Raw genomic sequence first — 461,373 nt, 5'->3', positions numbered from 1 at the left:
GAGCATTTGTTTGATCCGTGGGCTGTTTTAGAGAAAGTAAAACCGTATGTAAAACAAGGCGGTGTTATTTTAACAAGTATACCGAACGTTGCGCATATTTCAGTATTGATTCCCCTTCTGAATGGAGATTGGACGTACGAAAAAGCTGGATTGATGGATCAAACACATATTCGTTTCTTTACGTTTAAAGAAATGTTACGTCTGTTTGTAAATGCAGGTTTTTCGATTCATCAAGTGGAACGTGTATACGTTAATTACGATACGTATACACCGATCATACAAGATTTATATGAAGTTTGTAAGAAATATAATATTGGAAGTAACTTTATGGCGGAGACAATTGTATATCAATATGTAATTGAAGCAATGAAAGTGTGAATGAAGAAGAGAAATGAATTTTATCCCGCTCAAATGGGCAGTATCTTTAGGTGTTTCGCGAAGAAAAACTGCCCATAAGAGCCCGATTGGTTCAACTAACCTTTCATGAAAAAAGCATTCATGAAAGGAAGTTTCACTTTATCCCGCTCAAATGGGCAGTATCTTTAGGTGTTTCGCGAGGAAAAACTGCCCATAAAAGCCCGATTGGTTCAAATAACCTTTCATGAAAAAAGCATTCATGAAAGGAAGTTTCACTGTATTTGTTGCATCTATAAAGGATTACATTCACAAACAGAAAAGAAAGGATTACCATGATGAAAGAAAAGACGATTTTGGTAGTCGTTTGTGTCAATAACGAAGAGCTCTTTACACAATGTGAGAGGCAAATTAAAAATGTGTTTGTTCCACATGAATATCAAGTTCAAATACTTCCAATCTATAATGCAACGAGTATGACAAGTGCATATAATCAAGCAATTTCATATCCAGCAAAGTATAAAGTGTATTTGCATCAAGATACATTTCTTATCGATCGGAATATTTTCATCAATCTTATTTCCATATTTTCATCTAATGAAAACCTAGGACTAATTGGAGTAGCGGGCTGTCAGTATATGCCGGAAAATGGTATATGGTGGGAAGGGAAAAAATTAGCTGGGCAAGTTATTGAGTACAGAAGACAGAATTATCAATTATTAAGTTTTGAAACAGGTTTTTATGAACCGAATCTTTTTACTCCTGTTCAAGCAATAGACGGTTTATTTATGGCTACGCAATATGATTTGCCATGGAGGGAAGATTTATTTGATGGGTTTCATTTTTATGATGTTTCACAGTCACTTGAATTTCGTAAAGCAGGTTATGTAGTAGGTGTTTCTAACCAAATGCGGCCATGGTGTCTTCATTATAATGGGGATGAATTTGATGCATTGGCCTATGAAAAATATCGGCAAATCTTCTTACAGAACTATGTGAATACTTCATTTCCAACATAAGGGAGCGATTGAGATGAAGGGGATTATTTTAGCCGGAGGAACGGGATCAAGGCTATATCCGATTACGAAAGTAACAAATAAGCATCTCCTTCCAGTTGGACGATATCCGATGATTTATCATTCAGTATATAAATTAAAACAATGTGCAATTACAGATATTATGGTAGTTACCGGGAGAGAGCATATGGGGGCTGTCGTCGATTTTTTAGGGAGCGGGGAAGAATTTGGTGTATCGTTTACTTATCGGGTGCAAGACCGTGCGGGAGGGATTGCAGAGGCTTTAGGATTATGTGAACACTTTGTCAATAAGGACCGAATGCTAGTTATACTAGGAGACAATATTTTTTTCGATGATCTTCGTCCGTATGTAGAAGAATATATGAAACAAGAGCAAGGTGCAAAAGTATTATTAAAAGAAGTAGAAACTCCTACAAGATTTGGCGTACCTTCTATTAAAGATGGAAAAATTATTGAAATTGAAGAAAAACCGAAAGAACCAAAAAGTTCATATGCGGTTACAGGTATTTATATGTATGATGCACAAGTCTTTTCATATGTTAAGCAGCTAAAGCCATCAGCAAGAGGTGAGCTAGAGGTTACAGATTTGAACAATTGGTATTTACAAAGAGGAATTCTTACTTACAATACGTTAAATGGCTGGTGGACGGATGCTGGAACTCATACTTCTCTTCAGAGAGCGAATACGTTGGCGCGAAATATAGACTTTGGAAAGCAGTTCAACGGGGAGTAGGTGAGTATATGAAAGTGATTGATACGTCTTTTCAAGATGTAAAACTATTAGAGCCACATTTGTTTGAAGACGAACGAGGTTTTTTTATGGAGAATTACAATAAGGAAACGTTGGAGAAAATCGGTATTACATATTCATTTGTACAAGATAATATATCTTCTTCTGCGAAAGCAGGTACGATTCGTGGTTTGCATTTTCAAAAGGAACCGAAGGCGCAAACAAAATTAGTTCAAGTTCTACAAGGCGCTATTTATGATGTCATTGTTGATTTACGTAAAGAATCCTCCACGTATAAACAATGGCAGGCATATATGTTAAGTGAAGAAAATCGCCGGCAATTGCTTGTTCCAAAAGGTTTTGCTCATGGATTTTGTACGCTTGTTCCACATACAGTTGTTATGTATAAAGTGGATGAGTATTATAGCGCTGAGCACGATAGCGGTGTGCATTGGAGAGATAAAGATTTGAACATTCCATGGCCGGTAAGAGAGCCTACCTTGTCACAAAAAGATAGGCTACTATCATCGCTTATTGAGTGCAAAGATTGTTTTTAAGTAGGAGAGTTGTCTATGAATATATTAGTAACAGGCGGAGCTGGATTTATTGGTAGTAATTTTGTTCATTATATATTGAAAGTATACGAAAATTACCATGTTATTAATTATGATGCGTTAACATATAGTGGTAATCTTGGGAATTTACATTCTGTTGAGCAAGATCCCCGCTATGTTTTTCTGAGAGGCACGATTCAAAATCGTGAACTTTTAGAATATGTTGTTCAGAAGTATAAGGTAGATGTCATTGTTAACTTTGCAGCGGAATCACATGTGGATCGCAGCATTGCAAATCCTATTCCTTTCTATGATACGAATATAGTTGGAACAGTAACGGTATTAGAGTTAATCAAAAAATATCCTCATATAAAAATGGTGCAAGTCTCAACAGATGAGGTGTATGGCTCATTAGGAGAAGCAGGAAAATTTACAGAACAAACACCATTAGATCCGAGCAGTCCGTATTCTTCTAGTAAGGCGAGTGCAGATATGATTGCTTTATCCTATTACAAAACGTATCAATTGCCTATTATTGTTACACGTTGTTCTAATAATTATGGACCATATCAATATCCAGAGAAATTAATTCCACTTATGATTACAAATGCACTTGAAGGGAAGAAATTGCCGTTATACGGAGATGGATTGAATATAAGAGATTGGCTTCATGTGAATGACCATTGCAGTGCAATTGATGTCGTACTGCATAAAGGGAAGGTTGGGGAAGTGTATAACATTGGCGGAGATAATGAAAAAACGAATGTAGAAGTTGTTGAGCAGATTTTGACGTTATTGAAAAAAGGGAAAGATGATATTTATCATGTTACAGACCGCTTAGGACACGACCGCCGCTATGCAATTGATGCGAAAAAGATAAAACAAGAATTAGGATGGAAGCCAGCGTATACGTTTAAGCAGGGGATCGAAGAAACAGTTCATTGGTATAAAGAAAACGAGCAGTGGTGGCGACCATTAAAAGAAAAGCAAGGGGCGCACAGATGAAAGAGCGGGTTATGATAACTGGAGCAAATGGTCAATTAGGGAAACAAATAGTAGAAGATTTGGATTCAAAATTGTATGAAACATATCCATTTGATAAAAAATCGTTAAATATTACCGATATGTTACAAGTAGAGCGTGTAATAAAAACGATACAGCCACATATCATTATACATTGTGCCGCTTATACAAAAGTAGATAAGGCAGAAGAAGAACAGGATTTAGCTTATTTAACAAACGCAATTGGAACAAGAAATATTGCGGTTATGGCACAAAATGTAGGGGCAAAGCTTATATATATTAGTACAGATTATGTATTTTCTGGTGCTAGAATAGAAGGCTATCATGAATTTTATGTACCAAAACCAGTAAATGTATATGGTCTTTCAAAATATGCAGGGGAACAATTTGTGGAAAAACTCCATAACCAATACTTTATTATTCGTACATCTTGGCTTTACGGGAAATATGGAAACAACTTTGTTAAAACAATGTTAAAGGTTAGTGAAGAGAAAGAGAGTGTATCTATTGTTTCTGATCAAGTAGGATCTCCTACTTATGTAAAAGACTTAGTTTCCACTATAAAAAAACTCATGCGTACATCATTATATGGTACGTATCATGTATCAAATAACGGAGCGTGTTCTTGGTACGAGTTTGCTGAGAAAATTTTTTCGTGCGCAAATAAGAAAGTAAACATCTTACCTATCTCAACAGAAGAATTTGGCGCAAAAGCACCAAGGCCCAAATACTCAATTTTGCAGCATAAAATGTTAAAATTAAATGGTTTTTCACAAATGCCATCTTGGGAAGAAGGATTAGAACGCTTTTTTAGCGAAACAAACAATCACTAGTGATTTTAGGCTAGTGATTTTTGTTTGCCTTTAGGGTATTTTATGTTAATATAAAAATAGTACCAGGTTCTAATAACAACTATAATTTATGAATATAGGGGGATAAATATATGGATCTTCTCAATGTAAAAGGAAAAAATATTGTCGTGATGGGTGTTGCGAACCAACGAAGCATCGCTTGGGGGATTGCTCGTTCATTACATAGCGCAGGTGCAAACTTAATTTTCACATATGCTGGTGAACGCTTAGAAAAGAATGTACGTGATTTAGCAGAATCATTAGAAGGACAAAAATCACTTGTATTGCCATGTGATGTAACAAGTGATGAAGATATCGCAAACTGCTTCCAAACAATTAAGGAAGAGGTTGGCGCTATTCATGGATTAGCTCACTGTATTGCATTCGCAGAACGTGATGATTTAAAAGGTGAGTTTGTTGACACATCTCGTAATGGTTTCTTGTTAGCACAAAATATTAGTTCATTCTCTTTAACAGCTGTAGCAAGAGCAGCGAAAGAAGTAATGACAGAAGGCGGAAGCATTGTTACATTAACGTACCTTGGCGGAGAACGCGTTGTATCAAACTACAACGTAATGGGTGTTGCAAAAGCATCTCTTGAAGCGAGCGTAAAATACCTAGCAAATGACTTAGGAAAACATAACATTCGCGTAAACGCAGTATCTGCAGGACCAATTCGTACACTATCTGCAAAAGGTGTTGGCGACTTCAACAGCATCTTAAAACAAATTGAAGAGCGCGCACCACTTCGTCGTAACGTAACGCAAGAAGAAGTAGGAAATACAGCGTTATTCTTATTCAGTGACTTAGCAAGCGGAGTGACTGGCGAGAATATTCATGTGGATTCTGGATATCATATTTTAGGATAATATAGATAAATAAAAGCCGTTTCTTTCCGAGTATTTCATCGGATGGAAACGGCTTTTTGTTACAATCAAAAAAACATATAGTTAAATTTACTATATGTTTTTTCGATTTCTAGTGTAGGTTACGTGATGCGATGGACGGACCAAACAATACCATTACTATTAATGCCACCTAAATTAAGAGCAATTGATAATCCATTTGCCACATAGAATAAAGCAATTTGATCTCCAGCAGTTAATTCTAAATCACCAGTTAATGCTACAGATGCTTCACCAAGAACGGCCCTTAGCGTTAATACTAGTGCAACGTTCACATCTAATATTGGGAATAAGCCACTGATTAAATCATTTGTAGTTGGAGAGACTCTTCGGAGAACAAATACCGGATTAACAGTTGGGCCGAGTGAAACAGTAAGCGCAGTAAGTGTTGAGTAGTTAATAGTTGCCTCAAATACATATCTGCCTGTTGCAGGGACTGTAAATACTCCAGTGGTAGCATTGAATGCAGCGTTACCGTAAAAAGGAGATGTTGTACTCCAGTTTGTGAGTGTAGCTCCTGTAGCCCCTGCAGGTATTGAGAAAGTTGGAAGATTAGCAGAGAATCCGTCAGCTAGAACATTAGGTCCAGTAGCACCCGTAGCGCCAGTGTCGCCAGTAGGTCCGGTAGCGCCAGTAACACCTTGAATACCTTGAGGCCCCGTTGCGCCAGTGTCGCCAGTAGGTCCGGTAGCGCCAGTAACACCTTGAATACCTTGAGGCCCCGTTGCGCCAGTGTCGCCAGTAGGTCCGGTAGCGCCAGTAACGCCTTGAATACCTTGAGGTCCCGTAGCGCCAGTGTCGCCAGTAGGCCCAGTAGCACCAGTAACGCCTTGAATACCTTGAGGTCCAGTAGCCCCCGTAGCGCCAGTGTCGCCAGTAGCCCCAGTAGCGCCTGTAACACCAGGAATACCTTGAGGTCCAGTAGCGCCAGTGTCGCCAGTAGGTCCGGTAGCGCCAGTAACACCTTGAATACCTTGAGGCCCCGTTGCGCCAGTGTCGCCAGTAGGTCCGGTAGCGCCAGTAACACCTTGAATACCTTGAGGCCCCGTTGCGCCAGTGTCGCCAGTAGGTCCGGTAGCGCCAGTAACGCCTTGAATACCTTGAGGTCCCGTAGCGCCAGTGTCGCCAGTAGGCCCAGTAGCACCAGTAACGCCTTGAATACCTTGAGGTCCAGTAGCCCCCGTAGCGCCAGTGTCGCCAGTAGCCCCAGTAGCGCCTGTAACACCAGGAATACCTTGAGGTCCAGTAGCGCCAGTGTCGCCAGTAGGTCCGGTAACGCCTTGAATACCTTGAGGTCCAGTAGCGCCAGTGTCGCCAGTAGGTCCGGTTGCCCCAGTTACACCAGGAATACCTTGAGGTCCAGTAGCCCCCGTAGCGCCAGTGTCGCCAGTAGGTCCGGTAGCGCCAGTAACGCCTTGAATACCTTGAGGTCCGGTAGCGCCAGTGTCGCCAGTAGGTCCGGTAACGCCTTGAATACCTTGAGGTCCGGTAGCGCCAGTGTCGCCAGTAGGTCCGGTAGCGCCAGTAACGCCTTGAATACCTTGAGGTCCAGTAGCCCCCGTAGCGCCAGTGTCGCCAGTAGGTCCGGTTGCCCCAGTTACACCTTGAATACCTTGAGGTCCAGTAGCCCCCGTAGCGCCAGTGTCGCCAGTAGGTCCGGTAGCGCCAGTAACACCTTGAATACCTTGAGGTCCGGTAGCGCCAGTAACACCTTGAATACCTTGAGGTCCGGTAGCGCCAGTGTCGCCAGTAGGTCCGGTAGCGCCAGTAACGCCTTGAATACCTTGAGGTCCAGTAGCCCCTGTTGCCCCAGTGTCGCCGGTAGGTCCGGTAGCACCAGTAACCCCCGGAAGTCCTTGAGGTCCGGTAGCACCAGTAACCCCCGGAAGTCCTTGAGGTCCGGTAGCACCAGTAACCCCCGGAAGTCCTTGAGGTCCGGTAGCACCAGTAACCCCCGGAAGTCCTTGAGGTCCGGTAGCACCAGTAACCCCCGGAAGTCCTTGAGGTCCGGTAGCACCAGTAACCCCCGGAAGTCCTTGAGGTCCGGTAGCACCAGTAACCCCCGGAAGTCCTTGAGGTCCGGTAGCACCAGTAACCCCCGGAAGTCCTTGAGGTCCGGTAGCACCAGTAACCCCCGGAAGTCCTTGAGGTCCGGTAGCACCAGTAACCCCCGGAAGTCCTTGAGGTCCGGTAGCACCAGTAACCCCCGGAAGTCCTTGAGGTCCGGTAGCACCAGTAACCCCCGGAAGTCCTTGAGGTCCGGTAGCACCAGTAACCCCCGGAAGTCCTTGAGGTCCGGTAGCACCAGTAACCCCCGGAAGTCCTTGAGGTCCGGTAGCACCAGTAACCCCCGGAAGTCCTTGAGGTCCGGTAGCACCAGTAACCCCCGGAAGTCCTTGAGGTCCGGTAGCACCAGTAACCCCCGGAAGTCCTTGAGGTCCGGTAGCACCAGTAACCCCCGGAAGTCCTTGAGGTCCGGTAGCACCAGTAACCCCCGGAAGTCCTTGAGGTCCGGTAGCGCCAGTAACCCCCGGAAGTCCTTGAGGTCCGGTAGCGCCAGTAACCCCCGGAAGTCCTTGAGGTCCGGTGTTGCCAGTAGGCCCCTGAGGCCCAGTAGCGCCAGTTGCACCAGTAGGTCCACTATGTCCACCAGGTGGGACTGGTGGCAGGGTAGGACCTAATACAGCAGAAACAATATACTCTATTGAATGAAATTGATTAGCGGGTTTTTCATTTTTCATTGATTCACCTCCAAAGGTTTTTCACTATATAGTAAATGCAGAAGGGAATCAAAATGATATAGTTGTTTTATTTATTTTTAAAACTTTATATTTAGATTATATGTATTTTAGTTGGCAAATTTTCCTTTCTTTTTTCATATACTACAAGGGGAAAGGAGGAAGGACTTTGGTAAAAGAGAGCATTACAATTAGCTTATGTATGATTGTGAAAGATGAAGAACAGACAATTTCTAGATGTTTAGAATCAGTACGAGGGGTTGTTGATGAGATTATTATTGTAGATACCGGTTCAACGGATCAAACAAAGGAGATTGTTAGAGAGTATACTCCTTATATTTATGATTTCGAATGGATAGATGATTTTGCAGCTGCTCGAAATTTTGCGTTTTCGAAAGCGACACAGGACTATATTTTATGGCTAGACGCTGATGATATTTTAGTAGAAACAGAAAAAGATAAGTTGTTACAATTGAAGGAAAACTTGGATTCTAATGTAGATGCAGTTTCAATGTCGTATTATCTTGCGGTTGATGAAAATGGGAAACCGACTTACAGTTCTGTTCGAAATCGTTTAGTAAAGCGAATGAGAAATTTCCAGTGGATTGGATTTGTCCATGAATATTTAGCTGTTTATGGAAATATATTAAAAAGCGATATAGCGATTATGCATAAAAAAGAAAAAGAACATACGGATCGTAATCTTCGAATTTTCGAGAAGGCACTAAGGGAAGGGAAAACTTTTACACCGAGGGATATCGTTTATTATGCTAATGAATGTGTCGATCATCAAAAATATGAAAAAGCAATTGAACTATATAACCAGTTTTTAGATGGGAAAGAAGGTTGGGTAGAAGATTGTATACATGCATGTGGGAAATTAGCAGATTGCTATAAACAACTGCAAAAGTTGGAAGAAGCACTGCAAGCATGTTTTCGTTCTTTTCAATATGACATTCCAAGAGGAGAGATTTGTTGTCGCGCCGGTCACATATTTATGGAAAAAGGAGATTACAAGCAAGCAACCTTTTGGTATGAAAGGGCGATTACTGTCCCGTTTCAAGATTCAACTAGATTTATAGATTATGCATCTTATACATGGGTTCCCCATTTACAGCTATGTGTTTGCTATAGCCGGTTAGGGGATAATGAGAAAGCAAATTATCATAATGAACAGGCGGCAGTACATGTACCGGACCATCCTTCGGTGAAATATAATCGTGAATATTTTCGAAATCTATTCAAAGACAATATACAAGAATAAGTTACTTTGTAAGAAAGTTTATAATGAGAAATAGATATAAATGTTAAATATGTGGTAAATTGCTCAAAAATAAGGCCATCTCACAATATATGAGGTGGCCTTGTTTTTAAGCGATTTGTGTGACTGTTAAAGTAGCAGAGCGAACATCTACAGTGTCCGCTGAGTCTACTAAATTTGTAGGGACAATTTGTATTAAGTCATTTTTGTATAAGTTAATCAAAATTACGCTGCTTGTTACTACAACTAGACCTGTGTCATCGAAAGTTGTACGTACAGCCGTTCCGGAGCTAGGGATAGAATTAGAGACTGCTGTACCATTTAATGTTAAGAAAAATGTAGCAGATTCGCGGCCGTCAGGTGAAGCAGGAAAATTATCTAAAGAGACTGTTAATGTATAGCTAAGCTGATATATACCAGTTCTTTTGACGATAAGCCCATGCCCAGTACTTTCTACATCAAGAAGAACAGGGGTGGATACGATTGGATTTGTAGCATTACTTGGTAAAGGAATTGGTTGACCTACAGAAACAGGTGTATCACTTGCCGAAAAAGCAATCCCGAAGGCAGGGAATTCTTTTACTGGCAAAGCAAAGAAATTTTCGCAAGAATCCATATTTTCACTCCTTCGTACATTCTCATTTTATTTAATGAAAAAAATAAGTGAAACGTTATAGACAAGATACTAATTTCACTAAAAATAAGAAGAGGACCTAATTGTAGCAAAATGTGTATAATTTACATAAATTGTAACAACATCAACTATATTCTGCTATTTGCGGGCAGTAAGACTCTCACCTTAAGATTAAGAGAGAAACGAGGAAGATTGGCTTGACTAACCATCAGTAGGGGATAAAAAACACTGATGGAAGTTTCACTTTATAGAAATCAAGAATTTCATGAATTTAATAAGCAGACATTCTTATTTTTCTTATAGGAAATATAAATTTGAGGGAGGGAGAAATTATTGAAAGTTTTAGTCACAGGTGGAGCGGGTTTTATAGGTTCACATATTGTTGAAACCTTATTGGAAAACAATATAAAGACAGTGGTTGTTGATAATTTAGCTACTGGTCATAAGTATAACATTCCATCAAGGGCTGCTTTTTATCATTTTGATATACGTGATCCCGATATTGATAAAATTTTTATGACAGAGAAACCAGATTTTGTAATACATCAAGCGGCACAGGTATCTGTGCAGGAATCTGTAAAACAGCCACTTTATGATTGTAGTGAAAATATTATGGCCACTATAAATATTCTACAATCTTGTATAAAGTATAACGTAAAAAAATTTATCTATGCATCAACCGCTGCTGCATATGGGAATCCTAAATATTTACCTATTGATGAGAATCATGATCTTAATCCTGTATCATTTTATGGTTTATCAAAATTGACCAGTGAAACCTATACTCAATTATTTGCAAAGCTTTCGGGTTTAAAGTATACAATTCTTAGATATTCTAATGTGTATGGCGCAAGACAGGATGCAAATGGAGAAGCGGGTGTTATTTCTATTTTTATTGACCGATTATTAAAGAATGATAGTCCAATTATATATGGCGATGGAAAGCAAACAAGAGATTTTATTTTTGTTAAAGATGTAGCATATGCTAACTTCTTAGCTCTTAGGAATGCTGACAATCAAATATGTAATATTAGTTCGAATCAACAAACTTCAGTCAATGAATTGCTGAATATAATTTGTAGTGTAATGAAAATAGAAGATAAGAGAATATATAAAGAGAAAAGACCGGGAGATATTATTTATAGCTCTCTATTAAACAATAAAGCTAGAAAATATTTGAACTGGGAGCCGCAATTTTCATTGCTTCAAGGATTGGAAGAAACCGTTTCGTTCTTTCGAAAAAAATAAATGAAGTGGATGTCTTATAGAAAAAGTGTCACATTCTCTATAAAACTACTACAAATGCTTTTAAAAATAGATTTATTGAAGCCGCCCAGGAGTGACGATTACTAATTGTAGAAATGGCTGCGTTTTTTTAGGTTTATTATTAATTACCGCAGCAAATGAGGGGAAACTAGTAGCCTCACTAGAAGCATATTCTTGTGGAACGCCTGTACTTTCAACAAGTATCAGATAAGTAAAGGAGGTAGCTAACTTAAATTATGAGTTCCTGATATTATGCTGTAACAATTCAAATCTATCTTATTTTTGAATTAGATCATAAAGTATAATTTTACTTCATTTAGTAGAAATGGGCGGATTGAAAAAATATTAATATTCAAAATGTAAATAAACAGGAACCGAAAAATAAATAATGAGGAGGCCACGATGCCTCCTCATTATTTACATATTTTTCGTTTTGTTGAATAGGTGTAGCGATGTTATGAAAACCTTACTACAGAAAATATTTCAACTAAACGATTTCAACTCCGGCACTTGCTGAACCTGTAAGAATAGCAACAGAAGTTAGACCGCCAGTATCGATTATGGAAAAGACCATTAATAAACGATCCCCAGCAGTTACTGGTTGACTCACTGTAGTATTGGAACCAGCGAGATTTACAGGAAATACAGTTGTGGAAGTGATATTTGGACTTAAGTTTACAACAGTGCTTGTAAGTTGAGTGAAAACGTTCGTGTTATTGTTGGCTACAGTGTTTATATATAAAGATGCTTCAACGATGACGCTACCACCAAGAGGAAGAGTTACATTAAGACCTGTAGCGGTAAAGTTTGCCCATACTGATTCAATGGTGCCGTTGCGAGGCATTGTAAATGCTTCAGTTGCTAGGGAAAGGACAAGAGTATTAGGAGACGTTCCTAATAAAGTGATACTAGGAATAGAAGACCCAAATCCAATAGCACTTCCAACAGCAAGAGTTCCGCCTAAAGCAGTAGCTGGTGTAATAGGTGTCGTGCCAGATGCAAATGGAATGATAGTACTAGAGCCAGCAGGTCCAGTGCCACCAGTCGGTCCAGCAGGTCCAGTGCCACCAGTCGGTCCAACAGGTCCAGTGCCACCAGTCGGTCCAGCAGGTCCAGTGCCGCCAGTCGGTCCAGCAGGTCCAGTGCCGCCAGTCGGTCCAGCAGGTCCAGTGCCACCAGTCGGTCCAGCAGGTCCAGTGCCACCAGTCGGTCCAGCAGGTCCAGTGCCACCAGTCGGTCCAGCAGGTCCAGTGCCACCAGTCGGTCCAGCAGGTCCAGTGCCGCCAGTCGGTCCAGCAGGTCCAGTTGGCCCAATCGGTCCTCCAGCAGGTCCGGTCGGCCCAGTCGGTCCGGTTGGGCCTATTTCTGGTATAGGAAATGCACAAGGAAACGGCATAAATTTATCTTGATTATTACCCAAATTTTTAACCTCCTTAATCTTTTTATAAAAATAGTGTCTTCGATATATTTTATGAATAATGAAGAAAATGGTACTGGGTTGTCTCACAAAATGGGACAATTTCTTTTTGAAATCACACTGTAATTCAAATTATCTTTAAATTGTTTTTTTTCTTGTGAAGGTAACCTAATTTCATTGTTTTATAAGAATTACATATAAACGTTATTTGAATTAACCGAGTTGACGCCTTCTTATCTTTTTTATAAAAAATAAAGGAAATAGAAAGTGTTATAGAGCAATTTCTAATTTTAAGGCAATGGGTAATATACCTTATGTAGATAAATAAAGAATCAATTTTTAACGAAACTTCTTCACTTTGTATGAATATAACTGTAATAACGTACGTTTCAGTAAAAAGGAGGATTGAGGATGGTGGATAAACAAATAAAGAAAGAGAAAAATCAACCGTTATTATATACAAAATATTTGGATTTATATAAACTCCAGCGCCATATGCAGCGGAGTGTGATTGTGAAACAGACAGAACAAACGGCTGGAACAGAGGAAAACGAAATAGATAATGTTGAAAATAGTGAACAGACTCACTATATTGTTGAGGAGATAAACATAGCTGATCAAGAAACCATGCAAACGGATGTAGAAGAGATAGATGTCATTGATCAAGAAACCATGCAAACGGGTGTAGAAGAGATAGATGTCATTAATCAAGAAACCATGCAAACGGGTGTAGAAGAGATAGATGTCATTGATCAAGAAACCATGCAAACGGATGTAGCGGAGATAGATGTCATTGATCAAGAAACCATGCAAACGGATGTAGCGGAGGATGTCGTTGATCAACATAACACGCACGCGAATGCAGCGGAAGAGAATCAACCAAAACAAAACGATAAACAATTTGTAAAATCTTCAAGTATCACATGGCAGAATAAATCGTTTAAAGCTATGAATAACGAAGAGAAGGTTTATTTCTTGTTACATCGACCTCATTATATACCAAATGTGAAATGTATAGTGAAAACAGAAAGGGCTTCTTATATAGGGGTGATTACTTCTTATGAAAATAGAGTGCTGCAAATGGTGGTACCAGGCAACATTGGGAATTTTTCCTTAAATATAGAAGATGTAGTGTCGATTCGCATGACGGGATTATAATGCGGAAAAGGTGGTAGGATTCCTACCACCTCAATAGTTTTTTGGTTTACAAATTATACGCCTGCAACGTGTACGTCACGTAGGCATTGAATTCCACAGAAACAATTTAAATCAACAGTTATAACAGCAGGTGTTGCTTGTAGTGTAGCAGTAGGGGTATTTAAAAAGTAAGAAATTGCATTTTGACCAGCTGGTACATCTGGTACTTCTAATACACGTAATACTGCATAGCAGTCATCTACGCTTTCTACGCGAAGAATGGAAGATAAAACTTCTGGACCATTAGAAGGAATATATACACTGAATACAGCCCCTTGACCATTATATAACACAAATGGGCGAGTGTTTGCGATTCTAGAGCCTTGATGTGCACCAAGGAATGGAACGTCACATCCTGTTGGGCATGTGCCTGTCGCACAATCTTGTAATTCATTGATGAAGTTTACAACATCACATACGCAATTGATGCGTAAATTCTTTTTGTCATCATTGTTACCCATTCTTTTCACTCCTTATCATAAGTTTTGATTACACTATTAGAATATTGAATGCAGGGTAAATCTGTTACTGCTCTCAAGTTGTTTTTTTCAACGGATAAGCCTGTATTTAGAGGACAAGAAAAGGGGATGAGGACCTTGGTTTTTGAGAGTTGGCTTATGTTTTTTATTTTTTCATTCGCAGTATTTCGGTTAACACATCTTCTTGTATATGATAAGATTACGTCTTTTATTCGTGCGCCTTTTATTGAAGAAATACAGATTACAGAAGAGGATGGTACGGTTTCAACGTACATGAAAATAAGAGAAACAGGCATACGTAAATTTTTTGGTGAATTGTTAAGTTGCTATTGGTGTACAGGAATATGGATGAGCGCTCTATTGCTTTTGTGTTATGAATGGATTCCTAAAGTAGCAGAGCCAATTATTTTGTTATTAGCAGTTGCTGGGGTTGCAGCGATTATTGAGACGATTGTGAGTCGGATGGTGGGGAATTGAGAAATGAAGGAACGAAACAAAAAGGTTGTTCATATAGTAAAGAGAGCGTTAAAAAATAGAGGAGATGTTTGCCATGGCGAATTATCAGCAACCTAATCCATACAATAATCTTCAATATTGGCACAAAATGCAGCAACAGCAACAAGGACAGCAGCAACAAGCACAGCAAGAACAACAGCAACTGGAACAGCAACTGGAACAGCAAGGATATGTGAAGAAAAAAGGTTGTAACTGCGGTGGAAATAAAAATAAATATTTTAGATAATGAAACATGTAAATAATGAGTCCGCTTTTGAACAAAAAGTACCCTGTTTATTCTGTGGATAAGAAAAAACAGGGTACTTTTTGTTTTGAAGGAGGACTGTAATTGAAAAAGTTTCATGAAATGGCGTTTCAAGCAGAAGCCATTTAATTTGTTATTTTGTTTTTTTGTAAGTCATCCCTCGTCAAAAATAAAAATCTAGAAACATCAAGTTTCTTCCCTCTAAAAAATTGCGGAGAAGAAATATATAATTCTTCTTTTGCGCGCGTAATAGCAACGTATGCTAAGCGGCGTTCTTCCTCTAATGCTTCCGAAGTATCAGTGACGCGATCGTTCGCGTCTTTTAAAGATGAAGAATGCGGTAATATCCCATCGCTTGCACCGAGTAAGAAAACACATGGAAATTCAAGGCCTTTGGCGTTATGAATAGACATAAGCGATACAGCATCTTGTTGAGTCCGTGTTTTTAATGTTTCCATTTCTTTTTGATTTTGAATAGCTGTGTTTATAAATTCTAAGTACGCTGGAATGTCTGAAAAACGATTTGCAGATTCAATAAGTTCTTCAAGCATTTCTTCTTGTATTTCTTTTTGCATCGTAAAGGAAGAACGGTCATTGCTTTGCAGATATTCTAAGTATTGCCCTTTTCCTTTAATGATTTCTTTTAATGCTTTTTTCGGTTCGAGCTCTTTAATAAATTTCAAGAAATCAATACGATCATTAATTTTCTTTACTTGGAACGGCTTTAGATTGGGATTAAGTAAAAGAAAATGTAAAAGGGAAGGGAAGCGACCTTCACCGTATTTCCATTGTTCTCTTTCGATAAACGATATACATTCATCGCGCCCGATATACATCGTTGGCAAAATACTTGCGAGTGATTCTAAGCGAAATGGCTCAAAGGCCAAACGTAGTTGATCTAATACAGGTTTAATAAGCGAGTGTTCATAAAACGATTGGCTTGCCCCATATTTGACAAACGGAATTTTATGAATCGTAAGCTGATCGAGTAAGGAACGGCTTACAGAATGTGTCCGGTATAACAAACAAAAATCGGTATAGTTTCGTTCACCACTTGCTACTTTATCTTGAATGAGTTGCAGCACTTGATTGGCTTCATCTAATGTTGTCGCTGGTCTTGAATAAAATGGTTGTATGCCTTCTTCGTGAACGGTGTACAATTCTTTGTTAAATCGTTCTTGATTCAGCTTAATGACTTCATTACCAAGTCCGACAATGTATGGGTTTGAACGATAGTTTGTATTTAAAGTAATAATGGTTGTATCATCAAATTCCTTTGGGAAAGAAAGGATAATTTGGTGACTAGCTCCGCGCCAGCCGTAGATCGCTTGGTCGTCATCGCCTGCAATAAATAAGTTGTTTTGCGGTGCTGCTAATAGTTTTACAATTTCATACTGGGCGTATGATGTATCTTGAAATTCATCCACTTCAATATATTGAAAGCGCCCCTGCAGCTGTGTTAATAATGCCGCATTATTTTCTAGTAAATAAAACGTTTCAAGTAAAATATCATCAAAATCTAGATAACGATGACTTTGCTTTACGTCTTCATAGCGTTGATATACTTCTTGAAATTCACGTTCAACGGGTGTTTTGGCCTGTACATCTTTTGGTCTATTTAATTTGTTTTTTTCAAGTGAAATCATTGCTAGCATACTTTCTGCATCATAGTCATCTTTTAAACGAAGTTCTTTTAAAATTTTCTTTATAATAATTTGCTTATGCTTTTCGTTTGCTAAAATTTGTTGGTTGTATCCTTGGCTGCGAAGTAATTTTAAGAAAACAGAGTGGAATGTTCCAGCAACAAGATATTGGCTCGCTGCATGTGTCATACCAGGTAATGTTGCTACGCGGCTTCGAATTTCTTCCGCTGCTTTTTGTGTAAATGTGAGCAGCAATATGTTGCGCGGGTGAACACCTTTTACGTTAACTAAATAGCCAACGCGCGTTGTTAAGACAGACGTTTTTCCACTGCCAGCGCCAGCTAATGTGAGAACGGGTCCTTCTGTCTGACGAACAGCTTCTAATTGTTTTTCATTTAAATGTATTCCTTGTTTTTCAAGAGCGCGAAAATAGGTAACATCCGCATCATTTTGATCAATTAATTCGGTAGATGTTTTAGGAATATGATAAGTTGCGCGAGGTATATTCGAATGTGTTAATGATTTTTGCGAAAAATTTTCCTTAGTCATAATTTCACCTTCAATAAGTAGCATCAACTTATAACTTTATCGGAAGATAGGGGAAATGGCAATGTAAAAACGACCTAAAAACCTCTTTCTTTTTAGGTGAGGCGAGAGGAACTGGCCATGCATAGAAGCGTTCAGGTCCTTTTCCTGCCCCATGCAATATTAAAACAAAGCGAGAAAACGAGTGCATGTCACCGTTTGTTTGACATAGCCGCGACTTACATGTTGAAAAAAGAAAATGGATTTATATAGTAAAAGTAAGGTTATTTTTCCATTAAAGAATTAGAGGGAAAATGAAAAGAAGCGCCAAACATGGCGCTTCTTTTATAGTTTTTTTATCATCACAACATGCGGAATATCAGCTTCCATAAACATTTCAGAAATTGTTTCATATCCAATCTTATTATAAAACGGCTCAGCATGTGTTTGAGCATGAAGTTTTAGTTTTGGAAGAGCTTCCTCTTTCGCAAGAGTTTCTAACGCATTCATAATGATTTTCCCGGCCCCTTTTTGACGATGAGAGGATAGGACACAAATACGTTCCATTTTTCCTATGCCGTCAACGATGCGAAAACGCCCAGCACCAACTGGAACACCTTCATCGTATAAAACAACATGTTTTGCGACATCTTCATATTCATCGTATTCTTCTTCGGCCGAAACATTTTGCTCGTCCACAAAAACTTGTTTTCGAACGGAAAATGCATCTTCTAGCTGCTTTTCATTTTGTACGACAATAATTTGCAAATTACTGTTGCTCCTTTCCTAAATGGAATGTCTCATATACTGTCCATGTCCCATTTTCTAATTGATATACTAAATGGAAACGGTCAATTGGTTGTTCATAATAGAAATCTTTCATTTTTAGGCGACCTAAAACATCAGCATGTTCAGCATCTGATAATTGTTGTCCAATTGTAAGGTGTGGCACAAAAGCATATTCGCGATCTTGTGTGAATATACCGCTATGCATTTCTTCATTTAGAAATGTTAATTCTGGTGTTTTTTCCACTTTAAAGTAAATAACATTATTTACAGGTGCAAACGAGCTCACTTTTCCAACATGTAGTGTAAACGGATTTGTTTTGCTTCCGATTGTACGCAGCTCTTTTACAATTGTTTCTAACTGTTCATCAGCCGCTTCAAAAGGTGTTTTCAATGTAATGTGTGGTGGAACTAATGCATAATGTGGATCGTAACGCTTACGCAGACCGTTTGCTTTATCTTGAATCATTTTTGATGGAAAAATTACAATACCTAGTTTCATCTCTAAATTCCTCCCTTTGTCTGAACGTAAAATGTTTTTGTGAAAAAAGAACACTTCTTTATTATATCAGATGATTCTGAAAAATACTGCGTATTATTTCATCCCGCTATTTGCGAGCAGTAAGACCCCCACCTCAAGATTGAGAGAAGCGAAGAAGATAGGTGGGGGATAACTGCTGGCATGCGCCCGATTGGTTCAACTAACCTTCAGTGGAAAAAGCGCCTACTAAAGGAAGCTTCACTTTATTGATAACATATGAGAAAACGCATGTGGCAAGTTTTTTTGCCAATATTTCCATGTGTGATTACCATTAAACTCTTCGTAATAGGTTGTAAATCCTTTTTCAATAAGAAGATTATGCAATTCTCGGTTTGGTGCTACAAAATCAGAAATGTTGCCATCTGTTGTTTTTACATTTGTTTCTTCTGTACCAATAATATGGTATAAATCTAATGTTTGCGGCTCCGTAAACGTTTTGGCACGTTCTAATACAGATTCATTAACGAATGGTGATTGCATAATCACTTTACCGAATGTATGCGGATACATAAGAGCTGTCATAAATGAAACTGTACCACCTAAAGAATCTCCAATTAAAACGCGGCCTTTTCCCATTTGATACGTTGGGTACTTCTCATCTAAATATGGAGCAAGCTCGTGAGCTAAAAAGCGAATATACATGTCATTTTGCGATCCGTTTGGATGATATTTTTCTTTTCGGTCGTGTACATCTTTATATGGAATACCAACAATAATAGTTCGATCAATTTCTTCTGTTTCACGAAGTGATTCTATCACGCGATGTGCTTTGCCGAGTTGAAAATAATCTCTTCCATCTTGTGCAATTACAATGGTGTGCTTATGAAGCGGCGTGAAGTTTGCTGGTAAATAAACGAGAAGCGAAATTTCTTCTTGCAATGATTTACTGTAAAATGTAAGTTCTTCAATTTTCCCTATTGTTTGTGTCATTGTGTAATCTCCCCTAATTTAAAAGTTACTACAATTTTATTTTAGCATAAGAATGAGAAGAATCTAAAAAATTAGTATTCAGTAATCGAAGAAAGGAGCTATAATGAAATAGGAATTTTTCATAGATAAGGAGATGACATATGAAGCAGCCAAAATCGATTGCTCTGCCGTTAGCGATTTCGATTATTACGATTTCATTTGCGGCTATTTTTGTAAAAATGTCTACAGCACCATCTTCTATTTTAAGTATGTATCGTTTATGGATTGTTGTACTTATTATGCTTCCTATTGTTTGGAAGAGAAGAGAGGAATTTACGAGCATTCAGAAGAAGGACTGGGGATTTTTAATTGGATCTGGTTTCTTTTTAGCATTGCATTTTCTTCTGTGGTTTGCATCGTTAAAATTTACAACAGTTGCAAGTTCAACAATTATTTTAGCACTGCAGCCGCTCGTATCTCTTGTGGGAGGATTTTTCCTATTTAAAGAAAGAACAACACTTGTTGCACTTGCAACAATGGGAATTGCAATTATTGGTGTAGGGTGTATTGGATGGGGAGACTTAGGACTGAGTAGGGAAGCTATCTTAGGCGATATACTATCATTTTTAAGTGTAATTGCAGTGGTTGGATATTTGTTCATTGGGCAAACAACAGTGAAAAAAGTCTCCCATTGGATATATAGTTTTACTGTCTTTACATTTGCAGCTTTATTTTTAAGTGCTTATAACATGATGCTGCAAATTCCATTTACAGGTTATTCATCAGGGGACTGGACTGTATTTTTCTTACTTGCAACTGTACCAACTGTATCTCAAATGATTCATAACTGGCTATTAAATTATGTGAATGCGACGACAATATCTATGAGTATTTTAGGAGAGCCTGTTGGTGCAACAATTCTTGCTTTCTTTTTACTAGGTGAAAAACTAAATGTAATGCAAGTGGCAGGAAGTCTTCTTGTATTATGCGGTGTATCAATATTTTTACTGCAACAGCAAAAGAGCGCATATAAAGAGCGAGTAGAAGGTGCAGTATATACGCAAAAGACGTAGTTATTACCATGCATTGAACAGAAGTGAAACTCCCGCTATTGGGAGTTTCATTTTATTTTGGCTGTGTCATATACGGCTGAACGTGGACGGTACATAGGTCACGGAATTTTCCTTCTGCAGTTGTGACAATAATAACAGCTCGTCCAGCTTGTTTTCCTGTTACGATTGTTTTATGCTTTGAAGTGCTAATTTCTACAATATGAGGACTAGTGCTCGTCCAAATTAGCTCTTGGTTACTTGCTAGAGAAGGAAGAACAGTTGCTGTGAGTTCTGCACTTTGTCCAGTTTTTAGCTTTAATTTAGCTTTGTTTAGTTGTACGCCGATGACCGGCACAACAGAAGGAACAAGTTTAATATGAGGTGTATCTGTTTGTGTTTTAGCATATGAAGATGTTGTAAAGTGTTTTTGTAGGCGAAATGATGATAACATGTGAGTGGTCTCCCTTCTGTATAATGTTCTTAGTTATACTATACATAAAAAATGTTAGGATTAATTTAAGATAACATAAAGATTTTGTTAATTTCCAGAAAATTCAGTATGTAAGCGAGAAAAAAATAATCCCTGCTGCTATACCATAGAGGCAGGGATTATTTTTTTCTGAGATTAAGAAGCTATTTTTTCGAATTCTTCAAAGTCTTTTTGAACGGTTTCTGCTGGTTTTGTTAATAGGCTTACAATGATAATAGCAAGTAAACTAGCAGCGAAACCAGGAATCATTTCATATAACATATCTTTTAAAAATTGAAATTGTGTCCACGTAATAACGGTTGTTGCCCCGGCAATCATACCAGCAAGAGCGCCCCATTTCGTCATTCGCTTCCAGTATAGGCTTAATAAAATGACTGGTCCAAATGAAGAACCAAAACCTGCCCAAGCATAACCAACAAGTGCTAAAATTGTGCCATTTTGTTTAAAGGCAAGTCCACTTGCAACTAACGCAATGACAAGAACGGCCATACGTCCTACAAAAACAAGTTCGCGATCCGTTGCAGAACGGCGGAAAAATGTTCGGTATAAATCTTCTGTGACAGCACTTGATGTAACAAGAAGCTGGGAGGAAATAGTACTCATAATTGCTGCTAAAATGGCAGCTAATAAAAAGCCGGTAATGAGTGGGTGGAATAAAATATTTCCAAGCTCAAGGAAAATCGTTTCTGGATCTGCTAATTTTTTGCCCATGTCAGCATAATATGCAATCCCGATTAGTCCAGTAAACATAGCGCCGACGATAGAGAAAATCATCCAGCTCATTCCGATGCGGCGAGCGCTTTTTAATTCCTTTACAGATGAAATCGCCATAAAGCGAACGATAATATGAGGTTGTCCAACATAACCAAGACCCCAAGCGAATAAGGAAATAATGCCAAGTACAGAAGTACCTTTAAAAATATTTAATAATGTTGGGTCGATAGAACGAATGGTATGAAATGCTGGCCCAAGACCATTTACATGCATAATTGTTACAATTGGAACTAAAACGAGTGCGACAACCATAATAATCCCTTGCACGAAGTCTGTCCAACTTACAGCTAAGAAACCGCCAAATAACGTATAAGCTACAACAACAGCGGCAACGATGAAAAGTCCCATATGATAGTCCATTCCAAATGTATTACGAAATAGAACAGCACCTGAAACTAATCCCGAAGCTACATAAAATGTAAAGAAAATCATAATAACAAGTCCGGAAACAAGGCGTAGCATATGAGATTTGTCATGGAAACGATGTTCTAAAAATTCTGGAATTGTAATCGAGTTGTTTGCCAGTTCAGAATAGGTACGTAAGCGAGGAGCGACGTATAGCCAGTTTGCGTAAGCGCCGAGTGTTAAGCCAATCGCAATCCAACTGCTGCTTAGACCTGTTGCAAACATAGCACCGGGTAATCCCATTAACAGCCATCCGCTCATATCAGCAGCGCCTGCACTTAGTGCTGTTACTGCGGGACCTAATGTACGCCCGCCAAGCATATAATCTGTTAAGTTTGATGTTCGTTTGTAGGCAATGTAGCCAATTACTAACATCCCAATCATATAGATCGAAATTGAAATTAAAATCTGTGTATTCATGTAAGTCCCCTTTCGTAAGTAGTATCTTTTGATGTACCCCATAACTATAATCTAGCATAATTATGTATAAAATTCCATACACAAATAAGAATTTTCAGAAATATAAGTGTTTTTTTGTGGTATTTTATTTTTGTGATATAAAACCTTCTGACAATAAACAGCTATTTTTATAGAGTATTTATTATTTTTACATAAAGATGAGATGTTTTATCAATATAATATTTAACGTATGGATAAAAAATTTTTTCGGAAAGTGTTGACTTCTAAAAAAAGAAAGGCATATAATGAATTCAAATTTAAAAACGTGAGCGTTGATGAAGAAGAGTACATATTACGGACATGACAGAGAGCTGATGGTTGGTGCGAATCAGTATGAAAGTAATATGGAATGGGCTTCGGAGCTTCCAAACCGAAACGAAAGAAGTAGGCTTTGGCGAAAAGATCTCATCGTTACAAGAGACACGTATTGTATTTCGATACGGAAAAGTGCGTTACTTTTGTAACGAATTAAGGTGGCACCACGGGAGTACCCGTCCTTTTTATAGGATGAGTACTCCCTTTTTGTATAGAAAAAAATGAATATGATAAATCGATGAGTAAGAAGAGTACGTACATTGGAGACGTTCCAGAGAGCCGGGGGTAGGTGAGAGCCCGGTGCGGTGCCAAGTACGGAATGGGCTTACGAGAGGTATGCTGAACGATAAGTAGGCAACCCGGGTTCCGCCGTTACAAGGATTGGGTATAATATTGTACCTGAAAAAGCGGGATGCTTTGCATCCAACAAGAGGTGGTACCGCGGTAATTTTATCGTCCTCTGCATATATCCATATGCAGGGGACTTTTTTATTTTAGGCAGAGAGGTGACAGTTATGATAACGAAAGAACAATTTATGATGCGAAAACAACAAGGGAAACCTTTTCTTGTTATTCAAGAGGAAGAAGGCGATAGTTTGACACCAATTGCTTTATATCGCCGTATGAAAGGTGAGAAAAAGTTCTTACTCGAAAGCTCGCAGCTTCATCAAGATAAAGGGCGTTATTCTTATTTAGGGTGTGATCCTTACGGAGAAATCAAAAGTATTGGCAAAGAAATAGAGATTACGATAAATGATGTGACAGAAAAGCTAAACGGAAACGTATTAAAGGAACTGGAAAGTACACTTGCACCAAATCAAGTTGAGAGTCCATTTCCGTTTTGTGGAGGAGCAGTTGGCTATATTGGCTATGATGTCATTCGGCAATACGAAGATATTGGAGAAATGTTGTCTGACCCATTAAATATTCCAGAAGTGCATGTGCTGCTTTATCGTATGTTTGTTGTATATGATCATCTGCGACAAAAGCTATCGTTTGTATATGTGTACCAAGGCGATGATACGGACTCGTATGAAGAAGTTTACGAGCAACTGCAAGTATATAAACAGGCATTGTTACATGAATCAGAAGAATATGTGAAAGAACCGTCTGTTTCTTTATTCTTTACATCTTCTGTAACAGAAGCACGGTTTTACGAAATGGTTGAACAGGCAAAGGAACATATTCGGGCAGGAGATATCTTTCAAGTTGTGCTATCACAGCGTTTGCAAAGTGATTTTACAGGAAATCCATTTGCGTTATATCGCAGGCTTCGCACCGCGAATCCATCTCCTTATATGTTTTATATTGATTTTCAAGATTACGTCGTACTGGGCTCTTCACCGGAAAGCTTGCTTTCTGTACGAGATGAAAAGGTCATGACGAATCCAATCGCAGGAACAAGGCCGCGCGGAAAAACGAAAGAAGAGGATGAAAAGATAGCGAAGGAACTGCTTGCAAACGAGAAGGAGCAAGCGGAACATATGATGCTTGTAGATTTAGGACGTAATGATATTGGACGGGTGAGTGAGATCGGTTCAGTTCAATTAGATAAATATATGAAAATTGAAAAGTATTCGCATGTAATGCATATTGTATCTGAAGTTTCCGGAACATTGCGAAAAAATATGAACTGCTTTGATGCGTTAGCGTATTGCTTACCGGCAGGAACTGTGTCAGGAGCTCCAAAAATTAGGGCAATGGAAATTATAAATGAATTAGAAACAGAAAAACGAAATGTATATGCCGGAGCAGTTGGCTATATTTCCTTCTCGGGGAATATGGACATGGCACTTGCGATACGAACAATGGTTGTAAAAGATGAAAAAGCATATGTACAGGCTGGGGCTGGTATTGTATATGATTCAAATCCTGCATCTGAATATGAAGAAACATTAAATAAAGCAAAAGCGCTCTTGGAGGTCATGAAATGATTGTTCTCATTGATAATTATGATTCATTCACATATAACTTGTATCAATTGTTAGGTGCTTACGCAGAGAACATCGTTGTAATTCGTAATGATAAAGTGACGATCAAGGAATTAGAGGGAATGAAACCGCAAGCAATAATTCTTTCTCCAGGACCAGGAAGACCAGAAGATGCGGGGATTTGTATTGAAGTGATTCAACACTTTTATAAAAGTATTCCGATTCTTGGTATTTGTCTAGGGCATCAAGCGATTGTTACTGCTTTTGGCGGAGAAATTGTTCAAGCAGAGCGGATTAAACATGGGAAAACGTCACTTGTGAAACATAATGGCACATCGATATTCTCATATGTAAAACAACCGCTAACAGCGATGCGTTACCATTCACTCGTAGCAGAGCGACATACTCTTCCTAATTGTTTTGATGTATTAGCTACGGCGATGGATGACGGAGAAATCATGGCAGTTCGTCATAATTATTATCCGCTTTTCGGATTACAGTTTCATCCGGAATCAATTGCAACGGAAGAAGGCGGGAAATTAATACAGGCATTTTTATCTCATGTGAAAGAGGTGGAGAGAGTATGAATTGCTATCTTCGAAAATTAGTAGAGAGGCAAAATTTAACAGAACATGAAATGTATGAAGCGGGTATTGCATTATTAAGCGAGGATATTTTAGAGAGTGAAATTGCTGCTTTTTTAGCAGTGTTAAAAGCAAAGGGAGAAACGGCAGATGAAATATACGGCCTTGTTCGCGCTCTTCGTGAAAAAGCATTGCCATTTTCTAATCATATTGTAGGTGCGATGGACAATTGCGGAACCGGCGGTGATGGAGCGCAAACATTTAATGTTAGTACAACATCAGCCTTCGTACTTGCTGGTGCCGGCGTAAAGGTTGCGAAACATGGTAATCGTGCCGTTTCTAGTAAAACGGGAAGTGCAGATTTATTAGAGGAGCTCGGTGTAAACATTGCATGTTCGCCGAAGCAAATTGATTATTTGTTAGAGAAAGTTGGGATTGCTTTTCTATTTGCACCGGCGATGCATCCGGCACTGCGCCGCATTATGAAAGTAAGAAAAGAATTAAATGTTCCAACAATCTTTAACTTGATTGGGCCACTTACAAATCCAATTGACTTAGAAACACAGTTCGTTGGTATTTATAAACGAGAGATGTTACTTCCAGTGGCAAAGGTATTGCAAAAGCTTGGGAGAAAACAAGCAATTGTTGTAAATGGGAGCGGGTTTTTAGATGAAGCATCTTTGCAAGGAGAAAATCACGCAGCAATTTTAAAAGATAACAAGATTATCGAAGTAAGTATTTCCCCAGAAGAGTATGGATTTTCACGTGTGAAAAACGAAGCGATTCGAGGTGGAGACGCGAAAGAAAATGCCAATATTACATTAAATGTGCTGCAGGGAGAAGACAGTGTATACCGTGATACGGTGTTATTAAATGCAGGTCTTGCTCTTTTTGCAAACGGAAAAGCAGAAACAATTAAAGATGGTATTCGCTTAGCGGTTCATAGTATTGATTCGGGAAAGGCGTTAGAAAAATTAAATTTATTAATCGCTGCAAGTAATCAAAAGCTAGAGAGGGTGAACTAAATGGAAACGATTTTAACGAAAATTATCGAACAAAAACAGAAAGAAGTAGCAGTGTTATATGAAACGTATACACCAGTGAAGAAAATGCGTAAATCATATTCTCTTGTAGAAGCGCTGCAGCAATTTACTGTGATTGCAGAAATAAAACGTGCTTCACCGTCTAAAGGAGATATCAATTTACATGTTGATGTTGCTAAACAAGCTCAGCTCTATGAAACAAATGGTGCAGGAGCAATCTCTGTTTTAACAGATGGTCAATTTTTTAAGGGCTCTTTTCATGATTTAGAAACAGCAAGAGCACATACGAATGTACCACTTTTATGTAAAGATTTTATTATTGATAGAATCCAAATTGACCGGGCATATGATGCGGGAGCAAATCTCATTTTACTTATTGTTGCTGCATTAACAAAGGAAAAATTATTTGAGTTATATGCGTATGTAAAAGAGCTCGGCTTAGAAGCGATTGTAGAGGTTCATAATGAAGAGGAATTAGAAACAGCATTAGAGCTAAATCCTGATGTCATTGGAGTAAACAATCGAAACTTGAAAACATTTGAAGTCGATTTACGTATAACGGAGCAGCTCGGGAAACGGTTAAATGAACAAAACGTACTGTGGATTAGCGAGAGCGGTATTCATACGAAAGAAGATATTGTACGTGTTAAGAAAGCGGGTGCAAAAGGAATTCTTGTCGGAGAAGCGTTTATGACAGCACCGACTGTCGGAGACTTTTTTCAATCGTTGCAGGTGACGATATGAAAGTAAAGATTTGCGGTATTACCGACATCGAAACAGCGAAAAACGCCTGTGAATACGGCGCTGATGCTATCGGATTTGTGTTTGCGAAAAGTAAACGGGAAATTACGCCAGAGAAAGCAAAACAAATTATTGAAGAGCTTCCGGTGAATGTGATGAAAGTTGGCGTTTTCGTAAATGAATCAATCGACGTGATCCAGAAAATTGCAACATATTGTGGTTTAACACATGTACAACTGCATGGGGATGAAGAAAATCATCATATTAGAAGATTGAATATTCCGTCTATAAAAGCGATTGGTGTAAGTTCGAGCGAAGATATAAAACGAGCACAAGAATATGAAACTGATTTTATATTATTTGATAGTCCAAAAGAAAAGTTTCATGGTGGAAATGGCAAAACATTTTCATGGGAGTTATTCCGGTCAAATACGATTGAAAAAAAATGTATATTAGCTGGGGGATTACACCTTGAAAATATTACAGAAGCGATTGAAATCGTTCAGCCATATATGGTTGACGTGAGCAGCGGTGTAGAAACAGATGGGAAAAAAGATATCGAGAAAATAAAAAAATTTATAACAAAAGCGAAGGAGTGTTACAGATGAAATACGCATATCCAGATGAAAAAGGTCATTACGGGATTTATGGAGGACGTTACGTTCCAGAAACGTTAATGCAGTCTGTTTTAGAGTTAGAAGAAGCATATAAAGAAGCAATGCAAGATGAAGCATTTAGGCAAGAGTTAGATCATTATTTACAAACATATGTCGGGAGAGAAACACCTCTGTATTTTGCGGAAAATCTTACGAAGTATTGCGGCGGAGCAAAAATTTATTTAAAGCGAGAAGATTTAAATCATACAGGAGCTCATAAAATTAACAACACAATTGGGCAAGCGCTTCTTGCGGTGCGAATGGGTAAGAAAAAAGTTGTGGCGGAAACTGGTGCTGGGCAGCACGGGGTGGCAACAGCAACTGTATGTGCCCTGCTCGGTTTAGAGTGCGTTATTTTCATGGGAGAAGAGGATGTAAAACGCCAAAAGTTAAATGTTTTTCGGATGGAACTATTAGGTGCGAAAGTTGAAAGCGTCGCAGCAGGAAGCGGGACGTTAAAAGATGCAGTAAATGAGGCACTTCGCTACTGGGTTGCACATGTACATGATACGCACTATGTAATGGGATCTGTCCTTGGACCGCATCCGTTTCCGCAAATCGTACGTGATTTCCAAAGTGTTATCGGTAAGGAAACGAAGAAGCAATATGCAGCGCTGGAGGGAAAATTACCAGAAGCAGTTGTAGCTTGCATTGGCGGCGGCAGTAATGCGATGGGAATGTTTTATCCATTTGTACAAGATGAAGAAGTTGCTCTTTACGGCGTAGAAGCAGCAGGTAAAGGGGTTCATACAGGGAAGCATGCGGCAACATTAACGAAAGGAAGCGTTGGCGTTTTGCACGGATCTATGATGTATCTTCTGCAAAATGAGGAGGGACAAATTCAAGAGGCGCATTCGATTTCGGCAGGATTGGATTACCCGGGTGTTGGTCCAGAGCATAGCTTATTAAAAGATATCGGCCGTGTATCTTATCATTCAATAACAGATGAAGAAGCGCTGCATGCCTTTCAGTTGTTAACGAAAAAAGAAGGAATTATACCAGCATTAGAAAGCTCACATGCAGTGGCGTATGCACTTAAATTAGCGCAGACCATGAAAAGTGATGAGGGACTTGTCATTTGTTTATCAGGACGCGGAGATAAAGATGTTGAAAGTATAAAACGTTATATGGAAGAGGTGTAAATGATGGGAGTAGAAAGAATTACTGCAGCATTTCAAAATGGGAAAAAAGCATTCATCCCGTACGTAATGGGTGGAGATGGTGATTTACAAGAACAAATTCGTTTTTTAGATGAAGCCGGGGCAAGCATTATTGAAATTGGAATTCCTTTTTCTGATCCAGTTGCAGATGGACCAACGATTCAAAGAGCTGGAAAACGAGCGTTAGAAAATGGAACAACGCTTAGTGGAATTTTCCAGGCATTAGCGGAAGTAAGACAAGAAGTAAATATTCCATTTGTACTTATGACCTATTTAAATCCAATTTTAGCATTTGGAAAAGAACGGTTTATAGGAAGTTGTCTTGAAGCTGGTGTAGATGGAATTATCGTTCCAGACTTGCCATATGAAGAACAAGATATGATTGCACCGCTGCTTCGTGATGCAAATATTGCTTTAATTCCACTTGTTACTGTAACAAGTCCGATTGAACGCATTCAAAAGATTACAAGCGAATCACAAGGGTTTGTATATGCGGTAACGGTAGCGGGGGTTACTGGGGTTAGGCGTGACTTTAAGCAGGAAATTCATAGTTACTTAGAAAAAGTAAAAGCGCATGTACATCTTCCAGTAGTTGCGGGGTTTGGCATATCAAAGGCTGAGCACATAGAAGAAATGATTAGAGTATGCGACGGAGTTGTCGTTGGAAGTAAAGTGATTGAGCTGTTAGAAAATGAAAAGCAAGATGAAATTCGTGAGCTCATTGCTGCGGTAAAATAAAGTGAGGGGATCTTACTGCTCGCGAATAGCGGGATAAAAGAGAGAGGCTGCTATTAAGGTAGCTTCTTTTTTGTATTATTGCTGATAAAAAGGGTTTTAAATTAATTGAAAATTCTTTCTTCTATTATATAATGGATACAATTGTATCCTCTAAGAAATGAGATGATTGTATGACAGTATTGTTAGCTCTTATTCCGATTGTAATGATTTTTATTTGTTTATTTGTCTTCAAGCAAACATCGCTTAAAGCCTCATTAATTTCTTATGTTGTATGTATTGGAATCGTTTTATTAACACCCGCGTTTCAATTGCAAATTGGTGAGGTTGTCCACGCAACAATTAAAGGCGGTTTAATTTGTTTTATCGTCGGATATGTTTTATTCTTCGGCATTTTTTTATTTCACCTTATGAATAAAATGGGGTATATCAATCAAGTTGCTCGTTTTATGGAACATGTTACACATGACCGTTTATTGCAAATGCTCCTCATGTGTTTTGGGATTTGTCCGCTTATTGAATCAGTAAGCGGCTTTGGAATTGGCTTTATGGTGGCAGCTCCTATTTTTATTTCGCTTGGTTATAAGCCATTCCAAGCAGTTTTACTTTCGTTTATCGGTTTATTAGCAAGCTCATGGGGAGCGATGGCAACGGGAACAATTATTGGATCAGGGCTTATTGGTATACCTTTAGTACAACTTGGATCTGGTACAGCGTTATTAAGTATTCCGATATTTGCGTATTTTATCATGCTTTCTTTATATATAGTTGGTGGCTGGTCTGCAGTGGCACAAAAATGGAAAGAAGCAATGGGATTTTTTCTATTATTCTCGTTATCTATTTATTTGTCTAATGCATATGTGAGCGTTGAATTAGCTGGGATTTTAAGTGCAATTGTAACGATAACATTTGGGTTTATCATCATTAAAGTGACCGCAAGGCAACAGAAGGAAGTGTACTCGGAACATGCCGCCGCTCAGCAGAAGGAAGTTTCCATTGCAAAAATAATTAGTCCGTATTTATTTTTAACAGTATGTATATTACTCTCTCGCTTAGTTCCATCGTTACATAGTGCACTGCAATCATATGCTGTTATTAACTTGCCATCATACTCTTATAAACTTGAATTATTGTATTCACCAGGGTTTTGGCTTGGGATTACGTGTTTATTTACCGTTATTTTCTTCCGAGTTCCTTCTATTATAATAAAGCAGTCATTGCAGCAAACAGTCAAACAATGGATCCCATTTGCGATTACAACGACAATGTTTATTGCTATTTCTGAACTAATGGGTGCATCAGGTATGCATATGTTATTGGCGGAAGCAGCTGGCCATACATTTGGAATGATGTTTGTTTTTGTCGCACCATTTATCGGTGGTATTGGCGGTTTTTTAACGGGAAGTAATGCCGGGTCAAACGCCATGTTTATTAAATTACAAATGCAGACAGCGCAAAATGTGGGACTTCCGTGGCAATTTGTCACAACGGTGCAAAATACAAGTTCTTCTTTTGCTACAATTGCTTGTCCATCACGAATTACGCTTGGCGCTTATTTATGTAACATTCCATTTCGGGAAAATGAGTTATTGAAGAAGACGACGCTTATGATTTTTGGAGCTGTTTTGATTGTGGTAGGTGAGGTTTTGGTGTGGCATCTTATTATGTAAAGAAACGCTTCTCTTATAGGAGAAGTGTTTTGTTTGTAGAAATATATAATTTCGTAGACTAAAGAAGAGAGAGTGAGCATGGGATGAGTATAAGCTTGCAAGATATTACAAATGAGAATTGGCTAGAGTGTATATTCTTAACCACAAATAAAGAAGACAAACATTTCATTTGTGAAGAGTTTGTTGCTTCAAATGCTTTATCCCGCATTAACGGGCAGTAAGATCCTAAACTCAAGAGGCAGAGGAAAGCGAAGAAGGTAGATTGGGGACAACTGCCCGTAAAAGCCCGATTGGTTCAACTAATCCTCAACGAGAAAACCGTTCGTTGAGGAAAGTTTCACTTTATCATTGGCACAATCGAAAGTTTAAAAAGGCTGGATTACAAAGGCAATATACAACGATGAAACAATGGTCGGATTTATAATGTATGGATATTGTGAACAACATAACTTTTTTGAAATATGTAGACTCATGATCGATCATAAATATCAAGGAAAAGGTTACGGGAGGACAGCGCTATTACATGTAATAGAAGAGCTGAGAAAAGATGCTAATTGTAATGAAATTTTTTTATCTTTTGCACCGAAAAATCTAGTTGCAAAACAACTGTATGAAAGTATTGGGTTTGAAGATGCCGGAAGAATGATTGAAGGTGAATGTTTGTATAAACTGCTGTTAAAAAAGGGCTCACAATGTTAATGAAGAATAAAAAAAAATGACTGATAAATGAAAAATATGGGAAATGTAAACGATAGATGATGATAAGGAGTGGTATGGTGAAATACGTTATTATAGGCGGAGATGCAGCCGGAATGAGTGCAGCAATGCAAATTGTTCGGAATGACCAAGAAGCAAGTGTAATAACTTTAGAAAAATGCGACATATATTCGTATGCGCAGTGCGGTCTTCCTTATGCGATTAGCGGAGTGATTGAGTCTACTGAAAAACTAATTGCCAGGGACGTTGATGTATTTCGGAACAAGTATCACATTGATGCCAAAGTGTATCATGAAGTTACGCGTATAGATCCAGCAAGTAAAAAAGTGTGCGGCATACATACGCAAACATCACAACCGTTTGAATATGAATATGACCGTTTATTAATTGCAACGGGAGTGCGTCCGATTATGCTGGACTGGAGAGGGAGTAAATTACAAGGGGTTCATGTATTAAAAACAATTCCGGATGCAAAGCGAATTATGGAGACACTTCACACTAAGGAAGTTGAACATGTTACGATAATTGGCGGCGGGCCAATCGGTCTCGAAATGGCAGAGACATTTGTTGAACTCGGTAAAAAAGTGCGTATGATTGAACGGAATCAACATGTGGGTACCGTGTTCGATGAGGATATGGCAGCATACATTCATGAAGAAGCGAAAAAGCATAACATTGAGATACTTACAGATGAAAATGTAAAATCGTTTCAAGGAAAAGAGCATGTTGAATCTGTGGAAACAGATAAAGGAATGTACAAAACAGATCTTGTTTTAGTATCAGTTGGAGTCAAACCAAATACTGATTTTCTAGAAGGGACAGGAATAATTAAAAATCAAAAAGGTGCTATCCAAGTTAACGCTTATATGCAAACAAATATAGAGGACATTTATGCAGCAGGAGACTGTGCTACGCAGTACCACATTATAAAAGAAAAACATGACCATATCCCGCTTGGAACAACAGCAAACAAACAAGGACGAATTGCAGGACTGAACATGGTTGATAAACGAAGAGCGTTTAAAGGGATTGTGGGGACAGCGATTATGAAATTTATGGATATAACATTAGGCCGAACAGGTTTGAATGAAAAAGAAGCGAAACAATTACAAATACCATATGAAATTGTAAAAATTGATGCGACAAACATAGCGGGGTATTATCCGAGTAAGAAACCACTGCACGTGAAATTATTGTATCGAACAGACACACAGCAATTGTTAGGCGGACAGTTTATAGGAGAGCAGGGCGTGGATAAAAGAGTAGATGTACTGGCGATGGCACTGTTCCATAAAATGTCGATTCACGATTTAGAAGACGTAGATTTAAGTTACTCTCCTCCTTACAACAGTGTGTGGGATCCGTTGCAGCAAGCAGCAAGAAGGGTAGAATAAAGCATCTCTTTTATCAAGAGATGCTTTATTTCTGAAATTGCTTCCCATCTTAGTGCTCAATCTTCCTGCTGTGATGCATGTAATCAATTCGTATTACCTCTTTAATCTTGATAAGGTTGTATTCTTACAATGATAAAATAATAGAATACTAACTTCTACTACTCTTCTTTAGCCTTAGGTTATATTTCCTTCGTATGCTTATGGGTAAAATTATTTAAATTAAGAAGTTCAATAACATCCTTAAACAAAGATTTTTATTTTATGTGAATTCACCCTTTGGGAAGGTGGTTGGAATTATGCGGAATGAAGCGATATTAGTGGTTGATGACGAGGAAGGCATTTTAACTATGCTTGAGAATCTTCTTAGAAAAGAAGGGTATATCCATGTTACTAAAGCCAGTTCCGCTGCTGATGCACTCATGGCTGTTCGAACAAAACGCTTTGATATAATTGTGCTTGATGTCATGCTTCCTGATATGGACGGATTTTCTTTATGTATGGAGTTACGCAAAACCATAAGAACCCCTATTCTATTTCTTAGCGCCCGTTCTAGTGATTTGGATAAGTTGCAGGGGCTGTATTTAGGCGGGGATGATTATGTAACCAAACCGTTCAATCCGATGGAAGTTATTGCACGAATTCAGGCACATTTGAGACGGAGCACTCTCTATGCGTCTGATGTTGTAAGCGCTGAGGATTTGTATCAGTATAATACTTTTTCGGTTAGCCGTACTACCGGTCAACTTATCGTTAACAATGTAGATACTCCTTGTCCGGCTAAAGAACTTGAACTACTTCTCTATTTTTGTAAACATCCAAATCAGGTATTTACCGCCCAGCAGTTATATGAGCAAGTGTGGGGGACAATGGTGCGAGGAGATGAGAAAACAGTCGTTATCCACATTTCCAGACTCAGAAAGAAACTTGAGGCTGATTCGTCCAACCCTAAGTTGATTGTTACCTTGAGAGGAATCGGATATAAATTTGTTCCACCCGCGGGAGGTTAGAACAATGAACGTTATGCTTCGTATAGCATTGCAACTGCTAATGGCTTTCTTTTTTCTGTTTGTTTGTATTCAAATAATTGTCATCGGGACATCTTGGCTTTTTTGGCCACAAACAATCACGGATGGAAACAGTTCAGACATCTTTACGCTTTATGTATTGGTGGTGTGCGCCCTACTTTTTCTTCTGACCCTGCTTCTGATTGGGTGGTATCTTGGGAAGCCGATTTATTTCATTATTGTTTGGATTAGACGTTTGGCAAACGGTCAATATGATTTTCCTATGCGCTGGGATAAGATCCACTCTCGTAAAAGCGGAACGTTGAAATTTCCATATGCAGTCTATAAGGAAGTATTCGAGCATTTACGGATGCTTGGGAGCACACTCCAAAAAAACGAAAAAGAGTTGCGGGAGTCGGAACAAGCGAAACAAGAATGGATCCGAGGGATATCGCATGATTTAAAAACACCATTAACTTACATATCCTGTTATTCCACCATGCTGATAAATACGGAGTATCAATGGAGTAAAGCGGAACAGAGGGAATTCTTATCTATCATTCAACAGAAATCGGCTCACCTAAAAGAAATGGTGCAAGATCTTAATGAAACGATTCAAGGCCAGATTCCTCTAAAGATCGAGGAAGTGGATATAGTTGAACTTGTACGCAGAGCAATGGCGGATGTCAGTAGTGCACCTTGGGCGACCGGCCATCTGTTCATGATGGATTCGGAGCCAGAACAAATTTTTATAACCTGCGATCCAAAGCTGTTGACACGCGCTATCCGTAATTTACTTGTCAATGCCGTCGTTCATAATCCAGAAGGCACCGAGATTGCGATTTGTATTTCGCAGCTTTATGACCGGATGGTGGAAATCCAGATTAAAGATAACGGGATTGGATTTAGTGAGTCGTTTGTTAAAAGAGAAGCAGTAATAATACCCTCCGAGCGCTCGGGCTTGGGATTGTCCATTGCGAGGCAACTAATTGAAGCCCATGGTGGAAAATTAATCGTCATCAGTAAGCCCAACGAAGGGACTTCTCTGTTGATTAGGTTGTTATTGGCGCAAATTTAGGATGAAATTAATCGGCCGTTTACCTCCTGTTTACTAGCGCACCATATACTAAAAGAAATAGCATATAAGGAGTTGTGATCTTCATGAATCCTGTAAATTTGAATACTGCATCTCATCCCAAGATGACTGGAGCGAAACATGCATTGCTTCGCTGGTGGAGGCGTTGGCCAGAATGGATTCGATATGCAGCAATCATTTGGACGCTCATTTATGGTATGTTGGGGATGTATTGGTCGCTTGGAGGTTCAGGCTTTCCATTAGGCTTGATGAACGATCCGAATGCGTTACATTCAGTTTTTAGACACGTTACAGCTAATGATGCAGGGCCAGTTATTGCTATTCTTTGTTTTTTTGGCGTGGTAGTACTTTTTATGTTCAAGTTCAAAGTACGTGGTTTTATCCGAATGATTCTAATTTTTTATGCTTGGAGCGTCGCGATGATTCTTTGCTTTACAATACCAGATACCCGCCCAATTATGTTAGTAGCTTATGCTCCTATTTGCTTAATTGGGACTCTTTTCGGGCTATCGTTACATTATTTTGATCACATCACATGGCCGGTGGTAAATCAATTTATTTGCCTTGTAGGAGGAGTGCTATGGGCAGCGACGGCCTTGTCCTTTCAACGCCAATCCAGAGATGCTTGCATATATTGTGGGCATAAAAATGGCACGAGGCGTTGGACCGCTTCCGATTCTGCGGCGCGCTGGGGAAGATTAGCAACTTATGTTGCGATCCTTGCTCCTGCTTATTACGATATTACCCGCATTGCATGGCTGTTGGGAATACCTCTAGGAATTACAAAGGAATTATTTCAAAGCCTTCAAAATTCAGGGGCTGTATGGGCTGGGGCGGGTCTAGCTTTGGTATCGATTAGTGGAGCCATTCTTACCCGCGGACTTATAAATCCGTGGGGAGAAATCTTTCCTCGTTGGATTCCGTTTTTGGCTGGGAAGCGCGTACCTCCTGCTCTGGCCATCATTCCTGCTGGATTTGTCTCCATAATGTTAACCGTTGCCGGTATTCAGATTGCCCTTGATTTCTCTTTTAGCAGCAATTTTCAGAATTGGGGAGCATCAACGCCTCTCTTGTTATTTCCAATTTGGGGAATCGCGTTGGGAGTGGCTACAATTTTCTATTATTACAAAAGGAAGGGGCACTGCAATTATTGCGGTCAATAGGAGGGGACAGGGACAGGTATATCTCACTGTTGTTTGTCAAAACATGAAAAAAATGCCCTACATCTAATCTAAAAGGGGCAGATGTAGGGCAATTCCTCTTATTTTTTAGTGTGTGAATATCTAGCTAGATGCATTTACATTTTATCCCGCTATTCGTGGGCAGTAAGACCCCTACCTCAAGATTCAAAGAAAAACGAGAAAGATAGGTGGGGGATAACTGCCCGTAAAAGCACGATTGGGCAGTCTTTCCATCAGTGAGGATGAAGAAAACCTCCACTGATGGAAGTTTCACTTTATTCGGTAAAGAATATAGCTGATGGCAAGAGTGACGCAAGAAAATAAAATAGCGATGCTAGAAAAAGAAAGAAAGTAAGCATTATACTTCGCTATATTTGCGATAATTGTATGACTATCAAAGTGAAGAAGGCCTCCTATAACGTTAAAGAGAAATAGGAACAAGAAGATTGTAATCAGTCCATCTAATGCACCTTGTATGTCAGGTTTACTTAAGGCAATATGTGTAGAGATGCAAATTGCTAGGATAAGAAAGATCCAAAAGTAAGGATTTAATAAATTACTAATAGTAAAAATACTTTTTAATAATAGGATAGAAGATAATACAGTGTGTTTGATCATATCACTCAGAGCGCCGTTTGGTTGAATATTTGTTTCAACACCATTCATAAATACAGAGTATGAGTGGGGGACAAGACAATTCATTAAGCCAACTAGCGCTGCAATTCCTGAAAAAATAGGGGCAACACCGATAAAGAAATTACCTATTTTTTGATAGATACTTTTCGGGTTATATTCGTGCTGTACATATCCTAAATACCCATTACTTGTATTCGTTGGAAACCATTGAATACCCACGATTTTATGCCGAAATAAGATGCACATAAAGGCATGTCCAAATTCGTGAATGGGTGTTCCAATCCATGAGGTTAAGAGGAATCCGTTTCTTCCAAAAGCTCTTGTCCAATATGTTCGTGAACGATTTTCTAAATATCCTAATACAAATCCAACTAAAATAATACATCCTACTAATGAAGCTAACTGTATAAAGGTTGTCATAAGCGTATTAAAAAAGAAGTTTCCTAATTCCATTTTGTCACCTTGTCTATATGTTAGTTTATAGATAGTAGATTACGATAACTTCATAGTGTTAGTCTACTGTTATTTTTGTATGTCTCGTTTTGTTTTCTAACTTTACAGGCTTATTGTACATTAAAAATAAAAAGATACCCGTTAATATAATACTAGCCCCTACCAATTGCTGAACAGTAACTACCTCATGCAGAATAAAATAAGCTAATACACATGTCCCAACTGGTTCACCTAATATACTCATTGAGATTGTTGAAGTATTGAGCCATTTAATGAGCCAATTAAAAATTGTTTGCCCAAGTAATGTTGAAATACATGCTAAACAGAAGAACCATAGCCAGTCATATGATGAGTGACCTGTTAGAGGATATCCTAGAGTAAATGAATACGCAAATAGGAATAAAGAACTAGTTGCATAACCGATAAAGGTATAAGGGAATAGGGATAAACTTTTTCTTAAGTGTTGTCCGATTAAGAAATAAGCTGTTATCGTAGTAGCTCCGAGCAAGGCAAGAATGTCGCCAAATAAGGCTGTACCGCCGACTTTGAAATCTCCCCAGCCAATTACAAAACTACCAGCAACAGCGAATATTCCACCTCCAATTGCAAGGCCTCGTAATCTTTCTCCAAAAAGGAAGTACCCTCCAACGAAGGCGAATAAGGGTTGAAGTGTAACAAGTACAGTTGAGCTTGCTACAGAGGTAAAACGTAAAGATTCAAACCAAAGTATATAATGAATAGCAAGAAAAACTCCAGACAGGCTACCTAGCATCCATTGTTTTCTCGTTAAATGTCTAATTTCCTGCATAGCATTTTTATTAAAATAGAACATAGGTAATATAAGGATAGTAGAGAACAGCATCCGATAAAAGGCTATAACAGGTGCAGGAGCGCTAGACAGTTTTACAAATATAGCTGATGTTGAAAGAGCAAAAACTCCGAAAAATAATAAAAAATAAAGTAAAAGAGCGCGGGGTTGATTCAAAGTAAAGGCCTCCTATTGATTCAAAGTTTGGAAATATGGTGTTTATTATTTTGTACAATGTTTATTATAATTAACTAATGATAGTATATATAACAGAGAGTGTAGCGTTCAATATATTAAGACGATGTTTAGTATGTTAAACGGTAATCGTATATTTGTACTAAAATAATAAAATCGATCAGGAGTTGAATGATGTCAAACTATAGTTTAGGGAATACAATTTTAGAATATAGAAAAAGTAAGGGATATAGTATACGAGAATTTTCGGAAATAACAGGCATAAGTACATCTTTAATTAGTCAATTAGAAAGAGGACTTGCAAATCCGTCATTAAATGTATTAAAAATCATTGCAAAAGCTTTAAATGTACCGCTGTTCACATTATTTGTAAATGATATTGACCATGAATCATTGATTGTTAGAAAAGAAGAACGAAAAAAGGTGTATCGTTCTAATAACGAACATATTGTCTACGATATATTAACGCCAGATTTTATGAAAGCAAATGTAGAAATATTAATGATGGATTTACATCCGAAGTCACAAACAACGGAAAGTTACTACAAGCATAATAAAGAAGAAATTGCTGTTATTATGAAGGGAACAGCTTGCGTGGTACTTGAAGGAGAAGAATATATGTTACAAGAGGGAGATGTCATTCGAATTCCTCCTTTTATGAAGCACAAGTTTAAAAATGAAACTGAAGATATGGTGAATGTTTTGTTTGTTTTAACAGCGCCTTCTTATGGGAGTAGAAATTAAGAGAACCCCCTTGCATTTGCAAGGGGGTTCTACAATCTATAAAATGATCAACCTTCTAATAATAGTGATTTTGGATCTTCAAGCATATCTTTAACCGCAACAAGGAAGCTAACAGCCTCTTTTCCATCTACGATGCGGTGATCGTAAGAAAGGGCGATGTACATCATCGGACGGTTTTCCATGCGCTCTGCATCGATAGCAACAGGGCGTACTTGGATTTTATGCATACCAAGGATACCTACTTGTGGTCCATTCAGGATTGGTGTTGACATTAGTGAACCGAACACGCCTCCGTTTGTAATTGTGAATGTTCCGCCTTGTAGTTCTTTTAAAGTAAGTTTGTTGTCACGAGCTTTTTTACCAAGTTCGCTAATTTCTCTTTCGATTTCAGCAAAATTCATTTTATTCGCATCGCGTACAACAGGAACAACTAAGCCTTCTGGAGCTGAAACAGCGATTCCGATATCATAGAATTTCTTAATGATAAGCTCATCACCTTGAATTTCAGCATTTAATAATGGGAATTGTTTTAATGCTGCTACAACTGCTTTTGTGAAGAATGACATGAAGCCAAGACGAACATCATGTTTCTTTTCAAATGCATCTTTACGTTCTTTACGTAATTCCATGATAGCTGTCATATCAACTTCGTTAAATGTTGTTAACATTGCAGCCGTTTGTTGAACTTCTACAAGACGATTTGCAATTGTTTGACGGCGGCGGGACATTTTTACGCGCTCAACTGGTTTATCAAACTCAGTAGTTGCAGCTGGTTTTGGACTTTGTTTTTCTTGTTTTGGTTGTTCTTTTGGTGCAGCAGCATGTGCTTGTACATCATGCGGTCTTACACGGCCAAGTGGATCAGTGCTGCGTACTTCATTTAAGTCGATTCCTAATTCACGTGCCATTTTTCTAGCAGCAGGTGATGCGATAGGGCGGTCCGTATTTGGAAGACCTTGCATCGGTGCTTTATTTGGCGCCGCACTTGGAGCCTCATCTTTTGGTGCTTCAGTAACTTCTTGTTTTGGCTGTTCTGGAGCAGGTGTACTTACTGCAGTTCCGTTTGCATCTAAAATTGCAATAACATCACCAATTTCAACTGTATCCCCAGGTTCACCTAGTAGTTGTGATACAATACCTGAATCTTCTGCAATGATTTCTACATTGACTTTATCTGTTTCAAGCTCAACAACGCTTGCGCCTTTCTCAACTTTTTCACCTACGTTGATAAGCCATTGTGAAATAGTTCCTTCTGTAATAGATTCTGCAAGCTCAGGTACTTTAATTTCGATCATTTTAAATGTCCTCCCCTATTTGCCTAACAATTGATTTGATATGTTTTGTGATAGTCTTCTTTAAACATGAATGGGGGAATGCCCCCCATTCATGGGAATATTTGATTACTTATTGTGAACGAAGTCTTTTTCTTCTTGTAACTTGAAATTGATATTAAGTGTTTGATTAATAATTAACTCTTGTTCTTTTCTATGAACATGTGGATCGCCACCTGATGGACTTGAACGGTCCGGACGTCCAATATAGTTTACTTTCACATTGCCAGAAGCAAGTTCGAATAAAATTGGTGCGATATAATGCCAAGCGCCCATATTTCTTGGCTCTTCTTGTACCCATACGATTTCTTCCAAGTTTTCATAACGCTGAGCGATTGCTTGGATTTTCTCTTTAGGGAATGGGTACAGTTGTTCAACGCGAACAATATGCACTTCATCTAGCGTATGCTCTTGTTTGTTAGATTCAACATCTACTGCTAAGTCGATTGCCATTTTACCTGTAGATAATACTAGACGCTTCACTTTACTTGTTTCTGTTCCAAGGTTTGGTTGCTCTACAACCGTTTGGAAGCTGCCTTCACTTAGCTCCGAAGCAGGTGAAGATGTAAGTGGATGACGTAACAAGCTCTTAGGCGTCATAATAACTAATGGTCTTACAAAGTCTGTTCCAAGACTTGCTGCTTGGCGGCGCAGAATATGGAAATACTGCGCTGCACTTGTTAAGTTTGCAACTGTCCAGTTATTTTCTGCAGCAAGCTGTAAGAAACGTTCTGGACGAGCGCTGGAATGCTCAGGACCTTGCCCCTCATAACCGTGAGGAAGGAGTAGAACAAGTCCAGATTTTTGTCCCCATTTTGCTCTTCCTGCTGAAACGAATTGATCGAACAATGCTTGAGCTGTATTGGAGAAGTCTCCGTATTGTGCTTCCCACATTGTAAGTGTTTCAGGAGAAAATACGTTATAGCCATATTCAAATCCTACAACAGCAGCTTCTGAAAGCGGACTATTATGAACCGCGAAGGAAGCGCGAGCTTGTGGTAGACGATGCATTGGTGAATATGTTTCGTTCGTTTCTGTATCATGTAGTACAACATGACGCTGTGCGAACGTACCGCGCTCTGAATCCTGTCCTGTTAGACGAATTGGCGTGCCGTCCTGTAAAATCGAAGCAAACGCTAACGCTTCGGCATTTGCCCATTCTAGCTTGCCGCCATCTTTAAATGCACTTTCACGGCGTTCAAGAATTTTTTTCAACTTTGGATATACGTTAAAACCTTCCGGCCATTGCAGAAGACTTGTATTTAATTCTTGAAGTGTTTCTAATGGAACACCTGTCACCATTTGTGGAATTCCATTTGCAACTACTTCTGGAACTGGAATATTAGCACTTACTTCTTTTTTATCTGAAGAAACTTGAGCATATTCAGCTTTCAAATGTTCTTGTACAAATTGCGTAATTGTTTCTACTTCGTCAGCATTTAGAATGCCTTTCGCTTGTAAGTCTTCAGCATAAAGAGCTCTTACAGTAGGGTGCTTGCTAACCTTTTTATATACTTTCGGTTGTGTAACTGCTGGATCATCCATTTCGTTATGACCAAAGCGGCGATATCCGATTAAGTCAATTAGGAAATCTTTTTTGAACAGCGTACGGTATTGGAAAGCAAGAGTAGCTGCAATAAGACAAGCTTCAGGGTCATCAGCATTTACGTGCACAATTGGAATGTCGAAGCCTTTCGCAAGGTCACTAGAATATCTTGTAGAACGAGAATCAGAACTATCAGTTGTGAATCCTACTGCGTTATTGGCGATAATATGAATTGTGCCGCCTGTTTGATAACCTTTCAGTCTGCTTAAGTTCAGCGTCTCAGGTACGATACCTTGACCAGGGAACGCAGCATCACCGTGTACTAAAATTGCGAAAGATTTAGAAACATCTTGTTCTGGATAACCTGCTTGCTCACGATTCTCTTGAGCAGCACGAGCAAAACCTTCAACAACTGGGTCTACAAATTCTAAGTGACTTGGGTTATTAGCTAATGTAACGCGAGTAAGAGAACCCTCAGAGTCAACTAATTGTTCCTTACCTAAGTGATACTTCACATCTCCCGTCCAGCCGACATTGTTCTTGTCCTTGTCTTGCATTGGTGCTGAATGCTTAAATTCAGTAAACATATGACTGTAAGGTTTTTCTAATGTATGAGCAAGCACACTGAGACGTCCGCGGTGAGCCATACCAATCATAATATCCTTCACGCCGCCCTTAGCGCCTTCAGAAATAATTTCATCAAGCATAGGGACAAGCATGTCAACTCCTTCTATAGAAAAGCGTTTTTGACCGACAAATGTCTTATGCAAAAATTGCTCGAAACCTTCGACTGCTGTTAATCGTTTTAAGACTGCAATTCGTTTTTCATTTGATAATGGATGATACAGAGAAGTTGATTCCACCATTTCTTGCAGCCACGCACGTTCTTCGCTATCGTGTACATGAGCGAACTCATAAGCTAAAGATTTTGAATAAACATCTTTTAATCTATTAACGGCATCAAATGCTGTTTGAACATCTGCAGGTGCGTTTGCCCAAACCATTTTTGCTGAAATCGCTTTCAAATCATTTTCGCCCAGGCCCTCTAAAGAAAACTGCCCATCCACTTTTTCCTCCAGCGGATTAATGTGCGCAGATAAGTGACCGTATGAACGAATATTTTCTAAAACCTTTGCAGCTTTTAGAACTTTTTCTATGTCTGTATTGTTTTGAGAAGAAAAATTAGAGACATTACTGTTTACATTTGTAAAGTCTGCATGAAAAGGAGGAGCGCCCCATCTTGCAAAAAGCTCTTCTAACTCCGGATCAACAGAACCTGCCTGAGCTACATAACGATCGTACTGTTCAATGACATAGCCAAGGTTAGGACCATGGAACTTAGCCCACGGGTTGTTTGTATTTGTATTCTTACTCGTCATTTGACAAAACCTCCTACTCGTTAGGCTGTTTCTTTCAATATGAATGAAATAGTAACGAGTGCAATTCATTTTATATTTCTTATGTTATTACGATAATTTACATAATACAAAACGTTATTACTTATCTGTTTTGTAAAAAAACATTCACAATTACTTATCACCCAGAGAATTATTCCTATTATCTAGTAAATGGGTGTGGAAAAATCGCTACATAACATAGATGTGAATGATTTTTAGGGATAATATGGAAATGTATCACCTGTCGGTAAATAATCTGAAATATATGAATGTTCAAATAAAAACGTTTTAAATTATGTATATTAAAATAATAAACGCTTTCAAAAATATTATACAACAATATAACAAAGTATAATAGGAAAAAAGATAAGATTTCGAATTGATTGTTAATTTTATGTATTGAGCGAGGAAATGCCAGAATAGAAAAGGGGAATTTTCTTAAGGGGTAAAATATAGTAGAGAATTTCTTCCTATATTTTATATATTCTTGTTGTAAATGGATTGATACTATTTTAATAGAAGCATTAGATTTGCGGGATTTAGTTTGTAATTAAGGAATTAATACGTATGTAAGAAAATATAGAAAGGATCATATTTTTTAGATGTAATATTCTATGATAGTTTGAACAAATAGTTGTGTGAATTATCATAGAAGATAAAAAAATAAGAAATAGTATAGAAGACGATGATTAGAAAATAATTTTAAAGAAAAGTATCAATACAATTTTTGTAGAAAGATTTGTGATTTTTATTCAGTAGCGAACATAGTTTTTTAGTAATGTTTTGGCTAATGGAAAAATTCCAGTTAGGTTTCGTGGGATATATACAGAGGAGGGGATGTAACATGGAACGAAAACAAATTGTACGTGGAATTATTCTTTCTTTACTCATTAATGCAGCATTGCCCATTTTAGTTTACGAGCTGTTATTAGGCCATGTGTCGAACATCACAGCGCTCATAATTGCCACAATGATTCCTTTAGTAGAAACTATAATCTATTTTCTGAAGTATAGAAAATGGGACGTATTTGCAGTGTTTATGTTAGTTGGATTTATTCTTGGAATTATCGCTGCTCTCATTGGCGGAGACGAAAGACTCATTTTAATTCGGGAATCCTTTGTCACAGGAGTTATGGGATTTATTTTCCTTGGTTCTCTTATCACTCGAAGACCGCTAATTTATTATTTCGCCTTACGATTTACTGTCGGAAAAACGCAAAAAGAACAGGCGGCTTTTGCTGATAAGTGGAATAATGCTTATTTCCGTAAGGTATTGCGAATCATGACAGCGGGGTGGGGGATTGTTTTATTAGGGGAAGCATTGCTGAAGGTGGTGCTTGTCTATAGTCTTTCCGTTTCTACGTTTTTAGCAATCTCTAGTTTGATCACGTATGGATTCATTGGACTTGCAATTATTTGGACCGTTCTTTATCGCAGAAAATCACGTCAAAAAATAGATCCAACAAAAAGAGTGTAACATAATAGATATAGTCTATCTTTCTACGAATATGATAAGCATCTTATGGAGCCGATTTGTGAACAACAAGAGACAAAATGGTAATGGCTGCAATCGAAGAAAAGAAATCATGGTGGAATTGGTTGTTCAGCCGTTTATAACGAAAAGAGCGCCCGGATCAAAGAGGCGCGCTCTTTTTCACTCACATAATTAGTGTGAGCAGAATGAATGATACAGTTGAACACTTTCAACATGGATGTATTTTTATCTATCATGGCAAAATATCTATTCTATATTTTTCTTATAACTTAGCCTTAATAAACTTTTCAAATCTAGTTCAGCAATTAATACACTTAATAATATGAGTGTTGCACCTAAGTAACCTTTCAATGTGAGAGTCTCACCTGTGAAAAAGAAAGCAAAACCTGCAGAAAAAACAGGTTCTAATGAGAAAATAAGACCTGTATGTGTAGGGCTGGTGTGTTGCTGTGCAATAACCTGAACAATGAAAGCTATTGCTGTACAAAATATGCTTAAGGCTAAGATTGAAGACCATGATTCAACAGTGTCAGGAAGTTTTGGGGTTTCCATAAACATTGAGAAAATAAGACTAAATAGACCAACAAAACCTAGTTGTACTACCCCAAGGGTAATTGAATTAACATGCTTAGTCATTGTTCCAGTAACGATGACATGAACTGCATAAAATAAAGCGCATAAGATACATAATATATCACCAGAAGCTATCTTGAATTCGCTATTTAACGTTAATAATCCTATTCCTACTATGGTTAAAACGATTCCCAATACAACTTTTCTTTCAGGTCTTTGCTTTAAAAATATAGATGATAATATTGGAATAAAGATGACTGTGAGACTCATTAAGAAACCGGCATTAGAAACACTTGTATACTTTGTACCAAAAGTCGCAAAAACATAAACAATAAACAAAATAGAAGCTAATATAAACGCATATTTTACAGTTTTAAAATCAATTTTGGTTAAGTGCTTGTAAAATACTATAGCCGATAAAAGAAAAGCAATTATAAAACGTAACGCGATTAAATTATATTCTTCTATGTAATTGAGGCCAACCTTTGTAAGTAAGATGGATGCACCCCAAAAAAATGTAACCATTAGTAGCATTAAATCAGCTTTTAATTGTACTTTCATCTCTCTCTCCTCGTTATGTATAATTTGTAATTTCTATAATCCCTCTCCTGCTATTTATTTTAATGTTAATTCTAAATATTTGAAATAAAAAAATTCCCCTTGCAAAGTTAACATAACCTATTATTATAAAAAATAGTTCCTTCATAGATGCGTTGATAGCGTACAGGCGCAGCTCTCTTTGCATAAAAACGTTGTATTATTTCCTTTAGCAAAACATACCTAAATAAATATTGCTTAAAACCATTGACAGAATATTAATGCAACCCCTATAATACAAAACATACTTACTAAAGAACGTAATTACGTCATATAAATTGAAATATAATTGGGCAATGAAGGGAATATAAGTAGTGCTTATCTCACTGTTTTAGAGAGCTGATGGAAGGTGGAAATCAGTACAAAGATAAGGATGAATTTCGATCCTGGAGCATTTTTTTCGAAGTAAAGGGCGACCTTTATGAAGGGAAAAACGGTCAAAAATGATCGTTAACAAAGTCGAGAGGCAGACTTAGTCTGCAACTAGGGTGGTACCGCGATATATTCGTCCCTACTGATACAATCAGTAGGGATTTTTTTATTATATAGAAAACATAATATAGGAAGTGCAATGAAAGGAATACAGTAATGCTTATTTCCCTGTTTCAGAGAGCTGATGGAAGGTGCGAATCAGTACATAAATAAGTGTGAATTTCAATCCCGGAGCATCTTTTTCGAAATAAAGGGCGACCTTTATAGAGGGAAGGACGGTCAAAAGATCGTTAACAAAGTCAAGAGGCAGACTTAAGTTTGCAATTAGGGTGGTACCGCGGTGTAAATCGTCCCTGTCATTTAGGACAGGGGCGATTTTTTTATTGGAAGAAAAACTACACTTGATTCTATTGAATCTTTTGTTAAATAAAAAATCTTTATATTAAAATGAGGAGGAAAAATTATGGAATTACAGAAAAAGTTATTGCCACGGCATATCCGTTTGATGGCACTCGGAGGAGCAATTGGCACAGGTATATTTAAAGGGACTTCTGAAACAGTATCGATAGCGGGGCCGGCAGTTATTTTTTCTTATCTGTTTGCTGGATTATTGCTTCTTGTTGTAATGAGTGCAATTGCAGAGATGGCCATCGCTTATCCTGGGGTGAATATGAAAGGATTTATTCATAAAGCATTTGGAACGAACGTGTCGTTTGTGATTGGATGGCTGTACTGTTTTATGTGGTTAGTTGTATGTGTTATTGAAGTGATAGCTGCGGGAAGCTTTCTGCAATATTGGTTTCCTTCTATGTCTTTATGGTCTTTAAGCCTGATTAGCGCTATTTTCATTGTGGTTATTAATTTTATGAATGTGAAGAATTACGGAGAGTTTGAATTTTGGTTTGCCGGAATTAAAATTACGATGATTGTTCTATTCCTTGTTTTAGGCGCAGGTATTTTATTCGGCATTATCCCGAGCAATGAAACTCACTATATGCAAAACTATGTACAGCACCAGGGATTCTTCCCGCACGGCTGGTCAGGAGTATTTTCCGCATTGTTAGTCGTAATTTTTTCTTACGGTGGTTCTGAACTTATCGGATTGACTTTAACAGAAACGAAGGATGCAGAGAAGGTATTGCCTAAAGTGATTAAAGGAGTAATTTGGAGAATCGTATTATTCTATACGCTCCCAATCCTTGTCATTTGCGGATTAATTCCATGGAATGAAATCGGCAACCAAGCAAGTCCGTTTGTGCAAGTGTTATCTGCGGTCGGATTTAAAGGAGCGGCTCATATTATGAACTTCGTCCTTATTACAGCTGTTTTGTCTGCTGCAAACTCTGGTGTTTATGGCTGTACACGTATGCTGCATTCCTTAGCTACAGAAGGGGAGGCACCGAAGCTGTTTTCACATGTTTCCAAGAATGGTGTTCCACTATATAGCGTTATCTTAAGCTCTATCGTTCTTATTGGGGGGACATTTGTTGCGTACTTTTCCCCTGACCGTGTTTTTGGGTATTTGATGGCAATTCCGGGATTTACGGTATCAGTGGTGTGGATTAGCATATGTTTAGCACAACTGAAGCTTCGCAAAACATATACAAAATTGCCGCATTTTAAAGTATGGGGATTTCCATATGTGACCTCATTCACTGCAATAGCGTTAGCTATTAGCTGTGTGGCATTTGCATTCAGCGATCAAAACCGAGCGAGTATTTTTCTTTGTTTAGGCATTTTAATGATCTTAATTCTATGTTCTATTTTTGTAGGCAAAAAGCAAAAAGGGGACTAATACTACATTTTTAAGATAAACGAAAAGGCAGACTGTTATACTGTAAACCTAAGTATTGAGTATATCTAATGAACCTTACAGTATTAACGAAAGACATATAATAGTATAGTTTATATAAGTATTGGTACATCACGGACATAAAGTGGTGTACCATTTTTTTATGAATTAGACCTCTTCATGACCCTATATGCAACAACGACAATTCTATAAAATACTGCTGCTCAACCACATATGCTTTTGTTATAATACGGAACATTTTTCTATATAGAGATGTCTTTTTGTTACTGTAAAAAAACAACTAGCCCCCCACAAGAGGTGCTAGTTAACGTGAAATTCGTTATTGGAAGTGAAATGAGCTTACACATCCAAGCTGTTGATGATAGCTAATATTTGATGATCTGTCCATTTGCCATTAACCTTTAGATTTTCTTTAGCTATACCTTATTTTTTAAACCCTACTTTTTCTAATACACGAATAGATGCTATATTGTCAGGCATAGCTCCTGCTTCAATTCTATGTAGTTTTAATTCTCTAAAAGCAAAATCTACAACAAGTTGAAGAGCTTCTGTTGTATAGCCCTTTGCATTATACTCCTTATCTAAAGTAAATCCCGTATAACAGTTTTGTAGGTCTCCCCTAGCAATTTGAGTTAATGAAATGTCTCCGATAAGTTTATCAGTTGCTTTTAAAAATATTCCAAAAGGATATAATTGTCCTTCATCTGTCTTTTTTAATGCTTGTTCAAGGCGTATTTTTTGATGTTCTTCTGTAAAAAAGGCTTCTGGGAATAATGGGCAAACTCGTTGAAAAAATTCGCGATTTCTAGTAAGTAATTTAGCTAACTCGCTGGCGTCAGAAATCTTGTAAAGTCGAACGTATATTTGTTGTCCTACTAGTTTCATAAAACCCCTCCGATATCCTTTTAATACAATTTTATCATGGTTAATGAAAGAAAATATTGATAAATATCATATTCATGTGAAGTTAACATAACCTATCATTATCAGTAGTAATCAAATCCCAGAAACCCATTTCTAACGTTGATGGGCATGTGACGAGAGCTCAAAATGTATTCATTCATATTCACAGATGATATCCTTTTAGTTGGATTCTTACGCTGAAGCAGAAAGAAATTGTTGTTCTTTGAGAATTAATTTGATTTTTTATGGAAAGATATACTAGTAAGTATACGATTTGAACGTTCTATTTTTTAGAGTATAAAAGGAGGAGAATGAATATGTCGGAAATTGAAGTAGGCGAAATTTTTACCCTTAGCGATGAGAGTAATGAGGAGCAGGAAGTTGAAGTGCTCGGAACGATGAATGTCGAAGGAGCAGAATACATTGCTGTTGGCTTTGTAGAAGACATTCAAACGGAAACAGAGGAAGACATTGATATCTTCTTTTTAAAAGTAGAAGAAGATAGTGAATTCTCATACATTGAGAGTGACGAGGAATTTGAAAAAGTATCTGCTGCATTTGAGAAAATTATGGACGAGCAAGAATAATATTGGTTGGACACAAGAGGCAGATGCATATCTGCCCTCTGTTTTTGTATATAGGAGTACCGCTCATCGCTATCAAGCTAACAAGACAAAATACCCACTAAAATGAAAAAGACGTTATTCTTTCTGAGGAATCATTAGAAAGGATAATGTCTTTTTATTTTAAGCAGTTATTTACGAACGTCTATACACCAGTGAACATCTTTACAGACATTTTTATCTGAATAAGGTAAACTTTATTAGAAAAATAAATGAAACTTAAATTGTAATAAAACAAAAACGAAGGAGCCAGTTATGACAATTATTGATAAATTAAAACTAAATAAATTCACAAATATGGCTGTAATCAATCAACCAAGCGACTATAAAGTCTTTAATGAACAAACGACTATCCTTTCTAAAGATCATGATGCTATTTTCATTTTTGTCGAAACAATTGATGAGATGGTTACACATACACAATTTATTATTAACAATGAACAACTTTTACTTGAGAAAGGTTATGTATTTTTCGCATATCCGAAAAAAGGGAATACGCGTTATAAAACCTTTATTCATAGAGATGAAATGTTTCCAGCAATGAACGTTGAAGAGGATGGATATGTAGGGAATAGTGATATTAAGTTTGCACGTATGGTAAGCATGGATGACATTTTCACTGTTGTTGGTTTAAAACGTGAAAAAAAGAAGGCAAAGAAAACACCAGCTGCCAGCCAATGCGTTGCGGATTATGAGGAAAATGTAAAGGATGTTGAGGCATTATTAGCAAATCATCCAAATGAACTTACGTTTTATCAAAGCTTAACATCTGGATACCAAAAAGACTGGGCACGTCACATATTCTCAGCGAAGCAACAACAAACACGTGATAAACGTTATCAACAAATGGTTGATATCCTTTCACAAGGGTACAAAACAATCGATTTGTTCCGTCGGAAGAAGAAATAAAGTGAAACTTTCATCAGTGGAGGGCTTCATTCTCCACTGATGGAAATCTCACTTCTAAAGCTAAAAACTAACCTATTTCTGTTTTGGTAATGGATTCATCAATACCTTATTATTCAAGATATTTAAGCTTGTACATTTGTATTACTTATAGAAGAAAAGCAATATTTGATGTTGCTTTAGTTATTCAAAAATATTTATTTTACTCCAGCTTTCTTAAGGGCTCTAGCAACCTCTTTTGCAAATTCTACAGGATCTTGAACTGATTCAAGATGCACATAGATGAGTCGTGGTCTTTCAAACAACCAGTGGTTGTGTATAGCTGAGACTTTAATTTCATCATTCTTTTTGATAGCATGTAAAAAAGGATTTACTTCGTCTTGTAAAAAAACAAGCTCAGCTAGATTCAAAGTTTCATTTCTGTTAGAAACAGGTTCGAAACTAAATTCAAAAGAAATTACCATTTCCGAATGTGTAGGATGTCCAAGAATTGTTACGTCTAAATCCTTTCTCTCTCTTGTTACCATGCATACATCGTTTTTTTGTTGAGCTTCACCTTTAAGAATTTTTGCTAGTTCCTTACATAATGTTTTAGCCATAAAATTCACCTCCTGAAAAGTTAGATATACTTCAGATTATGAGAGAACGTGTGTTGGTGAACTAATCAAAAGTCTATTATTACAAAATAGGTTTAAAATTGGTGCTTATGTTTTGCTATAAAGGCATAAGCAATTCTATTAGTAGTTGAATAAGTAAGTTTGCTAGTTTTTGATATGTATTTATGGATTAAAATAGCGTTCTATCAATAGATAGAACGCTATTTTAATGCTGGCTGCTGTACAAATAAATTTTTACTAGCTAAGCTTCTCAATAGTTAATGATGCAGCATTAACTTTGTGTCCGTTTAGAATTGGTAGTAACACATCTGTAGTTGATCCTATATTTCTAAGTTGTAGTTTTGAATGTTTAGGAATATGGATAATAGCTTGTCCAGTAAGCATCAGACTCGCCCCATCCACTTGTCTTTGTATACCATAATTAGTAAGGTGTCCGCTGACTAAAGCATTATTTAAAATTAAACCATATACTGAAGTAGAAGCAGGACCATCAATTAATAATATAAATTCGATTTTATAGTCTCCTGATTCAGGAATTATTAGGGTGTCACTAGGCGGATTAAACTTGATATGATTTAATGGACCGTTTCTATTAAATTTTACGTTTGCGCCTGATTTGACTTCTATAGGTTTGGAACCCACAAGTGTAACATAACCATATACTGGCTTCGACATTATTACGCACCTCCTCATTTACTATTCTTATTATTGTATGTGATCAAGTTAAAAATGAGTGTATGCTCGTCCAACAAAAAGTAATTATGTATATTCTAAGATAAAACAATACGTCTCCTATTTCGTTAGTAAAAAGAAGACAAGAAACATATAACTACTAGCTTAAGCCGGCACCATCTGCACAGTAGGCGGGTATGGAGTGCTCTTATTGCTTGCGAATAGCGGGCTAAAGAAGCATCAATGTGAAGGAACCGGACGAAATACGGCATCATGAAAGGGAGACACGAACAGTATATTTTCCAGTACAAAAACTTCAGAGCGATTGCAAGTAATCTCTAAATCTTTAACATACCGATATTGTTACTCTGAAAATTTGTATATAGGTTACTTAGAATTACATAAAATACAGCACATAAGATACATAATATATCACCATAATCTATCAGTAACGGTAATTAGTCTGCCTAATTTAAAAGGAGAATAAGCTCCTTTATTTTTTTTAAGCATAGCATGTAAGAGACTATGAAATATTTATAAAAAGTAGGTGAAAACATGCTATTAAATTCTCAACGTATAGGTTTTCCAGGCATGGGCGGCCTCCTAGGTAGCCTCCTAGGCATGGGTAAGGGTAAGGGCGGTTTTCCAGGCATGGGCATGGGTGGTTTTCCAGGCATGGGCATGGGTGGTTTTCCAGGCATGGGCATGGGCGGTTTCCCAGGCATGGGCATGGGCGGTTTCCCAGGCATGGGCATGGGCGGTTTTCCAAACATGGGTATGGGCGGTTTTCCAAACATGGGTATGGGCGGTTTTCCAAACATGGGTATGGGCGGTTTTCCAAACATGGGTATGGGCGGTTTTCCAAACATGGGTATGGGCGGTTTTCCAAACATGGGTATGGGCGGTTTTCCAAACATGGGTATGGGCGGTTTTCCAAACATGGGTATGGGCGGTTTTCCAGGCATGGGCATGGGCGGTTTTCCAGGCATGGGCATGGGTGGTTTTCCAGGTAAGGGTAAGGGCGGTTTCCTAGGTAAGGGTAAGGGCGGTTTCCCAGGCATGGGCATGGGCAGCTTCCCAGGTATGGGCATGAACGGTTTCCCAGGTATGGGTATGGGTGGTTTTCCAAACATGGGTATGGGCGGTTTCCCAGGAACGGGTATGGGTGGTTTCCCAGGTATGGGTGTGAATGGTTTCCCAGGAACGGGTATGGGTGGTTTCCCAGGCATGGGTATGAATGGTTTCCCAGGTATGCAATAATCTTGATTTTTAATACTTGATATTTGGATAGGCTACACTTAGTTGGATAGAAAAGTTAAGGTCAAGTAGACTAAATTTAATATGAATTAGGAGAATCAAGTTTAAATTGAAATTAGAATGAGCAAAGCCCCAATCCCTTCAAGATAAAAGGATTGAGGCTTTTTATTTTGTATAATCCCGACTGGGTTCGAAACAATTAACTTCTTTTTTGATGCGTTAATATGTTATCCGAATAAAAAGGAGAGGCACAGTATTAAAGTATTAAATCTGTATATGTATGATTTACGCTGGTTTTATAAAGCAAGTTGTTTGTAAAAAAGGCTGGGGGTCAAAACGTCGTTGACTGTTTTTCTAGATACATCGAAAAACTTTAATGAATGTATGAAGACTTTGAGTATGCCCAAAAGGCTTCGGGTGAGGAAGCCTTTTGGTTTAGGGTTGTGTGTGAAATAATAACATCTCACATCCTTAGGATACCTGAAAATATTGTAAATTATACAGAATCCCTTCTACATCTAAATCTGTTTTCATTTAAATATACAAGATGTTTCACGCTTTGATACCCGTGTGTTTTAATGAGCCAAGCTAAACAACGCGTGAATATGTGACAGGTAACGAGTGTTGCTTGCATGCTTCATTAGGGATGCTGGCATTCCTTTGAGCTGAGTGGAGCTTGCTCCAATTGTGGCAACAGCATCTTTACGGCCTAGGCTTGCAAGTGTTCCTGAGTTGACTGGGTTAAACTCTTCGAATGATTTATTTTCTAGATATGCGAATAAATTGTAGCCGATTAGTTCTCCCATTTGCCAAGCAATTTGTGCAGTAGGCGGGTATGGACGATCATCCGGACCAAACACAACAGCACAGTCACCAGCAACAAACACATCTGGATGAGATGTAGATTGAAGGTAATTATTAACGGTTGCACGTCCGCGGTTCACCTCAAGGCCGCATTCGCCTACTAGAGGGTTGCCTTGTACGCCGCCTGTCCAAACGAAAGTATTCGCTACAATTTTCTGACCATCTTTTAAATCAATAACATTGCCTGCAACATTTGTTACGGGAAGACCTAATAGGAACTGAACCCCGCGCGCCTCTAGGCTAGCCTGTGCACGTTCAATGAGCGAGTCCGGTAGAACGGGAAGAATTTTTGGACCCGCTTCGACAAGTAAAAGGTTCACTTCTTTAGGATTTACTCCATATCCTTTAGCAAGGTTAGGAAGCTTATCAGCAATTTCACCGACCAGCTCAACACCAGTTAATCCACCGCCGCCGATTAAAATGGTAGCATCTGCTTCTTTTTTTGTCTTTGCATATTCATGAATACGCTGTTCAATATGTTGATGGATGTTATTAGCATCCTCCACCGATTTTAACACTAAGCTATTCTCTTCAAGTCCTGGAATACCAAAATAAGCAGTTTTACTTCCTAAACCGACGACGAGAGCATCATATGTTAAAGTGGAGCCATCTGAAAGTTTTACTTCTTTTTTGTCTACTGAAAAAGACTCGACCTTCTCAATTTTAAGATCGATGTCTTTTCCTTTGAAAAGCTTCTTCAGTGGTATAGATACGGCTGGCTCAGCAACGCTTCCTGCTGCAAGACGGTGCAACTCCGTGATGATTTGATGTGTCGGATACTGGTTTACTACAGTAACCTGAGCATCATCCTTGCTTAAGTACTTGCGAACGTTTAAAGCCGCTAGAAGTCCGCCATAACCAGCGCCTAAGATGACAATATGTTTTACCATCATTTATCCTCCATCCTTAATGATTTTTAATATAAAAGATCTATTCATGTCTATTGTGTTCCCTGCTAATTTGGAGATAGGCATTTATAAAACGGAAAAGCTTCTGTGCTTGCGGGTCTTTCATCATCCTTAAAAGAGTAAAAAGACCGATTACCTCATTGCTTTCCTCAGCGCGATCTTTCGCTTCTATAGCAGTGGCTGCAATATTTCTCACGCAGTCTGTTACAGGGTCCATTATTTCTTGAATCGCTCCAACGGTATCACTCTTTAATACCTCATCGGTAGCGACTGCCTGTACAAAGTCATAAGACTTAGTCAATATACTTACAAGCTCAGTCAATTTTGGCAGCTGCTCTATTAAGGCAGTTAAGGATTGCTGAACTTCGGGTTTTAATAGTTCATTCAGTACAGCATGTTGTTCCAAATTAGTAGATGAATTTGATAACTCTTGTCCTGCCATTGTTTCTGACATATCTGATTCTCCTTTACGAAAACAAAATTGCTTACATTTAGTGGTTAAAGAAAAAGACCTATCTTCCGTAAGATTCCCCAAACTCTTAAGAGCTTGAGATGATTTTTGTATTTTGAAAAATTTACAAGCATATAAATAAATCTTTTGTATAAATTTATCATTGCCATTGAATGCTTAATTATGTCCTATCTTTAGAACCGGTAATAATTTTTAGGGAGATATAAAAATGATCTAAAAGGAAATAGGTAGTGTTTTTGCGTAATTAAAGCCCGGTTTTTTCTTTTAATTATGAAATCATAATTCATGGAGACATATATAGGTTTAAAATTTGACAATTAAGATATTTTGAAAAACAAAGAAAATAATATTGTTATATATGAAAATAATCATTATAATACTATTTATTGGTAAGATAGTCGTCTTCATGGAATAGAATGCAATGAAAATGGCCCTTCATAAAAATAATTATCTGAATATTTTTGTTTTAAAAATCTTTAGATAGATTCTGAAAAATTGTAGAGTTGTGAGAAATAAATGGCTCTATACTAGCGATGTTGCAATTTATCTTAAACTAATGGGGGAATATTCATGAACAGTATACTGAAAAAGTGGGGGCAAGTGAGTCTGGTAAAACAAATCATTGTAGGTTTGATTATTGGTATTATTCTATCTGTGACAATCCCACAAGTAGCAAAACCTGTTGTAATTTTAGGCACTTTATTTGTAGGTGCTTTGAAAGCAATTGCGCCTGTATTGGTACTCTTCTTGGTTATGTCAGCTATCGCTCAACACAAGAGTGGTCAACAAACGAATATGAAGTCTATTATCTTCCTATACCTTTTAGGAACATTTTTAGCTGGATTAATCGCAGTTGTTGTAAGTTTTATTTTTCCTGTAAGCTTAACACTTGCAAAGAGTGCTGAAGGTGTGACTGCTCCTGGCGGTATTGTAGAGGTACTCAAATCATTACTGCTGAACATTGTTGATAACCCAGTTAAAGCAATTTTTAATGCGAACTATATCGGTATTTTAGCTTGGGCGACACTCCTTGGTTTGGCTTTACGAAATGCTTCTGATACGACAAAAACAATGATTTCGAATTTTTCAGACGCCGTATCTAAAATGGTTACGTGGGTGATTAAGTTTGCGCCATTAGGAATCATGGGTCTAGTAGTGGATTCTATTACTACAAATGGAATCGAATCGTTACTAAGCTATGGAAAATTACTTGCCGTTTTGCTTGGTTGTATGGTCTTTGTGGCACTGGTTGTCAATCCAATCATTGTGTTCGTGTTTATACGTCAAAATCCTTTCCCTCTTGTTTTTAAGTGCTTAAAGGAAAGTGGTATTACAGCATTCTTTACACGTAGCTCAGCTGCGAATATTCCTGTAAATATGAAATTATGTGAAAACTTAGGTTTAAATAAGGATAGTTATTCAGTATCCATTCCATTAGGTGCAACCATTAATATGGGTGGTGCCGCTGTTACGATTTCTGTTTTGACACTTGCAGCGGTTCATACACTTGGTATTGAAGTAGACTTCCCTACAGCAATCATTCTCAGTGTACTGTCAGCTGTATGCGCTTGTGGTGCTTCAGGGGTTGCCGGTGGATCTTTATTACTGATTCCTCTAGCATGCAGCTTATTTGGAATCTCACCTGATGTTGCTATGCAGGTAGTTGGAGTAGGCTTTATCATAGGTGTTTTACAAGACTCTTGTGAAACAGCACTTAACTCATCCACAGATGTACTTTTCACAGCAACAGCTGAATTTAAAGAGTGGCGTAAAGAAGGGAAAAAAATAGATATTCGCAAAGTATCATAAGGAAGAAATATAGTTCTGGTGCAAATATGATCTTTTAGAAGCATAGAACATCAATAATTTGTTATATAGTTCATAAATAAAAGACAGTGAGCAACAAGCTCCTGTCTTTTTATATTGAAAATTCGATTGATAGTTAAAGAAACCGTTATTCACATGCTATGGGTGTAGAAGTAATCAGCTTATTGATTAAGTTTGTGTATTTCCCGAGCCATAGATTCTAAAATATAAACAACAGGTACTTGCGTAGTAATATTAGATTCCTCGGAAAATTCCTCTGTTACATAATAGGGAATGTTTATATCAGAGATTTTTGCAATGGTTGAGAGTGTATTATTTGTAATACTAATGATTTTACTTCCTTCTTGTTTAAGTTGGTTAAGATGAGTGACGGTAAAATGATTTTCTCCTGAGACAGATAAAGCAATCGTTACGCTATTATTGCGGAGTTTGGAGTGAATCGGAAAGTGAGGATCTTTAATATATAGCGAAAATTTACCTAAGCTTGAGAAGTATCTTGCACCATACTCAGCAAGAATACCCGAGCTACCGATCCCAATAAAAATAACGTTATCTGCTTTGATAACGAGACTTGCAGCTTCTTTAATTTTTTCTTCTAAGTCACCTTTTAATGTTCGCTCAAAAAATTCTATTATCGATTGTTGGGAACTTTTTATCACCGTCTTTTTATTTTCTTTTAAGTGCATTTTAAGCTTTACTTTAAATTCGGAAAACCCCTCACAATGTAGTTTCCTGCAAAAACGTAAAATGGTAGCTGTTGATACATGCGTTTCATCTGCTAGTTCGCGAATTCGCATATACGCCACTTTATCACCGTTTTGACAAATATAGTTGTATAAAGAAGTTTCTAATTCATTAAAAGAAGCGATTATGTCGTGTGAAAACATGGATCCAGTTTCTCCTTCAGTAAAAAAGTATTGTAGCCTGCAAAAATAATAACTACATTCTAACACAACTTTTCCGTATGAAACATAGTGTTACATTTATGTAACGCGTCACTTTTTCCGTTATAAAAAACTAGATACTCTTCATTCATTTACTATCCTGTTAAACGCAGTTATGATTTTTTTGTAGTTGCTTATAAGGAAGAGAATTTTAAACAAAAATAATGACGGCATAAATTTCTGGAGGTAATCCAAATGAAAACATATCAATTCCCTGAAGAGTTTTTGTGGGGAGGGGCTACAGCAGCCAATCAAATAGAAGGCGGGTTTAGTGAAGGGAATAAAGGACTAAATATTGCTGATGTCCTTCCAGGTGGAAACGAGCGGTATAAAATATTAACGAATCCAGGTTTTGATTTTGAAATCCATGGTGATCGATATTACTATCCAAATCATGAAGCGATTGACTTTTATCATCGGTATAAAGAAGATATTGCATTGTTTGCAGAAATGGGTTTCAAGGCATTCCGTATGTCGATTGCCTGGACACGAATTTTTCCAAACGGCGATGAGGTAGAGGCAAATGAAGAAGGATTGGCTTTTTACGATCGTGTTTTTGATGAATTGCATAAATACGGTATTGAACCGGTTGTAACCATTTCTCACTATGAAATGCCTCTGCATTTAGTAAAAGAATATGGTGGTTGGAGAAACCGCCAAGTGATAACATTCTTTGAAAGATATGTAAAAGCTATTTTCAATCGCTATAAAAATAAAGTGAAGTTTTGGATGACTTTTAATGAAATCAATAGCAGCTTGGTGATGCCGATTCAAGGACTTGGTTTTTCAATTCAAAAAGAAGAGGATAAATACCAGCCTACCTTCCAGGCATACCATCATCAATTTGTCGCAAGCTCCATTGCGGTCAAAGCATGCCATGAAATCATTCCTAACTCTAAAATTGGTTGTATGATTCTCTTTGCGCCTGTATATGCCTTTGATTCCAATCCGGAAAATGTAATGTACGCCCTTCAAGAAGAACAGCTTTTCAATTACTATTGTGCAGATGTGCAAGTACGGGGTGAGTATCCAGCTTTCATGAAGAGATACTTTAAAGAACATAATATCGAATTGGAGATTCAAGATGGTGACTTAGAATTAATAAAGGAAGGAACCGTTGATTATATCGGATTTAGTTATTACATGTCCCGCACTGAGAAAAAAATGAAGACAGATGCGGAAGAGGCGCAAGGGAATATTATTGGCGGCATAAGAAATCCGTTCTTAAAAGCAAGCGATTGGGGTTGGGAAATTGACCCCGTAGGATTACGTATTAGCCTAAACAAATTATATGATCGCTATCAGAAGCCGCTATTTGTTGTAGAAAATGGATTAGGAGCCTATGACAAAATAGAAGAAGATGGCACGATCAATGATGACTATCGAATTGACTACCTTCGTGAACACATAAAAGCAATGGGTGAAGCCATTGAAGATGGTGTTGAATTAATAGGCTATACAAGCTGGGGCTGTATCGATATGGTAAGTATGTCAACGGGTGAGTTCTCCAAACGTTACGGCTTCATCTATGTTGACAAACATGACGATGGCAGCGGAACATTAGAACGGAAAAAGAAGAAGTCCTTTTTCTGGCATCAAGATGTAATTGCAACAAATGGGGAAAGGTTATAAAAATCTATTAATTTTCTTTTTACAAAGGAAATACTTTTGTTGAGAGCTACTCCCTCTATTCAAATGACAACAGGTGTTAATGCTGTGCGTAAGATTTTATGGGGTTTTGTTACAAAATACGAATTTAAAACAGAGGCTTTGGAGGATTATTATCAGGGGTAACTTCTCAAGCAGGATTTATCGAAGCCAAAAATTTAATTTTAGAATATAAAAAAGAGAATTAATTTTTAGAAGGAGAGAATAAGTAATCTTATTCTCTCTGAATTTTATTTTATCTAACTTGTAAGGCGCCTATGGTCTTACATCAAACGAAAAGAGAATGAGGTTCCTTTAATTGGTGCAAAGATTATGGTCAAATAGCTTTTAACGCTCTTTTGACTTTTCGTGCAAAAATCAATGGTTCTTCAACAGATTCGATATTGACATAAATCAAACGTGGATTATCGAACAACCATTCATTGTGGATAGACGAAACTATTATTTCCTGAGCGCGAATTACAGTAATAAATGGCTCCACTTCATTTTGTAAAAGGGCTACTCTTCCTAAACATAAAGCTTCGCCGCTTGAATTATCTATTGATTCGAATGAGAAAGAAGAAGTCACCCCAAATCTCTTTCCTAAAATCGTTGCGTTTATTTCATCTCGAGATATTGTAGCTACACACTTTCCGCCCGCAAATCCTGATTGACCGCCTATAATTTTTGCAAACTTACGACAAAGTGTTTCTTCATTGTTCATCATTTTATTTTTCACCTTCCTTACACTGCATTTTGTTTTTTTACAACTTTCCTCTTTCTTTTTGCGAACTACGTTAACTCCTATAAAAATATAAATCTTTCATAATATCCTATTAAAATTCAAATAAAGTTGTACAGGCAGTTGCAATAGAGAAAGCGTGAATTTATTAAGCAAGCAGTTGTAATGGTGTGAGTTGACCTTAAAGCAACGGGCCAGGTTTATTGAAATAGGAATATAACATAAGTGCTTTATTTTCGGAACATTCACTAATAACTCCTAATTTTATTTCATATTATTCATTGTGAAAAAAATCTTAATCCTTTAAGGAAACGGAATTTTGAAATGAGGAGGAATGTTATGACCAATAATAAAAAAACTGAACTGATAGGACGTATCGTGGTGCCTGGTAATCCGGAATACAATTTTCTTACATAAAGAAAACCCCTTGATTATCAAGGGGCTTCTCATATGATCCCGACTGGGTTCGAACCAGCGACCTCCACCCTGTCAAGGTGGCGCTCTCCCTGCTGAGCTACGGGATCAGGAAATTTATATGTAATAAACTAGTATGCAATTAATTGTATGATAGTCTTATAGTAAAATCAAGTAATATATGTAATTATTTAAAATTTTTAGACTTTTTAGGGCGTAATGCGTGTTAATTTTTTGCTATTCTATTAATATATTATATAAACGAATGAATAATATTTCGTATAAAAATATATAAATGAAGGGGTATGTATGGTAAGAAAAAATTTTAAAATGTATGTGCCAAGATATAGAACGATTGCTATTAATGGAGCAGTTCTTGATGTAGATATAACCCATGAGGAATTTTCAGATGAGTTTATGAAATGGGTAGAATCAAAGAACTGGTCATTTATAGGGATAACAGATGAGACAACAGAAGAGGAAGCTGCTAAAAATTTTATGGATTTATTAGAAGATGAGAGAGATGAGGAGGAATAGTTCCTCCTTCTTTTTATGCCGTTTTTTCATGTGTTTTTTTGCAAAATTATGATATAGTGAAAGATAGTGAGTAAAAAATATATATTATTTTATTCAAATATTATTATCAAATAATTCACGTGTGCATATAAAGGGAGATGAAAAGGAGAGTTGTATGGATAATTTAAAGAAAATTTTGGCTTTAATTATTGCAAGCAGTTTATTTTTTATTGCCCCCGCTAAATTTTATGCAGAAACTCCACCAGTGCCGAATGTGTTTGGACAATATGCGGTTTCTGTTGATGCGAAGACAGGGGATGTTTTGTATGATAAAAACGCGCATCAGCATGCTTATCCAGCTAGTATAACGAAGGTATTGACAAGTATTTTATTGATGGAGCATACGAAGCCAGGAGAGCAAATTGCATTTTCTCCAAAAGCTCTTGAAGAAGAAAAAAGTAATTATCAAATTGAATTTCAAGCAGGAGAGACAGTAGATCGAGATACTGCACTTATGATTTTAATGGTGTTAAGTGCAAATGATATGGCATATGCGATTGCAGAGCATATTGCAGGAAATCCGGAAAATTTTGCGAAAATGATGAATGAGAAGGCACTGCAGCTGGGAGCAAAGGATAGTCATTTTGTTACGCCAAATGGTCTTCATGATCCAAATCATTATACAACACCTTATGATATGGCAATGATTACAAGAGGTGTGATGAAGTATCCGGAAATTATAAAGGCAATGAATACGAAACGAACAACTGTTACAACGTCAAGACAAACAGCTTCTATTTTTAATAAAGGAAAATATTTTGAAAATCCATATTGTATTGGCGGGAAAACAGGTTTTACAAATGAAGCTCGTAATACGCTTGTAGAAATAAATGAAAAAGATGGAAATCGTATTATTAATGTCGTAATGGCTTCACAAAAGCCTGAAATTTACGAAGATATGAAACAAATTGCTGATTATGCTTTTCCGCAATTTGCAAAACAACAAGTACTTGATAAAAACAATTGGGTAAAGGAAATGCCTTACTTGAATAAGTCAGTAAACGGTGAATTAGAACGAAGCGTAGAACTTGTATTAAAGCAAGGTGAAGCCAAAAATGTACAAGCTGTTTTTAAGGAAAATCCTATTGATAAAGAAAAATTATATAAAACAGGTCTTCACCGCGGTGATGTTGTTGGAATGGTAGATATTAAAAAAAATAATGAAACATTAGAGAGTATAAAGGTTCTTTCAAAAGAAGATGTTGCATTTGAGAAGCAAAATGAGATTGAAAAAATAACTTCAACTCCTTCATATGTACGAATGGCTGGAATTGGTGCAGGTATTCTTACTATCATTGGTATTGGAGTATTTCTGTGGAAGCGTAAAAAAAAGCGAGTATTGTCGCAGTAGAAATAGGCAAATAAATTTTGCCTATTTTTTTATTGCGGTGCTTTGTTGTTCGTTATAATATGAAAGTGAGTTCTTTTTTGAAGAACGATTAATTTAAATATCGTACCTTTTGCTTACATAGAGAATAAGGAAAGGGATGAGACACATGAAATTAATTTGGAAAATTCTGATTAATGTCATTTCGTTTGTTTTGTTTGCCATCATGGTTTGCTTAGCGTTTGTTGTGATTTCAGCAAAAGCAAGCGGTGGCGAACCAACAGTGATGGGATATCAATTTAAGACAGTACTATCAGGGTCAATGGAACCTACGTTTTTAACAGGATCTATTATTGCAATTGAACCAACAAAGGATGGTTCAAAATATAAAAAAGGCGATATTATCACGTTTAAAGAAAAAGGTAATAAGCTTATTACGCACCGCATTATTGGTGTGGAAAATGCAAATGGGCAAGTATCCTACGAAACAAAAGGGGACAACAACAACGGTCCTGACTTACAACCTGTTCTTGCAGAAAATGTAGTTGGAAAATATGTAGATATAACAGTTCCATATGTTGGATATCTATTAAACTATGCAAATTCTATAGCGGGAGCAGCATTGTTATTAATTATTCCAGGTGTCTTATTGTTAGGTTATTCTATGGTTACTATTTTTGGAGCGATACGCAGTGTAGACTCTGAAAAGAAAAAGAAGTCTTCTAATGTAGGAGGATCTGTATAAAATGGTTATATTCCTTAATTAAGGAGATAAATTAAACTAGACATTTGAAGCACAGCAAACTGATGGAATAGATTAAGAAATAAATGAAGGGCTGTCTTTATGAGATAGTCTTGTTCATTATAAAGAATGAAAGACTTTTAAGTAAATTTAAATTGTTATTTATACTGGGACTTTTTTTCTCTTCGATAGTTTTATAGCATAAATGTATAACATTTTTTGTGATTATATGGAAGCATCTTTTTCAAATCAACAAACAGTAGAATTGGCGTTATCAACCACAAATGTTTTCCCGAAAGCAATTGAAAAATTAATAAATGAAGAAACAATGATAACGATGAAATTAGGTATGTATGAATGAAAAAAGAGAAGTTGTAAGAAATATGGTGAAAAAGAGAGAAGAATAGATTGAAAATAAATAAAAATACTAAATTTTGAATTTTACGTCACCTTATTTTTAAAGCAGAAGTTCTTTATGACGAACAGAAAGGCGCTTATTAAGAACAGATATGGAGATAAAGGGAAAAAGGCTTATAAAAATAACTTCCACTAGAAGTAGTTATTCTATTAATTATACCTCTTATCTATATAAGAGCTAACAATAAAAAGAAACGCGAGGAATTTAGAATGGACATTTAATGCAAGGCAAATAGATGGCGAAGAGAGAGAAGAGTAATGTATAACAAAAGCGGGGGCTTCCCCGCTTTTGTTATACAAATAAAAAGAGTGCTTTCATAGAAAACACTCTTTTCACAACATACTATTTTTGGTTTTGTTTCCACTTATTAAACTCTAAAAATTCGCGGAATTGTTCTTTTGAAACACCAGAATGCATAGCTTCTTTAACAAGTTTTATCCACTCTGAGTCCATTGCATCTTCTTCTGTTGGTTCGTCATGAAGAAGTAAATCAACTGGAATATGCAGAACATTTGAAATTTTTTCGAGAAATTGAATCGAAGGATTTTGTTGTAAGTTCCGTTCGATAGAGCTAATGTATGACTTTGCAACGCCTGCTTTTTCAGCAAGTTCTGTTAACGAAATACCTCTTTGTAGTCGCAGTCGTTTTATACGTTCTCCAATCATGTTAACGCACCTTTCTTACTGTGTGTAATCGGCTTAAGATGTAATTTATTATAACACATTTTTCTTTAAAAAGAACAATGAGGATTAGTTCTGCGACGGTTGATTTGCACGTTTTAAAAAATTTGTAATTTCTTGAGTGCTAATATTCATATCTAAAGCTTCTAGCAGTAAATCAATCCATTCTTGATCGAGTACTTCCTTATTATCTATTTGCAAACACAATTCCCCCTTAATAGGTTCTCTATATATGATATAAAAATAAATATTCGCATTGATACTATTATAATATTTAAAAATGAAATTTCATTAAGAAAATGTAAAATTTATGTATAACTTGGATTTATATGAAAATATATCTAATATTTTGTAATTCCATATAGTGATTTTAATGTTTTTTTGATTAGTTTTCAATATTTTCAGAAAAATGTTGAAAAATATATGTGTAGATACCTCGAAACAAAGATTTATTTCAAAAATATTACAAAACAAGACAATATAATACATTGTAAATTTACAGAATTTTTAATATTATCTAAATATTGATATAAAAATTGGTTTTAGGGAGGAAATAGGGATGAAGAAAAAGCCTTTTAAGGTGCTGTCTACGCTTGCGGCGACTGCTGTGCTTAGTTGCACATTTGGATTTGGAAGCCAATCTGCTTATGCGGCAACACCGTCTAATGTAATAACTTCTAGTCCAATCGACAATCATTTAATTCCAGAGGACAGATTGGCTGATGCATTAACGAAGCGTGGCGTAATTAGTGAATCGGCGTCGAAAGCAGACACGTTAAAAGCTGTTGAAAATTATGTAGAGAAAAAGAAGGGTGAAAAACCTGGAAAAGAACCAGTAGCGGGGGATAGTGTTACGAAAGAAGCCTCTGACTTTTTGAAAAAAGTTAAAGATGCAAAGGGCGCCTCAAAAGAAAAGGCAAATGGACATGTCGGCGGTCCGGTAGCTGGACAAGCTGTTGGTAAAGCGGGACCAAACGGTAAAGTACCAACTACTTCAGCAAAGCAAAAAGAATATAACGGGCCTGTTCGCAAAGATAAAGTTCTTGTATTACTTGTAGAATATGCTGACTTTAAGCATAACAACATCGATCAAGAACCTGGTTATATGTATGCAAATGATTTTAATCAGGAACATTATCAGAAAATGTTATTTGGTGATGAACCATTTACATTATTCGATGGTTCAAAAATTGAAACATTTAAGAAGTACTATGAAGAGCAATCAGGTGGTAGTTATACAGTAGATGGAACAGTAACGAAATGGTTAACAGTTCCAGGTAAAGCAGCAGATTATGGGGCAGATGCTGCAACTGGCGGTCATGATAATAAAGGACCAAAAGGACCTCGTGATCTTGTAAAAGATGCATTAAAAGCAGCTGTAGATAGCGGTATTGACTTATCTCAATTTGATCAATTTGATCAATATGATTTAAATGGAGACGGAAATAAAAATGAGCCAGATGGTCTGATTGATCACTTAATGATTATTCATGCTGGAGTTGGTCAAGAAGCAGGTGGTGGCAAGTTAGGTGACGACGCAATTTGGTCACATCGCTGGAACCTCGGAAAAGTATATCCAATTGATGGTACAAAAGCAAAAGTTAATAACTGGGGCGGTAAAATGGCAGCATTCGATTACACAATTGAGCCGGAAGACGGAGCGGTTGGTGTATTTGCTCATGAATATGGTCATGATTTAGGTCTTCCTGATGAGTATGATACACAATATACTGGAGCAGGTGAGCCGATTCAAGCTTGGTCTATTATGAGCGGCGGCAGTTGGGCAGGTAAAATAGCAGGTACAGCACCAACAAGCTTCTCTCCGCAAAATAAAGAATTCTTTCAAAAGAATATTGGTGGTAATTGGGCAAATATTGTTGAAGTAGATTATGATAAGATAAATAAAGGGATTGGTTTTGCGACATACTTAGATCAAAGTGTAACGAAATCAGCTCGTCCTGGTCTGATTCGTGTTAACTTACCGGATAAAGATGTAAAAGGTATTCAGCCTGCATTTGGTAAGAAATATTACTATAGTACAAAAGGCGATGATCTTCATACAACATTAGAAACACCAGTATTTGATTTAACAACTGCAACAAATGCGAAATTTGATTACAAATCATTGTATGAAATTGAGGCTGGTTATGATTTCCTTGAAGTACATGCCGTTACAGAAGATGGTACAAAGACTTTAGTAGATAGAATTGGTGAAAAGAATGTTAAAAATGGTCTAGATACAACTGAGGGTAACTGGGTAGATAAGTCATATGACTTAAGCCAATTTAAAGGTCAAAAAGTAAAGTTAGTCTTCGAATATATTACAGATGGTGGTTTTGCTCCAAACGGCTTTACGTTAGATAATGCTACATTCACTGTAGATGGCAAGGTTGTATTCTCCGATGATGCAGAAGGTACACCACAATTTAAATTAAATGGTTTCGTTGTATCAAATGGGATTGAGAAGAAGAAGAATAACTACTATTTAGAGTGGAGAAACTATGCTGGTGCAGATGAAGCGTTACAATATGGCCGCGGTCCAGTGTACAATACAGGACTTCTTGTATGGTATGCAGACTCTAGCTTTACAGATAACTGGGTTGGTGTTCACCCAGGTGAAGGCTTCCTTGGTGTTGTTGATTCTCATCCAGAAGCAATTGTTGGAACATTAAACGGTAAACCAACTGTTGCAAATAGCACACGATACCAAATTGCAGATGCTGCGTTCTCATTTAATAAAACACCGTCTTGGAAAGTTGTATCTCCAACACGCGGAACATTTGATTACAAAGAGTTACCAGGCGTAACGAAGTTTGATGATTCTAAAGCATATATGAACACTTTACTTCCAGATGCAGGACGTAAAGTACCGCAGCTTGGATTAAAGATCGAAGTAGTCGGGCAAGCAGACGATAACTCTGCAGGGGCAATTCGCGTATACCGCAAATAATGGAGAAGCTGTTGAAGGGGATTCCTTTTAACAGCTTTTTTCATGGGTAAATATATTTTAAGTTATTCGTAAAGTAATATATAATAAAATTTTACATATTGTTTTATCTCGTTATTCGCGGACAATAAGACCCCCACCTCAAGATTGAGAGCGGCGAAGAAGATAAGTGGGAATAAATGCCCGTAAAAGCCCGATTGGTGAGAGCTTTCCATCAGTGGAGGATGAAGAAAACCCCGACCGATGGAAGTTTCTCTTGATCATTCCTTGTCTTAGAAATCTTGGTGGGGATAACTACTAGCATGTGCTTGATTGGTGCGAACTTTTCGTTAGTCGAAGATGAAAAAATTACTCATAGAAGTTATATTTTTAATAGGAAGAAACAAGAAGATATTATAGAGTATGATGAAATAGAGAGGTGAATATTTATGGAGATTACATCGATTATAGAACGACAAAAAACGTACTTTTATAGCGGGAAAACAAGGGCAATAGATGAGAGAAAGAAACAGTTACAAGCGCTATATGCAGGTATTCAGCGCTATGAGTCTGAAATTTTTCAAGCGTTAAAGCTTGATTTAAATAAATCAGAGCATGAATCGTATACAACAGAGATTGGGTACACATTAAAAGAAATTTCTTTTATGATAAAGAATCTTTCTAAATGGAGTAAACCAAGGCGAGTTAAAACAGCAATGACTCATATTGGATCAAAGGGAAAAATTATTCCTGAGCCATATGGTGTAACATTAGTGATTGCCCCATGGAATTATCCATTTCAACTTGCGCTTGCCCCTTTAGTCGGAGCACTTGCAGCTGGAAACACAGTTGTATTAAAACCTTCAGAGCTAACGCCGAATGTCTCTAAGCTTATTGCGAAAATGTTAACGGAATTATTCCCATTAGAGCTTGTCGCTGTGGTAGAGGGTGGTGTTGAAACGAGTACAATTTTATTAAAGGAGCCGTTTGATTATATTTTCTTTACGGGGAGTGTCGGGGTTGGGAAAATTGTTATGGAGGCAGCTGCAAAGCAATTAACACCTCTTACACTTGAACTCGGTGGTAAAAGCCCTTGTATCGTACATAAAGATGCAAAGCTTGAAGTTACAGCGCGGCGGCTTGTATGGGGGAAATTTTTAAATGCAGGACAAACATGTGTTGCACCTGATTATGTATATGTTCATTCCTCTGTGAAAGAACAGTTTATAGAAGAAATGAGAAAGGCTGTGCGTGAACAATATGGAGAGCGGCCTTTACTAAATGAAAAATATGTTCGTATTGTGAGTCAGCGTCATTTTGAAAGATTGTGTTCATTTTTGGAAGATGGGAAAGCTGTAATAGGCGGTAATTATGATAAAGATAAACTACTTATTGAACCTACAGTGCTTACAGGTGTGACATGGAATCACACGGTAATGGAAGATGAGATTTTTGGGCCAATCTTACCACTGTTAGAATATGAACATATAGACGATGTTATTGCAACTGTTCAACGTCATCCGAAGCCGTTAGCATTATATGTTTTTGCAGAGAACCGAGATGTACAAAAGCAAGTGACGCAATCCATTTCTTATGGAGGCGGCTGTATTAATGATGTTGTGTATCATTTAGCGACTCCATATTTACCATTTGGTGGTGTTGGTTCAAGCGGATTGGGTAGTTACCACGGAGAGTATAGCTTTCAAACCTTTTCGCACTATAAAAGTGTTTTATCTCAATCGACAGTATTTGACATGAAAATCCGCTATTCTTCTACAAAAAGTGCTTTAAAATTCATTCGAAAATTGTTAAAATAGTGATGGTATTTATCTATTAGCGTAGCTGTATGATAAACCCCCTTCGTAATTGAAGGGGTTTTTCTATTCAAAGTGTGTATTATATAAAGTGAAATTTTTATCGATAGGGAGTTCTCCCCATCTATTTTTTTGATTCCTTGAAATTTTGGGATGAGTGAATAGCGCGGTAAAAATGAATCAAACATACTACATAAGGTGAAACATTCGTAATTATTCTGGCCCTTACTGCCTGTTAGTGTGATATAAAACGTGATTTTTGTTTGGCTGTATATAAAAGTAATAATTCGTTATGAATACAAAAAAATATAAGATAGATAGGATGAGGAAATGAAAAATATTATTAAGGTCGAAGCAGTAGAAAAACATTTTGGAGATCAAGTTATTATCCCGCCGCTTTCTTTAGATATTAAAGAAGGGGAGTTTGTAACAATTCTTGGTCCGAGTGGTTGTGGGAAAACAACGTTACTTCGTATGATTGCTGGTTTTGAGACACCAACAAAAGGTACGATTGCACTTGATGAAGAAAAGATTAACGATTTGCCTCCTTATAAACGTCATATGAATTTAGTATTCCAGCATTATGCCTTATTCCCGCATATGACCGTTGAGAAAAATATTCGTTTTGGACTGAAGATGCAAAAGATTGCTGAAGCAGAACAACAAGAGCGTGCTGAGGAAGCGATGCGTTTAACACAATTAACAGAATTCCGTAATCGTAAGCCAGCTAAACTTTCTGGTGGACAACAGCAGCGTGTGGCGATAGCGCGTGCAATTGTAAATAATCCTCGTGTGTTGTTATTAGATGAGCCATTAGGAGCGCTAGACTTTAAGCTTAGAAAAGATTTACAACGTGAATTGAAAAACTTACAACGTAATCTTGGTATTACGTTCATTTATGTGACGCATGATCAAGAAGAAGCGATGAGTATGAGCGATCGCATCGTGGTTATGAACAAAGGTCACATTGAACAAATCGGAACACCAAAAGAAATTTATCTCAAGCCAAAAACGTTGTTCGTTGCGACGTTTATTGGAGAAAATAATATTATTCGCACGGGGGAAACCTATGCAGCAGTGCGTCCGGAAAATGTGAAAGTACGTTCAGTGGAAGAACAAGCTCTTCCTGGATACCACCTTGGTCATATTGAAGATATTGAATTTGTTGGAAATATGGAGAAATTATATATTCGCGATGAGAAGACGGCAGAACTATGGATGGCATATCAAAATGCAGAAAAAGAAATGCAGTGGAACATTGGCGATAATGTATCTGTAGGCTGGGAGCAAGCGGATGAGGTGACTTTAAATTGAAAAAAGGGAAATTACTTGCATTACCTACAGTTACTTGGTTGTGTATCTTTTTCTTAGTTCCTCTCTTGTTTGTATTAGCTTTTGCATTTTTACAGCGCGGGACGTATGGGACAGTTGAGATGAGTTTTACGCTAGAAAATATTAAACGTGTGTTTGATCCGCTCTATATGGGGACGTTATGGGAAACAGTGAAAATTGCGGTTATTACAACAGTACTTTGCTTATTAATTGGGTATCCATTTGCCTATACGATAACAATTGTTGATCAGAAATGGCGTTCTATTTTACTGCTTCTTGCAACGATTCCGTTTTGGATTAACTTTTTAATACGTTCGTATGCTTGGATTATTATTTTACGTTCACAAGGACTTGTCAATACTGTATTGATGAAATTAGGTTTTATTAGTGAACCTTTAAATTTACTATATAATACGCCAGCTGTTATTTTAGGAATGGTATATTCGCTATTACCGTTTATGATTTTACCTGTATATGCAGCAATTGCACAGCTTGATAAGAGAAAATTAGAAGCTGCATATGATTTAGGAGCTACACCGCTTAAAGCGTTTTGGCATGTAACGATTCCAATGACGATGTCAGGGATAGCGACGGGTTCGATTTTAGTATTTGTGTCATCTATTGGTATGTTTGTTGTATCCGATATTATGGGTGGTTCGAAAGTTGCATTAATCGGAAACGTTATTCAAAATCAGTTTTTAGGTGCACGTGATTGGCCGTTTGGATCAGCATTATCTATCATTGTTGTGTTATTCTCCGTTCTCTTAATTTATTTATATTATCGTGCTACGAAAGTATATAACTATGGAAACGGAGGGGAATAAACGAATATGAAAAAGTTTTTAGTCACCTATTCATGGCTGATTTTATTGTTTCTTTATTTACCAATGATGGTACTCATGGTGTATTCGTTTAATGACTCGCGTATTAATGCGGAGTGGCAAGGTTTTACACTTCATTGGTATACAGACTTATTCCAAAAACAGGATGTACTGGATGCGTTTGTAAACAGTTTAACAATTGCTGTTGTTACGACAATTGTTTCCACGCTGCTTGGTGTGTTGTTTGCACTTGCTCTGCATCGTTATAAATATCGTTTTGAAGGTGCAATTAACGGACTTGTATATTTACCAATTTTAATTCCAGATATTTTAATGGGATTATCACTTCTCATTTTATTTAGTCAGCTTGGTATTGAACTTGGGCAAATGACAATTATTATTGCTCATATTACATTTAGTATTTCATTTGTTGTTATTATTTTATCAGCACGACTTTCTGGTATGGGTCGTGACTTAGAAGAAGCGGCAAATGATTTAGGGGCGACCCCGTGGCAAACGTTTCGTTATGTGACGTTACCAGGGCTCACACCAGCTATTATTTCAGCGGCATTATTGACATTTACATTATCTATTGATGATTTCGTTATTAGCTTCTTCGTATCAGGACCAGGATCAACAACATTACCGCTGTATATTTACAGTATGGTAAAACATGGTGTAACGCCAGAAATCAATGCGCTTTCTACAATTTTGATTGTTGTGATTGTCGGATTAATGATTGCTTCTGAAGTGTTCCGTAATAAGGGTGCGGATGGAGAAGAAAATTCAGGAGGCCATCTGCCGTTATAATAGATGGGGGCATTTATTAAGCTCAAATTAGGGAGGGAATGCAAATGAAATGGATGAAAGTAGCTGCAAGTACAGTACTTACTTTTGGAATTACTGCTGGAGTGTTAGCAGGATGCGGCGAAAAGAAAGAGGAATTAAATATTTACAGCTGGGCTGATAACTTTGATGAGCAAGTTATTAAAGACTTTGAAAAAAAATATAACGTTAAAGTGAACTATGATAAGTATGCAAGTAATGAAGAAATGCTTGCGAAATTACAAGCAGGCGGTGCACAGTATGATTTAATTCAACCGTCTGATTATATGGTGAAAACAATGGTAAATATGAATTTGTTAGAGCCGTTAGATAAAAAGAGCATTCCGAATGTAGAGAATCTTGTTTCGAACTTTAAAACGCCTCCGTTTGATCCGGAAAATAAATATTCTATCGTTTATACATGGGGCGTAACAGGAATTGCTTATAATAAAAAATATGTGAAAGAACCGCCAACAAGTTGGAGTGATCTTTGGAATGAAAAATATAAAGGTCACGTAGCGTTATTAAATGATTCTCGTGAAGTTCTTGGTATGGGACTTAAGAAAAATGGATTTTCAAATAGTACGCAAAATGATGCTGAATTAAAAACAGCTTTCACGGATATTCAAAAATTATTACCAAATGTATTAGCGTTTGATACAGATAATATTAAGCAAAACTTCATTACGGAAGAAGCATGGATTGGTACAGTATGGTCTGGAGATGCAGCATTCATTGCAAAAGAGAATAAAGATGTTGATTACGTAGTTCCAAAAGAAGGCGGAACAATTTGGGCAGATACATTAGCGATTCCAAAGGGTGCAAAACATAAAGAGCTTGCAGAGAAGTTTATTAACTACTTAATGGATCCAAAAGTTAGTGTGAAAAACTATGAATCCATTGGATATAGTAATCCAAATGAAAAAGCTCGTTCTCTTCATAGTAAAGAATATCAAGAGAATCATATGATTTTCTTAACACCAGAAGAGTTAAATCGTACAGAATGGCTTGTCGATGTGGATGGGAAATTAAAAGATTATGATCGTTACTGGACAGAACTAAAGACAGGTAAAGAAAAGTAATAAAAAACGCGATTCCTTAACGGAAATCGCGTTTTTTTATAGATGGAAGTTTTACTTTATGAGCTAGAGAATGGATATGATACACTAAGACATAGAATATGAGATAGAATGGAGAAGAGGGATAGGTGATATTTGGTGAAGACAACTGTACATAAAGTAGATGCATGGGGAAAGGTTGGAGCGTTCTTATATCGATTTCGCTATACAACAATTGCTCTATTAGTGTTGCTAGCTGTGACACTTGGCATATTTGCCCCGAAGCTTCCAGGTGTATTAGGCGGGGATGGATTTCAAACGAAAGGCGATTATGAAACGACAAAAGGGATATTAGAGAAAGATTTTAAACAGTCACAAGATACGCTCCTGCTCGTCTTTCAAAAAGAACAAGGTGTTTCTCAGCAAAGATTTACAGAAAGAATTGATGAGATTGTAAAAAAAATTCAAAAAGAAGAAACATACGATTCTTTTCATCATCCTATAGAAAATAAAGCAATGTTACAGGATGATATTGCTTATGCAACCATTTTATTTTCCGGGAAAACAAGTAAAGAGCGGAAAGAAAAAACATTAGCCTTTGCAAAGGAAATCCAAAAAGAAAGTAACGGGGAAGTAAAGGTGTCTCCAACTGGATATCCAATTATTAATGATGAAATAAATACAAGAACACAAAATGATTTGAAAGTAGCAGAGATGATCGGTTTGCCGATTGCTTTTCTTGTATTATTGCTTTCTTTTGGTAGCTTGTTTGCATCTATTTTGCCTATTTTAAACGGAGCGTTAAGTGTCATTAGTACGATGGGGATTTTATATTTTGTCGGAGAACAAAAGGAACTTTCTATTTTTGTACTAAACGTGGCGCCGATGATTGGGCTTGCTTTATCCATTGATTTTGCTCTTTTATTTGTGAATCGTTTCCGGGAAGAGCTTGCGCATCGTTCTGTCAAAGAGGCAATTATGATTACATATCAAACGGCAGGGCGCGCCATTATTTTTTCAGGTTTATGTGTATTTGTCGGTTTATCTGGTTTGTTCTTTTTCAAAATTGATTATATTCAATCTGTCGCAATTAGCGGGATGATTGTTGTAGTAATGAGTATTTTATTTTCGTTAACGATGCTCCCAGCATTGTTAACGTTAATGGGAAAACGTTTAATAGGAAAGAACCAAAATGTTCATCGCACAGCACCAATGTGGCGTAAATTTGCACAGTTTGTAATGAAGTATCCGATTGTGATGACAGTTGCTGTATTTACATTTATTGTTATTTGTTTATTGCCGCTTCGCGGTGCAGATTTACAGTTCCCTGGTGTAGAAGCATTACCTAAGAAAAGTGAAGCGCGTATTGCCTATGAACGTTATGAAGACGCGTTTAATAAAATGGTGAAAACTCATGCAGATGTAACACTTGTTGTTCAGACAAAAGGAAAAATAACAGAAAAAGAAAATTTACAAACGCTGCAAAAGGTTGTGCAGAAGTTAAAGAATGACAAAAATGTATATGAAGTGAAGAGTCTATATGAGCAGCTTGGCAATATGTCTGCAGAACAACTGTCAGCAATACTGCAATCGCCAAATCGTGCGCAAGTAGAACCGGTATTAGATGCGTATGTAAAAGATAATAAGACGACCATTGGAATTGTTTTAGATACAAAGCCAAGAACAGAAAAAGCAAAGCAATGGGTGCGAGATTTTAAAGAAAATTATAAAACGGAAGGGATAACGTATTATTTAGGCGGAATGACAACATTTCAACAAGAACTAGAAGATGAGATAAAAAATAAAGTTGTTGTTGGGATGTCTGTTATTTTCACTTCAACATTTCTAATTTTATTGCTAGCATTTCGCTCTTTACTTATTCCGATTAAAGCAATTGTGATGAATGTGCTTAGTTTAAGTGCGACCATTGGAATTATCATTTGGCTCTTTGAAGGAGGCCATTTTGGATTAGAACAAAGCTCAGTATTATTTGTATTACCTATCTTTATTTTCGGGTTAGTATTTGGATTAAGTATGGACTATGAAGTATTTCTTATTTCACGTATTCATGAATTATACGAGGAAACAAGAGATAATGATTATGCAACATTAGAAGGATTAGTGTCAACGAGCCGAATTATTACATCAGCTGCGTTAATTATGATTGTTGTTACAGGTGCATTTGCTTTTACTGATATTTTGCCAGTGAAACAAATGGGGATTGGCGTTGCGCTAGCTATATTCCTTGATGCAACAATTATTCGATTAATTCTTGTACCAAGTTTAATGAAAATGTTTGGTGAGTGGAACTGGTGGCTCCCATTTACGAAGAAGAAACAGAAAGAAATGCATTGAGAAATAGCTCTCATCCTATATGGTGAGAGCTATTTATATGAATAGCCTCCCACCCTTTTAGTGAATAGTATGAGGTAAGGAGATTACATATAAGAGTGGGTGAAGACAATGTTTCGTTATTTTAAATTTAAATTGAATGATACTGTACAATTTGCAGAAAACGATGGACATATGTATCGCATTGTCGGCTATCGGTTAGAAAAAGGTTTTTATCCAAAGGATGAATGGACACATATTATTTATGAACTTTTGCGAGAGTTTGATGGGTACACACTCGATGCAGAAGAAGATGAGCTTGTGAAGGTTATTCAAGTAGAGGAGGAGTATTATAAAATTCATGATGTAGGAGAATATCGCTACCCTGTTAAATTGAAAACATCGCCGAAAAAATGTAATCATAAAACGATAGATCAATTATTAGATGCTTATAATGATTACAAGAGGCTAGCGGAATTTTTTAAGGACTTATCATATGAAAGAAAAGCTGAAGAAATGTTGCTGGAGATAAAAAAACTTCATGCATAAAGTGAAACTTTAATCAGCGGGGACTTCTTCATACCCCACTGATTATTAGCTCTCACCAATCGGGCTTTAACGGACAGTTCATTCATTGTTGAACTGTCTTTTTAACTATGCATGAGAAGCGATTTTCCGTTACAATAAGAGGATTAATAGGAATAAGGTGATTGAATGAAAGTAAAGAAAATGGGAGAATGGTGTGAAATTACAGTTCCTTCTGTATGGGAGGGACGAACGGTTGATTCTATTTTGAAAGAAGAATGGCAAGTTCCGAAAAAGTTATTACATCACTATCGTATGGAAAAAAGCATTCTTGTTAATGGGGAAGGAAAACGATGGAGTGAACAGCTGCAAGAAGGAGATAAACTGCAAGTTCATATGTTCATGCAAGAAGAGTATGATGTGGAACCAGAGTTTTACGATATAGAAGTTATATATGAAGATGACCATGTATTAATTGTTAATAAACCAATTCAAGTAGATACACATCCTGCAAATAAAGGCGGGACAGGAACATTAGCAAACTATGTAGCATTTCATTTGCAAATGCAAGGAATTGAAACAAAAGTACGTCATATTCACCGGCTAGATAAGGATACAACAGGCGGAGTCGTTTTTGCAAAGCATGCATTAGCTGGTGTGATTATGGATCGATTATTGATGGAACGAAAAATTAAGAGAACATATATGGCACTTGTTGAAGGGAAAATACAAAAGAAGCGAGGCACAATCGATGCTCCAATTGGACGAGATCGTCATCATGCATCGAGACGCCGTGTTTCCCCAAAAGGTGACCGTGCCGTAACTCATTATGAGGTCGTGCAATATTCGAAGGAAAGTAACATAACGCTTGTTAAAGTTCAATTAGAAACGGGAAGAACACATCAAATACGTGTTCATATGAGTTACCTCGGTCATCCACTGGTTGGCGATGTATTGTATGGCGGTAAGACAAAGCTATTTTCTCGTCAAGCCTTGCATGCTGCTCATATTACAATGTTACACCCGATTACAAAGCGTCAAATTGACGTAGATATACCTCTTCCTCATGATTTTTCTCATATATTACATTCTTATATGTATACAAAATAAATAGAGCCTTTTGAAAAGGCTCTATTTATTTTGCTATTTGCCGGCAGTAATCCCTCAACTTCAAATTCAGCAGAAAGCAAAGAAGTTAGATAGGGGATAAACTGCTGGCATGCACCCGATTGGTGTAACTAATAATCAGTGGGGAGAACCCCCACTGATTAAAGTTTCATTTTATGCTTACTTTGAAATAAATTCTTGTGTCCAGTAGTTTCCGTTTTCTACATAGCCAACACCGATATGTGTGTATCCGCTATTTAAAATATTTGCGCGGTGACCTGCACTATTCATCCAAGCTTGTACAACTTCTTCTGGAGTTTGTTGTCCCTGTGCAATATTTTCACCAGCAGATCTGTATGAAATACCAAACTGTTTCATCATATCAAACGGAGAACCGTATGTTGGGCTAGTGTGGTCGAAGTAATGATTTTTTTGCATATCTTCTGATTTAATACGAGCCATTTTGCTTAACTCAGTATCTACTTTTAATGCTGGTAAACCTTGTTTTGCACGTTCAGCATTTGTTAAATCAACAACTTTTTGCTCAAATGCGCTTAATGTACCTTTTGAGTCCTCAGCTGGTTTATCAGCAGGTTTGTTAGCAGGCTTATCAGCTGGTTTATCAGCAGGTTTAGTTGCTTGGTTGTTATCAGCTGGTTTATCAGCAGGTTTGTTAGCAGGCTTATCAGCTGGTTTATCAGCAGGCTTAGTAGTTTGGTTGTTATCAGCTGGTTTATCAGCAGGTTTAGTTGCTTGGTTGTTATCAGCTGGTTTATCAGCAGGCTTATTAGCTTGGTTGTTATCAGCAGGTGTATTTGCTTCATTGTTATTAACTGGATTTGTAATTACAACATCTCCCCAAGGAGTTGTAACAGTTATGTTAGTTGGTTGTCCAGGAATTACACAGTTACTTGGTTGGAAAGCACCTGGATTCCATTTTGCATATGAGTTTAAAAGAGATGTTATGAAAGATTGGAAGTCTTGTTGATTCATATGCTGCATGAAAAATGGAGATTGCGAAATATTTTGAACTTTAATTGCTGATGGTTGCACTGTTTCTGCTTTCGCACCATTTGTTCCTAATCCAAATGTAAGAGCAGTCGCTGCAGCTACAGATAGTAAAACACGTTTTTTCATTGTTAAATTGTCCCCCTAATTATGTATAAAGTTTATGAAACTGTTATCACACAGATTTTATTTTTGTCGGCCTGTTTGACTGACACATTCATCGTAGCATAGATTTTGTCGAAAAAAAGTTGGAAAAAAATTCATAGGTTATGAGATTTCCTTTTTTATCCTAGATTTTAGAGAAAGAACAAATGCCGAAATACTAGATGTTATAAGGAATAGACAGTAATTTTTATGAGAAGAAATAAAAGAGAAATTGGATATAACTTCCGGTGGAGAGGAAGAGAAAAGGGATAACATCAGCATTTATAGAGGATTAACGAGGAATATTATGGATGCTTTTTTACATAATTGTAATCTTTTTGTCGTTCTTTTTTACGATACAGTAACATACTTTTAATGTTGTAGACTATAAAAAAGACGGGCGTATCTTTAATAGAGAAAGGTACGCCCGTTTTTCGTTTAAAATTATTGTTCTTTTTGTGTTACTGCTTCAAGTAACAAGTCTACAATATGAACTCCTTGCATTTTATGGGAGAGGCCTTCACGTTCAATACCAAGTTTCATTTGCAGTAAACAGCCAGGATTTGCTGTTACAATTGTTGTTGCTTCGGTTTCATGAACTCGCTCCATTTTGTAGTCTAAAAACTCCATTGATAGTTCAGAATGTACAATATTATAAATACCAGCTGAACCACAGCAACGATCAGCATCTTTCATTTCTTTATAAGTTACGCCTTGAATCGCTTGTAATAGCTTGCGAGGTTCAGAAGATGTACGCATCACGTTTCGTAAATGACAAGAATCTTGATACGTAATGACTTGCGGTGGCAGACGTAAGTCGGTGCGTTTATGAAAATCTAATTCTACTAATATAGCAGAAATATCTTTAATTTTCCCAACAAATTGTTTTGCACGGTCTGCCCATTCTGGATCATCTTTTAATAAATAGTCGTAATCAACTAAATAGGCTCCGCAGCCGCCAGCGTTTGTAATAATATAATCAATTTTTAAGTCTTCAAATGCTTGAATGTTTTTCTTCGCAAGTTCTTTTGCACCGCTCTTTTCACCAGCATGGCCGTGCAGGGCACCGCAGCAATTTTGCTCTTTTGGAATGACAACATCACAACCTGCAATTTGCAATAGTTTCATTGTGGCATTATTTGTTTCTAAGAACATTGTATCCATTAAACATCCTGTAAAGAAGGCAACACGTCTTTTTTTTGCCGTTTCTGCTGGCAAAAACTCAGGACGGTTTTTCATTTCTTTCATTTTTGGTACTTTTGGAAGAACGAGATCCATTGCTGCTAATGTTTCAGGAAATAACTTCATAATCCCTGTTTTATGTGTGAATGTTTGTAAGCCGGAACGCTGATAAAACCCAATTAGTCCTGTTAATGTCCGCATACGATTTTGATGAGGGAATAACCCTTCAAAGACAATTTTACGAACAGCTTTGACTGGTATAGAGAATGTTTTGTTTTGATTTATAATATCACGTGCTTCTTCTAATAAATGTCCATAATTAACGCCCGATGGACAAACAGGTTCACAAGCGCGGCAGCCAAGACAAACATTTAGCGTGTTTTCTATGTCTTCATCTGGTTTGATTAAGCCATCAACGACCGCTTTCATTAGCGCAATGCGCCCGCGCGGAGAGTGGGATTCTTGAAACCCAGATTGAATATAGGTTGGACATGTTGGTAAACAAAAGCCGCAGCGCATACAGTTCAGTAGTTCATCTTCATTTAAACGTTCTTTAAATTCTTTTTGAATTTGTTTTGTATTTAATGTAGTCATTGCTGAGCCACCACTCTTTTACGAGAGTCTTTTGCAAACATTTTACCAGGATTCATAATATTGTTTGGATCAAATGCTTGCTTAATAGCTTTCATTGCCGCTATGCCTTCTTTACCAAGTTTTAATTCTAAATAAGGAGCTTTCATCGCACCAACTCCATGTTCGCCTGTAATGGTACCGCCAAGTTCAATCGCTTTTGCAAAGATTTCCGCAAAGGCTTGTTCGGCACGGTGCATTTCTTCTTCATTACGAGCATCTGTCATACAAGTAGGGTGGAGATTACCGTCACCAGCATGACCAAATGTACAAATTGGAATGTTATACTTTTTAGCAATTTCATTAATTGCTTCTACCATCGGTGCAATTTGCGAACGAGGCACTGTTGCATCTTCTAAAATTGTTGTTGGTTTTAATCGTGCTAATGCAGATAGCGCACTGCGGCGTGCTGTGCGAAGTGCATCTGCTTCTGTTTCATCTTTTGCAACGCGAACATCAACAGCATGAAGAGAACGGCAAATATTTGCCATCTTTTCAATATCACGGTTTACTACTTCCAGAGAACCATCTTGTTCAATGAGCAGAACTGCTTTTACATCTGTTGGTAAGCCGATTTGAGCAAATTCTTCTACGACTTCAATTGTCGGTTGATCTAAAAATTCTAATGTGGCTGGAATAATTTTATTTGCAATAATTGCAGAAACAGCACGTGCAGCTTCATTAATATCTTGATATAAAGCTAGCATTGTTTTTTTCGTTTCCGGCATTGGGACAAGTTTTAAAATGGCTTCTGTTACAACGCCAAGTGTTCCTTCAGATCCAATGAATAAACGTGTTAAATCATAGCCAGCTACATCTTTTGCTAGTTTACCACCTGTGCGAATCATATCACCATTTGGTAAAACTGTTTCAAGTCCCATGACATAATCACGCGTTACTCCGTATTTTAAACCGCGTAAACCACCAGAATTTTCATTAATGTTTCCACCAATTGTTGAAATTTTCATCGAGCTTGGATCTGGTGGATAGAATAATCCCTTTTCCTCAGCAGCTTTAATAATATCTAATGTAATCACACCAGCTTGCACCGTAATTGTTAAGTTTTCTTCATCAATTTCTAAAATGCGATTCATATGGCGGAAAATAAGAACAATTCCACCTTCTAACGGGCAAGTTCCTGCGCAAAGGTTCGTTCCAGAGCCGCGTACATATACGGGAATCTTATGTTCGTTGCATACTTTTAAAACTTCTGCTACTTCTTGCGTATTACGAGGTGCGACAACCGCATCTGGCATTGCCTGAAAGTTTGGAGTCGCATCGTAACTATACGTTAAACGTCCCATGTTAGACGTATCTACATTTTCTTTGCCAACAATGGATATAAATGCATCAACAATTTGTTGTTTTAACATACTGAAAATCCCCCTTAAACTGTTATGCAAAGTTTTTCTAAACACAAACTTTGTCACAGTGTTTTTCTATTTTTATGATAAAAAAAAGCGGGGGCTCCCGCTATGTGTGAATAAACAAATATTATCCTATTTTTTCTTCTTTTTTTGGATGATTATCCAATAGAAGTAGGGCGAAATATAAAATGACTAAATCCTTTATTTGCTTTGGATCTAATTTGGTGTATTCTTCAATCTTCTTTAGTCGATAATGCAGTGTATTAATATGGATATGAAGCATTTCCGCTGTTTGTTTATACGATTGATTGTTTTCAATAAATAAACACAATGTTTGAATCAATTCTGTTTCTGCATGAAGTTTGTGAATTGTGCGCTGTAAAAATTCTTCACGCGTATAGGGATTAATATCTTGAATGCACATTTCTAGACGCAAATCTTCATTAAAAATAATATCTGTCGTTTTTTGAGAAACAACAAGTGCCCGTAGTGCTTGTTCATAAGAGTGATGCATCTCACTTGGTGCAACTATTTGTCCAATACCGATGCTTAATATAATAGGAAATAATGCTTCACATTCATATTTTAATCGCTTTAAAAATTGAAACGTTTCTTTTTTTGTTTCAAACGACTGAAATAAAATAAACCGGTCGTTGCCCCAGCGTACAAACAAGTCTTGTTTTGGTAAAAGATTGCGTATATGTTGCCAAATTTTTCGTTGGAGCATCGTGTCATCTTGGTTATATGAAAGTAAAATGAGTTGTTTCTTTTTTTGTAAGTCAATTCCAAGGGTTTTTGCACGGTCTAAGAAGCTAGGAGACCAATCGTTACCTTGAAGCCAATCAAATACGAATGCCTCGTATGAGCGTTGTTCAAGTTCTAGCTGTTCTATAAAATAGTTTTCGTGAATTAATAGTTCAGTCATTTTCCGTAATATTTCTCCGTATTGTGAAATGTTTTCTGGTTCACCTGTAATACCAATTACACCAATCACTTCATCGTGAAAGAGAAGAGGAAGGTTGATGCCCGCTTTTACGCCGCATAGACGCTGTTCATCTTCGCTTGTAATAATAACCGTTCTTTTTTGCTCAGCACAGCGAAGAGCTCCTTCATGAAAGCCTCCGATTCTTACTTGGTCTGTACTTGCGATAATTGTTCCATTTACGTCAATAATGATAATATTTTCAGTAATGAGTCTACGTACTTCACGGACAATTTTATTTGCTAAGTCGGGAAAAAGCATACTTCTAACACCCACTATTTTTATATTTGTTTTACTATTATAAAGTGATCATTATAAAGAAAAAAGATTTCACACTTTCCTCACAATTATTTGCTATTTTACAAGTATAACGAAACTGTCCATAATGGAGGTAATCTTTTGAAAAGGTGGCTTATTTCACTTTGTATCGTACTATTACTTACAGGGTGTAAGGGAGGGGCTTATCAGTCTATTGATCCGAAAAAGCCTCTTCTTATAACGACAAATATAAAAGAAGGAAGTATTAGCTTTATTGATACTGATACGAAAAAAACAATTACAACGTGGCATTTAAATGAAGCTATTTTGGGAACAGTGTTGTTACCAGACGGGAATCGTTTGCTTGTGTATGGAAAACAACTAGATTATATATATGTGTATTCTTTAAAAGATGGAAAACAGCTTGAAAAATGGAATACAGGAAAGGGTATAGCAAACGTTCTATTATCTGAAAACGGAAAAGAATTGTTCGCAGCGGATCAAAATCAACAAAAAATTCGTATTTTCACAACCGATGGAAAAGAAAAAGAGAGTATTTCAGTGGGGAAAGGCCCGCTTACCATGGTGCAACATAATGAGATGTTATATGTTCTAAATTTTTATGATACGAAATTGTCTAGCATTGATGTGAAACAAAAAAAAGTCGTGAATTCTTTTGTAATTCCGCCGGCTTCAACAGGTGCAGTTCTTAGCGAGGATGGAAAGGACATCTTTATTGGTGGACATGGTGACGGTAAACAAGTAAATGAAAAGGTACTTGAGTATTCTCTCGAAGATGGCGAAATGCTTCAATCGTTAGATGCGCCATTTATGCCGGTCAGTTTGTCTACAGATAAACAATTTATTTATGTACTTAGTCACGGGTCCAATATGCTGAGAAAATTTGATGGGAAAACATATAAAGAAGTAGATTCTCTTGAAGTAGGATCGAATCCATTTGCGTTTTGGCAAATTGGCAATGAAGGGTATGTTGCGAGCTATGATAGTGATGAAGTGTACGTTGTAGATTTAAACGAAATGAAAATAAAACAGACGATTTCAGTTGGGAAAGGGCCATTTCAATTTGTGCAAAGGGTAGGAGAGAAAAAATGAGTAAGTATAAAGTATTACTTGTTGATGATGAAAGTGATATGAGGCAGCTTGTTGGCATGTATTTAGACAACTTTGGTTATGAATGGAAAGAAGCCGAGAATGGAAAACAGGCATTGCACATGCTTGACATAGAAAACTTTGATTTTGTTATTTTAGATATTATGATGCCAGAAATGGATGGGATTACAGTATGTAAAGAAATCCGAAAAACATCGGATATTCCGATTATCTTTTTGACAGCAAAAGGGGAAGAGTGGAATCGTGTAAATGGACTGCGCACTGGAGCGGATGATTATATTGTCAAACCATTTAGCCCTGGAGAATTAATTGCACGTATGGAAGCGGTATTAAGGAGATATACGAAATATGAAGAACAAGAAGAGATGGAATTTGGACCGATTATAATTAATGAGAAAAGCCGCCGCGTTGAAATAGAGGGCGAAGGTATTTCATTAACTGTTAAAGAATTTGATTTACTTTATTTTCTTTGTCAGCATAATGGCCAAGTATTTAGCCGCGAGCAATTGCTTGAAAAAGTTTGGGGCTATGATTACGCCGGTAGCACTCGAACAGTTGATACACATGTGAAAACAATGCGCTTAAAGCTTAAAGAACAGGGGAATTGTATTCAAACTGTTTGGGGCGTAGGCTATAAATTTGAGGTGTAAGATGTTTACGATGGTACAAAAGTTATGGCTTACAGTTGCATGCGCTGTGTGTGTAACAGTTTCGTTTTTATATTTTGTCTCGCTGTATTCGTATGAGAAATTATATGTTCAAAATATTGAAGAGACATTAAAAACAGAGGGAAATCGTCTTGTGGCGCAATATAGAGCAGATGAGCCCGTAGATGTATTTGAAGAAAAGGTAAAATCATTCGATAAAATTGCGAGCGCAGATGTATTGTTTGTTAGCAACCCGCGTGATTTAAGTGCATGTCTTCCATTTGACGTTCATTACAATTCAATTATTAGTGAGAATGATCGGCAGACATTACTAGAAGGAAATACGGTTACGAAGATTGGATATGAAGAGCATTTTCATCGTAACATTATGGGTGTCGTTATTCCTGTGTTAGACAATAAAAAGCTAGTCGGTATTGTATATTCTTATATTCCCTTAAAGAGCATTAAAGATTTAATTTATGAAATGGGACTCATTTTAGCTCCTCTTGCTCTTGTAATGATTGTATTAACGATATGGATTGGACGAAAGATTGTCATTGCAATTACAAAGCCGCTTTCACAAATGGAACGAGTCGCACATCATATGGCGAAAGGAGATTTTTCGCAACGGATTACGATTTCATCAGAAGATGAGATTGGAAGGCTGGGAAAAGCATTCAATAAAATGGCAAGTTCATTAGAAGAAGAGGATGTACAGCGAAAAGAATTTTTAGCAAATGTGTCACATGAGCTTCGAACACCGCTTAGTTACATTAAAGGATATAGTGAAGCGATTATTGATGGAGTAGCAAAAGGAGAGCAGCAATTAAAATTTACCCAGCTTGTTCATAAAGAAGCAGGGCGTATGCAGCGTCTTGTTCATGACTTGTTGGATTTAGCACAACTTGAGGGAGAGCGTTTTCCTCTTAAAAAGCAACCAATTGTATTTGCGCAATTCATTGAAGATGTGCTAGAGACATATGAATTACAAGTGATAGAAAAACAAATTGCATTGCATACAATTCTCGATCCAGATATTATTGTCAATATTGATGAAGATAGGATGCAACAAGTGCTTCATAATGTATTAGATAATGCCATTCGCTACACAGGTGAGAACGGTGCTATTCATGTGCAATTAGAACAACAAGCAGAGCAATGTAAACTGGAAATTATAGATACTGGGATTGGCATTGGAGCCGAGCATCTTGAAAAATTAGGTGAACGTTTTTATCGAGTCGATAAAGCAAGGAGTCGTCATAATGGTGGAACCGGGCTAGGACTTGCGATTGTAAAACAAATTGTGCACATTCACGGTGGAACGTGGCATATTGAAAGTGAGGAAGGCAGAGGAACGAAAATTTCGATTTATTTACCAATTATCTCTTCGGAATAAAATTTTGTCCATTTTATGAACAAAATGTTTGTACTTCTGCGTATTTAGTTCTAAAATAGATATGGATGCTATTTTCTATATAAAGTGAAACTTACAGCAGTGGGGAGGCAGTTTATCTTCCCACCGATGGTCAGTGGAACGAATCTGATGCGTGCCAGGCCTATCTTCTTTGACTTCTTAGAATTTTGAAGTGGGAGTTTTACTGCCTGTTAGCATGGGATAAATTGTTGTCATTGTTGTTTGGATGATACTGGGGTGATACAACTGGAGTACAAATCTATTAAGCCGAAAAAAATTTACGAGGAAGTATCGGAAGCCATTTTAGCAATGATTAAAAATGGTACTTTAAAGCCTGGTGACAAACTTCTTCCTGTTCATCAATTGGCAGAGCAGTTTCAAGTTGGCAGATCTGCTGTGCGTGAAGCGTTAAGTGCCTTGCGAGCAATGGGCTTAATTGAGATGAAACAAGGGGAAGGCACGTATGTGAGGAATTTCGATGCATCTTCTTTAACATCGTCATTAAATACAACCCTATTAATGAAACAAGAGGATATTGTGAATTTATTGGAAGTGCGGAAAGTGCTTGAAGTAGGAGCAGCTCGTGCGGCAGCAGTAAAACGCACAGAAGAAAATTTGCACAATATGCAGCATTGGTTAGATGAGATGCAAAAAAGTGTAGGAGATGAAAATGCTGGTGAAAAAGCAGATTTCCATTTCCATATGGCAATTGCAGAAGCTTCACACAATAATATTTTGTTAGAATTGATGAACCATGTTTCCGAAATGATTGCTGAAGCAATTGGTGAAACAAGACGAATTATTTTATATGGTGAACAAACAACAGCAGAAAGACTTCTAGAAGAGCATCGGAAAATTTATGAAGCAGTGTTAGCGAATGATATTGAAGCAGCGCAGCAAGCGATGCAAGATCACCTAACGAATGTGGAATGTATGGTCACAGGCATCGAGAAAACAAATTCGTAATATTGCACTTTCAAAATTTTATTTTTTTGATAAAATAGAGAAAGAATAAGTAAGCGTTTACTGAATAGAAGAAAGAATAAAACATGAATAATTTATGTTTCGCTTCTTTCTTTTTACTAAGTCATCTGATGACCATATGAATGTTGACTGAGTTGAAATGAGGGGGAACTATAATATGAAAGTTACATTATTTGTTACGTGCTTAGTCGATATGTTTGAAACAAATGTCGGCAAAGCAACGGTTGAAATTTTAGAGCGATTAGGTTGCGAAATTGAATTTCCAGAAGCGCAAGTTTGCTGCGGACAACCAGCTTATAATAGCGGTCACGTAGAAGCGGCAAAAGAAGCAATGAAGCATATGATTCGCACATTTGAAAACGCTGAGTATATCGTTACACCTTCTGGTTCTTGTGCGACAATGTTTCACGAGTATCCACACGTATTTAAAGATGATCCAGAATGGGGACCACGTGCGAAAAAAGTAGCTGAAAAAACATACGAACTGACACAATTTATTGTTGATGTGTTAAAAGTTACTGACGTTGGTGCTCGCTTGGATGGCGTAGCAACGGTTCATAAATCTTGTCACATGACACGTTTACTAGGAGTAAAAGAAGCTCCGGGCATTTTACTATCAAATGTGAAAGGTCTAGAAGTAAGGGAACTACCAAATGTACAAAATTGTTGCGGTTTTGGGGGAACGTTCTCAGTAAAAATGACACCAATTTCTGAACAAATGGTAGATGAAAAAGTCGACAGTGTCATGGAAACAAGAGCAGATTATTTAATTGGAGCAGACTGTGGGTGTTTGTTAAACATTGGCGGGCGTATCGAGCGTTTAGGGAAAAATGTGAAAGTAATGCATATTGCTGAAGTATTGAATAGCCGCTGATGGAGGGGGAAGTAAGCTATGTCTATGAAAACTAGTGATAAAAAATTTAATGAGCGTGTTGGCGAAAATCTTCAAGATTCATTTATGCGCGGAGCAGTATCATCTGCACAAACGCGCTTATATACAAAACGGTTAGAGGCAGCTGATGAGCTAGGAAACTGGGAAGAGTGGCGTGACCTTGGTGAACAAATTCGTCAGCATACGCTAGAAAATCTAGATTATTATTTAATGCAACTGAGTGAAAATGTATCAAAACGAGGCGGCCATGTTTTCTTTGCGAAAACGAAGGAAGAAGCAGCTGAGTATATTAAACAAGTAGCTGAAAAGAAACAAGCGAAAAAAGTTGTTAAATCAAAATCAATGGTAACAGAAGAGATTGGTATGAACCATGTACTTCAAGAAATCGGCTGTGAAGTCGTTGAGAGTGACTTAGGGGAATACATTTTACAAGTAGACAATGATCCACCATCTCACATTGTTGCACCAGCACTTCATAAAAACAGAACGCAAATTCAAGGTGTGTTTAAAGAAAAATTAGGATATGAAAACTCTGATGATCCGTATGAAATGACGAAATTCGTTCGTAAAATTCTTCGTGAAAAATTTATGGATGCAGAAATTGGCATAACAGGATGTAATTTTGCAGTTGCTAACACAGGCTCTCTTTGCTTAGTAACAAATGAAGGTAACGCAGACCTTGTAATGTCTATTCCGAAAACACAAATTGCGGTAATGGGTATGGAACGTATGGTTCCAACAATGGAAGAGCTAGATGTTCTTGTTGGTTTACTTTGCCGTAGTGCTGTTGGTCAGAAGCTAACAAGTTATGTAACAGTAGCAGGACCAATTCAAGAAGACGAAGTAGATGGACCAGAAGAGTTCCATTTAGTTGTTGTAGATAATGGCCGTTCTGAAATTTTAGGTTCTGAATTCCGTCAAGTGCTGCAATGCATTCGCTGTGCGGCATGTATCAATGTATGTCCTGTATATCGTCATGTTGGCGGTCACTCTTACGGATCCATTTATCCTGGACCAATTGGTGCGGTATTAACACCACTTTTAGGTGGATATGATGATTATAAAGAACTTCCATATGCATCTAGTTTATGCGGAGCATGTACAGAAGCTTGTCCGGTAAAAATTCCATTACATGACTTGTTATTAAAACATCGTCAAGTCATTGTGGAAAAAGAAGGACGTGCACCGCTTGCAGAAAAACTTGCGATGAAGATGTTTAGTATGGGTGCCTCTTCTGCTGCTTTATACAAAATGGGATCTAAAATGGCGCCAGCTGCAATGAGCCCATTCACATCTGGAAACCGCGTTTCTAAAGGTGTGGGACCGCTTAAAAATTGGACGGAGATTCGTGAATTCCCAGCTCCAAGCAAAGAAAGGTTCCGTGATTGGTATAAAGAGCATAAGAAAGGCGGGAATAACTAATGGCAGGAACGATTCAAAATCGTGATTCATTTTTAGAGAATATCGCAAAACAGCTTGGACGTGAACGCAAAACAGAAGGGGTACAGCGCCCTGAATGGAAAAGTAATGTGAATGTAGAAACGCTAAATGATTACTCGCAAGAAGAACTGTTAGAAGTATTTAAGAAACAATGTAACAACATTCATACAACTGTCATTGAAACGAATAGAGATGAATTAAGTGCAGCAATCAAGAAAGTTATCTCAGAAAATGGCGGCGGGCCAATTATGTTATCTCAAGATGAGCGTTTTGAAGAGTATGGATTACAAGAGCTATTTGGAGCGGAACTTCCAGGCGAAAACGTAGAAGTAAATACTTGGGATCCAGAGAAGAAAGATGAAAACATGAAGCTAGCGGAACAAGCAAATATCGGAATTTCGTTTAGTGATTATACGTTAGCGGAATCTGGTACAATTGTAGTGCAAAGTCATAAAGGAAGAGGGCGTTCACTACACTTCTTACCGACTATTTACGTAGCTATTATTCCACGTGAAACATTAGTGCCGCGTATTACACAAGCAGTGCGAGATTTAAATACACGTGTAGAAAATGGAGAAGCACCAGCTTCTTGTATCAACTTTATTACAGGACCAAGTAACTCTGCTGACATTGAAATGAACCTTGTTGTTGGTGTACATGGACCGTTAAAAGCATTTTATTTTGTTGTATAAATAGAAAAACAGGCCTAGTAAAGGCCTGTTTTTTTGATTAGGAAAAGTGAATTTTAGGGAATACAGCATATTAAATTTTCTTGTTATACTAGGCCGAAAGGAGATGGTGAAATGCTATTTTATGTGTATGCTTTTTTCACTGGTTTGATATTAGGCTCTTTCTATCAAGTTGTTGCCTGCCGTATTCCACTCGGTTCTTCTATTATAAAACCGCGCTCACACTGTTTGCATTGTCATCATGTATTACAAGTAAAAGAGCTGATTCCCATTTTATCATTTTGTATACAAAAAGGAAGGTGCACAAACTGTAATATAAAAATTTCACCTTTTCATCCACTTTTTGAAGGTATTGCAGGTATAGGGTTTCTCCTTACAGCACTTTTTATCGGTCCTAATGAGCAGCTTATTATCGTTTGGACTCTATTATCACTTCTTTTCATTGTTACAATTACAGACCTTCTCTATATGGTAATTCCAAATCGGATCTTATTCTTTTTTGCAGGGCTATTTGTAATAGAGCGTTTTTTTATCTCACCTTCACTATGGTGGGATGGACTATTAGGAGCAGCAGTTATGTTTGGACTCTTATATATCATTCAGGTAATTTGTCCAGCAGGTATTGGCGGCGGTGATGTAAAACTACTCATTTTACTTGGATTTGTAGTTGGGACAAAAACTATATTACTATCACTTTGTTTTTCTTCATTGTTTGGTATTTGCTTTTTTACTATTTCTATTGCTTTTCGATGCATGACTTATAAACAACCGCTTCCTTTTGCGCCGTTCATTGCACTTGGAACAATATGTGCATACAGTATATATGTGTAGAGGAGGAGATGAAATGAATGTATATATGGATGATCAAAGACCTTGCCCAGCAGGTTTTATATTAGCAACATCGGTCGAACAGACGCTGGAGCTCATTCGGAATAATAATGTACATACGTTATCGCTTGATTATAATATGGGATTGCGGCAGAGAAATGGGTTGTATTTTATAGATGCCTTTTGTAAGGAAGGATTACATGTCGAGGAAATTCATCTTCATACGAATGATACGATAGGACAATATTATATGTTAAATCGGATACAAAAAGGAAAGGTGTCCGGAGAAATTTCTTCATCTATTATAATCAAATGTGTTGGAAGTTATTAAAAAATCTGCATTCCAAATTTCTTGGAATGCAGATTTTTGATGCTATCCCGCCCAAACAGTCGGTAAGAAGTAAGGCAAGGAAGAGAGCCAAACCGTCTGTAAGGGCCCGATTGGTTCAACTAACCTTCTGGAAAAAACCCGCTCCCAGAAGGAAGTTTCACTTTACCCCGCCCAAACAGCCGGTAAGAAGTAAGGCAAGGAAGAGAGCCAAACCGTCTGTGAGGGCCCGATTGGTTCAACTAACCTTCTGGGAAAAAAACGCTCCCAGAAGGAAGTTTCACTTTATTTTGCATGCGCTTGTAATGGAATGATTTCTTCAGTTTGTGAGGAAACGATTTTATCTTCTGTAGATTCTGGTTTGTTTTTTGTTATAGTTAAATAATGATATACCATACCAACAAATACAGATCCACCAATAATATTTCCAATTGTAACTGGAATTAAGTTATGAATTGCACCTGCAACAGAAATTGTATCAGGGTGTGGTGATACTAAAGAAAGTGCAAATAGTGATAGATTTGCGATGCTATGTTCATATCCAGATAAGAAAAATGTAAAGACAATAAGCATTATCGTAAGGATTTTTGCTGTATCTCCCTTTACTTGAGAAGGAAGGAAACATGCAAGACAAACGAGCCAGTTACATAAAATACCTTTAAACAATAAGTGCATTGTTGAGGCGCCCATCTTTGTTCCGACAACTTCATTTAATAAGTGATTGTGACTAATCGTTTCAAAAATACCAGTCGCATAGAAGAGTGCTGCAAAAAATATTGCCCCTACTAAGTTACCTGCATAACAAGCACCCCAGTTACGTAATGTATCACCAATTGTTGTCTCTTTTCGCAAAGTCGCGACTGTGAAATACATTGTATTTCCTGTAAATAATTCAGCACCGCCATAAAGAATTAAAATGAGTGCGATTCCAAAAAACATAGAAGATGCTAAATATGTGGCAGGTGAATGTGCATCATGAAAGAAATTCCCTAATTTAAAACATAGTACAATAACAAAACCAATATAGATACCAGCAAGTGCAGCACGAAGAAAATATTGCATTGGATTGTTATCTAGCATATGCTTCTTCTTCTTTGCAAGCTGCACAAGGTAAGCTACTCCTTGTTCTAGCATGAGTCATTACGCTCCTTTAATATATCGTTTATAAATACTCTTGATATGAATAAAGTACACGTATTTGTTTCTACTTTCAATAAGTTTGTGCAACATTTCACAAAAAGGACATGATTTACGTTAGGAGCGCTACCATTTGCAATATATAATATATTAAATTTTAGATAAATAAGAAAGATTGTCTATGTTTGAGGAAAAAGAAAAAGCGCTGAAATTACAGCGCTTTTTCGTTATATTTTTTCGGATTTTGTTGTACATTTGGCGTTGTTTCTTTTGATAAGAACCAACCACCTGCACCAATTGCAAGCAATACAATCCAAAATGTAATTTTCCAAGTAGCTGATTCTGGGAATCCATGTGGAATCACGCCTAATGCGGGATGAGCTAACGTATGAACTGCTAATTTCACACCAACCCAGCCTACAATCATAAATGCAGCAGTTTCCAACCCAGGTTTACGTTTCAGTAAGTTTACGAAAGCAGATGCAGCAAAGCGCATAATGATTAATCCAATCATACCACCTGCGAAAATAACGAAAAATTGTGCTGTATCGAGGCTACCGATCGTACCAAGATTTGTTTCCGGTAATGTCACAGCTAATGCAACAGCTGCTAAAATAGAGTCAACAGCAAACGCAATATCAGCAACCTCTACTTTAAATACAGTCCACCAAAAGTTTTCCTGTTTTTTCTCTGTCTCTTTTTTCTCTGTTTCTTCGTTCGTTCCATTCTTTTTTACATAAGTTTTTACAAGATGGTTAACAGCAATAAACATTAAATAGACAGCACCAATCGCTTGTACTTGCCATACATCGACAAGAAATGAAATCATAAACAGCGATCCGAAGCGAAATACAAAGGCTCCTGCAAGCCCATAAAATAAAGCTTTTTTACGTTTTTCTTCCGGTAAATGCTTTACCATAATTGCAAGGACAAGCGCGTTATCTGCTGCTAAAATTCCCTCCAAAACAACTAAAATAAGTAATACCCAACCATACTCCAATAATAAAGATAAATCCATTTCCATTCTCCTCTCGTTTGTATAGGTGCTAAACAAAAGAAGAAAATTCCCCCTTGTTTAGCTTCCCCAAAATAAGCTCTATCAACGGAGAAGGAATTTAGAAAAGAATGCAAAAAAGACCTTTGCCGTTGATAGGCAAAGGTCTTGCTAGACATATGTAATAAAATATGCCAACAAAGCCGGAGGAACATAGTTCCACGTAATGACGACTTTGTTTCAGAGAATATTTTCTCCGACGCTACTCCCCTTTGGAAATATGCTATTACTTATAATATACGAGAGCTGTTAATGTTTGTCAACCCGTAAAAAGGTCTTCGTTTGGATATTTAATATTTGTACGCTTTCTATGGGCAAAGGAAAAGGTGGATGTAAGAGTCCTCATTTTTCCAATTATGGTTAGTTTTGTTGTGAGTCCCATCGTAAATCCGACAGTTCCGAAGGCAGAAAATACTTCAAGAACGCTCGTTATTAATGGTGCTTGTTCTATTATGCTTAAAATTAACACAGCAAAGAAAAGGAAAAAAGATTATATTGTTGTGAAGATTAGAAAAGAAAAGAGGCAGAGAATATCTGCCTCAAATCCATTATTTATTTAATTATCCACGTAATTGTTGTTGTGCAAGTGAAACGAGACGTTTTGTTACTTCACCGCCAACAGATCCGTTAGAGCGGGAAGCTGTGTTAGAGCCTAAATTCACGCCAAATTCTTGAGCTATTTCATACTTAAATTGCTCTAGTGCTTGTTCAGCGCCAGGGACAAGTAGTTTATTTGTTTTTGCCATATGAGTTATACCCCTTTTCTTATTTTCAGCTTATGGTAGCTGATAATCTTATTGTTTGTGTTCTGTTTTCACTCATACGCGGAAGTAATCGGTCATACTAACAATTCTTGGATGAAATGAAAAAAGAGTAGCAGCGCTACTCTTTTTTCATGACAGTTGCTGTACCTTCAACAACAACTTTATCGTATTGATTATATACATTTGTTTGTAACGTGATGATTCTTTTGTCATCGCGTTTTTCAATTACTTCAGCGACAACACGTAATGTATCTCCAATTTTTACAGGAGCCCGAAATGCCATATTTTGAGATAGATAAATGGTATTTTTTCCCGGAAGCTTTGTTCCAAGTATTGTTGAAATAAAGCTAGATACGAGCATACCATGAGCGATGCGTTCTTTAAACATCGTTGTTTTTGCAAAAGAATCAAGTATATGAATTGGATTTACATCGCCCGTAAGTTTTGCGAAAGCAAGAATATCTTCGTCTAAAATCGTTTTTGTTAAAGAAGCTTGATCACCAATGTGAATCTCATCATAATACAGCTCAGGGACAGATTCCGCTTCTTGAAAAAGATTCATTTCTTCCTCCTTCTTTTCCATGTTGAAAAATGGGAGTGCTCCTGATGTAATGGGAGAAAGAAAGAGACGAGTATTTTTTGCAGTAAGTTTCCACATTTTTCTTATTTCATGGAAGTAAATAGATTGTTTGAGTTTTCCTCGAACTTTTTTACGAGGTCTAGTTGCATGGATTTGAATTCTTCTAAAAAACTTTCTAATTGTTTTTGAACCTCTTGACGTTGTTGTTGCTGCTGGCTAATTAATTGTTTGACTGCTTCTTCGAATTGCTCGCTTGTTTGTGAAAGTAAAGATAAAGATGCTTTTGTTGGAGACACAGTAAGTTGGTGCATATGGTTAGAAAGTTCATTCCATTTTTCTTGCCAGTCATCAATTTGTTCATTAAAGGAATGCCCAGCAAATTGTTTTACATATTCACTATATTGCGCGCTTGCTTGTGATGAAAATTGTTGAAGTTCTTTTTCGATTTCTTGTGTACTTTCTGTTAATTTATGCAAAGCTTCCTGCTGATGTTTCAACGTTTCTAATGTAAGTTGTTCCATTTGTTTTCCCGCTGAAGAAAAAAGGGAAAGAGAGTGTGACCAATTTTTCCAGAATGCATCAACAAGTTCGTGTGGTTTCGTTTCCATGACTTGACCCCCAAATAAATTTTTTACATATTGTGAACGCAGATTAATCTGCTGTGTCACCAAAAGAGGATGAAGATTTCTCATCCTTTGTTGGAACAGTTGAAAATGGGAAGAATGCATTTGTGTACAGGTTAAAAAACGTACGAAGCATTTTTTGGTATTGTTCAAATGAACTAGCGCAAGATGTTAAATATTCCTCTCCATATTCCGTTAAAGAATAAATCCGTTTTGCTGGACCCCCTTCACTTGTATCCCAAGTAGAAGATATGAGGTTTTCTTTTTCTAGTTTGCGTAAAGTCCTATATACATTGCCTTGATCAATAGAAGAAAAGCCAATATCCATTAGCATTTGAATGAGTTTGTAACCGTGAAGACTCCAGTCTTTAAGACAGAGAAGTAAGAATGGAACTAAGAAGTTTTTTGGCATGGAGTTTGGTTGTTTCGTTTGGGTTGTGTCCAAACTTTCTTTTTTTTCTGGTTCATTTTGTAGCATGATTGTGCATCACCTCATGAATCAGTTAGATGGAATTTTTTTCTTATATGTGCAATTTACACCTATCTGTATTTTTTGTCAATGTGTTTTTAGAAAATAAAAAATTAAATACATACTTGAACTTTTAGTCGGAATATTAGAAAATAATGAATAGATTGAATTGTTTCAATAACTAAATAAAGGAGTGTAGGAGAAGTGATTGAACAAAAACTCGATCCATTACAAGCTTGGAAAGAAGTTTACGAACAGACAGAAAAGTTTTGGGGAAAGACGCTCAATGAAACAGTCAAGACAGAAGAATATTCTGCATGGATGGGAAGCGTTCTAGATTTGAATTTGTTTTATCAAAAGATGATGAATGATGCAACGAAGGGGTATTTAGAGAAAGTGAATATCCCAACGCAAGAAGATATCGCCAGAGTTGCTTCTCTTGTGATCAATTTAGAAAACAAAGTTGATAATATCGAAGAGTTTTTGGATGAAAAGATAGAGTCTCTTGGACAATCTCCTACAATAAAGCGTGATGTAACAAAAGTAAAACAAGATATTCATACACTAGAAAATAAATTAGATAAAATTTTGGAATTGTTAGAAAAACAAAATAAAGTATTAGAAAAATTACAAGTACCAGCAGTACAAGCAGTACAAGCGAAAAATGATAATAAAAAATAATTTCGTTAAATATATACTCGTTCAGAAAGAGGAAGGGAGAACCTCTTTCTAGCGCGGTATATCATTTATAAATGTGTCTATTCATTGCGGTGGGCGTCTAGGAAAAGTTCATCCATCATGTGGCCGCGAATTATAACAAAGGGGGAGCAAAAATGGCTCAATTACATGGAAAAGTAGCAATCGTAACAGGTGGAGCAAAGGGAATTGGAAAAGCAATTACAGTAGCACTAGCACAAGAAGGTGCAAAAGTAGTGATTAACTACAATAGCAGTAAAGACGCTGCTGAGAACCTTGTGAATGAGCTAGCAAAAGAAGGCCATGATGTATATGCTTGTCAAGCGGATGTTTCTAAATTAGAAGATGCAAAACGTCTTGTAGAAGAAACAGTACAACATTTTGGTAAAGTGGACATTTTAGTTAACAATGCTGGTATTACGAGAGATCGTACATTTAAAAAGTTAAACCGTGAAGATTGGGATCGCGTTATCGATGTAAATTTAAGCAGCGTATTTAATACAACAAGTGCTGTACTTCCATACATAACAGAAGCAGAAGAAGGACGAATTATTAGTATTTCTTCTATTATTGGGCAAGCTGGTGGCTTTGGGCAGACGAACTATTCAGCTGCAAAAGCTGGTATGATTGGGTTCACAAAATCTTTAGCATTAGAACTTGCAAGAACAAATGTAACAGTAAATGCGATTTGTCCAGGCTTTATTGATACGGAGATGGTAGCAGAAGTTCCGGAAAATGTTCGTGAGCAAATCGTAGCGAAAATTCCGAAGAAACGTTTCGGTCAAGCAGATGAAATTGCAAAAGGTGTTGTATATTTATGCCGCGATGGTGCATACATTACAGGACAGCAATTAAATATTAACGGCGGTTTATATATGTAATCTAACAACAAAGAAGTGCATGTCTATGATAGGTATGCACTTCTTTCTTTCTAAAAGAAATGAAAATAAAGGAGTTGTAAAAATGACAACATTAAGAGCGGAATGGGAAAAACAATTAGAGTTATATCCAGAGGAATATCGAAAAGCATATCGACGCTTTAAACGAGCAAGTGAAGTGTTACTTCGTGAACCGGAGCCGCAAGTGGGCTTAACACCGAAAGAAGTTATTTGGACGAAAAATAAGACGAAGTTATATCGTTACATTCCAAAACAAGAAAAAACACATTCTGTTCCTATTTTGTTAATTTATGCTCTTATTAATAAACCGTATATTATGGATTTAACACCAGGGAATAGTTTAGTGGAATATTTAGTAGACCGTGGCTTTGATGTGTATATGCTAGATTGGGGAACATTTGGTTTAGAAGATAGTCATTTGAAATTTGATGATTTTGTTCTTGATTACATTGCAAAAGCTGTAAAAAAAGTATTGCGCACAGCAAATGCGGAAGAGATTTCTCTTCTTGGTTATTGCATGGGCGGAACTTTAACTTCTATTTATGCTGCCCTTCATCCGCATATGCCAATTCGTAATTTAATTTTCATGACGAGCCCGTTTGACTTCTCGGATACAGGTTTATATGGACCATTATTAGATGAAAAATATTTTAATTTAGATAAAGCAGTTGATACATTTGGGAATATTCCTCCAGAAATGATTGATTTCGGAAATAAAATGTTAAAACCAATTTCCAATTTTGTAGGCCCATATGTAGCGCTTCTTGATCGCTCAGAAAATGAACAGTTTGTAGAAAGTTGGAGATTAGTTCAAAAATGGGTTGCGGATGGAATTCCGTTTCCAGGAGAAGCATATCGTCAATGGATTCGTGAGTTCTACCAAAAAAATAAGTTAGTAAAAGGGGAACTTGTCATTCGCGGCCAACAAGTGAAATTAGAAAATATTAAGGCAAATGTATTGAACATTTCTGCTAAACGTGATCATATTGCACTCCCATGTCAAGTGGAAGCATTGTTAGATCATATTTCTAGTATTGATAAGCAATATGTGTGTATCCCGACAGGGCACATGTCAATTGTATACGGAGGAACAGCAGTAAAACAAACGTATCCGACAATTGGTAACTGGCTTGAGGAACGTTCAAAATAAAGCGAAACTTCTATCAGTGGGTGTTTTTCCCACTGATAGTTAGTTGAGCCAATCGGGCTCATACGGGCAGTTAGCCACCGAGGGAAGCTGAAGATACTGCCCGTTAGAGCGGGGTAAAGCGAAACTTCTATCAGTGGGTGTTTTTCCCACTGATAGAAAGCCCGCCCAATCGGGCTCATACGGGCGGCATTGAAAGAAGTGAGAACCGCTGTTAGAGCGTGATAATTTAAAATCCAGCTAGTGAAAACTAGCTGGATTTTTTTATGGGAAATAAAGAAAAATAATAAGGCAAAGAAAGACACCTTTATTTTAGGAGAGATTTGATGAAACTGCAATTTGGAAAATTGTTTTGGAATGAAGGAATTTCTGCACCCTGTTATAAAATGTTGGAAAATGATATGATATGTGATGTGCTTATTATTGGAAGTGGTCAAATGGGTGCTCAACTTGCATATATGTTATCGGCAATTGGACTACAAGTGACAGTTGTAGATAAAGGGAAAGTTGCAAGCGGAAGTACACTTGCGAATACAGGGTTGCTACAATATACTCAAGATAAATCATTAACTTCATTTGTGCATACATTTGGTGTAGAAAAAGGAGTTCGAGCATATCGATTATGTTACGATGCGCTGGATACTTTGGAACAAGTGGTAACAAAACTCGATATAGATACTGAATTTATTCGTAGAGGAAGCTTATATTATGCAAGTAATAAAGAGGATGTTTCATTTCTACGTAAGGAATGTGATACATTACGATGTTATGATTTTCCTGTTGAGTTTTTTACAGAAGAGGATATAACGAAACGTTACTCATTTACAAAACCAGCTGCTTTATATACAAGAGGAGATGCAGAAGTGAATCCGTATGTGTTGACACATGCTCTTATTCATAAAGCAAAAAAGAATGGAACGACTATTTTTGAAGATACAGAGATTGTTCATATTAAATCTGTTCATAAAGATATAATCTGTTATACAAAAAACGGCAAGAAAATTATATGTAAAGCGGTTATTATAGCTACAGGATACGAAACGCAACAAATAAAAAAAGAAGCAAATGCAACTTTGGCAACTTCTTATGCAATTGTCACAAATGAACAACCAAACTTCGATGGATGGTACAAGCAGTCGTTAATTTGGGAAACTGCGCGTCCGTATTTATATTGCCGCACGTATAAGAATCGAATTATAATCGGTGGCTTAGATGAACCGATGATGTTACAAAAATATGGTGACACACACCTACTACATAAAAGAAATCTTCTTATTCAAATAACATCAAAATTATTTCCACAGTTGAAACATGTACAAGCAGAATATTATTGGGCAGCAATATTTGGCGGAACTCATGACGGAATGCCCATTTTGAAAGAGGATGAATCGATTGCAAATCTCTATTATGCATTAACTTATGGCGGGAATGGTACCGTCTATGGTATGGTATTTGCAAAAATATTTCAAGAATTATTTGCACATGGGAGTAGTTCGGATTTCGAAATATTTCGTCGTAAAAAAAGTTAAAGAAGTGATGGAATGAAAGCTATTAGGAAATTGCTACAACATTTAAGGCCGGTACAGCTCATCGTTTTATTTTATGGTATTGCTGTTATTGTGTCTGTTATATTATTAAGCATGCCATTTGTTATAAAGCCAGGAGTTAAGTGGACATTTATTGATGCTTTATTTACATCTGTTAGTGCAGTAAGTGTAACAGGTTTATCCGTTGTGTCGATTCCAGATACATTTACTACAGCAGGTATTGTTATATTGGCACTTATTTTACAATTAGGTGGCCTTGGTATTATGGCGCTTGGTACGTTTGTTTGGATGATCACAGGAAAGAAAATAGGCCTGCAGCAGCGGCGCCTAATTATGGCAGATCAAAATCAATGGAGTTTAGCTGGACTTGTTCATTTAATGCGCTCTATTTTAATATTAATTGTTTCAATTGAAGTAATTGGTGCACTGTTATTAGGAACAAGATTTTTAAACTACTTCCCTACTTGGAAGGAAGCTTATTTTCATGGTTTTTTTGCAGCTGTTAGTGCTACAACGAATGGCGGATTTGATTTGACGGGACAATCGCTTGTACCGTATCAAGAAGATTATATCGTACAAATTATTCATATGCTTCTTATTATTTTAGGGGCAATTGGTTTTCCGGTATTGATTGAAGTCAAGCAATATATAGGTAAAAAGAAACATGAATTATTTCGGTTTTCATTATTTACAAAACTCACAACGACAACGTTCTTTACTTTAGTGATTGTTGGAACAATCGTTATTTTTCTGTTAGAGTGGAATCATTTTTTACACGGGAAATCATGGGATGAAATGTTGTTTTATACATTGTTTCAATCAGTTACAACAAGAAGTGGCGGCTTAGCAACGATGGATATTCAAGAATTTTCGCCTCCGACACTTTTCTTTATGAGTATATTAATGTTTATTGGAGCTTCCCCAAGCTCTGTTGGCGGTGGCATTCGTACTACGACATTTGCTGTTAGTATCCTCGTATTGTATTCCTTTGCAAAAGGCGGTAAAAGTGTGCGAGTATTTGGAAGGCAATTACACGAAGAAGATATTGTAAAAGCATTTGCTGTTACATTGATGGGTGCTTTGCTATGTGCCGTAGCACTATTTGTTTTATGTATAACGGAACCATTTCCATTAATGAACCTTGTTGTAGAAGTATGTTCAGCATTTGGCACAGTTGGTTTATCGACTGGAATAACACCGGAACTTACAACAACTGGGAAAATTGTATTGATGGCACTCATGTTTATCGGGCGGATTGGTATTTTAACGTTCATATTTGTAATTGGCGGAAAAGAGAGACCACCCCGATATAGGTATCCGAAAGAACGGATTATTGTTGGATAAGAAGAAGCTGTTCCAAAAGTATCATTTTTGGACAGTTTTATTATTTTTACACAAATATTTTTTCTCAGAAAAGAATACTTGTGTAAATGTTTTTATCTCACTATTCACGGGAAGTAAGATCTATACCGATGGAAGTTTCACTTTATGTCCAAGTACAAAAATCAATTTAATTTATATAAAAAGAAGGAGCTGTTTCCAAAAAGATTGGTATTTACTAATCTTTTGGAAACAGCCATTTTTGTATTAATCGTTAATACCAAACTGCGGATGCATAAAAGTTTCTTCTGAATCATTATGGTTCTTTTGCAGTAATTCTTGATTTTCTTCAGAAATCCAGCCGATATCATTTGTTGGATGTACCCATTGGTCTCCAGCCATAATAGCAGGATCAATATCATCACTCCACTGATTCAGGGGGCTATTTTCTGAATTATATTGGCTGTCGCCAATAATCACGCCATACTCATTGGTGAATGGTGGTTGCATCGTGATCCCAGTTCCTTTAAAAGAAGGAAAATTCATTTGATGCGGAATTGTTTCATCAAGAATCGGAGAGTCGATTGGTTGGTTTCTCTTCACATTTACCGCTCCTTGTTTATGAAAGTGAAAGGCATATATACCTTCCTAATTTATAGCATTTCCTCACATTGCATATTCGCAACTTGTTAACAGTTACCATCTATAGAGTGGAGTTTCAATGTCCATATTAGTACTGTAAGCGTTGGTTTTATATAAAGGATTAAGGAGTGTTTCGTATGGTAAAACGAAAGGTAAGTCGTAACGCAGCTGCAAGAAACAATCAAACTCCAAAAGAAAGCTTGCCGGATGCGGAATTTGCAGTCGAGTACGAAAATGAAGATGTTGCAAAATATGCAAATCGCAATTCGAAAAAAGGCAAGAAAAACTGAGGCGTTTTTTATAAACGTCTCTTTTTTGTGGGATTTTTTAATTGTTGTAAATTCATTGTTATGTTGTAGGCGAAAAAGAGGGAGAAAACATAGAAGTAGCAACGTATTACACAAAAACAAACAAAAGATTAATCTTTGTTTAATATAGTTTTTACACTTTACGTTTATATTGAAATTATACATATGAAAACAAAGGAGAGGACAAAACATGAAGAAAAATTTTAACAACAGGGATGGTCTTTTTCTTATTTATCCCGCTATTCGCAGACAGTAAGCCCTCTATCTCAAGATTGAGAGAGAAGCGAAGAATTTATATACATGAGTAAGTAGTATTGGTATAAGAGAAATAAGACTTTTATAAGTGGAGGTGAAGTCATGTCTGTTGTCGGAGAAGAGCGTAAGCGGATCATTATTGAGCAAGTAGAGTTAAGAGGAAAAGTAAACGTATCAGAGCTTGCAAAAGAACTTTCGGTATCAACAGAAACAATTCGTAGATATTTAGGAGACCTAGATCGCGAGAAGAAGTTGAAGAAAGTATATGGGGGAGCAGTCGGATTACCAGGGACTAAAGTGGATCCTCCAATGCTAGAAAGAGAAATGCTATGTTTAGAAGAAAAAAAACGTATTGGCTATAAAGCAGCAACTTTTGTAGAGGATGGTGATGTCATTGTTATTGATGATGGTAGCACACCACTCCAAATGGTACCATATCTTATTTACCGAAAAAATTTGACTGTTATTACAAACTCGTTTCCCGTTGCAACGCAATTAATTTCTTTTATTAATAAGAAAATGATTGATGGTCAATTGTTGTTTATTGGTGGAAAAGTGACTCCCAAGCATTGCAGGGTATCAGGGTCTATTTCTCAACAAGCCATTCAGCAATTTCACTTTGATAAAGCATTCATTTCAATTGATGGACTTCTGCCTACTTTCGGAGTTTCAAGCTTTGAATTAGAGAAAGCGAAGTTATCAGAAGCTATGATTCGACAATCAGAAGAAACATTTATTTTATGCGATCATACAAAGCTGGGAATAAGAGGGAATTATCGTATTTCTGGATTTTTAGATATACATCATGTCATTTGTGATAAAAGCATGCCACATAGCTTTGAAGAAGAGGTAAAGAGAGCGGGTATTCGCTGGACTATTAGTTAGAAAAACAGGGGCTTCCGGTATGAATGAAAGCCCCTGTTTTTCTTGTGAAATTATGTAAGTTCTGTTAATCAGCTCACATTTGTTGCATATAATTCACATTGTGTCGTTTTCGGATTGTAGTAGGCAACAAGGATGGAAGGTCTTGAAATCATTTCACCATGCTTCATGTAAGAGTGGTAGTCAAATGGTATATGCTCTATAATGGTATGTTTATACAAATCTTTTTCTGCCAATTGAAGCGTAGCAAATTCGTCTCCTAGTATGTTCGGGCGTTCCATAATCATTTTGTAGTAGGAATTTACTTCCTCCTTTTTCTTTTGTTCCGTTATCCATGATTTACGAGGACGATATTTATGATTTTGTAAATAATCAACTGTCAATAAAGCCTTAATCGTATGAAGTTGTGTCGTTTCTCTTGATTGTAAAAATTGATACAGACGTTGGAATAAATCTTCTAGTTGGTGTCCAATTCGGCTCCATCCTTGTGTATCCCAATAAGTTCCAAATTCTTGAAAGAAATCAAAAGGTGTATCAAATGTATGAGATATAACATATGACACAGCGTTATCCATACGATGGGCATTCCAATATTTTTCTAATACATCTTCAACTTGTTTAATTTGAATAATTTCATCAAATGATAGGACATTATTTCCAAGCATTTCGTATGGTGCCTGATTCATGTATACATATTGATAATCATTTGCTTGAATTCGAAGTCCTGTACCACGCAGCATTTTTAAAAAGCCAAGTTGTAATTCTTCTGGTCTTAAAGCAAAGACATCATTAAATGTTTTTCTGAATGATTGATAGTCTTCTTCGGGCAGTCCGGCAATTAAGTCTAAATGTTGTGCGATTTTTTGTCCATCACGAACCATTGTAACTGTTCTCGTCAGTTTTTCGAAGTTTTGACGTCGTTTTACAAGGTCGTTTGTTTGATCGTTTGTAGATTGTACACCAATTTCAAATCGGAACAAGCCAGCAGGGGCATGTGTATTTAAAAATTCAATGACCTCAGGCCTCATAATATCGGCTGTAATTTCAAATTGAAATACGGTTCCAGGTACATGTTCATCAATTAAAAATTGAAACATCTCCATGGCATAGCTACGGCTAATGTTAAAAGTACGATCGACGAATTTTATAACACGTGCACCATTCTTCATTAAGTAGCGAATATCCTCTTTAATACGTTCGCGATCAAAGTAACGAACGCCAACCTCAATAGAAGACAAACAAAATTGACAGCTAAACGGACAACCACGACTTGTCTCAATATAGGTAATGCGTTTACTTAAATGTGGAATATCTTCCGGAAAACGATATGGTGATGGTAATTCTTTTAAGTTTAGTTTCTCACGTTGCGGTTTTATTACATGGGTACCATCAGCTTTTATAAATCCGATACCGTCAAGCTTTTCAAATTGCTGTGCACCTTGTATTTCAAATAGAAGATTTTTTACAGCAATTTCTCCTTCACCAATAATAATAAAATCGATTTCTGGAACACGTTTTAGCCAATCTGTCACATCATATGTAACTTCTGGACCACCGACAAAAATGATAAGATTTGGATTAATCTTCTTGAGCATTTGAATGACTTCAATTGTTTCTTCGATGTTCCAAATATAACAGCTAAATCCTATTACATCAGGTTTACGCTTATGCAAATCAGTAACAATATTCATGGCAGGATCGTTAATCGTATATTCAGCCATTTCTAAATCAAATTCAGGCTGGGCATATGCTTTGATATAACGAATTGCTAGATTTGTATGAATGTACTTTGCGTTTAACGTACTAATAACAACGTTCATATTTTTTCCCTCAACTTTAATTTAGAATTACATTGTTTAGTATAGGCATATATATGGAAAAAAAACAACATTCGCAAAATGTTGGCTATGTGCAAAAAAAAAGGACACATTTTTTCTTGATCGTCATATAATTTACCAACAGAAAAAAAGTTGGTTATGGGAAAGAAGGGAGAAGAGGTGAGTAACAGAATGCGTGAGAAGATAATAATATATGCACATATACTACAAAAACTACGCATTATTAATGAACAAGAGAAGAATGCCATGCTGCAAATTATGATGAACAAAAGAGCCTTATAACAGGGCTCTTTTTATTTGGATAAAGTTTATGGAACATGGCAAAAGCGTATTGACAAAAAAGGTTTCTCATGTGATAATTCAATTAAATTTTGCGAATTATCAAAAAAATATCGCCTTTTACATAGAAACAGAAGATAACAATACGGGGGTGACAATGTGTTATTATTTTTAAAGAAATGGAAAGAATTACGGGATATTAAGATGGAGTTGGCTCTTCGTGATTGGTTTTATGGGACAAAAATTAGCTTATCAATGCGTACGTCTAAAGATCCGCTTACATTTTTAGTTAATATAGAAGGGAAAGATAAAGGATTATTTGCGGAAGATGATTTTATTGTAGTCAATAGTACGTGTGAACCAGTATTTGCGATTGATGAGAAACCAGCTTCAGAGTCATTTATGCATGCAGATATTTATAAGAAAAGTCAGGCAGAATGCATTTTACAAGTACAAACAGTTGATAGTCATTTAATGTCTGAGTTATATGGAAAAGAAGGAGAAGTAACGTTTGAACAAAGAAATGTAGAACGTGTTTTTGGTAAGGAGGGCATTACAGGTATTACAATTCCAATTGTAGAAAATGAAAGTAAATTTGCGAATTTGCTAGAAGAGAGTGTGCCTTGCTTTACCGAGGGCGGAGGAGCTGTGCTTGTTCATAATTACGGATTAATTGTATGGGGAACAACGCCAGAAGAAACAAAAAAATGGTTAGAAGGATTAGAGTACTTAATGAATTATCATGTGAAACTGTTAATGATTAAAGGAACGAAAAGCTCAGTTATTTAATTGAAAGTCTTCTTTAGGTAGAAATACCTAAAGAGAGATGGGATAAGGTACAAAGAAACTTTGAAAATGAAAGCGTTTTTATAAATGAATTTTTACTCATAAAATATGGCTCTCCTTATTATATATAGATTACATGTCGTCATGTGGGGAGGAACGTATTTTGCGAGTTAAATATCATTTTCTTCCAAAGCAACAGGTTGTGACTTGCTCAGAGAATGAAGATGTAGAACGGGCGTTAGAGATAATGGATCATTGTGGATATAGAGCGATTCCTGTCTTAACAGAGGATAGTAAGACTTTCAAGGGTATTATTTATAAAGCGGATATGTTAGAGAATAAATGTAGGGAGAAAGAAGGAAGCAAAGAAAAAGTTTCGGAGCTAATGGAAAATGAGCAAGCATTTATTTTTGAGCGTGATTCTTTCTTCCGAGCTTTTTATACAATTCGTCGACTGCCATTTCTAGCTGTACTAAATGATTACCATGAGTTTGTGGGCATTTTAACACATTCTAATATTTTTGATGTAATTGAAGACTCATTTGGAATGAATACAGGTGGGTATATATTAACGTTAGCGACGCATGAATCTAAAGGAATTATTAAAGAGCTTGGCACATTATTAAAGTCTTATAATATCGGTGGTTTATTTACGTTAGATAATGGTGATCAATATATAAGGCGTGTTATTGTTAATCTTACAGAGGATTTAAACCAAAAAGAGCTAGAAGCATTAGTGGCAAGATTAGAAAAAAAAGGTTTTCGAGTCAGTCATGTAGACCGTATTTAGAAATAGAGAGAGGCAGAAGCCTCTCTCTATTTTTGTGAAGAAACAGGTGGCGCTGGTGATACAAGATCAGATAAGAAGATGAAATCAGCCTTTTCTTGAATTTTCGGAATGTAAGACCGAATGACGGAAGAGGTAATTTCACCTGGTGGCCCAACATGACCAATAGCTACCATAACAGGTTCTTTTTCTATTTTCTTCAAAAGAGAATTTGCTTGTTTTGTTACGTGAGAAGAAGTATATACATCATCAAAAAATAGCTTGTTTTCTACAGTAGGTACACCAATTTCTTCAGCAATTTTTTTTACAACGCTGTTTGGGCTTGTTTTACTATCTAAATAAAAGAGACCATGTTCTTTACAAACGGATAGTATAATACGCATCACTCTTTCATCAGCAGTTGCTTTTGAACCCATATGATTATTCATTCCAATTGCAAATGGAACTTCTTTAATTGCTTGTTTGACGCGACTTCTAATTTCATCATCACTTAAGTCTGTTGTAATAGCTTTTGGACCAAGCCATTCTTTTTTTCCTTTTACAGGCTCCATCGGCATATGTATAATAACTTCGTGTCCTTTTTGATGAGCTGATGTTGCATCTTGTTTTGTGGATGGAAGAAATGGCATAACTGCAACGGTTAACGGAATAGGAAGAGATAACATTTTTTCCGTTCCCTTCATATTGTTTCCAAAGTCATCAATGACAATTGCTACTTTATTTGTATGAGCGTAGGTCGGTACAGAAAAAGTTATGACTGGCAGTAGCGCCGTAAGTAAAAAGATAACAATATATTTTCGCATGTAAGATTCTCCCTTCTTAATAATACAAAACACCCATCAATAGACGAGAGATTGTTCATTTTCGGTTTAAATGAGTAGAATGAAACTACCATCAGTAGATAGGAGATCTCATCTGCTGATGGTTTCCTCATTTATATTCTTTAATTTCTCATAGTCTTGGGATGGGGGTCTTCCTGCCCGCGAATAGCCGGATAAATGATAGTCTACTGTTATCGTTTACGTTTTGAAGTAATTTAACCGCATAAAATGTCGAAAATGTAATTGTAAAAAAGAGGGAAAATTATAATTAAGAGGGGTTTCAACTAAAATAAAACAAAAAAAATGTCTATTATTGCGAATGTATTTACAAAGATAGAATAATTTGTAATAATTCTCAAGGTGAGGATAAAGATTTGTAAATTACAGGGAGAAAATGTTTAATTTTCTGAACGTTCACACTTAACGGATTAAAAACAGAAAATTCCATTTTTAATAAGAAAGGAATACAGATTACCGAAGAATATCGAGGGGGATATGTATGTTTGTAGCAAAAAGGAAATCTACATTGGACAAGCTTTTACGCGATATTAATGTGAAGCGCGAAGAAATGATTCATTTAGGGCTTATAAATGGACTTAATAGTCTAGAGACAATTCAAGTAAGTCAAGAATTGGACATGCTTATTATGAAATATCAACGTTACAAAGAGAATAAAGTATCGAAATGGTTTTTAATGATAAAAACGCCAGTTTTTAAAACGTCAAACAATGTGAGATCGAATGTGTTTTGGAGAATGTTTATTACAGCATTTATGAAATAATCATCCCTGTATGGAAAAAGGGATGATTATTGTGAATGGAGCGGGAGTGTAATGCATACAGTTGTTCCTACATATTCTTTGCTTTTAATCGTAATTTGACCATTGTACATTTCAATGATTCTTTTGCATACGACAAGGCCTAGTCCTGTTCCTGTATCTTTGTTTGTAAAAAATGGATGGAAAATATGTTTTTGGATGTGTTCTGGAATTCCTTTCCCTGTGTCTATAATACGTAATTGAGCTGTATTTCCGCTTGCTTCGGCTATAATTGTCAATGTATCACCTAATGACATTGCATCAAAAGCATTTTTTGTAATATTTAAAATAACTTGTTTGATATGATCATTTGAGCAACGAATAAGAATTGGATTTTCTGGCATATGTATGGAAATTTGAACGTTATGTAAATTTGCCTCAGATTGAATAATTAACGAAACTTCTTTTACAATGTTTCTTAAATCGTATGTTTTTTCAATAATAGCAGTTGGTTTTCCAAGGATAAGGAATTCACTGGCAATTTCATTAATCCTCTCAATTTCTTGTTCAATAATTGAGAAATAAAATTGGTCTTGTTCATTTGTATGTTTTTCTTTTAAAAGAGCGACGAGTCCTTTAATGCCTGTAAGAGGATTACGAATTTCGTGGGCTGTACTTGCAGCAAGAGAGCCAACTAATTCCATTTTTTGTACTTCATTTTGTTTTCTTTCCAATTTTGTTTGCCTTTTCAGAAGCATATACTTTCCAACTAAAAATAAAATACTCATAAGAAAGAATGTTATTAAACATTCTGTAAAGACGTTCTGGTATAGAATATTTTGTTGAATAGGTAACGGATAAATAGAAACGCTCCACGGTAATCTTGTTAATGGAACAGTAATTGGTTGTATGTTTTTTTGAGAAAATTTGTGATTATCATCTTGTAAAAATGTAATTCCCTGCTTATCAAGCACTTCAAAATGGTATTTTGGTTTGATTGCATTTAAAGATGCTGCAATATAGTCAAATCGTAAACTTGCTATGAGTAGTCCGGAAACCTCTTTATTCTTTTTGAGAACAGGAGTAGCAATCGCAATGACTCGATGTCCAGAAATACGATCAGTAATTGCAGATGAAACCGTGGTCCGTTTATTTTTCAAAGCCTCTTGTGCATAAGAACGATCGGCGATATCAAAGCTTTTTTTTAAACTGGATGATGCTACTGTAATTTTATAATCTGTATTCGCATAATACAGACCAGAATAGCGAGGGTCTCTTTCATCTGTACTTTGTAGGACTTGTTGGATTTGATTACTATCCTTCGTTTTTGTGCTAATAACCATAGCAAGCATTTCTAATGCAGATGTTGCATCCCCTAAATAACGATCTAAATAGTCTCTATATAAAAATCCGACTGTATGAGCTGCCTGTTTATTTTCACGCTGCATTGTATATTTGTGGTATGAAAAAAAGAGAGCGCTAATACAAAGAGTTGGCAATATAACAAGCAAAATATATAAAAGCGTGTTGCGTAGTTTTACGTTCAAAATTGCTAACTCCTTCTGTTTTTATTTTCATTATATATAAACATTCTTAAATATGCAGTGCTTTTATATTTTTTTATTATTTTTTATTGTAATACGTTGAAACAAGACGGTGTTTTTGAAATTTGATATAATATTGCTATTTGAAAAGAAATTTAGTAAAGGATTGAAGAGTTATGACATCTCAGTATGAGAGAGAAAATATTTCCAAATCGTTAAAAGTATTTATCGCTTTATCGCGCGTACACCGTTCGGTTATGGATACTACCAATAAATCTATTCAAAGTAACGGGTTAAATCCAACAGAGTTTGCAGTGCTAGAACTGTTATATCATAAGGGAGATCAACCATTGCAACAAATTGGTGAAAGAATTTTAATTGCAAGCGGCAGTATTACGTATGTTGTTGATAAATTAGAAAAAAAAGGACTTGTAGAGCGAAAGCCTTGTCCAAATGATCGGCGTGTCATTTATGCTCATTTAACTGAATCAGGGCTGCAATTGATTTCCAATATTTTTCCGAATCATGAAAAAGTCATACATGAATCATTCCATATGTTAAACAAGGATGAGAAAGATCAACTATTAACGTTGTTAAAGAAGATAGGGAAATATGAGAAATAGTAAAAAGTCTTATAAGCTTTGAATGCATAGTTCAAAGTTTTTTTATTTATCCCGCTATTTGCGAGCGGTAAGCCCTTCACTGATGATTAGTTGTATCATATTTCTTACTTAATGAACAATAGTATAGAATTTTCAATGTATCTCAAGTTTGAAATTAAAATGTATGAATTTTAAAATATATGTAGGTGAATTCTGTTGTTCAATAAAGGGGATTTGCAAAAGATATGGAATAATAGTACGAGAATGCTTTTTAGAAGAGAAAGGGGCTATTTACATGGCATTTGAAAGTTATGAGTACAAACGTCCAAATATGGATGAAGTGAAAGAAAGATTTACAGAAGCTTTGCAGCAGTTCAAGAGTGTAAAAACAGTGGAAGAACAAAAGAAAGTAATTGCACATATTAATGCAATTCGCAATGATTTCAGCACTATGTATAACGTATGTTATATTCGTCACAGTATAGATACGACAGATGAATTCTATAAAGAAGAACAAGATTTCTTTGATGAATATTCTCCAATTGTGAAAGGGTATGTAACAAAGTATTATGAGGCATTAACACAGTCCCCATTTCGAAAACAATTAGAAGAATATTATGGTACACAGCTCTTTGCACTTGCAGAGGCTGAAATGAAAACATATTCTGATGAAGTGGTAGCGGATCTACAGCTAGAAAATAAATTATCTTCTCAATATACGCAGTTATTAGCGGCAGCTAAAATTTTATTTGAAGAAGAAGAGCGAACATTATCACAACTTGCCCCGTTTATGCAGCATACAAATCGTAATATGCGTAAACAAGCAAGTGAGGCATATTACGGTTTTTTAGCAGAGCATGAAGAAGAGTTAGATCATATTTATGATGAACTTGTAAAAGTAAGAACGACAATTGCGAAGAAACTTGGCTTTAACAATTTTGTAGAACTTGGATATGCAAGAATGTATCGCACTGACTATAATGCAGAGATGGTTGCAAATTTCCGTAAGCAAGTGCTTGATTATATTGTTCCTGTTGCAACAGAGCTTAGACAAAGGCAAAAGGCACGCATTGGGGTAGAGAAGCTTGCGTATTATGATGAGAACTTTGAATACGCATCTGGTAACGCTGTACCAAAAGGTGATGCTGATTGGATTGTGAATCACGGCAAAACAATGTATAAAGAACTATCAGAAGAAACAAATGAATTTTTTAACTTTATGTTAGAAAATAATTTACTTGATCTTGTTGCAAAAAAAGGAAAAGCTGGCGGAGGCTATTGTACATATATTGAAAACTATAAAGCACCTTTTATTTTCTCAAATTTTAATGGAACGTCTGGTGATATTGATGTGTTAACGCACGAAGCAGGACATGCTTTCCAAGTATATGAAAGCCGCCAGTATGAAATTCCAGAATATAATTGGCCGACGTATGAGGCATGTGAAATTCATTCTATGAGCATGGAGTTTTTCACATGGCCGTGGATGAAATTATTCTTTGAAGAAGATACAGAGAAATATTACTTCTCACACTTAAGTTCGGCTTTACTATTTTTACCATATGGTGTATCTGTTGATGAATTCCAGCATTTTGTATATGAACATCCAGACGCATCACCAGCTGAGCGTAAAGCAGCTTGGCGTGAGATTGAAAGAAAGTACTTACCACACCGTGATTATGAAGAAAATGATTATTTAGAGCGCGGAGGCTTTTGGCAACGTCAGGCGCATATTTATAATTCACCATTTTATTATATTGATTATACGTTAGCGCAAATTTGTGCACTTCAATTTTGGAAACGCTCTAGAGAGAATCGTCAAGAAGCATGGGAAGATTATGTTCACCTTTGTCGTCAAGGCGGAAGTAAATCATTTTTACGATTAGTTGAAACGGCAAATTTAATCTCTCCGTTTGCTGATGGATGTGTGAAGGGTGTCATCGATGAAATTCATGCATGGTTAGATGAAGTAGATGACACAAAATTGTAAAAAATATACACTGTTTTTTATGAATTTACAATCGACACATGTTTGGAAAAATGAGATAATAAAAGAAAATTTAGAATAATTAAAAAAGAGGTGTTTCTTTGAAGAAGCGCCTCTTTTTAACCAAATAGGGGGGAGAAATATGGCGCAATCTTATGCAAATATGAATATGGAGACGTTGTTACGAGGAATGTCGTCTACAAGACAGATGCTTTTATCAGAAATTGAAATGTTAACGGATACAGAAATTAACACGAAGCCACGCCGCGATAAATGGAGCATAATGCAAGTTTTACATCACCTTCATCTAGTTGAACAATCTGTTACATCCGCAATTGTATATGCACTTCATAAAAACGAAAGAAAAGTTGTTCCACTACAAGACCTTCAACTTACACTCGATCGAACAAGAAAGAGAGAAGCCCCTCAGCAAATGCAACCAACAGAAACGATAATGAAAAAAGCACAAATGATTCAATTGCTGCAAAGTTCAAGAGAAAAGCTCTTGCATGTTCTTCATAGCATTGTTAATGAAAAAGAACTATTTGAAAAATCGCTTAAACACCCTGTATTTGATGAGCTTAATTTATATCAATGGGTACAATTCTTAGATTTACATGAACAACGTCATCTTACACAGTTGAAAGAAGCGAAACATTCAATTTTGCAAAGATAAAGTGAAACTTCCATCAGTGGTGCTCTGCTGGAAAGCTTTCACCAATCGGGCATTTACGGGCAGTTAGTCATCGAGAGAAGCTGAAGATACTGCCTGTTCATGCGGGATAAAGTGAAACTTCCATCAAGTGGGATGAGCTTCATTCTCCACTGATGGAAGTTTTTTAGGATGGCAGGTGACATGCACCACTGTTATTTCAATTTCCATGAGTTGTGTATCGTTTCATGTATGTATATTCCTACTTTATATGTCGGAACATATATAAGGACATCTTAAAAGGAGTTGAAATAATGGGAAATAAAAAACGGGAGCAAGAACGACAATGGAAAGCGCGAAAAGAACATCAGCAGCCACATGGGAAAGTGAAAACTTTTGCGGAACTTGTGGATGAAACGAAAAAAACGTGATGCAGTTGCATCACGTTTTTTCTATTAAAGGAAATGTAAGAAGGAAAGATGTTCCAACATTTTTCTTACTAGATATTTTAATTTTTCCGTTCATTGCTTTTACGACACTAAACACAACCATCATTCCAAGACCTGTTCCCTTTTCTTTTGTAGAGTAAAAAGGGGAACCGAGGCGTTTTATTTGTTCATTGTTCATACCAATTCCGGTATCTTGAATATGTAATTGGATGTGTTTATGAGCGGGTGTTAAGGTAAATGTAAGGTCTCCGCCGTTTGGCATCGCTTCAATGCAATTTTTTACAATGTTTAAAAGACATTGATTAAGCTTGTGTTTTTCTCCCGTTATGTAAAATATTTTACTTTGTTTCGTATAATGAATACGAACGTTAGAAAGGTTCGCTAATGGTGTCATGAGCGTAAGAACATGAAGTAATTCTTCTTCTAACTGTAACGTTTGTATTTTTTCAATACTTGGTTTTGCAAATGTTAAATAGTCTGTTAATACATGGTTAGCTTGATCAATACCGTGTATAGCGATATCTAAGTACAACAGTTTGTCTTGTTCTGTGTAGTTTTTCGATTGTAGCAATTGAAGAAATCCTCTCGTTGATGTAAGAGGGTTTCGAATTTCATGTGAAATTGAAGCCGCCATCTCACCAATCAATTGAAATTTCTCGGCGTTCACAAGTTCTTTTGCAAGACGAACTTGCGATTGTAATACGTCCATTAAGTATAAAATTAAAATCGTTCCTATGATGGTGCATAATTCGTATGTAATGATATAAGGTAGATAGTTCTTCGGATTTGGAACTATAGATAGAAAATAAGGAATCCAAACTATGCCATAAATCAGGCTGTAAAAAAAAGCTAAATACATTTTTGGTCGTATTTTTCCTCTTATATATGTTTTGTATGTTGTAATAAGAAAAATGTACAAAACGATAGATGCAATAAAAGAAGGGATGACACCGCTGCCGCCAATAAAAAAACGATATAGATTCATAACGCCAAAAATTGCACCACCTGCTACTGGGCCACCGGATAAAGTTCCGACAATTAGCACAATATGTCGGAAGTCGAATTGAAAGCCGAAATCAACTTTTGCAGCAAACGACATACAAACAATAGCGGTAATGCTGCAAGACAGGACAAATACAAGCGAATTGAGCTTCGGAGAGCGATTTCCTTTTTCACTCCAAAATAAATGATAAATTAGCATTGTAACTAGAATAAACAATATATTTAAGAAGAGGTACATAATAAAAAGCTTCAGCTTTAAAACCTCCTTGTAGTGAGAAGTGAAAGATGTGATATATAGAATTATCATACTATTAATATGAAGGAAAATAAAATAATATTTTTAGAAAAGATAGAAAAAACAGACGTTTTCCACTCTTACATCCGCTATGTTACAATGAAAGATGAAAATTGAAGAAGACAGTCCATGCGTAGCGTGGGAGAGGTTCGCGAACTCCCTCTATAAAAAACTAAGGAGAGAACAATATTCTTTAGATATTGTTTTGTTTTTTTAGTATGACAGTTCAAGAACGCTCTTTCTTCTTGTAATCGAAAAAAGAGGAGAATGAGTGAAATGAAAAAGGAAAAAGCAGTTGTTGTTTTTAGTGGCGGTCAAGATAGTACAACATGTTTATTTTGGGCGCTTGAACAGTTTGAAGAAGTAGAAACAGTGACGTTTAATTATAATCAACGTCATAAGCTCGAAATTGACTGTGCAGCAGAAATCGCAAAAGAGTTAGGTGTGAAACATACTGTACTTGATATGAGCCTGTTAAATCAGCTTGCTCCTAATGCGTTAACGCGTACAGATATGGAAATAACACATGAAGATGGCGAGTTGCCGTCGACATTTGTGGATGGACGTAATTTATTGTTTTTATCGTTTGCGGCTGTATTAGCTAAACAAGTAGGGGCACGCCATATCGTAACAGGTGTGTGTGAAACAGACTTTAGCGGGTATCCAGATTGCCGTGATGTGTTTGTGAAATCGTTAAACGTTACATTAAATTTATCGATGGATTATCCATTCGTTATTCATACACCACTTATGTGGATTGATAAAGCGGAAACGTGGAAATTAGCAGACGAACTTGGGGCATTTGAATTTGTCCGTGAAAAAACGTTAACTTGTTATAACGGGATTATTGGTGATGGTTGCGGTGAATGTCCAGCGTGTCAGCTTCGTAAAGCAGGACTTGATAAATATGTACAAGAGCGTGAAGGAGCGAAAGCATAATGACACAAAACTTCTTTGGATTTCGCATTGTTGAAAATTTACAAAAAATAGGTCAAGACATTGAGTGTAAGCAACTGAAGTATCATAATAAGCGTGTTATGGTTAGTAAAGAATTTACGTTTGATGCTGCACATCATCTACACTGTTATGAAGGGAAATGTAAAAACCTTCATGGACATACGTATAAAGTAATTTTCGGAATTAGTGGTTATGTCAATGAAATTGGCCTAGCGATTGATTTTGGTGATATAAAAGAAATTTGGAAAAATGAAATTGAAATATATTTAGATCATCGTTACTTAAATGAAACACTTCCAGCAATGAATACAACTGCTGAAAATATGGTTGTATGGATTTTCGAGAAAATGGAAGAGGCACTAACAAAAGGTGATCGACAAAATGAATATAAAGGAGCGCGTGTTGAGTTTGTGCGCTTATTTGAAACACCAACAAGTTATGCAGAAGTAAGACGGGAGTGGATGATGGGTGAGTAACATTCCTGTATTAGAGATTTTTGGGCCGACAATTCAAGGAGAAGGAATGGTTGTTGGACAAAAAACAATGTTTGTTCGCACAGCAGGTTGCGATTATAGCTGTGCATGGTGTGATTCTGCATTTACATGGGACGGTTCTGCGAAAGAGCAAATTCGTCAAATGTCGTCAGAAGAAATTTTTTCTGAACTTGTGCAAATTGGTGGTGAAAATTTCTCACATGTAACGATTTCAGGTGGGAATCCAGCGTTGTTGAAACATTTAGGAGAATTGATTTCTTTATTAAAAAAGAAAGGGATTCGTACAGCAATTGAAACGCAAGGAAGTAAATGGCAAGATTGGTTACTTCATATAGATGAGGTGACAATCTCACCAAAGCCACCGAGTTCAAAGATGACAACGGATTTTGTTATATTGGATTCAATCATTGATAAGCTAGAAGGAAAGGAATTTAGTTTAAAAGTGGTTGTATTTGACGATCGAGATTTTGCATACGCAAAAGAGGTACATGAACGTTATCCGCACGTTCCGTTCTTCTTACAAGTTGGAAATGATGATACACAGACAACAGACGATACATCGTTAATTCAACGTCTACTTACAAAATATGAATGGCTCATTGACAAAGCAATGCAATGTAAGGAAATGAATGATGCGAAAGTATTACCGCAACTTCACGCTTTAGTATGGGGCAATAAACGCGGTGTATAAGTACTGTATGAATGAAGGGAGATTTTAAGATGACTGGAAGAAAAGATGAAGATTTGAAAGATGTAACATTACTAGGAAATCAAAATACAAAATATTTATTTGAATATAGCCCGGAAATTTTAGAGACGTTTGATAATAATCATCCAAATCGTGATTATTTTGTAAAATTTAATTGTCCGGAGTTTACAAGCTTATGCCCGAAAACAGGACAACCAGATTTTGCGACAATCTACATTAGCTACATTCCAGAGCAAAAAATGGTAGAGAGTAAATCGTTAAAGTTATATTTATTCAGTTTCCGTAATCATGGAGATTTTCACGAAGATTGCATGAATGTAATTATGAATGACTTAATCAAACTAATGGATCCACGCTACATCGAAGTATGGGGTAAATTTACACCACGTGGTGGTATTTCTATTGATCCATATTGTAACTATGGACGCCCTGGCACGAAATATGAAAAAATGGCTGAATATCGTTTAATGAATCATGATTTATATCCAGAAACAGTAGATAATCGCTAAAGGAAAAAGAGGCAGCTTTGTAGGCTGTCTCTTCTTTTCTAGTATTTTATACATGTTGTGTAATAATTGTATAGTTTTTATGATTGACAACAGTAAGCGGTTCCATATCTAACTCTCTAAAATTATCCATAATTGTTATATCTACAATAACAGAGTTTTTATTTACTTTTTGAACGCGCCCTTGTAAACCGTCTTTGAATTCAATGATATCTCCAGCTTCCGCGATTTTCATAAGCAACTCTCCTTGTTACATTTTTACGAAAAAGAGAACAAGATTCGTTCTTTTTGTATTTTTCTTTATTTTGAACGATATTTCATCTTTTGTAAATGTTTCCATGCTATTTTTTTGAAAAAAATACTAATTTTTCACAAGAATTTCATAGTAAGAAACTTATATTCATATTTGTAACATGAATGTAAGGAACTCATATTTATAATTGTAAGATGAATATATGGGAGTATAATGAAACGGGGGCGATAAAATGGAACTTGAGATTGTGGGGAGCTTGATAGCTATTATTTTATTTCTGTTTGCATATACGAAATTAAAAATGATTCGAGAACATGAAACATACATATACTATGAGGGAGTTGATGGTGTATCTTCTTTTTCTAGCCATGAAGATGGGAGTACTGAATGAGACATACATGGATTTGTAATAATATAATGTGAAACATGTTGAACGGAGAGTGAGAAAGATGCAAATTTCTTTCATAAATCATGGACGCTCTAGTGTTCACAAAAAAGCGATGACAGTACGAGAATTTCAAGAATGGCTGCAAAGATATAAGAATGAAGATATTATGAAAGACATAGACATTCCAAGTAAAACGCTCGAAGTCATTGAAGCTTCCAAGTTTATAGTGGCAAGTGATCAAAAAAGAGCTGTTCAATCAGCAACAATGTTGACTAATAATATTATTTTTATACAGAATCCACTTTTTCGTGAAGCTGCTGTTCCTTCTATTTTACCTGTGCCAAAATGGATAAAGTGTAAACCGAAAGTATGGATGTCTTTAGGGCGCGCATTTTGGATGATCGGTTATTCGAAGGATGTTGAATCATACTCAGAAGTACAAGAAAGAGCGAAGCAAGCAGCGGATGTATTAGTTGGATATGCAAACGTATATCAGCGAGTTTCCCTGATTGGACATAGTTATTTTAATACGATGATTGGTAAGGAGCTGCGTACTCGAGGATGGCATGGACCGCTGCTGTTTCAGACGGAACCGTGGGGGTGTACAATTTATACTTTTCGCGAAGTAATGGAAGGAAATATATTTGTAACGTATACATAAAATAAAATAGATGTAATGCTTCGTGTATAATAGAAAGGCACAATCATTATTTCATGATTGTGCCTTTCTATTATACACACTTAACTAAATGAGCATATGGTTCGCCTACAAGCATAATTGTATTATTTTGTTTATAACCAAGCTTTTTATAGAGAGAAAATGCAGGCTTATTTTCTAGATTTACTAACAATGAAACTTTTTCATGCCCTTTTTCTTTGGCGTGTGTTTCAGCAGCAAGAATTAAATTTGAACCGATACCTTGTCCGCCATATGCAGATGAAACAGACAAGGTATCGATATAATATTCATCTTCTTCGGCTTCTTTTTCTAATATAATAGAAGAATCTTGTTTCATTTTTCGTAATCGTTTTACAATTGGAGCATCTAGCTTTGTTGCTTCACTTCCATGGTAGGTTATAATAACACCAACTGCATCTCCATCACGCTCTGCAACGAAACAATTTTCATAGCTGAGTCGGTTTTGTTTTTGTGTAAACCAATACTCTAAACCTTCTAGAACTTCGGTTTCATTTGTACCACCTGTTAATTTTTCAGCAACTTCATGCAGTGCGTTGTACAATAAAGGAGATATTGCTTTAGTATCTGTTTGTTTTGCTTTCCGAATCATGTTATCCCTCCTGGTTGTCCATTTTATTGTATCATAAAATGGAACTTCTATCAGTGGTGGGGTCTTGCTGCACACGAATAGCGGGATAATTTGTTAACTGTATTAGAAAAGTGTATTGTCGATATTTGGGAAAAATCGTAAAATAAAAGTAATACAGAGAGGTGAACGGTATGGATAAACAACAAGTAAATGTGATTTTAGATCAACTTAAAAATAAAGAAATAGAAGAATATGTTGTAGCAAAAGAAGTGTTTTATGCATTTCGCCAAGTTTTAGTAGAACGGGAAGATTTTAAACATTTTCGAGGTAACGCACAGCACGGTGGAAAAATCATTTATACATATTTGGAAACACCGCGCTCGTAATTAAGAATTATCTATTAAAAAAGACGGATTAAAATTGCTCGTTAAGAGTCGGATAAAGAGAAAGGAGAGGAGTTTGCATGGGAGAGTTTAAGCAAGGAATACTTCCGCATTGGGATTATTTTTGGAAAGATGAGGAAGGAAGGAAATTTGTTGGGATGGTTATGTTTCCTGAAAAACGAAAGCGAACGAAGGAGATCATTCAACAACTAAAAACAGCGTATGAACAAGAACAAAATGTGCTTGTAGTAGCTAAATTTCAAAATTCTATTCAAAAAGTTAAAGGTACAATTGCGTATTTCGATGAAGAATCACCTATTTTTACGATGCAATGTAAAGATGAAAATTTCTATCATATATTTGTGAAGGACATTGTGCGCGTGGAAAATAGTTAATAGGAGTTGTCTTTTGCGCGTGCTTATGTCTAGGATACGCTGTGCATTTTTCTCCTTTTCGTTGTAAATGAAACAGCAATATTTTTAATAGTGTACCGAAAAAAGGATAGATTGTGAGTTTTTTAGTAACGAATATTGAAAAGAAAATCTCTTATTTGAATGTAGCTGTTTTTTAAGTAAGAGGGGTATAATATAGAAAATGTGTAACCGGTTTCGAACAGTTTCTAGTAAGGAAACTGTTCGTTTTTTTTTGACAAACGAAAAATAGATTTCGTAGGTATATTTCTTTTTTTGACAATTTTATAATGTTAACTTTTTTGAAAACATGGGTAAATCCGTTGACAACTTTTTTGAAATACACTTTATTGACATGCGTTTTAGAATGTTGTTTCATATTCTTTGTATTGTAAAAAGATCGGCTTTTTCTGTCGAAAAAATAAATTTTTAAAAAGAAAGAAATTATACATATATCTTGTGTCCTTTTTTAAAAAGTAATACAATATATAGAGAAATCATCGAGAACGAACATGATGTGAAAAGATGTAAGAGGAGGGTCGGAGATGTTAGTTGCATATGATTCTATGACAGGAAATGTGAAGCGTTTCATCCATAAATTAAATATGCCGGCCGTTCAAATTAATGAAAATCTCGTATTAGACGAAGAATTTATCCTTATTACGTACACAACAGGTTTTGGAAATGTGCCAGAACGTGTTTTAAAATTTTTAGAACGTAATCACGAACGCTTAAAGGGAGTATCTGCAAGCGGAAATCGCAATTGGGGAGATATGTTTGGGGCAAGTGCAGACAAGATTGCAACGAGATATGAAGTGCCGATTGTATCGAAATTTGAGTTATCTGGAACAAATAAAGATGTAGAATTTTTTAAAGAGAGGGTGCTGGAGATTGCGACACATTGAATTAAATAATGAGATCACGCAAATGCAGGACGGATTCTATCAGCTGCACAAAGATAAAGAGGCACTAGCAGTCTTTATGGAAGAGGCGCAAGAGAATACCGTTCATTTTGATAGCGTGGCAGAACGCATCAAGTATATGTTGGAGAACGATTACTACTATGATGTGTTAAGTGAGTATAAGATGGGCGAGATAGAAGCTGTATACGAAATCACATACGGCGAAAAGTTTGAGTTTCAATCTTATATGGCAGCATCTAAGTTTTATAAAGATTACGCGTTAAAAACGAATGATCAAAAACAATACTTAGAAAGTTATCCTGATCGCGTGGCAATTGTATCGTTATACTTAGGACGAGGAAATGTTGAGAAGGCGAAACAATTCGCAAGTATGATTGTAAAACAAAACTATCAACCAGCGACACCAACCTTTTTAAATGCGGGAAGAAGCAGAAGAGGAGAAATGGTGTCTTGTTTCTTGTTAGAGATGGATGATAGTTTAAACTCGATTGGATTTAACATTAATACGGCGATGCAGTTATCAAAAATCGGCGGCGGTGTAGCGCTTAACTTGAGCAAGCTGCGCGCGCGCGGTGAACAAATTAAAGGTATCGAGAACGCGGCAAGCGGTGTAGTGCCGGTTATGAAATTACTTGAAGATTCGTTTTCGTATGCGAATCAGTTGGGCCAACGAAAAGGTGCTGGAGCAGTATACTTAAATATTTTCCATTGGGATATTATTGAGTTCCTCGATACAAAAAAAATAAATGCCGACGAGAAGAGCCGTATTCAATCTCTTTCAATCGGAATTATCGTTCCAAGCAAGTTCTTTGAGCTTGCGGAGAAAAACGAACCATTTCATGTTTTCGCACCTTATACAGTGTATAAAGAGTACGGAAAACATTTAGATGATATCGATATTGATGAAATGTATGATGAACTGATGAGTAATCCGAATATCAAAAAGAAACCACTTGATATTAGCGCACGTGATATGCTTATTAAAATCGCAATGATTCAGCTTGAGTCTGGATATCCATACTTAATGTTTAAATCAAATGCGAATCAGCAGCATCCGTTAAAGGATATTGGAACTGTGAAGATGTCTAACTTGTGTTAACTATGTAGCACCTTCTAGTAGAAATACTAGTCGAAAACTCCGTTAAACGGGGAAAGCCTCAAAAATGAGGTAACCTACCGTGCTAAATTTTATCTTAGAATAAGTTAATTTATTCAGAGGGTATCTTATCATTTTGTATAAGTACAATTTAAAAAATACAGCATGAAATGATAAGAGACTTTCTGAAAGACTAAGGTAAATAAAAGCCTAACGACTATCCTATATGGGAGTAGAGCGCAAGTGATTGGCGTTCGAAAAGCGGAGCACCTAATCAGGTTATGCTGTAGGTGATGATATAGTCTGTCCTGTATGGTGACATACAGCAGTTGTGTAAGCAACGGGCTGAGAGTAGCGACCTCAGTTGAACATTAGAGACTGAGATCTTCCAGTTACAAGAAACATCAGAAATCAATGATTATGGTACAGATGACATTATCCGCCGTGATATTAACTGTAACTTAGGATCGTTAAACATCGTAAACGTGATGGAGAATAAAGAAATTCGTGAAGCGATCCATGCAGGTATGGAAGCTTTAACAGCTGTTTCTGATATGACAATTATTCCGAACGCACCGACTGTGAAAAAAGCAAATGATGAGCTTCATTCTGTTGGTCTTGGAGCAATGAACTTACACGGTTATTTAGCGAAAAATAAAATTGGTTATGAAAGCGCAGAAGCAAAAGAATTTGCTCGTACATTCTTTATGATGCTTAACTATTACTCCATCGAAAAGAGTATGGAGATTGCGAAAGAGAAGGGCGAAACATTTAAAGACTTCGATAAGTCGGATTATGCAAAAGGAACATACTTTGAGAAGTATGAAACAACAGATTACAGTCCAGTAACTGAGAAAGTACAACAGTTATTTGAAGGAATCCACATTCCAACAAAACAAGACTGGACAAACTTAAAAGAACAAGTGCAGAAGCATGGTTTATATAATTCATATCGCTTAGCTATTGCTCCGACACAATCGATTAGCTATGTTCAAAATGCAACTTCAAGTGTAATGCCAATCGTAAGTCAAATCGAGTCAAGAACGTATGCAAATGCAACGACATATTATCCAATGCCGTATTTATCAAAAGATACGTTCTGGTATTATAAATCTTCTTACGATATGAATCAGTTTAAATTGATTGATTTAATCGCAGAAATTCAAGAGCATATTGACCAAGGGATTAGTACAATTCTTTATGTAAATAGCGATATTTCTACACGTGAATTAGCACGTTACTATATTTATGCTCATAAAAAAGGACTGAAGAGCCTGTATTACACAAGAACACGTAAGTTAAGCGTTGAAGAGTGTGTAGCTTGTACGGTATGATGAGTTGCTTTTGAAAGAGAAGAAACAAATTGTACAAGTAGTATTAACTATAAAGTATCATCATGAGCAGGGGCAGAAACACCCTGCTCATGCTTAGTTATTAAATTTGCGTTCTAACGCACGGTTAGATTTTCATTATGAAATAGAAATTTTACCGTACGTTAGGACAATGTAACAATATAAAGAAGGGGCGATTCAATGCGCGCGGTAAACTGGAACAAGAAAGAAGACGATTTTAGTTTAATGTTTTGGAAGCAAAACATCGCTCAGTTTTGGACAGAAGAGGAGATCGCTGTTTCTTCTGACAAAAATACATGGGTGCAGTTATCAAAGGAAGAACAACAAGCGTATAAGCGCGTACTAGGTGGTTTAACGCTCCTTGATACGAAGCAAGGCGGCGAGGGAATGCCTCTTATTCTTGTACACCTTGAGAACTTACAAGCAAAAAGTGTATTAGCTTTCATGGGAGCAATGGAAGAAGTACATGCGAAGAGCTACAGTCACATTTTTACGACATTGGCAAGTGAAGAAGAAATTGATGAGATTTTTGAATGGGTAGATACTCATCCGATACTTGTGAAAAAAGCAGGGATTATTACAAATTACTACCGCCGTCTATTAAAACCTCAAGTAACGAAAAAAGAACTATACATGGCAATGGTAGCAAGTGTGTTCTTAGAAAGTTACTTGTTCTATAGTGGATTCTTCTATCCGCTGTATTTAGCAGGACAAGGAAAATTAACGGCGAGTGGTGAAATTATCAACTTGATAATCAGGGATGAGTCCATTCACGGCGTATTCGTCGGTATTCTAGCACAGCAAATCTTCGCGGAACTTTCTGCAGAAGAACAACAAGAAGTACAAAAAGAAACGATGGATTTATTAGTGGAACTGTATGAAATTGAAATAGCATACACAGAAGAAATTTATACATCTATTGGTCTTGTTGAAGATGTGAATCGTTTCGTTCGTTACAATGCAAATAAAGGGCTAATGAACTTAGGATTAGAACCACACTTTGAAGAAGAAGAAATTAACCCGATTGTATTAAACGGTTTACGTACAGATACGAAAAACCATGATTTCTTCTCTGTAAAAGGGAATGGTTATGTAAAAGCAACAAATGTTGAAAAATTATCAGATGATGATTTCGTATTTGATTTTTAATAGATAGGATTGAAAAAGCTGTCTTTCATATAAAGGCAGCTTTTTTTATGTGTAAATAGTTTACATAATGTTATTATTTCGTGATAAAGTGAAACTTCCATCAGTTATTCCCTACCTACCTTCTTCGCTTCTCTCTGAATGTTGGGGTGGGTCTTACTGCTCGTTAATGCAGGATAAATTTGTTATGTTTCGACTGATTAAAGTTTCACTTCACGTGTATGTAAGTGGTATGAGAGACTGAATAAGTTATGTCAAAATGAATAAAAAACCAACAAAAAATGCAAAGAAAATAATCTCACCTGCTCTATCTTTGAAGCGTGAAAATTGGCTTATCCTCTCTATTTTTTAAGCAAGAAATTTTTGGCTCGAAAATTGCATGAATATTTAAAAAATAGAAAAAGGAGGGTTTGGAATGCGATATAGCATATACACGGTTTATTGAAAGCGTTTTCTGTTTAATTATCAAACTTTACATGGAAATTAGATAGAGAAAGTAGGAGGAATGATAGGTGGGAAAAGAAGTTAGTTTAAAACGTTCATTAGGACTTTGGTCAATTGTCATGCTAGGTGTCGGGTATATGACACCGATGGTGGGGTTTGATACATTTGGAATCGTTTCTGACAAAACGGGCGGGCATGTTCCAGCAGCTTATCTTATTGCATTAGCAGGAATGTTATTTACAGCTGCAAGCTACGGCAAAATGGTAAAGGTTTTTCCGACTGCGGGATCTGCTTATACTTATACCCAGAAGACAATTAGTGCAAGGCTTGGATTTCTTGTTGGATGGTCAGCGTTATTGGATTATTTGTTTTTACCAATGGTAAATGCGCTATTAACGAGGATTTATATGTCCGCACTTTTTCCAAGTGTTCCTTCTTGGTTATGGGTTGTTGGATTTGTCCTACTGATTTCGCTGGTAAATATTATTAGTGTTAATGTTACTGCTAATTTCAATACATTCTTAGTAGTGTTTCAAATATTAGTAATGGTTGTGTTTGTATTTCTTGTTATAAAAGGATTGATAGCAGGAGAAGGAACTGGAGAAGTTTTTTCCATTCAGCCGTTTTTTCAATCAGATATACACATATCATCGTTAGTTGTGGGGGCCACAATTCTTTGCTTTTCATTTTTAGGTTTCGATGCGGTAACTACATTTTCGGAAGAAACACCAAACGCGAAGAAGACAATTCCTCGGGCTATTTTTCTTACCGCTTTAATTGGCGGAATTTTATTTATTGTTACTACGTACTTCACACAATCTTTTTTCCCAGATGCATCCCTATTTAAAGATCAAGAATCAGCAGCGCCAGAAATCGCGCTATACGTTGGCGGAAAATTATTTCAAACTTTCTTTTTAGTAGGAACATTTATGGGAACATTGGCATCAGGTTTAGCTTCTCATACAAGTGTGTCGCGATTATTATACGTAATGGGGCGAGATAATGTAATCCCGCAGAAGATATTCGGATACATTCATCCTCGCTGGCGAACTCCCGTATATAACATTATTATTGTAGGAATTATTTCACTTTCCGCTATATTTATCGATTTAGAAACAGCAGCATCTCTTATTAACTTCGGAGCGCTTATTGCATTTACATTTGTTAATCTATCTGTAATTGCCTACTATGTGATAAAGCAAAAAAGATATAAAACAGTAAAAGACTTTTTTAATTTCTTAGTTCTGCCTATTTTAGGAGCAGGTACAGTAGCTGTGTTATGGTTTAATCTCAATATTAATTCGCTTATTCTTGGACTTAGCTGGGCTGCTATTGGAATTGGTTACCTTTTATATGTTACGAACATGTTTCGATCGGCTCCGCCGCAAATGCATTTTGAAGAAGTACAGGAAATGTAAAATAACAAAAGACATCGGAATTTTTCCGATGTTTTTTATTTTGGAGATTTTAAAATCATGCAATATTGCATAAGCCATTCAACAATTCATAAAGAACGAGAGAAAATTTGTAAATCAGCGCCAGAGAGAGGGCTGAAAAGGGAATATAAACATTATATTTTTATTTGGCATGATTATTGCTTTATAAAACTAGTAAAAATATATAAATGAGGTGTTATCGTGGCAATTCAATCAGAAAAAAATACAACTCAATCTATACAGGGAAAAGTTGAGATTGAAAATCCTTTAGAGGAATTTCAGTCTATATTACAAGAGGCGCTCCAGATTTTACGTTATCCAGAGGAAGTATTTGAATTTCTGAAAAAGCCGATGCGCTTTTTAGAAGTAAGTATTCCTGTTCGAATGGATGATGGAAGAACAAAAGTATTTCAAGGGTATCGTGCCCAGCATAACGATGCAGCAGGGCCAACAAAAGGTGGTATTCGATTTCATCCAGATGTTACAGCTGAGGAAGTAAAAGCACTTGCTGGTTGGATGAGCTTGAAATGTGGAGTAACAGGTCTTCCATATGGAGGGGCAAAGGGCGGGATTATTTGTAATCCGCAGGAGATGAGTTCTAGGGAACTAGAGTTACTTAGTCGCGGTTATGTAAGAGCAGTGAGCCAAATTGTTGGGCCTACTAAAGATATTCCAGCTCCTGATATGTATACAAATGCTCAAATTATGGCTTGGATGCTAGATGAATATGATCATATTAGAGAATTTGATTCCCCAGGCTTTATAACTGGAAAACCATTGATGCTAGGAGGATCGCAAGGGCGGGAAACAGCTACTTCTAAAGGAGTATTCTATACACTTCAGTTGGTGAGTGAGATGAAACATATTCCACTCCAAAATATGCGAGTAATCATTCAAGGGTTTGGAAACGTTGGAAGTTATTTAGCAAAATATTTATATGATATTGGTGTGAAAGTGGTAGGAGTATCTGATGCTTTAGGTGGCATTTACAACCCAGATGGTTTGGATGTTCCTTATTTACTAGAAAATCGAGATTCGTTTGGAGTAGTATCAAACCTCTTTAGTAAAACGATCTCTAACCAAGAGTTGTTAGAAAAAGAATGTGATGTACTCATTCCAGCAGCAATTGGAGGAGTGATTACAAAACATAATGCAGAAAGGCTTGGATGTAAGATTGTAATTGAGGCCGCAAATGGTCCGACAACAAAAGAGGCAATCGCAATGTTAGAAGAGAAAGACATTTTGGTTGTTCCAGATATTCTGGCAAATGCTGGAGGTGTTATTGTTTCTTATTTTGAATGGTGTCAAAATAACCAAGGGTATTATTGGACAGAGCAATATGTCGATCAATGCTTAAAGGAGAAAATCACATCTAGTTTTTCTGATGTATTTAATACTTCAAAACATTTTGGAGTAAATATGAAAATTGCTGCTTATATAGAGGGAGTTCGTAAGATTGTAGAGGCATCGCGCCTAAGAGGTTGGTTGCATTTTTAACCTTTTAACAAAGGGAGGAATAAAATGAAGCTTGATATTTTATTAGAAGAAATTGAGAGACAACCGATTGGTTATTATTGTATCGTGTCGAATTGTCATCGATATGATATAGCCGTTACGTATTCACAGCAATTTTTGGGAAAAGCAATGGTTACTTCTATTCAGAATGGAAGAATGATTCTATTAAGTCAAGAAGATATTGAACAGGAACAATATTGGGCACCTAAGTTAGAGATTGAAGCAGAAGATGTAGAAGATTTTCAAAGTTTTTTCCGTATGATTCTTCAGCCACAAATGTTGGCAGAACAATATTAATAGAATAAAAGAAGGGAATGATTCATTTTGTTTTATGAGATCGTTACGAGCCCGTGCTATGGAACGGTTGAAAAAGTGGCTATTGATAAGGACTCCCGAATTTACGAATGGGAACCCCTGTTTGCTATTAAAAATATGAATGGTGAGCTGGAAGTAATTAAAATGGGATGTAGTGGGGAAGTACAATCTTTAGAAGTAGAAGCAGGAGATAAGGTAATTCCAGGGATGGTATTAGCTTATATTCAAGAAGATATTTTAATTGGTGGTAGTGATTAATTAGAGAACAAAAAGGAAGATGGAAGCATTCATCTTCCTTTTTTTAATAAATAAAGATTATTATCAGATTAATTAAAAAAATCTGTTTTTAGTGATACAATACAAGTTAAGTAGTTCAAAGGAGGGGTAGCGGAATGTTTTCCATTGCTCATAAAAAAATTAGACAGATTGTTTCTCTACCTATTGATCAACCTGAAAAGGAATGGAATATAGATGTTACAAATATAAAAGAACCTTTTCTGTTTTTAAAAAGGGATGATCAATTATTTGCATACGTCCATGTAAAGGATCTGCTATCAAGAAATGAGGAATTAACTGCCGGGGCATTACTTTCAAATGCTGTTTCACTAGATACAATCTGTCACCTTAGTAAAATTATTTCCTTAACAGCTCTCTTTCAAATTATTGGGGCGCCCATTGCGATTGTGAAAAATGAAATAGGAGAGTTAAAAGGATACATAAGAAGAGAGGATGTTTTTGCAGAATTATTTAAGCAAGAAAATAAAAGTGTAGATATACTAAAAATCATTTTAATGTCTATTCCTATGGGGATTTTTGTGGTAGACAGGGAAAAGAAAATTGTAAATTGTAATGAATCTGGTTTAAAGATGATTAAGTCTACTTCTGAAAAAGTACTGAATGTACCAGCAGAACAGATTTTTAATGGGGAACATATTAACAATGTATATGCAACGGGGAAAACGATTTTAAATCAGTTACAAATAACAAATGAGATGGGAGTATTAGTTGATTACAGCCCGATTCCTAGCCTCGATCAAAGTATTGAAGGAATGGTTATTATTGTACAGGATTTACCAATGGTTGAGGATATGGCCATGGAAATTGAACATATAAAGGATTTAAATAAAGATTTAAACGCAATCTTATCTAGTATTTATGATGAAATATTAGTAGTTAATCATAAAGGGGAATTAATTCGTTATAGTGAAACCATTATCAATGATTTTTGGGGAGGAGATTTAAAGGATCTTTTAGGGAAAAATCTTTTAGATTTAGAGCGAAAAGGTTTATTTAGTCCATCTGTTACTCGTTTAGTACTAGAACAAAAGAAAAAGGTATCGGTTGTACAAGAAACAAAAAGTGGTAGAAAAATATTAGCGGTTGGAAACCCTGTGTTTAATGAAACTGGAGAACTACATCGTATTATTATTGCATCAAGGGATATTACAGAGGCAACGAGATTAAAGACGGAATTGCATGAGATGAAAAAGATATCTGAACAATATAAGAAGGAATTGGACAACTTTAAAAATAAAGATCGTTTTCTTAAGAAACTTATTTATTGTAGTCCGAAAATGGAACAAATTATTAATCAAGCTAAAAAAATAGCTGATTTTTCTTCTAATGTTCTTATTTCTGGAGAATCGGGTGTTGGAAAAGAAGTAATTGCACAAGCCATTCATCAACTGGGAAATCGATCTTCAAAGCCGTTTTTAAAATTAAATTGCGGTGCAATTCCAGAATCATTATTGGAAAGTGAACTGTTTGGATATACGAAAGGTGCTTTTACCGGTGCTGATAAAAATGGAAAAGAAGGATATTTTAAGCGAGCGGATCAAGGAATTTTATTTTTGGATGAGATTGGAGAAATGCCTTTACATTTGCAAGTGAAATTACTTAGGGTGTTACAAGAGCAAGAAGTAATTCCAATCGGAAGCACGGTACCTACGAAAATAAACGTTCAAATTATTGCGGCCACAAATAAAAGTCTCGAAAAAATGGTCGAAGCTGGTACGTTCCGTGAAGATTTATTTTATCGCTTAAATGTAATTCCATTGCAAGTTCCCCCGTTAAGGGAACGAATGGAAGATGTTCCAGTACTCGCATTTCATTTCTTACAACAATTAAATGAAAAATATAATAAAAACTACCATTTAACTTCTGATGCACTGAATTTACTAGAATTTTATTCATGGCCGGGAAATGTACGAGAATTACAAAATATGATTGAACGTTTAGTAGTATCAGCAGATGAGCCAGTTATTGAAGCTGAATTTGTTAGCAAATTTTTAACCCCTGGTTATGACTTTAAAAAATCAAAGCCAGTTATTACAAGGGTCTTACCATTACAAGAAGCTTTACATTCTGTAGAAGAGCAATTAATCTTACTTGCGATGAAGCAGTATAAAACAACGACGAAGGCCGCAAAAGCTCTTGGAATTAGTCAATCTTCGGTTAGTCGTAAATATCAAAAAATCATGAACGAAAAGGAAATAGCAGTTGATACAATTTCATATTTCTAAAAGAGAAAGGAGAAGTTTGCATGGACTACTCCTTTTTCTTTGTTATCCCGCTATTCGCGGGCAGTAAGCTCCCTACCTCAAGATTGAGAGAAAGCATTGTCCAGTTCCAGTGGCTAGAATGTTCGGTGGCTTCACTTCTTCCTACGAGGTAAAAAACACCTCTACGTCAGAAGCTCCATCCCCCTCACATTCTGGACGAGCCACTTCCACATTTCTTTGTTGTCCAGCTCTAGCGGCTAGAATCTCCGGTCGTTTCGCCCCCTCGGACGAGGCAAAAAGCACCTCTCTGTCGGGTGCGCGGGCGTCCTGCGATTCTGGGCGAGCCGCTTCCGCTTTTCTACAGAAGATAGGTGGGGGATAACTGCTGGCATGCGCCCGATTGGTTCAACTAACCTTTTGGAGAAGAGCACTCCAAAAGGAAGTTTCACTTTATTTTTGTTGTAATTATGCAAAATGTAATAACCTATGCAAAAACGCATAGGTTCGTATGTTTTATTTGAAGAAATAGTCAGTTTTTGTATGATTACTTGGTATTTTAAATGTTGGCACAATTATTGCTTATATAATATATGAACGATCGACAAAGGGGGATTATATATAATGCTAGATTTAAAAATGTATCTAAATGGTGAATGGAGAGAGTCTAGTAATCAAGAGAAACGATCTATTATTAACCCTGCGAATGGCAAGGTTATCGCATATGCGCCTGAAGGAACGATCGAGGATGCAAAAGAAGCAATAGAAGTGGCAAGAGCGACTTTTGATAGCGGAATTTGGTCAGAAACATCCGCTGCTGAAAGAGCATTTTATTTATTTAAAATAGCAGATGAAATTGATAAAAATAAGGAAGAACTTACACGTCTTGAAACAATGGATAATGGAAAAACACATCGCGAGGCAGAGGGCGATATTGGAGATGCGGCAGCTTGCTTCCGTTATTATGCTGGGCTTATTACAAAACCAGATGGACAAACATATCATGTAGCTGATCCAATGCAAGCTATGGTAGTCAGAGAACCAGTTGGTGTTTGTGGATTAATTGTTCCTTGGAATTATCCGTTATTAATGAGTGTATGGAAAATTGCACCTGCTTTAGCGGCTGGAAATACGATTGTATTTAAACCGTCTGAGGTTACACCAATCACTGCAACCAAGTTATTTGAAATCTTTGAGAAAGTAGGATTGCCAAAAGGTGTCGCGAATATGGTGATGGGTGCTGGCCCAATAGTAGGAAATGAGATTGCAGCAAGCGGTAAAGTAGATATGGTTTCTTTCACAGGTGGAACGAAAACTGGAAAACACATTATGAGAACAGCGGCAGATAATATGAAAAAGATTTCGCTAGAACTTGGCGGGAAATCTCCAAATATTATTTTTGCAGATGCAGATTTTGAAACTGCTGTTGATTATGCTTTGTTTGGTATTTATGCAGGTACTGGACAAGTATGTTCAGCGGGATCAAGAATCCTTGTAGAAGAAAGCGTTTACGATAGATTTGTTAGTAGTTTCGTAGAACGTGCAAAGCAAATTAATGTTGGACCTGGTGATAACCCAGAATCAGAGATGGGCCCACTTGTTAGTCAAGAACATATGGAAAAAGTATTACGCTATATTGAGATTGGAAAAGACGAAGGAGCGGAAATTGCTTGCGGAGGAAAGCGTATTACAACGGGTGGAAAAGGTGATGGTTTCTTTATTGAACCAACAGTCTTTGTCAATGTAAAACCTGATATGCGTATTGTGCAGGAAGAAATTTTTGGTCCTGTTGTAGTTATCCAAAAGTTTAAGGATGAACAGGAAGCAATTGAGCTGGCAAACGGTACAGATTACGGTTTAGCTGGAGGCGTATTTACAGTTGATGGCGCAAAAGCGATGCGCGTAATCCGCAAGCTTCGCGCAGGGATTACGTGGATTAATAGTTATCATCCAACATACAACGAGGCGCCTTGGGGCGGATATAAGCAAAGTGGTATCGGTCGTAGTTTAGGAACGTTTGGTTTAGAAGAATTCCAAGAAATTAAGCAGATTAATATAAATCTAGAAGTAGAACCAATTGGTTGGTTTGCAAATAAAAAGACTATAGGAGTGAAATAAATGGTAACGAATGTAGAAAATAAATTCAATGAGCAGGATGTAAACAATTCAAATGTAAATGATTATATTACGAAAGTACTGCAATTAATTGAAAAAGAAAAGGTCTCCGAAGAAGAGGCTAACTGGATTCAAAAAGAAACAGTAGATGGGTTTAGAGAGCATGTCAATCCTGGTTTTCTTGCATATAGAAAAACAGTAACAAAAGATGGGCAATTTGCAGCAGTAGAATGGTCTGATGAAGGATCTTGCTTCATGGATATCAATGGTAAAAAATATATTGATTGTTTAGGTGGATTCGGGATTTATAATGTTGGACACCGTAATCCGAAAGTGGTAAAAGCTGTAACGGATCAATTAAAGCGTCAAGCATTGCATAGTCAGGATTTACTAGATCCACTCCGTGCGATCCTTGCGAAGATTCTAGCAGATATTACACCTGGTGATTTGAAATATGCTTTCTTTACAAATAGTGGGACAGAAAGTGTAGAGGCAGCATTAAAACTAGCAAAAATGTACAGCGAACGAACAACTTTCATTTCAACAACACGTGCCTTCCACGGTAAGAGTCTTGGATCTTTATCTGGAACAGCAAAAGGAATGTTCCGTAAGCCGTTCTTACCATTAATTCCAGGATTCCGTCACGTTCCATTTGGTGATATCGAGATGATGAGAAAAACATTTGAAACGTGTGCATTAGTAGGAGAAGATGTTGCAGCTGTTATTTTAGAACCAATTCAAGGAGAAGGCGGTATTATTTTACCTCCAGAAAATTATTTGAAACAAGTAAGAGAGCTTTGCGATGAATTTGGATCCTTGCTTATTTTTGATGAAGTGCAAACTGGAATGGGACGTACAGGAAAAATGTTTGCTGCAGAATTATATGACGTAGTACCAGATATTATTTGTCTTGCGAAGGCATTTGGCGGGGGCGTAATGCCAGCAGGTGCAATTGTTGCCAAAGAAAAAGTATTTAAAAGTTGGTTTGAGAACCCATTCATGCATACGACAACATTTGGTGGAAATCCACTTGCATGTGCTGCTGCAATTGCAACAATCCATGTATTATTGGAAGACAAATTACCTGAACGAGCTGCGGAAGTTGGAGAGTATTTCTTAAACGGGTTGAAAAAGGCTGCGGAAGGACACGAAGACAAAGTATTTGAAATTCGTGGTCAAGGTTTAATGATTGGTATCGAATTCCATAAAGATGAAATTGGTTATGAAGTATCGAAGGCAATGTTTGATCGAGGCATCCTTGTTGCAGGAACGTTAATTAATTCAAAAACAATTCGTATTGAACCGTCTCTTACAATTAGTTATGAAGAAGTAGATATGGTAATTAATACTTTCGAATCAGTGTTAGCACAAGTAAAAGTACAATAATCATTCTATACAATAACGTGTAAAAACAAACCAGTAAAACCACCATGCTTATGTTCACTCTAATTGGTTTTACTGGTTTTTACTATAGGAGGAGAAGGGGTTGGAGGGAGCATTACACGGAATCAAAATTATTGATTTATCTCGGGTTCTTGCCGGTCCTTTTTGTACGATGATTCTCGGTGATTTAGGAGCAGAGGTAATAAAAATTGAGAATACTGGAAATGGCGATGATACAAGAGGATGGGGGCCACCTTTCGCAGGAGGAGAAAGCGCTTACTTTCTTTGCGCGAATCGTAATAAAGAGTCGCTTACATTAAATTTAAAATCACAAATGGGAAAGGATGTTTTGAAAAAACTTGTTTCTCATGCTGATATCGTTGTACAAAATTTCAAACCTGGAACACTTGAGAGAATGGGACTTGGTTATGAAGTGTTACAAGAGGTAAAGGAAGATATTATTCTAGCTTCTATTAGCGGTTTTGGCCAAAATGGTCCTGCTTCACATCTTCCTGGATATGATTATATGATTCAAGCGATGAGTGGACTTATGAGCATAACAGGAGGAAAGGATGAAGAGCCTGCAAAAGTAGGAGTTGCGATTGCAGATGTGCTCACAGGTCTTTTTACGTGTATTGGGATTTTAGCCGCTTTGCAGCATCGAAATAGAACAGGAGAAGGGCAAGAAATTGATATTTCTTTATTTGATTCACAATTAGCGGCATTAGTAAATGTAGCAAGCAATTATTTGTGTACAGGAGAATTGCCAGAGAGACTTGGAAACCAGCATCCGAATATTGTTCCGTATCAAGTATTTCAGGCGGAGGATGGAGATCTAGTTGTTGCAGTTGGAAATGATGAACAGTTTCATAAGTTTTGTTTGTTACTTGGTAGACAAGATTTATCTCGTTTAGATCGCTATAGAACAAATGCAAATCGTCTTTTGCATAGGGAAGAACTTGTAGACATGATTGCAAAAGAAATGAAAAAGAAAAAGAAAGAGGACTGGAAACAACTTTTGGATGAAGCAGGGATTCCAAATGGACCAATTCTCAATGTGAAGGAAGCGTTAGAAACAGAGCAGGCGGTTTCGAGAGATATGACAATTCATATGGAACATCCAACCATTGAAAATCTTACACTTGTAGGTTCACCATTAAAACTTGCAAAGACACCAGTACGGATGCAGAAACATCCGCCACTCCACGGAGAACATACAGAACAGATTTTGAAAGAACTGGGGTATTCGCAGGAAAGCATTACGGAAATGAAAAAAAAACAATGGATCTAGGAGGCAGTACAAATGAATTTTTCTTTAACAGAAGAACAACAAAGTGTCAGAAAAGTAGTGAGATCATTTGTAGATAATGAAATTATTCCATACATTAAAGAATGGGATGAAAAAGGACATTTTGAAGAAAAGATCTTGAAGCGTTTAGCTGAGTTACAGTTTATGGGCGTTTGTATTCCAGAGCAATATGGCGGTGTTGGTATGGATTATAATACACTTGCTATTGTCTGTGAAGAATTAGAACGTGGTGACACAGCTTTCCGTACAGCTGTATCTGTACATACGGGATTAAATAGCATGACACTTCTTCAATGGGGAACAGAAGAACAAAAACAAAAGTACCTTGTTCCACAAGCGAAAGGTGAAAAAATTGGGGCGTTCGGTTTAACTGAACCAAATGCAGGATCAGATGTTGTTGCTATGCAAACAACAGCGGTAAAACAAGGTGATTACTACGTATTAAATGGATCTAAAACATGGATTTCTTTATGTGATGTTGCAGACCACTTCTTAATATTTGCAAAAACAAACCCAGAATTAAAGCATCGCGGTATTTCTTGTTTTATCGTAGAACGAACATTTCCTGGGGTATCAACAAAAGCCATAAAAGGAAAGCTTGGTATTAGAGCGGGCAATACAGGAGAAGTATTTCTAGATGATGTGAAAGTGCCGGTGGAAAATCTTCTTGGAGAAGAGGGAGAAGGATTTAAAATTGCAATGGCATCATTAGACAACGGCCGTTTCACAGTAGCGGCAGGGGCGTGCGGGCTTATTCAAGCAAGTTTAGAAGCGAGTGTAAAGTATTGTGAAGAGCGGAAAACATTTGGAAAAGAAATTGGAAAACATCAGCTTGTACAGCAAATGATTGCGAAAATGTCTGCGAATCTTGAAATATCACGTTTATTGGTCTATAAAGCAGGATGGTTAAAAAATGAAGGGAAACGTAATACACAGGAAACATCTTTAGCAAAATGGATTGCTTGTGATGCTGCATTTGAAGCGGCAAATGATGCAGTGCAGGTGCACGGTGCTTATGGATATTCGAATGAATTCCCAGTAGAACGATATTTACGAAATGCAAAAGCTCCAGTTATTTATGAAGGAACACGTGAAATTCATACGATTATGCAAGCGGAATACGCACTTGGATATCGTTCTGATAAGGAACTTCGTAACATGTTACCGAAGTGGCCTTTTGAAGAAACTGAGGCAGAAGTGGTAACGAAATGAAGTGAAACTTCCATCAGTGGGATTCTTTATCCTCAACTGATGGAAAGCCCACTTAATCGGGCGCATGCCAGCAGTTATCCACCATCTATCTTCTTCACTTTTCTTTGAATCTCAAGATAGGGGTCTTACTGCTGGCGAATAGCGGGACAAAGTTAAAAAGAAATTAATCCAATTGTGTTAAATGGTTTACGTACTCATACGAAAAAACATGATTTTTTCTCTGTAAGAGGGAACGGTTATGTAAAAGCAACGAATGTTTAGAAGTTATTGGATAAGGAGTTTATTTTTGATTTTTAATATAGCAAGATGAAGAAAAAGGCTATCTCCTTCTTGGAGACAGCCTTTTTCTTCATTTGGTAAGTAAGATTTATAGTTTACATAATATTTTGATCGAATTTCATTATTTGGGTTTCTTTTTTATCAATTTTTATATTTGTTATAATAACGCCGAATATAGTTATTATCCCTCCTAGTATTGAGAAAACAGTAGGAATTTCTCCAATCCATATCCAAGAAATAATAATTGCTAGAGCGGGTGTTAAGTATAAAGAAGTTGTTGCTTCGGATGTTCCTATACGTGATATGATATAAGCTAGAGCAAAATAAGGAATCATAGTAGGAAAGAGACCTAAATAGACAACGCTAAGTGTTGTTTCTATAGATGAATGCATAATTCTTTCTCCTAATCCTGGGAGAAAGAGAAGCATGAAAAATGTACCAGACCAAATTGTATAGGAAGTAAATGCAAGAAACCCGTATTTATTTAAATATCGATTTTGAAATACAAAGTATATGCTTTCTGAAAAGGATGCTAGAAGAATTAATAAAGCTTCAATGTTCAACGTAAAATGACCATCTTTTCCTAATGAAAGAATAGCGACACCACAAAAGCTAATAATAGATCCAATCCAGCCCCGAAGCCCAAATCGTTCATGCAGAAATAAAGAAGCTAATATGGATGAAAAAATGGGAGAGGTAGAAACGAGCAGGCTTGCAGCACCTGCATTAATAGTTGCTTCTCCGGCACTTAGGGCTACATGATAAACAGTAAACCCTAGCAAACCTAATACGAGAATAATAGGGATATCTCTCCATTCTGGTAGCTGCATGCGAGTCAATATAGCGAAGATGATAAGTGCTAGCGAAGCGATTAATAGGCGAAGCAAAACTAAATGCCCAGGATTATAGGATTCTAATCCGACTCGTATGGCTGGAAAAGCGGAAGCCCAAAGAAAAATTGTAGCCCCATAAGCAGTTATGATTCGAAAATCCAATTGTTTCTTCATATTTTCACATCCTTATCATGTTAATTGATTTTCATGTTAATAAGGATTTAGTAAAATGTCTTCAACCAATTGTGTTGTTTTAAAAACCAACCAAATGTAGGTGATTTTGATGGAGAAGGAAAATAGGAAGTTAAGTAAATCTTCACATCTCCCTTTGTATCAACAAGTTGTTGTATATATAAAAAATAAAATTATAAGCGGGGAATGGCCAATAGGAAGTAAACTTCCGACACAACGTGAGTTTGCTAAATTGTTTGGTGTAAATCGAAGTACAGTTGTTACAGCTTTAGAAGAATTAAAAGCGGAAGGGTTAATCGAAGGGAAAATGGGGGCTAGTACAAAAGTAGTCAATAATACATGGACATTACTAGCAAATATCGCCCCTCCTAATTGGAATAAGTTTGTTAAAACAGGGTTTTATAAGCCAAATCAATCGATCGTACAAGAAATTAATAAAGCAGAGTCAGATTTAAACATAATTCAATTAGGAAAAGGCGAGCTTTCTTCTGAGTTGTTTTCTGTAGAAAATTTACATACTGTTATGCACCGCTGTATAAACCGTATTGATTCTTTAGGATATGAAGTACCGAAAGGACTTTTACCATTACGCCAAGAATTAAGCAAATATTTAAGTACAATAGGGATCACTTGTTCACCCGACTCCATTTTAATTGTTTCAGGCGCTCTACAAGCGCTGCAACTCATTTCAGTTGGACTGTTACGCCAAGGATCAACTATTCTTCTTGAAGAACCATCTTATTTGTATTCTTTACATATTTTTCAATCAGCAGGAATGAAATTTTCCGGTCTTTCAGTAGATAATCAAGGGTTAATACCGAGTGATATTGCTACAAAAAAACAACGAAATCAGTCGATTATATATACAATTCCTTCTTTTCATAATCCGACAGGTATTGTTATGTCAGAGAAAAGACGACAAGACCTTTTGCAAGTATGTGAAAAAGAGAATCTTCCCATTATAGAAGATGATGTTTATCGAGAATTGTGGATTGATACTGCACCGCCTTTACCACTAAAAGCAAAAGATAGACATGGACAAGTTTTATATATTGGTAGTTTTTCTAAAACATTGAGCCCTGGATTAAGAGTAGGATGGCTTGTTGGTCCTGAACCTGTTATCGATCGTTTAGCCGATATTAAAATGCAAATTGATTATGGGTCCAGTTCATTATCACAATGGGCAGCTACTGAATGGTTATCAAGCGGTTTATATGCTAAGCATCTTAGAGCGGTTAGAGGAAATCTTACTATTCGTCTCCATACAATGTTAGAAGCATTAGAGAAGCATTTACAAGGAATTGCAACTTGGAATATTCCTAAAGGTGGCTTTTTTATTTGGGTGAAGATTCTTCCAGCTATATCAATGCAAAAACTTTTTGAAACAGCACTTGACGAGGGAGTATTGTTTTATCCAGGGAGTATATATAGCTCAGCATGCACTCAGTATTTGCGACTTTCCTACTCCTATGCATCTTTGTCTGATATAAAACAGGGAATTTACCGTATTTCTCAAATTGTTAAGAAGTTAATGTAATGTTGTACATTTGGAAGTTTCACTGTATTATTTTTTGTGGAGATTTTTACGCCGAATCTATATTAGTAAGTTATAGTCGGGCACAATTCTTTAGAAAATACATGTAAGATTACGTATTTTCCAGGGAATTGTGTACGACTTTCTTTGTTATGTTGAGCTTTCATTCCTTTTCCTCTAGCGCTGCATAAACTCTTATTGTAAAGCAGGATATAATAAAGTGAAACTTCCATCAGTGGTTTTTTTTCATCCCCCACTGATGGAAGCTCTCACCAATCGGGGTTTAACGGGCAGTTATCCCTCACCTATCTTCTGTAGAAAAGCGGAAGCGGCTCGCCCAGAATCTCCGGACGTTGGAGCACCCGACAGAGAGGTGCTCCAACGTCCGGAGATTCTAGCCGCTAGAGCTGGACAACGCTTCTCTCCTAATCTTGAGGTCGAGGTTTTACTGCCCGCGAATAGCGGGATAAATAATTCCACTTATAACGTTTATAAATTTAAATTTTTTAATTTACATTATTTACATAATAGTGTATTATTTGACTAGTACACTATAACATTAGGAGGAAGAAATGAAAATTGAATTTTCTCCCAACATCCCTATTTACATTCAGGTGATGGAATACATAAAAAAGGAAATTGTAACAGGTCATTTATCGCCTGGTAGTAAAATTCCCTCTGTACGTGAATTAGCTAGTGAGTTACAAGTGAATCCGAATACAATTCAACGTACATTTCAAGAGTTAGAACGCGAGGGTATCGTTGTGACACGTAGAGGAATGGGAAGATATGTAGTGACTGAAGGAGAGAAGATTATGGAGCTGCGAAAGGGTATGGCGAAAGAGTTGCTTCATGCCTTTATAAATGGAATGAACAACTTAGGGTTTTCAGAGGAGGAAATGTTGTCCATTCTTCATTCTTCATTAGAAGAGAAAAAGGGGAAGAACAGATGCGAGAATTAGTAAAAATAGAAAATCTATGGAAACGTTATGATTTAAAAGCTGTGATTAGAGATGTAAACGTAACGATAACAGAAGGGAAAATTATTGGTCTTGTTGGGGATAATGGGAGCGGGAAAACGACGTTGCTGAAAATGATTGTAGGTTTGCAGCATCCTTCTCAAGGAAATATTTTCATTGCTGGTAAGAAAGTAGGTCTAGAAACGAAAAAAATTGTTTCATTCATGTCTGACCGTCCTATATTTGAAGAGTGGATGACTGTAAAAGATGCTTTGTTTTTCTATCGCGATTTTCACGAAGATTTTGATATTCAAAAAGCGGTGGATACAATCGCGAAATTGAAAATTCCGTTAGAAGAAAAAATTAATGCTTTATCAAAGGGAATGGTAGAAAAACTACAGCTTATTTTAACATTTTCACGACATGCAAAATTATATGTATTAGATGAGCCGCTTGGCGGAATCGATCTTGTTTCACGGGAGCATGTACTAGAGTTAATTCTTCAATTCTATCGCGAAGACTGTACAATTTTAATTTCTACTCATTTAATTGGCGAAATTGAAAACTTATTTGATGAAATAATTTTTTTAAAGGATGGAGAAATTGTGCTATATGAAAATGTAGAAGATATTCGTTTTCAAAGAGGAAAAGCAATACATGAGTTGTTCAAGGAGGTTTTTGGACAATGAATCAACTTCTCCATTATTTATATAACTGTAATAAAAAGAAAATATGGATAATTTATACGGGATTTATTACGATTTCGCTTATTCTTTTATTTAATTTTATGGGTTCTTTTAAGCACATGACTCCAATAAAACAAAATATAATATTGGTTTTGTTTATATTATTATTTACTATAACGGTATTTTCAATTGGATTAATAGCAGTCTCATCTTTTCGGAGAATGTTAAAAAATTCTATGATTCGTTATACAGCTGTTCCATCTAAAAAGTACTTATATGCAAATCTATTATTTTTTACGCTAATGTTTATTCTACTGTCTTTGATAGGTTTGGGATTTGTTCATTTTTTTTCTTTGAATATTTACGAGAAAAACACAAATGGAGAGATTCAACGAGCAATGCACCACTTATATAATTATGGGATATTTCATCATTTCTTTTCTATCTTTTTATGGATTATAGATTTAACAAGTTTGTTAGTTTCTATATATTTCATAATTGCAGTTATAAAACTCTTTAATGTGAACTCTTTATTAAGTAAGGTTTTATTTATATTTTTCTTTTTGCTTTTTGGCGGAATTCAACTCTTTACAACTACTCTCCTAGAAAAAATAGATAGATATGTATTTTATACAAAAAATGTTGGATTTATAGATAAAAATGGTTTTTTCGAAACGTCATTTTATGTTAATGAAGGGGCAAGTATTTCGTATGTATGCTTTATATTGTTATCGACTTTCCTTTTCATATTCATAACATCCTACATCATTGACAAAAAATTAGAAATTTAAAGGAGGAACAGGCATTGGGAAATGTAGTAGTGAAATTAGAAAATGTTCATAAAAAAATAGGCAGTGCTGAAATTATTCACGGTCTTTCGTTTGAAGTGCAGGAAGGGGAAGTATACGGCTTTCTTGGACCAAATGGGAGCGGGAAGACGACGACGATTCGGATGATGACAGGTCTGATTTCAGTAACAGAAGGCGATATTACAATTTGTGGTCACAGTATACGTACTGAGCGTGAGAAAGCGTTAGAGTGCATTGGAGCAATTGTAGAGAATCCTGAACTATATGAATATATGACAGGGATGCAAAATTTAAAGCATTTTGCTAATATGGCTGTTACGCCAATTCGTAAAGAACGAATTGCAGAAATTGTAAAGCTTGTTGAACTAGAGCATGCGATTCATAAAGAGGTAAAAACATATTCTCTTGGTATGAAACAACGTTTAGGGATTGCACAAGCGCTTTTGCATAATCCGAAAATTTTAATTTTAGATGAGCCAACAAATGGTTTAGATCCGGCAGGAATTCGTGAAATTCGTGATTACTTACAGCGTTTAGCAAAAGAAGAAAACATTGCAGTCATTGTATCAAGTCACTTGCTAAGTGAAATTGAGCTGATGTGTGATCGTGTCGTTATTATTAAGAATGGACAATTTGTGCAAGAGTATAGTTTACGCGAACAAGTAAAAGATGACGATCAAATTGTAGTAGCATTTGAAGTGGATCAAGTAGAGGAAGCAAATGAACTGCTAAAAGGAACCGTACAAGAAAAGAAAATTATTGTGTCTGTCATGAAAGAGGAAATTCCACAACTTGTGAAAAATTTAGTGCATGCTGATGTTCTTGTGTACGGTGTAACAGTTCAAAATAAATCATTAGAGGATGAATTCTTAGCAGTTACAGGGGGAGGGAAAGCATAATGATAAAATTAATTCAAAACGAGTTTTTAAAGTTACATGCGAAAAAGAGTATGTATATTTTGTTAGTCGTACTAGCAGTATTAGAAATAGCAGGAGCAGTTATTTTCAAAAAGTGGGCTCCACCTGAATTGAAAATCGAAGGATTTATCATGTTCGCAGAGCAAAATATTGGAATGATTGCTACATTTGCAACAATCTTTGGTATTACACTAGCATCCCGCACAATTACAGAAGAATTTCAAAAAGGAACAATTAAACAATTGTTAATTCGTCCGAGAAAGCGAATTACGATATTATTTTCAAAGTATATTACAGTCCTCTTAGCTATATTATTTGTATGTATTGCTTCTTTACTTACAGCCATGTTAATTGGTCTCATTGCATTTGGCGGGAACACTGGAGCGGTAACTTTTGCAATTTTGTTAAAACGTTTTGTATATAATATTTTACCGATATTCTTTTATCCAACAGTTGCATTCTTACTAGCGAATATTTTTAGAAAATCAGTTTTACCATTAGTTATTACACTATTTTTCTTCTTCATAGAGGGAATGTTAAAAATGCTAGTATTCCAATTTGCCCAAGGTATAGCAAAATATATTGTAATGTTTCACTTAAATTTAAATATGTATGATAGTAATGTGTTGCTCAGTCAAGGGGCCAAACCAATATTTACAGAGTTTAGCTTTACAACTTCTTTGTTATTTGTATTAGCTCATTTTGCTATTTTACTTGTTGCTTCCAGTGCATTGTTCCAAAAGCGCGATGTTCTATAAGGAAATAAATCCCCGCTAAGCGGGGATTTATTTCCTTTAGTTATATCATAATAAAAGAAAAGATTGCAGTATATTGATAATATAATGTGAATATATCATGTTGGAGGTGTTTTCTATTAATCTTGCATTTTCACGTATTCGACTTCGAAGTTTTTTTGGATGGATGATTTTAGGTGCATTCATTGCATATCTTCTATTAGGGAGTATTAAAAGCAGTTCATTTGAGTTTGTTTCAGAAACATTGGTGTTCTTTGTTTTTCCGTTACTTTGGTTATTTTATAAGATGAAAAAACATAACGCAGTATTTACAAGTTTTTTTGATAAACCAGCATTAATTCCATGGGCGCTAATTTTGATTGCTACTGCTATGGGAATGATTTTTTCATTTGGTATATCTTTTATTCAATATTACATATTAGCTCAGCTAATTCCTGATTTTCTAGTTAATTTATTAAGTAATGGAAATGTTATTGATATGAGTACTACTTTTACAAAGATTTTTAGTGTGATTTCAGCTTGTATCTTTGCCCCAATTATGGAAGAAGTGATTTTTCGCGGCTTTTTCTTAAATCGAATGACGTATAAATGGGGTGTGAAACGTGCTATTATCGTTTCTTCACTTATTTTTGGATTCGGGCATATTGATGTGATTGGTGCGTTTTTATTTGGCGTCGTTATGTGTCTTTTATACATTAAGACAAAAAGCTTATGGACAAATATTATTGTGCATGCCTTAAACAATAGTGTTGTTAGCATCATTCAATTCAGTGATAGCAGCCGCGCACAAGAAGCAGTGAAAATCGCTGATCTGCAAGCACAGAGTAATTTATGGGTTGGTTTGGTTATTATTATTATTAGCTTATTATGGCTTGTTCCCTTTATTCGTAACAATTGGCGTACCGTAAAAGAAGTTGGACTGCCATCATTACGGATCATTCAAGAGGAAAAACAAGCTGACTTGATTGCACAGCAAGCCACATATAGTCAAGTTGTATTAACCGAACGCTATATGGCTGTCGAATTGCCTGATGAAGCTGTCAATCATTTGCGTTTAGAAGAACGTGATTATGTAAAAGTGGAACTAGTTGATGATACAATTGTGATTAAAAAAGCAGATGAAAGAGAAAGGCTCTCCTAAAGAAAAATGGAGAGCTTTTCTCTTTAGTAAATAAGTATTTCTACGTGGAAATTGTTTCCGTTTTTTATATATTTAATATCTGTTACAGTACGTACCTTCTTTAAAATTTCTACTTTTTCACCGATTCTCGGAATAGTTGGAACATTGTCCCAAATACCAAGCAAATCATCCATTGTCTTTGTCTTTTCGTAAAACCAAATTTTCACCGTGATGCCCCTCTCTTATTTTTTTGTATTTTAATACATAATAATACATTTTTATTCTTTTTGTAAGGGGTTTTAACGTATTTTTTGAATGAATTTAACAAAAAAATTTTCACTCATGAAAGACATGTTCAACATTAGGTATTAATGACATTTCTGAATCTTTGCGATGAATTTACAACACTTGTGACCGTAGAAGAAATTTTGAATTGCTTAGATAAAGATTGTAGTAAAAAAAGTTTCTTACTTTAATATTATAGTGAGAAAATAAAGAATAATTTTATAGAAAAAAATAAGAATATTTTGTATAATTACATTACAATAATTTTGAAAACAGAGGTGGCAGCGTATGGCACATATTCCAGTAAAAAAACTAGAAACATTATTAGCATTAGCTGATGATGATAAACAAAAACAAAAAGAATTTTACGAAACATTGTTAACAACATATGTTTATGTTGCAGGAACAGTTGATGTAAAAGAAGGAGATTCACAAGGAACAGTGCATTTACGTTATTTCCAAGGTGATGGAAGATGGATTTTACCATTTTTTACACAGCTTGAATTTTTACAAGCCGTACTGCCTGAAGATGTACCTGTGATTACGATTCGTGGAAAAGAATTATTTGAGAACATTGATGCGGAAGCAACAGCGGTCTTAAATATTGGTACAGATCTTGATAAAACATTTACACCTCCAGAAATTGCTGATATTGCTTCGGAAAGAATTTTTAATTATTATCTATAAAGTACCGTTACCATTTCTCCTATGCGTCATATAGTATTAGTAGCTTGACCAAGGGGGGATGGAGATAGATGGCTAACAATAACAATAATAACAACAACAAATACAGCAACTGCTGTTGGAATAACTGGAACTATTGGAATAATCGTAATAACAATAATAACAACAATAATAACAATAATAACAACAACAATAACAATAACAACAACAAGAATAACAATAACAACAACTGCTGTTGGAATAACTGGAACTATATGAATAATTTGAATTACTTGAATTATCGAAACAAGAATGATAACAATAAGAATAACTGAATACAAAAAAGGAGAAGTAAGACAAGCTTCTCCTTTTTTGTTTCCATATAAGTTGACAGTAACAGAGACCCTCACTTCAAGGTTTTGAGGAACTAAAGAAGATAGATGGGTGATGAAGAAACTCTTACTGATGGAAGCTTTAGTTTATACCAGAAGAGATAGAAAGCGTTTTTTGTTTTCCATTTATTGTAGCAGGAACGCCAAGAGGCACTCCTATGTTTGGCTGTATATGCCCAATTGGTAAACCGCTTAAAAGAGGGATATTATAAGAGATAATGTAATCATATAGAATTTCAGAAATAGATAAAGATGGTTTTGGAGATGTGCAGTTGTGACAACTTGCAAAGATTACACCGGCACACTGTTCAAATTTCTTTCCTAAGCGTAATTGATTTAACATACGATCAATGCGATACGGTTCTTCTGCAATTTCTTCTAATAAAAGTAGTTTCTTTCTTGTATCAATTTCGTAAGGTGTACCGAGTGTGCTTGTAATTACAGCTAAATTTCCCCCTATAAGAGGGGCGGTGATAGAACAAGCAAAAGAATGAATAAATTCTGCTCCTTCTAAAATAGTAGAGTACGGATGGAAGAGTTGTTTGAAGGAGGAAAAAGAAAGAGAATCAAGGCCTTTTCCCAATTCCTCCATCATAGGACCATGGAAAGTGACGAGTTGTGAAAATTGTCCAAAAGCAATATGTAGAGCTGTAATATCGCTATATCCCCAAAAGATTTTTGGGTTATCTCGAATTAGTGCGTAATTAATATAAGGCAGAAGGCGACCGGTACCATATCCGCCTCTTGCACAAAAAATAGCTTTTACATATGGATCTGCGAAGGCTTTGTGTAAGTCATGAACACGAATGGCATCATCGCCGGCTAAATAGCCTCGTTTTTCTTGTACGCTTTGTCCAATTATAACGAACAATCCTAGTTCTTCTAATTTTTGTTTTGCTTGAAGAATATGCTCTATAGATGGTGGACCTGCTGGAGCAATGATCATAACGGTATCTCCGTATTTTAACGGTTTAGGATACTGCATCAAAATTCCCTCCTTTTCTTTCACTATATTCACTTATATGATATTCGATCCTTGTGAAAAGAAGGAAATCATTTGGTATGACAAGAAAGTATAAGAGAAAGGGGAGAAGAAAAGATGTTCCATAGTCGAGTATGTGAGAAACTGCAAATTACATATCCTATTATTCAGGCGGGGATGGCGGGAACAATTGTAACCCCAGAGCTAGTAGCCGCTGTATCTAACAGTGGAGGATTGGGTACATTGGGTGCAGGATATATGAGCCCTGAACAAATCCGTTTAGCCATACGTACGATTCGTCAGTTAACAGATAAGCCGTTTGCGGTAAACTTATTTATTACAAAAGAAGTGAAAATTGACGAAAAACAAATAGAAGAGACACAAAGCCTGCTAAAGCCCATTCGAGAAAAATTACAATTGGGAATAGCGAAGCAAACGTTACATCTGCCGAAAAATTACAAAGAACAGCTGCAAGTTCTTATTGAGGAGAATGTTCCTGTTTTTAGTTTTACTTTTGATACACCAAAACAGGAGGAGATAGAATTATTAAAAAGAAAGGGTATAAAAGTAATTGGTACGGCAACGAATGTAGCAGAGGGGAAAATATTGGCTCATTTAGGAGTAGATATTATTGTTGGACAAGGGAGTGAAGCAGGGGGACATCGTGGAACATTTCTAGGAAAAGAACAAGATTCTATGATTGGAACGACTGCGCTTATTCCGCAGCTTGTTGATGCTGTTCCGCATATTCCAATTGTTGCTGCAGGTGGGATCATGGATGGACGGGGAGTAGTGGCAGCCTATGCACTTGGTGCAGAAGGGGTACAAATGGGTACAGCCTTTTTAACCTGTTATGAAAGTGTAGCTCATGAGGCACATAAAGAGGCAATTATAATGAGTACAGACCAAAGTACGACAATGACTCGTGCATTTTCGGGGAAATATGCGAGAGGGATTCGAAATACTTTTATTGAACAATTGGAAAGTAAAGAAGGGAAATTTCCTGTATATCCAATACAAAATGTATTAACAACAGAAATTCGCCAAGCAGCAGCGATACAAAATAATAGTCAATATATGTCACTTTGGGCAGGGCAAGCTTCTTCTTTAGCCAGAACAGAAGAGGCACAGAAAATTATAATGAGAGTGATTAAAGAGGCGAAAGAGACATTAGAAAGATTACAAAGCACAATCTATATATAAAAAAGAACGCTTGAAAATTCAAGCGCTCTTTTTAGTTACTCTTATAAAATTGCTGAAGTGCCTCGTCGACATATACCCAGCCTTTCCAACCTAAATGCATCGTATCTTTTAAGAAATACTTATCATATTCATGGCTTGAAAAATCTGCAACTGGGAATCCAGCTTTTTTAATTTGGTCATTTATTTTTTTATAGTACACATCACGTCGTTCTTTCGGGAATCCAGCATAATCATACCATGGACCATTAACTGGCACAGAAATGAATAATGGTTTTGCATGCTGTTGCTTTAAAATGTCTAAAACCAATTGGAAATCGTCATATTCTGGCGATTCATTGAATGATTCATTTGCTCGATATCCTTTTAGACGCTCTAATTTGTTTTTAATCCCTTTGTTATAGTAGGGATCTTCAATGCCGAATGGATTTGTTTGTGATTCCGCTTTACCAGTTTTTTCTGCACGGTTACGAATATCGTTCCATGCAAGGGATTTTAATTCAGGATCCGTATGTGTTTTTCGCGGTTTAATATCAAACATTGATGTAACTAAATCTTTACGATCCAAAATGTTACGATATACGTACGCAAATGGTTTTGCTGCTGCCGCTTTCACTTTATGTTTTGTATCGTCATATACGATTCCTTCTAAAGAAGTTTTTAGGAGTGTATCTTTACGAACAATTTCAAAACTTAATAAGCGGTTTGCAATTTGTTTTTTCATTTCAGGCTTTAATTCATTGTTAAAGATTAAATGATAAGCTTGCTGAGATGAAAAGTTTGGCGCAAAATGAACTTCGTCTAACCCTTGTTTTACAAACCATTGCGGTGAAAGGACAAAGACAATTTTGCGATCTTTTAACTGATCCATTGATGATGCTAGATTTAACACATGAGTAAGACTTTGTGTCCCACCGCGACCGATAAGAAACGGAGTAAATTCTTCATTTTTCACTTTAAAGTAGTTAGATGGATGATATACATCTAACCGAGAAAATTCCGATGAACCGTACATCGGAAGGTATTTTGGATCTTCTAGCGCCTTTTGTTGCAGTGCAATGCCTTGGAACATTTCTTTCTTTAAAGATGTTGAGGCATCGTTGACCTTTTGCTCCCCGATAAGTGGTAAAAGGAAGCGTGATGGGATAAATAACACCACGCAAAAAAGAGCAAATGCTAGAAGCATCGGGCCAAACGTTGGTTTTTTCATCGCATATCTTCCAGTTTCTTAATAATCATGTTTGGTGTTGCCCATTCGTCGCGATCAAAGTCAGAAATAGACACTTCAATACCTAAACGTTCTTGAAATTCTACTAATAAAGATACTGTACCGAAAGAATCAAGAATACCTTCTTCAAATAATTGTACATCTGTATTTTCTTTTACGATATCATTTTCACATACTTCTTCTAAAATATCTAATACTTGATCTTTAAATTCAGCCATTGTGTATTCTCCTTTATATCCATAATGTATTATGTGTAACTTCCTAAGAAGTTTTTAACTAAAAGTGTCTGCCTAGGTTACCAGAGAAGAGTAGGAGACCGAGACAAACGAAATGGAATGTAATGATAATTCCAAGGACATGTGTGAATTTATTATTTGGCCAAAACTTATGCTTTTTATTTTTACGTTCGAATATATCAAACGCAATAAACAAAATTGCATGATATAAGCCATACGTAATATAATACCACGTTAGTCCATGCCAAAGTCCCATAATTCCAAAGTTTAAAAATGCACCGATATAAGAAATTGTATAACGGTTTTTAATTAGTTTTTTCTTTGTCGCAAAAAAGACAAAGCGCATATAAATAAAGTCGCGGAACCAGAAAGATAATGTCATATGCCAGCGGTTCCAGAAGTCTTTAATATTACGACTTAAAAATGGCTTGTTAAAGTTTTCAGGCGTTTTAATACCCATCATATAACTTACACCAATTACGAATGCGCTATATCCTGCAAAGTCAAAGAATAGATAGAGACTGTACGAGTACATATCAGTCATAAATGAAACAAATGTAGCTTGTTTAGAAATTGCTGCATCCCAAATATGGTTTTTAATTAAGTACGCAATAATAAATTTGTAAAGAAAACCCTGGAAAATACGATTGATTCCTGTATAAAGCATTGCCTTATACTCATCAGCTGATGGTGGTTTCTCTACATCTTTTTGAAAGCGACGATACCGATCAATCGGGCCTGTTGAAATCGCTGGGAAGAACAGAAGAAACTCCCAAAACTTAAATAGGGTTATTTCTTTAATAAGCCCATCGCGAATTTCAAATATCATTTGTACCGCTCTAAAGGTTACGTATGATATACCAAGAAATACGACAAATTTTATAGCTGGTATATCAAAAAATACGGTTGATTTTAAAGCTGGTACAACAGGTGTGATTTTTACTAAGATAAGCGGTAAAATCGACAAAATCACAGCAGCGCAAAAGATGCTCGTTTTGTTATTACGCTGTCGCAGTGTTAAATATCCTTTAATCAAAATAAATTGCCAAATTGCAAATATTGCTAATGCAACAGCTTGTTTTGGTTTATCCGAAAAGATAATCGCCAGCATAATAAGTGTTACAACCGCATTATATTTGCGCAGCATTTTCCCTTGTAACCCAGCAATGATGGTAGGGATAAGCAAAATGCCCACAATCACGAAAAAATAAAATGATGCATATGGGGTCATGCTGTAACCTCACTCAATAATTTTTTACGATCTACTTTTCCATTTGGTGTCATTGGAATAGAAGATTGATACATGAATTTTCGTGGAATCATGTAATTCGGTAATCGTTCATTGAGTTCTTTTTTAATCGCGGATGTTAATTTGAATTCTTTTTCAAAAGAATGTTCACCCGGAACAACAACTGCTAATAAGTAGTCGTATTTTTCACCCTTTTTAATTGGAAGTACCACAGCAGCTTCCACATACGAACATGAACGAAGGTGATGTTCAATTTCTTCTAATTCCATACGATAACCGTGTAGTTTAATTTGGAAATCAAGACGACCATTATAGAAAAGAAGTCCATTTTCTAAATAACCAGCGTCACCTGTTTTGTAAGCACGTTCGCCGTCAATAACAGTGAATGCTTTTTCTGTTAATTCAGGGCTTCCTAAGTATCCAACACTTACACTCGGACCAACGATTACGATTTCACCTTTTTCACCATCAGGTGCAACAGTACCATCTTCTTTCATAATGATGATGCGGCAATCTGATTTACAGTAACCGACTGGAAGAGATTGATACTTGTCTACTACTTCATTTGTTACATGAATACCAGTTACAGCAACAGTTGCTTCTGTTGGTCCATATGTATTCATAATAGTAGCTTTTGGGAAGCGCTCTAATAGTTTTCTTGCAACATCATTAGATAATACTTCACCGCAGAATAAGAATGTTTTCATGTTTGGAAGCATACCTTCTGAGAAAGATGGTTCCATTAAACACATTTCTGCAAAGGATGGTGTAGACGTCCAAACTTGTACATCTGATTGTTCCAAAGAAGCAAATAAATCTTTTGGACGTGCAATCATATCTTTATCAATTGCCCATAGTGTACCGCCTGTTACTAATGACGGGTAAATGTCCATAACAGATAAGTCAAATGAGAATGGTGCTTGGTTTAAAAAGACTTGTCCGGTTTGTAAGTTGAAATCTTCAATTGCCCATTTTGTGAAGCTTACAAGACAATTATACGTAATTTGTACACCTTTTGGATTTCCAGTACTTCCTGATGTATAAATAATGTAGAAGTTGTCTTCACCCTGTACTGCATGTTCAGGATTTGCTCTTTTTCCTTTATGAGTAAGAAGAATATCTTCTAATTTAGTTCCATCAACAATCTGAACTGGTAAATCAGCTATTGTAACATCTGTTGGAGATACAAGTAGCTTTGCACCAGAACTTTCTGCAATACGTAGCACACGATCAACTGGAATGGATACATCTACTGGAATGTACGCATGCCCAGCTTTGACACACCCTAAGAAACAGACAATCATTTCTGGCTGCATATGTCCGTATACCATAATTGGCGAACGGTCATCTTCATATTGAGAAGAAATCCAAGATGCTAATGCATCAGAGTCTTCTTTTAATTGTCTGTACGTAATTTTCGCATCTCGCCAAACGAAAGCGGTTTGGTCAGGCGTTTCAACCGCCCACTTTTCGATTTGTTCTAATAACATCATAACGCTCCCACCCTAAAATTCATTGTAAATAAATGTACTTGTGTTTGTATCTTGGAATCCATACAACCATAGTAAAGCAAGTAAAATCGCAAGGTAATAACAAGTTTTTGCAACCCATTGCGTGAGTGGTTGAGACCATATTTCTTTTATTGTTTTCATGTCTGTCCCCCTCTATAAAATAGTATCCGTATGTAAGTATCATATCCTACATTACTTTGAAAAACACAGAGATTCCACATTTTAGGAAAGTGTAATATCAAAAGGCTCTTTTCTGATAGTAGCACTAAATATAAAAAAAGAAAATCCCTAACTTAACAATTATATTACATTCCAGATAGAATTGTAATTCCTTTGCAAATGAAAGAGGCATGATTATATTTCTTCTAACTAAAATAGTACATAAAATCTTGTTGTACAAAGGAATAAGGTCATGATGATAGAGTAAGATTCTTGAAAATAGAATAGGGGGTTAAACTGAATGAAATCATCTCAAGTAGATTGGTTATTATATCTTTCTGAAGAAAACATTCGAATGTGGCGACGTTATTTACATCAGCACCCTGAATTGTCATTTCAGGAGAAGCATACGGCACAGTTTATATATGATACATTGCACTCATTTTCTTATTTTGACCTAACAAGGCCAACAACATGTAGTGTAATGGCAAGAAGAAAAGGAAAAGGTTCAGGGAATGTTATTGCGATTCGAGCAGATATAGATGCACTTCCAATTCAGGAACAAACGGCGAAACCATATGCATCTATTGTACCAGGGGTTATGCATGCTTGCGGTCATGATGCACATACAGCAATTTTGCTGGGTGTGGCTGAGGCGTTAGCAAAATATAATGAAGACTGGGGTGGAGAAATTCGTCTTTTGTTTCAACATGCTGAGGAACAATACCCTGGCGGAGGAAAAGAGATGGTGGAAGCAGGAGTTATGGATGGCGTAGATTATGTCATTGGTCTTCATGTAATGTCAGGACTGGGGAGTGGACAAATAGGAATTTCCTATGGACCAATGATGGCAGCACCGGATGTATTTACAATTGAAGTTAAAGGAAGAGGAGGACATGCTGCTCATCCGAAACAAACAGTGGATCCTATTGCAATTGGTGCACAAATTATTACGAATTTGCAACATCTTGTGTCAAGACGGACGGATGCGTTTGAACAACGGGTGGTATCAGTCACGCAATTTCATGCAGGAACAGCTGATAATATCATTCCTGAGACAGCAACGATTCTAGGAACGGTGCGTTGTTTTGAGAACACATTACGACAAGAATCTAAAGAAATTATTGAACAAATTGTGAAGGGAATTACAGCAGCACATGATGCAACCTACTCATACACGTATCGTTACGGATACAATCCGGTAATAAATGACTCCTATGTAACAAAGATAGTAGAAGATAGTGCCATTGAATTGTTTGGAAAAGAAAGTATTATCTCACTTTCTCCTTCTATGGGAGGTGAGGACTTTTCTGCATACTTACAAAAGGCTCCAGGCTGTTTTATAAAGTTAGGAACGGGAAATAAACACAAAGATACTTGTTATCCACATCATCATCCGAAATTTGATGTGGATGAAACAGCATTAATTCGTGGTGCACAATTATTTTTGCAAGCGGCAATGAAGTTATTGAAAGAGTAAAGTAAATTAACAAACATTGGATAGTTAAATAGATGTTCTGTAACAAGCAATTTTTTTAGAAGAATCTCTTTGTTGATGGAAATTTCACTTTATCCAGCTACTTTCGGGCAGTAAGACCCCCACCTCAAGATTCAGAGAAAGCAAAGAAGGTAGATGGAAGATAAACTGGATTGGCGAGGGCTTTCCATTAGTGAGGGATGAAGAAACCCCCTACTGATGGAGCTTCACTTTATATTACGGGATAAAAAAAGGCAACTGCGAGTATCGCAGTTGCTTCTATTTCTTTCCGTTTGAGAGGGTTAAGAAAGAACTATGCTCATTTATAATATATGTATGTCTTCCGGACAAGCTTGTACCTTTTCATCAATTTTTTAAAAAAAGTTATGTTGTACTTAAAAGGATTAAAAGTAGAATCAACGCCAGAAGATGAAGATGCTGAAGAGTGCCTTCGTTTTGGTATAGAGTTTGCAAACTATCTTTCTTAAAGATGAGAGCGAGGCGGAGTAAGTACAGAGGAAACCTCGATTAAAATAATGGCGAATTATCATAAAAAAAGATGCGAAAAAGCATCTTTTTTTATTGTTGACATGAAAAGCGTTTCATGAATTAAGTTCATAGTGTAAGGGGATGAAAAATAAAGAGGAGGAATGTTGAATGGGGAATGAATTAGAAGTATTTCAATGGTTAGAAAAACAAAAGGCTCCTTTTTCGATACGACTACAAATTTTTCAAGCATTTCAACTGTATAAATTAGTAATAGAAATGGATAAGAAAATAATGGGATTTGAGGAAAAGAAATTAAGGGAAAGCGTTTAGCGCATTCCCTTTAAAACGTGTAACAATTTTTGTTGATATGCTTCAATTATCTTTGTATCATTTGTTTCAAAACCATATACAAGGTCATGCAGTATAGGACTATATTGATAAAAGGAAATGATTCGTTCAAAAAATGTTGCATCCTTGTTATTCGTTAAAGTTGCATATTCTTCGTATACTTCTAATGTAAAGGTATGGCCATAATCAGCGTATAATCCAGCAAAATCAAATGCAGGATCACCAATTTGTGCATCTCCTATATCAATGATACCAGCAATGTGCTTAAGAAGAGGATGAAATAGAATATGTTTGTGTGTTAAGTCAGCATGAATAACTGTTTGTAAGGATGAACTTGTATATAATTGCTCTAAAAATGTTTGGAATAGTTTATTCAATCGTTTCGTTTCTTCTATTGTAAATGTAGTAAACAGATAATGTTGTAGTTTCATATGTAGCTTTTTCCAATATTCAGCTGTTTGTTCAACTTGAAATCCCCACTCTTTTGCAAGTGTAATAGGAACTGTATGGAAAGCAGCAAGAAATGATGCAAGTTGGGTAACAATTTTTGTTTTTTCATTAATTGAGAGATTATGTAAGTAAGATGTTTTGAATGGTTTACCATGAATCATTTTATAGTAACTGCAAACAGGAGTTGTATCTATTTTATTTTCGTATAGAATATGATAGTTTGGTACTTCTATTTGTTGTGTTTGCAACATAGGAGACAGTACCTCATATAATTGTTTTTCACGAGGGATTTTTTTTGCGTATTCAACTTTTCTAGGAAATCGAAATAACCATTCATCGTTTATCAGAATAGCAACATTATCCCAACCGCTTTCATCTTGATGAAAGGAATGGATAGGCAAATTCGGGAGTGTTTTTCGAATGTATTGCATATAATATGTCATTTTTTCCCCTCTTTCTTTTATTATTCCACATGAACGGGCAGTAAGATCCTCACCCAAAGATTAAGAGAGAAGCGTTGTCCAGCTCTAGCGGCTAGAATCTGCCCCCTCGGACGAGGCAAAAAGCGCCTCTCTGCCTTGGGCGAGGGCGTCCTGCGATTTTGGGCGAGCCGCTTTTCTACAGAAGATAGGTGGAAGATAACTGCTGGCATGCGCCCAATTGGTGAGAGCTTTCCGCCAGTGGGGATGAAGATCCCTTCACTGGTGGAAGTTTAACTTTATAAATTCTCGTTTTGCTGCTGTATCTCCTTTTTACTCAAATCAAGATTCGCACTTTCGATAGCTCTATGTTTGTCTAAAGAATCTCCAGCGTATCCTTTTTGTGTTTTTATAACCCTTTTACTTGAATTTGCTGAGTTATTATTCATATGAATTCGTCCTTTCTTTTATCCAGCTATTTGCGGGCAGTAAGACCCCCACCTCAAGACTCGATGAAAGCATTGTCCAGCCTCAGTGGCTAGAATGTTCGGTGGCTTCGCTTCTTCCTACGAGGTAAAAAACACCTCTACGTCAGAAGCTCCATTCCCCTAGCATTCTGAACGAGCCACTTCCGCTTTTCTACAGAAGATAGGTGGGGGATAACTGCCTGTTAAAGCCCGATTGGTGAGAGCTTTCCATCAGTGGGGGATGAAGAAAATCCCTACTGATGGAAGTGTCACTTTACTTAAAATATACGAAAGTAATAAGTAATAGCAGTACAGCTCCAAAAATAACGATGCCGACTAAAAACGTCATGTTAGAATAACGAGGTGATTTATGTACATCTTGACGATAACCAGGTGAAATTTCTGGTGCAAACTCTTCTTGATAAGATTGTTGTTCTTCCTTTTGATCCACTGCTGCAACTCCTTTATGTTTTTTATATGTTACACGTTATAAGGAAGAAATATACTCTTAATATGTTAAGCACTGAGCGAGAACCCAGCCCATAGATATTGATAATAGCAGAATCATAAGTCCGACAGCACGATTATCTTCTTCAATTGCTTTCTTAATACTGAAACGAATTATAGCAAGTTCTATAATGTGAAAAGCAATAATTTGTATTACAATACCGATAGCACTCCAAAGAATCATATCGATGAGTGAAGCAGATTGGGCGATAGCTGCCCCAACTATAAATGTAAGGCCAAGTAACTTTCCTCCCATTGCCATAGCTGCAGATACATTTCCTTTTGCTATTAATTGAAGTTCCTTTCTTTTTGTTGTCAAATCAAATAGAAGAAAACCAACATATAGTAAAGTAAGTCCCGTTCCGGCGCATATGAAAAAATGTAGAAATAAATTCATATTTCCCTCCTTTCTTTTGTGGGAATCCAATCTTTTCCTTTTATTATACATGAAATAAAAAAAGTGCTTTTATAAAAATAATGGGAAAATTATTTTTTGGGGATATTATAAAAATAGTAGATATTATAAAAATAGTAGATATTAAATATATAGATATCTTATTATGTGGTATTTTTTATATATTTTGTAGGAAAAAAGGGTGTTCTTACTTAAAGAACCTTTTCTCCCAAAAAACATTATGTGAGTTTAAATCCATATGTAGCAGCAATTGCTTTATATGTTGTTTTTTGATTTGTGGTGATTACAGTTGTTTCGATAGGAACACGATCAAATAGCCAATGTACGTCACTATTATACATGCGAACGCAACCGAGTGTTGTCCATTTTCCGATGGCGCTTACATTATTAGTTCCGTGAATGGCATATGTTGTTCCTTTTGTTCCTTTGAAATTCAAACCGAGCCATCGATCCCCTAATGGGTTGCGTGAATCACCGCCAGGAATATGTTTGGCATAGTAGGGCCGATTTTTAATTTTGTTGACAATCTTATATTTTCCTAGGGGTGTTGGTGTGCTGCTTTTTCCAGTAGCAACTGTAAACTCTTTTACAAATTTACCTTTTTCATAATATGCCATCTTATTCGTTGCTACATTGACAATTAACAAATGTTCTTGCTGGTATGTCTCTGCGTTAGCTGTCTTAATAGGAAGCATAGAAGAAAAGAATAATAATAGTACAATCGCAATCTTCCTCATATGAAATTAGTCTCCTTTATGTAAATATCAAAATTTATTATAGCTTTCTTTTATAAGGAATCCTATTACTTTTTTATTTATATAAAAAATATTAAGGATATGTAAAAAAAAGCCGCTATTTAGCGGCTTTTTAATGTAATATATTTTTGCTGTACTTGAAATAGACGAGCGAGTAAAAAGATTGCACCGAAAGCTAATCCTAAAATTAGACCAATCCAATAACCTTTTGCAGCCAAAGTTGTATATGTTGCAAGTGTATAACCGAGCGGGAGACCTATTATCCAATATGCAACTAATGTCATAACAAGTGCTACATTTACATCTTTATAACCGCGAAGTGCACCTTGTACTGGTGTTGCAACGGCATCAGAAAATTGGAATAAAATCGCAAACACGAGAAATTGTTTCGTTAATTCGTGTACTGCAGAATCATTTGTATAAATAGAGGCAATATTGTTATCAAATAAAAATAGTAAGATAGAATATAACAGTGCGAAAGCTAGTGCTAATCCAATACCAATAAAGCTATAATGTTTAGCATCTTTATATCGGGAAGCACCGACTTCAAATCCGACAGAAATTGTCATTGCCATGGATAAACTGAGTGGTGTCATATATAAAAGAGATGCGAAATTCATCGCAGCTTGGTGAGCGGCAATGGTTGTTGTGTTAAAATTACTCATAAATAATGTAACAGCAGCAAAAATACTTGTTTCAAAAAAGATTGCAAATCCAATTGGTACACCAAGTTTTAATAATTCCTTCCAGCTTGATATAGAGAGACGATACAAACGTTGAAAGACACCATAAGAAGAGAAAGGCTCTTTCGTACGGATAATGACAGTAGTGATAAGTAAAATACACCAATATGTCGATGTTGAAGCAATGGCAGCTCCGACTCCGCCGAGTTTTGGAAAACCGAAATGACCAAAAATGAATATATAGTTCAAAATGATATTAATCGGTAAAGATAGTAAAGTAATAATCATTGTTGTGCGTGTTTTTCCTAAGGCATCAATAAAGCAGCGGAGTACTGTATACACAAATAGTGGAATGATACCAAATGCGATAATGCTTAAAAATTGAGCAGCAATTTGGGCTACTTGTTTCTCTAAATGCATGGCATGTAGAATTGGTGAAACCGCAAGGGATCCAATTATTATAACAATAATACTGACTAAGATTGCTAAGTATACGGCTTGTGTCACAACGTGAGATACATTTTCTTTTTGTTTGGAACCGATAAGGTGAGCGACAATAGGAGTTGTTGCCATTAAAATACCTGTTAATCCTGTACTAATTGGAAGCCATATACTTGTTCCAATTGCAACTCCAGCTAAATCAGTGGCACTTGCATGACCGGACATCGTCGTATCGAAAAAACTCATTGAAAATAATGACATTTGTGTGACAAATATGGGGAAAAATAACAAGACAAATTGTTTGATTTTTTGTGAAATAGATGTAGTTTCTTTCATATATACTCCTTTCTAAAATACGAACAAGCCGCTTCAATCATACTATTGAATAAGAATTTAGAAAAGTAATATGTATTTATAACAATATTGATGTATTTTGAATGAAGTTGAAAAAAACGATGCGTGTTTGGTAAAGATGAGGTATTATGATAAAGTATGGAAAAAGTATTATAAGGTATTAAGGAGGCGCAGTTGTGGCTGATTGGTTAATTGGATTAATCATGGGTGCTGTTGAAGGGTTGACGGAGTTTTTACCTGTATCATCAACAGGACATATGATTTTAACAGGGCATTTAATTGGATTCGAAGGAGATAAAGCAAAAACGTTTGAAGTTGTTGTTCAATTAGGATCCATTTTAGCGGTTGTTGTTGTATTTTGGAAGCGATTATGGTCGTTAGTTGGAATTGGTCGGGTAAAGCAAGGGCCATCATTAAACTTATTACATATTATTATCGGAATGATTCCAGCTGGCTTACTTGGGTTTTTATTCCATGATAAAATTAAAGAGATTTTATTTGGACCAGGTCCAGTTGTTATTAGTTTAATTGCTGGTGGTATCTTAATGATTATTGCTGAGAAATTCTCAAAGCCAAGCACAGCGAAAACACTTGATGACATTACGTATAAACAAGCGTTTACGATTGGTATGTTTCAATGTTTAGCATTATGGCCTGGTTTTTCTCGTTCAGGATCTACAATTAGTGGCGGTTTGTTAGCGCGTGTATCTCATACAGCAGCTGCTGAATATACATTTATTCTTGCGGTACCAATGATGGTAGCTGCAACAGGTCTTGATTTAATTAAGAGTTGGCATGAATTAAGTGCAGCAGATCTCCCGTTATTTGCAACTGGGTTTATTACTGCATTTGTGGTTGCAATGTTAGCGATTGTTTCATTCTTAAAATTATTAGCTCGTGTGAAATTAACACCATTTGCATATTATCGTTTTATTATTGCTGCGGTGTTTTACTTCTTTGTTTTATAATAAAAAACTGCCATTTGGCAGTTTTTTATTTTGCTATTTTTTCAATCATATTTTCCATTACGTGCTCCCAAATGGAAGTGTCGGAAGTTAATGTTTTACGAAACTCAGCATACATTTCTTTTTGCTTTTCTTCAAACAGTGGATCATCTTTTTCTGGTAATGTAGCACGCATAGAAGTAACGAATTCTTGAACTTTTGGAGCGCGTGGCCCCCAAACATATTTTTCATTTCCTGCTGCGTCAATAAAAATGAAAATTGGAATTGCACGTGCTGTACCATTTGTTAAGTATTGATCCATCAATTCTAAGTTATCATCACGAATAAGCAAACTCATCTCGATATTGGCAACTTCGCAAATGCGTTTCATAATTGGTACGCAAAGAAGGGCATCACCACACCAATCTGCTGTTAAAACAATAACGTTTAAACGATCGTTTTGATGTTGCTCTAAAACAGGAAGAAGTTCATTTGGAATTAAAAAATTATTATAAATATGTAGTAATTCGTGTTGATTCACTGTCATTTTATTTACATATGTATCAAAGGACATGCCTTTTTCAAACCATTGACGTAACGTCATGTACTACACCTCTTTCTCTATTTGTTCATATTGTATCAAATATTTTACGGGAAAGCTGGTAAAGTTACTTTTATCGGTAATCCTTATTTTGTCGAGTGTAAAAAGCTTGAACAATAAAGTGAAGCTTCCATTAGTGGAGGTTTTTTCATCTATCCTACTGATGTAAAGCTATCACCAATCGAGTTACTGCCCGTTAATGCGGGATAAAAAGAAAACAGGGTGCTTCTGCGCACCCCGTTTTCTTGCTGATAAAATTCACAGCATTTTATAAAAGCAACCTTTATCATCTATTGCCAAGTAACTAAAAAAAGATACATGAATTTCCAAATAAAATGGATGACAAATGCCAAAAAGTACGTTACTATAATTCATAATGTTTTTATTTAATCATATTAAATAAATAGAGGGGCTGTACAAAATGTCTAATAATCGCGAGTTGCTAATGGAAGATCTGTCTACAAATTTTTTTGCTATGTTTCGTACATTACGTAATGATATGAGCAAAATTTTCGGTGATTATATTCCATGGAATGAATTTATCGTGTTGCGTATTTTAAATCGTGTCCAAAAAGAAATGGTTTCCCATGTTGCGAATGAACTGAATGTATCGAATAGCCATATTACGGCTGTTGCAGAAAAATTAATTAAAAAAGAACTTGTAACGCGTTCGCGCTGTACATCAGACCGTCGGGTTGTGTACTTGGAGATCAGTGATAAAGGAAAAGAACTAGTAGCCGAAATGGAAAAACAAAAGAAGATATATCTGGAAGATAGATTTTCTACTCTGTCTGAAGAGGAAATGAAAGTCATGATTTCCATTACACAAAAGCTAATTTAGATAAGAAACGATATTGATATCTTATATTATTAGGTAAAGGTTAAAAAGATAGAAAATTATATGATATATTGAGAATAATGAATACCGCAGGAGCGGTCTTGCTATGCAAAAGCCTTCGTAATCAATGCGAAGGCTTTTCATGTGTATTTAGAATGGATTGGAGCATACTAACAATATCATTATAAAGAAGGGAAGAAAGAAGTATGTCAAGTCGTAATGGTAGTAAAGGAAGCGGGAATCAAGGGGCACCCAAAGTAGGACAATATCAACAGGAGTTCGGCACAGAATTTGTTACTGGTGATGATAATAAAGGAAAAGAGTATCGTTCGAAAAAAGGGAGTAAATCAAGGAAGGAGTGAAGCATATTCACTTCTTCTTTGCTATTAAATAAAATGAAGTTTTCATCATTGGGGTTTTTCTTTATCAAGGCCTTCATTAATTTGGTGTATGCAGCAGGTATTCCTCGTTTCTCTCTGAGTCTTGAGGTGGAGCGAATAGCCGGATAAAAAAAGGCCATCTTGTCATTGCAAGATGGCTTAGGAAGGGGACAATTTATGTCATTTAAGTTAGGGATAGAAAGCTGTTCGAGACATTAGGGATGATGTCTCATTATTAGGGAGGAACAGCTTTGATAGTTATACTATAAAAGACTAATGTGAATTCAATGTGAACTTGACGTGAAAGAATAAGGAATTTTCGCTTTTTTATACAAAAATAAAAGTTGAAATTCAAAAGAAAAAAGATTATGCTCAACTATGTATGGAGGATGGATTAAGGGAGTTAGTACTATGGAATTAATAGAAAAACGTGACTTGAATGATCGTTTTATACGATTAAGCCCACCGCAAATTTTAGCGATTGGCTTTTTTGCTTTAATTATTGTTGGCGGCATATTATTAAAATTACCGGTTGCGACGAAAACGTCTATTAGTTGGGTTGATGCTTTTTTCACAGCGACCTCAGCTGCGACTGTAACAGGCTTAGGTGTAGTGGATGTAAATAGTACATTTACAACATTTGGACAAGTTGTCATCATGCTTCTAATACAAACAGGCGGTTTAGGGTTAATGACAATTGCTATTTTAATAGTTTGGGTGCTAGGAAAAAAAATAGGATTACGTCAGCGACTTCTTATTGGGGAAGCATTAAATCAAACGAACATTGGCGGACTTGTAAAATTAGTAAAACGAGTGTTTTTCTTCTCGATTTGTATTGAATTAGTAGGAGTTGTATTTTTAGCTATCCGTTTTGTTCCTGAATACGGATTGGGAAAAGGGCTATATTACAGCCTGTTTCACGTCGTGGCTGCTTATAATAATGCAGGATTTGCTTTATGGCCAGATAATTTAACGAGATATGTTGGAGATCCTATCATTAATATTGGGATTTGTTCTTTGATTGTAATAGGTGGTTTAGGTTTTACAGTACTAATTGATATATGGTACAGTAGAAGTTTTCAAAAATTAACACTACATTCGAAAATTATGATTGTTGGTACAATTGCATTGAGTATTTTTGCGATGATTTTTATCTTTATATTAGAGTATAGTAATATTAAAACGTTGGGTTCTTTATCGTTAAATGAAAAATTGTGGGCATCATTTTTCCAAGGAATTACACCTCGTACAGCTGGGTTTAATACAATGGATTACGGAAGTATGAATGAATCAACGTTGTTCTTTACGATGATACTTATGTTTATTGGGGCCGGAAGTGTTTCAACTGGAGGCGGTATTAAGCTTACGACTTTTGTTATTTTAATTACATCTGTTATTTCATTTTTTAAGAAAAAGGAAGATGTTGTTTTATTTCATCGCACAATTAAAATGTCAACAGTGATGAGAGCGTTGTCGATTGTAATTGCAAGTCAATTTTTAATTTTTGTAGCAGTATTTGTACTTATGCTTACTGAAAACTTTGGCTTTATTGAATTGTTGTTTGAAACGGTTTCAGCCTTTGGAACAGTTGGATTATCAATGGGAATTACAGCTGATTTATCAGCTTTTGGGAAATGTGTGATTATGTTTGTTATGTTTTGTGGATTAATTGGACCATTAACGCTTGTGTTTTCACTTGCAAGGCCAGCAAAACAAAAAATTCGTTACCCATCTGAAGATGTGTTTACAGGATAAGGTATCTCGTGAGAAGCGAGATACCTTTTATTATGTTCCGTGATGAAAAATTGTCTGGAAGATCCTGATTGATGGGAGTTTCACTTTATCCCGCATTAACGGGCAGTAAGATCCCACCTCAATACCTAAAGAAAAGCAGAGAGGTGGGAACAACTGCTCATAAAAGCCCGATTAGGAGAATTTTCCATCAGTAGAAGATAAACCTTCTCCTAACTGATGGAAGTTTCACTTTATTACGTAAAAAGAGAGTACAGTAAGCTAATAATAGCTGCTCGAAATATTAGCGCAACAATCGCTACTACTCCGCCCATTACAGCTGCAATTCCACCTGTAACATTGGCGCCGCGATTATAGGCATATATGCCAAGTAGGACAGCAAGAAGTCCAAAGAGCGTTGGAAAAGTGAATAAAGATAGGACTGCAAGAGCAAGAGCGATAAATCCTGCTGTTGCACCTCCTGCTTTTGCTGTTACTTCGTCTCTTCCTTCTCTTCCATCGTAAGGCACACCATTGGGTGCAATTTCAGCTGCGTATTCTTCGTCAAAATGATCTTCACTTTCTCTATGACGTTCTTCATGTTTATCAGTCAATGTAATGTCTCCTTTCATAAAGAGCTTCATGTATAGTATGAGCTGCTTTTGCTTTTTTATCCGCCTCATCACGGTTGCGTTAAGATTTTGAGAAAATAAATAAGATAAATGTCCGTAAGCGTCCGAGATAAGAGCTTTCACGTAAGTGAGGGCGGAAAAAATCCCCTAATATAGGATTCACTTCATGAAAAAGTAAAATCACAAAAGTTGGTATGTCTTCCACGTTTTTGGAAACGATAAAAAGGAATTGATAGGAAAAAGAGGTGATTTATATGACGCAACATCCAATTGAAAACTTAATGAAAACAGCAATGGCAAACTTGAAAGAAATGGTGGATGTGAATACGATTGTTGGAAAACCAGTATCAACAGCTGATGGAAATGTTATTTTAACCGTTTCGAAAGTTGCTTTTGGTTTTGGTGCAGGTGGAAGTGATTTCGCAGGAAATGGACAATCACAAGAAGGGCAGAACTTACATCCATTTGGTGGTGGAAGTGGTGCGGGGGTTTCCATTAATCCTGTTGCGTTTTTAGTAGTTGGGGCAAAAGGAATTCAGGTTATGCACTTACATAGCGGTACACATCTTGTAGAAAAAGCATTGGAAACAGTACCTAATGCAGTGCAGCGATTGGTAAATAAGCACTAAAAGAACTTGCATTTTAAGGAAATTATGATATAGTAGATGAAGTGTGTTTAAAAATTATGCGAATATAAAGTAAATGACTATAGAGAGAATCAAGATTTAAGAAAGAACAAGGGAGAGGTATAAATGATTAACATCAGGAATTTTGTCGTCGGTTTATGTATGTTAGTGAGCGGATTTGTTGTGTACGTATTAAAAGAAAAAGTACAGTTTTAACAAACAGGCTTACTTGTTAGTCTGTTTTTATTTTCGATAAAAATGTTGACATTTTTATCGAAAAGAAGTATAATTTATTTCCGTGTCTCGGTTACAGCTAGTATATATTGGTAATTCCTTACTTGTACAAGTCACTGGTTTGCTAAAGATCGGGCAATGATGCCAACAACTTTAGTGATCGTGTATATGATGAATTGTATTTGTAAGATGTACACCTCTACTAGTGTATAAGGAGCGGTCGTTGGAACCGTAATGATGAAAGAGAGGCAGGGCTTTCGTCCAGTATATGTTACTTTCCCGTTAGTTAAATATAAAAAAAGAAGGTGCCTTTTTTGTAAAAGGCACCTTCTTTTTTTATGAAACGAAACGGACAGTATGTGTGGGAAATCTTGTAATATGAAACGGTCCGTAAGAGCCCGATTAACGCGGCTCTTGATCAGCAGGGATGAGGAGAATCCCTGCTGATTAAAATTTCACTTTATTGAATTCTACTTTCAACTTGTTGACAAATTTCTTCAGTTGTTAACCCGCTTGCATCGATAACAGATCCCTTTATCACAGCGTTGCTAATACCCGCTACGTTAGAATCCTGCCCGGTTACAACGCAGCAGTTACATCCTTGAACGTCACTTTCAGATTGCAATGAGACTACTTCATGCCCTTGTTGTTCTAGAGCTCGTTTTACGTTCGTTAAAGAATCTTCTACTCCAATTTTCGCCATGTCATTCACCTCCTGCTATCTAGTAATATGTTCCTTTTTTTGGAAGACTATTCACTAAATAACAAAGAGGTTTCATATGTTTGAAATGAGTAGAAAAGAGCTAGTCGTTATAAACTCCAGTTAACATGTCACTTACAAAACGCTCGTTTTGTACATCTTGCATCGTATAATCATTTGATTGTACATCAACTGAGGCAATGTACATAGGATTTTGCGTTGTTCTATTTTGCTCTGCATATGGAAGTAATTCTACATAATCTTCTAATTTACACATTCCTTTTGTATTCATTACATCAAATAATTGAAGCATTTCCATTACTTCTTGTCTTGTTCCTTTAATTTGTAAACATGCCATATTATTAGCCCCCTTAAATTCGTCAAAATGATTTTTGAAAATAGGATTATGAGTAATAAGAAAAAAATATGAGTGTTATCCTCAAATTTTATTTTTTATTTTTTCACCTCGCTTTATTACTACTCTTTTTCTAAAAACATGTAATAGATCGTCCGTTTATTGAATACAATAGATTCGCATCTTTTGACAAAAATCCTTCTCCTAAACAAATATTTTTTTGTGAGAAAAATGTCGAAAAAAATTTTTTGACATTTTGTAAACGTTAACAATGTTGATATATCAATATAAAGAGGGTTGTTCATAAATTTTAAAATTTAAAATTTTCAAAAAATTTCTTTGATTTATTTGAAAAGGGGGCGTAAACTAGGAACCAATAAAAAAATTCAAGGATATAGGGGGCGCTTTCAAGTGAACGAGCAATGGATTTTCTTAAATGGAGAATTTGTTCCAAAAAATGAAGCAAAGGTTTCTGTCTATGATCATGGATATTTATATGGTGATGGGGTATTCGAAGGCATTCGTGTCTATAGTGGAAATGTTTTCCGCTTAAAAGAGCATCTCATTCGTCTGTACGAATCTGCAAAATCCATTTTATTAGAAATTCCATATACGTTGGAAGAAGTGACCAATATTGTTGTTGAAACAATTCGACGTAATCAATTATCTAATGGATATATTCGTTTAGTTGTATCACGCGGAGTTGGAAATCTTGGTTTAGATCCTGATTCGTGTTTAAAGCCAAATGTTGTTGTAATCGCTGAACAATTAGCGTTATTCCCGGCAGAATATTACGAGAAAGGAATTCCGGTTGTAACGGTTGCAACAAGGCGGAATCGTCCAGATGTGTTAACACCACAAGTAAAGTCACTAAACTACCTAAATAATATTTTAGTGAGAATTGAAGCGAAACTTGCCGGTGTGCAGGAAGCGTTAATGCTAAATGAACAAGGGTATGTTGCAGAAGGTTCTGGTGATAACGTATTTATTGTAAAAGGTAATAAGTTAATTACACCGCCAAGTTCTGCTGGAGCACTAGAAGGAATTACGCGAAATGCGATTATGGAAATTGGTGAGAAGCTTGGCTATGAAGTAAGGGAAGAATTATTTACCCGTCATGATGTATATGTAGCAGATGAGGTGTTTTTAACAGGTACAGCAGCTGAAGTTATTGCGGTAACAATGGTTGATGGCAGAGAAATTGGAGCTGGGAAACCAGGAGCGCATACAAATCGTTTGTTAGAAGAATTTCGTAAGCTTGTTGTAGAAGATGGCGAAAAAATTTATGAAGAAAATAAAGTAAGTTGATGGGAGAGTAACCGATGCGAAGCAATATGATTAAACAAGGTATTGACCGAGCGCCGCATCGAAGTTTGCTTCATGCAGCAGGCGTTAAAGAAGAAGATTTTCATAAACCATTCATTGCAATTTGTAATTCATATATCGATATTGTTCCAGGGCATATTCATTTAAGAGATCTTGCTGATGTAGCGAAAGCTGCGATTCGTGAAGCAGGGGGCGTTCCTTTTGAATTTAATACAATCGGTGTTGATGATGGGATTGCAATGGGACATATCGGAATGCGATATTCACTCCCAAGCCGAGAAATCATTGCAGATGCAGCAGAAACAGTAATTCAAGCTCATTGGTTTGACGGAGTTATGTTTATGCCAAATTGTGACAAAATTACGCCGGGAATGCTAATGGCATCTGTTCGGACGAATGTTCCTTCTGTTTTTGTATCTGGAGGACCAATGGAAGCAGGGAAATCAAAAGATGGCACTCCGCTTTCATTAGCATCTGTATTTGAAGGAGTTGGCGCTCATAAGTCAGGGAAATTAACTTTAGAGCAGCTGATTGATATGGAAAAATCAGCATGCCCAACGTGCGGTTCCTGCTCAGGGATGTTTACAGCAAATTCTATGAATACCATAATGGAAATGCTAGGTGTTGCACTTCCTGGAAATGGAACGATTGTTGCAACAAGTGAAGAACGACATAACCTAATTCGTCAAGCTGCATTTCATTTAATGGATTTAATTGAGCGTGATATAAAGCCGCGCGACATTATTACAAAAGAAGCAATTGATGATGCTTTTGCGCTAGATATGGCGATGGGGGGATCGACAAATACAGTTTTACATATGTTAGCCATCGCGAATGAAGCCGGTATTGAATATGACTTGCAGCGTATTAATGATATTGCAAAGCGTGTTCCATATTTAGCGAAAATTAGCCCAGCTTCTCATTACTCCATGCATGATGTGCATGAAGCAGGTGGAGTAGCAGCTATTATTAAAGAGCTTTCACAAATCCCAGGTGCAATTCATCCAGAGCGTATTACAATTTCAGGGAAAAGCATCTATGAAACAGTAGAAGAAGGAAAAATCTTAGATGAAAAAGTAATTCGTCCAAAAGAACGACCGTATCGTAAAACAGGTGGTCTTTCCATTCTCTTTGGAAATTTAGCACCAGATGGCTCTGTACTAAAAGTTGGAGCTATCGATGAATCTGTTACATCATTTGTTGGTGAAGCGATTTGTTTTGATTCTCATGATGAAGCGGTCGCTGCGATTCATAGTGGTGTTGTGAAAGAAGGGCATGTTGTTGTCATCCGATATGAAGGTCCAAAAGGAGGACCTGGCATGCCGGAAATGTTAGCTCCAACATCAGCGATTGTTGGAAGAGGACTGGGGACAAAGGTTGCATTGATTACCGATGGACGCTTCTCAGGAGCAACAAGGGGGATTGCAATTGGTCATGTATCACCAGAAGCAGCTGAAGGAGGACCAATTGCATATGTGGCAGACGGTGATCCAATCATTATTAATTTAAAAGATGGTATTATTCATTGGGAAATTTCTAAAGAAGCATTAGAACAACGGAAAAAACAATTTATTTCTCCAGAGCCGAAAGTAAAAACTGGATATTTAGCACGATATGCAAAGTTAGTTACTTCGGCAAATACAGGAGGAATTATGAAAGTATAAAGTAAAACTTCCGTTCACGGGGGGATAAAGCGTTGATAGGGAGGAGTAGTTGATTGTGAAGCCTCACAGAGAGTCGGTGGTTGGTGGAAACCGATGGTTCACGTTGACGAACATCGCCCTTGAGTGCCAAACTGAAGCACTTGCTTAGGTTTGGACGGTAGCTCCGTTATTAGCTTGACTCTATTAGAGTCACTGAGGCAAGAATTTTTCTTGCAAAGAAGGGTGGTACCACGAAGTCTTTCGTCCCTTCAGCACATAGCTGGAGTGTGGGCGTAAGACTTTTTTATTTATTTGCGTATTTCATAAAGGAGGTTTGTAGAAACGATGTCTTCAAAAACGGAAGAGAAAATGGCAACCGGTGCACAGTTATTGTTAAATGCGCTTAGAAAGGAAAAGGTAGAAGTCATTTTTGGCTATCCAGGAGGAGCTGTTTTGCCGCTATATGATGCGCTTTACGATTGCGAGATTCCCCATATCTTAACAAGGCATGAACAAGGAGCAATTCATGCAGCAGAAGGATATGCAAGAATTACTGGAAAGCCAGGTGTTGTTATTGCTACAAGTGGGCCGGGGGCGACCAATGTGATAACTGGTTTAGCAGATGCAATGATGGATTCCTTACCGCTTGTCGTATTTACTGGCCAAGTTTCAACAACGCTGATAGGAAGCGATGCCTTTCAAGAAGCGGATGTCATCGGACTTACAATGCCTGTTACAAAGCATAATTATCAAGTACGAAATGTTTCGGATTTACCAAGGATTATAAAAGAAGCATTCCATATTGCGGCAACAGGTAGACCAGGTCCAGTCGTCATTGATCTTCCGAAAAATATGGTTGTAGAAACGGGAGAGCGATGTAGCAATGTAGAAATGGATTTACCTGGATACCAGCCGAATTATCATCCAAATCAATTGCAAATTACCAAGTTACTGCAAGCAATTGAAGCAGCAAAGAAACCTCTTATTTTAGCGGGTGCTGGTGTATTGCATGCAAAAGCGGCAAGTGAATTAACTGCATTTGCTCGTATGTATCAGCTTCCGGTCGTTCATACATTACTTGGTCTTGGAGGGTTTCCATCCGATGATACATTATTTTTGGGAATGGGTGGCATGCATGGTTCTTACGCAGCAAATATGGCTTTGTATGAATGTGATTTGTTAATAAATATAGGGGCCCGTTTTGATGATCGTCTGACTGGAAATTTAGCGTATTTTGCAAAGGGTGCAACAGTAGCGCATATTGATATTGATCCTGCGGAAATTGGAAAAAACGTTGTAACGGAAATTCCAATTGTAGCAAGCGCTAAACATGCTCTAGAAGCATTGTTAGTATGCAAAGGAGAGAAAAAAAATCATAAAGAATGGCTAGAGCTCCTGCAAAAAAGAAAGAATCGTTACCCACTTTGCTATAAAGACGATTCACAAATGTTAAAACCGCAAGCTGTAATTCAAATGCTTCATGAAGTTACAAATGGCAATGCCATTATAACGACAGATGTTGGACAGCATCAAATGTGGGCCGCGCAATATTATACATTGAAACAGCCAGATAAATGGGTTACATCAGGAGGGCTTGGAACGATGGGATTTGGTCTGCCAGCTGCGATTGGGGCACAAATTGCCGAGCCTGATGAACTCGTTGTAGCGATCGTAGGTGATGCCGGTTTTCAAATGACATTGCAAGAATTAAGTGTTTTAAAGGAGCATCATCTTCCTGTTAAAGTGCTGATTTTAAATAATGAAGCACTCGGCATGGTAAGACAATGGCAAGATGAGTTTTATAATCAGCGTTATTCTCATTCTATAGTCTCTTGTCAACCAGATTTCCCCATGTTAGCTCATGCTTATGGAATTAAAGGGATTCGTATTGAAAATCCGCTAACAGCAAAAGAGCAATTGCGAGAAGCGATGAATTTACAAGAGCCTGTGCTTATTGATTGCCGCGTTTTACAATCTGAGAAAGTTATGCCTATGGTTGCTCCGGGAAAAGGTGTTCACCAAATGGAGGGGGTGGAAGAGTGAAACGGATTGTTACAGCAACGGTTCGGAATCAAAGTGGGGTTTTAAACCGTATTACAGGTGTGATGACAAGAAGACATTTTAATATTGAAAGTATTTCAGTGGGTCATACAGAATCATCACATATTTCAAGAATGACATTTGTTGTTCACGTTGAAGATGTCCAGCAAGTAGAGCAGCTTATTAAACAGCTTCATAAACAAATTGATGTATTAAAAGTATCTGATATTACAGAAGAAGCAATGATTGCAAGAGAACTTGCGCTTATTAAAGTGTCTACGACAATTGCTTCTAGATCTGAATTATATAGTTTAATTGAACCATTTCGTGCAGCAGTTATAGATGTTGGGAAGGATTCCATCGTTGTTCAAGTAACAGGGACACAAGAAAAAGTAGAAGCGCTTATTGAATTATTGCGTCCATATGGTTTAAAAGAAATTGCAAGAACAGGAGTAACAGCCTTTACAAGAAGTATGAAAAAGCAAGACAAACAACAAGTAATGTTAATTAATTAATTTTTAAAATATAGGAGGAGAAAGAAAATGGCAAAAGTTTATTATGAAAAGGATGTAACAGTAAATGTATTAAAAGGAAAGAAAGTAGCGATTGTTGGATATGGATCTCAAGGTCATGCTCATGCGCAAAATTTACGTGATAACGGTTTTGATGTTGTTGTAGGTCTTCGTCAAGGGAAATCTTGGGAAAAGGCAAAAGAAGATGGATTTTCTGTATATAAGGTTGCTGAAGCTACAAAACTAGCAGATGTTGTAATGGTATTGCTTCCAGATGAACAACAGCCGGAAGTATATGAAACAGAAATTGCACCGAATTTGCAAGAAGGAAATGCACTTGTGTTTGCTCATGGGTTTAACGTTCATTTTGGTCAAATTACACCGCCGGAAGATGTAGATGTATTCCTTGTAGCGCCAAAAGGACCGGGGCATCTTGTACGCCGAACATTTGTAGAAGGAGGAGCGGTACCAGCACTATTTGCGATTTATCAAGATGCAACAGGAACAGCTTATGAAAAAGCACTATCGTATGCAGATGGAATCGGAGCAACTCGCGCTGGTGTACTCCAAACGACATTTAAAGAAGAAACAGAAACAGATTTATTTGGAGAACAAGCAGTACTTTGCGGAGGAGCGACTGCTCTTGTAAAAGCAGGTTTTGAAACATTAGTAGAAGCTGGATATCAACCGGAACTGGCATATTTTGAATGTTTACATGAACTAAAGCTTATTGTTGATCTTATGTATGAAGGCGGATTAGAAAATATGCGCTACTCAGTTTCGGATACAGCGCAGTGGGGGGATTTCGTATCAGGGCCGCGCGTCGTAACAGAGCATACGAAACAAGCAATGCAAGAAGTGTTAAAAGATATTCAAGATGGGACGTTTGCAAGAGGATGGATTGCTGAACATAAAGCAGGAAGACAAAAATTCCATGCAATTAATGCAGAGGAGAATGAGCATCAAATTGAAGTAGTAGGACGTAAATTACGTGAGATGATGCCATTTGTGAAGCCGAGAGTGAAAATGGAGGTTAAGTAATATGAAGCAAATTTTGTTCATGGACACGACGCTTCGCGATGGGGAGCAATCACCTGGAGTAAATTTAAATGAACAAGAAAAATTACAAATTGCACGGCAGTTAGAGAGGCTTGGAATCAATGTGATGGAGGCGGGCTTTGCGTCCGCTTCTGAAGGTGATTTTCGGTCGGTGAAACGTATTGCTGAAACAATTCAAAATGCTTCTGTTATGAGCTTGGCCCGTGCAAAGGAAAGTGATATTCGTACAGCATATGAAGCGTTAAAAGGAGGCGTATCTCCTCGGTTACATGTATTTCTAGCAACGAGCGATATTCATATGAAATATAAGCTCCGTATGTCAAAGGATGAAGTATTAGATACAATTCATCGTTCTGTAAAGCTTGGAAAGTCATTATTTCCAACGGTGCAGTTTTCTGCAGAAGATGCAACGCGAACAACACCTTCTTTTTTAGCGGAAGCTGCAGAGGTTGCAATTCGCGCTGGAGCTGATGTGATTAACATTCCTGATACAGTAGGATATACCAATCCAGAAGAATATTATTCTCTTTTTCGATATTTAAAAGAGCATGTTCTATCTTATGAGAAAGCTATTTTCTCCTGTCATTGTCACGATGATCTTGGCATGGCGGTAGCCAACTCATTAGCAGCAATTGAAGGCGGTGCACTTCAAGTAGAAGGAACGATTAATGGAATTGGAGAACGCGCTGGTAATGCTGCTCTCGAAGAAGTTGCAGTTGCCCTCCATATTCGAAATGATCACTACGGGGCGTCATCTTCCATGCAATTAAAAGAAATTAAAGCAACAAGTACACTTGTAAGCCGTTTAACAGGAATGATTGTTCCGAAAAATAAAGCAATTGTTGGTGCAAATGCGTTTGCACATGAATCTGGTATTCATCAAGATGGGGTGTTAAAGGAAGCATCTACTTATGAAATTATTTCACCTTCTCTTGTAGGGGAAGAACAAAATAAATTTGTACTTGGAAAACATTCTGGCCGCCATGCCTTTACAGAAAAAATGAAAGAGTTAGGCTATGAATTTACAGAAGAAGAGCGGGACTTAGCGTTCCATGCGTTTAAACGGTTAGCTGATCGAAAGAAAGAAATTACAGAAGAAGATTTACAGGCACTTGTATTGGGGGAAACTGCGTTTGCTAAACAGCAGTACGATATTAAACAATTGCAAGTTCATTTTGTATCAAGCAGCATTCAAAGTGCAACTATCTGTTTAGAAGATGCTGATGGGAATGTGCTGGAGGATGCTGCAACTGGCTCCGGTAGCATTGAGGCAATTTATAATGCGATTCAAAGAATTCTTCATTTACAGTGTGAACTTGCTGACTATCGTATTCAATCGATTACGCAAGGACAAGATGCGTTAGCTCATGTTCATGTTGAATTGAAAGAAGATGGACACCAAGTTTCAGGTTTTGGTGTAGCGCAAGATGTACTGGAGGCTTCAGCTCGTGCTTACGTATATGCAGCAGGGAAATTAAAAGCATTACGATCACTTACAAAATCGTAAAGGAGTGTCTGAAGATGGAAAAACGAATCGTTTGTTTAGCTGGTGATGGAGTTGGACCAGAAATTATGGCTAGCGCGAAGCAAGCATTAGAAATGGTAGAAAGGTTATACGGTCATCATTTTTATTTGCAGGATGAGTTGTTTGGGGGAGCAGCAATTGATGGATTTGGTCAGCCCCTTCCTCCTCGTACATTAACAGCTTGTTTAGCAAGTGATGCAGTATTACTGGGTGCGGTTGGAGGACCATATTGGGATCATGCAAAAGAGCGTCCTGAACAAGGACTTCTTACACTTCGAAAAGGCTTAGGGGTATTTGCAAATGTTCGACCAGTTTCCGTTGAAGAAGCAACGGCGCACTTATCACCATTAAAGGCAGCAGAAGAAGTTGATTTTGTTGTTGTTCGCGAGTTAACAGGCGGTATCTATTTCTCATTTCCGAAAGAGCGGACAGAAGAAGCAGCAACAGATACACTAACTTATCATCGCCGTGAAGTAGAACGAATTGTTTCATATGCATTTCAATTAGCGAAGAAACGTCGTAAAAAAGTAACTTCAATTGATAAAGCAAATGTTTTAGAATCTAGTAAACTATGGCGACAAGTAACAGAGGAAGTAGCAGCTCGCTATCCAGAGGTAGAGTTAGAGCATTTATTAGTAGATGCTGCTGCAATGGAATTGATTCGTAATCCAAGAAGATTCGATGTTATCGTTACAGAAAATTTATTTGGCGATATTTTAAGTGATGAAGCATCTGTACTAGCGGGTTCGTTAGGGATGTTGCCGTCTGCAAGTCATGCGGAGAATGGTCCATCTCTTTATGAACCAATTCATGGATCAGCTCCGGATATTGCGGGGAAAAACAAGGTGAATCCAATTGCAATGCTGCGCTCCGTTGCAATGATGCTTGGGCAATCATTTGGATTAAGAAAAGAAGGAGAAGCAATTGAAGAAGCTATTTCCACTGTTCTTCGTTCTGGAAAATGTACAGCGGATTTAGGCGGGAATGAAACGACAACTTCGTTTACAAAGTATGTATTACAAACAATGGAAGAACAGGCATTAGTAGGGAGAGGGCGCTAATGGGAAAAACACTATTAGATAAACTATGGGAACGACATGTTGTAGCAAAGAATGAAAATGGTCTCGATTTACTATATATTGATTTGCATCTTGTTCACGAGGTGACATCGCCGCAAGCGTTTGAAGGCTTGCGGCTTGCGAATCGAGCAGTTAGACGGCCTGATTTGACATTTGCGACGATGGACCATAACGTTCCAACAAAAGATGTTTGGAATATTACAGATAAAATTGCGAAACAGCAAATGGATACACTTCGCAAAAATTGTCAGGAATTTGGAGTACCGTTAGCTGATATGGGTAATGAAGAACAAGGAATTGTACATGTTATTGGCCCAGAGCTTGGACTTACACAACCAGGAAAAACAATTGTATGCGGTGATAGCCATACATCAACACATGGAGCATTTGGGGCATTAGCATTTGGAATTGGTACGAGTGAAGTAGAACACGTTTTAGCAACGCAAACATTATGGCAACGAAAACCAAAAGCGATGGGAATTGAATTGAAAGGATTATTGCCAAAAGGAGTATATGCAAAGGATATTATTTTACATGTGCTTGCTACATATGGAGTAGCCGTTGGTACAGGGCATGTCATAGAGTTTTACGGTGAAACCGTAAAAGAAATGACAATGGAAGAACGAATGACGCTTTGTAATATGGCGATTGAGGGCGGTGCAAAGGCTGGGATTATTGCACCAGATGAAGTGACATTTGATTATGTAAAAGGACGACAATATGCACCAAAAGAGTTTGAAGAGGCGATTGCAAAATGGCGTGAATTATACACGGATGCGGATGCGATGTACGACATGGTTATTACAGTTGATGTTGCAAGTTTGGCGCCGTATATCACGTGGGGAACAAATCCAGGAATGGGACTGCGCGTTGATGAAGTTCTTCCAGAGGCAAATGATATCAACGATGAAAGAGCGTATGCTTATATGGGGCTTCAACCAGGGCTAAGTACAGCGGATATTCCGATTCGCCACGTATTTATCGGTTCTTGTACAAACTCCCGCTTATCTGATTTAGAAATTGCCGCTGCGGTTGTGAAAGGAAAGAAGGTAAAAGAGGAAGTAAGGGCTCTTGTTGTACCTGGGTCAAAGCAAGTGAGAGATGCAGCAATGAAAAAAGGATTACATCTTATTTTTGAAGAGGCGGGATTTGAATGGAGGGAACCGGGATGTTCGATGTGCCTTGGTATGAATCCAGATCAAGTACCAGAAGGTGAGCATTGTGCTTCTACCTCAAACCGTAATTTTGAAGGAAGACAAGGCAAAGGAGCAAGAACACATCTCGTTAGTCCAGCTATGGCTGCAGCAGCTGCAATTTACGGTCATTTTGTTGATGTGAGAAAGGAGAACTACGATGGAGCCATTTCGTATTCATAAAGGTACGGCTGCAATATTGATGCATGATAATATTGATACAGATCAAATTATTCCGAAACAGTATTTAAAGCGAATTGAAAGAACGGGATTTGGAGAATTTTTGTTTGATGAATGGCGTTATTTAGATAATCGTCAGGAAAATCTTGAGTTCCCATTAAACGCTCCTGAGCGAAAAGGAGCTACAATTCTAATTACAGGAGAAAACTTTGGTTGCGGCTCTTCTAGAGAACATGCACCGTGGGCTCTTGCAGATTATGGATTTCGCGCTATTATTGCAGGAAGTTTTGCAGATATTTTTTATATGAATTGTACAAAAAATGGGATCCTTCCAATTGTGATGGGAAAGGAAATTCGTAAGCAGCTCGCATCTGTAGCACCACAGACGATGATAGAAATAGATTTAGAGAATGAAGTAATAAGAACTTCTGAGGATCGTTTTTCTTTCTCCATTGAACCCATGTGGAAAGAAAAGTTGCTAAGTGGTTTAGATGATATTGGAGTTACACTTCAGTATGAGAGTGCGATTACAGAATACGAGATGAAAATAAAGTGAAACTTCCATCGGTGGAGGGCTTCATTCCTCACTGATGGAAAGCCCGCTCAATTGGACTCTATCTTCTTCTCATTCTCTGGATCTTGAGGTGGGAGGGTACTGCCCGTTAGTGCGGGATAGGTCGTTAATGTATAAAAATTCACTTTGATTTTTCGGTATATAAGTTACTTCTATGCAGAAGAAAAAGTATCTTGCACTTGTTTTCTCACTTTATTTTAGTATTTAATAGGAAATATAAAGGGTTTGTCCGCTTATTTGCATGATTGGATGCTCTCTTCTATATAAAAAGAAAGATTTTACGTCAGTTTTTTAATTGTATTTATATGAGTATAAAGTGTATATTATTTCAAAAAAATAATAGAAAATTATTTACTTTTGATTTAATTGGTAGTATACTGACTTCAAACCAAGAGGAGAAAGGGAGTAATGACAATGTTCACTTTACAATCAGTCATTTCATTTACACAACATCATCATACGTAAACCCTTGAACCTAGCGTGAAAAAACGTGTAGGTACAAGGGTTATTTCCGTTGTACCTACATTCTCCAAAGAGCTATGTAGGTATTTTTATCTACATAGCTCTTTTTTCGTTTTCTTAGCGCTATGTTATGAATGTATGAGTATTTTCGAAGATAAACTCGTAGCAAATAATGTATCAAAATCCTGTCAGAAGATTCCCGCTTCTAGTGTATTGCAAGGGATAACTGAATGGTGAGTAGGAGCAGTTCAAGAAATTAATAATGGACATATAAGAGAAGCATATTAAATATGTTATCATTGTAGATTTTTTGTATATATGTGCCGAGAAAGTAGAGGTGTAATGATGAAAAAATGGAAACGAGCCAATCCGAATGGAACAAGAGATTTTTTGTTTCAAGAATGTACATTGATGGAAGAGGTTGAACAAAAATTAAGACGAACATTTATCGATAGGGGATATGAAGAAATACGGACACCTATGATTGAGTTTTATGATGTGTTTGCATTTCAAAATCGTCCTATGGATGAGGAGAAAATGTATAAGTTTTTTGATTCTGAAGGACGTATCCTCGTTCTCAGACCTGATATGACAATTCCGTTAGCACGTGTGATTGGAACAAAAAAGATGAAAACTCCTTTGAAATTAACATATAGTGGGAATGTTTTTAGAGCAAATGAATCTTTAACAGGTAAATATAATGAAATTACACAAACCGGCATTGAAATTATCGGTATTGATAATATACGTGCTGAAATCGAGTGTATAGTAAGCACGATTGCGGCCTTACAATCAGCTGGTATTCAATCATTTAAAATTGAAATTGGCCAAGTGGAACTCTATAAATCCATTGTGAAGAAATTGTCTTTGCGAGAAGAAGATGAATATGCATTGCGAGAATATATTGAGAGTAAAAATTTTGCCGCTTTGTCTCGTTTTTTACAAGAAAAGCAGTTGGATATGCAAGATGAAACAGTGCGATTATTACAAAAATTACCTCGTTTATTTGGTGGATTAGAAGTAGTTGAAGAAGCTGAAAAACTTGCAGTGAATACAGAAATGAAGAGAGCAATTGCGAGGATAAAAAATATATATGAAAACATTGATCGCCTTGGTTATGGTCAATATATATCTATTGATTTGGGGATGATCCAACATCTCAATTATTATACCGGTGTAATCTTTCGCGGATATATATGCGATGTTGGAGAGGAAATTGTTAGTGGTGGAAGATACGATGAATTGATTGGGAATTTTGGTGAATCTTTACCTGCAGTAGGTTTAGCAATACAAGTAAATCAAATTGTACGTACCTTACAAGAACGGATAGAAAATTCATACCAAAAACAAATAGATGCTCTCATATATTATTCGTTAGATATGATTTCCGAAGCAGAAAAATTACGTATTTTACTTGGAAAAGATGGTATAAAAGTAGAATTGTCAATGTTAGAAAATTTACAAGATACATTTCAATTTGCAAGAACACATGATGTGAAAACTGTAATTGATGTATCAGGAGATACTTTAGTCGAATATGTTTGGAAAGATAAATGGATCATGCAGAAAAAAGGAGAATCCTCATGCGTAACATTCAAATTGCGTTAACGAAGGGAAGATTAGAAAAACATGTGATTCCGTTATTTGAACGAATCGGCATTGATTGCTCAGAGCTAAAGGATAAAGGAAGGAAGCTTGTATTTCAAAGTAAAAACTCGCAAATTTCATTCATCCTTGTAAAAGCGGTTGATGTTGTAACGTATGTACAGCATGGTATAGCTGATATTGGTGTTGTTGGAAAAGATATCTTGCTTGAATCTGAAAACGATGTATATGAAATGATTGATTTAGGGGTAGGGCGTTGTAAATTTTGCGTTGCTTCCGTTTCATCGTATCGTCCAAACGGTTATAACAAAAAAAGGATTGCAACAAAGTATCCGAATATTACTTCTGCACATTTTCGCAAAAAGGGAGAAGATGTAGAGATTATTAAAATAGAAGGTTCTGTTGAGATTGCTCCTTTGTTAGGGTTAGCAGATGCAATTGTTGATATTGTAGAAACAGGACAAACATTGAAAGAAAATGGATTACTAGTATTTGAAGAAATTTGTGACATTTCAGCACGTTTAATTGTAAACAAAGCATCTTTAAAAATGAAAAAAGACGAAATATTCAATATTATAAATAAAATGGAAAGCGTCTTAATAGAAAAGGAATAAAGGAGGGTAAATATGGAAATTTTATACGAGGATTATTCTAGTATTTTATGTAAGGTGAAGAAGTTAAGGGAACAGGCAAATACAATAGAAGAAACGATTCAACAAGATGTAAGGAAAATTGTTGTAAGTGTCAAAGAAAAGAAAGATGAAGCGCTATTTTCATATACGAAGGCTTTTGACAAAGTAGAGTTAACCAAATTTCAAGTTTCGGAAGAAGAGATGGAGTTAGCTTATCAAAGTGTTGAACCAGCATTTTTAGCAGCATTGGAAGAAGCAAAGAAGAATATTATTTCCTATCATGAAAAGCAAAAGAGACAAGCTTTTATTGATATAGAAAAAGAGGGAATTATTCGTGGGCAGCTTGTTCGGCCGTTACAAACTGTTGGTGTATATGTACCCGGAGGAACGGCAGCGTATCCATCATCAGTTCTTATGAATGTCTTACCAGCAAAAATCGCGGGCGTCAATAAGATCGTCATGGTAACACCGCCGAATTGTGAAGGAGTCAATCCACATATTTTAGCTGCCGCAAAAGTTGCTGGAGTTGATGAGGTGTATACAGTAGGGGGAGCACAAGCAATTGCTGCGTTAGCATATGGAACAGAATCGATTCCGCGTGTTGATAAGATTGTAGGACCGGGAAATATATATGTGGCATTAGCGAAGCGAGAAGTATTTGGTGCAGTTCATATCGATATGATTGCTGGCCCGTCTGAGATTGTTGTTATTTCTGATGAAACGGGAAATGCAGCGTATATTGCTGCTGATTTATTATCACAAGCAGAGCACGATATACGTGCAACCGCTATTTGTATCACAACTTGTTTAGAATTAGCGCAGGAAGTGAATAGAGAAATAGAAAAACAATTGATGAGCCTTCCGAGAAGTGGAATAGCTCGTGAATCCATTAACAGAAACGGAGCGATTCTTGTCGTAGAATCGTTGGAGCAAGCGTTCCAGCTCTCAAATGAAATTGCACCGGAACACTTAGAACTGCACATAAAAGAACCGATGACAGCTCTTCCGTATATTCAACATGCAGGTTCTATCTTTTTAGGCCCGTATGCGCCGGAACCATTAGGTGATTATATGGCAGGTCCGAATCACGTGTTACCAACGAGTGGAACAGCAAGGTTTTTTTCTCCTTTATCTGTTGATGATTTTATGAAAAAATCGAGCTTTTTATTTTATACAAAAGAGGCTCTTGGACAAGTGCAACAGCATATTGTCAATCTAGCAGAAAAAGAAGGATTACAAGCTCATGCGAGAGCAATTGAGATTCGTTTTGAAGGAGGGGAAAAGTAATGCGCACTGCAAAACAAACGAGAATTACAACTGAAACAAAGATTTCCGTAGCACTGCAACTAGATGGGAATCAAGAAGTTTCAATTCAAACGGGAGTTGGTTTTTTTGATCATATGCTGACATTATTTGCAAGGCACGGCCGCTTTGGGTTGCAAATTGAAGCTGATGGTGATGTACATATCGATGCTCATCATACGGTAGAAGATGTTGGAATTGTTCTTGGGAATTGTTTGAAAGAAGCACTTGGTGATAAAGCAGGAATTAATCGTTATGGCACAGCTTATGTACCGATGGATGAAGCGTTAGGGTTTGTTACTGTTGATATAAGTGGAAGGTCTTATCTCGTATTTGATGGTGAATTTACAAATCCAAAACTTGGTGATTTTGACACAGAGCTAGCTGAAGAATTTTTTCGTGCGGTGGCTCATACAGCAAATATAACATTACATGCACGTGTTTTATATGGAAGCAACACGCACCACAAAATTGAAGCACTTTTTAAAGCGTTTGGACGTGCACTGCGTGATGCCGCCGAAAAAAATGAAAAAATTATAGGGGTAAATTCCACGAAAGGACTGTTGTAATATGATTGCGATTGTAGATTATGGAATGGGCAACATTCGAAGCGTAGAGCAAGCGTTAAGACATATTGGAGCAGAGTATATAGTAACAGATGAAGCAGAAGCATTTCTGAATAGCGACGGCGTTATTTTGCCGGGAGTTGGTGCGTTTCCAAGAGCGATGCGTTGTTTAGAAGAGAAAGGACTTATTTCTGTTTTGAAGCAAGTTGCGATTGCAGGGAAACCGTTGTTTGGAATTTGTTTAGGCATGCAGCTTTTATTTGAAGAAAGTGTAGAAATTGAAAGAACGAAAGGGTTAGGATTGCTTCCAGGAACGATAAAGAAACTAGACGTACCATATAAAATACCTCATATGGGATGGAATCAGTTACAAAAGAAAAAGGAGCATCCTTTATGGAATGAAATAGAGGATGGCGCATTCGTCTATTATGTTCATTCTTATTATGCGCAATGTCCAAATGACGTTGTAGTGGGCGATAGTGAATATGGCGTTCTCGTACCAGGAATTGTTTCAAGAGGAAATGTATTTGGGGCTCAGTTCCATCCTGAAAAAAGTGGTGAAATAGGAATTCAAATATTACGAAATTTTAAGGAGGTTATAGAAACATGGAAATCTTCCCAGCTATCGATTTAAAAAATGGTCGTTGCGTTCGTTTATATCAAGGGCAATTTCAGCAAGAAACGGTAATGAATGAAAACCCAGTTGCCCAGGCATTACTATTTGAACAACTTGGTGCACGTGTACTGCACATTGTCGATTTGGACGGAGCAGTTGCTGGTCGTTCAGAGAATCTTTCTGTCATTGAAGACATTTGTAAGGCAGTGCGAATTCCAGTGCAAGTCGGGGGTGGGATTCGCTCAGTTGCTGCAATTGAAACGCTTTTATCAGCTGGAGTAATGAAAGTAATTCTTGGGACAGCAGCATTATATGATCGTTCATTTGTAGAAGAGGCAGTTCGTTTATATGGAGATAAAATTATTGTTGGAATCGATGCGAAAAATGGTTATGTAGCAACGAGAGGATGGCTAGATGTGTCTGAAACGTCTTATGTACAACTAGCAAAGGAAATGGAGAAAGTGGGTGTGCAGACGCTTATTTTTACTGACATTTCTAGAGATGGAACACTTGCAGGTCCAAATTTTGAACAATTACAAAAATTGCAAGATGAGGTTTCGCTTCAAATTGTTGCTTCAGGCGGTGTGAGTTCGCTTGCTGATGTTGAGAAATTACAGGATATGAACTTATATGGCGTTATCATTGGAAAAGCATTATATGATAAAAAAGTTCTTTTAGAAGAAGCATTACAGGTGACAGGCATATGTTAACAAAGCGAATTATTCCATGTTTAGATGTGAAAAATGGCCGTGTTGTAAAAGGCATAAATTTTGTCGGGTTACAAGATGTTGGCGATCCTGTTGCAATTGCCGCTGCATACAATGAGGCAGGTGCGGATGAACTTGTGTTTTTGGACATTACGGCAACGTACGAAGAACGAAAAACAATGATTGATGTCGTAGAACGTACAGCATCTCAAGTATTTATTCCCCTAACAGTTGGAGGTGGAATCTCGTCTGTCCAAGATATGTATGCATTACTTCGAGCTGGTGCAGATAAAGTTTCATTAAATTCAGCTGCAGTGCAAAGACCGGAGTTAATACAAGAAGGAGCGGAGCAATTTGGCTCTCAATGTATAGTCGTTGCAATCGATGCAAGAAAGGTCGAAGAAAATAAATGGAATGTATATGTAAATGGAGGCCGCATTGATACAGGAATAGATGTAATCGAATGGGCAAAACGTGTGGAAAGTTTAGGTGCTGGGGAATTACTTTTAACGAGCATGGATGCCGATGGGACAAAAGATGGCTATGATTTACTTTTAACAGAAACAGTTTCAAAAGCCGTTGGTATTCCGGTAATTGCCTCGGGTGGATGTGGATCAATTGAACATATTGCCGAAGTTTTTCAGCGAACATCAGCAAATGCGGCGTTAGCGGCTTCTATTTTTCATTACGGCACCGCAACCGTTCAAGAAACGAAACAAAAGTTACAAGAAGCGCAAATTGAGGTGAGATTGTGAAACCGGATTTTTCAAAAGGATTATTGCCAGCTGTTGTAATAGAAGAGGGGACAAAAGAAGTTTTGATGCTAGCTTATATGAATGAAGAAGCGTATGAAAAAACATTAGATACAAAAACGACCTGGTTTTATTCTCGTTCACGAAGAGGTTTGTGGAATAAGGGAGAAACATCGGGACATGTCCAACATGTAAAATCATTGTATTTAGATTGCGATCAAGATTCTGTTATGGTAGTTGTTCAGCAAGTTGGTGTAGCGTGCCATACAGGAGAAAAGTCATGTTTTCATAATAAGATGTTATAGGGGGATAAGGAAATGAGCGATGTGTTGCAACAGTTATATGAAACAATTCAACAGCGAAAAGAGAATCCTATCTCTGAATCGTATACGAATTACTTATTTACAAAAGGAGAAGACAAAATATTAAAAAAACTAGGGGAAGAATGTACTGAAGTTGTGATTGCAGCGAAAAATAATGAGAAAGACGAGCTTATAAAAGAAGTTGTTGACTTTACGTATCATTGCTTAGTGTTACTAGTAGAAAAAAATGTATCATTACAAGAGGTAGTAGAAGAATTAAATAAACGCCAAGGACAATTATCGAGAGTGGGCGAACGAAAAGAAATTGATACACTGTAGGAGGGGAGAAAGATGAGAGTAGATTATCACCTTCACTTAGAAGAAGGGCCGTATTCAATGCGGTGGTTATCTCGCACCAATGAAGCGCTTGAGTATTTTGCACCGATTGAGGAAGAGAAACATTCAATGGGATGGATCTTGAAAGCTGGGGAACGTTTGCAAAAGCGTGTAAAAGAAGGCGCATTTTCACAGGAGTGGATTGATTTATATTTAGAGGAAGCAGTGCGCAAAGGAATACGGGAAGTTGGAATCGTTGACCACTTATATCGTTTTTACGAAGCTAAGGAATACTATGAGCGCTATGTCGATATTAGTGATACAGAACTTGGACATCTGCAAAAAGAATGGCTGGATCAGGTGAGAGTAGAGTCGATTGCAAACTTTACAAAAGCAATTGAAGATGCGAAAGAAAGATGGAGCAAACGAGGTGTGATATTACGGCTTGGAATAGAAGCTGATTACTTTATTGGCGGGGAAGAGGAACTAGCGAAACTATTAACGTTAGGAAATTGGGATTATGTCATTGGCTCTGTTCATTTTATTAATGGGTGGGGATTTGATAATCCAGATACAGATGCTTATTTTAGACAGCATGATTTACATGTATTATATCCCGAATTTTTTTGCACTTTAGAAAAAGCGATACGTTCTGAATTATTTGATATTGTTGCGCATTTAGACAATATTAAAGTGTTTAACTATCGCATAGATGAAAATCAGCAATTACCGTATTATGAGAAAATTGCCAAAGCTTTAATCGAAACAAATACAGCTACGGAAGTGAATGCTGGTTTATATTATCGATATCCTGTCAGAGAAATGTGCCCAAGCCCTTTGTTTTTACAACGCTTAGTGCATTATGGTGTTCCGATTACGATTTCTTCAGATGCGCATTTCCCGAATGATTTAGGTAGCTACGTAAAAGAAAATATAGAGACGCTTCGTAATCATGGTGTGACGCACATTGCAACATTTGAAAAACGAATCCGGAACATGAAACCGATCGAATATGTAGAAGAAAATGTTTTGCGATAAAGTGAAACTTCCATCAGTGGGGAGAGGCTTTATTCCCTACTGATTGTTAGTTGAACCAATCGGGCAGCCCCAAATTATTTTCTTCGCTTCTCTTTTCATCTTGAATGTATGGGGGCACTGCCCGTTAATACAGGATGAAAACCTCCTTTTTTGTTTACACTAATGTTGAACAAAAAAGGAGGATTCTATTATGGCAAAACAACAATATAAAGATACTGGGAAGTTAACGAATCAGAGCAATGTTGTAAAAAAAGACCAATCAGAGCAATCAATTACACACGAACAAGTTAGTGATACATTAGCTGAAGGAACGATTGATGTAAAGTTAGAACAAGGAAGCAATGAATAAAGTGAAACTTCCATAAATGAGGGATAACCCTCACTTATGTTTAGTCACACCAATCGAGTTTTTACTGCCTATTAGTGCGGAATTAAACTATAGTGAAAAAGAGGCTGAATGTGTTCAGCTTCTTTTTTCATGATTTTGTAAAGAAAGATTACAAGAACAATTAAATTCCTTGTCTTTTTTCAATAGAATTTCTTACAATAATATTGAAAGTGTTTATTTTACTATTAGTGGGTAATAAGACCTCTTACTTCAAGATTCAGAGAAGCCGAAGATGTAAAAGCTTTAACTAATAGAAGTTTCATTCTATGTTAAAAGGAAAGGATGCTTAATTATGGCGAAAATTTTAGTAGCAGGACAAATTCCAGAAATCGGACTACAGTTGTTACGAGGTCATGAAGTGGAAATGTATGATAAGGAAGAGTTAATTAGCACAGAAGAACTAGTGAAACGTGTACAAGATAAGGATGGATTATTAAGCTTACTTTCAACAAAAGTTTCGAAAGAAGTTATCGATGCAGCACCACATTTGAAAATTATTGCAAACTACGGTGCTGGATATGACAATATTGATTATAAATATGCAGTAGAAAAAGACATAGCGGTAACAAACACGCCAAAAGTTTCAACAGAGGCAACAGCAGAGCTAACGTTTGCAATTCTTTTAGCAGCAGCACGCCGTATTCCTGAAGGCGATACGCTATGTCGTACAGTTGGTTTTAATGGCTGGGCACCGCTCTTTTTCTTAGGACGTGAAGTATACGGTAAAACAATTGGTATTATCGGTCTTGGAGAAATTGGAAAAGCAGTGGCAAAACGAGCAAAAGCATTTGGTATGAATATTGTGTATACAGGGCCAAGTCGTAAGTATGAGGCAGAGCAAGAATTAGAGGCAACATATGTAACGCTAGAAGAACTATTACAAACAGCAGATTTTATTACGATTAACTGTGCGTATAATCCAAAGTTGCATCATATGATTGATGAAGAACAGTTTAGAATGATGAAAAAAACTGCTTATATTATTAATGCGGCACGTGGTCCAATTATGAATGAATCCGCGCTTTCTTATGCTTTAGAAACAAAGGAAATTGAAGGAGCGGCACTTGATGTGTTCGAGTTTGAACCGAAAATTACAGAAAAATTAAAGGGATTAACAAACGTTGTGTTAACACCTCATATTGGAAATGCAACGATTGAGACACGTGATGCAATGGCGGAAATGGCAGTGCGTAATATTTTAGCAGTGCTAGAAGGAAATGAGCCATTAACTCCAGTGTATAAAAAAGAACTTATAATGAAATAAAGTGAAACTTCCATCAGTGGAGGATTTTCTTCATACCCACTGATGGAAAGCTCGTGTGTAAAGAGAATACAGTTGTCAAATTTTATTCTTAGAAGTCAACAATCGGGCCAGATTGTTGAGGAACGTTTTCAATAAAATTGGATATTTATGTTGAAATATAGAGTAGAGATTGTGAAGATTTCACTCAAACTAACGGGCAGTTTAGTTGAAGAGAGAGGAGAAAATTCTCCCACTTTAAGTCATTTTTGACACAAAAAGCGAAGTAATTATTTATTATTCAAGTTTACTGTCTATTTCTTTTAACTTAATATCGCTTTTTAAAGAAATATATTTGGCAGAGACTATTTCAGTCTCTGTCATTTTTGTGGTCTGAAACCAGCTAAGTCTGAAGTCTGATATAAAAATCAAGCTCTAGCACAATTATGAAAGATTTAGAAAAAAAGTAATATGGAACCAAGATAAAACATATACCTTACAGGGGTATCACGAAATCTAGCGTGATACTCCGCAAAGTGTGCGGTTTTTACCAATTCAAATTCAGTACAATGTGAGGGTAGATAACAAGTAGCGCATTTTGGAGGTAGAATAAATGGTTTTTGTTCAGAATGTATCAAAAGTTTATTCATTGGAATCGGGGGATTAAGTTGCGTTAAAGAATAACAACATTCACATCCGGAAAGGCTAATTCGTTGCGATTATGGGTCCGAGCGGGAGCGGGATAGAGCACCTTGCTGCAACTACTAGGAGGGCTTGATTTGCCGAAGTCTGGCAAGATTTTGATTGATGGCGAATGGTATTGTATATAAAATTACGAGGAGGAAAAAAATGAAGAAGTTATTCTTACGTTTAGCTGTTTATGTATTCATTTTTATTGTGTTTATGGGGGGGATCTGGTTCTATGGCTTTAATCGCCATCAAAAAGATTTTTACTCAAATGTCCGCCATGAGCCAGTTCCTTCGTTACAAGGAGTGAAGGTCCCTGAGTATGACCCCCTTAAACCTACTGTGGCAGTTGTAATGGCCGATTCATCAATACCAACTGAAGATTTTGATTTTCTCATTCCATACACACTGTTTTCTATGACGGATGCCTACAATGTATACGCCGTTGCACCGGACAAAAGCGTGAAATCTTTATCAGGCGGACTGGATGTAATACCACATTACTCTTATAAAGAACTGGATAACCTATTAAATAAAAGTCTAGATATTATTGTGGTCCCTTATATGCCCGGTGTAGATGAACAGAAATATCAACCAACTCGCGAATGGATTCAACAACATTCCAGCAGTAAAACCACCACTTTTCTCAGCATTTGTGGTGGGTCAAAGAATCTTGCCGATGCAGGTTTATTAAAAGGGAAATCAGCCACCTCATTCTGGCAATTCCTACCCATATTAATGAAGCAATATCCTGATACACATTGGAAAGAGGATGTGAGGTATGTTCACGAAGGAAATACCTTAACTTCAGCCGGTCAAAGCGCAGGTATCGATGCAGTACTTCACCTAATATCTCAGAAACTAGGAGAACCCGTGGCTGCAAAAATATCTAAGGAAATTAGTTATCCTTCTTACCAATTCGTTCAAAATCCAAAGGTGGACCACCCTTTTTACGTGGATATAAAACTTGCAACATATTTGCTAAATCTTGGATTCCATTGGAATAAGAAACAAATGGGGGTACTTCTGTATAAAGATATGGATGAAATAGCTTTATCTTCTATATTTGATTCTTATGGAGACACCGGAACGACACAAGTCTTGACCGTTTCTAGTTCGGATGCACCAATTACTACGAAACATCATCTTAATATACTGACTAGGCATCAAATATCTAATGCTCCAAAATTAGACAAAATGATCATACCAGGTGGCGATGCAAAATCACTAGCGGCAGCAGATGTAAGACTTTGGGGTGAAAAGGGTAATGCTAAAGAGACCCTCTTTATTCATAGTGATTCACCAAACAGATATGTATTCGAAGCGCCATTGGAAGACTTAGCTAAACAAGAAGACCTTTTAACTGCCAAGCACGCTGTAAAACGATTTGAATATCGTGCAAATGGTATCCATCTTGAAGGCAAACCCCTTCCACTTGGAACATACAGCAATATGATGTTAACTGGTTTACTGGCTCTTTTGGTAGCTTTCTATATAGACAGACGATTCATTATGAAGAAGAGAACTTCTAAAGTAATTAATACCTCAATGGAATTTCATAAGCGCTAGATATTTATCCAGCTGCTGTTGATCATTCCCATTTGTACCGAACGTATGGTGAAAACTAATCGGCACATGCAAATCATGGCAAACCATATTTCATTTAGATCGAAATCCTGCAGTACACACTCCTAAAATGAATTTGAGAACGGATCACCTAGGGAAAAGTTTTAATTTCATTCTTCAACTATCGGGCGTGATTATGAAACAAAAAGTAAAAGGGATGATACATATTAGTCATGTATAATATGTATGCCCCTTATTTTTTTATGACTTTTTACGATTTAGGTCTTGATAATTTTTATAACAACTTTATTATTTGTGTACAGCCCGCCCATTCAAATCGAGCTCTTACAGCTGTTAATGCGGGATAAAAAAATCCTTCCCTATGATAGGAAGGATTTTTTTTACTATTTGTTTGCTCGTTTTTTTTGTGTTGGTCGTTGTCTCAGAAATTGTGACAGCATATACAAAATATAGAGTGGAATAGCAATGAATAAAAACACTGAAATATTACCGAAGCTCGTTTTATACATCGTATAAATGATTCCAACTAAAAAGAGTGTCACGATAATACTATATTTTGGAATCGGTACATCTTTCATACTTGGAATGCGAATGCGACTAACCATAAGAAAAGCGAATGTCACGAATACTGTAATAAGTACGATTTTTGGAATCGTATGTGAAAATAAAGTAAGGAAGGCAACAAGACCACCTGCAGCTGTAATTGGTACACCAGTAAAGTATTTCATGGATGTTGATGATGGTGTGACATTGAAGCGAGCTAGTCTGTATGCTCCAAATAGAGGGAAAAGTCCTGCTATGTATAATCCGATAATACCGTAATTAGAGAAGGATGTGTAATACATCAATACAGCGGGTGCAGCACCAAATGTAACTACGTCTGCTAATGAATCAAGTTCTTTTCCGAGTTGCGAATCGACGCGAAGTAGGCGTGCAATTCTTCCATCAAGGCTGTCTAGCATCATTCCGATTAAAACTAAAATTGCCGCTGATTTGTAGTATCCTAATGAAGCGTAGCCGATGGATAGAAATCCACTATATAAATTTCCGAGCGTAAATAAGTTTGGAATGGCTGCTCTGTACAAAATCTGATCCCTTGCTTTCTTTTATAGATTCTTGATTAGTTTATGAAAGTTTATCCTTTTTATCATAACATAAATTTCCTGTGCTCGTACGAAAAAATTCTTCGGTTTGAGAAAGATTTCATTGGATTTTCATTTGTTGTAAAACCGGAAGTATGAATTAAGGAAATCCATTATGTTATTGGAATGAATAATACAACCTGTTTTTTGAGAAATCTTTCATTAACGGACATATTACGTTAAAAATAAACCCCGAATCGTCACAATTCGAGGTTAGTTCGTTGTTCTGTATCAATAGGAAGTCATCAATATTTAGAGAAAATAAAGAAACTAGGTGAAGGATGGAAACCCTCTATCTGATTAAAATTTCACCTTATTCAAATTTCGTTATCATCGTACCAGTCTTATATTTATTATGCGGATCAAATCGTAACAAATCACCGTAAATGAGTTTATCAGAGTAATTCAATTCTGTTTTTGCCTTTTCGATATATGGTTGACAAATGTTAATATCGGTTGGCTCACCAGTTTTTTTGTTATAGCATACATTTTTTGTATACATATAATCATTTGTTACGAAACTACCGTCACGCATAACCACAAGCGGTTCATCGTTTGTTTCAAATAAATCTGTGCCAAATTCAATAGAATTGTTTGTTTTTATACCAAGTAAATGAAGAAGCGTCGGTTTCACATCAATTTGTCCAGAAACTTTTGAAATGATTTTTCCCTTTTGACCAGGAATGTGAATGATGAGCGGTACTCTTTGCAGCTGCATTGTATCAAAAGGAGTGAGCGTTTCTTTTCCTAAAAATTGTGCCATAGCAGCATTATGATTTTCAGAAATGCCATAATGATCTCCGTAGATAATAATAATAGAATTGTCGTATAATCCTTCTTCTTTTAATCTTGTAACAAAATGTTTCAGTGCTTCATCTGTATAACGTACAGTTGGAAAATAACGATTTACAACGCCGCTTTCCGAATTGTATTCATTAATGAATCGATCTTCCGGTTCTAGTAAAAAAGGAAAGTGATTTGTTAATGTAATGAATTTTGTATAGAAAGGCTGTGGTAAAGATTTTAATTTTGAGATAGATTGCTCAAAAAATTCTTTATCTTTCAATCCCCAACCAACAGACATCTGTTCTGCATTTGTATAGTCTTGTAAGTTAAAATAACGATCATATCCGAGTGCAGGATACATCAAATCACGATTCCAAAATGTTTTATCATTTGAATGAAATACAGCAGAGTAATATCCATATTTTTTGAGTTGCTCTGGTGTAGCTGTATATTCATTATTAGCATGTGTAAAGAAAACAGAGCCACGATCAAGTGGGTATAAAGAGTTTTCAATAATAAACTCAGCGTCCGATGTTTTCCCTTGTCCAGTTTGATGATAAAAGTTATCGAAATAATAGCTATCTTTAATGAAGTCATTTAAAAATGGTGTAATTTCTTTTCCGTTTATTTTTTGGTTGATGACAAAACTTTGTGTGGATTCCATTGAAATTAAAATAACATTCTTATCTTTTGCCACACCGAATAATTCTTTGTTTTTTTGTCTATCTTTTGTTTTTACGTAGTTATCAATTTCAGAAAATCTATCTCCGCTTGCAAAGACACGTTGAGCAGAAGATTTCGATTGCAGTGCAATATCATAAACATGATAAGTATACAAACCAAGATTTTTCACAACTGTTTGGCGATCAAATGAATGTGAAAAAAGTTGCGGCTTATAAATAACTGAAATAGCCATTTGTAAAGCTAATGCTGCTGTTACACCGCTAAAAAACGTTCGTTTCTCTTGCTGAGATAGAGGAGTAGTATCACAAAAATTAGGGAATTTACGAGATAAAATGGTTAAAATAATTACATCAGCAAATAAAAGAAGCGTTTTATACGTAAAGAGTTCTTTAATACTTGTCCCTAAATCAGCCATATTATTTGTTTGAAATAATACAGGAAATGTTACAAAATCATCATAAAATCCATAAAACATAGCATTGCCAAATAAAATAAAGGATAGCACGATACTAATACTGATAATGATGCGGTTTCGATGTTTTGTTGCTAATAAAGCGAAACCGAAAAATAATAGTAATGAAGCTAATGGATTAAAGAACAACATAATTTGTTCGAAAGCGTTATCAATTTTCATATCAAAAGCTAACTTGTATACAATATATGTTTTGATCCATAACAAGACGACAGCTATGAGAGCAAATCGTACTTTTGGAAACAAACGTTGTACCATAACGGGCTCCTCCTACTACCTACAAGTAACCGCCTTTTTTACGTATATGACCGGCTACAAATCTATATGTTTTTTTACTATGTGTACTATTATATAAAAACATAGCAAAATTGTGGATGATTTTCTAACAATTGGATAGAAAAAGAAGAGAAGGATAAAATAAAGGCATTGATTGAAAGATGGAGGAGTACTATGAAGAAAATATGTTGTTTTATATTAAGTTGTTTCATTTTACTTGGAAATCCAGCTTCTTTCTCTGCTGAGCATGAGCCGTTATTACTAGAAGATGCCATCTATTCCGTGCTGTTTCCGAGAATAAATGAAGCAATTCAAAAACATTATGGAAAACAAAAGCCGTATGACTGCCCTAAAATTGTTAGTATGAAAAAAATGTACAGCGGTACATATTTGTTTCGGACATCTATCGAAATAATTAAATATGAGCCAGGAACAGGGGGGAGAAAGCTTCCGCCCTTTGAAAAAGTAACGATTACATTTGATAATGATAGTGGCGAGTGGACTGTGAAAAATATAGATGTAAAGCGCTTACCAGATGATACGAAAATTAATTGTCGTAAACCGATTTGAAAAAAAGTGTTTGACAAATAAATTAGTCATTTGTTATTGTTAATAGCAACAAAAAGATGCTTGAAAATTAAATAGACTTACCTCATCTACACTCGAAGGTAGAGGCTGCGATAATCAAAAGTAAACTATGGGAAATAAAGTGGTATTCATGATCATAGGTTGAAAGGGGTTATCGCCGAAATATATGAATGACCACTTCATTCATATATTGGGACTGCATTGAATAAATGTAGTACTGTCATAAGTATTTTGCTTATGGAGAGCTATTAGGAGATGTTTGATGCGGTTTCTTATTTGAGAAAATAACAATACATTTATTTTTTCGTCATAGATTCTTCCGATAAGAAACGCGTGTGAACATTGTTCCGCGCGTTTTTTGTTTATATAAATTAGGAATAATAGTAAAAAATAAGAAATATAATAGAGGGTTTTGCGAAAATAAGGGAGGAATTCACATGTATTTACACGGCACAAGCCGCATTAATGAGCAAGGACACTTAGAAATTGGGGGCTGCGATGCTACTGAACTTACAAGAACATATGGGACACCACTTTATGTTTACGACGAGGCAGCAATTCGTGAGAAATGTCGTGCATTTCATCGTGCTTTTAGGGAAAGTGGGTTCTCTTATCAAGTAGCGTATGCAAGTAAAGCGTTCTTGTGCATGGAAATGTGCCGGTTAGCTGCCGAAGAAAATATGTCGCTAGATGTTGTGTCTAGCGGAGAACTATATACGGCGTTGCAAGCGGGATTTCCAGCAGAGCGCATCCATTTCCATGGTAATAATAAAACAGAAGAAGAAATAAGAATGGCATTAGAAGCTAATATCGGCTGCTTTGTTGTAGATAATTTTTTTGAACTAGAAGTATTGCATGATTTAGCGAAAGAATACGGGCAAGTTGTGAATATCTTGCTTCGTGTGACGCCAGGAGTAGAAGCGCATACACATGAATATATTACAACAGGTCAAGATGATTCTAAATTTGGTTTTGGTATTTCAACAGGGCATGCATCACAAGCGGTAAAAAGTGCATTAGAAAAATCAAACTATCGTGTATTAGGAATTCATTCTCATATCGGATCGCAAATATTTGAGACGGCAGGATTTGTTCGTGCAATTGAGGTGCTTCGTAATTTCTTGGAAACAGTAAGAAAAGAAATGAATTATGTAGCGCCAGTATTAAATGTAGGAGGCGGTTTTGGAATTCGCTATACGGAAGGGGATACGCCACTTGCTCTTGGTGAATATGTGAAAGCTGTGACGGATGCTGTACGCGAGCAGTTTACAGTATGCGAATACCCCCTTCCGGAAATTTGGGTAGAACCAGGCCGTAGTATTGTTGGAGATGCAGGAACAACACTGTATACAGTAGGAGCGATTAAAGATATTCCAGGCATCCGTAAATATGTATCAGTTGATGGAGGTATGACAGATAATCTTCGCCCAGCACTTTATGGGGCTCGTTATGAAGCATTGCTAGCAAATCGTGCGAATGACTCTGCCGAAGAAGTTGTTTCAATTGCGGGAAAATGTTGTGAAAGTGGGGATATGCTCATTTGGGATGTAAAGCTTCCAAAAGTTGTTTCTTGTGATCTCTTAGCTATCTCTTGTACAGGGGCATATGGTTATTCAATGGCAAATAATTATAATCGTATTCGTCGCCCGGCAGTGGTGTTTGCGAAAAATGGAAAATCGCAAGTTGTTGTAGAAAGGGAGTCGTATGAAAATATTATTGGAAACGATCGCATACGTGTGAAGGAACTTGTATGAATACACCCTCGTTTAGTTGAAGTGGGATTTGTTTAGGTGAACAGCTCTTTTTTATCCCGCTATTCGCGGACAGTAAGATCCCACCTCAAAATTCAGAGAAGAGCGTTGTCTAGCTCTAGCGGTTAGAATCTCCAGTCGTTTCGCCCCCTCGGACGAGGCAAAAAGCGCCTCTCTGTCGGGTGCGCGGGCGTCTTGCGATTCTGGGCGAGCCGCTTCCGCTTTTCTACAGAAGATAGATGGAGAATAACTGCTGGCATATGCCTGATTGGGCAGGCTTTCTATCAGTGGGGGATAAAGAAAACCTCCACTGATAGAAAGTTTCATTTTATAATAAATAAAATTTATCGGAAAACTAGGATTGAAAAAAATCAGAATTGTGATAAAATACAAATATAATTCTTATCAAGAGTGGCGGAGGGAACTGGCCCGAAGAAGCCCGGCAACCTACTTTATAGGAGTAAGGTGCTACTTCCAGCAAAATGGAGTCCATTTTGAAAGATAAGGTAGATACGTTACCGGAACAGTCTTTTCGAAATGGGAAAGATTTTTTTTATGAAAAAAGGGGGGGTTGTTCGTGGGAGTACGCGGACAATTTGAAGAAGTAGCCAGTAAGATTCAAACAATGCTTGCTGATATGAAATATGGTTCTATTACAATTGTTGTGCAAGATGGTAAAGTGATTCAACTTGAAAAAAGTGAAAAGGTACGTTTAAAATAAGCGCGCTGACTAGAAAAACTAGAGGCGGCCTTAATCTATTTCTATAGGTTAAGGCCGCCTTTTTGTATGGGCGTCGTGAAGGGAGAAAACGATGTTAACGTATGAAACTTGGCAAGATAATTTTGTTTCATTTCAGGAAGATGACGAAACGAAAGGTGCCTTGGCAGCAGTACGCTGGGCATATGAACATTATGAGCAAGATATTGTTTATGCATGCAGCTTTGGGGTAGAAGGAATGGTTTTATTGCATGTAATTAACCAAGTAAATCCATCTGCAAAGGTTGTATTTTTAGATACAAATGTTCATTTTCAAGAAACATATGACTTGATCAAAAAAGTCAGGGAGCGATTTCCTAATTTGAATATTATTGAAAAGCAACCGGCACTTACACTTGAGGAACAAGCAAAAGAGTATGGTGATAAATTATGGGAACATAATCCAAACCTTTGTTGTCAATTAAGGAAAATTAAGCCGTTAGAAGAAGTGCTGGCAGGTAGGAAAGCATGGATATCAGGTTTAAGAAGAGAACAGTCTGAAACGCGAAAACATACACAGTTTGTCAATCAAGATCATCGCTTTCAATCTGTTAAAATCTGTCCGCTTATTCATTGGACTTGGAAAGAAGTATGGCGCTACGTATATAAGTATAATTTGCCATATAATCCACTCCATGATATTGGGTATCCGAGCATCGGATGTGAGAAATGTACCGTGCAGGTGCAAGAGGGTGGAGATTCGAGAGATGGGCGCTGGGCAGGAAAGATGAAAACAGAATGTGGTCTTCATTATTAATAAAATGAAATTTCTGGTAGTGGGGGTTTTTCTATACCGCCCGCTGATGGAAAGCCCTCACTAAGCAAGGTCTTAAGGTGGGAAAGCTACTGTCTGCTAAAACTTTATAAAGAAGGAGAAAAGAAAATGAATGACATAAAAACATTAATAAATCGAATTGATACAACATATGAAACAGCACATATCGTAAAAGAAATTGAGTTAGATGGAATTGCATTAAGTGATTTAGAGCTTATTGCGATCGGTGGATATAGCCCGCTTACTGGCTTTTTAGGAAAGAATGATTACGTATCAGTAGTAGAAACGATGCGATTAGCAGATGGAGATGTATGGAGCATTCCAATTACATTGCCTATAACAGAAGAAAAAGCGGAGGAGTTAGAAGTAGGGGAAGAAGTTCGGCTTGTAAAAGAAGGTGTAACGTACGGCGTCATTCAAGTTCAAGAGATTTATACGCCTGATAAAGAGAAGGAGGCGTTACTTGTTTATAAAACGGTGGAGGAAGCGCATCCAGGTGTTAAGAAAATATATGATCGTCCTAATGTATACGTGGGAGGACCAATTACGCTTGTGAACCGGATTAAAAAAGAAAAATTTGCTGCTTATCATTTAGATCCAAGTGAAACACGAGCAGAGTTTGCAAGGCGTGGTTGGAAAACGATTGTTGGCTTTCAAACAAGAAATCCAGTTCATCGCGCGCATGAATATATTCAAAAAACAGCTCTTGAAATTGTTGATGGCTTGTTTTTAAATCCGCTTGTTGGAGAAACGAAGTCAGATGATATTCCAGCTGATGTTCGAATGGAAAGTTACGAAGTACTTCTAGAAAACTATTATCCAAAAGATCGTGTCTTTTTAGCAGTATTCCCAGCAGCGATGCGATATGCTGGGCCGCGTGAAGCGATTTTTCATGCACTTGTAAGAAAAAACTTTGGTTGTACGCATTTCATTGTAGGTCGTGATCACGCTGGTGTAGGGGATTATTACGGCACATATGAAGCGCAGGAAATTTTCGCTAACTTTACAATAGAAGAATTAGGAATTACACCTCTCTTTTTTGAACATAGTTTTTATTGTATGAAATGTGAGGGGATGGCATCAACGAAAACATGTCCGCATGGAAAAGAAGACCATGTCATTTTATCGGGTACAAAGGTAAGAGAGCTCTTACGAAATGGGGAACTACCGCCAAATACATTTAGCCGTAAGGAAGTTGTAGAAGTTTTAATTCGCGGTTTGCAAAAAGAAGTTGTGACAAAGTAAGGAGAGGAAAAGATGGGAACAAATATTACTTGGCATACGGCATCTGTTTCAAAGGAAGAACGCCGAAAGCAAAATAAAAATCATAGCTTTGTTCTTTGGTTTACAGGATTGTCGGCTTCTGGTAAATCAACCGTGGCAAACGCTGTAGCCCGCAAGTTATTTGATAAGAATATTGGTAATTATGTGTTAGATGGAGATAATATCCGTCACGGTTTAAATAAAGATTTAGGATTTTCGGAAGGGGATCGTACAGAAAATATTCGTCGCATCGGTGAGGTGGCAAAATTATTTGTTGATAATGGAACAATTGTATTAACAGCATTTATTTCACCGTTTCGCGAAGATCGTCAGCAAGTACGTGACATATTAGAACAAGGTGAATTTGTTGAAGTGTTCGTAAAGTGCCCGATTGAAGAATGTGAAAAACGTGATCCGAAAGGGCTTTATAAAAAAGCAAGAAGCGGGGAGATTAAGCAGTTTACAGGAATCGATTCTCCTTATGAAGAGCCAATTCAAGCTGAAGTTATTGTAGAAACGCATCGCCATTCTATTGAACAATGTGCAGATCAAATTATTGCTTATTTACAAGAAAGAGGCTTTATCTTGCATTAACGGGCAGTAAGACCCCACTGTTGGAAATTTCACTGTATATAGGAGGAGATACATGATGAGTTATGAAAAAATATGGGCAAACAATGAAAAGCTAAATACAACAGAAAAAAAGAAATTAGAAAAAGACGGTTTAGAAATTTTTAAAGATATTCCATATTATGCTGAACATGGATTTGCGTCTATTCCGAAAGAAGAATGGGATTCTTTTAAGTGGGCAGGTTTATATTTGCAGCGCCCAAAAGAGGCGGGGTATTTCATGATGCGTGTAAATATACCATCTGGAATTATAACAAATGAACAAGTGGAGGCTCTCGCTTCTATCGCCGAAGATTACGGTCGTGATGTACTTGATATTACAACACGCCAAGCGATTCAGTTTCATTGGCTGCAAATTGAGCAAATTCCAGATATTCTGCAGCGGCTAGAGAAAGTAGGGTTATCGACAGCAGGTGCATGCGGTGATATTACACGTAACATTACAGGGAATCCACTTGCTGGAATTGATGAAAATGAATTGTTTGATACGCAAGTAATTGTGCAGGAAGTATATGAATATTTTCAGCATAATGAAGAGTTTTCAAATTTACCTCGCAAATTTAAAATGTCGATTAGTTCGAATGTGTTCAATTCAGCAAATGCTGAGATTAACTGCGTGGCATTTACACCTGCAACGAAAGAAATTAACGGAGAAACAGTCATTGGTTTTCATCTAAAAGTAGGTGGCGGTTTATCAGCGCGTCCATATTTAGCAGAAGAACTAGATGTATTTATTTTACCAGAGCAAGTGAAAGATGTAGCAATTGCCGTCGCAACCATTTTCCGTGATTTTGGATATCGTGAAAAGCGTCATCTTGCTCGTCTAAAATTTCTTGTTGCAGATTGGGGACCAGAAAAATTTAAAGAACAGTTATTACAATACACAGGTTCTTTACATGATAGAGGTGAAAGTGCCCTAAAGGGTTGGAATGCTGGTTACTTTTACGGTGTTCATAAGCAAAAGCAAGATGATTTATACTATGTTGGTTTTAATGTACCGGTTGGTCGCCTGCATGCAGAAGAAATGTATGAGATTGCTAGAATTGCAAAACAGTATGGAAATGGTGAAATTCGTACATGTAATTCACAAAACTTTATTATTCCGAATGTGCCAAAAGAAAATATTGATGTATTATTGCAAGAACCGTTATTCGAAGCAATCTGTGCAAAACCAAAGTCATTTATCGGCTATGCAGTTTCTTGCACAGGTATTGAATATTGTAACTTGGCATTAGTGGAGACAAAAGAAAGATTACGCAATATTGCGGATTATTTAGATACACAGCTTATATTAGATGTACCAGTTCGTATTCATATGATCGGTTGTCCAAATTCTTGCGGACAAAGACAAATTGCTGATATCGGTTTGCAAGGTGTCAAAATGAAAACGAAAGAAAAAGGGATTGTTGAAGCTTTTGAAATTTATGTAGGTGGGACGTTACTGGACGGCGGTGCTTATAATGAAAAGCTAAAAGGGAAAATTGATGGTGAAGACTTGCCGCATGTTCTCGTTGCATTTTTAACTTACTTTAAAGAAAGTAAACTTCCTAGTGAAACATTTTATGAGTTTGTTGGCCGTGTTGGAATAACGGATTTACAAGCAGCATTAGATACGATTTTAGACGAAGTGATTGCATCGTAGGAGGGGAACAATATGGACTTATATCGTTTTGAAGCTGTTTTAGCAAATGGTGTAGTTCCTGTGGTCGTTGTTGCACAAAGTGAAGAGCAGGCATTTCGTCTTGTTGAAATAGAACTTGAAAAATATTTTTTGCCTTTACCAGAAGTGAAAGAGATTTCTTTATATGAGAAAAAGAAAATTCGTAAGGGTGCAGCTTTTGTTTTGCATGAACAGGAAACGATTTAATACGATGCTACCGGGCGGTAAGATGAAGATTTGTAAACTTCCATCAGTAGAAAAAATCTACTAATGGAAGTTTCACTTTATAGAAGAAATGGGGAGGAAATATGGGAAAAGTGTACATTGTTGGTGCAGGACCTGGTGATCCAGATTTAATTTCTGTTAAAGGAGTAAAATGTATTCAACAAGCAGATGTCATTTTATATGATCGTCTTGTGAATAAAGAGTTACTTTCTTATGCAAAGCCAGAAGCGGATTTAATTTACTGCGGAAAACTTCCGAACTACCACACAATGAAGCAAGAAACCATTCATGCTTTCTTAGTGAAATATGCAAAGAAAGGAAAGGTGGTAACACGTCTAAAAGGCGGGGATCCCTTTGTGTTTGGAAGAGGTGGAGAAGAAGCGGAAGCATTGGTGAAACATGGTATTCCATTTGAGGTTGTTCCAGGTATTACAGCTGGTATTGCAGCTTCTGCGTATGCAGGAATTCCTGTTACACACCGAGATGCTAGTACAAGTTTTGCGGTTGTAACAGGGCACCGAAAAGAAGGTGCAGAGGAAGAAGTGAAGTGGGAAAACTTAGCGAAAGGGGTGGATACGCTTGCTGTTTATATGGGCGTAAGCAACCTTTCTTATATATGTGAACAGCTTTTAAAACATGGGAAAAGTGAACATACACCGGTAGCCATGATCGAGTGGGGGACAACAGCATCTCAGCGTACAATTACAGGAACATTAGGAACAATTGTATCTGTAGCAGAAAATGAGCAAGTTCAAAATCCAAGTATGATTGTAATTGGTGAAGTCGTACGCTTCCGTGAGAAAATTCATTGGTTTGAACAAACGTTTGAACAGTCGTATCCACTGAGCGGAGCACTTTAATATGAAAGCAGTCTTATATATTTGTCATGGCAGTCGTTTACAGGAAGCATGTAAAGAAGCGACTGCTTTTGTTACATCTTGTATGGAACGTATCTCAGCTCCTATTCAAGAAGTATCCTTTTTAGAGTTAGCATCTCCTTCGATTGCCGAGGGATTTACGACTTGTGTGCAAAGGGGAGCAACTGAAATTGTGATTGTCCCTGTCTTTTTATTAGTGGCAGTTCATGTGAAAAAGGATATTCCCGAGGAGTTAGAACGGCTACAAAATCAGTATCCACACATTTCACTTTCATACGGAAATCCATTCGGCGTTTCTCATGAGCTCGTTAATGCGGTGCTAGAGGGGAGTAGAATTAAAACGATTGGCAAACGAGTTACCCTTTTACTTGTAGCAAGAGGGAGTAGTGATGAGGAAACGTTAAGAGATGTAAGGAACATTGCATCATTGTTTGAAACGGCAGATGAAGTAGCTAAGGTAGAAGTATGTTATTTAGCAGCAGCTAAGCCGCAATTCGAAGAGAAGCTGGAAGAACTTATTCAAACAACTAATGCTCCAATTGCTATTTTACCATATCTATTGTTCACAGGATTGTTAATGAAAAGAATTGAAAAAGCAGTTCGGAAAAACAACCATCCTCATGTTGTATTATGTCCGTATCTAGGCAAAAATCAAGCTTTTCAAGATATGTTAATTGAACGTACAGAGGAAATGATAAGGGAGGATATATATGTACCCATTAACAGTGCGAATAAAGAATAAACGTGTTGTTTTCATTGGCGGCGGACGAGTGGCGGCATTTAAGATTGCCCCTTTATTGCAAGAAGAAGCCAATATTACTGTGGTTAGTAGAAAACTTGATACAAGTTTAATTCAACTTGTAGAAGAAGAAAAAATTCGCTGGTTTCAAAAAGAATATGAATCAAGTGATCTTGCAGGTGCATTTTTAGTCGTTGCTGCAACGAGTGATTTACTGTTAAATGAGAGAATTGCAAATGAAGCAGCGCCGAATCAACTTGTAAATGTAATTACAAATCCTGAGAGCGGTAATGTTCATTTTCCGGCAGCTATTCATCGTGGGAAATTAAATATTGCTGTATCTACTAGCGGGGCAAGTCCAAAGCTTGCGAAAAAAATTCGTGATGAAATTGCAGGGAAATATGATGATAGTTATGAGGAATATGTGAATTTCTTATATGATGTACGTATGAAAGTGAAGCGGCTACAAGTAGATAAGAAGACGCAGAATGCTGTGTTACAGGAAGTACTTAAGTCTGTTTATGTACAAAATGCACAGCAACGAGAAAAATTTTTCTATTCGTTAGATGAAAAGCTAGTATTTTGATAGTTTGTAATATTTCCCTCTTTTGAATAAAATAAAGAATGCATTCCTGAAAAGGGGGAGAAGGGATATGAAAATCAGAAATTCAGTAAAAGCATTAATTGTACGGGATGATCATTTTTTGGCAATTAAAAAGCGTGATCAATATGGGGAATACTATACACTAGTTGGCGGTGGTCAAGAACCGGGCGAAACATTTACGGAAACGGTAAAACGAGAGTGTTTAGAAGAAATTGGTGCGGAAGTTAAACCGAATGAATTATTGTTTATTAGAGAATATATTGGTAAAAATCATGAATATGCCGCGTTTGATTTTGATATTCATCAAATTGAATATATGTTCTCATGTACACTTCTTAGTGAACCGAGCGTAGAACGAGCAACAGAGTTAGATACGGGTCAAATTGGAATAGAGTGGTTGCCGTTACGTAACATTACACAGTATCGCCTCTATCCCCAAATACTACGTGTACGATTGCAACAACATTTTATTCATCATGAAAAGACGGAAGTATATTTAGGAGATGTAAATTAATTTGTCCTTTACAAATACAGAAATCTCCTCTATAATCACAGTTATCTTCAATACATGAAATCAATGAGCAAGAAGAGTACGTATATTTGAAGCGTTCAGAGAGCTGGGAAAAGGTGTGAGCCCAGTACGATAAAATATACAGAATGGGCTTGCGAGAGGTATGTTGAACTAATAGTAGGCAACCCGGGTTCCGCCGTTACAAGGATAAGGTATCGGAAGCATTCCTGTACCTGAAAAGTGGGATAATTATATCCAACTGAGGTGGTACCACGGTATTATATTACATATATCGTCCTCTACATGCGTAATAGCGTGTAGGGGACTTTTTTTATTGTCTAAAGGAGGTGGGCGAGTATGAACTGAAAGTATATGAATGAAAAAACGGAAATATTCAGATCAGGAGAAGTGAAAATGAAAGAAACACAGCAATGGACGTCGAAAATTGGTTTTGTACTCGCAGCAGCCGGGGCAGCAGTTGGACTTGGGGCAATTTGGAAGTTTCCGTATGTTGCCGGAAATAGCGGAGGAGGAGCCTTTTTCCTTGTCTTTTTATTCATGACAGTATTTATCGGTCTGCCGCTTTTAGTGGCGGAATTTGTGATTGGACGCAGTACGCAAAAAGAAGCAGTGACAGCATATAAAGTATTAGTACCAAATAATAAATTATATCCATGGATTGGCCGCATGGGAGTTGTAACATGTTTTTGTGTTTTAGCATTTTATAGTGTTGTTGGAGGCTGGATTTTACTTTATTTATTTTATAGTGTAACAGGTGGATTATGGGGGAATGCTGTTGATTATGCAAAGTTGTTTGGAGAAACAATCTCAAATCCAGTAAGTGCGATTGGAGCACAATTTATTTTCATGCTTTGCACAATTTTTATAGTAAGTAAAGGTGTAGAAAAAGGAATTGAAAAAGCAAGTAAGTATATGATGCCGCTTTTATTTATTCTGTTTCTTGCAATTATTGTTCGTTCTCTTACATTAGATGGAGCGTGGGAAGGTGTCAAATTTTTCTTAAAGCCGGATTTCTCGAAATTAACAGCAAAAACAATTTTATATGCAATGGGGCAATCATTCTTTTCATTAACAGTTGGAGCGTCTGTTATGGTCACATACAGCTCCTATTTGAAAAAAGAAGAACATTTAGCAAAATCAGCAATATCGATTACAATCTTAACAGTTTTTATTACTGTACTTGCAGGGTTAGCGATTTTTCCAGCGATTTTTGCGTTAGGTGTTAGTCCAACAGAAGGACCGGGGTTACTATTTATCGTTCTTCCAGCTGTGTTTGGAAAAATTCCTTTTGGACACTTTTTCTTTATTTTATTCTTAATTCTGTTTTTCTTTGCAACGATTACATCAGCAATTTCTATGCTCGAAATTGTTGTTGCTTCCGTAGCCAAAGGGGACGGAAAGAAGCGTCCAGCAGCATCGCTCTTAATTGGATTACTTATTTTCGTAGTTGGAATCCCAGCAGCATTATCATTTGGAATCATGAGCGATGTAAAAGTATTTGGAAAGACAGTTTTTGATTTACTGGATTTTTCGGTGAGTAACGTATTACTTCCACTTGGTGTGTTAGCAATTTCGCTCTTTGTACCAAATAAGATAAAGAAAGAGCTGTTAGTGCAAGAATTAGAAGTCAAAGAAACAAGCGGAAAAATAGTATTTAACGTATGGTTTTTCTTGCTTCGTTACGTTATTCCGATTACGGTTCTTCTTGTCTTTTTAAATGTTATTGGTGTAGTTTAGTTCATAATAAAAAGCGGAGAATATTTCTCCGCTTTTTATTATGATGTAGAAGTTTGTAATAGACGAGTATATGTTTTATAAGCTACAGTGGCTGCGATAAAGGAGCCGATAAAAAACAAAACGGATCCGCCTAGTGTAAATAATCTGCCTATATATGTCTCTTCGGCCTCTTGTAATACAAGAGCTGCTTGCGATTCTTGATTCATGTGTAGACCTCCTCAAAAAAGCTTTTATGTTATTGTATGTGTAATGCCTAGAAGGTGTTAAAAATCGTAAAATAATATGCAAGAAGTACATATAAAAGATGGGCTTTGTTTCTTTTACATAAACGAAAAACTCGGCAATTGCCGAGTTTTTTATTTAATGTAAGGAGCTGGATCTACAGCATTTGATTTTTCAAGATTCCACTCGCCGATGTGCAGTTCGAAGTGCAAGTGTTGACCGTGTGAGTCACCTGTGTTACCCATAAAACCAAGTTGCTGGCCTTGTGTTACTTTTTGTCCAACTGAAACAGAGCGGCTGCTCATATGCGCATAAACAGTTGTATATGTTTGACCATTTATACGGTGCGATAAGTATACAACATTTCCGTAGCTGCTAGAGAAATCGGAGCGAATAACAACTCCATCGGCTGCAGCGAAAATTGGTACAGTTCCAGGAGCTGCAATATCAAGGCCCTTATGACGATCACGTGTTGGATCATTAAATCCAGAAGTAAAGGTACCAGCTGCTGGTTTAATAAAACCGCTAGTATTTTTCGCTTGAGATGTAGTTGAGTTTTGCGTTGAAGGAGCAGATTGCTGAGATTGTTTTTGTTCTTGAGCTTTTTTTGCTTCTGCTGCACGTTTTTCCTCTTCAACTGCATTTTGAACAGCTTGACGTTGATTTTCTAAAGTAGTCTTTGCTTCTTCTAAACTTTCCATCTCAGAATCTATTTTTGATGCTTTTTCGTGTAAATCAGTAATTAATGCTTGCTGTTGTTGCTGATTTGTTTGTAGTTCTTGCTGTTGTTTCTGTAATGTTTGTTCAGATTCCTTAAGTTGTGTTTCCTTTTTCTCAATCGCTTCTTTTTCTTTTTCAACAGCTTCTTGATCGCGTGTTTGCTGTTTCACGATATCTGTATCATTATTTAAAATTACACTTACAGAATACATATTTTCTATTAGTTCAGCGATATTGTTCGTGTTAATTAATACTTCTGTAATTAAATTTGTACGCGGTTTTTCTTGCATAGATTGTAATCTTTGCTTAATTAATTCTTGGCGTGTATCGATTTTTTTTTGCAGTTCTTCAATATTCTTTTTTTTCTCTGCGATTATGTTTTGTGTTTTTTCGATTTCAGCTTTTGTTGCTTTTAAATCTGCTTCATTTTTATTAATAGAAGTAGTTAATTCATCGATTTTTTTTTGTAAATCTTGTATCTCTTTTTCGATTTGTTGTTTTTCAGCTGATTTCGTATGTAATTCTTGTTGATTCCCCTCTAATTGTGATTGGATATTAGATAATTTATCTTGACTCGTCTCCGCATACACTGGTGAAAGCAATGGAGAAACGAAAATAGTACCGGCTGTCAGTAAACTAAACGCTGTTATTTTTTTGTTCATCTGTCTATCTCCTTTCCCTATTCTATATAATCACAAAAAGGAGAAAAATGTCTATTATTGTAATGATAATGTAAAAAAATATTTAAGTAATTGTTATTAAATGTCGAAAATTACAAAGAAATCACGTGTGAATTGTTCGTTTATACTATAACAATTCGTGTATATAGGCTCTAACATATATTGAGAATAAGAGAAGGAGGAATCGTTTTCATGTTAGGTTTTCTGACATGCGATTTGTTTTTGTCAAGAAAAATATTTGCGCAGAGGAAAATTTATTTAGTTGTCAGATTTCTATTTTTGTCTTATCATTTTAATAGGGGCGAAAGTATTGAATAGTCTTATAATATTTAATACTGTGATTTTTATATTTTATAGAAAAATAGAATATAAAAGATTTAAGAACATCATAAGAAGGGGGTTGCAGCAAGTATGAAAAGAATTGGACTTGCGTGGCAAATTTTAATTGGTCTTGTAGTTGGTATTGCTGTAGGGGCAATTTTTTATCACAATCCGATGGTTAGCACTATTTTAAAACCGATTGGTGATATTTTTATTCGTTTAATTAAAATGATTGTTGTGCCGATTGTAGTAGCAAGTATTGTTGTTGGTGTTGCCGGCGTTGGCGATGTGAAAAAGCTTGGACGTTTAGGCGGAAAAACAATTATTTATTTTGAAATTATTACAACAATTGCGATTGTTGTTGGTTTATTAGTAGCAAACGTATTCCAGCCAGGAAAAGGCGTGAATATGTCAGATTTACAAAAAACAGATATTTCTAAGTATACAGCTACAACAGAACAAGTACAGCACCATTCATTTGCTGATACGTTTGTAAATATTGTTCCAACGAATATTATGGATTCATTGGCAAAAGGTGATATGCTTGCAATTATTTTCTTCTCTGTATTATTTGGTTTAGGGGTAGCTGCCATTGGAGAAAGAGGGAAACCAGTTCTGAATTTCTTCCAAGGTGTAGCAGATGCAATGTTTTGGGTAACAAATCAAGTAATGAAATTTGCGCCGTTTGGTGTATTTGCGTTAATTGGCGTAACGGTTTCTACGTTTGGTGTAGCGTCATTAATTCCGTTAGGTAAGTTAGTTATAGTTGTTTATGGAGCGATGATTTTCTTCGTTGTTGTTGTATTAGGTCTTACGGCAAAGTTATTTGGAATTAATATTTTCCAATTCTTTAAGATTTTAAAAGACGAGCTTATTTTAGCTTATTCTACAGCAAGCTCAGAGACGGTTCTACCAAAGATTATGGAAAAGATGGAGCGTTTCGGCTGCCCGAAAGCAATTACGTCTTTCGTTATTCCAACAGGTTATTCATTTAACTTAGATGGTTCAACATTATATCAAGCAATTGCCGCTCTTTTCTTAGCGCAAATGTATGGTATTCACTTATCAATTACACAGCAAATTACATTGCTTCTTGTATTAATGGTTACTTCAAAAGGTATTGCAGGTGTACCGGGCGTATCGTTCGTTGTATTATTAGCAACGCTTCATACAGTAGGTATTCCATCTGAAGGTTTAGCGTTTATCGCTGGTATTGACCGTATCCTAGATATGGCACGTACAGCTGTAAACGTAGTTGGTAACTCATTAGCTGCAGTTGTTATGTCTAAATGGGAAGGGCAATATGACCAAGAAAAAGGACAAGCTTATTTGAAAGAGATTTCAGAGAAGCAAGCAGCTTAAATTCTAACAAAACCCTCACGTTATACGTGAGGGTTTTTTCTATATGAAAAGAGTGACTGTAAATGAAACGGAAATATGGAGATGGATCACCTTGGAAACGGGTGATTTATTTTTAATTTCGTATAAATATCAAAAAATACCAACTATTTGGATAGAAATAATATTTGACATTTTCTTTTGCAGCGAGTAAAGTAGTAAAGGATTGACTTACACAAAATATAATATGAAACCTTCTTATCAAGAGAGGCGGAGGGACTGGCCCTACGATGCCTCGGCAGCGGACTCATGTAGAGTGCTGTGCCAAATCCAGCAAGCGATATGCTTGATAGATGAGAAGAGTGTTTCTTATATGATATATAAGACCTCTTCTCTTCAGAAGAGGTCTTTTTCGCTCTTGTGAAGGAAGGGTTTAGAAATAGGAGAGGATATTACTTTGGAACAAACAAAAGGAAATGGATGGGCATTATTGCCGCTTGGTATATTTTTAGCACTATTTATTGGTTCTGGTGTGATTACAGGAGATTTTTATAAGTTACCAATCGTAGTAGCTATATTAATTGCAGTTTCTGTTGCGTTAGTAATGAACAGAAAAGAGAACTTTACGACAAAGGTTGAACGTTTTGCTAAAGGGGCTGGCAATCCAGATATCATGATTATGGTATTAATCTTTGTATTAGCAGGTGCATTTTCTGAAACGGCAAAAGGTATGGGCGCTGTTGAAGCGACAGTAAACTTAGCACTTACTATTTTTCCGCAAAGCTTGTTAGTTGCTGGACTGTTTATTATTGGTGCGTTTATTTCATTAGCGATGGGAACGTCAATGGGGACAATTGCAGCATTGGGGCCAATTGCAGTAGGAATTAGTGGGCAGACGGATATTTCTATGGCACTAGCTATGGCGACAGTTGTTGGCGGAGCGATGTTTGGTGACAATTTATCCTTTATTTCAGATACGACAATTGCTGCGGTGCGTACACAAGGAACGGAAATGAAAGATAAATTTAAAACAAACTTCTTGATTGTATTACCAGCTGCCATTATTACGAGTATACTTTTAATCGTTCTTACGTTAGGAACTCATACAAATATGACAGCACATGCGTTTAATTGGGTGAAAATTTTACCGTATGCAGGGGTGTTAATTACAGCGCTGCTCGGATGTAACGTACTAGTTGTATTAACTGGAGGAACAGTGTTAGCTGGTATCATTGGCATGTTAGATGGAAGTTACACATTAGCGAGTTTCTTTAAAAGTATTACAGTAGGAATTAATGGTATGATGGAGATGGTATTATTAGCGATTTTAATCGGTGGAATGGTTGAAATTATCCAATATAACGGCGGCATTCATTATTTAATGAATATACTAACGCGTAATATTCGTTCGAAAAAGGGTGCAGAATTTGGAATTGCTGGTCTTGTAAGTATGACAAATATGTGCACAGCAAATAATACGATTTCTATTATTTTCACAGGCCCACTGGCAAAAAATGTTGCAGATCAATACAATATTGATCCGAAAAAATCTGCGAGCTTGTTAGATTTATTTTCTTGTAGCGTGCAAGGGTTAATCCCGTACGGTGCGCAAATGTTAACAGCGGCAGGATTTGCTTCACTTTCACCAGTTGAGTTATTACCGTACTCATTTTATCCAATGTTAGTTGCGGTTTGCGGTATTATTTCAATTGTAATTAATTTCCCGCGTCTTTCACCTGTAGTTGAAAAAAAGGAATATCATAAAACAGCATAATGAAAAAGAGGATGTCTTGCAGAAGACATCTTTTTTTATTTATTCCCCTATTCGCCGGCAGTAAGCCCCCGCTGATGGAAGCTTCACTACATTTCATTACAGTAAGAGTCTGAAAGGAAATAGGACTTAAGTCTGAGAAGAAAACAGTTCTTAAGCTCGTTATAGAAAAATGAAGAAATAGTTAAGATAAGAGTATCAAAACGAAGGGAGGCAAGCACAAGATGAAACAATTTTTAGCGTTTATCGCAGCCGGTATTTTGGCTTTGATTGCTCTTGGTAGTCTTGCTGGTATTGTAGGGTTAGCAATTGGAGCAGGGATTGTGTACTGGAGCTATAAATCATTTGTGCGAGCACAATCATTTTTTGGAAAGTTAGCTTGGGGTATTGTCGGTTTAATCGGCTTGTCAATCGCCCTTTCTCATTCCCCAGCATTAATCGGTATCGTAGCACTAGTAGTTCTATACTACGGATACCGTGAGTGGAAAAAAGAAAAAGATGTAGTAGTAAATTCTGCTTCAGAAGGTTCTAAACCATATAGCAACTTTGAAGATGAGTGGAACAAATTAATGAAAAATAACTAATATTAAACAACTAAAATAATAAAGTAGAAGAGAGGAAGATTTAAAATGAAACAATCATTATTCGGACGTGTACGTGAGGCAATACTTGCAGATTTTCATAATGCTTTAGACGAAAAGGAAAGAAAAAATCCAATTGCGATGTTAAACCAATATTTACGTGATAGCGAGCGTGAAGTAACAAAAATTGAAAAGCTAATTCAGCGACATAAAACATTAAAAGCTAACTTTGCTCGTGAACTTGAGCAGGCTCGTTATTTCGTAAATAAGAGATCAAAGCAGGCAATAATTGCAAAAGAAGCAGGGGAATTACAGTTGCATGAACGTGCATTAGAAGAAGTAGCATACTATGAAGGGCAAGTAGCTCGCTTAGAAGAAATGTATGCAGGTGTAGTGGAACAAATTGATGAGTTAGAACGTCGTCTTTCTGAAATGAAAAACAAGCTAAGAGAAATGAATGCAAAACGTATGGAATTAATGGCACGCGAAAATATGGCACATGCTAATCGTCGTATGAATACGGCTCTTCATAAAATGGATGAGAATAATCCATTCTTACGATTTGAAGAAATTGAAGAGCATATTCGTGATTTAGAGCTTCGCATGAATGAAGATCATGAACGTGATACATTTGATATGAAAATTGCAAAGCTTGAGCGTGAATTAAAAGAAAAAAATGAAGTATCTTTAGCAAAAGAATCAGTAAAATAATTGTAGTACATTATAAAACAAGCTTATGATATAGTGATAGAAGAAAAGGTGTTGGAATGCAATACCTTTTTCTTCTGTTTATCCCGCTATTCGCGGGCGGTAAAAGCCCTACCTCAAGATTCAAAGAGAGACGAAGAAGATATATGGGAGATAACTGCTGGCATGCGCCCGAGTGGGCGGGCTTTCTATCAGTAGGGGATGAAAAAACACTGATGGAAATTTTATTTTATATATGAAAAAGAAAGGGGAGCTGAGATGAAGAAACAATTTTCAAAAACACAATTTGTAGGGATGCTCCTCATTATATTTGGATTTGGTCTTGTTCTTGATATGATTCTCGGACATTTTGAGCCGGGTGCCCTTGTTTTTGCGTTTATTATGATTATGTTTGGAAGGCATTATCGAAAAAAGAATCGGTATGTGAGAGGGAATGTGTTTTTATTTGTCGGAGGACTCATTTTCGTATTCTTCCTGTTTTCATCAGCAGCCTTCGTGCTTGTCCTATTTGCTTGTTTAGCTTTCGTTGGTTATCAACTTATGCAAGGTCAGCAGAAGTCAAAAATAGTACAGGTAGAAATTAAGGAAAAAGGATATATAAATGAAGAAAAACAAATCTATCGAACAGAACCGTATCTTAAGAATATAATGGTTGGTAACGTGCGAATAATGGATCATATTTATGAGTTAGAAGATATTAATGTCCAGTATGGAATTGGTGATGTTGAAATTGATTTAACAACAGCTATGATTCCAGAAGGAGAAACCGTCATTGTTATTCGTGGTGTTATTGGTAATATTCGTTTGTATGTTCCATATGATATTGAACTATCTTTAAATCATTCTGTTATTATTGGAAGAATTTTGCTTCCGAATCATGAAGAAACAGGTTTTAATCGCAATGTAACATTTAAAACAGAACACTATAAAGAAGCTCCTAGGCGTATTAAAATTATTTCTTCGCTTATCGTAGGCGATACGGAAGTGAGGAAAGTATAATGAAGAGACAAAAGAATATTTCATGGATGTATATTCGCTACTCTATGTTATCTGCTAGTAGTATTGCATTTATTTGCACCATTGTATATGTATGGAAAAGTGGGCAATCTGTATACGATTTATTATGGAAAGAATCTATTGCTTCTGTCCCAATTGGATTGTTTCTCATCTGTACGAGTCTTCTCATTGGTGGAGTTGTTGGGTATGCAATTGGTTATTATATGCAGCAGCGTATCCAAGGTTTAACAACTTTTTTATTTGAAGTAGAACGAGGAAATTTCCCAAAGGATGCTTCGTTTACTGCAGAAGATGAATTCCATGAAGTGGAGCGAAAGGTAATTGTACTTGCTAGGAGATTAGAGGAGCAAGCGGGATTATTTCAAAAAGTAACGAATGAACGTGCACATTGGAATGAAGAAATGAGACAAAAGGTTATTTCAGAAGAGAGGCATCGTTTAGCCAGGGAGCTTCATGATTCTGTAAGTCAACAACTCTTTGCTATGTCGATGATGATGGCGGCAATTAACGAGCAAACCTCTAATATATCAGAAGCTACTCAAAAACAATTACAACTTGTTGAAAATATGGTTGTAAATGCCCAATCGGAAATGAGAGCATTGCTTCTTCATTTACGTCCTGTTCAATTAGAAGGAAAAAAATTAACAGAAGGTATTGAAGAACTATTAACGGAGCTTTCAAGAAAACAACATATGAAGATTGAATGGTTGATTGAGCCAATCCAATTGAAAAAAGGTGTAGAAGATCACTTATTCCGTATTGTACAGGAAGCGTTGTCTAATACATTACGACATGCACAAGCAAAGAAAACAGAAGTAAGGCTACGTCAAATTGATGAATATGCAATTTTAAAGATTATTGATGACGGCGTAGGTTTTGAAGTAGGCGTCAATAAAGCTGGATCATACGGTCTTCGTTCCATGCAAGAACGTGTCCATGAAATTGGCGGAACTTTAAAGGTATTAAGCTTCCCGAATAAAGGAACGCAAATTGAGGTGAAAGTGCCGATTCTTATAGATAGAGAGGAGGAACAGCATGATTAAAGTATTGCTCGTTGATGATCATGAAATGGTTCGTATGGGTGTATCTGCTTATTTATCAACTCAGCCTGATATTGAAGTTGTAGGAGAAGCAGAAAACGGAAGAAAGGGTTCAGAATTAGCATTATCATTAAAACCAGATATTATTTTAATGGATCTTGTTATGGATGAAATGGATGGTGTCGAGGCAACGCGTGCGATTATTCAAGAATGGCCGGAAGCGAAAATTGTTGTTGTAACAAGTTTTTTAGACGATGAAAAACTATATCCAGTTATTGAAGCTGGTGCAACTAGTTACCTATTAAAAACATCAAGAGCAAGTGATATAGCAGATGCAGTGCGAGCAACGTACGATGGAGAAACAGTGCTTGAACCGAAAGTTACCGGGAAAATGATGTCACGTATGCGTCAAAAGAAAGAACAGTCACTACATGAAGATTTAACAGAGCGAGAGTTTGAAATTTTATTATTAATTGCACAAGGAAAGAGTAATCAAGAAATTGCAGATGAGCTATTCATTGCTTTAAAAACAGTAAAGACTCATGTAAGTAATATTTTAAATAAATTACATGTAAGTGATCGTACGCAAGCGGTTATTTATGCGTTTCGTCATCAGCTTACAAAATAAAAAAGGCCGGAGAAGAGCCTTTTTATTTTGCATTGCTTTATGTGATGTGATCGTAGTTCTGTAAACAAATATCCAACGACTGCATCAATAATAGCTTGTAAGAGCCATCCAATTCCTTTGTTATATAAAGGTAGGTAGTTTTAACACGTTTTTTATGATGTCAATCCATTTTTTGAATATGATTAGCTTGAATGTTTTCTAAAGATGGAGTAGAACGGATGAAATTTACAAATGCTTCTTGATCTGTCGGGCCTTCAACGCGATTCCGTCCCTTTTGAAAAATTGTAAATTTATCTCCTCCGTTTGCCAGAAAAGAATTTACTACGACAGAGTATGTTGCATCATCTTCGAGTAGTTCACCATTTTCTAGTGTAATTAATGTTAACTTATTTTCTTTCCATGTGTAATGAATTCCAGATACTTGTAACATACGTATTTCGTCATTCCATTGTTCATTCAGGGCATTTCGAATTTCTTTACCGGTTAAATCCATTTTAATGAGTTTATTTTCAAAAGGTTGAATGAGAAAGGTATTTTCCCATGTAATGAAACCAGCGGGTAAGTCATGGCGAATGCTGCCGGGATTGACAAATGCAATGTCAGCTTGCATAGCTTGACGCTGAGAGGCAGCAAGAAGAGCACCGAGATCTGCTTCTCCGTTTCTATTTTGATCTCGTGTCAGCTTGTGTACGCTTTTTCCAAGTATTTGCTCGGTTAATGGGGACATTTTTGTTTGATAGCTCTGTAGCCATGTTCGAATAATTGGATTAGGTTGTATTTGATTATGATAAGTAGGAAGGATCTTTGCGGTTTTTTTTGTAATATCTTTTGTTTTGCGATTGATTGTGAGCTGCACATCCGTGAGAGCCCTTCCGTAAGAATACGCTTCAACGAGTAGTTTTCCATTCACATATCCATTCATATAAGAATGATTATGTCCACCAAATAATATATCTACATCATCATCAAGTTTGCTTGCTAAATCAGCAAGTGGTCCGTAAGTAATTCCGCCTGTTGTCTTACCATCTAGATGAGCAAGAACGATAATTGCATGGATACCTTTTTGCTGTAATTCTTGTACACATGTTTGAATGGCAGTAGCTTCATCTAAAAAAGTGACCGCTGAAATATCATTGTGCATAGTAAGAAATGGTGTATCTTTTGTTACGATGCCAATAAAAGCAATGGGGATACCATCAATCCACTTAATCGCATATGGTGGAAATAGGGGTTCATTTGTGTCAGTAGCTACTACATTCGCACAAACATAAGGAAAAGAGCTACCCGGAAACATACCTGTTTTCGGATGAAAACCGCCATCAATGAGTCGCTTTAGTTCGTCTATACCTTTGTCAAATTCATGATTACCAACTGTTCCGACATCAAATTCCAGCATATTTAAAAATTCTATTGTTGGCTCATCTTGAAAGAGAGCGGAAATGGGAGGACTTCCACCGATCATATCACCGGCATGAACAAGTAAGGTATGGGGAAATTGTTCTTTATATGATTTAATATAGGAGGCTATATAATCGGCGCGGCCAGCAGGTTGTCCGTGTAGCATTGTAGTTGTATTGATTTGTCCGTGCAAATCATTTAATCCGATTATTTGCACTTGTATTTCGGAAGGTTCTGAAATAGGAAAAAATGAAGAAAGAGTTATAGAAATGAGAAAAGGAATACATAAAAGAAAGTTAATCATGTTGTCACTCCTTTACATATAATGGTATTTTCATTGTAATAGAAGGACAACATTTTATTTTATTAAAAAATCGTAAATTTTTTGTGGGAATTATAAGATTTTTTATCCTGCTATTCGCGGGCAGTAAGACTCCCACCTCAAGAAAGAGAAGCATTGTCCAGCTTCAGTGGCTAGAATGTTCGGTCGTTTCACCCCCCTCGGACGAGGCGAAAAGCGCCTCTCCGCCTTAAGCCCTAGCGTCCTGCGATTCTTAGCGAGCCGCTTCCGCTTTTCTAAAGAAGATAGGTGGGGGATAACTGCGGGGAGTTTTCATGAGAAAAAGAAGGAATTATCGTTCAATGTAGAGAATAATGTAATCATCCACTCGCTGGAAAGAACAGACAAAGCAGAGGTGACGAAGATGCTTGTAATGGGTGTATTGTTATGTATTACTGCAATTTGTGGTTTTATATGGTTATATTATTCTCGTTCGCTTAAACAAGCAGGAGTGTTACTTTTTGATAAAGGTAGTTTGTTTGCAAATCAATCCAGATTTTTAGTATGTTCGAAGTGTGGTAGAGCACAGGCAAGAAGCGGTGGATATCAAGAGTGTTGCCGAACAAGGTTATGAAAGAGTAGCAAGCCTCACAATATGTGAGGCTTGCTACTCTTTCACGGCTGTCCAAATAGTCCACCGATTCCGTTCTATAATAGGGGATTTATTATGAAATTTAGATTGAATGTACTCTAATAATTGAGAGAGCTCGTCGTCCGATAATTCATGTAAAATAGAGCGACCTGTCCGAGGGGATAAATCTTGAAGTAAATTTTCAATTGAAGGATGGACTTTACGAACTTCCCAAAGGGTTTCAATAGGATTTGTATGGAAACCGCTGTCGTGTAACCAATGCAGTATTTGATTTGTTTTAGGTCTTCGCTTTGCTTCTGTATGGATTAATTTTGGGTAGCAGGAAAAGAAATAGCCGCGAATATGTTCTGGACTTCCTGGAATTGTGCAATCTTCAATTGTTCGATCCTGGAGAATAAGTATACCGTTTCTCTTTAAAATTCGATATGCTTCTTGTAAAAATTGTGGAATATGCTCTAGATGATGAATAACAGCTCGTGATATAACAATGTCAAAAGTTGCATCTGCAAAAGGAAGGTTATGAGCGTCGCCTTGTACAAATGAAACATTTTGTATGTGAGCGCAATTTTCCTTGGCAGCTTCAAGCATCTCATTTGAAAAATCAAAACCAACTGCTTCAGCTGCCCCCATCATAGCGAGTTGTTTTGTATAAATACCACCACCGCATCCAATATCAATCACTCTCTTTTCTTTGACGTTCACAATATTTTGAATCATAAATGTCCATGAATCTGTTGCTTGACGATTTGTATACGTATATTTATTGTTTGGACTGTGAAAATTTATTGGCATGCTGTAAGCCCCCTTTCATGTATATTATATCCGATTTTGTTTGTTAGGTTGATTTTGTTTTCTTTTGAGAACAATAAGCTTTTCTTATTTTGAGAAATGAGGATGGGAGCAATGCGAAAAAAATGGTTATTCATGTTCGTTCTTTTCTTATTAGTTGCATGTAACCAAATGGGCAAGAAAATAGAACAAGGTGAGAAATCAGCAAAAGAAGCGGGGAATGTCATGGAAGAGAACATACAAATAATTGTATCCAGAACAGGACAAGAAGAAAAAGTATTGAAGGATGAGGAAGCGAAACTTATTGCAAATATTATAAATAAAGCGGAAAAACAAAACATAATAGGTGAATTAGGTGAACCAGAATATGTGATTACCATTAAGAAAAATGGACAAGAAGAAAGGTATAAAGCTTGGCTTCGTACAGAAGCGAGAACAGGTTGGTTACAAAAAGAAACAGATACAAAAAATTTCTATATTATATCAAAGGTGGATACAGAGAAGCTGCTTTCTTTATTTCCAACAGCACCTTCAACACAAAATGAGGCAGAACAACCATCAACTATAACTGAAATTACTAAAAAAGACTTACAAATTACGCGTTTTCACATTAAAACAAAGGAAAATACAGTTCATTATACAGTATATTACACAATTTCAGATGCATTATATAAAAAACTAGAAAAAGAAAAAAACTATTATTTCCAAATATATTTTCCACCGAAAGTACAAAAGATAATAAATAAAGAAAAAAGTGAACAAATTCAAGGTGAAATAGTAAAAGAAGGATATAAACAGTATGAAGTAAATTTTTTAATTCCTGTTAGCGACATATCATCGTCTCAGCTAAAAATGTTAGAAACGTACTATGACCAATATGATTTAAAAATGTTTAATTATAAAAAAGAGGAGATTGGTGCGTTTCAAAATATTATTCAAATAGTGAAAGAATATGGAGAGAAGATGGATTTACAAAGGTAAAGTTTTTTCTAGGAAATGAGAAAAAGAGTGATGAATAAAATCTCATCACTCTTTTATTTTGTTTTTGTTGACGGTTCATTCATAGATTTTCGCGTAATGAAATAAGCGATAATAAGTGCAGAAAGGATAATGGAGCTAATAAAAATATTGTTTGGCAGCCAATCCAATAGCAATACATGTCCAACAGTATAAAAAATAAGCATAGAAGCTAGAAAAGATAAGGCACCGATCATAACAGCTTGTAATGTCACTGTTTTCACCTCCTTGCATGTATAGTATTGGCTAAAAATGGATGAATTAAACAGTCGTTCCCAATAAAATTAAAATATATGGCATAATTAAGAAGAAAAAGACTATTGGTAAGGAGAGGAATATGAAACAAAATACAAAAGGATTATGGGGAATCGTTGCAGCAGTTGGTGTTTTTCTGTTATCTAAATTAAAATGGGTATTTGCTATTGTGAAACTAGCAAAGTTTTCGACTATATTTAGTATGTTGTTATCTCTTGGTGCTTATGCAGCGATATATGGATGGAAATTTGGGGTTGCGCTTGTATACTTATTACTTATTCATGAAATGGGTCATTTGTGGGCGGCGAGAAGAAAAGGGATTGCAACATCACCTGCTATTTTTATCCCATTCATGGGAGCGGTTATAGGAATGAAAGAATTGCCTAAAAACGCAAAAGACGAGGCATACATTGCATATATGGGACCGTTATTTGGTTTGTTTTCTTTTTTGCCAGCAATTCCGCTATATATGATAACAAAAGAACCGTTCTGGGCACTTGTTATTGTGCTTGGTAGTATGATTAATTTCTTTAACTTAATTCCCGTATCACCACTCGATGGTGGACGAATTGTTTCTGTTGTAAGTACGAAAATTTGGGCGCTGGGCCTTGTTATATTACTTGGTTACGCAATTGTACAAAAAAGTATTTTTCTTGGATTTATTTTTGTATTTGGTTGTTTAGAATGGCACAGAGTATCAAAGCGAAATCAACCAATCCAAGAGCTTGGTTGGAAAATAGATACCATAAAAGAATATATTATACGTTTGAAAGACGAATTGAGAGAAACGGGTGCACTTCATCGCACCATCTATATGATGCATCATGAAGTGATGATGCTTAGTCAAAAAGAACGAGATAAAACATTAACAAAAGAAGAACGTCAAAGAAAAATAGCATTAGATTACTTGCATCCTAAATTTGAACCACTTGATTACGTACCGTATGAAGAGGAAAGAGAACAGCATCTTTTATTGATGCAAGATGCAGTAGCAGTGTCAGAGCGAAAATTACATAAGTGGGAAGAAGAAAAAGAACAGTATGAAAAGTACTATTCTGCAAATATGAAAACTCGTATTGGTATGTTCATTTTATATATACTTTTACTCGTATTACTCGGATATGCTACATACCAAGGAAATATTGTCTTACAAGATCAACTTCCGACACGTAATTTGTAGAAAAACGTTGTCGAAATGATAAGAACAGTTTATACAGGAATCCCTACTTCTTTATAGAAAATTACAAATATTATATTTTATAGAAATAAATGTAATATTTATATAAGGAAAAGGAGTATGGTGTATGAAAAAAATGTGGAATATACTTGGAATTCTTATTGTCATGGGAATCACTAGTTACGGTTTAACCAAATTTTTTGTACACTATGCGAGTAAGCCAGCTGGTGTAGCGGCAATGCCGAAAGTAGAAGAGGTTGATGAGACAAAAGAGGTATTACAATTTATTCGTACGACACACGAAAGTTATAACAACTTTTTAAATTATGGAAAAGCAGAAAAATATACAGATGGAGACTGGAGCCATTTCATTAAATGGTTTCAAGAACAGGAGCATTCTTTAAAAGATTTTGAGAAAAAAGTGAAAAATAAGCAAATAAAACGAGATGTGAAACGAAGTTATGAGATTTTGAAAAAAGGGGTAGCAGATCGTAATATTGAATATATCACTTATGCACATCGTGTATATCATGACTTAGATATTATTGTAAATAAATATACAGGTGAAACGAATATTTGGGGCTATACAGAGTTTGGAAATGGGAAAGATGTAAAAGTAATAGAACAGGCATTACAAGCGCAGTAAAAAAGGCATACTTAGTATGTCTTTTTATTATTGATATTACTTTCATATACAGTAACATTCTTCTCGATCTCACGAGGAATTTCTTAAAGAAGATAGATGGTGTCATTTATCCCGCTATTCGTGGGCAGTAAGACCTTATCTCAAGATGGAGAGACAAGTACAGTAGATAGGGGGACGCTGATTAAAGTTTCACTTTATGATGTTTTTCACAAAAACATCATGTTTATAGTGATTAAAATCACAACTTAGATTTTGGATATCGTATACAATGGCAGTAGATAAGGAAATAGAGGAGTGGATAGTATGTTAAGTCCAAAAACAATTGAAATTGTAAAATCAACTGTACCGTTATTACAAGAAAAAGGTGTAGAGATTACAACACGTTTTTATCAAATTATGTTTTCTGAGCATCCGGAACTATTAAATATTTTTAACCATGCAAATCAAAAACAAGGGAGACAGCAGCAAGCATTAGCAAATGCAGTATACGCAGCTGCTAATTATATTGATAACTTAGCGGTGATCATTCCAGTTGTGAAACAAATTGGACATAAACATCGTAGCTTAGGTATTAAAGCAGAACACTATCCAATTGTTGGTAAATGTTTACTACAAGCGATTAAAGAAGTAGCTGATGCTCCGCAAGAAGTATTAGATGCTTGGGGAGAAGCATATGGTGTGATCGCTGATGCATTTATTGGTATAGAAGCAGAGATGTATGAAGAAGCTGCAGGAAAAACAGGCGGTTGGAAAGATTTCCGTAATTTTATTGTTGTGAAAAAAGAAAAAGAGAGCGATGTGATTACATCCTTTTATTTAAAACCAGAAGATGGGGGAGCGCTATCTTCATTCTTACCAGGACAATATGTAAGTGTACAGTTAAATATTGAAGGAGAAACATATACACATAACCGTCAGTATAGTTTATCAGATGCACCTGGAAAGGATTACTATCGCATTAGTGTGAAACGTGAGAAAGGTGCAGAAGGTTTAGATGGAATGGTATCGAATTATTTGCATGATCATGTAAATGAAGGAGATATTTTACCACTAAGCGCACCAGCAGGGGATTTTGTGCTGAATATGGATTCACAGTTACCAGTTGTATTGATTAGTGGTGGCGTAGGAATTACACCAATGATGAGTATGTTAAATACATTAATTGAGCAATCGCCAAACCGTAATGTATACTTTATTCACGGCGCGTTAAACAGTGATGTACACGCAATGAAAGACTATGTTGCAAATGTAGCCAAAGAGCATGAACAAGTAAAAGTATATACTTGCTACTCTAATCCAACTGAGCAAGACAAGAAAGTAAAAAATTATGATAAAGAAGGCTACATTGATTTAGCGTGGTTACAAACTATTATTCCTTCCAGCGAAGCGGAGTTCTACTTCTGCGGACCGGTTCCATTTATGAAGCATATTCATACAGCTTTGATAGAATGGGGCGTGACACCAGAGAATATTCATTTTGAATTCTTTGGGCCAGCAGCTAGCTTACAATAATGAAAAAGAACGAGGTGTTAACTCACCTCGTTTTTTGTTTGTTCTCGAAGTAGACGATTTACAGTTTCACGGCGGATGCCAATGAGTTGACCAATTTCTGTTTGGGTTAAAATTTCATAGATTGGAATGTCTCCTAAATATGTTGTAAACCATTTTTGTAAACGAAGTAGCCGCTCTTTTGGAGAAACGGTTGTAAGCTGATCAATACGCTCTTGCATCATTCGTAATTTTGTTTGCAGCTGAAGGGCGATATCGGCATAAGATTCGGAATTTGCATGTAATTGCTCATACCATGCGTTGCATAAAATTGGCTCTACTTCAGTCTTAATTAAAGCGATTGCGGTTCCATGATATTCTTTTGGAGATATTAAAGAGTGGTGAGGGATTGTTTCACCTGGAACAATAATATTAAATAAAAAAGACGTGCCGTCCTCTTGGAAGCGAACTACTTTTAATAGACCGCTTTTTACAAAATATAGAGGGCCTTCCTCTCCTTGACGAAATAGTATTTCTCCTTTATGTAAAATCAATGTAAGCACCTCTTTATATATTGCTTTTCATTTTATTATAGAGGAATTGTTTGCATAAGACTATTTTTATGAAATGCAGAAGAAATGTTATAGCTTTATTTTGCAATTTAGTAAACTCCTGCTAATGGAAATGTCAATTTATCTAAAAGGGCATACACTTCACATAAAGCCCATCAATTTTATTGACGAAATATATCATATTACAGTAGTATACTGTTTAGTGTGTATGTGTAAGGACGGTACTAGAAAGGAATATTTTTTAGGGGGCATACCATGTTAGATGAAAAAATGACTGATGTGAAGATTTCAACAGATGCAGTGATACATGTGGAAGAAATGAAGGGTGGAGTTGTTCTATCGGTCGAAATAGATGGACAAATCATTTATACGATGGCTTATGATGAAGAAACAGATAGTTATGCAGAATTATATGATAGAAACGATAAACGGGCAAGAAAAGTCCATGAAGATTTTATGGGATGGTCGCTTGTACACTGACGGAAATGTAACAAGCCGAGAAATGCTTCTCTTTATTTAGGAGAGAAGCATTTCTCGGCTTGTTTTTTGTTTATCCCGCTAAGATCTCCACCTCAAGATTTGGTGAAGGCATTGTCCAGCTTCAGTGGCTAGAATGTTCGGTGGCTTCGCTTCTTCCTACGAGATAAAAAAACACCTCTACGTCAGAAGCTCCATCCCCCACCTATCTTCTGAACGAGCCGCTTCCGCTTTTCTACAGAAGATAGGTGGGGGATGGAAAAATCCCCACGGATGAAAGTTTCACCCTATAAGTGTAAAACAATGAAATTGTATATATAATGTAATAATTACATATGATTTGCAACATTCACTTCTATATTGTTAGGGCATTGTAAATGTATATGTTGTTTTTTTTCGGTATGATAAAGCAAATGGGATTCTCCATCGCCCGCTAATGGAAGTTTCGCTTTATTTTTATCTACTAAATTCAGGACAAGTCTTACTGTACGTTAGAGTAGGATAAAATACAAAAGATGTAACAAATATAGGAGTGATTATCTTGAGAAATTTCCGCATTTCTAATTTTATCTTACTTTGTGCCTGCTCATTATTATGTATTATGTTAGGAGTGTTTTTTTACACATGTATATAAAAGAAACGCATTCTAAAAGAATGCGTTACAAAATGGAACTAATAATCATACGTGCACCGAGAATGATTAAGGTAATGCGTAATAAATTGATAATAGCTTTACCGCTTAGTTTTGTATTAATATAAGCTCCAACTTTCCCGCCAATCCATGCTCCGGGGATTAAAACAAGGGCATAGAGCCAGCTTACATTACCAAGTGAAATATGAGTTGCTGAATTTACAATTGCAGATAAAAAAACAATAAACATTGATGTAGCGACAGCGATTTGGGCTGGAAAAGCAAAGAGAAGCATCATCGCTGGAACTAATAGGGCACCTCCACCAATTCCAAATAAACCAGAAATAAAACCTACACCAAATGAAATAATGGTAGCAAGAAAAGGTGGAAACTGATAAAATATGGTCTCTCCTTCAGAAGTTGTAAAGGAGCGTTTAATAACAGAACTGTTTGAAAGGGAAAGGGGCTTCATTTTATCTTTTAGCATCAGTAAAATGGATACGAAAATAAGAAAAATTCCAAAGTATAAAGAGAAGGAATTTTGATTTAAAAATTTATTTGCCCATGATCCGATAATTCCTCCAGGACCACTCCCTATAAATAAAATAAGGCCACTTTTGTAATCAACTCTCTTATGCTTCATGTATGTGAGGGTAGAAGCCAAACCTGTAAATACGACAGTAACAATTGAAGTACCAACAGCCAATTGGGGAGAAAGACTATGTAAGCCAATCAGTAGCGGAACGATAATGATTCCCCCACCAAGACCAACTAGACTTCCAATTGTACCTGCTAATAATCCAACAAGTAATAGCATAATATATTCCAACTGTAACATCTCCTCTTTTGTAACAAATACATCATTATTATACAATGTTTTGTATCAGAATGATGTGTGTTCACAAAAAAGTCGTCTTCTACATAAGAAGACGACTTTTTTTAGAAAATAAGGTTTAATACGTAATAGCATAAAGCAGCTAATGAAGCTGAAATAGGGAGTGTGATGACCCATGTAATTAACATGCGCTTTGCTGTTCCCCACTTTACACCTTTTACGCGATGTGAAGCACCAACACCTAAAATAGAAGATGAAATAACGTGTGTTGTACTTACCGGTAAATGAATGAAAGTTGCACCGAAAATAACAATTGATGAAGATAAATCAGCAGCTACACCATTTACAGGGCGGATTTTCATAATTTGTCCACCGACAGTTTTGATAATTTTCCATCCACCAATAGAAGTACCAAGACCCATTGCGGTTGCACACGCGAGTTGTACCCAAAAAGGGATATCTGTTGAAGTATGATAATTATTTGCGATAAGGGCCATTGTAATAATACCCATCGCTTTTTGAGCATCGTTTGTGCCATGTGTATAAGATTGCAATGCGGCTGTGAACACTTGGAATAAACGGAAATTTTTATTTGTTTTCGTCAGATTAAAATTTTTAAAGGAAACTTTAAAAATACTATATACGATAAAACCAATGACGAAAGCGATAATCGGTGAAATAACTAAAGCTTCAATAATTTTAATGAAGCCTTTATAATTTAATGAATGTATCCCAGCAGCAGCGATAGCTGCCCCAGCAATAGCACCGATAATTGCATGAGATGAACTACTTGGAATTCCATAGTACCAAGTAATTAAGTTCCATGCGATAGCAGCAATTAGCGCTGCTAAAATAACGACACTACCATTTGGTAATGTAAATGGATCGACAATATCTTTTGTAATAGTTTTTGCTACACCCGTAAATGTCATTGCACCTAAAAAGTTCATAATAGATGCCAAAAGAATGGCTTGTCTTGGCTTTAAAGCCTTTGTTGAAACAGCTGTTGCGATAGCATTTGCTGTATCATGGAATCCGTTAATAAAGTCGAAAGCTAAAGCACAAATGACAACTAAAACGGTTAAAATCAAGAGTGTATCCATGATCAAACTCCTTATGCGTTCTTCATAATAATTGTTTCTAAAACATTTGCTACGCTTTGACAGCTGTCAGCAACTTCTTCTAATTCTTCGTAAATTTCTTTGTATTGAATAATCTTAATTGGATCTTTCTCACGAGAGAATAGATGCTTAATAGCATGTCTACGAATATCATCACATTTTGATTCGTAATCTTTAATTTTGATCGCATTTGTACGAATATCGAGTAGCTTTTTATTGGACATCAACTCAATAGACGATGCAATTTCAATCGCACACTGATTAATTGCATCAACGAATTTAATCATGTATTCGTCTGCTTCTGTAATAGAATACATTTCAAATAGACCTGCACTATGATCTAATCCGTCTAATACATCATCCATACTCATTGCAAGTTGTAAAATGTCTTCACGTTCAATTGGAGTGATAAACGCTTTGTTTAATTCCATAATGATTTCGTGAATAAATGAGTCACCCTTTGACTCATACTCTTTCATGCGCATGGAGAATTCTTTTAAATCACTTGCGTTTTTAATTTTATACTCCACAAAAAATTGTGCGCCTTCTTTTAAATTTTCAGAGATATTCGTTAACATTTCTGAAAATTTGTCTTTTTTCGATTTGAAAACCATATTGTTACCCCCACCAAAAAATAGTTATGTAAAGCATATTGGCTAGTTCATTCTATCAAAAAGCTGTCGGTTTTTAAAACATTTTATCGAAAAGTTTACAAAAACTTAACATTAGACAAGTTGAAAAATTAGTAATGTTAACACTTTTTTAGTAATTCTTGTACTTATAGAATGTCCTTTTCAAACAAAAAGTATGAAAAGGATAGCTTAGACTTGACGAATTATAACGATATCAGAGAAAATTTGTAAAGATAAAGATGTTACTCATATATACATTTGAAAGTAAGATAGAGGAAGTGAATGAATGAAGTTGAACAGCACTCAATTACAAAGTATACGAGAGTGGTTCAAAACAAGAAAAAAATTGCGAATAGTATTGTTGATTTTAGGAAGTTTTGGCTTATCTTTGTTTATCTTTGTAAACATTATGATTACAATTCAAGATATATCGGCATTAAAACATGCAGTACCTCAGCCAACAGTGATTTACGATGCAAATAAGCGAGTAGCAGCAAAATTGTCTTCTTCGAAAATGGAGGGAATTAAACGTAAAGATATCCCAGACGTTATGACTCAAGCTGTTGTTGCCGTAGAAGACCAAAAATTTTATAAGCATCGGGGCATATCTTATAGCGGAATTTTTAACGCTATCATTAAAAATATAACAGCAGGAGAAGTTGTTGCTGGGGGCAGTACAATTACACAACAGCTTGCTAAAAACGTATTTTTAACACAAGATCGGACGTTTTCAAGAAAATTCAAAGAGTATTTTATTACAAAGAAAATTGAACGTACATATACAAAAGATGAAATTATCGAAATGTATTTGAATCAAATTTATTTTGGTGAAGGAGCTTGGGGAATTAAAAAGGCTGCGAAGACGTATTTTGATAAAGAAGTCAAAGATCTGACGATTCCTGAAGCTGCCACCTTAGCTGGATTAATTAAAGCGCCGTCTACGTATTCACCGTTTAAAGACTTTAATAAATCGATTACAAGAAGAAATGTTGTTCTTTCTTTAATGAAGGAACAAGGCTATATTACAGACAAACAATTTCAAGTAGCGAAGGAAGAAGGGCTTTCACTTCACCGTGGTGTCGAAAATCAATATAAGGGGAAATATCCTTACTATGTTGACTATGTTGTTCGTGAGGCAATGAACAAATACAACTTGACACAAAATGAAATTTTATCAGGTGGTTATCATATTTACACAGAATTAGATCCAAAGATGCAACAAGCGGCAGAAGATGTTGTGAATAATGATCATTATTTTCCAAAGACTACTTCTGATCAGATTATGCAAACAGGTGTCGTACTCATGAATCCCAAAACGGGCAGTGTTCCAGCGCTTGTAGGAGGACGAGGACCGTATCAATTTTTACAGTTTAATCATGCATCGCAATTAAAACGCCAGCCAGGTTCAACATTAAAACCATTAGCAGTGTACACACCAGCATTGGAACAAGGATACGAGGTTTATGATGTATTAAAAGATGAACCACTAGACATTAATGGATATTCACCGAAAAATAGCGGGAATGTATACCATGGTAATGTGACGATGTATGAAGCACTTGCTAACTCCTATAATGTACCCGCTGTTTGGCTATTAGAGCAAATTGGTCTGGAAAAGGGATTGAAGTCTTTAGAACGTTTTGGTATTCCGCTTCAAGGTAATGATCAATCTTATGCGTTAGCGCTAGGAGGGATGAGTGAAGGAACGTCTCCACTTGTCATGGCACAAGCGTATGCGACCTTTGCAAATGATGGTGTACAAATGGAAGCACATGCGATTCGTGAACTTCAAGATAGTGAAGGGAATATGGTAGGGAAATGGTATAAAAAAGAAACTCGTGTTACGGATGAAAAAACGGCACAAAAGATGACGTATTTATTACAAGGGGTTGTAGAGAAAGGAACGGGAGAAAAAGCAAAACTTAAATCTGTAGAGACTGCTGGGAAAACGGGTACAACACAACTTGTAGATGGCCCGAGCAGCGGTGCAAAAGATTCATGGTTTGTTGGTTATACACCAGAATTGGTTGCATCCATTTGGGTTGGCTACGATAAAACGGATAGCGAACATTTTGTTCCTGGTGGTAGTCAAATAACGACAACGATGTTTCAAGATATTATGAAAAAAGCAATTGGGCAGCCAAGTCAAAAAAACTTTGATTTGTCGCTTATACCAGAAGCTGAGTATACAAAACAGTTACAAACTATTGAAGAAGAAAAAAAGCGAAAAGAAGAAGAGGAAAAACGAAAAGAGCAAGAAAAACAGAGAAAAGAGCAACAGGAAAATTGGATAAATAAAATAAAAGAATGGATTCCATTCTTTTAAGGAATAAATCCCAGATTATAAAATGAATAATCTGGGATTTACTTATGGTTTGGTTTGCTAGTATACGAGCTGTTATTGTCTTAACGGCGTTTTTTGCAACGTTTGCATTTCTTTTTTTGATTGTTATCGCTATTGCTATTGCGTGTTTCATTATCATCATTTTTATTATCATTATTGTTATCATTGTTATTGTTATCATTATTATCATTGTTATCATTATTATTATTATAGTTCCAACGCATACTTTGAACATGGTACGTTGGTACATACGTAACCTGACCATCAACCTCAAGTAGAATATGATCTCTAGTACGTCCGACAACAGTTCCTTCTATTTTCTTCGGACCTTGGTTCAATTGAATTGTTTCTCCTTTTAGACGGTTAATAACACTTGCAAAACGTGTTCCGCTTACAATGATAGGGTCTTCATTTTGGTTATTTTGATTGTTGTTTTGATTGTTGTTTTGTTCATTATCATCTGATTCTTGAGAATCATCTTCATATTGCTCGGCAAAGCCATTAATATGATGTAACGGATAGTAAACAACACTATCGTCAGATTGTACGACACAAAAATCATTTTGAACTTTTAATAATGTTCCCTCTGCTTTTTCTGGGCCCCCTAAATTAACCTGAACGTTTGTGCCAATTAAATTTTTGAAATTTCTTCTAGCATTTTGAGCAGAATAATACGACTGATTGTATGGATACATCATACATAGTTCCTCCTTAATGTAAGTTATCTCTCTTTAAATCATTTGTCGATATATGATATTCATCTTTGCAGGACAAGACCTAGGATACTTGACTAATTTATAAAAAATGTGCGTATACATAGAAATAAGCACCCTTTTAGATTAAGGGTGCTTGTTGAGTTGAATACTTATATTTTTATTAATATTGTGCTCGGTTTCGGTTAACGGTGTATAGGAGATGACGATGTTTCCTTTAGCAGTTGGCTCAAAAGCAAGATCATCATAGTATTGACCATTATTTTTATTATGGATTGTAAGCTCAATTGAATCGAGTTTTGCTTGTGCATATCTTTCTTTGATTTGCTTCGCAATTATTTCTAATTGTTTATACGAAGTGGCATCGGTAACCACCATCCCCTTCATAACAACCTTTTCTTTTTGCGTATCATGCACTAGGGGTATATGATTTTGTTTTATACCTAGGATGTCATAGGGTACGGTACCTTCATTTGAGGCTGCTTTTGGTTTATTGTATTCTCCAATTAAAAAGAGTGCAAAACATAGCGTTATACATGACATAAAAATAATCCAAAAACGGATAGATGATAATACTTTCATCTGCATTCACCCTCGTTTCGTATAAGTTCTTACATATGTAGTATACAAAATGAGCGTTAAATTAACGTTAAGATGCGGTAAAGAAAAGTAAAGAAAGAGAGTTTTTTGTATAGAAAACCTTTTTTTCGATTTGTTATAGTAGATTAAGAAGCTGTAGAATCACAATAGAATAGGAATAATAAAGAATGTAACTGTGTGACGAATTATTTATCCTGCTATTTGCGGACAGTAAGACCTGCACCTCAAGATTCTGAGAAAAGTGAAGAAGGTAGGAGATAACTGCCCGTTAATGAGAGACAATTAAATGACTTTGAGATGTCATTTTTCCATATATCATAATGTGTTTTTGAGATTTAGAGGTGGACAGGAGATGGTGTTCGGATGATTTCTATTGGGTTAACAGGATGGGGAGATCATAACGCTTTATATAGGGATGCATATGAAATGAAGCATAAGCTACAAACATATAGTGAGTATTTTCCAATCGTAGAAGTAGATAGCTCTTTTTATGCGATGCAGCCTGCAAGAAATTATAAGAAATGGGTTTTAGAAACACCGCCAAATTTTTCATTTATTGTGAAAGCTTATCAAGGAATGACAGGGCATATGCGCGGAGAGACCCCCTTTGCAAATATTGAAGATATGTTTCATGCATTTAAAGAGTCAATAATTCCTCTTCAAAAAGCAAATAAGTTAAAAATGGTTTTATTCCAGTATCCACCTTGGTTCGATTGCCAAAAGAAAAATGTGGACTTATTACGCTATACGAAAGAAAAGATGGGGGATACACCATGTTCATTAGAGTTTCGTAATCAGACTTGGTTTTATCCAGAATTTCGTAATCGAACTTTGCAATTTATGAAACAAGAAGGTTGGATTCATACTATTTGTGATGAACCACAAGCAGGAATTGGTTCTATTCCAATTGTACTCGAAGCAACGCATGAACAGATGACCTTAGTTCGATTTCACGGGCGCAATGTACATGGGTGGCTGAATACAGGAGAGAATTGGAGAGCAGTTCGCTGTTTATATCGCTATAACAAACAGGAATTAGAAGAATGGATAGAGAGGTTACAAGAATTAAAAACAAAAACAAAGGAAATTTACCTTTTATTTAACAATAACTCTGGTGGAGATGCGGCAGATAATGCAAAACAAATGATGGATATGCTTGGAATTACGTATGGGGAACCTAGGCCTGAACAATTAAATTTATTCGATTGAAGTGAAAGAGTAGTAGGATAAAGTAGTATTTCTATTAAGTGTCTTCATCCTTCATTGATTGAAAGTCCTAATTAGGATAAAAAAGAAAAACACTGTACAAACAGGGGGAATGTACAGTGTTTTTCTTTATGAAAAAAAAGGGGTAACAATGTTACTGAGCGTTTGGTTGATTCATCAATTGTTGGCTTCGTAATAAATGATAATGGTTATCATTATCATTGTCAATGGTTTTTGTATCTTTTATCTTAAAAAATTTAAAGTTTACAAAAGATTAATTGAATAATAACAGCGTTTATATCAAAATGATTATCAGTATTATTGAAAAGGGGCGGGAGCAGATGAAAAATCTATGGAAAGTGATGACAACAGTTGCTGTTGTTTTTTCTGCTCTAACAATTAGTAAAACTCCCACCTAAATGAAAGAAGATAGGTGGGAGTTAACTGTCCATAAGAGTTTGATTGATTCAATTAATAATCAGTGAAAACAAGCATCGACTTATCAAAGTTTCACTTTATCCCGCATTAACGGGCAGTAAGCCCCCCATCTCAAGATTCAGAGAAAAACGAAGAAGAGAGGTGGGAGATAACTGCCCGTAAAAGCCCGATTGGTTCAACTAACCATCAATTGGGGATGAAGCCCCCCATTGATGGAAGTTTCACTTTATCGCTGCTCTTTTTGTTGTACATATTTCTGTAAATCAAATGGTGTAATTTCTTGAATAAATTCCCTTGATATAAGAGATTGAATGAGTGTACTTTCCGTAATGATAGCACCTGTTTTCTTTTCGTGAGCTTGTTGTAATAATTGTAGTTTTTCCAATGTTTCTTTAGGTAATTCAATTGTTAATGTGTTCATATTTCTCCCCCCTATTACTAGAGTATCACTAGAAGATAGGAGAAACAAGACAAGAGAAATATATATATGATGGTAAAGAAAGCGAAAGAGTTTCTCCCGCTATTTTAGGGCGGTAAGACTCCCGGCTCAAGATTCTGAAAAACAAGGAAGAGAGGTGGGAGATAATTGCTGGCATGCGTCTAATTGATGAGAACTTTCCATCTCAGTGGGGGGATGAAGAAAAAACCCCACTGATGGAAGTTTCACTTTATTGGATTAAAAAAAGGTAACTATCCACAAAATAGTTACCTTTTTTTATATATTTACAGTTAGTATGACTAAGCAATGCCGATGTATTTTAAAGTTTTGGATGGAGTACTATGATCAAAAAAGTGTTGTAAAAATGCAATATCTACACCAGATTTGTAAGCACAATATCCCCATGTCTTGCGAAGTGTATGTGAGCTAATCCCTTCTAAACCAACTTCTTTTGCTGCTTTGTTTAAAATGTACCAAGCATGTTGTCTTGTAATAGACTTTGTTCCTTTTTGAGATTTTAATAATGGTTCGTTTCGTTTCCATACTTTTCGCTCTTTCATGTATTGTTCGATAGTATGTTGTAATTCATCACTTACAGCGAACCATTTATGCTTTTTCATTTTGTCATTATAAAACAAAATAGAATGACGAACATGTTCGTTTTCATCAATAACATCGCCAACTTTTAATTGTAAAATCTCGCTTACTTTTAATCCTGAATTTACAGCTAATACGAATAATAAAGCATCACGCTTCGATGATTGTAATAGTATATCTTTGATTTTTTCTAATTGTTTTTCATTTTGAATTGGTTGTCCTACTTGTTTCATTTCACGCACTCTCCTCTTTTATATGTGTAAAGGAAAGGATTAACTAGTTATTACTATAAAGGGAGTATGTGAATTTCATGTGAACTCCTCGTGAAATTAGAACAAATTATTTGACTTCTGTTGCTTTTTGTAAGTCGAAATAAAAGACAACACCATTTTCTTTATTATACACGCCGTAATCGGCATGATGAAGTTCTAAAATATTTTTTACAATAGATAAGCCTAGACCTGTTCCGCCTGTATGACGGCTACGCGATGCGTCTAATCGATAGAAACGGTCCCATATTTTATCTAAGCTTTCTTCAGGAATCGGTGTACCGTTATTTTCAATTTCTATTTTTACCGTTTCTTCATATTCAATGATAGATAGCTTTACTTGTTCCCCAGTTGGTGCGTAACGAATTGCATTACTTAATAGATTGACGACAACTTGTTCAATGCGATTGCGATTTGCTTGCACATAAATAGTTGGATCTAATGCAAGCTCTACGTGTAAATTTTTTTCTTCGATACTAAATAATAGCTTTGTATAAACTTGTTTGATTAATTCACCAATTGAAAAAGCTTCAATTTCTAATTTATATGTGCCAGATTCAAGTTTTGCAAGTTCTAGCATTTCAACAATAAGGCGGTTCATATTATCGGTTTCTTCTAAAATAACGTCGGTATAATACGTAGTATCTTTACTTACACCATCTTTAATACCTTCAGCGAAACTACGGATTACACTTAGTGGTGTTTTTAATTCATGGGATACGCCAGAGATAAACTCTTTTCTCGTTTTCTCTAGCTGTCTTTCTTTTTCAATATCTTGCTGTAATTTTGTATTTGCTACATGTAATTTGTCAATTCGATCTTTTAAATTTACAGAAAGGCTGTTAATACTACTTGATAAGCTTCCAATTTCATCTTCTGTTGATATAGGAAGCTTTTCAGAAAAGTCAAAGTTAGCCATTTTCTTTGTAACACGATTCATTTTAATAAGTGGCTTTGCAATGATTTTTGAGTAATAGAATGACAATAAAATAATGACAAAAAAGACGATAATTAATGCATATACGTAATAATCTTTCAAAACAAGCATAGCTTCATCAACGGGCTGCAGTGATGTCATGGCAAATGCAAACTCTTTTATTTCACCATTTTTAATAACAGGTTTAACAAAAACCTGACTTTTTACTTCATTTTCTCCGCCCATTGTATACGTCGTCATTTCATTTGTATTTGTTTTTCCTAATGCAACAGAAAGTTCCCAGTGCTGAATGCCTTGTATTAATGTATCTTTATTTGTAAGACGAATATCAGTTGAGGAAGGAATGTGTAATTTTGAAATAGTACCCTCAAATTTGTTAACACCAACACCAAATTCCTTTGTATATAAAGTTCTTTTCACATCTTGAAGTTGTATACCAAATTGCTTCAAATCTGAAATGATATTATCATTTTGCCATATTCTGTTGTCGTTAGTAGTAATTGTGATAGGAATAATCATATCTTGTTTTAAGATACCTTGTACACTGACTTGATCATTAAGGTTTAATCCTAATTTTATAAACGAAGAATATTCATCGTTTGTGAAAATATTATTGAGTGGAATGAAAAATGTTTTATTAGACTTATCAACAATTTCAATATGGTAATTTTTATCATCTTTAATAATACCATTACGATCTAATAAGACGAGTTCAGCATTTGTTTTGTCATAAAACTCTTGTTTTAACTTTGAAAGTTCCTCAAATGACTGATCACTTTTTTCATATTTACTAACAAATTTTTCGAAAGATGTTTGGACGGTATTAATTTTTTTCTTTATATAAAATTTTTCTAAAAACAGTGATTGTCCAAGGAAAAAGAGTAAAAATGTAGCAGTAAACAATGCTGATGTTAATAGAAAAAGCTTAAACACAATGCTTCTTTTTTTCACTTCTTCACCTCATAAATTGTAAATTCCATAATCGTCTTCTTATTATAGCAAACGAATAAAGAGAGTAGGAGAGGAAATCTGTCGCTTGTTGGGACAGTTTTTTTCAAAAAGTCATATACAGTGAAACTTCCATCAGTAGTGGAGGTCTTGCTGCCCGCCAATAGTAGAATAAAAAAGAACTCGCCAGACGTATGACAAGTTCTTGTGAAAATTACGATTGAATTGCTGCATCTAATGCAATTTCAATCATTTCGTTAAATGTAGTTTGACGTTCTTCAGCCGTAGTTTCTTCACCAGTAAAGATATGGTCACTTACTGTTAAAACAGATAATGCGTTTACACCGTATTTCGCTGCTAATGTATATAGTGCAGTCGTTTCCATTTCAACAGCTAACACACCGTAATCGCCAAGCTTTTTCACCATGTCCATACTTTCACGGTAAAATACATCAGCTGTTAGTACGTTACCAACGCGAATGTGTAAATCTTTTTCTACACCAGCATCATATGCCTTCTTTAATAAATCAAAGTTTGCACACGGCGCAAAATCAAATCCAGGGAATGTTAAACGATTTATGTTAGAATCTGTACAAGCAGTCATTGCAATAATAACGTCACGAACTTTTACGTCTTTTTGAATTGCACCGCATGTTCCAACACGAATCAAGTTTTTTACATTATAACTTTGAATCAGTTCGTTTACATAAATGGAAATAGAAGGAACCCCCATACCTGTTCCTTGTACAGAGACACGTTTGCCTTTATATGTTCCTGTAAATCCTAGCATACCACGTACATTGTTGTAGCAGGTTACATCTTCTAAAAAATTTTCTGCAATATACTTTGCACGTAAAGGATCTCCAGGTAATAAAATAGATTCAGCAATTTCGCCTTCTTTGGCTCCGATATGAATGCTCATAAATATCCTCCTTGTTATGTAGCAATCGATATAAGCATTATATAGTGAATAATATCGATTAAGTAGTTTTCTCTTTGTAGTATACACGAAGTAGAGCGTTTTCAATAGTGCATTCCCGCTATTCGCCCTACCTTAAGATTGAGAGAGAATCGGAGAAGATAGGTGGAGAGAGTGTAAGATAAAATAATTGCACAAAAAAGAATATAGGTTAGATGTTTTTATACATAAAATAATCTGAATTATGTTACAATTTATAAAAAGTAGATAGGTGATTTCGTGAAAAATCTTATAATAGGGATTATTACTTTACTTCTTATTGTTCTTGGTGGATTTTATATGCAAAAATATAAAAATAGCGAAGAAACAACCGGACAAATACAACAAGTGAAGTGGCAGCTTGATGATATCGATGTAAATAAAACTGCACATATTACATTTCAATTGCAAGATAACAAAGGGAATGAGATTCGCGGCGTAAACGATCATATTCGGATATTTATTGTGGACAAGCAGTTAGCGCGGTCATATCAGGTGAGGCCAACGTTTGCTGGTAATGGTTCATATAAAACTACGTATCAATTTAAAAAAGAAGGGGAATATACAATTTTCCTATATGAAGAAACAGGAGATACAACAAAACAATTTGCTGAAAAAAATATTATAGTAGGTAAGAAAGAAGAAAAAAAACAAAGGCCAATCGCTGTAGATACTGTATTGACAAAAAACATTGGTACTTACAAAACATCGCTTTTATTTCGTGCGCTACATCCGAATGAAGAGGAAACATTAACGTTTCAATTTCAAATAGAAAAAGGCCAAAAACTAAAATTTCGCTCAAATACAGGAGAACGTGCTGCACTTCGCATAGTGGATGAAAAACAACAACATTTCTTGTACGTTGTTCCTGTTAATGATGAAGGCCAATTGCAATTTCGTGTTACGTTTCCAAGTGAAGGGATTTATAAAATATGGGGTACTTTTTATATAAACGGAAAGAAATATGAAGAGCAGTTTGTACTACAAGTTCAGGAACGAAAAAACAGCTAAGAAGTTAGCTGTCTTTTCGTTTTCCGATTAATTTTGTTACAGCGAGCATCGTAATTGGCAATGAATGATTCTTTCGAAATGCTAAATACTTCCCGCTCCACGCTGGTTTATATTTATCTTTGAAATGTCGCAGGCCGCTAAAGCTATATGTATAACGAACATTGTTGAAAATGGCTGCTGCGACGCGCTCTGACCAAAATGATTGTGCCGATAACCCAACGTTAGATAGAGGAGCCATTCCCATATTAAAGCAGTGGTAGCCATTTTCTTTTGCCCATTGGAATAAATGAATGAAAAGAGCATCCATAATTCCACCTGGTGCATCAGGGGAATAACGCATTAAATCAATAGATAGTTCACCATCTTGATATACAGGCATCAATGTTGTGAAGGCAATGATTTTACCATCGGCATCAGAAAGTGTTGCAACCGGCGCGCGGTTCACATAATCACGATCGAAATAGCCAAGAGAGAAGCCTTTCTCCTTTTTTCCTCCAAGCCATGCATCTGATACTTTTTTTAGTTCATCATACAACTCATCTGCAAATGGAGGGGTGTGAATCGAAAAAGTATAACCTTCTCGCTCGAAACGGTTAAAAGTTGCACGCAATCCAGCTCGTTTTTTACCGGAAATTGTAAATGTGCTTAAATCGACAACCGCTTCTTCCCCCAGCTTGAAGAAGTTGTAACCAAAATCATGATATAAACTCATCCATTTACTTTCGATTTGATAAAATACGCAAATATATCCGAAACGATCCGCTTCTGTTAGAAACTCTTCTAATACTTTACGAAAAGAAGATTGCTGTCCGATTGGATCCCCGAGTACAATAAGACGTTTACCTGTAGGAGAAAACTGAATCATTGCTTTTCCATCACTACTGAAAAAGAACTGCTTATCTCCTAAAAAACCGAGATGACTTAGCACATTCCCGCCATGTTCATCTAAAAAATGTTGCAGCCGCTTCGGATTGAAAGGTTGCCCGGGAAATTTATTTCGATAGCGATTTGCGATAATGGAACCAATTAGTAAAAAGCTTGGTACAAAAAAGGCCGCAGAAAAAGCACTTCGTTGTACTTGTTTAATATTACGAACAACAAAATCAGGTTTAAACACTTCCTTTGCTTCCGCAAATAGTGTTCCTAGGTTTTTGTAGAGATACAATGTAATAAGTAAAAAGAGTAATAATTTTACTACATCTGAGAATGAAACCTCCACTTTTTCACGAATAAATCGTTTTCGAATCATGTATAGTACAGCGAGTACAATGAGTAAAATGAAGGTTTCTTCTAAATCAATTCCTTTTAACGTATTAAAAATTGCGGCTCCGATTAGAGATACAGTTGTCATGTAGTAGGAGCGCTTCGTTCCATGATAAATACCGCTTGATAAAATAACGAGCAAAATACCAAATGTTAGTGATAAACTAAAAGAAATCTGTATTAGGTATTTAGGAACTAAAATATGAAGTGCATGGGCGCGTTCAATACTTGTTGGAAAAACAGTGGAGAAAATCACCATGATTCCTGCAAAACTTGTTAACGCAGCAGATGCCCAAGAACCTAGCTTTCCTAGAAAATCACGTTGTAATGTCCAAATGACTCCAGTTGTTTCAAGGGCAGGAGCAATAAACGGTTTATCTTCAAATTTCTTTAGAGCAGCTCCTGTCATTTCAACCGCTGCAAAAACCAATCCGAGTCCAAATGGTAAAACATAATATACAAGGCGATATAATAACATAGCAGGAAGCAATACGCTTGTATCGAATCCATACTGTTCCAGCCCTGTTAAGAAAACAAGATCAAAGGAGCCAAGTCCTCCTGGGACAAGGCTAATAACACCAGCCAAAGCTGCAATGACATATACACCAAGAAACTTCCGGAAGTCTACTTCAATTCCAAATAGAAGTAAGATGACATACATAACGATACCCGCTGATACCCATTCTACTAATGAAACAAGTGAATAGAGGACAGTTGGATTTTGTTCTGCTTTTTCTGCTTTTTGTTTGCGATTTTTTATTTTTGAAACACCTATGTATAATGGGACAAAAAGAGCAAAAAAGATGAGAACTGGCCATAACCAAGGTTTTTCTTGTAAAACAAATCTTGTATCTAATACGCCGATGAGGCCAAGAAAGGATAATAATGCTAACCCATTAATAAAAGCCGTTGTCATCCAAGCGATACTTCTAATAAGCTTACCGTTCTCCTGTATATAAGGACGATATAACATTGTACGTATACCAGCCCCAATAAGACCACCAAATCCTATAAATCCATTTAATGTATTAGCAATCCAAGAAATGCGGAAAATCTTTCTAACCGGTATATCTGCTTGCAAATGCCGCAGCAAAACATAGTCATAAAAGAACATTGTAGCAACAGCAAATACACCAATTGTAACGGCTAAGAAAAAACCACCAGGTGGAATATTTTTAATCGTTTCAACTGCTTCTCGAAATGAGATGCCCGATAGTTCTTTTCGTGCTTGAAAAAATACAATTGTTAGTACAATAAAAGGGAAAATAAATTTTCCGATTTGTAACATACGTTTCCATGAAAACGGCATAAAGACAACTCTCCTTGTATAAGAAAACTGAGGCAATATTTTTATTATGACAAACTTCAATAAAAATAAAAAGAAAAATTCAATGAAAATTTAGTTGTATCTCCTACATTTGTAAATACTTTCTATTAATAATTTGTAATTTTGATAAGTTGGATGAAACAGAGAAAGAAAAGGAGCTTTAGATTTTATCCCGTATTAACGGACAATAATGCTGCATTTTAAAGGAATTTTGTAAGAATTTCTTCCCTTTGAAGGAAATCCGCTTTTTAAAATCGAAAATCAAAACATATATTTCGCGTATATTTTGAAGAAGAAACAACAATAGTAGTGCGTTTTGTAAAGATGCTGCATCAAAAAAATAAATATCAGCAGAATCAACTTTCAAAAATTCTTTTAAATGGTAGGGGGAGAAACTAGTATGTCAAATTTAATGGTTGAAAATCAAACACAGCAAGTCACTGTTTTTTTAGGAGAAGTAATCGAGGTGATTACAAAATATGTAAATAATCATACATTACCTTTATTGTTAGAAGAAATGCCAGAAGGTGATGAAGAGTATTTTGCTGGATTATTAGCTTCAATTCGACGTTTACTCGTATTTTGTGAAGAAGGTTTAGATGCTTGCTGCGTATTAATAAATAATAAGCCGTTTCGAAAAAATGCCGCAGAAAGAACGTTATATAAAATCTATCATCAAGTGATTGCAGAGTTTTTTTCACCGAAAAATGATCATTGGTATGAAAACAGCCGTTCAGCTTATACAGGGAAGAATTCAATTGCATTTCAAAAACAACCTCCTTTTTCTATCGAACGAATGATTCAAGAGTTAGAAGGGAAATTTCAAATATTGCGTGAAGAGCTAGAATATTATGAGACAGACTATCAAACGAAAATGATACAAAAATATTAACTGTTGTAAGAAGCTAGGTGATTCCTAGCTTCTTTTGCTTTTTGAAACGTCATATATGCCTATACTTTCGAATACATTTAAAAAGGATAGCATTGATGGAGGTGTCATATGAGTCAGCAAGAAGTGTTTACTGATTACTTTCATGAAGTTGAAAGCTGGTGCGAAAGTGTTCTACACGTATTAGATAACCGGGCAACGGAAGTGTATGATGTCCATATGCTTGCATATAAAATTCAAATGTTATTAGATCGTATTAAAGAAAATGAATATGATTATGATGCGGAGTTTGTTTATGAAATTAGTGATGATGTTGAACATATTCAACATTATTTACAAGAGGCGTTAATGTCTGATTCAGAACAGTATATATTATATGAAAGAAATTATGCAGAAGCTTCTGTACCAATTGGCGGACATACACTTCCACCGCTGCCGTATCCGTATAATGCGCTAGAGCCTTATATCTCAAGGGAAATTATGATGCTTCACCACGATAAGCATCATCGTAGTTATGTGGAAGGATTGAATAAAGCAGAGAAGATGATGGCAGAAGCACGAAGAACAAATCAATTTGATTTAATAAAGCATTGGGAGAGAGAAGCTGCCTTCCATGGTTCTGGCCATTATTTACACACTATTTTTTGGAACAATATGAAAAAAGATGGTGGTGGTAGCCCACATGGGGACTTATCACGGCAAATTGAAAAAGATTTTGGAAGCTTTTTACGTTTTCAAAAACATTTTACAGAAGCAGCAGCAAAGGTGGAGGGCTCTGGCTGGTCGATTCTCGTTTGGGCACCTCGTTCCGGGCGATTAGAAATTTTACAAAGTACACTTCATCAATTATTTACGCAATGGGATACAATCCCTTTACTAGTACTTGATGTATGGGAGCATGCATATTATTTACAATATCAAAACCGAAAGGAAGAATATATTAAGAATTGGTGGAATATTGTCAACTGGGGTGATGTAGAAAAAAGGTTCCAAAGTGCAAAAGAACTCCAGTGGATACCATATTAGACGCATCGCGATGCGTCTTTTTTATTTATCCCGCTATTCGGGGGCAGTAAGATCTCCCACCTCAAGATTGAGAGAAGCGTTGTCCAGTTTCAGTGGCTAGAATGTTCGGTGGCTTCACTTCTTCCTACGAGGTAAAAAACACCTCTACGTCAGAAGCTCCATCCCCCTCACATTCTGGACGAGCCACTTCCACATTTCTTTGTTGTCCAGCTCTAGCGGCTAGAATCTCCGGTCGTTTCGCCCCCTCGGACGAGGCAAAAAGCACCTCTCTGTCGGGTGCGCGGGCGTCCTGCGATTCTGGGCGAGCCGCTTCCGCTTTTCTACAGAAGATAGGTGGGAGATAACTGCTGGCATGCGCCCGATTGGTGAGGGCTGACCTTTTGGAGAAGAGCGCTCCAAAAGGAAGTTTCACTTTATCTCGCTATTTGCAGGAAGTAAGTCCTATACTCCAACTTCCATTCATATTTTAAAAGTCCAAGCATACACTTGTACAAAAAGTGCCGAAAAGGACGTGAATATATGCGGGGAAGATCGATCATGATTGCACTTATTATATTATGTGCAAGTATGTTACCGAATGATACATATGCACAAATGAAGGATGTTAGTGCTCGTAATGCCGTGTTGATGGAGCAGCATTCGGGGCGTGTACTATATGGAAAGTTAGAGCATGAATCTGAAAAAATTGCAAGTATTACAAAAATTATGACCGCACTTTTGGCAGTTGAATCAGGGAAAATGAAAGAAAAGGTATCAATTAGCAATACGGCTGTTCGTGTGGAAGGATCGGCTATTTATTTAAAGCCAGGGCAGAAAGTAACGTTAGAAGATTTAGTATACGGTTTAATGTTACGTTCTGGAAATGATGCAGCTCAGGCAATTGCAGAATATGTTGGTGGCAGTACGGATGGGTTTGTCTATTTAATGAATGAAAAGGCCGCACAAATTGGAATGAAGGATACACATTTTTCTAACCCGCACGGTTTAGATGGGGATGGGACACATTATTCTTCAGCATATGATATGGCACAGTTAACACGGTACGCCATGAACAATGAGACATTTCGTAAAATTTTTGGAACGAAAACGTATCAGTCGCAAGCGTGGGATTATCCATGGAAAAATAAACATAAGCTTGTTACATCTATGTACGAGTATGCAACAGGAGGAAAAACTGGCTTTACAAAAAAGGCAGGACGAACACTTGTAACGACTGCATCCAAAGATGGACTAGATTTGATTGTTGTAACATTACAGGCTTCGAGTGATTGGGACGATCATATGTATTTATTTAATGAAGGTTTTAAACAGTATACATCAACTACAGTACTAAAAAAGGGAGTGCTTTCTGAAATTCAAGACAAAAAGTATAAAAATCATGTATATACGAAAAATGATTTGTTAGTGCCGCTAACAAAAGAGGAGTTAAAAAAGGTTACATTAAATATTGAATTTGATAAAACAGCCAAGGCAACAGATGGAGAGAAAGTAGGTCGCGCCATTGCTTATTTAAATGGAGAAGAAATTGGGGAGCGTAATTTATTTTATAGTAAACGAAAGCTTATTGCGACAACAGGTTTGTTTTGGAGAGATTTTAAAGAAGTATTTTCACATATGTTAGGTGTGAAAGCAGATGGTTAATATTGTATGGGTTGCGATGGCGTTAATCGGTATTGTGTATGCAATGTTTAATGGAACGATGGAAGAAGTGAATAAAGCGGTTTTTGAAGGTTCGAAAAGTGCTGTAACTATTTGTATTGGATTGATTAGTGTTCTTGTTTTTTGGCTTGGTTTAATGAAAATTGCAGAAGAAGCGGGACTACTAAAGAAGCTTGTTGCATTGTGTATGCCTCTTGTAAAAAGATTGTTTCCAGAAGTGCCGAAGGATCATCCAGCTATGGGTTTTATTTTATCCAATATGTGGGCAAATTTTTTTGGCTTAGGAAATGCAGCTACGCCACTTGGGATTAAAGCGATGGAGCATTTAAAAGAGTTAAATGGGGGGAAAGACTTTGCGAGTCGTTCTATGATAACATTTCTTGCCTTAAATACATCGGCTATCACGCTTATTCCCACTACAGTTATTTCGATTCGGATGACGTATCATTCTTCAAATCCTACTGAAATTGTAGGGGCAACGTTTATTGCTCAAGTACTATCTATGATTGGTGCGATTTGGATTGATCGTTATTTTTACCGAAGAAGAAGTAGAAAGGAGAAGAAAAAATGAGTATCGTCAATATGATTTCTCTATGGGTGATTCCATGTGTGATTGGATTTATTCTATTATATGGGACGGTAAAAAAAGTACCGACATATGAGTCGTTTGTAGAAGGTGGAAAAGAAGGGATTCAAATTGCTGTATCCATTTTACCATTTATGGTTGGTATGCTTGTTTCTATTTCCATTTTTCGAGCTTCAGGAGCGCTAGATGCAATGATTCATGTGATGAAACCAATGTTAGATATGATTCATGTGCCAGCAGAAATTGTTCCGCTTGCACTGATTCGTCCTATTTCTGGATCAGCAGGATTAAGTATTACAACGGATTTAATTGCCACATACGGACCAGATTCGTTTATTGGGAGACTGGCTTCTACAATGCAGGGAAGTACAGATACGACTTTTTATATTTTAACAGTTTATTTTGGGGCGGTTGGGATTCGGAAAATGGGCGATGCATTAAAAGTTGGTTTATTTGCTGATTTAATTGGCATTGTGTGTTCAATTATATTTGTTTCACTTATGTTTCAGTAATAATGATTCATTTTTCATTCAAATTGGACTATAATACGTATACAGCCACTATTAAGAATGCGCTTAATAGTGGCTTTTTTATGGATTGTTTTTGACAAAAACGTGAACATTTGCTGTAAGCAAATGGAAGGAAGTGGACCATAATAAAGAAGAGAATCATACCGCATTCCTTTATTAGCTTACAAAGTTGGCAATGTTGTTTATGGTAAGTAAGGGGCATTGTCTACTAGGCTAGACAGTTGCCAAGTCCTTCTAATGAAGGTAAGATGAATTTGAGGTGAAGAAACGAAATGGAACGACTACAAAAGGTAATAGCACAAGCAGGTATCGCATCAAGAAGAAAAGCAGAAGAACTTATTCAACAAGGGAAAGTTAAGGTTAACGGCAAAGTCGTGACTGAACTAGGAACAAAAGTGAGTGTGCAAGATAAAGTTGAAGTAAATAACATTCCTCTTGAAAAAGAAACACCTGCCTACTTTTTATTATATAAACCAACTGGTGTTATTTCGAGTGTATCTGATGATAAAGGAAGAAAAGTGGTCACAGATTTCTTTCCAGAAATTCCACAGCGCCTTTTTCCAATCGGTCGCTTAGATTATGATACATCTGGTTTAATATTGATGACAAATGACGGAGACTTTGCGAACATTTTAATGCATCCAAAGTATAAGGTTGAAAAAACATATGTGGCGAAGGTAAAAGGTCCGTTAACTGGTGAAAAAATCCGCATGTTAGAAAAAGGTGTTATGCTTGAAGAAGGGAAAACAGCGCCTGCGCGTGTGAAAGTCCTTTCTTGGGATAAACGTAAAGAGATTGCGATTGTACAATTGACAATTCATGAAGGAAGAAATCGCCAAGTGCGCAGAATGTTTGAAGCAATTGGCTGTAAAGTAATGAAATTAAAGCGCGAGCGATATGCCTTTTTAGAGCTAGGTAGCTTACGCCCGGGAGATGCAAGAGAACTATCTCCTCATGAAGTAAAGCAACTTCGTGCTCTTGCTTCAACGAAACCAAGATAGTACGGAGCAAGAGGAATAAAGTGAAACTTCCATCAGTGGGTTTTTTTATCCCCCACTTCTCGCTTTTCTCTCAATCTTGAGGTGGTGGGGGTCTTACTGCCGGCAAATAGCGGGATAAAGCTTCTATCAGTAAAGAAAGCTTTGCTGATAGAAGTGAAAATATAGAAAAGTTTAGTATGTGCTAAACTTCTTTATTCAGTTAGGGAAGGAGAGACACCGTGAAGAAAAATAGGTTATTCTTTCGTGTAATCATTTTACTCATATTAGGAGGCGCATTAGGTTTTACATTATATCAAAACTTTTTTGCTAATAAAGAGGAAGTGCAAGTAGGAAAAGAAGCGCCAAACTTTGTTGCTACTGATTTAGAAGGGAACAAGATTACATTAAAAGATTTAAAAGGAAAAGGTGTTTTCTTAAATTTCTGGGGGACATGGTGTGGACCTTGCGAAAAAGAAATGCCATATATGAATGAATTGTACCCTAAATATAAGGAAAAAGGCGTCGAAATAGTGGCGTTAGATGCAGACGAAACAGAACTTGCCGTGAAAAATTTTGTGAATCAATACGGACTGAAATTTCCGGTATCGATTGATAAAGGGCAAGAAATTTTAAATACATATGGTGTTGGACCGTTACCGACAACGTTTTTAATTGATAAGGACGGAAAGATTATCGAGAAAATTACAGGTACACAATCTAAAGAACAAATGGAAGAATATTTAAAGAAAATTACTCCATAAATGAGAAGGGTATAGAAGATATATTCGTGCTCTTGGTCAATCGAGGTACTGTGTTTAATTTCAGTACCTATCAATAAAATTCTGATTATTCAGTGAAAAAATGAGACATAGATACATAGAGAAAAGAAACGGCGGTGAGAGATTTGGAACAAATAAAGTGCGTTTGCGGTCATGTAAACCCAATCGGTACAATCTTTTGCGAAGCTTGCGGAAAACCTTTTGAAGATGAGAAAGATACAAAATTATTAGATATGCGATATGAAGGAAGTGCACGGCGGTCTCTTACGCATACAAGAACAGTTGTAGATAAAATTTGGAGTTTTTTCTCTTCTGTAAAAGTTGGAGTGTGGCTCATCGTTATTACACTTATCGCATCTGGAGTGGGGACGATTTTTCCACAACAAATGTATCTTCCACCAAATGTTACACCGGGAGAATATTATGAACAGCAATATGGTTTCCTTGGGAAGATGTATTACCAGTTAGGGTTTGACAATCTATATAGCTCTTGGTGGTATATGATTTTAGTAGCATCTATCGGGATTTCTCTCGTTATATGTAGTCTAGATCGTGTTGTTCCTTTATATAAAGCGCTGAAAAAACAAGGAGTAACAAGGCATCCGAGTTTTTTGAAGAGGCAGCGGTTATATGGAGTAGCACTAGCAACGAAAGAAGAAATTGAATGTGTTAAAGAAAACTTGAAAAAGAAAAAATACAATGTGCAAGTGGAAAATGAGAACATTCTAGCAGAAAAAGGACGCTTTTCTCGTTGGGGTCCATACATAAATCATATCGGTCTTATTATTTTCTTATTTGGAACGATGCTTCGTTTTGTCCCTGGTATGTATGTAGATGAAGCGCTTTGGCTTCGTGAAGGCGAACTGAAAGAAATCCCGGGAACAGATGGGAAGTATTATTTGAAGAACGAAAAGTTTATTAAAGAAGTTTATGATAAGAATAAAGAAAATCAAGTATTTAATGATGCAATTGATCGAGTAGGAAATAAAATGATTCCCAAAAACTATCAAACAAATGCTGTATTATATAAAACTGTTGGAAAAAATATTGCTGGCCAAAAACCAAAGCTTGAGAAAGTGAAAGAATACAGTATTCGAGTGAATGAACCTCTTAAATTTGATGATTATGCTCTTTATCAAGTTGATTTTAAAGAAGGAGAACTTAGTAAAATGTCTTTCAATTTACAAAAGAAAGACAGCGGACAAAAATGGGGTCCAATTACAGTTGACCTAACAAATCCAAAAGAAACATACGATTTAGGAAATGGATATTCGCTTCATTTGCTAAGTTATTTTCCAGATTTTTATTTTGATGAAAGTGGCAAACCGAATACAAAAACGAAGCTTCCTAATAATCCAGCTTTTGTCTTTAAAATGTTTACACCGGAAACGCCAAATGGAGAAGTGAGCTTTGTTGGCATTCGACAAAATATAGAGCCAGAAGGAAACAATTTATACAAAATGTCTTTTGCGGGTATAGAAACACGCAATGCTACAGCACTTACTGTACGAAAAGATTTGACAATTTGGATTATAGCTTTGGGAGGATTTATTTTCATGGTCGGTGTGATTCAAGGTATGTATTGGAATCATCGCCGTATTTGGATACAACGTGTTAACAATGAATGGTGGATTGCTGGGCATACAAATAAAAATTGGTATGGTTTGCGAAAAGAGATAGAAAAAGTACTAGAAGGGACAAGCATTCCACAGCCAAATGATAAAGCCAATGAGAAGAAAATTAGTTAAGGTGGGGAGAGAGTATGGTAGAAATAAGTAGTAGTTTCTTATTTGCTGCTTTCGTATTGTATTTAATTGCAACGTTGTTTTTTGGAGGTGCCATTAAAGAAAAAGGGCGGAAGTGGGCAAACATTGGGATAAGTATTACTATTTTAGGTTTTGCTGCGCAGTCGGTATACTTTGTTACGAGATGGATTGCATCAGGACATGCACCAGTTAGTAATTTTTTTGAATTTGGGACATTCTTTGGCATGATGATGGTTGGTGCATTTATTATTATGTATTTTATATATAAGACAAGCATCCTTGGCTTATTTGCACTTCCAGTTGCTATTTTACTCATTGCCTACGCAAGTATGTTTCCGAGGGAAATTACACCGCTTATCCCTTCATTAAAAAGTTACTGGCTACAAATTCATGTAACGACAGCAGCAGCTGGCCAAGCCATTTTAGCGATTAGTTTTATTGCGGGGCTTATATATTTACTGAAAAATGTGGATCAGTCAAAAAAAAGCAAGCAAACATTTTGGCTGGAAGCAGTTATTTTTTCGCTTGTTTGTGTAATGGGATTTATAGCGGTGACAACTGCGTTTTCAAGTGTAAAGTATGAAGCGAAATTCCAATGGATTGATAAAAATGAGCAGAAAGCAGAAATGGTGTACAATCTACCTGCTTTAGTCGGACCTCATGAAGGAAAATTAGTCACGGCTGACAAACTTGAGCCTGCTGTAGAAACACCTGCTATTATTAATGCGAAAAAATTAAATACAGTGATTTGGTCGATATTTATAGGAACAGGACTGTATATCTTATTAAGATTGATTTTACGTAAACGAGTGGCAGCGGCGATTCAACCAGTAGTACAAAAAGTGGATAGTGATTTGCTTGATGAAATTGGATATCGCTCTGTTGCAATTGGGTTTCCAGTCTTTACGTTAGGCGCATTAATTTTTGCGATGATTTGGGCACAAATTGCATGGACACGTTTTTGGGGATGGGATCCAAAAGAGGTTTGGGCCCTTATTACATGGCTCTTTTATGCGGCCTTTTTACATTTACGTTTGTCTAAAGGGTGGCACGGTGAAAAGTCAGCGTGGCTTGCAGTAATTGGATTTGCAATTATTATGTTTAACTTTGTAGTGGTAAACTTAGTGATTGCGGGTCTGCATTCATATGCATGACAATAACTGAAGTTCAACAAATCTTGTTGTACAGCTTACTATTGCGGTATAAAATAGGAAGGTGACTGTCACTTTCCTATTTTATTTTTGTTAATTTCTTTTCTTTTTTGAGAAAAACATGACAAAGTGTAGGCTGATTTTGTAAAATGATGTCGAGGAGAAATTATATTATTCAGGAAACATACATGTTTTTGGAAAAAATATGAACAAATTTTATTATTTATGTGAAACATAATGCAAAGGTGAACTTTCAATCACGAAGGGTTTTGTCAATGAAAATGAGATAAGAGTAAGTTTCGTACGCTATCCCAACGGTAATGAGAATTTCTAACTCATAAGATGATAAGTTGGGATAACGCTAGCATGCATCTGATTCGTTCAACTAATCCTCGGTAGAAACCACAAACTTTAGGGAGTTTCACTTTAGTGAAGAAAGGTAGGTGTGAACCGTTGTGACATTTCTATGTACAGCGGGTTGCAATGGAAAATGAATTGAAGATTTTAATTGTAGATGATGAAGATCGTATTCGTCGTTTGTTAAAAATGTATTTAGAGAGAGAGCAGTATATCATTGATGAGGCTGACAATGGTGAGACAGCGTTAGAAAAAGCGTTGCAAAATGATTATGATCTAATTCTTTTAGATATTATGATGCCTGGAAAAGATGGTATTGAAGTGTGTAAAGGGATTCGTGAGAAAAAAGCAACGCCGATTATTATGCTAACGGCAAAAGGAGAAGAAGTAAACCGCGTACAAGGGTTTGAAGTTGGTACAGATGACTATATTGTAAAGCCGTTTAGCCCGCGCGAGGTTGTCCTACGTGTGAAAGCGGTTTTACGTCGCTCAGTTACAACGACATTCTTTACGCAAGATACGACAACAAAAGATGTTATTGTATTTCCTCATCTCACAATTGATAACGATGCACATCGTGTTACAGCTGATGGTGAAGAAGTGAATTTAACACCAAAAGAATATGAATTATTACTGTTTTTAGCGAAGGCACCTGATAAAGTATTTGACCGTGAGCAGTTATTAAAAGAAGTATGGCAGTATGAATTTTTCGGTGATTTACGTACAGTTGATACACATGTAAAGCGTCTGCGTGAGAAGTTAAGTAAAAAGTCAGCAGATGCAGCGAAAATGATTGTAACTGTATGGGGTGTTGGTTACAAGTTTGAGGTTGTGAACGATTGATGCTTTGGAAAAGTGTAGTAGGTAAGTTATGGCTGACGATTCTCCTCCTTGTTTCCTTTGTACTTGGTTTCGTTGCTATTTTACTTTCACAGTTTTTTGATAATTATTACGTAACAACGGGAGAAACGAGGCTTTCAAAGGTTGCAACGAGTGTTTCTGAATTAATAGAAGAGGGGGCGGATGAGCAGACGATAGAACATATCGCATATAAATTTGCTGATCCCCTTTCACGTATTATTGTTGTTAAAGATAATAATGAAATATCTGCCTCCCCGGCTCAACAAGGATTAGCAACATTAAGACTAACAGATTTAAAAAATGACAAAGAGTTACAAGCGGTATTTACAGAACGTAAACATGTACAAAAAATTAAAAACGTCCCAGATGAAAAAAATAAGAAAAATCCTGAGAATGATATTATGATTGTCGGGGTTCCGTTAAAGTCGTCAAAAGACGGTGCGGTCTTCGTATATCAATCGTTACAAGTACCAAAACAAGGAATAGAAAAATCGACGGATTTTATCTTTTTATCTGCAGGGATTGCGATTATTTTAACAACGTTTTTTGCCTTTTTCTTATCAACACGGATTACAGCTCCGCTGCGTAAAATGCGCGAAGTAGCTTTTGAAGTAGCGCGCGGGAAATTTGATGCGAAGGTACCAGCGGTTTCGCAAGATGAGATTGGTGAACTTGCAACAGCTTTAAATCAAATGGGGAAACAATTGAAGTTTAATATTAATGCACTGCAACAAGAGAAAGAACAGCTTTCTAGTATTTTAAGTAGTATGGCTGATGGTGTTATTACGTTAAATCAAGAAGGAGAAGTCGTTGTAATTAATCCGCCAGCAGAGCGTTTCTTACAAGTATGGAATGAAGAAAAAGAGATAGAGTTAAGTGTGAGTTTGCCATCTGAGCTGGTTGAACTGTTTCATCTCGTTGTAGAAAGTGAACAGCAACAAGTGATAGAAATTAATTTAGAAAAAGGTAATTATGTTGTACTGATGACACCGCTGTACAATCAGACGAAGATTCGCGGTGCTGTTGCGGTACTTCGTGATATGACGGAAGAACGCCGTCTTGAAAAAATGCGTAAAGATTTTATAGCAAACGTATCGCATGAATTACGTACACCAATGGTTATGTTGCAAGGGTATAGTGAAGCAATTTTAGATGACATTGTTCAAACGAAAGAAGAAGTACATGAATTTGTGCAAATTATCTATGATGAATCTGTACGCTTAGGCCGTCTTGTAAATGAATTATTAGATTTAGCTCGAATGGAGAGCGGTCACGTAGAATTACATATATCGGAAGTAGATATTGTTCCATTTGTTGAAAAGATTGCACGGAAATTCCAAGGGATAGCAAAGGAAAAAGAAGTGCAGTTAGTAGTTGATTTTCGGACTTCTATAGAGAAGCATTCTTTTGATCCGGATCGGATGGAACAAGTGTTAACAAATTTAATTGATAATGCTTTAAGGCATACAAACGCAGGCGGTAAAGTATCGCTTATTATTGATGAGAAAAATAATGGAATTGTATTCGAAGTCGAAGATTCTGGAGTTGGTATTCCGGAAGATGATATTCCATTCTTATTTGAACGTTTTTATAAAGCGGATAAGGCTCGTACACGTGGAAAAACAGGTGGTACAGGGCTAGGACTTGCGATTGCAAAAAATATTGTGCGAGGGCATGATGGTAAGATTACAGTATCGAGTGTAGTAGATAAGGGGACAACATTCTCTGTATATTTGCCAACACAAGTATGATGAAATTATATGCGAATTTTTAAGCTTATCTTTTTGATAAGCTTTTTTTATGAACAAAAAAAGGAATGTTAATATAAATGAAGAACGCAAAAGAAAATAAGGAGGGAAAACATGAAACTGTATACAAAAACAGGTGATAAGGGGCAAACAAGTCTTATTGGAGGACGCGCAGATAAAGACAATTTGCGTGTAGAGGCATATGGAACAATTGATGAGGCGAATTCATTCATTGGACATGCGATGACATTGTTGCGCGATGGATTGTTTCAAGATATTTACCAAGAACTTGAAAAAATTCAGCATGAGTTGTTTGATTGTGGCGGGGATTTAGCAATTGTGAAGAGAAAAATTCCGTATAAAGTAACAGAAGATATCATTACTTTTCTAGAAGAAAGGATTGATATATATATTCAAGAAGCACCGCCACTTGAGCGTTTTATTTTACCAGGAGGAAGCCAAGGTGCAGCTCTTATTCATATCGCTCGTGCTGTTGTACGAAGAGCAGAGCGTTGTATTGTTTCATTAATGAAACAAGAGGAGATTAATGAATATGTGTTGCAATACGTAAATCGCTTATCGGATTATTTATTTGCAGTTGCGAGAGTTGTGAATGCTCGTTCTAATGTGAAAGATGTAGAATATGAAAGAAGTGCGATTGTATTTCGAGATAAGGAAGAGAAGAAAGAGAAATAGGCTCTTTCTTTTTTTTGTATACTTTTTGCTATAATCAACCACAATAGAAAAAGTGTGGTTGTTATTTAGAAAACGGAGGATTTACAATGAAAGCATTAAAAATCATTTTGCTTTTCTTTTGTGTCTTTTTTATAGCACAAACAGAAGGTGCTGCGGAAGAAAAGCGGTGGGAATGGCCAGTAGAGGGGAGAATTAGCGATTATTTTGGAACGAGAAACGGAAAGCATTTTGGTATTGATATTGCTGCACCGATTGGTACTTCAATAGCAGCTATGCAAGATGGTATTGTAACAAGATCTTATTTTTCTGATAGTTACGGACATGTGGTGTTTATTAAACATGAAGATTATGAAGCTGTATATGCTCATATGAATAAACGACTTGTGAGAGAGGGAGATACAGTTTCACAAGGGCAAAAAATTGGCCAGGTAGGAAATACAGGACAATCGAATGGTGCTCACTTGCATTTAGAAGTTCACAAAGGGGCTTGGACGATAGCAAAAACAAATGCAGTGGATCCACTGCAAATAATTCAGGAAAAGCCTAACACGGTAGCCTCTGCCTCTGTATATGTCGTACAAAAAGGTGACACATTGGTCAGTATTGCTAGGAAGTTCGGTACAACTGTTGAAGAATTGAGAGTGAAAAATCATTTGCAAAAAGATATGATTTATCCGTCGCAAAAATTACATATTAATTGAAAAAGAGCTAGGAAGACTAGCTCTTTCGCTTGTTACCAAAAAATAAAGATACATGCAAATCCAGTAATGATTAAATAGCTATAATAATAAAACACTTTCGCTCGTGTTTTTTCTTTTGTCCTAAATAGCACAAGAGTAGGTTCAATAAGACCGATAACGAAACAAAGAAGACCGAGCAGCATACAGCCGAGAGACAGCGAATACAAGGCAATTTGAATTTGAAATGGGAGGATAAATTTTAATAAAAATGCAATAAGTACAGTATAGCAAATGGTCCCAATATACATATTCAATGTTGTATTAGATCGATAACCAGGCAATTTTTTTAAAAATGGTCTGGAAACAATCTCTGTTTCTAAAGATGTATAAGTTTGAATAATTTTTTCTGCCTTTTTTCCTTGATGAAAAAGAGAAAGAATCCAATTTCGTTCTCCCTGAAAGACGAAATGAGTTTTTGTTAAATAATGATCAATTTTGACTTTTTTCCAGCTTTTCCATGGATGTCTTTCGCAAAGTCTTAGTTTACTGTCTAATTTTTTATCATATTGATATACACTAATGCCATCTTTATCAAAAGCAGCATAATATGTATCTCTTGAGAATTTACCTGAGTCAAGAGGACAATAGAACAGCAATTCCTTTTTTAAATAAAAGTATTCTTTGCGAAGATTTTTTTTCATAATTTCTCGAATAGGCTGTTTTTTTTCTTTACTCATGACATTTCCTCCACTGTAAGAAAATGCTGTTTTTCTTAACAATATCATATCTTATCACTTTCATGTATAAATGACTAGAGAATTGTGAGCAAAAAAGAACAAACACGAAAATTTGTTCTTTTTTGTCATATTATTTACTTATTGTTAGAATAGCATGCAATTATGAGGAGTAACTGGAAAAGAAGCATTTTCATTCACATTGTTTTAAATTTGTTGTATAATGATGTGGAAAATAGAATATCGGTCTATCTTCGGGGCAGGGTGAAAATCCCGACCGGCGGTGATGAATATGTATTTTTATTCTAAGCCCGCGAGCCGTTAAGGCAGGATTTGGTGCGATTCCAAAGCCGACAGTACAGTCTGGATGGGAGAAGATGGAGGTTCAAGCGTTCAAAAAAGATAAATATTTGAACGTCTGTTTAATGTGCCTAAAATTTCTCCCTTTGCGTTTCGAACGCGAAGGGTTTTTTCATGCTAGAATAAATTTAGGCATAGCAGAGCCTTTCCACTTTCCATGAGATGATCGATGGAAAAGGAGAGAGAAACATGAAACAACAGAAGAGTGTAGTACAAATGGTAAGTGTGGCGATGCTGAGTAGTATTGCGTATTTACTAATGATGTTAGAGTTTCCGTTTCCGGGAATCCCGCCGTTTTTAAAAATTGATTTTAGTGATGTTCCAGCTTTAATTGCAGCCATCATTTTTGGACCAATTTCAGGTGTAATTGTAGAAGGAATAAAAAATGTTCTTTATTATGGTATTCAAGGAAGTTTAACGGGCGTACCGGTAGGAGAAGTGGCGAATTTTATTGCTGGATGTCTCTTTGTACTTCCAGCATCTATTTTATTCCGTAAACATCGAACGGTTAAAAGTTTAACAACTGGACTGATGTTAGGAACAATTTGTATGGCACTTATTATGAGCGTACTTAATTATTTCATCATTTTTCCAGCTTACACTTGGTTTTTAAATTATCCTACTATGTCTAACAGTGCACTACGTCAAGTAATTGTAGCGGGAATTTTACCTTTTAATATAATTAAAGGAATTATAGTAACAATTATTTTTGTTCCTTTATTTTCTCGATTGAAAGTATGGGTATTTGCGAAAATGAAAAATGCATAAATAGAAAGTTTTGCATCAGTGGAAGTTTTTTCTGCTGATGTTTTTTTATTCCGCTATTCGTGGGCAGCAGGAACCTCATCTCAAGATTGAGAGAAGCGAGGAGTGGGGGATGAAAAAATCCCCGCTGATGGAAATTTGACTTTATCTCGCATAATGAGCTGTAAGAGTCTGTTTGATGGGGCTGATTTCTAAATTTAGGGTGAGTGACTAGTGAAAGATTGCTTAATAGAAGGAAATAAGGTGTAAAAAAATAACCCTCACATTTGAGGGTTATTTTTTTGAAGTCTACAATAAGACTATTCAAATTTTAATGCGTCACCGTCGAATGCTTCATCTGCCACTTTGATAGAATCAGTTGGGCAGCCTTCGAATGCATCCATCATATCATCGATTAATACATCTGGGATTTCAACGATACCTTGGTTATCGTCTAGTGTTACGAATGCAATACCTTCATCATCGTAATCATAAATGTCCGGTGCAGCTGCTCCGCAAGCTCCACATGCAATACAAGTGTCTTTGTCAACGATTGTGTATTTTGCCATTTTTGTATACCTCCTAAATAATATGTATATGTATATAAGAACACTGATGAAAAATTATAACCTTATTGTAAAACGGTTTTTGAAACTTTTCAATACAAAGTTATAATGATAATTCTTATCAATTGAGTATGTCAACTCATTTCTATAGTTGTACATAAAATTTTAAAAATATCTAAATAGGATGCATTTTGTTACAATGAAAGTAGAAGTAGACTGAAAGGGTGGAAGAAGCGTTGCAGCTACAATATACTGTATTATACTGTTTAAAACAATTAAAAGGTGAACGAACGGTTTCTTCAATTTATCACCTTTTAAAAGGGAAACGTTCTTCACAAACATTGCAAGATGGGAATATGTTTCATCTTTCCTTTTTGTTTAGTGTATATAAATCTTTAAGACGTCATGATTATGATAAACAGATTGAATCGTTATTAAACAAGCAATTTATTACATGTGTGCATGAAAATACTTACATTTTATCTGAAATGGGAAAGAAACAAGTAAACGAATGGGAAGAACTTTTTTCTTTCCCGAAATATTTACACGGTTTGCAATACGGTGAACTTGGAGAGAGTTTTTGGAAAAGGCTATCTTTGATTGTGCAAACCGTATCTAATTTGCAACAGAAATATGTAAAGTTTCTTCCAATTCAGCAAGATACAGAAATCACGATGTGGGTAAAACAATTTATTATGAACTCTTCTGTTTCAAGAGGACAACTAGCGGAACAGTTATATAAAGAAATAAATGAAATATTAATGTATGTAACCTCTCTAGAAGCAACCATTTTCGTATATCGTTTAACAGGATACCACCGTATTGGTTATACAACAGATCAACTTGGAGATATGATGAAGCAAGATGCGTTTCGAGTATATCTTTTATTTTGGGGAACGATTCATTTCATCATTCAATATGTACAAAATCAACAACAGAAGTTTCCGTTATTGGCACAAATTATTGCGTATCCGAATGAAAAAGCAGATTTATTTAGTATATCAACACAAAAAACATATCAACTATGGAAGCAAGGACGAACAATGGAGGAAATTTCTAGGATAAGAAAATTAAAACTTGCGACAATTGAGGATCATATTGTAGAAATTGCATTGCGCGAAAAAGAATTTCAGGTGGAGCAATTTATAGAAAAAGAAAAAATGAAACAAATCCAGAAAATGATTGAGGAGTTACAGACGCGGAAGCTGCGAGTTTTAAAGCAAACTGCTGGAGAGCATGTTTCCTATTTTGAAATTCGTCTTGTATTAGCGCGAGTAGGGGGATTACATGAAGCTTGAAGATATTTTATATCAGTGGTTTGGGTACAGGACATTTCGGCCGGGGCAAAAGGAAGTCATTACAGACTTATTAAATGGAAATTCTGTTGTAGCGATGCTGCCAACTGGAGGGGGGAAATCGCTCTGTTATCAACTTCCAGGGTTGATACAAAATGGAACGGTACTCATCGTTTCACCGCTATTGTCATTAATGGAAGATCAAGTTACACAGTTAAAATATATAGTGAAAAATCAAGTTATTGCCTTTAACAGCTTTCGAACAATGGCAGAGAAAAGAGAAGCTATGCGGCGATTACATTCCTATAAATTTGTATTCGTATCTCCTGAAATGCTGCAATCAGAAGTGTTTCTAAAAGAATTAAGAAAAATTCATATCTCTTTATTTGTGGTAGACGAAGCGCATTGTATTTCTCAATGGGGATATGATTTTCGAACAGATTATAAAAAGTTAGATCAAGTTATTGCATCGATGGGCTATCCTACGGTTCTTGCTTTAACAGCTACTGCTACGAAAGAAGTATTACAGGATATTATTGAAAGTTTAAACTTGAAAGATGTGAGGCAGCATTTATATTCGATTGATCGTCCTAATATTGCTATGAAAATAGAATTTGTACAAACCATTCAAGAGAAAAAAGAAGTACTGTTATCTCATGTGAACTATTTGCAAGGTCCTGGTATTATTTATTGTTCAAGTAGAGCTTGGACTGAACGTCTTGCAGCGTATCTACGCAGTGAAGGTATCGAAGATGTTGCGCATTATCATGGCGGAATGGAGCATGAAGAACGGATGTTAATTCAGCAACAGTTTATGAACGATCAACTTCAACTTGTTGTGTGTACAAGCGCATTTGGTATGGGAGTCAATAAGCAAAACACGCGTTATATTATTCATTTTCATTATCCGACAAATATAGAGTCTTATTTGCAAGAAATTGGACGGGCAGGTCGAGATGGAGAACCAAGCATTGCCATTTTGTTATGTAGTCCGCTTGATCATGAATTGCCAATCTCCATTATTGAAGAAGAATTACCAAATGAACAGCAAATTCGCTTCTTATTTTCTTTATTACGAGAAACAGTGGCTCAGGCCCAAGTATTACCGTTAGAAGGTGTAGAAGAAATTTGTTATAATACAGCGGGATTGAGTGAACAACATTGGCGATTTATTCGATATCATTTTGAAAAGATGGATATCATACAACATAGGCAATTGATGATTGAGTCTTTGTCAGATGAAGCGGAGCAGAAGTTAATTACAGAAGTGAAAGCTCGGCTTTATAATAAATATGGTCAACTAGAGACGATGAAAGAATGGATGCGGCGAACAGATTGTAAAAGAGAAGCGATTCTTTCTCAGTTTGGATATGTAAAGGAAACGCAGCCAAAAAATTGCTGTAATTATTGTGGAATTTATATAGAAGATTATAAAAAAAGGCAAGCAAGGCAATCTGTTTTCGACTATAATTGGGAAACAGAGTTACAATTGCTCTTCGGATTCAGAATGGAGGAATGATGGATATACGCAAGAAAAGTATTGAAGACATGAGTCTAAAAGAAATCCGACTTAATTTATATATTACGCAAGCGATTATTCTATGTATTGGAGCCTTGTTAGCTTATATATTATTTCCGAGTATAGATGCATTTCTAGATTTGTGGAAATGGGATTTTTTATCTATTCTTCTAATAGGTGGCGGAGTAGCTTGTGTGATTGTTTTACTTGATTATATTGCAATGAATCTTTTTCCCGAATCATGGTTCGATGATGGCGGGATTAATGACCGTATGTTTCAAGGAATGTCTGTTTTCCAGGTGTTTGCAGTTACCCTTTTAATTGGGACAGCAGAAGAGTTTCTATTTCGTGGTGTAATACAAACATATTTTGGCTTAATGTTTGCGAGTATAATATTTGCAGTTTTACATATTCGTTATATTACTAAGCCGTTTCTATTTTGTTTTGTATTGATGATTAGTAGTGTATTTGGTTATGTGTTTCAATGGACTGATAATTTACTAATTACGATTTTTGCGCATTTTTTAGTCGATTTCATAATGGGATTGCAATTAAGAAAGCAAATAGAAGGTGGTGGTGACCGATATGGCGAAGCAGACAACAGAGTTTGAAGAGAACATGAAAGAGTCAACGGAAAAAGAAGGAGAGGGTTTACCGCCACGTAGTGAAGTTCATAAAGATAAGAAAAAATCAAAATTTAAAATAAAGCACTTTTTCGTTCGGATTTTAACATTATTATTTATTCTTCTTCCGATTGGTATTTTGTGGTATACGGAGCGTTACATTGAGGGGAAGAAAGCAGACTCAAGTGCTAATTCTGAAAAAAGTGCATTTGAAGTTATTTTTTTTGATTCAAAAAAGAAAAATAATGAATCCAATTCATCAGCAAAGACCTTTCAATTTCATACGGTGAAAGAGGGAGAAACGCTCGAAAATATTGCAAAGAAATATTTTCCGAATGAAGATGGGATAGCGATTATAAAGAAATATAATGAAGTACCAGAAGAGTTAGAACCAGGACAAGTGTTAAAAATTCCGAAGAAGCCAGAACCAGAACAGAAAAAATAAAGTGAACCTTCCATCATTGATACAGCTTACTGCCCGCGAATAGCGGGAGCAAGAAAAACCTTCTACAGAAGTAGAGGGTTTTTCTTCACTTGCTGGCGTGAGGTAATATTATGTGGTTAGATTTTGTTAAGAGGAAAGATGGGGAAAGTGTATGACATGGGGATTATTAGGTTGTTTCATATTATGCATTGTGATTGGTTGCTTCGTTATGATGTATAGAGAAGCGATGCGTGATACATTGTTAGAACACACCGTATCATTTGCGGAGTTTCCAATGAGTTTTGGAGAAGTACGAATCTTTTTTATTTCCGATATTCACAGAAGAACAATTTCTAAATCCTTAATACAACAAGTGAAAGGGAAGGTAGATCTCGTTATTATAGGTGGAGATTTAGCTGAACAAGGGGTACCACTAGCACGAGTAGTTGATAATATTAAAAGGTTAAATGAAATAGGACAAGTGTATTTTGTTTGGGGGAATAATGACTACGAAATTGATTTTCACGAATTAGACGCATTGCTTCTTCAAAGTGGAGTGAAAATTTTAGACAATACAGGAATTTTATTTGAATCAGAGGCTGGAGAAAAAATATGGTTATTGGGTGTTGACGATGTAGGTTTGAAACGTGATCGTTTAGATTTAGCGTTAGCCGATTGTGAAGAAGAGGGATTTCGTATTCTTGTGAGTCATAATCCTGATATCGTATATAAATTAAATGGAACAGAAAATATTTCCTGTGTATTTAGTGGTCACACACACGGTGGACAAATTCGGTTATTTCATGCTACACGTTTTTTGAAAGGTGGAATTCATGAATATCCACAGACGACTTTATTTGTAAGTAATGGTTATGGAACAACATTTGTGCCAATGCGTTTTCGTGCTCCTGCACAAACTCATTTGATTACATTACAAAGAAAAGATTGATGTTGTTTTTTAAGGTGGGAAAAGATATGCCAAGTTCAATAGGTAAATATAACATTAAATTGGTTTCAAATATGCTCGGTATACACCCGGGCACATTGCGAGCTTGGGAAAGACGGTACCAAGTTATTGCACCGAAACGTAATAATGCTGGGCATCGATTATATACAGAAGAACATGTCCAAATATTAAAATGGCTTATTAACAAAGTGAATCAAGGATTTACCATTGGACAAGCGGTTAGTTTATTAGAAAATAACCAATTACAAAATCACAATTTATCAGAAATAGAATATAATAAAGTAGAACTTTTAGTAGACGATATCCTTTATTCTTTGTTAAAATTTGATGAAATACAAGCTCTTGAGTTACTGGATGAAGCTTTTAGTATTTTTTCTATAGATAAAGTGATTACAGATGTATTAGTAAAATTGCTTGTAAGGTTAAGAGAAATGCGCTTGAATGAAAAAATAACAAGTGCAGAGGAACGGTATGCGGCTTCATTTTTACGCTCGCGTATCGGAGTGATTTATCATAGTATGCCGATTCATACAGGACTACCAAAGGTACTTTCTATATGCGCTCCCGGGGAATTATGTGAACTTGGATTATTTATTTTTACAACATATTTGCGCCGAAAAGGTTATCCAGTAACCTATATTGGGACAGGCATAGAAGAAATTGATATTGATGATGTAATCAAAAAAGTAAATCCTAAAATCTTGTTTATTTCTTGTACAATAAAAGAAAATGTAACGGCAAGTGTTCAGCTTGCAAAGAGATTACATGAACAATATGCAAACCTTTGTATTGGGCTTAGTGGTTTTGTTTTTGAATTTTCTAATGAAGAAAACAAAGAGGCTCGTAACTGGTTTGTTGGGCATACGAAAGAAGAATGGGATGAATGGTTAAAAATGTGAGAATGGTTGTTCGGAAAGAACCATCTATTTTCTGTTTCATATAATAAAAATTAAATGCAACGGTTGCGTAAGGAGGTTACGGGATGAGGTTGGAACGTTTAAATTATAATAAAATTAAAATCTTTCTGACGTTCGACGATTTGTCAGAACGTGGACTTACAAAGGAAGATTTATGGAAAAATGCACCGAAAGTACAACAACTGTTTCGAGATATGATGCAAGAAGCGAATAAAGAGCTCGGCTTTGAGGCAGATGGTCCGATTGCGGTAGAGGTGTTTTCGTTACAAGCCCAAGGTATGGTTGTTATTGTTACGAAAGAGAATCAGGAGTCAGATACGGAAGAGGAATTTCAAGATGAATTCATTGAAATGCAAGTTACTCTTGATGAGAGCGAACATATACTATACGAATTTACTTCATTGGAGGATGTAATTGCATTAGCGGGTCGTTTATATAGTCTCGGAGTAACAGGTGGAAAGCTTTATACGTGGCAAAATCGTTTTTATTTATGGTTAGAAGAAGATTCTACTACGTTATTGAAAGAAGATATGATTGCCATTTTAGCAGAGTTTGGTAGCTCCTCCACAATTACAATTTACCGAATGATGGAATATGGAAAAGAGCTTATGGCAAATGAAGCAATTGAGCAAATATACAATTATTTTATCACAAAAGAAAACCTCAGCTAGGTGATGCAGTTGAGGTTTTTCCTTATGTAAAATATTTAATTATTATATGAAAAAATAATAGTTTTTTAAGTATTTCGCCTTGCTAAAAAGAATAAAAGGACTATAATGATATTGAAAACGTTTGCAAACGATAAAAAGGTTTGTATATATTTGTTAGCGTTTTCTCTTGCATTCCTATTTTAAGAGTGTATACTAGGCAATGAAGGTTTACTAAACAAGTGAAATTACAGGGGGTTTACTTACTATGGTAGCCGAAAAGGGAGCTCAAACACAAACACAACAAAGAGAACAACATTTTGAATTATTGAATTCGACGCAAATTGTTATTAAAGAAGCCTTAGAGAAATTGGGTTATCCAAACGAGGTATATGAATTACTTAAAGAACCAGTTCGTATGATGACAGTGAAGATCCCAGTTCGTATGGATGATGGAACTGTTAAAATATTTACAGGATATCGTGCTCAGCATAATGATGCTGTTGGTCCAACAAAAGGTGGTATCCGCTTTCATCCGAATGTAACGGAAAATGAAGTAAAGGCACTTTCGATTTGGATGAGCCTAAAATGTGGTATTGTTGATCTGCCGTATGGTGGTGGTAAAGGTGGTATCATTTGTGATCCACGTGAAATGTCTTTCCGTGAGCTAGAAAGATTAAGCCGTGGCTATGTAAGAGCAATTAGCCAAATCGTAGGTCCAACGAAAGATATTCCAGCTCCAGATGTATTTACAAATTCACAAATTATGGCATGGATGATGGATGAATATAGCCGTATTGACGAATTTAACTCACCTGGATTTATTACAGGAAAGCCGCTTGTATTAGGGGGATCTCATGGCCGTGAAACAGCGACTGCAAAGGGTGTAACAATTTGTATTCGCGAAGCAGCTAAAAAACGTGGTATTGATATTAAAGGCGCGCGAGTTGTTGTACAAGGGTTCGGAAATGCAGGTAGTTTCTTAGCGAAGTTTATGCACGATGCAGGAGCGAAGGTAATTGCAATTTCCGATGCTTACGGTGCACTTCATGATCCAAACGGCTTAGATATCGATTACTTATTAGACCGTCGTGATAGCTTCGGTACGGTAACAAAATTGTTTAATAATACAATTTCAAATAAAGAATTATTAGAACTAGATTGTGATATTTTAGTACCAGCTGCAATTGAAAATCAAATTACAGAAGAAAATGCAGCGGATATTAAAGCGAAAATTGTTGTAGAAGCAGCGAATGGCCCTACAACGTTAGAAGCAACAAAAATTTTAACAGAACGTGGCATTTTACTTGTTCCAGACGTATTAGCAAGTGCTGGTGGCGTAACAGTTTCTTACTTTGAATGGGTACAAAATAATCAAGGTTACTACTGGACTGAAGAAGAAGTAGAAGCTCGTTTAGAAAAAGTAATGGTAAGCTCATTTGATTCTATTTACGAAACAGCGCAAGTTCGCAAAGTGAATATGCGTTTAGCAGCTTATATGGTTGGTGTTCGTAAAATGGCAGAAGCAAGCCGCTTCAGAGGTTGGGTATAAACCGATTATTGATAAAGCAGACCGCAATTTCCTGTAAAGGAAGTTGCGGTTTTTTGTTGTAATTATATTGTAAGATAGAATGAAATTTCCATCAGGTTTCTTTCTCTTTAGCGGAAAGCTCTTACCACTCGGGCGCAGACTAGCTCATCTCCTTTGTTTTCGCTGGATTTTGAATGGAAGGTTTAGCCTGCACATGGCTGAGTAAGGTTGAAGAAAGGGGAATGGGAATAGAAGGTGTGAATTGACCCGGGTGCAGCGGGTGGATGAATTAGAACAGTGAATTGTTGATTTAGAAGAGAGATTGGAAGAAAAACAATCGGACAAGACAAGGCTTGTTCAGATACGATGGGAAGCATCTACCTAGGGTATAACGGACAGTGTGATATCCTCACCTTAAAATATAGTGAAAGCATAGAAGTTAGGTGAGGATAAATTGCCCGTAAAAGTCCGATTGATTATTAGTTGAGGACTGGTCATCGCAGTTGTGGGGTACTAGTTGTATTGCTTATGGGTTATGTGAGTTTGTAAAAAACATCAAAAGAACACTTGTTCTAACAGAACGTTTGTGCTATACTCTCCTTAGATGGAAAAAATGGAAACGAAATAAAGTGAACTTCTCATTAGTGGAGAGTTTCTTCATCCTTTATTGATGGGAAGCTCTCACCAATCAGATAAAGGAGAGATTATAATGAAGACGACTGCAGAACAACGTTTTATGATGCCAATACATGTAATGGAGCGAGTTGAAGTTTTACGTAAGAAGCATGTGAAACGCTCTTCTTTCTTACGTAAAGTGAATCGTTTTTTTGGTTTAGAAACGAAACAAGATGAAATTTGGTTTTATGGTTTTTATACGGTGGCAATAAGTATACTGTTATTTATGATATTTGTTTCAAATATGATGGATTTTCTGTTTTGATAATAATGTTTGCGATAGGGACGCATCATCTGAATACATATAAGATTAGAAAGATAATTTTATTAGAGCGGAGATGATGTGAATGGCGAAGTTTCCTATACAGCGAAATTATATTAAACATGGAGGCTCTCGGCCCGGTATTCGACTTTCAAAAGTTCGTTTTATTGTCAGTCATGATACAGGAAATCCAGGCAGTAATGCAATTGGAAATCGAGACTACTTTAATGATGTGCAACCAAAAGCTTCAGCTCATACATTTATTGATGATAAAACTATACTAGAGATTATTCCGATTAATGAGGTAGCCTATCATGTTCGGTACAATGTTCCGACAGATAATGATATATATGGTTACAATGCTAATAGTGCAGCAATTGGTGTTGAACTTTGCTACGGTGGAAATATAAATTTTTGGGATGCATATACGCGTTTTACTTGGTATCATGCATATTTGTGCCATAATTTTGGTTTAAATCCAAAGACAGATATTGTTTCGCATAAGAAGCTTGATCCTGCTCGTAAAATTGATCCGGAACATGTATTAAGTAATCAAGGTATACCTTTTCGACAATTTTTAGCGGACGTCTATCGTATGTACGTATCGTATAGATGACAAATATATGAAAAATGAATACAATAAAGATAGGTGCCTACTGCTAAAAGTAGGTTTTTTCTTGTTTTGTAATTTTTTATTTGAATAGATAGAGCAGAAGACTAGGAGTTGAGCCTTATATGCAAAAGGAAACAGCAATTATTATCGGAGGCGGACCATGTGGATTAGCAGCAGCAATTGCCCTGCAAAATGTTGGGATTAATCCACTTGTAATTGAAAAAGGAAATATTGTTAATGCAATCTATAATTATCCAACGCACCAAACGTTTTTTTCTTCTAGTGAAAAGCTAGAAATTGGTGGAGTTGCCTTTATTACAGAAAATCGTAAGCCTGTCCGGAATCAAGCATTAGCGTATTATCGTGAAGTAGTAAAACGGAAACATGTACGTGTGAACGCGTTTGAACGGGTGGAAGAGGTAAAGAAAGAAGAGGGTTTCTTTTTTGTTCAAACAATAAAAGGGGACGGAAAGCAAGAGGCGTATAAAGCAAAATATGTTATTATCGCAACTGGATATTATGACAATCCTAATTATATGAATGTTCCGGGAGAAGAGTTAGAAAAAGTAGCGCATTATTTCAAAGAAGGACATCCTTATTTTGATCGTGATGTTGTAGTAATTGGAGGAAAGAATTCAAGTGTAGATGCGGCGTTAGAACTTGTAAAATGTGGAGCACGTGTGACTGTTTTATATCGGGGTCAAGTTTATTCTCCAAGTATTAAACCGTGGATTTTACCAGAATTTGAAGCGTTAGTTCGTCAAGGTACGATAAAAATGGAGTTTGGAGCACATGTAAAAGAAATTACGGAATCTACAGTCATATATGCAGTAGAAGATGAAGAGTACACGATTTCAAATGATTATGTGTTTGCGATGACAGGCTATCATCCAGACCATAGTTTTTTAACAAAAATGGGGGTAGAAATTGATCCTGAAACAGGAAGACCCCTATATAAAGAGGAAACGATGGAAACGAATGTGAAAGGAATTTTTATTGCTGGTGTAATTGCTGCTGGTAATAATGCGAATGAAATTTTTATAGAAAATGGAAGATTTCATGGAGACGCGATTGCGAAAATTATTGCAGAACGTGAACAGTAAAAATTTATCCCGCTACTCGCGGGCAATAAGCCCCACCTCAAGATTGAGAGAAAAGTGAAGAAGATAGGCGGGGGATGAAGAAACCCCCTCACTGATGGAAGTTTTATTTTAGTAATGAATAATGAAAAATGAAAACCACCCTCGTCTAATTCGTAGTTTTAGGAATTAGACGAAGGTGGTTTTTGTTACAATCGTATTTTAATGTCTAAACATGGCTTGAATCTTTGCTTGTTCATTTGTTACTTCTAGTCCAACGAGCAACTTAATACGTGCTTTTTGAGCATTTAAACCATATGTGAAGATGATGCCCATGTTTTTCAAATGTTTGCCGCCACCCTCATAAGAATATACATCTTGAACAATTCCGTTGAAGCAGCGAGAAACAAGAACAACTGGAATACCTTTATTTATTAAACGTTGCAGTGCAGGAAGTGTGCGTGGCGGTAAGTTTCCTTGTCCAAGTGCTTCGATGATAATTCCATCAACGGGAAGCTGCTCAATTGCAGATAATAACGTATCATCCATACCTGCATATGCCTTTAATATAACAATGTTTTTTGTAATTTGTGTAACCGCATATTTTTCGTGATGTACTAATGCTTGGTGAAAGACAACACCACGCTTCGTTACCATGCCAATTGGACCATATTGCGGACTTTGGAACGTTGCCACGTTACTTGTATGTGTTTTTGTCACATTCGTTGCACAGTGAATTTCATCATTTAATACGACAAGGACACCTTTTCCTTTTGCTTCTTCACTACTAGCAACTTTAACAGCTGACAAAAAGTTATATAAACCATCAGCACCTAATTCATTACTTGAACGCATTGCCCCTGTCACGACAATTGGTACATCAGCTTGTACAGTTAAGTCAAGGAAATAAGCTGTTTCTTCCAATGTATCCGTTCCGTGTGTGATGACAACCCCTTGCATGTTATCGTTCTTAACCTTCTCGTCAATCATGACTTGCAATTGTAGCATTTCATTTGGTGTCATGTGAGGAGATGGAAGATGAAAGACATCTTCAACAATTAAATCGATATCTTCTCCTAAATTTGGAATGAATTTTAAAAGTGGATTTTGCGCACCTGGTTGAACAACTCCAGTTTCTTTATCTTCTTCCATCGCAATTGTTCCACCTGTGTGTAAAACAAGAATTTTTTTCAATGCCTTTACCCCTCTCCAATCAATGAAAATACATTAAGAACATAACATGATTTGACGGAGTTCGACAATGGAAAAGTATAAAACTTATAAGAGATTATCAAAATGAAAATAAAGTGAAATATCTAATAGTGGAAGCTTCATCTCTGGCGCTTGGTTAGTTGAACTAGTCGAGCTCATACAAGCAGCCATCTCCCATATATCCTCTGGTTTTTCATAATCTTCGGGTGCCCTTTAGTACGGGATAAAATGAAGTTTTTGTGAGTTGGAAGCGGTCTTCTTCACTAATGGAAAACTCTCGCCATTCGAACGTATGTCAGCAGTTATTTATGACCTATCTGCTTTATTTCCTCAAAATCTTGAAGTGAGAGTTACCGACGAAAAGTAGCGAGATAATAAGTAAAAGGAGATGTGAAATTTGAAGAAAATAGAGAAGATCTTAATTCGTATCCTTATTGTACAATGTCTTTGTTTATGTATTGTCCAATTACTTTTAACCCAAGACCATATAGCGAAATATTTATCAAAAGTTGTATATTATGAAGGTGTAACAAAAGGGGTTATGACAAAAATTTTAGAGGTGAATGAATAGGTTTTTCATTTGCTTCTAAGGAGGATTATGCTACAATGGTTGAGGACTTGAAACGGAATAAATTGAAACGATTATTTGTAGGAGAATTTTTCTCCACGTCGATCGTTCATTCAACCAATCAGGCTTTTACTGCCTGTTAATGTAAAGTGAAACGATTATGAGAGAAGCAGGGGGAGACGTACCTGCTTTTCCTTCTGTTTTTATAAGTGAAAAATGGGGTGTTACAATGGACAAACGAATTTCGATTGCAATTGATGGTCCTGCAGCTGCGGGTAAAAGTACGGTTGCCAAAATTGTTGCTAAAAAACTTTCTTATGTTTATATTGATACGGGTGCAATGTATCGCACAGTAACGTATGCAGCACTGCAGCAAGGTGTTGATATCGAGAATGAAGAAAAGTTAATGGAAGTCATAAAAAATATAGATATTAAATTTCAACATGGAGAAAATGTACAACTTGTCTTTTTAAATGGGCAAGATGTGTCAGAAGTGATTCGTACACCAGACGTAACAAATCGTGTATCAATTGTGGCAAGACATCGCCTCGTTCGTGAAGAAATGGTGCGTCGTCAACAAGCGCTAGCAGAAAAAGGCGGCGTTGTTATGGATGGACGTGATATTGGCACGCATGTATTGCCGGATGCGGAAGTGAAAATTTTTATGTTAGCTTCTGTTGAGGAACGAGCAGAGAGAAGACATTTAGAAAACACACAAAAAGGATTTCCTTCTAATTTAGAACAACTAAAAGAAGAAATTGCACGCCGTGATAAATTAGATTCTGAACGTGAAGTATCTCCATTAAAGAAAGCTGAGGATGCAACGGAATTAGATACAACGTCTTTGTCTATTGAAGAAGTAGTTCAAAAGATTATGGATATTGTATCGGAAACGTTCGCAAAATAAGGGAAGAGGTTATCCTCTTTCCTTATTTTTATTTTTAAAAATGTACGATTCTTCCGATTGATTAATGAGACAATTTTCTTGACAAATTCGTCAATTTGTTAGAAGTTAGTAAAAGAGGGTATTTTCTAAATATTTTACATACATGCAAATGGAAGCTATTGTTTCCATTTCGTATATACATAAAGATGCTTTGCCATTTCAGTAGGGAGGTATTTCCATGGTAGAAAAAATGAATGAAGAAGTTGTGAACACAAAGGCGTTACAAGTAGGTGATATTGTTACAGGTACAGTAACAAAAGTCGAAGACAAGCAAGTATTTGTGAATGTCGGGTACAAAACTGATGGTGTCATTCCAATTAGTGAATTGGCGAATGTCCATATTGAAAAAGCAGGCGATGTTGTAGAAGTAGAACAAACTCTTGAGTTAAAAGTAATTAAATTAGAAGATGATGACTTAGTGTTATCTAAGCGTGCTGTAGATGCAGAAAAAGCATGGGAAGTATTACAAGGGAAATTTACATCAGGTGAAGTGTTCGATGTAACAATCAAAGATATCGTGAACGGAGGTCTAGTTGTTGACCTTGGTGTGCGTGGTTTTATTCCAGCTTCACTTGTAGAAGTGCATTACGTTGAAGATTTTACTGATTATAAAGAGAAAACATTGGCAGTAAAAATTGTAGAATTAGATCGTGAGAAAAATCGTGTTATTCTTTCTCATAAGGCAGTGGTGGAACAAGAGTTAGAAATGAAGAAAAAAGCAGCGGTTTCTTCTTTAAAAGAAGGAGATATTGTAGAAGGAACGGTACAACGTTTAACTGATTTTGGAGCGTTTGTAAATGTTGGTGGTGTGGATGGTTTAGTTCATATTTCACAAATCTCTCATGATCGTGTAGAACAACCATCTGATGTATTAGCAGAGGGACAAACTGTAAAAGTAAAAGTTTTATCTGTTGATGCTGATACACAGCGTATTTCTCTATCTATTAAAGCAGCACAGCCAGGACCTTGGGGGAATGTTGCAAATCAAGTAAAAGCAGGCGATATATTAGATGGGAAAGTAAAACGTCTTGTTACTTTCGGGGCATTCGTTGAGATTCTTCCTGGTGTAGAAGGACTTGTACATGTCTCGCAAATTGCAAATCGTCATGTGAAAAATCCGAATGAAGTATTAGAAATCGGACAAGGCGTAAAAGTAAAGGTGTTAGAAGTTCATTCAGAAGAAAAACGTATTTCCTTAAGTATAAAAGAAGCACTTGAAGAAAATAATGTAACAGAAGATTACAGTAAATATGAACCATCTTCTGATTCTGCAACATTCCAATTAGGTGATATTATTGGAGAACAGCTAAAAAAATTAAAGAAATAATGAGGGATACGTGTGGTAAGAGCAAAGCGTAAATTAGAACATATTGAGTATGCTCTTTCTACCGGACAGTCTCGTACACATGGCTTTCATGACATTGCTTTTGTTCATCAAAGTTTACCAAATATAAGTTATGAAAGTATATCATTTCAAACAGGAATCGGCGAACTTTCTTTAAGTTCGCCGATTTTTATCAATGCGATGACTGGTGGTGGTGGAGAGCACACACTACATATTAACGAACAACTAGCCTGGGTAGCGCATCAGCATCAGCTTGCGATGGCTGTTGGTTCGCAAATGGCAGCTTTAAAAGATCCGAATGAAGCTGCATCTTATAAAATTGTGAGAAAAGTGAATCCGAATGGAATTGTTATCGCAAACTTAGGAAGCGAAGCAACAGTAGAACAAGCGCAGCGAGCTGTTGATATGCTTGAAGCAAATGCGTTGCAAATTCATTTGAACGTCATTCAAGAATTGACAATGCCAGAAGGCGATAGAGACTTTACAGGTGCATTAGAGAGAATCGAACAAATTGTAAAGTACTCTTCTGTTCCTGTTATAGTAAAAGAAGTTGGTTTTGGCATGAGTAAAGAAACAGTAGAGAATTTAGCTGGTGTTGGTGTTTCTACTATAGATATTGGTGGTTATGGCGGCACAAACTTTGCTGCGGTTGAAAATGAAAGAAGGCAGAGAGTGCTTTCTTATTTCAATGAGTGGGGCATTCCGACTGTTTCATCTTTAATTGAAGCATCCTCTACACAAAAAAACCTCTCTATTATTGCATCAGGTGGTATTCAAACAGCACTTGATGTAGCGAAATCTTTAGCATTAGGAGCATCGGCTGTGGCGTTTGCCGGCCATTTTTTACGAATACTGATGAATGAAGGTATTGAGAAATTAATAGAAGAAATAGAAGTATTACATACAGATTTAAAGTTTATCATGACAGCGCTGGGGGTGCGAACAATCGCTGAGCTTCAACGAGTGCCAATTGTTATTAATGGTGATACATACCATTGGCTTACCCAGCGTGGGATTGATACAACAATATATAGTAGGCGCTAATTGAAATACATCTTAGTTAAGATGAAGTGAATCCTAAACGCTGCATTTTATTTATTCGACATTGGTCACAATGTATTATTGCTTGTTAGGACAGGATAAAGTGAAATTTCCATCAGTGGGGGGCTTACTGTCTACGAATAGCGAGATAAAAATCAACCGAATGAATCAACCATTCGGTTGATTTTTTTTGTTTATAAAATCCATACAATGAGGAAGAAAATTTACAATTGGATGTTTTGTTTATAAATGAAATTGAAGACATGGATATAAGTGATGTAACCAAGGCGATTATTTATGTAGAATTATCATTTTTTCTGTGGTTTCAGGAGCGAATCAAGGATGCACTATATATGCTTGATAAAGCGTCTATGCTTGAGAAGAGAATGAAAAATCCATATGTCAAAATGGGCATTTTAAGTTCTTTATGTCAGATTAAAGAGGAATTAGGAGATTTAAAAGAGTGTGAGAGGTTATATAATCAGCTTTTTGAGGTGATTGAGCAACATTCATTTTTATCAGCTCTCACAGTAACTTGTCATATTGGAATTACGGGTATTTATTTAAAGCGTTTATAATTGGATAAGGCTGAAAAATCACTACAACATGTACAAGGTGACGAAGCTGCTTTAGGAAAAGCTTATTTATATAATGTAATGGAACTTCAATTTCTAAAAGGTGATAAGCGGCAAGCGAAAGAAACGATTCAAAAGTTACAAACATTTGATGCATATCAAAATGAGTTGTTTATATCCTCCTTACTAAAATATGCAATCCATGTTGATGAAGAATATGTGCAGCAACTAGATCAATTTGCTGTCATGTATCAACAAAAAAAGAAAAAAAGAAAAAAAGAAACTACGAAATGAAGATAAAATGTTATATGCTCAGATTTTATTGCAGAAAGGAAACATACAGGAATCGTTACAGTTACTTGATGAAATTGCAGAATTTACAAGGAAACATAAAATGAAAGTACTATTAATAGAAGCGTTATTATTAAAAGTTCTTATCCTAGGAAATGACATGCAAAAGCATAAGCGAGAGCTTTTAAATTTATTACGAGAAGCGGTTCATTATAGTTATGAAAATCACATTTTATTACCTTATACAAGGATGAATACTCCCCCACTTAGCAAAGCTTGAAGTGGGGGTTTCTAACGTTTCGACCTAACGGACGATTAACGTCAGTGGAGTTAACACACTAGCGAGCTGTTTCACGCCTAACCCCTCTATCCCGTTTGCCCATGCATTCGGGACTACTTTTCGTAAAATATTAGCCGCAGCATTTACGTCTGCGTTGATTTCGATTCCTTTTGCAGAACGATACATACCACGCTTCATTCGTTTTCCTGAAAACGTTGCACTTTGGTCATTTGTTCCATACGTTGGAATAAAGTCATGATCTAGAAAACTTGCTTTTGATGTGTAAGATTCCTCGGTCACAATAACTTGAATGCCTACTGCATTTGCTTTGTATGTAATCATTTGAATCAATACACTGTGCGAGATATGGCAAAACGTTTGGTTATTTTTCTTTCCCATATTCGTTTCTTGCTTCCAACTTTTGTTTTGACCAATAACGATTTTGCAAATTTCCTCTTCTTGAGCTAGTTTTACAATATGATGACTGGCTTTATGGAAGATGTCCTTTATTTTCAGGTAACGTTTTTGGTGAAGTTTTTCTATTCTTTTAGAAGTAAAAGGTCCTTCCTTTGTTTGTTTACCTTTCCTGAGAACACTTGTAAAATGGCGCTTCATTTTATTGTAATATTGATTTATGCTTTTGACATGTTTGCCCTTAACAAGTACAGGTTTCATACCTGTGTTTGTTACAATGGTTGCAAGATTATCAATACCTAAATCAATACTCATATAACGCCCATTCTCTTCAACGGATTGTTGTTCTGAAGGAATATCTACCACCAATTCCACTACATACTCATTGCATTTTGGAATGACACGAACTTGCTTCAATTTACCTTCAGTAAACCCTAATTTCCCAATGTTTAATTGCAATTTTGTCTTTGGAAACTTTAAAAACTTATCATTTTTAATGACACAATCTTGATTTGTATACAGAATCTCTTTTTCAGAAGAACGAATATATTTTGGAATTCTAGGTCTTCCAGTATATTTATTTGGATTCTTTTTATAATCTTTTAAACTAGCAAAAAAAGACTTCCAATTTTGGAATACATTTTTCATGATGGATTGACTAGATTGCGTAGGCAAAGCACGATAATCATTCTGAATCATCACTTTAAATAATGCATCCAGAAAATGATAATCTACATAAGTTTTTTCTGTAGTTGGTTCTGAAAACAAATTACATTTCACTTCTTTTTGTTTTTCTTTTGGTTTTGTTTTCTCTTTTTCCAATTTCTTTTGATAGGCAAGAAGTTGTGTATCATTCATCTTCTTAATATTTTTGAAAATTATATCCAAAACTTCTTTTTGTAAAGGTTGCAACTCCTTATCTTGTGTCAAATCTGTATATACTTGTCGTATATAAAAGTTTGTCGTGTTGTACATATTCTTAGCATTTTGGCAAGATTCTTGAAAATAAGAATACATACGATGCCCTTTTTTAATCCAAATCTGAAGAGTTTTATAATTTGTTTGATTTTCCATTGTCATTTTTCACCTCCTTGTTAAGGATATTATACCAAGACAAGAACATATGTTTCTATTGTTTTTTGAACATAAAATATTTTTTTCGATTCACCTCACCACCTTCACATATGTTTAGAGGTGGGAGTTCTCTCGAAAGGTATGATAGATAAACAAATTCAAACATTGTTGTTGTTATTAAAAGAAGAACGATTGCAAGATTTAAATGAGAGAGAGAGGGAGTTTTTAAACACGTTATTACAGTTAGGAAATCATGATAAGGAGAATTTTATTTTAAGTAATAGAGAATTAGAAGTACTGAAGGTTCTTGCAACTGGGGCGTCAAATAAGAAAATTGGTGAACGGTTGTGCATATCTATTTCGACAGTTAAGACGCACATTATTAATATTTATTCAAAGCTTCATGTATCAAATCGCGTTGAAGCAATAAAGAAAGCGACAGAAGAAGGAATTATAAAGTAAATGTAAATATACGGAAAAAGGTAACAGCCAACATCGCGTTGGCTGTTTTTGTTTTAATGTTGATTTTGTTTTCGCGCTTGCTCTGGTGTATCGAATCCTGTTGCGCCCGGATATTGTAGTGACTGACTGCGGTCAGATTCCACACGTCGCGATTGTTTTAATTTTTTTTCTTGACGATCTTTACCCATGGTGTCCCCACCTCCTTAGTACAAAGTGTTGCTGTTATTTTTAAAAATATGCAGCTGTAAAACAGGATTATTTTTCATGAAAAATTCCCATAATGGAAATAATAGGAGGTGATAACTTGGCAGGAAGTTATTTTTATTTTTTAGCGTGGATGGGATGGATTGTTGCAACATTTTTTTTGAAAAAAGATACGTTTAGACTTTATGTTAGTGCTGCCATTTTATTATTTATTAGTTGTTCGCAAACAATGATTTCAATTTCTTCTTTCACAATCTCAGCAAATGCTCTTTTGCTGGGCGGAATTTCATTTACTGGAATTGCAGTATATTCAGTATGGAAAAAAATCTATACTTTACTTTGTGCGCTTATAATCGCAATGCTATATACAAGTTTTTCCTTAATAGAATTATACGATCCGATTTGGATTGTTATAAATCGTACATGGATGTTAAGTGGTATTCTCGTTTATACATCTATTTTATTGCATCGAGACCGTCTGTTACGTATATGGGGATTATATGTAGGGGCTTTGCAAGGTGAAGTGTTTGTAGCTTTTGTTTTAAAGAACCTTAATTTTCCGTATCAGCTGGGGAGCTTGCAGTTTTTTAATATGATTGCTGTGTCCACAATGTTCTTTAGTCTTCTATATAGCGTTGGAAAAATAATGACATACACAGGGCAATTTAAGCAAAAACAAGTGAAGGAGGGGCAAGGGTAGTTTATGAACTCATATACATCGGCTATTTTACTTGGAGTAATTGTTGGAACAGTTACACGAATTTTAATGCTTCAAACTGATACAAGGCAGTATCCAACTCGCTTGCATGGCAAGATTATTCATATCGCTATGGGAATTACTGCATCTGCCCTTGGGGCAGTTGCAATCCCATCTATTTTGAAGAAAGATTTTTCCGCTATTACATTTCTGACATTAGCGGCATCGCAGTTTCGTGATGTGCGTAATATGGAGCGTAATACATTGCAGCAGCTAGACGGATATGAGCTTGTCCCGCGGGGTAATACATATATTGAAGGAATTGCACTTGTGTTTGAGAGCCGTAACTATTTAGCGATGTTAACGTCTTTTGTAAGCACCTTTGCTTATTTAGGTTTTAAATCGTGGTACGCTGGTATTTTAGCTGGAATAATAAGTTTCTTTGTTGTGAAAAAGTTAATGTCTGGTAAACGGCTGCGAGATCTCGTTGAAATTGAACATGTGCCACCGCATTTTGAAGGAGCTGGTCTTTATGTAGATAATATTTATATTATGAATATTGGTTTACCAGCGAGACAAAAAGAAATTATGAAGTATGGTATGGGATTTATTTTGAAACCAAAGTCTATTGATGCAAAAATAACATTAGCGAATTTAGGGCAAAGACAAGCGATTTTGCATGATATGTCTGTTGCGCTTGGTATTTATCGAGATTCTGGAACACCAGCACTTGTACCGCTTGCAAAACGGGATTTAAATGATGGGAGAATAGGTGTGTTTGTTTTGCCGCAAGATCAAGATGTGAATAAAGCTATCCAAATTATCGGAAATGTTCCGACGTTAGAGAGTGCCGTTCATATGCCTTCTGAGGCTCCTACAGGAAGGGGAGATAAAGGATGATATTAGAAAAATGTATTCTTGCTGTCATTACAACAATTCCAGAAAAATTCGGTGGCGGCGCTCCATTATTTGTATGTGAGACAGTAGAAGAAATGGAGTTTGTTGCTAATAATTTAGAGGCGATTATAGATGGAATTGCACACCGCTTACAAGAGAACCTATATATTATTGTGAAACATTCTTGAAATGTGCTATAATATGAGATGTTTTGATATGAAGAGAAATATTCTGGAATGCAAATCCCTTCTTGCACAAAGAAGGGTTTTTTACATAATAACAGAAGCAAATAGAAAGGATGAAAGTATATGCCAAAACCGGTAGTGGCAATAGTAGGACGCCCAAACGTTGGAAAATCAACTATTTTTAATAGAATTGTTGGAGAAAGAGTATCAATTGTAGAAGATATTCCTGGTGTAACACGAGATCGTATTTATAGTGCAGGAGAATGGTTAAATCATGAGTTTAACATTATTGATACAGGTGGAATTGATATTGGGGACGAGCCGTTTTTGACACAAATTCGTCAACAAGCAGAAGTTGCGATTGATGAAGCAGATGTTATCATTTTTATGACGAATGGTCGCGACGGTGTAACAGCAGCGGATGAAGAGGTTGCAAAGATTTTATATCGTTCTAAAAAGCCGGTTGTATTAGCTGTCAACAAAATAGATAATCCAGAGATGCGCAGCGATATTTATGATTTTTATGCGTTAGGATTTGGAGAGCCATTTCCAATATCTGGTACACACGGTTTAGGATTAGGTGATTTATTAGATGAAGCAGCAAAACATTTCCCGCAAATTGAAGAAGACGCATACGATGATGAAACAATTAAATTCTGTTTAATTGGTCGTCCGAATGTTGGAAAATCGTCAATGGTTAATGCATTGCTTGGTCAAGAGCGTGTAATCGTTAGTAATGTAGCGGGCACAACACGTGATGCAGTTGATACTCCGTACAGTAAAGATGGACAAGATTACGTTATCATTGATACTGCTGGAATGCGTAAAAAAGGAAAAGTATATGAAAGTACTGAAAAATATAGTGTACTTCGCGCGCTTCGAGCAATTGAACGCTCTGACGTTGTTTTAGTTGTTTTAGATGGTGAAGAAGGAATTATTGAACAAGATAAAAAAATCGCTGGATATGCGCATGATTCAGGTCGTGCTGTAATTATCGTTGTAAATAAATGGGATGCGGTTGAAAAAGATGAGAAAACGATGAAGGAATTCGAAGAGAATATTCGTGCTCACTTCCAATTTTTAGATTATGCACCAATTGTATTTTTATCTGCAAAAACGAGAAAACGTACACATACATTGCTTCCGGTTATTAATGAGGTAAATGCAAGTCATAGTATTCGTGTACAAACAAACGTATTAAACGACGTGATTATGGATGCTGTTGCAATGAATCCAACACCAACACATAATGGACAACGTTTGAAAATTTTCTATGCAACACAAGTCGCGGTGAAACCACCGACATTTGTTGTATTCGTAAATGATCCAGAGTTACTGCACTTCTCATATGAGCGCTTCTTGAAAAATCGTCTGCGTGATGCATTTGGCTTCGTAGGAACACCGATTAAAATTATTGCAAGAGCACGAGATTAATGGAGAGGATGTGATTTTATGAAAAAAATCACAGTAGTAGGAGCAGGTAGCTGGGGAACGGCGTTAGCAATGGTATTAGCTGACAACGGCCATGATGTACGTCTTTGGGGAAACCGAGTAGAACTCATGAATGAAATTAATGAAAAACATGAAAATAGTCGTTATCTTCCGGGGATTACACTGCCAGCCAGTATTGTTGCTTACTCTTCTTTAGAAGAAGCATTAGCAGGGGTGGATACAGTACTTCTCGTTGTACCTACAAAAGCATATAGAGAAGTATTGAAAGATATGAAAGAAATTGTTTCGCAGCCAATTACATGGATTCATGCGAGTAAAGGAATTGAACCAGGAACTTCAAAACGTATTTCGGAAGTGATTGAAGAAGAAATTCCGGCACATCTTATTCGAGATGTTGTTGTCTTATCGGGACCAAGTCATGCAGAAGAAGTTGGATTACGCCAAGCCACAACAGTTACATCAGCTGCAAAGCGTATGGAAGCAGCAGAAGAAGTTCAGGACTTATTTATGAATAGTTATTTCCGTGTATATACAAACCCAGATATTGTTGGGGTTGAGCTTGGCGGAGCGTTAAAAAATATTATTGCCCTTGCTGCTGGTATCACTGATGGACTTGGTTTAGGTGATAATGCAAAGGCGGCACTTATGACGCGTGGTTTAACGGAAATTGCTCGTTTAGGTCATAAAATGGGTGGGAATCCTTTAACGTTTGCTGGCTTGACAGGTATGGGAGATTTAATTGTAACGTGTACGAGTGTCCATAGCCGAAATTGGCGTGCTGGTAACCTGCTTGGTAAAGGTTGCTCGTTAGACGAAGTGTTAGATAATATGGGAATGGTTGTTGAAGGTGTGCGGACAACGAAAGCAGCACATGAGATGGCAAAGAAAATGAATGTAGACATGCCGATTACAGCTACCTTATATGATGTATTATTTAATGGAAAAAATGTAAAAGATGCTGTTGGAACGCTGATGGGGCGTGTGCGCAAACACGAAGTAGAAGAAATTCCAGATTTGTTGTAAGAAAAGCTGCACAAGTGTAAAAATACACTTGTGCAGCTTTTTCTTATTTTGGGTCTTTTCACCATTCTTTGTTTTCTGCATACCATGAAGTGTAGATTACAAGAGAGGGTGAACAAAGTGGATAATAATTTATTCAACAATATTGAAAAGGAATCGAAAGTAAAAAAAGATGATATTTTTAAATTAGCTTCTTCTGTCCAAAATGCAAATTTACGAGATGAGCAAGTATTACGTCAGTTAATTCATCAAGTTGCCGCAATGGCAGGAAGAGATGTATCAAAAGAGAAAGAAGATCAAATTGTAAATGCGATTATTAATAATAACATGCCAACCGATTTTAGCTCATTAAGTAAAATGTTTAAAAAATAAAGTACGAGAAACCATTGTTATATATATTGCATACGATATGATGAAGGAATGAATATGAGCTGTTTGTGGGAATATTTGGTCAGCCGAAGCGGAGAAGTCTCGTGCTTCGGTTTTTTAATGGTTTCATCATATGTGAATGCATAACGCCGGCCCTTCAGCAGCAGAGTTTCGTTTTGTTTTCAGTTTAAATAGAATAAATGAATTATTTATATTTTTTTAAAAGTTATAATTTGTTAAAATAGTAGAAAAATACATTAAAATAAAGGAGTGTATATATGTCTGTTGGACTTATAAAGATGTGGTTTTCTTTGGGGGCAATGGCTCTTATGTTTATTGCCGTTATTTTCATTTTGTTAAGTCGTCATAAAATAAAGAATTCGTTTTTGAAAGGTTTTACAGCTTTATTTGCATATACATGTATGATTATTTCTGGAGTTATTATTTTTCTTGTTGTATTTAGCGGGCCAATTGAACAATAGAAACTAAAGGACGGATTTTTGATGAAGAAAATACTAATGATTTTCGTATTATGTTGTACTAGTATGCTATCTGGGTGTCTATATCCGAAAGAAAAGGTACAACAAAATGTAGTACCATATGAAGATCAATTACAAGCAGTGCAAACAGCAGTTAATACATATAGAGAACAAAATGATCATATATTGCCTATTAAAACACGCGATATGAATACACCAATCTATCAAAAATATCCGATTGATTTTCAAAAGATCACACCTAGGTTTATGCAAGAACCACCTGGAAATGCTTTTGAAAGCGGAGGTATTTATCAGTATGTATTAGTTAATGTAGAAACAAATCCAACTGTGAAATTAATTGATGTTCGAATGGCTGAACAAATTCGAGATCTAAAGTTGAAACTACAAATCTATCGTGATGAGCATCAATATCCACCGTTTAAAAAAGTAATTACAGATGGTGTGTATGAGCTTGACTATAAAAAAATGGGATATAAAGAAATTCCCCAAGTGGAAAGTCCGTATTCTGGTAAAAACTTACCTTTTGTTATCGATGAGAAAGGTGAGGTGTATATTGATTATCGTATTGATTTATACGACATGTTACAAAAATATGGTGATGAAGTGAAAGAAGGAGAAGATATTCGCCAGTTGTTTGTGAAACATACCCCATTTGTCCCTGTGTATTCTTTGCCGTATACAGTAAAGAACAAAGAACCAATTTTTTTTAAGTGATAAGTCATGAACCTTTCTTCTAACGAATAAGTTCTAGAAGAAGGGTTTTTTACTTCTTGAAACATTCGCATCGCATACAAAAAGTTCTTTTTAAATAGTGATATGAAATTGGGACAAAATCATATGCTGTACAGTCCAAACTACAAGAATAATCATGATTTATTCCCAAAAATGTTGAGGGAGGGAATCACTTGGAAAAGGTTGATATTTTTAAAGATATCGCTGAGCGTACAGGCGGTGATATTTATCTAGGGGTTGTAGGAGCTGTTCGGACAGGAAAATCCACTTTTATTAAGAAATTTATGGAGCTAGTTGTTATTCCTAACATCGAAAACGATTCGGATCGTCAGCGTGCACAAGATGAACTGCCGCAAAGTGCGGCAGGGCGCACAATTATGACCACAGAGCCCAAGTTTGTTCCAAACCAAGCGGTTTCTATCCATGTTGATGACGGACTTGATGTGAATATCCGCTTAGTAGATTGTGTAGGTTATACTGTCCCAGGAGCGAAGGGATATGAAGATGAAAATGGACCACGTATGATTAATACACCGTGGTATGAAGAACCAATTCCATTTCATGAAGCAGCGGAAATTGGGACACGGAAAGTAATTCAAGAACATTCTACAATCGGTGTAGTTATTACAACCGATGGAACAATTGGAGAAATCCCGCGCCGCGACTACATTGAAGCGGAGGCACGGGTTGTAAATGAGTTAAAAGAAGTTGGAAAACCTTTCATTATGATTATTAATACAGTACAGCCATATCATCCTGATACAGAACAACTTCGTCAAAGTCTAGTAGAAGAATATGATATTCCAGTGTTAGCAATGAGCGTAGAAGGGTTAAGAGAAGGTGATGTATACAATGTACTGCGCGAGGCATTATATGAGTTCCCTGTTTTAGAAGTGAATGTAAATCTTCCAAGTTGGGTAATGGTATTAAATGACAACCACTGGCTTCGTCAAAGCTATCAAGAGGCTGTTCAAGAAACCGTAAAAGATATTAAGCGTCTTCGTGATGTTGACCGCGTTGTATGGCAATTTAGTCAATATGAATTTATTGATCGGGCAAGTCTTGCAGGAATTGATATGGGGCAAGGTGTTGCTGAGATAGACTTATATGCACCAGATGAATTATATGATCAAATTTTAAAAGAAGTGGTAGGCGTTGAAATTCGTGGTAGAGATCATTTGTTAAAATTAATGCTTGACCTTGCTCACGCGAAAACAGAATATGATCAAGTTGCAGATGCACTAAAAATGGTAAAACAAACAGGATACGGTGTTGCAGCACCAGCACTAGCAGATATGAGCTTAGATGAACCAGAAATCATTCGACATGGATCGCGCTTTGGGGTGAAATTAAAAGCTGTTGCCCCATCTATTCATATGATTAAAGTCGATGTGGAATCAACATTTGAACCAATTATTGGAACAGAAAAACAAAGTGAAGAGCTTGTTCGCTATTTAATGCAAGATTTCGAAGATGACCCACTTTCTATTTGGAATTCAGATATTTTTGGACGATCACTTAGCTCTATCGTTCGAGAAGGGATTCAGGCAAAATTATCATTAATGCCAGAAAATGCTCGTTATAAATTAAAAGAAACGTTAGAACGAATTATAAATGAAGGATCAGGCGGTTTAATAGCAATTATTTTATAATCGAAAGACTCCTTATTTGGGAGTCTTTTTTTGTTTTTCTCTGAAAAATAAAATGTCATTATCTAATACTTTATAGGTGATTGTCAAGTTTCATCAGTTTTTCGCATTTTCATGGCAACATTTTCTTTAAAAATATTGAATTATAAAGGAGAATCGTATAATATAGGCCTAGATAATGATTTATCTACATCATTGTAGTATAGAATTTGTAAAAATTGCCTACAAATGAAGGTAAGACTCATTTTATGATCATTATACAGTCGTATCTTTGGGAGGAGGTGAATGGCATGAACAAGACAGATTTAATCAATGCTGTTGCAGAAGCAAGTTCCCTTTCTAAAAAGGATGCAACAAAAGCAGTTGACGCTGTTTTTGATTCCATCTTAGAAGCTTTAAAGCAAGGTGATAAAGTACAACTTATCGGATTTGGTAACTTCGAAGTTCGTGAGCGTGCGGCTCGTAAAGGACGCAACCCACAAACTGGTGAGGAGATTGAAATCGCGGCAAGCAAAGTACCTGCATTCAAACCTGGTAAAGCGCTAAAAGATGCGGTTAAATAATCCTTACATATTTACAGGGAAGAAGAGTTTCCTTATTGGAAACTCTTCTTTTTGCATTTAAAAACATATATATGCTAGAATGTGTTCGTAGTATTTTTAGGTTTTATTCGGGAGGGTTAGCGGATGGCAAATGTAAACTTAGAGCAAATCGAACATGCAGTACGCCTTATTTTAGAAGCAATTGGGGACGACCCAAATCGTGAGGGAGTATTAGATACACCAAAACGTGTTGCAAAGATGTATGCAGAAGTATTTTCTGGTATGCATGAAGATCCAAAAGAACATTTACATAAAGTGTTTGGTGAAGAGCATGAAGAACTTGTATTGGTAAAAGACATTCCGTTCTTTTCTATGTGTGAGCATCATCTTGTTCCGTTTTATGGCGTTGCTCATGTTGCATATATTCCACGTGGTGGAAAAGTAACAGGGTTAAGTAAATTGGCACGTACAGTAGATACAGTTGCACGTCGACCACAATTACAAGAACGAATTACATCAACAGTAGCAGATTCTATTATGGAAGTGTTAGAGCCGCATGGTGTAATGGTTGTTGTAGAAGCAGAGCATATGTGCATGACAATGCGCGGTGTGAAAAAACCTGGTGCGAAAACTGTAACAACTGCAGTGCGTGGTGTGTTAGAAACAGACGCACCAGCACGTGCGGAGATTCTATCTTTTATTAAGACGAATTAGTAGGAAAGCAGGAGACTGCTTTTCTTTTTTTATCCCGCATGAACGGGAAGTAAGAACCCCACTGATGGAAGTTACACTTTATGCTAATTTAACAGCCAGGATATGGGGAAATAAAGAGCAATTTTTACTTTGTTTCGTTTCGTCAAGTTTTCTTTATAGAAAAATGAATGAATGTGTTATAATAGATTTTATGAATTAGAAAACAAGGGTGATTTTTGTGGGTAACATCTACGGAGGGTTTACGGATATAAAGGAGCAGCTATATAAGAAACTACGCCATCCTTATTTTATAAAATATATTGAAGAACCAGTTATTGATGAAAAAAAATTAGCGTTCTTATATTCCATTTTAAAAAGTGCAAACTTACATAGAGAGCAAATTGAACATTACGTAGTAACCATTATGCTTGTGCAAATTGCTTTAGATACACATGAGAAAGTATCAAATAAAGAGGAGACGGATGGGTTTCATAAGCGGCGCCAACTAACAGTATTAGCAGGGGATTATTACAGCGGACTATACTATTATTTACTTTCAATGAATCATGATATTACACTCATTCGTGCGTTGGCAGAAGGTATTAAACAGATTAATGAACATAAAATTATGTTATATCAGCAAACATATGAAACGATAGAAGAAATGTTAAGTAGTGTAGGGATGATTGAATCGGCTCTTTTACAAAAAACATGTGATCATTTTCAAGTGACACATGTAAAGTCAACAATTAACAATATGTTGGCAATCGCTCGTTTGCAAACTGAGTATCAAATATTCTTGAAGAAAGAATCGTCGCCAGTATTTACGATGTTTCAAAAGATTTTATCTTCTGACGATAAAACGAAAGTGGAAAACGTATACAACGAATCGATAAAAAAGATACGAAGTCAAATTGATACTTTGATGCAAGATGATACAGGAATTGAAACATTTTTTTCCACATTGAAAGAGGCGACCTGAGTATTTTGAATTTTACAGTTGGAAGAAGGGTAAAAGCATGCAACAATCAAAAGAAGAAAGAGTACATGACGTATTTGAGAAGATATACAATAAATACGATGTAATGAATTCAGTTATTAGCTTTCAAAGACATAAAACATGGCGCAAAGAAACGATGCAAATTATGGACGTTCAACCTGGCAGCACAGCGCTTGATGTATGTTGTGGAACGGCTGACTGGACGATTGCGCTTGCTGATGCGGTCGGTTCCAATGGAAAAGTATATGGATTAGATTTTAGTAAAAATATGCTTTCGGTTGGAAAAGAGAAAGTGGAAGCTTTACAATTGGATCAAGTAGAATTAATTCATGGTAATGCAATGGAATTACCCTTTGAGGATGACATGTTTGATTATGTCACAATTGGATTTGGACTCCGAAATGTGCCGGATTATATGCAGGTATTAAAAGAGATGACTCGTGTTGTAAAACCGGGCGGGAAGGTTATTTGCTTAGAAACATCGCAGCCGACAATGATTGGAATTCGACAAGGTTATTTTTTATATTTTAAATACATTATGCCTTTATTCGGAAAGCTATTTGCTAAAAGTTATAAAGAATATTCGTGGTTACAAGAATCAGCAAGCACATTTCCAGGAATGAAAGAATTGGCTCGTATGTTTGAAGAAGCTGGACTTGAACAAGTAAGAGTAAAGCCGTTTACTTTTGGAGTTGCCGCAATGCACCTAGGTTATAAGCCGAAGTAAAGTGAAATTATCATCAGTAGGAACTTTATTTCCTGTCGATGGAAAGGTATCACCAATCGGGCTCTAATGGGCGGTTCTCTCCCGTCTATCTTTATTTTTTGTTTCCTCACAATCCTTGAGGTGGGAGTTTTACTTCCCGTTAAAGCGGGATAAAAAAAGAAAAGAAGTTTTAGGTTAAGGTGAACGATATGAAGTTACAACTTATGTATTCTTTTTTACGATCGGATATTGATAAAATTGAGAAAGAGTTAAAAGTGGTTGTTGCTTCTGAGCAACAACTGCTTGAAGAAGCTGCGTTGCAACTGATTGAGGCCGGTGGAAAACGAATCCGACCTGTTTTCGTTCTGCTTGCGGGGAAATTTGGAAATTATAAACTCGATGTAATTAAACATGTTGCGGTTGCATTAGAGCTTATTCATATGGCTTCTCTTGTGCACGACGATGTAATTGATGCTGCTCTTTTAAGAAGAGGAAGTGCGACTGTAAATGCAAACTGGGGCGATCGCATTGCAATGTATACAGGTGATTATTTGTTTGCAAAGTCTCTAGAGTGCATTACAAATTTAGAGAGTCCAGAAGTGCATAAAGCATTATCGCATACGATTCTTGAAGTGTGTAAAGGAGAAATTGAGCAAATTAAAGATAAGTATGACTTTGGACAAAATTTACGAACGTATTTACGTCGTATTAAACGAAAAACAGCGCTTTTAATTGCCGCGAGTTGCCAATTAGGAGCGATTGCATCTGGTGCATGCCGTGATACAGTGAATCGTTTATTTTGGTATGGTTACTTTGTTGGCATGTCTTATCAAATTATTGATGATATTTTAGATTTTGTGTCGACAGAAGAAAAGCTTGGAAAACCGGCGGGCGGAGATTTATTGCAAGGTAATATTACACTTCCTGCTTTATATGCGATGGAAGATCCTAAACTTCGCGAGAGAATTGTTAGAGTTAATGAAAATACGCCTACAAATGAAATGAAAGAAATTATTGAAGCGGTCAAAAATAGTAATGCAATTGATCAAGCTTTTGCATTTAGTGAAAGATATTTACATAAAGCATTAGAAGTTATTAAGCCGTTGCCTCGTAGCCAGGCGAAATTGGCATTGCAAAATGTTGCAAAGTATATAGGGAAACGTAAATTTTAAATGTTTTTCGAGGAAAATAATAATCTCTCCATTTCAAAACTGTTGCACAATTTTGATAACGGTGATACTATGTGTTTGGGGATGTACAATTACATACATAATAGGAAGTGGAGAGATTTATTATGGAAAAAACATTTTTAATGGTAAAACCAGATGGTGTACAGCGTGCAGTCATTGGGGAGATTGTTGCTAGATTTGAAAGAAAGGGCTTTCAACTAGTTGGTGCTAAGCTTATGCAAGTAACACCAGAGATTGCTGGACAACATTATGCTGAACATAAAGAGAGACCTTTCTTCGGTGAATTAGTAGATTTCATCACATCTGGACCTGTTTTTGCAATGGTATGGCAAGGTGAAGGTGTTGTTGAGACAGCTCGTAACATGATGGGCAAAACAAGACCAAATGAAGCTGCACCTGGTACAATTCGCGGTGACTTTGGAGTAACTGTTGCGAAAAACATTATTCATGGCTCAGATTCTCTTGAAAGTGCAGAGCGTGAAATTGGTATTTTCTTTAACAAAGAAGAGCTAGTTGAGTATTCTAGATCAATGAATGAGTGGATTTACTAATTATTTCGAAATAATTTGTAAACGCTTTAAAATATAGTGGGAAAGCGCAAGAAAGGATGGTTACATTCCTTCTTGCGCTTTTTTTGTTTCGTATTTATGTAAATCCAGTTTGATTTTTTAATACATAAGTCATTGCTATGCAGAATAAAAAGTGATCTGCACTTGTTTTCTTTGTTTTCGTATTGCAAGTGGCAGGAAAAGGGACTGACCGGTTCTATACGTGGTCAAATGCTCTCACCCACCTAAAAAAATGGTTTTTTATGTCGTTTTTTCAATTTGTACTTATTTAGTTACGAATCAATAGAGGTTATGATATAGTGTTACATAAATACTGAAATAAAGGGGAGTAACCGATGCGATATATAACAGCTGGTGAATCTCACGGACCACAACTAACAACAATATTAGAGGGGATTCCGGCAGGTTTATCTTTAGTAGCGGATGATATTAATACAGAGTTAGCAAGAAGACAAAAAGGGCATGGTCGCGGACGCCGCATGCAAATTGAAAAAGATCAAGTTCAAATTTTAAGTGGTGTTCGTCATGGATATACAATTGGTGCTCCGATTACGCTCGTTGTCGAAAATCGTGATTTTACACATTGGACAAAAATTATGGGAGCAGAGCCGTTAACAGAAGAAGAATCAAAAGAGATGAAACGACAAATTACACGACCTCGTCCAGGACATGCAGATTTAAATGGTGCGATTAAATATGGTCATCGTGATATGCGCAACGTATTAGAGCGTTCTTCAGCTAGAGAAACGACGGTTCGTGTAGCTGCTGGAGCTGTTGCAAAGCGCATTTTAGAAGAACTGGGTATAAAAGTAGCAGGGCATGTAATTGAAATTGGAGGAGTGAAAGCGGAGAAGCAGTCGTATGACTCTATTGAAGAGTTACAAACGATTACAGAGGCATCTCCTGTTCGTTGTCTAGATGAAGAAGCAGCGCAGAAAATGATGCAAGCAATTGATGATGCAAAAACAAACGGAGATTCTATCGGAGGGATCGTCGAAGTTGTTGTAGAAGGTATGCCAGTTGGTGTTGGAAGTTATGTGCATTATGATCGTAAATTAGATGCAAAACTTGCAGCTGCAATCATGAGTATTAATGCATTTAAAGGTGTGGAGATTGGGATTGGCTTTGAGGCAGCTCATAAGCCGGGAAGTCTTGTCCATGACGAGATTTTATGGGATAAAGATAATGGATATACGAGACGTACAAACAATGCAGGTGGATTAGAGGGCGGTATGACGACAGGTATGCCAGTTGTTGTTCGCGGAGTCATGAAACCAATTCCAACTTTATATAAACCGCTGCAAAGTATTGATATTGATACGAAAGAAGCGTTTCAAGCAAGTATTGAGCGTTCTGATAGCTGTGCTGTACCGGCAGCAAGTGTTGTAGCGGAAGCTGTTGTAGCTTGGGAGCTGGCTGCAGCTGTGATTGAACAATTCGGGATGGATCGCATTGATTTAATTCGTGAAAATATTGAGAAACATAACGAATATGCGAGGGAATTTTGATGAAGACAATACAGATTCAAACAGGTTCCAAACAATATAATGTGTATGTTGGAAATCACGCATTGTTACAATTATCAAAGATTATAGAAAATATGAAACCAGCTGTTTCAAGTATTCTACTGATTTCTGATGAAACGGTAGCTTCATTCCATCTAGATGAAGTGAAAAATATTTTGCAATTAGAAAAAGATGTGTTTTCATTTGTGATTCCGAGCGGTGAAAAAGAAAAATCGTTTGAAAATTACTATGCGGTTCAAACGTTTGCGCTTGAAAAAGGTCTAGATCGTCATTCGCTTATTATTGCACTTGGCGGCGGAATGATTGGAGATTTAGCGGGATTTGTTGCGGCGACGTTTATGAGAGGTATTCGATTTGTACAGGTACCAACAACGTTACTTGCGCATGATAGTGCAGTTGGAGGTAAGGTTGCAATCAATCATCCGCTTGGGAAAAATATGATTGGTGCATTTCATCAGCCAGAAGCGGTGATTTACCATACTCCGTTTTTAAATTCTCTTCCAGAAAAAGAATGGCGCTCTGGTTTTGCAGAAGTAATTAAACATTCGTTTATCGGAGATGTAGAATTATATCATTGGCTGCGCGAAGAAGTGAAAACATTAACTGATTTAAGAGATGATAAGTTAATTTATACACTGCAGCGTGCGATTCCAGTAAAAGCAAAAATTGTTGCAGAGGATGAAACTGAAAAAGGTGTTCGCGCTTACTTAAATTTTGGGCATACACTTGGACATGCTCTAGAAAAAGAGATGGGATATGGAAACATCACACATGGTGATGGTGTTGCCATCGGCATGTTATTTGCCATCTTTTTAAGTGAACAAATATATGAAAAAGATCTTCAATACAAGGAAATCAAACGGTGGTTTACTGCATATGGCTATCCGAGCATGCCAAGTAAACTTGATGTGAATCGCCTCGTTCAATTGATGAAACAAGATAAAAAAGCGAATGGTGGAACAATTCGTATGGTCCTTATGCAGGAAATTGGGGTAGTGGATGTCGTATCTATTTCAGATGAGACCGTCCGAACCGCTTTAGAAGCATTTCAAAGAGAGGAGGAGTCTATTTGATTCGCGCAATTCGCGGCGCAACTACAGTCGATTGCAATGAAATAGAGGAAATATTGACTGCAACCGAGCGTTTAGTGAAAGAAATGGCAAGTACTAATGGGGTTTCTCCTGCTGATATTGTATCTGTATTAATTTCCACAACAACAGATATAAATGCATGTTTTCCAGCAGCTGCATTAAGACGTATTGAGGATTGGTCCTATGTACCGGTCATGTGCATGCAAGAAATAGAAGTTCCAAATGCTCTTGAGAAATGTATTCGCGTTATGATGACGGTTATGATAAATAAACAACAGCATGAAATTTACCATGTCTATTTAGAGAAAGCGGTGCAGCTAAGGCCCGATTTACAAAAATGATAGGGGGAATTTGAATGAAGGTAAAAGAGCAATTATTGTCGTTAAAAGCGTATGTGCCTGGGAGAAATATTGAAGAAGTAAAGAGACAATATGGGTTATCTAAAATTGTGAAACTAGCATCAAATGAAAATCCATTCGGATGTTCAAAACGTGTTTCTGAAGCTTTGGTATCATTAGATGGACAATATGCGCTCTATCCAGACGGTGCAGCGTATGCTCTTCGTGAAAAACTAGCAGATCATCTTCATGTAAAAAGAGAACAAATTTTATTTGGCAGCGGCTTAGATGAAGTGATTCAAATGATTAGTCGTACTCTGTTACAAGAAGGAACAAATGTTGTCATGGCAAAGCCGACATTTTCACAATACCGTCATCATGCAGTAATTGAAAAAGCTGAAGTACGTGAAGTGCCTTTAAAAGAGGGGACACATGATTTAGAGGCAATGCTTGCGCAAGTTGATGAGCATACACGTATCATATGGATTTGTAACCCTAATAATCCGACGGGAACGTACGTTTCGATGGAACGGTTACGTTCATTCTTAGAAGCAGTTCCGAAAACAGCACTTGTTATTATGGATGAAGCATACTATGAGTATGCTGGGGCTGAAGATTATCCGCAAACAGTACCGCTTCTAGAGAAGTATGAAAACCTTATGGTGTTACGTACGTTTTCAAAAGCATACGGATTAGCATCATTTCGTATTGGTTATGCAATCGGAAATGAAAACTTAATGCGTTCGTTAGAGGTAGCAAGATTACCATTTAATACGTCATCAATTGCACAGGTAGTTGCGCAAGCCGCGATAGAAGATCAAGCGTTTTTGCAAGAGTGTGTGAAAGTGAATAATAAAGGATTACAGCAATATTACGATTTTTGTGAGAAGTATCAAGTGTTTTATTATCCATCACAGGCGAATTTTATCTTTTTAGAACTTGGTCTCCCAGGGGATGAAGTATTTGAAAGATTACTACAAAAAGGATATATCGTTCGTTCTGGTGGCCCGCTTGGTTTACCAAATGGTATTCGTATTACGGTTGGAACGAAAGAAGAGAATGCAGAGATTATTGCAGTTCTTACTGAACTTGTAAAAGAGAATTTGGAAAAAGAAGAGACATACTCATAAGAAAAGAAACGGCTCCATTATTAGGAGTCGTTTTTTTCATTCTATTTGCGTAAAGAAGAAGGAAAGAAGTACAATAAAGTGAACCTTCCATCTGTGTGGAAGATTCTTCATCCCACACAGATGGAAAGCTCTCACCAATCGGGCTCTTCCTGCCCAAAAGCATTAAGATAAAAAAAGAATACATATGTGAACATTAATAGAGGTGATAGAGGTGAAACGATTAACAAAGCTTAGGAACGGATTAAATGGAACGATTTTTGTTCCTGGGGATAAATCCATTTCGCATCGCGCTGTTATGTTTGGGGCAATTGCAGAAGGAACAACGAAGATTACAAATTTTCTTCAGGGTGAAGATTGTTTAAGTACGATTGCGTGCTTTCAAAAGTTAGGAATTAGGATTGAGCAAAATAGTAACGATGTCACTGTATATGGAAAAGGGTTACAAAGACTAGTAGAACCGACAGAAGTATTAGATGTTGGAAATTCAGGAACGACAATTCGGTTGATGCTTGGTATACTAGCAAATGCATTGTTTCATTGTACAGTTATCGGAGATTCTTCAATTGGAAAGCGTCCGATGAAACGTGTTACAGAACCCCTTCGTCAAATGGGCGCTAAAATTGATGGAAGAGAAGATGGACAATATACGCCTCTTTCTATTCGGGGAGGAAATATAAAAGGCATACATTATCGTTCACCCGTGGCAAGTGCACAGGTGAAATCAGCTGTTTTACTTGCAGGGCTACAAGGAGAAGGCGTGACAGCTGTGACAGAACCATTACAATCTCGTGATCATACAGAGCGTATGTTACGTACATTTGGTTGCGATGTTACTGTTGATGGATTAACTGTCTCATTAGAAGGTGGACAAAAGCTTTCTGCGGCGAATATTGAGGTGCCAGGAGATATCTCTTCAGCTGCCTTTTTCTTAGTTGCAGGTGCAATTGTACCAAATAGTAAAGTTGTATTAAAAAACGTTGGGTTAAATCCGACAAGAACTGGAATTCTTGATGTGTTATCACAAATGGGGGCGAATTTGTCAATAGATAATATTCGTAATGAAGAGTTTGAGCCATGCGGTGATATTACAATTGAAACCTCAAAATTAAGAGGAATAGAAGTTAGCGGTGCGCTTATTCCTAAATTAATTGATGAAATTCCAATTTTGGCACTGTTAGCAACCCAAGCAGAAGGGACAACTGTGATTAAAGATGCGGAAGAATTAAAAGTAAAAGAAACGAATCGTATTGATACAGTTGTAAATGAATTAAAAAAACTAGGAGCGCATATTGAAGCAACAGAAGATGGTATGATTGTGCATGGTAAAACGCAATTACATGGAAACGTAGTAAATAGCCACGGTGATCATCGTATCGGTATGATGCTAGGCATTGCATCGTGTATAGCAGACGGAGAAGTTATAATTGAAAATAGCGAGGCAGTAGCTGTGTCATATCCGAACTTCTTTGAACAGTTACATATGCTGCAAAACTAAAAAGAATCTTTTCTTTTTGAGAAGGTTCTTTTCTTTTTCACACTGTTGCTTACATAGAGACAGTTGTTTATTATGGAATTTACATAAGTATTTATATAAAGGAGAAAGTTATGCAAAAGTTTGAACAAGCTGTTACATATATTGAAAACGGTGAAGTAGAGAAAGGATTACAACTATTAGCAGAGCAAGTAAAACAAGGTACGGATGAAGAAAAGTATGATATTGCACGTTATTACTATACACTAGGGTTTGTAGATCAAGCGCTAGAAATAGTAGAAGATTTACGTTTGCTATATCCGGAAGAGAGTGAATTCACGCTATTTTTAGCAGAGTTATATATTGATTTAGACAAAGAAGATGAAGCAATTGAAGTCCTTCACGGTATTCAAGAGAATGATGAATTATATGTTCAATCTCTCCTCCTTGCGTCTGATTTATATCAAATGCAAGGTTTTGATGAAGTAGCAGAACAAAAATTATTAAAAGCGAAAGCGATGATGCCAGATGAGCCGGTAATTGCTTTTGGACTTGGGGAATTGTATAGCAGTAAAGGAGAAGATAGTAAAGCAATTCCATATTATGAATCATTACTCCCAGAACATAAAGTGATGGGCGGGGTTGTTGTTCCGCTTCGATTGGCTGAGAATTTAAGTGCACTTGGACAATGGGCTGAAGCAATTTCTTATTACGAGGAAGGTTTAGAGGAGCAGAAGGATATTCATTCTTTATTTGGATTTGCATTTACTTTGTATCAAGGAGAACAGTATCAAAGAGCAATTAGTGTATGGGAAGAATTAAAAGAGTTAGATCCAGAATATGCATCTTTATATATATATTTGGCGAAATGTTACGAAAAAGAAGGAATGCTTCAAGAAAGTTATGAAACACTTCAAGAAGGAATAAAAATTGACGAATTATCGATACCATTTTATGTAGAGTTTGCTAACGTTGCAGCGAAGCTAGGGAAAAGATATGAAGCGGAAGATGCACTTAAGAAAGCATTAGCGATTGATCCTTCGCATTTAGGGGCTACATTAAAGTATTCATACATCTTAAAGGAAGAAGAAAGGTATGAAGAGGTGATTGCTGTTGTAGAAAAAGCCATCGATAACGGGGAAACGGACACGCAATTACTTTGGGATATTGCACATGCAAAAAAACAATTAGAATTGTATTCGGATGCATTAAAACATTACCAAAGTGCATATACTTCTTTTAAGAATCATCCAGATTTCTTGGAGGAGTACGGTTACTTCTTGTTAGAAGAAGGATTGCGAAAAGAGGCGAAAGAAGTATTTACACGTTTATTGCAGCTAGATCCGACACAAACTCATATAGAAGAATTATTATATAATTTAGAGGATTTTTCATAAGTTGGAAGGAAACTGAATGCTGCTTCTTGAATGTAAAAAGAAAAAGAAGGACAGAGGAGGGATTAAGCGCTATGAATACCCCTGTTTCTGTGAATGAAAAGAAAGATTTTGTAAAATGGTTTTTAAATAATTATCAACTGAAACAGCGAGAATGTGTTTGGATTTTAAATTATTTAATGAGTCACGATCAATTAATGGATAAGGTACATTTTGTGGAGCATGCGAAATATTGTCCGCGTGGGTTGGTAATGTCAGCAAATTGCGTGAAAGATTTACCGTTTCATTTTTATAAACAAAATGTAATGACGACTGATGCGGAAAAATCATTTCATGATATTCGCTTAAACAGAGATGAAGATATTTATATTCAGCTCAACTTTAAATCATCTTTCCAAAATGCGAATTATGTGGCAGTACTAGAAGAAAATCCATATTTACCGAAGAATATCGAAGTAAATGAAAAAGATCGTTTATTAGCAGAGCGATTTTTAGAAGAAAGCGTATATTCGTTTCGGAAAGAACGACTTTTGAAATTAATTGACGAAGCGCTTGATACCCATGATGAAGAAGCATTCCGCAAATTCACAGATGAGTTAAAACGCTTATAAACTTCTCTGTGAAAAGAAATTTTGAAAATTTTTAGACTATTAAAAAGAAAAACCGTCTTTTATAGATGGTTTTTCTTTTTTTACCTTTATCTGTATGGTTTAATAGAAATAGAGTGAACTTTCTGTATCATTAGTTGAACCGCTCAGGCTCTTATGGGTAATTATTGCTTGTTTTCTCAATAGGATTATACTGGCCGTTAGAGTGGGAGTAAGGGGAAAAAAGGGGGCTATTAAGTGTGAAGTGGGCTGTGGCAGATGTAGTAGAATACGAACAGGCAAGAGAATATATTGATACGGGAATTATACCGCTTCTTTCAATTTCCTTTGAAAAGGGGATGAAGGAAACAGTCGTAGAAGGAGAATTTATTTCTGTTTTAACGAGAGAGTTAGAGAGGGAGTATAAAGGGAGAGTATTTTTATTACCAGCATTTACGTATGTAGAAGGATGTGTAAGTGAACAGCAGCGTTTGCAAGAATGGACGAATTACCTGAAAGATAAAGGTTTGCAGCATATTGCGCTGATTACGAGTGATTTTTCTTGGAAAGAAATGGAGCATGAATTAACAGAACCGCTATTTTGTTTACAAGCACTGCCGTTAGAGCAGCTTAGTGATCAAACAAAAAGGGAACTAATTCATGCGCAAATAAAAAAAATTATGGAAATATTTACTGAAAAGTGGGAAAATAAATAATAAATTGATAGTTTAGATAATTGTGAGTAGTATGATATTGACCAATGTAGTAGGGTATTATATCATGATAGTGTCCTAGTTTTTATCTTTTATATTAGTTTTTCACGGGGGACAATTTCTGATAGAGGGGGGAAATTTTCGTGAGTGAGAAAGAACACAGGGTGTCAAGAAGACAGTTTTTAAACTACACTCTTACAGGTGTAGGAGGATTTATGGCAGCAGGTATTTTAATGCCAATGACGCGCTTTGCGCTTGATCCAGTTTTAAGGAAAGAAGCAGGGGGCGAGATGGTTGCAGTTGCACAGGTAAAGGATATTACGTCTGAACCGAAGCGCTTCGACTTTAAAGTAAAACAAGTTGACGGTTGGTATAAATCAGAAGAACCAAAGTCAGCTTGGATTCACAAAGATGAAAGCGGAGACATTGTAGCATTTTCTCCAATTTGTAAACATTTAGGGTGTACGGTGAACTGGAATTCGGACAAGTCACATCCAAATCAATTCTACTGTCCGTGCCACGGAGGGCGTTATACAAAAGATGGTATAAATATAAAAGGAACACCACCTCTTGCTCCGCTTGATGTGTATCAATCACAGGTGAAAGATGGAACGCTTTATTTAGGTAAAGCGAAGCCAAGAGGGGGGGCGAAATAGATGTTAAATAAAATTTACGATTGGGTAGATGAACGGCTAGATATTACCCCTTTATGGCGTGACATTGCGGATCATGAAGTGCCGGAACATGTAAATCCAGCGCATCACTTTTCAGCTTTCGTTTACTGTTTTGGAGGACTTACGTTTTTTGTTACGGTTATCCAAATTTTATCAGGAATGTTTTTAACAATGTACTATGTACCAGATATTAAAAATGCGTGGGAATCTGTCTACTATTTACAAAATGAAGTGGCATATGGACAAATTGTTCGCGGTATGCATCACTGGGGCGCAAGTCTTGTTATCGTTATGATGTTTTTACATACACTTCGAGTTTTCTTCCAAGGTGCGTATAAAAAGCCTCGTGAATTAAACTGGATTGTTGGGGTACTTATCTTCTTTGTTATGTTAGGATTAGGTTTTACAGGGTATTTATTACCATGGGATATGAAGGCATTATTTGCAACAAAAGTAGGGCTTCAAATCGCAGAGCAAACACCGCTTATTGGCTCTTATGTAAAAACATTGCTTGCCGGCCACTCCGAAATTGTCGGTGCTCAAACATTAACTCGCTTCTTTGCTATTCACGTATTCTTCTTGCCAGCCGCACTTCTCGGATTAATGGCAGTTCACTTCATCATGATTCGCAAACAAGGTATTTCCGGTCCGCTATAAGATTTTATTAGTTTATAAGGAAAAAACATAATTAAAGGAGGGAGACTATGCATCGCGGCAAAGGGATGAAGTTTGTCGGAGATTCGCGAGTACCTGCTGTTAGAAAACCGAATATTCCGAAAGATTATTCTGAATATCCAGGGAAAACAGAGGCATTTTGGCCAAACTTTTTATTAAAAGAGTGGATGGTTGGTGCAGTCTTTTTAATTGGTTATCTTTGTTTGACAGTAGCACATCCATCACCGCTTGAAAGAATTGCAGATCCTACCGATACAGGGTATATCCCACTTCCAGACTGGTACTTCTTATTTCTGTATCAATTGTTAAAGTATTCTTATGCATCCGGTCCATATACTGTCATTGGTGCATTTATTATGCCAGGTATCGCATTTGGCTCGTTATTACTTGCCCCGTTTCTTGATCGAGGACCGGAACGTCGTCCATTTAAACGCCCGGTTGCAACAGGATTTATGCTTTTAGCATTAGCATCTATCGTTTTCTTAACGTGGCAATCGGTCGCAACACATGACTGGGCAGCTGCGAAAAGACAAGGTGCGATTGTAAAAACGGTACAAGTTGATAAAAATGATGACGGCTATAAAATTATGCAAAAAAATACATGTTTAACATGTCACGGTGATAACTTACAAGGGGGAGCAGCTGCACCATCACTGCAAAACTTGACGTTAAAACCGGAGGAGATTGCAAAAATCGCAAAAGAGGGAAAAGGTGCAATGCCAAAAGGTGTCTTTAAGGGCACAGATGAAGAGTTGAAGAAGGTAACAGAATTTATCGAGAAATATAATAAAAAGTAAATGAGTGCCGACTGCAATTTTGCAGTCGGTTTTTATTTTTTTAGAAGAGAATTTGCTATAATAATAATGTAACTCCATTGCCTTATCATGCTGACTTATGGGAAATGGTGTTTATTTTGAGAAAGTTGAGGTAGTTACATTTTGGTATTTATCTATTTGTTATTAAAACAACGCTCTTTTCTATGGTTATTGCTCATTATTAATATTCTAGGGACAATTTATGGTTATATTTGGTATGGAAATCAATTAAATGAAACCCCTATCATTTTTTTGCCGTTTGTTCCAGATAGTCCGACAGCGAGCTTGTTTTTTGTTTTTGTATTAATTGCATTTTTACAAAAGAAAAATTGGGGTCTAATGGAAGCGTTAGCAGTTGTAACGTTAGTCAAATATGGGATTTGGGCTGTTGTGGTGAATGTATTAACTCTTATTGTGACCGGATACATTGGAATAGAAGGGTATATACTTATTGTTTTTCATCTTGCAATGGCTGTCCAAGGACTTTTATACGCACCATTTTATAGAATGAAATATTGGCATTTTATCATTGCAATTATTTGGACACTGCATAATGATATTATTGATTATTTGTTTGGTCAAATGCCGAAATATAGTGTTATGTTTATGTATGATCGACAAATTGGTTATTTCACATTTTGGCTTAGTATGGTTGTTATAGCTATTACATATTATTTTTGTCTAAGAGAGAAAAGACTAAAGTTTTCTTTATAAATAAAAAATAGGGAATGGGGAAGATGGATGAATTCACATAGTATATATTCAAAAATTTGGAATGGATTCTTATTATGTCTTGTTCCTTTTTGTATCGCTTTTTGTATTTTTTCAATCGCAGTTTTATGTGTTGTATACGGGAAAGAGATTTATTATATAGAAATTGACATGTTAAATATTCCTCAAATGGCAAATATGACAAAAGAGGCAATTATTCAAAACTATGATGCACTTATTACCTATCTTTCCCCTTTTTATGATAAGCCATTACATTTTCCAACATTAGACATGTCTGAGAGAGGACGAATTCATTTTGTTGATGTAAAAAATATCATTGTTTTTATTCAATATGCGATGTATATAAGTATGGGTATATCATTTATCGGGGGAGTCTATCTTTTACGAAAACAAAAGGAAAAGTTTTTGTTGTATGCAGCGATTTTTACAATTGTATTTCCAATTGCATTAATACTCCCGATAGCAATCAATTTTGAAAAGAGTTTCGTATTCTTTCATAAACTTCTTTTTCAAAATGATTATTGGTTGTTTGATCCAGATACTGATCCTATTATCCTTATGTTGCCGGAACAATTCTTTATGCATGCTGCTTGTATAATTTTATTACTTATTTTGTTTGGGAGTGCTTGTTGTTATTTTCTCTATCGTTTTTTTATGAAAAAGAGAGGGATGCATGTAGTAAGTCGTAACGCTTCATCAGAAAAGTAACTTGATAGGTTCAAGGTCTATTCTTGTCCACCAATTCATATAGTGTATTAGAAGCTATAGGGGGGACAAGAATGAAAAGAGTATTAGCTGGAATCATAACGTTTATGTTTATATTGTTTCCTGTTCGCATATATGCAGCTAATTGGAATGAGTTAAATGGATTATTGGATGACTCGTTGCAATTTGTAAAACAAGAGGAATACGATAAAGCAGCGCAAATATTAACGGATTTTTCACAACAATTTTTAACGGTCAATCAAACAAAGAAAGTAGCGCCTGAGCATATTCGTGTTATTTCGCTTGCTTATGATAAAGCATTGCAGTCACTAGAGGAAAAAGGAACGAGTAAACAAATAAAGATAGATGATGTGCTAGCACTTCGTCTCGCATTAGATGCAGAAGTATCGAAATATCAGCCGCTTTGGATGGAACGAGAAGAAAATGTGATGAGTGCATTTAAGCAGGTCGAAAACACAATGCAAAAAGAAGAACATGAACATTTTCAACAGTCGTTAAATGTATTTTTGCATGAATTTGATATTATTTATCCAAGTTTAATGATTGCCTTGCCGGAAGAACAATTACAGCGCATGAATTCTCATTTGTCGTACTTAGATGAATTTCGTTATATGATGATCCAAAATAAGAGTGGTCAAACACAAGTGAAAATTATAAAAGATGATTTAAATAAAATTTTTCGCATGGCGAAAAGGGATGAGGTAGATTCTTCGCTTATATGGTTTATGACTGTAACAGGAGGCATTATTATTTTTACATTAACGTATGTTGGTTGGAGAAAGTATAAAGGGGAAAAAGAAAAACAAAAAAATACAATGCATTCGAAAAATAGATAAGATTGTTTTTAAATGAAGTGAAATAAAGAAGCTATGTTGTAAGGTTTCTTTATTGACAATGTTACAGGAAGAAAATAGAATGGTTATTACTATATGACATAACTTTATTGGAGGTTCATGATGGGTTTTTACTTAATTTACTTCGCTATCATCATGATCATACCGTTGTATGCACAGTCTCGAGTACGAAGCGCATATAGTAAATACTCTCAAGTGTATTCAACTTCTGGTATGACAGGTGCGGAAGTGGCTCGTAGAATTTTAGATGAGAATGGCTTGTACAATGTTGCGGTAGAAGAAACACCAGGGCATTTATCTGACCACTATGATCCAACATCGAAAACAGTTCGCTTATCCACAGACAATTACTATGGGCATTCTGTTGCTGGGACAGCGGTAGCCGCGCACGAAGTTGGGCATGCGATTCAAGATGCAAAAGATTATGGCTTTATGCGTTTCCGTCATTCGCTTGTTCCTGTTGCAAATTTTGGTTCAAATATGTCGTGGATTTTTATTATGATTGGTATGTTTGCACGTATGTCAAATTTATTGTTATTAGGAATTATCTTAATGGCAGCGGGTGTGTTATTCCAACTTATTACACTTCCGGTTGAATTTGATGCATCAAAACGTGCAATGAAGCAAATTGAAGCGCTAAGAATTGTATCAACGGACGAATATGGCCAAGCTCGTAAAGTATTAAATGCAGCAGCGCTTACGTATGTTGCAGCAGCGGCAGTTGCAGTATTTGAACTGCTTCGTCTTTTATTAATTTATACAGGTATGCAACGGAATGATGATTAAAGACTATCAGTTTTGATAGTCTTTTTTATTGTCATAATTATCGAAGTGCCTGTTATGTCTTTTATAAACGTATGTAATGTGAGAAGTTTGTGTAAGAATAAATGAAGAGTTAGCTGTTTATTATTGAGCAGCAGCTCTTTTTATCCCCCACTGATGGAAAGCTCTCACCAATCGGGCGCATGCCAGCAGTTATCTCCCACCTATCTTCTTTGTTTTCTCAGAATCTTGATGTGGGAGTCTTACTGCCCTAAAGTAACGGGATAAAAGTGTAACAAGCAGAGGTGATAAATATGGAATTTCCAGAGTTATTAGTGAAGCAAGCGAAAGAGAGAATGGCCCCTTATCCTGTTGAAGGTTTTGTATATGGACAAGGACCACAAAATCCAAAAATGATGCTTGTAGGAGAAGCGCCGGGCGAAACAGAAATTCATAATGGGATACCTTTTAGCGGAAGAGCTGGTAATCAGCTCATGGATTTTCTAAAGAGGGTTGATGTGACAAGAGAAGAAGTATACATTACTAGTGCGGTACGTAGTCGGCCGTATAAATGGGGAGAGAAACGAGAGCGAAGTGGAGAAATAGTGAAGCGCAAATATAATCGTACGCCGAATCAGCAGGAGATACTTGCACACGCTCCAATTTTGGATTATGAAATTGAGCATATTCATGCACCTATTATTGTTACACTAGGAAACATTGCGCTCAAACGTTTAGCTGGTTCAGACAAAAAAGTATCAGAGATGCACGGTCAAGTGTTTACGCAACCTGTTCGGCGACTAGCAGATCCTAATGACGCAACTTATACTTGGACAGAAAAAGCTTATACAATTTTCCCAACTTTTCATCCTGCATCAATTTTTTATAATCGGAGTTTATTGGATTTGATCCATGAGGATTTAGAAAAGTTGAGGAAGTATATATAATAGCTTTTTTTCTACAGGTAATCATAAAAAAACTAGAAAAGTTATTGGATTCGATAACTTTTCTAGTTTTGTGTTTAGAAAGAAAGTTCGTTATTTTTGAAGAACCTGTATAGTTAATTATGCAGGGGATTTTTATTTTCATCGAGCGTAAATCCTTCGCCAACAACATCATGCACATCACTTACAGCAACGAAAGCGTGTGGATCAACAGATGTGATAATACTTTTAAGTTTTACAATTTCATTTTTAGCAACAACGCAATATAAAACATTTCGTTCAATTTTTGTGTATGTACCCATTCCTTTTAAGAAAGTTGCTCCACGATCCATTTCTGATAAAATTTGTGCAGCAATTTCATCATTTTTCTCAGATATAATTGTTGCTCCTTTAGCAGCGTATGCTCCTTCTTGCATAAAATCAATGACCTTTGCTCCGATAAAAACGGCAACTAATGTATACATTCCTTGTTGGTAAGATAAATATGTAAGGATTGATAAGGTAATGACGACGGCATCAAACATAAACATAGTTTTCCCCATGCTCCAGCCGATATATTTATGAGCTAGCCGTGCAATAATATCGACTCCACCTGTTGTGCCGCCATACTTGAAAATAATTCCTAACCCAACACCAATAAATAAGCCAGCAAACAAAGCGGCTAACATCATATCATTTTGTAAGTTTAAATGTAAATTAAATACATCATAACGCTGAAAAATCCAGAGAAATAACGAAACACTAAATGTCCCTATTAATGTATATAAAAATGTCGTACGACCAAGCATTTTCCAACCGATAAAAAAGATTGGTATATTTAAGATTAAGTTTGTATAGGATGGGTCTAGTGAAAATAGGAAATAAAGAAGTAGTGTAATTCCAGTAAAACCACCTTCTGCTAAATGGTTTTCAATATTAATATTAACGATGCCAAATGAGAAAATAGCAGAACCAATCAGAATAAAAAGAATATTTTTGATTTTTAAGTTTAATTTCATGCAAATCCCCCTAGTATGTAGTCATGACCTTACCTTGTTCTTAAGGATAGTATACGTAATTTATTGAAAAATTGGCAAGAAAACTTCACGCGTGTTAAGCATCTAGTAAAAGTGACACATAGGAAACTACCACTTCAAGATCCGAAGTAGAACGGGAGTTTTCATAGTGTATCGTCAAAAACGTGGCAAATAAGCGATGACATGCGATAATATTTGTCAAATCGTCATGAATTGGCTAACATGATAAATGAAGGATTAGAGGTGAATAACATGGAACAAAAAACAATGAAAGATATGCAAAAGGAAGTAGATGCATATATTAGTCAATTTAAAGAAGGATATTTTAGTCCGCTTGCTATGCTGGCTCGTTTAACAGAAGAGATGGGAGAGCTTGCGAGGGAAATTAATCATTATTATGGTGAAAAGCCTAAGAAAAGCACAGAAAAAGAACGTACAGTTGAAGAAGAGCTTGGGGATGTGTTATTTGTTATGATTTGCATGGCAAATAGCTTAAACATTGATTTAGAAACAGCTCATAATATAGTTATGGAAAAATTTAATACACGTGATAAAGATCGCTGGACACGTATTGAAGAGGGAGAGAAGAAGGAATGAATGAGATTAAAGTAATTATTGCAGGGCCACGAGGACGTATGGGGCAAGAAGCAGTACTTCTTATGGAGAGAACACCACATTTCAAATTAGTTGCTGCTATTGATTACAAACATGGTGGTAAGAAAGTTTCTGAAATTGCTGGATTACCTAATATAGATGCTCCAATTTATGCGGATTTACATACTTGTTTAGATGAAGTGGAAGCAGATGTTTTGCTTGATTTAACAACACCAGAAATCGGAAAGAAACACGTAACACTTGCGGTAGAGCGAGGCATTTGTTCTGTTATCGGAACAACAGGTTTTACAGAAGAAGAGCTGCAAAAATTAACAGAAACAGCGAAAGAGAAACAAGTTGGTACAATTATTGCACCAAACTTTGCAGTTGGAGCTGTTTTAATGATGAAGTTCTCTCAAATGGCAGCGAAATATTTCCAAGATGTTGAAGTCATTGAATTGCATCATGATCAAAAATTAGATGCTCCTTCTGGTACGGCTGTGAAGACCGTAGATTTAATTCGTCAAAATCGTGAACCGAAACAACAAGGGCATCCAAATGAAACAGAACAACTAGAAGGTGCACGCGGTGCAAATGTTGATGGTATTCATATTCATAGCGTACGGTTACCAGGATTGATTGCACATCAGGAAGTACTATTTGGCGGGGATGGACAAATGTTAACGATTCGTCACGATTCTTTTAACCGTGCATCATTTATGTCAGGAGTAAAACTTTCTATTGAAACAGTCATGCAATTAGATCATCTCGTATATGGTTTAGAAAATATTATTGACTAAAGGGGAAAATAAAGATGAAGATTGCCTTAATTGCCCATGATAAAAAGAAAAATGATATGGTCTCGTTTGTGTATGCATACCAACCTATTTTAGAGAAACATATGTTATTTGCAACAGGAACAACAGGTCTTCGAATTATGGAGGCGACAGGTATGTCTGTGACAAGATATCAATCTGGTCCGCTTGGGGGCGATCAAGAAATTGGTGCAATGATTGCAAAAAATGACTTGGATATGGTGATCTTCTTCCGTGATCCATTAACGTCGCAGCCACATGAACCGGATGTGAATGCGCTTCTTCGCTTATGTGATGTATACTCAATTCCACTTGCAACGAATATGGCAAGTGCGGAGCTTTTAATGCATGCATTAGAGCGGGGCGATTTAGATTATCGAAAGCTACGAAAATGAGGGGAACGATATGAACGGATTACATATATTAGCTTTTGGTGCCCATGCCGATGACGTTGAAATTGGTATGGCGGGTACAATCGCGAAATATACGAAACAAGGGTATGAAGTTGGAATTTGTGATTTAACAGAGGCAGATCTTTCTTCTAATGGAACGGTAGAGCTGAGAAAGCAGGAAGCGATAGAGGCAGCTAGAAGGCTTGGCGTACAGAAGCGCATGAATCTAGCGATGCCAGACCGCGGCTTATATATGAAAGAAGAGTATATCCAAGAGATTGTGAAAATTATTCGTACGCATAAACCGAAGCTTGTCTTCGTACCATTTTATGAGGATCGTCATCCAGATCATGCAAATTGTGCAAAACTTGTAGAAGAAGCCATCTTTTCAGCGGGAATTCGTAAATATATGCCGGAAATTCCGCCTCATCGCGTACAATCACTCTATTTTTACATGATTAATGGCTTTCATAAACCGGATTTTTGTATTGATATTAGTTCATATATTTCTGATAAGATTGCTGCGTTAGAAGCATATGAAAGTCAATTTACAAAAGGAGAAAACGGTGTAATAACTCCGTTGACAGAAGGGTATGTAGAAACGGTTGTAGCGCGTGAAAAAATGTTTGGAAAAGAAGTTGGCGTGACATATGCAGAAGGATTTATGAGCAAAAGGCCACTTCTATTAGATGAAGATTTAATAGGAGGAGTAAAATGAAATTAAAAATAGGGATTACTTGTTATCCTTCTGTTGGCGGTTCTGGAGTGGTTGGAACGGAATTAGGAAAGTTGTTAGCAGAACGCGGGCATGAAATTCATTTTATTACGTCAGGATTGCCGTTTCGTTTAAATAAAGTATATCCGAACATTTATTTTCATGAAGTAACAGTTAATCAATATTCTGTCTTTCAATACCCGCCGTATGACTTGGCGCTAGCGAGTAAAATGGCAGAAGTAGCGCAAAGAGAAAAGTTAGATATACTGCATGTACATTATGCAATTCCGCATGCGATTTGCGCATATTTGGCAAAGCAAATGATTGGCGAAAACATTAAAATTGTAACAACATTACATGGAACAGACATTACTGTATTAGGATCGGATCCTTCCTTAAATAATCTAATTCGGTTTGGAATTGAACAATCAGATGTTGTGACGGCTGTATCTCATTCACTTATTGAAGAAACATATGAATTAGTAAACACGCAAAAAGAAATTAAAACGGTTTATAATTTTATTGATGAACGCGTGTACTTTCAAAGGGATATGTCCCAGTTAAGAAAAGAATACGGTATACAAAAAGAAGAAAAAGTATTAATTCATATTTCGAACTTTCGAAAAGTAAAGCGTGTTCAGGATGTGGTACAATCATTCGCTCTCATTGTAAAACAAGCAAAAGTAAAACTATTGCTTGTTGGCGATGGTCCTGAATTTTGTACGATTGTGCAGCTCGTGAAACATTTAGGAATTGAAGATCATGTTTTATTTTTAGGAAAGCAAGATAATGTAGCTGAGCTTCTGGCAATGAGTGATGTGATGATGCTGTTATCAGAGAAAGAAAGTTTTGGACTTGTATTGCTTGAAGCAATGGCGTGTGGTGTCCCTTGTATTGGTACGCGTATTGGTGGCATTCCTGAAGTTATTGAACACGGAGAAACGGGATATATATGTGAACTAGGAGATGTAGAGGGAGCTGCACAGCAAGCAATCCAGCTTCTTCAAGATGATACATTACATGCTAAAATGGCCAAGCGTTCCATGCAAGTGGCGTATGAACAATTTGGCTCAGAAAAGATTGTTTCACAATATGAAGCGATTTATTATGACATATTAAGGGATGACAAATATGAAACGATTTAAACGAGCGGTTCCAATTATTAATACGTTAACGCAAAATGGCTTTGAAGCGTATTTTGTAGGTGGGAGCGTGCGCGATTATATAATTGGAAGACCAATTGGTGATATCGATATTGCAACATCTGCTTTGCCAGAAGAGGTAATGCGTCTATTCCCGCGCCACGTACCTGTTGGAATTGAACACGGTACGGTCATTGTTGTACAAGAAGATATTCCGTATGAAGTAACGACATTTCGAACAGAGGGAGACTACGAAGATTTTCGTCATCCGGGCAGTGTACAATTTGTTCGTTCGCTAGACGAAGATTTGCAACGTCGTGATTTTACAATGAATGCAATTGCTATGACGGAAACCGGAGAAATCGTTGATTTATTTGGTGGACAAGAAGCCATTGCTAAAAAGGAAATTGCAACTGTAGGGAATGCAGCAGATCGTTTTCAAGAAGATGCTCTTCGTATGATGCGCGGTATTCGCTTTGTTAGTACACTTGGATTTACTTTAGAAGAAGAAACAAAACAAGCTATTATAAAGTATGGACATTTACTTGAACATATCGCAATTGAAAGAATTACAGTTGAATTTGAAAAGCTACTTACCGGTGCATATTGCGCAAAAGCACTTCAGCTGCTAGTAGAAACGAAATTATATGAGCACTTGCCTTATTTACAAATGTGCGGAGATTTTATTTCAAACGCAGCAGAGTATGATTGGAGTTTTTTCAAAAATGATACTGAGGCGTGGGCGTTCTTTTTATATTGTATGAGGGAAGAACACCCATCTGTTTTTTTAAGACAATGGAAATTTTCAAATAAAAAAATAAAAGATATTGTATCCGTTTTATTATATGTGAGGGCACGAGAAAAACACGGTTGGAATGAGTTTTTATTATATAAAGCTGGGAAAGATATTGCTCTTACGGCAGAGCGTGTATACGAAGCTATCATGAATACATATTTAAATTCGAATGTTGAGAGTGTAGAAAAGGTATATGAAGATTTACCAATTCATAATCGGCAGCAATTGCAAGTAAGTGGCAACGATTTATTATCATGGTCAAAGGAACAGGCAGGACCGTGGGTTGCGAATGCACTGCAAAAAATTGAAGAAGAAGTCGTATACGGACGATTAAAAAATGAGAAAGAGTGTATAAAGGAGTGGATGCATAGATGCAATCTACTATAAGAAAACAGTTATTGCAAATCTTTTCTGAAGCTAATGGTGAATTTCTATCGGGACAAACGATTAGCGAGAAACTAGGATGCTCAAGAACAGCTGTGTGGAAACATATGGAATTCCTTAGGGAAGAAGGATATGAGCTAGAGGCTGTACGACGCCTAGGTTATCGCATTGCAAGTAAACCAGACAAAGTAACAGCAAATGAAATTCAGCTCGGTTTACAAACAGAGTTTTTAGGCAGAACGGTATACTTTGAAGAGTCGGTAACATCTACACAGCAAATCGCAGCTCGTCTTGCTTATGAAGGAGCAGCTGAAGGAACCGTTGTTGTTGCAGAGGAGCAAACAGCAGGTCGTGGCCGATTAAGCAGAAAGTGGTACTCACCAAAAGGGACAGGAATTTGGATGAGCATTATTTTACGCCCAACAGTTCCGATTCATCAAGCACCGCAATTAACATTGTTAGCTGCTGTTAGCGTAGCGCAGGCAATTGAAAAATGCACAAATCTTTCCGTTGGCATTAAATGGCCGAATGATATTTTAATTAATGGGAAGAAAGTAGTTGGCATTTTAACAGAAATGCAAGCAGATCCTGATAAAATTAATGCTGTTATTATTGGAATTGGCATTAATGTTAATCAAAAACAAGAGCATTTTGCGGAAGATATCCAGCATACTGCTACTTCCTTAGCACTCGAAGCCGAAAAAACGATTGTACGAGCTGAACTTATGCAGCAAATTTTCTTACAAATGGAAAAGCTATATAAAGAGTATTTAGATCGTGGTTTTTCAGTTATTAAGCTTTTGTGGGAAAGTTACGCTGTGAGTATTGGAAAAGAAATTACAGCGCGTACAATGACAAATACAATTACGGGAATTGCAAAAGGAATTACGGCTGATGGTGTCCTTATACTTGAAGATCATGAAGGAATCGTACATCATATTCATTCCGCTGATATTGAAGTGAAATAAAGTGAAACTTCCGTCAGTGAGGCATAACTGCCCGTTAATGCGGGATAAGGTTTCTATAATTTCTGTCTCATTTGAGGAAATTCCTTTTTCATTCCTTTGGCTTACGCCAACTAAAATTCATCCCTTCCCTACTCATTGGGCTTGACCCTTCTCATTCCTTGAGGAAGGGGAATTCTTTTGGAAGTATGTTAAAAAGAAGCAAAGGGCTATTGTATGTGAAAAATGATTTTCTTTTTTAGAAAAGTATAGCAATTATGTTTTGCTATTTGTTATAATAAGGTCGAATATGGGCAGTATCAATGTGAACTGCACCGCTGTTTAGGAAAATCAAAATAAAAATGTGGATTCTGCCTTGATCCAAAATAGGACTGGGACAGAGGGATGAATTTTGCCGAATGATACTACCCTTCTGCCTTTTTATGGCCAGAAGGGTTTTTTATATGTTTTTTCATCCGGCCATCTCCTCTCTCCAGGTAAAGGAGGAGAAGTTTTTGAAAACTGTAACGGATTTTTTGAAAATGAAAGAACAAAGTGAGCCGATTGCGATGGTAACTGCATATGACTATCCCTCAGCAAAGTTTGCTGAGGAAGCAGAAGTTGACATGATTTTAGTTGGTGACTCGCTTGGCATGGTTGTGCTCGGCTACGACTCAACAATTCCAGTAACAGTTGATGATATGATTCATCATACGAAAGCAGTGCGCCGCGGCGCGAAAAATACATTTGTTGTAACAGATATGCCATTTATGTCTTATCATGTTTCACTGCAAGAAACTATGCATAACGCACGTCGTATTGTGCAAGAAAGCGGTGCGCATGCAGTAAAAGTTGAAGGAGCAGATGAAGTTGTATCAATCATTCGTTTCCTTACGAATGCAGGCATTCCAGTTGTAGCCCATCTTGGCTTAACACCGCAATCTGTCGGTGTGCTAGGTGGCTATAAAGTGCAAGGAAAAGATGCGGAAAGTGCAAAGAAATTGTTAGAAGACGCCAAAAAATGCGAAGAGGCGGGAGCAATTGCGCTTGTATTAGAGTGTGTACCGATGCAATTAGCGGAACTTGTAACAAAACAATTGTCGATTCCAACTATCGGTATTGGCGCTGGTAATGGAACGGATGGTCAAGTTCTTGTCTATCACGATCTTATTACGTATGGTGTAAACCGCGTTCCGAAATTTGTGAAGCAGTACACATCTGTGCAAGAAGAAATAGTAAGAGGTATTGGGCAATATGTTCATGAAGTAAAGGAAAGACAATTTCCAGAGAAAGAACATTCGTTTACGATGAAAGAAGAAGAATGCTTAGCGTTATACGGAGGAAAACAATAATGCATATTATTACGACAGTGCAAGAGATGCAGCAAATCGCAGGAGAGCTTCGTGCAAGCGGGAAAAAAGTTGGGTTCGTTCCAACGATGGGCTATTTGCATGAAGGACATTTAACGTTACTGAGACAAGCGAAAAAAGAAAATGATATTGTTATGTTAAGTATATTTGTAAATCCATTGCAGTTTGGACCGAATGAAGATTTAGATCGCTACCCGCGTGATATTGAACGTGATGAGCGATTAGCGCGTGAAGTAGAAGTGGATTATTTATTTTATCCAAGTGTCGAAGAAATGTATCCAACGGATCGGACAACGAATGTTGAAGTTGTGAAGCGTACGGATGTTTTGTGCGGAAAGCAGCGACCAGGTCATTTTGCTGGAGTTGTAACAGTATTGATGAAGCTTTTCAATATTACAATGCCAAATCGTGCGTATTTTGGTATGAAAGATGCACAGCAAGTAGCAGTTATCGAAGGATTTGTGGGTGACTATAATATTCCTGTGACAATTGTGCCGGTTGAGATTGTACGTGAAGAAGATGGCTTAGCACGTAGTTCTCGCAACATTTATTTATCAGAGAGAGAACGCCAAGAAGCACCGCATTTATATAAAAGCTTATACATGGCGAAAGAACGAGTTGCTGAAGGGGAGCGTAATCCAAAAAATATTACGAACTTCATTAAAGAATATATTGAAACGAACACACATGGTATTGTCGACTATGCTGATCTATATACGTATCCGAATTTAACTGAGGTTGAGAAAATAAGCGGACGTATGATTATTGCGATAGCTGTAAAGTTTGAAAATGCACGATTAATTGATAATATTACATTTACGGTTGAATAAGGAGGAGCAACTATGTTTCGCACAATGATGAGAGCGAAGTTACACCGAGGTACGGTAACGGAAGCAAATTTAAATTATGTAGGAAGTATTACAATTGATGAGGATTTAATGGATGCAGTTGGTATTGTTGAAAATGAAAAAGTGCAAATTGTAAACAATAATAACGGTGCTCGTTTAGAAACATATGTTATAAAAGGAGAACGCGGCACAGGGGTAATTTGTTTAAACGGTGCAGCTGCTCGACTCGTTCAGCCCGGCGATAAAGTCATTATCATTTGCTACGGATTAGTTTCAGAAGAAAAAGTACTAACACATGTTCCGAAAATTGCTGTTTTAGATGACAATAATCAAATTGTGGAAATGCTTGGAGCGGAAAAAGCAGGCACAATTTTATAATGTATAAGAAAAGCTATCTCTGTGTGAAAGGGATAGCTTTTCTTATGCGAAAGCAAAATCATTTCATTTTTCGTATCTTTCCATTAAGATGAGTAAAAACGTGGTATAGTAACACTATAGAAATTTTGTTGTTTGAAAGGTAAGAAATTGAGGTGTCATAGATGAGTAAGCGTTATGTCGTAGTCGATTTAGAAACGACAGGGAATGCCTGGAAAGATGGGAAAGATAAAATTACTCAAATTGCAGCAGTTGTTGTAGAAGATGGAGAAATTCTTGAAATTTTCTCTTCTTTTGTAAACCCTGAACGGGACATTCCCCCATTTATTACAGAATTAACGGGAATTGATGAAACACTTGTGAAGAAAGCTCCGTTATTCAGAGATGTAGCGCCGATGATTATTGAACTATTACAAGGTGCGTACTTTGTTGCACATAATGTTCATTTTGATTGGAACTTTTTACAAGAAGAACTACGGCAAGCGGGATTCCTAGAAGTAACATGCCCGAAAATTGATACAGTTGAACTGGCACATATTTTATTGCCGACAGCTGATAGTTATAAATTACGTGATTTAGCAAAAAGATATGGCTTTGATCATGATCAGCCTCATCGTGCTGATAGTGATGCAATGGTAACAGCAGAGATATTTTTACAATTGCTTGCTAAAATGGAAAGTTTACCACTCGTTACATTGCAATCGTTATATGAATTAAGCGATATGTTCCAAAGTAACATTGGAGACATTATGTCTGCATGTATTTTGAATAAGATGATACATGGAACAGACGATGCGGAAAAATATGATATATATCGAAATTTTGCTCTCTGCAAACGCAATTATGCATTGCAAATTGGCGTGGAGAAAATTACTGATTTTTCTTCTTTTTTAACGGAAGCGATGCAGCGTTTAGCTGAAGTAATACCGTTTTTTGAAAAAAGAGACGGGCAGCAGATGATGATAAATGAAGTTTACGAAGCGCTTAGAGACTCTCGATTTTCGTTAATTGAAGCGGGAACAGGTACAGGGAAAACATTAGCGTATTTACTGCCTAGTATTTTTTATGCGAAAGAAAAAGAACAGCCGGTAGTCATTAGTACACAAACTGTGCAGTTGCAACAACAAATTTTAGCAAAAGAAATCCCATTGTTGAAAAAAATACTTCCGTTCCCGTTTGAAGTAGCGATGTTAAAAGGAAGGAAGCATTATTTGTGTTTACATAAATTTGAGCATGCATTGGGCGAAGTGGACAATCATTACGATGATGCATTAACGAAAGCGAAAATTTTAGTATGGCTTCTTGATACAGAATCAGGAGATCGAGATGAGTTAAATATTCCAGCTGGAGGAAAGTTATTATGGGAGCGTATTTGTAGTGATGCTCATAGTCCAAATGGCATGAAAAGTGTGTGGTTTAGCCGTTGTTTTTATCAGCGTGCAAAAAATAAAGCATTATTTGCTGATGTTGTAATCACAAATCATACTTTATTGTTCCAAGATTTCGTGAGTGAAGAATCATTACTTGCATCATGTGAACATATTATTTTTGATGAAGCTCATCATTTGGAAGAAACGGCAAGTAGAGCGTTAGGAGAGCAATTTTCTTGTATGTATTTTCAACTTATTTTATCGCGTTTTGGTACGTTAGAAACATCTGATGTGTTAGCTAAAGTGTACGATATGATGAAGCAGTCGAAAATTGCTGTTCGTTCTACATTTCAAATGATTAATCGTACGCTGAAAGAAATTAAGTTTGACGCAGATGAGCTATTCCAAATGCTCCGTACATTTATATTTCAAAAAACAAAGCAAGAAGACGCGCCTGGAAATATGCCGCTTATGTACCGTTATAATGTAAATAAAGAAAGAGGAAAGCTTTGGCGCAGTATTGTTGAATTAACGGACCGTTTTGTGCATCAGCTAGGCATATTGCTGATGTTATTAGAAAAACAAGGTGAGATGCTGCAGAAGCAAAGTGAATGGGAAACGCATATGATTACGGGGGAGTTTGTACATCTTATAGAGGTACTTTCTAAGATGACCCATTCTTTACGGAAACTTATTTTAGAAGATACGAGTTATGTGACATGGATGGAAGCAGAAACGAAAGGAACAATTCATTCGACTATCCTGTATGCACAGCCAGTTGATATAAGTGATTTATTTGCAGATCAATTTTTAACACGTAAACGAAGCGTTATTTTTACTTCAGCTACTTTAACTGTAGATGATACGTTTGATTATATAGAAGAAGAGCTTGGATTAGTGGATTTTACACCGAATACATTAACAATTCCATCACCATTTCATTATGAAGAGCAAGTAAAATTAATGGTTTCAACAGATGTTCCGCATATTAAACATGTAACTGAAGAAGAGTATGTAAGAGCAGTGTCTGAACATATTATGAAGATTGCTAAAGCTACAAATGGTCGGATGCTTGTTTTATTTACATCATATGAAATGTTAAAGCAGACATTTGAAGTATTAAAAAAGGAAGAGGCACTGGAAGAATTTCTTTTATTAACACAAAGTGTTCATAATCGCAGCCGTACCCGAATGATTCGAAAGTTTCAGGAGTTTGAAAAATCCATTTTATTAGGAACAAGCAGTTTTTGGGAAGGAATTGACATACCAGGAGATGCGTTAAGCTGTCTTGTAATTGTTCGTCTCCCGTTCACATCACCGCATCAGCCAATGATGCAAGCGAAAAGTGAACGGCTCAAAGAAAAAGGAGAAGATTCATTTACAAAGCTTGCTTTGCCACAAGCAATCCTTCGTTTTAAACAAGGTTTTGGACGCCTTATTCGTACAACGACGGATACAGGAACAGTATTTGTGTTAGATCGTCGTCTCACTGCATCTTTTTATGGGAAACGATTTATTCAATCTATTCCGAGCATTCCATTGTACGAAGGACCATTAGAGGATTTAATCGAAAGAATGGAATAGTAAAGTGAGACTTCCATCATGAAAGGGATTCTTCATTCCTTACTAATGGAAAACTATTACTAGTTGGGCGCATGTTAGCTGTTATCCCTTATCTCTCTTGTTTTGTTTCTCGAAATTTTGAGGAAGGGCCTTACTGCCCGTTAATACGGGATAAAAACTAACGCCTGAAGCAAATTTGCTTCAGGCGTTACATGTGGGTAGGAGGAAATTTTATTTTTTCTTACATTAAGTATCGAAATACGATGGTTTTCGACTTCAAACCTTTTTTTGAAGAACATGTCCTGCTATAATAGATGGGTGATGAAGCAGGGTTTATAAAGAATGTACTCTTATTGTAACCGCAATGCGTTCTTCTATGATTAGAAATTTTGTGTAACGGAGGAGTTTTTATGGAGAAGAAAATTGAAGTACTATCAACGACGCGTCTTGAATACACGTCTGATTTATACAAGATTGTTGATAGCTTAAATCGAACATTAAAAGAAAAAGATCTGATGTTCGGATTAGCATTAGATGAAAAAGAAAAAGAGACAGCAATATTTACGATTTACAGAACGTAGTGATACAATGAAAAAGTGGATTTTAACAATTTTTATTGTAATCGTTGCTGTTGTTTTATATGGGGTACACATTTATAATACAACGATGGAGAAAAAAGTTCCGAAAGAATCGAAAACAGTTGAGGTTGCAAAAGAAAAAGCAAAACTTACAAAAGTAACAAAAGTCGATTATTATAACGGTCAAGCTCCATATGAAGTTGTACAAGGTGTGAATGAAAAAGGAGAACAATATATCGTTTGGGTGCCTGAGAAAAAAGGAGATATTCTGATGCGAAAAGCAAGTGAAGGTATTTCTGAAAAAGATGCATTGCAAATTGTTGCTAAGGAGCGAAAGCCAAAGCAATTTGTAAAAGCAAAATTAGGCGCCGAAAACAATGTTCCATTATGGGAAATTACATATATTGATGATGAAAATCGTTATACTTACTACTATCTCGCATTCGAAGATGGTAAGTTTTTAAAACGATACAGCATTGAAAAATAAGTGCAGGGGGAACTCAGGATGAAATTAGCAAAGCGAGTAGCTGCTCTAACACCATCTACAACGTTAGAAATTACAGCAAAGGCACAAGCGTTAAAAGCAGAAGGACATGATGTGATAGCATTAGGAGCAGGAGAGCCTGACTTTAATACGCCAGAGCATATTATGGATGCTGCTCATAAAGCAATGTTAGAAGGTTATACAAAATATACACCAACAGGTGGATTAGCTACGCTGAAACAAGAAATTATCAAAAAGTTTGAGCGTGACCAAGGCATATCTTATGAACCATCTCAAGTTATTGTATGTAACGGTGCAAAGCATGCTTTATATACGCTGTTTCAAGTATTACTTGATGAAGGTGATGAAGTTATTATTCCAACTCCGTATTGGGTAAGTTATCCAGAGCAAGTAAAGCTTGCGGGTGGTGAACCAGTATATGTAGAGGGGTTAGAAGAAAATAATTATAAAATCACACCAGAGCAATTGCGTCAAGTGATTACAGAAAAAACGAAAGCCGTAATTATTAACTCGCCTAGCAACCCAACAGGGATGATTTATAGCAAAGAAGAGTTGCAGCAGCTTGGACAAGTATGCTTAGAGCATGACATTTTAATTGTTTCTGATGAAATTTATGAGAAATTAATTTATGGCGATGCGGTGTATACATCAATTGCTGAGATTTCTGATGAATTAAAAGAACAGACTCTTATTATTAACGGTGTATCAAAATCGCATTCAATGACAGGATGGCGCATTGGCTACGCAGCAGGTAATAAAGAACTTATTAAAGCGATGACGAACTTAGCGAGTCATAGTACATCAAACCCTACTTCAATTGCGCAGTATGGAGCGATTGCTGCTTATGCTGGAGATCAACAACCTGTAGAAATGATGCGCAGCGCATTTGAAGAGCGATTAAATATCGTTTATGAGAAACTGATTCAAATTCCTGGGTTCACTTGCATTAAACCGCAAGGAGCGTTCTATCTGTTCCCGAATGTGAAAGAAGCAGTAGCCTTAGCTGGTTTTGAAACAGTTGATGAATGGGCAAAAGGATTATTAGAAGAAGAAAAAGTTGCCCTCATTCCAGGAACAGGATTCGGAGCACCAAATAACGTTCGTTTATCATACGCAACTTCACTTGAACAATTAGAGAAAGCGTTAGAACGTATTGATACATTTATGAAAAACAAAATGAAATAAGAGTAGCTCTTTTATTTCTATCTTTGCAATTGCCTTAGACAGTTCAAATCGTACCTCCCTTTCATATAGGGAGGTTTTTTTGACGAATTGTGCCAAAAAGAAATGTGAAGAGGTGTGTTATACTAGAAAGCGAGGTGTTTGATTATGAAGAAGAAAATCATGTTAGAGTGGTTTGAACAAGGCAGCATTGCGATTCCAAAATTATTAATGATGCACTATAAAAAACTCGGTTTGAATGAAGTAGAGTTTATGGTACTATTGCATGTCCATACATTTTTAGAATCGGGAAATTCTTTCCCAACACCAGGAGAAATTGCAGAGCGAATGACCATTACACAAACAAAGTGTATGGAGATTATTCAAGCATTAATTCATAAAGGTTTTTTAGCGTTAGAAGGAAGCCGTAAATCTGCAGCGATGATTTGCGAAAGCTACTCATTACAGCCTCTTTGGGAAAAGATATTACACTTTTTAATGAGTGAGAATATTGAAGAAGAAGAGCGGGAACAAAAACAATTACAAATAAATTTATATACGGTGTTTGAGCATGAATTTGGAAGACCATTATCTCCATTTGAGTGCGAGACGTTAGCAATGTGGCAAGATCAGGATCAACATGATTCACTTTTAATTCAAGCTGCTCTTCGCGAGGCTGTTATGAGCGGAAAGTTGAACTTTCGTTATATCGATCGCATATTGTTTGAGTGGAAGAAGAACGGAATTAAAACACTTGATCAAGCGCAGAACCAAGGACGTAAATTTAGAGAAAATCAGCAACGAAATCAGCAAGTATCACGTCAAGAAACGAAGTATACAGGAAAAGTACCGTTTTATAATTGGCTAGAGCAATAATGGTAGGAGGAAAAAATGCTAAACAAAACACAAATTAGACATTGCCTTGATGTAATGGGAGAAATGTATCCAGAAGCACATTGTGAACTTAATCATGACAACGCATTTGAACTTGTTATTGCAGTAGCACTATCTGCGCAGTGTACAGATGTTCTTGTAAATAAAGTAACAAAAAATTTATTTCAAAAATATAAAACACCAGAAGATTATTTAAGCGTGCCTTTAGAAGAATTACAACAAGATATTCGCTCTATTGGTTTGTATCGAAATAAAGCGAAAAATATTCAAAAACTATGCCGTATGCTTATTGATGAATATAATGGAGAGGTGCCGCAAGATAGAGACGAGTTAACGAAGCTACCAGGTGTAGGGCGAAAAACTGCAAATGTTGTTGTCTCTGTTGCATTTGGTATTCCGGCTATTGCTGTTGATACGCATGTAGAGCGCGTTAGTAAACGACTTGCCTTTTGCAAATGGAAAGATTCTGTATTAGAAGTAGAGAAGACTTTAATGAAGAAGGTACCGATGGAAGAGTGGGGTGTAACACACCATCGTATGATTTTCTTTGGACGTTATCATTGCAAGGCGCAGCGTCCTCAGTGCGAAGAATGCAGGTTGTTAGAGCTATGTCGTGAAGGTAAGAAACGTATGAGAGAGAAGGAGAAGGAATGAAGCAAGTACTTGAAATACCAAATGATTTTCGGCGTAGTCCTTTCTTTGAAGAAGAGACTGTTATTAAATACAATGCAGAGAAATCGTTTGGGGAGCTTTTAAAAGAGACATGCTTTTTCTTTGATATCGATCAGCGATATAAGCCGTGGAATGAGATAGAAAAGAGTGTTTCTACTGTATTAAGCTTATGGAAAGAACAAAAAGAGGAGATTTCTATACTATTTCGAAATCGAAACAAAAAAGAAGCAAAAGATCCCATGGTCCGTTTTGCAGGACATCTTTTATCCAGTTTACACTGGATGAACGGAACGTCTGTTGTCAGTTTACAGGATATGAATGAACAAATAGAAAGGCTAGAAAATAAGCCAGTTAACTTTATGGAGCGTTTTTTATTTATTATGAAACAGCCGGATCATTATCATTCTTTTATTCAACTGACACAGTTATATGAAGAAATGGAAAAGTTATATGTTAGAGTACTTATTATGCAAAAGAAGCCATCTTCTCTGTAGAGAAGATGGCTTCTTTTTTATTCGTTTGTAACTTGTTATCATTATTAATGAGTCGGTTTATTTGGATTTCCACCGTCTGCTGGTGGATTCGGGTGATTTCCTTCACCCGGTGTGGTTCCTCCACTTGGTGGGGTAGTTCCTCCACTTGGTGGGGTCGTTCCTCCGCCTGGTGGTGGGGTAGTTCCTCCACCTGGTGGGGTCGTTCCGTTATTTTGGTTTTGGTCTTGATTTTGATTTTGATTTTGTTTATCTTGTTCAGCCTTCTTAGCAGCATCTTCTTCGGCTTTTTTCTTAGCGTCATCCTCAGCCTTTTTCTTAGCAGCTTCTTCATCAGCTTTTTTCTGAGAATCATCACCACCAGGCACTGTTACCGTCGCAATTGCTGCATCACTCGAGCTGCCACCTTTTTTCGCAACAAGAGAGATGGTATACGTAACACCAGGTTTTACACCGCTAATGGTTGCACTTGTGCCGCTTACTTTTGCACTACCGCTAGAACCGTCACTACCTTTATAGCTTACAGCATAGGATACGTCTGAATCAGATGAAGCAGCCCAGCTTAATGATATAGTTTGGGTAGCAGCATCATATGACGGATTCATTCCAGTTGGTGCATCTACGTTAATTTTTGGAACATCATCCTTTTTAGCACCTTTAACGTAAAGTTCATTACCTACTCGTTCTACACTGCTTGGCATTTCAAAACGAGATTTATCACTTCCAAATTCACTCATCATCGCTTTAAACATACGTTGTGCGATAGTAGCTGATGGTGAGTGATTAGCAATAAAATTGTCTGGACCATCTTTATCGTACCCAGTCCATACAGCCATTGTATATTGTGGTGTATAGCCAGCGAACCAACTATCACGGTTTGCTGTGGATGGAATGCCATATTTTCGTAATACTTTGTCATCAAAGTTTGTTGTTCCTGTTTTACCAGCAACGTCTAATGATGGAACATTTGCTGCTTTACCAGTACCAGAATCTACAACACTACGAAGCATATCTGTAATCATATATGCTGTGTAATCTTTCATTACTCGTTTTCCTTTTGGTGTAAAGTTCACTTCTTTTCCATCAGGATATACAACTTTTGTTACGAAGTGTGGTTTATGATATACACCGCCACTTCCGAATGATGCATACGCACCAGCAAGATCAAGAGGAGATGAAGAGTTACTTCCGATTGCTGTTGATTCATGTACACCATCTTGTCCAAATGTCATACCAAGTCCTTCAGCAAAAGATTGTGCTTTATTTAAACCAACTTCTTTAGCAGTTTTTACAGCAGGTACGTTGCGTGATTGTGCTAATGCATCACGCATTGACATTGGACCTTTGTGGTCGTTATCAAAATTTCGAACCTCTTGGCCTGTTGAATATTTAAACGGTGAATCGTCAATTTGATGATATGTCGACCATTGGTTGTATTCAACAGCAGGACCGTAATCAAAAATTGGCTTCATTGTAGAACCCACTTGGCGCTGTAAGTCAACAGCCATGTTATGTCCTTTAAATGTTGCTTTATCTTCGCCGCGTCCGCTACCGATTGCACGAACTTCACCTGATTCTGTATCCATAAATACAAATGCACCTTGGAATTTGTCATTTGGATAGTTAATAACGTCTTCTGTATTCATTATTTTATCTGCATAGTTCTGTGCTTTTGGATCTAATGTTGTGTAAATAGAAAGACCATCAGAACCAATGTTGACATCTTTAATTTGTGATTCGATTTCTTTTACTGCAGCATCTAAGAATCCTTGATATGGCATTTGTGTTGCTTCTTGAGACGGCTGAAGACCTTCCGTTACTGGAACTTTCTTCGCATCTTCCATTTGTTGCTTCGTAATATAGCCATGTCTGTTCATTAAATATAATACTGTGTCGCGTCGTTCTGTTGCAGCCTTCACGTTTTCTGGCTTTGTCGGATCATAAATACTAGGACCTTGTGGTAATCCTGCAAGCATCGCTGCCTCAGGTAATGTTAAATCTTTTAATTCTTTTCCATAATAATTTTTTGCAGCTGTTGCAATACCATAAGAACGGTTACCTAAGTTAATTTTGTTTAGGTACATTTCTAGAATTTCATGTTTTGAATATTGCTGTTCTAACTTGTAAGCTAAATACCATTCTTGTACTTTACGTTTTGTAGTTTTTTGCATTGTCAGGAAATAGTTTTTAACAACTTGTTGTGTAATTGTACTACCACCTTGAGAACCGAAATCCCCAGTTACATTTAAGAAAATCGCTTTTGCAGTACGTCTATAATCAATTCCATGGTGCTCATAAAAACGTGAATCTTCTGTAGCTAGGAAGGCATTTTCTACTACTTTTGGAACTTGATCATATGTGATTTTCGTTCGCTTTTCAGCGCCATATTCATATATGAAATTGCCGTCTTTATCATAAAATTTTGTTGATAATGGAATTTCAAGTTTTGCTTTATCTAATTTTGGAGCATCCTTTACCATAATAAAGAAAGCAGAAACCCCAGCTACTAGTGTCACGATGCCTACTAATAAGCAAGTGATTAAAAATTTACGTAGAAAAGAACCTTTTTTCTTTGGTTTCTCTTTTTTAGGATGTTCTGGCTTCTGTTTTTTAGCTTGTTTTCGTTCTTCACGAGAACGATAATTTTCTGACATTATACTTTCTCCTACCTTTCATTTCCTCCCCAAAAGTCGAAAAATGAGCCTTATTGTTGACTCTATCACGAAAAATAAAGTGTGTCTAGTGTATGAATATAATCAATGCGGGGGTGATAACCGCACGGTAATAAGTATCCATACTCTTCCACTTCTTGTTTTGTAATTGATTTACGTCCACCAGCTTCTTGTCGATTCCAAAATGTAATGACATGTTTTGCTTCTAATAAATAAAATTCATCATAAAGTGTAAATTTAATAATAACAAATGCAATCCCATTATGAGCTAATACTTGCTTCATATGTTTAATTTGATGAAGGTGGAAGTTTTGTAATGGAAAGCTTGTTTTATTTTTAGTTTCTTTCGCTTCAAAGTCAATGTATTTGCCTTTGTATACACCGTTGTAATCGGTTGTAGAAGGTTGTTTAAAGTACGCTTCTTTAATTACAGCAGCGCTTCGTTTTGGATAATCGACTTTTACAATTTGAAGAGGGGTGGGTTTTTTATGAACACAAGCAATATTGTGCGTTAAATAGTACTGATTTGTTTCGTTTAGTTCCTCTTCAAGTGACATACCTCTATTACTATAAGTATGTTTTCTTGTAGGAGCATTATGAGTTTGCTGCGTTTCATTATACTTTCTTCCGTTTGGGTAACGAATGGTCATAGATTGTACACTCCAACTTGCATAGAATCACTTACAAAGGTGATTATATCAAAAAAAATGAAAAATAGGCGATTTTTTTGAATATAGAGAAGGGGTGAAAGTATTGTGTTTGCACAAAGTGAATATGAAAAAATAAGACAAAAAAGGCAAGTTACTTCCTATACAAAAGAAGAGAAAGAACTCGTGCATCGTATTGAGCAACAAACTATTCTTGCTAATGTTGATAACATTTCGCGCACGCATGCTTATAAAGAATATTATGAACACAATAAAGAAATTCGTTGGTCATTTTTAGCCAGTATGATATCTCGTAATGCAGGCTGGAATATGACAGATTTAGAAGGAAAATATTATCCAAAAGTTTTATCCAAGGAGATACGTAAACAGTTATATCTTACATATGAACGTGCAAATTGGCTTATTTTTTTAGATGCATATCCCCAGCTGTTATTGTATGAATATAGTAAACAAATGCAAAAACCGTTGTTTCATTTGTTACAAATATTTTCTGTTTCCATATTTATGGAAGTGGAATGGAATTATTTTTGGAATCAAAAAAATGAGGATCGACTTATGACAGCGCTCATAATTAATGAACAACATATCATTCAAAAGCCGGTAATCGAACATCCTTTTTATCAAAAGCATGTATTTCAAACATTATTATTCAAATTTCAAGAATTATTTCATTTTAGTGCAGTGATATTTCCAACAGTTAATGGGAATTTATATGGTTTCTCTGTACGTCAGTTTGAAACTCTAATAAAGAGAATTGAGCTAGGGAAACGATTAGCATGGTTATTGTTTCATCCAACTTATAAGGATTCGTTTTATACATTTTCCTCTCAAACAGTTCATACAGGGTCGAGGTTAGATTATGAACAATACTTCTCTACTTTTAAGGAGCAAGATACTCCTCAGCTTCGTGATGTATTTTCTGTCATCTCACATCATCGTGATGCAGAGAAAGATTGGTTTCATTCAGGAGTGAATATAGAGGAATTGTTTTTGTTTGAAGAACCGAAAATAAACATTGATATTACAGAATGGTTTTTACACAAACAGAAGCAATTACACTTGTTTGCTTCACTCAACATCCTTTTTTAACAGAATTCAGTATTCATGATATAATAAAAAAATCCCGCTTCATGAAAGCGGGAAGAAGATTAAACTAGCTGTAAAAACCCGATTGGCACAACTAACTTTTCATGGAAGAAAACCGTTTCCATGAAAAGAAGTTTCACTTTACCCCGCTCAAACGGTTGGTAAGAAGTGAGAGCGGGAAGGGAATCAAACCAACCGTAAGAGCCCGATTGGTTCAACTAACTTTTCATGGAAGAAAACCGTTTCCATGAAAAGAAGTTTCACTTTATGTAGCAGGGAAATTTGGTCCATCCAATTTTGGATTTCCTGTTTCTGGTTTGTTTTGTCTACTTTGAGTTTGGTTTTTCTTGCTTTCATTTTTGCCTTCATTTTTGTTTTTAGCCATTGTCAACACCTCCCTTTCGTATTGTTGCCACTTTCATAAACTTCATACAAAAAATCACTTTCTTTGCCGAATTAAAACTAGTTTTGTCAAGCATGCAGGAGCGAAAAAGGAGCTGTCGAATTAACATGACAAAAGGAAGGCAAAGAGGGAGGCGTTTTGAAGATGAAAATGGTTCAGAAAGAGGATGTAATGAAAAAAATGGATCAGATGTTAAATACTCTTGATTTGCTTGAAATGAACGTGTCGCTTAGAGTTAATCATGCGCTTAAGGATAAAAGAGAACTTGTCGCTAATAAAGTAGAGATAATGGAAATGCATATAAAACATATGGAAACGAAATTATTGCATCATGAAGAGAAAGGTAATTGGGTACAAACGTTTCAAGTAGTAGCAGTTAGCATATAAGTAGGTGGAAATAGTGGAATATATAATATTGATTGAAGTGACAAAAAAATTAATTAAATATAATGATGAAACAATTATAAAAAAAAGAGAAAGTGAAGAACTTGAGTTTGACTTTTATCATGACATAAAGCCATTCGTGTCTTTAGTAGATGAAGGATTAGAAGAATGGAAACAGCTCGCGATTGATTGGTTGTATCGAGCAAAGCCTAAATATATACATGTACAGCAAATCGAACAAGTATGTACAAATTTACAAAGTAATTCTTTACAGTGTTTTGCACAGAAAATGAATGGAAAGCGTTTTTATGAAACACATCAGGCGATTCATTATACATTACAAAATATTTTAGAACAGTGTAAATGATAAGAGGGGAGCCCCCTCTTATTTTTATCCCGCTGTTTTAGGGCAGTAAGCCCGATTGGGCGAGCTTACCATCAGTGAGAGACGAAGAAAACCCCCACTGATGGAAATTTCACTTTATATTTCTGTCACGATATCTTTTCCTGTTTCGTAAGCTGGTTTTGTAGCCCCGATTGTTTCTAGTTCACGTGTTACACTTCTATACTGTGATAAGCAAATTTTTCCTTGTAAATAAGAATGTCTTGCAAAATCAAGTAACTCATTTAAATCCTCAGGTTCATATCCCTTTTTTTCGAAAAAATCTTGTTTTAAATCCCCTAATACCATGCTGATTCCTCCCCCATAAGAATCTTTTCTATTTAATGGTAGCATACAAACGCTTACTTTTTTATTTTTTTGAAAATTTAAATTTTGCGTAAGATATAATTTGTATTACTTTATCAACTATCGGTTGTCTTTTACCTTTTATGGTAATGATTTGAAAAATGGGAATCGACTAGTAATGGCCAATGAAAAAACTAGTCAACGCAGGAATTTTCAACTTATAGGATGATTACACATTTTTTTTATGATTTCATATTCTAACTATATAGAAAACTGTTAGAGGAGGGAGAATGTATGTTTCAACATTCCAGCATGTATCAGATTGAACAGGATCCATACTTACGTTATAATATGTATCCTTTTATGCCTTACTATATGAATCAAACAAATTATTTTCAACCTTTTCAACTTCCGCCAATGAATCAGCCAATGAATCAACCAATGAATCAACCAATGAATCAACCAATGTTTTATCCACCGAAACAACCTATTCAATCTTCTTTTCATCCACATACGCCATATCCGATGATGAATAAACAAAACTATACAAAACAACAACCAAGTCAATTTTCCAGTTTTATATCGCAGTTTAAAACAGCTGATGGAAATTATGACATTAATAAAATGATGGGTACTGCAGGTCAAATGATGAATGCAATGAATCAAATTACCGGCATTGTCAAACAAGTAGGGGGCTTTTTTATAAAGTGAAGCTTCCTTTCGTGGGTGTCTTTCCCATGAAAGGTTAGCTGAACTAATCGGGCTCATACGGGCTGTTTTTTAATCTTTTACATAGGAAAATATGTGTAAAGGATTGAAGAAGAATTTCCTAAAATGTGTATGATACGTGCAGGTTAATGAAAATCCAAATTTTGCATGTGAAATGTCATAAAAAGGAGTTGTTCGGACTTTCCATCCATTTTACAATGACAGTAGCTTTAAAATATGATGTATGGAGAGAACGAATGTGAAAAAGGTTATTTTACTTTTGTTTTTTGTCATGATTACATTAACTGTTTTTATTTTTACAAAATTTAAACATTTCTTATAGACAAATTTCCAATATAGAAATAGGTGTTTGTAACAAACGGCTTTTACTCTTTTCTCATATTGTAAAGTGTAAGCTCATTTTCAAACTGTGAGAGGAGAGAGAACTATGCATCATTGTCATCCTTGCTTCGGGGGAGCAGCACCTTTCGGGGGAGCAGTTGCACCTTTCGGAGGAGCAGTTGCACCTTTCGGGGGGGCAGCGCCTTTCGGGGGAGCAGTTGCACCTTTCGGAGGAGCAGTTGCACCAATTACAACAACACCTCCTATTGTGCATCCGACAAAATGTTGTGAAACACACACATTTTCAAAAACGGTGGTCCCTCATATTCACCCAACGCATACGAAACACGTTCATCATCAGCTAGTGCAATCTCAGCATTATTTCCCACAAACACACTCTGCTGCAAATGTTATAGACCCTGTTGATCCAGCGTTTGGTGGAGGGTTTGGTGGAGGATTTGGTGGACATCATGGACATCATTGCCCATGTGGCCCTCAAGTATCGCCATTTGGTCCAAATGTTGGACCAAGTGTAAGTCCAGCAATGTTACCGCCAGGCCCAAATGTTGGACCAAGTGTAAGTCCAGCAATGTTACCACCAGGCCCAAATGTTGGTGGCATGTTTAAAAAGTAAGTGTTATGCTAGAACTAGCAAATTGCTAGTTCTTTTTTTTAGAGAAGGGGCGTTTCATATGAAAGTTGTAGCTGTTACAGGATATAAGCCATTTGAACTAGGCATTTTTTCAAATGACCATCCTGGAATTTCTTACATAAAAAAAGCGATACATCAAAGGCTGCTTTCTTTGCTAGAAGAAGGATTAGAATGGGTTATGATTAGCGGACAATTAGGGATTGAGCTATGGGCAGCTGAAGTTGTATTTGATTTGCAATTGGAATATCCAGATTTGAAATTAGCTGTATTTACCCCTTTTTTAGAGCAAGAAGAAAATTGGAAAGAAAACAATCGGGAGTATTATGAATTTATTCTTTCACAAGCTGATCACGTTGATAGCATAACGAAGCGGAAATATGAAAGCCCAGAGCAATTCCGGCTAAAAAATCAGTTTTTCATTGAAAAAAGTGATGCACTACTTGCTATGTATGATGAAGAGAAACCAGGAAGTCCTAAATATATAGTAGAGGCAGCGAAAAAAAAGGAAGAAGCACAAAATTATCAATGTTATTTTATACTTTTTTCTGATTTACAAGATATAATAGAAGAAGAACAGTGGAATAAGGAAATATGATTGACAAAACGGACTGTTTCTGAAAAAATTTACTTAATGAAAGTTTTGGTAAAGACTTGAGGTGGAATAAATGATTTCTGATAAAATTAAGTTAACAGCGAAAGATATTTTAGAAAAAGAGTTTAAAACAGGAATGCGAGGCTATCAACAAGAAGAAGTAGACAAATTTTTAGACATGATTATTAAGGATTATGAAGCATTCCATAAAGAAATTGAACAATTACAGCAACAAAATTCACGTCTAAAGCAAGAATTGGAGCAGCAAAAAGCAATGGCGCAACAAGTGCAATCTCAACCGGCGCCAACTCCAGCTCCAGCTCCAGCTCCTGTTCCTACTCCGCAACCAGTTTATAACAATACGAATACAGATATTTTAAAACGTCTGTCGAATTTGGAAAAAGCTGTGTTTGGAAGTAAATTGTACGAATAATGGAAGCATCTAAATAAACTTGTAGCAATTTACATGCAAAAAACGTTGCAAAATGTTTATGTTTCCACTATACTAATTCATGTCATAACGTTTGGGTAATCGCTGCAACGCTTAGTTGTAGAGGAAAGTCCATGCTCGCACGACCTGAGATGGTCGTAGTGTTCGTGCCTAGCGAAGTCATAAGCTAGGGTATTCTGGCGTAAAGCTGGATTAACGGCAGGGAAAAAACCTAAGTCCATTGGATATGGTTTGACTACCTTTAAAGTGCCACAGTGACGAAGTCCCAGAAGAAATGATGGGAGTGGAACGAGGTAAACCCCACGAGCGAGAAACCCAAATATTGGTAGGGGAACTTTTCCTAAGGAAATGAACGATGGGAAAAGACAGATGCAATTGCTCTGTAGATAGATGATTGCCACCGGAGTACGAGGCGTGGGCCGTTTGCAGTACAAAGGTACAGAACATGGCTTACAGAACGTTATGAACCAATCATGAGTTAGTTCAGCTCTCCTTTGTAAGAGGAGGGCTTTTTATTTGTATGAACTTTTGGAATGTGAGTTAAAATGGTAAAGAAAGTTTTGCAAACTTAATACAATTGAAGTGAAATAAGTTGTTATGATTTTAACTGATTAGCAGAGAACAATATACTGCTAATGAGTGTTTGATTATATATTATGAGGAGAATGGAAATGGGAAAAGTTACTTTAATTGCAACTGCTGCAATGGGAATTGAAGCGCTTGTTGCAAGAGAAGTTCGCAATCTCGGTTATGAATGCCAGGTAGATAATGGGAAAGTAACGTTTGAAGCGGACGAAAAAGCTATTTGTCGCAGTAATTTATGGCTCCGTACAGCGGATCGTGTGAAAATTAAAGTTGGTGAATTTAAGGCAACAACATTTGATGAATTATTTGAAAAAACAAAGGCACTAAATTGGGGAGATTATATTCCGGAAAATGGAGAATTCCCTGTTATTGGTAAATCGATCAAATCTACATTATTTAGTGTACCTGATTGTCAAAGTATCGTAAAAAAAGCAGTCGTTGAAAAATTGAAAAGTACATATAGACGTACAACATGGTTTGAGGAGAATGGCCCGCTATTTCGTATCGAAGTTGCACTATTAAAAGATGTAGCGACGTTGACAATTGATGCAAGTGGTGTTGGGCTTCATAAACGTGGATACCGCGTAGGGCAAGGGGAAGCACCGTTAAAAGAAACGTTGGCAGCTTCGTTAATTATGCTGACAAACTGGAGGCCGGATCGTCCATTTGTAGATCCATTTTGCGGCTCTGGAACAATTCCACTTGAAGCTGCATTAATTGGCCAAAATATTGCCCCAGGTTTTAACCGTGATTTTGCTTCTGATGGATGGGATTGGGTTGGTAAAGACAACTGGCGCATGGCTCGTGAAGAAGTAGAGGATTTAGCAAACTACGATCAACCACTTCAGATTATCGGATCAGACATTGATCATCGTATGGTGCAAGTTGCGCAGGATAATGCTGATGAAGTGGGACTTGGTGATCTTATTACATTTAAGCAAATGCAAGTAAAAGATTTTACAACAAAAGAGGAATATGGTTATGTTGTGACGAATCCTCCATACGGAGAGCGTTTAAGTGAAAAGCCTCTTGTTGAAAAAATGTATGCGGATATGGGACAAGCATTTAGGCCGCTGGATACTTGGTCTTTATATGTATTAACAAGTCATCCAGAGTTTGAGAAATGGTACGGCAAAGATGCATCAAAGAAACGAAAATTATTTAATGGATTTATTCGCACTGATTATTATCAGTATTTCGGCAAACGTCCGCCGCGTGATTAGTATAAAACTTCTTTAGAACGCATATACTTGCTATTATGCGATTATCTAAAGGAGGAAGCGCTAATGGATGGTTTGCAATTTTCTATGATTCAAAAGGCTATTCATCATACATATGATGAATTAGAAAAAGAAGTAAACCTTCACGGCGTAGCTGATCATGAATTACAAAGAGCACGTGAAGAATATTTATCAGCTTTATCACATGAAACATTGATTGATAAACGGTATTTAAAGTCATTGATAGAGTAAAAAAGTTTTCCTGCATCTAGGAAAACTTTTTTCGCTCATTTTTGGTATCCCGCATTAACGGGCAGTAAGCCTCCACCTCAAGATTGAGAGAAAAGCGAAGAAGATAGGTGGGGGATAACTGCCCGTAAAAGCCCGATTGGTTCAACTAACCATCAGTGGGAATGAAGAACCCCCACTGATGGAAGTTTCACTTTATGTAAGCAACAAGAAAACAGCAACTGCTCTTTTTATGAGTAGTTGCTCTGTCTTTTTATATAGAAATTATGTAGTTGGAGGAATAACATGTTTACGAAGCAAAAGCTGCCATTTGAAGTGGGGAAACAAGATAATTTTTTCGACAAGTTAAATGAGTGGATTGGAGACGTATTTTACGACATTTTACCGGAAAAGGGATTTGAAGAGCGGGACGAACAAATTTTCATGGCGTTCCAATTAGAACGAGCATTTCAAGAGAAGAAAGTAATGTTTGCTGAAGCGGGTGTTGGAACAGGGAAAACAATTGTATATCTTCTTTATGCGATTTGTTATGCACGTTATACAGGGAAGCCGGCGATTATTGCTTGTGCGGACGAAACGTTGATTGAGCAGCTTGTGAAAGAAGAAGGAGACATTGCTAAATTATCAGAAGCATTAGGATTATCTGTCGATGTACGTTTGGCAAAATCAATGGAGAATTATCTATGTTTACGTAAACTCGAAGATGTAATGAGTGGACGAGCTCCGGAAGTGATTGAAGATTTGTATTATGAATTGCCTCAATTCGTATTTGATCATGGAACAATGCAAAACTTTACTCATTACGGCGATCGAAAAGAATTTCCGTTATTAAACGATGAAGAATGGTCTAAAGTATCTTGGGACTATTTCCAGGACTGTTTTACATGTGAGTCTCGCCATCGCTGCGGACAAACATTATCTCGTGAACATTATCGTAAAGCTGCAGATTTAATTATTTGTTCGCAAGATTTTTATATGGATCATATTTGGACGTATGATGCACGTAAACGTGAAGGACAAATGCCATTGTTACCGGAAAGTAGCTGCGTTGTTTTTGATGAAGGGCATCTTGTAGAATATGCAGCGCAAAAAGCACTTACGTATCGTTTAAAACAAACAATGATGGAACAACTTTTAACAAGATTACTGCAAAATGATATTCGCGAAGAGTTCGCTCATTTAGTAGAAGAAACAATTTGGCAAACGGAACAGTTCTTTGAAGCGCTAAAAGAAAGTAAGAAAGAAATTGCTGGTTCTGACCGTTTAGAAATTCAATTAACAGAAAAAGTAACGACAGAGGCAAAGCGTTTATATGCAAAAATCTCTGAAGTTGGCGACGCGCTTGTTTTTGAAAGTGAAATGTACACAGTGAACACATATGATTTAAATATTGTTGACGAACATTTAGATGTATTAGAGCATTCATTACGCTTGTTTATGCATGAGAAAAATGTAATTACGTGGGGAGAAGAAGGCGATGGTGCCTTTACGCTTGTTATTATGCCGCGTGCGGTGGAAGAAGTGCTGCAAGAAAAAGTATTCTCCAAAAAAATTCCGTACATCTTCTCATCTGCGACATTATCAGAAAATAATTCTTTTGCATTTACTGCAAATAGCTTAGGGGTAAAAGATTACTTGTCATTCTCAGTTGCTTCTCCATTCGAATATGAAGAGCAAATGAAAGTTTATTTACCAACATATACAAAAGAGAATGAATGGGAAAGAAAATGTCAGTATGCATTAGAAGAAATCCAAAAAACAAATGGACGTACATTGATTCTGTTCCGTACGAAACAAGAGCTATTAGCATTTAAAGAATATGTAGGGAAAGAACAAATGTCAGTACCGTTTTTATATGAAGGAGATCAAGAAATTAGTCAGCTTGTTTCTCGTTTCCAAAATGAAGAGGACACGGTATTATGTGCGGTTCATTTATGGGAAGGTTTAGATATTCCAGGTTCTTCGCTAACTCATGTTATTATTTGGTCACTTCCATTTCCTCCGAATGACCCTGTGTTTGAAGCGAAGCGTAAGCACGTAAATGATTCGTTTTGGGATGTTGACGTTCCATATATGATTTTACGTCTTCGTCAAGGGATTGGGCGTTTAATTCGTACGAGTGAAGATAAAGGATATATTTCGCTATTCTTATCAGAAGGTGAGAATGAAAAAGTAGTAGAAGCTGTCAAACAAGTTCTCCCAGTAGAAGGGGAAATGTTACAATAAGCTTGGCATATGCCAAGCTTATTTATATATAAGAGGAATTTGCACATTTGCGTTGAATTAAAGTGGAGTAGGAAAAGGAGGGCTTTGAATATGACGGCAGTTACATATGAAATTGAAAAAGAGTTTCTAGCTTTTATAAAGAAAATGATGAATTATGAGGAAGCACTGAACCTTATATTTTGGGATTTACGCACAGGTGCGCCCAAAAACGGTGTAGATCAACGTTCTGAAGTAATTGGTATGCTTTCAGCAGAAGTGTTCGATATGTCAACATCTAAAGAGATGGAGGCTTATTTAATAGGATTAGAAGAGTTAATTGCAGAAGGAAAACTCTCAGATGTGACAAGAAAAACTGTAGAAGAGTGCCGAAAAGAATATGATCGAAATAAAAAAATTCCAAAGAATGAGTACGAAGAATTCGTCAAATTACAAGCAAAAGCAGAGAGTGTGTGGGAAGAAGCACGCGAAAAATCTGATTTTGAAATGTTCCGTCCATACTTAGAAAAGATTGTTGAATTTAAAAAGAAGTTTATTACATATTGGGGTTATGAAACATACAAGTATAATACATTATTAGATATGTACGAGCCTGGTGTAACAGTAGAAGTATTAGACCGTGTATTTGGTCAGTTACGTGAACGTATTGTTCCGCTTGTTGGACAAATTGCTAGTGCAAATAAAATGTTGCAAACGGAAGCATTAAGTAAACATTTTTCCAAAGAGCAGCAAAAACAATTTAGTTTACAACTATTAAAGCAATTGGATTATAATTTTGATGCAGGACGCTTAGACGAAACAGTGCACCCATTTGCAATTACATTAAATCGTGGTGATGTCCGCATTACAACACGCTATGATGAAAATGATTTCCGCATGGCGGTATTTGGCACAGTTCATGAATGTGGTCATGCAGTGTATGAGCAAAATATTTCAAAAGAATTAGAAGGTACACCGCTTTGTGATGGCACATCTATGGGTATTCATGAATCACAATCTTTATTCTTTGAAAACTTTATTGGTCGCAATAAGTCGTTCTGGAAAAAGAACTATGATTTATTAAAACAATTTACAGATGGCCAATTTAATAATCTGTCTATGGATGATTTTTACGATGCAATTAATGAATCGAAACCGTCTTTCATTCGTATCGAAGCGGATGAATTAACGTATCCACTTCATGTGATGGTTCGTTATGAAATTGAAAAAGAATTATTTGATGGAACATTAGAAGTAAAAGACTTACCATCTGTTTGGAACGAAAAAATGGAGAACTACCTAGGAATTCGTCCAGAAAATGACGCACAAGGCGTACTGCAAGATGTACACTGGGCTGGTGGAGATTTCGGATACTTCCCATCGTATGCGCTTGGTTACATGTATGCAGCTCAGTTCAAGCATAAGATGCTAGAAGATATTCCAAATTTTGATGAATTATTAGAAGAAGGAAATGTTACACCGATTCGTGAATGGTTAACAGAAAATATTCACCGATACGGAAAAATGAAACAACCGTTAGAAATTTTACAAGATGTAACGGGTGAAGGATTAAACGCGAACTATTTAGCGGATTATTTAGAGGGAAAATACAAGGGGATTTACGAGCTATAATAGAGAAAACGAGCTATTTATTTAGCTCGTTTTCATTTTAGAGTTGATTGGAATTGGAAATGTTATTTTTAATGCAATCGTTAGCCGTAGATTTTAAAGAAAATAGAGTTTCCTCGATATTATGAGGGAAATCTTTAAGGTTGCCCTCTATTTCAACCGTATCTTTGCTTAAATCCATAGAGATTGTCAGTATAATTCTTTCATTTTTCACATCAATAATGTCTATAGTAAATAGTTTATTTGCTAGGTCGATATTGATAAATTTGTATTGATATGTAAGTTTCAATTTGGCATAACTTGTATACTTATTTTTCATTGAATTTCCTCCATACACGCATATTATAGAGTACATTCACAGCAAGTCATGAGAATTCCTTCACCATGTACTATTATTGAATTAAAAAGCAGAGGAGCCAAAAAGCACCTCTGCTTGCTATATTACCACATTTTAAACCCTTTCGAACCTGGCGGCGCATTTTGAATCATATCTATAAATGGAATGGTATATGCGAATAAAATAAGCAACGCTGTAATTCCGAGCCATAGTTTCCAATTATCAAAGACAATCGGTGGTTGATCAGATGCATCAGATACTTCTCCAACCGGAAATTCAGTGTGCCCTTTCGGTGCAAAGAAAGCAAGATCTAAGAAGATAATAATTGCTAGTATAATGCCGACAAATAAGATTGTTCCTCCGACTGCTTGTGCAATTTGATATGGTATCCATTCAATTGCTTGAGGTGCATTTCCATATGTGGAAAAAGAAGAGCGGCGCGGAGCCCCTAGTAATCCAGCAAAGTGCATCCCAGCAGACATGAAGCACATTCCAAGTGCCCATACACAAGTTTGAATCATTGCAAGGCGATTCATTTCTTTTGTCATAACACGTCCTGTTAAGTGGGGGATAAGCCAATAGCCAATGCCGAAAAATGTTAATACAACAGATGTGGCTAATGTTAAGTGAAAGTGCCCTGTTATCCAAATTGTATTATGAACTACTTGGTTTAATTGATGGCTTGCATTCACAAGTCCTCCTGCTCCGGCTGGAATGAACATAAGCATTCCGACGAACGGTGCAAAGAATCTAGCATCCGACCATGGGAGCATACGAAGCCAGCCAAATAGTCCAGTTGCTCCTTTTGAGCGGCCGTATTGCTCAAATGATGCAAATAGAGAGAATGCTGTCATTAATGATGGGATGATAACCATGAATGTTAAGGTAACTTGTAAAAATTTCCACCCAGGATCAATACCTGGTTCTGTTAATTGATGGTGAAATCCAACCGGAACGGAAAATAATAAGAATAAAATAAATGATAAACGAGCGAGAGAATCACTAAAAATTTTTCCGCCAATAATTTTTGGAATAATCACATACCATGCCATGTAGGCAGGGAGAAGCCAAAAATATACAAGTGGATGGCCGAAGTACCAAAATAATGTTCGGCTAACGAGAACATCAATTTTATCAACAACGCCTAAACTCCAAGGAATAAATTGTACGAGGGCTGTTGCAGCAACGCCAAGAGTGGCAACGAGCCAAAGCAGCATTGTAATAACAGCCATGAAGCTAAGTAATGGACCGGTTTTTCCTTTGTTTTGTTTTTTCCATGTGCGATAATGAGCAAACATTGCAAAGCCGCTAAACCAACTGCCGACAACAACGAGGGTAAGACCGATGTAAAATCCAGGATGAGCTTTTAACGGAGCATAAAATGTATAGAGAACAGTAGCTTTATTTAATAGTATAAAAACTGCAGTAATCGTTGTTCCAATCGTCATAAGCCAAAAACCAATCCAGCCTGTTGTTCGTACCCCTTTTGAAAGAATCCCAGCAGTTTTGCTCATACAAGCAAACAAAAAGCCAATAATAAAAAATGTTGTTAATACGAGGCCGAGTAACACACCATGTGTTGTTAGTACTTGGTAATAACCAATTCCAGCTGGAAGATTAAACTTTCCAGATCGGACAAGTACTTGCAGTAATCCGCATATCCCTCCTAGAAATAGAGCGATAAATGCAACATGTATATGAGCCATCGCAAGTTTGGCATCTTTTTTGTATATTTTATCTTGAACATGCATCATTTGTCAGTCACCTCTACTTTCGCACTCATCATATGATGGCCTGTACCACAATATTCATTGCATACGATTAAATATTCACCGGGCTTGTGGAATACTTGAGAAGCTGTACTAACATAGCCAGGTTCAACCATCATATTCACATTTGTTCCAGCAATTTCAAAACCATGCACAACATCTTTCGTTGCGACAACAAAGTCAACTTTGGCACCTTTTGGCACTTTAATCACATTTGGTGTAAAGGAAAAGGCTTGTGAGACAATTGTTACTTGATAATGATCTTTACCAATTTGTTTTACACCAGGATGATCAAACGGAGCAGTCGCATTTACTTTTTCTGGATCAATTGTTGTTAAACAGCTGGGCGGCTGGTTTCCCATATAAAAGGCGCTTATTCCAATTACAGCTAAAAATACAAATAATGAACCAATACCGAAAATGAGCCAAATTTTTTCGTATTTATGCAGGTGCATATCCCATCTCCCCTTTGTTTACCAATAACATTACAATCGATTTAAAAAAATTTGATATACACTAAACCATGTAAAGATTAAAAAGAAGCCGAGTAAAAAAACAGAAATTAATGTTCCTTTTAGTGAACTTTTCTTTTGTTGTTTCTTCTCGACTGGCTGTAATTTGCGCTCCCCCATTTTTTCTCCTCCTCAAGAAAGTGAATTTTACACTTTTATCATACAAAATATTTTGACAATTACCACATAGTGGGTAGCGCTTTCAAAAAGTGTTCATTGATACAATTAAAACTATGCTTATGATGAAAAGTTGATAGGTCGTGATTTATTACAGATTTTGTAATGAGGAATTGTGAAAGAAATGTGAAATGGGTGATTCATTCACAATGCAGCAAGTTAAGTGGTTTTGAATTTCTTAAAAAATATGTGTATCATTTCAAAATGAAAGAGGTTTCAAAAGTCGAACGAAAAGTGTATATTTTCGAAATTTGTACGTGTTTTTTTCGATAAACGCTTTTCAAAGTAAAGAAAGTGAGTTATAATTCTTCTATAAATAAATAGGTTAGCAACACTCATATAATCGCAGGGATATGGCCTGCAAGTTTCTACCGAAGTACCGTAAATGCTTCGACTATGAGTGAGGACGAATATATTGCTATAGTGGCATTCTTTTTTTTTCAAAGCTCCAAAAGCACATCCCTCACTTGTATTGGGTGAAGGCTGCTTTTGGAGTTTTTTATTTGCATAAGAGGAGGAATTAACTATGAAATTATTACAAGAGAAAATTATGCGAGAAGGAAAAGTATTGTCAGATGATGTGTTAAAAGTGGATGCATTTTTAAATCATCAAATTGATCCAGTGCTTATGCAAGAAATCGGAAAAGAATTTGCAAAGCGTTTTAAAGACGAGAAGATTACAAAAATCGTGACGATTGAATCTTCAGGAATTGCTCCAGCTGTGATGGCTGCATTAGAATTTGGTGTAACAGTTGTTTTTGCAAGAAAACGTAAATCGTTAACGTTACAAGATAATATGTATATTGCAAAAGTATATTCCTATACAAAGCAAGAAACGAACGAGATCTCCATATCAAAACAATATATACATGAAGACGATCGTGTTCTTATTATTGATGACTTTTTAGCAAATGGTCAGGCAGCACTTGGTTTAATGAACTTAGTACAACAAGCAGGAGCAACAGTAGCGGGTATTGGAATCGTGATTGAAAAAGCATTTCAAGATGGAGGAAGTAAATTACGTGAGAGCGGCGTTCGTGTAGAATCATTGGCAGAAATCGCATCGCTTGATAATGGGACAGTTCGTTTTGTTGAACATGCGGTAGCGGAGGTGAAGTAAGGTGAAGCAACACCCTTTTAAGATTGCATCTCTTGGTATTCAACATATGTTGGCAATGTATGCTGGGGCAGTTATCGTTCCGCTCATTGTTGGAGGCGGACTTGGATTAAATCAGCGTGAACTTACGTATTTAGTGTCAATTGATTTATTAATGTGCGGTATTGCAACAATTTTACAAGCATTAACGAATCGCTTTTTTGGTATTGGGCTTCCGGTTGTGCTTGGTTGTACTTTTACAGCAGTCGGACCGATGATTGCTATTGGTAAGCAATATGGAGTATCCGCTGTGTATGGTTCTATTATTGCAGCAGGACTATTCGTTGTTTTGTTTTCTAGTGTGTTTGGGAAGCTTGTAAAACTATTTCCACCAGTTGTTACGGGTTCAGTTGTAACAGTTATTGGAGTTACATTAGTTCCAGTCGCGATTAACGATATGGCTGGCGGCGTAGGAAGCAAAGATTTTGGTAGTTTATCCAATTTAGCATTAGCATTTGGAGTATTGTTATTTATCATCATTATGTACCGTTTTTTTGATGGTTTCATTCGCTCTATTTCTATTTTATTAGGATTATTATTTGGTACAACAATTGCTGCGTTAATGGGAAAGGTAAGTTTACAAGCTGTAGCGGAAGCAGATTGGTTTCATGGTGTGCAGCCATTTTACTTCGGTACACCAACATTCGAATTAACACCTATTATTACAATGATTCTCGTTGCTTGTGTGGGAATTGTCGAAGCAACAGGAGTTTATTTTGCACTATCAGATATTTGTAACAAAAAAATTGGTGAAAAAGAATTAGCAAAAGGATACCGTGCAGAAGGAATTGCAATGATGTTAGGCGGTATTTTTAACTCATTTCCGTATACGACATATTCACAAAATGTAGGTCTTGTTCAACTGACAGGTGTGCGCAATCGTGTTGTCATTTACACATGCGGCGGTATGTTAATTGTACTAGGGTTTATTCCAAAGATTGCAGCATTAACAACAATTATTCCAACGCCAGTACTTGGTGGCGCCATGCTTGCGATGTTCGGAATGGTTATGGCATATGGAATTAAAATGTTAAGCGCTGTTAACTTTGCAAAACAGGAAAACTTATTAATTGTTGCATGCTCTGTTGGGATTGGTCTTGGTGTAACAGTTGTGCCAACATTATTCTCACAGCTGCCAGAGAGCGTTCGTATTTTAACAGATAACGGAATTGTATTAGGAAGTGCATCAGCAGTACTTTTAAATATTGTGTTTAATATGGTTCCGCAAAAACAAACGAAAGTAAAAGAAGAGCAAGTTGCTAAGGAAGAAAACAACGTAGCAAATTTTGCAGGTTAAACGGAATTTTAATACACCTTTATTCAACATATTACCGTCTAAAATATGTTAAAACGCCACCTCTAAATTCTTTCCTTTTGGAATGAATTTAGAGGTGGCGTTTTTTTATGAAAAGAAAAAGAATTAGTGTTCGAAAAGTGTCTGAGAATAGTGAAAAGAATTTGTATGATTTCGATTTTCAACAAGCAATGATATAAAAATGAAGAAATACAATGATTCAGGAATTTTCATAAAACTTCTGTTTTTGTATGGTATAATTTTCATATTTTGTAAATTCATGAGGAAATTCACGGATTTTTGAACAAACTCTGAAAGACTGAACAGAAAAAGATAGAAAGGATTTAAGCGATGGGACAATTTCAAAGTAATTTTCAAACGGCAGAACAAATCGCAACGCAAATGGGGACAGCTGCCGATACGATTCAAAGTGCCGCAAATAGATCCATAACCAAGTCGGAACGTACAACGTTAACCGTTAACTCCAAAGCACAAGAAGCAAATCAACAAGCTTTACATTTAACTAAACAATTTTATGACGCCTTTCAACAGGGAATCAATAACATTCATTCTGTAGTGAAAGAATTTGAGCGAATGGATAACGAACTCTACAAAAATTTTAATCAATCTTCTTTCATGAAAAATCCTTTCGCTGATACGGTAACCTATGCAAACGCAAAAAAGTAGGAGGAAAAGATGAGTCAAGCAATTGAACAAAAAATCAATGAATTGAATCGTAATTTAATAACTATCTCCGAAAAACAATCTCAAAATCAACGCGCTATTCAAAAACAAGAACAAACGGAAGCAGATTTTTATGAATGGAAAGGTCGAAGCTATCGTTTGTTTAACCGCATATTAGAAACTTGGCATAACGATAGAGAACTAGGACAATTCTTTCATCATCTGCGTCAAGATGCCGGGCAAATCGAGCGAAAGCTTACCCACGAATTGGAAGATCAAAAAGAAGCGTTGCTAAAGGAGAAACAACACCTAAGTAATCTAGAAAATGACCTTCACCATCAACGTCAAAAATTAGCACAGGAGGTGAAGTCATGAGTTTAAACATGTATCTAGGAGAAGTACGAGCTCAATCGCAAAGTATGAATGCCATGTGTGTTGCAACGATTCAAGGCATGGAACAAGCCATCAATTCGATTGACGCTTTTGTCTTCGATTCTGTTTTACAAGGACAAACTTACGACAGTGCAAAAACATTCTTTGCACAAACCTTTCGTACTTTAGCGCAAGGGATTATTTACTTATGTGAAGAACTAATTCGTCAAAATGATGCCTTTCCGAATGACTTTCAATCACAAGTAGCCTCAACAGATGTCATCGAGCAAGAAATACGTGATCAAATTCGAGAGCTTGAGCAAGCAATAGCAGCGCTGGAAGCAATGAGCGAAGACATGCCGGGCGCGCAGGCGATTCTACAGATTTATTATACGATGCTACGAAAGCTTCAAGAAAAGTTGGAACATTTGTATGCATTCAATTATACTTCTAGTAGTAACTACGATACAGCACTCCAACTAGCTGCCAGTGTCGCGCAAGGTCTTGCGGAAGTTCAAGGCGGGAAAGGTTTCAGTGCCGCTAGCGGTACATTTAGTATACAAGAATTGAATATGGGATGGACGGCATCTATTCAAAAGATTACAGAGGATAAGGCTCGTGAAGCCCAAATCAAAAAAGTAATGGCTTTACAAGAACAAGAAGCTAATAGACCATGGTATGAAAAAACAGCTATCAGTACTTGGGAATCTATTAAAGAATTTTTTAAAGGTGCTGGCAGTGCAGCTTTAGAAAACGTTATTGGACTAGAACCACGTGATAATGATGAATTAGAAAGCAAGTTAACCTACCAAGCTGGAAGGCTTTTTGGAAATGTTGTAGCAGGAGCGGCATCCATTGTAGAAATTCTAGAAGGTCTTACCATCATAGGAGGCGCTAATTTTTTAACTCTAGTAGCGGAAGCAGGAACTGGTGGGTTAGCATCGCCAATTGCTATTCCATTGGACGCAGCTGCTACAACGGCTGGATTTGGTCTTATTTCACATGGTATCTATGTTGGAGGGAAGACATTCCAAAATAGTGTTGATACCCTTCAAAAGATCCAGTCTTCTTCGTCTTCTGGTGGGCGTGTTAATAAAGTTAAAGAGACTGATAGGCTTGATAAAGAAGGAAATGTTACTAAGGGTACGGGTAACACTCCTAAGATAACGGAAATAAAAGAGGGAGATCTTGGGAAGCATATTATTAAAGGGAAAAATGGAAGGAAAGAACTTGCGCCAAATGTACGCTATATTACTGAGGATGGTTATAAATATACAACAGATGAGCTTGGTAGAATAGTAGATGTTGAGGCAGAAGAATTAATACTTCAAAAAGGAAAACGAAATACAGGAATGCAGGTAGCAGCAGGACGAGAAGATAGGTTGCCTGATGATGATGGTGGTCACTTGATAGGAACACAATTTCATGGATCCGGTGACATTGATAATTTAGTCGCTCAAAATAAACAAATTAATCGTTCCGGTGGAGAATGGTATAGCATGGAGAAAGAATGGGCTAATGCTTTGAGTGAAATTCCACCGAAAAAAGTATATGTAAAGATTGAACCAGTTTATCAAGGAACTTCACTAAGACCAAATTATTTTGAGATAGTTTATGAAATAGAAGGAAAAGGGATATTTGAGAAGACGATTAGAAATCGCGCAGGAGGTTGATTAAAGTGGAAAAAGAAATGAATAAGTTGTATAGAGAAATAGCTGAAACAGTTAACGAAATGATTCCAGAAGAATGGGAGAAATTTTATTTTTATGCTCAGATATCGGAAACTGGGGGGGGAACTTACTTTTTTTATAATACACCTGAAAATAGACAATGCTTTAATTATAGTGTAAAAATTCCATTTAACTATGCTATTGATAAAGAAGAATTTAAAAAAAATAAAAGAAAGCTGTTTGAGTTGAGCGATGAATTAAGAAATGTTTTTAAAGATAATCAGCAAGAACTTTGGTACTCCTTTACAATGACTCTTGAGAGTAGTGGGAAATTTAAGATGCATTACGATTATACAAATTGGTTCGATACAGAATATAGTTTTAGTGACCAAATGATTATTTGGAAAAATAAATACTTAGGCGAAGTACCAAATGATGAAAATTATAAAGCGTTGATTGATAAGTATTATAGTGAATTTCCGAATAATCCTATTTAACTAAATAAAAGACAGAAAAATAATAGGCTGTTAAAAAGTATATACTTCATGATGGTTGTACCATCATGGAGTACTGTGTGCAATGATAGAATAGAAAACGAAGTACGAGCTTAGGCGAGATGATATTTTACGGGGCGACGAATATAAACACATGGATTGTATATTAAATTAACGAACTCGTACAAACTCGTAAGTTTTAACGTAGTAGTTGTCATGACATGTAAAAGGTGTCATACTGTTACTACAAAACTTACAAATTTATGCTACTTAAAAACATATGAACTTAAAGCACTTGATTGTCAATTAAAGGCAACAAGTGCTTTTTTGCGTTTTAGCGTAGAAATTTAACAGAGCAATATAATTTTATAAGTGCATTAAGTGTTAAATTTTTATTGTTGTTTTATAGGCTGTAGTGGCTATGTACAGTATACGACGATAGTAGAGGAAAAAATAAAAGGTTGTGTTATTTTTTGAAGTCATCGTAAAGTACGTTTTAACGGATGGACGTTATGCACACGTTATCCGCAAAAAACGGGTAAACGTTACAGGGACTCAAATTACTGTAACGGGAGGGGATTTATGATGGGAAAGAAAGTTTTTGGTTACATACGAGTTTCAACGGAAGGGCAAGTACGTGATGGGTATAGTTTAGCGTATCAAGTAGAAGAGATTGAACGTTACTGTAACGAAAATAATTTAGAACTACTTCGTGTGTATGAAGATAGAGGATTAAGCGGAGCGACTGTTGATGAAGATGGATTAACAGTTGAACGTGATGGATTACAAGAGTTATTGTCGGATATGGCGTATAAACAAGTAAGCTATGTTGTTGTGTTGAATACATCACGATTGTGGCGCTCTGATATGGCGAAAGTATTGATACAACGAGAACTAAAGAAACATGAAGTAGATGTGAAGGCAATTGAACAATCAAGCTATAGTATTTACACATATGATCCAAATGACTTTTTGGTGAATGGCATGTTAGAACTATTAGACCAATATCAACGACTTGAAATTGCATTGAAGTTAAGTAGAGGTAGAAAGAAGAAGGCTGAACGAGGTGGATATGCAGGTGGTGGCGTACTTTTTGGCTACAAGGCCAAAAAAGGACAAAAGGTGTTAGAAGTAGATGCTGGGAAAGCGGTAGTTGTACGTAGACTATTTGAGTTAAGACACGTTTTTAAAAATTGGTCACTTACCCAATTGGCAGAACAATTGAATGTAGAAGGCTACTGCACAGCGAAAGGTAAACAATTTACGAAAGTACAAGTAAAACGCATGTTAGATAGAGAGAATTTTTATCGTGGCATGTATAAATACGGGAAAATACAAACAAAAGGACAACATGCAGCAATTATTTTATAAATTCACTTAAAAAATTAGCTCATTTTACTATACATACTACTAGAGTGATGAAAAATGGATAGGCTTGCGTACCTATGCGCATCGGAAGATGAACGCTCGAACTAAGGTTGCCGACATTTTTATATATGACTAAATCATTGAATAGAGGGATGAGTTTATGCATAATAGACAGAACTATTTGTATGTAGGAGTAGATTTACATAAGGAGCATCATACGGCTGTTATGATTAATTGTTGGCAAGAGAAACTAGGAGAAATACAATTTGAGAATAAACCATCTGCATTTTCGAAGTTTTTATTAGAAGTAGAGACATATGTGAGTGATGGGGTATTAGTGGTATTTGGTTTAGAGGATGTTGGTGGTTACGGAAGAGCGTTAGCGAAATATTTAGTAGATCATGAACAAGTAGTGAAAGAAGTAAATCCAGCTTTATCATTTTTAGAGCGAAAAAGCCAAGTGATGATACAAAAAAATGATAGTTGGGATGCGGAATGTGTAGCACGCATATTGGTAAACAAATTTAATCAATTACCAGATGCAAAGCCAAACGATTTATTTTGGTCGATACAACAATTGGTTTCAAGAAGGAATGCATTAGTAAAAGCACAAAGTGCATTAAAGAACCAATTACATATTCAATTAAACCACCATTATCCAAGTTATAAAAAGTTTTTCTCAGAGTTAGATGGAAAAACAGCATTAGCGTTTTGGGAGCAATATCCGTCACCCTCTTGTTTAGAGGGTGTTAGTGTAAAACAATTAACGGCTTTTTTATTAGATGTTAGTCACAATACATGTTCGGTAAAGAAGGCAAGTGACATATTAAAGCTTGTAAAAGAAGATGGACAAACAATGAAAGAGTATCAAGAAACACGAGACTTTTTAGTAAGAAGTATTGTGAGGGACATTGTATTTAAAAAACAGGAAATGAAATACATCGAGAGAGAACTAAAACAGTTAATGAATGTATTAGATTATCAACTAGACACGATGCCGGGAATAGAACTTGTGACGGCATCAGCATTAATAGCTGAGATAGGAGATATAAGACGATTTCTAAATGCCAATAAATTAGCACGATTTGCAGGGATTGCGCCGGTTTACTTTGGTTCTGGTGGGAAAGGTAAGACACACAAAAGCAAACAAGGAAACAGGGCGCTACACGCTTTATTTTATAACTTAGCAGTACAGCAAGTGCAAGTAGCGAAAGGAAGTAAGTTACCTAGAAACCCAGTGTTTCATGCATACTATCAAAAGAAACTTAAAGAGGGAAAAACAAAAGGACAAGCATTGGTATGTATTATGAGAAGACTTGTAAACATTGTATATGGCATGATGAAATATAAAACAGCTTATGAGTTGCCGGAAGTACAAGAGAAGGAAGTAGTTTAATAAGGTTTTACAGGGTTTGTTTTTTTATTGTGAGGGTTTAAGATTACAACATAGGGTACGGGAGAAGGTAGTAAGATAGAGGATATATCTAAATTAACTACAGAAGATATCCCGACTGCAAAAAGTGGCAAATTTAATGATTTCTTTAATTCTCTTTCTAGTACAGAATTGGATGAATTATGGAAAGATAAAAAGATTAGAAAGAAAATTGAACGTCAGCTTAGAGAACCTGGTGGTTTACATGAATGGCATTTAGTATCAAGGGCTCCACAATTCAAGTTTTGGGATATAAGTGCTGAAAAAATTAAAGATTTAAGAACAGCAATATCTGATGTTAAATTTGTAAATCCTAAAGGCGTTCATGGAGGATTAGGTTCTACAAAAGCACATAATGAATTATTGGCAATTATTGATACATCAAATGACTATAACACATTTATTAGAAGACTTAATAATTGGGCTTACTATAGATTAGAGGGTGGAATTTCATCATTGCCAGAAGGATTAAGATTAAAATAGGAGTGTGTTATTTATGGAAAAGCAAGGAATGGTTTCAATATGGTTAGGTAATATTAAAACACAAAACCAGTTAGAGAAATACGTCAATTTAACATACGATGAAGACGGAGAGTCTGTACCTTCTAAATTTTTTGTAGATTTTAATATTGATATGGATGAAACAGATGAGGATTTTATTGAAAAAGCGGTATTAGAAGAAAAGAGTGATAATATCTCTGCTTTATTAGAGGGTTGTTCATATGAGGAGATTATACTACCTAAAATTAGAGGATATGTTAACTTAAATAAGTTATATAACGCTGTTATTTTAATTTACAATTTTGAGTACGAGAACCTAGTTAATTCTTTTGAGGATTTTGATTATATTACTTCTACTAGTTACTTACAATAGTAATCTCTAGATTGAAATTTGAATAAACCGTTGAATAGTGAAGAGCGTTAATCTTATATTAATTTGAAACCTTGATGGGCTATATGCCTCTCAAGGTTTTTATAATTTTATATTGAAATTAAAAGCTTATAGTAAAAAGAAAAGCGCACGGGATTGGTTACAATGACTTTATAAGTATTGTAACTACACTTACTACTCGATGTATACTTTACACAAGAAAATGAAAAAGCTCGTGGTGTTAAAGTTTAAATATACATTAGCACATATACGAATGGAAAATAAAGTATATGTGAAGCAGATAGAAAAAAATAAAAGGGTGTTTGAAAATATATACTCCATGATGGTTGTACCATCATGGAGTACTGTGTGCAATGATAGAATAGAAAACGAAGTACGAGCTTAGGCGAGATGACTTTTTACATGGCGATGAATATAAACACATGGAATGTATATTAAACTAACGAACTCGTACAAACTAGTAAGTTTTAACGTAGTAGTTGTCACGACATATAAAAGGTGTCATACTGTTACAATAAAACTTACAAATTTAATGTTACTTAAAAATATATGAACTTAAAGCGCTTGATTGTCTACGAAAGGCAACAAGTGCTTTTTTGCGTTTTAGGATAGAAATGATTAGACACATTATAATTTTATAAGTGCGCTAAGTATTAAATTTTTATAGATTGTAATGGTTGTGAACAGTGTATGACGATAGTAGAGGGAAAAATAAAGGGTTGTGTTATTTTTTGAAGTCATCGTAAAGTACGTTTTAACGGATTTACGTTACGAACACGTTATCCGCAAAAAACGGGTAAATGTTACAGGGATTGTAATTGCTGTAACGGGAAGGACTCAATATGAAAGAGAAAGTAGTTGGTTATGTACGTGTTTCAACAGAAGGACAAGTGCGTGAAGGGTACAGCCTAACGTATCAAGTAGAAGAAATTGAACGGTACTGTAACGAAAATGAACTACAACTGCTTCACATATACGAAGATAAAGGAACTAGCGGAGCAACAGTAGATGAAGATGGATTAACAGTTGAACGTGAAGGTCTACAAGAGCTATTGTCGGATATGGCATATCATCAAGTGGGCAAAGTTATTGTACTCAATACATCTCGCTTATGGCGCTCAGACATGGCAAAAGTGTTAATACAACGAGAACTAAAGAAACATGGGGTAGATGTAAAAGCAATTGAACAACCAAATTATAGTATATACACACATGACCCAAATGATTTTTTAGTGAATGGAATGTTAGAACTATTAGACCAATACCAACGTCTCGAGATTGCGTTAAAACTGAGTAGAGGTAGAAAGAAAAAAGCGGAACAAGGTGGATATGCAGGTGGTGGTGTATTGTTTGGCTACAAGGCAACAAAAGGACAAAAGGTGTTAGAAGTAGATGGTGAGAAAGCAGTAGTTGTACGTAGACTATTTGAATTACGACACTTTTTTAAACATTGGTCACTTACGCAATTGGCAGAACAATTGAATGTGGAAGGCTACTGCACAGCGAAAGGTAAACAATTTACGAAAGTACAAGTGAAACGCATGTTAGATAGAGAGAATTTTTATCGTGGCATGTATAAATACGGGGAAATACAAACAAATGGAAAACATGCAGCAATTATTTCATAAACTCACTTAAAAAATTAGCTCATTTTACTATACATACTACTAGAGTGATGAAAAATGGATAGGCTTGCGTACCTATGCGCATCGGAAGATGAACGCTCGAACTAAGGTTGCCGACATTTTTATATGACTAAATAATTGAATAGAGGGATGAGTTATGCATAATAGGCAGAACTATTTGTATGTAGGAGTAGATTTACATAAGCAGCATCATACGGCTGTTATTATTAATTGTTGGCAAGAGAAACTAGGAGAAATACAATTTGAGAATAAACCATCTGCATTTTCGAAGTTTTTATTAGAAGTAGAGACATATGTGTGTGATGGGATAACTGTTGTATTTGGTTTAGAAGATGTTGGTGGTTACGGAAGAGCATTAGCGAAATATTTAGTAGAACATGAGAGAGTTGTAAAAGAAGTAAATCCAGCTTTATCATTTTTAGAACGAAAAAGTGAGGTAATGATTAAAAAGAACGATAGCTGGGATGCGGAATGTGTAGCACGCATATTGGTAAACAAATTTAATCAATTACCAGATGCAAAGCCAAACGATTTATTTTGGTCGATACAACAACTGGTTTCAAGAAGAAATGCATTAGTAAAAGCACAAGCTGCTTTGAAAAATCAACTACATATTCAATTAAATCACCATTATCCAAGCTATAAAAAGTTTTTCTCAGAGTTAGATGGAAAAACAGCATTAGCGTTTTGGAAGCAATATCCGTCACCGTCTTGTTTAGAGGGTGTTAGTGTAAAACAATTAACGGCTTTTTTATTAGATGTTAGTCACAATACATGTTCGGTAAAGAAAGCAAGTGACATATTAAAGCTTGTAAAAGAAGATGGACAAACAATGAAAGAGTATCAAGAGACACGAGACTTTTTAGTAAGAAGTATTGTGAGGGACATTGTATTTAAAAAACAGGAAATGAAATACATTGAGAGAGAACTAAAACAGTTAATGAATGTATTAGATTATCAACTAGACACGATGCCGGGAATAGAACTTGTGACGGCATCAGCATTAATAGCTGAGATAGGAGATATAAGGCGATTTCTAAATGCCAATAAATTAGCACGATTTGCGGGGATTGCGCCTGTTTACTTTGGTTCTGGTGGGAAAGGTAAGACACATAAAAGTAAACAAGGAAACAGGGCGCTACACGCTTTATTTTATAATTTAGCTGTACAGCAAGTGCAAGTAGCAAAAGGAAGTAAGATGCCAAGAAACCCAGTGTTTCATGCATACTATCAAAAGAAACTAAAAGAAGGAAAAACAAAAGGACAGGCTTTGGTGTGTATTATGAGAAGGCTTGTGAACATTATATATGGGATGATGAAATATAAAACAGCTTATGAATTGCCGGTAGTAGAAGAAAAAGAAGTAGTTTAATAAGGTTTTGCATGGTTTGTTTTTTATTGTGAGGGTTTAAGATTACAACATAGGGTACGGGTGAAATACAGACAGGATATGTTAAGTTTATGGGGAATAACAAAAATGGTAAAGCAAAGTTTGAATTTGTAGGTACTAATAATAATGGTCACATTACTATTTATCATAATCAAAGTGGAAAAAAGATTTGGAAAACCCTTAACGGCGAAAATATTCCAGTAATTAATCCGGCAGAGTAGGAAGAGGGGTGTTAAATGTGATATATATGGCTCTTGTGAAAGGATTAGACTCACAAATTGAGGAAGAAGTGACCCTTGAAATAGAAGGTGTTGAATTTACAGGATTTTCTTTTATTTGTCCCTATAAAATTGAATTAGGGAAAAGTTATCCTGTATCATTAGGATTTACTATTTTAGATGAGTTAATGATCCGTGAAATTCAAGAAGACAAGAAAGAATTAGAGCGTATTGGTTTGGGGTATGAATATTATATTAGGGGTTTTTTACAGGAGGATTCAATTGATGCAGGGTTAGTTCTAACTGATGAGGATGAGTATTTTTCAGATTATCCTGAATTGATGGAGAAAAATGTTGAGATGAGAGTTGACAGAATTAGCATAGAATTTTTAAGGAGAACAACCATGAAAATTTGGCAGTTAAGAAGTTTATTTGATAACTATAAATCTTTTCAGCTATTAAATTTGGAAGAAGACCGCAAAAAATATTTTGATGGGAAAATTGATTTGGCAATAAGATTATCGGATTTTTGGGGAGATATATTGGTTGAATGTGTAGAAGGAGATAATCAAAGTGATTGCCCTATGTTTTGGGGAGAACTCGGGACACCGATGGTTAGTAAGAAAGCAAAACAAGTATTAGAGCCCCTAATTTATAATAAGGTCGAATTTCTCCCGCTAATCCATGATGTTACGGGGGAAGTATATTACTTAATAAATGTTTTAAATACAATTGATGCAATTGACTATAATAAAGCAGTTTTTGAAAAACTAAGTACAGGATTAATAATAGGTTTCGAAAAATATGCATTTTTACCTAATATAGTTGAGAGCCAAATGATATTTAAAACCTATTTAAATCAAACACTACACTCTTCTACTGTTTTAGTATCTGATGAATTTAGAAATATAGTATTAGAAAGTGATTTAAAAGGTTTTGAATTTGTTGAGGTGTGGGATTCAGAATTGAATATGTAGGGTATAGGAAAGAAAGTTGATTTAGAAATAGAAACATTATAAGAGGAGAGAGTGCTTGTATTTATGACATGCACTCTTTTTGTGTGCGTTGCATGTGTACATTCTCTAGGGTTCAAGCTCTGAAAACAGCAATTAGCTCAAGGCAAGAGTGTCCGTGGTGATGTATAATCCAGGTTACGATACAGCACTCCAACTAGCTGCCAGTGTCGCGCAAGGTCTTGCGGAAGTTCAAGGCGGGAAAGGTTTCAGTGCCGCTAGCGGTACATTTAGTATACAAGAATTGAATATGGGATGGACGGCATCTATTCAAAAGATTACAGAGGATAAGGCTCGTGAAGTTGATAAATTAGCTTTCATGTCATCTTCTGCGAAATATGTGAAACCCTTTGAAGGAGGATACAAAATTTTTGTAGGTTCAGCAGAATGGAAAACAGATGGGCGTCTTGGAGGAAAAGCAGAAGGAAATTTAATCGAAGGAAAATACGCTATTTCAAAAGGTAATGAGTTTTCATTTAAAGCTGGTCATGGGGAAGTTGATTTAAACGCCCCTTATAATTTTAATACAATAAAAGAAGATTTTTTTACAGGAAACATCATTGGAGGTAAGGTAGGGATTACAGGCTTAGAAAACTCCATTTCAACTAATATTATATATAATACTGAGATGCAGGTAACGCAGAAATTCCTAGATGGTTCTTTAGCTTACGGAATCGAGGATTACACATTTAAAGATGATGCAGAGTTAACGATTCATAAATACGAATTAGCCTTAAAGAAGATTGATATTCCTGATTTTATTCCTTTTATCGGTGAATATGATATTGAAATACGAGGCGAATTTGGAATAGGGACATTCGGTTACAAATTACGTGCGGGTCGAGAAACTGGTGTATATGTTGGCGGTGGAAAAGTTGGTGGTGGGATATTTGCTAAATTTACTAAACCGGGGGAAGAATAAACATGTTTAAACATGCAAGAATTATTAAAATTGTTGGGTTTTCAGTTTTACTAATATTTAGCCTTTTTGCTCCTTATGGATGGGGGGAAAAGTTAGCTCTTATTGCTTTTGTGCTTATACTAGCCTTCTTATCTTTTGGCACTACAAATTTACTAGAATATATAACTAGTAAATTAAAAAGGAATGGAGATAACTAGTTTGCTAAAACAAGGAAGAATTTTAATTGTTCTAGGTGTATTACCACCAATTGTTATAATATTACTTTCTACGAGTACTATTATAGAGAAATTATTAGCAATCCTAATTATCCTTTGCATAGGAGCATTCACTTTTTGTGCTTCAATACTAGTGGAACGGTTTTATAAAAAGAGAAAGGAGAATAAATAAATGAAACTATTACCTATCGGCTCAGTTGTTAAACTTGAAGGCATAGAACCAATCATTATGATTATTGTAAGAATGATTGGTTCAGCAGATAAACGTGATTTTGATTATGTAGGTGTACCTTATCTTGTTGGTTATTTAGGTGATGAAAAAGTATTGTGCTTTAATCATGATAAAATTATAGAGGAATTACATAGAGGTTATATGACTGAAAGTGAATTGACACTACGTGAGAAATTAGTAGAAATGTAAAAATAAAGAACCGTATTGAACACCTTGGATGAATTCTGAGGTGTTTTTGTGTTATGTCATAATATAAGAGAACGTTTATTAAATGGAGACTTAAAATTAAATAAACCAAAATAATCAAATGGTTTTTAAGGAGAATAAAATGAAAATATGGGAATTAAGAGGTTTTGTCGATAACTATGAAGCTTTCAATTATTAAATTTCGATCAAAATCATGAAAAATATTTTGATGGGAAATTTGATTTGGCAGAAAAATTATCTAATTCATGGGGAGAAATACTTATTGAATGTGTGGAAGAAGGTAATCGAAGTGACTGTCCGCATTTTTGGGAAAGAAATGGTGTATTGCTTGTTAGTGAAAAAGCAAAAAGTGTTTTAGAACCTTTAATAGGAAATAATATTGAATTTCTTCCTTTGGTTCATAACGTTACAAACGAATGCTATTATGCAATTAATGTTTTAAAACAGTTAGATGCAATAGATAACACCAAAACTGTTTTTAAAAAACTAAGAAGCGGTCTAATAGTTGGTTGCGAAAAATATTCATTCATCCCCCATATTGTAGAAAATGAGAATATTTTCAAAGTATTTTTAAATAAACATGTTTATTCAATTTCAGTGTTTGTAATAGATGATACTTTCTTTATCACCTTTCTTCTTCAACTAACGGGTTGGGTTCGGTGAAGAAGAATCTGTAAAATATTGTGTATTAATAAATGTATGAGAATTAACCTATTCAAAAAAGTAAACCTTTACGGATGAAAAAATCTAATAGCACTCCGTTCCCTGCATGTTCAACAATCGGGCGCTTTAATGGAATAAAAGGAGAGCATATATTAGTCATGTATAATATGTGCTTTCCTTTATTTTTAGGGATTTTTATAATTTAGGTCTTGATAATCAATAAAACAATTTTATTGTCACATACATTACCATCGATGCCACACCTCGTTGAGCCACATTATTACAGATCTATTGATTTAGTTGAGATGGACTCACTTTTTGAATTTGAACAAGTATGTCAAACGATTTACCTAATGATATATCAACAGTTTTCGGTATGTCAGGGCCTTCGGAAGTTATTCCAGAAAAAAATGGATGTGGCTCGTTTAACCAAGCTTTTGTCATTCCGTTTGCCTTACGTAAATCAATCAAAAATTGGTCGTTTTTGACTTGTCCCAAGGTGTAGTTATAACTGTTTGGGTCATCTGATTTTACTGTTCCATATGGGCCGAATTCACGGTTACTATTATAAACATTATATCGTCCTTCACAAACGGATGTTCCAATAGATACATACTGTTTTCCATAATGTTCTGCTAAATGTTGTCCAGCTGCTTTAGGATATATAAAAGGTAACATATTTGTTTTCGAAACGTGTCCATTATGTGCCCATACAATTGTTTTTCCTAAATGTTCTTCTGTCCACTTCGCATTTTCATACATTGCAATATCATGCTTCAAAAAAAGGTCTGACGGGTTATCAGGCAATGCTGCTGCCATTGTAGTAAACTGCTCGATAATACGGGCATTTTGTTTTATCCATGCGAACTCTTTGGAGCTTTCATTTAGATTACTTTTATTTTGTTCTAATAAAGCACTGATTTGTTTAGCATCTGAAATATATTTTTCTTTATCTTCTTCCGTAAGGCTGCCAATGATAGAAATATCCTTTGTTACAGGAATAAGGCCTTTTATCTTCTCTTCTAAACTAGGCACAAGATTTGGATTATTTTTTTTTACATATTCTATTATATTATCATAAACATTTCTGTTTACTGATTGTATATCCATCCCAATGACACGCACTTTGGATTTATGTTTTGGATTAGCATTATATTGACGTATCCAATTGACGAGATTTAATATTTCTTTCGTGTTAAATACAGATGATAGATGTTGGCTAGGATCCCCTTTTCCGGTAAGAACATAACGATCTAGTTCTAAAGCTTTGTCCCATCCCTCTTCTAAAACTAAGTTGGTAAAGCTTTTTTCAGATACTAAATAATTAACAATGCGATGTTTCATTGTAAAAACTTCATGAGCCCCATGCGTAGCTTCACCTAAGCCTACGATTGAAGCTGATCCTACCATCTCCTTAAGGGGTTTTAAATCATTAAGAGATGCAGTTGGATTAGTTGTTTTTAAAGGCTTTGCATGCTCTTTTAACCATTTGGCTATTGGATTAGTGTTGTAGGGCATTGTAACAGAAACCTCTGTATTTGAAGTTGCATAAGTATTTTCTGTAAAATTAGTCAGTGATATAGTAGCAGCGGGAATTATAGTAGTCATTTTTTTCATAAAAACCTCCTAAAATGCTTATTTATTAGTTTTTTGACATGTTCTAAGAGCATCCGTTTGAATCATTAATTTTCTTCTCACAAATTTATTCTATTTCCTAAAACTCACTTATTTCTTAATAGATTCTTAAAAAATCCTTAATTTACTCATGCCAATACAAAAAACCAAAATAACTTGCCACCCAAAAATACAGGAAGCAGGTTATTTTGGTTTTCATTTTTATATAAAGGACAAGAAAGTTATAAAGATCTTGATTTTTAATAAATTACGACGATATACTGTTTTGTTTTTTCAGCGGCATGTTTTTTCCATAGGTACCAAGACGCCAAATATATTCAAGTGGCCCATACTGATAACGAGATAGCCACCAGCGGCTGATAAAGATTTGAATCATATAGAAGCCAATACAGAATAGTGTGCCGCCCCATAGTGGGAATGTGATATTTGCTTGAAATAATAAGCCAAATACTAATAAGGTTACAATAGTTTGCGAAATATAGTTTGTTAATGCCATGCGGCCAACATATTGAAAGGGCCGGAATACTTTTTGCCATTTTGCATGCTGCAATAGACGCATAAGTGTGAGAATGTAAAAGATGAATAATGTTTTTCCGCTTAACGTAATAAAGGCAATCATCTTCAACGGTACGTATGAATCGTTCATATTAAAATAGACAACCATAATCCCCCATGTTGGCAAGGTGGCGATGAAGGTAATGATTTGCCATTTCTTTAGCTTTGTATCAATTTCTTTTCCGCGGTGGAAAATTTCTTTTTTGCCGGCATATAGACCGAGTAAAAAGAGACCAACTGTTTCCGGTAGCGTCATAAGAGAAATAGCTTCAGAGTAAAAAGAAGTAAAGCGTTCTTGAATTTGCAAGGTCCAATCTTGTAATGGAACAACTGGAGCGGAAAAATCCCCAAGCTGTTCAGATGGAACGACTAGCATCGTTAAACTAGCAAGCAACATAATGAATTCCCATATACTTAACAAAATAATCGACCAAATCAGTAAAGTTTTTGGTTGTCTTTTATAAAATAAAAGGAGAATGAATCCGCTAATCGCATAATTATGTAAAATATCGCCATCCCAAAGTAACACATAATGTAAAAATCCAAACAATAATAAAATGAATAGTCTACGTATAAATAATATTTTTGGACGATGTACTTTCTCTTCGGCTCGTGTCATAAAAATATAAAAACCAAGGCCAAACAAAAAGGAGAAAATTGTGTAAAATTTTGTTTGGACAAACATATCATAAAATAGTCGAATATAACGATCCAACCCTTCGTAAACACCTGTTAAATCTCTTGATTCAATGCCAGCTAATACTGGCCAGTTTACAAGGAAAATACCAAAAATTGCAACCCCTCGTATCATATCAATAGAATGAATCCTTTCATTTTGTGAGATACTTTGTGTCATACTTCATCTCCTTTTCTTTTTATCCCGCTATTCGCGGGCAGTAAGACCTCACCTCAAGATTCAGAGAAAAGCGAAGAAGATAGGTGGGGGAGAACTGCCCGTAAAAGCCCGATCAGCGAGAGCTTTCCATCAGTGGGGGATGAAGCCCCCCACTGATGGAAGTTTTCTTTATCACTTTTAGTATATACGGTGTGAAAAGAAGGGGATATATATTTCCAGTTTTTTTAACTGTTAACATTTCTTCTGTGAGTTATAATAAGAGGGCACAACAATCTTACACTCCTTTAAAACAGGCAGTATAAAAGCTCTCCGAAAGAGAGCTTTTATTTTTAAATGTATATTGATAATCATTCTCCTTAGTGATAAAATATGTTTAAAAGTGATAATCATTATCAAGAAAGTTAGGTGTGATTATATGGTATACGCATTTTTAGCAGGAACAGTTGTTTTATATGCAGTTGTAACAAAGCATGTGTTAAATCGAGTAGGAGCAACTAAATAATGAACTATATTACATAGAAATCCCTTTCATTTTTGCAGAAAATGAAAGGGATTTTTTATTTTTTTACTGTGAAGATGCTGAAAATTTAGTAATATAGAAGATATATACATCTTGGAACAAAGGGGCACGAGGGGATGACAAAAACAGTGCAAACAAACAGTCTACAAAAGCTTGTTTGTTTTTATGAAGAGTGGCAGAAAAAAAGTGATACAGAACATAGTGAAAAGCTGCTTGAAGTTATACAGAAATATAAAGAAGAGCAGCTTATGATTGCCTTTTGCGGGCATTTCTCTGCTGGAAAATCAACAATGATGAACTATTTATATAAAGATCAATTGTTGCCAACAAGTCCGATTCCAACGAGTGCGAATGTGGTAAAGATAGAAAAAGGACACGCACGCGTTATTGTTACATTAAAATCAGGACAGAAATACGAGTATGCTGGTATGTATACAGCAGAAGAATTAAAACAGCTTTGTAAAAATGGCGATGAAGTGATTGGAGTTCATATTTACCGGAGCGATGCACCGCTCCCAAAAGGCGTTGTTCTTGTTGATACGCCTGGTATTGATTCAACTGATGATGCACACCAACTCGCGACTGAATCTACGCTACATCTTGCTGACATTATTTTTTACATGATGGATTATAATCATGTGCAATCGGAAGTAAATTTACAATTTGTTAAAGAATTAAAGCAGCGTAACAAAACAGTTTATCTTGTTGTGAACCAGATTGATAAGCATAAAGAACAAGAATTGTCTTTTTCTGCTTATCAGCAAAGTGTAATGCAGTCATTTGCAAATTGGAATGTTGACGTTGATGGTATATTCTATACGTCTTTACGATTACCAGGGCATTCGTACAATGAATTGGAAAAGCTAGAGGATCTGCTTGTTTCTATTATGAAAGAACGCAGTTCTTATGTAGAAGGTGGAATGGAGAAGGAAGTTTCTTATTTACTACAAGAACATCTTTCCCATTTGTTAACTCAGTATGAGAAACAACTGGAGCCGTTTCGTGAAGAATTAGCATCGGTATTATCATATGAAGAAGTTACGGCCATTTTAGAAGAACTTGCTAAAAAAGAAAGAGAATTTTACGCAAAAGAAGATGAGGTAAAAAATAGATTTATCATAGGGTTGCAAAATATATTAGATAATGCATATTTAATGCCATTTGAAATGCGTGATTTAGCAAATCAATACTTAGAAACAAAATTGACGAAATTTAAAGTTGGTTTATTATTTGCAAAAGCGAAGACTGATCAAGAAAAACAGCGTCGTTTACAAGTGTTTTATGAGTCCCTGCAAAAGACGGTAGAAGCACAATTAGACTTTCATGTAAAAGAATATATTGTTTCTTTTGCAAAGCAAGAAGCGATATTTACAGAAGAATTAGGAAAAGCAGTATACGATTTGAATATTTTCTTTGAACCGTCGCTTTTAGAAGAAGTAATTAAGCAAGGAGCAGGATTTACAGGAGATTATTTATTGCATTATACAGCAGATGTTGCAAATGAATTAAAGAAACGATATTACAATGCGGCACAATCTATATTTGCGAAAGCTTTACCGATAATACAAGAAAGAGGAAAAGCTGAGCTGTTAAGCATTGATAGAGAACGGAAGCAATACGAAGCGGTACGACATGCGAATGATATGAAACATCAATATATGGAACAATACGATCAGTATGCAACATATTTGCATGATGTATGGAACGATTGTATTTCTGTGCCTGAAACGATGAAAATAGAAGAAATTTTACAACAAACACAACAAGTGACAAATGCTAAATTTCAATTACAAGAACAAGAAGCTGTATCTACGTATACGGAAGATCAAGTTGCAAGTACAGGCAATGTTAATATTCAGAGCGTATTAGAACATGTGAAGGAAACAGAATTTGTTCTAAAACAGCTTCCAGCTTTGACGCACGTATACGATGAAATCGTTGAAAAGAGAAAACGCATTGAAACAAAACAATTTACTGTAGCGTTATTTGGAGCATTTAGTGCAGGGAAATCGTCCTTTGCCAATGCCTTATTAGGAGAGAAAGTACTACCAGTATCACCGAATCCTACAACAGCAACGATTAATCAAATTTTACCGGTAACAGATGAGAAGCCTCATGGTACGGTAGTTGTACAGTTCAAATCGGAAACGGCGCTCTTTGAAGACTTAAAGGCTGTTTATAAGTTATTTCATCGTGATGTTACAACGTTAGAAGAAGCTCTCTTACAAATTGATGATGTACTGCAATATCCAGAGCCAAGTGGCAGACAAAAAACGACATTTAGTTTTTTACGAGCGGTCCAGCATGGATATGCTGAAGTAGGGCATCGCTTGGGAGAACAATCGAACGTAACGTTAGCTGAATTTGCTGATTATGTTGCCAATGAAGAAAAATCATGCTTTGTAGAATATATGGAGCTTTATTATGATTGTGAATTAACAAGACAAGGCATTGCACTTGTTGATACACCGGGAGCAGACTCTGTTAACGCGCGCCATACAGACGTAGCGTTCCAATATATAAAAAATGCAGATGCAATTTTATTTGTAACATATTATAATCACGTATTTTCACGAGCGGATCGAGAATTTTTAATTCAGCTTGGACGCGTAAAAGATACATTTGCACTTGATAAAATGTTCTTCTTAATTAATGCTGCGGATTTAGCGCAGTCAGAAGAGGAATTACACACAGTAAAAGGATATATTAGCGATCAATTGTTGCAGTACGGGATTCGTAATCCACGTCTGTTTGCGATTTCTAGCTTATTTGCATTAGAAGAAAAACAAGGTAAAGATATTTCGCCAGAAACGTATGGTATTTTAAAACATTCTGGTCTTGCACCGTTTGAACAAGCTTTCACTTCGTTTATCATGAGAGATTTAATGCTTGTATCGATTCATTCTTTATATGGGGCACTTCAAAACGGCTATAAACTTCTCACAAATATGATTGAAAGTGCAACGCAAGGAAATGAAGAAAAAGAACAAAAACGAAAAAAATATGAAGCGGAACGTGAAGAACTGCTTCATATGATCACTTCGCATAGTGTTGTAACAGAAGAAATGGCGCTAGAAAATGAAGTGAAAGAGCTTCTATATTATGTAAAGCAGCGCTTATTTTTACGCTACAATGATGTGTTTACAGAATTTATTAATCCAGCTTCTTTACGAACACAAGGGAATGTGAAAGAAAAATTACAAGAGTGCATGATGGAGTTAATTGCTTTCTTACAACATGACTTATTGCAAGAAATGCGTGCAACGTCGCTGCGTCTTGAAAAATGGATGAATGAAACGATGAAACATGTGCAAGAAGAAGTAGCAGTGCAATGTGCTACAAAGAATGAACAGCTCGTCATCCATACAGATATAACATATGACTATCGCGTTCTAATGCATGAAAATCCATTTCCAAATATGGAAGCAAAACAATTTAAAAAAGCATTATCTCATTTTAAAAGTGAGAAAAGCTTCTTTGAAAAAAATGATAAAGCATTGATGCAAGAAGAAATGAAGCAAACATTAGAACCGTTTGTAGCAGATTACGTAATGGAAGAACAGCATCTATTTATTGATCATTATAAACAAGAATGGCTTCATAGATGGAAACTTGTGAAAACAGTCATGATGCAAGACGCAGCGCAATACTATGAAAGTTTATTATTTGCGTTATTGGAAACAATTGATGTTTCTGCATACGAACAGAGAAAAGAAGAACTGGCAAAACAATTAATGAAAATAGAACATGAAGTAGAAGTTCTATAAGTATTAAGAAAAAAAGATACGTTCAATGCGTTTTTGTAGTACAGTATCTAATGATTTTACAAATCCTGCAAATTCATCTGAGGAAACCATATGAGTTAAGACGAGTCGTTTTCCATCTGGCGTTTCGCCGCATAAGACGAAGGATGCGAATTCATATGGTTTCCCTTCTATTACTAACTTTGGATAAGAATACGTGCCATTTTTCTTTTTCTTCTCATCAATGGAGATTATATTGCACTTCTTTTCATTGTTGTCCATAGTGATGACCTCCTTTGTATTACTTATGGAAGACAAGGGGTATTTAGAACAGGAGGGGATGAGAGAATTTTTATGGAACGATTCATTGTTGAGCGCATTTCTGAAGATAAGGCACCGATATCGTTATTATTACTCGCTGATCCGAGCGAAAGGCAGTTACAGTCGTATCTTCAACGAGGAATGATTTACGTTGCGAAACGCGATGAACATGTAATAGGGACATATATAGTATTGGAAACACGTCCTCATACGATGGAGATTATGAACATTGCAGTTTGTGAACAAGAACAGGGTAAAGGCATTGGGAAGCAGTTATTGCAGCATGCAATTACAACTGCAAAAGAACATGGCATGCGGAGGCTTGAAATTGGGACAGGTAATTCGAGCGTCTCGCAGCTTGCTTTGTATCAAAAATGTGCATTTCGTATTTTTTCTATTGATTTTGATTACTTTTCAAAGCATTATGAAGAAGAGATTATTGAAAATGGCATTGTATGCCGGGATATGATTCGGCTTATGATGGACTTACACTAGGGGGAAGAGAACATGGAAGTACATGCAGCAATTACAGAGCATTCTCGTAAACAAAATGAGGTTGTGAAAGCATTTCTACAATTAGAGGCGCAGCGTGAAGCGGCAATAGAAGCGGCTGTATCACTTGCGTTAAATGGAAAACCTTTCTCTGTTGATGTAATTAATATGGTAACAAAACAAATTAATGAACTTGCAAAAAACGGTATTGCACAGCAACGTAAGATTGTGACAAAAGAAATGGTGATGGAGTACGTAGGACGTTTACAAGAGAAAGAAGGTCGTTAAGTATGATCGTTACAGTCGAGTGGTTACATGAACATATACAAGATGAGCATGTTCGTATTATCGATTGTCGTTTTGACTTAGCAAACCCGAACTGGGGCAGAGAGCAATATAATGAGGCACATATTTTAGGTGCGCTCTATTTTGATTTAGATAAAGATTTATCAAGTCCGGTTACACAACATGGAGGACGTCACCCGCTTCCAAATATAGAAGCGTTTGCACAAAAACTTTCACAAGCTGGAATTGATGAACGTACAACGGTTGTAGCATATGATAGCCAAGGAGGAGCGAATGCCTCTCGTCTTTGGTGGCTCTTAACGTACCTTGGACATGACAAAGTATATGTATTAAATGGTGGTTTCCCGGCATGGAAGGAGCGGAAATTCGAAGTAACGAATGATATTCCGGTTTTTGCATCTAAGACGTTTGTTCCATCTATGCAGCATGATATTGTCGTAACAATGGCAGAATTACAAGAGAAAATCAACAAACAGGCAGATATAACACTTATTGATTCGCGAGAACCAAGGCGTTACGAAGGATTAGAAGAACCAGTGGATAAAGTAGCAGGTCATATTCCAACTGCGCAAAACTACTTTTGGAAAGACGGCGTAACTGATTCTGGTGCTTTTAAAGGACAAAGCGAACAAGAAGAGCGCTTTATTCATCTTGATAAAAAGAAAGAAACGATTGTATATTGCGGATCAGGTGTAACGGCATGTCCGAACGTATTAGCGTTAAAAATGGCTGGTTTTACAAATGTAAAATTGTATGCAGGCAGCTGGAGTGATTGGATTTCGTATCCTGAAAATTCAATTGTGAAAGAAAATCAGTAACCTATTGCATGGTGAAAAAATTTGTATTACAATAGGAACACAAACAAGAAATACTTAAGAAACAATCTATTTTACACGATGTGAACAATGTGATAAGATAGCGACAAATAAATAAAACATCCTGCGGTGTGCGTAACTTATTTATGTCTAAAACCGATGTTAGTTTTACGGAAGTTCGATATTTAGAGGCCAACATCAAGCCTTTCTTTGAGAAGGAAGATGAAAGGTAACTGTGAGAACATCCACCTGCGAGTAGCGGGTTTTTGGACATTTACGAGGGACGGCACGTGCGGGGTTCTATTTATCCTTATGATTAATAATAAATGCCTACGATGTACGTAGCTTGTGTATGTCTTAAACCAATGAGAGTAATACGGAAGTTCAATATTTAAATGTGGCCATCATACCATCTTTTTAAGAAGGAAGATGAAAGCGTTTTTGAGAGCATCCACCTGCGAGAGCGGGTTTATGGACATCTAGAGAGAACGGCATATGTGGGTCCTTTATAAAAACTTTATGTTGTATAACATAAGGTTTTTTTATTTTTTTTCAGTATCATAGAAGAAATATGAGAATGTTACATAAAAAACATTGACACCAACTAGAAACGAGAGTAACATTTTTCTTATAATTAAATATGTCTCTGTTAGGTGAGGCTCCTGTATAGAGAGATGCTACTGCCCAAAAATGTCGAGAGACGCCAATGGGTCAACAGGAATGATCGAATTAAGGTCCTTTTTAACGTAGCTGGTGAAGAACCTATGCTATACAGTGCTAAAGCTCGGCGAGGGAGAGGTGCGATTGTTTTTAATATAAGCTACTATGAAATGTAGTTTCATTAAGCTTCGCTTGTTTGCGTATGTTCAGACCTTTACTCGTTTCCGGGAAAGGTCTTTTTTAGTAAGGGTGTATTTTGTACAAAGATACATAACGAAAAATAAGTTTATGAGGAGGTGAGGAGCAATGTCAGCTTCGGACTCGGTTCCGTTACCCATATATTTCAAAAAGAGAATATGTCATGTAGGAAGGAAGCGAATTGTTCCTCCCTTTATATCTGTGAACAGATAAGTCGAGAAACAGTGAGTTTCTTCCTGCGTGCGTCAAGGAGGAGACGGACGATGTTATATGTAAATAAACGAGATGGAATTATAGATAACATAAATCATAAAGGGCGAGAAATTTTACAGAAAAATAATGAAATGCTTGTAGAAGTTGCGATTCGAGATGTGAAATCTGTATATGCTTATTTTAAAACAACAAGAAATGGTCTTTCTGTTAAAGAAGCAAAAAAACGTATCACGCAATACGGGAAAAATGAACGATATGCGAATAAAAAAATCATGCTGGCTTATATCATGATGAAGTTGATTGAAAAAGTAAGTCTGTTTGAAAAGGAAGCGAATCAAACGAGTGCACCAACATCAAAAACAGTTGCTGTTTTAAGAGTAGTAAATGAAAAGGAAAATGGAGTAGATCCAGATTCTGAAATGATGAATATTCCTGTAGAAGAATTGGTTCCAGGTGATGTAATTTGTCTTTCCGCAGGTGATACTGTACCAGCTGATGCCCGCATTATTTACGCAAAAGATTTATTAGTAGATGAATCCCCTTTAACAGGAAAAGAAACGCTTGTAGAAAAATATGAAAGTTGTTATCATATCGAGAAAAAGAGATTTATGCCGTTAAAACGCATAAAAGATTATAATCCACTTTATCTTGAAAATTTATGCTACAAAGGTACCCATATTGTGAATGGAACAGCAAAAGCAGTTGTTGTTTCCACTGGAAATAATACATATGTGGAACTGCTACATCAATATTGTAAGTAATCTTTATGGATGCTAAATGGGGTAAATCATTGTATAATAAAAAGTACAATCATCATTGATTATTTATAACCTTGCGTCATGACGTGAGGTTTTTATTTTTGCTATTAGGAGAGGAATTATGAAGAAAGTATTATTAGTAGATGGCATGGCACTATTATTTCGTGCTTTTTATGCAACAAGTGTATACGGACAATTTATGAAAAGACAAGATGGTACCCCGACAAATGGGATTCATGGTTATATGAAGCATTTATTAACAGCATCTGGGGCAATTGAACCGACTCATATTGTCACGTGCTGGGATATGGGGAGTACAACGTTTCGAACAGAAACATTTTCAAACTATAAGGCGAATCGCGGTGCACCGCCAGAAGAATTAATTCCACAATTCGATTTAGTACAAGAAATGACTGCACATTTATCTGTTCCAGTTATTGGTATGAAAGGATATGAAGCTGATGACTGTATTGGAACATTAGCAAAAGCGTATCAAAATGAAGCAGAAGTGTTTATTTTAACGGGTGATACAGATTTGCTGCAGCTTGTTGATACAAATATTACGGTCATGCTTCTTAGAAAAGGAATTGGAAACTATGAATATTACACACCTGAAAAAATTATCGAAGAAAAAGGTGTACAACCGTGGCAAATTGTTCATGCAAAGGCATTTATGGGTGACTCAAGCGATAACTATCCAGGTGTAAAAGGAATTGGTGAAAAAACAGCATATAAGCTTATTCAAGAGTATGGAACCGTTGCAGCTGTCTTAGAAAACATTGCATCATTAACGAAAGCACAACGCACAAAAATTGAAAGCGACTTAGACAATTTGCATATGTCATTACAACTTGCACAAATTCATTGTGAAGTGCCAATTTCTTGTGAATTAGAAGAAGCCCTTCACACAATTAATATAGAAAAAATGCGATTCGTTTGTGAGCAAATGAACTGGAGCAGACCCGAAATGTTTGTAAATATGTTATAAAGAGAAACTTCTAATAGTAGGAGCTTCTCTGCATACCACATTGATGGAAAGCCTGCCCAAAAGTAGCGGGATAAAAAGCAGTTCTTGAAAAAGATTTATTTTAGACTATAGATAACGCCCAATCAAACTATACATTTGATTGGGCGTTATTATTTATATTTAACGTATTTCCGAAAGAAGTCCCCATCTTCAAACGTGTTAGCGTTTAAGTGGTGGGTAGTTGACAACATATCTGGTTTCTTTAGATTGATAGTAAAAGTAGTAAGCAATCTACTGGGGAAGCTACATTACAATCGCAAAGCTATGCACATATTGACTTATGAAAAAATATACATAGTTTTCATTTAAAATTCAAATGGATTTCACACAATTCTTTTATTATTACACAATACAGATAATTACTTATCTTTTATATAAATAAAATTTCTCATAACAGTTAAGGAGGAAGTTAAGTATGCGAAAAAAAATAAGAAAATCCTTTAAACAATTATTAATAGAAAATAAACAATTATTATTGAATAATAAGGAGAACATAAGAGAAATTGAAGAAAAAATTGAAAAAAGACATGTATCATATGGAGCAGCAAGTAACTGAGTAACGGAAATTTTTTGATTAGGAAAATAATCTATAAATCTTGGATATACATTCAAATACAAACAGTGCCACTTAAGCTGCTATAAATTCGAAAGTCCTTTCAGTGATAATCTGAAAGGACTTTGTTTATCTAGCTCAAGGGATGTTAAAAAACTTTATTTATATTCGATTTCTTGTAAATGAGTGAGTAAACGACTATGAATACGTAACAAAGTTTGAATATCTTCATGTGGCATTTTTTCTAATGCAATCATCATTGCGCGATAAGAGGATGAATTTTCGATAGATTTTTTTGCGAGTTCTTTTCCTTTAGAAGTAACGTTTAATTTGAGCTCTCTTCGATCTTCTTGAGATTGTGCTCTTTCTACCAACCCGAGCTGAAAAAGTCCCTCTACACTTACGCTTACTGTACTTTTAGGTAAAGAAAGCATTTCTGTTACTGCTTTTAAAGTAAGGTCTGGTTTTGTATAAATAGTGTTTAAAATCCCCATTTGAGATACTGTCAATCCTAAGCTAGCAGCATTTTGTTGGGTGAATGAAGCAATTGTTTTTTGAATTTCTAAAAATGATTGCATGATTTTTGTGATTGTATGTAAATCGTTATTCGCCATTGCTAATCCTTCTTCCTATGCATTTAGTTTATTTTTGAACAGTTCAATATTAAACTAAAATAAATAAACAATCAACGAATTTGTTCTTTTTATCCCGCTATTCGTGGTCAGTAAGACTCCCGCCTCAAGATTATGAGGAATGAGAAGGAAGATAAGGGGGGAAATCACTGATAGAAGTTTCACTTTATTTTTCAGAAAACAAGAGATTCTACAGCAGTTTTCAAAGAAAATTCATTCTCATAATGCTTGAAAACATGTATGATAGAGGGTGGAGAATTTTTCAAATTAGGTGGGGACATCATGCAAACAGTTCAAGATTACCTTTCATTCTTACATACAAAAGGATTTAAATTATCAGAGGAAGCACAAGGATTTATTATGTTTGGTCAAGGATATACAGGTTCATCTGATGGAATTGTGAATGCGGCGATTGAAGCGACGATTAAGCATCAATTACAGTTTGATGGTAGTTACTTTATTGCTTTGTTAGAACGATTAAAGGAAGAGAAAATTACCGATAAAAAAAGCGCGCTGGCTTTTATGCGGAAGTTACAAACATAACTTCATGCAGCCTGCGCTTCTTTTTTTTGTTTATTTGGGAGTTCCACAAAGATCATTCCTAAGAAAATACAAATGCACCCAATGATAGCTGATACCGACAATTGCTCATTCGCAACAAGAACACCCGTGATTGCTGCAAATACGGGCTCCATTGCAAAAATAATGGCAACGCGAGTAGGTGACGTGTACTTTTGTGCTGTTGTCTGAATAAAGAATGCTAGAGAAGTGGCAAATAGCGATGTTAGCAATAGTGCAAACAAAAATGAACGATTCGTCCATAATGATAACGAAAATAATTTCTCCCAATCTTCAAACAAAAATGCACAAATAGAAGAGAAGATTCCAACTGCTAATATTTGTGTTGTACTTAATAATAGCGGAGATACCTTTTTTGAAAAGAACCCATTTACAAGTATGTGAGCAGCAAATGCTACAGCACAGCCTAAGATAAGAAGGTCTCCTATATTCAATTGAAAAGAACTTCCAGCTGTTAATAAAAACAATCCAATTGTAGCTACTGTAATTCCGAGTACAATAAATATATTCACTTTTTGCCTTAAAAAGATAAAAGATAAAACAGGTACCATGACAATACTAAGTCCTGTTAAAAATCCTGCTTTAGAAGAAGTTGTATATAATAAGCCGAATGTTTGCAGCAAGTAACCAATACATAAAAAGAATCCTACTATGATACCAGCGACGCTACTATACCCTGCCCGTTTAATAGGTGTTTTTTTCATAGAAATGAGCTGAATAACGAATAAAATAAGTCCGGCAAATAAAAAACGTACAGCATTAAAAGAGAATGGTCCGACAAATGACATAGCATTTTGAACGACAACAAACGTAGCTCCCCAAATAAAGGCAACGAACAACAATGCAAGAGGAGCAATCCACTCTTTTTTCAATACACTACCCCCGTTCATTTTTTGAAATTGCTTTTCTAGCTAATTCATCTGCTACTTTATTTTGACTGCTTGGAATCCACTTCATAAAAAAGAGATCAAATTGCTGGGTCATCTGCAATGCTTCTTCTAAAAGTGGTGCATATAAGGGATTCTTCGCATATTGTTTTTCAACAGCTTGTTCTACAAGCTGGGAATCTGTTCGAAACGATACAATTTTATAATTATGTTGGGTGCAATATTTTAATGCAGCAAGTAATGCATGATACTCAGCTTCATGGTTGCTCATGACGCCAAGTGGAACAGAAAGCTGCACAGGCGGTTGAATACCTTTAATAAAAACACCGGCGCCAGAAGGACCAGGGTTTCCTTTTGATGCACCATCAATGTACACTTCAATCAAATTGAAAACCTCCGATTAACCGATTGTAATGCTATAGCAGCATGTAAATGTTTCATTCGCTTTTAACATTTGAATTCCTTTTTTCTCTTTAAAATCTTTTGCAGGTTCTACTTCATCAGCAATGCCATACCAAGGTTCAATACATAGAAATGGTGCGCTGTTTTCAGGTGTCCACACACCTACAAATGGAAATCCTTCAAATGCTACTTTAATAAATTTATTATGTTTATGAGAACGGATAGCAATTTCGTTTTTGTTCATATTTTCAAAAATAAGCGCATCGTTTTTAAATAAATCGTATGTAAGCGGAAGTTCGGTTGTTCCTTCTCCTACTAGGAGTTTATTTTTAGAAAGAAATGGTCCTTCTAATACGCTTGTTTCTAAATATTCTGGAGTGCTGAAAGATAAGTAGTAATCTGTAAAAGATTCATTTGGTAGTAAAGGACAATTAAAGCCAGGATGTCCTCCAATTGAAAAATACATTTCTTTCGCATCTGAATTGATTACTTCGTATGTTATGTACACAGATGTTTCATGTAATTCATAAGAAACGAGTAATTCAAATGCAAATGGATAGTTTTGAAATGTTTCTTCATTACTCGTTACTACGTATGTAATTTTTGATTCACTTTGTTCTTTTATTGTAAATGTTAGATCGCGAGCAAATCCATGCTGTGTTAACGAATAAGATTTTCCATCGACATAATATGTATTATTTACTAATCTTCCGACGATTGGGAATAAAATGGGAGCGCGTCGTCCCCAATACTTTGAATCCCCTTGCCACATATATTCTGTATGATCTTCTTTTAAACGAATGCTTTGCAATTCTGCACCTTTTTCAGAAATAGAAACGATCACTTTTTCGTTTTGAATTGTTGCTGTCATGAACAATCCCTCCTAAACCTTTCATGTTTTTTATAACTGCCCGTAAAAGCCCGATTGGTGAGAGCTTTCCATCAGTTAGAGATGAAAAAACTTTCCACTGATGGAAGTTTCACTTTATTATACGTCCTATAAAAAGAAAAGGGTAGTTTATGACTGTCCGTTTGTAATTCAGTGCAATTGATACATCTTCTGCTATATTGACTTAAATTCAAATTATAAATATAATGTATTTTTGTTCATTTACATATTCACGTGGTTCGTAACCATCCCACGTAAAAAAACTAAGGAGATTATACAATGAAAATTAAGACACTTGTTGGTAACGGGATTTTAGCAGCTTTATATATTGCCGTTTCCATGCTTATTCAACCTTTTGGTTTTACGAATATTCAATTTCGTATTTCGGAAATGTTCAATCATCTTGTTGTGTTCAATAAAAAATATATTTATGGGATTGTGTTAGGCGTATTTTTAACAAATCTCTTTTTCTCACCAATGATTGCATATGATCTTGTATTTGGGGTGGGGCAATCTATAGTTGCCTTGCTTTGTACAATTGTTTCTATGCGTTTCATAAAAGGGATATGGACGCGTATGATTTTTAATACAGTTGTCTTTACCTTTACAATGTTCCTTATTGCCACTGAACTACACCTCGCATTCGATTTACCATTTTTGCTTACATGGCTAACATGTGCAATTGGCGAATTTGTTGTAATGGCTATTGGAGCACCTGTTATGTATTTTATTAATAAACGAGTGCAGTTTGAAAAATTTGTATAAGATGGCTAAGAGAGTTGTTTACTTAATCGTGACAACTCTTATTTCTTTTCTGCAATTCATCGTTCGGAGATGTGATGTATTCAGAATAGAATACTGTACTCATAGACAAAATATTATAAAATGAACATGTAATATTTGGTAGTGTATTGATTTTATACGTACAAGGGGGAGCGAAATGAAATATAAAATAACTTGGTTATACCGAACAAAGAATGGTTTAGAGACTAAGCTTGAAACAGATTACCTTCGTTTAGAAGAGGCGATGCAGCTTGCTGTGGACTTTGAAAAAACAGGGAGAGCGAAAGAACTGTTGTTTTACGATGAAATGGGGGGAGAATGGACGGTAAAAGAAGTTAAGAAACTGAGTAAACAAGTCGAAGAAGAGCCGCAAGATCTCCTATTGTATTTCGATGGAGGGTACGATATTGAGACGAAAGAAGCGGGCGTGGGAGTGAGCATTTATTATAAGAAGCAGGGAAAAACGTATCGAATTCGTCGCAATGCTTACATAGAAGGTATTGATGATAATAATGAAGCGGAATATGCTGCACTATTATATGGAATGAACGTGCTAGAAGAGCTAGGAGTTAAGTATGAATCCGTTATTCTTCGCGGTGATTCTCAAGTGGTGCTTCAGCAATTAGAGGGTGAATGGCCATGTTATGAGGAACATTTAATCCATTATTTAGATCAAATCGAACAAAAAGCAAAACAGATGAGAATAAAACTAATATGTGAACCCGTTTCTAGAAAACAGAATAAAGAAGCTCATCAATTGGCAACGCAAGCACTTGAGGGAACGAACATTGATAGTCATAAAGAAATAACAGAGTAGGGGTGTGAAGGAGTGGATCGTAAGCAGTTGATTACGGAAGTGAATGATTTATTAGAAACATATTGCGATGGCTGCTTTTTACAGCAGCATTTTCGAAAAGAACATAGTAAACGTTATGCCCACTCCTTTTGCATTCGGCAATGCACAATAGGAGCAAAGCTAAAAGAGTATGGAACTCGATTGTCTTGAATGATTTCCTATTCACTTTGTTGAGACAGGGGATTTTATACAATTATATGCAGAAAATTTACAGCTGTTTTTATCCTGCTATTTAGGGGTAGTAAGACCACCGCATCAAGATTTAGGGAGAAGCGAGGAAGCTAGGTGGAGGATGAAAAACACTGACGGTGGTTCCATTTTTAGCCCGTTACGTACATAATAAAAACATCCAGAGAAAATCCCCTGGATGTTTTTTAATGCTTTGCTTCTTGTAATTGATGCTCGCATTTCTCTAATTTTGCTTCTTGATCTAATAAAAATGGTGCATCTAAATCTGTTGCTACTTCTTTCATTGTTTCGAGCTGAAGGCGAGCTGATTCAACCGCATTTGTAGCATGCTGCAATGATTCAGGATCCATTGTGATCGTCGCGGAACCAACCATCTTTTGAGCAGTTTCTACACGAAATTTTACTTCTTCAAAATCGTTTACAGGTAAACCCATTGTTTTCTCCTCCTTTATTTTCTCATTTCACATAGTTTTCGCCCTGTGAAAAAGAAATATACAGAGGAAACAACAAAGGAGGCTACCGATAGGCAACCTCCTGTGATATGTGGAATTAAAGTTTTACTACGTTAGCAGCTTGAGGTCCGCGGTTTCCTTCAACGATTTCGAAAGAAACTTCTTGACCTTCTTCTAAAGATTTGTAGCCTTCTCCTTGAATTGCAGTGAAATGTACGAATACATCGTCTCCGCCTTCAACTTCGATAAATCCAAAACCTTTTTCGCTATTAAACCATTTTACTTTACCTTGCATGTTATAATGCCTCCTAAATATAATTACTTTCTCATTTAGTGAATGAAAACATTTACAAATTCATAAAATTGAAATTGTTATATTCTCGAATATTCTGCTAAATGATAATTTAAATATACATGGAATGGGAGATTTTAGTCAAGTAAGCGGTTTTATCTTTTTGTATTTTTAAATAATTTTTCACACTAGCTTTATGTGTAGGTATAGAACAACTGTTATTTTTATATCTTTAAATAAAGGCTGTACATAAAGAGCTGAGAGAATGCAGCGGTCTTATTTATCCCGCAATTCGCGGGCAGTAAGACCCCCACCTCAAGATTCAAAGAAAAGCAAAGAAGATAAGTGGGGAATAACTGCCCGTAAAAGCCCAATTGGTTCAACTAACCATCAGTGGGGGATGAATAAAAGGAAGATATATCAACTTGGATATTTATGGTAATTTGAGAGCTTTTCTAATGTTGTATTAAATCCAGCGTTACTTTGTAATTTTGGATTATGTTTTGTGTTCATATATACATATTGTACAAGCATTCATATGCTATATAGGATTTTTTTATTGTTTTATCTTGGATTTTGAAGTGTAAAACAAGGAATTTTACAATAAAATATGGAATATAAACAGAAAGAGGCAGGAGAATTTCTTTCAGAAATATATTAAATATCGCTGTTTCTGTTCATTTTGAAAGAACGTTGTTTCGACCTAAAGCATTTGGGTATATTACAGTAAAGCAGGAATTATATTAGTGGGCTATTCCATTCGTTTTGTGTATCAAGCTTTATAATTGTTCATATAAATTAAAGGGGAGATTTTTATGTATCGAACCATGATCAATGAAAAAGAAATTATTATTACATTAGCACCGAAAATTCGTAAAGAAGTAACAGACAGAAATCCATTGTACGAGGCTGTTCTTCAAACTGTTGAACGATTACTTCAAACAAAACAACCAACATTTGCTGTAAATCATGAAATATTAGGGCTAATTATTGGAGAAGTACAAAGAGGAGAAGTAACAGTTTTTGCAGTGGAACATATTATTCCGAAACAGAATATATTTGGCTCAAGTAATTTTTTATATCGAAATGGAGAAGCAAGTAAGTTTATAATGGGAATAGAATAGAGATAAAATAGAGATAAAAGAAAGCGGCCATAACAATATGTTACGGCCGCTTTCTAAGGAGAGGAACATAGGGATGAAGCGAGTTATAAAAGAGTTTTTCTTCCAGCATGATATTGTCATTATGATTGGAATTTTAATTGGTTTTATCGTTTTTTTGAACATGCAATTGTTTACATGGATTGCAGCTATTGCAGTTATTGCGGGGATTATCTTTTATACAATCAATGAATATGTAACACATCGTTTTTTATTTCATTTAAAGCCGCCAAAGAATCCATTTTTATTAAAAATATTAAAACGTCTTCATTATGATCATCACGTATATCCGAATGATTTAAAGTTATTATTTTTACCTGTTTGGTATAGTCTTCCTGGATTTACGATATATTTATTCATCGTATATGGTATTACTTCTAGCATCACGGTAACATTATCATTTGGAATTGGAATGATCTTTATGCTTTTAGTATATGAATGGAAACATTACATTGCCCATCGGCCAATTCGTCCAATGACTCCATATGGAAGGTGGCTAAAGAAGCAGCATATACTCCATCATTATAAAAATGAGAACTACTGGTTTGGAGTATCGAATCTGTTTTACGATTTTTTGTTCAAGACATATAAAGAAGGAAAAGATGTCGAAACAAGTGAAACAGCTCGTAATTTGGAAGGTGAGAAAGCAGTGCAATAAGCACTGTTTTTTTATGGCAATAACTGCTGTGTTAAAAATGGAAAAATATGACGGAATTTGTCTATCGAAAAATCTTTGCTTATAAAAATAGATTGTCTACAATGAGATTAAGTTTCTGAATATTTGTAAAATTTAGTAATTAATGTATTTATGGGAGGGGATTTTCTACTATTCGTATGGAAAAGAAAGGGGACGATATGAAGTGAAGCAAGAATCATCTGCTCGTAAATTAAATAGCGAAATCAATTACACAGAAGTGGTACAATCTGCTGCATTTCAAAATTTATTACAAGCAAAGAAAAAATTTATTGTACCGATGAGTATTTTCTTTTTCAGTTTTTTTATTGCCTTGCCTATTTTAACATCGTATTCAAAAGTGCTCAATACACCAGCGTTTGGTGATATTACATGGGCGTGGGTGTTTGCATTTGCTCAGTTCGTTATGACGTGGGCATTGTGTATGATCTATAGTAAAAAAGCGGAATCATTTGATCGGTTATCGAATCAGATTCTTGAAAATGTGGATAAAGAGAGGGGATAAAGATTGAATACAACAGCTTTTACGTTGTTTTTAGTAATTGTTCTTGGGACGCTCGTCATTACGTACTATGCATCGAAAAAAACAAAAAATGCAAGCGACTTTTATACAGCAGGCGGTGGGTTAACAGGGTGGCAAAATGGTATGGCGATTGCGGGTGATTACATGTCCGCTGCTTCTTTTCTTGGAATTGCTGGAGCTATAGCATTAACTGGTTTTGATGGGTTCTTTTATAGTATTGGTTTTCTTGTTGCTTATTTAGTTGTGTTATATCTTGTTGCAGAGCCGCTTCGAAACCTTGGGAAATTTACGTTAGCAGATATGATTGCAGCGCGCTTTGATGCAAGAAAAGTACGCGGGGTAGCGGCGCTTAATACGATGACAATTTCGATTTTTTATATGATTGCACAGTTAGTTGGGGCAGGAGCACTTATTAAATTATTATTAGGAATCGAATACACAACATCTGTACTGATTGTCGGGACATTAATGACTGTATATGTTATTTTTGGCGGAATGACAGCAACGAGCTGGGTCCAAATCGTTAAAGCAGTATTATTAATGGCAGGCACATTTATTATTTCAGTTATCGTGTTTGCCAAGTTTAATTTTAGTATTACAGAAATGTTTGCACAAATGAAGACAGCAACACCGCTGAAAGAAGCATTTTTAAATCCAGGTGTGAAGTATAAAATTGGTTTAGATACCATTTCTCTGAATCTAGGACTTGTTCTTGGTACAGCGGGATTGCCTCATATTCTTGTTCGTTTCTTTACGGTTCGTGACGCCAAAACAGCTCGTCAATCTGTTGTATATGCAACATGGTTAATCGGGGCCTTTTACATTATGACAATCTTCTTAGGTTTTGGAGCAGCGGCATTTGTTGGGAATAGCGCGATTGTAAAAGCGAATGCTGCTGGTAATATGGCAGCTCCAATGTTAGCAAAAGCGTTAGGTGGAAATCTTTTGTTTGCTTTCGTTTCGGCAGTAGCATTTGCAACAATTTTAGCTGTAGTAGCAGGGCTCGTTTTAACAGCGGCATCAGCGTTTGCTCATGATTTCTATAATGAAATTTTACGCCGAGGAAAGGCAACGGAAAAAGAACAAGTAAAAATGGCACGCTATGCTTCAGTTGGAGTTGCAGTATTTTCTATTATTTTAGCGTTATTTGCACAAACATTAAATGTAGCGTTCCTTGTATCGCTTGCGTTTGCTGTTGCGGCGAGTGCGAACCTACCAGTTATTTTATTTACGATATATTGGAAGCGTTTTAATACGACCGGTGCAATTTGCGGTATGCTTGTTGGGTTAACGTCTGCAATTGTCCTCGTTGCGATGAGTCCGAATGTATGGAATCCAGTGGCTGGAAAAGCAATTTTTGTTGGGGAGCCGTTATTTCCATATACTACACCAGGCATAATCTCCATTCCACTTGGATTTTTAGCTGCTTATTTAGGGACGATTTTGTCTAGTAAGAAAGAAGATGCCGCAAAATTTGATGAAATATTAGTAAAGTCGAATACAGGACATGGCATTAGTGACGTATCAGCACATTAAGAAACAGAGTGCTTTCTGGCTAAAGGAAAGCACTCTGTTTTTTTTACTAATTTTCCTTTTTTGAATTTTTTAATTATTCGGTAGGATTTACCTCGTTTTTGTGGAATGAAAGTTTAGGAAGAGAAAAATTAAAATCATCACGAGACACCGAACGGCTTTAAATATAAAAAGTTATCATGAGAGGTGGAATGTATGGTGAAAACGAAGCAATCTGGAGAATTATTAGCAAAAGATGAAAAATACGTATGGCATGGAATGCGTCCGTATAGTCCGAATAGTACAATGATTGGAATGAAGGCAGAGGGCTGTTGGGTAGAAGATAGTGAAGGAAACCGCTATTTAGACGGAATGAGCGGTCTTTGGTGTGTGAATAGTGGTTATGGAAGGAAAGAACTAGCTGATGCTGCGCATGAACAGCTACAAAAACTTTCTTATTTTCCTATGTCGCAATCACATGAACCAGCAATTCAATTAGCAGAAAAATTAAATGAGTGGCTTGGCGGGGAATACGTTATTTTTTTCTCGAATAGTGGATCAGAGGCAAATGAGACGGCATTTAAAATCGCTCGCCAATATTATGCATATAAAGGAGAACCGCATCGTTTTAAAATTATGGCACGCTACCGCGGTTATCATGGAAATACGATGGCTGCAATGGCAGCAACAGGACAAGCACAGCGGAAATATCAATATGAGCCGTTAGCTGCAGGTTTCTTACATGTTACACCGCCAGACTGTTATCGTATGCCTGGAATTGATGCAGAGGATATATATGATGTGGAATGTGTAAAAGAAATTGATCGCGTGATGACGTGGGAATTGAGCGAAACGATAGCAGCATTTATTATGGAACCAATTATTACAGGCGGAGGTATTTTAATGCCGCCGCAAAATTATATGAAGGCTGTTCATGAAACGTGTAAAAAGCATGGGGCACTTCTTATTAGTGATGAGGTCATTTGTGGCTTCGGACGTACAGGAAAACCATTTGGATTCATGCATTATGATGTAAAGCCAGATATTATTACGACGGCAAAGGGAATTACAAGTGGATATTTACCATTGTCCGTAACGGCAGTGAAAAAAGAAATTTATGAGGCGTTTCAAGGGGCGGGAGAATACGAGTTTTTCCGCCATATTAATACATTTGGCGGAAATCCAGCCGCTTGTGCATTAGCCCTTAAAAATTTAGAAATTATGGAGAAAGAAGGCTTGATTGATCGTTCTGCTCAGATGGGATCTCTTCTATTAGAACAATTAAAAAACGCGGTTGGCGACCATCCATATGTAGGAGATATTCGCGGAAAGGGATTACTCGTTGGAATTGAACTTGTAAACGATAAAGCGACAAAAGAGCCAATTGATGGGGACAAAATTGCAAGTGTTGTGAATGCTTGTAAAGAAAAAGGATTACTTATTGGCCGCAACGGTATGACGACAGCGGGTTATAATAACATTTTAACGTTAGCACCGCCGCTTGTAATTTCTAGCGAAGAAATTACGTTTGTTGTAGAAACGGTGAGGGCGGCGATGGAACGTATTTGATAAAGTGAAACTTCCATCAGTGGTTTTTTTCATGCCCCACTGATGGTTAGTTGAACCAATCGGGCGCATGCCAGCAGTTGTCCCCCACCTATCTTCCTTGTTTCTCTTTGAATCTTGAGGTGGTGGGGGGACGGCCCGCGAATAGCGGGAGTGAAAAGCGAGCCAGAAGGATGCGGCTCGCTTTTCAGTTTGTTATTTATTACAAGTAGCGGGTACATATATAATATACTTGCTGCTTTATTGGGAGCGAGAATAAAGTGAAACTGTTATTAGCAGTGTAAAGAGAAAATATAAAAAGTGTGATTAAGCTAATGAATTCGAAATGAACGGAGAAAGAAATATGTTATTAAATCAACGTTTTACAATCGGCGAAATGGCAAAAATGCATAATATTCCTGAATCGACATTACGGTATTATGATGAAAAAGGTATCTTTCATCCAGCCATTGTTGATTCACAAACGAATTATCGGTATTACACGATTGATCAATTTTCAATGTTAGATACGATTAAATTTTTACGACAGTTAAATATACCGTTAAAAGAAATTAAACAATATATTGACGAAAGAACACCATCATTTGCAATGAATTTATTGGAAAAGCAAGAAGAGATGTTACTAAAAAAACAAAGGGAAATTGAATATACGTTAGCAAAAATAAAACATAAAATTCGTTTAATGAAAGAAGCTGTGCAAACAGATGCTCACAATGTGTTTTTTACAGAATTACCAAAACGTAAAATTAAGTCTTTACCTATTACCCCAAGCCCAAACATAACGGATGATATGTTTGAGTATTATATTCATTCACTTCAAAAAAATATGAAACAAGTAGATAATAGTTTGTTTTCGGGTGATATAGGCGTTACTGTAGCGAAAGATGCATTATTACAACATGACTTTCAAGCATACAATAGCGTATTTATTCTTCTCGATTATATGCCATTTCAAATTGCTGCTTCTCATGTAATTGAAGAGGGAATATATGCGTGTGCGTATCATCATGGACCATACGAAGAAACGGATAGGACCTATAAAAGGTTGTTACGAGCTATTGAAAAAGATGATTATGAAATATGCGGTGATGCAATTGAATTAGCGTTAATTGATTGGTCTGTAACAAGTAACCCAAAGGAGCAAGTGACGGAAATTCAAATCCCTGTGATGAAAAAAAAGATAAAGTGAAACTTCCAGCAGTGGGCGGCTTACTGTCCGCAAATAGCAGGATAAAATAAGTAGAGCATTATGAATAACAAAATATATTTTTTACTTCTCTCTTGACTTTAAAGTAACTTGAAGGTTTAAAATGTGAGCAGAGAGTCGTAAAGGAGAGTTTTGTTATGGAAGCAACTGAGACTTTAAGAGAAAAACCGATTAAAAGTTTATTTATTTCGTATTTAATTCCGGCTGTACTTGGAATGGTATTGATGTCGGTGAATATTATGATTGATGCAGTTATGGTTAGCCGAGGTGTGGGTGCGAATGGTTTGGCAGGAGTGAATGTTGCCGTTCCCGCATTTTCCATCTTTTTCTCAATCTCATTATGGATTGGAATGGGCGGAGCAACAATGTATTCTATCGCTTTAGGAGAAAATAAAGTAGAGCGAGCACGTTCTATTTTCACGCAATCTATGACGGTAGCTGTTGCTATTGTTAGTATGTTAATGATTGTTTGTTTATGGAAAATAGAAGATATCGCTTATTTATTTGGAGCAAATGATGTAATTTTACCGTATTCATTAGATTATCTACATGTATTGTTCACATTTGGAATGATATATGTATTAGAGAATATTTTAAGTACATTTATACGAAATGATGGAAATCCGAATTTAGCTATGGCAGGTCTTATTGTCACAGCGGTGTTAAATATTGTGTTTAATTATATTTTTATTTTCATTCTTGGCTGGGGTGTGACAGGATCGGCATCTGCTACTATTTTATCTGCAGCGATTGGCTTTCTTGTACTACTGAGTCATTTCTTTAGAAAAAACAGTATTTTAAAATGGACAAAATTACATTTAGAATGGGCGACTGTAAAACAAATTATGATCATTGGTTTTCCAAGTTTCACGACAGAGGTTACGGTAGCAATTGTAACGATTGGTTTTAACATTACTTTTATTCAGTATGCTGGTGAGCAAGGCGTTGCATCATATGCTATGGTAAACAGTATTCATGCTATAACGTTACTTTTATTCTTTGGAGTTGGAGCAGCACTACAGCCTATCGCGAGCTTCCATTATGGTGCAAACTTATCGGAAAGGTTGAAAGAAGGGTTACAGCTTGCGGTAAAAACAGCTGTTGTACTCGGTGCTATCGCAACTATTATCGGTTTATTCTTTGGGAAATATCTTATCGGTTTATTTGACGTTCAATCTGAAGAGTTATTAAATATGACGATAATAGGAATCAGTCTATTCTTCACGCAATACGCATTTTTAGGATATAACATTGTATATGGAGAGTATTTTCAATCTGTAAGACAAACAACAAAATCTGTTTTTATTATATTGAGCCGCGGATTGCTGCTTATTATACCTCTTCTGTGGATTATGCCGAAATTGTTTGGTGTAAATGGAATATGGCTTGTAATGCCTGTGGCGGAACTATTAACAGCGTGTGCGGTATTTGCAATGAATCGTTTTTCACATCCAGTTTCTATACAAGTGTTGGCAGAGAAACATATATAATGATGAGATCCCCTTAATGTGTTTAAACATACTATAATTAAAAGAGGATATTATGTTTAATATAGAGCATAAATCCTCTTTTTTTATACATAATAGAATGAATAATCAGATATTCCGAATATTGTCTATTATGTATAAAATGTTATTGATGAAAATTTTTTGTTAGTTAGGGGGACAAAGCCCACAGCGGGAGGCGTAGTGAGGTCTATAGACCGAACGTAAAAAAGAAGTGATTTTAGGTGGTGAATGTCTATGAGGGTCCAAGAAGTGCTTTTAGAGAATAATAGTAAGAGATACATATTAGTAGATAATGAAGGCATTCCTGTGATTCCTGTGATGAAATACCTGAAGTATTTAGATGTTACAGGGAAAAGCAACAACACACAGAAAACGTACTGTTATGCACTAAAACAGTATTTCTTGTACTTACAGGAGATAGAGAAAAATTACAGGGATATAAGATTAGAGGACTTGGTGGAGTTTGTAGGATGGCTTCGGAATCCGTATGAGAGCAGCAAGGTAATGTCTCTTCGACCTGTGAAGGCAAAGAAAACAGAAAGGACAGTGAACCTTACGGTCACCGCTGTTACAAACTTCTATGACTATTTGTACCGAAATGAAGAGTTACCGCGTGATATGGAAGAGAAATTGATACGCCAGGTCTTTACAGGCGGGAGAACACGGTATAAGAGTTTCCTTCATCATGTCAACAAGGACAAGCTATCTATGCGGAATGTATTGAAGGTAAAAGAACCTCGCAAGAGGGTGCAGACGCTCTCAAAAGAACAGGTGAAACAGGTCTTGGCAGCAACAACGAATATACGGGACACCTTTCTCATCCAGCTCCTGTTTGAGACGGGGTTAAGAATTGGAGAGACGCTTTCTTTATTTTTAGAGGATTTCAAGTTTAGTCATCAAAAAGGGCATCGCATTCGTCTGACGGATCGCGGGGAATTAGAGAACGGTGCGAAACTGAAAACAGGGGAACGGGAAATCTTTGTTTCACAGGACCTCATGGACTTATATGATGACTACATGTACGATGTCATTGACGAATTGGACGTCGAAACCAACTTTGTGTTCGTCAAATTGCGCGGTAAGAACATGGGGAGACCGATGACCTACGGGGATGTAGAAGCTCTATTCAAACGGCTGCGTCAGAAAACAGGAATCGATGTCCACCCTCACCTGTTTCGTCATACGCACGCGACGATGTACTATCAGGAGACGAAGGATATTAAACAGGTACAAGAGCGCCTTGGTCATTCACAAATCCAAACGACCATGAATCTGTACCTTCATCCTTCGGACGAAGACATCCGCAAGGATTGGGAAAAGGCACAGGGCGCATTTCAAATCAAAGAACCGAACGGTGGGAGAGAATGAAACAAATTTATCAGGTTAATACAGAACAACTTGGATTTCATGAGCGATTGCAGCGTGAGCTGTCAGGTTATCCCATGAAGACCATAGAGAAAGATGACTCAGTTACCATCCATCACGTGAAGGATCCCTACTTCTTGGTCAAAGACATTTGGAATGTTGACTTTTTGGAAAACATTCCTCAATTTCAGGAAATAGTTGAGAAATATAAAGGTACACATCGCAATGTGCGTTTTCAAATCAATAACGCGACTGTTAATCTGGAAATAAAATATGTGTGGTATCAGAAATTATTTAAGGATCAATGGTCATTAAGCAACGTATTTGGAGAGTCAGCAAGGCTCTTACGAAGGTTAACAATATTTCTCAACGAAAAATACCCTAACCTTTTCTCCCTTCTTGATCTGGACATCGACCAAACAGAACGGGAATGGTGGTTTTGGTTAGAACGGCAAGGGATTTCAACACAAACTAAAAAAAAAAGACATGACATGTGGCGTTTATATACATAAAGCACCCATCGCAAACTTTTTACGATTTATTCATTCCAATTTTTTTGTCCTGACTGATACGCGTGAAGAATGGGAGAAAGATCGATGGGATGTGCGAATGTTACATAACAAATATGGAATTAACTATAACAAGAGCAATTCTGACTATTACCTTGATTTCACCAAAATTGAACAAGTGGAAATGCGTCAACATATTAAAAGGTATTTCAAACAACGCTTACTTAGTAAGAATCATTTCTCATGGTGTTCAGCTAAAGGTTATCTAACTCATTTATCAAGGTTCTGGTCACTTATATTTTCCTTAGAACCTTCATGGACGAATTTAAAAGGGTTGAAACGATCGCATATGGAACGGTACATCCAATGGTTACATGAATATACAAGAAGTAATTTGACTCAAAAAAATGCGCACCCTGAAAGTCATATACAACTTGCACTGACCTACATAGGAAAGTTCTTGAGAGACACCCAACGATATGAATACGATATCGCTCCTGACACCCGTATACAATTGTTACTCTTTCCAGAAGACAAGCCGAAGTTAAAAAAGAAATCGATTGATCAAATTGATTACATTCCTGACTATGTATTAGAACAGCTCTTTATGCACATCGATGATTTACACAAAGATGTCGTTCCTGTGGTATGGGTTGCTTACAAAACAGGGCTTCGCATTTCGGATGTATTAGGTTTAACCTCGAATTGTTTGGAGCGGATTAACGGTAAATACTCCATTGTCACGGATATTGAGAAAACCTATGTACAAGGACACCGAATTCCAATTGACGAAGAATTGGCAAACATCCTTGCGATTCTCATTCACAAATCCAAAGAGAACAGCAACCAAGGAAATAACCCCGAAGGGTTCATTTTCGTTCGTTATCGTGGCTCTCGAAAAGGCAATCCTTATTTTCAAAAATGGATTCAACGAGAATTAAACAAACTAGCAAAACAAAAGAACATTGTAGATGAGAATGGAAAACTGTTCCACTTTAAACTTCATCAATTTCGACATACCTACGCTGTCAAAATGTTAAATAGCGGTGCAGATATTCTAACTGTACAGGAATTGTTGGCACATGCCTCGCCCGAAATGACCTTACGGTATGCCAAACTGTTGGATGACACGAAGCGAAAGGCATTTGAAGCGGTCTTTAGCAAAGGGCTATGTTTCGACAGAAATGGTAAGGTGCAAGAAATTAAAGCGGGTGAAGATATCCCAAAGGACATCCTGCAGGTCCTTTGGCAAGATCATAAATTAAATGCGATGGAAAATAACTATGGAACGTGTCACGCTCGTTTAAGTGGCGGTTGTGCTTATTTGGAGGAAGCGCCTTGTTTAACGTGTGGTAAGGGAGGCACTCCTTGTAAGGACCTAGCAATTGGCTTTTCCGATTTCGATATCGGAAAATATGAGGATCATATCAAAAGAACCTCCAGAAATATGGAATTGGCAAAACAGTATGGACGTGAAGACATTGTGGAAAAGGGTTCTAGAAATTTGAAGCGTTATGAAGAGATTTTAAGCAAGCTCCAGGAAGGGAACGTTATCTTCGGCAGAATGGAACGAATGAAGCGAAAGCAAGGTGTAGAAAATGGCTAACTATGACCGTAAAGAACATTTAAAAGCAATTCATGCATCAAGAAAAGCGACTACTTCGCAAAAGGTGGATAAAGCCATCCAAAGGCTCGTGCGAGCCAATGATCCTATCAATTTTAATAGTGTGGCAAGCGAGGCTGGCGTAGCAAAAGCGACGCTATACAACAACCGTGAACTGCGTGAACGGATTGAGAGCCTGCGCCAGCAACAAGCGGAAGCTCCTACGCCGAAACAAATCAAGCGTGAGATAGATGAAAACAATAAAGATGCAATTATCGCCTCTTTGAAACGTAAGATTAAGAAATTAGAAGAAGAGAAAAAACAATTGCGTGAGCAATTGAAGGTTGCTTATGCAGATGTATATGAACAGATTTAAGAGCTTTAGATTTTAATAATTAATAAAAAGATACAATTTTATCATAAGCCTTTTTAGAAAAGAAAACAAAGCAAGACCATTAATATTTGGAGCATTCAATCTAATATATTGGGGTTCAGCCGAGATACGTGTAAAAATGGGTCATAGCTTGGATTTTATTTCCATAATATGACTCGTATATTTTTTATACAGGTATATTCTCTTCTATTGGCTGTGGAATGTTTTTTAAATCAATCACATAATCGCCAAAACGTTTTAGATGTTTCGTCATATATGGGCTTAACATCACTAGATGGGGCGGTACCCCAAATACAAAAAATCATATTGAGAAATTAATTAGTAAATTGAATTTTCTGTCTAATTAATTTAAAATAGAGTATGAGTTTTCTGTCATCGAAACCCTTGTACGAAAGAGAGATAGGATTATTCCTATCTCTCTTTCGTATTATTATTGAAATCTCATTCCAGATTGTTATAACATAAAAAAGGGAATTGAGTGGTGAGAGACTCAATTCCTTAGGTGAAGTACAATAAAATTACAGCTGTAGAAGCGATAAAAAAATAGGAATGAAGAGTAATACGTTTTCTTATTCCCCCTTTTCGTGGTGGGGATGGGCAAAAACCCCCAATAACCGAACTGGAAATTGAAAAATGACTTATCCTATCGATAAGTCATTTTTATATCCCAATTATCAACAATATAATTTAATAAAGCCAAAAAATAAAAAATCCGATTTCAAATCATATTGGAAATAAAAGGAATGATGTGGCCTGTTTTTACACATATCTTCTCCTTAGCATATTTCACCAATTGAATTTAAAACACATCTGTATACTATTTGGTGAAATTTACTATTCGAGACGTAATTATTGCAGTAATTAATATAATAATAGCGGTTATCAAGCCAGATTCTCCAATCCAAATCTCAGTTTGATACCCTGTACTTGCACGTGTGAAAGGTCCTTGAATAATGGCATTCCAAGTAGCGTGGATGATAACCGAAGGCCAAATGCTACCTGTGATAAGTCGTAAATAAGCTGTAATATAACCGAATGGCACAATACAAAGATAGATACCAAGTACTGAAAGAACGACAGATGGTCCCGCTACATATAGGCCAGCAATAACAATTGGAACATGCCACGTTGCCCAAATCAATCCACTAATAAGGATGGGCCGTGAAAACTCTGCATCGACTAGCCTTGTGAGCATATAACCTCGCCACCCCATTTCTTCTCCCAAAGCTGGGATTAAGCCAAGCAAACTTCCGAAAATGCCGCTCAATACTACTAGATAAATGAAACTGAATGGTGCCGTTACATACTGAAGTCCAAGCATATTGTAGATTGGTTCTAACATACCACCTTCGGGATGCTGAAACCCCGCAATTCCGCTCAACCAGGCGATAGAATAAGTAATTCCGCAAATAATCATAGGGATTAGCAGAGCAAAACCAATCCCCTTCCATATTTTTAAGTTACCGAGACTAAAAGATACATCTTTAAACCCTTCTTTCAGTATTATGCGAGTCAAAATAGAAGATAATGCTGGGGTAAACATATATACCACAATAAGCGGCATACTTTTCGTAATTATTACTACTACATTTAGGATAATAGAAGTAATGATTAAGATACTCAGAAAGAGTTGAAGTCCTATTTTAGCACGTTGGATTTTATCTTTATTGTGGAACGATTTTGCGTGTAATCTCATTGTAATCCGCCCTTCCCTTTTCATTCACTTGTTTATCGAATTTACTTCTTGTCATTTCTACAGACACAACTTAGAATAAAAATATTTTTGTATACAGATTCATTCATCTTTAAAATCCCTCCCAAATTCATAATCTAGTTTTACTTGCGACTCATCCATGCAATTATTATTTATAAGTTGTCATAACCGATAGTACAAAAGTGTAATGATTAGCATATGACCTGTGTCAATTAACCTTATGACAATATGTAACTAGAAAATATGATATGGAATAAATAACAATTGAATTAAGGCAATTGATTCGTGCAAGTACAATGAATCAATCTTGCTTTTACAAATAATTCAATTGAGGTGGAAAAAATGAATAAGAAAAGCATAATTGCAATGGTTAGTACAGCTTTATTAGTCACAGGATGTGTAGAAGTAGGAAAGGCTGAAACAGTAGCAGTCGAAAACTCAGGTCAATTAATCCAAAAAAATATAGTTAAATCCATACAATCACAGGCTAACCCATTAAAAACGATAGAGCCGTCAAAACCATTTGAGGATTTAAAACCACTTAAGAAAATGATTGGGAGTGCACAATATGTAGGATTAGGAGAGAATACTCATGGAAGCTCTGAAATTTTCACTATGAAGTTTCGACTTGTGAAATATTTGGTTACTGAGATGGGTTTTACAAATTTCGCAATGGAAGAAGATTGGGGAAACGGCTTAAAGCTAAATGAATATATCCAAACGGGAAAAGGAAACCCTAGGGAATTTTTAAAATTGTTATATCCTACTGATGAAATTATAGCCATGATTGAGTGGATGAAAGATTATAATGCTGATCCATCAAATAAAAAAAAGATCCAATTTATTGGGCTCGACTTAAAAGCGTTGGACCAAGGTAGCTTTAATAAAGTAATTGATTATGTAAGGGTGCATCGACCAGATTCGCTGGCAGAAGTAGAAGAAAATTATAAAGAATTATCGTCTTTTACTGGAAGTATACAGGAATATATGAAACTTACTCCTGAATTGAAAGAGAAGTTCAAAGCAAACGCTGAGAGAGTAGCCCGATTACTAAATGATGAGAATGAGCAAGCCAACACAGAAATAGTTTCACCTGAGTACATCTGGGTGAAAGCAACGGCAAGTGCAATAGAGAAATTTACCACAATGCTACTTCCTAACGACTATCCAAGTATGATAAAGCTACATGAGCAATACTTGGCCGATCATGCAATGTGGGCACAAGAGACATTTGGTGGTAAAACGATGGTATGGGCACACAATATTCATATAGCTAAAGGGATTATCGATGAGGAATTATACCCTGATGTTGCTGGGCAGTTTTTAAAGGAACGTTTAGACAATAATTATGTCACAATTGGTAGTACAACTACGGAGGGGAATTTTACCTTATATAGCGAATATAATCCTTCCACCGGAGGTAAGGTTACAACAGACACTATTCCACAAGATGTAAAAAGTTTCAATTATACTCTCGGAAAAGTGCCATATAAAATGTTTTTATTGGATAACCGTCACCTTAAAGGACAAGCAGAGAAATGGGTTAAAGCAAAAAGACCATTACTAAGTATAGGGGGACAAATCCTCCCGAACAGTTCGTTATACTTTGATACTTCATTGCTTGAGCAATTTGATATTATTTTTCATATTCGAAAAACAAGTCCATCTCATATTAAATAAAATTACAAAACAATCCCGTTCTTGCAGATGCAAAAACGGGATTGTTTGTGGAGGATTAATAAAAGCATCTTTTTTAACTAGAAGTAGGCTGCTCTTCCCTTTTTAACATCATTTAGAACTGTCATATGACACTTTTACACTGGTGAGAATGACAAAAAAAGCAGTATGATTCGGTTATTACATAGATAGGAGCGATGAACTTTATGAAGTCAAGATTCATCCATAATGGTTATTTTTTATTGCTAACTTTCGTTACAGGATTGTTTTATTTTTGTTTTTATCTAATAGCTCTGCTATTCAGCTTCACCCTTTCATTCACGGTAATTGGGATTCCACTAGTTATACGCGTACTACAGACTACTACACCTTTTATCCAATTCGAGCGCATACAGACGAAAATTTATACAAATATTTCAACAGACTCTTATGATAGAAGTATAACAATAGATACATCGAACTGGGCTCAGGTGAAATTAGTGCTTACAGATCGTCGCACTTGGTCTGCTGTCTATTGGTTAATGCAGAAATTTGCGATTGGCATTTTTAGTCTCATTAGCGCAACCATTTTTTATGTAATGCCACTTATGTTGCTGTTGGCACCACTACTGTATCGCCACATCGAAATGAATATTATATTCATACAGATAGATACTTTTGCCAAGTCACTCTTTGTAATGTCTATGGGTATAGTATTTATCGCCATAAGTATTAGAATAGTAGATGGTTTGACAAAGAAAATTGGGGGCTATACACGTAGCATGATTCGGCAACTAAATCGATAGAAGTTCGCCTTCTGTGAGAGAATTGCAGTGTAAAATTAAAAAGTATAACAATGTATGAGGGATTAATTTATAATATAGGAAGTAAAAAGGTAGGCTACTTAGGGGGTAAATAACTTGTTAGATATGGTTAAGCATTGGTTTTGGTATGATTGGATTATGTTAGGGATACGTCTACTTACTAGTGTGTCTATCATCCTAGCTACATTAAGTTTCCAGGATGGGTTAACATTGCCACTTTGGATCATTATTCTTTGGGAGGTTGTTGCCTTCTCAATTCCATGGGTAGCCTTACTGTTCAATTACAAATATTATTTGTTCGCAGAAATACTGCTATATGGCGGACAATGTATATATTTAACCTCATTATTTCCGGAAGCTTACAACATATTTCTTATATCGGTGTTTCTAATTGCTACAAATAGTAAGCATTTGTCCTATTATTGGACAGCTCCAACAACAGTTTTTATAACAACTGGAATTTTCTATGCGGTTGCGCCAAGTAATAGCTATTGGGTTATGGTCACCTATTATGGATTCGCTTATGTAATGGGATTCGCTTTTCATTTATTAATCGCCAATCATAAGCAAAATGAAGCAATTCGTAAACAAAACGCGGTACTTGAGCAATATATGTCTCAGATTGAACGCATTACACTGGCAGAGGAACGAAACAGGCTGTCGAGTGAGCTTCATGATACAGTTGGTCACGCTTATACTTCTATTATTATGGGAATGGAAACGTTGCGCACCGAGCTTGCTACTGAAATGGGTATACAGAGGCTAGATTCTCTGCTTGAAATGGGACGTAAAAGCATCGAGGACGTGAGAGGTTACCTACATCAAATGGAGTCTCCGTGTCAATCAACCTCCTTAATTCAATCTCTACAAAATCTTGGAGCCGAATTTCAGGAGCACGCTCAGGTAAATGTAAGTTTTAGGACATTCGGAGAGGAATATCAACTGTCTCGGCAAGCGAAGATCGCGTTCATTCGTTGCTTACAAGAATCTCTTACGAATGCAGTACGTCATGGTCAGGGGACTGAAATTATAGTTTCATTGCAGTTTGAACAACAATATACGAGATTGGAAGTTCAAGATAATGGAAAAGGAAATGTAGAATGGCAAGAAGGCTTCGGTATGAATGCGATGAAAGAACGGACAATGAATTTGCAAGGGCAATTGTCTGTATATACAAAGCCAGAGGAAGGTATGCTTGTTACTTGTACCATACCACGACAAACTGAAATAAAAGATGGACTTATTCGCTTGTTGATTGTAGACGACCAGCCGTATGTTCGAGAAAGTTTGAGTATATTGCTCGATAGATATGAAGATTTAAATGTAGTCGGTTTGGCTGAGGATGGCAATCAAGCCATCGATTTGTGTGGGCGCCTTCAACCCCACGTTATACTTATGGATTTAGATATGCAGCACATGGATGGAATCGAAGCAACCAAAAAGATTAAGCAACAATGGCCACATATCCGCGTATTGATTTTTACAACGTTTCAGGATACCGAACAGGCGTTGGAATCGCTTCGCAACGGTGCGGATGGTTTTTTACTCAAATCTATTGAAACGTTGGAGCTAGCTAATACAATCCGACTTATTCACAAAGGTGGGACACTGATTGATCAGGGGATGTCTCACAAAATATTTGAGAAGTTTGATGAGCAAAAAGAGACACCACAATCAAAAGCAACCGCTTATGAGCTAACAGCTAGGGAGATAGAAATATTGCAGCTAGTAGCAAAGGGATTTCGATACACTACCATAGCATCAAGGTTATATTTATCGAATGGTACGGTCAGAAATTATGCTTCCACAGCTTATACAAAGCTAGGAGTCCGTAACAAAGAGGAAGCTGTTCAAAAGGCTCTAGAAATTGGAATTATTGGACCTCTTCGATAATTAAAGCTTTTATGATAAATTAGTGTAAAAAAAGAAAAAGAGGTTGTTATGAATATCTATGAAAAAAGTCACAAACTATCCGATGGAGAGTTCAAGTGTCTTATGGGGGTGCAAAGAGAAACCTTTAAAGAAATATTATAAAAGAAAGAGGTAATTATATATACAAACCCATTTTGTATGCCGTGTATTTGGGTTAAGAATTGGCTCGATTCTAAAAAATCAATTACGCTGAGAAAGTAATAGTTGACAATGAAGAAAATTTCAACGAATTTAAAACCCTTAATAGGCGTCACACGACCAAAAAAAGAAAATTGTACGTTAAGGAATATTTTTACATAAAAAGGATGATTCTTTTCTATATTAAAGAATCATCCTTTTTTAATTCTCTTAATTTCCGATATAAAGCTGCTTGGCTTACACCTGTGATGGCGCAAATTTCTTTAATTGTTTTCTTTGTTTGTTGGCGTAATTCAATTGCATGGTTCATCCCTGCATGTTGTTCCGTGTATTTTTTTATTCTCCCTCGATACACTCCTTTTTGTTTTGCAAGTTTAATTCCAGCAATTTGTTTTTCCTTAATCATTTCTCGATCAAATTCACTAAAGGCCGACATAACTGTTAAAAAGGATTTTCCTGTTGGAGTTCGTGTGTCAATTCCTAAATTGGGTTTCTTTGCCCATCCCCCGAAAAGGGGGGATAATACAAAAAATACCAATTAGATACTGAATAGAATGTTATGTAATTTTAATTATTCTTCATTGAAAGAAATTATAGAGAATGAATTGGAATATTTATTTGATTCATTTTTTTGATGTGTAAATGGATAATGGAAATAATCCTTGTCACAAAAACGACCGTTTATGGTGCTTTATTTACTTCTATTCAAATAGAGAAAAATACTATGCAAATTCAGTTTCAAAAATCAGTACCAAAAATAAAAGGTTCTAACATATTAGTCATATATAATATGTTGGAACCCTTATATTTTAAGTTTTTTTGAATTTAGGTCTTGATAAACACATTAAGGGGATCTTTGGCTATTTATAAACAGAATTTCTACTTCAAAATTCGAAGCATCACTTTAATTTCAATATGCCTTTGTAAAAAATTGTACTGTATACATTATTCTATATTTCTATTTAAAGTGAAAATATTACTTTTAAAGGATGAAATAGGTTGAATTGGAAAAAGGAACTACACAAATAATCAGAAGAATATTATGATGAAAAAAATAGAGAGATGGGAGTATTTGTAGAAATGCTAAAAAGAAAAAAGTGGATAACGTATGGCGTGATTCTTTTGATGATTGTAGTTGGTTATATGAGTATTTTACAATATATTATTTACAAGCATGGACATATGGAAGCACCGAATGATGCAGATTATATGATTGTACTTGGCGCCCGTGTGAATGGAACAGAACCATCTTATTCTCTGCAATATCGTATTGATAAAGCCGCTGAATATTTAAAAACACATCCAGAAACAACTGCAATTGTGTCTGGTGGTAAAGGAAAAGGGGAGAAAATCTCCGAAGCTTTAGCTATGAAACAAGGATTAATGGAACAGGGAATTCAAGAAGAACGGATTACAATGGAAGATCGTTCTACAAATACAAATGAAAACATACAATTCTCAAAATCTCTTATTCCAACAAATAAGAAAAAAGGAATGATCGTAACGAGCGATTTTCATATGTATCGTGCAAAAAAGATTGCTGAAAAACAAGGATTGCAGTTAGAGGGATTGTCTGCAAGAACACCCAAACCTGTTATCATTCAATCTAATGTTCGAGAATACTTGGCAATTACAAAGTATTGGCTCATGGATCAAATATAACGAGAAATCTTACAAAACTGTAATTTGGCTGAAAGGTAAAACGATAGTTTCTAAAGTTTTAGAATGGCATAATAAAAGTAACAAAAACAACAAAACTTTAGAGGTGAATCGTATGAAAAGCAATAATATTTTATCTTCATTATGTTATTTTAGTATTTTCTTTGCACCGTTCTTATTTCCAATTATCGTCTACTTTATTGCCGAAGGTGACGTGAAATATCATGCAAAAAAAGCATTATGGACGCACATCATTCCATTTATTATCTTATTTGGAGGCCTTGCTCTTTCAGGGGCAGTTGGTATTGGTATGGGAGACGCTGCAAGTATTGGTGTTGGTGTGATTGTAACGTATGTCATTTGTGCAGTTGTGGGAATTTATTATTTTGTTTGGAATATTGTAAAAGGTGTAAAGGTGTTGAAAGTAGCTTAATTACGTATGGAAGGATCAATCAAATAAGATTGGTCCTTTTTTATATGTCATTTTGTCATAAACATATCATTTGTCTATAAGTGAAAAATATGTTAATTATTGAGTATTCAGATTACAGGAGGCAGGATATGATGAATGAAGTTATACATAAAATGGAGCAACACGTATCAGTTCGTAAATATAAAAAGGAACCGATTCCAAAGAATATAATTGAAAGAATGATTGAAGCAGCACAGCATGCGGCATCATCACATTTTGTGCAAGCTTATTCTGTTGTATATGTAACAGATGAAGCATTAAAAGAACAATTAGCGGAGCTATCTGGAAATCGTCATGTGAAAAGTTGCGCGGCATTCTTTGTTTGCTGTGCAGATTTAAAGCGATTGGAAATAGCATGTGAGAAGCATGGAACAGAAATTAAATCTGATACAACAGAAAATTTCATTGTAGCAACGGTAGATGCCTCTCTGTTTGCTCAAAATTTAGCACTTGCTGCTGAATCTCTTGGATATGGCATTTGTTATATTGGCGGCATTCGTAATAATCCAGAGCAAGTAAGCGAATTATTACATTTGCCGGATAAAGTATATCCAGTCTTCGGAATAACAATTGGTGTACCGGATGAAAATCATGGGGTGAAACCTCGATTATCAGTTGGAGCTATTTTACATGAAAATGTATATGATGAGAAAAAATATAATGAATTATTGGATGAATACGATCATACGACAAACCAGTATTATAAAGAAAGATTAACAAATCAAAAGGATGTGACATGGACTGGTTCAATGAGTGCGTTTATGTCACAGGAAAAGCGATTGCATATGAAAGAATTTTTGGTTAAAAAGGGATTTAATAAAAAATAATGTAGAAAAAGCGGCTATTACATAGGCCGCTTTCTTTCATGTATTTTGGAATTGTTCTACTGTTTACACGTCTCTACATCAATCCCAGCAGCAATTAATTTTTTTTCTCCTTCTTGTTCAATAATCTTTTGTAGTTTTGATAAGAACGAATCAAAATCTGTATGCTGTGCAACTTGGAATGTCATTTTATGTTCAATTGGAAGCCATGTATCAATGTCTGCTTCATTATGTTGGATTTTTACTTCTAGCTTATCTAGAGCGTTCGCTACTTTTGCTTCATATGTTTCTTTTTCTTCAAATTCCATCCATAGGTCATATAATTCTTCTCCAAGTGGACCTGACAGTGTATGTTTAATATTCAGGATTGCTTGCTGTTCGTTTTCTTGTTTTTTTCGCTTTAATTCTTCACTATTCATTATATCAAACGCAGGGATATCACCCGCTTCAGCTTCAACTAAATCGTGAATAATTACCATTTTAAGTAACTTTTCTATATTCACTTCTTTATCTAAATAAGGCTGAACGAGGATAGCCATGAGTGACATACGCCATGTATGCTCTGCTACACTCTCTTGACGGCCGTTAGAAAGCCAACTGTGCCGCATTTCGTATTTTAGTTTTTCTGCTAGTGCAATTACTTTTAAAATATTATATTCCATATAAATCTCCCCTTTATATATGTTAATCTTAATACGAAAATGAAATGTGTCAATAACATGAATTTATTGCTATAAATAGATGATGAACATATAATAGGAGGGTATGAAGGCGGATTATTTAAAAGAAAAATGGCACTTTTATCCCGTATTAACGGCTCACGTCAAGAGTGAGAGAAGCCAAGATGCTAGGTGGGGGACAACTGTCCGTAAAAGCCCGATTGGTGAGAGCTTTCCATTAGTGTGGAATGAGAAGTTTCCTTCTAACAGGGAGTTATCGTCTGCACGTGCAGCAAATATGATTTACTTGTTAATAGAAGACTATGGAATTTCAGCATCACGTTTAGCTGCAGTTGGATATGTAGATACAAAAACGGTTGCTGTAAATGATTCTCCAGAAAACTGGCAAAAAACCAGTCGTGTTGTCATTTATATTAAAGAGCTTTAAATTTCACTTGATAAAAATGTAATATTTTTCCGTTTTATTTATCTAATTTAAAAAAATAACAAAAATACAAGTATTCTTTTAAAAAAATATTTAAATTTTATCATTTTATTTTGTATAATGAAGGAGAATGCTAACATTAAATATTAAGATATCTCTATACATAGAAAGGGAGAATTATTAGAATGGCACATAAAATTTTAGTTGTAGATGATGCAATGTTTATGAGAACGATGATTAAAAATTTATTAAAAAGCAGTACTGAGTTTGAAGTAATTGGTGAAGCAGAAAATGGAATTGAAGCAATTCAAAAATATAAAGAGTTGCAGCCAGATATTGTAACACTTGATATTACAATGCCAGAAATGGATGGATTAGAAGCGTTAAAGGAAATTATAAAGATTGATGCAAGCGCAAAAGTTGTCATTTGCTCTGCTATGGGGCAACAAGGTATGGTACTGGATGCAATTAAAACCGGAGCAAAAGATTTTATTGTAAAACCGTTCCAAGCGGATCGTGTAATTGAAGCATTAACAAAAGTAGCAACAAACTAACATACAAAATAACTGGAGGCGCCAACTTGAACATAAGCTATTGTATATGTAATGAAAAAAGGGTGCCTCCTTTTTATATCCTTTCTATTAGTTTGCGAAACATTAAATTAATATACATAAATTATAGGTTTTCAGAACGGACAGGTAGGGGATTGATATGCAAACAGACTTATTAAGTATTTTTTTCGAAGAGTCAGAAGAGCATTTACAAGCGTTAAATGAAAATGTGCTCATATTGGAACAAAAACCAGGAGACATGGAAGTTGTTGGGGAAATTTTCCGATCTGCACATACATTTAAAGGGATGTCTGCTAGTATGGGCTTCACAGAGATGGCAGATTTAACTCATAAAATGGAGAATGTATTAGATGAAATTCGTCACGGCAATATGGTTGTAAATGCTAACATTATTGATGTGATTTTTGAATGTATCGATAATTTAGAGAAAATGGTGGCGGATGTGCAGCAAGGTGGTATGGGGAATATTCATGTTGCTAGTACAAAACAAAAATTGGAAGCATTGCTTCATGGTGAGCAACCTGTGGAACAAGCTGAAAACGAGATAGAGCAAAACCAAGATGATAAAGCATCTCTTGTAGTACATATTTCTATTCAGCAGCAGGCAATGTTAAAAGCGGTGCGCGCGATTATGTGTATTGAGGCGTTGCAAGGCCTTGGAGAAATTGAAAAAACGGTGCCGACTATAGAGGAAATTGAAGCGGATACGTTTGATTTTGACTTTACCGTTTATTTAAAAACAGAGCGAAGTGAAGAAGAAATTCAGCAAGCTGTACTTCACGTATCTGAAATTGAAAAAGCAGAAGTAAAGAAATTAGAAGAATTGTCGTCTGTAAAAATAGAGGAAAAGCAATCTGTTCAAGAGAAAGAGCTTCCGCAGCAAACATCAGTAAAAGAACCTGCGAAGGCAAAAGGTAAAAGTGCAAAGGTTGAAAACCGTTCGATTCGTGTACAACTTGATAAAATTGAGCGCTTAATGAATATGTTTGAAGAAAGTGTCATTGAACGCGGCAGAATTGATGAATTAGCAGAGTCCATTCAAAACAAAGAATTGATTGAGCATTTGAACCGATTAGGAGACATTTCAAAGGATATTCAAAATGTTCTACTGAATATGCGCATGGTTCCAATTGAAACGGTTTTTAATCGTTTTCCACGTATGGTACGTATGCTTGCAAAAGAGCTTGGAAAGAAAATTGATTTGCAAATTACTGGTGAGGATACAGAAGTCGATAAGATTGTTATTGATGAGATTGGGGATCCACTTGTACATATTATTCGTAATGCAATCGACCATGGTATTGAAACTGTTGATGCAAGGCGCAATGCTGGAAAAAGCGAAACAGGAACAATTAAACTCGAGGCATTTCATAGTGGTAATCATGTTGTCATTCAAATTTCTGATGATGGTAGCGGTATTCATAAAGGAAGAGTATTGAAAAAAGCGATTCAAAATGGCGTTGTGACAGAAGCAGAAGCGAATAAACTAACGGACCGTGAAGTGTACGAGCTTATTCTTGCACCGGGATTTAGTACAGCGGAAGTTGTTTCTGATTTATCCGGCCGCGGTGTAGGGCTAGATGTTGTGAAACATACAATTAATAGTTTAGGTGGACATGTAATTATTGATTCAGAAGAAGGGAAAGGAAGTACGTTCCGCATCGAGCTGCCGTTAACACTTTCCATCATTCAATCGATGCTTGTTCAAACAAATGAAACACGCTATGCCCTGCCGCTTGGAAATATCGTTGAAGCGGTTCGTATTAGAAAAGAAGATATTCAAACACTGCAAGGAAAAGATATTTTAAATTATCGTGATCAAGTTATTGAAGTAAAACATTTAAGTGTTATTTTCGGTGAAAAGACACTAGAAGAAGCATTGGCAGCATATGAGGGACAAATGGTTCCAGTATTAATTGTGCGTAACTCACGTCGCAGTTACGGATTAGTTGTAAACACGATTATTGGTCAAAGAGAAATTGTATTAAAATCACTTGGAGACTTTTTTGCTGATAGTGTAACATATTTTTCTGGTGCAACGATTCTTGGTGACGGACGGGTAGTTCTCATTTTGAATCCGGAAGGTTTATAAGATGAATAAACTCCTCAACGTATATGGTTGGGGAGTTTTAGATTATCTTGCTACTTGCGGATAACAACCTCTCTACCGTAGGCTTCAGAAGAAGCAAAGATATGCTGCTGGCATGTGCCCGATTGGACGGGCTTTTCATCAGTGGGTGATGAAGAAAACGCACACTGATGGAAGTTTCACTCTATATATTAGCTGTTTTTTGTAATAAATTTGTTAAAATGTATAGAATATAGTTGTTTTCTTCAGCAATTTTGTATTTAATTTTATATGGACATTAAATTATTAAAATGTAAAAATGCCATGATGATATAGAGAAAGAGCGATATGAGGGGGTTTAGCAAATGGCTGAACAACATAGACATGGAGACGGTGATACACTTGTACTTGAGAAAGATCATTCACATTTATTAACACAACAAGAATGTGATATTCTCGGAGAAATTGCAAATATATCATTTGGCTCAGCTTCAACGGTATTGTCCACGTTATTAAATCGACAAGTTAGTATAACTACTCCTAGTGTAGAAGTAGTAGATTTATATGATACGAGAGAAGTTGAAATTCCACATGTTGTATTAAATATTCATTTTACAAAAGGTCTTGAGATGGAGAACTTGCTTGTGATCAAGCAAGATGTTGCATTAGCAATTGCTGATTTAATGATGATGGGAACGGGCGAAGTTGAAGACGGAAGAGAACTATCCGAATTAGAACTGAGTGCTGTTAAAGAAGCGATGAATCAAATGATGGGATTTGCAGCAACTTCTATGTCAGAATTTTTTCAAGATGTTGTAGATATGTCTCCTCCAACAATCCAAGTTGTTACTCTAACAGAAGAGATGGAGAAAATTTCCAAAGTAGATAGTAGTGGTAGCGGTGCAATTATTAAAATATCATTTGATTTGAAAATTGATGATTTGGTAAGTTCAAAGCTTGTACAAATTGTTTCAATAGAAAGCGCAAAAAAAATGGTAAACAAGCTTCTGCAATTATCAGGAGATGTAGAAGAGAAAGAAAATCCTTCAGTAGCATTGTTGACACAAGAAGAAAAAGATGTTCTTGGGGAGATTGCAAATATATCAATCGGCTCGGCTTCTACTGTTTTATCAACATTACTGAATCAACCTGTAAGCATCAGTATACCGCAAGTTGAAACGATTAATGTCCGCGATTATAATGGTGTGCCTGTGCCGTTTGTTATCTTAAATGTAGATTTCATTGAAGGATTACAACATGAAAATATATTTGTATTTTCAAAAGATGTTGCTTTAACGATGGTAGATTTAATGATGATGGGAACGGGCGAAATTGATCCGGAACAAGAGCTAACTGAATTGGAATTAAGCGGTGTAAAAGAGGTTATGAACCAAATGATGGGGCATGCAGCAACAGCAATGTCTGAAATGTTCTCAGAGAAAATGGATATTTCACCGCCAACAGTTAAATTTGTCACTCTTCAAGAAGAAATGGAGAGTATGAGTGGAACTAGTATGATGGATGAACTCGTCCAAATTACATTTCAACTGGAGATTGGCAATTTAATTCATTCGAAAATGTATCAAATTTTGCCAATACCAGAAGCAAAGGCAATGGTAAGGCGTCTACTTCCACAAGTAGAAGAGGAGGAAAACATAGAGAAGCAAGAGGAACATGTAGAAGCTCCTCCAGTAGAAGAATCTACAGCGCAGCCTGTGAAGCTTCAAGAAATTTCTCCTAGTACAAAGGCTGAAATTAATACATATGTGCAAACGGATATATTACAAAATGTAGAAGTGAATTTGAAATTTGTATTTGGAAGTACGATGAAAACAATTGAAGATATTTTAAGTTTACATGAAAATGAAACAGTGCTACTGGATGAAAGTACTGAGGAGCCGATTCAAATTTATGTAAATGATGTGTTAGTGGCTTACGGAGAACTTGTAAATGTCGATGGATTTTTCGGTGTGAAAGTAATGAAATCGCTGTAATTCATCATGCTAGGAGTTAGAAATGAAAAATATAAGGTATTTTCTCAGTAGCTGTATGGTTTTGCAACTGTTCATGCTGTTTCCTATATATAGTAGGGCAGAAGCAATTGAGAATCCTCCTGCTGCAAAACAAGAAAATAATGAACTAGTAGAAGAACAAAATATAAACACGGAAATAGGACATATTACCGTAAGTAAGACAAAAGCTATTGTCGGTGAAACAATTCATATTGCGATTGAACCAAAAGAATTACGTGTTCAAAAATTGCTGGGGCGGCTTCGTTTATCCAATAACGAACAGCAATATGAACAAGAACGCCAGTTATCTTTTACATACGATGAAGAGATGAAACGATGGACTGCAAACTATACAGTTACCCCGTACGATTTAGAGGGGAATTGGCAGCTTGATGTTCTTATGTATGGTGACGGGGAACCGATAGAGCAAAAAGTAGATCTTGTGCAAATTGAAAATAAAGAACCTCTTCCTGATAAGGAAGGTCCAAAGTTGGAGGAATTTCTGATTTTGGATCATCCAGAGAGTACACTGGAAATGAAAAAAGGTGAATTACTGACTATTCATGCTAAGGGAAAAGATGAGGCATCAACTGTGAAACAAATTACAGTTCGATTAGAAGGGAAAGAAACAAATTTCTCCTTCCCGCTTCAATATGATAAAAAAGAAGATAGCTGGATAGGGACGTATAAAATGACCGAGGCAATGCCAATTGGTGTATACAAACTTATGATTGAATTAGTTGATGCAGCGGGGAATACAAGTGTGATGGAAAGTCAGTACGTTGTTTCGGTTGTAGAAGAGAAAAAGACAGCAGATTCAACGAAAGAACAATCGGAAGAACAAAAACAGCAGGAAGAAACAAAAGTTGTAACTCCTTCGAAAGAGGCAATTATTACAATAACAGAACCAGCAAAACAAAAGCAGCATGATATTAGTCATACACAAGATGTAAAAGTAAAAGAGACACAAAAAGCACCACATAATAAAGGCGTAGTGCAACCAAAAAAAGAAAACAAAAAAGAAGACAAGAAAGAAGATAAGAAAGAAAATAAGAAACAACAGACTGGGGTACAGTCTTCTGATTTATTTGCCATCATATCTGGAGGTTTTTTAATATTTTTCATACTAAAAAGTAATAAAGACTGGGGTTCATAGAGTAAAACTTTCGTCGATGATGGCTTTGTTGATTGGATAAAAATAAAGCGCTGCAGTGAATCACTGCAGCGTGTATAAGAAGGAGGGCTGTGTATGGAAATTAATCGAGTGACACCAGGAAAAACAACATTTGAACCATTACAACAGCCTTCAAGTTTGAATAAAGGGGAAGTAACTACACAGCAAAAACAGAATACGATATCGTTTGCAATTGACCATCATATCGTTACAAAAGGAGAGCAAATTGGCATTATAGTATCAAATGTTCAAGAGGGGCAAGTTGCTGTGCGCATCATTTTAAACGAACTAAAGTCGGTCTTACAATTGTTTCAGCAGCTACAATCGTTGTCGGAGCAGCCAAAGGGACAAAATGAGCAAATGTATCAAAGTATTTTACAAAACGTGCAGGAGCTTGTAAAACATGTACATGTTCGGCAAATCCCATTATTAGATGGAACATACGATTTTATTGAATTGCCGGTCTCTTTTCAGCAATATGGGAAACAAGTGACGATACCTTTGCTAGATGTCCTTGCTTTTACTCATATGCTAGAGCACGATCCTTCTAAAGTAGAGATGGTCGTTCAAACGATAACAGCTTATATGATGAAACTATCAAACGAAAGTACAGGTATTGATGCAACAACTATTGTTTCACAAGAACGTGATGTCGGTATGTGGAGAGCGTTAGCTGAAATGAGTATGACACAGTTTTCGCAGCAGATGAAACAATGGACAATGCAACATAAATGGTCAATTACAATCTTTTTTCTACTCATTTGGATGATTTGTATATTTGTTATATAGGGGTAACAATAAAATCTTTTTATTTTTATATAAAGATTTAAAGGGAGAAAATGCAATGAGTTTAGTAAAAAAGATTACAATCGTGAATTCAATTTTTATTATATTACTCGTATTGTTGTCTGTTTGTAGTAGTTTTGTTGTATATACGTATGATCAAAAAAGACAACTTACAATGATGGAAGCGAATGAAACGATGCAGTTATATGATTCTATTCGCTTTCAATTTATGTCTGCTACAGCTTCAGTTCAAAGTGCCTTTATACAAGAGCCAAATGATGATCGTAGTGAAGAGGAACGAATAGAGGAATCAGTTGCAAAGTTTAACGATGCAAAGAAGGCATATGGGCATATTCAACAGGATGTGGAGAAACTCGGAAAGAGTAGCTATACGACAAATTTTTATAAGCAATTGCAATTGCAAGTTACTGAGGGAAATAAACAAATTGGTGAGTTGCAAAATGTAATAAAGCAAGATCGTCTGCAAGCGTATATTCAAGCAAAACAGGCGCTTCGAGTAATTGATTCTGGTGTGAATTTAGCGAATACACAAAAGAATTCGATTCAAGAAACATTAAGAAATCGCGTGGATAAGATTGAAGGGACGATACAGCTTATTCGAACTAGTATTACTGCGATGATGGTTATTGTAAGTATCGTTCTGATTATTGTTAATTTCTTTATGATTAAGCGTTCTTTAAAACCATTAAGTCAAGTAGCTCATAAACTAGAAGCTTTTTCAGGTGAGGAAGCAGATTTATCGTTTCGTCTTCATTATAAAAAACGTGATGAAATTGGCCGCCTTGTAATCGGATTTAATAGCTGTATGGATGAATTGCAGCGAATGATGCTTCATGTTAAAGAAGTAACAAAAGCGGTAACGGAACAATCGAATCACGTTATGATTACGTCGAGTGAAGTGGCAGCATCGGTTTCAGGACAGACAGGGACACTTACAAATATGTCCACACATATGGCTGAACAAGCAACCGTGATGAACAATAGTTTGCAAGCCGTTGAAGACATGTCTAATCGTGTGCAGCGTGTAGCGGAAGCGGCGTCTTATGTTGCTGAAACGACGGGACATGCAACGCATCAAGCAGAGGATGGGCGTACACAAATTCGTCAATCTGTAGAGCAAGTCGATACGATTCATCAGTCAGTAAATCATACAGCAAATGTGATTGGAAGTTTAGCATCAAGTTCAAAGCAAATTGAAAGATTAATTGAAGCAATCCGTGATATTGCTGAACAGACAAATTTATTAGCGCTTAATGCTTCTATCGAAGCAGCGCGTGCTGGAGAACATGGACGCGGATTTGCTGTTGTTGCCGAGGAAGTGCGTAAATTAGCAGAACAGTCTAAAGGAGAAACAGCAGAAATCCAAGGCTTTATTATGCAAATTTATAATGATATTCAACGAGCAACCGCAGCGATTTCGCAAGGTGTCATGGAATCAAAAAAAGGACAAACGATGATGTATGAAGCAGGTGCGGCTGTGGATGGTATCGTACAAGAAATTGCAAAAATTGCAAATGAAATGCAAGAAGTATCTGTACAAACAGAGGAAATGACAACGTATGTGGAAGATATGCAACAAACGTTAGAAACAGTTGCAAATCAATCAATGCAGTATGCAGAGCAAACAGAACAAATTTCAGTGCAGGCTCGTGAACAGGCTGCAGCAGTTGATATGATGAAACAAGAAGCAGAATCGTCTAAATCTATGTCTAATGAGCTTTCAAGTGTGATTGGTCGCTATAAATTATCCTAGTTTGTTTCAATATAAAAAGGTCGCTATTCAATGATGAAAGCGGCCTTTTTATATTGATTTTATCCCGCATTAACGGGCAGTAAGACCCCAAAAGACTGAGAGAGAAGCGAGGAATATAGTTGGGGATGAAAAAACCCTCCACTGATAGGAGGGTTCACTTTATATTTTTTCATAGAAAAATGTATCAAAGCGCTGTAAGTTATAGCGCTCTGGAGTTAAAATTTGCTCGGTGCTGCCAACAAATAATACTCCGCCTTTCTTGAGGGAACGGCTGAATTTTTCGTATATTTGCGTTCGTGCTTCCTCTGTAAAATAAATCATGACGTTTCGGCAAATAATTAAATCGAAATTTGTATCGAATGACTGCAATAATAAATCGTGTTGTTTAAATGTAACGAGTTGTTTTATATCAGGGTGAATGCTATATTCTTCATTTTCTTTTATAAAATATGTTTGTTTCACAGCACTTGGTACTTCTTTTAAAGAACGATCAGAATATGTGCCGCGTTTTGCTTTTTCTAAAATATTTAAATCGAGATCAGTCGCATGAATTTCAAAACGATATTTTGATAGAATTTGCGAAAGAATGATAGATAACGTATATGGTTCTTCCCCAGCTGCACAAGCAGCGCTCCACATTTTTAATTTTCCGTTATTTTGCCCGATGAGCTTAGGTAATACTTTCGTTTCAAGAGCATCCCATCTTTCGCGATTGCGGTAAAATTCAGACACATTAATTGTTAAATGATCAATAAATGCGGTGAATAGATGGGAATTACTCTGTAGTTCACGAAGAAAGAGCATATAATTCTCATGACCCTTTCGCGTAATAAAAGAATCAATTCTCCTTCTCATCCTATCTTGTTTATATAATGAAATATCGATATTGAAATGTTGTTTAAACTGTGAAATGAAATAGGTATAGTCTTGTTCTAGCATTAGTATGACATAGGCACAATATGTATATATTGTGCCCCCTCCTTTTTACATGGTGTACTACATTATGCGAATTTTGTGTTCAAAATTTGTTCTATTTGGGTGGTCTTGTAGACCTGGTAAATCAAAAATAACGGCATTTGTGCCTGTTTCCTTGGCAACGTCCACTGGAATGACAGCCGTATGTTTGTCACCGTTATAAAAACAAAGTACTAAGTCTGTATCTTCAATGATTTGTTTTACAAAAAACATATATTCCGAACGATAAACAGCTTCATTTGGATGATTAAAAGAAAAAAATTGTGCCCCTTGTGCTTTTAAATACACTACGATGTCTTGAAATTCATCGGATAATACATGTAATGGCTGTAATGTGTATATGTATAAATTAGGAGCAAGACGCTCATTCTCAACAAAAAAACGAAGTACCTCATTTTCAATCGATTTATAGCATAGTACATAGATACGATGTTTATAAGCATATTCAGATAAAAAACTTTTAATTTCTGTTTGATCTAATGTTGTTAGTTGATTGGAACCACAAAGAAAGATATTCATAGATTCATGCCACCTCATCGTAAATTGTAACATATCTCCTGCAAAAAATAACTGCAAATTATCGTTTGACAGGGTATAATTATTAATAAATAGATTTTACGATAAACTAGTCAGGCGCTTATGGATATCTCATTGCCCATAAGTAGCGGAATAAAAACTTAAATAGGTGATACATATATGTTACGTTTTGTACCCAGCAATCCAGTTTTATCGCACATGCCGCCTCAGTTACCAACACAACAGGGAGCTAAGGAAACGCTGCGACCTGCTTTTTCGGATAAATTACATGTTGATCCGAAAAAAGAAAAATTACTCGAACAAATGGAGGCTCTTGTCGGTAATATCGGGGAAATAAAAGAAAAAATTGAACAAGAATTAACACTTGATAACATTATGGAATATAAAAGTACAGTGAAATCATTTTTGAATTTCTATGTAGATAATTTGATGCAGTATAAAGATGTATTAACGCGTCATCCACGTTATGGTTATTCGCAAAAATTGACGGTTGTCAAACAAGTCGAAAATGAACTGAATGACTTAGAAGACATTATGAATCTAGTCAATACGAAAACAGGACATTTAGAAATATTAGATCAAATTGGAGAAATTCACGGTTTAATTGTTAATTTAGTATTGTAAAAGGAGGGAAACAGCATGTATAACAACTTATATGAACAACTTGTGAAAATGAAAGATACATATGAAACAATCGGCGCGTTCGGAGAGCAAATTTATGAATGTTTACAGCAAAAGAAAGTAGCAGATGTACAATCTTTGCATGTGAAACAGCTTCAGTATATTGAACAGGCCAAACAGTTGGTCCTTCGCTTTCAAGAAATGGTAGAGAATGATTGTAAAGAAAAAGGGATGAATCCAATTAGAGTCCGTTCTTTATTTTCTTATTTTTCGAAAGAAGAAATTGAAAAAATGGAAGAAATACAAAAAACATTACTGTATTTAGAGGGAAATACAAAAACGATACTTTTGAAAAATCAATATTACTTAAACGTATTATTAAAAACTACGGAGAGTATTGTGGATTCAGTTTCTGAATTCAATCTCGAAAGAAATCATAACTCACAAATTTTTATGAACGAGCTATTGTAGATAAGGGAGAAGTGAAGAAAAATGAGACTAACCGATTATAATACGTCGTTATCTGGGATGTTGGCGGCACAATTAGGACTTCAAACGACAAAGCAAAATCTTTCAAACATACATACACCAGGATATGTTCGTCAAGTCGTGAATTACGGATCTGTTGGAGGAAGAAATGGAAATACACCGGAGCAGCAAATTGGTTACGGTGTACAGACTGTAAGTGTGGATCGTGTAACAGATGCAGTGAAGACACGTCAATACAATGAACAGTTATCGCAAGTTGCTTATTATTCATATAGAAATTCGACCTTATCGCAAGTTGAATCAATGGTAGGTTCTACAGGTGAAAATTCGTTATCGAGTTTAATGGATCAATTTTTTAATGCATTCCGTGAAGTGGCGAAAAATCCAGAACAACCTAATTACTATCATACGTTAATTGCCCAAACAAATAAGTTTACGAATCAACTGAATCGTCTTGCGCAAAACTTCGAGCAAGCAGAATTGCAAACAGGGACAGATGCAACGCAGCATGTAAACGAATTTAATCGGTTGGCACGCAACTTAGCAGAGGCAAATCGAAAAATTGGTCAAGCCGGAGAACATGTACCAAACCAATTGCTTGATGAACGTGATCAAATTATTACGGAGATGTCGCAATATGCGAATATTGATGTGTCATACGAATCAATGAATCCGAATATCGCAAGTGTTAGAATTAATGGAGTGTTAGCTGTTAGCGGTCAAAATATAACTGGAGAAGGCGGAAGCCAAGATTCGTATCCATTGCAACTTATTTCAAATAATGGTGCATTATCTGTTCAAATCTCTGGGACAGAAATTCCGCTACAAGGCGGCGCAATTCAGGCTGCTATTGATACGAAAAAAACAATTGCAGGATATAAAGGTCAGTTGAACGACTTAATGGTGTCTTTAAAAGACAAAGTAAATGGCATAACACAGCAAGATTTCTTTGTGGGAGATAGTGCAAAGAACATGAAGCTCAATCCCGATTTTGAACAAGATGTTACGAAAATGAAAATGTCTGTTGATACGGCGAATCAGTTAGCAGGACTAGGAGATCAGATGTATGCTGGGGGGCTTACATATAAGCAGTCATTAGATAAACAAATTGTTCAAGTTGCAACAGATACGAATGCGTCCGGGGCATATCAAACAATTCATGAAGATTTATTAAATGGAATTCAGCAAGAAAAAGCGAGTTTAGAAGGCGTTAATATGGATGAAGAAATGGTTAATTTGATGACATATCAAAAATACTTCGTTGCGAATTCAAAGGCAATTACCACAATAAATGAAGTGTTTGATAGTTTGTTTGCCATTATTAGATAGATAAAGTAAAACTTTCATCAGTGGAGGTCTTACTGCCCGCAAATAGCGGGAAGGAATTTTGATAACGATAAGGAAATGTCTTTTTCTTATCGTTATCGGAACTGATGGGGATTATATAGAAAAATAAAAATCCTGCTAAACGTTTGAGCGAAAGAGAGAGGGAGATTTTATGAGAGTATCAACATTTCAAAATGCCAATTGGGCAAAAAGTGAATTAATGCGTCTTAATTCCCAGCAAATGTATCATCGTAATCAAGTGGCATCGGGTAAAAAAAATATTCGCATGAGTGAAGATCCGCTTGCTGCAAGTAAATCCTTTGCTATTGAACATTCTTTAGCGAATATTGGGCAAATGCAAAAAGATTTAGGAGACGCTAGAAATGTCTTAAAGCAAACAGAAAGCACATTGAAAGGTATGTATAGCTCATTATCACGAGTGAACGAACTTACAATTCAAGCATTAAACGGAACAAATGGACCGAATGAATTGAAAGCAATTGGAACAGAGGTAGATCAAATATTAAAACAAGTTGTGTATTTAGCAAATACAAAAGAACAAGGGCGTTATATCTTTGGCGGTGAGGGTACAACACAGCCGCCATTTGCTGATGATGGTACATATCAAGGCGGAGCCAAAGACGTTACATGGAATTTGAATGATGGGTATGGAGTGAAGGTATTTCGAAATGGAGAAGACATGTTAACACCAACGATTCAAACGTTAGTAAAAATGAAAGATGCAATGTTAAGCGGTGATCAGAACGCATTACAACCGTTAATGCAGCAAAATAAAGATAACTTAGATAAAGTTTTAAATCGTACGACAGAAGTCGGTTCAACGATGAATACACTGGATTCATTTGACACAATATTAAATGAGCAAAACATGGCACTGCAAGAAAATAGAAAAGACATTGAAGATGTCGATTTAGCAGCAGCTATTTCCGATTTATCATATATTAACGCAACGTATGAAGCGACGTTAAAAGCAGTAAGTACAATGAGTAAGATTAGTATTTTAGATTATATGTAAAAAATGAGGAGTGAGAGAGAATGGCAGGAACAATAACAGGTATTGGCGGAGGCCAACAAATTTGGAACCTTGGCAATAATATGATCGATACATCACAGCTCGTACAGCTTGAATTGCAAACATTGGAAATGAGAAAATCGCCGTACAACACGCAAAAAAAATCATTAACAGATGAAAAGGCTGTGTATAGCAGCTTAAAAACACAATTTAGCCCATTTGCTCAAACGTTTAAAGATTTAGCTGCCTTTAAAGGGGGAGACAAAAAAGTTACTCTATCACAAGATGGGTACGTGAATATTCAGGCAGACGGGTCAGCAATTGGGGGAACGTTTAACATTGAAGTGACGGAATTAGCACAACGTCATCAAATTTCAAGCGGGTCAATTGCAGATATAAATGCGAAAATTGGCGTAGATGATACAATTAAAATTAATGGTACAGATCTAAAAATCACGGCCGATATGACATATAAAGATCTTATTAACAAGGTGAATAACGGAAGTTACGGTGTATCAGCTTATACGTTAGGAGATAAAATTTTCATTTCCTCTACAAAAGAGGGGACATCTAGTGCAATTAAACTAACAGATGGAACTACGAACTTCTTAAAAAATAGTGGATTTTTAGGTGCGGACGGTGCAATTTTAAATGAAATAACTGTTCCTAAAAATGCTCAATACACGATTAATGGAATAACAGATACGAGCGAGTCTAACACAATAAGTAAACTTCCAGGTGTAACAATCCAGTTAGAGAAAGCGACACCGGTAAATACACAGATTACATTTACAGTAGCAGATTCTAACATAAAAGATTCTGTCGATATCATTAAAAAAATGGTTGCAGACTATAATAAAGGTGTTTCTGCAATGGACTTGTTCTCTGGGGACGGCGGCGCACTTCAAGGACAAACGGTTATGCAATCAATTCGAAAAGCGATGAATGATGCTGTGACATTTACGCAAAATGGAAAGTATTTATTCTCATTTGGTATTCAAGTGAATAAAGATGGAACGTTACAAGTAGATGAAACGAAGCTAACGAATGCGTTAAAAGAAGATCCAGCAGCAGCAAAACAGTTTTTCTTTGGAGTAGATGGCCTAGGAAAACAAATCGATCAAAAGCTTGATAAAATTTTTGGCGAGACAGGTACAATTGGAGAGCATGTACAAAGCATCGATAAACGAGTAACAGATTTAGACCGTAAAATTGCAGATATTGATAAGATAAATAAACAAAAACAAGACGCTATTGTTAAAAAATACTCGGATTTAGAAAAGCAATTATCTATGCTAGATATGCAATTGAAATCTATTCAAGCAATGACAAAGCAAAAGAGTAATGATGAGTAAGAAAGAAAGATAGATAGAGGGAGTTAATCGTATGCAAGCGTGGCAAAGATATATGCAAAATGACATTATGACGAGCAATCCAATTAAAAATACAATTTTTGTTTATGAAAGATGTATTGTTGAGTTTCGTAAGTCGGAAGAATTATTAAAAAACTTCAAGTTTCAGGAAGCTGATGAAGTATTAGATAAATTAGAGCGCATCTTTGATGAATTAAAGATGCAATTAAATCCGGACATTAGTAAAGACCTATATGACAATTTATATTCGTTATATGATTGGATTAGCAATCAAGTTCAAATGATGAAAATGACACGTGCATCGGCAAATATGGATGCGATCGTTCAAGTGTTACAGGATTTGATAGAAGGATACCGCGGAGTACTAGAAAATGAACAGTAAGGTATATGAAGAATTTACGAGCTGTTTTAATCAGGCAAATGATGTAATTGTATCAGAAGAGAAATTGGAGACGAGAATGAGAGAGTTTCATACATGGTTGTTAACAATAGATGAAACAATGCGTCTTCAAATAGCAAATGAAGTGATTCCGCTTCTTACAAAAGCCACAGAGCAAATTCGCTTTAAGCAGAGTATTCTAGAAGAAATGATTGAAGTGAATGATGGCAGAATGAAAGCAAACTCATATTATGGCAAGTATTAACGATTTTCGCATCTAAAAGAAGAGCGATCGTATTCGAAAGGATCATCGCTTTTCTTTTGTGTTGCTTGCAAGAATGTAATTAGCATACGAAACTATATGTAGAAATGCAGAAGAAAGATTCATTTTTTAAAATTTTTAAAGAAAATATTGTGAAAATAAAAGAAAATGTTGAAAGATACATAATAAAATATTATTTTAATAAATGGATACATATAAAAAGAGAATCAAAATATAAAAATGAAATGATAGAAGAGAGTGGGAGTATGCTAGATTTTGTAAGTAATGTCAATCGTTATATGGATTATTTAGTGACAAAGCGAAATACTGTTTCGAATAATATTTCAAATGCAAATACACCCGGATTTAAAGCACAAGATGTTGATTTTTCTGAGCAACTTGCAAATAGTAATGGACTGTATAAAAAAAATGAATTAGATTTACAAAAAAGTAGTCCACTCTATCAAACGAATCCAGTGCATTTACCTTTATCAAATGAAACAAATACATATGCAAAAATTCGAACAAACACTTTGTCTAATAAAGAAGATGGGAATAGTGTTGATGTGACAAAGGAAATGGTTGATCTCGTGAAAACGAATCAGTTATATGGCATATCTATTAATGCAATTAACACGCAATATACAATTGATCAAGCAGCTAGAGGACGTTAAGAAAAGAGGGAAAATACATGTTTCAGGCAATTAATGCCAGTGGTTCTGGATTAACAGCAGCAAAAAAATGGATGGAAGTTACTTCTGATAATATTGTCAATGCGAATACAACAAGTGGACCTGACGGAGGACCGTATCATCGCCGCAGTGTTGTGTTAGAACAAAATAATAGTTTTGCAAGTATGTTGCAAGGAGAGCCGAATACAGGGGTAAGAATAGCCTCTATTGAAACGGATCCGAATGAAAATCTTATTTATGATCCTTCGCATCCACAAGCAAATGCACAAGGATATGTACGCTATCCAAATATTGATATGACAGCTGAAATGACAAATGTAATGGTTGCACAAAAAATGTATGAAGCAAATACAAGTGTATTTAATGCCAATAAAAAAATGCTCGATAAAGATTTAGAAATCGGACGAGGTTAAGAGGGCGAAAGGAAGAGAATGTATGCGAATTCAACCACTTAGTAATACACAACCATTTGGCGGTATTCAACCGCTCACAGCACAAAAAACTTCTTCAACTCCAGTGGAAGGCAAACAGTTTATCGATTTATTAGAAGAGATGAATCAAACGCAAAACAACGCACAGACAGCAGTCTATGATTTGCTTACAAAAGGTGTAGGCAACACAAATGATGTACTTATTCAACAAAAAAAAGCAGAATCACAAATGAAAACAGCAGCTGTTGTGAGAGAGAACCTGATTGAAAATTATAAACAGCTTATGAATATGCAAATTTAGAAATATGGACGGATGTGTGTGAAATGGAAAAAATAAAAGGCGTTTTCCAATCGTTAAAAATGTGGCATAAGATGGTGATTGGGGCTGCTGTTTTAGCCATTGTTACAGCTGGATTGCTATATTACACTTTGCCTGATAAGTATGTCGTTGTTTATCAAAATTTAAGTGATAAAGATAAACAAGATATTACAGTTGAATTATCGAAGCTAGGAGTGGACTATAAGCTTAATCAAGATGGATCGATTGGCGTATTAAAGAAAGATGCTGCTTGGGTTCGTAATGATATGACAGGAAAGGGTTTACCATTCAACTCTAAAAGCGGGGAAGATATATTGCTTGACAGTTCTCTTGGTTCTAGTGAGCAAGATAAACAAATGAAGCAGCTCGTTGGAACGAAGAAGCAATTGGAACAAGATATTGTAAGAAATTTTGCAACAATTGAAAGTGCAAATGTACAAATTACATTGCCGGAAAAAGAGACAATTTTTGATGCAGAGAAAGCAAAAGGAACAGCAGCTGTAACAGTTGGCGTGAAAAGAGGACAAACGTTAACAGAAGATCAAATCTTGGGAATCCAATCCATGATTAGCGCAGCTGTCTCTGGTGTAAAAGCAGAAGAAGTAAGCATTATTGATAGTCAGAAAGGTATTATTTCAAAAGGCGCAAATGAATCTCATAACGCAGGTTCATCTTCTTACGAAAAAGAACTAGAACTGCAGAATAAAATAGAAGACAAATTAAAGCAAGACATCGATTCTACATTAATAACAATGTTTAAGCCCGATGAGTTTAAAGTAAATACAAAAGTAACAGTGAATTATGATGAAGTGACAAGACAGTCAGAGAAGTATGGCGATAAAGGTGTGCTGCGCAGTAAACAAGAGCAACAAGATAAATCGACAGCACAAGATGGCACAGCGGGTCAGCAAAGTGCTGGGATTACTGCAAACGGTCAAGTTCCAAATTACGGAAATGGCAATAACCAAAATGGAAAAGTGATATACAATCAAGATAATAGCAATAAAATTGAAAACTATGAAATTGACAAAACAGTTGAAACGGTGAAAAAACATCCTGAATTAACAAAAACGAATATCGTTGTTTGGGTAGATAATTCAACATTAGCAAAACGAAATGTTGACATAAATGCCTTTAAACAAGCGATTGCAACAGCTGCAGGACTACAGGTAGATCAAAATGGTAATTTTACGAACGGCCAAGTGAATATTGTTACCGTTCAATTTGATCAACCGAAGAAAGCAGAAACGAAAGCTGCACCAGCAAGCAACTTCAATTGGTGGATTATTGGAGGTGCCCTAGCAGGCTTATTAGTACTAGGCGGTGCTCTATGGTATTTCTTAGCGAAGCGAAAGAAGAAAGAGAATGAAGAGTTTATTTCAGATTTTGATTCGGAAGCGGGAGAAGAAATAGCAGCAGCGGAAGAAGATATGATCGTGCAGTCAGAGAAGGTAGAGGAACCAGAATCGAAAGAGCCTACATTAGATGAACAAGTACATCAAATGACAAGAGAATATACAGAAGGTACTGCAAGAGTAATTAAAAAATGGTTAAACGGACAGTGAGGGACATAAGTGATGATAGAAGGAATCTCTTCAAAAGAAAAAGCTGCCATACTTGTTCGGATGTTAGAAGAAGATGTGGCAACAAAAGTCATTGAATATATGAATGAAGAGGAAAAAGAAGTATTATTACGGGAAATTGCCAAGTTTCGTATATATAAACCTGAAACGTTGGAAAATGTATTAGGAGAATTTTTGTATGAGTTAAATGTCAAAGAACTAAATTTAGTTATGCCAGATAAAGAATATATTCGTCGTATTTTCAAAAATATGCCGGAAGAAGAGCTTGAGAAACTGTTAGAAGATTTATGGTATAACAAAGACAATCCGTTTGAGTTCCTTAACTCGCTTACGGATTTAGAGCCGTTGCTAACGGTTCTAAACGATGAATCACCACAGACAATTGCGATTATTGCATCGTATATTAAGCCGCAGCTTGCTTCAAGATTAATTGAAAGATTACCAGATCATAAACGAGTTGAAACGGTTATGGGGATTGCAAAGCTTGAGCAAGTTGATAGTGAACTTATTAATCAAGTAGGTGATTTATTAAAATCGAAGCTAAACAATATAGCATTTAGTGCGATTAATAAAACAGACGGCCTAAAAACGATTGTTAACATCTTAAATAATGTTTCTCGCGGTGTAGAGAAAACGGTATTTGAAAAACTTGATCAAATAGACTATGAACTATCTGAAAAAATTAAAGAAAATATGTTTGTCTTTGAAGACCTACTTCGTCTTGACGATTTAGCACTGCGCCGTGTCCTAGAAGAAATTGCTGATAATGGTCTCATTGCAAAAGCGTTGAAAATTGCGAAAGAAGAAATTAAAGAGAAGCTGTTTACCTGTATGTCTAGTAACCGTAAAGATATGATTTTAGAAGAATTAGATGGTCTTGGTCCATTGAAAATGACAGACGCTGAAAAAGCACAACAAACGATTACAAGTACTGTGAAAAAATTAGAAAAAGAAGGTCGCATTGTTGTTCAAAGAGGTGAAGAAGATGTCCTTATTTAAAAACAGAATTCCGAAGAATTCTGTTTCTTTTTCACATGAAGCGTATGAGTTACAATTTCCGCAGCAAATAATTTTGTCAGAGGAAAATTCGGAAGAAGTAACGGAAATCAATGCGGCTAAGGCGGAATTATTTGCAAGGCAGAAAGAGCTGCAATTACAAATGATGAAGCTCCAGCAAATAGAAGAAGAATTAAAGCAGGAGAAACTGAGACTTCAGCAAGAACGAGAACAATTTAGTTTGTTACAAGAAGAGCATCGAAAGCAAATAGAAGCAGATCGCAGTGCTCTTTTTGAAGAACAAAAGGAGATGGCAGTTGAATGGTCAGAATTACTTTGGGATCAATCATTGCAATTAGCCGAAAAGATTGTGAATCAAGCTATTGATTTGCGACAACTTGAGTTATTACCAATTTTAAAGGGGATTGTTCAAACACTGCCAACATCGTTTGAAAAGCTTACGATTACGGTTCACCCGGAAACGTTTGAAAGAATTGAACAAGAAAAAGCTGCAACGAAAGAATATTGGCTTCTTGAACTTGTTGAGTGGAAATACGATTTCTCTTTACAATTTGGTGAGTTTGTTTTAGAAGAAGAAAAGGAGTTTTTTGAATTTAAATTTAAGCCGATTTTTGAGAAGCTTCGTGAGCAATGGGAAGAACAGCAATTATTTGAGGGGCAAACAGTATGAAAGAGCGGCTTGTAAAAGAACATGAAAAATGGAATGCCTTTATGGAAACACCATTTTATATAAAAAAAGGAAAAGTACATAGTGTGCAAGAACAATTTTTCGTTGCAAAAGGACCGAAAGCAAAGATTGGCGATGTATGTCTCGTTGGAGAACATAATGTATTATGTGAAGTCATTGCGATTGAAAAAGAAAACAATATGCTTCTTCCGTTCGAGCAAACAGAAAAGGTATGTTACGGTGACGCTGTTACGCTCATTAGTGAGGACGCTCTCGTACCGCGCGGTGAACACTTGCTTGGTAAAGTGTTAAGCGCAAATGGTAAAATCTTAAATGAACAGGAAGCGAATGTACCGCTTCAAAAAATAAAGCTTGATGCACCGCCAATTCATGCTTTTGAACGTGAAGAGATTACGGAAGTATTTGAGACTGGCATTAAATCCATTGATGGGATGCTGACAATTGGTATTGGACAAAAAATTGGGATTTTTGCAGGGTCAGGTGTCGGGAAATCAACACTTCTCGGTATGATTGCGAAAAATGCAAACGCAGATATTAATGTCATTAGTTTAGTCGGTGAACGCGGACGTGAAGTAAAAGATTTTATTCGAAAAGAATTAGGTGAAGAAGGCATGAAGAAAAGCGTTGTCGTAGTGGCAACGTCTGACGAAAGCCATCTTATGCAACTTCGTGCTGCAAAATTAGCAACCTCGATTGCAGAATACTTTCGTGATCAAGGGAACAATGTCCTTTTAATGATGGACTCTGTCACTCGTTTTGCTGATGCAAGAAGAAGTGTTGATATTGCCGTAAAGGAATTACCGATTGGCGGGAAAACATTGTTAATGGAAAGTTATATGAAGAAATTACTTGAGCGTTCTGGAAAAACAAAAAAGGGCTCTATTACTGGTATTTATACGGTTCTTGTCGACGGCGATGATTTAAACGGTCCGATACCAGACTTAGCACGTGGTATTTTGGATGGGCATATTGTATTAAAGCGTGATTTAGCTACGTTAAATCATTATCCAGCTATTTCTGTATTAGATTCTGTAAGTCGGATTATGGAAGAGATTGTTACGCCGGAACATTGGCAGCTTGCGAATGAAATAAGAAAGACGTTATCCATTTATAAAGAAAATGAATTGTACTTTAAACTGGGCACAATTCAAGAAAATGAAGAGAATGCGTATATTTTTGCATGTAAAAATAAAATAGACGATATTCATACATTTTTAAAACAAGGTCGGACGGACAGCTATCGGTTTGCCGATATCATTCAGCATATGTATAGCGTTGTGTAAAGGCCTCAATATAGAGGCCTTTTAATTATGTATTATAATTATATATTAGAATATTTCACAGATTTTTTTGTAAAAAAACTATATAATAGAAAAAAGGAAAGGTATAATAGAGAGGGGGTTACAAAAGCAGGTGAATGCAAAACAGTATAAAATAATCAAACTACAAATGAATCAAGAAAAAGAACAAATTTTAAAAGAAGTATACGAATTAACAACAGAAAAACGAAAAATAGAAGAAAAAAAAGTGCACGATTTGTATGTATTCCAATCGCGTAGTAAAGTTATGAAAATAAACGAACGCATCCATATTGGTATGTTATCCTCTCATACGTTTTCGCCTGAAAGAATAGAGGAATGGGATCGAAAAATAAAAAAAATTGAAGAATTTATTCAAAAAAATGAAAGTCTTTTAGAGCAAATAAAAGAGAAAGAACGCGTGATTGATGAAATGTTTCAGAAAGATTGTCAGAAGCTAGCAAAAGCACAAGAGAAACGCGAAGAAAAAATGTTGCTCGATTTAAGAATGTGTATGAATGGGTGAGGAGGATTCGATGATAGGAAATGTGCTGCCGGTGCAGCTGAATGTGCCTCAGCGAAAAGACAAGCAGCTTGAGTTACAATCGAAGGAAGAACAGACTTCTTTTTCAGAGAAAATGAATGAGAAAGCGGTGAAGGAGCAAAAACCGCAAAAGATAGAAAAAAATGAAGTGCCGAAAGAAATACAGCAAAGCGCTCAGCAAAGAAATAAAATGAATAAAAAAGAATCGTTTGTTCCAAAGGAAGAAACGGAAGAAAAAAAAGAGATAGAAGAATTATTAGTAGCGATTTCAGGACAAATGTTTTCGATTGCGCAATTACATGCACAACCAGAATTGTTATATCAATACATACAAAAAATACAAGAACTATATAAAACATACGGAAATATGAAATTAAATGAATTGCCGCCAACGGAATTGCAACAACTTGTTGCTTTTTTAAAAGACTTCAATATTGAAAATACAATATGTTTAGAAGATACAATGCAAGTAACGTTAGAAAAATTAGCAGCTCCTGAAAAAATGATGGAACTTGCAAAAGCTGTTCAAAGCGAAACTTTTGATTTAAGTAAGAAAGATATATTGGAAGAAGCAACAATAGCACAGAAGAAAGCTATATCTCAAGAGGTAACCATAGCAGGGGAGAAAAATATATCCCAAGAAGCGACAATAGCAATAAAGAAAAATGTACCTGAAGAAACAATAACAGCAATAAAGAAAGAGAATCAAGGGAAACTGATAGAATTAGGGGATACGGACGTCCAGCTTACGACTGGAGAGCAGCATGTAAAACCTATTCTTCTAGGAAATGATCAAGTGGTGAAGGAAAATATACCAACACAAAAAGTAGCACTTCCTGATTTAGGAAAGAACATGGAGGCACAAGTTGCAGAGTTGCAAAAATTTGTTGTGAAACAAGAGCGTGTTCTCTTTCAGTTAAATCCAGAAAAGCTTGGTACATTAACGGTTTATATGAAGAAGCAAGGGGATCAAATTCAGGTTCATGTTGAAATGGATAAACATGAGGTGAAGAAGAAAGTAGAAATCATCTTTGATGAATTAAAAAATAAATTAAGGGATAAAGAGATTCATATTGAATTAAGTTATACAGATAAAGAACAAAAACGTGAGCAGCATGAAAGAGAGCAGCCACATAAGCAAAAACAAATGGCTGCAAAGGAAGAACAGAAAGCAGAGAAAGACTTTGCGGGGTTATTGGAGGAATAAAAAGTGCCAAACGTTGGATTAAATACAACAAATACAAATCATATCCCGGTAGGACAAACACAGCAGGTGCAGACTCAAAATGGAACCACGGGAGCGAGTCAGCAAAAAACGCCTGGAGTTATGGGGAAAGATGACTTTTTAAAGCTCTTTTTGACAAGTTTACAATACCAAGATCCAATGAATGCAATGGATATGAATCAAATGATGAGTCAAATGTCGCAAATGTCACTTATGGAGCAAGTACAAAATATGACAAAAGCGGTGGATTCATTGCGAGACACGATGTATACAACAGCACTAGATGGCGGTATGAAATTTTTAGGTAAATATGTAAGAGGAGTAGACAGCGATGGGAAAGCAGTTGAAGGCACTGTTGATGTCGTCCGTCTTGCAGCAAATAATGATGTCCAGCTTGTAATAGATGATAAAGTCGTGTCACTTCGCTTTGTTGAAAGTGTATCAGATAAAAAAATAGATAAACCAGAAGATAAACCAGAAGTTAAACCGAATACAGAAGAACCAAAAACAACGGTATAAGGAGCGTATAAAGAATATGATTAAAGCATTATATACAAGTATTACAGGAATGAATGCGACACAAAATGCATTAAGTGTTACATCAAATAATATTGCCAATGCACAAACAGTTGGATATAAAAAACAAAAAGCTGTTTTTGATGATTTATTATACAATAATACAATTGGTTCAAGAGGCGATGCAAACTATGCTGGTACTAATCCAAAAAGTATTGGTAATGGTGTGAAATTAAGTGGTACATATACGGATTATAGTGATGGATCAATTACATTAACAGGTGGAAAAACACAAACAGCAATTGAAGGAAACGGATTTTTTGTCTTAGGTGATTCGCGAGGCGGTAATGTACAATATACTCGTAAAGGTACATTTGGAATATCTGATGATTACTATATTACAAATTCCGAAGGGCAATATGTACTTGCATACCCTACAAAAGCTGGTACAGATGAAATTGATTTTTCTGGTTCACCGCAACCAATTCGAATTCCGATGGGAACAGCAGTTGGAGGAGTACGTTCCGATAAGGCGACAATGGGGGGGAATATTCCGAGAAATCAACAACAAATCACGGAAGAGTTTCCAGTTTCTGATGCGGAAGGAAATTCATTGACGATGCGTGTAGAGCTCACACAAGACAAAGATGCTGTAACAGGAAATCCGATAGACGGATCATATACATATAGAGTATTAGTGCGAAATGAGTCGAAAAAAGAACAAAACTTTACGGAGTTAGTTAAAAATAAAACACTTACATTTGATAAATTAGGTGAATTGACAAATATAGATGGTGCAGCAGTACAGCGCGATCCAGTTACTAATAAAATTACAAATGGCAAAGTGAATATTCCGTTTGGTGCTGGCTTAGACTTAGACTTAAGTGGTCTTACAAATTATCCAACTGACAAAACATTGGCTACAACAAATATTTCAGGACGTCCTGCAACAACAGTGAAAGATTGTATGATCTCTGACGGCGGTTATGTTATGGTGAAATATGCGGACGGAAGTTCGAGAGCTGCAGGGCAACTTGCGGTAGCGATGTTCCCAAATGAAGGGGGACTTATGAAAACAGGAAATGGAAATTATGAAGCTACAACATCCGCTGGTAACCCTTCTTTAGGTGTGTCTGGACAAAATGGATCTGGTAAAGTTCGCGGAGGTGCACAAGAAGGGTCTAACGTTGATTTATCTGTAGAATTTGTTGATTTAATGCTTTACCAACGTGGGTTCCAAGGAAATGCAAAAGTAATTAAAGTGGCAGATGATGTGTTAAACGAGATTGTTAACTTAATTCGATGATAGATAAGAAAGGTGTAGTTTCTTTATAAGGGGCTGCATCTTCTTCTAATGAATAGAAAGGGTCTCTATTAGTATGACGAGAGAAGAAAAAATTTTCCAGTTGTCATTTTTTCAAGATAAGCGAGAGCTTGCAAAGCAAATTATTAACATTGAACAACAAGAACATCGCTATTTACCAAATCAATTTGCGATTAAACAAGTCCCGCCATACACATTTGGGGACAAGCAAGTAGTAATCGGCCGTATTCATGAATTTTATTTTATCGGTATTTACAATAGCAATGGCTGGAAGTATCAAGCATTTGCTGATGTTATGAAGTGTCGTTCGTTTTTTATTGGATTGTCTGGTATTACAGAGCAGCAGCTAGCATTTTGGTTTAATAACTTGGAGTTACTAGCAGTTTCATAATAAGGAGAGAATTGATTATGGCGCAAAATAAATACCGTGTAACGTTCAGTTCGCCAAATGAAATGGAGCAGCGGACGATTATGTCAGCAAATAACTTACCGAATTTAATTCGTAAAGTTGAAAGTGTGATGGCAGACCCAAATGGTTATTTTATAAATGACAAAAAAAACAACTGTTATTTTCAAGTTATAAAACAAAATGTCACGTTTATCCAATATGAACTTCTATTTTCTGATAAAGCGGTTCATATTGAAAAAGTGAAATATGTTGCACCGGGTGTTATGCAGAAACTATTTCAAACGATGCGTAGTCCAGAAATATATGCGCTTGCCTTACTTGATATTGATGAGGAAACGAAAGCCTTTCTTTTAACAGAAATGGATGATCACCTTCGCGTACAAGTTGAGAAAGAGCTTACGCAAAAGTGGGAAGTTACACCAGCAGAAATATCAGAAGCACAAGAAGTGCTACTTAATACGTTGGAGTCACTTATAAATGAATAAAAAACCATTCTTTTTAGGTGGGTGAGAGGATCTGGCCATGCATAGAAGCGGTCAGCCCCCTTTACTGCCACGTGCGGCGTTAAAACAAAGAGAGAAAACGAGTGGAGATTCCATTTTTCTGCATAGCAGTGACTTAGATGTTGCAAAATCAAAACGGATTTATATATATAGTAAAAAATAATAGAATCATTAGAGAGGGGACTCATTTGCTTATGTCACAAGCACAAAGTATTTTACTAGAGAGTGGAACAAATGAATTAGAAATTGTTACATATACAATTGGAGAAAATTTATTTAGTATTAACGTTATGAAAGTTCGTGAAATCATTAATCCATTTCCTGTTACGACGGTTCCAGAAGCGCATGCAGCGGTAGAAGGTGTCGTACAAGTACGCGGTGAGATTTTACCAGTTATTAATTTAGCACAAGCGTTAAACTTAAAATCGAATAAGCCATTAGATCAAACAAAGTTCATCATTGCAGAATTGAACCAAATGAAAGTTATTTTCCGAGTGGATGAAGTGCACCGCATTCAACGCATTTCATGGGAACAGATTGATGAACCATCTTCATTATCGATGGGCTTAGAAGAAACAACATCAGGAATCGTCAAACTTGATGGGAAAATCATTTTACTATTAGATTATGAAAAAATCGTATGTGAAATTAGCAATACCGGTTATGAAACGCAAAAATTATCTGGATTAGCAGAAAAAACAGATCGTGCTGAAAAAGTGATTTACATTGCTGAAGATTCAGCGATGCTTCGTCAAGTATTAGAAGAAACGTTAACGACAGCGGGATATACGAAAATCAACTTCTTTAGCAACGGTGCAGAAGCGTTAGCACAAATTGAAAAATTAGCAGCTGAACAAGGGGAAAAGATGTTCCAGCATATTCACTTGCTCATTACTGATATCGAAATGCCGAAAATGGATGGTCATCATTTAACGAAAGTGGTTAAAGATCACGGTGTTATGAAGCATCTACCGGTTATTATTTTCTCTTCATTAATTACAAATGAGCTATATCATAAAGGGGAATCTGTTGGTGCTAATGCACAAGTAAGTAAACCAGATATTCAAGAGTTAATTGGACTTGTAGATAAACTTGTGTTATAAAAAGTCTGAAAAGCACTTATTTTAAGGAATTGAACAGCACATTCACATCTAAAGAATAAAAAAGAAGGTAATTGTCCATATATGTGGATGATTACCTTTTTTTTGTAGTGAAAGCGATGAATGTATTTTCTATTCTTATCTTTTTATACTTTTATATATTTTTTTATATCAATTATTTGACAGAGAATTTAGAAATATTATAAGATTAATATGTAAAATTTTCTATTTTTACAAGTAAAAAGGGGATTATGATGAAAGGTGTGGGAGAGGGAGATGACAAAGCAAACAGCAATTCATGTATTAGCGTGTTTACAAAAACGATTACAAAAAACAAATACAGAGAAAAATTTGGAAGTAGAATTTCGGAAAATAGAAAAGAAATTTCAAATAGATTACGAAGAAGTAATTGGTTTATATAATAAAATGTTTATGTTTGAAATGGATGTTAAGAAGTTAGGCGGTCTTGAAGCATACGAACTATCGGATATAGCATGGTTAAAATCTGAATTAGAATTGCTGCTGGAAGTCTATCAATTTTGTCAGCAACACGGTATGAATATTTTAAGTATCTCTAAATCTATAAGTCAAGAAAAATTACAATTATTCTTAAAAACGCCAAGTCAATTACAAAACACATATTATAAATTACGAAAACAAGAAATACCGATGGAAAATATAATGAAACAAAAACCAGGACGAAAACGAAATAATACTACAATAAAACAACCAATTATAAAAAATGAAGAGAAAGAAACAGAAGAAAAAAGTAGAAAAATAGAAAAAAGTCTCGTTACTTTACTATCAGGAATTGCAAACAACTTTCAAATGATAGATGCAAAGGATGAGCAGCAGGAAAATGAACTGCATCACTTTATGGAGGGGATTTATAAGCTATCTAGCATGGCGGCAGAGCGAATGAGAGATGAACAAGATATAGATGAGTTAAAGAAGGAAATAATTGCTTTGCGAGCTGAAACAGAGCAGTTGCGTAGAGAAAAGGAAGAACTTGTTGCAGATATGAAAGGAATGACAAACAACATCATCCACTTCATTACAAGTTCTGACATTGAACAAATTCGTACCTTGCCGTATTTTGTGCATATGTGCAAACAAGAACTACATAAACTTGGATTATATAATGGTACAACAGAAGGTCAATTAAAAGTTGTCATTGATCGAAGCGGACAAGTAGTGTCAGTCATGAAATAAGAGAAGTCATCTATAAGCGGATGGCTTTTTTGTATTTATTATAGTAATCGTAGAGATTATATGATAAAGAAATTATTTTATTAAAAATCGGAATGTCATATGTAAAAATGTATGAAGTTAAGAGACTATGCTATGAAATTCTTTAACTAGAAAAAGCTATCCAGAGCGGATAGCTTCCTACATTATTTATCCCGCTATTCGCGGGCAGTAAGACTCCCACCTCAAGATTCAGAGAGAAGCCAAGAAGATAGGTGGAGAATAACTGCTGGCATGTGCCCGATTGGTGAGAGCTTTCCGTCAGTGGGAGATGAAGAAAACCCCACTGACGGAAGTTTCACTTTATTGATAAAGCAGTTTGATTATCATTTGTGGAATTTGATTTGTTTGTGAAACCATACCAAATGCAACTTCTGCTAACAGTTTGTCTTTTACAAAACCGCTCATTTCTTGTGCTATATTGGTATTTTTAATACGAGATGAACTTTCTTCTGTATGTATAGCTTGACTATTTAAGTGATCAATATGAAGTTGTAAGCGATTTATTAGCGCACCGAGATCAGTGCGGTGCAATGCAATATTTTGTAAAGCACTATCAATATTTGCAATAGCAGTATGTGCATCCTGTTTAGTTGAAATCTTGATGTTGTTTGGTGTAGGGGAAGGGGAATTCTTTTTCTGCTGGTCTAATTTGAATTCTTTTACTGATAAAAACGAAAAATCTATTGTATGACCAAGATGATCCATTGTAATGTTATGCTTTTGATTCTCTCCCAATATTGGAACAGTATTACATGCTGTCACATCTTGCATATAACTGATTTGTTCTGCAAGCTGCTGGAATTCCTTATCTAAAGTAATTTGAGTGTCACTTGAATTTTTATCGTGTGCTGCTTGAACCGCAAGATTACGCATTCGAAGTAAAATATTTGTGATACTCTGCAGGGAAGAATCTGCTGAACGAAGCATTACAAGTGTATTCTCATTATTTTGAGTGACAGCGTCTATTCCTTTTTTAGCGTCTACACGAGATACAATAGCAATATCAGCTGTATTATCAGCACCACCGTGGACATGCTTTTCATTTGTTAAACGTTCTGTTTCTGTATTTATATGTTTTTCATTTTTATATAAAGATTGCATTGTTTTCGTATCTGCAAAATTTGTTTCGATTCGCATCTTAACATACCCCTTTATTTCCATATAGAAAAATACACCCCTCCGCACGCAGAGAGGTGTATTTTCGTTATATTATCAAATGGATTATTGTAATAATTTACTTACCATTTGTGGTGTTTGGTTTGCTTGAGAAAGCATGCTGATACCAGCATCGTTTAAGATTTTGAACTTAGTCATTTCAGACATTTCTTTCGCCATGTCAGCGTCTTCAATTTGAGAAGCTGCCGCAGCCATGTTTGTAGATTGGCTAGTTACGTTGTTTAAGTTATGGTCTAAACGGTTTAATTGAGAACCGTAAGTTGCTCTAGCGTCAGCAATTTCTTGAATAGCTTTGTCAAGATTTGTGATTTCAGCTGCTGCAGTTGTAGCATCTAATTTCTTAGCTCCTCCTACTTGTAAAGTACCAGTTGTCTTTGCTGATGTATCGAAAGCGTTGATGGTCATTGTATCACCTGAAACATCAGAAAGTTGAACAGTGATATCTTGACCAGCGGCACCATTTAAGAATGTGTTACCGTTGAAATTTGTTTTTGAAGCAATATGATCAATTTCAGCTCCTAATGCTTGATACTCTTTGTCCATAGATGTGATATCTTGAGCGTTGTTAGTACTGCTTGATGCTTGTGTTGCAAGGTCACGCATACGAAGTAAGATGTTTGAAACTGAACCTAATGCTGCATCGCCAGTACGTAATGCAGACATAGCGTCTTGTGTGTTACGAGCACCAACGTCTAAGCCGCCTTCTTTTGCACGCATACGAGTAGCGATTGCTAAACCAGCTGCATCGTCAGCTGCGCTGTTAATACGTTTACCGCTTGATAAACGGTTCATAGCTGTGTTCATTTTGTCTTGGTTTTGGCGCATGTACTCTTGTGTACGCATGCTGTTTACGTTTGTGTTAATTCTCATAGTATAAGAACCCCCATTTTTTTTTGGTTTTTTTCATATTGATTTTTTTGTAAATTGTTAAAGTCGGATATACAAAAAAATCAATTTCGAGTTAATTGTAATCCCTGCTCTATATTGTGTCAACTAATAATTGTAATGAATGAATATAAAAAAATATAATTTTAACAATTTATGAATAAATACTGCTTATTTTTCTTCGGAATTATTGCAAAGTGTTATAAAAAACTCTAATATTAGGTTATCTTTGATTCTTTAAAAGGTGATATTATGATAATAGGAAATATAGTAAAAGAAGTTCTCTCTTATAAAAGGGAACAGATTCAGCAAAAATTAAGTAGTCCGGAGGCGTTTGTAAATAGTACATTTGGACAATCGCTTCAAAATGAAACAATAAGGGATACGAAAGCAGTTGCTGAGCTTTCAAAAGTAGAAGAGAGTCAAAAAGTAGCAGGAGAGACAAGTGTGAAGAATGCCGAGCCGCTGCAAGCCGCTCAGCAGGAGTTTACGCGCCGTTTTGCTGATGCAAATAGCGCGGGTAAGGATTCGTGGGGATTAACGAAAAAATATAGTATTCAAAGTATACGTCCTAGTAATGAAGGGAAGTATGCGGATAGTATTCAAAGAGTAAGTGATACATATGGAATTCCAAAAACGTTAATTCAAAAAATGATTGAAGTCGAATCTGATTTTAATCCAAATACTGTTTCTTCAGCAGGAGCGATTGGCTTAATGCAGCTTATGCCAGCAAATGTGAAGGAGCAAGGGATAACGAATCCATATTCGCCTGCTGAAAGTATTGAAGGCGGTGTGAAGGAGTTAGCCGGATATTTGAAACAATATAACGGTGATCTCGTCTTGGCGCTTGCAGCTTATAATGCAGGGCCAGGAAATGTGAAAAAGTACGGAGGGGTGCCGCCGTTTCAAGAAACAGAAAATTATATAAAAAAGATATTAAACATCGATGTTTCTAAATAAAAATTTCTTATAATACTTAAATATATAAAAAATGAGATTTTTATGAACACGATATGGGAGTTGCTAGAAATGAAATTACATGAGGATATTCCATTAACAATTCATTTTGAAATTGGCAAGACGAAAAAGAAAATTGATGATCTGCTTCATATTACAAAAGGAACATTATACCGCCTTGAACATTCAACGAAAAATACAGTGCGTATTATGTTAGAAAATGAAGAAATTGGCATCGGTAAAATTTTAACGAAAAATGGGAAAATGTACGTTGAAATTGTCGAGCTGAAGGGATAGGAAAGGGGATTTTCATGAGCGGTGATAAGTTAAGTCAAGAGCAAATTGATGCGCTGCTAAAGGCGATGAATGATGGGGAAGAAATGCCTGATTTTGCACAAGAAGCAGAGAAGCAAGAGAAGTTTCAAGAGTATGATTTTAATAGGCCGGAGAAATTCGGTGTGGAACATTTGCGGAGTTTACAAACGATTGCGACAAATTTCGGGAAACAGACGTCGCAATCGCTTGCGGCGCGGATGCGTATTCCAATTGAGCTAGAGCCATCACCAGTAGAGCAAGTTCCATTTACGAGTGAGTATGTGGAGAAGATGCCAAAAGATTATTATTTATATTCTGTTATTGATTTAGGTTTGCCGAATCTTGGTGAGATTGTTATTGAAATGGATTTAGCTTTTATTATTTATATTCATGAATGCTGGCTTGGCGGAGATGCGAAGCGTGATTTTACACTTCGTAGACCGCTGACGTCATTTGAGTTTTTAACGCTTGATAACCTGTTTTCTGTTATTTGTGACAATCTGAAGAGAGCGTTTGAAAGTGTGATTGAGATACAGCCGCAACTTGTGGCAACAGAGACAGATCCGAATGCACTTAAAATTACAACTGCAAGTGATATTATTTCGCTCTTAAATGTAAACCTGAAAACGGAGTATTGGAATACAACAATTCGACTAGGCATTCCGTTTTTATCTGTTGAAGAGATTATGGATAAGTTAACGTCAGAAAATATTGTTGAACATTCTTCTGATAAGCGAAAAACATATTTTGCAGAAGTGGAAGCAGAAGTGCAGAAAGTTCGTAAATCTATACATGTAGCGATTGGCGAACAGAAGATGACAATTGGTAGTCTGGAGCAGTTTGAAGAAGGAGATATTATCCCGCTGCAAACGAAAGTAACAGATCAGCTTCGTGGATACGTTGACGGCAAGCATAAGTTTAATTGCTTTGTTGGAAAAGACGGAACACGTAAAGCATTTTTATTTAAAAGCTTTGTAGAGTAAGAGAGGGAGAAAAGGATATGAAGCATGAAGTATCGTCTGTTGCGCTAGTAGATTTAGAGGAATATACAAAAGATTATAGCGAACCATCAAAAGCGCATATTGAAATGGTTTCAGATATTTCAGTGGAACTTGGTGTACGACTTGGAAAAACAAGGTTGACACTTGGAGATGTGAATAAACTGAAAGTTGGCGACATTTTAGAAGTGGAAAAAAATTTAGGACATAAAGTTGATGTATATTTAAGTAGTGAAAAAGTAGGGATTGGCGAAGCAATCGTGATGGATGAAAATTTTGGAGTTATTATTTCTGAAATTCAAGCCGATAAGAAAAAAGCGGTATTAGCGGCTATGAAGCATGAATTGAGTGAGAATGAATAGGGGAGGTGTCATATGAGTTATATGACGACCTTGTTGCAAGTTGTATTGTTATTTGGTGCCCTTGGATATGGTGCGTACTATATGATGAAAAAGACGAGAAAGCATCAATTTTATAAGCAAGGAGAAAATGGTTTCATTCAAGTGAAAGATGGTATGTATGTAAATCATCAAACGAGTGCATTTTTATTTGAAGTAGATGGTAAACAAGTGTTTACGATTGTAGGTAATAATGGCATTCATTCCATTCAATTATCAGGAAATCAGTTTCATAAAGTGCTAGAAGATGCGATGAAAGAAGAACAAATTCAGCAGAAAAAAGTAGAGGATCCATCATGAAAATAAAGAAACATATATCTTCTATTGGTTTTATTTTTGCATTTTCTATTGTTTTTTGCATTATTTTTGCAAATACAGCGTATGCAGAGACAAATGGTTTTATTAATTTAGAAAGTGGAAAAGAACTTACGAATAATTCCAGTGTACAACTTTTCTTACTCGTCACGCTGTTATCATTGTCTTCGTCAATTGTATTACTGTTTACACACTTTACTTATTTTATGATAGTTCTTGGAATTACACGTCAAGGGCTTGGTGTGATGAACTTACCCCCAAACCAAGTGCTTGTTGGCTTAGCGCTGTTTTTATCATTATTTACGATGCAGCCTGTTCTTGGGCAGCTGAAGAGTGATGTATGGGATCCAATGACGAAAGATAAAATTACGGTCAGTCAAGCAGCTGAGAAGTCGGAACCCATTATGAAAGAGTATATGACAAAGCATACATATAGTCATGATTTGAAAATGATGTTAAAAGTTCGAAATGAAAAGCTGCCAAAAGATACGAAGGATATTTCGTTTTTTACACTCGTTCCGTCATTTACATTGACCCAAATTCAAAAAGGGTTAATAACAGGCATGTTTATTTATTTAGCGTTTGTTTTTATTGATTTAATCATTAGTACACTACTCATGTATCTCGGTATGATGATGGTACCGCCGATGATTTTAAGTTTACCATTTAAAATACTCGTTTTTGTATATTTAGGTGGATATACGAAAATCGTTGATATTATGTTTAAAACAGTTGCTTAGAGGCTGTTAGCAGCCTTCTACTATACGTGATAGGAGTCACATTTGCATGAATATATCACCAATTACAGAAATCTTTCAAACTTTTTTTTACAAAGGGTTTGAAATTTTACTTCCAGTTGCGGGAGTAAGTATGATCGTTGTTATTATTCTTGCGGTATTAATGGCAATGATGCAAATTCAAGAGCAGACACTGACGTTTTTACCGAAGATGGCGAGTATTGTTCTTGTTATTATCATACTGGGTCCATGGATGTTTAACGAAATTACAACATTAATTTTAGACTTGTTTGATAAAATTCCGACGTTGCTGCGCTCGTCCTGAAAAAGGGTGACTGAAGATGAATATGGATTTATGGGTTGCAACGTTTTTTGCATTTTGCCGTATTGCTTCATTTTTGTATTTTTTACCGTTTTTTTCAGGGCGATCGATGCCAGCAATGACGAAAATTACATTTGGACTCGGGCTATCACTAGCAGTTGCTGATAAAGTCCATATTTCTCACATTGAGACGATATGGGATGTTGCCGGTTATGCTGGCACACAAATTGTAATTGGATTAACACTTTCAAAAATCGTAGAGTTTTTGTGGGATATTCCAAAGATGGCCGGGCACATTTTAGATTTTGATATTGGTTTGTCGCAGGCAAGTTTATTTGATGTAAATGCTGGTTCGCAATCAACGCTAATCGCAACAATGTTTGATATTTTCTTTATGATTATTTTCGTTGCGCTTGGCGGAATTGATTATTTTGTCTCGACAATTTTAAAGTCGTTTCAATATACAGAAGCAATTTCACAGCTATTGACGAAAAACTTTTTAGATAGTTTATTAGCGACGTTGTTATTTGCGCTTACGTCTGCAGTGGAAATTGCACTTCCGCTTATGGGCAGTTTGTTTATTATTAACTTCGTATTAATTTTAATTGCAAAAAATGCACCGCAGCTCAATATTTTTGCGAATGCGTTTGTCCTAAAAATTACGTGCGGTATTTTATTTATCGCAATGAGTGTACCGATGTTTAGTTATGTATTTAAAAACTTAACGAATGTATTACTTGATGAATATACGAAACTATTTAACTTTTTCTTAACGAAATAGGGGGACGGTTATGGCAAAAGATAATAAAACAGAAAAAGCCACCCCGCAAAAGATAAAAAAAGCACGTGAAGAAGGAAATGTTGCAAGAAGTAAAGATTTAAATAATTTATTTTCTGTTCTTGTTTTAGCAGCGGTTATTTACTTTTTCGGCGATCGTGTTGGGTATGATATTGCCAACTCTGTTGCGGAATTGTTGGACAAAATTAGTAAAAATACGGATATGGCCGAGTATTTTTATTCAATGGGTATACTTCTTTTGAAAATATCAGCACCGGTTCTTGTGCTCGTCTATGCGTTTCATATACTGAATTATATGGCGCAAGTTGGTTTTTTATTTTCAGCTAAAATCATTAAACCGAAAGCATCGCGTATTAATCCGAAAAGTTATTTTACGAGACTGTTTAGCAGAAGAAGTATTGTTGATATTTTGAAGTCATTGTTTTATATGATTCTTCTTGGCTATGTGGCGTATATCATTTTTAAGCGCAATTTAGAGAAAATTGTAAGTATGATTGGATTTAATTGGAGTGCGTCACTTGCTGAAATTATACGGGAAATGAAATATGTCTTTTTAGCCATTTTAATCATTCTTGTTGTTGTTTCTATTATTGATTTTATTTATCAAAAATGGGAGCATGCACAAGATTTGAAAATGAAAAAAGAAGAAGTAAAACAAGAGCATAAAGATAACGAAGGGGACCCTGAAGTAAAAGGAAAGCGAAAAAGCTTTATGCATGCGATTTTGCAGGGGGCGATTACGAAAAAGATGGACGGTGCGACCTTTATTGTAAATAATCCGACCCACATTTCTGTTGCACTTCGTTATGATAAGTTAGTTGATGCAGCACCAATTGTTGTTGCAAAAGGTGAAGACGAGCTGGCGCTTTATATGCGAACACTCGCACGTGAACAAGATATACCGATGGTGGAAAACCGCCCATTGGCGCGTTCTTTATATTATCAAGTTGAGGAAGACGAGGCGATTCCAGAAGATTTATATGTTGCTGTTATTGAAGTTATGCGCTATTTAATTCAAACAAAACAAATTGAAGTGTAGGGCGCGTTTGGAGGAGATTCTGTTTGTTTAAGATAGATTCTGCAAGAACTTATTTTTCTATCTTTTTAGCAGTGTCATTCATTGTGGCACTTTTAATTCCATTGCCACCATTTATACTAGATGTCATTATTGTCTTTTTACTTGGAATGGCAGTGCTCGTATATATGCGGGCAACGAGCATTAAAGAGTGGGATGAGTTAAAGTCATTTCCAACATTACTATTATTAATTGCAATTTTCCGTGTTTCGATTAACGTTTCTACAACACGGGCCATCTTAACAAACGGGAATGCTGGTCATGTTATTGAGGAGTTTGGTCAGTTTGTTATTGGCGGAAATATATTAATTGGAATTGTAATTTTTATCGTACTTATCGTATTCCAATTTATTGTCGCAAATGGTGCTTCTCGTACGGCTGAAGTTGCGGCACGGTTTACACTTGATTCTTTGCCAGGGAAACAGATGTCAATTGATGCGGATTTAAATCAGCGCATTATTACAGATGAAGAAGCAAAGAACAAACGGAAGAAATTAAATATGGAAACAGATTTTTACGGCGCGATGGACGGTGCTGGAAAATTTGTAAAAGGTGATGTTATTTTTAGTATCGTCATCTTATTCGTCAATATTGTTTTCGGATTAATTGTGGGAATGATGCAGCAAGGAATGGGATTTCAAGAAGCTGCCTATCATTATACGAAATTAACGATTGGCGATGGAATTGTGAATCAAATCGGTTCATTATTATTAGCTATTTCGACAGGGATTATCGTTACACGCGTATTTGACGGATCATCTGATACAGTAAACGAAGGTATTTATAAAGAGTTAATGGCGCATGATGTCGTTGTTTATGCACTCGGTGGATTATTTATTGCCATGGGGATATTTTCACCTCTTCCACTCATACCATTTCTAATTGTTGGCGGAGGAGTTATTTTCTTAGGATACAGGAATAAACAACGCTTGAAGAAAGAAGAAGAAGCAGAGCTGCAAAAAGAATTAGAAATGATTCAAAGTGATGACGATCAAATGAAGAAAGTGGAAGATTCATTTGGTGTCTTTACTGATAAATACCCAATTATCGTTGAACTGGGGCTTGATTTAGCGGCTCTTGTGAAACAAAAAATTAACGGAGAAACAGCTCGTGATAAAGTTGTATTAATGCGAAAATCGATTATTACAGATTTAGGAATTAACGTTCCTGGCATTAACTTTAAAGATAATACGAGTTTTAGACCACGTGGACGTTATGTGATTCGAATTAAAGGAGCGAAGGTAGCGGAAGGTGTCTTAAAATCAGGGTATTTATTAGCACTCAAAACACCAAACGTTATGGCAGATTTAGATGCTGAGCCTGCTAAAGACCCAATCTTTGGTGAAGATGGCTACTGGATTTTAGAGCATGTTGTACAAGATGCACAAATGAAAGGGTATCAAGTGTTAGAACCGCTTAGTATTTTAATTACGCATTTAGATGTTATTATTCGTCGTAATGTACATGAACTATTACAACGTCAACATGTGAAAGATTTAATTCAATCTTTAGAGCATGATCACGGCGTATTATTAGAAGAAATTAAGAAAAAAGAAATTGACTTATCTCTTATTCAAAATGTCGTGAAACAATTGTTAAAAGAAGGAATCTCGATTCGGGATTTACCGACAATTATGGAAGGCATTATTGATGGAAAAGAAATATATCAAAATCATGCGGATGGTGTCACTTCTTTCGTACGTGAATGTATTTCAAAGGTGATTTGTGAGCATGCGAAAAATTATGATGGAAAAATTTATGCAGCGCTATTCTCGGATTCAATTGAACTTGATGCTGACGTAGTAAATAATTCGTATCAAGGATATCTATTAAACTGGGATTTAGAACAAGAAACACGTGTCATCGATCAAGTTCAACACATTTTCAAACAATCCCGCTTAATGGGGAGAGACCCCGTTTTATTAACGCGCCGTAAAGATTTTCGATTCGGTATTGTAAGGCTGCTTGATCGTTATCAAATAGAAGCCAAGGTACTGTGCATAAGTGAATTGGCACCTGAAGTAGTCGTAGATCAAATTGCATATATTGAGTAGGGCGGAGGTGAGAGAAAATGGAAAGCACAGCAAAGAAGGAAAGCATAAAGCGAATTCAGGCCCATTCTAAAAGCGAACTATATCATCAACTTTTTGAGGAATTCGGAAATGATTATTACTATGTTGTGGATGAGACAGTAAAACGAAAGATTCCGTTCTTTTGGAAAAAGCAATATGAAATGATTGTAAAAATTCCTCAAAAAAGTGAAGAAGAGCAAGAATCATTTGTAACAGAAATAGTAGAAGAGCAACCAGAGGAAATGATTCGAGCCGAGAAGATACAATCGATTTTACATGACCTGGAGAATAAAACGCATAACATTCCATATACACCAAAGCCATTTGCTCAAAGTGAAGAGTGGATGCAGAAAAAACAAAGATTACTTCAAGTGTTCGATAAGGGACTTGTTGTAATGAAAACTGTGGAAAAACAAGACGCAAAATCAGAAATCGATGAACAGAAGGCAGATGTTTCTCTTGTAAAGGAAATATCAGAAGAGCAAGGAGCATCAGTACCATTTATTATTAAAAAGGTGCTTCGTACACTCGAGAAAAATGATGTAGAGGAACATTTCTTAACAGTATATGAAAAGAAATTACGAGCGAAGTTCGAACATACTTCTCTTATTACTGAAGAAGAAGTATTGCAGTTTATTCTTGAAGATATGAGTACACATTTTCATACAGAAAATGTGTTTGATAAGGGAATACAAACGATTGCCTTAATCGGACCGACAGGTGTTGGGAAGACTACGACACTTGCAAAAATCGCTTGGCAGTTATATGAACAAAATAAAACAGTTGGATTTATTACAACTGATCAGTCCCGGGTTGGGACAGCGCAGCAATTGCAGGAGCACGTGAAAATAATCGGAGCAGAAGTCCTTGCAGTACGTGATGAAGATGGAATGTCTAGGGCACTTTCTTACTTTAAGCAGGAGGTACCAGTTGACTATATATTAATTGATACAGCCGGAAAGAATTATCGTACAATAGAATCTGTACAAGGTACGATTGAAATGATAGAGCAAATTCAACCGGATTATATTTGCTTAACATTATCTGCTTCAATGAAAAGTAAAGATATGGTTGAGATTATTACAAATTTCAAAGATATACATATTAATGGTTTTATATTTACAAAGTTTGATGAAACAGCTAGCATTGGGGAACTATTAAAAATTCCAGCTGTTTCAACTGCACCAATTGTATTTACAACAGATGGCCAAGATGTTACGCAGCACTTGCATATTGCAACAGCTGAACATTTAGCAAGTCAAATGTTACACACATCATAATAAGAGAGCGAGGGAAGAATAAGGTTTTCGCCTTATTCATTATAGTATGAACGGTCTATATATCGGTTCTATGGGAATGATGAACTACATGCAGCATATAAACATGCATGCAAATAACATTGCTAATGCTCAAACAACAGGATTTAAAGTAGATCAAATGACGTCAAAAGTTTTTGATACACATAAAACATACCGTCAAGTAAATGGAAGAGAAACTGCAATTGGAACGGTCGATTATGCCGTTGTACCAAATGCAACACATGTGAATTTGACGCAAGGTACGATGCAAATTACAAATAGTGGTACTGATTTTTACTTAGAAGATGGAAATACAGGTGCAGCTTCTTTCTTTGTAGTTTCAAGAAATAATCAAACATATATGACGAAAGATGGACATTTTACTTTAAATGCAGATCGTTACTTACAAACAACAGCTGGTGCGTATGTACTTGATAGTAATAATGAGCGTATTCGTATTCCTGAAGGTGCGAAACTTTCTGTAAAGGCTGATGGTACTATTTATAATGAAGCGACCAAGCAAAATATTGCGCGGTTACAAACGAAGTCAGTTGATGCAAACATGAAAGCACATCTTGTAAAGCATGAAGACAAAACCTTTACACTAGATGGAACGAACATCGCTAATTTACCGAATGGAACAGCTGCTGTTCATAATTATATGTTAGAAAACTCAAATGTTGATATGACGAAAGAAATGACCGATCTTATGACGAACCAAAAGATGGTCCAAGCATCGCAGCGTGTGATGACAACATTTGATAAAGTGTATGATAAAGAATCGAATGAACTGTTAAGATAAAGGAATGCCTGAGGGGGCATTTCTTTTTTTATTTTAAAATAAGGAAGAGAGGAGAGGGAGAAATGAAATTAAATATTGAGAGAGCTGTCTTTATTGGTCGTACGTTTGAAGAATATTGTGATATGTTCCAATTACATGATGAGGACATACAAAATAAGAAAATATTAGATTGTCCATCGGGCGCTTGTTCATTCACAGCAGTCGCCACATTTCTTCCGAGAGTAGTACCGCTGCTTGTATTAAGTAAAATAGAAATTCCAGAATGGGGGTTGAGATGGCTAAATCATATTCCAATTGCAATATTAGCTGCATTGTTAGCATAAACATTATTTATGAATGAAACGGTGCAAGTGGATTATTTATTAGCGGCCATCCCCACGTTCCTTGTTGTGATTTTCACGCGGAGTTTGCTTCGTGCAGCGCTCAGGGGAATTCACTCCTCCGACTCATTTCATATTGTTTTCATATAAATTTATTATTTTAGAATTTATATGGGTTGTCCTTTATCTAACATTTTTTATGGGAGTGAACCAGTAAACTGTCGTATTTTTGAATAACATATATTCGAAAAAGGGATAAATCAACAAAAAATGATACAACTCGAACAATAGACAGAATTTTTTCGAAAAAAACATTGTAAATCCTGTAAATTAAGTATAGTATTTACATATGTATATATTCATTATAAAGAACGGATAACGATAATAATTAGGAATTAAGTTTCTATTAAAATGCAATTAAGTTCTTAAAAAAGAACGAATTAATTAATAGTACAGAAACTTATGGAAAAGAATCAACTATCTATGTACCATACCGTTCAGAACAAATTTTTAAAAATAACATTAAGTACCTTTTGGTACGAACATGGTGATGTCTCCTAACCACTATCAATGGAGGCACTCGGTTGTGTTGTGGGTAGAATGGCTACCTTAGACGCGTGTCGTCGAAAGCATGGTGTGAGGTCGGGTTAGATGCCCAATATGATGTATGAAAACTTTGGCTATGGTTCTATCTAAGGACAAGCGCCATCCTAAGTTACAGATACCTAGCTTGACAGATATCTGTAACTTAGGATGGCTATTACTCTAGTCTCTGGCTGAGAAAAATGATTCTTGCAAGCGTCTAAAGGAGATAGTCGTAATTATAGATTAATTAACGATTCTGTATACCATAGAAGAAACTATTGAAAAAGTGCTACAACATGAAGAGTTACATAGGGAATTAATCGGATTTACAAAATCAATTACGGAAATAGACATTTTGGGCATACATTTGTAATTTCTGTAGGAGGGAGATAAATTGATCTATAGAGGGAGATTATATTTACTCATACTGATTGATTCGCTAATTGTATTGGCTTCAGCGTATGTAAGTTATTGGCTTATACAGCCTAATGTATTAATGCAAGTACCTATACATTTCATAAGTAGTTCAGCGATATTGCTTTGTTGTCATTATATTTTTGCTAGTTATTACAAGCTGTATAAAAAAGCATGGGAATATGCAAGCATTGGGGAAATGTTACAAATTATTAAGACTGCAACATTTTCTATTCTTATTACAGCGGTAGTACAGCAAGTGTTAAATAGTGATATGTCTATACGAATTTTAATAATAACTTGGATGCTACACATGTTCTTAATAGGTGGTTCACGTTTTATATGGCGTATGTTTCGCGATACTTATATTACAAAAAACACTGATAAAACCCATACATTAATTGTAGGTGCTGGGTCAGCTGGAACAATGGTTGCACGGCAATTGTTAAAAAATAGAGCAACTGATCTATATCCGGTGGTATTTGTTGATGATGATCAATATAAACAAAATCTTGAAATTTTCAATATTCCTGTAGTTGGAAAAACACGAGATATTCAACAAGTTGTAGAACGTTATAACATCAAGCAAATCATTATTGCAATCCCATCTTTAAGTAGAAAAGGAGCACAGGGGATTTTTGAAGAATGTACAAAAACAAAAGCGAGAACACAGATGGTCCCAATGTTAGAGGATATTTTAGATGGGAAAATTTCTGTAAATGAATTTCGAGATGTACAGGTCGAAGATTTATTAGGAAGAGAACCAGTGCAATTAGATGATGCAGGAATCGGTGAAAAGATTACAGGTAGGACAATTTTAGTGACTGGTGCCGGAGGATCGATTGGTTCTGAAATTTGTCGTCAAGTTATGAAATATAAGCCGACTAAAATTGTGCTACTTGGGCATGGTGAAAATAGTATTTATACAATTGAAATGGAATTAAGATCGTTATATAAAGATGAGATTGAAATTATAACAGAAATTGCAGATGTACAAGACCTTCATAAAATGTTTCAAATTATGGACAGGTATAAACCATATATCGTATATCATGCCGCAGCACATAAACATGTTCCTTTAATGGAACGGAATCCAGAAGAAGCTGTGAAAAATAATGTTATTGGCACAAAGAATGTTGCAGAAGCGGCGGATATGTTTAAGGTCAATACGTTTGTAATGGTCTCTACTGATAAAGCGGTAAATCCAACAAGTGTAATGGGGGCGGCAAAGCGTGTTGCAGAAATGATTGTACAACATATGGACACTGTAAGTGAAACGAGATTTGTTGCAGTTCGTTTTGGCAATGTGTTAGGAAGTAGAGGGAGTGTTATTCCACTATTTAAGAAGCAAATTCAAAAAGGTGGTCCTGTTACTGTTACACATCCTGATATGGTTCGTTATTTTATGACAATTCCAGAAGCTTCACGTTTAGTTATTCAAGCGGGTGCGTTAGCTAAAGGTGGCGAGGTATTTGTGCTTGATATGGGGGAACCAGTTAAAATTATTGATTTGGCAAAAAATTTAATAAAACTATCTGGCTATACAGTTGAAGAGATTGGAATTGAATTTACTGGTCTTCGTCCTGGTGAAAAAATGTACGAGGAACTTTTAAATGAAAATGAGGTATATCCTAAACAGATATTCCCTAAGATTCATATTGGCAAAGCGATGTTAGTTGATCAGGTAATGTTGCAAAAGTTTTTACATGGGTTCCAGTTGATGAATCAGCAAGACATAAGGGAAACCTTGCTTTCTATAGCAAACGATTCAAAGAGAAAAGCCATCAGTTCTTAGTAGTTTGCTACATGTATCTTAATGTAAAAGGACTGTATAAAAAAAGTATTTGAATAGGTGATATAAATGTCAAAAAAAGTATTGTTTTGTGCAACAGTAGATTATCATTTTAAGGCATTTCATTTACCTTATATGAAATGGTTTCAAGATAAAGGATGGGAAGTTCATGTGGCAGCAAGGGGGGATATAGAACTTCCTTTCGTGGATGAAAAATACAATATTCCAATTAAACGGTCGCCTTTTCACATGAATAATGTGAATGCTTATAAAGAACTAAAAAAGATTATAGAGAAGCATAATTATGAAATCATTCATTGTCATACACCTATGGGGGGAGTACTTGCACGCTTAGCTGCACGTAAAGCTAGAAAGAAAGGAACTAAAGTCATATATACGGTACATGGTTTTCATTTTTTTAAAGGAGCACCATTTATAAATTGGCTCGTGTATTATCCAATAGAACAAAGTTTGAGTCGTTATACAGATTGCTTAATAACAATAAATGAAGAAGATTATCAATTGGCGCTCAAAAAGTTTAATCAAAACATATGTATAAAAAAAATTCACGGTGTGGGAGTAGATTTAGAAAAATTTAAAACTGTTAATGATCAAGAAAAAATGAAACTTCGTAAAAAATATGGTTTTCGTATGGAAGATTTTATTTTAATTTATCCAGCAGAACTTAACCTTAATAAGAATCAAAAAGTCCTTCTGGAGAGTATTGTGTTATTAAAAAATCATATTCCAAATATTAGACTTCTTCTACCCGGAGAAGGAAGTATGGAAGAAGAATATAAAAAATTCTTAAAAGATAATTATATTGAAGAAAATGTCTTTCTTTATGGATTTTGTGAACATATTCATGAATTAATTCAGCTTTCCGATCTTTCTGTTTCTTCTAGTTTACGAGAAGGATTAGGGATGAACCTTGTTGAAGGTATGGCATGTGGAAAGCCTGTTATAGCGATGGATAATAGAGGTCATAGAGAATTAATTAAACAAGGTACGAATGGATTTATATTTCACAAGGGTGATGAACTTGTAGAAAGAGTTTTGGAGATATATACATCATCTGTTAAAAGAGAAGAAATGGGGAAAATGGGGATTTATATTTCTAAAATATATTCCCAAACTAATACATTAAAAGAAATGGATGAAATTTACGGAATGTATATGAGGTTAACTTCTCCTAGCTTAAGTACTAACGCATTTAAAAGTAGAAAATTGTAAAAATCTTTGTTTGTTTCGTTTTAATATTTTATAAGATGTGTAGCATACCCAGAAATATAAATTTAATTCGCTCTTTGGAAGAATCGTTAATTAGTGAAGAGGAATAGATTGGGGGGGTGAGGGCAGTGTTAGTCACTATAGGGTTACCTTTTTATAATTGTGAGAAGACCTTACAAACTACTATACAGTCCATTTTTGCTCAGACATATTCAGAATGGGAACTTGTGTTAATAGATGATGGATCTTCAGATAGATCATTGGAACTAGCTCAATCAATTAAAGATCCTAGAGTAAAAGTATATCATGATGGAGAAAATAGGGGATTAGTATATAGATTGAATCAAATTACTTCTTTAGCAAAAGGTGAGTATATTGCTAGAATGGATGCAGATGACATTATGCACCCAGAACGAATCAAAAAACAATTGGAATTTCTTCAAAGCAATCCCGATATTGATTTGATTGGCACACGTGCTTATATCATTAATGAGAATGATGATATAGTTGGAAAACGAAAAGTGATAGGCGATAATATTGAACCGCATATAGTACTTGCCAAAGGGTTATTTATTCATCCTACTGTAATGGGAAAAGCAGAATGGTTTCGTTCAAATCTATATTCTGAAGAATACGTTAGAGCTGAAGATCATGAGATATGGGTTAGAACGCTTGAAACTTCAAATTTTTTCATTTTGGAAGAACCTCTTTTGTTTTATAGAGAAAATAGCTGCATTAACTTAAAGAATTATAGATTAAGTTGTAAAACCGATAGAAAAATATTTAGGAATTATGGACCAAATTCAGTTGGAAGGATTGAAACTGTAAAGCTAGTTGTTAAGTCATGTCTAAAAGAGTATATTTATATTCTTTTTAGTATGTTAAAAGCAGAGCAATTTCTAATTAACAAAAGAAATAATCATATAGTTGACGCCGAGTTAGTAGAAACTGGGATGTTGATAGAGAGAATTCAAAAGTGCAAATTACCTATATAAATCTACCTTAATTTTTCGTTTTTAAATATTGACATAGAGGAATATCCCTTATGTTGTATTTCGTGTTGAAGATGGGGTCTTTTTAAAATGAGGTGAAATTTTTTGAAGAATAATCCTATAAGAGTGTTACAAGTAGCTGGAGAAATGCGCTGTGGTGGTGCAGAAACTATGATTATGAATATTTATCGCAATATGGATCGTAATCATATACAATTTGATTTTGTTTCTTTTAGTAGAGTAAAAGGCCATTTTGATGATGAAATAAAAAGGTTGGGAGGTAGAATATTTTATATACCTTCCCCAAAGGAAACTGGAGTTGTTCAATTTTGTTACAACTTAATGAAGGTGATAAAAAAACAAGGTCCATTTCATGTAGTGCATGCTCATACCCTTTATAATATTGGATTGGTGTTATTAGCTACACGAATAGCGGGAGTAAAATGTAGAATTGCACATTCGCATAGTACGAAAGCTACTATTAACTCTAATCTACTTCGGAACATATACAATATAGTAATGAAAAAGTTAATTCATTTGAACGCTACACATTATCTTGCTTGTGGGGTAGATGCAGGATGTTTTCTTTATGGAGAATCGTTATTTAATAAAAAAGGTGTTGTATTATCTAACGCAATCGATGTGGCAGAATACAGGAATGATCATAATTCAAATATATTAGCTATTAGAAATGAATTGAAGTTAAGACCAGAAACACTTGTTATAGGACAAGTAGGTACTTTAAATACTATTAAAAATCACAAATTTTCGATTTCGGTTGGTCGCAGATTACAAGAAAAAGGTGTAGATTTCAAAATGATATTTGTCGGAGATGGAGAATTACGTGATGAACTTAGAAAAAATGCGAAATCAGCAGGGATAGATAAGAATATCATTTTTTTAGGTATAAGATCAGATATTCCAAGATTAATGGGGGTATTCGATCTTCTAATTATGCCATCTATTTTTGAAGGACTGCCTGTAACACTTATAGAAGCTCAAGCAGCAGGTATACCATGTGTAGTTTCAGACGTAATTACTATAGAAGCAGACTTAGGTTTAGGATTATTAAAATATATAAGCTTAAACGATGACATAGACAAGTGGATTCATGCAATTCACAGTCAGAGGAAATTGAAAACTGTTGATATGGAACAAATTGCGGCTGTTTTTAAACAGAAAGGTTATGATATTAATCGCAGTATTGAAAGATTAATGCTAATGTATAGAGTTTAGGGATGAGGGTATATATGCGAAAAAAGAGTTCCTTAGTATGTAAGAGAGAAGTTATTATTGTATCTCACAGCTTATTTATATTTTGTATGACTTTAATAGGTATAGTAATGCTTACGTATGAAAAAAATACAATATCAAATTTTGATGTTGTATTTTTTGGTTGGATAGGGAATATTCTATTTGTATGGTGTGTTTTATCCTGGAAGTATATGAAGGGGTATTTGTTTCACCCATATATACTATTTCTACTTTCTTTTTTTGTATATTTATATGGGCAAGCATTCTTAAAATCATTGGGAATATCTTTAGAGAACTTTGATTTATATGTAGAATTTACTCATGCAGAAATGTTAGCAGCACAGGTTTATACCTGCCTTTGTATGGCTTTTTTACATCTGGGAGCAATATTGTCTATAAGGGATTATAAAGATAGAAAAAGTAATGTAATGAATAAGATGGAAAATATTGGTTCTTCTAAAACAGTAAAGATAGTTGCGTGGATTTTTGTTATAGTTTCTGTGTATCCATACTTTCATAATGTTTTGGATGATGTGAAAAATTCACTGAATAATGGTTATTTATCTTTGTATGAAAATGAGAATATAAGTGGATCAGCTAGTAATATGATTCAATCACTTAGCATGTTTTTTATACCTGGGTTGTTTTTTCTTTTAATATGTTATAAAGAAAACAAACTGATTCTCCGTTTAATAAGCGGAGTTATTTTATTTTCTGTTCTAATAGGCTATATGACTGGAGGAAGAGGTACTGCTACATCTTTAATTATAGCTTTTATCTGGCTGTGGCATGTACAAATTAAACCTTTTAAAGGGTATAAAGTTTTTATTTTAATAACAATTGGTTTTATTCTGTTTTCTACATTACCTGTTATTTCTGAGTTTAGATTATATTCTAATCGAGATATAGGTACTTTTTTTGATTTATATCAGAAAAAGATGATAGAAGATAATTTAATTGTTTCAGGAATTGGTGAACTAGGTGGATCCATGTTTCCTTTAGTGAAAGTAATGAATATTATGCCTGATATATATAGTTTTAAACTTGGAGAGTCTTATTTTTCTTCCATTATGGCTATAATCCCTAGTTCGTTTTTTGGTGGATATAGCTTTGCTGACCTTGCAGATTTACCAAATTGGTTAATGAGAGTTTTAAAAATGGATTATGGGCCTGGATTTTCCATAGTTGCGGAAGCATATTATAATTTCGGATGGTTTGGTCCGCTGTTCATGTCTATATTAGGGTATGCTTTTGGAAAATTATTTGATTTTAATTTTAACGGAGCAAAGCGTATTCTAATTAGGAATGCATTAGCAGCTATTACTCTTTATATACTTATTAATAATGTCCGTGCTTCATTATTATTAACAGTAAGACTTGAGGTATATATGGTTATTTTACCTTATTTTCTACTGATTTTATTTTGCAGGCCATCAAAAAAACAAATAAGTAAAGAATTTTATACAGCATTACCCAGCAAAAGTATTTCCCCTCAAAGTTTCGCAATGAGTAAAGAAATTAGGTGGGAATCGATCGCCAGTAAAAGATCGATTGATGAAGGTTAATTATCAGTGGAGGGATAAAAACCCTCCACTGATATAAAATTTGTATTATTCAGAAAAACTAAAAAGGTATGGGGTAATCATGAAAAAAAAGTTGTTGTTTGTTACAAATGATCTTAATTGTGATGGTGCATCTAAAAGCCTTTTAAGTTTACTAGAGCAAATAGATTATAAAAATTATGATGTGGATCTCTTATTGTTTGCTCATAGAGGAATGTTTATGAATATGATTCCGAAAGAGGTTAATGTACTGCCCCCTATAACCCCATTAAAAGAAATCACTTTGCCCTTTACACAATCTATAGGAAAGCTATTAAGTTGTGGGAAATGGGGATTAGCATATAGACGAACAAGATATTTAATGAATTATTATTGTGGTATGTCAGTAGCTAAAGCTATGCAGCAGGTATGGCCATTTTACGCTCAATATGTTGGGGTACTAAAGAAAGAGTATGATGTTGCCATTAGCTATCAGGATTATTGGTCAAAGTATTTTATAGCTGAAAAAACGGTAGCTAGTAAAAAACTTGCATGGAATCACTGCAATCTATCGAAAGTAGGAATGGATATTCAATTTGAAGAAAAATATAATAAGCTTATTGATTATTGGATAACTATTTCTGATGAATGTAAGGACGTATTAAATTCAATGTTTCCTGATATGCTTGCAAAAACTTATGTTATAGAAAATATTATTTCTCCATCAGTTGTTCGTCGAATGGCCATAGAAGATGTTCCTGTTATGAAAGAAAATTTTAGTGGTTGTTGTATTGTTACTGTAGGAAGATTATCACATGAAAAAGGTATAGATTTAGCTTTAGATGCGTGTTTAAAATTGGTTCAATGTGGATATGATATTCGCTGGTATATTATTGGAGAAGGTAAACAGAAATCTGAATTAGAAAAGAAAATTAGAAAAAATAATCTACAAGACAGGTTTATTCTATTAGGTGTACATTCTAATCCATATCCTTTCATGAAACATGCTGAAATATATGTTCAACCTTCTCGTACTGAAGGGAAATCTATTGCTATTGAGGAGGCCAAGTCTTTGGGAAAAAGCATAGTAGTTACTAACTATCAGACTGTAGCTTCTCAAATTGTAGATATGGAAACGGGTTTGATATCTTCTATAAGTGGTGAAGGTCTATTTATTAGAGTTAGAGAGTTATTAGATAAACCTGAATTACATAATCTTTTCTCTATTAATTTGGATGATTATAAAGGGAATGAAAGTGAGATAGATAAATTTTATGAGTTAATAGGGAGGGAATATTATGTTACCAATAGTGAGTATAATAGTACCTGTCTATAATGTTGAAAAATACTTGGATAAGTGTATTGAATCTTTATTAAACCAAACACTTAGGGAAATAGAAATTATACTTGTTGATGATGGCTCACCTGATAGGTGTGGTCAGATCTGTGATGAATATGCTCAAAAAGATAAACGAATAAGGGTCATTCATAAGAACAATGGTGGGATCTCTTCAGCGAGAAATGCAGGATTAGAGTATGTAAAAGGTACGTATATTGGATTTGTTGATTCAGATGATTCGGTTGACAGACATATGTTTGAATTTTTAGTAAAATCGGCAGAAAAATCAAATGCAGATATAACTATTTGTGGATATCAAAATGTTTTGGAAGATGGAAGTTTTATCTCTATATTAAGTCCGCAAGAACAAGTAATTAATATGAATGATTTAGGAATTTCTAAATATATTATTAATCATTATCTAACATTTGAACATGCGTTTTGTAATTGGAACAGATTGTACAAAAAAGATTTTGTTAATAAGTATAACTTAAGATTTGAAGAGGAACATAGCTATGCAGAGGATATGCTTTTTAATTTATATTCGATTTGTCATGCAAATAGAATTAGTATCATTCCCAATCCGCTTTATAATTATGTTCGTAAATCTGAATCTCTTAGTCAAGTACTGCCAGATGATATTTTAATCAGATTGGTAAATTTAGTAGAAACATTTGAAATATACGTAAAAAAATATAATGTAAAAAATATAACTTCAGGTATGATTGCTGTTGTTTTTTGGTATGAGATTATTTCTGCGTTAACATCTTTGGCAAGGTCCATGGATGAAAATGAATTAACGAAAAAATTAAAGATAGTCGGTGAAAACCCCTCGTTTAAAAGGTACATGCGAACGTGTTTTAGTTGTAAAGAATACGCTAGTTATATAGAACGAGCTGGTTATACAAGAAAAGGAAAATATTACATGAAATTTATTATGTTTTTATATATTAATCGATGTTATTCACTTGCGACAAAAATAATAAAAAGTTTTAATAAATAAAAATTTAAAGGAATAACATAATCATATTTCGGAGAGAGTTTTATGCGAACAAAAAAAGCTTTTTATAATTTTTGTGTAGCTATTATGCTTCAATTGATTACTATTATATTGGGATTCTTGATCATTCCAATAAGGATACAAACATACGGTTCTGAAATGAATGGATTACTTGCATCAATAGGACAATTTTTAGTATATTTCAAACTCGTTGAAGCGGGAATAAGTATTGCATCCATGCAAGCGCTTTACAAGCCGCTAGCAAATAACGATACGTCTCAAGTAAATGCAATTTTATCTGCCACTAAGCAGTTTTACAATCGTGCAGGTATTATATTCACTATAATCGTCGTAATATTCTCTATTTTATTTCCGATCGTAACTAAGGGGGAAGTTTCTGGCTTTACAGTTACAGCGCTTGTAATTGTAATGGCAGGAAGTGGAATATTAGAGTTTCTTATTTTTAATAAGTATGGGGTATTATTAGCGGCTGATCAAAAAGATTATATTGTGAATTTTATTCAAGTCATCATTTCAGTATTGAACGCTACAATTTCTATAGTACTAATGTATTTAAATAAAAGTATATTATTGGTAACAATATGGTCTACAAGTGCTTCGGTGTTAAAAGTAATGATTATAGTTTTGTATTTTAAGAAATATTATCCTGAAATTAAATTTAATACAATTCCCAACTATGAAGCTATAAGTAAGAGGTGGGATGCATTTATTCATCAACTGGCATCTTTAGTTGTTTTTAATAGTCCTATCATTATTATTACATTTTTTTGTAGTCTTAAAGTAGTAAGTATTTATTCTGTTTATAATGTAATTTTTGCAGCGATTGGCAGCATAATTGGAGTATTTTCTAGTGGATTGTTAGCAGGATTTGGTCAAGCTATGACAATCAACAATCAAGAGAGTGTTCGTAAGTCATATAGTAGTTTTGAATGTCTATATTACATGGTTTTAACATGGGCATATACGTGCTGTTTAATTTTAATTCTTCCGTTTGTAAGAATATATACAAAGGGAATTCATGATGCTAATTATATTGACCCTGTATTGGCAATTTTATTTGTTTGGGTAGGAATGTCTAATCAAATTAGAATCCCGCAGAATATGCTTGTATCTGCTGCGGGACATTTTAAAGAAACGAGAAAGCGTGCAATTATAGAGGCGTGTATTAATATTATTGCATCTTTAGTATTTGTTCAGTATTTTGGAGTGTACGGTGTACTGATGGGTTCTATTTGTTCGTTTACTTATCGAACAATTGATTTTGTCATTTATGGAAATAGGCACATATTAAATCAATCACCTTTAAAATCTTTTCAACGTATTATTATTAATATCGTATTAGGAGTAACTAGTTTATTCTTTTTTTATCGTTTTTCTCATGTAAATTCTTCTGGTTGGATAGATTGGGGGCTGCAGGCAATAATAATATCAATCATTATTATGCTTGTAATTGTTTCGGGAAATATGATTTTTGAGAGAGTTGTAATGATAGATATTGTGAAGAGAATAAAGGTGATTATGAAAAGATAGTAAAACAATTGGAAAGGAGAAAAACTGTACTTCACTCCTTTTCATATAGTGAGGAAGGATATTCTCAATGATATGATGTTATATACGAAACATGTGAATTAAAAGATTTGGAGAGGATAAACATGCTTAAAGTTGTATCTACTAAGTCTGAATGGGATGAAGTTATTTCTTGTTTTGATAATCTAGATATATATTATTCGAAAGAGTATATTGATTTGTTTGCCGTACAAGAGAATGGAAGAGTAGAGGCATTATTTTACCAGGATGACGAATGTAAGATTTTTTATCCGTATATAGTGAGAAAGATTCCTTTTGAAAATTATAATTATCAAGATATTGTAACTGCATATGGATATGGTGGGCCACATCTAATTGGAAATCAAGAAAAGATAAAAAAATTTTACGAGCTGTTTGAAGAATATTGTAGAGAAAGAAACATTGTAACTGAGACTATACGATGCCATCCACTATTATGCAATCACCAGTATTTAGAAGAAGTAATGGATACGAATTATATCCGAAAAACAACTGCTGTTAATTTAGAAAATAGCTATGAAGATATATTTAATCACTATACATCCAGTAATAAGAGGAATATAAAAAAGGCTTTGAAGAATGGAATTGTAGTTGAAAAGGTAGATATATCAAAAGAGAATATTGATATATTTGTAAACTTATATAAAGAGACGATGGATCGAAATTATGCGAAAGAAATGTATTATTTTGATGCTGATTATTTTTATAATCAAGCGAACGAAACATCTCTTTATAAATGTTATTTGCTGTTTGCTAAGTATGAGAATCAAATTATTGCAGGCGTGATGGTTCTTTTAGGAAAGAAATCGCAATTTTCACACTATCATTTAGGGGCATCTAAAACGGATTTTTTGCATGTAAGACCAAATAATATTTTGTTTGATTATATGATAAAGTTTTGTTTAAAAAAGGGTGCTAAGTTTCTTCATTTAGGAGGAGGCTATAGCGAAGATGACGGTTTATTTAAATTTAAAAGCTCATTTACAGCTAATAATCATTATGGATATTACATAGGTAGTAAAATTTATGATGAAGCTGTATATGATAATTTATGTGAAGTGGCAGCGAAGAAAAGTTCTTTACGCGAGGGATACTTCCCGTTATATAGAAGTATATTGTGATATGGCCCTTTTGAAAGAGAAAGGGTTTTTTTAGATCTTTCTGTTCTTCTCACCTATGAGTTAAATTGAACAATAATTTAGTAATTCACTTCATCTTTTGGAGGAAGAAAGGGTGTTTCATAATTAGAACATGAATTTTTATAGAAGAAATTAAGTGAAAACTGCATACATGTGGCAGTTTTAAAAAAATAAATATGAATATGGGGATCTATATCAGTAGGGAGCGTGATGATTCATGAAGCGTTTGTTTGATGTCTTAATTTCTTCATGTTTATTACTGTTATTTTCTGGAATTTTATTAACCGTATTTATTTTAATAAGAATAAAGTTAGGATCACCTGTAATATTTAAACAGAAGCGTCCTGGATTACAAGGTAAACTGTTTTATATATACAAATTTCGAACAATGACAAATGAGAAAGATCAACAAGGAAATCTTTTGCCAGATGATGCAAGGCTAACATCATTTGGAAGGTTACTACGAAAATTAAGTTTAGATGAATTACCACAGTTAATTAATGTTATAAAAGGAGATATTAGTTTGGTAGGGCCTCGTCCATTATTGATAGAATATTTGCCTCTATATACTGCTGAGCAAGCAAGACGCCATGAAGTTCGGCCGGGTATTACAGGATGGGCACAAGTAAACGGCCGGAACGCAATCTCCTGGGAAGATAAGTTTACATTAGATGTTTGGTATATTGATAATCTATCCTTTTGGTTAGATATAAAGATTCTCTTTTTAACAGTAGTGAAGGTATTTAAAACAGAGGGAATTAGTCAGCAAGGGCATGCCACGATGGAGAAGTTTAACGGCTCCAAATTATATAAAGAAGGTGCGAAATAAAGTGAAACTTTGATTAATAGGGAGCTTCATTTCTAGCTATCTTTTTTGTTTTCTCTGAATCTTGGGGCGAAAGTTTTACTGTACGCGAATAGCAGAATAAAACATTACTTCGTACAGCGGTTGATTCTTTAGGGATAATTATACAATCAGTTTGCTATAAGGAGTGTATTACCATAATGGAAAATCAACGAATCTTCCTATCTCCACCACACATGAGTGGAAATGAACAAAAATATATAAATGAAGCTTTTATACAGAATTGGGTGGCTCCATTAGGACCTAACGTAGATGCATTTGAACAGCAAATGGCTAGATATGTAGGAGTAAAAGCCGCAGCTGCTGTTAGCTCTGGTACTGCTGCTATACATTTAGCGTTACAATTGTTGGGGGTTACAAGGGGGGATATTGTATTTTGTTCGTCTCTAACTTTTATAGCAAGCGCGAATCCAATTGTATATCAAGGTGCGGAGCCTGTTTTCATAGATTCAGAGCCAGATACATGGAATATGTCACCTGTCGCTCTTGAAAAAGCATTTGAAGACGCACAAAAATCTGGGAAATTACCTAAAGCAGTTATTGTTGTGCATTTGTTCGGACAAAGTGCAAAGATGGACGAAATTATGGACATTTGTGAGAAGTATGGTGTATCAGTTATAGAAGATGCAGCAGAATCGTTAGGGACAGTATATAAAGGAAAGCCAACAGGTTCATTTGGAAAGTTTGGTATTTTTTCTTTCAATGGTAATAAAATTATTACTACTTCTGGTGGCGGAATGCTTGTTTCGAATGATGAAGTGGCAATTCAAAAAGCGCGTTTTCTTTCTACCCAGGCTCGTAATGCGGCAGTTCATTATGAACACAGTCAAGTTGGCTATAATTACAGGATGAGTAATATTCTTGCGGGTGTCGGCCGGGCGCAATTAGATGTGTTAGATGAGCGTGTACAAGCTCGTCGTAATATTTTTAATCGATATAAATTAGCTTTAGGTGATGTATCAGGTATTACATTTATGCCAGAGTTTATCGATGCGATTCCAAATCGTTGGTTATCCGTATTACTCGTTGATGAGAAGATAACAGGCATAACGCATTTAGATATTATGAAGGCTTTAGCTGCAAAAAACATTGAAGCGCGCCCTATCTGGAAACCGCTTCATAAACAGCCTGTGTTTGAAGGAGTCACTTATTATGCGCATAGTGAAACAGAAAGTGTTTCGGATAATCTATTTCATCAAGGATTATGTCTTCCTTCTGGATCAAGTATGACAATTGCAGAACAAGAGAGAGTGATTGAAACCATTGAAGTACTATTAAAAGTAGGTAACACTCTTACTTATTGAGTGTGGGGAGATACTTAATGTAAGAGAGAAGGTAATAGAGATGAAAAAGTATGTTCTATTTTCGATCTTAGGAGTTTTAGGTGTAATAGTAATTGCTACTGGGGTTTATACATATAGAGTCTATTCTTCTGTTTCCAAAACATTAAGTGAAGTTCATAAACCATTAGAGCGTGATAAGAACGGGAATCTTTCAGAAACGAAGAAAATTGATAAATCTGAACCAATATCTATTTTATTATTAGGAGTGGATGAAGGAGAGGATGATAAAGGCCGTTCCGACTCTTTAATAGTGATTACATTAAATCCTGAGATGAAATCGATGAAAACATTAAGTATTCCGCGTGATACGTATACTGAAATTGTTGGAAAAGATAAAAAGGATAAAATTAATCATGCGTATGCATTTGGTGGAGTAGACATGTCGGTTGCCACGGTAGAGAATTTCTTGAATATTCCTATTAATTATTATATTGAAGTGAATATGGAAGGTTTTAAAGATATTGTCGATGCGGTTGGTGGAGTAGATGTAAATAATGATTTAGAGTTTAGTTTAGATGGCAGTTACTTTACAAAAGGAAACATTCATTTATCAGGAAATGAAGCTTTAGCATATACACGTATGCGTAAGGAAGATCTTCGCGGCGATTTTGGTCGTCAAATGCGTCAACGGCAAGTGATGAAAGCTGTAATTTTGAAAGGGGCCAATTTCTCGTCTCTTGCAAGCTATGGTGATGTATTAGAAGCAATTCAAAAGAATGTAAAAACAAATTTAACGCAAAATCAAATGTTTAATATACAAAAGGATTATAAGGAGTGTCTGCAAAATACAGAAGAAATTCAAATTTCTGGGGATGGTCATCTACAGGATCAAATTTGGTATTATTTCGTGCCAGAACAAGAGCGTCAAAATGTATCTAATAAATTGAAAGAACATTTGACACTTTCTAAGAAGTAATATTTGAAATCCAACTGCTTAGAGAGCAGTTGGATTTATTTTGACATGCTTATTTAATTATTTCACATGTTCTTGATAATATCTTTATTAGTATTACTGCTCATAAAAATAGCAGCCCATATCTGTTTGAAGGATGATTGTGTATACCTACTTCAAATTCCCTTCCGAAACCTCTATAAATATATTTATTATAATTCCCCTCTAAGATTAAATCATTTTTCTAATCCTATACACTAAACTCTATAACTAGGATTTAAAGGTATTTAAGGTTACTGAAAATATTTAAATAGCCCGCTTATGATACGTAAAGGACGTTACATAATTTGTTTTTTCAATCAGAAGATGATACTACAAGTATTTTATAACGAGTATGATGGACGTGATGTATGGTTGTTTTGTTAAAAGTGGCTAAATTCAAATGATTGGAACGGATATTTGGCTAGAATAACAGGATATTATGTTTTTTAACAAGAAAAAACAAACAGTGTTCGTGTGTCGATTTTATGAAACTTTGAATAATATAACAAAACAGGAGATTCTATTTAAGAGGTGTTAATAATATGTTTTTTGATTTAGTAAAAAAATTAAAACAAAATTTTGAGAGGTGGTTGAAAAAAGAACATAATGATAAGTTAAAGGATACAAAAAAAGATATGAATGGTCAGGATGAAAGTGCTAGTGAAAATTCTTTAGTTCAAGATACACCGCTCGACACGGAACTTGCCAATGCTTCAGATGAAGGTAATGAAAATAATGTAAGTGATTCTTTACATGCAGGATTAGCCAAAGAACAAAAAAATATCAACAATGCTCAAACAAATAGAATAGGGAATAAAATTTCTGCTACTAGTGATCGAGTAGTAGCACTAGATACAACGTTAGAAGATGGGGGGATTGATGTTACGCTTTTGGGAGCGAGAGGCGACGGTCTATCTGATGATCGGAAATTTATTCAGGATGCAATTGATTACGCAGCATCTTTACCTAACGGTGGAACAATTATAATTCCTGAAGGCAAAATTTTTTTATTAAATAGTTTTACAGACTATGAAAATAAGGTGATTATTAAATTAAAGGACAAAGTTTCTATGGTAGGAAAAGGTATATTAAAAATAGCTGACAATTTTGGTGATTATCATAGTGTTTTAGCTCAAGATACAACCTTAAATGATGTAGTATTTAAAGATTTTACAATAGATGATAATACAAGGAATAATGCTATGGTGAATGTACCTTCTTCTTCCAATAATAATTATAGGATTGCTATGTTTTTATGGGGACAACCTTCCCAAAATATAACTATTGATAATGTTACGGTAACAGATTGTTGTGGAGCTTGGCAATTTACTACGGGTAGAATTGAGGATTTATTTATTGTGAATTGCAAAGTCTATTATACTGCTGTTGTTCCGCAAATAGATTACGATAGAACATCTATATACTATAGTGGTATTAGGGGGATAATAGCAAACAATACTTTAAATGGAGCACCTTTTGCAAATACGGCAATCGAAATACATGGTAATAACACTATATGTACAGGAAATGTAATTACTGATTATAATTCAGGAATGTTCATTGTGAATGATTTAGAAATTCTACAAGGTGAAGATTTAGAAGGTGTTATAGTGGCAAATAACACGCTGCATCATGTTAGAACAGGAATTATGCCATGGTTTTCTGAAAAAAGTCCTGTGAAGAATTTAAAAATAGTTAATAATGTTATGAACTTGAGTCCTACACGAAAAGGCCTGTCATCAATACTCGAAGGAAACGGAATTGCATTTCATCCAGAATGGGGAACAACTATTGTATCAAATGTTGAAATTACCAATAATATAGTTAGTTATGATTATGAAGGTGATATAGGAAGCGCAGATCCATCAGGTACAAAATATAAAGGGATTTTTGTACCTATGTATACTTCAAATCTAGTGTTTAATTTAGAAAATTTAATGATTAAAGACAATATTATTATAAACTCAATAAATAGTGGAATATGTATTGAATTAGGTAATTCTAGTACGAATTCATTTGTGAAGGGTTTAGTTTTATCAAATAATGTAATAAAAAATGTAGGACAAGTAGAAAAGAGTAATGGAATTGAATTGATAGGTATACCAAAATATTTCGCTTGCATAATTAAGAACAATACAATAGTTGATGATAGAGTATCTTCATTAATGAATTATGGGATTGTATATTATTCTAGGGATGATGTAAATGATGATGCAGTAAATCAGCTGCAAATTATTGATAATTCTATTTTTATGACAGATACAAATTTTAATTCGGATGCAATAAATAGAAGTTTATTTCTTGAAGCTCCTTGTTATATCTATATGGGTGTTTATGGTAATTCAACACAACGCATTCTAACAACAAATGCGAAGTATAATTCTATTATTGAAGATTTAGAGGCAGGTAGAATTTATAGACAGGTAGATTCCCCTAGTGGTTATAGATGGATTAGTGAATCATATGGAAAATCCCTCCCAAGTTTAGGGTTTTATTCCATTAATGATGTAATAAAATCACTATTGCCTCCAACGAGTGGAGGGGCAATGGGATGGATATGTTATCAATCAGGCGTTGCAAATAATAATAACTGGAAAAGTTTGTCGGTATATAAAGTTGGAGATATTGTGAATAAAGCTGGAGCAGTTTATGAATGTACAATTTCCGGTAAAAGCGGGAAAAACGGCCCGTCTGGTACATCCACAGATATTGTAGATGGATCAGTTCATTGGAAGTTCGTTGATTGGCTTGCTTTATTTAAGACATATGGCTCCATTTCATAGAGTCGTATAAACAAGTTAGCAGCAAAAAGAGTGAAAAAGTTTTTTCTATAAAAAGAATTTTATTTGATGTTCGGTAGCTTTTTTGAGAAATCAAAATTAAAAAGGTTTGATGTTTAATAAAATGAAAAGAGACGGATAGAAGAGGAGGACGGAAAGTTACAAACTATTCTCTTTTTGTAGAGTGATATTCTTTTTATGTAACGGTTCTCGCCCTCTTTTTCTGGCGATGTGGTATGGGCTATATGTTCTATTATTTGTCCTTATGATAGTCGCAAACTGATGGTCGTTTATTGAGAATCGGCAAAACATTAATGAAAATTTCCCATGCATTGATTTAAAAGGTGAACGATATTAATTTTTAGATGAGATCATAGAATATTTACGAAATAAAGGATGCGAAGTAGCAGAAGTACAAGCTCCTTATGAGTTTTAGAAAAATGGGAATACGATGCTGCAAATTAAAAAGGGTTGTTAATAAATAATAAAAAAGATGACTTTTAAAGCCATCTTTTTTTATTAAAAATTCAGAATATTATTGACTCTATAAAAATCTTTTTTTATAGTAGTAGGTATAACTATAACGACTAAAGGGGCAGAGTTATGACAGAAGCATTGTTGTTACAGAATATTTATGAGAAAAGCTATCGTATAGAAATGACGAAAGTCGATGGGTTTACTATTACTCTTCTTGAAGTGGTTACTGTTTATTAGATTCATAATAAGTGCGGGACGATGAACAGGTGAAATTGTGAACGAGTTGCAAAAACTTAGCTTTTCTTACATAAGGGTAAAGGAGGAGTTAGAGTGGAACGAGCAGCAGTATTACAGTCGAAAGATGCAACGTTTATGCAAGGTGTGAAAGATTGCTTACCGACAGTTCTCGGTTATTTAAGCATTGGCGTTGCGTCAGGCGTAATTGAGAAAACAGCGGGATTTTCAATAACAGAAATTGCACTTATTTCATTACTGATTTATGCTGGCTCAGCACAGTTTATTATGGCTGGAATGTTTGTAGCAGGTGCGCCAGCTTCTACTATTATTTTTACCGTCTTCTTTGTAAATCTAAGACATTTTTTAATGAGCGCAGCATTAGCTCCGTACTTAAAAAAGGTATCAGTTTGGAAAAACATAGTGATTGGTTCGCAACTTACCGATGAAACATTTGGCGTTGCAGCCCAGCATGTAACAGGCAAACAATATGTAAGTGAAAAATGGATGTTAGGTTTAAATGTGACGGGGTATGTAAATTGGATAGTAGCAAATATTATTGGAGGCGTTTTAGGAGAGTGGATACCAGATCCACATACATATGGGATGGATTATGCACTTCCAGCGATGTTTATTGGCTTATTTGTTTTGCAGCTTGTGAGCAGCCGTCCAAAGTTATTTGTTCATCTTTGCGTTGCCATTGCCTCAATTATGATTGCATTTCTTGCTCATTTCTTTGTATCAAATAGTGTTGCTGTGATTATTGCAACACTTGCAGCAGCGACAATAGGGACGGTGATTGAAAAATGGAAGTAAGATGGGATGTATTACTTATTGTACTCGGATCCGCAATCGTCACATTTCTTCCGAGAGTAGTACCGCTGCTTGTATTAAGTAAAGTAGAAATTCCAGAATGGGGGCTGAGATGGCTAAATCATATTCCAATTGCAATATTAGCTGCATTGTTAGCACAAACATTATTTATGAATGAAACGGTGCAAGTGGATTATTTATTAGCAGCGATTCCGACGTTCCTTGTTGCGATTTTTACACGAAGTTTATTAGGAGCAGTACTGACGGGAGTCATTGTAATCGTTTTGTTACGTTTATTTATGTCAGTTTAATGTGAGGTAAGAAAACGATTGGTAGGACTTGATTAGAGAAAACCATTACTGATGAAAGTTTGATTTTTTGTAACAAGGATTATCCCATATTGCATCGAACTTTGTAATATAACGATTACAAAAGGAGTGATGCCATGTTCATTTTAACAATTGGTGTTGTTATGTTTACGATGTTTTTATTTTTTATTATTGGGCTTACAACTTATAAAATGTTTGTTCAAAAAGTGACGCCTCAAATTTACTACACACCGTTTGAATCAATTACTGCACAATCACCTGTAGAGTTTCATGAGGAGAAGGAAGATAGGGAAGAAAGTGCGGATAAGGGTAAAGATAGATAAAAAGTAATTTTGGGTGAAGGGGAAAAGAAATGAAGAAGTCGAAGGTAGCTAATATTACTGCTATTGTAACAATTATTATCGTACTAGGAATCTCTATTTTTTCACCTTACAATTATCTAAAACAGGTTCATGCAGAAGAAATTATGCATGAACAAGGATTAAAAGACGAATTTAAGGGTAAAAACGTACAGAGTGTTACATATAAAGGTGATAATACGTATATTGTCAAAACAGATACGAAGGAATATGTTGTCATTCAAGAATATTACACACTTATGAATTATAAATGGAAGATATACGTGCTTGAGAAAACATGGGGATAAAGTGAAACTTCCATCAGTGGGGGGGTCTTCATTCCCCACCTAGCTTGTTCGGGAATCTTACTGCCCGTTAGTGCGGAATAAAAAAGCTAAGCCCAAATTCTACTAAAGTTGAATTTGGGCTTAGCTTTTTTTTGTGAGGAATAATATGTTTTTATTTACAAATAAAGTAAATTTATATAAACTAAAGTTAGTTATTTAACTAACTTATATAGAGGTGAATGAAATGGCGAAACCAAATGTTATTAGTAAACAACAGCTCCTGCAATCAGCAAAGGAAATTATTGCTATGCAAGGAATGGAGAAATTAACATTAAAAGCTGTTGCTGAAGGAGCACATGTCACACAAGGAACAGTTTATTATCACTTTAAAACGAAAGAACAACTTTTGTTAGCTGTTGTCGAGGAGTTTTGTTCTTCTTCATGGTCAGAGCTTGAAAAAGATTTTCACATTCAAACTGCATTAGCTTCTGCAAAAAGTAGGTGCACGTCAGATTCCCTTTACCATCATTTGTTCTTTCAACTAGTTGCAAATGGTCTTCAAAATGAACAAATAAAAGAAAAGTTAGGAGAAATGCTAGTCTATGAGAATAATGAATTACAAAAAGGGTTAGAAATGTTGTGGGAAAAATCTCCCGTTGATGGGATTACTTTCAAAGGCTGGAGTATTATATGTAACGCCTTGATCGATGGTTTAGCATTACAAGCATTATTTTCACCCTCATTTTCAGTAGATCAAGTATATGAACAGTTATTTAGACTCATTCAAAACCTTATAGAAGGGAAGAAAGCAGATTGAATGAAAAGTTATCTTTAACAGTATTGTTTTCTGTTGGCATTTGGATGGGAGCAACGGCATTTTTTTTCTTATTTGGTAAGTTTGTATTAGTAAGTATTACATCTTCAATGTTTATCACAAGATTAATTATTTTAGAAATTGCAACAGCAGCTGCTTTATATGGCATTATGTTGCTGTACAAAAGATTAGATCCATCACAGTATTCAACAATCAAATTAGGGATTTTTGGAACTGCAATCGGATTATTTCTAGATACATTTATTATTTATTATTCCTCTCATATCTTTTCAGCATTGTCATCACAGCAAATCCTATCATTTGTAGCTTGGATGCTTCTCGCATATATTCTTTATTTATTGCTTCCCATTTGGATAGAACGAACAAGTATAAAAGAAAAATAAATATAGCAGAGAAGTAGGATCTACTTCTCTGCTATGTTTTGAAGAAAAGAATGGATCATCTGATATCCTTGCTCTGCAGCTGCCTCGTTGTATTTTGGAGAAAATGGATCAAGAAACCCGTGTTCTCCGTTAAACTGTTTTATAGTTAGAAGCGGCTGGCTTTTATTTTGTAAACTATCAATTAAAGCAGAAACTGAAAAACTAGTTTCATTTGAAGGGAATAATAATAACGTAGGACATGTCGGTACAATGTTTGTGTAATCACGAATACGTGAACCGTAGCATCCGATAACAAAATCAATTCCACGATCTTGACTACATAACCAGGCAATCGTTGCCCCGACGCTGAACCCGAGAATCCCCACATGCGTATACTTATTTCGTAGTTCAGTGAGCATACCTTCAATGTGTTGTATTCCTTGTTGAAATCCAACGTTCTTGAGAAAATATGAATATGCCTCTGTTTCCTCATCGTAATGAAAAGGAGAGGAGCGATGTAATAAATTTGGACAAATAACGTCTATAGTTGAAGAGGAGAATGTATGGATGACATGCTCCATATGTTGATTGATTCCGTATATTTCATGCAGAAGTAGAAGGGCCGTTTTCTGTTTCATAATCTATGATTCTCCTTTTGTAGCACGATACTCTCTTTCAACAAGACAAATTCTAGTATGAAATTGTTCATACCATTGTTCTCGGCCTCTTTTTCTAGCAATCGTATGAGCAGCATGTTCTTTCCACTGCTGGATTGCTTCAAGTGATTTCCAGTACGAAATGGTAATCCCAAAGCCAGTTTCATCACGGACGCTTTCAACATCGACAAATCCAGGTTGTTGCTTTGCTAACTTTACCATTTCATCTGCAACGATTTCGTAATCATCAGTTTCAGTTGAGAGCTGAGAAGTGAAAATAACCGCGTAGTATGGAACGTTGTTCATTTTGTTTTCTCCTTGCTATGAATTTTTTCTTTTTAGTTTAACATGAAATCTGAATAGTGTGTCATTTGATTTGTTTGTTAATTTCATTTACCGTAATGAGTATAATATTAAATAATCAATGATAGAATAAGCTGAGACATAAACTAACTATGTAAAGGCTGTAAAAAGATATGTAAAATAAATATGTAAATCATTATTTTTATAAGGAGTAATACTATGAAAGATAAAAAGCATTATGTTTTAAAGTCATTTTCGTCAAGACCAACTTTTCAACAGGATATGACAGCAGAAGAAAGAACGGTCATGCAACAGCACATAGTTTATTGGGAAGACAAGGCTGAAAAGGGAATCGCCATTGTGTTCGGACCCGTTTTTGACCCCAAAGGCGGGTATGGGTTGGGGATTATTGAAGTAGAGGAAGAAGACCAAGTTCATGCTCTTATCAAAGACGACCCTGCTGTTAAATCAGGGTTACTAAAGACGGAATTCTATTCAATGCGTGCGGTGCTTCCTAAATGGTGGCAGACGATTCAGAAATAATACATAACATTCTAAAAATGTGAATGAAGGGAACTTTTTAAATGAGTTCCCTTCATTCATGGTATATTATCAACACTGTTCTGTAACAGAGCCTTTGTTTTAAATGAATAAATAAGCAGTAAGGCATTTATATAAAGAATTAACTTCCTATAAGAGTACAATGATTTCATTGGGGAATTGATTGGGTGGACTTCCGTGAGTATGGGATGAAGAAAACCCCCACTGACAGAAGTTTCACTTTATCTGTTCACTGTTCGTTAGTGCAGAAAATATAAGAAATCCCACTTCAAAATAAAATGAAGTGGGATTTCTTATATTTCCTCTAAGCTGTTGACTGGAACAGTAAGTTCACGATTTGGGTTTGTTGCTTCGTATATGTGGGCTGTTTCATTTTTTTCGTCGACATGTTGAATTGTAACAGGCATACCTTGAAAAGTTACATTTGTTTGTTCCGTTGATTTTGAAATTTCTTTTGCTCTTTGAATGTTCATTTTAAACTCCTCTCTGTGTCCGATTGGTTAACCAGCAAGAGAGCTTCCACTGATGGAAGTTACGCTGTATTACTATTTTGGCTCATAGTAAGGAATAATATACCAATTGATAGAGGGTTTAAAGTTTTTGAATCATTTGTAATGTTTCTTCAGTGAACGAAGAAAATATAGGAGCGTGATATTCTTGAATAGCGTTGTGCGCTTGCTTTGCTTCATACAGAGCTTGTTCTTTATCCTGCAGGTGCATATAGCATAAAGCACGAAAAGAGCCAGCTGTAGTCAGTAATGCTTTGTCTATTGGATGATGCGAATAATCAGGGATTGTTACTTGTTGAAGCGATTCTAACGCTTCATGATAACGCTCGAGACCATATAATGCTTTTCCTTTTTCGAGATAATAATAGCCATCTTTTTCGGGTCCGAGTATCTTTATAGACTGCTCCCCGTATGCTTCAACGTGCGTAAGTGCAATTTCATATTGTTTTGTTAGCATATTATAAAAATAAGCTTTTAATATATGAAGAAGAGTTATTGAGATGGCGTTTTCTGTAAAAGTCGCGAATTGTTCTGCTTTCTTTAAATAGTGTAAGTAACCTTCTGTATCGTTAGCAAATGTGGCTTGATAGGACAAAATACGATAAAATTCATCTGTCCTATAGTACACTTGATTTTTTTTAGAAAAGGCAAGTGCTTGTAAAATAATATTTTTGCAGCCGTCGTAATTTCCGATGGCTAGTAAAATGATTGCCTCATCTAAAAAAAGTTCAATTTGCATAATTAAATCCATCTCTAAATGTTTTTCTCTATATTCATCGCGAATAGAAGTAATCAATTGTAAACACTCATTATATTTTTTGTTGAGAAACAATAATTTAAAGGAGATGAGCTTTGTTTCTGTACTTTCGCGATATAAAGCATATTTTTCGAAAATTTGCGTCGCTTGTTCAATATATGCATGGACATGATAGTCTTTCATTTGAAGTGCTGCTCTAGCGTATTGTTTATATAAGCGTGCAACATCTAGTGTAGATGGTAGTACATCATGGACAATAGGATGAAGAGTTTCATACACATCTTTAAAACGCATATCTTGTATATGTTGCTCCATTTCCTGCACAAGAGTAGCAAATTCATTCGCTTCTTCTTCTAATAAAAAGCTTGCATCACAGCCGAGTTTATCAGCAAGATAATGTAAAGTCTTCATGGAAGGAGTCGCCTTGCCATTTTCAATTTGACTGAGCATACTTTTCGTTAGTTCTGTACCAGCAAGTTCGGATTGGGTTAGTCGTTTTTCTTTACGTAAAGTACGGATTTTTTCTCCAAGAGTAGCCATTTTACGTCTCCTTTTATATAAAAGTTAAATTTAATTAAACTTTTTGTTGTCAAATTCAGAAAATTAATTATATAATAAGTTTAACACAATTTAACTTTTAAAGGGAGAGTGATGATGTGGAAGGTGTATTAGAAAATCAAAATGATCCCCGTTTAAAAATTGCAACGCGAAATATTATTTTGATGATGATTGGGAAATTATCATCAATGCTTGGAGCAAATATTTATACGTTTGCAATGGGGCTGTACGTTTTAAAAACGACAGGATCTGGCATGGGGTTTGCAATTACACTTGTTTGTGGTTCTGTACCACGTATGATCTGCGGGCCAATCGCCGGAGCAGCAGCAGATCGAATGAACCGGAAGTGGCTCGCTGTTGGAGCGGATATATTAAGCGCTCTTATTATGCTCACCATGTTTTTACTTTCAACTTCATTTGGACTTTCATTGATCTTCATCTATGTATCCGCAGCACTGTTATCCATATGTGCAAGTTTTTTCTCTATTGCTTTAACATCTTCTATTCCATCTTTAGTTGATACGACACGTATTCAAAAAGCGAATTCATTAAATCAAACAGCTACATCGCTTGCAACAATTTTAGGACCGATTATTGGTGGTCTTGTATACGGTTTGTTTTCTATGAAATTCTTTTTTTTACTGAATGGTATGACATTTGCTTTTGCAGCGATAATAGAAATCTTTATGATATTTGATTTATATAAAGTAGACAAAAAAGAAGATAATGATCATTTTTTAACGAGCATAAAAGAAGGTTTTGTATATGTGAAAGAGCAAAGTGACATATTTTCAATGGTCAAACTTTCGCTTTGGATTAATTTCTTTTTTTGTGCAATTACCGTTTCGTTGCCATATATTATCGTTCAAAAATTATCACTTTCCTCTCAGCAATTTGGCGTAATTGAAGGAATGTTTGCGGTTGGGATGCTAATTGCTTCTGTTATTTTATCCGTCCGAGCAGAGGCAACAAATAAGTTCCAAACCATTCGCAGGAACCTTTTCATGCTATCGGGCTTATTGCTTTGCATTGTATTACCGATATTTCTTCCGTTAACTAAAACAATGATTTTTATATATTACATTACACTTATGATTCT

462 protein-coding genes, 1 tRNA gene, 3 other RNA genes, 13 pseudogenes, 8 riboswitches and 6 other annotated features (2 of these 493 running past the window's edge) are annotated in these 461,373 nt (G+C 36.0%); of the genes and pseudogenes, 366 read left to right on the top strand and 113 right to left on the bottom strand.

Annotated features, from left to right (window positions below):
• The 7 genes from AB1279_RS18140 to fabI form a co-directional block, all read left to right on the top strand.
• On the top strand, nucleotides 1-378 hold the 3' portion of the coding sequence (locus AB1279_RS18140; protein ID WP_429760179.1) for a class I SAM-dependent methyltransferase. Its footprint begins 306 nt before the window's first position; only the last 378 of its 684 coding nucleotides appear in the window; its start codon lies off the left edge, out of view; the stop codon is at nucleotides 376-378.
• Nucleotides 379-692: 314 nt separating this feature from the next.
• A complete protein-coding gene (locus tag AB1279_RS18135) occupies nucleotides 693-1,373 on the top strand; it encodes a glycosyltransferase family protein (RefSeq protein WP_429751379.1) in 681 nt (226 codons plus the stop codon).
• Nucleotides 1,374-1,386: 13 nt separating this feature from the next.
• Complete coding sequence (locus tag AB1279_RS18130) at nucleotides 1,387-2,124, top strand: sugar phosphate nucleotidyltransferase (RefSeq protein WP_429760178.1); 738 nt, start codon at nucleotides 1,387-1,389, stop codon at nucleotides 2,122-2,124.
• A gap of 8 nt (nucleotides 2,125-2,132) precedes the next feature.
• Complete coding sequence (gene rfbC, locus AB1279_RS18125) at nucleotides 2,133-2,678, top strand: dTDP-4-dehydrorhamnose 3,5-epimerase (protein WP_429760177.1); 546 nt, start codon at nucleotides 2,133-2,135, stop codon at nucleotides 2,676-2,678.
• Between the two features lie 15 nt (nucleotides 2,679-2,693).
• Nucleotides 2,694-3,680 carry a dTDP-glucose 4,6-dehydratase gene (rfbB, locus tag AB1279_RS18120; protein ID WP_429760175.1) on the top strand — a complete coding sequence of 329 codons (987 nt, stop codon included), beginning with the start codon at nucleotides 2,694-2,696 and terminating at the stop codon, nucleotides 3,678-3,680.
• On the top strand, nucleotides 3,677-4,531 hold the full coding sequence (rfbD, locus tag AB1279_RS18115; RefSeq protein ID WP_429760174.1) for a dTDP-4-dehydrorhamnose reductase: 855 nt from the start codon (nucleotides 3,677-3,679) through the stop codon (nucleotides 4,529-4,531). The genes rfbB and rfbD overlap by 4 nt, the downstream gene beginning before the upstream one ends.
• A gap of 110 nt (nucleotides 4,532-4,641) precedes the next feature.
• Complete coding sequence (fabI, locus tag AB1279_RS18110; protein ID WP_429751370.1) at nucleotides 4,642-5,418, top strand: enoyl-ACP reductase FabI; 777 nt, start codon at nucleotides 4,642-4,644, stop codon at nucleotides 5,416-5,418.
• Between the two features lie 119 nt (nucleotides 5,419-5,537).
• On the opposite strand, the gene AB1279_RS18105 is transcribed toward fabI, so the two are convergent.
• Nucleotides 5,538-8,195 (bottom strand): collagen-like protein, encoded by a 2,658-nt coding sequence (locus tag AB1279_RS18105; RefSeq protein ID WP_429760172.1) that lies wholly within the window; start codon nucleotides 8,193-8,195, stop codon nucleotides 5,538-5,540.
• A 199-nt stretch (nucleotides 8,196-8,394) separates the two neighbouring features.
• Between AB1279_RS18105 and AB1279_RS18100 the strand changes: the two genes are divergently transcribed.
• A complete protein-coding gene (locus tag AB1279_RS18100; RefSeq protein ID WP_429761466.1) occupies nucleotides 8,395-9,456 on the top strand; it encodes a glycosyltransferase in 1,062 nt (353 codons plus the stop codon).
• 106 nt (nucleotides 9,457-9,562) lie between these two features.
• Here the strand turns inward: AB1279_RS18100 and AB1279_RS18095 are convergent, their stop codons facing one another.
• Nucleotides 9,563-10,069: a hypothetical protein gene (locus AB1279_RS18095; RefSeq protein WP_429760170.1), complete on the bottom strand. Its 507-nt coding sequence runs from the start codon at nucleotides 10,067-10,069 to the stop codon at nucleotides 9,563-9,565.
• A gap of 351 nt (nucleotides 10,070-10,420) precedes the next feature.
• Here AB1279_RS18095 and AB1279_RS18090 point away from each other — a divergent pair, with 351 nt between their 5' ends.
• A complete protein-coding gene (locus tag AB1279_RS18090) occupies nucleotides 10,421-11,335 on the top strand; it encodes an NAD-dependent epimerase/dehydratase family protein (protein ID WP_429760168.1) in 915 nt (304 codons plus the stop codon).
• Between the two features lie 505 nt (nucleotides 11,336-11,840).
• On the opposite strand, the gene AB1279_RS18085 is transcribed toward AB1279_RS18090, so the two are convergent.
• The gene (locus tag AB1279_RS18085; protein WP_429760167.1) at nucleotides 11,841-12,773 is read right to left on the bottom strand and encodes an exosporium glycoprotein BclB-related protein; all 933 of its coding nucleotides are present in this window, start codon (nucleotides 12,771-12,773) and stop codon (nucleotides 11,841-11,843) included.
• Nucleotides 12,774-13,181: 408 nt separating this feature from the next.
• On the opposite strand from AB1279_RS18085, the gene AB1279_RS18080 reads away from it, so the two are divergent.
• The gene (locus AB1279_RS18080; protein WP_429760165.1) at nucleotides 13,182-13,928 is read left to right on the top strand and encodes a CotO family spore coat protein; all 747 of its coding nucleotides are present in this window, start codon (nucleotides 13,182-13,184) and stop codon (nucleotides 13,926-13,928) included.
• Between the two features lie 53 nt (nucleotides 13,929-13,981).
• Here AB1279_RS18080 and AB1279_RS18075 read toward each other — a convergent pair whose 3' ends face one another.
• Entirely contained in the window at nucleotides 13,982-14,428 is a 447-nt protein-coding gene (locus AB1279_RS18075) for a CotY/CotZ family spore coat protein (protein ID WP_429760164.1), read from the bottom strand.
• 135 nt (nucleotides 14,429-14,563) lie between these two features.
• Here AB1279_RS18075 and AB1279_RS18070 point away from each other — a divergent pair, with 135 nt between their 5' ends.
• A complete protein-coding gene (locus AB1279_RS18070) occupies nucleotides 14,564-14,923 on the top strand; it encodes a DUF1360 domain-containing protein (protein WP_429760163.1) in 360 nt (119 codons plus the stop codon).
• A gap of 64 nt (nucleotides 14,924-14,987) precedes the next feature.
• Nucleotides 14,988-15,188: a cytochrome C oxidase subunit III gene (locus AB1279_RS18065; RefSeq protein WP_429760162.1), complete on the top strand. Its 201-nt coding sequence runs from the start codon at nucleotides 14,988-14,990 to the stop codon at nucleotides 15,186-15,188.
• Between the two features lie 143 nt (nucleotides 15,189-15,331).
• Here AB1279_RS18065 and AB1279_RS18060 read toward each other — a convergent pair whose 3' ends face one another.
• The 4 genes from AB1279_RS18060 to AB1279_RS18045 all read right to left on the bottom strand — a co-directional run bounded on the left by AB1279_RS18060 (nucleotide 15,332) and on the right by AB1279_RS18045 (nucleotide 19,631).
• Nucleotides 15,332-17,398: an ATP-dependent helicase gene (locus tag AB1279_RS18060; RefSeq protein WP_429760160.1), complete on the bottom strand. Its 2,067-nt coding sequence runs from the start codon at nucleotides 17,396-17,398 to the stop codon at nucleotides 15,332-15,334.
• A 321-nt stretch (nucleotides 17,399-17,719) separates the two neighbouring features.
• Nucleotides 17,720-18,142, bottom strand: coding sequence for a GNAT family N-acetyltransferase (locus AB1279_RS18055; RefSeq protein WP_429760158.1), 423 nt, complete (start codon nucleotides 18,140-18,142; stop codon nucleotides 17,720-17,722).
• 1 nt (nucleotide 18,143) lies between these two features.
• Nucleotides 18,144-18,662: a YjcG family protein gene (locus tag AB1279_RS18050; RefSeq protein WP_429751348.1), complete on the bottom strand. Its 519-nt coding sequence runs from the start codon at nucleotides 18,660-18,662 to the stop codon at nucleotides 18,144-18,146.
• A 237-nt stretch (nucleotides 18,663-18,899) separates the two neighbouring features.
• Complete coding sequence (locus AB1279_RS18045; protein ID WP_429751346.1) at nucleotides 18,900-19,631, bottom strand: alpha/beta hydrolase; 732 nt, start codon at nucleotides 19,629-19,631, stop codon at nucleotides 18,900-18,902.
• A 140-nt stretch (nucleotides 19,632-19,771) separates the two neighbouring features.
• Here AB1279_RS18045 and AB1279_RS18040 point away from each other — a divergent pair, with 140 nt between their 5' ends.
• Entirely contained in the window at nucleotides 19,772-20,683 is a 912-nt protein-coding gene (locus AB1279_RS18040) for a DMT family transporter (protein ID WP_429760157.1), read from the top strand.
• 52 nt (nucleotides 20,684-20,735) lie between these two features.
• On the opposite strand, the gene AB1279_RS18035 is transcribed toward AB1279_RS18040, so the two are convergent.
• Together AB1279_RS18035 and putP are read right to left on the bottom strand one after the other, a co-directional pair.
• Nucleotides 20,736-21,113 carry an Ig-like domain-containing protein gene (locus AB1279_RS18035; RefSeq protein WP_429760156.1) on the bottom strand — a complete coding sequence of 126 codons (378 nt, stop codon included), beginning with the start codon at nucleotides 21,111-21,113 and terminating at the stop codon, nucleotides 20,736-20,738.
• A gap of 174 nt (nucleotides 21,114-21,287) precedes the next feature.
• Nucleotides 21,288-22,751 (bottom strand): sodium/proline symporter PutP, encoded by a 1,464-nt coding sequence (gene putP, locus AB1279_RS18030; RefSeq protein ID WP_429760155.1) that lies wholly within the window; start codon nucleotides 22,749-22,751, stop codon nucleotides 21,288-21,290.
• A 302-nt stretch (nucleotides 22,752-23,053) separates the two neighbouring features.
• Nucleotides 23,054-23,292, top strand: a binding site (T-box leader).
• Nucleotides 23,293-23,334: 42 nt separating this feature from the next.
• Nucleotides 23,335-23,569, top strand: a binding site (T-box leader).
• Between the two features lie 51 nt (nucleotides 23,570-23,620).
• Here putP and trpE point away from each other — a divergent pair.
• The 13 genes from trpE (at nucleotide 23,621) to AB1279_RS17965 (ending at nucleotide 36,999) form a co-directional block, all read left to right on the top strand.
• Entirely contained in the window at nucleotides 23,621-25,039 is a 1,419-nt protein-coding gene (gene trpE / locus AB1279_RS18025; RefSeq protein WP_429760154.1) for an anthranilate synthase component I, read from the top strand.
• Nucleotides 25,036-25,623 (top strand): anthranilate synthase component II, encoded by a 588-nt coding sequence (locus tag AB1279_RS18020; RefSeq protein WP_429760153.1) that lies wholly within the window; start codon nucleotides 25,036-25,038, stop codon nucleotides 25,621-25,623. Before trpE ends, AB1279_RS18020 begins: the two co-directional genes overlap by 4 nt.
• Nucleotides 25,620-26,645 carry an anthranilate phosphoribosyltransferase gene (trpD, locus tag AB1279_RS18015; protein WP_429760152.1) on the top strand — a complete coding sequence of 342 codons (1,026 nt, stop codon included), beginning with the start codon at nucleotides 25,620-25,622 and terminating at the stop codon, nucleotides 26,643-26,645. The genes AB1279_RS18020 and trpD overlap by 4 nt, the downstream gene beginning before the upstream one ends.
• A complete protein-coding gene (gene trpC / locus AB1279_RS18010; protein ID WP_429760151.1) occupies nucleotides 26,646-27,407 on the top strand; it encodes an indole-3-glycerol phosphate synthase TrpC in 762 nt (253 codons plus the stop codon). It begins immediately after the preceding gene.
• A complete protein-coding gene (locus AB1279_RS18005) occupies nucleotides 27,404-28,012 on the top strand; it encodes a phosphoribosylanthranilate isomerase (protein ID WP_429760150.1) in 609 nt (202 codons plus the stop codon). The genes trpC and AB1279_RS18005 overlap by 4 nt, the downstream gene beginning before the upstream one ends.
• Nucleotides 28,009-29,202 (top strand): tryptophan synthase subunit beta, encoded by a 1,194-nt coding sequence (gene trpB / locus AB1279_RS18000; RefSeq protein ID WP_429760149.1) that lies wholly within the window; start codon nucleotides 28,009-28,011, stop codon nucleotides 29,200-29,202. The genes AB1279_RS18005 and trpB overlap by 4 nt, the downstream gene beginning before the upstream one ends.
• Before the next feature lie 3 nt (nucleotides 29,203-29,205).
• Nucleotides 29,206-29,958 (top strand): tryptophan synthase subunit alpha, encoded by a 753-nt coding sequence (gene trpA / locus AB1279_RS17995; RefSeq protein WP_429761464.1) that lies wholly within the window; start codon nucleotides 29,206-29,208, stop codon nucleotides 29,956-29,958.
• A 170-nt stretch (nucleotides 29,959-30,128) separates the two neighbouring features.
• A complete protein-coding gene (locus AB1279_RS17990) occupies nucleotides 30,129-31,625 on the top strand; it encodes an L-lactate permease (RefSeq protein WP_429760148.1) in 1,497 nt (498 codons plus the stop codon).
• Nucleotides 31,626-32,003: 378 nt separating this feature from the next.
• Complete coding sequence (locus tag AB1279_RS17985) at nucleotides 32,004-32,324, top strand: GNAT family N-acetyltransferase (RefSeq protein ID WP_429761462.1); 321 nt, start codon at nucleotides 32,004-32,006, stop codon at nucleotides 32,322-32,324.
• 77 nt (nucleotides 32,325-32,401) lie between these two features.
• Nucleotides 32,402-33,736, top strand: coding sequence for an FAD-dependent oxidoreductase (locus AB1279_RS17980; protein ID WP_429760147.1), 1,335 nt, complete (start codon nucleotides 32,402-32,404; stop codon nucleotides 33,734-33,736).
• Between the two features lie 296 nt (nucleotides 33,737-34,032).
• Nucleotides 34,033-34,743 carry a response regulator transcription factor gene (locus AB1279_RS17975; RefSeq protein WP_429760146.1) on the top strand — a complete coding sequence of 237 codons (711 nt, stop codon included), beginning with the start codon at nucleotides 34,033-34,035 and terminating at the stop codon, nucleotides 34,741-34,743.
• Between the two features lie 4 nt (nucleotides 34,744-34,747).
• Nucleotides 34,748-35,818, top strand: a complete 1,071-nt coding sequence (locus AB1279_RS17970) for a sensor histidine kinase (RefSeq protein WP_429760145.1) — start codon at nucleotides 34,748-34,750, stop codon at nucleotides 35,816-35,818.
• An 83-nt stretch (nucleotides 35,819-35,901) separates the two neighbouring features.
• Nucleotides 35,902-36,999, top strand: coding sequence for a hypothetical protein (locus AB1279_RS17965; protein WP_429760144.1), 1,098 nt, complete (start codon nucleotides 35,902-35,904; stop codon nucleotides 36,997-36,999).
• 288 nt (nucleotides 37,000-37,287) lie between these two features.
• Here the strand turns inward: AB1279_RS17965 and AB1279_RS17960 are convergent, their stop codons facing one another.
• Entirely contained in the window at nucleotides 37,288-38,106 is an 819-nt protein-coding gene (locus tag AB1279_RS17960; RefSeq protein ID WP_429760143.1) for a hypothetical protein, read from the bottom strand.
• 58 nt (nucleotides 38,107-38,164) lie between these two features.
• Nucleotides 38,165-39,091, bottom strand: a complete 927-nt coding sequence (locus AB1279_RS17955; protein ID WP_429760142.1) for a DMT family transporter — start codon at nucleotides 39,089-39,091, stop codon at nucleotides 38,165-38,167.
• A gap of 192 nt (nucleotides 39,092-39,283) precedes the next feature.
• Between AB1279_RS17955 and AB1279_RS17950 the strand changes: the two genes are divergently transcribed.
• Nucleotides 39,284-39,853, top strand: a complete 570-nt coding sequence (locus AB1279_RS17950; protein WP_429760141.1) for a helix-turn-helix domain-containing protein — start codon at nucleotides 39,284-39,286, stop codon at nucleotides 39,851-39,853.
• A gap of 47 nt (nucleotides 39,854-39,900) precedes the next feature.
• On the opposite strand, the gene odhB is transcribed toward AB1279_RS17950, so the two are convergent.
• On the bottom strand, nucleotides 39,901-41,148 hold the full coding sequence (gene odhB / locus AB1279_RS17945) for a 2-oxoglutarate dehydrogenase complex dihydrolipoyllysine-residue succinyltransferase (RefSeq protein WP_429760140.1): 1,248 nt from the start codon (nucleotides 41,146-41,148) through the stop codon (nucleotides 39,901-39,903).
• A gap of 105 nt (nucleotides 41,149-41,253) precedes the next feature.
• Nucleotides 41,254-44,109, bottom strand: coding sequence for a 2-oxoglutarate dehydrogenase E1 component (locus AB1279_RS17940; protein WP_429760139.1), 2,856 nt, complete (start codon nucleotides 44,107-44,109; stop codon nucleotides 41,254-41,256).
• Nucleotides 44,110-44,971: 862 nt separating this feature from the next.
• On the opposite strand from AB1279_RS17940, the gene AB1279_RS17935 reads away from it, so the two are divergent.
• Nucleotides 44,972-45,604: a VC0807 family protein gene (locus AB1279_RS17935; RefSeq protein ID WP_429760138.1), complete on the top strand. Its 633-nt coding sequence runs from the start codon at nucleotides 44,972-44,974 to the stop codon at nucleotides 45,602-45,604.
• Nucleotides 45,605-45,868: 264 nt separating this feature from the next.
• Here the strand turns inward: AB1279_RS17935 and AB1279_RS17930 are convergent, their stop codons facing one another.
• On the bottom strand, nucleotides 45,869-46,756 hold the full coding sequence (locus AB1279_RS17930) for a DMT family transporter (protein WP_429760136.1): 888 nt from the start codon (nucleotides 46,754-46,756) through the stop codon (nucleotides 45,869-45,871).
• Between the two features lie 323 nt (nucleotides 46,757-47,079).
• Nucleotides 47,080-47,308, top strand: a binding site (T-box leader).
• Nucleotides 47,309-47,354: 46 nt separating this feature from the next.
• Nucleotides 47,355-47,582 (top strand) — a binding site (T-box leader).
• A 105-nt stretch (nucleotides 47,583-47,687) separates the two neighbouring features.
• Here AB1279_RS17930 and AB1279_RS17925 point away from each other — a divergent pair.
• Nucleotides 47,688-49,019, top strand: coding sequence for an amino acid permease (locus AB1279_RS17925; protein ID WP_429760135.1), 1,332 nt, complete (start codon nucleotides 47,688-47,690; stop codon nucleotides 49,017-49,019).
• Between the two features lie 357 nt (nucleotides 49,020-49,376).
• On the opposite strand, the pseudogene AB1279_RS17920 reads toward AB1279_RS17925, so the two are convergent.
• A pseudogene (locus AB1279_RS17920) lies at nucleotides 49,377-49,922 on the bottom strand (GNAT family N-acetyltransferase).
• A 335-nt stretch (nucleotides 49,923-50,257) separates the two neighbouring features.
• Between AB1279_RS17920 and AB1279_RS17915 the strand changes: the two are divergent.
• Nucleotides 50,258-50,527 (top strand): DUF1292 domain-containing protein, encoded by a 270-nt coding sequence (locus tag AB1279_RS17915; protein ID WP_098309122.1) that lies wholly within the window; start codon nucleotides 50,258-50,260, stop codon nucleotides 50,525-50,527.
• A gap of 291 nt (nucleotides 50,528-50,818) precedes the next feature.
• Nucleotides 50,819-51,472: a YdeI/OmpD-associated family protein gene (locus AB1279_RS17910; RefSeq protein WP_429760134.1), complete on the top strand. Its 654-nt coding sequence runs from the start codon at nucleotides 50,819-50,821 to the stop codon at nucleotides 51,470-51,472.
• 194 nt (nucleotides 51,473-51,666) lie between these two features.
• On the opposite strand, the gene AB1279_RS17905 is transcribed toward AB1279_RS17910, so the two are convergent.
• Together AB1279_RS17905 and AB1279_RS17900 are read right to left on the bottom strand one after the other, a co-directional pair.
• Entirely contained in the window at nucleotides 51,667-52,068 is a 402-nt protein-coding gene (locus AB1279_RS17905) for a DUF1259 domain-containing protein (protein WP_429751293.1), read from the bottom strand.
• Nucleotides 52,069-52,323: 255 nt separating this feature from the next.
• Entirely contained in the window at nucleotides 52,324-52,761 is a 438-nt protein-coding gene (locus AB1279_RS17900; RefSeq protein WP_429760132.1) for a BclA C-terminal domain-containing protein, read from the bottom strand.
• 618 nt (nucleotides 52,762-53,379) lie between these two features.
• Here AB1279_RS17900 and AB1279_RS17895 point away from each other — a divergent pair.
• Complete coding sequence (locus AB1279_RS17895; RefSeq protein WP_429760131.1) at nucleotides 53,380-54,018, top strand: hypothetical protein; 639 nt, start codon at nucleotides 53,380-53,382, stop codon at nucleotides 54,016-54,018.
• Between the two features lie 572 nt (nucleotides 54,019-54,590).
• On the opposite strand, the gene AB1279_RS17890 is transcribed toward AB1279_RS17895, so the two are convergent.
• Nucleotides 54,591-55,769, bottom strand: coding sequence for an NAD(P)/FAD-dependent oxidoreductase (locus AB1279_RS17890; protein ID WP_429761461.1), 1,179 nt, complete (start codon nucleotides 55,767-55,769; stop codon nucleotides 54,591-54,593).
• 40 nt (nucleotides 55,770-55,809) lie between these two features.
• Nucleotides 55,810-56,241: a DUF1641 domain-containing protein gene (locus AB1279_RS17885; protein ID WP_429751285.1), complete on the bottom strand. Its 432-nt coding sequence runs from the start codon at nucleotides 56,239-56,241 to the stop codon at nucleotides 55,810-55,812.
• Between the two features lie 588 nt (nucleotides 56,242-56,829).
• Here AB1279_RS17885 and sstT point away from each other — a divergent pair.
• Nucleotides 56,830-58,068 (top strand): serine/threonine transporter SstT, encoded by a 1,239-nt coding sequence (gene sstT, locus AB1279_RS17880; protein ID WP_429760130.1) that lies wholly within the window; start codon nucleotides 56,830-56,832, stop codon nucleotides 58,066-58,068.
• A gap of 179 nt (nucleotides 58,069-58,247) precedes the next feature.
• Here sstT and AB1279_RS17875 read toward each other — a convergent pair whose 3' ends face one another.
• Complete coding sequence (locus AB1279_RS17875; protein ID WP_429760128.1) at nucleotides 58,248-58,973, bottom strand: MurR/RpiR family transcriptional regulator; 726 nt, start codon at nucleotides 58,971-58,973, stop codon at nucleotides 58,248-58,250.
• A 252-nt stretch (nucleotides 58,974-59,225) separates the two neighbouring features.
• On the opposite strand from AB1279_RS17875, the gene AB1279_RS17870 reads away from it, so the two are divergent.
• Complete coding sequence (locus tag AB1279_RS17870; RefSeq protein ID WP_429760127.1) at nucleotides 59,226-60,662, top strand: glycoside hydrolase family 1 protein; 1,437 nt, start codon at nucleotides 59,226-59,228, stop codon at nucleotides 60,660-60,662.
• A gap of 352 nt (nucleotides 60,663-61,014) precedes the next feature.
• Here AB1279_RS17870 and AB1279_RS17865 read toward each other — a convergent pair whose 3' ends face one another.
• Nucleotides 61,015-61,404, bottom strand: a complete 390-nt coding sequence (locus AB1279_RS17865) for a DUF1259 domain-containing protein (protein ID WP_429751276.1) — start codon at nucleotides 61,402-61,404, stop codon at nucleotides 61,015-61,017.
• Nucleotides 61,405-61,870: 466 nt separating this feature from the next.
• A tRNA-Val gene (locus tag AB1279_RS17860) sits at nucleotides 61,871-61,943 on the bottom strand.
• A 199-nt stretch (nucleotides 61,944-62,142) separates the two neighbouring features.
• Here AB1279_RS17860 and AB1279_RS17855 point away from each other — a divergent pair.
• The 4 genes from AB1279_RS17855 to AB1279_RS17840 all read left to right on the top strand — a co-directional run bounded on the left by AB1279_RS17855 (nucleotide 62,143) and on the right by AB1279_RS17840 (nucleotide 64,839).
• Nucleotides 62,143-62,370 carry a hypothetical protein gene (locus tag AB1279_RS17855; RefSeq protein WP_429751264.1) on the top strand — a complete coding sequence of 76 codons (228 nt, stop codon included), beginning with the start codon at nucleotides 62,143-62,145 and terminating at the stop codon, nucleotides 62,368-62,370.
• A 154-nt stretch (nucleotides 62,371-62,524) separates the two neighbouring features.
• Nucleotides 62,525-63,760, top strand: coding sequence for a D-alanyl-D-alanine carboxypeptidase family protein (locus tag AB1279_RS17850; RefSeq protein ID WP_429760126.1), 1,236 nt, complete (start codon nucleotides 62,525-62,527; stop codon nucleotides 63,758-63,760).
• 145 nt (nucleotides 63,761-63,905) lie between these two features.
• Entirely contained in the window at nucleotides 63,906-64,481 is a 576-nt protein-coding gene (gene sipW, locus AB1279_RS17845) for a signal peptidase I SipW (protein WP_429760125.1), read from the top strand.
• A gap of 202 nt (nucleotides 64,482-64,683) precedes the next feature.
• A complete protein-coding gene (locus AB1279_RS17840; RefSeq protein ID WP_429760124.1) occupies nucleotides 64,684-64,839 on the top strand; it encodes a DUF4047 domain-containing protein in 156 nt (51 codons plus the stop codon).
• A gap of 399 nt (nucleotides 64,840-65,238) precedes the next feature.
• Here AB1279_RS17840 and AB1279_RS17835 read toward each other — a convergent pair whose 3' ends face one another.
• Together AB1279_RS17835 and AB1279_RS17830 are read right to left on the bottom strand one after the other, a co-directional pair.
• A complete protein-coding gene (locus AB1279_RS17835) occupies nucleotides 65,239-65,562 on the bottom strand; it encodes a helix-turn-helix domain-containing protein (protein WP_429760122.1) in 324 nt (107 codons plus the stop codon).
• Nucleotides 65,563-65,646: 84 nt separating this feature from the next.
• On the bottom strand, nucleotides 65,647-65,778 hold the full coding sequence (locus tag AB1279_RS17830; protein WP_429760121.1) for an anti-repressor SinI family protein: 132 nt from the start codon (nucleotides 65,776-65,778) through the stop codon (nucleotides 65,647-65,649).
• A 358-nt stretch (nucleotides 65,779-66,136) separates the two neighbouring features.
• Here AB1279_RS17830 and AB1279_RS17825 point away from each other — a divergent pair, with 358 nt between their 5' ends.
• From AB1279_RS17825 to AB1279_RS17785, 9 genes are all read left to right on the top strand, one after another.
• Complete coding sequence (locus AB1279_RS17825) at nucleotides 66,137-68,527, top strand: immune inhibitor A domain-containing protein (protein WP_429760120.1); 2,391 nt, start codon at nucleotides 66,137-66,139, stop codon at nucleotides 68,525-68,527.
• A 425-nt stretch (nucleotides 68,528-68,952) separates the two neighbouring features.
• Nucleotides 68,953-70,320 (top strand): aldehyde dehydrogenase, encoded by a 1,368-nt coding sequence (locus AB1279_RS17820; RefSeq protein ID WP_429760118.1) that lies wholly within the window; start codon nucleotides 68,953-68,955, stop codon nucleotides 70,318-70,320.
• Nucleotides 70,321-70,647: 327 nt separating this feature from the next.
• Nucleotides 70,648-71,631, top strand: coding sequence for an ABC transporter ATP-binding protein (locus tag AB1279_RS17815; protein WP_429760117.1), 984 nt, complete (start codon nucleotides 70,648-70,650; stop codon nucleotides 71,629-71,631).
• Entirely contained in the window at nucleotides 71,628-72,473 is an 846-nt protein-coding gene (locus AB1279_RS17810; RefSeq protein WP_429751245.1) for an ABC transporter permease, read from the top strand. Before AB1279_RS17815 ends, AB1279_RS17810 begins: the two co-directional genes overlap by 4 nt.
• Nucleotides 72,474-72,479: 6 nt before the next feature.
• Nucleotides 72,480-73,280, top strand: coding sequence for an ABC transporter permease (locus tag AB1279_RS17805; RefSeq protein ID WP_429760116.1), 801 nt, complete (start codon nucleotides 72,480-72,482; stop codon nucleotides 73,278-73,280).
• Between the two features lie 44 nt (nucleotides 73,281-73,324).
• Entirely contained in the window at nucleotides 73,325-74,377 is a 1,053-nt protein-coding gene (locus AB1279_RS17800) for a polyamine ABC transporter substrate-binding protein (protein WP_429760115.1), read from the top strand.
• Between the two features lie 135 nt (nucleotides 74,378-74,512).
• Nucleotides 74,513-76,708 carry an MMPL family transporter gene (locus tag AB1279_RS17795; protein ID WP_429760113.1) on the top strand — a complete coding sequence of 732 codons (2,196 nt, stop codon included), beginning with the start codon at nucleotides 74,513-74,515 and terminating at the stop codon, nucleotides 76,706-76,708.
• A 108-nt stretch (nucleotides 76,709-76,816) separates the two neighbouring features.
• Nucleotides 76,817-77,233: a histidinol dehydrogenase gene (locus AB1279_RS17790; RefSeq protein ID WP_429713714.1), complete on the top strand. Its 417-nt coding sequence runs from the start codon at nucleotides 76,817-76,819 to the stop codon at nucleotides 77,231-77,233.
• Between the two features lie 165 nt (nucleotides 77,234-77,398).
• Complete coding sequence (locus AB1279_RS17785; protein WP_429760111.1) at nucleotides 77,399-78,319, top strand: RluA family pseudouridine synthase; 921 nt, start codon at nucleotides 77,399-77,401, stop codon at nucleotides 78,317-78,319.
• Nucleotides 78,320-78,496: 177 nt separating this feature from the next.
• Here AB1279_RS17785 and AB1279_RS17780 read toward each other — a convergent pair whose 3' ends face one another.
• From AB1279_RS17780 to AB1279_RS17765, 4 genes are all read right to left on the bottom strand, one after another.
• The gene (locus AB1279_RS17780) at nucleotides 78,497-79,453 is read right to left on the bottom strand and encodes a CAP domain-containing protein (RefSeq protein WP_429760110.1); all 957 of its coding nucleotides are present in this window, start codon (nucleotides 79,451-79,453) and stop codon (nucleotides 78,497-78,499) included.
• A gap of 459 nt (nucleotides 79,454-79,912) precedes the next feature.
• A complete protein-coding gene (locus AB1279_RS17775; protein WP_429760108.1) occupies nucleotides 79,913-81,244 on the bottom strand; it encodes a (Fe-S)-binding protein in 1,332 nt (443 codons plus the stop codon).
• Complete coding sequence (gene glcD / locus AB1279_RS17770; protein ID WP_429760107.1) at nucleotides 81,241-82,653, bottom strand: glycolate oxidase subunit GlcD; 1,413 nt, start codon at nucleotides 82,651-82,653, stop codon at nucleotides 81,241-81,243. The genes AB1279_RS17775 and glcD overlap by 4 nt, the downstream gene beginning before the upstream one ends.
• A 121-nt stretch (nucleotides 82,654-82,774) precedes the next feature.
• Nucleotides 82,775-83,890, bottom strand: coding sequence for a CdaR family transcriptional regulator (locus AB1279_RS17765; protein WP_429760106.1), 1,116 nt, complete (start codon nucleotides 83,888-83,890; stop codon nucleotides 82,775-82,777).
• A 138-nt stretch (nucleotides 83,891-84,028) separates the two neighbouring features.
• Here AB1279_RS17765 and AB1279_RS17760 point away from each other — a divergent pair, with 138 nt between their 5' ends.
• The 9 genes from AB1279_RS17760 to AB1279_RS17720 all read left to right on the top strand — a co-directional run bounded on the left by AB1279_RS17760 (nucleotide 84,029) and on the right by AB1279_RS17720 (nucleotide 92,243).
• The gene (locus AB1279_RS17760; protein ID WP_429760105.1) at nucleotides 84,029-85,000 is read left to right on the top strand and encodes a YncE family protein; all 972 of its coding nucleotides are present in this window, start codon (nucleotides 84,029-84,031) and stop codon (nucleotides 84,998-85,000) included.
• The gene (locus AB1279_RS17755) at nucleotides 84,997-85,668 is read left to right on the top strand and encodes a response regulator transcription factor (RefSeq protein ID WP_429751227.1); all 672 of its coding nucleotides are present in this window, start codon (nucleotides 84,997-84,999) and stop codon (nucleotides 85,666-85,668) included. Before AB1279_RS17760 ends, AB1279_RS17755 begins: the two co-directional genes overlap by 4 nt.
• Before the next feature lies 1 nt (nucleotide 85,669).
• Entirely contained in the window at nucleotides 85,670-87,061 is a 1,392-nt protein-coding gene (locus AB1279_RS17750) for a sensor histidine kinase (RefSeq protein ID WP_429760103.1), read from the top strand.
• A gap of 294 nt (nucleotides 87,062-87,355) precedes the next feature.
• A complete protein-coding gene (locus AB1279_RS17745; RefSeq protein ID WP_429754350.1) occupies nucleotides 87,356-88,045 on the top strand; it encodes a FadR/GntR family transcriptional regulator in 690 nt (229 codons plus the stop codon).
• A gap of 175 nt (nucleotides 88,046-88,220) precedes the next feature.
• The gene (locus tag AB1279_RS17740; protein WP_429760102.1) at nucleotides 88,221-88,937 is read left to right on the top strand and encodes a (Fe-S)-binding protein; all 717 of its coding nucleotides are present in this window, start codon (nucleotides 88,221-88,223) and stop codon (nucleotides 88,935-88,937) included.
• Nucleotides 88,938-88,955: 18 nt separating this feature from the next.
• A complete protein-coding gene (locus AB1279_RS17735) occupies nucleotides 88,956-90,377 on the top strand; it encodes a LutB/LldF family L-lactate oxidation iron-sulfur protein (RefSeq protein WP_154712441.1) in 1,422 nt (473 codons plus the stop codon).
• The gene (locus AB1279_RS17730) at nucleotides 90,377-91,087 is read left to right on the top strand and encodes a LutC/YkgG family protein (RefSeq protein WP_429760100.1); all 711 of its coding nucleotides are present in this window, start codon (nucleotides 90,377-90,379) and stop codon (nucleotides 91,085-91,087) included. Before AB1279_RS17735 ends, AB1279_RS17730 begins: the two co-directional genes overlap by 1 nt.
• A 111-nt stretch (nucleotides 91,088-91,198) precedes the next feature.
• The gene (locus AB1279_RS17725; protein ID WP_429751220.1) at nucleotides 91,199-91,915 is read left to right on the top strand and encodes a prepilin peptidase; all 717 of its coding nucleotides are present in this window, start codon (nucleotides 91,199-91,201) and stop codon (nucleotides 91,913-91,915) included.
• A 13-nt stretch (nucleotides 91,916-91,928) separates the two neighbouring features.
• On the top strand, nucleotides 91,929-92,243 hold the full coding sequence (locus AB1279_RS17720) for a cyclic-phosphate processing receiver domain-containing protein (protein ID WP_429760099.1): 315 nt from the start codon (nucleotides 91,929-91,931) through the stop codon (nucleotides 92,241-92,243).
• Nucleotides 92,244-92,525: 282 nt separating this feature from the next.
• Here the strand turns inward: AB1279_RS17720 and AB1279_RS17715 are convergent, their stop codons facing one another.
• From AB1279_RS17715 to phaQ, 7 genes and pseudogenes are all read right to left on the bottom strand, one after another.
• The gene (locus tag AB1279_RS17715) at nucleotides 92,526-93,374 is read right to left on the bottom strand and encodes a formate/nitrite transporter family protein (RefSeq protein WP_429751218.1); all 849 of its coding nucleotides are present in this window, start codon (nucleotides 93,372-93,374) and stop codon (nucleotides 92,526-92,528) included.
• Between the two features lie 214 nt (nucleotides 93,375-93,588).
• Nucleotides 93,589-94,395 (bottom strand): TerC family protein, encoded by an 807-nt coding sequence (locus AB1279_RS17710; RefSeq protein WP_429760098.1) that lies wholly within the window; start codon nucleotides 94,393-94,395, stop codon nucleotides 93,589-93,591.
• 295 nt (nucleotides 94,396-94,690) lie between these two features.
• Nucleotides 94,691-94,915 (bottom strand): annotated as a pseudogene (locus tag AB1279_RS17705) (TrkH family potassium uptake protein); the annotation flags it as partial.
• Between the two features lie 76 nt (nucleotides 94,916-94,991).
• The gene (locus tag AB1279_RS17700; protein WP_020061915.1) at nucleotides 94,992-95,177 is read right to left on the bottom strand and encodes an alpha/beta-type small acid-soluble spore protein; all 186 of its coding nucleotides are present in this window, start codon (nucleotides 95,175-95,177) and stop codon (nucleotides 94,992-94,994) included.
• 136 nt (nucleotides 95,178-95,313) lie between these two features.
• On the bottom strand, nucleotides 95,314-95,757 hold the full coding sequence (locus AB1279_RS17695) for a MaoC family dehydratase (RefSeq protein ID WP_429751216.1): 444 nt from the start codon (nucleotides 95,755-95,757) through the stop codon (nucleotides 95,314-95,316).
• A 101-nt stretch (nucleotides 95,758-95,858) separates the two neighbouring features.
• The gene (phaP, locus tag AB1279_RS17690) at nucleotides 95,859-96,383 is read right to left on the bottom strand and encodes a polyhydroxyalkanoic acid inclusion protein PhaP (protein WP_429751215.1); all 525 of its coding nucleotides are present in this window, start codon (nucleotides 96,381-96,383) and stop codon (nucleotides 95,859-95,861) included.
• A 43-nt stretch (nucleotides 96,384-96,426) separates the two neighbouring features.
• On the bottom strand, nucleotides 96,427-96,876 hold the full coding sequence (phaQ, locus tag AB1279_RS17685; RefSeq protein WP_429751214.1) for a poly-beta-hydroxybutyrate-responsive repressor: 450 nt from the start codon (nucleotides 96,874-96,876) through the stop codon (nucleotides 96,427-96,429).
• A gap of 195 nt (nucleotides 96,877-97,071) precedes the next feature.
• Here phaQ and phaR point away from each other — a divergent pair, with 195 nt between their 5' ends.
• The 5 genes from phaR to AB1279_RS17660 all read left to right on the top strand — a co-directional run bounded on the left by phaR (nucleotide 97,072) and on the right by AB1279_RS17660 (nucleotide 102,500).
• The gene (phaR, locus tag AB1279_RS17680; RefSeq protein WP_429751213.1) at nucleotides 97,072-97,548 is read left to right on the top strand and encodes a polyhydroxyalkanoic acid synthase subunit PhaR; all 477 of its coding nucleotides are present in this window, start codon (nucleotides 97,072-97,074) and stop codon (nucleotides 97,546-97,548) included.
• Between the two features lie 152 nt (nucleotides 97,549-97,700).
• Nucleotides 97,701-98,444, top strand: coding sequence for an acetoacetyl-CoA reductase (locus AB1279_RS17675; RefSeq protein WP_429760097.1), 744 nt, complete (start codon nucleotides 97,701-97,703; stop codon nucleotides 98,442-98,444).
• Between the two features lie 82 nt (nucleotides 98,445-98,526).
• The gene (gene phaC / locus AB1279_RS17670; protein WP_429760096.1) at nucleotides 98,527-99,612 is read left to right on the top strand and encodes a class III poly(R)-hydroxyalkanoic acid synthase subunit PhaC; all 1,086 of its coding nucleotides are present in this window, start codon (nucleotides 98,527-98,529) and stop codon (nucleotides 99,610-99,612) included.
• 323 nt (nucleotides 99,613-99,935) lie between these two features.
• Entirely contained in the window at nucleotides 99,936-101,138 is a 1,203-nt protein-coding gene (locus AB1279_RS17665; RefSeq protein ID WP_429760095.1) for an NAD(P)/FAD-dependent oxidoreductase, read from the top strand.
• Nucleotides 101,139-101,150: 12 nt separating this feature from the next.
• Nucleotides 101,151-102,500, top strand: coding sequence for a TrkH family potassium uptake protein (locus tag AB1279_RS17660; RefSeq protein ID WP_429760094.1), 1,350 nt, complete (start codon nucleotides 101,151-101,153; stop codon nucleotides 102,498-102,500).
• A 243-nt stretch (nucleotides 102,501-102,743) separates the two neighbouring features.
• Here AB1279_RS17660 and AB1279_RS17655 read toward each other — a convergent pair whose 3' ends face one another.
• A complete protein-coding gene (locus AB1279_RS17655; protein WP_429760093.1) occupies nucleotides 102,744-103,079 on the bottom strand; it encodes a DUF3905 domain-containing protein in 336 nt (111 codons plus the stop codon).
• A 176-nt stretch (nucleotides 103,080-103,255) separates the two neighbouring features.
• Between AB1279_RS17655 and AB1279_RS17650 the strand changes: the two genes are divergently transcribed.
• Together AB1279_RS17650 and AB1279_RS17645 are read left to right on the top strand one after the other, a co-directional pair.
• A complete protein-coding gene (locus AB1279_RS17650; RefSeq protein WP_429751206.1) occupies nucleotides 103,256-103,408 on the top strand; it encodes a hypothetical protein in 153 nt (50 codons plus the stop codon).
• A gap of 375 nt (nucleotides 103,409-103,783) precedes the next feature.
• Nucleotides 103,784-104,566, top strand: coding sequence for a DeoR/GlpR family DNA-binding transcription regulator (locus tag AB1279_RS17645; protein ID WP_429760091.1), 783 nt, complete (start codon nucleotides 103,784-103,786; stop codon nucleotides 104,564-104,566).
• Between the two features lie 68 nt (nucleotides 104,567-104,634).
• On the opposite strand, the gene AB1279_RS17640 is transcribed toward AB1279_RS17645, so the two are convergent.
• A complete protein-coding gene (locus tag AB1279_RS17640) occupies nucleotides 104,635-106,383 on the bottom strand; it encodes a B12-binding domain-containing radical SAM protein (RefSeq protein ID WP_429760090.1) in 1,749 nt (582 codons plus the stop codon).
• Between the two features lie 177 nt (nucleotides 106,384-106,560).
• Here AB1279_RS17640 and AB1279_RS17635 point away from each other — a divergent pair, with 177 nt between their 5' ends.
• The 3 genes from AB1279_RS17635 (at nucleotide 106,561) to cbpA (ending at nucleotide 108,256) form a co-directional block, all read left to right on the top strand.
• Nucleotides 106,561-106,683: a hypothetical protein gene (locus AB1279_RS17635; RefSeq protein WP_429751203.1), complete on the top strand. Its 123-nt coding sequence runs from the start codon at nucleotides 106,561-106,563 to the stop codon at nucleotides 106,681-106,683.
• Between the two features lie 156 nt (nucleotides 106,684-106,839).
• Nucleotides 106,840-107,469, top strand: a complete 630-nt coding sequence (locus tag AB1279_RS17630) for a class II aldolase/adducin family protein (RefSeq protein ID WP_336482629.1) — start codon at nucleotides 106,840-106,842, stop codon at nucleotides 107,467-107,469.
• A gap of 160 nt (nucleotides 107,470-107,629) precedes the next feature.
• Nucleotides 107,630-108,256 carry a cyclic di-AMP binding protein CbpA gene (gene cbpA, locus AB1279_RS17625; RefSeq protein ID WP_429751202.1) on the top strand — a complete coding sequence of 209 codons (627 nt, stop codon included), beginning with the start codon at nucleotides 107,630-107,632 and terminating at the stop codon, nucleotides 108,254-108,256.
• A 26-nt stretch (nucleotides 108,257-108,282) separates the two neighbouring features.
• On the opposite strand, the gene AB1279_RS17620 is transcribed toward cbpA, so the two are convergent.
• Nucleotides 108,283-109,056, bottom strand: coding sequence for a divergent polysaccharide deacetylase family protein (locus tag AB1279_RS17620; RefSeq protein ID WP_429760089.1), 774 nt, complete (start codon nucleotides 109,054-109,056; stop codon nucleotides 108,283-108,285).
• Nucleotides 109,057-109,573: 517 nt separating this feature from the next.
• On the opposite strand from AB1279_RS17620, the gene AB1279_RS17615 reads away from it, so the two are divergent.
• Nucleotides 109,574-109,855: an aspartyl-phosphate phosphatase Spo0E family protein gene (locus AB1279_RS17615; protein WP_429751200.1), complete on the top strand. Its 282-nt coding sequence runs from the start codon at nucleotides 109,574-109,576 to the stop codon at nucleotides 109,853-109,855.
• A gap of 26 nt (nucleotides 109,856-109,881) precedes the next feature.
• Here AB1279_RS17615 and AB1279_RS17610 read toward each other — a convergent pair whose 3' ends face one another.
• The gene (locus AB1279_RS17610; RefSeq protein WP_429760087.1) at nucleotides 109,882-111,378 is read right to left on the bottom strand and encodes an ATP-binding protein; all 1,497 of its coding nucleotides are present in this window, start codon (nucleotides 111,376-111,378) and stop codon (nucleotides 109,882-109,884) included.
• A gap of 173 nt (nucleotides 111,379-111,551) precedes the next feature.
• Here AB1279_RS17610 and AB1279_RS17605 point away from each other — a divergent pair, with 173 nt between their 5' ends.
• From AB1279_RS17605 to AB1279_RS17590, 4 genes are all read left to right on the top strand, one after another.
• Nucleotides 111,552-111,998, top strand: a complete 447-nt coding sequence (locus AB1279_RS17605; protein ID WP_429760086.1) for a MarR family winged helix-turn-helix transcriptional regulator — start codon at nucleotides 111,552-111,554, stop codon at nucleotides 111,996-111,998.
• 274 nt (nucleotides 111,999-112,272) lie between these two features.
• Nucleotides 112,273-113,967: a M3 family oligoendopeptidase gene (locus tag AB1279_RS17600; RefSeq protein WP_429760085.1), complete on the top strand. Its 1,695-nt coding sequence runs from the start codon at nucleotides 112,273-112,275 to the stop codon at nucleotides 113,965-113,967.
• A gap of 139 nt (nucleotides 113,968-114,106) precedes the next feature.
• On the top strand, nucleotides 114,107-114,640 hold the full coding sequence (locus AB1279_RS17595; RefSeq protein WP_429751197.1) for a DinB family protein: 534 nt from the start codon (nucleotides 114,107-114,109) through the stop codon (nucleotides 114,638-114,640).
• A gap of 290 nt (nucleotides 114,641-114,930) precedes the next feature.
• A complete protein-coding gene (locus AB1279_RS17590) occupies nucleotides 114,931-115,047 on the top strand; it encodes a DUF6254 family protein (RefSeq protein ID WP_090915292.1) in 117 nt (38 codons plus the stop codon).
• Nucleotides 115,048-115,057: 10 nt separating this feature from the next.
• Here AB1279_RS17590 and AB1279_RS17585 read toward each other — a convergent pair whose 3' ends face one another.
• Nucleotides 115,058-116,266, bottom strand: a complete 1,209-nt coding sequence (locus AB1279_RS17585; RefSeq protein WP_429761460.1) for an ATP-binding protein — start codon at nucleotides 116,264-116,266, stop codon at nucleotides 115,058-115,060.
• Between the two features lie 234 nt (nucleotides 116,267-116,500).
• Nucleotides 116,501-116,544: riboswitch (PreQ1 riboswitch) on the top strand.
• A 94-nt stretch (nucleotides 116,545-116,638) separates the two neighbouring features.
• Here AB1279_RS17585 and queC point away from each other — a divergent pair.
• Genes queC through queF form a run of 4 tightly spaced genes read left to right on the top strand, consistent with a single transcriptional unit; the run spans nucleotide 116,639 to nucleotide 119,031 of the window.
• On the top strand, nucleotides 116,639-117,301 hold the full coding sequence (gene queC / locus AB1279_RS17580; protein WP_020061893.1) for a 7-cyano-7-deazaguanine synthase QueC: 663 nt from the start codon (nucleotides 116,639-116,641) through the stop codon (nucleotides 117,299-117,301).
• Nucleotides 117,301-117,795, top strand: a complete 495-nt coding sequence (queD, locus tag AB1279_RS17575; RefSeq protein ID WP_429751196.1) for a 6-carboxytetrahydropterin synthase QueD — start codon at nucleotides 117,301-117,303, stop codon at nucleotides 117,793-117,795. Before queC ends, queD begins: the two co-directional genes overlap by 1 nt.
• Entirely contained in the window at nucleotides 117,788-118,504 is a 717-nt protein-coding gene (gene queE / locus AB1279_RS17570; protein WP_429760084.1) for a 7-carboxy-7-deazaguanine synthase QueE, read from the top strand. The genes queD and queE overlap by 8 nt, the downstream gene beginning before the upstream one ends.
• 29 nt (nucleotides 118,505-118,533) lie before the next feature.
• Complete coding sequence (queF, locus tag AB1279_RS17565; RefSeq protein WP_035435424.1) at nucleotides 118,534-119,031, top strand: preQ(1) synthase; 498 nt, start codon at nucleotides 118,534-118,536, stop codon at nucleotides 119,029-119,031.
• A 46-nt stretch (nucleotides 119,032-119,077) separates the two neighbouring features.
• On the opposite strand, the gene AB1279_RS17560 is transcribed toward queF, so the two are convergent.
• Complete coding sequence (locus AB1279_RS17560; protein WP_336482640.1) at nucleotides 119,078-119,263, bottom strand: YkvS family protein; 186 nt, start codon at nucleotides 119,261-119,263, stop codon at nucleotides 119,078-119,080.
• A 250-nt stretch (nucleotides 119,264-119,513) separates the two neighbouring features.
• On the opposite strand from AB1279_RS17560, the gene AB1279_RS17555 reads away from it, so the two are divergent.
• Together AB1279_RS17555 and AB1279_RS17550 are read left to right on the top strand one after the other, a co-directional pair.
• The gene (locus AB1279_RS17555; RefSeq protein WP_429751193.1) at nucleotides 119,514-119,672 is read left to right on the top strand and encodes a hypothetical protein; all 159 of its coding nucleotides are present in this window, start codon (nucleotides 119,514-119,516) and stop codon (nucleotides 119,670-119,672) included.
• A 58-nt stretch (nucleotides 119,673-119,730) separates the two neighbouring features.
• Nucleotides 119,731-120,330 (top strand): histidine phosphatase family protein, encoded by a 600-nt coding sequence (locus AB1279_RS17550; protein ID WP_429760082.1) that lies wholly within the window; start codon nucleotides 119,731-119,733, stop codon nucleotides 120,328-120,330.
• Between the two features lie 70 nt (nucleotides 120,331-120,400).
• On the opposite strand, the gene AB1279_RS17545 is transcribed toward AB1279_RS17550, so the two are convergent.
• On the bottom strand, nucleotides 120,401-120,958 hold the full coding sequence (locus AB1279_RS17545) for a GNAT family N-acetyltransferase (protein ID WP_429760081.1): 558 nt from the start codon (nucleotides 120,956-120,958) through the stop codon (nucleotides 120,401-120,403).
• Between the two features lie 170 nt (nucleotides 120,959-121,128).
• On the opposite strand from AB1279_RS17545, the gene AB1279_RS17540 reads away from it, so the two are divergent.
• From AB1279_RS17540 to AB1279_RS17465, 16 genes and pseudogenes are all read left to right on the top strand, one after another.
• Nucleotides 121,129-121,323, top strand: a complete 195-nt coding sequence (locus AB1279_RS17540) for an abortive phage infection protein (protein ID WP_429751190.1) — start codon at nucleotides 121,129-121,131, stop codon at nucleotides 121,321-121,323.
• A gap of 77 nt (nucleotides 121,324-121,400) precedes the next feature.
• Nucleotides 121,401-121,715: a hypothetical protein gene (locus AB1279_RS17535; RefSeq protein WP_429751189.1), complete on the top strand. Its 315-nt coding sequence runs from the start codon at nucleotides 121,401-121,403 to the stop codon at nucleotides 121,713-121,715.
• A 560-nt stretch (nucleotides 121,716-122,275) separates the two neighbouring features.
• The gene (nrdI, locus tag AB1279_RS17530; RefSeq protein WP_336482646.1) at nucleotides 122,276-122,635 is read left to right on the top strand and encodes a class Ib ribonucleoside-diphosphate reductase assembly flavoprotein NrdI; all 360 of its coding nucleotides are present in this window, start codon (nucleotides 122,276-122,278) and stop codon (nucleotides 122,633-122,635) included.
• A pseudogene (locus AB1279_RS17525) lies at nucleotides 122,622-123,749 on the top strand (ribonucleotide reductase N-terminal alpha domain-containing protein); the annotation flags it as partial. The gene nrdI and the pseudogene AB1279_RS17525, both read left to right, overlap by 14 nt.
• Before the next feature lie 383 nt (nucleotides 123,750-124,132).
• Entirely contained in the window at nucleotides 124,133-125,083 is a 951-nt protein-coding gene (locus AB1279_RS17520; protein ID WP_429761459.1) for a ribonucleotide reductase, read from the top strand.
• Between the two features lie 198 nt (nucleotides 125,084-125,281).
• Nucleotides 125,282-126,250 carry a class 1b ribonucleoside-diphosphate reductase subunit beta gene (gene nrdF / locus AB1279_RS17515; protein ID WP_429760080.1) on the top strand — a complete coding sequence of 323 codons (969 nt, stop codon included), beginning with the start codon at nucleotides 125,282-125,284 and terminating at the stop codon, nucleotides 126,248-126,250.
• 509 nt (nucleotides 126,251-126,759) lie between these two features.
• Nucleotides 126,760-128,109, top strand: a complete 1,350-nt coding sequence (locus AB1279_RS17510) for an APC family permease (RefSeq protein WP_429760079.1) — start codon at nucleotides 126,760-126,762, stop codon at nucleotides 128,107-128,109.
• 219 nt (nucleotides 128,110-128,328) lie between these two features.
• A complete protein-coding gene (locus AB1279_RS17505) occupies nucleotides 128,329-129,624 on the top strand; it encodes a Glu/Leu/Phe/Val family dehydrogenase (RefSeq protein WP_429760077.1) in 1,296 nt (431 codons plus the stop codon).
• 24 nt (nucleotides 129,625-129,648) lie between these two features.
• Complete coding sequence (locus AB1279_RS17500) at nucleotides 129,649-129,939, top strand: SAV0927 family protein (protein WP_429760075.1); 291 nt, start codon at nucleotides 129,649-129,651, stop codon at nucleotides 129,937-129,939.
• A gap of 27 nt (nucleotides 129,940-129,966) precedes the next feature.
• On the top strand, nucleotides 129,967-130,215 hold the full coding sequence (locus AB1279_RS17495) for a hypothetical protein (protein WP_336482651.1): 249 nt from the start codon (nucleotides 129,967-129,969) through the stop codon (nucleotides 130,213-130,215).
• Between the two features lie 134 nt (nucleotides 130,216-130,349).
• A complete protein-coding gene (locus tag AB1279_RS17490) occupies nucleotides 130,350-132,479 on the top strand; it encodes a sigma 54-interacting transcriptional regulator (RefSeq protein WP_429751182.1) in 2,130 nt (709 codons plus the stop codon).
• A gap of 600 nt (nucleotides 132,480-133,079) precedes the next feature.
• Nucleotides 133,080-134,573: an aldehyde dehydrogenase family protein gene (locus tag AB1279_RS17485; RefSeq protein ID WP_429760074.1), complete on the top strand. Its 1,494-nt coding sequence runs from the start codon at nucleotides 133,080-133,082 to the stop codon at nucleotides 134,571-134,573.
• On the top strand, nucleotides 134,574-135,956 hold the full coding sequence (locus AB1279_RS17480; protein ID WP_429751178.1) for a putrescine aminotransferase: 1,383 nt from the start codon (nucleotides 134,574-134,576) through the stop codon (nucleotides 135,954-135,956).
• Between the two features lie 100 nt (nucleotides 135,957-136,056).
• Nucleotides 136,057-137,244, top strand: a complete 1,188-nt coding sequence (locus AB1279_RS17475; protein ID WP_429760072.1) for a CaiB/BaiF CoA transferase family protein — start codon at nucleotides 136,057-136,059, stop codon at nucleotides 137,242-137,244.
• Nucleotides 137,245-137,256: 12 nt separating this feature from the next.
• Nucleotides 137,257-138,474, top strand: coding sequence for an acyl-CoA dehydrogenase family protein (locus tag AB1279_RS17470; RefSeq protein ID WP_429760071.1), 1,218 nt, complete (start codon nucleotides 137,257-137,259; stop codon nucleotides 138,472-138,474).
• A 156-nt stretch (nucleotides 138,475-138,630) separates the two neighbouring features.
• A pseudogene (locus tag AB1279_RS17465) lies at nucleotides 138,631-138,735 on the top strand (ribonucleotide-diphosphate reductase subunit beta); the annotation flags it as partial.
• Nucleotides 138,736-138,848: 113 nt separating this feature from the next.
• Here the strand turns inward: AB1279_RS17465 and AB1279_RS17460 are convergent.
• Nucleotides 138,849-139,760: a DMT family transporter gene (locus AB1279_RS17460; protein WP_429760069.1), complete on the bottom strand. Its 912-nt coding sequence runs from the start codon at nucleotides 139,758-139,760 to the stop codon at nucleotides 138,849-138,851.
• A gap of 109 nt (nucleotides 139,761-139,869) precedes the next feature.
• Here AB1279_RS17460 and AB1279_RS17455 point away from each other — a divergent pair, with 109 nt between their 5' ends.
• The 7 genes from AB1279_RS17455 (at nucleotide 139,870) to AB1279_RS17425 (ending at nucleotide 146,579) form a co-directional block, all read left to right on the top strand.
• On the top strand, nucleotides 139,870-141,315 hold the full coding sequence (locus AB1279_RS17455) for a PLP-dependent aminotransferase family protein (RefSeq protein ID WP_429760067.1): 1,446 nt from the start codon (nucleotides 139,870-139,872) through the stop codon (nucleotides 141,313-141,315).
• Nucleotides 141,316-141,884: 569 nt separating this feature from the next.
• Nucleotides 141,885-142,274, top strand: coding sequence for a GntR family transcriptional regulator (locus AB1279_RS17450; protein WP_429760065.1), 390 nt, complete (start codon nucleotides 141,885-141,887; stop codon nucleotides 142,272-142,274).
• Nucleotides 142,262-142,960 carry an ABC transporter ATP-binding protein gene (locus AB1279_RS17445; protein ID WP_429760063.1) on the top strand — a complete coding sequence of 233 codons (699 nt, stop codon included), beginning with the start codon at nucleotides 142,262-142,264 and terminating at the stop codon, nucleotides 142,958-142,960. Before AB1279_RS17450 ends, AB1279_RS17445 begins: the two co-directional genes overlap by 13 nt.
• Nucleotides 142,957-143,748: an ABC transporter permease gene (locus AB1279_RS17440; protein ID WP_429760062.1), complete on the top strand. Its 792-nt coding sequence runs from the start codon at nucleotides 142,957-142,959 to the stop codon at nucleotides 143,746-143,748. The genes AB1279_RS17445 and AB1279_RS17440 overlap by 4 nt, the downstream gene beginning before the upstream one ends.
• Before the next feature lie 14 nt (nucleotides 143,749-143,762).
• Nucleotides 143,763-144,665 carry an ABC transporter ATP-binding protein gene (locus tag AB1279_RS17435; protein WP_429760060.1) on the top strand — a complete coding sequence of 301 codons (903 nt, stop codon included), beginning with the start codon at nucleotides 143,763-143,765 and terminating at the stop codon, nucleotides 144,663-144,665.
• Complete coding sequence (locus AB1279_RS17430; protein ID WP_429760059.1) at nucleotides 144,665-145,441, top strand: ABC transporter permease; 777 nt, start codon at nucleotides 144,665-144,667, stop codon at nucleotides 145,439-145,441. Before AB1279_RS17435 ends, AB1279_RS17430 begins: the two co-directional genes overlap by 1 nt.
• A 97-nt stretch (nucleotides 145,442-145,538) precedes the next feature.
• Nucleotides 145,539-146,579: a CPBP family intramembrane glutamic endopeptidase gene (locus AB1279_RS17425; protein ID WP_429760058.1), complete on the top strand. Its 1,041-nt coding sequence runs from the start codon at nucleotides 145,539-145,541 to the stop codon at nucleotides 146,577-146,579.
• A 23-nt stretch (nucleotides 146,580-146,602) separates the two neighbouring features.
• Here AB1279_RS17425 and AB1279_RS17420 read toward each other — a convergent pair whose 3' ends face one another.
• Nucleotides 146,603-146,785 (bottom strand): DUF3913 family protein, encoded by a 183-nt coding sequence (locus AB1279_RS17420; RefSeq protein ID WP_336482665.1) that lies wholly within the window; start codon nucleotides 146,783-146,785, stop codon nucleotides 146,603-146,605.
• A 346-nt stretch (nucleotides 146,786-147,131) separates the two neighbouring features.
• On the opposite strand from AB1279_RS17420, the gene AB1279_RS17415 reads away from it, so the two are divergent.
• Nucleotides 147,132-147,530: an SseB family protein gene (locus AB1279_RS17415; protein ID WP_429760057.1), complete on the top strand. Its 399-nt coding sequence runs from the start codon at nucleotides 147,132-147,134 to the stop codon at nucleotides 147,528-147,530.
• 26 nt (nucleotides 147,531-147,556) lie between these two features.
• On the opposite strand, the gene AB1279_RS17410 is transcribed toward AB1279_RS17415, so the two are convergent.
• The gene (locus AB1279_RS17410) at nucleotides 147,557-147,916 is read right to left on the bottom strand and encodes a hypothetical protein (RefSeq protein WP_429760056.1); all 360 of its coding nucleotides are present in this window, start codon (nucleotides 147,914-147,916) and stop codon (nucleotides 147,557-147,559) included.
• A 64-nt stretch (nucleotides 147,917-147,980) separates the two neighbouring features.
• Nucleotides 147,981-148,883, bottom strand: a complete 903-nt coding sequence (locus tag AB1279_RS17405) for a S66 peptidase family protein (RefSeq protein ID WP_429760055.1) — start codon at nucleotides 148,881-148,883, stop codon at nucleotides 147,981-147,983.
• Nucleotides 148,884-148,997: 114 nt separating this feature from the next.
• On the opposite strand from AB1279_RS17405, the gene AB1279_RS17400 reads away from it, so the two are divergent.
• Nucleotides 148,998-150,083, top strand: a complete 1,086-nt coding sequence (locus AB1279_RS17400) for an NAD(P)H-dependent flavin oxidoreductase (RefSeq protein ID WP_429760054.1) — start codon at nucleotides 148,998-149,000, stop codon at nucleotides 150,081-150,083.
• A gap of 31 nt (nucleotides 150,084-150,114) precedes the next feature.
• Here AB1279_RS17400 and dltD read toward each other — a convergent pair whose 3' ends face one another.
• The 5 genes from dltD to AB1279_RS17375 are packed head-to-tail and all read right to left on the bottom strand — an operon-like array spanning nucleotide 150,115 to nucleotide 154,445.
• On the bottom strand, nucleotides 150,115-151,290 hold the full coding sequence (dltD, locus tag AB1279_RS17395) for a D-alanyl-lipoteichoic acid biosynthesis protein DltD (protein WP_429760053.1): 1,176 nt from the start codon (nucleotides 151,288-151,290) through the stop codon (nucleotides 150,115-150,117).
• Nucleotides 151,287-151,526: a D-alanine--poly(phosphoribitol) ligase subunit DltC gene (gene dltC / locus AB1279_RS17390; protein ID WP_020061867.1), complete on the bottom strand. Its 240-nt coding sequence runs from the start codon at nucleotides 151,524-151,526 to the stop codon at nucleotides 151,287-151,289. The genes dltD and dltC overlap by 4 nt, the downstream gene beginning before the upstream one ends.
• 58 nt (nucleotides 151,527-151,584) lie before the next feature.
• On the bottom strand, nucleotides 151,585-152,775 hold the full coding sequence (dltB, locus tag AB1279_RS17385) for a D-alanyl-lipoteichoic acid biosynthesis protein DltB (RefSeq protein WP_429760052.1): 1,191 nt from the start codon (nucleotides 152,773-152,775) through the stop codon (nucleotides 151,585-151,587).
• Nucleotides 152,772-154,286 (bottom strand): D-alanine--poly(phosphoribitol) ligase subunit DltA, encoded by a 1,515-nt coding sequence (gene dltA, locus AB1279_RS17380; protein ID WP_429751152.1) that lies wholly within the window; start codon nucleotides 154,284-154,286, stop codon nucleotides 152,772-152,774. The genes dltB and dltA overlap by 4 nt, the downstream gene beginning before the upstream one ends.
• A gap of 12 nt (nucleotides 154,287-154,298) precedes the next feature.
• The gene (locus AB1279_RS17375; protein ID WP_429751151.1) at nucleotides 154,299-154,445 is read right to left on the bottom strand and encodes a teichoic acid D-Ala incorporation-associated protein DltX; all 147 of its coding nucleotides are present in this window, start codon (nucleotides 154,443-154,445) and stop codon (nucleotides 154,299-154,301) included.
• A 319-nt stretch (nucleotides 154,446-154,764) separates the two neighbouring features.
• On the opposite strand from AB1279_RS17375, the gene AB1279_RS17370 reads away from it, so the two are divergent.
• Together AB1279_RS17370 and AB1279_RS17365 are read left to right on the top strand one after the other, a co-directional pair.
• Nucleotides 154,765-155,943, top strand: coding sequence for a M20 metallopeptidase family protein (locus tag AB1279_RS17370; protein ID WP_429760051.1), 1,179 nt, complete (start codon nucleotides 154,765-154,767; stop codon nucleotides 155,941-155,943).
• A gap of 654 nt (nucleotides 155,944-156,597) precedes the next feature.
• Entirely contained in the window at nucleotides 156,598-156,759 is a 162-nt protein-coding gene (locus AB1279_RS17365; RefSeq protein ID WP_429751148.1) for a hypothetical protein, read from the top strand.
• Here AB1279_RS17365 and AB1279_RS17360 read toward each other — a convergent pair.
• The 6 genes from AB1279_RS17360 to AB1279_RS17335 all read right to left on the bottom strand — a co-directional run bounded on the left by AB1279_RS17360 (nucleotide 156,756) and on the right by AB1279_RS17335 (nucleotide 161,250).
• The gene (locus AB1279_RS17360; RefSeq protein ID WP_429760049.1) at nucleotides 156,756-157,670 is read right to left on the bottom strand and encodes a phosphotransferase family protein; all 915 of its coding nucleotides are present in this window, start codon (nucleotides 157,668-157,670) and stop codon (nucleotides 156,756-156,758) included. The two genes, AB1279_RS17365 and AB1279_RS17360, sit on opposite strands and share 4 nt — an antisense overlap.
• A 275-nt stretch (nucleotides 157,671-157,945) precedes the next feature.
• Complete coding sequence (locus AB1279_RS17355) at nucleotides 157,946-158,095, bottom strand: hypothetical protein (RefSeq protein ID WP_336482677.1); 150 nt, start codon at nucleotides 158,093-158,095, stop codon at nucleotides 157,946-157,948.
• A gap of 292 nt (nucleotides 158,096-158,387) precedes the next feature.
• Entirely contained in the window at nucleotides 158,388-158,564 is a 177-nt protein-coding gene (locus AB1279_RS17350; protein ID WP_429760048.1) for a 2-isopropylmalate synthase, read from the bottom strand.
• A 57-nt stretch (nucleotides 158,565-158,621) separates the two neighbouring features.
• On the bottom strand, nucleotides 158,622-159,017 hold the full coding sequence (locus tag AB1279_RS17345; protein ID WP_429760047.1) for a DUF350 domain-containing protein: 396 nt from the start codon (nucleotides 159,015-159,017) through the stop codon (nucleotides 158,622-158,624).
• Between the two features lie 236 nt (nucleotides 159,018-159,253).
• The gene (locus AB1279_RS17340) at nucleotides 159,254-159,772 is read right to left on the bottom strand and encodes a L,D-transpeptidase (protein ID WP_429760046.1); all 519 of its coding nucleotides are present in this window, start codon (nucleotides 159,770-159,772) and stop codon (nucleotides 159,254-159,256) included.
• 119 nt (nucleotides 159,773-159,891) lie between these two features.
• Nucleotides 159,892-161,250, bottom strand: a complete 1,359-nt coding sequence (locus AB1279_RS17335) for an MATE family efflux transporter (RefSeq protein ID WP_429760045.1) — start codon at nucleotides 161,248-161,250, stop codon at nucleotides 159,892-159,894.
• 194 nt (nucleotides 161,251-161,444) lie between these two features.
• Here AB1279_RS17335 and bacA point away from each other — a divergent pair, with 194 nt between their 5' ends.
• Nucleotides 161,445-162,236 carry an undecaprenyl-diphosphate phosphatase gene (gene bacA, locus AB1279_RS17330; protein WP_429760044.1) on the top strand — a complete coding sequence of 264 codons (792 nt, stop codon included), beginning with the start codon at nucleotides 161,445-161,447 and terminating at the stop codon, nucleotides 162,234-162,236.
• 25 nt (nucleotides 162,237-162,261) lie between these two features.
• On the opposite strand, the gene AB1279_RS17325 is transcribed toward bacA, so the two are convergent.
• Nucleotides 162,262-162,816 (bottom strand): thioredoxin family protein, encoded by a 555-nt coding sequence (locus tag AB1279_RS17325; RefSeq protein WP_429751136.1) that lies wholly within the window; start codon nucleotides 162,814-162,816, stop codon nucleotides 162,262-162,264.
• Between the two features lie 418 nt (nucleotides 162,817-163,234).
• On the opposite strand from AB1279_RS17325, the gene AB1279_RS17320 reads away from it, so the two are divergent.
• The 3 genes from AB1279_RS17320 (at nucleotide 163,235) to AB1279_RS17310 (ending at nucleotide 165,786) form a co-directional block, all read left to right on the top strand.
• On the top strand, nucleotides 163,235-163,654 hold the full coding sequence (locus AB1279_RS17320; protein ID WP_429713638.1) for a MarR family winged helix-turn-helix transcriptional regulator: 420 nt from the start codon (nucleotides 163,235-163,237) through the stop codon (nucleotides 163,652-163,654).
• Between the two features lie 203 nt (nucleotides 163,655-163,857).
• Nucleotides 163,858-164,013: an imidazoleglycerol-phosphate dehydratase gene (locus AB1279_RS17315; RefSeq protein ID WP_098309527.1), complete on the top strand. Its 156-nt coding sequence runs from the start codon at nucleotides 163,858-163,860 to the stop codon at nucleotides 164,011-164,013.
• A 429-nt stretch (nucleotides 164,014-164,442) separates the two neighbouring features.
• Nucleotides 164,443-165,786 carry a TrkH family potassium uptake protein gene (locus AB1279_RS17310; RefSeq protein WP_429760042.1) on the top strand — a complete coding sequence of 448 codons (1,344 nt, stop codon included), beginning with the start codon at nucleotides 164,443-164,445 and terminating at the stop codon, nucleotides 165,784-165,786.
• A gap of 233 nt (nucleotides 165,787-166,019) precedes the next feature.
• On the opposite strand, the gene AB1279_RS17305 is transcribed toward AB1279_RS17310, so the two are convergent.
• Nucleotides 166,020-166,394 (bottom strand): imidazole glycerol phosphate synthase, encoded by a 375-nt coding sequence (locus AB1279_RS17305; protein ID WP_429751132.1) that lies wholly within the window; start codon nucleotides 166,392-166,394, stop codon nucleotides 166,020-166,022.
• 254 nt (nucleotides 166,395-166,648) lie between these two features.
• Here AB1279_RS17305 and ytfJ point away from each other — a divergent pair, with 254 nt between their 5' ends.
• Complete coding sequence (ytfJ, locus tag AB1279_RS17300) at nucleotides 166,649-167,023, top strand: GerW family sporulation protein (RefSeq protein WP_429751130.1); 375 nt, start codon at nucleotides 166,649-166,651, stop codon at nucleotides 167,021-167,023.
• A gap of 123 nt (nucleotides 167,024-167,146) precedes the next feature.
• Nucleotides 167,147-167,236, top strand: coding sequence for a phosphoribosyl-ATP pyrophosphatase (locus AB1279_RS17295; RefSeq protein WP_429751129.1), 90 nt, complete (start codon nucleotides 167,147-167,149; stop codon nucleotides 167,234-167,236).
• A 478-nt stretch (nucleotides 167,237-167,714) separates the two neighbouring features.
• Here AB1279_RS17295 and AB1279_RS17290 read toward each other — a convergent pair whose 3' ends face one another.
• Entirely contained in the window at nucleotides 167,715-167,957 is a 243-nt protein-coding gene (locus tag AB1279_RS17290) for a YkuS family protein (RefSeq protein WP_429760041.1), read from the bottom strand.
• A 100-nt stretch (nucleotides 167,958-168,057) separates the two neighbouring features.
• Nucleotides 168,058-168,312 carry a DUF3911 family protein gene (locus AB1279_RS17285; RefSeq protein ID WP_429751127.1) on the bottom strand — a complete coding sequence of 85 codons (255 nt, stop codon included), beginning with the start codon at nucleotides 168,310-168,312 and terminating at the stop codon, nucleotides 168,058-168,060.
• A gap of 408 nt (nucleotides 168,313-168,720) precedes the next feature.
• Here AB1279_RS17285 and ilvE point away from each other — a divergent pair, with 408 nt between their 5' ends.
• The 23 genes and pseudogenes from ilvE (at nucleotide 168,721) to AB1279_RS17170 (ending at nucleotide 191,642) form a co-directional block, all read left to right on the top strand.
• Entirely contained in the window at nucleotides 168,721-169,617 is an 897-nt protein-coding gene (gene ilvE / locus AB1279_RS17280; RefSeq protein ID WP_429751125.1) for a branched-chain-amino-acid transaminase, read from the top strand.
• 14 nt (nucleotides 169,618-169,631) lie between these two features.
• A complete protein-coding gene (gene ilvD / locus AB1279_RS17275) occupies nucleotides 169,632-171,299 on the top strand; it encodes a dihydroxy-acid dehydratase (protein WP_429751123.1) in 1,668 nt (555 codons plus the stop codon).
• Nucleotides 171,300-171,322: 23 nt separating this feature from the next.
• Nucleotides 171,323-171,550, top strand: a binding site (T-box leader).
• Between the two features lie 73 nt (nucleotides 171,551-171,623).
• A complete protein-coding gene (ilvB, locus tag AB1279_RS17270) occupies nucleotides 171,624-173,321 on the top strand; it encodes an acetolactate synthase large subunit (RefSeq protein ID WP_429760040.1) in 1,698 nt (565 codons plus the stop codon).
• Nucleotides 173,318-173,833, top strand: a complete 516-nt coding sequence (ilvN, locus tag AB1279_RS17265) for an acetolactate synthase small subunit (protein ID WP_336482694.1) — start codon at nucleotides 173,318-173,320, stop codon at nucleotides 173,831-173,833. Before ilvB ends, ilvN begins: the two co-directional genes overlap by 4 nt.
• Before the next feature lie 27 nt (nucleotides 173,834-173,860).
• Nucleotides 173,861-174,871 carry a ketol-acid reductoisomerase gene (gene ilvC, locus AB1279_RS17260; RefSeq protein WP_429760039.1) on the top strand — a complete coding sequence of 337 codons (1,011 nt, stop codon included), beginning with the start codon at nucleotides 173,861-173,863 and terminating at the stop codon, nucleotides 174,869-174,871.
• Between the two features lies 1 nt (nucleotide 174,872).
• Nucleotides 174,873-176,396 (top strand): 2-isopropylmalate synthase, encoded by a 1,524-nt coding sequence (locus AB1279_RS17255; protein WP_429760038.1) that lies wholly within the window; start codon nucleotides 174,873-174,875, stop codon nucleotides 176,394-176,396.
• 14 nt (nucleotides 176,397-176,410) lie between these two features.
• A complete protein-coding gene (gene leuB, locus AB1279_RS17250; protein WP_429751115.1) occupies nucleotides 176,411-177,475 on the top strand; it encodes a 3-isopropylmalate dehydrogenase in 1,065 nt (354 codons plus the stop codon).
• Nucleotides 177,475-178,869: a 3-isopropylmalate dehydratase large subunit gene (gene leuC, locus AB1279_RS17245; RefSeq protein WP_429760037.1), complete on the top strand. Its 1,395-nt coding sequence runs from the start codon at nucleotides 177,475-177,477 to the stop codon at nucleotides 178,867-178,869. The genes leuB and leuC overlap by 1 nt, the downstream gene beginning before the upstream one ends.
• The gene (gene leuD, locus AB1279_RS17240; RefSeq protein WP_429760036.1) at nucleotides 178,847-179,422 is read left to right on the top strand and encodes a 3-isopropylmalate dehydratase small subunit; all 576 of its coding nucleotides are present in this window, start codon (nucleotides 178,847-178,849) and stop codon (nucleotides 179,420-179,422) included. The genes leuC and leuD overlap by 23 nt, the downstream gene beginning before the upstream one ends.
• Before the next feature lie 825 nt (nucleotides 179,423-180,247).
• Nucleotides 180,248-181,510: an ATP phosphoribosyltransferase regulatory subunit gene (gene hisZ, locus AB1279_RS17235; protein WP_429761457.1), complete on the top strand. Its 1,263-nt coding sequence runs from the start codon at nucleotides 180,248-180,250 to the stop codon at nucleotides 181,508-181,510.
• A complete protein-coding gene (hisG, locus tag AB1279_RS17230; RefSeq protein WP_429760035.1) occupies nucleotides 181,486-182,121 on the top strand; it encodes an ATP phosphoribosyltransferase in 636 nt (211 codons plus the stop codon). Before hisZ ends, hisG begins: the two co-directional genes overlap by 25 nt.
• 12 nt (nucleotides 182,122-182,133) lie before the next feature.
• The gene (hisD, locus tag AB1279_RS17225) at nucleotides 182,134-183,426 is read left to right on the top strand and encodes a histidinol dehydrogenase (RefSeq protein WP_429760034.1); all 1,293 of its coding nucleotides are present in this window, start codon (nucleotides 182,134-182,136) and stop codon (nucleotides 183,424-183,426) included.
• On the top strand, nucleotides 183,426-184,010 hold the full coding sequence (hisB, locus tag AB1279_RS17220) for an imidazoleglycerol-phosphate dehydratase HisB (protein WP_429751104.1): 585 nt from the start codon (nucleotides 183,426-183,428) through the stop codon (nucleotides 184,008-184,010). Before hisD ends, hisB begins: the two co-directional genes overlap by 1 nt.
• Nucleotide 184,011: 1 nt before the next feature.
• Nucleotides 184,012-184,641, top strand: coding sequence for an imidazole glycerol phosphate synthase subunit HisH (gene hisH / locus AB1279_RS17215; protein WP_429760033.1), 630 nt, complete (start codon nucleotides 184,012-184,014; stop codon nucleotides 184,639-184,641).
• The gene (hisA, locus tag AB1279_RS17210; protein ID WP_429760032.1) at nucleotides 184,614-185,333 is read left to right on the top strand and encodes a 1-(5-phosphoribosyl)-5-[(5-phosphoribosylamino)methylideneamino]imidazole-4-carboxamide isomerase; all 720 of its coding nucleotides are present in this window, start codon (nucleotides 184,614-184,616) and stop codon (nucleotides 185,331-185,333) included. Before hisH ends, hisA begins: the two co-directional genes overlap by 28 nt.
• Nucleotides 185,327-186,085, top strand: coding sequence for an imidazole glycerol phosphate synthase subunit HisF (gene hisF / locus AB1279_RS17205; RefSeq protein ID WP_429760031.1), 759 nt, complete (start codon nucleotides 185,327-185,329; stop codon nucleotides 186,083-186,085). Before hisA ends, hisF begins: the two co-directional genes overlap by 7 nt.
• A complete protein-coding gene (hisI, locus tag AB1279_RS17200; protein WP_429760030.1) occupies nucleotides 186,082-186,387 on the top strand; it encodes a phosphoribosyl-AMP cyclohydrolase in 306 nt (101 codons plus the stop codon). Before hisF ends, hisI begins: the two co-directional genes overlap by 4 nt.
• A gap of 12 nt (nucleotides 186,388-186,399) precedes the next feature.
• Complete coding sequence (locus tag AB1279_RS17195) at nucleotides 186,400-186,723, top strand: phosphoribosyl-ATP diphosphatase (RefSeq protein ID WP_429751094.1); 324 nt, start codon at nucleotides 186,400-186,402, stop codon at nucleotides 186,721-186,723.
• Between the two features lie 12 nt (nucleotides 186,724-186,735).
• Complete coding sequence (locus AB1279_RS17190; RefSeq protein ID WP_429713616.1) at nucleotides 186,736-187,758, top strand: histidinol phosphate phosphatase domain-containing protein; 1,023 nt, start codon at nucleotides 186,736-186,738, stop codon at nucleotides 187,756-187,758.
• Between the two features lie 190 nt (nucleotides 187,759-187,948).
• Entirely contained in the window at nucleotides 187,949-188,107 is a 159-nt protein-coding gene (locus AB1279_RS17185) for a DUF4025 domain-containing protein (protein WP_429760029.1), read from the top strand.
• A 331-nt stretch (nucleotides 188,108-188,438) separates the two neighbouring features.
• Nucleotides 188,439-189,410: an NAD(P)-dependent oxidoreductase gene (locus tag AB1279_RS17180; protein ID WP_429760028.1), complete on the top strand. Its 972-nt coding sequence runs from the start codon at nucleotides 188,439-188,441 to the stop codon at nucleotides 189,408-189,410.
• Between the two features lie 589 nt (nucleotides 189,411-189,999).
• Nucleotides 190,000-190,195 (top strand): annotated as a pseudogene (locus AB1279_RS17175) (ATP-binding cassette domain-containing protein); the annotation flags it as partial.
• Nucleotides 190,196-190,235: 40 nt separating this feature from the next.
• Nucleotides 190,236-191,642: a DJ-1/PfpI family protein gene (locus tag AB1279_RS17170; RefSeq protein WP_429760027.1), complete on the top strand. Its 1,407-nt coding sequence runs from the start codon at nucleotides 190,236-190,238 to the stop codon at nucleotides 191,640-191,642.
• 401 nt (nucleotides 191,643-192,043) lie between these two features.
• On the opposite strand, the gene pssA is transcribed toward AB1279_RS17170, so the two are convergent.
• Together pssA and AB1279_RS17160 are read right to left on the bottom strand one after the other, a co-directional pair.
• A complete protein-coding gene (pssA, locus tag AB1279_RS17165) occupies nucleotides 192,044-192,745 on the bottom strand; it encodes a CDP-diacylglycerol--serine O-phosphatidyltransferase (protein ID WP_429751086.1) in 702 nt (233 codons plus the stop codon).
• A gap of 370 nt (nucleotides 192,746-193,115) precedes the next feature.
• On the bottom strand, nucleotides 193,116-195,002 hold the full coding sequence (locus tag AB1279_RS17160; RefSeq protein WP_429760026.1) for an LTA synthase family protein: 1,887 nt from the start codon (nucleotides 195,000-195,002) through the stop codon (nucleotides 193,116-193,118).
• Nucleotides 195,003-195,194: 192 nt separating this feature from the next.
• On the opposite strand from AB1279_RS17160, the gene AB1279_RS17155 reads away from it, so the two are divergent.
• The 13 genes from AB1279_RS17155 to AB1279_RS17095 all read left to right on the top strand — a co-directional run bounded on the left by AB1279_RS17155 (nucleotide 195,195) and on the right by AB1279_RS17095 (nucleotide 207,159).
• The gene (locus AB1279_RS17155) at nucleotides 195,195-195,590 is read left to right on the top strand and encodes a DUF3888 domain-containing protein (protein WP_429760025.1); all 396 of its coding nucleotides are present in this window, start codon (nucleotides 195,195-195,197) and stop codon (nucleotides 195,588-195,590) included.
• Between the two features lie 91 nt (nucleotides 195,591-195,681).
• Nucleotides 195,682-195,864, top strand: a riboswitch (Lysine riboswitch).
• A gap of 181 nt (nucleotides 195,865-196,045) precedes the next feature.
• Entirely contained in the window at nucleotides 196,046-197,362 is a 1,317-nt protein-coding gene (gene lysA / locus AB1279_RS17150; protein WP_429760024.1) for a diaminopimelate decarboxylase, read from the top strand.
• A gap of 396 nt (nucleotides 197,363-197,758) precedes the next feature.
• Nucleotides 197,759-197,867: riboswitch (SAM riboswitch) on the top strand.
• A gap of 69 nt (nucleotides 197,868-197,936) precedes the next feature.
• Entirely contained in the window at nucleotides 197,937-198,080 is a 144-nt protein-coding gene (locus AB1279_RS17145; RefSeq protein ID WP_429751080.1) for a YezD family protein, read from the top strand.
• A 91-nt stretch (nucleotides 198,081-198,171) separates the two neighbouring features.
• Complete coding sequence (locus AB1279_RS17140; protein WP_429760023.1) at nucleotides 198,172-198,873, top strand: phosphoadenylyl-sulfate reductase; 702 nt, start codon at nucleotides 198,172-198,174, stop codon at nucleotides 198,871-198,873.
• Nucleotides 198,874-198,999: 126 nt separating this feature from the next.
• Nucleotides 199,000-200,136 (top strand): sulfate adenylyltransferase, encoded by a 1,137-nt coding sequence (gene sat, locus AB1279_RS17135; RefSeq protein WP_429760022.1) that lies wholly within the window; start codon nucleotides 199,000-199,002, stop codon nucleotides 200,134-200,136.
• A gap of 12 nt (nucleotides 200,137-200,148) precedes the next feature.
• Nucleotides 200,149-200,748, top strand: coding sequence for an adenylyl-sulfate kinase (gene cysC / locus AB1279_RS17130; RefSeq protein ID WP_429751074.1), 600 nt, complete (start codon nucleotides 200,149-200,151; stop codon nucleotides 200,746-200,748).
• Nucleotides 200,749-200,803: 55 nt separating this feature from the next.
• Complete coding sequence (locus tag AB1279_RS17125; protein WP_429761456.1) at nucleotides 200,804-202,426, top strand: nitrite/sulfite reductase; 1,623 nt, start codon at nucleotides 200,804-200,806, stop codon at nucleotides 202,424-202,426.
• Between the two features lie 12 nt (nucleotides 202,427-202,438).
• A complete protein-coding gene (locus AB1279_RS17120) occupies nucleotides 202,439-202,651 on the top strand; it encodes a DUF3906 family protein (protein WP_377881350.1) in 213 nt (70 codons plus the stop codon).
• A 101-nt stretch (nucleotides 202,652-202,752) separates the two neighbouring features.
• Nucleotides 202,753-203,529: a uroporphyrinogen-III C-methyltransferase gene (gene cobA, locus AB1279_RS17115; RefSeq protein ID WP_429760021.1), complete on the top strand. Its 777-nt coding sequence runs from the start codon at nucleotides 202,753-202,755 to the stop codon at nucleotides 203,527-203,529.
• A 1-nt stretch (nucleotide 203,530) separates the two neighbouring features.
• On the top strand, nucleotides 203,531-204,289 hold the full coding sequence (locus tag AB1279_RS17110) for a sirohydrochlorin chelatase (protein WP_429760020.1): 759 nt from the start codon (nucleotides 203,531-203,533) through the stop codon (nucleotides 204,287-204,289).
• Nucleotides 204,258-204,872 carry an NAD(P)-binding protein gene (locus AB1279_RS17105; RefSeq protein WP_429760019.1) on the top strand — a complete coding sequence of 205 codons (615 nt, stop codon included), beginning with the start codon at nucleotides 204,258-204,260 and terminating at the stop codon, nucleotides 204,870-204,872. The genes AB1279_RS17110 and AB1279_RS17105 overlap by 32 nt, the downstream gene beginning before the upstream one ends.
• 67 nt (nucleotides 204,873-204,939) lie before the next feature.
• Nucleotides 204,940-205,404 (top strand): NUDIX domain-containing protein, encoded by a 465-nt coding sequence (locus AB1279_RS17100; RefSeq protein ID WP_429760018.1) that lies wholly within the window; start codon nucleotides 204,940-204,942, stop codon nucleotides 205,402-205,404.
• A gap of 54 nt (nucleotides 205,405-205,458) precedes the next feature.
• Nucleotides 205,459-205,704 (top strand) — a binding site (T-box leader).
• A 111-nt stretch (nucleotides 205,705-205,815) separates the two neighbouring features.
• Complete coding sequence (locus AB1279_RS17095; protein ID WP_429760017.1) at nucleotides 205,816-207,159, top strand: sodium-dependent transporter; 1,344 nt, start codon at nucleotides 205,816-205,818, stop codon at nucleotides 207,157-207,159.
• 38 nt (nucleotides 207,160-207,197) lie between these two features.
• On the opposite strand, the gene AB1279_RS17090 is transcribed toward AB1279_RS17095, so the two are convergent.
• Together AB1279_RS17090 and AB1279_RS17085 are read right to left on the bottom strand one after the other, a co-directional pair.
• Entirely contained in the window at nucleotides 207,198-207,365 is a 168-nt protein-coding gene (locus tag AB1279_RS17090; protein ID WP_429760016.1) for a hypothetical protein, read from the bottom strand.
• Between the two features lie 150 nt (nucleotides 207,366-207,515).
• Nucleotides 207,516-208,763: a murein hydrolase activator EnvC family protein gene (locus AB1279_RS17085; RefSeq protein WP_429760015.1), complete on the bottom strand. Its 1,248-nt coding sequence runs from the start codon at nucleotides 208,761-208,763 to the stop codon at nucleotides 207,516-207,518.
• 429 nt (nucleotides 208,764-209,192) lie between these two features.
• On the opposite strand from AB1279_RS17085, the gene gltP reads away from it, so the two are divergent.
• The 7 genes from gltP to AB1279_RS17050 all read left to right on the top strand — a co-directional run bounded on the left by gltP (nucleotide 209,193) and on the right by AB1279_RS17050 (nucleotide 216,185).
• Nucleotides 209,193-210,464 carry a glutamate/aspartate:proton symporter GltP gene (gltP, locus tag AB1279_RS17080; protein ID WP_429760014.1) on the top strand — a complete coding sequence of 424 codons (1,272 nt, stop codon included), beginning with the start codon at nucleotides 209,193-209,195 and terminating at the stop codon, nucleotides 210,462-210,464.
• Nucleotides 210,465-210,695: 231 nt separating this feature from the next.
• A riboswitch (SAM riboswitch) is annotated at nucleotides 210,696-210,800 on the top strand.
• Nucleotides 210,801-210,897: 97 nt separating this feature from the next.
• Nucleotides 210,898-212,214, top strand: coding sequence for a Na+/H+ antiporter NhaC family protein (locus AB1279_RS17075; RefSeq protein WP_429760013.1), 1,317 nt, complete (start codon nucleotides 210,898-210,900; stop codon nucleotides 212,212-212,214).
• A 221-nt stretch (nucleotides 212,215-212,435) separates the two neighbouring features.
• On the top strand, nucleotides 212,436-212,795 hold the full coding sequence (locus tag AB1279_RS17070; RefSeq protein WP_429760012.1) for a flagellar basal body rod protein: 360 nt from the start codon (nucleotides 212,436-212,438) through the stop codon (nucleotides 212,793-212,795).
• 45 nt (nucleotides 212,796-212,840) lie between these two features.
• Nucleotides 212,841-213,503: a PspA/IM30 family protein gene (locus tag AB1279_RS17065; RefSeq protein WP_429760011.1), complete on the top strand. Its 663-nt coding sequence runs from the start codon at nucleotides 212,841-212,843 to the stop codon at nucleotides 213,501-213,503.
• 255 nt (nucleotides 213,504-213,758) lie between these two features.
• Nucleotides 213,759-214,499, top strand: coding sequence for a cell wall-active antibiotics response protein LiaF (gene liaF / locus AB1279_RS17060; RefSeq protein WP_429760010.1), 741 nt, complete (start codon nucleotides 213,759-213,761; stop codon nucleotides 214,497-214,499).
• Nucleotides 214,499-215,560, top strand: coding sequence for a sensor histidine kinase (locus AB1279_RS17055; protein WP_429760009.1), 1,062 nt, complete (start codon nucleotides 214,499-214,501; stop codon nucleotides 215,558-215,560). Before liaF ends, AB1279_RS17055 begins: the two co-directional genes overlap by 1 nt.
• Nucleotides 215,553-216,185, top strand: a complete 633-nt coding sequence (locus AB1279_RS17050; protein ID WP_336482734.1) for a response regulator transcription factor — start codon at nucleotides 215,553-215,555, stop codon at nucleotides 216,183-216,185. The genes AB1279_RS17055 and AB1279_RS17050 overlap by 8 nt, the downstream gene beginning before the upstream one ends.
• A 160-nt stretch (nucleotides 216,186-216,345) precedes the next feature.
• Here AB1279_RS17050 and AB1279_RS17045 read toward each other — a convergent pair whose 3' ends face one another.
• The gene (locus tag AB1279_RS17045) at nucleotides 216,346-217,887 is read right to left on the bottom strand and encodes a bifunctional metallophosphatase/5'-nucleotidase (protein ID WP_429760008.1); all 1,542 of its coding nucleotides are present in this window, start codon (nucleotides 217,885-217,887) and stop codon (nucleotides 216,346-216,348) included.
• A 400-nt stretch (nucleotides 217,888-218,287) separates the two neighbouring features.
• Here AB1279_RS17045 and AB1279_RS17040 point away from each other — a divergent pair, with 400 nt between their 5' ends.
• Complete coding sequence (locus AB1279_RS17040) at nucleotides 218,288-218,497, top strand: hypothetical protein (protein ID WP_336483020.1); 210 nt, start codon at nucleotides 218,288-218,290, stop codon at nucleotides 218,495-218,497.
• A gap of 33 nt (nucleotides 218,498-218,530) precedes the next feature.
• Here AB1279_RS17040 and AB1279_RS17035 read toward each other — a convergent pair whose 3' ends face one another.
• Nucleotides 218,531-219,307, bottom strand: coding sequence for a class I SAM-dependent methyltransferase (locus AB1279_RS17035; RefSeq protein WP_429760006.1), 777 nt, complete (start codon nucleotides 219,305-219,307; stop codon nucleotides 218,531-218,533).
• Between the two features lie 111 nt (nucleotides 219,308-219,418).
• Between AB1279_RS17035 and AB1279_RS17030 the strand changes: the two genes are divergently transcribed.
• On the top strand, nucleotides 219,419-220,285 hold the full coding sequence (locus AB1279_RS17030) for a hypothetical protein (RefSeq protein ID WP_429760005.1): 867 nt from the start codon (nucleotides 219,419-219,421) through the stop codon (nucleotides 220,283-220,285).
• A 53-nt stretch (nucleotides 220,286-220,338) separates the two neighbouring features.
• Here the strand turns inward: AB1279_RS17030 and AB1279_RS17025 are convergent, their stop codons facing one another.
• Nucleotides 220,339-220,518 carry a hypothetical protein gene (locus AB1279_RS17025; protein ID WP_413789198.1) on the bottom strand — a complete coding sequence of 60 codons (180 nt, stop codon included), beginning with the start codon at nucleotides 220,516-220,518 and terminating at the stop codon, nucleotides 220,339-220,341.
• A 140-nt stretch (nucleotides 220,519-220,658) separates the two neighbouring features.
• Here AB1279_RS17025 and AB1279_RS17020 point away from each other — a divergent pair, with 140 nt between their 5' ends.
• From AB1279_RS17020 to hmpA, 3 genes are all read left to right on the top strand, one after another.
• Nucleotides 220,659-221,756, top strand: coding sequence for a site-2 protease family protein (locus tag AB1279_RS17020; protein WP_429760004.1), 1,098 nt, complete (start codon nucleotides 220,659-220,661; stop codon nucleotides 221,754-221,756).
• Between the two features lie 124 nt (nucleotides 221,757-221,880).
• Complete coding sequence (locus AB1279_RS17015; RefSeq protein ID WP_429751038.1) at nucleotides 221,881-222,399, top strand: hypothetical protein; 519 nt, start codon at nucleotides 221,881-221,883, stop codon at nucleotides 222,397-222,399.
• A 303-nt stretch (nucleotides 222,400-222,702) separates the two neighbouring features.
• The gene (gene hmpA / locus AB1279_RS17010; RefSeq protein ID WP_429760003.1) at nucleotides 222,703-223,911 is read left to right on the top strand and encodes an NO-inducible flavohemoprotein; all 1,209 of its coding nucleotides are present in this window, start codon (nucleotides 222,703-222,705) and stop codon (nucleotides 223,909-223,911) included.
• A 17-nt stretch (nucleotides 223,912-223,928) separates the two neighbouring features.
• On the opposite strand, the gene AB1279_RS17005 is transcribed toward hmpA, so the two are convergent.
• Nucleotides 223,929-224,441, bottom strand: a complete 513-nt coding sequence (locus AB1279_RS17005; RefSeq protein WP_429760002.1) for a Crp/Fnr family transcriptional regulator — start codon at nucleotides 224,439-224,441, stop codon at nucleotides 223,929-223,931.
• 273 nt (nucleotides 224,442-224,714) lie between these two features.
• Between AB1279_RS17005 and AB1279_RS17000 the strand changes: the two genes are divergently transcribed.
• On the top strand, nucleotides 224,715-224,939 hold the full coding sequence (locus tag AB1279_RS17000; protein ID WP_336482743.1) for a hypothetical protein: 225 nt from the start codon (nucleotides 224,715-224,717) through the stop codon (nucleotides 224,937-224,939).
• Between the two features lie 656 nt (nucleotides 224,940-225,595).
• Here the strand turns inward: AB1279_RS17000 and AB1279_RS16995 are convergent.
• The 3 genes from AB1279_RS16995 to AB1279_RS16985 all read right to left on the bottom strand — a co-directional run bounded on the left by AB1279_RS16995 (nucleotide 225,596) and on the right by AB1279_RS16985 (nucleotide 228,137).
• Nucleotides 225,596-226,396 (bottom strand): sulfite exporter TauE/SafE family protein, encoded by an 801-nt coding sequence (locus AB1279_RS16995; protein ID WP_429751031.1) that lies wholly within the window; start codon nucleotides 226,394-226,396, stop codon nucleotides 225,596-225,598.
• A gap of 110 nt (nucleotides 226,397-226,506) precedes the next feature.
• Nucleotides 226,507-227,505 carry an inorganic phosphate transporter gene (locus AB1279_RS16990; protein WP_429760001.1) on the bottom strand — a complete coding sequence of 333 codons (999 nt, stop codon included), beginning with the start codon at nucleotides 227,503-227,505 and terminating at the stop codon, nucleotides 226,507-226,509.
• An 11-nt stretch (nucleotides 227,506-227,516) separates the two neighbouring features.
• Nucleotides 227,517-228,137 carry a DUF47 domain-containing protein gene (locus AB1279_RS16985; RefSeq protein WP_230573966.1) on the bottom strand — a complete coding sequence of 207 codons (621 nt, stop codon included), beginning with the start codon at nucleotides 228,135-228,137 and terminating at the stop codon, nucleotides 227,517-227,519.
• 304 nt (nucleotides 228,138-228,441) lie between these two features.
• On the opposite strand from AB1279_RS16985, the gene AB1279_RS16980 reads away from it, so the two are divergent.
• On the top strand, nucleotides 228,442-230,481 hold the full coding sequence (locus tag AB1279_RS16980) for a transglycosylase domain-containing protein (protein ID WP_429760000.1): 2,040 nt from the start codon (nucleotides 228,442-228,444) through the stop codon (nucleotides 230,479-230,481).
• 80 nt (nucleotides 230,482-230,561) lie between these two features.
• Here AB1279_RS16980 and AB1279_RS16975 read toward each other — a convergent pair whose 3' ends face one another.
• Both AB1279_RS16975 and AB1279_RS16970 read right to left on the bottom strand, forming a co-directional pair.
• Nucleotides 230,562-231,197 (bottom strand): hypothetical protein, encoded by a 636-nt coding sequence (locus tag AB1279_RS16975; protein WP_429759998.1) that lies wholly within the window; start codon nucleotides 231,195-231,197, stop codon nucleotides 230,562-230,564.
• A 141-nt stretch (nucleotides 231,198-231,338) separates the two neighbouring features.
• Nucleotides 231,339-231,794, bottom strand: a complete 456-nt coding sequence (locus tag AB1279_RS16970) for a hypothetical protein (RefSeq protein ID WP_429759996.1) — start codon at nucleotides 231,792-231,794, stop codon at nucleotides 231,339-231,341.
• Between the two features lie 381 nt (nucleotides 231,795-232,175).
• Between AB1279_RS16970 and AB1279_RS16965 the strand changes: the two genes are divergently transcribed.
• Entirely contained in the window at nucleotides 232,176-233,021 is an 846-nt protein-coding gene (locus AB1279_RS16965; protein WP_429759995.1) for a DUF72 domain-containing protein, read from the top strand.
• 661 nt (nucleotides 233,022-233,682) lie between these two features.
• Here the strand turns inward: AB1279_RS16965 and AB1279_RS16960 are convergent.
• The 4 genes from AB1279_RS16960 to deoD form a co-directional block, all read right to left on the bottom strand.
• Nucleotides 233,683-233,877 (bottom strand): DUF3924 family protein, encoded by a 195-nt coding sequence (locus tag AB1279_RS16960; RefSeq protein ID WP_429751022.1) that lies wholly within the window; start codon nucleotides 233,875-233,877, stop codon nucleotides 233,683-233,685.
• 317 nt (nucleotides 233,878-234,194) lie between these two features.
• On the bottom strand, nucleotides 234,195-234,725 hold the full coding sequence (locus AB1279_RS16955) for a tyrosine-type recombinase/integrase (protein ID WP_429759994.1): 531 nt from the start codon (nucleotides 234,723-234,725) through the stop codon (nucleotides 234,195-234,197).
• A 106-nt stretch (nucleotides 234,726-234,831) separates the two neighbouring features.
• Entirely contained in the window at nucleotides 234,832-236,649 is a 1,818-nt protein-coding gene (locus AB1279_RS16950) for an ATP-binding protein (RefSeq protein ID WP_429759993.1), read from the bottom strand.
• A gap of 211 nt (nucleotides 236,650-236,860) precedes the next feature.
• Nucleotides 236,861-237,568 (bottom strand): purine-nucleoside phosphorylase, encoded by a 708-nt coding sequence (gene deoD / locus AB1279_RS16945; RefSeq protein WP_429759992.1) that lies wholly within the window; start codon nucleotides 237,566-237,568, stop codon nucleotides 236,861-236,863.
• 276 nt (nucleotides 237,569-237,844) lie between these two features.
• Here deoD and AB1279_RS16940 point away from each other — a divergent pair, with 276 nt between their 5' ends.
• Nucleotides 237,845-238,615, top strand: a complete 771-nt coding sequence (locus AB1279_RS16940; RefSeq protein ID WP_429751016.1) for a hypothetical protein — start codon at nucleotides 237,845-237,847, stop codon at nucleotides 238,613-238,615.
• Between the two features lie 4 nt (nucleotides 238,616-238,619).
• On the opposite strand, the gene mprF is transcribed toward AB1279_RS16940, so the two are convergent.
• Entirely contained in the window at nucleotides 238,620-241,187 is a 2,568-nt protein-coding gene (gene mprF / locus AB1279_RS16935; RefSeq protein ID WP_429759991.1) for a bifunctional lysylphosphatidylglycerol flippase/synthetase MprF, read from the bottom strand.
• A 418-nt stretch (nucleotides 241,188-241,605) separates the two neighbouring features.
• Here mprF and AB1279_RS16930 point away from each other — a divergent pair, with 418 nt between their 5' ends.
• From AB1279_RS16930 to AB1279_RS16870, 13 genes are all read left to right on the top strand, one after another.
• Nucleotides 241,606-242,097: a DUF3907 family protein gene (locus tag AB1279_RS16930; RefSeq protein ID WP_429751012.1), complete on the top strand. Its 492-nt coding sequence runs from the start codon at nucleotides 241,606-241,608 to the stop codon at nucleotides 242,095-242,097.
• Between the two features lie 108 nt (nucleotides 242,098-242,205).
• Nucleotides 242,206-243,120 carry a superoxide dismutase gene (locus AB1279_RS16925; protein ID WP_336482756.1) on the top strand — a complete coding sequence of 305 codons (915 nt, stop codon included), beginning with the start codon at nucleotides 242,206-242,208 and terminating at the stop codon, nucleotides 243,118-243,120.
• Nucleotides 243,121-243,639: 519 nt separating this feature from the next.
• On the top strand, nucleotides 243,640-244,761 hold the full coding sequence (locus AB1279_RS16920) for a D-alanyl-D-alanine carboxypeptidase family protein (RefSeq protein WP_429759990.1): 1,122 nt from the start codon (nucleotides 243,640-243,642) through the stop codon (nucleotides 244,759-244,761).
• The gene (locus tag AB1279_RS16915; RefSeq protein ID WP_429751008.1) at nucleotides 244,754-245,350 is read left to right on the top strand and encodes a nucleoside recognition domain-containing protein; all 597 of its coding nucleotides are present in this window, start codon (nucleotides 244,754-244,756) and stop codon (nucleotides 245,348-245,350) included. Before AB1279_RS16920 ends, AB1279_RS16915 begins: the two co-directional genes overlap by 8 nt.
• Nucleotides 245,347-245,877 carry a spore maturation protein SpmB gene (spmB, locus tag AB1279_RS16910; RefSeq protein WP_429751007.1) on the top strand — a complete coding sequence of 177 codons (531 nt, stop codon included), beginning with the start codon at nucleotides 245,347-245,349 and terminating at the stop codon, nucleotides 245,875-245,877. Before AB1279_RS16915 ends, spmB begins: the two co-directional genes overlap by 4 nt.
• Nucleotides 245,878-246,167: 290 nt before the next feature.
• Nucleotides 246,168-246,896 (top strand): 23S rRNA pseudouridine(2605) synthase RluB, encoded by a 729-nt coding sequence (gene rluB, locus AB1279_RS16905; RefSeq protein ID WP_429751005.1) that lies wholly within the window; start codon nucleotides 246,168-246,170, stop codon nucleotides 246,894-246,896.
• Between the two features lie 218 nt (nucleotides 246,897-247,114).
• Complete coding sequence (gene resA, locus AB1279_RS16900) at nucleotides 247,115-247,636, top strand: thiol-disulfide oxidoreductase ResA (protein ID WP_429751003.1); 522 nt, start codon at nucleotides 247,115-247,117, stop codon at nucleotides 247,634-247,636.
• Between the two features lie 143 nt (nucleotides 247,637-247,779).
• A complete protein-coding gene (resB, locus tag AB1279_RS16895; RefSeq protein WP_429759988.1) occupies nucleotides 247,780-249,402 on the top strand; it encodes a cytochrome c biogenesis protein ResB in 1,623 nt (540 codons plus the stop codon).
• 14 nt (nucleotides 249,403-249,416) lie between these two features.
• Nucleotides 249,417-250,574 (top strand): c-type cytochrome biogenesis protein CcsB, encoded by a 1,158-nt coding sequence (ccsB, locus tag AB1279_RS16890; RefSeq protein ID WP_429750999.1) that lies wholly within the window; start codon nucleotides 249,417-249,419, stop codon nucleotides 250,572-250,574.
• 480 nt (nucleotides 250,575-251,054) lie between these two features.
• A complete protein-coding gene (gene resD / locus AB1279_RS16885; RefSeq protein ID WP_253629103.1) occupies nucleotides 251,055-251,771 on the top strand; it encodes a DNA-binding response regulator ResD in 717 nt (238 codons plus the stop codon).
• Nucleotides 251,771-253,540 (top strand): ATP-binding protein, encoded by a 1,770-nt coding sequence (locus AB1279_RS16880; RefSeq protein ID WP_429750997.1) that lies wholly within the window; start codon nucleotides 251,771-251,773, stop codon nucleotides 253,538-253,540. Before resD ends, AB1279_RS16880 begins: the two co-directional genes overlap by 1 nt.
• Nucleotides 253,541-253,651: 111 nt before the next feature.
• A complete protein-coding gene (locus AB1279_RS16875) occupies nucleotides 253,652-254,233 on the top strand; it encodes a cob(I)yrinic acid a,c-diamide adenosyltransferase (protein ID WP_429750995.1) in 582 nt (193 codons plus the stop codon).
• An 86-nt stretch (nucleotides 254,234-254,319) separates the two neighbouring features.
• Nucleotides 254,320-254,934 carry a peptidoglycan DD-metalloendopeptidase family protein gene (locus AB1279_RS16870; RefSeq protein ID WP_429750993.1) on the top strand — a complete coding sequence of 205 codons (615 nt, stop codon included), beginning with the start codon at nucleotides 254,320-254,322 and terminating at the stop codon, nucleotides 254,932-254,934.
• Between the two features lie 32 nt (nucleotides 254,935-254,966).
• Here the strand turns inward: AB1279_RS16870 and AB1279_RS16865 are convergent, their stop codons facing one another.
• A complete protein-coding gene (locus tag AB1279_RS16865; protein WP_429750991.1) occupies nucleotides 254,967-255,650 on the bottom strand; it encodes a hypothetical protein in 684 nt (227 codons plus the stop codon).
• A gap of 243 nt (nucleotides 255,651-255,893) precedes the next feature.
• A riboswitch (FMN riboswitch) is annotated at nucleotides 255,894-256,030 on the top strand.
• 166 nt (nucleotides 256,031-256,196) lie between these two features.
• On the opposite strand from AB1279_RS16865, the gene AB1279_RS16860 reads away from it, so the two are divergent.
• Entirely contained in the window at nucleotides 256,197-256,775 is a 579-nt protein-coding gene (locus AB1279_RS16860; RefSeq protein ID WP_429759987.1) for an ECF transporter S component, read from the top strand.
• 296 nt (nucleotides 256,776-257,071) lie between these two features.
• On the opposite strand, the gene AB1279_RS16855 is transcribed toward AB1279_RS16860, so the two are convergent.
• Complete coding sequence (locus AB1279_RS16855) at nucleotides 257,072-257,320, bottom strand: ferredoxin (RefSeq protein ID WP_017152544.1); 249 nt, start codon at nucleotides 257,318-257,320, stop codon at nucleotides 257,072-257,074.
• Between the two features lie 233 nt (nucleotides 257,321-257,553).
• Here AB1279_RS16855 and AB1279_RS16850 point away from each other — a divergent pair, with 233 nt between their 5' ends.
• From AB1279_RS16850 to AB1279_RS16800, 11 genes are all read left to right on the top strand, one after another.
• A complete protein-coding gene (locus AB1279_RS16850; RefSeq protein WP_429759985.1) occupies nucleotides 257,554-258,615 on the top strand; it encodes a helix-turn-helix domain-containing protein in 1,062 nt (353 codons plus the stop codon).
• Nucleotides 258,605-260,131 carry a RecQ family ATP-dependent DNA helicase gene (locus AB1279_RS16845; RefSeq protein WP_429759983.1) on the top strand — a complete coding sequence of 509 codons (1,527 nt, stop codon included), beginning with the start codon at nucleotides 258,605-258,607 and terminating at the stop codon, nucleotides 260,129-260,131. Before AB1279_RS16850 ends, AB1279_RS16845 begins: the two co-directional genes overlap by 11 nt.
• Nucleotides 260,128-260,742, top strand: a complete 615-nt coding sequence (locus AB1279_RS16840) for a CPBP family intramembrane glutamic endopeptidase (protein ID WP_429750985.1) — start codon at nucleotides 260,128-260,130, stop codon at nucleotides 260,740-260,742. Before AB1279_RS16845 ends, AB1279_RS16840 begins: the two co-directional genes overlap by 4 nt.
• The gene (locus AB1279_RS16835) at nucleotides 260,717-261,199 is read left to right on the top strand and encodes a LysM peptidoglycan-binding domain-containing protein (protein WP_336482774.1); all 483 of its coding nucleotides are present in this window, start codon (nucleotides 260,717-260,719) and stop codon (nucleotides 261,197-261,199) included. Before AB1279_RS16840 ends, AB1279_RS16835 begins: the two co-directional genes overlap by 26 nt.
• Nucleotides 261,200-261,350: 151 nt before the next feature.
• Nucleotides 261,351-262,127 (top strand): metallophosphoesterase, encoded by a 777-nt coding sequence (locus AB1279_RS16830; protein ID WP_429759982.1) that lies wholly within the window; start codon nucleotides 261,351-261,353, stop codon nucleotides 262,125-262,127.
• A 26-nt stretch (nucleotides 262,128-262,153) separates the two neighbouring features.
• Nucleotides 262,154-263,044 carry a MerR family transcriptional regulator gene (locus tag AB1279_RS16825; RefSeq protein WP_429750980.1) on the top strand — a complete coding sequence of 297 codons (891 nt, stop codon included), beginning with the start codon at nucleotides 262,154-262,156 and terminating at the stop codon, nucleotides 263,042-263,044.
• Nucleotides 263,045-263,127: 83 nt separating this feature from the next.
• Nucleotides 263,128-263,733, top strand: a complete 606-nt coding sequence (locus AB1279_RS16820) for a genetic competence negative regulator (RefSeq protein ID WP_429750978.1) — start codon at nucleotides 263,128-263,130, stop codon at nucleotides 263,731-263,733.
• A 244-nt stretch (nucleotides 263,734-263,977) separates the two neighbouring features.
• Entirely contained in the window at nucleotides 263,978-265,261 is a 1,284-nt protein-coding gene (gene gudB / locus AB1279_RS16815) for an NAD-specific glutamate dehydrogenase (protein ID WP_429750976.1), read from the top strand.
• A 685-nt stretch (nucleotides 265,262-265,946) separates the two neighbouring features.
• Nucleotides 265,947-266,180: a DUF3961 domain-containing protein gene (locus AB1279_RS16810; RefSeq protein ID WP_429761455.1), complete on the top strand. Its 234-nt coding sequence runs from the start codon at nucleotides 265,947-265,949 to the stop codon at nucleotides 266,178-266,180.
• An 82-nt stretch (nucleotides 266,181-266,262) separates the two neighbouring features.
• Complete coding sequence (locus AB1279_RS16805; RefSeq protein WP_429759981.1) at nucleotides 266,263-266,793, top strand: peptidoglycan recognition protein family protein; 531 nt, start codon at nucleotides 266,263-266,265, stop codon at nucleotides 266,791-266,793.
• Nucleotides 266,794-266,912: 119 nt separating this feature from the next.
• Nucleotides 266,913-267,893, top strand: a complete 981-nt coding sequence (locus tag AB1279_RS16800) for a YpdA family putative bacillithiol disulfide reductase (protein ID WP_429759980.1) — start codon at nucleotides 266,913-266,915, stop codon at nucleotides 267,891-267,893.
• 198 nt (nucleotides 267,894-268,091) lie between these two features.
• Here AB1279_RS16800 and AB1279_RS16795 read toward each other — a convergent pair whose 3' ends face one another.
• Nucleotides 268,092-269,063: an asparaginase gene (locus AB1279_RS16795; protein ID WP_429759979.1), complete on the bottom strand. Its 972-nt coding sequence runs from the start codon at nucleotides 269,061-269,063 to the stop codon at nucleotides 268,092-268,094.
• Between the two features lie 415 nt (nucleotides 269,064-269,478).
• Between AB1279_RS16795 and AB1279_RS16790 the strand changes: the two genes are divergently transcribed.
• From AB1279_RS16790 to AB1279_RS16760, 7 genes are all read left to right on the top strand, one after another.
• On the top strand, nucleotides 269,479-269,652 hold the full coding sequence (locus tag AB1279_RS16790; RefSeq protein WP_429759978.1) for a YpfB family protein: 174 nt from the start codon (nucleotides 269,479-269,481) through the stop codon (nucleotides 269,650-269,652).
• A 226-nt stretch (nucleotides 269,653-269,878) separates the two neighbouring features.
• Complete coding sequence (gene cmk, locus AB1279_RS16785) at nucleotides 269,879-270,556, top strand: (d)CMP kinase (protein ID WP_429761453.1); 678 nt, start codon at nucleotides 269,879-269,881, stop codon at nucleotides 270,554-270,556.
• Between the two features lie 217 nt (nucleotides 270,557-270,773).
• A complete protein-coding gene (gene rpsA / locus AB1279_RS16780; protein WP_429750969.1) occupies nucleotides 270,774-271,922 on the top strand; it encodes a 30S ribosomal protein S1 in 1,149 nt (382 codons plus the stop codon).
• 12 nt (nucleotides 271,923-271,934) lie between these two features.
• The gene (fni, locus tag AB1279_RS16775; RefSeq protein WP_429759976.1) at nucleotides 271,935-272,984 is read left to right on the top strand and encodes a type 2 isopentenyl-diphosphate Delta-isomerase; all 1,050 of its coding nucleotides are present in this window, start codon (nucleotides 271,935-271,937) and stop codon (nucleotides 272,982-272,984) included.
• 227 nt (nucleotides 272,985-273,211) lie between these two features.
• The gene (locus AB1279_RS16770) at nucleotides 273,212-273,559 is read left to right on the top strand and encodes a hypothetical protein (RefSeq protein WP_429759975.1); all 348 of its coding nucleotides are present in this window, start codon (nucleotides 273,212-273,214) and stop codon (nucleotides 273,557-273,559) included.
• Nucleotides 273,560-273,850: a hypothetical protein gene (locus AB1279_RS16765; protein ID WP_429759974.1), complete on the top strand. Its 291-nt coding sequence runs from the start codon at nucleotides 273,560-273,562 to the stop codon at nucleotides 273,848-273,850. It abuts the gene before it with no gap.
• Between the two features lie 7 nt (nucleotides 273,851-273,857).
• Nucleotides 273,858-274,127: a hypothetical protein gene (locus AB1279_RS16760; RefSeq protein ID WP_429759973.1), complete on the top strand. Its 270-nt coding sequence runs from the start codon at nucleotides 273,858-273,860 to the stop codon at nucleotides 274,125-274,127.
• 24 nt (nucleotides 274,128-274,151) lie between these two features.
• On the opposite strand, the gene AB1279_RS16755 is transcribed toward AB1279_RS16760, so the two are convergent.
• Nucleotides 274,152-275,621, bottom strand: coding sequence for an RNA-guided endonuclease InsQ/TnpB family protein (locus AB1279_RS16755; RefSeq protein WP_429759972.1), 1,470 nt, complete (start codon nucleotides 275,619-275,621; stop codon nucleotides 274,152-274,154).
• 135 nt (nucleotides 275,622-275,756) lie between these two features.
• Here AB1279_RS16755 and AB1279_RS16750 point away from each other — a divergent pair, with 135 nt between their 5' ends.
• Entirely contained in the window at nucleotides 275,757-276,077 is a 321-nt protein-coding gene (locus AB1279_RS16750) for a response regulator transcription factor (protein ID WP_429759971.1), read from the top strand.
• Between the two features lie 53 nt (nucleotides 276,078-276,130).
• Here AB1279_RS16750 and AB1279_RS16745 read toward each other — a convergent pair whose 3' ends face one another.
• Entirely contained in the window at nucleotides 276,131-276,265 is a 135-nt protein-coding gene (locus tag AB1279_RS16745; protein ID WP_098309423.1) for a YpzI family protein, read from the bottom strand.
• A gap of 116 nt (nucleotides 276,266-276,381) precedes the next feature.
• Between AB1279_RS16745 and AB1279_RS16740 the strand changes: the two genes are divergently transcribed.
• From AB1279_RS16740 to AB1279_RS16590, 31 genes are all read left to right on the top strand, one after another.
• Nucleotides 276,382-276,981: a YphA family membrane protein gene (locus AB1279_RS16740; RefSeq protein WP_429750959.1), complete on the top strand. Its 600-nt coding sequence runs from the start codon at nucleotides 276,382-276,384 to the stop codon at nucleotides 276,979-276,981.
• Between the two features lie 3 nt (nucleotides 276,982-276,984).
• Nucleotides 276,985-277,878: a YIEGIA family protein gene (locus AB1279_RS16735; protein WP_429750957.1), complete on the top strand. Its 894-nt coding sequence runs from the start codon at nucleotides 276,985-276,987 to the stop codon at nucleotides 277,876-277,878.
• The gene (locus AB1279_RS16730) at nucleotides 277,875-278,063 is read left to right on the top strand and encodes a capping complex subunit for YIEGIA (RefSeq protein WP_429750955.1); all 189 of its coding nucleotides are present in this window, start codon (nucleotides 277,875-277,877) and stop codon (nucleotides 278,061-278,063) included. The genes AB1279_RS16735 and AB1279_RS16730 overlap by 4 nt, the downstream gene beginning before the upstream one ends.
• A gap of 120 nt (nucleotides 278,064-278,183) precedes the next feature.
• Nucleotides 278,184-279,494, top strand: a complete 1,311-nt coding sequence (der, locus tag AB1279_RS16725; RefSeq protein WP_429750953.1) for a ribosome biogenesis GTPase Der — start codon at nucleotides 278,184-278,186, stop codon at nucleotides 279,492-279,494.
• Between the two features lie 18 nt (nucleotides 279,495-279,512).
• Entirely contained in the window at nucleotides 279,513-280,535 is a 1,023-nt protein-coding gene (locus AB1279_RS16720; protein WP_429759970.1) for an NAD(P)H-dependent glycerol-3-phosphate dehydrogenase, read from the top strand.
• 117 nt (nucleotides 280,536-280,652) lie between these two features.
• The gene (locus tag AB1279_RS16715; RefSeq protein WP_336483023.1) at nucleotides 280,653-280,904 is read left to right on the top strand and encodes a stage VI sporulation protein F; all 252 of its coding nucleotides are present in this window, start codon (nucleotides 280,653-280,655) and stop codon (nucleotides 280,902-280,904) included.
• A 275-nt stretch (nucleotides 280,905-281,179) separates the two neighbouring features.
• Nucleotides 281,180-281,383, top strand: coding sequence for a DUF2768 domain-containing protein (locus tag AB1279_RS16710; protein ID WP_336482794.1), 204 nt, complete (start codon nucleotides 281,180-281,182; stop codon nucleotides 281,381-281,383).
• Nucleotides 281,384-281,404: 21 nt separating this feature from the next.
• Complete coding sequence (locus AB1279_RS16705) at nucleotides 281,405-282,115, top strand: hypothetical protein (RefSeq protein WP_429759969.1); 711 nt, start codon at nucleotides 281,405-281,407, stop codon at nucleotides 282,113-282,115.
• 191 nt (nucleotides 282,116-282,306) lie between these two features.
• Complete coding sequence (spoIVA, locus tag AB1279_RS16700) at nucleotides 282,307-283,785, top strand: stage IV sporulation protein A (protein ID WP_336482796.1); 1,479 nt, start codon at nucleotides 282,307-282,309, stop codon at nucleotides 283,783-283,785.
• A 287-nt stretch (nucleotides 283,786-284,072) separates the two neighbouring features.
• Complete coding sequence (locus tag AB1279_RS16695; RefSeq protein ID WP_001043860.1) at nucleotides 284,073-284,345, top strand: HU family DNA-binding protein; 273 nt, start codon at nucleotides 284,073-284,075, stop codon at nucleotides 284,343-284,345.
• A 123-nt stretch (nucleotides 284,346-284,468) separates the two neighbouring features.
• Complete coding sequence (gene folE / locus AB1279_RS16690) at nucleotides 284,469-285,038, top strand: GTP cyclohydrolase I FolE (RefSeq protein ID WP_154709048.1); 570 nt, start codon at nucleotides 284,469-284,471, stop codon at nucleotides 285,036-285,038.
• Nucleotides 285,039-285,255: 217 nt separating this feature from the next.
• Complete coding sequence (locus AB1279_RS16685) at nucleotides 285,256-285,999, top strand: heptaprenyl diphosphate synthase component 1 (protein WP_429759967.1); 744 nt, start codon at nucleotides 285,256-285,258, stop codon at nucleotides 285,997-285,999.
• 37 nt (nucleotides 286,000-286,036) lie between these two features.
• On the top strand, nucleotides 286,037-286,744 hold the full coding sequence (locus AB1279_RS16680) for a demethylmenaquinone methyltransferase (protein WP_429759965.1): 708 nt from the start codon (nucleotides 286,037-286,039) through the stop codon (nucleotides 286,742-286,744).
• A 188-nt stretch (nucleotides 286,745-286,932) separates the two neighbouring features.
• Nucleotides 286,933-287,895 carry a heptaprenyl diphosphate synthase component II gene (hepT, locus tag AB1279_RS16675; RefSeq protein WP_336482799.1) on the top strand — a complete coding sequence of 321 codons (963 nt, stop codon included), beginning with the start codon at nucleotides 286,933-286,935 and terminating at the stop codon, nucleotides 287,893-287,895.
• A gap of 122 nt (nucleotides 287,896-288,017) precedes the next feature.
• The gene (ndk, locus tag AB1279_RS16670; protein ID WP_230574018.1) at nucleotides 288,018-288,464 is read left to right on the top strand and encodes a nucleoside-diphosphate kinase; all 447 of its coding nucleotides are present in this window, start codon (nucleotides 288,018-288,020) and stop codon (nucleotides 288,462-288,464) included.
• A 353-nt stretch (nucleotides 288,465-288,817) separates the two neighbouring features.
• Complete coding sequence (aroC, locus tag AB1279_RS16665) at nucleotides 288,818-289,990, top strand: chorismate synthase (protein WP_429759963.1); 1,173 nt, start codon at nucleotides 288,818-288,820, stop codon at nucleotides 289,988-289,990.
• The gene (aroB, locus tag AB1279_RS16660) at nucleotides 289,990-291,081 is read left to right on the top strand and encodes a 3-dehydroquinate synthase (RefSeq protein ID WP_429750938.1); all 1,092 of its coding nucleotides are present in this window, start codon (nucleotides 289,990-289,992) and stop codon (nucleotides 291,079-291,081) included. Before aroC ends, aroB begins: the two co-directional genes overlap by 1 nt.
• A complete protein-coding gene (gene aroH / locus AB1279_RS16655; RefSeq protein ID WP_429759961.1) occupies nucleotides 291,078-291,440 on the top strand; it encodes a chorismate mutase in 363 nt (120 codons plus the stop codon). Before aroB ends, aroH begins: the two co-directional genes overlap by 4 nt.
• Before the next feature lie 14 nt (nucleotides 291,441-291,454).
• Nucleotides 291,455-292,567 carry a histidinol-phosphate transaminase gene (hisC, locus tag AB1279_RS16650; protein WP_429759959.1) on the top strand — a complete coding sequence of 371 codons (1,113 nt, stop codon included), beginning with the start codon at nucleotides 291,455-291,457 and terminating at the stop codon, nucleotides 292,565-292,567.
• Nucleotides 292,568-292,772: 205 nt separating this feature from the next.
• Complete coding sequence (gene aroA, locus AB1279_RS16645) at nucleotides 292,773-294,062, top strand: 3-phosphoshikimate 1-carboxyvinyltransferase (RefSeq protein ID WP_429761451.1); 1,290 nt, start codon at nucleotides 292,773-292,775, stop codon at nucleotides 294,060-294,062.
• 110 nt (nucleotides 294,063-294,172) lie between these two features.
• Nucleotides 294,173-295,435, top strand: a complete 1,263-nt coding sequence (locus AB1279_RS16640) for a tetratricopeptide repeat protein (RefSeq protein WP_429759957.1) — start codon at nucleotides 294,173-294,175, stop codon at nucleotides 295,433-295,435.
• A 71-nt stretch (nucleotides 295,436-295,506) separates the two neighbouring features.
• Entirely contained in the window at nucleotides 295,507-296,043 is a 537-nt protein-coding gene (locus AB1279_RS16635) for a ReoY family proteolytic degradation factor (protein WP_429750931.1), read from the top strand.
• Between the two features lie 236 nt (nucleotides 296,044-296,279).
• Nucleotides 296,280-296,735 carry a YpiF family protein gene (locus AB1279_RS16630; protein WP_429759955.1) on the top strand — a complete coding sequence of 152 codons (456 nt, stop codon included), beginning with the start codon at nucleotides 296,280-296,282 and terminating at the stop codon, nucleotides 296,733-296,735.
• A gap of 140 nt (nucleotides 296,736-296,875) precedes the next feature.
• On the top strand, nucleotides 296,876-297,388 hold the full coding sequence (qcrA, locus tag AB1279_RS16625; RefSeq protein ID WP_429750927.1) for a menaquinol-cytochrome c reductase iron-sulfur subunit: 513 nt from the start codon (nucleotides 296,876-296,878) through the stop codon (nucleotides 297,386-297,388).
• The gene (gene qcrB / locus AB1279_RS16620) at nucleotides 297,389-298,063 is read left to right on the top strand and encodes a menaquinol-cytochrome c reductase cytochrome b subunit (protein WP_377881256.1); all 675 of its coding nucleotides are present in this window, start codon (nucleotides 297,389-297,391) and stop codon (nucleotides 298,061-298,063) included.
• A gap of 47 nt (nucleotides 298,064-298,110) precedes the next feature.
• Entirely contained in the window at nucleotides 298,111-298,878 is a 768-nt protein-coding gene (locus AB1279_RS16615; protein WP_336482811.1) for a menaquinol-cytochrome c reductase cytochrome b/c subunit, read from the top strand.
• A gap of 141 nt (nucleotides 298,879-299,019) precedes the next feature.
• Nucleotides 299,020-299,610 (top strand): DUF1405 domain-containing protein, encoded by a 591-nt coding sequence (locus AB1279_RS16610; protein WP_429750923.1) that lies wholly within the window; start codon nucleotides 299,020-299,022, stop codon nucleotides 299,608-299,610.
• 27 nt (nucleotides 299,611-299,637) lie between these two features.
• A complete protein-coding gene (locus AB1279_RS16605) occupies nucleotides 299,638-300,336 on the top strand; it encodes a TIGR01906 family membrane protein (RefSeq protein ID WP_429759953.1) in 699 nt (232 codons plus the stop codon).
• A gap of 71 nt (nucleotides 300,337-300,407) precedes the next feature.
• Nucleotides 300,408-301,190 carry a sporulation protein YpjB gene (ypjB, locus tag AB1279_RS16600; RefSeq protein ID WP_429759951.1) on the top strand — a complete coding sequence of 261 codons (783 nt, stop codon included), beginning with the start codon at nucleotides 300,408-300,410 and terminating at the stop codon, nucleotides 301,188-301,190.
• A 120-nt stretch (nucleotides 301,191-301,310) separates the two neighbouring features.
• The gene (locus AB1279_RS16595; RefSeq protein WP_336482815.1) at nucleotides 301,311-301,994 is read left to right on the top strand and encodes a zinc metallopeptidase; all 684 of its coding nucleotides are present in this window, start codon (nucleotides 301,311-301,313) and stop codon (nucleotides 301,992-301,994) included.
• A 290-nt stretch (nucleotides 301,995-302,284) separates the two neighbouring features.
• The gene (locus tag AB1279_RS16590) at nucleotides 302,285-302,917 is read left to right on the top strand and encodes a uracil-DNA glycosylase (protein ID WP_429759949.1); all 633 of its coding nucleotides are present in this window, start codon (nucleotides 302,285-302,287) and stop codon (nucleotides 302,915-302,917) included.
• A 113-nt stretch (nucleotides 302,918-303,030) separates the two neighbouring features.
• On the opposite strand, the gene AB1279_RS16585 is transcribed toward AB1279_RS16590, so the two are convergent.
• Complete coding sequence (locus tag AB1279_RS16585) at nucleotides 303,031-303,912, bottom strand: YitT family protein (protein ID WP_429750917.1); 882 nt, start codon at nucleotides 303,910-303,912, stop codon at nucleotides 303,031-303,033.
• A gap of 270 nt (nucleotides 303,913-304,182) precedes the next feature.
• On the opposite strand from AB1279_RS16585, the gene AB1279_RS16580 reads away from it, so the two are divergent.
• The 17 genes from AB1279_RS16580 to AB1279_RS16500 all read left to right on the top strand — a co-directional run bounded on the left by AB1279_RS16580 (nucleotide 304,183) and on the right by AB1279_RS16500 (nucleotide 319,542).
• A complete protein-coding gene (locus AB1279_RS16580; protein ID WP_377881249.1) occupies nucleotides 304,183-304,527 on the top strand; it encodes a nucleotide pyrophosphohydrolase in 345 nt (114 codons plus the stop codon).
• Nucleotides 304,524-305,324 carry a 4-hydroxy-tetrahydrodipicolinate reductase gene (dapB, locus tag AB1279_RS16575; RefSeq protein WP_429750915.1) on the top strand — a complete coding sequence of 267 codons (801 nt, stop codon included), beginning with the start codon at nucleotides 304,524-304,526 and terminating at the stop codon, nucleotides 305,322-305,324. The genes AB1279_RS16580 and dapB overlap by 4 nt, the downstream gene beginning before the upstream one ends.
• 14 nt (nucleotides 305,325-305,338) lie before the next feature.
• Nucleotides 305,339-305,734 carry a methylglyoxal synthase gene (gene mgsA, locus AB1279_RS16570; protein ID WP_336482820.1) on the top strand — a complete coding sequence of 132 codons (396 nt, stop codon included), beginning with the start codon at nucleotides 305,339-305,341 and terminating at the stop codon, nucleotides 305,732-305,734.
• A gap of 10 nt (nucleotides 305,735-305,744) precedes the next feature.
• Nucleotides 305,745-306,449, top strand: a complete 705-nt coding sequence (bshB1, locus tag AB1279_RS16565) for a bacillithiol biosynthesis deacetylase BshB1 (RefSeq protein WP_429759947.1) — start codon at nucleotides 305,745-305,747, stop codon at nucleotides 306,447-306,449.
• On the top strand, nucleotides 306,446-307,591 hold the full coding sequence (gene bshA / locus AB1279_RS16560) for an N-acetyl-alpha-D-glucosaminyl L-malate synthase BshA (RefSeq protein WP_429759946.1): 1,146 nt from the start codon (nucleotides 306,446-306,448) through the stop codon (nucleotides 307,589-307,591). The genes bshB1 and bshA overlap by 4 nt, the downstream gene beginning before the upstream one ends.
• Nucleotides 307,578-308,771: a CCA tRNA nucleotidyltransferase gene (locus tag AB1279_RS16555; RefSeq protein WP_429759945.1), complete on the top strand. Its 1,194-nt coding sequence runs from the start codon at nucleotides 307,578-307,580 to the stop codon at nucleotides 308,769-308,771. Before bshA ends, AB1279_RS16555 begins: the two co-directional genes overlap by 14 nt.
• Nucleotides 308,756-309,736 (top strand): biotin--[acetyl-CoA-carboxylase] ligase, encoded by a 981-nt coding sequence (locus AB1279_RS16550; RefSeq protein ID WP_429759944.1) that lies wholly within the window; start codon nucleotides 308,756-308,758, stop codon nucleotides 309,734-309,736. Before AB1279_RS16555 ends, AB1279_RS16550 begins: the two co-directional genes overlap by 16 nt.
• 491 nt (nucleotides 309,737-310,227) lie before the next feature.
• Entirely contained in the window at nucleotides 310,228-311,064 is an 837-nt protein-coding gene (panB, locus tag AB1279_RS16545) for a 3-methyl-2-oxobutanoate hydroxymethyltransferase (protein ID WP_336482827.1), read from the top strand.
• Nucleotides 311,064-311,912, top strand: a complete 849-nt coding sequence (gene panC, locus AB1279_RS16540; protein ID WP_429759943.1) for a pantoate--beta-alanine ligase — start codon at nucleotides 311,064-311,066, stop codon at nucleotides 311,910-311,912. The genes panB and panC overlap by 1 nt, the downstream gene beginning before the upstream one ends.
• 12 nt (nucleotides 311,913-311,924) lie before the next feature.
• A complete protein-coding gene (gene panD, locus AB1279_RS16535) occupies nucleotides 311,925-312,308 on the top strand; it encodes an aspartate 1-decarboxylase (RefSeq protein WP_098309382.1) in 384 nt (127 codons plus the stop codon).
• A gap of 161 nt (nucleotides 312,309-312,469) precedes the next feature.
• Nucleotides 312,470-315,259, top strand: coding sequence for an ATP-dependent DNA helicase DinG (dinG, locus tag AB1279_RS16530; protein WP_429759941.1), 2,790 nt, complete (start codon nucleotides 312,470-312,472; stop codon nucleotides 315,257-315,259).
• Nucleotides 315,260-315,648: 389 nt separating this feature from the next.
• Entirely contained in the window at nucleotides 315,649-315,819 is a 171-nt protein-coding gene (locus AB1279_RS16525; protein ID WP_429750899.1) for a YpmA family protein, read from the top strand.
• 7 nt (nucleotides 315,820-315,826) lie between these two features.
• A complete protein-coding gene (locus AB1279_RS16520) occupies nucleotides 315,827-316,303 on the top strand; it encodes a DUF5590 domain-containing protein (RefSeq protein WP_429754342.1) in 477 nt (158 codons plus the stop codon).
• Between the two features lie 18 nt (nucleotides 316,304-316,321).
• Nucleotides 316,322-317,506 (top strand): pyridoxal phosphate-dependent aminotransferase, encoded by a 1,185-nt coding sequence (locus AB1279_RS16515; RefSeq protein ID WP_429759940.1) that lies wholly within the window; start codon nucleotides 316,322-316,324, stop codon nucleotides 317,504-317,506.
• A 144-nt stretch (nucleotides 317,507-317,650) separates the two neighbouring features.
• The gene (gene dnaD, locus AB1279_RS16510; protein WP_429750895.1) at nucleotides 317,651-318,358 is read left to right on the top strand and encodes a DNA replication protein DnaD; all 708 of its coding nucleotides are present in this window, start codon (nucleotides 317,651-317,653) and stop codon (nucleotides 318,356-318,358) included.
• Nucleotides 318,359-318,373: 15 nt separating this feature from the next.
• Nucleotides 318,374-319,030, top strand: a complete 657-nt coding sequence (gene nth / locus AB1279_RS16505; protein WP_429759938.1) for an endonuclease III — start codon at nucleotides 318,374-318,376, stop codon at nucleotides 319,028-319,030.
• Nucleotides 319,027-319,542 carry a YpoC family protein gene (locus tag AB1279_RS16500; RefSeq protein WP_429759936.1) on the top strand — a complete coding sequence of 172 codons (516 nt, stop codon included), beginning with the start codon at nucleotides 319,027-319,029 and terminating at the stop codon, nucleotides 319,540-319,542. The genes nth and AB1279_RS16500 overlap by 4 nt, the downstream gene beginning before the upstream one ends.
• Nucleotides 319,543-319,586: 44 nt before the next feature.
• Here the strand turns inward: AB1279_RS16500 and AB1279_RS16495 are convergent, their stop codons facing one another.
• Nucleotides 319,587-322,193, bottom strand: coding sequence for a PBP1A family penicillin-binding protein (locus AB1279_RS16495; RefSeq protein ID WP_429759935.1), 2,607 nt, complete (start codon nucleotides 322,191-322,193; stop codon nucleotides 319,587-319,589).
• A gap of 65 nt (nucleotides 322,194-322,258) precedes the next feature.
• Nucleotides 322,259-322,861, bottom strand: coding sequence for a Holliday junction resolvase RecU (recU, locus tag AB1279_RS16490; protein WP_429759934.1), 603 nt, complete (start codon nucleotides 322,859-322,861; stop codon nucleotides 322,259-322,261).
• Nucleotides 322,862-322,966: 105 nt separating this feature from the next.
• Between recU and AB1279_RS16485 the strand changes: the two genes are divergently transcribed.
• From AB1279_RS16485 to AB1279_RS16475, 3 genes are all read left to right on the top strand, one after another.
• Nucleotides 322,967-323,968 carry a DUF2515 domain-containing protein gene (locus AB1279_RS16485; protein ID WP_429759932.1) on the top strand — a complete coding sequence of 334 codons (1,002 nt, stop codon included), beginning with the start codon at nucleotides 322,967-322,969 and terminating at the stop codon, nucleotides 323,966-323,968.
• A 544-nt stretch (nucleotides 323,969-324,512) separates the two neighbouring features.
• Nucleotides 324,513-324,755, top strand: coding sequence for a hypothetical protein (locus tag AB1279_RS16480; RefSeq protein ID WP_429750886.1), 243 nt, complete (start codon nucleotides 324,513-324,515; stop codon nucleotides 324,753-324,755).
• Between the two features lie 13 nt (nucleotides 324,756-324,768).
• On the top strand, nucleotides 324,769-325,119 hold the full coding sequence (locus AB1279_RS16475; RefSeq protein ID WP_429759930.1) for a YppE family protein: 351 nt from the start codon (nucleotides 324,769-324,771) through the stop codon (nucleotides 325,117-325,119).
• Between the two features lie 114 nt (nucleotides 325,120-325,233).
• On the opposite strand, the gene AB1279_RS16470 is transcribed toward AB1279_RS16475, so the two are convergent.
• Nucleotides 325,234-325,443, bottom strand: a complete 210-nt coding sequence (locus AB1279_RS16470; protein ID WP_429759929.1) for a YppF family protein — start codon at nucleotides 325,441-325,443, stop codon at nucleotides 325,234-325,236.
• 291 nt (nucleotides 325,444-325,734) lie between these two features.
• On the opposite strand from AB1279_RS16470, the gene AB1279_RS16465 reads away from it, so the two are divergent.
• The 9 genes from AB1279_RS16465 to AB1279_RS16425 all read left to right on the top strand — a co-directional run bounded on the left by AB1279_RS16465 (nucleotide 325,735) and on the right by AB1279_RS16425 (nucleotide 334,073).
• Nucleotides 325,735-326,151, top strand: coding sequence for a YppG family protein (locus AB1279_RS16465; RefSeq protein ID WP_429759927.1), 417 nt, complete (start codon nucleotides 325,735-325,737; stop codon nucleotides 326,149-326,151).
• A gap of 445 nt (nucleotides 326,152-326,596) precedes the next feature.
• Nucleotides 326,597-327,124: a CotD family spore coat protein gene (locus AB1279_RS16460; RefSeq protein WP_429750879.1), complete on the top strand. Its 528-nt coding sequence runs from the start codon at nucleotides 326,597-326,599 to the stop codon at nucleotides 327,122-327,124.
• Between the two features lie 58 nt (nucleotides 327,125-327,182).
• On the top strand, nucleotides 327,183-327,737 hold the full coding sequence (locus tag AB1279_RS16455) for a DUF1273 domain-containing protein (RefSeq protein ID WP_429759925.1): 555 nt from the start codon (nucleotides 327,183-327,185) through the stop codon (nucleotides 327,735-327,737).
• A gap of 70 nt (nucleotides 327,738-327,807) precedes the next feature.
• Nucleotides 327,808-328,167 (top strand): cell division regulator GpsB, encoded by a 360-nt coding sequence (gene gpsB / locus AB1279_RS16450; RefSeq protein ID WP_429759924.1) that lies wholly within the window; start codon nucleotides 327,808-327,810, stop codon nucleotides 328,165-328,167.
• An 87-nt stretch (nucleotides 328,168-328,254) separates the two neighbouring features.
• Nucleotides 328,255-328,643: RNase P RNA component class B (rnpB, locus tag AB1279_RS16445), an RNA gene on the top strand.
• Between the two features lie 213 nt (nucleotides 328,644-328,856).
• Complete coding sequence (locus AB1279_RS16440) at nucleotides 328,857-329,993, top strand: THUMP domain-containing class I SAM-dependent RNA methyltransferase (RefSeq protein WP_429759923.1); 1,137 nt, start codon at nucleotides 328,857-328,859, stop codon at nucleotides 329,991-329,993.
• A 63-nt stretch (nucleotides 329,994-330,056) separates the two neighbouring features.
• The gene (locus AB1279_RS16435) at nucleotides 330,057-330,242 is read left to right on the top strand and encodes a DUF3921 family protein (RefSeq protein ID WP_429759921.1); all 186 of its coding nucleotides are present in this window, start codon (nucleotides 330,057-330,059) and stop codon (nucleotides 330,240-330,242) included.
• A 282-nt stretch (nucleotides 330,243-330,524) separates the two neighbouring features.
• Nucleotides 330,525-332,465, top strand: a complete 1,941-nt coding sequence (locus AB1279_RS16430) for an ATP-dependent DNA helicase (RefSeq protein WP_429759920.1) — start codon at nucleotides 330,525-330,527, stop codon at nucleotides 332,463-332,465.
• A gap of 90 nt (nucleotides 332,466-332,555) precedes the next feature.
• Nucleotides 332,556-334,073: a carboxypeptidase M32 gene (locus tag AB1279_RS16425; RefSeq protein ID WP_429750868.1), complete on the top strand. Its 1,518-nt coding sequence runs from the start codon at nucleotides 332,556-332,558 to the stop codon at nucleotides 334,071-334,073.
• Between the two features lie 37 nt (nucleotides 334,074-334,110).
• Here the strand turns inward: AB1279_RS16425 and dhp61 are convergent, their stop codons facing one another.
• The 4 genes from dhp61 to AB1279_RS16405 all read right to left on the bottom strand — a co-directional run bounded on the left by dhp61 (nucleotide 334,111) and on the right by AB1279_RS16405 (nucleotide 336,808).
• Entirely contained in the window at nucleotides 334,111-334,389 is a 279-nt protein-coding gene (gene dhp61, locus AB1279_RS16420) for a protein Dhp61 (RefSeq protein ID WP_429759918.1), read from the bottom strand.
• Nucleotides 334,390-334,511: 122 nt separating this feature from the next.
• Nucleotides 334,512-336,161, bottom strand: coding sequence for a b(o/a)3-type cytochrome-c oxidase subunit 1 (locus tag AB1279_RS16415; RefSeq protein WP_429759917.1), 1,650 nt, complete (start codon nucleotides 336,159-336,161; stop codon nucleotides 334,512-334,514).
• The gene (locus AB1279_RS16410) at nucleotides 336,158-336,631 is read right to left on the bottom strand and encodes a cytochrome c oxidase subunit II (RefSeq protein ID WP_429759916.1); all 474 of its coding nucleotides are present in this window, start codon (nucleotides 336,629-336,631) and stop codon (nucleotides 336,158-336,160) included. Before AB1279_RS16410 ends, AB1279_RS16415 begins: the two co-directional genes overlap by 4 nt.
• A gap of 30 nt (nucleotides 336,632-336,661) precedes the next feature.
• Complete coding sequence (locus tag AB1279_RS16405) at nucleotides 336,662-336,808, bottom strand: cytochrome c oxidase subunit 2A (protein WP_336482854.1); 147 nt, start codon at nucleotides 336,806-336,808, stop codon at nucleotides 336,662-336,664.
• A gap of 372 nt (nucleotides 336,809-337,180) precedes the next feature.
• Nucleotides 337,181-337,282, top strand: a riboswitch (purine riboswitch).
• Between the two features lie 109 nt (nucleotides 337,283-337,391).
• On the opposite strand from AB1279_RS16405, the gene AB1279_RS16400 reads away from it, so the two are divergent.
• The 18 genes and pseudogenes from AB1279_RS16400 (at nucleotide 337,392) to AB1279_RS16315 (ending at nucleotide 352,733) form a co-directional block, all read left to right on the top strand.
• Complete coding sequence (locus tag AB1279_RS16400) at nucleotides 337,392-337,985, top strand: xanthine phosphoribosyltransferase (RefSeq protein WP_429759913.1); 594 nt, start codon at nucleotides 337,392-337,394, stop codon at nucleotides 337,983-337,985.
• A 1-nt stretch (nucleotide 337,986) separates the two neighbouring features.
• A complete protein-coding gene (gene pbuX / locus AB1279_RS16395; RefSeq protein ID WP_429759911.1) occupies nucleotides 337,987-339,318 on the top strand; it encodes a xanthine permease PbuX in 1,332 nt (443 codons plus the stop codon).
• 348 nt (nucleotides 339,319-339,666) lie between these two features.
• A pseudogene (locus AB1279_RS16390) lies at nucleotides 339,667-339,936 on the top strand (TIGR04197 family type VII secretion effector); the annotation flags it as partial.
• A 75-nt stretch (nucleotides 339,937-340,011) separates the two neighbouring features.
• Complete coding sequence (locus tag AB1279_RS16385; protein WP_429759910.1) at nucleotides 340,012-340,374, top strand: DUF3958 family protein; 363 nt, start codon at nucleotides 340,012-340,014, stop codon at nucleotides 340,372-340,374.
• A complete protein-coding gene (locus tag AB1279_RS16380) occupies nucleotides 340,371-342,044 on the top strand; it encodes a DNA/RNA non-specific endonuclease (RefSeq protein WP_429759908.1) in 1,674 nt (557 codons plus the stop codon). The genes AB1279_RS16385 and AB1279_RS16380 overlap by 4 nt, the downstream gene beginning before the upstream one ends.
• A gap of 5 nt (nucleotides 342,045-342,049) precedes the next feature.
• The gene (locus tag AB1279_RS16375) at nucleotides 342,050-342,538 is read left to right on the top strand and encodes an antitoxin YezG family protein (RefSeq protein WP_242141979.1); all 489 of its coding nucleotides are present in this window, start codon (nucleotides 342,050-342,052) and stop codon (nucleotides 342,536-342,538) included.
• 582 nt (nucleotides 342,539-343,120) lie between these two features.
• Complete coding sequence (locus AB1279_RS16370) at nucleotides 343,121-343,906, top strand: recombinase family protein (RefSeq protein WP_429761449.1); 786 nt, start codon at nucleotides 343,121-343,123, stop codon at nucleotides 343,904-343,906.
• A 157-nt stretch (nucleotides 343,907-344,063) separates the two neighbouring features.
• Nucleotides 344,064-345,299 carry an IS110 family transposase gene (locus AB1279_RS16365; protein WP_429759907.1) on the top strand — a complete coding sequence of 412 codons (1,236 nt, stop codon included), beginning with the start codon at nucleotides 344,064-344,066 and terminating at the stop codon, nucleotides 345,297-345,299.
• 168 nt (nucleotides 345,300-345,467) lie between these two features.
• Nucleotides 345,468-345,818 (top strand): hypothetical protein, encoded by a 351-nt coding sequence (locus AB1279_RS16360; protein WP_429759905.1) that lies wholly within the window; start codon nucleotides 345,468-345,470, stop codon nucleotides 345,816-345,818.
• 13 nt (nucleotides 345,819-345,831) lie between these two features.
• Nucleotides 345,832-346,209 carry an immunity 22 family protein gene (locus tag AB1279_RS16355; protein WP_242141989.1) on the top strand — a complete coding sequence of 126 codons (378 nt, stop codon included), beginning with the start codon at nucleotides 345,832-345,834 and terminating at the stop codon, nucleotides 346,207-346,209.
• Between the two features lie 860 nt (nucleotides 346,210-347,069).
• Entirely contained in the window at nucleotides 347,070-347,855 is a 786-nt protein-coding gene (locus AB1279_RS16350) for a recombinase family protein (RefSeq protein WP_429759904.1), read from the top strand.
• A 154-nt stretch (nucleotides 347,856-348,009) separates the two neighbouring features.
• Nucleotides 348,010-349,245: an IS110 family transposase gene (locus AB1279_RS16345; RefSeq protein ID WP_429759902.1), complete on the top strand. Its 1,236-nt coding sequence runs from the start codon at nucleotides 348,010-348,012 to the stop codon at nucleotides 349,243-349,245.
• 89 nt (nucleotides 349,246-349,334) lie between these two features.
• A complete protein-coding gene (locus AB1279_RS16340; RefSeq protein ID WP_429759901.1) occupies nucleotides 349,335-349,484 on the top strand; it encodes a hypothetical protein in 150 nt (49 codons plus the stop codon).
• A gap of 401 nt (nucleotides 349,485-349,885) precedes the next feature.
• A complete protein-coding gene (locus AB1279_RS16335) occupies nucleotides 349,886-350,458 on the top strand; it encodes an imm11 family protein (protein ID WP_429761448.1) in 573 nt (190 codons plus the stop codon).
• Between the two features lie 175 nt (nucleotides 350,459-350,633).
• Nucleotides 350,634-350,795, top strand: a pseudogene (locus tag AB1279_RS16330) (pre-toxin TG domain-containing protein); the annotation flags it as partial.
• Nucleotides 350,796-351,418: 623 nt separating this feature from the next.
• The gene (locus AB1279_RS16325; RefSeq protein WP_429759900.1) at nucleotides 351,419-351,613 is read left to right on the top strand and encodes a hypothetical protein; all 195 of its coding nucleotides are present in this window, start codon (nucleotides 351,419-351,421) and stop codon (nucleotides 351,611-351,613) included.
• 190 nt (nucleotides 351,614-351,803) lie between these two features.
• Nucleotides 351,804-352,052, top strand: coding sequence for a DUF4176 domain-containing protein (locus AB1279_RS16320; protein ID WP_429759899.1), 249 nt, complete (start codon nucleotides 351,804-351,806; stop codon nucleotides 352,050-352,052).
• 139 nt (nucleotides 352,053-352,191) lie between these two features.
• Nucleotides 352,192-352,733: pseudogene (locus AB1279_RS16315) on the top strand (imm11 family protein).
• A 288-nt stretch (nucleotides 352,734-353,021) separates the two neighbouring features.
• Here AB1279_RS16315 and AB1279_RS16310 read toward each other — a convergent pair.
• Together AB1279_RS16310 and AB1279_RS16305 are read right to left on the bottom strand one after the other, a co-directional pair.
• Complete coding sequence (locus AB1279_RS16310) at nucleotides 353,022-354,350, bottom strand: erythromycin esterase family protein (protein WP_429759897.1); 1,329 nt, start codon at nucleotides 354,348-354,350, stop codon at nucleotides 353,022-353,024.
• A 265-nt stretch (nucleotides 354,351-354,615) separates the two neighbouring features.
• Nucleotides 354,616-355,779, bottom strand: a complete 1,164-nt coding sequence (locus AB1279_RS16305; RefSeq protein ID WP_429759896.1) for a DUF418 domain-containing protein — start codon at nucleotides 355,777-355,779, stop codon at nucleotides 354,616-354,618.
• A gap of 636 nt (nucleotides 355,780-356,415) precedes the next feature.
• Here AB1279_RS16305 and AB1279_RS16300 point away from each other — a divergent pair.
• Entirely contained in the window at nucleotides 356,416-360,066 is a 3,651-nt protein-coding gene (locus AB1279_RS16300; protein ID WP_429759895.1) for a dynamin family protein, read from the top strand.
• A gap of 3 nt (nucleotides 360,067-360,069) precedes the next feature.
• On the opposite strand, the gene AB1279_RS16295 is transcribed toward AB1279_RS16300, so the two are convergent.
• Nucleotides 360,070-360,324, bottom strand: a complete 255-nt coding sequence (locus AB1279_RS16295; RefSeq protein ID WP_336482861.1) for a DUF3931 domain-containing protein — start codon at nucleotides 360,322-360,324, stop codon at nucleotides 360,070-360,072.
• Nucleotides 360,325-360,396: 72 nt separating this feature from the next.
• Here AB1279_RS16295 and AB1279_RS16290 point away from each other — a divergent pair, with 72 nt between their 5' ends.
• The 8 genes from AB1279_RS16290 (at nucleotide 360,397) to AB1279_RS16255 (ending at nucleotide 365,388) form a co-directional block, all read left to right on the top strand.
• Nucleotides 360,397-360,858, top strand: a complete 462-nt coding sequence (locus tag AB1279_RS16290) for a GNAT family N-acetyltransferase (protein ID WP_429759894.1) — start codon at nucleotides 360,397-360,399, stop codon at nucleotides 360,856-360,858.
• A 12-nt stretch (nucleotides 360,859-360,870) separates the two neighbouring features.
• Nucleotides 360,871-361,143, top strand: coding sequence for a YpbS family protein (locus tag AB1279_RS16285; protein WP_429759893.1), 273 nt, complete (start codon nucleotides 360,871-360,873; stop codon nucleotides 361,141-361,143).
• Between the two features lie 2 nt (nucleotides 361,144-361,145).
• Nucleotides 361,146-361,979 (top strand): sulfurtransferase, encoded by an 834-nt coding sequence (locus AB1279_RS16280; protein WP_429759892.1) that lies wholly within the window; start codon nucleotides 361,146-361,148, stop codon nucleotides 361,977-361,979.
• A gap of 115 nt (nucleotides 361,980-362,094) precedes the next feature.
• A non-coding RNA gene (gene ssrS / locus AB1279_RS16275) (6S RNA) lies at nucleotides 362,095-362,279 on the top strand.
• Nucleotides 362,280-362,300: 21 nt separating this feature from the next.
• Nucleotides 362,301-362,484, top strand: a non-coding RNA gene (gene ssrS, locus AB1279_RS16270) — 6S RNA.
• A 130-nt stretch (nucleotides 362,485-362,614) separates the two neighbouring features.
• Nucleotides 362,615-362,780: riboswitch (M-box (ykoK) riboswitch) on the top strand.
• Between the two features lie 317 nt (nucleotides 362,781-363,097).
• Nucleotides 363,098-363,808, top strand: a complete 711-nt coding sequence (locus tag AB1279_RS16265) for a cation-transporting P-type ATPase (RefSeq protein ID WP_429759891.1) — start codon at nucleotides 363,098-363,100, stop codon at nucleotides 363,806-363,808.
• Nucleotides 363,809-363,926: 118 nt separating this feature from the next.
• On the top strand, nucleotides 363,927-364,793 hold the full coding sequence (locus tag AB1279_RS16260) for a 5'-3' exonuclease (RefSeq protein ID WP_429759890.1): 867 nt from the start codon (nucleotides 363,927-363,929) through the stop codon (nucleotides 364,791-364,793).
• Nucleotides 364,794-365,247: 454 nt separating this feature from the next.
• Nucleotides 365,248-365,388 (top strand): FbpB family small basic protein, encoded by a 141-nt coding sequence (locus tag AB1279_RS16255; RefSeq protein ID WP_429759888.1) that lies wholly within the window; start codon nucleotides 365,248-365,250, stop codon nucleotides 365,386-365,388.
• Nucleotides 365,389-365,543: 155 nt separating this feature from the next.
• Here AB1279_RS16255 and AB1279_RS16250 read toward each other — a convergent pair whose 3' ends face one another.
• Complete coding sequence (locus AB1279_RS16250) at nucleotides 365,544-365,999, bottom strand: MarR family winged helix-turn-helix transcriptional regulator (protein ID WP_429759887.1); 456 nt, start codon at nucleotides 365,997-365,999, stop codon at nucleotides 365,544-365,546.
• 300 nt (nucleotides 366,000-366,299) lie between these two features.
• Between AB1279_RS16250 and AB1279_RS16245 the strand changes: the two genes are divergently transcribed.
• A complete protein-coding gene (locus AB1279_RS16245) occupies nucleotides 366,300-366,560 on the top strand; it encodes a DUF6123 family protein (RefSeq protein WP_429759886.1) in 261 nt (86 codons plus the stop codon).
• 2 nt (nucleotides 366,561-366,562) lie between these two features.
• Here AB1279_RS16245 and AB1279_RS16240 read toward each other — a convergent pair whose 3' ends face one another.
• The 3 genes from AB1279_RS16240 to AB1279_RS16230 are packed head-to-tail and all read right to left on the bottom strand — an operon-like array spanning nucleotide 366,563 to nucleotide 368,756.
• On the bottom strand, nucleotides 366,563-367,468 hold the full coding sequence (locus AB1279_RS16240; RefSeq protein WP_429759885.1) for a DMT family transporter: 906 nt from the start codon (nucleotides 367,466-367,468) through the stop codon (nucleotides 366,563-366,565).
• 4 nt (nucleotides 367,469-367,472) lie between these two features.
• Complete coding sequence (locus AB1279_RS16235) at nucleotides 367,473-367,868, bottom strand: reverse transcriptase-like protein (protein WP_429759884.1); 396 nt, start codon at nucleotides 367,866-367,868, stop codon at nucleotides 367,473-367,475.
• A gap of 15 nt (nucleotides 367,869-367,883) precedes the next feature.
• Entirely contained in the window at nucleotides 367,884-368,756 is an 873-nt protein-coding gene (locus AB1279_RS16230; RefSeq protein ID WP_429759883.1) for an aldose 1-epimerase family protein, read from the bottom strand.
• Nucleotides 368,757-369,002: 246 nt separating this feature from the next.
• Nucleotides 369,003-369,047: riboswitch (PreQ1 riboswitch) on the top strand.
• A 6-nt stretch (nucleotides 369,048-369,053) separates the two neighbouring features.
• Between AB1279_RS16230 and AB1279_RS16225 the strand changes: the two genes are divergently transcribed.
• The 3 genes from AB1279_RS16225 (at nucleotide 369,054) to AB1279_RS16215 (ending at nucleotide 370,563) form a co-directional block, all read left to right on the top strand.
• Nucleotides 369,054-369,539, top strand: coding sequence for a QueT transporter family protein (locus AB1279_RS16225; protein ID WP_429759882.1), 486 nt, complete (start codon nucleotides 369,054-369,056; stop codon nucleotides 369,537-369,539).
• 175 nt (nucleotides 369,540-369,714) lie between these two features.
• Entirely contained in the window at nucleotides 369,715-370,374 is a 660-nt protein-coding gene (locus AB1279_RS16220; RefSeq protein ID WP_429759881.1) for a ribonuclease H family protein, read from the top strand.
• A 12-nt stretch (nucleotides 370,375-370,386) separates the two neighbouring features.
• Nucleotides 370,387-370,563: a zinc-finger domain-containing protein gene (locus tag AB1279_RS16215; RefSeq protein WP_336482874.1), complete on the top strand. Its 177-nt coding sequence runs from the start codon at nucleotides 370,387-370,389 to the stop codon at nucleotides 370,561-370,563.
• Nucleotides 370,564-370,787: 224 nt separating this feature from the next.
• Here the strand turns inward: AB1279_RS16215 and AB1279_RS16210 are convergent, their stop codons facing one another.
• The gene (locus AB1279_RS16210; RefSeq protein ID WP_336482875.1) at nucleotides 370,788-371,036 is read right to left on the bottom strand and encodes a DUF2564 family protein; all 249 of its coding nucleotides are present in this window, start codon (nucleotides 371,034-371,036) and stop codon (nucleotides 370,788-370,790) included.
• Nucleotides 371,037-371,151: 115 nt separating this feature from the next.
• Nucleotides 371,152-371,349 carry a cold-shock protein CspD gene (cspD, locus tag AB1279_RS16205; RefSeq protein WP_429750820.1) on the bottom strand — a complete coding sequence of 66 codons (198 nt, stop codon included), beginning with the start codon at nucleotides 371,347-371,349 and terminating at the stop codon, nucleotides 371,152-371,154.
• A 475-nt stretch (nucleotides 371,350-371,824) separates the two neighbouring features.
• Between cspD and AB1279_RS16200 the strand changes: the two are divergent.
• From AB1279_RS16200 to AB1279_RS16150, 11 genes and pseudogenes are all read left to right on the top strand, one after another.
• Nucleotides 371,825-372,131 (top strand): annotated as a pseudogene (locus AB1279_RS16200) (amino acid transporter); the annotation flags it as partial.
• A gap of 30 nt (nucleotides 372,132-372,161) precedes the next feature.
• Entirely contained in the window at nucleotides 372,162-372,470 is a 309-nt protein-coding gene (locus tag AB1279_RS16195; RefSeq protein WP_429750818.1) for a cytoplasmic protein, read from the top strand.
• Between the two features lie 73 nt (nucleotides 372,471-372,543).
• Nucleotides 372,544-373,164 carry a sterol desaturase family protein gene (locus tag AB1279_RS16190; RefSeq protein ID WP_429759880.1) on the top strand — a complete coding sequence of 207 codons (621 nt, stop codon included), beginning with the start codon at nucleotides 372,544-372,546 and terminating at the stop codon, nucleotides 373,162-373,164.
• A 202-nt stretch (nucleotides 373,165-373,366) separates the two neighbouring features.
• The gene (locus AB1279_RS16185; RefSeq protein WP_429715251.1) at nucleotides 373,367-373,705 is read left to right on the top strand and encodes a DUF485 domain-containing protein; all 339 of its coding nucleotides are present in this window, start codon (nucleotides 373,367-373,369) and stop codon (nucleotides 373,703-373,705) included.
• A 3-nt stretch (nucleotides 373,706-373,708) separates the two neighbouring features.
• Entirely contained in the window at nucleotides 373,709-375,259 is a 1,551-nt protein-coding gene (locus AB1279_RS16180; RefSeq protein WP_429759879.1) for a solute symporter family protein, read from the top strand.
• Nucleotides 375,260-375,451: 192 nt separating this feature from the next.
• A complete protein-coding gene (locus AB1279_RS16175) occupies nucleotides 375,452-376,804 on the top strand; it encodes an aspartate aminotransferase family protein (RefSeq protein ID WP_429759878.1) in 1,353 nt (450 codons plus the stop codon).
• Nucleotides 376,805-377,144: 340 nt separating this feature from the next.
• Nucleotides 377,145-377,990 carry a MerR family transcriptional regulator gene (locus AB1279_RS16170; protein ID WP_429750810.1) on the top strand — a complete coding sequence of 282 codons (846 nt, stop codon included), beginning with the start codon at nucleotides 377,145-377,147 and terminating at the stop codon, nucleotides 377,988-377,990.
• A 155-nt stretch (nucleotides 377,991-378,145) separates the two neighbouring features.
• A complete protein-coding gene (locus tag AB1279_RS16165) occupies nucleotides 378,146-379,498 on the top strand; it encodes an MATE family efflux transporter (RefSeq protein WP_429759876.1) in 1,353 nt (450 codons plus the stop codon).
• Between the two features lie 252 nt (nucleotides 379,499-379,750).
• On the top strand, nucleotides 379,751-380,884 hold the full coding sequence (locus AB1279_RS16160; RefSeq protein ID WP_429759875.1) for a tyrosine-type recombinase/integrase: 1,134 nt from the start codon (nucleotides 379,751-379,753) through the stop codon (nucleotides 380,882-380,884).
• Nucleotides 380,881-382,996, top strand: a pseudogene (locus AB1279_RS16155) (tyrosine-type recombinase/integrase). The gene AB1279_RS16160 and the pseudogene AB1279_RS16155 overlap by 4 nt, the downstream one beginning before the upstream one ends.
• On the top strand, nucleotides 382,989-383,369 hold the full coding sequence (locus AB1279_RS16150; RefSeq protein ID WP_429759873.1) for a DUF6262 family protein: 381 nt from the start codon (nucleotides 382,989-382,991) through the stop codon (nucleotides 383,367-383,369). Before AB1279_RS16155 ends, AB1279_RS16150 begins: the two are co-directional and overlap by 8 nt.
• Nucleotides 383,370-384,204: 835 nt before the next feature.
• Here AB1279_RS16150 and AB1279_RS16145 read toward each other — a convergent pair.
• Nucleotides 384,205-385,083 carry a CPBP family intramembrane glutamic endopeptidase gene (locus AB1279_RS16145; RefSeq protein ID WP_429750800.1) on the bottom strand — a complete coding sequence of 293 codons (879 nt, stop codon included), beginning with the start codon at nucleotides 385,081-385,083 and terminating at the stop codon, nucleotides 384,205-384,207.
• 360 nt (nucleotides 385,084-385,443) lie between these two features.
• On the opposite strand from AB1279_RS16145, the gene AB1279_RS16140 reads away from it, so the two are divergent.
• The 3 genes from AB1279_RS16140 to AB1279_RS16130 all read left to right on the top strand — a co-directional run bounded on the left by AB1279_RS16140 (nucleotide 385,444) and on the right by AB1279_RS16130 (nucleotide 389,474).
• Nucleotides 385,444-386,781 carry an erythromycin esterase family protein gene (locus AB1279_RS16140; RefSeq protein WP_429759872.1) on the top strand — a complete coding sequence of 446 codons (1,338 nt, stop codon included), beginning with the start codon at nucleotides 385,444-385,446 and terminating at the stop codon, nucleotides 386,779-386,781.
• Nucleotides 386,782-386,984: 203 nt separating this feature from the next.
• Entirely contained in the window at nucleotides 386,985-387,563 is a 579-nt protein-coding gene (locus AB1279_RS16135) for a sensor domain-containing protein (RefSeq protein WP_429750804.1), read from the top strand.
• Nucleotides 387,564-387,677: 114 nt separating this feature from the next.
• Nucleotides 387,678-389,474: a response regulator gene (locus AB1279_RS16130; protein WP_429750806.1), complete on the top strand. Its 1,797-nt coding sequence runs from the start codon at nucleotides 387,678-387,680 to the stop codon at nucleotides 389,472-389,474.
• A 355-nt stretch (nucleotides 389,475-389,829) separates the two neighbouring features.
• Here the strand turns inward: AB1279_RS16130 and AB1279_RS16125 are convergent.
• Nucleotides 389,830-390,138: pseudogene (locus AB1279_RS16125) on the bottom strand (recombinase family protein); the annotation flags it as partial.
• A 593-nt stretch (nucleotides 390,139-390,731) separates the two neighbouring features.
• Between AB1279_RS16125 and AB1279_RS16120 the strand changes: the two are divergent.
• From AB1279_RS16120 to nfsA, 3 genes are all read left to right on the top strand, one after another.
• The gene (locus AB1279_RS16120; protein WP_429759871.1) at nucleotides 390,732-391,313 is read left to right on the top strand and encodes a YdcF family protein; all 582 of its coding nucleotides are present in this window, start codon (nucleotides 390,732-390,734) and stop codon (nucleotides 391,311-391,313) included.
• 112 nt (nucleotides 391,314-391,425) lie between these two features.
• Nucleotides 391,426-391,743, top strand: coding sequence for a DUF4870 domain-containing protein (locus tag AB1279_RS16115; RefSeq protein ID WP_429759870.1), 318 nt, complete (start codon nucleotides 391,426-391,428; stop codon nucleotides 391,741-391,743).
• A 131-nt stretch (nucleotides 391,744-391,874) separates the two neighbouring features.
• Nucleotides 391,875-392,609: an oxygen-insensitive NADPH nitroreductase gene (nfsA, locus tag AB1279_RS16110; RefSeq protein WP_429761446.1), complete on the top strand. Its 735-nt coding sequence runs from the start codon at nucleotides 391,875-391,877 to the stop codon at nucleotides 392,607-392,609.
• Nucleotides 392,610-392,665: 56 nt separating this feature from the next.
• Here the strand turns inward: nfsA and AB1279_RS16105 are convergent, their stop codons facing one another.
• Entirely contained in the window at nucleotides 392,666-393,268 is a 603-nt protein-coding gene (locus AB1279_RS16105; protein WP_429759868.1) for an HD domain-containing protein, read from the bottom strand.
• A 238-nt stretch (nucleotides 393,269-393,506) separates the two neighbouring features.
• On the opposite strand from AB1279_RS16105, the pseudogene AB1279_RS16100 reads away from it, so the two are divergent.
• From AB1279_RS16100 to AB1279_RS16070, 7 genes and pseudogenes are all read left to right on the top strand, one after another.
• Nucleotides 393,507-393,713: pseudogene (locus tag AB1279_RS16100) on the top strand (OmpA family protein); the annotation flags it as partial.
• 182 nt (nucleotides 393,714-393,895) lie between these two features.
• Nucleotides 393,896-394,264: a response regulator gene (locus AB1279_RS16095; protein WP_429750788.1), complete on the top strand. Its 369-nt coding sequence runs from the start codon at nucleotides 393,896-393,898 to the stop codon at nucleotides 394,262-394,264.
• Between the two features lie 157 nt (nucleotides 394,265-394,421).
• A complete protein-coding gene (locus tag AB1279_RS16090; protein ID WP_429759867.1) occupies nucleotides 394,422-396,374 on the top strand; it encodes a chemotaxis protein CheW in 1,953 nt (650 codons plus the stop codon).
• 341 nt (nucleotides 396,375-396,715) lie between these two features.
• Nucleotides 396,716-398,344, top strand: a complete 1,629-nt coding sequence (locus tag AB1279_RS16085; RefSeq protein WP_429759865.1) for a flagellar motor switch protein — start codon at nucleotides 396,716-396,718, stop codon at nucleotides 398,342-398,344.
• A 22-nt stretch (nucleotides 398,345-398,366) separates the two neighbouring features.
• Entirely contained in the window at nucleotides 398,367-399,518 is a 1,152-nt protein-coding gene (locus tag AB1279_RS16080) for an Ig-like domain repeat protein (protein ID WP_429759864.1), read from the top strand.
• Nucleotides 399,519-399,611: 93 nt separating this feature from the next.
• Nucleotides 399,612-400,325: a hypothetical protein gene (locus AB1279_RS16075; protein WP_429759863.1), complete on the top strand. Its 714-nt coding sequence runs from the start codon at nucleotides 399,612-399,614 to the stop codon at nucleotides 400,323-400,325.
• Between the two features lie 55 nt (nucleotides 400,326-400,380).
• Complete coding sequence (locus AB1279_RS16070) at nucleotides 400,381-402,096, top strand: methyl-accepting chemotaxis protein (RefSeq protein WP_429759862.1); 1,716 nt, start codon at nucleotides 400,381-400,383, stop codon at nucleotides 402,094-402,096.
• Between the two features lie 159 nt (nucleotides 402,097-402,255).
• On the opposite strand, the gene AB1279_RS16065 is transcribed toward AB1279_RS16070, so the two are convergent.
• On the bottom strand, nucleotides 402,256-403,035 hold the full coding sequence (locus tag AB1279_RS16065) for a CheR family methyltransferase (RefSeq protein WP_429759861.1): 780 nt from the start codon (nucleotides 403,033-403,035) through the stop codon (nucleotides 402,256-402,258).
• 57 nt (nucleotides 403,036-403,092) lie between these two features.
• Nucleotides 403,093-403,590 (bottom strand): flagellar motor switch protein FliG, encoded by a 498-nt coding sequence (locus tag AB1279_RS16060; protein ID WP_429759860.1) that lies wholly within the window; start codon nucleotides 403,588-403,590, stop codon nucleotides 403,093-403,095.
• Between the two features lie 177 nt (nucleotides 403,591-403,767).
• On the opposite strand from AB1279_RS16060, the gene AB1279_RS16055 reads away from it, so the two are divergent.
• The 22 genes from AB1279_RS16055 to AB1279_RS15950 all read left to right on the top strand — a co-directional run bounded on the left by AB1279_RS16055 (nucleotide 403,768) and on the right by AB1279_RS15950 (nucleotide 421,952).
• On the top strand, nucleotides 403,768-404,232 hold the full coding sequence (locus AB1279_RS16055) for a YaaR family protein (RefSeq protein ID WP_429759859.1): 465 nt from the start codon (nucleotides 403,768-403,770) through the stop codon (nucleotides 404,230-404,232).
• 15 nt (nucleotides 404,233-404,247) lie between these two features.
• Nucleotides 404,248-404,700, top strand: coding sequence for a hypothetical protein (locus AB1279_RS16050; protein ID WP_429759858.1), 453 nt, complete (start codon nucleotides 404,248-404,250; stop codon nucleotides 404,698-404,700).
• A 21-nt stretch (nucleotides 404,701-404,721) separates the two neighbouring features.
• Nucleotides 404,722-406,047 carry a flagellar hook-associated protein FlgK gene (flgK, locus tag AB1279_RS16045; RefSeq protein ID WP_429759857.1) on the top strand — a complete coding sequence of 442 codons (1,326 nt, stop codon included), beginning with the start codon at nucleotides 404,722-404,724 and terminating at the stop codon, nucleotides 406,045-406,047.
• Between the two features lie 169 nt (nucleotides 406,048-406,216).
• Complete coding sequence (locus AB1279_RS16040; RefSeq protein WP_429759856.1) at nucleotides 406,217-407,080, top strand: flagellar hook-associated protein 3; 864 nt, start codon at nucleotides 406,217-406,219, stop codon at nucleotides 407,078-407,080.
• A 20-nt stretch (nucleotides 407,081-407,100) separates the two neighbouring features.
• Nucleotides 407,101-408,432 (top strand): flagellar hook-associated protein 2, encoded by a 1,332-nt coding sequence (locus AB1279_RS16035; RefSeq protein ID WP_429759855.1) that lies wholly within the window; start codon nucleotides 407,101-407,103, stop codon nucleotides 408,430-408,432.
• A gap of 31 nt (nucleotides 408,433-408,463) precedes the next feature.
• Nucleotides 408,464-408,832, top strand: coding sequence for a flagellar export chaperone FliS (fliS, locus tag AB1279_RS16030; RefSeq protein ID WP_429759854.1), 369 nt, complete (start codon nucleotides 408,464-408,466; stop codon nucleotides 408,830-408,832).
• Nucleotides 408,822-409,094: a flagellar biosynthesis protein FlgG gene (locus tag AB1279_RS16025; protein ID WP_429759852.1), complete on the top strand. Its 273-nt coding sequence runs from the start codon at nucleotides 408,822-408,824 to the stop codon at nucleotides 409,092-409,094. Before fliS ends, AB1279_RS16025 begins: the two co-directional genes overlap by 11 nt.
• A 242-nt stretch (nucleotides 409,095-409,336) precedes the next feature.
• A complete protein-coding gene (flgB, locus tag AB1279_RS16020) occupies nucleotides 409,337-409,765 on the top strand; it encodes a flagellar basal body rod protein FlgB (RefSeq protein ID WP_429750769.1) in 429 nt (142 codons plus the stop codon).
• 17 nt (nucleotides 409,766-409,782) lie between these two features.
• On the top strand, nucleotides 409,783-410,196 hold the full coding sequence (flgC, locus tag AB1279_RS16015; RefSeq protein ID WP_429759851.1) for a flagellar basal body rod protein FlgC: 414 nt from the start codon (nucleotides 409,783-409,785) through the stop codon (nucleotides 410,194-410,196).
• Nucleotides 410,197-410,218: 22 nt separating this feature from the next.
• Complete coding sequence (gene fliE, locus AB1279_RS16010) at nucleotides 410,219-410,515, top strand: flagellar hook-basal body complex protein FliE (RefSeq protein WP_429759850.1); 297 nt, start codon at nucleotides 410,219-410,221, stop codon at nucleotides 410,513-410,515.
• Between the two features lie 23 nt (nucleotides 410,516-410,538).
• Nucleotides 410,539-412,098, top strand: a complete 1,560-nt coding sequence (gene fliF, locus AB1279_RS16005) for a flagellar basal-body MS-ring/collar protein FliF (protein WP_429759849.1) — start codon at nucleotides 410,539-410,541, stop codon at nucleotides 412,096-412,098.
• A 12-nt stretch (nucleotides 412,099-412,110) separates the two neighbouring features.
• Nucleotides 412,111-413,115 carry a flagellar motor switch protein FliG gene (gene fliG, locus AB1279_RS16000; protein ID WP_429761445.1) on the top strand — a complete coding sequence of 335 codons (1,005 nt, stop codon included), beginning with the start codon at nucleotides 412,111-412,113 and terminating at the stop codon, nucleotides 413,113-413,115.
• Nucleotides 413,102-413,803: a FliH/SctL family protein gene (locus tag AB1279_RS15995; RefSeq protein ID WP_429759847.1), complete on the top strand. Its 702-nt coding sequence runs from the start codon at nucleotides 413,102-413,104 to the stop codon at nucleotides 413,801-413,803. The genes fliG and AB1279_RS15995 overlap by 14 nt, the downstream gene beginning before the upstream one ends.
• Entirely contained in the window at nucleotides 413,800-415,104 is a 1,305-nt protein-coding gene (locus tag AB1279_RS15990) for a flagellar protein export ATPase FliI (RefSeq protein ID WP_429759845.1), read from the top strand. Before AB1279_RS15995 ends, AB1279_RS15990 begins: the two co-directional genes overlap by 4 nt.
• Before the next feature lie 166 nt (nucleotides 415,105-415,270).
• Nucleotides 415,271-415,645, top strand: coding sequence for a cytoplasmic protein (locus AB1279_RS15985; protein ID WP_429761443.1), 375 nt, complete (start codon nucleotides 415,271-415,273; stop codon nucleotides 415,643-415,645).
• A 10-nt stretch (nucleotides 415,646-415,655) separates the two neighbouring features.
• Nucleotides 415,656-416,870 carry a flagellar hook-length control protein FliK gene (locus tag AB1279_RS15980; protein ID WP_429759843.1) on the top strand — a complete coding sequence of 405 codons (1,215 nt, stop codon included), beginning with the start codon at nucleotides 415,656-415,658 and terminating at the stop codon, nucleotides 416,868-416,870.
• Between the two features lie 3 nt (nucleotides 416,871-416,873).
• Nucleotides 416,874-417,407 carry a flagellar hook capping FlgD N-terminal domain-containing protein gene (locus AB1279_RS15975; protein WP_429759842.1) on the top strand — a complete coding sequence of 178 codons (534 nt, stop codon included), beginning with the start codon at nucleotides 416,874-416,876 and terminating at the stop codon, nucleotides 417,405-417,407.
• Nucleotides 417,408-417,423: 16 nt separating this feature from the next.
• Complete coding sequence (flgE, locus tag AB1279_RS15970; protein WP_429759840.1) at nucleotides 417,424-418,710, top strand: flagellar hook protein FlgE; 1,287 nt, start codon at nucleotides 417,424-417,426, stop codon at nucleotides 418,708-418,710.
• A gap of 73 nt (nucleotides 418,711-418,783) precedes the next feature.
• Nucleotides 418,784-419,119, top strand: a complete 336-nt coding sequence (locus AB1279_RS15965; protein WP_429759839.1) for a DUF3964 family protein — start codon at nucleotides 418,784-418,786, stop codon at nucleotides 419,117-419,119.
• 17 nt (nucleotides 419,120-419,136) lie between these two features.
• Complete coding sequence (locus AB1279_RS15960; protein ID WP_429759837.1) at nucleotides 419,137-419,622, top strand: FliG C-terminal domain-containing protein; 486 nt, start codon at nucleotides 419,137-419,139, stop codon at nucleotides 419,620-419,622.
• Nucleotides 419,623-419,834: 212 nt separating this feature from the next.
• Complete coding sequence (locus AB1279_RS15955; protein WP_429759835.1) at nucleotides 419,835-420,743, top strand: chemotaxis protein; 909 nt, start codon at nucleotides 419,835-419,837, stop codon at nucleotides 420,741-420,743.
• Nucleotides 420,744-421,016: 273 nt separating this feature from the next.
• A complete protein-coding gene (locus AB1279_RS15950; protein WP_429759834.1) occupies nucleotides 421,017-421,952 on the top strand; it encodes a DNA-binding domain-containing protein in 936 nt (311 codons plus the stop codon).
• Nucleotides 421,953-422,291: 339 nt separating this feature from the next.
• On the opposite strand, the gene AB1279_RS15945 is transcribed toward AB1279_RS15950, so the two are convergent.
• Complete coding sequence (locus AB1279_RS15945; RefSeq protein WP_429759833.1) at nucleotides 422,292-423,128, bottom strand: flagellin; 837 nt, start codon at nucleotides 423,126-423,128, stop codon at nucleotides 422,292-422,294.
• Nucleotides 423,129-423,212: 84 nt separating this feature from the next.
• Entirely contained in the window at nucleotides 423,213-424,037 is an 825-nt protein-coding gene (locus AB1279_RS15940) for a flagellin (RefSeq protein WP_429759832.1), read from the bottom strand.
• Nucleotides 424,038-424,304: 267 nt separating this feature from the next.
• Here AB1279_RS15940 and AB1279_RS15935 point away from each other — a divergent pair, with 267 nt between their 5' ends.
• The 32 genes and pseudogenes from AB1279_RS15935 to AB1279_RS15780 all read left to right on the top strand — a co-directional run bounded on the left by AB1279_RS15935 (nucleotide 424,305) and on the right by AB1279_RS15780 (nucleotide 456,951).
• Nucleotides 424,305-425,012 (top strand): lytic transglycosylase domain-containing protein, encoded by a 708-nt coding sequence (locus AB1279_RS15935; protein ID WP_429759831.1) that lies wholly within the window; start codon nucleotides 424,305-424,307, stop codon nucleotides 425,010-425,012.
• Between the two features lie 69 nt (nucleotides 425,013-425,081).
• Complete coding sequence (locus AB1279_RS15930; RefSeq protein ID WP_429750742.1) at nucleotides 425,082-425,306, top strand: flagellar motor switch protein FliN; 225 nt, start codon at nucleotides 425,082-425,084, stop codon at nucleotides 425,304-425,306.
• 14 nt (nucleotides 425,307-425,320) lie between these two features.
• Nucleotides 425,321-426,307 carry a flagellar motor switch protein FliM gene (gene fliM, locus AB1279_RS15925; protein ID WP_429759830.1) on the top strand — a complete coding sequence of 329 codons (987 nt, stop codon included), beginning with the start codon at nucleotides 425,321-425,323 and terminating at the stop codon, nucleotides 426,305-426,307.
• Between the two features lie 17 nt (nucleotides 426,308-426,324).
• A complete protein-coding gene (locus AB1279_RS15920) occupies nucleotides 426,325-426,684 on the top strand; it encodes a FliM/FliN family flagellar motor switch protein (RefSeq protein ID WP_429759829.1) in 360 nt (119 codons plus the stop codon).
• A 12-nt stretch (nucleotides 426,685-426,696) separates the two neighbouring features.
• A complete protein-coding gene (locus tag AB1279_RS15915; RefSeq protein WP_336482922.1) occupies nucleotides 426,697-427,020 on the top strand; it encodes a flagellar motor switch protein FliN in 324 nt (107 codons plus the stop codon).
• Nucleotides 427,017-427,775 carry a flagellar type III secretion system pore protein FliP gene (locus AB1279_RS15910; RefSeq protein ID WP_429759828.1) on the top strand — a complete coding sequence of 253 codons (759 nt, stop codon included), beginning with the start codon at nucleotides 427,017-427,019 and terminating at the stop codon, nucleotides 427,773-427,775. Before AB1279_RS15915 ends, AB1279_RS15910 begins: the two co-directional genes overlap by 4 nt.
• Before the next feature lie 46 nt (nucleotides 427,776-427,821).
• On the top strand, nucleotides 427,822-428,097 hold the full coding sequence (locus AB1279_RS15905; RefSeq protein WP_336482924.1) for a flagellar biosynthetic protein FliQ: 276 nt from the start codon (nucleotides 427,822-427,824) through the stop codon (nucleotides 428,095-428,097).
• A 16-nt stretch (nucleotides 428,098-428,113) separates the two neighbouring features.
• Entirely contained in the window at nucleotides 428,114-428,875 is a 762-nt protein-coding gene (locus tag AB1279_RS15900; RefSeq protein ID WP_429759827.1) for a flagellar biosynthetic protein FliR, read from the top strand.
• A 10-nt stretch (nucleotides 428,876-428,885) separates the two neighbouring features.
• Nucleotides 428,886-429,932 carry a flagellar type III secretion system protein FlhB gene (gene flhB / locus AB1279_RS15895; protein ID WP_429759826.1) on the top strand — a complete coding sequence of 349 codons (1,047 nt, stop codon included), beginning with the start codon at nucleotides 428,886-428,888 and terminating at the stop codon, nucleotides 429,930-429,932.
• A gap of 23 nt (nucleotides 429,933-429,955) precedes the next feature.
• On the top strand, nucleotides 429,956-432,022 hold the full coding sequence (locus AB1279_RS15890) for a flagellar biosynthesis protein FlhA (RefSeq protein WP_429759825.1): 2,067 nt from the start codon (nucleotides 429,956-429,958) through the stop codon (nucleotides 432,020-432,022).
• 17 nt (nucleotides 432,023-432,039) lie between these two features.
• Nucleotides 432,040-433,320, top strand: a complete 1,281-nt coding sequence (flhF, locus tag AB1279_RS15885) for a flagellar biosynthesis protein FlhF (RefSeq protein ID WP_429759824.1) — start codon at nucleotides 432,040-432,042, stop codon at nucleotides 433,318-433,320.
• 46 nt (nucleotides 433,321-433,366) lie between these two features.
• Nucleotides 433,367-434,140 carry a flagellar hook-basal body complex protein gene (locus AB1279_RS15880; RefSeq protein ID WP_429759823.1) on the top strand — a complete coding sequence of 258 codons (774 nt, stop codon included), beginning with the start codon at nucleotides 433,367-433,369 and terminating at the stop codon, nucleotides 434,138-434,140.
• A 161-nt stretch (nucleotides 434,141-434,301) separates the two neighbouring features.
• Nucleotides 434,302-434,610: pseudogene (locus AB1279_RS15875) on the top strand (AzlD domain-containing protein).
• Nucleotides 434,611-435,439: 829 nt separating this feature from the next.
• Nucleotides 435,440-437,254, top strand: a complete 1,815-nt coding sequence (locus AB1279_RS15870; protein WP_429759821.1) for a polysaccharide biosynthesis protein — start codon at nucleotides 435,440-435,442, stop codon at nucleotides 437,252-437,254.
• Nucleotides 437,255-437,320: 66 nt separating this feature from the next.
• Nucleotides 437,321-438,484: a glycosyltransferase family 4 protein gene (locus AB1279_RS15865; protein WP_429759819.1), complete on the top strand. Its 1,164-nt coding sequence runs from the start codon at nucleotides 437,321-437,323 to the stop codon at nucleotides 438,482-438,484.
• A gap of 125 nt (nucleotides 438,485-438,609) precedes the next feature.
• Nucleotides 438,610-439,476, top strand: coding sequence for a glycosyltransferase family 2 protein (locus tag AB1279_RS15860; RefSeq protein ID WP_429759817.1), 867 nt, complete (start codon nucleotides 438,610-438,612; stop codon nucleotides 439,474-439,476).
• A 102-nt stretch (nucleotides 439,477-439,578) separates the two neighbouring features.
• On the top strand, nucleotides 439,579-440,709 hold the full coding sequence (locus AB1279_RS15855) for a glycosyltransferase family 1 protein (protein WP_429759816.1): 1,131 nt from the start codon (nucleotides 439,579-439,581) through the stop codon (nucleotides 440,707-440,709).
• 14 nt (nucleotides 440,710-440,723) lie between these two features.
• Entirely contained in the window at nucleotides 440,724-442,292 is a 1,569-nt protein-coding gene (gene wzy, locus AB1279_RS15850; RefSeq protein WP_429759814.1) for an O-antigen polysaccharide polymerase Wzy, read from the top strand.
• Between the two features lie 79 nt (nucleotides 442,293-442,371).
• Nucleotides 442,372-443,604 carry a glycosyltransferase gene (locus tag AB1279_RS15845; RefSeq protein WP_429759813.1) on the top strand — a complete coding sequence of 411 codons (1,233 nt, stop codon included), beginning with the start codon at nucleotides 442,372-442,374 and terminating at the stop codon, nucleotides 443,602-443,604.
• The gene (locus AB1279_RS15840; protein ID WP_429759812.1) at nucleotides 443,567-444,610 is read left to right on the top strand and encodes a glycosyltransferase family 2 protein; all 1,044 of its coding nucleotides are present in this window, start codon (nucleotides 443,567-443,569) and stop codon (nucleotides 444,608-444,610) included. The genes AB1279_RS15845 and AB1279_RS15840 overlap by 38 nt, the downstream gene beginning before the upstream one ends.
• 42 nt (nucleotides 444,611-444,652) lie before the next feature.
• The gene (locus tag AB1279_RS15835; RefSeq protein WP_429759811.1) at nucleotides 444,653-446,158 is read left to right on the top strand and encodes a lipopolysaccharide biosynthesis protein; all 1,506 of its coding nucleotides are present in this window, start codon (nucleotides 444,653-444,655) and stop codon (nucleotides 446,156-446,158) included.
• Between the two features lie 122 nt (nucleotides 446,159-446,280).
• Nucleotides 446,281-447,315 carry a lipid II:glycine glycyltransferase FemX gene (locus AB1279_RS15830; RefSeq protein WP_429759810.1) on the top strand — a complete coding sequence of 345 codons (1,035 nt, stop codon included), beginning with the start codon at nucleotides 446,281-446,283 and terminating at the stop codon, nucleotides 447,313-447,315.
• Between the two features lie 235 nt (nucleotides 447,316-447,550).
• Nucleotides 447,551-448,162, top strand: a complete 612-nt coding sequence (locus tag AB1279_RS15825; RefSeq protein WP_429759809.1) for a sugar transferase — start codon at nucleotides 447,551-447,553, stop codon at nucleotides 448,160-448,162.
• Between the two features lie 176 nt (nucleotides 448,163-448,338).
• Entirely contained in the window at nucleotides 448,339-449,502 is a 1,164-nt protein-coding gene (locus tag AB1279_RS15820) for an aminotransferase class I/II-fold pyridoxal phosphate-dependent enzyme (RefSeq protein ID WP_429759808.1), read from the top strand.
• Between the two features lie 40 nt (nucleotides 449,503-449,542).
• On the top strand, nucleotides 449,543-450,457 hold the full coding sequence (locus AB1279_RS15815; RefSeq protein ID WP_429759807.1) for a LytR family transcriptional regulator: 915 nt from the start codon (nucleotides 449,543-449,545) through the stop codon (nucleotides 450,455-450,457).
• A 560-nt stretch (nucleotides 450,458-451,017) separates the two neighbouring features.
• Nucleotides 451,018-453,258, top strand: coding sequence for a hypothetical protein (locus AB1279_RS15810; protein WP_429759806.1), 2,241 nt, complete (start codon nucleotides 451,018-451,020; stop codon nucleotides 453,256-453,258).
• A gap of 846 nt (nucleotides 453,259-454,104) precedes the next feature.
• Complete coding sequence (locus AB1279_RS15805) at nucleotides 454,105-454,782, top strand: AzlC family ABC transporter permease (RefSeq protein ID WP_429761442.1); 678 nt, start codon at nucleotides 454,105-454,107, stop codon at nucleotides 454,780-454,782.
• On the top strand, nucleotides 454,773-455,090 hold the full coding sequence (locus AB1279_RS15800; protein WP_429750702.1) for an AzlD domain-containing protein: 318 nt from the start codon (nucleotides 454,773-454,775) through the stop codon (nucleotides 455,088-455,090). Before AB1279_RS15805 ends, AB1279_RS15800 begins: the two co-directional genes overlap by 10 nt.
• Nucleotides 455,091-455,224: 134 nt before the next feature.
• Entirely contained in the window at nucleotides 455,225-455,431 is a 207-nt protein-coding gene (locus AB1279_RS15795; protein ID WP_429759805.1) for a DUF3951 domain-containing protein, read from the top strand.
• 29 nt (nucleotides 455,432-455,460) lie between these two features.
• Nucleotides 455,461-455,754, top strand: coding sequence for a hypothetical protein (locus AB1279_RS15790; RefSeq protein WP_429759804.1), 294 nt, complete (start codon nucleotides 455,461-455,463; stop codon nucleotides 455,752-455,754).
• Nucleotides 455,755-455,977: 223 nt separating this feature from the next.
• Complete coding sequence (locus AB1279_RS15785) at nucleotides 455,978-456,550, top strand: TetR/AcrR family transcriptional regulator (RefSeq protein ID WP_429759803.1); 573 nt, start codon at nucleotides 455,978-455,980, stop codon at nucleotides 456,548-456,550.
• Nucleotides 456,547-456,951 carry a hypothetical protein gene (locus AB1279_RS15780; protein WP_429759802.1) on the top strand — a complete coding sequence of 135 codons (405 nt, stop codon included), beginning with the start codon at nucleotides 456,547-456,549 and terminating at the stop codon, nucleotides 456,949-456,951. The genes AB1279_RS15785 and AB1279_RS15780 overlap by 4 nt, the downstream gene beginning before the upstream one ends.
• A gap of 20 nt (nucleotides 456,952-456,971) precedes the next feature.
• On the opposite strand, the gene AB1279_RS15775 is transcribed toward AB1279_RS15780, so the two are convergent.
• Both AB1279_RS15775 and AB1279_RS15770 read right to left on the bottom strand, forming a co-directional pair.
• On the bottom strand, nucleotides 456,972-457,568 hold the full coding sequence (locus AB1279_RS15775; protein WP_429759801.1) for a dienelactone hydrolase family protein: 597 nt from the start codon (nucleotides 457,566-457,568) through the stop codon (nucleotides 456,972-456,974).
• A 3-nt stretch (nucleotides 457,569-457,571) separates the two neighbouring features.
• Nucleotides 457,572-457,892 (bottom strand): antibiotic biosynthesis monooxygenase family protein, encoded by a 321-nt coding sequence (locus AB1279_RS15770; protein ID WP_429759800.1) that lies wholly within the window; start codon nucleotides 457,890-457,892, stop codon nucleotides 457,572-457,574.
• Nucleotides 457,893-458,108: 216 nt separating this feature from the next.
• On the opposite strand from AB1279_RS15770, the gene AB1279_RS15765 reads away from it, so the two are divergent.
• Nucleotides 458,109-458,432, top strand: coding sequence for a YciI family protein (locus AB1279_RS15765; protein ID WP_429759799.1), 324 nt, complete (start codon nucleotides 458,109-458,111; stop codon nucleotides 458,430-458,432).
• A 311-nt stretch (nucleotides 458,433-458,743) separates the two neighbouring features.
• On the opposite strand, the gene AB1279_RS15760 is transcribed toward AB1279_RS15765, so the two are convergent.
• Both AB1279_RS15760 and AB1279_RS15755 read right to left on the bottom strand, forming a co-directional pair.
• Nucleotides 458,744-458,923: an H-type small acid-soluble spore protein gene (locus AB1279_RS15760; RefSeq protein ID WP_098310369.1), complete on the bottom strand. Its 180-nt coding sequence runs from the start codon at nucleotides 458,921-458,923 to the stop codon at nucleotides 458,744-458,746.
• Nucleotides 458,924-459,041: 118 nt separating this feature from the next.
• Nucleotides 459,042-460,256, bottom strand: a complete 1,215-nt coding sequence (locus AB1279_RS15755; RefSeq protein ID WP_429759797.1) for a helix-turn-helix domain-containing protein — start codon at nucleotides 460,254-460,256, stop codon at nucleotides 459,042-459,044.
• A 116-nt stretch (nucleotides 460,257-460,372) separates the two neighbouring features.
• On the opposite strand from AB1279_RS15755, the gene AB1279_RS15750 reads away from it, so the two are divergent.
• Nucleotides 460,373-461,373: the 5' portion of an MFS transporter gene (locus AB1279_RS15750; protein WP_429759796.1), read on the top strand. Its footprint extends 274 nt past the window's final position; the window shows 1,001 of its 1,275 coding nt (coding positions 1-1,001); it begins with the start codon at nucleotides 460,373-460,375; its stop codon lies off the right edge, out of view.

Origin of the sequence: Bacillus sp. S14(2024), from assembly GCF_050473785.1 — a bacterium.
Taxonomy (GTDB): domain Bacteria; phylum Bacillota; class Bacilli; order Bacillales; family Bacillaceae_G; genus Bacillus_A; species Bacillus_A yunxiaonensis.
The sequence above is the reverse complement of the archived record's forward strand: the minus strand, read 5'-3'. Positions and strand labels throughout refer to the sequence as shown.

What these genes read in the sequence shown, in the direction of transcription:
- AB1279_RS18135 (WP_429751379.1), top strand. Translation starts at nt 693, where the DNA reads ATGAAAGAAAAGACGATTTTGGTAGTCGTTTGTGTCAATAACGAAGAG.
- AB1279_RS18130 (WP_429760178.1), top strand. Translation starts at nt 1,387, where the DNA reads ATGAAGGGGATTATTTTAGCCGGAGGAACGGGATCAAGGCTATATCCG.
- rfbC (WP_429760177.1), top strand. Translation starts at nt 2,133, where the DNA reads ATGAAAGTGATTGATACGTCTTTTCAAGATGTAAAACTATTAGAGCCA.
- rfbB (WP_429760175.1), top strand. Translation starts at nt 2,694, where the DNA reads ATGAATATATTAGTAACAGGCGGAGCTGGATTTATTGGTAGTAATTTT.
- rfbD (WP_429760174.1), top strand. Translation starts at nt 3,677, where the DNA reads ATGAAAGAGCGGGTTATGATAACTGGAGCAAATGGTCAATTAGGGAAA.
- fabI (WP_429751370.1), top strand. Translation starts at nt 4,642, where the DNA reads ATGGATCTTCTCAATGTAAAAGGAAAAAATATTGTCGTGATGGGTGTT.
- AB1279_RS18105 (WP_429760172.1), bottom strand. Translation starts at nt 8,195, where the DNA reads ATGAAAAATGAAAAACCCGCTAATCAATTTCATTCAATAGAGTATATT.
- AB1279_RS18100 (WP_429761466.1), top strand. Translation starts at nt 8,395, where the DNA reads ATGATTGTGAAAGATGAAGAACAGACAATTTCTAGATGTTTAGAATCA.
- AB1279_RS18095 (WP_429760170.1), bottom strand. Translation starts at nt 10,069, where the DNA reads ATGGATTCTTGCGAAAATTTCTTTGCTTTGCCAGTAAAAGAATTCCCT.
- AB1279_RS18080 (WP_429760165.1), top strand. Translation starts at nt 13,182, where the DNA reads ATGGTGGATAAACAAATAAAGAAAGAGAAAAATCAACCGTTATTATAT.
- AB1279_RS18075 (WP_429760164.1), bottom strand. Translation starts at nt 14,428, where the DNA reads ATGGGTAACAATGATGACAAAAAGAATTTACGCATCAATTGCGTATGT.
- AB1279_RS18065 (WP_429760162.1), top strand. Translation starts at nt 14,988, where the DNA reads ATGTTTGCCATGGCGAATTATCAGCAACCTAATCCATACAATAATCTT.
- AB1279_RS18060 (WP_429760160.1), bottom strand. Translation starts at nt 17,398, where the DNA reads ATGACTAAGGAAAATTTTTCGCAAAAATCATTAACACATTCGAATATA.
- AB1279_RS18050 (WP_429751348.1), bottom strand. Translation starts at nt 18,662, where the DNA reads ATGAAACTAGGTATTGTAATTTTTCCATCAAAAATGATTCAAGATAAA.
- AB1279_RS18045 (WP_429751346.1), bottom strand. Translation starts at nt 19,631, where the DNA reads ATGACACAAACAATAGGGAAAATTGAAGAACTTACATTTTACAGTAAA.
- AB1279_RS18040 (WP_429760157.1), top strand. Translation starts at nt 19,772, where the DNA reads ATGAAGCAGCCAAAATCGATTGCTCTGCCGTTAGCGATTTCGATTATT.
- AB1279_RS18035 (WP_429760156.1), bottom strand. Translation starts at nt 21,113, where the DNA reads ATGTTATCATCATTTCGCCTACAAAAACACTTTACAACATCTTCATAT.
- putP (WP_429760155.1), bottom strand. Translation starts at nt 22,751, where the DNA reads ATGAATACACAGATTTTAATTTCAATTTCGATCTATATGATTGGGATG.
- trpE (WP_429760154.1), top strand. Translation starts at nt 23,621, where the DNA reads ATGATAACGAAAGAACAATTTATGATGCGAAAACAACAAGGGAAACCT.
- AB1279_RS18020 (WP_429760153.1), top strand. Translation starts at nt 25,036, where the DNA reads ATGATTGTTCTCATTGATAATTATGATTCATTCACATATAACTTGTAT.
- trpD (WP_429760152.1), top strand. Translation starts at nt 25,620, where the DNA reads ATGAATTGCTATCTTCGAAAATTAGTAGAGAGGCAAAATTTAACAGAA.
- trpC (WP_429760151.1), top strand. Translation starts at nt 26,646, where the DNA reads ATGGAAACGATTTTAACGAAAATTATCGAACAAAAACAGAAAGAAGTA.
- AB1279_RS18005 (WP_429760150.1), top strand. Translation starts at nt 27,404, where the DNA reads ATGAAAGTAAAGATTTGCGGTATTACCGACATCGAAACAGCGAAAAAC.
- trpB (WP_429760149.1), top strand. Translation starts at nt 28,009, where the DNA reads ATGAAATACGCATATCCAGATGAAAAAGGTCATTACGGGATTTATGGA.
- trpA (WP_429761464.1), top strand. Translation starts at nt 29,206, where the DNA reads ATGGGAGTAGAAAGAATTACTGCAGCATTTCAAAATGGGAAAAAAGCA.
- AB1279_RS17990 (WP_429760148.1), top strand. Translation starts at nt 30,129, where the DNA reads ATGACAGTATTGTTAGCTCTTATTCCGATTGTAATGATTTTTATTTGT.
- AB1279_RS17975 (WP_429760146.1), top strand. Translation starts at nt 34,033, where the DNA reads ATGCGGAATGAAGCGATATTAGTGGTTGATGACGAGGAAGGCATTTTA.
- AB1279_RS17970 (WP_429760145.1), top strand. Translation starts at nt 34,748, where the DNA reads ATGAACGTTATGCTTCGTATAGCATTGCAACTGCTAATGGCTTTCTTT.
- AB1279_RS17965 (WP_429760144.1), top strand. Translation starts at nt 35,902, where the DNA reads ATGAATCCTGTAAATTTGAATACTGCATCTCATCCCAAGATGACTGGA.
- AB1279_RS17960 (WP_429760143.1), bottom strand. Translation starts at nt 38,106, where the DNA reads ATGGAATTAGGAAACTTCTTTTTTAATACGCTTATGACAACCTTTATA.
- AB1279_RS17950 (WP_429760141.1), top strand. Translation starts at nt 39,284, where the DNA reads ATGTCAAACTATAGTTTAGGGAATACAATTTTAGAATATAGAAAAAGT.
- odhB (WP_429760140.1), bottom strand. Translation starts at nt 41,148, where the DNA reads ATGATCGAAATTAAAGTACCTGAGCTTGCAGAATCTATTACAGAAGGA.
- AB1279_RS17940 (WP_429760139.1), bottom strand. Translation starts at nt 44,109, where the DNA reads ATGACGAGTAAGAATACAAATACAAACAACCCGTGGGCTAAGTTCCAT.
- AB1279_RS17935 (WP_429760138.1), top strand. Translation starts at nt 44,972, where the DNA reads ATGGAACGAAAACAAATTGTACGTGGAATTATTCTTTCTTTACTCATT.
- AB1279_RS17930 (WP_429760136.1), bottom strand. Translation starts at nt 46,756, where the DNA reads ATGAAAGTACAATTAAAAGCTGATTTAATGCTACTAATGGTTACATTT.
- AB1279_RS17925 (WP_429760135.1), top strand. Translation starts at nt 47,688, where the DNA reads ATGGAATTACAGAAAAAGTTATTGCCACGGCATATCCGTTTGATGGCA.
- AB1279_RS17915 (WP_098309122.1), top strand. Translation starts at nt 50,258, where the DNA reads ATGTCGGAAATTGAAGTAGGCGAAATTTTTACCCTTAGCGATGAGAGT.
- AB1279_RS17910 (WP_429760134.1), top strand. Translation starts at nt 50,819, where the DNA reads ATGACAATTATTGATAAATTAAAACTAAATAAATTCACAAATATGGCT.
- AB1279_RS17905 (WP_429751293.1), bottom strand. Translation starts at nt 52,068, where the DNA reads ATGGCTAAAACATTATGTAAGGAACTAGCAAAAATTCTTAAAGGTGAA.
- AB1279_RS17900 (WP_429760132.1), bottom strand. Translation starts at nt 52,761, where the DNA reads ATGTCGAAGCCAGTATATGGTTATGTTACACTTGTGGGTTCCAAACCT.
- AB1279_RS17895 (WP_429760131.1), top strand. Translation starts at nt 53,380, where the DNA reads ATGGGTAAGGGTAAGGGCGGTTTTCCAGGCATGGGCATGGGTGGTTTT.
- AB1279_RS17890 (WP_429761461.1), bottom strand. Translation starts at nt 55,769, where the DNA reads ATGGTAAAACATATTGTCATCTTAGGCGCTGGTTATGGCGGACTTCTA.
- AB1279_RS17885 (WP_429751285.1), bottom strand. Translation starts at nt 56,241, where the DNA reads ATGTCAGAAACAATGGCAGGACAAGAGTTATCAAATTCATCTACTAAT.
- sstT (WP_429760130.1), top strand. Translation starts at nt 56,830, where the DNA reads ATGAACAGTATACTGAAAAAGTGGGGGCAAGTGAGTCTGGTAAAACAA.
- AB1279_RS17875 (WP_429760128.1), bottom strand. Translation starts at nt 58,973, where the DNA reads ATGTTTTCACACGACATAATCGCTTCTTTTAATGAATTAGAAACTTCT.
- AB1279_RS17870 (WP_429760127.1), top strand. Translation starts at nt 59,226, where the DNA reads ATGAAAACATATCAATTCCCTGAAGAGTTTTTGTGGGGAGGGGCTACA.
- AB1279_RS17865 (WP_429751276.1), bottom strand. Translation starts at nt 61,404, where the DNA reads ATGATGAACAATGAAGAAACACTTTGTCGTAAGTTTGCAAAAATTATA.
- AB1279_RS17855 (WP_429751264.1), top strand. Translation starts at nt 62,143, where the DNA reads ATGGTAAGAAAAAATTTTAAAATGTATGTGCCAAGATATAGAACGATT.
- AB1279_RS17850 (WP_429760126.1), top strand. Translation starts at nt 62,525, where the DNA reads ATGGATAATTTAAAGAAAATTTTGGCTTTAATTATTGCAAGCAGTTTA.
- sipW (WP_429760125.1), top strand. Translation starts at nt 63,906, where the DNA reads ATGAAATTAATTTGGAAAATTCTGATTAATGTCATTTCGTTTGTTTTG.
- AB1279_RS17840 (WP_429760124.1), top strand. Translation starts at nt 64,684, where the DNA reads ATGTATAACATTTTTTGTGATTATATGGAAGCATCTTTTTCAAATCAA.
- AB1279_RS17835 (WP_429760122.1), bottom strand. Translation starts at nt 65,562, where the DNA reads ATGATTGGAGAACGTATAAAACGACTGCGACTACAAAGAGGTATTTCG.
- AB1279_RS17825 (WP_429760120.1), top strand. Translation starts at nt 66,137, where the DNA reads ATGAAGAAAAAGCCTTTTAAGGTGCTGTCTACGCTTGCGGCGACTGCT.
- AB1279_RS17820 (WP_429760118.1), top strand. Translation starts at nt 68,953, where the DNA reads ATGGAGATTACATCGATTATAGAACGACAAAAAACGTACTTTTATAGC.
- AB1279_RS17815 (WP_429760117.1), top strand. Translation starts at nt 70,648, where the DNA reads ATGAAAAATATTATTAAGGTCGAAGCAGTAGAAAAACATTTTGGAGAT.
- AB1279_RS17805 (WP_429760116.1), top strand. Translation starts at nt 72,480, where the DNA reads ATGAAAAAGTTTTTAGTCACCTATTCATGGCTGATTTTATTGTTTCTT.
- AB1279_RS17800 (WP_429760115.1), top strand. Translation starts at nt 73,325, where the DNA reads ATGAAATGGATGAAAGTAGCTGCAAGTACAGTACTTACTTTTGGAATT.
- AB1279_RS17790 (WP_429713714.1), top strand. Translation starts at nt 76,817, where the DNA reads ATGTTTCGTTATTTTAAATTTAAATTGAATGATACTGTACAATTTGCA.
- AB1279_RS17785 (WP_429760111.1), top strand. Translation starts at nt 77,399, where the DNA reads ATGAAAGTAAAGAAAATGGGAGAATGGTGTGAAATTACAGTTCCTTCT.
- AB1279_RS17780 (WP_429760110.1), bottom strand. Translation starts at nt 79,453, where the DNA reads ATGAAAAAACGTGTTTTACTATCTGTAGCTGCAGCGACTGCTCTTACA.
- AB1279_RS17775 (WP_429760108.1), bottom strand. Translation starts at nt 81,244, where the DNA reads ATGACTACATTAAATACAAAACAAATTCAAAAAGAATTTAAAGAACGT.
- glcD (WP_429760107.1), bottom strand. Translation starts at nt 82,653, where the DNA reads ATGTTAAAACAACAAATTGTTGATGCATTTATATCCATTGTTGGCAAA.
- AB1279_RS17765 (WP_429760106.1), bottom strand. Translation starts at nt 83,890, where the DNA reads ATGCTTTTTCCCGACTTAGCAAATAAAATTGTCCGTGAAGTACGTAGA.
- AB1279_RS17755 (WP_429751227.1), top strand. Translation starts at nt 84,997, where the DNA reads ATGAGTAAGTATAAAGTATTACTTGTTGATGATGAAAGTGATATGAGG.
- AB1279_RS17750 (WP_429760103.1), top strand. Translation starts at nt 85,670, where the DNA reads ATGTTTACGATGGTACAAAAGTTATGGCTTACAGTTGCATGCGCTGTG.
- AB1279_RS17740 (WP_429760102.1), top strand. Translation starts at nt 88,221, where the DNA reads ATGAAAGTTACATTATTTGTTACGTGCTTAGTCGATATGTTTGAAACA.
- AB1279_RS17735 (WP_154712441.1), top strand. Translation starts at nt 88,956, where the DNA reads ATGTCTATGAAAACTAGTGATAAAAAATTTAATGAGCGTGTTGGCGAA.
- AB1279_RS17730 (WP_429760100.1), top strand. Translation starts at nt 90,377, where the DNA reads ATGGCAGGAACGATTCAAAATCGTGATTCATTTTTAGAGAATATCGCA.
- AB1279_RS17725 (WP_429751220.1), top strand. Translation starts at nt 91,199, where the DNA reads ATGCTATTTTATGTGTATGCTTTTTTCACTGGTTTGATATTAGGCTCT.
- AB1279_RS17720 (WP_429760099.1), top strand. Translation starts at nt 91,929, where the DNA reads ATGAATGTATATATGGATGATCAAAGACCTTGCCCAGCAGGTTTTATA.
- AB1279_RS17715 (WP_429751218.1), bottom strand. Translation starts at nt 93,374, where the DNA reads ATGCTAGAACAAGGAGTAGCTTACCTTGTGCAGCTTGCAAAGAAGAAG.
- AB1279_RS17710 (WP_429760098.1), bottom strand. Translation starts at nt 94,395, where the DNA reads ATGGATTTATCTTTATTATTGGAGTATGGTTGGGTATTACTTATTTTA.
- AB1279_RS17700 (WP_020061915.1), bottom strand. Translation starts at nt 95,177, where the DNA reads ATGGCAAAAACAAATAAACTACTTGTCCCTGGCGCTGAACAAGCACTA.
- AB1279_RS17695 (WP_429751216.1), bottom strand. Translation starts at nt 95,757, where the DNA reads ATGAATCTTTTTCAAGAAGCGGAATCTGTCCCTGAGCTGTATTATGAT.
- phaP (WP_429751215.1), bottom strand. Translation starts at nt 96,383, where the DNA reads ATGGAAACGAAACCACACGAACTTGTTGATGCATTCTGGAAAAATTGG.
- phaQ (WP_429751214.1), bottom strand. Translation starts at nt 96,876, where the DNA reads ATGCTACAAAATGAACCAGAAAAAAAAGAAAGTTTGGACACAACCCAA.
- AB1279_RS17675 (WP_429760097.1), top strand. Translation starts at nt 97,701, where the DNA reads ATGGCTCAATTACATGGAAAAGTAGCAATCGTAACAGGTGGAGCAAAG.
- phaC (WP_429760096.1), top strand. Translation starts at nt 98,527, where the DNA reads ATGACAACATTAAGAGCGGAATGGGAAAAACAATTAGAGTTATATCCA.
- AB1279_RS17665 (WP_429760095.1), top strand. Translation starts at nt 99,936, where the DNA reads ATGAAACTGCAATTTGGAAAATTGTTTTGGAATGAAGGAATTTCTGCA.
- AB1279_RS17660 (WP_429760094.1), top strand. Translation starts at nt 101,151, where the DNA reads ATGAAAGCTATTAGGAAATTGCTACAACATTTAAGGCCGGTACAGCTC.
- AB1279_RS17650 (WP_429751206.1), top strand. Translation starts at nt 103,256, where the DNA reads ATGGTAAAACGAAAGGTAAGTCGTAACGCAGCTGCAAGAAACAATCAA.
- AB1279_RS17645 (WP_429760091.1), top strand. Translation starts at nt 103,784, where the DNA reads ATGTCTGTTGTCGGAGAAGAGCGTAAGCGGATCATTATTGAGCAAGTA.
- AB1279_RS17640 (WP_429760090.1), bottom strand. Translation starts at nt 106,383, where the DNA reads ATGAACGTTGTTATTAGTACGTTAAACGCAAAGTACATTCATACAAAT.
- AB1279_RS17620 (WP_429760089.1), bottom strand. Translation starts at nt 109,056, where the DNA reads ATGCGAAAATATATTGTTATCTTTTTACTTACGGCGCTACTGCCAGTC.
- AB1279_RS17615 (WP_429751200.1), top strand. Translation starts at nt 109,574, where the DNA reads ATGTTTGTAGCAAAAAGGAAATCTACATTGGACAAGCTTTTACGCGAT.
- AB1279_RS17605 (WP_429760086.1), top strand. Translation starts at nt 111,552, where the DNA reads ATGACATCTCAGTATGAGAGAGAAAATATTTCCAAATCGTTAAAAGTA.
- AB1279_RS17600 (WP_429760085.1), top strand. Translation starts at nt 112,273, where the DNA reads ATGGCATTTGAAAGTTATGAGTACAAACGTCCAAATATGGATGAAGTG.
- AB1279_RS17595 (WP_429751197.1), top strand. Translation starts at nt 114,107, where the DNA reads ATGGCGCAATCTTATGCAAATATGAATATGGAGACGTTGTTACGAGGA.
- AB1279_RS17590 (WP_090915292.1), top strand. Translation starts at nt 114,931, where the DNA reads ATGGGAAATAAAAAACGGGAGCAAGAACGACAATGGAAAGCGCGAAAA.
- AB1279_RS17585 (WP_429761460.1), bottom strand. Translation starts at nt 116,266, where the DNA reads ATGCTAATTTATCATTTATTTTGGAGTGAAAAAGGAAATCGCTCTCCG.
- queC (WP_020061893.1), top strand. Translation starts at nt 116,639, where the DNA reads ATGAAAAAGGAAAAAGCAGTTGTTGTTTTTAGTGGCGGTCAAGATAGT.
- queD (WP_429751196.1), top strand. Translation starts at nt 117,301, where the DNA reads ATGACACAAAACTTCTTTGGATTTCGCATTGTTGAAAATTTACAAAAA.
- queF (WP_035435424.1), top strand. Translation starts at nt 118,534, where the DNA reads ATGACTGGAAGAAAAGATGAAGATTTGAAAGATGTAACATTACTAGGA.
- AB1279_RS17560 (WP_336482640.1), bottom strand. Translation starts at nt 119,263, where the DNA reads ATGAAAATCGCGGAAGCTGGAGATATCATTGAATTCAAAGACGGTTTA.
- AB1279_RS17555 (WP_429751193.1), top strand. Translation starts at nt 119,514, where the DNA reads ATGGAACTTGAGATTGTGGGGAGCTTGATAGCTATTATTTTATTTCTG.
- AB1279_RS17550 (WP_429760082.1), top strand. Translation starts at nt 119,731, where the DNA reads ATGCAAATTTCTTTCATAAATCATGGACGCTCTAGTGTTCACAAAAAA.
- AB1279_RS17545 (WP_429760081.1), bottom strand. Translation starts at nt 120,958, where the DNA reads ATGATTCGGAAAGCAAAACAAACAGATACTAAAGCAATATCTCCTTTA.
- AB1279_RS17540 (WP_429751190.1), top strand. Translation starts at nt 121,129, where the DNA reads ATGGATAAACAACAAGTAAATGTGATTTTAGATCAACTTAAAAATAAA.
- AB1279_RS17535 (WP_429751189.1), top strand. Translation starts at nt 121,401, where the DNA reads ATGGGAGAGTTTAAGCAAGGAATACTTCCGCATTGGGATTATTTTTGG.
- nrdI (WP_336482646.1), top strand. Translation starts at nt 122,276, where the DNA reads ATGTTAGTTGCATATGATTCTATGACAGGAAATGTGAAGCGTTTCATC.
- nrdF (WP_429760080.1), top strand. Translation starts at nt 125,282, where the DNA reads ATGCGCGCGGTAAACTGGAACAAGAAAGAAGACGATTTTAGTTTAATG.
- AB1279_RS17500 (WP_429760075.1), top strand. Translation starts at nt 129,649, where the DNA reads ATGAAGCTTGATATTTTATTAGAAGAAATTGAGAGACAACCGATTGGT.
- AB1279_RS17490 (WP_429751182.1), top strand. Translation starts at nt 130,350, where the DNA reads ATGTTTTCCATTGCTCATAAAAAAATTAGACAGATTGTTTCTCTACCT.
- AB1279_RS17485 (WP_429760074.1), top strand. Translation starts at nt 133,080, where the DNA reads ATGCTAGATTTAAAAATGTATCTAAATGGTGAATGGAGAGAGTCTAGT.
- AB1279_RS17480 (WP_429751178.1), top strand. Translation starts at nt 134,574, where the DNA reads ATGGTAACGAATGTAGAAAATAAATTCAATGAGCAGGATGTAAACAAT.
- AB1279_RS17470 (WP_429760071.1), top strand. Translation starts at nt 137,257, where the DNA reads ATGAATTTTTCTTTAACAGAAGAACAACAAAGTGTCAGAAAAGTAGTG.
- AB1279_RS17460 (WP_429760069.1), bottom strand. Translation starts at nt 139,760, where the DNA reads ATGAAGAAACAATTGGATTTTCGAATCATAACTGCTTATGGGGCTACA.
- AB1279_RS17455 (WP_429760067.1), top strand. Translation starts at nt 139,870, where the DNA reads ATGGAGAAGGAAAATAGGAAGTTAAGTAAATCTTCACATCTCCCTTTG.
- AB1279_RS17450 (WP_429760065.1), top strand. Translation starts at nt 141,885, where the DNA reads ATGAAAATTGAATTTTCTCCCAACATCCCTATTTACATTCAGGTGATG.
- AB1279_RS17445 (WP_429760063.1), top strand. Translation starts at nt 142,262, where the DNA reads ATGCGAGAATTAGTAAAAATAGAAAATCTATGGAAACGTTATGATTTA.
- AB1279_RS17440 (WP_429760062.1), top strand. Translation starts at nt 142,957, where the DNA reads ATGAATCAACTTCTCCATTATTTATATAACTGTAATAAAAAGAAAATA.
- AB1279_RS17430 (WP_429760059.1), top strand. Translation starts at nt 144,665, where the DNA reads ATGATAAAATTAATTCAAAACGAGTTTTTAAAGTTACATGCGAAAAAG.
- AB1279_RS17425 (WP_429760058.1), top strand. Translation starts at nt 145,539, where the DNA reads ATGTTGGAGGTGTTTTCTATTAATCTTGCATTTTCACGTATTCGACTT.
- AB1279_RS17415 (WP_429760057.1), top strand. Translation starts at nt 147,132, where the DNA reads ATGGCACATATTCCAGTAAAAAAACTAGAAACATTATTAGCATTAGCT.
- AB1279_RS17405 (WP_429760055.1), bottom strand. Translation starts at nt 148,883, where the DNA reads ATGCAGTATCCTAAACCGTTAAAATACGGAGATACCGTTATGATCATT.
- AB1279_RS17400 (WP_429760054.1), top strand. Translation starts at nt 148,998, where the DNA reads ATGTTCCATAGTCGAGTATGTGAGAAACTGCAAATTACATATCCTATT.
- dltD (WP_429760053.1), bottom strand. Translation starts at nt 151,290, where the DNA reads ATGAAAAAACCAACGTTTGGCCCGATGCTTCTAGCATTTGCTCTTTTT.
- dltC (WP_020061867.1), bottom strand. Translation starts at nt 151,526, where the DNA reads ATGGCTGAATTTAAAGATCAAGTATTAGATATTTTAGAAGAAGTATGT.
- dltB (WP_429760052.1), bottom strand. Translation starts at nt 152,775, where the DNA reads ATGACCCCATATGCATCATTTTATTTTTTCGTGATTGTGGGCATTTTG.
- dltA (WP_429751152.1), bottom strand. Translation starts at nt 154,286, where the DNA reads ATGATGTTATTAGAACAAATCGAAAAGTGGGCGGTTGAAACGCCTGAC.
- AB1279_RS17375 (WP_429751151.1), bottom strand. Translation starts at nt 154,445, where the DNA reads ATGAAAACAATAAAAGAAATATGGTCTCAACCACTCACGCAATGGGTT.
- AB1279_RS17370 (WP_429760051.1), top strand. Translation starts at nt 154,765, where the DNA reads ATGAAATCATCTCAAGTAGATTGGTTATTATATCTTTCTGAAGAAAAC.
- AB1279_RS17365 (WP_429751148.1), top strand. Translation starts at nt 156,598, where the DNA reads ATGGGGAATGAATTAGAAGTATTTCAATGGTTAGAAAAACAAAAGGCT.
- AB1279_RS17360 (WP_429760049.1), bottom strand. Translation starts at nt 157,670, where the DNA reads ATGACATATTATATGCAATACATTCGAAAAACACTCCCGAATTTGCCT.
- AB1279_RS17355 (WP_336482677.1), bottom strand. Translation starts at nt 158,095, where the DNA reads ATGAATAATAACTCAGCAAATTCAAGTAAAAGGGTTATAAAAACACAA.
- AB1279_RS17345 (WP_429760047.1), bottom strand. Translation starts at nt 159,017, where the DNA reads ATGAATTTATTTCTACATTTTTTCATATGCGCCGGAACGGGACTTACT.
- AB1279_RS17340 (WP_429760046.1), bottom strand. Translation starts at nt 159,772, where the DNA reads ATGAGGAAGATTGCGATTGTACTATTATTATTCTTTTCTTCTATGCTT.
- AB1279_RS17335 (WP_429760045.1), bottom strand. Translation starts at nt 161,250, where the DNA reads ATGAAAGAAACTACATCTATTTCACAAAAAATCAAACAATTTGTCTTG.
- AB1279_RS17325 (WP_429751136.1), bottom strand. Translation starts at nt 162,816, where the DNA reads ATGACGTTACGTCAATGGTTTGAAAAAGGCATGTCCTTTGATACATAT.
- AB1279_RS17320 (WP_429713638.1), top strand. Translation starts at nt 163,235, where the DNA reads ATGTCTAATAATCGCGAGTTGCTAATGGAAGATCTGTCTACAAATTTT.
- AB1279_RS17315 (WP_098309527.1), top strand. Translation starts at nt 163,858, where the DNA reads ATGTCAAGTCGTAATGGTAGTAAAGGAAGCGGGAATCAAGGGGCACCC.
- AB1279_RS17310 (WP_429760042.1), top strand. Translation starts at nt 164,443, where the DNA reads ATGGAATTAATAGAAAAACGTGACTTGAATGATCGTTTTATACGATTA.
- AB1279_RS17305 (WP_429751132.1), bottom strand. Translation starts at nt 166,394, where the DNA reads ATGAAAGGAGACATTACATTGACTGATAAACATGAAGAACGTCATAGA.
- ytfJ (WP_429751130.1), top strand. Translation starts at nt 166,649, where the DNA reads ATGACGCAACATCCAATTGAAAACTTAATGAAAACAGCAATGGCAAAC.
- AB1279_RS17295 (WP_429751129.1), top strand. Translation starts at nt 167,147, where the DNA reads ATGATTAACATCAGGAATTTTGTCGTCGGTTTATGTATGTTAGTGAGC.
- AB1279_RS17290 (WP_429760041.1), bottom strand. Translation starts at nt 167,957, where the DNA reads ATGGCGAAAATTGGAGTAGAAGATTCTTTAACGAACGTAAAACGAGCT.
- AB1279_RS17285 (WP_429751127.1), bottom strand. Translation starts at nt 168,312, where the DNA reads ATGGCATGTTTACAAATTAAAGGAACAAGACAAGAAGTAATGGAAATG.
- ilvD (WP_429751123.1), top strand. Translation starts at nt 169,632, where the DNA reads ATGCGAAGCAATATGATTAAACAAGGTATTGACCGAGCGCCGCATCGA.
- ilvB (WP_429760040.1), top strand. Translation starts at nt 171,624, where the DNA reads ATGTCTTCAAAAACGGAAGAGAAAATGGCAACCGGTGCACAGTTATTG.
- ilvC (WP_429760039.1), top strand. Translation starts at nt 173,861, where the DNA reads ATGGCAAAAGTTTATTATGAAAAGGATGTAACAGTAAATGTATTAAAA.
- AB1279_RS17255 (WP_429760038.1), top strand. Translation starts at nt 174,873, where the DNA reads ATGAAGCAAATTTTGTTCATGGACACGACGCTTCGCGATGGGGAGCAA.
- leuB (WP_429751115.1), top strand. Translation starts at nt 176,411, where the DNA reads ATGGAAAAACGAATCGTTTGTTTAGCTGGTGATGGAGTTGGACCAGAA.
- leuC (WP_429760037.1), top strand. Translation starts at nt 177,475, where the DNA reads ATGGGAAAAACACTATTAGATAAACTATGGGAACGACATGTTGTAGCA.
- leuD (WP_429760036.1), top strand. Translation starts at nt 178,847, where the DNA reads ATGGAGCCATTTCGTATTCATAAAGGTACGGCTGCAATATTGATGCAT.
- hisZ (WP_429761457.1), top strand. Translation starts at nt 180,248, where the DNA reads ATGAAAAAATGGAAACGAGCCAATCCGAATGGAACAAGAGATTTTTTG.
- hisG (WP_429760035.1), top strand. Translation starts at nt 181,486, where the DNA reads ATGCGTAACATTCAAATTGCGTTAACGAAGGGAAGATTAGAAAAACAT.
- hisD (WP_429760034.1), top strand. Translation starts at nt 182,134, where the DNA reads ATGGAAATTTTATACGAGGATTATTCTAGTATTTTATGTAAGGTGAAG.
- hisB (WP_429751104.1), top strand. Translation starts at nt 183,426, where the DNA reads ATGCGCACTGCAAAACAAACGAGAATTACAACTGAAACAAAGATTTCC.
- hisH (WP_429760033.1), top strand. Translation starts at nt 184,012, where the DNA reads ATGATTGCGATTGTAGATTATGGAATGGGCAACATTCGAAGCGTAGAG.
- hisA (WP_429760032.1), top strand. Translation starts at nt 184,614, where the DNA reads ATGGAAATCTTCCCAGCTATCGATTTAAAAAATGGTCGTTGCGTTCGT.
- hisF (WP_429760031.1), top strand. Translation starts at nt 185,327, where the DNA reads ATGTTAACAAAGCGAATTATTCCATGTTTAGATGTGAAAAATGGCCGT.
- AB1279_RS17195 (WP_429751094.1), top strand. Translation starts at nt 186,400, where the DNA reads ATGAGCGATGTGTTGCAACAGTTATATGAAACAATTCAACAGCGAAAA.
- AB1279_RS17190 (WP_429713616.1), top strand. Translation starts at nt 186,736, where the DNA reads ATGAGAGTAGATTATCACCTTCACTTAGAAGAAGGGCCGTATTCAATG.
- AB1279_RS17185 (WP_429760029.1), top strand. Translation starts at nt 187,949, where the DNA reads ATGGCAAAACAACAATATAAAGATACTGGGAAGTTAACGAATCAGAGC.
- AB1279_RS17180 (WP_429760028.1), top strand. Translation starts at nt 188,439, where the DNA reads ATGGCGAAAATTTTAGTAGCAGGACAAATTCCAGAAATCGGACTACAG.
- AB1279_RS17170 (WP_429760027.1), top strand. Translation starts at nt 190,236, where the DNA reads ATGAAGAAGTTATTCTTACGTTTAGCTGTTTATGTATTCATTTTTATT.
- AB1279_RS17160 (WP_429760026.1), bottom strand. Translation starts at nt 195,002, where the DNA reads ATGGTACAACGTTTGTTTCCAAAAGTACGATTTGCTCTCATAGCTGTC.
- AB1279_RS17155 (WP_429760025.1), top strand. Translation starts at nt 195,195, where the DNA reads ATGAAGAAAATATGTTGTTTTATATTAAGTTGTTTCATTTTACTTGGA.
- lysA (WP_429760024.1), top strand. Translation starts at nt 196,046, where the DNA reads ATGTATTTACACGGCACAAGCCGCATTAATGAGCAAGGACACTTAGAA.
- AB1279_RS17140 (WP_429760023.1), top strand. Translation starts at nt 198,172, where the DNA reads ATGTTAACGTATGAAACTTGGCAAGATAATTTTGTTTCATTTCAGGAA.
- sat (WP_429760022.1), top strand. Translation starts at nt 199,000, where the DNA reads ATGAATGACATAAAAACATTAATAAATCGAATTGATACAACATATGAA.
- cysC (WP_429751074.1), top strand. Translation starts at nt 200,149, where the DNA reads ATGGGAACAAATATTACTTGGCATACGGCATCTGTTTCAAAGGAAGAA.
- AB1279_RS17125 (WP_429761456.1), top strand. Translation starts at nt 200,804, where the DNA reads ATGAGTTATGAAAAAATATGGGCAAACAATGAAAAGCTAAATACAACA.
- AB1279_RS17120 (WP_377881350.1), top strand. Translation starts at nt 202,439, where the DNA reads ATGGACTTATATCGTTTTGAAGCTGTTTTAGCAAATGGTGTAGTTCCT.
- cobA (WP_429760021.1), top strand. Translation starts at nt 202,753, where the DNA reads ATGGGAAAAGTGTACATTGTTGGTGCAGGACCTGGTGATCCAGATTTA.
- AB1279_RS17110 (WP_429760020.1), top strand. Translation starts at nt 203,531, where the DNA reads ATGAAAGCAGTCTTATATATTTGTCATGGCAGTCGTTTACAGGAAGCA.
- AB1279_RS17105 (WP_429760019.1), top strand. Translation starts at nt 204,258, where the DNA reads ATGTACCCATTAACAGTGCGAATAAAGAATAAACGTGTTGTTTTCATT.
- AB1279_RS17100 (WP_429760018.1), top strand. Translation starts at nt 204,940, where the DNA reads ATGAAAATCAGAAATTCAGTAAAAGCATTAATTGTACGGGATGATCAT.
- AB1279_RS17095 (WP_429760017.1), top strand. Translation starts at nt 205,816, where the DNA reads ATGAAAGAAACACAGCAATGGACGTCGAAAATTGGTTTTGTACTCGCA.
- AB1279_RS17090 (WP_429760016.1), bottom strand. Translation starts at nt 207,365, where the DNA reads ATGAATCAAGAATCGCAAGCAGCTCTTGTATTACAAGAGGCCGAAGAG.
- AB1279_RS17085 (WP_429760015.1), bottom strand. Translation starts at nt 208,763, where the DNA reads ATGAACAAAAAAATAACAGCGTTTAGTTTACTGACAGCCGGTACTATT.
- gltP (WP_429760014.1), top strand. Translation starts at nt 209,193, where the DNA reads ATGAAAAGAATTGGACTTGCGTGGCAAATTTTAATTGGTCTTGTAGTT.
- AB1279_RS17070 (WP_429760012.1), top strand. Translation starts at nt 212,436, where the DNA reads ATGAAACAATTTTTAGCGTTTATCGCAGCCGGTATTTTGGCTTTGATT.
- AB1279_RS17065 (WP_429760011.1), top strand. Translation starts at nt 212,841, where the DNA reads ATGAAACAATCATTATTCGGACGTGTACGTGAGGCAATACTTGCAGAT.
- liaF (WP_429760010.1), top strand. Translation starts at nt 213,759, where the DNA reads ATGAAGAAACAATTTTCAAAAACACAATTTGTAGGGATGCTCCTCATT.
- AB1279_RS17055 (WP_429760009.1), top strand. Translation starts at nt 214,499, where the DNA reads ATGAAGAGACAAAAGAATATTTCATGGATGTATATTCGCTACTCTATG.
- AB1279_RS17050 (WP_336482734.1), top strand. Translation starts at nt 215,553, where the DNA reads ATGATTAAAGTATTGCTCGTTGATGATCATGAAATGGTTCGTATGGGT.
- AB1279_RS17045 (WP_429760008.1), bottom strand. Translation starts at nt 217,887, where the DNA reads ATGATTAACTTTCTTTTATGTATTCCTTTTCTCATTTCTATAACTCTT.
- AB1279_RS17040 (WP_336483020.1), top strand. Translation starts at nt 218,288, where the DNA reads ATGCTTGTAATGGGTGTATTGTTATGTATTACTGCAATTTGTGGTTTT.
- AB1279_RS17035 (WP_429760006.1), bottom strand. Translation starts at nt 219,307, where the DNA reads ATGCCAATAAATTTTCACAGTCCAAACAATAAATATACGTATACAAAT.
- AB1279_RS17030 (WP_429760005.1), top strand. Translation starts at nt 219,419, where the DNA reads ATGCGAAAAAAATGGTTATTCATGTTCGTTCTTTTCTTATTAGTTGCA.
- AB1279_RS17025 (WP_413789198.1), bottom strand. Translation starts at nt 220,518, where the DNA reads ATGATCGGTGCCTTATCTTTTCTAGCTTCTATGCTTATTTTTTATACT.
- AB1279_RS17020 (WP_429760004.1), top strand. Translation starts at nt 220,659, where the DNA reads ATGAAACAAAATACAAAAGGATTATGGGGAATCGTTGCAGCAGTTGGT.
- AB1279_RS17015 (WP_429751038.1), top strand. Translation starts at nt 221,881, where the DNA reads ATGAAAAAAATGTGGAATATACTTGGAATTCTTATTGTCATGGGAATC.
- hmpA (WP_429760003.1), top strand. Translation starts at nt 222,703, where the DNA reads ATGTTAAGTCCAAAAACAATTGAAATTGTAAAATCAACTGTACCGTTA.
- AB1279_RS17000 (WP_336482743.1), top strand. Translation starts at nt 224,715, where the DNA reads ATGTTAGATGAAAAAATGACTGATGTGAAGATTTCAACAGATGCAGTG.
- AB1279_RS16990 (WP_429760001.1), bottom strand. Translation starts at nt 227,505, where the DNA reads ATGGATACACTCTTGATTTTAACCGTTTTAGTTGTCATTTGTGCTTTA.
- AB1279_RS16985 (WP_230573966.1), bottom strand. Translation starts at nt 228,137, where the DNA reads ATGGTTTTCAAATCGAAAAAAGACAAATTTTCAGAAATGTTAACGAAT.
- AB1279_RS16980 (WP_429760000.1), top strand. Translation starts at nt 228,442, where the DNA reads ATGAAGTTGAACAGCACTCAATTACAAAGTATACGAGAGTGGTTCAAA.
- AB1279_RS16975 (WP_429759998.1), bottom strand. Translation starts at nt 231,197, where the DNA reads ATGATGTATCCATACAATCAGTCGTATTATTCTGCTCAAAATGCTAGA.
- AB1279_RS16970 (WP_429759996.1), bottom strand. Translation starts at nt 231,794, where the DNA reads ATGAAAGTATTATCATCTATCCGTTTTTGGATTATTTTTATGTCATGT.
- AB1279_RS16965 (WP_429759995.1), top strand. Translation starts at nt 232,176, where the DNA reads ATGATTTCTATTGGGTTAACAGGATGGGGAGATCATAACGCTTTATAT.
- AB1279_RS16960 (WP_429751022.1), bottom strand. Translation starts at nt 233,877, where the DNA reads ATGAACACATTAACAATTGAATTACCTAAAGAAACATTGGAAAAACTA.
- AB1279_RS16955 (WP_429759994.1), bottom strand. Translation starts at nt 234,725, where the DNA reads ATGAAACAAGTAGGACAACCAATTCAAAATGAAAAACAATTAGAAAAA.
- deoD (WP_429759992.1), bottom strand. Translation starts at nt 237,568, where the DNA reads ATGAGCATTCATATCGGAGCCAAAGAAGGCGAAATTGCTGAATCTATT.
- mprF (WP_429759991.1), bottom strand. Translation starts at nt 241,187, where the DNA reads ATGCCGTTTTCATGGAAACGTATGTTACAAATCGGAAAATTTATTTTC.
- AB1279_RS16930 (WP_429751012.1), top strand. Translation starts at nt 241,606, where the DNA reads ATGTCAAATTTAATGGTTGAAAATCAAACACAGCAAGTCACTGTTTTT.
- AB1279_RS16925 (WP_336482756.1), top strand. Translation starts at nt 242,206, where the DNA reads ATGAGTCAGCAAGAAGTGTTTACTGATTACTTTCATGAAGTTGAAAGC.
- AB1279_RS16920 (WP_429759990.1), top strand. Translation starts at nt 243,640, where the DNA reads ATGCGGGGAAGATCGATCATGATTGCACTTATTATATTATGTGCAAGT.
- AB1279_RS16915 (WP_429751008.1), top strand. Translation starts at nt 244,754, where the DNA reads ATGGTTAATATTGTATGGGTTGCGATGGCGTTAATCGGTATTGTGTAT.
- spmB (WP_429751007.1), top strand. Translation starts at nt 245,347, where the DNA reads ATGAGTATCGTCAATATGATTTCTCTATGGGTGATTCCATGTGTGATT.
- rluB (WP_429751005.1), top strand. Translation starts at nt 246,168, where the DNA reads ATGGAACGACTACAAAAGGTAATAGCACAAGCAGGTATCGCATCAAGA.
- ccsB (WP_429750999.1), top strand. Translation starts at nt 249,417, where the DNA reads ATGGTAGAAATAAGTAGTAGTTTCTTATTTGCTGCTTTCGTATTGTAT.
- resD (WP_253629103.1), top strand. Translation starts at nt 251,055, where the DNA reads ATGGAAAATGAATTGAAGATTTTAATTGTAGATGATGAAGATCGTATT.
- AB1279_RS16880 (WP_429750997.1), top strand. Translation starts at nt 251,771, where the DNA reads ATGCTTTGGAAAAGTGTAGTAGGTAAGTTATGGCTGACGATTCTCCTC.
- AB1279_RS16875 (WP_429750995.1), top strand. Translation starts at nt 253,652, where the DNA reads ATGAAACTGTATACAAAAACAGGTGATAAGGGGCAAACAAGTCTTATT.
- AB1279_RS16870 (WP_429750993.1), top strand. Translation starts at nt 254,320, where the DNA reads ATGAAAGCATTAAAAATCATTTTGCTTTTCTTTTGTGTCTTTTTTATA.
- AB1279_RS16865 (WP_429750991.1), bottom strand. Translation starts at nt 255,650, where the DNA reads ATGAGTAAAGAAAAAAAACAGCCTATTCGAGAAATTATGAAAAAAAAT.
- AB1279_RS16860 (WP_429759987.1), top strand. Translation starts at nt 256,197, where the DNA reads ATGAAACAACAGAAGAGTGTAGTACAAATGGTAAGTGTGGCGATGCTG.
- AB1279_RS16855 (WP_017152544.1), bottom strand. Translation starts at nt 257,320, where the DNA reads ATGGCAAAATACACAATCGTTGACAAAGACACTTGTATTGCATGTGGA.
- AB1279_RS16845 (WP_429759983.1), top strand. Translation starts at nt 258,605, where the DNA reads ATGAAGCTTGAAGATATTTTATATCAGTGGTTTGGGTACAGGACATTT.
- AB1279_RS16840 (WP_429750985.1), top strand. Translation starts at nt 260,128, where the DNA reads ATGATGGATATACGCAAGAAAAGTATTGAAGACATGAGTCTAAAAGAA.
- AB1279_RS16835 (WP_336482774.1), top strand. Translation starts at nt 260,717, where the DNA reads ATGGCGAAGCAGACAACAGAGTTTGAAGAGAACATGAAAGAGTCAACG.
- AB1279_RS16830 (WP_429759982.1), top strand. Translation starts at nt 261,351, where the DNA reads ATGACATGGGGATTATTAGGTTGTTTCATATTATGCATTGTGATTGGT.
- AB1279_RS16825 (WP_429750980.1), top strand. Translation starts at nt 262,154, where the DNA reads ATGCCAAGTTCAATAGGTAAATATAACATTAAATTGGTTTCAAATATG.
- AB1279_RS16820 (WP_429750978.1), top strand. Translation starts at nt 263,128, where the DNA reads ATGAGGTTGGAACGTTTAAATTATAATAAAATTAAAATCTTTCTGACG.
- gudB (WP_429750976.1), top strand. Translation starts at nt 263,978, where the DNA reads ATGGTAGCCGAAAAGGGAGCTCAAACACAAACACAACAAAGAGAACAA.
- AB1279_RS16805 (WP_429759981.1), top strand. Translation starts at nt 266,263, where the DNA reads ATGGCGAAGTTTCCTATACAGCGAAATTATATTAAACATGGAGGCTCT.
- AB1279_RS16800 (WP_429759980.1), top strand. Translation starts at nt 266,913, where the DNA reads ATGCAAAAGGAAACAGCAATTATTATCGGAGGCGGACCATGTGGATTA.
- cmk (WP_429761453.1), top strand. Translation starts at nt 269,879, where the DNA reads ATGGACAAACGAATTTCGATTGCAATTGATGGTCCTGCAGCTGCGGGT.
- rpsA (WP_429750969.1), top strand. Translation starts at nt 270,774, where the DNA reads ATGGTAGAAAAAATGAATGAAGAAGTTGTGAACACAAAGGCGTTACAA.
- AB1279_RS16760 (WP_429759973.1), top strand. Translation starts at nt 273,858, where the DNA reads ATGTTATATGCTCAGATTTTATTGCAGAAAGGAAACATACAGGAATCG.
- AB1279_RS16755 (WP_429759972.1), bottom strand. Translation starts at nt 275,621, where the DNA reads ATGACAATGGAAAATCAAACAAATTATAAAACTCTTCAGATTTGGATT.
- AB1279_RS16750 (WP_429759971.1), top strand. Translation starts at nt 275,757, where the DNA reads ATGATAGATAAACAAATTCAAACATTGTTGTTGTTATTAAAAGAAGAA.
- AB1279_RS16745 (WP_098309423.1), bottom strand. Translation starts at nt 276,265, where the DNA reads ATGGGTAAAGATCGTCAAGAAAAAAAATTAAAACAATCGCGACGTGTG.
- AB1279_RS16735 (WP_429750957.1), top strand. Translation starts at nt 276,985, where the DNA reads ATGAACTCATATACATCGGCTATTTTACTTGGAGTAATTGTTGGAACA.
- AB1279_RS16730 (WP_429750955.1), top strand. Translation starts at nt 277,875, where the DNA reads ATGATATTAGAAAAATGTATTCTTGCTGTCATTACAACAATTCCAGAA.
- der (WP_429750953.1), top strand. Translation starts at nt 278,184, where the DNA reads ATGCCAAAACCGGTAGTGGCAATAGTAGGACGCCCAAACGTTGGAAAA.
- AB1279_RS16720 (WP_429759970.1), top strand. Translation starts at nt 279,513, where the DNA reads ATGAAAAAAATCACAGTAGTAGGAGCAGGTAGCTGGGGAACGGCGTTA.
- AB1279_RS16710 (WP_336482794.1), top strand. Translation starts at nt 281,180, where the DNA reads ATGTCTGTTGGACTTATAAAGATGTGGTTTTCTTTGGGGGCAATGGCT.
- AB1279_RS16705 (WP_429759969.1), top strand. Translation starts at nt 281,405, where the DNA reads ATGAAGAAAATACTAATGATTTTCGTATTATGTTGTACTAGTATGCTA.
- AB1279_RS16695 (WP_001043860.1), top strand. Translation starts at nt 284,073, where the DNA reads ATGAACAAGACAGATTTAATCAATGCTGTTGCAGAAGCAAGTTCCCTT.
- folE (WP_154709048.1), top strand. Translation starts at nt 284,469, where the DNA reads ATGGCAAATGTAAACTTAGAGCAAATCGAACATGCAGTACGCCTTATT.
- AB1279_RS16680 (WP_429759965.1), top strand. Translation starts at nt 286,037, where the DNA reads ATGCAACAATCAAAAGAAGAAAGAGTACATGACGTATTTGAGAAGATA.
- hepT (WP_336482799.1), top strand. Translation starts at nt 286,933, where the DNA reads ATGAAGTTACAACTTATGTATTCTTTTTTACGATCGGATATTGATAAA.
- ndk (WP_230574018.1), top strand. Translation starts at nt 288,018, where the DNA reads ATGGAAAAAACATTTTTAATGGTAAAACCAGATGGTGTACAGCGTGCA.
- aroC (WP_429759963.1), top strand. Translation starts at nt 288,818, where the DNA reads ATGCGATATATAACAGCTGGTGAATCTCACGGACCACAACTAACAACA.
- aroB (WP_429750938.1), top strand. Translation starts at nt 289,990, where the DNA reads ATGAAGACAATACAGATTCAAACAGGTTCCAAACAATATAATGTGTAT.
- hisC (WP_429759959.1), top strand. Translation starts at nt 291,455, where the DNA reads ATGAAGGTAAAAGAGCAATTATTGTCGTTAAAAGCGTATGTGCCTGGG.
- AB1279_RS16640 (WP_429759957.1), top strand. Translation starts at nt 294,173, where the DNA reads ATGCAAAAGTTTGAACAAGCTGTTACATATATTGAAAACGGTGAAGTA.
- AB1279_RS16635 (WP_429750931.1), top strand. Translation starts at nt 295,507, where the DNA reads ATGAATACCCCTGTTTCTGTGAATGAAAAGAAAGATTTTGTAAAATGG.
- qcrB (WP_377881256.1), top strand. Translation starts at nt 297,389, where the DNA reads ATGTTAAATAAAATTTACGATTGGGTAGATGAACGGCTAGATATTACC.
- AB1279_RS16615 (WP_336482811.1), top strand. Translation starts at nt 298,111, where the DNA reads ATGCATCGCGGCAAAGGGATGAAGTTTGTCGGAGATTCGCGAGTACCT.
- AB1279_RS16605 (WP_429759953.1), top strand. Translation starts at nt 299,638, where the DNA reads ATGAATTCACATAGTATATATTCAAAAATTTGGAATGGATTCTTATTA.
- ypjB (WP_429759951.1), top strand. Translation starts at nt 300,408, where the DNA reads ATGAAAAGAGTATTAGCTGGAATCATAACGTTTATGTTTATATTGTTT.
- AB1279_RS16595 (WP_336482815.1), top strand. Translation starts at nt 301,311, where the DNA reads ATGGGTTTTTACTTAATTTACTTCGCTATCATCATGATCATACCGTTG.
- AB1279_RS16590 (WP_429759949.1), top strand. Translation starts at nt 302,285, where the DNA reads ATGGAATTTCCAGAGTTATTAGTGAAGCAAGCGAAAGAGAGAATGGCC.
- AB1279_RS16585 (WP_429750917.1), bottom strand. Translation starts at nt 303,912, where the DNA reads ATGAAATTAAACTTAAAAATCAAAAATATTCTTTTTATTCTGATTGGT.
- AB1279_RS16580 (WP_377881249.1), top strand. Translation starts at nt 304,183, where the DNA reads ATGGAACAAAAAACAATGAAAGATATGCAAAAGGAAGTAGATGCATAT.
- dapB (WP_429750915.1), top strand. Translation starts at nt 304,524, where the DNA reads ATGAATGAGATTAAAGTAATTATTGCAGGGCCACGAGGACGTATGGGG.
- mgsA (WP_336482820.1), top strand. Translation starts at nt 305,339, where the DNA reads ATGAAGATTGCCTTAATTGCCCATGATAAAAAGAAAAATGATATGGTC.
- bshB1 (WP_429759947.1), top strand. Translation starts at nt 305,745, where the DNA reads ATGAACGGATTACATATATTAGCTTTTGGTGCCCATGCCGATGACGTT.
- bshA (WP_429759946.1), top strand. Translation starts at nt 306,446, where the DNA reads ATGAAATTAAAAATAGGGATTACTTGTTATCCTTCTGTTGGCGGTTCT.
- AB1279_RS16555 (WP_429759945.1), top strand. Translation starts at nt 307,578, where the DNA reads ATGAAACGATTTAAACGAGCGGTTCCAATTATTAATACGTTAACGCAA.
- AB1279_RS16550 (WP_429759944.1), top strand. Translation starts at nt 308,756, where the DNA reads ATGCAATCTACTATAAGAAAACAGTTATTGCAAATCTTTTCTGAAGCT.
- panC (WP_429759943.1), top strand. Translation starts at nt 311,064, where the DNA reads ATGCATATTATTACGACAGTGCAAGAGATGCAGCAAATCGCAGGAGAG.
- panD (WP_098309382.1), top strand. Translation starts at nt 311,925, where the DNA reads ATGTTTCGCACAATGATGAGAGCGAAGTTACACCGAGGTACGGTAACG.
- dinG (WP_429759941.1), top strand. Translation starts at nt 312,470, where the DNA reads ATGAGTAAGCGTTATGTCGTAGTCGATTTAGAAACGACAGGGAATGCC.
- AB1279_RS16525 (WP_429750899.1), top strand. Translation starts at nt 315,649, where the DNA reads ATGGAGAAGAAAATTGAAGTACTATCAACGACGCGTCTTGAATACACG.
- AB1279_RS16520 (WP_429754342.1), top strand. Translation starts at nt 315,827, where the DNA reads ATGAAAAAGTGGATTTTAACAATTTTTATTGTAATCGTTGCTGTTGTT.
- AB1279_RS16515 (WP_429759940.1), top strand. Translation starts at nt 316,322, where the DNA reads ATGAAATTAGCAAAGCGAGTAGCTGCTCTAACACCATCTACAACGTTA.
- dnaD (WP_429750895.1), top strand. Translation starts at nt 317,651, where the DNA reads ATGAAGAAGAAAATCATGTTAGAGTGGTTTGAACAAGGCAGCATTGCG.
- nth (WP_429759938.1), top strand. Translation starts at nt 318,374, where the DNA reads ATGCTAAACAAAACACAAATTAGACATTGCCTTGATGTAATGGGAGAA.
- AB1279_RS16500 (WP_429759936.1), top strand. Translation starts at nt 319,027, where the DNA reads ATGAAGCAAGTACTTGAAATACCAAATGATTTTCGGCGTAGTCCTTTC.
- AB1279_RS16495 (WP_429759935.1), bottom strand. Translation starts at nt 322,193, where the DNA reads ATGTCAGAAAATTATCGTTCTCGTGAAGAACGAAAACAAGCTAAAAAA.
- recU (WP_429759934.1), bottom strand. Translation starts at nt 322,861, where the DNA reads ATGACCATTCGTTACCCAAACGGAAGAAAGTATAATGAAACGCAGCAA.
- AB1279_RS16480 (WP_429750886.1), top strand. Translation starts at nt 324,513, where the DNA reads ATGAAAATGGTTCAGAAAGAGGATGTAATGAAAAAAATGGATCAGATG.
- AB1279_RS16470 (WP_429759929.1), bottom strand. Translation starts at nt 325,443, where the DNA reads ATGGTATTAGGGGATTTAAAACAAGATTTTTTCGAAAAAAAGGGATAT.
- AB1279_RS16465 (WP_429759927.1), top strand. Translation starts at nt 325,735, where the DNA reads ATGTTTCAACATTCCAGCATGTATCAGATTGAACAGGATCCATACTTA.
- AB1279_RS16460 (WP_429750879.1), top strand. Translation starts at nt 326,597, where the DNA reads ATGCATCATTGTCATCCTTGCTTCGGGGGAGCAGCACCTTTCGGGGGA.
- AB1279_RS16455 (WP_429759925.1), top strand. Translation starts at nt 327,183, where the DNA reads ATGAAAGTTGTAGCTGTTACAGGATATAAGCCATTTGAACTAGGCATT.
- gpsB (WP_429759924.1), top strand. Translation starts at nt 327,808, where the DNA reads ATGATTTCTGATAAAATTAAGTTAACAGCGAAAGATATTTTAGAAAAA.
- AB1279_RS16440 (WP_429759923.1), top strand. Translation starts at nt 328,857, where the DNA reads ATGGGAAAAGTTACTTTAATTGCAACTGCTGCAATGGGAATTGAAGCG.
- AB1279_RS16435 (WP_429759921.1), top strand. Translation starts at nt 330,057, where the DNA reads ATGGATGGTTTGCAATTTTCTATGATTCAAAAGGCTATTCATCATACA.
- AB1279_RS16430 (WP_429759920.1), top strand. Translation starts at nt 330,525, where the DNA reads ATGTTTACGAAGCAAAAGCTGCCATTTGAAGTGGGGAAACAAGATAAT.
- AB1279_RS16425 (WP_429750868.1), top strand. Translation starts at nt 332,556, where the DNA reads ATGACGGCAGTTACATATGAAATTGAAAAAGAGTTTCTAGCTTTTATA.
- dhp61 (WP_429759918.1), bottom strand. Translation starts at nt 334,389, where the DNA reads ATGAAAAATAAGTATACAAGTTATGCCAAATTGAAACTTACATATCAA.
- AB1279_RS16415 (WP_429759917.1), bottom strand. Translation starts at nt 336,161, where the DNA reads ATGATGCATGTTCAAGATAAAATATACAAAAAAGATGCCAAACTTGCG.
- AB1279_RS16410 (WP_429759916.1), bottom strand. Translation starts at nt 336,631, where the DNA reads ATGCACCTGCATAAATACGAAAAAATTTGGCTCATTTTCGGTATTGGT.
- AB1279_RS16405 (WP_336482854.1), bottom strand. Translation starts at nt 336,808, where the DNA reads ATGGGGGAGCGCAAATTACAGCCAGTCGAGAAGAAACAACAAAAGAAA.
- AB1279_RS16400 (WP_429759913.1), top strand. Translation starts at nt 337,392, where the DNA reads ATGAAATTATTACAAGAGAAAATTATGCGAGAAGGAAAAGTATTGTCA.
- AB1279_RS16385 (WP_429759910.1), top strand. Translation starts at nt 340,012, where the DNA reads ATGAGTCAAGCAATTGAACAAAAAATCAATGAATTGAATCGTAATTTA.
- AB1279_RS16380 (WP_429759908.1), top strand. Translation starts at nt 340,371, where the DNA reads ATGAGTTTAAACATGTATCTAGGAGAAGTACGAGCTCAATCGCAAAGT.
- AB1279_RS16370 (WP_429761449.1), top strand. Translation starts at nt 343,121, where the DNA reads ATGGGAAAGAAAGTTTTTGGTTACATACGAGTTTCAACGGAAGGGCAA.
- AB1279_RS16365 (WP_429759907.1), top strand. Translation starts at nt 344,064, where the DNA reads ATGCATAATAGACAGAACTATTTGTATGTAGGAGTAGATTTACATAAG.
- AB1279_RS16355 (WP_242141989.1), top strand. Translation starts at nt 345,832, where the DNA reads ATGGAAAAGCAAGGAATGGTTTCAATATGGTTAGGTAATATTAAAACA.
- AB1279_RS16350 (WP_429759904.1), top strand. Translation starts at nt 347,070, where the DNA reads ATGAAAGAGAAAGTAGTTGGTTATGTACGTGTTTCAACAGAAGGACAA.
- AB1279_RS16345 (WP_429759902.1), top strand. Translation starts at nt 348,010, where the DNA reads ATGCATAATAGGCAGAACTATTTGTATGTAGGAGTAGATTTACATAAG.
- AB1279_RS16340 (WP_429759901.1), top strand. Translation starts at nt 349,335, where the DNA reads ATGGGGAATAACAAAAATGGTAAAGCAAAGTTTGAATTTGTAGGTACT.
- AB1279_RS16335 (WP_429761448.1), top strand. Translation starts at nt 349,886, where the DNA reads ATGAAAATTTGGCAGTTAAGAAGTTTATTTGATAACTATAAATCTTTT.
- AB1279_RS16325 (WP_429759900.1), top strand. Translation starts at nt 351,419, where the DNA reads ATGTTTAAACATGCAAGAATTATTAAAATTGTTGGGTTTTCAGTTTTA.
- AB1279_RS16320 (WP_429759899.1), top strand. Translation starts at nt 351,804, where the DNA reads ATGAAACTATTACCTATCGGCTCAGTTGTTAAACTTGAAGGCATAGAA.
- AB1279_RS16310 (WP_429759897.1), bottom strand. Translation starts at nt 354,350, where the DNA reads ATGAAAAAAATGACTACTATAATTCCCGCTGCTACTATATCACTGACT.
- AB1279_RS16305 (WP_429759896.1), bottom strand. Translation starts at nt 355,779, where the DNA reads ATGACACAAAGTATCTCACAAAATGAAAGGATTCATTCTATTGATATG.
- AB1279_RS16300 (WP_429759895.1), top strand. Translation starts at nt 356,416, where the DNA reads ATGACAAAAACAGTGCAAACAAACAGTCTACAAAAGCTTGTTTGTTTT.
- AB1279_RS16295 (WP_336482861.1), bottom strand. Translation starts at nt 360,324, where the DNA reads ATGGACAACAATGAAAAGAAGTGCAATATAATCTCCATTGATGAGAAG.
- AB1279_RS16290 (WP_429759894.1), top strand. Translation starts at nt 360,397, where the DNA reads ATGGAACGATTCATTGTTGAGCGCATTTCTGAAGATAAGGCACCGATA.
- AB1279_RS16285 (WP_429759893.1), top strand. Translation starts at nt 360,871, where the DNA reads ATGGAAGTACATGCAGCAATTACAGAGCATTCTCGTAAACAAAATGAG.
- AB1279_RS16280 (WP_429759892.1), top strand. Translation starts at nt 361,146, where the DNA reads ATGATCGTTACAGTCGAGTGGTTACATGAACATATACAAGATGAGCAT.
- AB1279_RS16265 (WP_429759891.1), top strand. Translation starts at nt 363,098, where the DNA reads ATGTTATATGTAAATAAACGAGATGGAATTATAGATAACATAAATCAT.
- AB1279_RS16260 (WP_429759890.1), top strand. Translation starts at nt 363,927, where the DNA reads ATGAAGAAAGTATTATTAGTAGATGGCATGGCACTATTATTTCGTGCT.
- AB1279_RS16255 (WP_429759888.1), top strand. Translation starts at nt 365,248, where the DNA reads ATGCGAAAAAAAATAAGAAAATCCTTTAAACAATTATTAATAGAAAAT.
- AB1279_RS16250 (WP_429759887.1), bottom strand. Translation starts at nt 365,999, where the DNA reads ATGGCGAATAACGATTTACATACAATCACAAAAATCATGCAATCATTT.
- AB1279_RS16245 (WP_429759886.1), top strand. Translation starts at nt 366,300, where the DNA reads ATGCAAACAGTTCAAGATTACCTTTCATTCTTACATACAAAAGGATTT.
- AB1279_RS16230 (WP_429759883.1), bottom strand. Translation starts at nt 368,756, where the DNA reads ATGACAGCAACAATTCAAAACGAAAAAGTGATCGTTTCTATTTCTGAA.
- AB1279_RS16225 (WP_429759882.1), top strand. Translation starts at nt 369,054, where the DNA reads ATGAAAATTAAGACACTTGTTGGTAACGGGATTTTAGCAGCTTTATAT.
- AB1279_RS16220 (WP_429759881.1), top strand. Translation starts at nt 369,715, where the DNA reads ATGAAATATAAAATAACTTGGTTATACCGAACAAAGAATGGTTTAGAG.
- AB1279_RS16210 (WP_336482875.1), bottom strand. Translation starts at nt 371,036, where the DNA reads ATGGGTTTACCTGTAAACGATTTTGAAGAAGTAAAATTTCGTGTAGAA.
- cspD (WP_429750820.1), bottom strand. Translation starts at nt 371,349, where the DNA reads ATGCAAGGTAAAGTAAAATGGTTTAATAGCGAAAAAGGTTTTGGATTT.
- AB1279_RS16195 (WP_429750818.1), top strand. Translation starts at nt 372,162, where the DNA reads ATGTATCGAACCATGATCAATGAAAAAGAAATTATTATTACATTAGCA.
- AB1279_RS16190 (WP_429759880.1), top strand. Translation starts at nt 372,544, where the DNA reads ATGAAGCGAGTTATAAAAGAGTTTTTCTTCCAGCATGATATTGTCATT.
- AB1279_RS16175 (WP_429759878.1), top strand. Translation starts at nt 375,452, where the DNA reads ATGGTGAAAACGAAGCAATCTGGAGAATTATTAGCAAAAGATGAAAAA.
- AB1279_RS16170 (WP_429750810.1), top strand. Translation starts at nt 377,145, where the DNA reads ATGTTATTAAATCAACGTTTTACAATCGGCGAAATGGCAAAAATGCAT.
- AB1279_RS16165 (WP_429759876.1), top strand. Translation starts at nt 378,146, where the DNA reads ATGGAAGCAACTGAGACTTTAAGAGAAAAACCGATTAAAAGTTTATTT.
- AB1279_RS16160 (WP_429759875.1), top strand. Translation starts at nt 379,751, where the DNA reads ATGAGGGTCCAAGAAGTGCTTTTAGAGAATAATAGTAAGAGATACATA.
- AB1279_RS16150 (WP_429759873.1), top strand. Translation starts at nt 382,989, where the DNA reads ATGGCTAACTATGACCGTAAAGAACATTTAAAAGCAATTCATGCATCA.
- AB1279_RS16145 (WP_429750800.1), bottom strand. Translation starts at nt 385,083, where the DNA reads ATGAGATTACACGCAAAATCGTTCCACAATAAAGATAAAATCCAACGT.
- AB1279_RS16140 (WP_429759872.1), top strand. Translation starts at nt 385,444, where the DNA reads ATGAATAAGAAAAGCATAATTGCAATGGTTAGTACAGCTTTATTAGTC.
- AB1279_RS16135 (WP_429750804.1), top strand. Translation starts at nt 386,985, where the DNA reads ATGAAGTCAAGATTCATCCATAATGGTTATTTTTTATTGCTAACTTTC.
- AB1279_RS16120 (WP_429759871.1), top strand. Translation starts at nt 390,732, where the DNA reads ATGCTAAAAAGAAAAAAGTGGATAACGTATGGCGTGATTCTTTTGATG.
- AB1279_RS16115 (WP_429759870.1), top strand. Translation starts at nt 391,426, where the DNA reads ATGAAAAGCAATAATATTTTATCTTCATTATGTTATTTTAGTATTTTC.
- nfsA (WP_429761446.1), top strand. Translation starts at nt 391,875, where the DNA reads ATGAATGAAGTTATACATAAAATGGAGCAACACGTATCAGTTCGTAAA.
- AB1279_RS16105 (WP_429759868.1), bottom strand. Translation starts at nt 393,268, where the DNA reads ATGGAATATAATATTTTAAAAGTAATTGCACTAGCAGAAAAACTAAAA.
- AB1279_RS16095 (WP_429750788.1), top strand. Translation starts at nt 393,896, where the DNA reads ATGGCACATAAAATTTTAGTTGTAGATGATGCAATGTTTATGAGAACG.
- AB1279_RS16090 (WP_429759867.1), top strand. Translation starts at nt 394,422, where the DNA reads ATGCAAACAGACTTATTAAGTATTTTTTTCGAAGAGTCAGAAGAGCAT.
- AB1279_RS16085 (WP_429759865.1), top strand. Translation starts at nt 396,716, where the DNA reads ATGGCTGAACAACATAGACATGGAGACGGTGATACACTTGTACTTGAG.
- AB1279_RS16080 (WP_429759864.1), top strand. Translation starts at nt 398,367, where the DNA reads ATGAAAAATATAAGGTATTTTCTCAGTAGCTGTATGGTTTTGCAACTG.
- AB1279_RS16075 (WP_429759863.1), top strand. Translation starts at nt 399,612, where the DNA reads ATGGAAATTAATCGAGTGACACCAGGAAAAACAACATTTGAACCATTA.
- AB1279_RS16070 (WP_429759862.1), top strand. Translation starts at nt 400,381, where the DNA reads ATGAGTTTAGTAAAAAAGATTACAATCGTGAATTCAATTTTTATTATA.
- AB1279_RS16065 (WP_429759861.1), bottom strand. Translation starts at nt 403,035, where the DNA reads ATGCTAGAACAAGACTATACCTATTTCATTTCACAGTTTAAACAACAT.
- AB1279_RS16060 (WP_429759860.1), bottom strand. Translation starts at nt 403,590, where the DNA reads ATGAATATCTTTCTTTGTGGTTCCAATCAACTAACAACATTAGATCAA.
- AB1279_RS16055 (WP_429759859.1), top strand. Translation starts at nt 403,768, where the DNA reads ATGTTACGTTTTGTACCCAGCAATCCAGTTTTATCGCACATGCCGCCT.
- AB1279_RS16050 (WP_429759858.1), top strand. Translation starts at nt 404,248, where the DNA reads ATGTATAACAACTTATATGAACAACTTGTGAAAATGAAAGATACATAT.
- flgK (WP_429759857.1), top strand. Translation starts at nt 404,722, where the DNA reads ATGAGACTAACCGATTATAATACGTCGTTATCTGGGATGTTGGCGGCA.
- AB1279_RS16040 (WP_429759856.1), top strand. Translation starts at nt 406,217, where the DNA reads ATGAGAGTATCAACATTTCAAAATGCCAATTGGGCAAAAAGTGAATTA.
- AB1279_RS16035 (WP_429759855.1), top strand. Translation starts at nt 407,101, where the DNA reads ATGGCAGGAACAATAACAGGTATTGGCGGAGGCCAACAAATTTGGAAC.
- fliS (WP_429759854.1), top strand. Translation starts at nt 408,464, where the DNA reads ATGCAAGCGTGGCAAAGATATATGCAAAATGACATTATGACGAGCAAT.
- AB1279_RS16025 (WP_429759852.1), top strand. Translation starts at nt 408,822, where the DNA reads ATGAACAGTAAGGTATATGAAGAATTTACGAGCTGTTTTAATCAGGCA.
- flgB (WP_429750769.1), top strand. Translation starts at nt 409,337, where the DNA reads ATGATAGAAGAGAGTGGGAGTATGCTAGATTTTGTAAGTAATGTCAAT.
- flgC (WP_429759851.1), top strand. Translation starts at nt 409,783, where the DNA reads ATGTTTCAGGCAATTAATGCCAGTGGTTCTGGATTAACAGCAGCAAAA.
- fliE (WP_429759850.1), top strand. Translation starts at nt 410,219, where the DNA reads ATGCGAATTCAACCACTTAGTAATACACAACCATTTGGCGGTATTCAA.
- fliF (WP_429759849.1), top strand. Translation starts at nt 410,539, where the DNA reads ATGGAAAAAATAAAAGGCGTTTTCCAATCGTTAAAAATGTGGCATAAG.
- fliG (WP_429761445.1), top strand. Translation starts at nt 412,111, where the DNA reads ATGATAGAAGGAATCTCTTCAAAAGAAAAAGCTGCCATACTTGTTCGG.
- AB1279_RS15995 (WP_429759847.1), top strand. Translation starts at nt 413,102, where the DNA reads ATGTCCTTATTTAAAAACAGAATTCCGAAGAATTCTGTTTCTTTTTCA.
- AB1279_RS15990 (WP_429759845.1), top strand. Translation starts at nt 413,800, where the DNA reads ATGAAAGAGCGGCTTGTAAAAGAACATGAAAAATGGAATGCCTTTATG.
- AB1279_RS15985 (WP_429761443.1), top strand. Translation starts at nt 415,271, where the DNA reads ATGAATCAAGAAAAAGAACAAATTTTAAAAGAAGTATACGAATTAACA.
- AB1279_RS15980 (WP_429759843.1), top strand. Translation starts at nt 415,656, where the DNA reads ATGATAGGAAATGTGCTGCCGGTGCAGCTGAATGTGCCTCAGCGAAAA.
- flgE (WP_429759840.1), top strand. Translation starts at nt 417,424, where the DNA reads ATGATTAAAGCATTATATACAAGTATTACAGGAATGAATGCGACACAA.
- AB1279_RS15965 (WP_429759839.1), top strand. Translation starts at nt 418,784, where the DNA reads ATGACGAGAGAAGAAAAAATTTTCCAGTTGTCATTTTTTCAAGATAAG.
- AB1279_RS15960 (WP_429759837.1), top strand. Translation starts at nt 419,137, where the DNA reads ATGGCGCAAAATAAATACCGTGTAACGTTCAGTTCGCCAAATGAAATG.
- AB1279_RS15955 (WP_429759835.1), top strand. Translation starts at nt 419,835, where the DNA reads ATGTCACAAGCACAAAGTATTTTACTAGAGAGTGGAACAAATGAATTA.
- AB1279_RS15950 (WP_429759834.1), top strand. Translation starts at nt 421,017, where the DNA reads ATGACAAAGCAAACAGCAATTCATGTATTAGCGTGTTTACAAAAACGA.
- AB1279_RS15945 (WP_429759833.1), bottom strand. Translation starts at nt 423,128, where the DNA reads ATGCGAATCGAAACAAATTTTGCAGATACGAAAACAATGCAATCTTTA.
- AB1279_RS15940 (WP_429759832.1), bottom strand. Translation starts at nt 424,037, where the DNA reads ATGAGAATTAACACAAACGTAAACAGCATGCGTACACAAGAGTACATG.
- AB1279_RS15935 (WP_429759831.1), top strand. Translation starts at nt 424,305, where the DNA reads ATGATAATAGGAAATATAGTAAAAGAAGTTCTCTCTTATAAAAGGGAA.
- AB1279_RS15930 (WP_429750742.1), top strand. Translation starts at nt 425,082, where the DNA reads ATGAAATTACATGAGGATATTCCATTAACAATTCATTTTGAAATTGGC.
- fliM (WP_429759830.1), top strand. Translation starts at nt 425,321, where the DNA reads ATGAGCGGTGATAAGTTAAGTCAAGAGCAAATTGATGCGCTGCTAAAG.
- AB1279_RS15920 (WP_429759829.1), top strand. Translation starts at nt 426,325, where the DNA reads ATGAAGCATGAAGTATCGTCTGTTGCGCTAGTAGATTTAGAGGAATAT.
- AB1279_RS15915 (WP_336482922.1), top strand. Translation starts at nt 426,697, where the DNA reads ATGAGTTATATGACGACCTTGTTGCAAGTTGTATTGTTATTTGGTGCC.
- AB1279_RS15910 (WP_429759828.1), top strand. Translation starts at nt 427,017, where the DNA reads ATGAAAATAAAGAAACATATATCTTCTATTGGTTTTATTTTTGCATTT.
- AB1279_RS15905 (WP_336482924.1), top strand. Translation starts at nt 427,822, where the DNA reads ATGAATATATCACCAATTACAGAAATCTTTCAAACTTTTTTTTACAAA.
- AB1279_RS15900 (WP_429759827.1), top strand. Translation starts at nt 428,114, where the DNA reads ATGAATATGGATTTATGGGTTGCAACGTTTTTTGCATTTTGCCGTATT.
- flhB (WP_429759826.1), top strand. Translation starts at nt 428,886, where the DNA reads ATGGCAAAAGATAATAAAACAGAAAAAGCCACCCCGCAAAAGATAAAA.
- flhF (WP_429759824.1), top strand. Translation starts at nt 432,040, where the DNA reads ATGGAAAGCACAGCAAAGAAGGAAAGCATAAAGCGAATTCAGGCCCAT.
- AB1279_RS15880 (WP_429759823.1), top strand. Translation starts at nt 433,367, where the DNA reads ATGAACGGTCTATATATCGGTTCTATGGGAATGATGAACTACATGCAG.
- AB1279_RS15865 (WP_429759819.1), top strand. Translation starts at nt 437,321, where the DNA reads ATGTCAAAAAAAGTATTGTTTTGTGCAACAGTAGATTATCATTTTAAG.
- wzy (WP_429759814.1), top strand. Translation starts at nt 440,724, where the DNA reads ATGCGAAAAAAGAGTTCCTTAGTATGTAAGAGAGAAGTTATTATTGTA.
- AB1279_RS15845 (WP_429759813.1), top strand. Translation starts at nt 442,372, where the DNA reads ATGAAAAAAAAGTTGTTGTTTGTTACAAATGATCTTAATTGTGATGGT.
- AB1279_RS15840 (WP_429759812.1), top strand. Translation starts at nt 443,567, where the DNA reads ATGTTACCAATAGTGAGTATAATAGTACCTGTCTATAATGTTGAAAAA.
- AB1279_RS15835 (WP_429759811.1), top strand. Translation starts at nt 444,653, where the DNA reads ATGCGAACAAAAAAAGCTTTTTATAATTTTTGTGTAGCTATTATGCTT.
- AB1279_RS15830 (WP_429759810.1), top strand. Translation starts at nt 446,281, where the DNA reads ATGCTTAAAGTTGTATCTACTAAGTCTGAATGGGATGAAGTTATTTCT.
- AB1279_RS15825 (WP_429759809.1), top strand. Translation starts at nt 447,551, where the DNA reads ATGAAGCGTTTGTTTGATGTCTTAATTTCTTCATGTTTATTACTGTTA.
- AB1279_RS15820 (WP_429759808.1), top strand. Translation starts at nt 448,339, where the DNA reads ATGGAAAATCAACGAATCTTCCTATCTCCACCACACATGAGTGGAAAT.
- AB1279_RS15815 (WP_429759807.1), top strand. Translation starts at nt 449,543, where the DNA reads ATGAAAAAGTATGTTCTATTTTCGATCTTAGGAGTTTTAGGTGTAATA.
- AB1279_RS15810 (WP_429759806.1), top strand. Translation starts at nt 451,018, where the DNA reads ATGTTTTTTGATTTAGTAAAAAAATTAAAACAAAATTTTGAGAGGTGG.
- AB1279_RS15805 (WP_429761442.1), top strand. Translation starts at nt 454,105, where the DNA reads ATGCAAGGTGTGAAAGATTGCTTACCGACAGTTCTCGGTTATTTAAGC.
- AB1279_RS15800 (WP_429750702.1), top strand. Translation starts at nt 454,773, where the DNA reads ATGGAAGTAAGATGGGATGTATTACTTATTGTACTCGGATCCGCAATC.
- AB1279_RS15795 (WP_429759805.1), top strand. Translation starts at nt 455,225, where the DNA reads ATGTTCATTTTAACAATTGGTGTTGTTATGTTTACGATGTTTTTATTT.
- AB1279_RS15790 (WP_429759804.1), top strand. Translation starts at nt 455,461, where the DNA reads ATGAAGAAGTCGAAGGTAGCTAATATTACTGCTATTGTAACAATTATT.
- AB1279_RS15785 (WP_429759803.1), top strand. Translation starts at nt 455,978, where the DNA reads ATGGCGAAACCAAATGTTATTAGTAAACAACAGCTCCTGCAATCAGCA.
- AB1279_RS15775 (WP_429759801.1), bottom strand. Translation starts at nt 457,568, where the DNA reads ATGAAACAGAAAACGGCCCTTCTACTTCTGCATGAAATATACGGAATC.
- AB1279_RS15770 (WP_429759800.1), bottom strand. Translation starts at nt 457,892, where the DNA reads ATGAACAACGTTCCATACTACGCGGTTATTTTCACTTCTCAGCTCTCA.
- AB1279_RS15765 (WP_429759799.1), top strand. Translation starts at nt 458,109, where the DNA reads ATGAAAGATAAAAAGCATTATGTTTTAAAGTCATTTTCGTCAAGACCA.
- AB1279_RS15760 (WP_098310369.1), bottom strand. Translation starts at nt 458,923, where the DNA reads ATGAACATTCAAAGAGCAAAAGAAATTTCAAAATCAACGGAACAAACA.
- AB1279_RS15755 (WP_429759797.1), bottom strand. Translation starts at nt 460,256, where the DNA reads ATGGCTACTCTTGGAGAAAAAATCCGTACTTTACGTAAAGAAAAACGA.